The sequence below is a fragment of the Devosia ginsengisoli genome, assembly GCF_007859655.1.
GTDB classification, from domain to species: domain Bacteria; phylum Pseudomonadota; class Alphaproteobacteria; order Rhizobiales; family Devosiaceae; genus Devosia; species Devosia ginsengisoli.
In genome coordinates, this window is the sequence record NZ_CP042304.1 from 3,295,329 (window position 1) to 3,740,712 (window position 445,384).

The 445,384-nt window shown below is 64.0% G+C and carries 441 protein-coding genes, 4 tRNA genes and 14 pseudogenes (2 of these 459 only partly in view); 237 read left to right on the forward strand and 222 right to left on the reverse strand.

The features are described from left to right. Window positions 1-463 carry the 3' portion of a hypothetical protein gene (locus FPZ08_RS16090; protein WP_146290944.1) on the forward strand. It extends 398 nt beyond the left edge of the window, so only the last 463 of its 861 coding nucleotides appear in the window; its start codon lies off the left edge, out of view; its stop codon occupies window positions 461-463. Between the two features lie 6 nt (window positions 464-469). Here FPZ08_RS16090 and rlmN read toward each other — a convergent pair whose 3' ends face one another. The 4 genes from rlmN to thpR all read right to left on the reverse strand — a co-directional run bounded on the left by rlmN (window position 470) and on the right by thpR (window position 3,811). Then, window positions 470-1,678 (reverse strand): dual-specificity RNA methyltransferase RlmN, encoded by a 1,209-nt coding sequence (gene rlmN / locus FPZ08_RS16095; RefSeq protein WP_146290945.1) that lies wholly within the window; start codon window positions 1,676-1,678, stop codon window positions 470-472. A gap of 224 nt (window positions 1,679-1,902) precedes the next feature. Next, window positions 1,903-2,406, reverse strand: a complete 504-nt coding sequence (locus FPZ08_RS16100) for an invasion associated locus B family protein (RefSeq protein WP_146290946.1) — start codon at window positions 2,404-2,406, stop codon at window positions 1,903-1,905. An 86-nt stretch (window positions 2,407-2,492) separates the two neighbouring features. Then, window positions 2,493-3,014 carry an invasion associated locus B family protein gene (locus FPZ08_RS16105; RefSeq protein ID WP_146290947.1) on the reverse strand — a complete coding sequence of 174 codons (522 nt, stop codon included), beginning with the start codon at window positions 3,012-3,014 and terminating at the stop codon, window positions 2,493-2,495. 257 nt (window positions 3,015-3,271) lie between these two features. Further along, a complete protein-coding gene (gene thpR / locus FPZ08_RS16110) occupies window positions 3,272-3,811 on the reverse strand; it encodes an RNA 2',3'-cyclic phosphodiesterase (RefSeq protein ID WP_146290948.1) in 540 nt (179 codons plus the stop codon). A 204-nt stretch (window positions 3,812-4,015) separates the two neighbouring features. On the opposite strand from thpR, the gene FPZ08_RS16115 reads away from it, so the two are divergent. Together FPZ08_RS16115 and FPZ08_RS16120 are read left to right on the forward strand one after the other, a co-directional pair. Then, on the forward strand, window positions 4,016-4,786 hold the full coding sequence (locus FPZ08_RS16115; RefSeq protein ID WP_146290949.1) for a Bax inhibitor-1/YccA family protein: 771 nt from the start codon (window positions 4,016-4,018) through the stop codon (window positions 4,784-4,786). A gap of 100 nt (window positions 4,787-4,886) precedes the next feature. Beyond that, window positions 4,887-5,384: a GNAT family N-acetyltransferase gene (locus FPZ08_RS16120; RefSeq protein WP_146290950.1), complete on the forward strand. Its 498-nt coding sequence runs from the start codon at window positions 4,887-4,889 to the stop codon at window positions 5,382-5,384. A 131-nt stretch (window positions 5,385-5,515) separates the two neighbouring features. On the opposite strand, the gene FPZ08_RS16125 is transcribed toward FPZ08_RS16120, so the two are convergent. The 3 genes from FPZ08_RS16125 to FPZ08_RS16135 all read right to left on the reverse strand — a co-directional run bounded on the left by FPZ08_RS16125 (window position 5,516) and on the right by FPZ08_RS16135 (window position 7,396). After that, window positions 5,516-5,983: a hypothetical protein gene (locus tag FPZ08_RS16125; RefSeq protein ID WP_146290951.1), complete on the reverse strand. Its 468-nt coding sequence runs from the start codon at window positions 5,981-5,983 to the stop codon at window positions 5,516-5,518. Then, window positions 5,980-6,333 carry a DUF2794 domain-containing protein gene (locus FPZ08_RS16130; protein ID WP_146293239.1) on the reverse strand — a complete coding sequence of 118 codons (354 nt, stop codon included), beginning with the start codon at window positions 6,331-6,333 and terminating at the stop codon, window positions 5,980-5,982. The genes FPZ08_RS16125 and FPZ08_RS16130 overlap by 4 nt, the downstream gene beginning before the upstream one ends. 325 nt (window positions 6,334-6,658) lie before the next feature. Beyond that, window positions 6,659-7,396, reverse strand: coding sequence for a DUF1223 domain-containing protein (locus tag FPZ08_RS16135; RefSeq protein ID WP_146290952.1), 738 nt, complete (start codon window positions 7,394-7,396; stop codon window positions 6,659-6,661). A 196-nt stretch (window positions 7,397-7,592) separates the two neighbouring features. Between FPZ08_RS16135 and FPZ08_RS16140 the strand changes: the two are divergent. Then, a pseudogene (locus tag FPZ08_RS16140) lies at window positions 7,593-7,760 on the forward strand (helix-turn-helix domain-containing protein); the annotation flags it as partial. An 85-nt stretch (window positions 7,761-7,845) separates the two neighbouring features. On the opposite strand, the pseudogene acnA reads toward FPZ08_RS16140, so the two are convergent. Next, window positions 7,846-10,519: pseudogene (gene acnA, locus FPZ08_RS16145) on the reverse strand (aconitate hydratase AcnA). Between the two features lie 170 nt (window positions 10,520-10,689). Here acnA and ccmA point away from each other — a divergent pair. The 7 genes and pseudogenes from ccmA to FPZ08_RS16180 all read left to right on the forward strand — a co-directional run bounded on the left by ccmA (window position 10,690) and on the right by FPZ08_RS16180 (window position 14,217). Further along, window positions 10,690-11,325, forward strand: a complete 636-nt coding sequence (ccmA, locus tag FPZ08_RS16150) for a heme ABC exporter ATP-binding protein CcmA (protein ID WP_146290954.1) — start codon at window positions 10,690-10,692, stop codon at window positions 11,323-11,325. Further along, a complete protein-coding gene (gene ccmB, locus FPZ08_RS16155; RefSeq protein WP_146290955.1) occupies window positions 11,322-11,975 on the forward strand; it encodes a heme exporter protein CcmB in 654 nt (217 codons plus the stop codon). Before ccmA ends, ccmB begins: the two co-directional genes overlap by 4 nt. Window positions 11,976-12,091: 116 nt before the next feature. Next, window positions 12,092-12,853 (forward strand): heme ABC transporter permease, encoded by a 762-nt coding sequence (locus FPZ08_RS16160; protein WP_146290956.1) that lies wholly within the window; start codon window positions 12,092-12,094, stop codon window positions 12,851-12,853. Beyond that, window positions 12,850-12,921, forward strand: a pseudogene (locus FPZ08_RS16165) (hypothetical protein); the annotation flags it as partial. The gene FPZ08_RS16160 and the pseudogene FPZ08_RS16165, both read left to right, overlap by 4 nt. A 73-nt stretch (window positions 12,922-12,994) precedes the next feature. Next, window positions 12,995-13,528, forward strand: coding sequence for a DsbE family thiol:disulfide interchange protein (locus FPZ08_RS16170; protein WP_146290957.1), 534 nt, complete (start codon window positions 12,995-12,997; stop codon window positions 13,526-13,528). Between the two features lie 79 nt (window positions 13,529-13,607). Further along, the gene (locus FPZ08_RS16175; RefSeq protein ID WP_146290958.1) at window positions 13,608-13,751 is read left to right on the forward strand and encodes a Flp family type IVb pilin; all 144 of its coding nucleotides are present in this window, start codon (window positions 13,608-13,610) and stop codon (window positions 13,749-13,751) included. A gap of 4 nt (window positions 13,752-13,755) precedes the next feature. Next, the gene (locus FPZ08_RS16180) at window positions 13,756-14,217 is read left to right on the forward strand and encodes an SRPBCC family protein (RefSeq protein ID WP_146290959.1); all 462 of its coding nucleotides are present in this window, start codon (window positions 13,756-13,758) and stop codon (window positions 14,215-14,217) included. A 3-nt stretch (window positions 14,218-14,220) separates the two neighbouring features. Here the strand turns inward: FPZ08_RS16180 and FPZ08_RS16185 are convergent, their stop codons facing one another. Next, entirely contained in the window at window positions 14,221-14,424 is a 204-nt protein-coding gene (locus FPZ08_RS16185; protein WP_146290960.1) for a DUF1674 domain-containing protein, read from the reverse strand. 94 nt (window positions 14,425-14,518) lie between these two features. On the opposite strand from FPZ08_RS16185, the gene htpX reads away from it, so the two are divergent. The 8 genes from htpX (at window position 14,519) to FPZ08_RS16225 (ending at window position 24,305) form a co-directional block, all read left to right on the forward strand. Beyond that, entirely contained in the window at window positions 14,519-15,502 is a 984-nt protein-coding gene (htpX, locus tag FPZ08_RS16190; RefSeq protein WP_146290961.1) for a zinc metalloprotease HtpX, read from the forward strand. A 9-nt stretch (window positions 15,503-15,511) separates the two neighbouring features. Then, window positions 15,512-16,813 carry an RsmB/NOP family class I SAM-dependent RNA methyltransferase gene (locus tag FPZ08_RS16195; protein WP_146290962.1) on the forward strand — a complete coding sequence of 434 codons (1,302 nt, stop codon included), beginning with the start codon at window positions 15,512-15,514 and terminating at the stop codon, window positions 16,811-16,813. Window positions 16,814-16,978: 165 nt separating this feature from the next. Continuing rightward, window positions 16,979-18,574 carry a heparinase II/III family protein gene (locus FPZ08_RS16200; RefSeq protein WP_146290963.1) on the forward strand — a complete coding sequence of 532 codons (1,596 nt, stop codon included), beginning with the start codon at window positions 16,979-16,981 and terminating at the stop codon, window positions 18,572-18,574. Window positions 18,575-18,794: 220 nt separating this feature from the next. After that, a complete protein-coding gene (gene purH / locus FPZ08_RS16205; RefSeq protein ID WP_146290964.1) occupies window positions 18,795-20,381 on the forward strand; it encodes a bifunctional phosphoribosylaminoimidazolecarboxamide formyltransferase/IMP cyclohydrolase in 1,587 nt (528 codons plus the stop codon). A 203-nt stretch (window positions 20,382-20,584) separates the two neighbouring features. After that, on the forward strand, window positions 20,585-21,937 hold the full coding sequence (locus FPZ08_RS16210; RefSeq protein ID WP_146290965.1) for a lipopolysaccharide biosynthesis protein: 1,353 nt from the start codon (window positions 20,585-20,587) through the stop codon (window positions 21,935-21,937). Between the two features lie 92 nt (window positions 21,938-22,029). Further along, on the forward strand, window positions 22,030-23,436 hold the full coding sequence (gene leuC / locus FPZ08_RS16215; protein ID WP_146290966.1) for a 3-isopropylmalate dehydratase large subunit: 1,407 nt from the start codon (window positions 22,030-22,032) through the stop codon (window positions 23,434-23,436). Between the two features lie 10 nt (window positions 23,437-23,446). Further along, window positions 23,447-23,854: a metallopeptidase family protein gene (locus FPZ08_RS16220; RefSeq protein WP_146290967.1), complete on the forward strand. Its 408-nt coding sequence runs from the start codon at window positions 23,447-23,449 to the stop codon at window positions 23,852-23,854. Between the two features lie 145 nt (window positions 23,855-23,999). Beyond that, window positions 24,000-24,305, forward strand: a complete 306-nt coding sequence (locus FPZ08_RS16225; protein ID WP_146290968.1) for a hypothetical protein — start codon at window positions 24,000-24,002, stop codon at window positions 24,303-24,305. Window positions 24,306-24,356: 51 nt separating this feature from the next. Here FPZ08_RS16225 and FPZ08_RS16230 read toward each other — a convergent pair whose 3' ends face one another. Next, window positions 24,357-24,653, reverse strand: a complete 297-nt coding sequence (locus FPZ08_RS16230) for a hypothetical protein (protein ID WP_146290969.1) — start codon at window positions 24,651-24,653, stop codon at window positions 24,357-24,359. Window positions 24,654-24,871: 218 nt separating this feature from the next. Between FPZ08_RS16230 and rimM the strand changes: the two genes are divergently transcribed. The 5 genes from rimM (at window position 24,872) to FPZ08_RS16255 (ending at window position 28,566) form a co-directional block, all read left to right on the forward strand. Continuing rightward, window positions 24,872-25,408: a ribosome maturation factor RimM gene (rimM, locus tag FPZ08_RS16235; protein WP_146290970.1), complete on the forward strand. Its 537-nt coding sequence runs from the start codon at window positions 24,872-24,874 to the stop codon at window positions 25,406-25,408. Beyond that, entirely contained in the window at window positions 25,405-26,088 is a 684-nt protein-coding gene (gene trmD, locus FPZ08_RS16240; RefSeq protein ID WP_146290971.1) for a tRNA (guanosine(37)-N1)-methyltransferase TrmD, read from the forward strand. The genes rimM and trmD overlap by 4 nt, the downstream gene beginning before the upstream one ends. A 288-nt stretch (window positions 26,089-26,376) precedes the next feature. Continuing rightward, the gene (gene rplS / locus FPZ08_RS16245) at window positions 26,377-26,928 is read left to right on the forward strand and encodes a 50S ribosomal protein L19 (protein WP_186767047.1); all 552 of its coding nucleotides are present in this window, start codon (window positions 26,377-26,379) and stop codon (window positions 26,926-26,928) included. 91 nt (window positions 26,929-27,019) lie between these two features. Further along, the gene (locus FPZ08_RS16250; protein ID WP_146290972.1) at window positions 27,020-27,610 is read left to right on the forward strand and encodes a hypothetical protein; all 591 of its coding nucleotides are present in this window, start codon (window positions 27,020-27,022) and stop codon (window positions 27,608-27,610) included. Between the two features lie 143 nt (window positions 27,611-27,753). Next, window positions 27,754-28,566 (forward strand): exodeoxyribonuclease III, encoded by an 813-nt coding sequence (locus tag FPZ08_RS16255; protein ID WP_146290973.1) that lies wholly within the window; start codon window positions 27,754-27,756, stop codon window positions 28,564-28,566. A gap of 60 nt (window positions 28,567-28,626) precedes the next feature. Here FPZ08_RS16255 and FPZ08_RS22045 read toward each other — a convergent pair. The 4 genes and pseudogenes from FPZ08_RS22045 to FPZ08_RS16275 all read right to left on the reverse strand — a co-directional run bounded on the left by FPZ08_RS22045 (window position 28,627) and on the right by FPZ08_RS16275 (window position 31,503). After that, a pseudogene (locus tag FPZ08_RS22045) lies at window positions 28,627-29,270 on the reverse strand (DUF930 domain-containing protein). A 71-nt stretch (window positions 29,271-29,341) separates the two neighbouring features. Next, on the reverse strand, window positions 29,342-29,800 hold the full coding sequence (locus tag FPZ08_RS16265) for a cyclic nucleotide-binding domain-containing protein (protein WP_146290974.1): 459 nt from the start codon (window positions 29,798-29,800) through the stop codon (window positions 29,342-29,344). A gap of 104 nt (window positions 29,801-29,904) precedes the next feature. Beyond that, window positions 29,905-30,588: a response regulator transcription factor gene (locus tag FPZ08_RS16270; RefSeq protein ID WP_146290975.1), complete on the reverse strand. Its 684-nt coding sequence runs from the start codon at window positions 30,586-30,588 to the stop codon at window positions 29,905-29,907. A 207-nt stretch (window positions 30,589-30,795) separates the two neighbouring features. Continuing rightward, the gene (locus FPZ08_RS16275; RefSeq protein WP_146290976.1) at window positions 30,796-31,503 is read right to left on the reverse strand and encodes a YggS family pyridoxal phosphate-dependent enzyme; all 708 of its coding nucleotides are present in this window, start codon (window positions 31,501-31,503) and stop codon (window positions 30,796-30,798) included. Between the two features lie 154 nt (window positions 31,504-31,657). Here FPZ08_RS16275 and leuS point away from each other — a divergent pair, with 154 nt between their 5' ends. Genes leuS through holA form a run of 3 tightly spaced genes read left to right on the forward strand, consistent with a single transcriptional unit; the run spans window position 31,658 to window position 35,791 of the window. Continuing rightward, complete coding sequence (gene leuS, locus FPZ08_RS16280) at window positions 31,658-34,276, forward strand: leucine--tRNA ligase (protein WP_146290977.1); 2,619 nt, start codon at window positions 31,658-31,660, stop codon at window positions 34,274-34,276. After that, entirely contained in the window at window positions 34,263-34,769 is a 507-nt protein-coding gene (lptE, locus tag FPZ08_RS16285; RefSeq protein WP_146290978.1) for an LPS assembly lipoprotein LptE, read from the forward strand. The genes leuS and lptE overlap by 14 nt, the downstream gene beginning before the upstream one ends. Further along, window positions 34,769-35,791: a DNA polymerase III subunit delta gene (holA, locus tag FPZ08_RS16290; RefSeq protein WP_146290979.1), complete on the forward strand. Its 1,023-nt coding sequence runs from the start codon at window positions 34,769-34,771 to the stop codon at window positions 35,789-35,791. The genes lptE and holA overlap by 1 nt, the downstream gene beginning before the upstream one ends. Window positions 35,792-35,888: 97 nt before the next feature. Here holA and FPZ08_RS16295 read toward each other — a convergent pair. From FPZ08_RS16295 to hemE, 8 genes and pseudogenes are all read right to left on the reverse strand, one after another. Next, window positions 35,889-36,762 (reverse strand): annotated as a pseudogene (locus FPZ08_RS16295) (ParB/RepB/Spo0J family partition protein). 11 nt (window positions 36,763-36,773) lie between these two features. Continuing rightward, entirely contained in the window at window positions 36,774-37,574 is an 801-nt protein-coding gene (locus FPZ08_RS16300; RefSeq protein ID WP_146290980.1) for a ParA family protein, read from the reverse strand. A gap of 24 nt (window positions 37,575-37,598) precedes the next feature. Further along, window positions 37,599-38,246: a 16S rRNA (guanine(527)-N(7))-methyltransferase RsmG gene (rsmG, locus tag FPZ08_RS16305; protein ID WP_146290981.1), complete on the reverse strand. Its 648-nt coding sequence runs from the start codon at window positions 38,244-38,246 to the stop codon at window positions 37,599-37,601. Then, on the reverse strand, window positions 38,246-40,108 hold the full coding sequence (mnmG, locus tag FPZ08_RS16310; protein ID WP_146290982.1) for a tRNA uridine-5-carboxymethylaminomethyl(34) synthesis enzyme MnmG: 1,863 nt from the start codon (window positions 40,106-40,108) through the stop codon (window positions 38,246-38,248). The genes rsmG and mnmG overlap by 1 nt, the downstream gene beginning before the upstream one ends. Before the next feature lie 83 nt (window positions 40,109-40,191). Further along, window positions 40,192-41,475, reverse strand: coding sequence for a tRNA uridine-5-carboxymethylaminomethyl(34) synthesis GTPase MnmE (mnmE, locus tag FPZ08_RS16315; RefSeq protein WP_186767050.1), 1,284 nt, complete (start codon window positions 41,473-41,475; stop codon window positions 40,192-40,194). A gap of 71 nt (window positions 41,476-41,546) precedes the next feature. Continuing rightward, window positions 41,547-42,812, reverse strand: coding sequence for a transcription termination factor Rho (gene rho / locus FPZ08_RS16320; protein ID WP_146290983.1), 1,266 nt, complete (start codon window positions 42,810-42,812; stop codon window positions 41,547-41,549). 252 nt (window positions 42,813-43,064) lie between these two features. Continuing rightward, window positions 43,065-43,493 carry a protoporphyrinogen oxidase HemJ gene (hemJ, locus tag FPZ08_RS16325; protein WP_146290984.1) on the reverse strand — a complete coding sequence of 143 codons (429 nt, stop codon included), beginning with the start codon at window positions 43,491-43,493 and terminating at the stop codon, window positions 43,065-43,067. Between the two features lie 31 nt (window positions 43,494-43,524). Continuing rightward, window positions 43,525-44,487 carry a uroporphyrinogen decarboxylase gene (hemE, locus tag FPZ08_RS16330; protein WP_246132925.1) on the reverse strand — a complete coding sequence of 321 codons (963 nt, stop codon included), beginning with the start codon at window positions 44,485-44,487 and terminating at the stop codon, window positions 43,525-43,527. 498 nt (window positions 44,488-44,985) lie between these two features. Here hemE and FPZ08_RS16335 point away from each other — a divergent pair, with 498 nt between their 5' ends. From FPZ08_RS16335 to dnaQ, 4 genes are read left to right on the forward strand one after another with little or no spacing between them, the layout of a single operon-like run. After that, entirely contained in the window at window positions 44,986-45,588 is a 603-nt protein-coding gene (locus FPZ08_RS16335) for a Maf family protein (RefSeq protein ID WP_146293245.1), read from the forward strand. Then, the gene (locus FPZ08_RS16340; protein ID WP_146290986.1) at window positions 45,585-46,415 is read left to right on the forward strand and encodes a shikimate dehydrogenase; all 831 of its coding nucleotides are present in this window, start codon (window positions 45,585-45,587) and stop codon (window positions 46,413-46,415) included. Before FPZ08_RS16335 ends, FPZ08_RS16340 begins: the two co-directional genes overlap by 4 nt. Window positions 46,416-46,417: 2 nt before the next feature. Next, complete coding sequence (gene coaE, locus FPZ08_RS16345; RefSeq protein WP_146290987.1) at window positions 46,418-47,014, forward strand: dephospho-CoA kinase; 597 nt, start codon at window positions 46,418-46,420, stop codon at window positions 47,012-47,014. A 47-nt stretch (window positions 47,015-47,061) separates the two neighbouring features. Beyond that, on the forward strand, window positions 47,062-47,727 hold the full coding sequence (gene dnaQ / locus FPZ08_RS16350) for a DNA polymerase III subunit epsilon (protein WP_246132926.1): 666 nt from the start codon (window positions 47,062-47,064) through the stop codon (window positions 47,725-47,727). 135 nt (window positions 47,728-47,862) lie between these two features. On the opposite strand, the gene secB is transcribed toward dnaQ, so the two are convergent. Further along, entirely contained in the window at window positions 47,863-48,390 is a 528-nt protein-coding gene (gene secB / locus FPZ08_RS16355) for a protein-export chaperone SecB (protein WP_146290989.1), read from the reverse strand. Between the two features lie 89 nt (window positions 48,391-48,479). Then, on the reverse strand, window positions 48,480-48,929 hold the full coding sequence (locus FPZ08_RS16360; RefSeq protein ID WP_146290990.1) for an FxsA family protein: 450 nt from the start codon (window positions 48,927-48,929) through the stop codon (window positions 48,480-48,482). Between the two features lie 163 nt (window positions 48,930-49,092). On the opposite strand from FPZ08_RS16360, the gene FPZ08_RS16365 reads away from it, so the two are divergent. From FPZ08_RS16365 to FPZ08_RS16375, 3 genes are read left to right on the forward strand one after another with little or no spacing between them, the layout of a single operon-like run. Next, entirely contained in the window at window positions 49,093-49,806 is a 714-nt protein-coding gene (locus FPZ08_RS16365; RefSeq protein WP_146290991.1) for a Tim44/TimA family putative adaptor protein, read from the forward strand. A 35-nt stretch (window positions 49,807-49,841) separates the two neighbouring features. Next, window positions 49,842-50,429 (forward strand): Smr/MutS family protein, encoded by a 588-nt coding sequence (locus FPZ08_RS16370; RefSeq protein WP_186767051.1) that lies wholly within the window; start codon window positions 49,842-49,844, stop codon window positions 50,427-50,429. After that, a complete protein-coding gene (locus FPZ08_RS16375) occupies window positions 50,426-50,794 on the forward strand; it encodes a helix-turn-helix domain-containing protein (protein ID WP_146290993.1) in 369 nt (122 codons plus the stop codon). The genes FPZ08_RS16370 and FPZ08_RS16375 overlap by 4 nt, the downstream gene beginning before the upstream one ends. Before the next feature lie 167 nt (window positions 50,795-50,961). Here the strand turns inward: FPZ08_RS16375 and hslU are convergent, their stop codons facing one another. The 3 genes from hslU to hslV are packed head-to-tail and all read right to left on the reverse strand — an operon-like array spanning window position 50,962 to window position 53,347. Further along, window positions 50,962-52,272 carry an ATP-dependent protease ATPase subunit HslU gene (gene hslU, locus FPZ08_RS16380; RefSeq protein ID WP_146290994.1) on the reverse strand — a complete coding sequence of 437 codons (1,311 nt, stop codon included), beginning with the start codon at window positions 52,270-52,272 and terminating at the stop codon, window positions 50,962-50,964. Then, window positions 52,269-52,790 carry a GNAT family N-acetyltransferase gene (locus FPZ08_RS16385; protein ID WP_146290995.1) on the reverse strand — a complete coding sequence of 174 codons (522 nt, stop codon included), beginning with the start codon at window positions 52,788-52,790 and terminating at the stop codon, window positions 52,269-52,271. Before FPZ08_RS16385 ends, hslU begins: the two co-directional genes overlap by 4 nt. Beyond that, a complete protein-coding gene (hslV, locus tag FPZ08_RS16390; protein WP_146290996.1) occupies window positions 52,787-53,347 on the reverse strand; it encodes an ATP-dependent protease subunit HslV in 561 nt (186 codons plus the stop codon). Before hslV ends, FPZ08_RS16385 begins: the two co-directional genes overlap by 4 nt. A 141-nt stretch (window positions 53,348-53,488) precedes the next feature. Between hslV and hisB the strand changes: the two genes are divergently transcribed. The 7 genes from hisB (at window position 53,489) to coaA (ending at window position 58,198) form a co-directional block, all read left to right on the forward strand. Next, window positions 53,489-54,076, forward strand: a complete 588-nt coding sequence (gene hisB / locus FPZ08_RS16395; protein WP_146290997.1) for an imidazoleglycerol-phosphate dehydratase HisB — start codon at window positions 53,489-53,491, stop codon at window positions 54,074-54,076. A 182-nt stretch (window positions 54,077-54,258) separates the two neighbouring features. Next, a complete protein-coding gene (locus FPZ08_RS16400; RefSeq protein WP_186767052.1) occupies window positions 54,259-54,606 on the forward strand; it encodes a DUF2628 domain-containing protein in 348 nt (115 codons plus the stop codon). Next, window positions 54,603-55,253 (forward strand): imidazole glycerol phosphate synthase subunit HisH, encoded by a 651-nt coding sequence (gene hisH, locus FPZ08_RS16405; RefSeq protein WP_146290999.1) that lies wholly within the window; start codon window positions 54,603-54,605, stop codon window positions 55,251-55,253. Before FPZ08_RS16400 ends, hisH begins: the two co-directional genes overlap by 4 nt. Beyond that, window positions 55,250-55,981: a 1-(5-phosphoribosyl)-5-[(5-phosphoribosylamino)methylideneamino]imidazole-4-carboxamide isomerase gene (gene hisA / locus FPZ08_RS16410; RefSeq protein WP_146291000.1), complete on the forward strand. Its 732-nt coding sequence runs from the start codon at window positions 55,250-55,252 to the stop codon at window positions 55,979-55,981. Before hisH ends, hisA begins: the two co-directional genes overlap by 4 nt. Next, window positions 55,978-56,781, forward strand: coding sequence for an imidazole glycerol phosphate synthase subunit HisF (gene hisF, locus FPZ08_RS16415; protein ID WP_146291001.1), 804 nt, complete (start codon window positions 55,978-55,980; stop codon window positions 56,779-56,781). The genes hisA and hisF overlap by 4 nt, the downstream gene beginning before the upstream one ends. A gap of 149 nt (window positions 56,782-56,930) precedes the next feature. Then, a complete protein-coding gene (locus FPZ08_RS16420; protein WP_146291002.1) occupies window positions 56,931-57,248 on the forward strand; it encodes a phosphoribosyl-ATP diphosphatase in 318 nt (105 codons plus the stop codon). Beyond that, on the forward strand, window positions 57,248-58,198 hold the full coding sequence (coaA, locus tag FPZ08_RS16425; protein WP_146291003.1) for a type I pantothenate kinase: 951 nt from the start codon (window positions 57,248-57,250) through the stop codon (window positions 58,196-58,198). Before FPZ08_RS16420 ends, coaA begins: the two co-directional genes overlap by 1 nt. A 90-nt stretch (window positions 58,199-58,288) precedes the next feature. Here coaA and FPZ08_RS16430 read toward each other — a convergent pair whose 3' ends face one another. Next, window positions 58,289-58,639 carry a VOC family protein gene (locus FPZ08_RS16430; protein WP_146291004.1) on the reverse strand — a complete coding sequence of 117 codons (351 nt, stop codon included), beginning with the start codon at window positions 58,637-58,639 and terminating at the stop codon, window positions 58,289-58,291. A gap of 117 nt (window positions 58,640-58,756) precedes the next feature. Between FPZ08_RS16430 and dapB the strand changes: the two genes are divergently transcribed. The 3 genes from dapB to FPZ08_RS16445 are packed head-to-tail and all read left to right on the forward strand — an operon-like array spanning window position 58,757 to window position 60,654. Continuing rightward, the gene (gene dapB / locus FPZ08_RS16435; RefSeq protein ID WP_146291005.1) at window positions 58,757-59,584 is read left to right on the forward strand and encodes a 4-hydroxy-tetrahydrodipicolinate reductase; all 828 of its coding nucleotides are present in this window, start codon (window positions 58,757-58,759) and stop codon (window positions 59,582-59,584) included. A gap of 5 nt (window positions 59,585-59,589) precedes the next feature. Next, window positions 59,590-60,036, forward strand: coding sequence for an EVE domain-containing protein (locus FPZ08_RS16440; protein WP_146291006.1), 447 nt, complete (start codon window positions 59,590-59,592; stop codon window positions 60,034-60,036). A 3-nt stretch (window positions 60,037-60,039) separates the two neighbouring features. Further along, entirely contained in the window at window positions 60,040-60,654 is a 615-nt protein-coding gene (locus FPZ08_RS16445; protein WP_146291007.1) for a 2,3-bisphosphoglycerate-dependent phosphoglycerate mutase, read from the forward strand. 183 nt (window positions 60,655-60,837) lie between these two features. Here FPZ08_RS16445 and FPZ08_RS16450 read toward each other — a convergent pair whose 3' ends face one another. Then, complete coding sequence (locus tag FPZ08_RS16450; RefSeq protein ID WP_146291008.1) at window positions 60,838-61,707, reverse strand: bifunctional helix-turn-helix domain-containing protein/methylated-DNA--[protein]-cysteine S-methyltransferase; 870 nt, start codon at window positions 61,705-61,707, stop codon at window positions 60,838-60,840. A gap of 82 nt (window positions 61,708-61,789) precedes the next feature. Next, entirely contained in the window at window positions 61,790-62,275 is a 486-nt protein-coding gene (locus FPZ08_RS16455; protein WP_146291009.1) for a DUF2244 domain-containing protein, read from the reverse strand. A gap of 48 nt (window positions 62,276-62,323) precedes the next feature. Here FPZ08_RS16455 and nth point away from each other — a divergent pair, with 48 nt between their 5' ends. Further along, window positions 62,324-62,998 (forward strand): endonuclease III, encoded by a 675-nt coding sequence (gene nth / locus FPZ08_RS16460; RefSeq protein WP_146291010.1) that lies wholly within the window; start codon window positions 62,324-62,326, stop codon window positions 62,996-62,998. A 172-nt stretch (window positions 62,999-63,170) separates the two neighbouring features. Here nth and FPZ08_RS16465 read toward each other — a convergent pair whose 3' ends face one another. Next, window positions 63,171-63,617 carry a DUF2214 family protein gene (locus FPZ08_RS16465; protein ID WP_146291011.1) on the reverse strand — a complete coding sequence of 149 codons (447 nt, stop codon included), beginning with the start codon at window positions 63,615-63,617 and terminating at the stop codon, window positions 63,171-63,173. Between the two features lie 60 nt (window positions 63,618-63,677). Here FPZ08_RS16465 and FPZ08_RS16470 point away from each other — a divergent pair, with 60 nt between their 5' ends. Both FPZ08_RS16470 and FPZ08_RS16475 read left to right on the forward strand, forming a co-directional pair. Then, on the forward strand, window positions 63,678-64,244 hold the full coding sequence (locus FPZ08_RS16470) for a TetR/AcrR family transcriptional regulator (protein WP_146291012.1): 567 nt from the start codon (window positions 63,678-63,680) through the stop codon (window positions 64,242-64,244). A gap of 75 nt (window positions 64,245-64,319) precedes the next feature. Continuing rightward, window positions 64,320-65,324, forward strand: a complete 1,005-nt coding sequence (locus FPZ08_RS16475) for an adenosine kinase (protein WP_146291013.1) — start codon at window positions 64,320-64,322, stop codon at window positions 65,322-65,324. 175 nt (window positions 65,325-65,499) lie between these two features. On the opposite strand, the gene FPZ08_RS16480 is transcribed toward FPZ08_RS16475, so the two are convergent. The 4 genes from FPZ08_RS16480 to FPZ08_RS16495 all read right to left on the reverse strand — a co-directional run bounded on the left by FPZ08_RS16480 (window position 65,500) and on the right by FPZ08_RS16495 (window position 68,317). Then, window positions 65,500-66,273: a TIM barrel protein gene (locus FPZ08_RS16480; protein ID WP_146291014.1), complete on the reverse strand. Its 774-nt coding sequence runs from the start codon at window positions 66,271-66,273 to the stop codon at window positions 65,500-65,502. Then, window positions 66,270-66,968: an orotidine-5'-phosphate decarboxylase gene (gene pyrF / locus FPZ08_RS16485; RefSeq protein WP_146291015.1), complete on the reverse strand. Its 699-nt coding sequence runs from the start codon at window positions 66,966-66,968 to the stop codon at window positions 66,270-66,272. Before pyrF ends, FPZ08_RS16480 begins: the two co-directional genes overlap by 4 nt. A gap of 196 nt (window positions 66,969-67,164) precedes the next feature. Then, window positions 67,165-67,770: a histidine phosphatase family protein gene (locus FPZ08_RS16490; protein ID WP_146291016.1), complete on the reverse strand. Its 606-nt coding sequence runs from the start codon at window positions 67,768-67,770 to the stop codon at window positions 67,165-67,167. A 1-nt stretch (window position 67,771) separates the two neighbouring features. Continuing rightward, the gene (locus tag FPZ08_RS16495; RefSeq protein ID WP_146291017.1) at window positions 67,772-68,317 is read right to left on the reverse strand and encodes an NADPH-dependent FMN reductase; all 546 of its coding nucleotides are present in this window, start codon (window positions 68,315-68,317) and stop codon (window positions 67,772-67,774) included. Window positions 68,318-68,441: 124 nt separating this feature from the next. Here FPZ08_RS16495 and FPZ08_RS16500 point away from each other — a divergent pair, with 124 nt between their 5' ends. Beyond that, window positions 68,442-68,849 (forward strand): VOC family protein, encoded by a 408-nt coding sequence (locus tag FPZ08_RS16500; RefSeq protein ID WP_146291018.1) that lies wholly within the window; start codon window positions 68,442-68,444, stop codon window positions 68,847-68,849. Window positions 68,850-68,989: 140 nt separating this feature from the next. Here FPZ08_RS16500 and FPZ08_RS16505 read toward each other — a convergent pair whose 3' ends face one another. The 8 genes from FPZ08_RS16505 to FPZ08_RS22050 form a co-directional block, all read right to left on the reverse strand. Continuing rightward, complete coding sequence (locus FPZ08_RS16505; RefSeq protein ID WP_146291019.1) at window positions 68,990-69,853, reverse strand: glycosyltransferase family 8 protein; 864 nt, start codon at window positions 69,851-69,853, stop codon at window positions 68,990-68,992. Between the two features lies 1 nt (window position 69,854). After that, on the reverse strand, window positions 69,855-70,994 hold the full coding sequence (dnaJ, locus tag FPZ08_RS16510; protein ID WP_146291020.1) for a molecular chaperone DnaJ: 1,140 nt from the start codon (window positions 70,992-70,994) through the stop codon (window positions 69,855-69,857). 172 nt (window positions 70,995-71,166) lie between these two features. Then, complete coding sequence (locus FPZ08_RS16515; RefSeq protein WP_186767053.1) at window positions 71,167-72,231, reverse strand: alpha/beta hydrolase; 1,065 nt, start codon at window positions 72,229-72,231, stop codon at window positions 71,167-71,169. Between the two features lie 131 nt (window positions 72,232-72,362). Continuing rightward, window positions 72,363-72,959: a hypothetical protein gene (locus FPZ08_RS16520; protein WP_146291022.1), complete on the reverse strand. Its 597-nt coding sequence runs from the start codon at window positions 72,957-72,959 to the stop codon at window positions 72,363-72,365. 105 nt (window positions 72,960-73,064) lie between these two features. Further along, window positions 73,065-74,978 (reverse strand): molecular chaperone DnaK, encoded by a 1,914-nt coding sequence (dnaK, locus tag FPZ08_RS16525; RefSeq protein WP_146291023.1) that lies wholly within the window; start codon window positions 74,976-74,978, stop codon window positions 73,065-73,067. 214 nt (window positions 74,979-75,192) lie between these two features. Continuing rightward, window positions 75,193-75,525, reverse strand: coding sequence for a hypothetical protein (locus tag FPZ08_RS16530; RefSeq protein WP_146291024.1), 333 nt, complete (start codon window positions 75,523-75,525; stop codon window positions 75,193-75,195). 90 nt (window positions 75,526-75,615) lie between these two features. Beyond that, window positions 75,616-75,948, reverse strand: a complete 333-nt coding sequence (locus FPZ08_RS16535) for a hypothetical protein (RefSeq protein ID WP_146291025.1) — start codon at window positions 75,946-75,948, stop codon at window positions 75,616-75,618. A gap of 407 nt (window positions 75,949-76,355) precedes the next feature. Continuing rightward, complete coding sequence (locus tag FPZ08_RS22050) at window positions 76,356-76,511, reverse strand: hypothetical protein (protein WP_186767054.1); 156 nt, start codon at window positions 76,509-76,511, stop codon at window positions 76,356-76,358. On the opposite strand from FPZ08_RS22050, the gene pabB reads away from it, so the two are divergent. Continuing rightward, a complete protein-coding gene (gene pabB / locus FPZ08_RS16540; RefSeq protein WP_146291026.1) occupies window positions 76,512-78,077 on the forward strand; it encodes an aminodeoxychorismate synthase component I in 1,566 nt (521 codons plus the stop codon). Continuing rightward, window positions 78,074-78,706, forward strand: coding sequence for a nicotinamidase (locus FPZ08_RS16545; protein WP_146291027.1), 633 nt, complete (start codon window positions 78,074-78,076; stop codon window positions 78,704-78,706). Before pabB ends, FPZ08_RS16545 begins: the two co-directional genes overlap by 4 nt. 200 nt (window positions 78,707-78,906) lie before the next feature. On the opposite strand, the gene grpE is transcribed toward FPZ08_RS16545, so the two are convergent. Together grpE and hrcA are read right to left on the reverse strand one after the other, a co-directional pair. Further along, complete coding sequence (gene grpE, locus FPZ08_RS16550) at window positions 78,907-79,485, reverse strand: nucleotide exchange factor GrpE (protein ID WP_186767055.1); 579 nt, start codon at window positions 79,483-79,485, stop codon at window positions 78,907-78,909. A gap of 76 nt (window positions 79,486-79,561) precedes the next feature. Beyond that, a complete protein-coding gene (gene hrcA / locus FPZ08_RS16555) occupies window positions 79,562-80,638 on the reverse strand; it encodes a heat-inducible transcriptional repressor HrcA (RefSeq protein WP_146291029.1) in 1,077 nt (358 codons plus the stop codon). A gap of 140 nt (window positions 80,639-80,778) precedes the next feature. On the opposite strand from hrcA, the gene rph reads away from it, so the two are divergent. The 4 genes and pseudogenes from rph (at window position 80,779) to hemW (ending at window position 83,634) form a co-directional block, all read left to right on the forward strand. Further along, complete coding sequence (gene rph, locus FPZ08_RS16560) at window positions 80,779-81,495, forward strand: ribonuclease PH (protein ID WP_146291030.1); 717 nt, start codon at window positions 80,779-80,781, stop codon at window positions 81,493-81,495. Further along, window positions 81,492-81,671, forward strand: coding sequence for a hypothetical protein (locus tag FPZ08_RS16565; RefSeq protein WP_146291031.1), 180 nt, complete (start codon window positions 81,492-81,494; stop codon window positions 81,669-81,671). Before rph ends, FPZ08_RS16565 begins: the two co-directional genes overlap by 4 nt. Further along, window positions 81,668-82,312 carry a non-canonical purine NTP pyrophosphatase gene (locus FPZ08_RS16570; protein WP_146291032.1) on the forward strand — a complete coding sequence of 215 codons (645 nt, stop codon included), beginning with the start codon at window positions 81,668-81,670 and terminating at the stop codon, window positions 82,310-82,312. The genes FPZ08_RS16565 and FPZ08_RS16570 overlap by 4 nt, the downstream gene beginning before the upstream one ends. A gap of 168 nt (window positions 82,313-82,480) precedes the next feature. Further along, window positions 82,481-83,634, forward strand: a pseudogene (hemW, locus tag FPZ08_RS16575) (radical SAM family heme chaperone HemW). 285 nt (window positions 83,635-83,919) lie between these two features. On the opposite strand, the gene FPZ08_RS16580 reads toward hemW, so the two are convergent. Together FPZ08_RS16580 and FPZ08_RS16585 are read right to left on the reverse strand one after the other, a co-directional pair. Beyond that, a complete protein-coding gene (locus tag FPZ08_RS16580) occupies window positions 83,920-84,726 on the reverse strand; it encodes an MBL fold metallo-hydrolase (protein ID WP_146291033.1) in 807 nt (268 codons plus the stop codon). A 43-nt stretch (window positions 84,727-84,769) separates the two neighbouring features. After that, window positions 84,770-85,984, reverse strand: coding sequence for a penicillin-binding protein activator (locus tag FPZ08_RS16585; RefSeq protein WP_146291035.1), 1,215 nt, complete (start codon window positions 85,982-85,984; stop codon window positions 84,770-84,772). Between the two features lie 75 nt (window positions 85,985-86,059). Here FPZ08_RS16585 and rsmI point away from each other — a divergent pair, with 75 nt between their 5' ends. The 6 genes from rsmI to FPZ08_RS22660 all read left to right on the forward strand — a co-directional run bounded on the left by rsmI (window position 86,060) and on the right by FPZ08_RS22660 (window position 89,346). Then, window positions 86,060-86,947: a 16S rRNA (cytidine(1402)-2'-O)-methyltransferase gene (gene rsmI, locus FPZ08_RS16590; protein WP_146291037.1), complete on the forward strand. Its 888-nt coding sequence runs from the start codon at window positions 86,060-86,062 to the stop codon at window positions 86,945-86,947. Further along, the gene (locus tag FPZ08_RS16595; RefSeq protein WP_146291039.1) at window positions 86,916-87,305 is read left to right on the forward strand and encodes a YraN family protein; all 390 of its coding nucleotides are present in this window, start codon (window positions 86,916-86,918) and stop codon (window positions 87,303-87,305) included. The genes rsmI and FPZ08_RS16595 overlap by 32 nt, the downstream gene beginning before the upstream one ends. 7 nt (window positions 87,306-87,312) lie before the next feature. Continuing rightward, the gene (gene gshB / locus FPZ08_RS16600; protein ID WP_146291040.1) at window positions 87,313-88,263 is read left to right on the forward strand and encodes a glutathione synthase; all 951 of its coding nucleotides are present in this window, start codon (window positions 87,313-87,315) and stop codon (window positions 88,261-88,263) included. Continuing rightward, window positions 88,263-88,643 carry a hypothetical protein gene (locus FPZ08_RS16605; protein WP_146291042.1) on the forward strand — a complete coding sequence of 127 codons (381 nt, stop codon included), beginning with the start codon at window positions 88,263-88,265 and terminating at the stop codon, window positions 88,641-88,643. Before gshB ends, FPZ08_RS16605 begins: the two co-directional genes overlap by 1 nt. Window positions 88,644-88,708: 65 nt before the next feature. Then, window positions 88,709-89,116, forward strand: a complete 408-nt coding sequence (locus FPZ08_RS22655) for a MarC family protein (protein ID WP_210246822.1) — start codon at window positions 88,709-88,711, stop codon at window positions 89,114-89,116. After that, window positions 89,113-89,346: a MarC family protein gene (locus tag FPZ08_RS22660; RefSeq protein WP_210246823.1), complete on the forward strand. Its 234-nt coding sequence runs from the start codon at window positions 89,113-89,115 to the stop codon at window positions 89,344-89,346. The genes FPZ08_RS22655 and FPZ08_RS22660 overlap by 4 nt, the downstream gene beginning before the upstream one ends. Before the next feature lie 295 nt (window positions 89,347-89,641). Here FPZ08_RS22660 and FPZ08_RS22665 read toward each other — a convergent pair whose 3' ends face one another. After that, a complete protein-coding gene (locus tag FPZ08_RS22665; protein ID WP_267911659.1) occupies window positions 89,642-89,764 on the reverse strand; it encodes a hypothetical protein in 123 nt (40 codons plus the stop codon). Window positions 89,765-90,115: 351 nt separating this feature from the next. Between FPZ08_RS22665 and FPZ08_RS16615 the strand changes: the two genes are divergently transcribed. Continuing rightward, window positions 90,116-90,322 carry a hypothetical protein gene (locus tag FPZ08_RS16615; protein WP_146291044.1) on the forward strand — a complete coding sequence of 69 codons (207 nt, stop codon included), beginning with the start codon at window positions 90,116-90,118 and terminating at the stop codon, window positions 90,320-90,322. Between the two features lie 69 nt (window positions 90,323-90,391). Then, window positions 90,392-90,823, forward strand: a complete 432-nt coding sequence (locus FPZ08_RS16620; protein ID WP_146291046.1) for a GreA/GreB family elongation factor — start codon at window positions 90,392-90,394, stop codon at window positions 90,821-90,823. 15 nt (window positions 90,824-90,838) lie between these two features. Here FPZ08_RS16620 and FPZ08_RS16625 read toward each other — a convergent pair whose 3' ends face one another. After that, a complete protein-coding gene (locus FPZ08_RS16625; protein WP_146291048.1) occupies window positions 90,839-91,678 on the reverse strand; it encodes a glycoside hydrolase family 25 protein in 840 nt (279 codons plus the stop codon). A gap of 182 nt (window positions 91,679-91,860) precedes the next feature. On the opposite strand from FPZ08_RS16625, the gene FPZ08_RS16630 reads away from it, so the two are divergent. Next, window positions 91,861-93,384: a YifB family Mg chelatase-like AAA ATPase gene (locus tag FPZ08_RS16630; protein ID WP_146291050.1), complete on the forward strand. Its 1,524-nt coding sequence runs from the start codon at window positions 91,861-91,863 to the stop codon at window positions 93,382-93,384. Window positions 93,385-93,433: 49 nt separating this feature from the next. Here the strand turns inward: FPZ08_RS16630 and cfa are convergent, their stop codons facing one another. Further along, window positions 93,434-94,552 (reverse strand): cyclopropane fatty acyl phospholipid synthase, encoded by a 1,119-nt coding sequence (gene cfa, locus FPZ08_RS16635; protein ID WP_146291052.1) that lies wholly within the window; start codon window positions 94,550-94,552, stop codon window positions 93,434-93,436. A gap of 137 nt (window positions 94,553-94,689) precedes the next feature. On the opposite strand from cfa, the gene FPZ08_RS16640 reads away from it, so the two are divergent. Beyond that, entirely contained in the window at window positions 94,690-95,322 is a 633-nt protein-coding gene (locus FPZ08_RS16640) for a DUF1294 domain-containing protein (protein WP_146291054.1), read from the forward strand. 149 nt (window positions 95,323-95,471) lie between these two features. Here the strand turns inward: FPZ08_RS16640 and aceA are convergent, their stop codons facing one another. Next, window positions 95,472-96,755, reverse strand: coding sequence for an isocitrate lyase (aceA, locus tag FPZ08_RS16645; protein WP_146291056.1), 1,284 nt, complete (start codon window positions 96,753-96,755; stop codon window positions 95,472-95,474). Window positions 96,756-96,990: 235 nt separating this feature from the next. Further along, window positions 96,991-97,218 (reverse strand): hypothetical protein, encoded by a 228-nt coding sequence (locus tag FPZ08_RS16650; RefSeq protein WP_146291058.1) that lies wholly within the window; start codon window positions 97,216-97,218, stop codon window positions 96,991-96,993. A gap of 153 nt (window positions 97,219-97,371) precedes the next feature. On the opposite strand from FPZ08_RS16650, the gene FPZ08_RS16655 reads away from it, so the two are divergent. Then, window positions 97,372-98,781, forward strand: coding sequence for a helix-turn-helix domain-containing protein (locus FPZ08_RS16655; protein ID WP_146291060.1), 1,410 nt, complete (start codon window positions 97,372-97,374; stop codon window positions 98,779-98,781). A 113-nt stretch (window positions 98,782-98,894) separates the two neighbouring features. Here FPZ08_RS16655 and FPZ08_RS16660 read toward each other — a convergent pair whose 3' ends face one another. The 3 genes from FPZ08_RS16660 to FPZ08_RS16670 form a co-directional block, all read right to left on the reverse strand. Continuing rightward, the gene (locus FPZ08_RS16660) at window positions 98,895-99,605 is read right to left on the reverse strand and encodes a helix-turn-helix transcriptional regulator (RefSeq protein ID WP_146291062.1); all 711 of its coding nucleotides are present in this window, start codon (window positions 99,603-99,605) and stop codon (window positions 98,895-98,897) included. A gap of 63 nt (window positions 99,606-99,668) precedes the next feature. Beyond that, on the reverse strand, window positions 99,669-100,784 hold the full coding sequence (locus FPZ08_RS16665; protein ID WP_146291064.1) for an epoxide hydrolase family protein: 1,116 nt from the start codon (window positions 100,782-100,784) through the stop codon (window positions 99,669-99,671). Between the two features lie 66 nt (window positions 100,785-100,850). After that, window positions 100,851-101,861 (reverse strand): aldose epimerase family protein, encoded by a 1,011-nt coding sequence (locus tag FPZ08_RS16670; protein ID WP_146291066.1) that lies wholly within the window; start codon window positions 101,859-101,861, stop codon window positions 100,851-100,853. Window positions 101,862-101,980: 119 nt separating this feature from the next. On the opposite strand from FPZ08_RS16670, the gene FPZ08_RS16675 reads away from it, so the two are divergent. From FPZ08_RS16675 to FPZ08_RS16725, 11 genes and pseudogenes are all read left to right on the forward strand, one after another. Then, window positions 101,981-103,024 carry a LacI family DNA-binding transcriptional regulator gene (locus tag FPZ08_RS16675; protein WP_246132684.1) on the forward strand — a complete coding sequence of 348 codons (1,044 nt, stop codon included), beginning with the start codon at window positions 101,981-101,983 and terminating at the stop codon, window positions 103,022-103,024. A gap of 90 nt (window positions 103,025-103,114) precedes the next feature. Further along, complete coding sequence (gene xylB, locus FPZ08_RS16680; RefSeq protein WP_146291068.1) at window positions 103,115-104,578, forward strand: xylulokinase; 1,464 nt, start codon at window positions 103,115-103,117, stop codon at window positions 104,576-104,578. Then, window positions 104,575-105,882: a xylose isomerase gene (gene xylA, locus FPZ08_RS16685; RefSeq protein WP_146291070.1), complete on the forward strand. Its 1,308-nt coding sequence runs from the start codon at window positions 104,575-104,577 to the stop codon at window positions 105,880-105,882. The genes xylB and xylA overlap by 4 nt, the downstream gene beginning before the upstream one ends. Window positions 105,883-106,047: 165 nt before the next feature. Further along, window positions 106,048-107,669 (forward strand): annotated as a pseudogene (locus FPZ08_RS16690) (glycoside hydrolase family 43 protein). Between the two features lie 153 nt (window positions 107,670-107,822). Then, window positions 107,823-108,638 carry a DUF2189 domain-containing protein gene (locus FPZ08_RS16695; protein ID WP_146291072.1) on the forward strand — a complete coding sequence of 272 codons (816 nt, stop codon included), beginning with the start codon at window positions 107,823-107,825 and terminating at the stop codon, window positions 108,636-108,638. An 87-nt stretch (window positions 108,639-108,725) separates the two neighbouring features. After that, window positions 108,726-111,430: pseudogene (gene mutS, locus FPZ08_RS16700) on the forward strand (DNA mismatch repair protein MutS). Further along, window positions 111,411-114,203, forward strand: coding sequence for a [protein-PII] uridylyltransferase (locus FPZ08_RS16705; protein ID WP_146291074.1), 2,793 nt, complete (start codon window positions 111,411-111,413; stop codon window positions 114,201-114,203). Before mutS ends, FPZ08_RS16705 begins: the two are co-directional and overlap by 20 nt. Window positions 114,204-114,365: 162 nt before the next feature. Further along, entirely contained in the window at window positions 114,366-115,928 is a 1,563-nt protein-coding gene (gene murJ / locus FPZ08_RS16710) for a murein biosynthesis integral membrane protein MurJ (RefSeq protein WP_146291076.1), read from the forward strand. 162 nt (window positions 115,929-116,090) lie between these two features. After that, complete coding sequence (trpS, locus tag FPZ08_RS16715) at window positions 116,091-117,131, forward strand: tryptophan--tRNA ligase (protein WP_146291078.1); 1,041 nt, start codon at window positions 116,091-116,093, stop codon at window positions 117,129-117,131. 76 nt (window positions 117,132-117,207) lie between these two features. Further along, a complete protein-coding gene (locus FPZ08_RS16720; RefSeq protein WP_146291080.1) occupies window positions 117,208-117,681 on the forward strand; it encodes a universal stress protein in 474 nt (157 codons plus the stop codon). A gap of 257 nt (window positions 117,682-117,938) precedes the next feature. Further along, entirely contained in the window at window positions 117,939-118,505 is a 567-nt protein-coding gene (locus tag FPZ08_RS16725; protein WP_146291082.1) for a NifU family protein, read from the forward strand. Window positions 118,506-118,789: 284 nt separating this feature from the next. Here FPZ08_RS16725 and FPZ08_RS16730 read toward each other — a convergent pair whose 3' ends face one another. From FPZ08_RS16730 to FPZ08_RS16745, 4 genes are all read right to left on the reverse strand, one after another. After that, window positions 118,790-119,710, reverse strand: coding sequence for a hemolysin family protein (locus tag FPZ08_RS16730; RefSeq protein ID WP_146291084.1), 921 nt, complete (start codon window positions 119,708-119,710; stop codon window positions 118,790-118,792). 182 nt (window positions 119,711-119,892) lie between these two features. Further along, a complete protein-coding gene (ybeY, locus tag FPZ08_RS16735) occupies window positions 119,893-120,369 on the reverse strand; it encodes an rRNA maturation RNase YbeY (protein WP_146291086.1) in 477 nt (158 codons plus the stop codon). A 162-nt stretch (window positions 120,370-120,531) separates the two neighbouring features. Continuing rightward, the gene (locus tag FPZ08_RS16740) at window positions 120,532-121,593 is read right to left on the reverse strand and encodes a PhoH family protein (RefSeq protein ID WP_246132685.1); all 1,062 of its coding nucleotides are present in this window, start codon (window positions 121,591-121,593) and stop codon (window positions 120,532-120,534) included. Between the two features lie 69 nt (window positions 121,594-121,662). Further along, window positions 121,663-121,845 carry a hypothetical protein gene (locus tag FPZ08_RS16745; protein ID WP_146291090.1) on the reverse strand — a complete coding sequence of 61 codons (183 nt, stop codon included), beginning with the start codon at window positions 121,843-121,845 and terminating at the stop codon, window positions 121,663-121,665. Window positions 121,846-121,873: 28 nt separating this feature from the next. On the opposite strand from FPZ08_RS16745, the gene FPZ08_RS16750 reads away from it, so the two are divergent. Next, on the forward strand, window positions 121,874-122,107 hold the full coding sequence (locus FPZ08_RS16750; protein WP_146291091.1) for an AbrB/MazE/SpoVT family DNA-binding domain-containing protein: 234 nt from the start codon (window positions 121,874-121,876) through the stop codon (window positions 122,105-122,107). After that, complete coding sequence (locus tag FPZ08_RS16755; RefSeq protein WP_146291092.1) at window positions 122,104-122,502, forward strand: type II toxin-antitoxin system VapC family toxin; 399 nt, start codon at window positions 122,104-122,106, stop codon at window positions 122,500-122,502. Before FPZ08_RS16750 ends, FPZ08_RS16755 begins: the two co-directional genes overlap by 4 nt. Here FPZ08_RS16755 and miaB read toward each other — a convergent pair. Then, window positions 122,499-123,897, reverse strand: a pseudogene (miaB, locus tag FPZ08_RS16760) (tRNA (N6-isopentenyl adenosine(37)-C2)-methylthiotransferase MiaB). The gene FPZ08_RS16755 and the pseudogene miaB overlap by 4 nt on opposite strands. Window positions 123,898-123,997: 100 nt before the next feature. Here miaB and FPZ08_RS16765 point away from each other — a divergent pair. From FPZ08_RS16765 to FPZ08_RS16785, 5 genes are all read left to right on the forward strand, one after another. Then, on the forward strand, window positions 123,998-124,189 hold the full coding sequence (locus FPZ08_RS16765; RefSeq protein WP_146291093.1) for a hypothetical protein: 192 nt from the start codon (window positions 123,998-124,000) through the stop codon (window positions 124,187-124,189). 153 nt (window positions 124,190-124,342) lie between these two features. Then, window positions 124,343-126,055 (forward strand): sensor histidine kinase, encoded by a 1,713-nt coding sequence (locus FPZ08_RS16770; protein ID WP_146291095.1) that lies wholly within the window; start codon window positions 124,343-124,345, stop codon window positions 126,053-126,055. 131 nt (window positions 126,056-126,186) lie between these two features. Next, window positions 126,187-126,456: a 30S ribosomal protein S15 gene (gene rpsO, locus FPZ08_RS16775; RefSeq protein WP_146291097.1), complete on the forward strand. Its 270-nt coding sequence runs from the start codon at window positions 126,187-126,189 to the stop codon at window positions 126,454-126,456. Between the two features lie 356 nt (window positions 126,457-126,812). Beyond that, the gene (gene pnp, locus FPZ08_RS16780) at window positions 126,813-128,957 is read left to right on the forward strand and encodes a polyribonucleotide nucleotidyltransferase (RefSeq protein ID WP_146291099.1); all 2,145 of its coding nucleotides are present in this window, start codon (window positions 126,813-126,815) and stop codon (window positions 128,955-128,957) included. A 256-nt stretch (window positions 128,958-129,213) separates the two neighbouring features. After that, window positions 129,214-129,840, forward strand: coding sequence for a L,D-transpeptidase (locus tag FPZ08_RS16785; protein WP_146293249.1), 627 nt, complete (start codon window positions 129,214-129,216; stop codon window positions 129,838-129,840). Between the two features lie 341 nt (window positions 129,841-130,181). Here the strand turns inward: FPZ08_RS16785 and infB are convergent, their stop codons facing one another. The 5 genes from infB to FPZ08_RS16810 all read right to left on the reverse strand — a co-directional run bounded on the left by infB (window position 130,182) and on the right by FPZ08_RS16810 (window position 136,888). Then, complete coding sequence (infB, locus tag FPZ08_RS16790) at window positions 130,182-133,037, reverse strand: translation initiation factor IF-2 (protein WP_146291101.1); 2,856 nt, start codon at window positions 133,035-133,037, stop codon at window positions 130,182-130,184. Beyond that, window positions 133,030-133,674 carry an RNA-binding protein gene (locus FPZ08_RS16795; protein WP_246132686.1) on the reverse strand — a complete coding sequence of 215 codons (645 nt, stop codon included), beginning with the start codon at window positions 133,672-133,674 and terminating at the stop codon, window positions 133,030-133,032. Before FPZ08_RS16795 ends, infB begins: the two co-directional genes overlap by 8 nt. Before the next feature lie 85 nt (window positions 133,675-133,759). Next, on the reverse strand, window positions 133,760-135,358 hold the full coding sequence (nusA, locus tag FPZ08_RS16800; RefSeq protein ID WP_146291105.1) for a transcription termination factor NusA: 1,599 nt from the start codon (window positions 135,356-135,358) through the stop codon (window positions 133,760-133,762). Then, window positions 135,359-135,973 carry a ribosome maturation factor RimP gene (rimP, locus tag FPZ08_RS16805; protein ID WP_146291107.1) on the reverse strand — a complete coding sequence of 205 codons (615 nt, stop codon included), beginning with the start codon at window positions 135,971-135,973 and terminating at the stop codon, window positions 135,359-135,361. A gap of 249 nt (window positions 135,974-136,222) precedes the next feature. Further along, window positions 136,223-136,888 (reverse strand): FAD-binding oxidoreductase, encoded by a 666-nt coding sequence (locus FPZ08_RS16810; protein WP_146291109.1) that lies wholly within the window; start codon window positions 136,886-136,888, stop codon window positions 136,223-136,225. A gap of 258 nt (window positions 136,889-137,146) precedes the next feature. Here FPZ08_RS16810 and FPZ08_RS16815 point away from each other — a divergent pair, with 258 nt between their 5' ends. After that, a complete protein-coding gene (locus tag FPZ08_RS16815; protein WP_146291111.1) occupies window positions 137,147-137,455 on the forward strand; it encodes a hypothetical protein in 309 nt (102 codons plus the stop codon). Here FPZ08_RS16815 and FPZ08_RS16820 read toward each other — a convergent pair. The 5 genes from FPZ08_RS16820 to FPZ08_RS16840 form a co-directional block, all read right to left on the reverse strand. Further along, a complete protein-coding gene (locus tag FPZ08_RS16820; protein WP_146291112.1) occupies window positions 137,452-137,892 on the reverse strand; it encodes a winged helix-turn-helix transcriptional regulator in 441 nt (146 codons plus the stop codon). The two genes, FPZ08_RS16815 and FPZ08_RS16820, sit on opposite strands and share 4 nt — an antisense overlap. A 110-nt stretch (window positions 137,893-138,002) precedes the next feature. Beyond that, the gene (gene trmB / locus FPZ08_RS16825) at window positions 138,003-138,548 is read right to left on the reverse strand and encodes a tRNA (guanosine(46)-N7)-methyltransferase TrmB (protein ID WP_342780189.1); all 546 of its coding nucleotides are present in this window, start codon (window positions 138,546-138,548) and stop codon (window positions 138,003-138,005) included. 332 nt (window positions 138,549-138,880) lie between these two features. After that, a complete protein-coding gene (gene metK, locus FPZ08_RS16830; RefSeq protein WP_146291114.1) occupies window positions 138,881-140,137 on the reverse strand; it encodes a methionine adenosyltransferase in 1,257 nt (418 codons plus the stop codon). Window positions 140,138-140,565: 428 nt separating this feature from the next. Next, window positions 140,566-140,650, reverse strand: a tRNA-Leu gene (locus FPZ08_RS16835). A 57-nt stretch (window positions 140,651-140,707) separates the two neighbouring features. Beyond that, the gene (locus tag FPZ08_RS16840) at window positions 140,708-141,070 is read right to left on the reverse strand and encodes a GFA family protein (protein ID WP_146291116.1); all 363 of its coding nucleotides are present in this window, start codon (window positions 141,068-141,070) and stop codon (window positions 140,708-140,710) included. 146 nt (window positions 141,071-141,216) lie between these two features. On the opposite strand from FPZ08_RS16840, the gene FPZ08_RS16845 reads away from it, so the two are divergent. After that, on the forward strand, window positions 141,217-142,203 hold the full coding sequence (locus FPZ08_RS16845) for a complex I NDUFA9 subunit family protein (protein ID WP_186767056.1): 987 nt from the start codon (window positions 141,217-141,219) through the stop codon (window positions 142,201-142,203). Window positions 142,204-142,225: 22 nt separating this feature from the next. Here the strand turns inward: FPZ08_RS16845 and FPZ08_RS22670 are convergent, their stop codons facing one another. After that, window positions 142,226-142,360, reverse strand: coding sequence for a hypothetical protein (locus FPZ08_RS22670; protein ID WP_281285638.1), 135 nt, complete (start codon window positions 142,358-142,360; stop codon window positions 142,226-142,228). Between the two features lie 197 nt (window positions 142,361-142,557). Here FPZ08_RS22670 and FPZ08_RS16850 point away from each other — a divergent pair, with 197 nt between their 5' ends. Beyond that, window positions 142,558-143,292 (forward strand): PadR family transcriptional regulator, encoded by a 735-nt coding sequence (locus FPZ08_RS16850; RefSeq protein WP_146291120.1) that lies wholly within the window; start codon window positions 142,558-142,560, stop codon window positions 143,290-143,292. 141 nt (window positions 143,293-143,433) lie between these two features. On the opposite strand, the gene FPZ08_RS16855 is transcribed toward FPZ08_RS16850, so the two are convergent. Continuing rightward, a complete protein-coding gene (locus FPZ08_RS16855) occupies window positions 143,434-143,835 on the reverse strand; it encodes a DUF1761 domain-containing protein (RefSeq protein WP_146291123.1) in 402 nt (133 codons plus the stop codon). Window positions 143,836-143,969: 134 nt separating this feature from the next. On the opposite strand from FPZ08_RS16855, the gene FPZ08_RS16860 reads away from it, so the two are divergent. Further along, the gene (locus FPZ08_RS16860; RefSeq protein ID WP_146291125.1) at window positions 143,970-146,849 is read left to right on the forward strand and encodes an FAD-binding and (Fe-S)-binding domain-containing protein; all 2,880 of its coding nucleotides are present in this window, start codon (window positions 143,970-143,972) and stop codon (window positions 146,847-146,849) included. Here the strand turns inward: FPZ08_RS16860 and FPZ08_RS16865 are convergent. The 5 genes from FPZ08_RS16865 to FPZ08_RS16885 form a co-directional block, all read right to left on the reverse strand. Continuing rightward, window positions 146,846-148,099: an NAD(P)/FAD-dependent oxidoreductase gene (locus FPZ08_RS16865; protein WP_146291127.1), complete on the reverse strand. Its 1,254-nt coding sequence runs from the start codon at window positions 148,097-148,099 to the stop codon at window positions 146,846-146,848. The genes FPZ08_RS16860 and FPZ08_RS16865 overlap by 4 nt on opposite strands. A 138-nt stretch (window positions 148,100-148,237) precedes the next feature. Further along, the gene (arsC, locus tag FPZ08_RS16870; RefSeq protein WP_146291129.1) at window positions 148,238-148,651 is read right to left on the reverse strand and encodes an arsenate reductase (glutaredoxin); all 414 of its coding nucleotides are present in this window, start codon (window positions 148,649-148,651) and stop codon (window positions 148,238-148,240) included. Then, window positions 148,648-149,709: an ACR3 family arsenite efflux transporter gene (gene arsB / locus FPZ08_RS16875; RefSeq protein ID WP_146291131.1), complete on the reverse strand. Its 1,062-nt coding sequence runs from the start codon at window positions 149,707-149,709 to the stop codon at window positions 148,648-148,650. Before arsB ends, arsC begins: the two co-directional genes overlap by 4 nt. A 30-nt stretch (window positions 149,710-149,739) precedes the next feature. Next, entirely contained in the window at window positions 149,740-150,084 is a 345-nt protein-coding gene (locus FPZ08_RS16880) for an ArsR/SmtB family transcription factor (RefSeq protein WP_146291133.1), read from the reverse strand. Between the two features lie 357 nt (window positions 150,085-150,441). Further along, the gene (locus FPZ08_RS16885) at window positions 150,442-151,353 is read right to left on the reverse strand and encodes a LysR substrate-binding domain-containing protein (RefSeq protein ID WP_146291135.1); all 912 of its coding nucleotides are present in this window, start codon (window positions 151,351-151,353) and stop codon (window positions 150,442-150,444) included. Window positions 151,354-151,458: 105 nt separating this feature from the next. Between FPZ08_RS16885 and FPZ08_RS22055 the strand changes: the two genes are divergently transcribed. Both FPZ08_RS22055 and FPZ08_RS16890 read left to right on the forward strand, forming a co-directional pair. Beyond that, window positions 151,459-151,605 (forward strand): hypothetical protein, encoded by a 147-nt coding sequence (locus tag FPZ08_RS22055; RefSeq protein WP_186767057.1) that lies wholly within the window; start codon window positions 151,459-151,461, stop codon window positions 151,603-151,605. Between the two features lie 58 nt (window positions 151,606-151,663). Continuing rightward, entirely contained in the window at window positions 151,664-152,137 is a 474-nt protein-coding gene (locus FPZ08_RS16890; RefSeq protein WP_146291137.1) for a hypothetical protein, read from the forward strand. Window positions 152,138-152,304: 167 nt separating this feature from the next. Here FPZ08_RS16890 and FPZ08_RS16895 read toward each other — a convergent pair whose 3' ends face one another. Continuing rightward, complete coding sequence (locus FPZ08_RS16895; protein WP_146291139.1) at window positions 152,305-153,183, reverse strand: extensin-like domain-containing protein; 879 nt, start codon at window positions 153,181-153,183, stop codon at window positions 152,305-152,307. A gap of 102 nt (window positions 153,184-153,285) precedes the next feature. Between FPZ08_RS16895 and lepA the strand changes: the two genes are divergently transcribed. Then, window positions 153,286-155,091, forward strand: a complete 1,806-nt coding sequence (gene lepA, locus FPZ08_RS16900; protein ID WP_146291141.1) for a translation elongation factor 4 — start codon at window positions 153,286-153,288, stop codon at window positions 155,089-155,091. A 23-nt stretch (window positions 155,092-155,114) separates the two neighbouring features. Here the strand turns inward: lepA and FPZ08_RS16905 are convergent, their stop codons facing one another. Beyond that, entirely contained in the window at window positions 155,115-158,315 is a 3,201-nt protein-coding gene (locus FPZ08_RS16905; RefSeq protein WP_146291143.1) for a type ISP restriction/modification enzyme, read from the reverse strand. A 258-nt stretch (window positions 158,316-158,573) separates the two neighbouring features. Between FPZ08_RS16905 and FPZ08_RS16910 the strand changes: the two genes are divergently transcribed. The 11 genes and pseudogenes from FPZ08_RS16910 (at window position 158,574) to FPZ08_RS16960 (ending at window position 165,903) form a co-directional block, all read left to right on the forward strand. Further along, entirely contained in the window at window positions 158,574-159,152 is a 579-nt protein-coding gene (locus FPZ08_RS16910) for a hypothetical protein (RefSeq protein WP_146291145.1), read from the forward strand. A 406-nt stretch (window positions 159,153-159,558) separates the two neighbouring features. Further along, on the forward strand, window positions 159,559-159,753 hold the full coding sequence (locus FPZ08_RS16915) for a hypothetical protein (protein ID WP_146291147.1): 195 nt from the start codon (window positions 159,559-159,561) through the stop codon (window positions 159,751-159,753). Window positions 159,754-159,765: 12 nt separating this feature from the next. Continuing rightward, the gene (locus FPZ08_RS16920) at window positions 159,766-160,236 is read left to right on the forward strand and encodes a glutathione peroxidase (protein WP_146291149.1); all 471 of its coding nucleotides are present in this window, start codon (window positions 159,766-159,768) and stop codon (window positions 160,234-160,236) included. A gap of 139 nt (window positions 160,237-160,375) precedes the next feature. After that, window positions 160,376-161,014: a DUF1236 domain-containing protein gene (locus FPZ08_RS16925; protein WP_146291151.1), complete on the forward strand. Its 639-nt coding sequence runs from the start codon at window positions 160,376-160,378 to the stop codon at window positions 161,012-161,014. A 104-nt stretch (window positions 161,015-161,118) separates the two neighbouring features. Continuing rightward, on the forward strand, window positions 161,119-161,580 hold the full coding sequence (locus FPZ08_RS16930; RefSeq protein WP_146291153.1) for a Crp/Fnr family transcriptional regulator: 462 nt from the start codon (window positions 161,119-161,121) through the stop codon (window positions 161,578-161,580). Further along, the gene (locus FPZ08_RS16935; RefSeq protein WP_146291155.1) at window positions 161,581-161,883 is read left to right on the forward strand and encodes an Rdx family protein; all 303 of its coding nucleotides are present in this window, start codon (window positions 161,581-161,583) and stop codon (window positions 161,881-161,883) included. It abuts the gene before it with no gap. Between the two features lie 93 nt (window positions 161,884-161,976). Further along, window positions 161,977-162,345, forward strand: coding sequence for a YegP family protein (locus tag FPZ08_RS23060; protein ID WP_146291157.1), 369 nt, complete (start codon window positions 161,977-161,979; stop codon window positions 162,343-162,345). 237 nt (window positions 162,346-162,582) lie between these two features. Then, window positions 162,583-163,387, forward strand: a pseudogene (locus FPZ08_RS23100) (transporter substrate-binding domain-containing protein). A gap of 225 nt (window positions 163,388-163,612) precedes the next feature. After that, on the forward strand, window positions 163,613-164,404 hold the full coding sequence (locus tag FPZ08_RS16950) for an amino acid ABC transporter permease (RefSeq protein ID WP_425457606.1): 792 nt from the start codon (window positions 163,613-163,615) through the stop codon (window positions 164,402-164,404). Between the two features lie 199 nt (window positions 164,405-164,603). Continuing rightward, window positions 164,604-165,101, forward strand: a complete 498-nt coding sequence (locus FPZ08_RS16955; RefSeq protein ID WP_146291160.1) for a CreA family protein — start codon at window positions 164,604-164,606, stop codon at window positions 165,099-165,101. Between the two features lie 166 nt (window positions 165,102-165,267). Continuing rightward, a complete protein-coding gene (locus tag FPZ08_RS16960; protein ID WP_146291162.1) occupies window positions 165,268-165,903 on the forward strand; it encodes a peroxiredoxin in 636 nt (211 codons plus the stop codon). A gap of 343 nt (window positions 165,904-166,246) precedes the next feature. On the opposite strand, the gene FPZ08_RS16965 is transcribed toward FPZ08_RS16960, so the two are convergent. The 3 genes from FPZ08_RS16965 to FPZ08_RS16975 all read right to left on the reverse strand — a co-directional run bounded on the left by FPZ08_RS16965 (window position 166,247) and on the right by FPZ08_RS16975 (window position 170,322). Next, window positions 166,247-167,671 carry an MFS transporter gene (locus FPZ08_RS16965; protein WP_146291164.1) on the reverse strand — a complete coding sequence of 475 codons (1,425 nt, stop codon included), beginning with the start codon at window positions 167,669-167,671 and terminating at the stop codon, window positions 166,247-166,249. A 210-nt stretch (window positions 167,672-167,881) separates the two neighbouring features. Next, complete coding sequence (locus tag FPZ08_RS16970) at window positions 167,882-169,696, reverse strand: sensor histidine kinase (RefSeq protein ID WP_146291166.1); 1,815 nt, start codon at window positions 169,694-169,696, stop codon at window positions 167,882-167,884. Then, window positions 169,693-170,322, reverse strand: coding sequence for a response regulator (locus FPZ08_RS16975; RefSeq protein WP_246132687.1), 630 nt, complete (start codon window positions 170,320-170,322; stop codon window positions 169,693-169,695). The genes FPZ08_RS16970 and FPZ08_RS16975 overlap by 4 nt, the downstream gene beginning before the upstream one ends. Window positions 170,323-170,502: 180 nt before the next feature. On the opposite strand from FPZ08_RS16975, the gene FPZ08_RS16980 reads away from it, so the two are divergent. Beyond that, a complete protein-coding gene (locus tag FPZ08_RS16980) occupies window positions 170,503-170,964 on the forward strand; it encodes a hypothetical protein (protein WP_146291170.1) in 462 nt (153 codons plus the stop codon). Between the two features lie 199 nt (window positions 170,965-171,163). Here the strand turns inward: FPZ08_RS16980 and FPZ08_RS16985 are convergent, their stop codons facing one another. After that, window positions 171,164-172,819, reverse strand: a complete 1,656-nt coding sequence (locus tag FPZ08_RS16985; protein WP_146291172.1) for a TadG family pilus assembly protein — start codon at window positions 172,817-172,819, stop codon at window positions 171,164-171,166. Next, window positions 172,816-173,241 (reverse strand): TadE/TadG family type IV pilus assembly protein, encoded by a 426-nt coding sequence (locus tag FPZ08_RS16990; RefSeq protein WP_146291174.1) that lies wholly within the window; start codon window positions 173,239-173,241, stop codon window positions 172,816-172,818. Before FPZ08_RS16990 ends, FPZ08_RS16985 begins: the two co-directional genes overlap by 4 nt. Window positions 173,242-173,987: 746 nt before the next feature. Here FPZ08_RS16990 and FPZ08_RS16995 point away from each other — a divergent pair. The 3 genes from FPZ08_RS16995 (at window position 173,988) to FPZ08_RS17005 (ending at window position 176,369) form a co-directional block, all read left to right on the forward strand. Then, on the forward strand, window positions 173,988-174,746 hold the full coding sequence (locus tag FPZ08_RS16995; RefSeq protein ID WP_146291176.1) for a copper homeostasis protein CutC: 759 nt from the start codon (window positions 173,988-173,990) through the stop codon (window positions 174,744-174,746). A 119-nt stretch (window positions 174,747-174,865) separates the two neighbouring features. Beyond that, entirely contained in the window at window positions 174,866-175,522 is a 657-nt protein-coding gene (locus FPZ08_RS17000; protein ID WP_146291178.1) for an aquaporin, read from the forward strand. A gap of 67 nt (window positions 175,523-175,589) precedes the next feature. Then, window positions 175,590-176,369 carry a siderophore ferric iron reductase gene (locus FPZ08_RS17005; RefSeq protein WP_146291180.1) on the forward strand — a complete coding sequence of 260 codons (780 nt, stop codon included), beginning with the start codon at window positions 175,590-175,592 and terminating at the stop codon, window positions 176,367-176,369. A 70-nt stretch (window positions 176,370-176,439) separates the two neighbouring features. Here the strand turns inward: FPZ08_RS17005 and FPZ08_RS17010 are convergent, their stop codons facing one another. Next, window positions 176,440-177,003, reverse strand: a complete 564-nt coding sequence (locus FPZ08_RS17010; protein ID WP_186767058.1) for an SH3 domain-containing protein — start codon at window positions 177,001-177,003, stop codon at window positions 176,440-176,442. A gap of 92 nt (window positions 177,004-177,095) precedes the next feature. Between FPZ08_RS17010 and FPZ08_RS17015 the strand changes: the two genes are divergently transcribed. The 4 genes from FPZ08_RS17015 (at window position 177,096) to truB (ending at window position 180,306) form a co-directional block, all read left to right on the forward strand. Beyond that, window positions 177,096-178,148 (forward strand): 2-hydroxyacid dehydrogenase, encoded by a 1,053-nt coding sequence (locus FPZ08_RS17015; RefSeq protein ID WP_425457551.1) that lies wholly within the window; start codon window positions 177,096-177,098, stop codon window positions 178,146-178,148. Window positions 178,149-178,317: 169 nt separating this feature from the next. Continuing rightward, window positions 178,318-178,965, forward strand: coding sequence for a hypothetical protein (locus FPZ08_RS17020; RefSeq protein WP_146291184.1), 648 nt, complete (start codon window positions 178,318-178,320; stop codon window positions 178,963-178,965). 31 nt (window positions 178,966-178,996) lie between these two features. Continuing rightward, complete coding sequence (gene rbfA / locus FPZ08_RS17025) at window positions 178,997-179,407, forward strand: 30S ribosome-binding factor RbfA (protein WP_146291186.1); 411 nt, start codon at window positions 178,997-178,999, stop codon at window positions 179,405-179,407. Beyond that, the gene (gene truB, locus FPZ08_RS17030; RefSeq protein WP_146291188.1) at window positions 179,404-180,306 is read left to right on the forward strand and encodes a tRNA pseudouridine(55) synthase TruB; all 903 of its coding nucleotides are present in this window, start codon (window positions 179,404-179,406) and stop codon (window positions 180,304-180,306) included. The genes rbfA and truB overlap by 4 nt, the downstream gene beginning before the upstream one ends. A gap of 134 nt (window positions 180,307-180,440) precedes the next feature. Here truB and FPZ08_RS17035 read toward each other — a convergent pair whose 3' ends face one another. From FPZ08_RS17035 to aptA, 9 genes are all read right to left on the reverse strand, one after another. Then, a complete protein-coding gene (locus tag FPZ08_RS17035) occupies window positions 180,441-181,331 on the reverse strand; it encodes a 6TM ABC transporter family protein (RefSeq protein ID WP_146291190.1) in 891 nt (296 codons plus the stop codon). A gap of 313 nt (window positions 181,332-181,644) precedes the next feature. Beyond that, complete coding sequence (locus FPZ08_RS17040) at window positions 181,645-182,619, reverse strand: ABC transporter substrate-binding protein (RefSeq protein WP_146291192.1); 975 nt, start codon at window positions 182,617-182,619, stop codon at window positions 181,645-181,647. 19 nt (window positions 182,620-182,638) lie between these two features. Beyond that, window positions 182,639-183,739 (reverse strand): ABC transporter permease, encoded by a 1,101-nt coding sequence (locus FPZ08_RS17045; RefSeq protein ID WP_146291194.1) that lies wholly within the window; start codon window positions 183,737-183,739, stop codon window positions 182,639-182,641. Then, window positions 183,736-184,605, reverse strand: a complete 870-nt coding sequence (locus tag FPZ08_RS17050; RefSeq protein WP_146291196.1) for an ABC transporter permease — start codon at window positions 184,603-184,605, stop codon at window positions 183,736-183,738. Before FPZ08_RS17050 ends, FPZ08_RS17045 begins: the two co-directional genes overlap by 4 nt. Beyond that, on the reverse strand, window positions 184,605-185,423 hold the full coding sequence (locus tag FPZ08_RS17055) for an ABC transporter ATP-binding protein (RefSeq protein WP_246132688.1): 819 nt from the start codon (window positions 185,421-185,423) through the stop codon (window positions 184,605-184,607). The genes FPZ08_RS17050 and FPZ08_RS17055 overlap by 1 nt, the downstream gene beginning before the upstream one ends. Then, window positions 185,423-186,877, reverse strand: a complete 1,455-nt coding sequence (hydA, locus tag FPZ08_RS17060; RefSeq protein WP_146291198.1) for a dihydropyrimidinase — start codon at window positions 186,875-186,877, stop codon at window positions 185,423-185,425. The genes FPZ08_RS17055 and hydA overlap by 1 nt, the downstream gene beginning before the upstream one ends. 138 nt (window positions 186,878-187,015) lie before the next feature. Next, complete coding sequence (locus FPZ08_RS17065; RefSeq protein ID WP_146291200.1) at window positions 187,016-188,266, reverse strand: Zn-dependent hydrolase; 1,251 nt, start codon at window positions 188,264-188,266, stop codon at window positions 187,016-187,018. Window positions 188,267-188,579: 313 nt separating this feature from the next. Further along, the gene (locus tag FPZ08_RS17070; RefSeq protein ID WP_146291202.1) at window positions 188,580-190,076 is read right to left on the reverse strand and encodes a CoA-acylating methylmalonate-semialdehyde dehydrogenase; all 1,497 of its coding nucleotides are present in this window, start codon (window positions 190,074-190,076) and stop codon (window positions 188,580-188,582) included. Continuing rightward, complete coding sequence (aptA, locus tag FPZ08_RS17075) at window positions 190,076-191,356, reverse strand: omega-aminotransferase AptA (RefSeq protein ID WP_186767324.1); 1,281 nt, start codon at window positions 191,354-191,356, stop codon at window positions 190,076-190,078. Before aptA ends, FPZ08_RS17070 begins: the two co-directional genes overlap by 1 nt. A gap of 208 nt (window positions 191,357-191,564) precedes the next feature. Here aptA and FPZ08_RS17080 point away from each other — a divergent pair, with 208 nt between their 5' ends. Next, window positions 191,565-192,251: a TetR family transcriptional regulator C-terminal domain-containing protein gene (locus FPZ08_RS17080; RefSeq protein WP_146291206.1), complete on the forward strand. Its 687-nt coding sequence runs from the start codon at window positions 191,565-191,567 to the stop codon at window positions 192,249-192,251. 75 nt (window positions 192,252-192,326) lie between these two features. Beyond that, entirely contained in the window at window positions 192,327-192,932 is a 606-nt protein-coding gene (locus FPZ08_RS17085; RefSeq protein ID WP_210246824.1) for a dihydrofolate reductase family protein, read from the forward strand. A 12-nt stretch (window positions 192,933-192,944) separates the two neighbouring features. On the opposite strand, the gene FPZ08_RS17090 is transcribed toward FPZ08_RS17085, so the two are convergent. The 6 genes from FPZ08_RS17090 to FPZ08_RS17115 form a co-directional block, all read right to left on the reverse strand. Then, window positions 192,945-194,099 carry an MFS transporter gene (locus FPZ08_RS17090; protein WP_186767059.1) on the reverse strand — a complete coding sequence of 385 codons (1,155 nt, stop codon included), beginning with the start codon at window positions 194,097-194,099 and terminating at the stop codon, window positions 192,945-192,947. Further along, entirely contained in the window at window positions 194,096-194,557 is a 462-nt protein-coding gene (locus tag FPZ08_RS17095; RefSeq protein WP_146291212.1) for an MmcB family DNA repair protein, read from the reverse strand. The genes FPZ08_RS17090 and FPZ08_RS17095 overlap by 4 nt, the downstream gene beginning before the upstream one ends. Further along, window positions 194,550-195,740: an MFS transporter gene (locus FPZ08_RS17100; RefSeq protein ID WP_146291214.1), complete on the reverse strand. Its 1,191-nt coding sequence runs from the start codon at window positions 195,738-195,740 to the stop codon at window positions 194,550-194,552. The genes FPZ08_RS17095 and FPZ08_RS17100 overlap by 8 nt, the downstream gene beginning before the upstream one ends. Next, window positions 195,737-196,909, reverse strand: a complete 1,173-nt coding sequence (locus tag FPZ08_RS17105) for an MFS transporter (protein WP_146291216.1) — start codon at window positions 196,907-196,909, stop codon at window positions 195,737-195,739. Before FPZ08_RS17105 ends, FPZ08_RS17100 begins: the two co-directional genes overlap by 4 nt. 207 nt (window positions 196,910-197,116) lie before the next feature. Further along, window positions 197,117-197,674: a response regulator gene (locus FPZ08_RS17110; protein WP_146291219.1), complete on the reverse strand. Its 558-nt coding sequence runs from the start codon at window positions 197,672-197,674 to the stop codon at window positions 197,117-197,119. A gap of 244 nt (window positions 197,675-197,918) precedes the next feature. Next, entirely contained in the window at window positions 197,919-198,788 is an 870-nt protein-coding gene (locus tag FPZ08_RS17115; protein ID WP_146291221.1) for a LysR family transcriptional regulator, read from the reverse strand. A gap of 182 nt (window positions 198,789-198,970) precedes the next feature. Here FPZ08_RS17115 and FPZ08_RS17120 point away from each other — a divergent pair, with 182 nt between their 5' ends. Together FPZ08_RS17120 and FPZ08_RS17125 are read left to right on the forward strand one after the other, a co-directional pair. After that, on the forward strand, window positions 198,971-199,135 hold the full coding sequence (locus tag FPZ08_RS17120; protein ID WP_146291223.1) for a DUF1127 domain-containing protein: 165 nt from the start codon (window positions 198,971-198,973) through the stop codon (window positions 199,133-199,135). Further along, window positions 199,132-200,094, forward strand: coding sequence for an aldo/keto reductase (locus FPZ08_RS17125; RefSeq protein WP_146291225.1), 963 nt, complete (start codon window positions 199,132-199,134; stop codon window positions 200,092-200,094). Before FPZ08_RS17120 ends, FPZ08_RS17125 begins: the two co-directional genes overlap by 4 nt. 56 nt (window positions 200,095-200,150) lie before the next feature. Here FPZ08_RS17125 and FPZ08_RS17130 read toward each other — a convergent pair whose 3' ends face one another. After that, complete coding sequence (locus tag FPZ08_RS17130; protein WP_146291227.1) at window positions 200,151-200,501, reverse strand: septal ring lytic transglycosylase RlpA family protein; 351 nt, start codon at window positions 200,499-200,501, stop codon at window positions 200,151-200,153. Window positions 200,502-200,929: 428 nt separating this feature from the next. Here FPZ08_RS17130 and FPZ08_RS17135 point away from each other — a divergent pair, with 428 nt between their 5' ends. After that, window positions 200,930-201,301: a DoxX family protein gene (locus FPZ08_RS17135; RefSeq protein WP_146291229.1), complete on the forward strand. Its 372-nt coding sequence runs from the start codon at window positions 200,930-200,932 to the stop codon at window positions 201,299-201,301. Between the two features lie 95 nt (window positions 201,302-201,396). Next, window positions 201,397-201,795 carry a DUF4260 domain-containing protein gene (locus FPZ08_RS17140; RefSeq protein WP_146291231.1) on the forward strand — a complete coding sequence of 133 codons (399 nt, stop codon included), beginning with the start codon at window positions 201,397-201,399 and terminating at the stop codon, window positions 201,793-201,795. Window positions 201,796-201,805: 10 nt separating this feature from the next. On the opposite strand, the gene FPZ08_RS17145 is transcribed toward FPZ08_RS17140, so the two are convergent. Then, the gene (locus tag FPZ08_RS17145) at window positions 201,806-203,458 is read right to left on the reverse strand and encodes an MBL fold metallo-hydrolase RNA specificity domain-containing protein (RefSeq protein ID WP_146291233.1); all 1,653 of its coding nucleotides are present in this window, start codon (window positions 203,456-203,458) and stop codon (window positions 201,806-201,808) included. Window positions 203,459-203,585: 127 nt separating this feature from the next. On the opposite strand from FPZ08_RS17145, the gene FPZ08_RS17150 reads away from it, so the two are divergent. After that, a complete protein-coding gene (locus FPZ08_RS17150; RefSeq protein ID WP_146291235.1) occupies window positions 203,586-203,936 on the forward strand; it encodes a DUF1428 domain-containing protein in 351 nt (116 codons plus the stop codon). A 2-nt stretch (window positions 203,937-203,938) separates the two neighbouring features. Here the strand turns inward: FPZ08_RS17150 and FPZ08_RS17155 are convergent, their stop codons facing one another. After that, window positions 203,939-204,490 (reverse strand): ActR/PrrA/RegA family redox response regulator transcription factor, encoded by a 552-nt coding sequence (locus tag FPZ08_RS17155; RefSeq protein WP_146291237.1) that lies wholly within the window; start codon window positions 204,488-204,490, stop codon window positions 203,939-203,941. Window positions 204,491-204,539: 49 nt separating this feature from the next. Further along, the gene (locus FPZ08_RS17160; protein ID WP_146291239.1) at window positions 204,540-205,850 is read right to left on the reverse strand and encodes an ActS/PrrB/RegB family redox-sensitive histidine kinase; all 1,311 of its coding nucleotides are present in this window, start codon (window positions 205,848-205,850) and stop codon (window positions 204,540-204,542) included. Between the two features lie 151 nt (window positions 205,851-206,001). Here FPZ08_RS17160 and FPZ08_RS17165 point away from each other — a divergent pair, with 151 nt between their 5' ends. Beyond that, window positions 206,002-206,484, forward strand: a complete 483-nt coding sequence (locus FPZ08_RS17165; RefSeq protein WP_146291241.1) for a DUF2852 domain-containing protein — start codon at window positions 206,002-206,004, stop codon at window positions 206,482-206,484. A 330-nt stretch (window positions 206,485-206,814) separates the two neighbouring features. Then, complete coding sequence (locus FPZ08_RS17170; protein WP_146291243.1) at window positions 206,815-207,552, forward strand: M48 family metallopeptidase; 738 nt, start codon at window positions 206,815-206,817, stop codon at window positions 207,550-207,552. A gap of 40 nt (window positions 207,553-207,592) precedes the next feature. On the opposite strand, the gene FPZ08_RS17175 is transcribed toward FPZ08_RS17170, so the two are convergent. After that, window positions 207,593-209,998, reverse strand: coding sequence for a transglycosylase domain-containing protein (locus tag FPZ08_RS17175; RefSeq protein WP_146291245.1), 2,406 nt, complete (start codon window positions 209,996-209,998; stop codon window positions 207,593-207,595). A gap of 560 nt (window positions 209,999-210,558) precedes the next feature. Here FPZ08_RS17175 and FPZ08_RS17180 point away from each other — a divergent pair. Continuing rightward, window positions 210,559-211,092, forward strand: a complete 534-nt coding sequence (locus tag FPZ08_RS17180; protein ID WP_146291248.1) for a M35 family metalloendopeptidase — start codon at window positions 210,559-210,561, stop codon at window positions 211,090-211,092. A 3-nt stretch (window positions 211,093-211,095) separates the two neighbouring features. Here the strand turns inward: FPZ08_RS17180 and FPZ08_RS17185 are convergent, their stop codons facing one another. The 6 genes and pseudogenes from FPZ08_RS17185 to FPZ08_RS17205 all read right to left on the reverse strand — a co-directional run bounded on the left by FPZ08_RS17185 (window position 211,096) and on the right by FPZ08_RS17205 (window position 218,656). Further along, window positions 211,096-212,118: an LLM class flavin-dependent oxidoreductase gene (locus tag FPZ08_RS17185; RefSeq protein ID WP_146291250.1), complete on the reverse strand. Its 1,023-nt coding sequence runs from the start codon at window positions 212,116-212,118 to the stop codon at window positions 211,096-211,098. 173 nt (window positions 212,119-212,291) lie between these two features. Then, a pseudogene (gene gyrB, locus FPZ08_RS22685) lies at window positions 212,292-214,719 on the reverse strand (DNA topoisomerase (ATP-hydrolyzing) subunit B). A gap of 103 nt (window positions 214,720-214,822) precedes the next feature. Beyond that, a complete protein-coding gene (recF, locus tag FPZ08_RS17195) occupies window positions 214,823-215,935 on the reverse strand; it encodes a DNA replication/repair protein RecF (protein ID WP_146291252.1) in 1,113 nt (370 codons plus the stop codon). Window positions 215,936-215,940: 5 nt separating this feature from the next. After that, on the reverse strand, window positions 215,941-217,062 hold the full coding sequence (gene dnaN / locus FPZ08_RS17200; protein WP_146291254.1) for a DNA polymerase III subunit beta: 1,122 nt from the start codon (window positions 217,060-217,062) through the stop codon (window positions 215,941-215,943). 140 nt (window positions 217,063-217,202) lie between these two features. Then, window positions 217,203-217,487, reverse strand: a complete 285-nt coding sequence (locus FPZ08_RS22840; protein ID WP_342780140.1) for a helix-turn-helix domain-containing protein — start codon at window positions 217,485-217,487, stop codon at window positions 217,203-217,205. Between the two features lie 23 nt (window positions 217,488-217,510). Further along, window positions 217,511-218,656 (reverse strand): DnaA ATPase domain-containing protein, encoded by a 1,146-nt coding sequence (locus tag FPZ08_RS17205; protein ID WP_342780141.1) that lies wholly within the window; start codon window positions 218,654-218,656, stop codon window positions 217,511-217,513. Here FPZ08_RS17205 and FPZ08_RS17210 point away from each other — a divergent pair. After that, window positions 218,655-219,194 carry a hypothetical protein gene (locus tag FPZ08_RS17210; RefSeq protein WP_146291256.1) on the forward strand — a complete coding sequence of 180 codons (540 nt, stop codon included), beginning with the start codon at window positions 218,655-218,657 and terminating at the stop codon, window positions 219,192-219,194. The two genes, FPZ08_RS17205 and FPZ08_RS17210, sit on opposite strands and share 2 nt — an antisense overlap. 366 nt (window positions 219,195-219,560) lie before the next feature. On the opposite strand, the gene rpsT is transcribed toward FPZ08_RS17210, so the two are convergent. Both rpsT and FPZ08_RS17220 read right to left on the reverse strand, forming a co-directional pair. After that, window positions 219,561-219,827, reverse strand: coding sequence for a 30S ribosomal protein S20 (gene rpsT, locus FPZ08_RS17215; protein WP_056255689.1), 267 nt, complete (start codon window positions 219,825-219,827; stop codon window positions 219,561-219,563). A gap of 224 nt (window positions 219,828-220,051) precedes the next feature. After that, window positions 220,052-220,681, reverse strand: a complete 630-nt coding sequence (locus FPZ08_RS17220) for an NADPH-dependent F420 reductase (protein WP_146291258.1) — start codon at window positions 220,679-220,681, stop codon at window positions 220,052-220,054. Between the two features lie 105 nt (window positions 220,682-220,786). Here FPZ08_RS17220 and FPZ08_RS17225 point away from each other — a divergent pair, with 105 nt between their 5' ends. Continuing rightward, window positions 220,787-221,671, forward strand: coding sequence for a LysR family transcriptional regulator (locus tag FPZ08_RS17225; RefSeq protein WP_146291260.1), 885 nt, complete (start codon window positions 220,787-220,789; stop codon window positions 221,669-221,671). On the opposite strand, the gene FPZ08_RS17230 is transcribed toward FPZ08_RS17225, so the two are convergent. The 5 genes from FPZ08_RS17230 to FPZ08_RS17250 all read right to left on the reverse strand — a co-directional run bounded on the left by FPZ08_RS17230 (window position 221,668) and on the right by FPZ08_RS17250 (window position 225,339). Next, window positions 221,668-222,561, reverse strand: coding sequence for a ribokinase (locus FPZ08_RS17230; protein ID WP_146291262.1), 894 nt, complete (start codon window positions 222,559-222,561; stop codon window positions 221,668-221,670). The genes FPZ08_RS17225 and FPZ08_RS17230 overlap by 4 nt on opposite strands. Further along, entirely contained in the window at window positions 222,558-223,097 is a 540-nt protein-coding gene (locus tag FPZ08_RS17235) for a DUF1697 domain-containing protein (protein WP_146291264.1), read from the reverse strand. Before FPZ08_RS17235 ends, FPZ08_RS17230 begins: the two co-directional genes overlap by 4 nt. Further along, window positions 223,097-223,696 carry a YdeI/OmpD-associated family protein gene (locus tag FPZ08_RS17240; RefSeq protein WP_146291266.1) on the reverse strand — a complete coding sequence of 200 codons (600 nt, stop codon included), beginning with the start codon at window positions 223,694-223,696 and terminating at the stop codon, window positions 223,097-223,099. Before FPZ08_RS17240 ends, FPZ08_RS17235 begins: the two co-directional genes overlap by 1 nt. Window positions 223,697-223,698: 2 nt before the next feature. Next, on the reverse strand, window positions 223,699-224,526 hold the full coding sequence (locus FPZ08_RS17245) for an arylamine N-acetyltransferase family protein (RefSeq protein WP_146291268.1): 828 nt from the start codon (window positions 224,524-224,526) through the stop codon (window positions 223,699-223,701). A gap of 135 nt (window positions 224,527-224,661) precedes the next feature. Further along, window positions 224,662-225,339: a class I SAM-dependent methyltransferase gene (locus tag FPZ08_RS17250; protein ID WP_146291270.1), complete on the reverse strand. Its 678-nt coding sequence runs from the start codon at window positions 225,337-225,339 to the stop codon at window positions 224,662-224,664. Window positions 225,340-225,424: 85 nt separating this feature from the next. Here FPZ08_RS17250 and FPZ08_RS17255 point away from each other — a divergent pair, with 85 nt between their 5' ends. Continuing rightward, entirely contained in the window at window positions 225,425-226,633 is a 1,209-nt protein-coding gene (locus FPZ08_RS17255) for a helix-turn-helix domain-containing protein (RefSeq protein ID WP_146291272.1), read from the forward strand. A 2-nt stretch (window positions 226,634-226,635) separates the two neighbouring features. Here FPZ08_RS17255 and FPZ08_RS17260 read toward each other — a convergent pair whose 3' ends face one another. The 3 genes from FPZ08_RS17260 to irrA all read right to left on the reverse strand — a co-directional run bounded on the left by FPZ08_RS17260 (window position 226,636) and on the right by irrA (window position 228,017). Next, entirely contained in the window at window positions 226,636-227,256 is a 621-nt protein-coding gene (locus FPZ08_RS17260; RefSeq protein WP_146291274.1) for a Vgb family protein, read from the reverse strand. Further along, entirely contained in the window at window positions 227,253-227,429 is a 177-nt protein-coding gene (locus tag FPZ08_RS17265; RefSeq protein ID WP_186767060.1) for a YjiS-like domain-containing protein, read from the reverse strand. The genes FPZ08_RS17260 and FPZ08_RS17265 overlap by 4 nt, the downstream gene beginning before the upstream one ends. Before the next feature lie 141 nt (window positions 227,430-227,570). Then, window positions 227,571-228,017, reverse strand: coding sequence for an iron response transcriptional regulator IrrA (gene irrA, locus FPZ08_RS17270; protein ID WP_281285640.1), 447 nt, complete (start codon window positions 228,015-228,017; stop codon window positions 227,571-227,573). 185 nt (window positions 228,018-228,202) lie between these two features. Between irrA and fabA the strand changes: the two genes are divergently transcribed. The 3 genes from fabA (at window position 228,203) to FPZ08_RS17285 (ending at window position 230,412) form a co-directional block, all read left to right on the forward strand. Next, complete coding sequence (fabA, locus tag FPZ08_RS17275; protein WP_146291278.1) at window positions 228,203-228,709, forward strand: 3-hydroxyacyl-[acyl-carrier-protein] dehydratase FabA; 507 nt, start codon at window positions 228,203-228,205, stop codon at window positions 228,707-228,709. A gap of 102 nt (window positions 228,710-228,811) precedes the next feature. Next, a complete protein-coding gene (gene fabB, locus FPZ08_RS17280; protein WP_146291280.1) occupies window positions 228,812-230,038 on the forward strand; it encodes a beta-ketoacyl-ACP synthase I in 1,227 nt (408 codons plus the stop codon). A gap of 86 nt (window positions 230,039-230,124) precedes the next feature. Then, complete coding sequence (locus tag FPZ08_RS17285; RefSeq protein WP_146291282.1) at window positions 230,125-230,412, forward strand: GIY-YIG nuclease family protein; 288 nt, start codon at window positions 230,125-230,127, stop codon at window positions 230,410-230,412. Window positions 230,413-230,492: 80 nt separating this feature from the next. Here the strand turns inward: FPZ08_RS17285 and FPZ08_RS17290 are convergent, their stop codons facing one another. The 5 genes from FPZ08_RS17290 to ubiE form a co-directional block, all read right to left on the reverse strand. After that, on the reverse strand, window positions 230,493-231,209 hold the full coding sequence (locus FPZ08_RS17290) for a HesA/MoeB/ThiF family protein (protein ID WP_146291284.1): 717 nt from the start codon (window positions 231,207-231,209) through the stop codon (window positions 230,493-230,495). After that, entirely contained in the window at window positions 231,199-231,951 is a 753-nt protein-coding gene (locus tag FPZ08_RS17295) for a DUF2259 domain-containing protein (RefSeq protein ID WP_146291286.1), read from the reverse strand. The genes FPZ08_RS17290 and FPZ08_RS17295 overlap by 11 nt, the downstream gene beginning before the upstream one ends. After that, a complete protein-coding gene (gene dut / locus FPZ08_RS17300; RefSeq protein WP_146291287.1) occupies window positions 231,905-232,363 on the reverse strand; it encodes a dUTP diphosphatase in 459 nt (152 codons plus the stop codon). The genes FPZ08_RS17295 and dut overlap by 47 nt, the downstream gene beginning before the upstream one ends. Window positions 232,364-232,442: 79 nt before the next feature. Next, window positions 232,443-233,996: a 2-polyprenylphenol 6-hydroxylase gene (gene ubiB / locus FPZ08_RS17305; protein WP_425457607.1), complete on the reverse strand. Its 1,554-nt coding sequence runs from the start codon at window positions 233,994-233,996 to the stop codon at window positions 232,443-232,445. After that, window positions 233,996-234,760: a bifunctional demethylmenaquinone methyltransferase/2-methoxy-6-polyprenyl-1,4-benzoquinol methylase UbiE gene (gene ubiE, locus FPZ08_RS17310; protein WP_146291291.1), complete on the reverse strand. Its 765-nt coding sequence runs from the start codon at window positions 234,758-234,760 to the stop codon at window positions 233,996-233,998. The genes ubiB and ubiE overlap by 1 nt, the downstream gene beginning before the upstream one ends. A 118-nt stretch (window positions 234,761-234,878) precedes the next feature. Between ubiE and mutM the strand changes: the two genes are divergently transcribed. Next, complete coding sequence (gene mutM, locus FPZ08_RS17315; protein ID WP_146291293.1) at window positions 234,879-235,766, forward strand: bifunctional DNA-formamidopyrimidine glycosylase/DNA-(apurinic or apyrimidinic site) lyase; 888 nt, start codon at window positions 234,879-234,881, stop codon at window positions 235,764-235,766. A 61-nt stretch (window positions 235,767-235,827) separates the two neighbouring features. Further along, on the forward strand, window positions 235,828-237,510 hold the full coding sequence (locus FPZ08_RS17320) for a glycoside hydrolase family 3 protein (protein ID WP_146291295.1): 1,683 nt from the start codon (window positions 235,828-235,830) through the stop codon (window positions 237,508-237,510). A 144-nt stretch (window positions 237,511-237,654) separates the two neighbouring features. On the opposite strand, the gene FPZ08_RS17325 is transcribed toward FPZ08_RS17320, so the two are convergent. Together FPZ08_RS17325 and accD are read right to left on the reverse strand one after the other, a co-directional pair. Further along, complete coding sequence (locus FPZ08_RS17325) at window positions 237,655-238,950, reverse strand: bifunctional folylpolyglutamate synthase/dihydrofolate synthase (protein WP_146291297.1); 1,296 nt, start codon at window positions 238,948-238,950, stop codon at window positions 237,655-237,657. Window positions 238,951-239,021: 71 nt separating this feature from the next. Then, window positions 239,022-239,996, reverse strand: a complete 975-nt coding sequence (gene accD, locus FPZ08_RS17330; RefSeq protein ID WP_146291299.1) for an acetyl-CoA carboxylase, carboxyltransferase subunit beta — start codon at window positions 239,994-239,996, stop codon at window positions 239,022-239,024. A gap of 377 nt (window positions 239,997-240,373) precedes the next feature. On the opposite strand from accD, the gene FPZ08_RS17335 reads away from it, so the two are divergent. Then, window positions 240,374-240,826, forward strand: coding sequence for a hypothetical protein (locus FPZ08_RS17335; protein WP_186767061.1), 453 nt, complete (start codon window positions 240,374-240,376; stop codon window positions 240,824-240,826). A 59-nt stretch (window positions 240,827-240,885) separates the two neighbouring features. On the opposite strand, the gene trpA is transcribed toward FPZ08_RS17335, so the two are convergent. From trpA to aroA, 12 genes are all read right to left on the reverse strand, one after another. After that, the gene (trpA, locus tag FPZ08_RS17340; RefSeq protein ID WP_146291301.1) at window positions 240,886-241,707 is read right to left on the reverse strand and encodes a tryptophan synthase subunit alpha; all 822 of its coding nucleotides are present in this window, start codon (window positions 241,705-241,707) and stop codon (window positions 240,886-240,888) included. Between the two features lie 2 nt (window positions 241,708-241,709). Next, on the reverse strand, window positions 241,710-242,921 hold the full coding sequence (trpB, locus tag FPZ08_RS17345; RefSeq protein ID WP_146291303.1) for a tryptophan synthase subunit beta: 1,212 nt from the start codon (window positions 242,919-242,921) through the stop codon (window positions 241,710-241,712). Window positions 242,922-243,039: 118 nt separating this feature from the next. Then, window positions 243,040-243,687: a phosphoribosylanthranilate isomerase gene (locus FPZ08_RS17350; protein WP_146291305.1), complete on the reverse strand. Its 648-nt coding sequence runs from the start codon at window positions 243,685-243,687 to the stop codon at window positions 243,040-243,042. An 8-nt stretch (window positions 243,688-243,695) separates the two neighbouring features. Next, entirely contained in the window at window positions 243,696-244,058 is a 363-nt protein-coding gene (locus FPZ08_RS17355) for a lipopolysaccharide assembly protein LapA domain-containing protein (RefSeq protein ID WP_146291307.1), read from the reverse strand. Between the two features lie 91 nt (window positions 244,059-244,149). Then, window positions 244,150-244,431 (reverse strand): integration host factor subunit beta, encoded by a 282-nt coding sequence (locus FPZ08_RS17360; protein WP_146291309.1) that lies wholly within the window; start codon window positions 244,429-244,431, stop codon window positions 244,150-244,152. A gap of 38 nt (window positions 244,432-244,469) precedes the next feature. Further along, the gene (gene sppA, locus FPZ08_RS17365) at window positions 244,470-245,429 is read right to left on the reverse strand and encodes a signal peptide peptidase SppA (protein WP_186767062.1); all 960 of its coding nucleotides are present in this window, start codon (window positions 245,427-245,429) and stop codon (window positions 244,470-244,472) included. Window positions 245,430-245,489: 60 nt separating this feature from the next. Beyond that, a complete protein-coding gene (locus FPZ08_RS17370; protein WP_246132689.1) occupies window positions 245,490-245,822 on the reverse strand; it encodes a BrnA antitoxin family protein in 333 nt (110 codons plus the stop codon). After that, window positions 245,803-246,093: a BrnT family toxin gene (locus FPZ08_RS17375; protein ID WP_146291313.1), complete on the reverse strand. Its 291-nt coding sequence runs from the start codon at window positions 246,091-246,093 to the stop codon at window positions 245,803-245,805. Before FPZ08_RS17375 ends, FPZ08_RS17370 begins: the two co-directional genes overlap by 20 nt. A 46-nt stretch (window positions 246,094-246,139) precedes the next feature. Next, on the reverse strand, window positions 246,140-246,643 hold the full coding sequence (locus FPZ08_RS17380) for a GNAT family N-acetyltransferase (RefSeq protein ID WP_146291315.1): 504 nt from the start codon (window positions 246,641-246,643) through the stop codon (window positions 246,140-246,142). 96 nt (window positions 246,644-246,739) lie between these two features. After that, window positions 246,740-248,398 carry a 30S ribosomal protein S1 gene (gene rpsA / locus FPZ08_RS17385; RefSeq protein ID WP_246132690.1) on the reverse strand — a complete coding sequence of 553 codons (1,659 nt, stop codon included), beginning with the start codon at window positions 248,396-248,398 and terminating at the stop codon, window positions 246,740-246,742. 211 nt (window positions 248,399-248,609) lie between these two features. Beyond that, window positions 248,610-249,251 (reverse strand): (d)CMP kinase, encoded by a 642-nt coding sequence (locus tag FPZ08_RS17390; protein WP_146291319.1) that lies wholly within the window; start codon window positions 249,249-249,251, stop codon window positions 248,610-248,612. Window positions 249,252-249,253: 2 nt separating this feature from the next. After that, window positions 249,254-250,627, reverse strand: coding sequence for a 3-phosphoshikimate 1-carboxyvinyltransferase (gene aroA / locus FPZ08_RS17395; protein ID WP_146291321.1), 1,374 nt, complete (start codon window positions 250,625-250,627; stop codon window positions 249,254-249,256). A gap of 175 nt (window positions 250,628-250,802) precedes the next feature. Here aroA and FPZ08_RS17400 point away from each other — a divergent pair, with 175 nt between their 5' ends. The 6 genes from FPZ08_RS17400 to pncB all read left to right on the forward strand — a co-directional run bounded on the left by FPZ08_RS17400 (window position 250,803) and on the right by pncB (window position 256,416). Beyond that, on the forward strand, window positions 250,803-251,207 hold the full coding sequence (locus FPZ08_RS17400; RefSeq protein WP_146291323.1) for a TIGR02300 family protein: 405 nt from the start codon (window positions 250,803-250,805) through the stop codon (window positions 251,205-251,207). Between the two features lie 141 nt (window positions 251,208-251,348). Further along, window positions 251,349-251,424, forward strand: a tRNA-Ala gene (locus tag FPZ08_RS17405). A gap of 112 nt (window positions 251,425-251,536) precedes the next feature. Then, window positions 251,537-252,127, forward strand: coding sequence for an exopolysaccharide biosynthesis protein (locus tag FPZ08_RS17410; RefSeq protein ID WP_186767063.1), 591 nt, complete (start codon window positions 251,537-251,539; stop codon window positions 252,125-252,127). Then, the gene (locus FPZ08_RS17415) at window positions 252,127-253,836 is read left to right on the forward strand and encodes an alpha/beta hydrolase (protein WP_146291326.1); all 1,710 of its coding nucleotides are present in this window, start codon (window positions 252,127-252,129) and stop codon (window positions 253,834-253,836) included. The genes FPZ08_RS17410 and FPZ08_RS17415 overlap by 1 nt, the downstream gene beginning before the upstream one ends. 53 nt (window positions 253,837-253,889) lie before the next feature. After that, window positions 253,890-255,029: a winged helix-turn-helix domain-containing protein gene (locus tag FPZ08_RS17420; protein ID WP_146291328.1), complete on the forward strand. Its 1,140-nt coding sequence runs from the start codon at window positions 253,890-253,892 to the stop codon at window positions 255,027-255,029. A 76-nt stretch (window positions 255,030-255,105) separates the two neighbouring features. Then, on the forward strand, window positions 255,106-256,416 hold the full coding sequence (gene pncB, locus FPZ08_RS17425; protein WP_146291330.1) for a nicotinate phosphoribosyltransferase: 1,311 nt from the start codon (window positions 255,106-255,108) through the stop codon (window positions 256,414-256,416). Here pncB and FPZ08_RS17430 read toward each other — a convergent pair. Continuing rightward, window positions 256,413-257,102: a DUF4286 family protein gene (locus tag FPZ08_RS17430; protein WP_146291332.1), complete on the reverse strand. Its 690-nt coding sequence runs from the start codon at window positions 257,100-257,102 to the stop codon at window positions 256,413-256,415. The two genes, pncB and FPZ08_RS17430, sit on opposite strands and share 4 nt — an antisense overlap. 203 nt (window positions 257,103-257,305) lie before the next feature. Between FPZ08_RS17430 and FPZ08_RS17435 the strand changes: the two genes are divergently transcribed. After that, on the forward strand, window positions 257,306-257,566 hold the full coding sequence (locus FPZ08_RS17435; protein WP_146291334.1) for a hypothetical protein: 261 nt from the start codon (window positions 257,306-257,308) through the stop codon (window positions 257,564-257,566). Here FPZ08_RS17435 and FPZ08_RS17440 read toward each other — a convergent pair. The 5 genes from FPZ08_RS17440 to tsaB all read right to left on the reverse strand — a co-directional run bounded on the left by FPZ08_RS17440 (window position 257,563) and on the right by tsaB (window position 260,260). Next, on the reverse strand, window positions 257,563-257,805 hold the full coding sequence (locus FPZ08_RS17440) for a hypothetical protein (RefSeq protein WP_146291336.1): 243 nt from the start codon (window positions 257,803-257,805) through the stop codon (window positions 257,563-257,565). The genes FPZ08_RS17435 and FPZ08_RS17440 overlap by 4 nt on opposite strands. A 94-nt stretch (window positions 257,806-257,899) precedes the next feature. Then, a complete protein-coding gene (locus tag FPZ08_RS17445; protein WP_146291338.1) occupies window positions 257,900-258,697 on the reverse strand; it encodes a lysophospholipid acyltransferase family protein in 798 nt (265 codons plus the stop codon). Beyond that, complete coding sequence (locus tag FPZ08_RS17450; RefSeq protein ID WP_146293259.1) at window positions 258,694-259,083, reverse strand: Fur family transcriptional regulator; 390 nt, start codon at window positions 259,081-259,083, stop codon at window positions 258,694-258,696. Before FPZ08_RS17450 ends, FPZ08_RS17445 begins: the two co-directional genes overlap by 4 nt. A gap of 89 nt (window positions 259,084-259,172) precedes the next feature. Further along, the gene (gene rimI, locus FPZ08_RS17455) at window positions 259,173-259,652 is read right to left on the reverse strand and encodes a ribosomal protein S18-alanine N-acetyltransferase (protein ID WP_146291341.1); all 480 of its coding nucleotides are present in this window, start codon (window positions 259,650-259,652) and stop codon (window positions 259,173-259,175) included. Beyond that, entirely contained in the window at window positions 259,649-260,260 is a 612-nt protein-coding gene (gene tsaB / locus FPZ08_RS17460; protein ID WP_146291343.1) for a tRNA (adenosine(37)-N6)-threonylcarbamoyltransferase complex dimerization subunit type 1 TsaB, read from the reverse strand. The genes rimI and tsaB overlap by 4 nt, the downstream gene beginning before the upstream one ends. Before the next feature lie 245 nt (window positions 260,261-260,505). Between tsaB and lnt the strand changes: the two genes are divergently transcribed. The 9 genes and pseudogenes from lnt (at window position 260,506) to FPZ08_RS17500 (ending at window position 267,769) form a co-directional block, all read left to right on the forward strand. Continuing rightward, window positions 260,506-262,119, forward strand: coding sequence for an apolipoprotein N-acyltransferase (gene lnt, locus FPZ08_RS17465; RefSeq protein ID WP_146291346.1), 1,614 nt, complete (start codon window positions 260,506-260,508; stop codon window positions 262,117-262,119). A 163-nt stretch (window positions 262,120-262,282) separates the two neighbouring features. Next, entirely contained in the window at window positions 262,283-262,897 is a 615-nt protein-coding gene (locus FPZ08_RS17470) for a ribonuclease D (RefSeq protein WP_146291348.1), read from the forward strand. Between the two features lie 14 nt (window positions 262,898-262,911). Next, entirely contained in the window at window positions 262,912-263,565 is a 654-nt protein-coding gene (locus FPZ08_RS17475; RefSeq protein ID WP_146291350.1) for a hypothetical protein, read from the forward strand. Continuing rightward, window positions 263,562-264,017, forward strand: coding sequence for an LptA/OstA family protein (locus tag FPZ08_RS17480; protein ID WP_146291352.1), 456 nt, complete (start codon window positions 263,562-263,564; stop codon window positions 264,015-264,017). The genes FPZ08_RS17475 and FPZ08_RS17480 overlap by 4 nt, the downstream gene beginning before the upstream one ends. After that, window positions 264,011-264,772: pseudogene (gene lptB, locus FPZ08_RS17485) on the forward strand (LPS export ABC transporter ATP-binding protein); the annotation flags it as partial. The gene FPZ08_RS17480 and the pseudogene lptB, both read left to right, overlap by 7 nt. A 127-nt stretch (window positions 264,773-264,899) precedes the next feature. Further along, window positions 264,900-266,411: an RNA polymerase factor sigma-54 gene (rpoN, locus tag FPZ08_RS17490; RefSeq protein ID WP_146291356.1), complete on the forward strand. Its 1,512-nt coding sequence runs from the start codon at window positions 264,900-264,902 to the stop codon at window positions 266,409-266,411. A 269-nt stretch (window positions 266,412-266,680) separates the two neighbouring features. Further along, entirely contained in the window at window positions 266,681-267,004 is a 324-nt protein-coding gene (locus FPZ08_RS22845) for an HPF/RaiA family ribosome-associated protein (protein WP_342780142.1), read from the forward strand. After that, on the forward strand, window positions 266,914-267,255 hold the full coding sequence (locus FPZ08_RS22850; protein ID WP_342780143.1) for a sigma 54 modulation/S30EA ribosomal C-terminal domain-containing protein: 342 nt from the start codon (window positions 266,914-266,916) through the stop codon (window positions 267,253-267,255). The genes FPZ08_RS22845 and FPZ08_RS22850 overlap by 91 nt, the downstream gene beginning before the upstream one ends. A 46-nt stretch (window positions 267,256-267,301) precedes the next feature. Beyond that, window positions 267,302-267,769, forward strand: coding sequence for a PTS sugar transporter subunit IIA (locus FPZ08_RS17500; protein WP_146291358.1), 468 nt, complete (start codon window positions 267,302-267,304; stop codon window positions 267,767-267,769). A 69-nt stretch (window positions 267,770-267,838) separates the two neighbouring features. Here FPZ08_RS17500 and FPZ08_RS17505 read toward each other — a convergent pair whose 3' ends face one another. Next, window positions 267,839-268,126 (reverse strand): DUF1150 family protein, encoded by a 288-nt coding sequence (locus FPZ08_RS17505; protein ID WP_146291370.1) that lies wholly within the window; start codon window positions 268,124-268,126, stop codon window positions 267,839-267,841. Between the two features lie 15 nt (window positions 268,127-268,141). After that, complete coding sequence (locus tag FPZ08_RS17510) at window positions 268,142-268,561, reverse strand: Hsp20 family protein (protein WP_146291372.1); 420 nt, start codon at window positions 268,559-268,561, stop codon at window positions 268,142-268,144. A gap of 112 nt (window positions 268,562-268,673) precedes the next feature. Here FPZ08_RS17510 and FPZ08_RS17515 point away from each other — a divergent pair, with 112 nt between their 5' ends. Continuing rightward, window positions 268,674-269,519 carry a glycosyltransferase family 2 protein gene (locus FPZ08_RS17515; RefSeq protein ID WP_146291374.1) on the forward strand — a complete coding sequence of 282 codons (846 nt, stop codon included), beginning with the start codon at window positions 268,674-268,676 and terminating at the stop codon, window positions 269,517-269,519. 59 nt (window positions 269,520-269,578) lie between these two features. Next, window positions 269,579-270,136 carry a dihydrofolate reductase family protein gene (locus FPZ08_RS22060; protein WP_186767064.1) on the forward strand — a complete coding sequence of 186 codons (558 nt, stop codon included), beginning with the start codon at window positions 269,579-269,581 and terminating at the stop codon, window positions 270,134-270,136. Here FPZ08_RS22060 and FPZ08_RS17525 read toward each other — a convergent pair. Next, on the reverse strand, window positions 270,133-270,687 hold the full coding sequence (locus tag FPZ08_RS17525; RefSeq protein ID WP_146291378.1) for a TetR/AcrR family transcriptional regulator: 555 nt from the start codon (window positions 270,685-270,687) through the stop codon (window positions 270,133-270,135). The two genes, FPZ08_RS22060 and FPZ08_RS17525, sit on opposite strands and share 4 nt — an antisense overlap. Before the next feature lie 89 nt (window positions 270,688-270,776). Between FPZ08_RS17525 and FPZ08_RS17530 the strand changes: the two genes are divergently transcribed. The 7 genes from FPZ08_RS17530 to FPZ08_RS17560 all read left to right on the forward strand — a co-directional run bounded on the left by FPZ08_RS17530 (window position 270,777) and on the right by FPZ08_RS17560 (window position 278,304). Beyond that, window positions 270,777-272,294: an MFS transporter gene (locus tag FPZ08_RS17530; RefSeq protein WP_146291380.1), complete on the forward strand. Its 1,518-nt coding sequence runs from the start codon at window positions 270,777-270,779 to the stop codon at window positions 272,292-272,294. Between the two features lie 140 nt (window positions 272,295-272,434). Beyond that, complete coding sequence (rpmI, locus tag FPZ08_RS17535; RefSeq protein ID WP_056230654.1) at window positions 272,435-272,635, forward strand: 50S ribosomal protein L35; 201 nt, start codon at window positions 272,435-272,437, stop codon at window positions 272,633-272,635. Window positions 272,636-272,655: 20 nt separating this feature from the next. Further along, on the forward strand, window positions 272,656-273,057 hold the full coding sequence (rplT, locus tag FPZ08_RS17540; protein WP_146291382.1) for a 50S ribosomal protein L20: 402 nt from the start codon (window positions 272,656-272,658) through the stop codon (window positions 273,055-273,057). A gap of 247 nt (window positions 273,058-273,304) precedes the next feature. After that, entirely contained in the window at window positions 273,305-274,423 is a 1,119-nt protein-coding gene (gene pheS, locus FPZ08_RS17545; RefSeq protein WP_146291384.1) for a phenylalanine--tRNA ligase subunit alpha, read from the forward strand. Window positions 274,424-274,432: 9 nt separating this feature from the next. Further along, complete coding sequence (locus FPZ08_RS22855) at window positions 274,433-275,473, forward strand: ASCH domain-containing protein (RefSeq protein ID WP_146291386.1); 1,041 nt, start codon at window positions 274,433-274,435, stop codon at window positions 275,471-275,473. A gap of 12 nt (window positions 275,474-275,485) precedes the next feature. Beyond that, on the forward strand, window positions 275,486-277,906 hold the full coding sequence (pheT, locus tag FPZ08_RS17555) for a phenylalanine--tRNA ligase subunit beta (RefSeq protein WP_146291388.1): 2,421 nt from the start codon (window positions 275,486-275,488) through the stop codon (window positions 277,904-277,906). Between the two features lie 200 nt (window positions 277,907-278,106). Then, window positions 278,107-278,304, forward strand: a complete 198-nt coding sequence (locus tag FPZ08_RS17560; protein WP_146291390.1) for a hypothetical protein — start codon at window positions 278,107-278,109, stop codon at window positions 278,302-278,304. A 15-nt stretch (window positions 278,305-278,319) separates the two neighbouring features. On the opposite strand, the gene FPZ08_RS17565 is transcribed toward FPZ08_RS17560, so the two are convergent. After that, a complete protein-coding gene (locus FPZ08_RS17565) occupies window positions 278,320-280,155 on the reverse strand; it encodes a patatin-like phospholipase family protein (protein WP_186767065.1) in 1,836 nt (611 codons plus the stop codon). 300 nt (window positions 280,156-280,455) lie between these two features. On the opposite strand from FPZ08_RS17565, the gene FPZ08_RS17570 reads away from it, so the two are divergent. The 7 genes from FPZ08_RS17570 (at window position 280,456) to FPZ08_RS17600 (ending at window position 286,917) form a co-directional block, all read left to right on the forward strand. Next, the gene (locus FPZ08_RS17570; RefSeq protein WP_146291394.1) at window positions 280,456-281,346 is read left to right on the forward strand and encodes a metal ABC transporter substrate-binding protein; all 891 of its coding nucleotides are present in this window, start codon (window positions 280,456-280,458) and stop codon (window positions 281,344-281,346) included. Further along, on the forward strand, window positions 281,343-282,233 hold the full coding sequence (locus FPZ08_RS17575; RefSeq protein ID WP_425457552.1) for a manganese/iron ABC transporter ATP-binding protein: 891 nt from the start codon (window positions 281,343-281,345) through the stop codon (window positions 282,231-282,233). The genes FPZ08_RS17570 and FPZ08_RS17575 overlap by 4 nt, the downstream gene beginning before the upstream one ends. After that, a complete protein-coding gene (locus FPZ08_RS17580; protein WP_146291396.1) occupies window positions 282,230-283,084 on the forward strand; it encodes a metal ABC transporter permease in 855 nt (284 codons plus the stop codon). The genes FPZ08_RS17575 and FPZ08_RS17580 overlap by 4 nt, the downstream gene beginning before the upstream one ends. Beyond that, window positions 283,081-283,920, forward strand: a complete 840-nt coding sequence (locus FPZ08_RS17585) for a metal ABC transporter permease (protein WP_146291398.1) — start codon at window positions 283,081-283,083, stop codon at window positions 283,918-283,920. Before FPZ08_RS17580 ends, FPZ08_RS17585 begins: the two co-directional genes overlap by 4 nt. A gap of 187 nt (window positions 283,921-284,107) precedes the next feature. Next, a complete protein-coding gene (locus FPZ08_RS17590) occupies window positions 284,108-285,166 on the forward strand; it encodes a DUF2793 domain-containing protein (RefSeq protein WP_146291400.1) in 1,059 nt (352 codons plus the stop codon). Window positions 285,167-285,232: 66 nt separating this feature from the next. Further along, entirely contained in the window at window positions 285,233-286,423 is a 1,191-nt protein-coding gene (locus tag FPZ08_RS17595; protein ID WP_146291402.1) for a class I SAM-dependent RNA methyltransferase, read from the forward strand. Between the two features lie 110 nt (window positions 286,424-286,533). Beyond that, window positions 286,534-286,917: a DUF2147 domain-containing protein gene (locus FPZ08_RS17600; RefSeq protein WP_146291404.1), complete on the forward strand. Its 384-nt coding sequence runs from the start codon at window positions 286,534-286,536 to the stop codon at window positions 286,915-286,917. Here FPZ08_RS17600 and FPZ08_RS17605 read toward each other — a convergent pair. The 4 genes from FPZ08_RS17605 to FPZ08_RS17620 all read right to left on the reverse strand — a co-directional run bounded on the left by FPZ08_RS17605 (window position 286,914) and on the right by FPZ08_RS17620 (window position 291,159). Continuing rightward, complete coding sequence (locus FPZ08_RS17605) at window positions 286,914-287,738, reverse strand: sugar phosphate isomerase/epimerase family protein (RefSeq protein WP_146291406.1); 825 nt, start codon at window positions 287,736-287,738, stop codon at window positions 286,914-286,916. The genes FPZ08_RS17600 and FPZ08_RS17605 overlap by 4 nt on opposite strands. Further along, on the reverse strand, window positions 287,735-288,907 hold the full coding sequence (locus FPZ08_RS17610; RefSeq protein ID WP_146291407.1) for a dihydrodipicolinate synthase family protein: 1,173 nt from the start codon (window positions 288,905-288,907) through the stop codon (window positions 287,735-287,737). The genes FPZ08_RS17605 and FPZ08_RS17610 overlap by 4 nt, the downstream gene beginning before the upstream one ends. Window positions 288,908-289,006: 99 nt before the next feature. Further along, complete coding sequence (locus FPZ08_RS17615; RefSeq protein ID WP_146291409.1) at window positions 289,007-290,158, reverse strand: Gfo/Idh/MocA family protein; 1,152 nt, start codon at window positions 290,156-290,158, stop codon at window positions 289,007-289,009. A 260-nt stretch (window positions 290,159-290,418) separates the two neighbouring features. Next, a complete protein-coding gene (locus FPZ08_RS17620) occupies window positions 290,419-291,159 on the reverse strand; it encodes a sulfite exporter TauE/SafE family protein (protein WP_186767066.1) in 741 nt (246 codons plus the stop codon). Window positions 291,160-291,365: 206 nt separating this feature from the next. On the opposite strand from FPZ08_RS17620, the gene FPZ08_RS17625 reads away from it, so the two are divergent. The 4 genes from FPZ08_RS17625 (at window position 291,366) to FPZ08_RS17640 (ending at window position 295,303) form a co-directional block, all read left to right on the forward strand. Next, entirely contained in the window at window positions 291,366-292,403 is a 1,038-nt protein-coding gene (locus FPZ08_RS17625) for a Bug family tripartite tricarboxylate transporter substrate binding protein (protein ID WP_146291412.1), read from the forward strand. A 199-nt stretch (window positions 292,404-292,602) separates the two neighbouring features. After that, entirely contained in the window at window positions 292,603-293,130 is a 528-nt protein-coding gene (locus FPZ08_RS17630; RefSeq protein ID WP_146291414.1) for a tripartite tricarboxylate transporter TctB family protein, read from the forward strand. A gap of 9 nt (window positions 293,131-293,139) precedes the next feature. Continuing rightward, complete coding sequence (locus tag FPZ08_RS17635) at window positions 293,140-294,663, forward strand: tripartite tricarboxylate transporter permease (RefSeq protein ID WP_146291416.1); 1,524 nt, start codon at window positions 293,140-293,142, stop codon at window positions 294,661-294,663. Next, window positions 294,614-295,303: a TetR/AcrR family transcriptional regulator gene (locus FPZ08_RS17640; protein ID WP_146291418.1), complete on the forward strand. Its 690-nt coding sequence runs from the start codon at window positions 294,614-294,616 to the stop codon at window positions 295,301-295,303. The genes FPZ08_RS17635 and FPZ08_RS17640 overlap by 50 nt, the downstream gene beginning before the upstream one ends. 187 nt (window positions 295,304-295,490) lie before the next feature. Here FPZ08_RS17640 and FPZ08_RS17645 read toward each other — a convergent pair whose 3' ends face one another. Beyond that, window positions 295,491-296,414 carry a LysR family transcriptional regulator gene (locus tag FPZ08_RS17645; protein WP_186767067.1) on the reverse strand — a complete coding sequence of 308 codons (924 nt, stop codon included), beginning with the start codon at window positions 296,412-296,414 and terminating at the stop codon, window positions 295,491-295,493. 457 nt (window positions 296,415-296,871) lie between these two features. Here FPZ08_RS17645 and FPZ08_RS17650 point away from each other — a divergent pair, with 457 nt between their 5' ends. The 6 genes from FPZ08_RS17650 (at window position 296,872) to FPZ08_RS17675 (ending at window position 303,165) form a co-directional block, all read left to right on the forward strand. Then, on the forward strand, window positions 296,872-298,167 hold the full coding sequence (locus FPZ08_RS17650; protein WP_146291422.1) for an ABC transporter substrate-binding protein: 1,296 nt from the start codon (window positions 296,872-296,874) through the stop codon (window positions 298,165-298,167). 2 nt (window positions 298,168-298,169) lie between these two features. After that, the gene (locus tag FPZ08_RS17655) at window positions 298,170-299,111 is read left to right on the forward strand and encodes a carbohydrate ABC transporter permease (protein WP_146291424.1); all 942 of its coding nucleotides are present in this window, start codon (window positions 298,170-298,172) and stop codon (window positions 299,109-299,111) included. Between the two features lie 64 nt (window positions 299,112-299,175). After that, a complete protein-coding gene (locus FPZ08_RS17660) occupies window positions 299,176-299,994 on the forward strand; it encodes a carbohydrate ABC transporter permease (RefSeq protein WP_425457608.1) in 819 nt (272 codons plus the stop codon). Window positions 299,995-299,998: 4 nt separating this feature from the next. Beyond that, window positions 299,999-301,018 carry a Gfo/Idh/MocA family protein gene (locus tag FPZ08_RS17665; protein ID WP_146291426.1) on the forward strand — a complete coding sequence of 340 codons (1,020 nt, stop codon included), beginning with the start codon at window positions 299,999-300,001 and terminating at the stop codon, window positions 301,016-301,018. Further along, a complete protein-coding gene (locus tag FPZ08_RS17670; RefSeq protein ID WP_146291428.1) occupies window positions 301,015-302,100 on the forward strand; it encodes a Gfo/Idh/MocA family protein in 1,086 nt (361 codons plus the stop codon). The genes FPZ08_RS17665 and FPZ08_RS17670 overlap by 4 nt, the downstream gene beginning before the upstream one ends. 12 nt (window positions 302,101-302,112) lie before the next feature. Next, on the forward strand, window positions 302,113-303,165 hold the full coding sequence (locus FPZ08_RS17675; protein ID WP_146291430.1) for an ABC transporter ATP-binding protein: 1,053 nt from the start codon (window positions 302,113-302,115) through the stop codon (window positions 303,163-303,165). Window positions 303,166-303,298: 133 nt separating this feature from the next. Here the strand turns inward: FPZ08_RS17675 and FPZ08_RS17680 are convergent, their stop codons facing one another. Continuing rightward, entirely contained in the window at window positions 303,299-304,060 is a 762-nt protein-coding gene (locus tag FPZ08_RS17680) for a TetR/AcrR family transcriptional regulator (protein WP_146291432.1), read from the reverse strand. A 172-nt stretch (window positions 304,061-304,232) separates the two neighbouring features. On the opposite strand from FPZ08_RS17680, the gene FPZ08_RS17685 reads away from it, so the two are divergent. From FPZ08_RS17685 to FPZ08_RS17715, 7 genes are all read left to right on the forward strand, one after another. Then, window positions 304,233-305,189, forward strand: a complete 957-nt coding sequence (locus FPZ08_RS17685) for an ATP-binding cassette domain-containing protein (protein WP_146291434.1) — start codon at window positions 304,233-304,235, stop codon at window positions 305,187-305,189. Window positions 305,190-305,313: 124 nt separating this feature from the next. Beyond that, window positions 305,314-306,069 carry an ABC transporter permease gene (locus FPZ08_RS17690; RefSeq protein ID WP_146291436.1) on the forward strand — a complete coding sequence of 252 codons (756 nt, stop codon included), beginning with the start codon at window positions 305,314-305,316 and terminating at the stop codon, window positions 306,067-306,069. A gap of 304 nt (window positions 306,070-306,373) precedes the next feature. Next, complete coding sequence (locus tag FPZ08_RS17695) at window positions 306,374-306,697, forward strand: ArsR/SmtB family transcription factor (RefSeq protein WP_146291438.1); 324 nt, start codon at window positions 306,374-306,376, stop codon at window positions 306,695-306,697. After that, the gene (locus FPZ08_RS17700) at window positions 306,694-306,930 is read left to right on the forward strand and encodes a hypothetical protein (RefSeq protein ID WP_146291440.1); all 237 of its coding nucleotides are present in this window, start codon (window positions 306,694-306,696) and stop codon (window positions 306,928-306,930) included. Before FPZ08_RS17695 ends, FPZ08_RS17700 begins: the two co-directional genes overlap by 4 nt. A 1-nt stretch (window position 306,931) precedes the next feature. Beyond that, entirely contained in the window at window positions 306,932-307,351 is a 420-nt protein-coding gene (locus tag FPZ08_RS17705) for an SRPBCC family protein (protein ID WP_146291442.1), read from the forward strand. A gap of 24 nt (window positions 307,352-307,375) precedes the next feature. Further along, window positions 307,376-307,807: an iron chaperone gene (locus FPZ08_RS17710; RefSeq protein WP_146291444.1), complete on the forward strand. Its 432-nt coding sequence runs from the start codon at window positions 307,376-307,378 to the stop codon at window positions 307,805-307,807. A gap of 261 nt (window positions 307,808-308,068) precedes the next feature. Beyond that, window positions 308,069-310,318: an ATP-binding cassette domain-containing protein gene (locus FPZ08_RS17715; RefSeq protein ID WP_146291446.1), complete on the forward strand. Its 2,250-nt coding sequence runs from the start codon at window positions 308,069-308,071 to the stop codon at window positions 310,316-310,318. Window positions 310,319-310,324: 6 nt separating this feature from the next. Here the strand turns inward: FPZ08_RS17715 and FPZ08_RS17720 are convergent, their stop codons facing one another. Beyond that, complete coding sequence (locus tag FPZ08_RS17720; RefSeq protein WP_146291448.1) at window positions 310,325-310,576, reverse strand: DUF2188 domain-containing protein; 252 nt, start codon at window positions 310,574-310,576, stop codon at window positions 310,325-310,327. 104 nt (window positions 310,577-310,680) lie between these two features. On the opposite strand from FPZ08_RS17720, the gene FPZ08_RS17725 reads away from it, so the two are divergent. Both FPZ08_RS17725 and FPZ08_RS17730 read left to right on the forward strand, forming a co-directional pair. Next, on the forward strand, window positions 310,681-311,790 hold the full coding sequence (locus FPZ08_RS17725; RefSeq protein ID WP_246132691.1) for an NAD(P)-binding domain-containing protein: 1,110 nt from the start codon (window positions 310,681-310,683) through the stop codon (window positions 311,788-311,790). A gap of 194 nt (window positions 311,791-311,984) precedes the next feature. Further along, window positions 311,985-312,914: an aldo/keto reductase gene (locus tag FPZ08_RS17730; protein ID WP_146291450.1), complete on the forward strand. Its 930-nt coding sequence runs from the start codon at window positions 311,985-311,987 to the stop codon at window positions 312,912-312,914. Window positions 312,915-313,094: 180 nt separating this feature from the next. Here FPZ08_RS17730 and FPZ08_RS17735 read toward each other — a convergent pair whose 3' ends face one another. Next, window positions 313,095-313,991 (reverse strand): AraC family transcriptional regulator, encoded by an 897-nt coding sequence (locus FPZ08_RS17735; RefSeq protein ID WP_186767068.1) that lies wholly within the window; start codon window positions 313,989-313,991, stop codon window positions 313,095-313,097. 170 nt (window positions 313,992-314,161) lie between these two features. Here FPZ08_RS17735 and FPZ08_RS17740 point away from each other — a divergent pair, with 170 nt between their 5' ends. The 6 genes from FPZ08_RS17740 to FPZ08_RS17765 all read left to right on the forward strand — a co-directional run bounded on the left by FPZ08_RS17740 (window position 314,162) and on the right by FPZ08_RS17765 (window position 320,248). Beyond that, on the forward strand, window positions 314,162-315,397 hold the full coding sequence (locus tag FPZ08_RS17740) for an amino acid ABC transporter substrate-binding protein (protein ID WP_146291454.1): 1,236 nt from the start codon (window positions 314,162-314,164) through the stop codon (window positions 315,395-315,397). A 158-nt stretch (window positions 315,398-315,555) separates the two neighbouring features. Beyond that, entirely contained in the window at window positions 315,556-316,428 is an 873-nt protein-coding gene (locus FPZ08_RS17745) for a branched-chain amino acid ABC transporter permease (RefSeq protein ID WP_146291456.1), read from the forward strand. Continuing rightward, window positions 316,425-317,345, forward strand: coding sequence for a branched-chain amino acid ABC transporter permease (locus tag FPZ08_RS17750; RefSeq protein WP_146291459.1), 921 nt, complete (start codon window positions 316,425-316,427; stop codon window positions 317,343-317,345). The genes FPZ08_RS17745 and FPZ08_RS17750 overlap by 4 nt, the downstream gene beginning before the upstream one ends. Next, window positions 317,342-318,067, forward strand: coding sequence for an ABC transporter ATP-binding protein (locus FPZ08_RS17755; protein ID WP_146291461.1), 726 nt, complete (start codon window positions 317,342-317,344; stop codon window positions 318,065-318,067). Before FPZ08_RS17750 ends, FPZ08_RS17755 begins: the two co-directional genes overlap by 4 nt. Beyond that, a complete protein-coding gene (locus FPZ08_RS17760; RefSeq protein ID WP_146291462.1) occupies window positions 318,060-318,800 on the forward strand; it encodes an ABC transporter ATP-binding protein in 741 nt (246 codons plus the stop codon). The genes FPZ08_RS17755 and FPZ08_RS17760 overlap by 8 nt, the downstream gene beginning before the upstream one ends. Next, entirely contained in the window at window positions 318,797-320,248 is a 1,452-nt protein-coding gene (locus FPZ08_RS17765; protein WP_146291464.1) for an aldehyde dehydrogenase, read from the forward strand. Before FPZ08_RS17760 ends, FPZ08_RS17765 begins: the two co-directional genes overlap by 4 nt. Before the next feature lie 307 nt (window positions 320,249-320,555). Here the strand turns inward: FPZ08_RS17765 and FPZ08_RS17770 are convergent, their stop codons facing one another. From FPZ08_RS17770 to FPZ08_RS17830, 14 genes are all read right to left on the reverse strand, one after another. Continuing rightward, on the reverse strand, window positions 320,556-321,377 hold the full coding sequence (locus tag FPZ08_RS17770) for an HpcH/HpaI aldolase/citrate lyase family protein (RefSeq protein WP_146291465.1): 822 nt from the start codon (window positions 321,375-321,377) through the stop codon (window positions 320,556-320,558). After that, the gene (locus FPZ08_RS17775) at window positions 321,374-322,576 is read right to left on the reverse strand and encodes a CaiB/BaiF CoA transferase family protein (RefSeq protein WP_146291467.1); all 1,203 of its coding nucleotides are present in this window, start codon (window positions 322,574-322,576) and stop codon (window positions 321,374-321,376) included. Before FPZ08_RS17775 ends, FPZ08_RS17770 begins: the two co-directional genes overlap by 4 nt. A 194-nt stretch (window positions 322,577-322,770) precedes the next feature. Beyond that, on the reverse strand, window positions 322,771-323,829 hold the full coding sequence (locus FPZ08_RS17780; protein WP_146291469.1) for an ABC transporter ATP-binding protein: 1,059 nt from the start codon (window positions 323,827-323,829) through the stop codon (window positions 322,771-322,773). Between the two features lie 18 nt (window positions 323,830-323,847). Beyond that, complete coding sequence (locus FPZ08_RS22450) at window positions 323,848-324,618, reverse strand: hypothetical protein (RefSeq protein ID WP_246132692.1); 771 nt, start codon at window positions 324,616-324,618, stop codon at window positions 323,848-323,850. Further along, on the reverse strand, window positions 324,540-325,946 hold the full coding sequence (locus FPZ08_RS22455; protein ID WP_246132693.1) for an ADP-ribosylglycohydrolase family protein: 1,407 nt from the start codon (window positions 325,944-325,946) through the stop codon (window positions 324,540-324,542). The genes FPZ08_RS22450 and FPZ08_RS22455 overlap by 79 nt, the downstream gene beginning before the upstream one ends. Window positions 325,947-326,096: 150 nt before the next feature. Continuing rightward, window positions 326,097-327,269, reverse strand: coding sequence for an ADP-ribosylglycohydrolase family protein (locus FPZ08_RS17790; RefSeq protein ID WP_146291470.1), 1,173 nt, complete (start codon window positions 327,267-327,269; stop codon window positions 326,097-326,099). 173 nt (window positions 327,270-327,442) lie between these two features. Continuing rightward, complete coding sequence (locus tag FPZ08_RS17795) at window positions 327,443-328,867, reverse strand: extracellular solute-binding protein (RefSeq protein ID WP_246132694.1); 1,425 nt, start codon at window positions 328,865-328,867, stop codon at window positions 327,443-327,445. Between the two features lie 238 nt (window positions 328,868-329,105). Continuing rightward, the gene (locus FPZ08_RS17800; RefSeq protein ID WP_146291472.1) at window positions 329,106-330,005 is read right to left on the reverse strand and encodes a carbohydrate ABC transporter permease; all 900 of its coding nucleotides are present in this window, start codon (window positions 330,003-330,005) and stop codon (window positions 329,106-329,108) included. Continuing rightward, window positions 330,005-330,892 carry an ABC transporter permease gene (locus FPZ08_RS17805; RefSeq protein WP_246132695.1) on the reverse strand — a complete coding sequence of 296 codons (888 nt, stop codon included), beginning with the start codon at window positions 330,890-330,892 and terminating at the stop codon, window positions 330,005-330,007. Before FPZ08_RS17805 ends, FPZ08_RS17800 begins: the two co-directional genes overlap by 1 nt. Window positions 330,893-330,938: 46 nt before the next feature. Beyond that, on the reverse strand, window positions 330,939-332,093 hold the full coding sequence (locus tag FPZ08_RS17810) for a LacI family DNA-binding transcriptional regulator (protein WP_146291475.1): 1,155 nt from the start codon (window positions 332,091-332,093) through the stop codon (window positions 330,939-330,941). A gap of 105 nt (window positions 332,094-332,198) precedes the next feature. Continuing rightward, the gene (locus FPZ08_RS17815; RefSeq protein ID WP_146291477.1) at window positions 332,199-332,975 is read right to left on the reverse strand and encodes a FadR/GntR family transcriptional regulator; all 777 of its coding nucleotides are present in this window, start codon (window positions 332,973-332,975) and stop codon (window positions 332,199-332,201) included. 48 nt (window positions 332,976-333,023) lie between these two features. Further along, the gene (locus FPZ08_RS17820) at window positions 333,024-334,103 is read right to left on the reverse strand and encodes an ABC transporter ATP-binding protein (RefSeq protein ID WP_146291479.1); all 1,080 of its coding nucleotides are present in this window, start codon (window positions 334,101-334,103) and stop codon (window positions 333,024-333,026) included. A gap of 18 nt (window positions 334,104-334,121) precedes the next feature. Next, window positions 334,122-334,880 carry an HpcH/HpaI aldolase family protein gene (locus FPZ08_RS17825; protein ID WP_146291481.1) on the reverse strand — a complete coding sequence of 253 codons (759 nt, stop codon included), beginning with the start codon at window positions 334,878-334,880 and terminating at the stop codon, window positions 334,122-334,124. A gap of 51 nt (window positions 334,881-334,931) precedes the next feature. Continuing rightward, window positions 334,932-336,197, reverse strand: a complete 1,266-nt coding sequence (locus FPZ08_RS17830; RefSeq protein WP_186767069.1) for an ABC transporter substrate-binding protein — start codon at window positions 336,195-336,197, stop codon at window positions 334,932-334,934. Window positions 336,198-336,447: 250 nt separating this feature from the next. Here FPZ08_RS17830 and FPZ08_RS17835 point away from each other — a divergent pair, with 250 nt between their 5' ends. From FPZ08_RS17835 to FPZ08_RS17855, 5 genes are read left to right on the forward strand one after another with little or no spacing between them, the layout of a single operon-like run. Beyond that, the gene (locus FPZ08_RS17835) at window positions 336,448-337,287 is read left to right on the forward strand and encodes a carbohydrate ABC transporter permease (protein ID WP_246132696.1); all 840 of its coding nucleotides are present in this window, start codon (window positions 336,448-336,450) and stop codon (window positions 337,285-337,287) included. Further along, window positions 337,277-338,107, forward strand: coding sequence for a carbohydrate ABC transporter permease (locus tag FPZ08_RS17840; protein WP_146291485.1), 831 nt, complete (start codon window positions 337,277-337,279; stop codon window positions 338,105-338,107). Before FPZ08_RS17835 ends, FPZ08_RS17840 begins: the two co-directional genes overlap by 11 nt. Before the next feature lie 32 nt (window positions 338,108-338,139). Continuing rightward, a complete protein-coding gene (locus FPZ08_RS17845) occupies window positions 338,140-338,994 on the forward strand; it encodes a DUF6772 family protein (RefSeq protein WP_146291487.1) in 855 nt (284 codons plus the stop codon). Then, a complete protein-coding gene (locus FPZ08_RS17850; RefSeq protein WP_146291489.1) occupies window positions 338,994-339,320 on the forward strand; it encodes a hypothetical protein in 327 nt (108 codons plus the stop codon). Before FPZ08_RS17845 ends, FPZ08_RS17850 begins: the two co-directional genes overlap by 1 nt. Window positions 339,321-339,323: 3 nt before the next feature. Continuing rightward, the gene (locus FPZ08_RS17855; protein ID WP_146291491.1) at window positions 339,324-340,751 is read left to right on the forward strand and encodes an aldehyde dehydrogenase family protein; all 1,428 of its coding nucleotides are present in this window, start codon (window positions 339,324-339,326) and stop codon (window positions 340,749-340,751) included. A 263-nt stretch (window positions 340,752-341,014) separates the two neighbouring features. On the opposite strand, the gene FPZ08_RS17860 is transcribed toward FPZ08_RS17855, so the two are convergent. Then, window positions 341,015-341,089 (reverse strand) — tRNA-Gly (locus tag FPZ08_RS17860). A gap of 206 nt (window positions 341,090-341,295) precedes the next feature. On the opposite strand from FPZ08_RS17860, the gene FPZ08_RS17865 reads away from it, so the two are divergent. The 3 genes from FPZ08_RS17865 to FPZ08_RS17875 are packed head-to-tail and all read left to right on the forward strand — an operon-like array spanning window position 341,296 to window position 343,177. Continuing rightward, complete coding sequence (locus FPZ08_RS17865; protein WP_146291493.1) at window positions 341,296-342,246, forward strand: thioredoxin family protein; 951 nt, start codon at window positions 341,296-341,298, stop codon at window positions 342,244-342,246. A gap of 9 nt (window positions 342,247-342,255) precedes the next feature. Next, window positions 342,256-342,924 carry an LON peptidase substrate-binding domain-containing protein gene (locus tag FPZ08_RS17870; RefSeq protein WP_146291495.1) on the forward strand — a complete coding sequence of 223 codons (669 nt, stop codon included), beginning with the start codon at window positions 342,256-342,258 and terminating at the stop codon, window positions 342,922-342,924. A 10-nt stretch (window positions 342,925-342,934) separates the two neighbouring features. Next, window positions 342,935-343,177 (forward strand): Trm112 family protein, encoded by a 243-nt coding sequence (locus FPZ08_RS17875; RefSeq protein WP_146291497.1) that lies wholly within the window; start codon window positions 342,935-342,937, stop codon window positions 343,175-343,177. Here the strand turns inward: FPZ08_RS17875 and FPZ08_RS17880 are convergent. Both FPZ08_RS17880 and FPZ08_RS17885 read right to left on the reverse strand, forming a co-directional pair. Beyond that, window positions 343,174-343,383 carry a KTSC domain-containing protein gene (locus FPZ08_RS17880; protein WP_146291499.1) on the reverse strand — a complete coding sequence of 70 codons (210 nt, stop codon included), beginning with the start codon at window positions 343,381-343,383 and terminating at the stop codon, window positions 343,174-343,176. The genes FPZ08_RS17875 and FPZ08_RS17880 overlap by 4 nt on opposite strands. Before the next feature lies 1 nt (window position 343,384). Next, entirely contained in the window at window positions 343,385-344,602 is a 1,218-nt protein-coding gene (locus tag FPZ08_RS17885; protein ID WP_146291501.1) for an FAD-dependent monooxygenase, read from the reverse strand. Window positions 344,603-344,861: 259 nt separating this feature from the next. Here FPZ08_RS17885 and FPZ08_RS17890 point away from each other — a divergent pair, with 259 nt between their 5' ends. The 5 genes from FPZ08_RS17890 (at window position 344,862) to FPZ08_RS17910 (ending at window position 350,790) form a co-directional block, all read left to right on the forward strand. Then, window positions 344,862-345,200, forward strand: a complete 339-nt coding sequence (locus FPZ08_RS17890; protein WP_146291503.1) for a P-II family nitrogen regulator — start codon at window positions 344,862-344,864, stop codon at window positions 345,198-345,200. 21 nt (window positions 345,201-345,221) lie between these two features. Next, window positions 345,222-346,565, forward strand: coding sequence for an ammonium transporter (locus FPZ08_RS17895; protein WP_146291505.1), 1,344 nt, complete (start codon window positions 345,222-345,224; stop codon window positions 346,563-346,565). A 277-nt stretch (window positions 346,566-346,842) separates the two neighbouring features. Then, entirely contained in the window at window positions 346,843-349,581 is a 2,739-nt protein-coding gene (locus tag FPZ08_RS17900; RefSeq protein ID WP_146291507.1) for a DNA translocase FtsK, read from the forward strand. A gap of 232 nt (window positions 349,582-349,813) precedes the next feature. Then, window positions 349,814-350,458 carry an SRPBCC family protein gene (locus FPZ08_RS17905; protein WP_146291509.1) on the forward strand — a complete coding sequence of 215 codons (645 nt, stop codon included), beginning with the start codon at window positions 349,814-349,816 and terminating at the stop codon, window positions 350,456-350,458. Further along, a complete protein-coding gene (locus FPZ08_RS17910; RefSeq protein ID WP_146291511.1) occupies window positions 350,458-350,790 on the forward strand; it encodes an ArsR/SmtB family transcription factor in 333 nt (110 codons plus the stop codon). Before FPZ08_RS17905 ends, FPZ08_RS17910 begins: the two co-directional genes overlap by 1 nt. Window positions 350,791-350,797: 7 nt before the next feature. On the opposite strand, the gene FPZ08_RS17915 is transcribed toward FPZ08_RS17910, so the two are convergent. Beyond that, entirely contained in the window at window positions 350,798-351,103 is a 306-nt protein-coding gene (locus tag FPZ08_RS17915) for a hypothetical protein (protein WP_146291513.1), read from the reverse strand. A 110-nt stretch (window positions 351,104-351,213) separates the two neighbouring features. Between FPZ08_RS17915 and FPZ08_RS17920 the strand changes: the two genes are divergently transcribed. Further along, the gene (locus FPZ08_RS17920; protein ID WP_146291515.1) at window positions 351,214-351,837 is read left to right on the forward strand and encodes a LolA family protein; all 624 of its coding nucleotides are present in this window, start codon (window positions 351,214-351,216) and stop codon (window positions 351,835-351,837) included. Between the two features lie 153 nt (window positions 351,838-351,990). Here FPZ08_RS17920 and FPZ08_RS17925 read toward each other — a convergent pair whose 3' ends face one another. Beyond that, on the reverse strand, window positions 351,991-352,803 hold the full coding sequence (locus FPZ08_RS17925; RefSeq protein ID WP_146291517.1) for an undecaprenyl-diphosphate phosphatase: 813 nt from the start codon (window positions 352,801-352,803) through the stop codon (window positions 351,991-351,993). Between the two features lie 101 nt (window positions 352,804-352,904). On the opposite strand from FPZ08_RS17925, the gene FPZ08_RS17930 reads away from it, so the two are divergent. The 5 genes from FPZ08_RS17930 (at window position 352,905) to FPZ08_RS17950 (ending at window position 357,653) form a co-directional block, all read left to right on the forward strand. Beyond that, window positions 352,905-353,582: a glutathione S-transferase family protein gene (locus FPZ08_RS17930; protein ID WP_146291519.1), complete on the forward strand. Its 678-nt coding sequence runs from the start codon at window positions 352,905-352,907 to the stop codon at window positions 353,580-353,582. Between the two features lie 101 nt (window positions 353,583-353,683). Further along, on the forward strand, window positions 353,684-354,817 hold the full coding sequence (gene queG, locus FPZ08_RS17935; protein WP_146291521.1) for a tRNA epoxyqueuosine(34) reductase QueG: 1,134 nt from the start codon (window positions 353,684-353,686) through the stop codon (window positions 354,815-354,817). A 134-nt stretch (window positions 354,818-354,951) separates the two neighbouring features. Further along, window positions 354,952-355,689, forward strand: coding sequence for an NAD-dependent epimerase/dehydratase family protein (locus FPZ08_RS17940; RefSeq protein WP_246132697.1), 738 nt, complete (start codon window positions 354,952-354,954; stop codon window positions 355,687-355,689). Further along, window positions 355,686-356,342: a GNAT family N-acetyltransferase gene (locus tag FPZ08_RS17945; protein WP_146291525.1), complete on the forward strand. Its 657-nt coding sequence runs from the start codon at window positions 355,686-355,688 to the stop codon at window positions 356,340-356,342. The genes FPZ08_RS17940 and FPZ08_RS17945 overlap by 4 nt, the downstream gene beginning before the upstream one ends. A gap of 183 nt (window positions 356,343-356,525) precedes the next feature. Next, window positions 356,526-357,653: a Fic family protein gene (locus FPZ08_RS17950; protein ID WP_146291527.1), complete on the forward strand. Its 1,128-nt coding sequence runs from the start codon at window positions 356,526-356,528 to the stop codon at window positions 357,651-357,653. Window position 357,654: 1 nt separating this feature from the next. Here FPZ08_RS17950 and FPZ08_RS17955 read toward each other — a convergent pair whose 3' ends face one another. Next, window positions 357,655-358,431: an alpha/beta hydrolase gene (locus FPZ08_RS17955; RefSeq protein WP_146291529.1), complete on the reverse strand. Its 777-nt coding sequence runs from the start codon at window positions 358,429-358,431 to the stop codon at window positions 357,655-357,657. Window positions 358,432-358,611: 180 nt separating this feature from the next. On the opposite strand from FPZ08_RS17955, the gene infC reads away from it, so the two are divergent. Next, window positions 358,612-359,148 carry a translation initiation factor IF-3 gene (gene infC / locus FPZ08_RS17960; protein ID WP_186767325.1) on the forward strand — a complete coding sequence of 179 codons (537 nt, stop codon included), beginning with the start codon at window positions 358,612-358,614 and terminating at the stop codon, window positions 359,146-359,148. A gap of 70 nt (window positions 359,149-359,218) precedes the next feature. Here infC and trxA (FPZ08_RS17965) read toward each other — a convergent pair whose 3' ends face one another. The 8 genes from trxA (FPZ08_RS17965) to FPZ08_RS18000 all read right to left on the reverse strand — a co-directional run bounded on the left by trxA (FPZ08_RS17965) (window position 359,219) and on the right by FPZ08_RS18000 (window position 369,862). Then, window positions 359,219-359,542, reverse strand: a complete 324-nt coding sequence (trxA, locus tag FPZ08_RS17965) for a thioredoxin (protein WP_146291531.1) — start codon at window positions 359,540-359,542, stop codon at window positions 359,219-359,221. A gap of 323 nt (window positions 359,543-359,865) precedes the next feature. After that, window positions 359,866-360,189, reverse strand: a complete 324-nt coding sequence (trxA, locus tag FPZ08_RS17970; RefSeq protein WP_146291533.1) for a thioredoxin — start codon at window positions 360,187-360,189, stop codon at window positions 359,866-359,868. A 78-nt stretch (window positions 360,190-360,267) separates the two neighbouring features. Beyond that, complete coding sequence (gene addA, locus FPZ08_RS17975; RefSeq protein ID WP_146291535.1) at window positions 360,268-363,699, reverse strand: double-strand break repair helicase AddA; 3,432 nt, start codon at window positions 363,697-363,699, stop codon at window positions 360,268-360,270. Beyond that, window positions 363,696-366,650, reverse strand: a complete 2,955-nt coding sequence (gene addB, locus FPZ08_RS17980) for a double-strand break repair protein AddB (RefSeq protein ID WP_246132698.1) — start codon at window positions 366,648-366,650, stop codon at window positions 363,696-363,698. The genes addA and addB overlap by 4 nt, the downstream gene beginning before the upstream one ends. A 55-nt stretch (window positions 366,651-366,705) precedes the next feature. Continuing rightward, a complete protein-coding gene (locus FPZ08_RS17985; RefSeq protein WP_146291539.1) occupies window positions 366,706-367,398 on the reverse strand; it encodes a nucleotidyltransferase family protein in 693 nt (230 codons plus the stop codon). A gap of 295 nt (window positions 367,399-367,693) precedes the next feature. Then, the gene (locus tag FPZ08_RS17990) at window positions 367,694-368,587 is read right to left on the reverse strand and encodes a hypothetical protein (RefSeq protein WP_146291541.1); all 894 of its coding nucleotides are present in this window, start codon (window positions 368,585-368,587) and stop codon (window positions 367,694-367,696) included. Next, window positions 368,584-369,495, reverse strand: a complete 912-nt coding sequence (locus FPZ08_RS17995; RefSeq protein WP_146291543.1) for an ABC transporter ATP-binding protein — start codon at window positions 369,493-369,495, stop codon at window positions 368,584-368,586. The genes FPZ08_RS17990 and FPZ08_RS17995 overlap by 4 nt, the downstream gene beginning before the upstream one ends. Next, window positions 369,488-369,862, reverse strand: a complete 375-nt coding sequence (locus FPZ08_RS18000; protein ID WP_146291545.1) for a GntR family transcriptional regulator — start codon at window positions 369,860-369,862, stop codon at window positions 369,488-369,490. Before FPZ08_RS18000 ends, FPZ08_RS17995 begins: the two co-directional genes overlap by 8 nt. A 275-nt stretch (window positions 369,863-370,137) precedes the next feature. Between FPZ08_RS18000 and FPZ08_RS18005 the strand changes: the two genes are divergently transcribed. Next, on the forward strand, window positions 370,138-371,922 hold the full coding sequence (locus FPZ08_RS18005) for a hypothetical protein (protein WP_146291547.1): 1,785 nt from the start codon (window positions 370,138-370,140) through the stop codon (window positions 371,920-371,922). Between the two features lie 202 nt (window positions 371,923-372,124). Here the strand turns inward: FPZ08_RS18005 and FPZ08_RS18010 are convergent, their stop codons facing one another. Genes FPZ08_RS18010 through FPZ08_RS18020 form a run of 3 tightly spaced genes read right to left on the reverse strand, consistent with a single transcriptional unit; the run spans window position 372,125 to window position 373,590 of the window. Beyond that, window positions 372,125-372,544: an MmcQ/YjbR family DNA-binding protein gene (locus FPZ08_RS18010; RefSeq protein WP_246132699.1), complete on the reverse strand. Its 420-nt coding sequence runs from the start codon at window positions 372,542-372,544 to the stop codon at window positions 372,125-372,127. Window positions 372,545-372,549: 5 nt separating this feature from the next. After that, a complete protein-coding gene (gene msrA / locus FPZ08_RS18015; protein ID WP_146291549.1) occupies window positions 372,550-373,206 on the reverse strand; it encodes a peptide-methionine (S)-S-oxide reductase MsrA in 657 nt (218 codons plus the stop codon). 60 nt (window positions 373,207-373,266) lie between these two features. Further along, a complete protein-coding gene (locus tag FPZ08_RS18020; RefSeq protein WP_146291551.1) occupies window positions 373,267-373,590 on the reverse strand; it encodes a hypothetical protein in 324 nt (107 codons plus the stop codon). A gap of 245 nt (window positions 373,591-373,835) precedes the next feature. On the opposite strand from FPZ08_RS18020, the gene FPZ08_RS18025 reads away from it, so the two are divergent. Next, window positions 373,836-373,925 (forward strand) — tRNA-Ser (locus FPZ08_RS18025). Between the two features lie 129 nt (window positions 373,926-374,054). Here FPZ08_RS18025 and FPZ08_RS18030 read toward each other — a convergent pair. From FPZ08_RS18030 to FPZ08_RS18060, 7 genes are read right to left on the reverse strand one after another with little or no spacing between them, the layout of a single operon-like run. Continuing rightward, a complete protein-coding gene (locus FPZ08_RS18030; protein WP_146291552.1) occupies window positions 374,055-374,471 on the reverse strand; it encodes a GlcG/HbpS family heme-binding protein in 417 nt (138 codons plus the stop codon). An 11-nt stretch (window positions 374,472-374,482) separates the two neighbouring features. Beyond that, window positions 374,483-375,229: an SDR family NAD(P)-dependent oxidoreductase gene (locus FPZ08_RS18035; RefSeq protein WP_146291554.1), complete on the reverse strand. Its 747-nt coding sequence runs from the start codon at window positions 375,227-375,229 to the stop codon at window positions 374,483-374,485. Beyond that, on the reverse strand, window positions 375,226-376,335 hold the full coding sequence (locus FPZ08_RS18040) for an ABC transporter ATP-binding protein (protein WP_246132700.1): 1,110 nt from the start codon (window positions 376,333-376,335) through the stop codon (window positions 375,226-375,228). The genes FPZ08_RS18035 and FPZ08_RS18040 overlap by 4 nt, the downstream gene beginning before the upstream one ends. 4 nt (window positions 376,336-376,339) lie before the next feature. Further along, window positions 376,340-377,161, reverse strand: a complete 822-nt coding sequence (locus FPZ08_RS18045; RefSeq protein WP_146291556.1) for a carbohydrate ABC transporter permease — start codon at window positions 377,159-377,161, stop codon at window positions 376,340-376,342. Continuing rightward, window positions 377,158-378,060: a carbohydrate ABC transporter permease gene (locus tag FPZ08_RS18050; protein ID WP_186767070.1), complete on the reverse strand. Its 903-nt coding sequence runs from the start codon at window positions 378,058-378,060 to the stop codon at window positions 377,158-377,160. The genes FPZ08_RS18045 and FPZ08_RS18050 overlap by 4 nt, the downstream gene beginning before the upstream one ends. Window positions 378,061-378,091: 31 nt before the next feature. Next, entirely contained in the window at window positions 378,092-379,387 is a 1,296-nt protein-coding gene (locus FPZ08_RS18055; RefSeq protein WP_186767071.1) for an ABC transporter substrate-binding protein, read from the reverse strand. A gap of 45 nt (window positions 379,388-379,432) precedes the next feature. Then, the gene (locus FPZ08_RS18060) at window positions 379,433-380,113 is read right to left on the reverse strand and encodes a FadR/GntR family transcriptional regulator (RefSeq protein ID WP_146291560.1); all 681 of its coding nucleotides are present in this window, start codon (window positions 380,111-380,113) and stop codon (window positions 379,433-379,435) included. 104 nt (window positions 380,114-380,217) lie between these two features. On the opposite strand from FPZ08_RS18060, the gene FPZ08_RS18065 reads away from it, so the two are divergent. Both FPZ08_RS18065 and FPZ08_RS18070 read left to right on the forward strand, forming a co-directional pair. After that, window positions 380,218-381,429, forward strand: a complete 1,212-nt coding sequence (locus FPZ08_RS18065) for an enolase C-terminal domain-like protein (protein ID WP_146291562.1) — start codon at window positions 380,218-380,220, stop codon at window positions 381,427-381,429. After that, window positions 381,426-383,126 (forward strand): GMC family oxidoreductase, encoded by a 1,701-nt coding sequence (locus FPZ08_RS18070; protein WP_146291564.1) that lies wholly within the window; start codon window positions 381,426-381,428, stop codon window positions 383,124-383,126. The genes FPZ08_RS18065 and FPZ08_RS18070 overlap by 4 nt, the downstream gene beginning before the upstream one ends. Before the next feature lie 49 nt (window positions 383,127-383,175). Here FPZ08_RS18070 and FPZ08_RS18075 read toward each other — a convergent pair whose 3' ends face one another. From FPZ08_RS18075 to FPZ08_RS18085, 3 genes are all read right to left on the reverse strand, one after another. Then, window positions 383,176-384,372 carry an MFS transporter gene (locus FPZ08_RS18075; protein ID WP_146291566.1) on the reverse strand — a complete coding sequence of 399 codons (1,197 nt, stop codon included), beginning with the start codon at window positions 384,370-384,372 and terminating at the stop codon, window positions 383,176-383,178. A gap of 64 nt (window positions 384,373-384,436) precedes the next feature. Then, on the reverse strand, window positions 384,437-387,553 hold the full coding sequence (locus tag FPZ08_RS18080) for an efflux RND transporter permease subunit (RefSeq protein WP_146291568.1): 3,117 nt from the start codon (window positions 387,551-387,553) through the stop codon (window positions 384,437-384,439). 16 nt (window positions 387,554-387,569) lie between these two features. Beyond that, window positions 387,570-388,733, reverse strand: a complete 1,164-nt coding sequence (locus tag FPZ08_RS18085) for an efflux RND transporter periplasmic adaptor subunit (RefSeq protein ID WP_246132701.1) — start codon at window positions 388,731-388,733, stop codon at window positions 387,570-387,572. 220 nt (window positions 388,734-388,953) lie between these two features. On the opposite strand from FPZ08_RS18085, the gene FPZ08_RS18090 reads away from it, so the two are divergent. From FPZ08_RS18090 to FPZ08_RS18105, 4 genes are read left to right on the forward strand one after another with little or no spacing between them, the layout of a single operon-like run. After that, window positions 388,954-389,232, forward strand: coding sequence for a YtcA family lipoprotein (locus tag FPZ08_RS18090; protein ID WP_246132702.1), 279 nt, complete (start codon window positions 388,954-388,956; stop codon window positions 389,230-389,232). Then, window positions 389,232-390,275, forward strand: coding sequence for a multidrug transporter subunit MdtN (gene mdtN, locus FPZ08_RS18095; protein ID WP_146291570.1), 1,044 nt, complete (start codon window positions 389,232-389,234; stop codon window positions 390,273-390,275). The genes FPZ08_RS18090 and mdtN overlap by 1 nt, the downstream gene beginning before the upstream one ends. Continuing rightward, window positions 390,256-392,238: an FUSC family protein gene (locus FPZ08_RS18100; protein ID WP_146291572.1), complete on the forward strand. Its 1,983-nt coding sequence runs from the start codon at window positions 390,256-390,258 to the stop codon at window positions 392,236-392,238. Before mdtN ends, FPZ08_RS18100 begins: the two co-directional genes overlap by 20 nt. Continuing rightward, window positions 392,238-393,758 (forward strand): TolC family protein, encoded by a 1,521-nt coding sequence (locus tag FPZ08_RS18105; RefSeq protein ID WP_146291573.1) that lies wholly within the window; start codon window positions 392,238-392,240, stop codon window positions 393,756-393,758. Before FPZ08_RS18100 ends, FPZ08_RS18105 begins: the two co-directional genes overlap by 1 nt. Here the strand turns inward: FPZ08_RS18105 and argE are convergent. Genes argE through eutB form a run of 4 tightly spaced genes read right to left on the reverse strand, consistent with a single transcriptional unit; the run spans window position 393,755 to window position 398,134 of the window. Beyond that, window positions 393,755-394,930: an acetylornithine deacetylase gene (gene argE, locus FPZ08_RS18110; RefSeq protein ID WP_210246827.1), complete on the reverse strand. Its 1,176-nt coding sequence runs from the start codon at window positions 394,928-394,930 to the stop codon at window positions 393,755-393,757. The genes FPZ08_RS18105 and argE overlap by 4 nt on opposite strands. 13 nt (window positions 394,931-394,943) lie before the next feature. Next, entirely contained in the window at window positions 394,944-396,128 is a 1,185-nt protein-coding gene (gene doeA, locus FPZ08_RS18115; RefSeq protein WP_146291575.1) for an ectoine hydrolase DoeA, read from the reverse strand. 25 nt (window positions 396,129-396,153) lie between these two features. Beyond that, window positions 396,154-397,146: an ectoine utilization protein EutC gene (eutC, locus tag FPZ08_RS18120; RefSeq protein WP_146291577.1), complete on the reverse strand. Its 993-nt coding sequence runs from the start codon at window positions 397,144-397,146 to the stop codon at window positions 396,154-396,156. Continuing rightward, complete coding sequence (gene eutB / locus FPZ08_RS18125) at window positions 397,139-398,134, reverse strand: hydroxyectoine utilization dehydratase EutB (RefSeq protein WP_146291579.1); 996 nt, start codon at window positions 398,132-398,134, stop codon at window positions 397,139-397,141. The genes eutC and eutB overlap by 8 nt, the downstream gene beginning before the upstream one ends. 419 nt (window positions 398,135-398,553) lie before the next feature. Here eutB and ehuB point away from each other — a divergent pair, with 419 nt between their 5' ends. The 7 genes from ehuB (at window position 398,554) to FPZ08_RS18160 (ending at window position 405,320) form a co-directional block, all read left to right on the forward strand. Next, the gene (gene ehuB, locus FPZ08_RS18130; RefSeq protein WP_146291581.1) at window positions 398,554-399,420 is read left to right on the forward strand and encodes an ectoine/hydroxyectoine ABC transporter substrate-binding protein EhuB; all 867 of its coding nucleotides are present in this window, start codon (window positions 398,554-398,556) and stop codon (window positions 399,418-399,420) included. Between the two features lie 90 nt (window positions 399,421-399,510). Beyond that, a complete protein-coding gene (gene ehuC, locus FPZ08_RS18135) occupies window positions 399,511-400,182 on the forward strand; it encodes an ectoine/hydroxyectoine ABC transporter permease subunit EhuC (protein WP_146291583.1) in 672 nt (223 codons plus the stop codon). A gap of 2 nt (window positions 400,183-400,184) precedes the next feature. Then, the gene (gene ehuD, locus FPZ08_RS18140) at window positions 400,185-400,877 is read left to right on the forward strand and encodes an ectoine/hydroxyectoine ABC transporter permease subunit EhuD (RefSeq protein WP_146291584.1); all 693 of its coding nucleotides are present in this window, start codon (window positions 400,185-400,187) and stop codon (window positions 400,875-400,877) included. Next, complete coding sequence (ehuA, locus tag FPZ08_RS18145; protein WP_146291585.1) at window positions 400,874-401,647, forward strand: ectoine/hydroxyectoine ABC transporter ATP-binding protein EhuA; 774 nt, start codon at window positions 400,874-400,876, stop codon at window positions 401,645-401,647. The genes ehuD and ehuA overlap by 4 nt, the downstream gene beginning before the upstream one ends. A gap of 134 nt (window positions 401,648-401,781) precedes the next feature. Then, window positions 401,782-402,285: an Lrp/AsnC family transcriptional regulator gene (locus FPZ08_RS18150; protein WP_146291586.1), complete on the forward strand. Its 504-nt coding sequence runs from the start codon at window positions 401,782-401,784 to the stop codon at window positions 402,283-402,285. A gap of 134 nt (window positions 402,286-402,419) precedes the next feature. Then, a complete protein-coding gene (locus FPZ08_RS18155) occupies window positions 402,420-403,910 on the forward strand; it encodes an NAD-dependent succinate-semialdehyde dehydrogenase (RefSeq protein ID WP_146291588.1) in 1,491 nt (496 codons plus the stop codon). 33 nt (window positions 403,911-403,943) lie between these two features. Then, the gene (locus FPZ08_RS18160) at window positions 403,944-405,320 is read left to right on the forward strand and encodes an aspartate aminotransferase family protein (protein WP_146291590.1); all 1,377 of its coding nucleotides are present in this window, start codon (window positions 403,944-403,946) and stop codon (window positions 405,318-405,320) included. Between the two features lie 64 nt (window positions 405,321-405,384). Here the strand turns inward: FPZ08_RS18160 and FPZ08_RS18165 are convergent, their stop codons facing one another. Beyond that, window positions 405,385-406,422: a LacI family transcriptional regulator gene (locus FPZ08_RS18165; protein ID WP_146291592.1), complete on the reverse strand. Its 1,038-nt coding sequence runs from the start codon at window positions 406,420-406,422 to the stop codon at window positions 405,385-405,387. 284 nt (window positions 406,423-406,706) lie between these two features. Here FPZ08_RS18165 and FPZ08_RS18170 point away from each other — a divergent pair, with 284 nt between their 5' ends. The 6 genes from FPZ08_RS18170 (at window position 406,707) to FPZ08_RS18195 (ending at window position 415,600) form a co-directional block, all read left to right on the forward strand. Beyond that, a complete protein-coding gene (locus tag FPZ08_RS18170) occupies window positions 406,707-408,023 on the forward strand; it encodes an extracellular solute-binding protein (protein WP_146291594.1) in 1,317 nt (438 codons plus the stop codon). Window positions 408,024-408,119: 96 nt separating this feature from the next. Then, window positions 408,120-409,010 carry a carbohydrate ABC transporter permease gene (locus tag FPZ08_RS18175; protein ID WP_146291596.1) on the forward strand — a complete coding sequence of 297 codons (891 nt, stop codon included), beginning with the start codon at window positions 408,120-408,122 and terminating at the stop codon, window positions 409,008-409,010. Next, window positions 409,010-409,822, forward strand: coding sequence for a carbohydrate ABC transporter permease (locus FPZ08_RS18180; protein WP_146291598.1), 813 nt, complete (start codon window positions 409,010-409,012; stop codon window positions 409,820-409,822). Before FPZ08_RS18175 ends, FPZ08_RS18180 begins: the two co-directional genes overlap by 1 nt. Next, on the forward strand, window positions 409,819-413,019 hold the full coding sequence (locus tag FPZ08_RS18185; RefSeq protein ID WP_146291600.1) for an alpha-mannosidase: 3,201 nt from the start codon (window positions 409,819-409,821) through the stop codon (window positions 413,017-413,019). The genes FPZ08_RS18180 and FPZ08_RS18185 overlap by 4 nt, the downstream gene beginning before the upstream one ends. A 10-nt stretch (window positions 413,020-413,029) precedes the next feature. After that, entirely contained in the window at window positions 413,030-414,085 is a 1,056-nt protein-coding gene (locus FPZ08_RS18190; RefSeq protein WP_146291602.1) for an ABC transporter ATP-binding protein, read from the forward strand. Window positions 414,086-414,391: 306 nt separating this feature from the next. Then, complete coding sequence (locus FPZ08_RS18195) at window positions 414,392-415,600, forward strand: ROK family transcriptional regulator (RefSeq protein ID WP_146291604.1); 1,209 nt, start codon at window positions 414,392-414,394, stop codon at window positions 415,598-415,600. Here FPZ08_RS18195 and FPZ08_RS18200 read toward each other — a convergent pair. Further along, on the reverse strand, window positions 415,571-415,873 hold the full coding sequence (locus FPZ08_RS18200) for an HU family DNA-binding protein (protein WP_146293280.1): 303 nt from the start codon (window positions 415,871-415,873) through the stop codon (window positions 415,571-415,573). The two genes, FPZ08_RS18195 and FPZ08_RS18200, sit on opposite strands and share 30 nt — an antisense overlap. Before the next feature lie 238 nt (window positions 415,874-416,111). Between FPZ08_RS18200 and rirA the strand changes: the two genes are divergently transcribed. Next, complete coding sequence (gene rirA, locus FPZ08_RS18205; RefSeq protein WP_146291606.1) at window positions 416,112-416,573, forward strand: iron-responsive transcriptional regulator RirA; 462 nt, start codon at window positions 416,112-416,114, stop codon at window positions 416,571-416,573. A gap of 629 nt (window positions 416,574-417,202) precedes the next feature. Then, a complete protein-coding gene (locus FPZ08_RS18210; RefSeq protein ID WP_186767072.1) occupies window positions 417,203-419,023 on the forward strand; it encodes an ABC-F family ATP-binding cassette domain-containing protein in 1,821 nt (606 codons plus the stop codon). A 137-nt stretch (window positions 419,024-419,160) separates the two neighbouring features. Here FPZ08_RS18210 and FPZ08_RS18215 read toward each other — a convergent pair whose 3' ends face one another. Next, window positions 419,161-420,210 (reverse strand): LacI family transcriptional regulator, encoded by a 1,050-nt coding sequence (locus FPZ08_RS18215; RefSeq protein WP_146291608.1) that lies wholly within the window; start codon window positions 420,208-420,210, stop codon window positions 419,161-419,163. Window positions 420,211-420,745: 535 nt separating this feature from the next. Between FPZ08_RS18215 and FPZ08_RS18220 the strand changes: the two genes are divergently transcribed. Then, complete coding sequence (locus FPZ08_RS18220) at window positions 420,746-420,970, forward strand: hypothetical protein (RefSeq protein ID WP_146291610.1); 225 nt, start codon at window positions 420,746-420,748, stop codon at window positions 420,968-420,970. A 55-nt stretch (window positions 420,971-421,025) separates the two neighbouring features. Here FPZ08_RS18220 and FPZ08_RS18225 read toward each other — a convergent pair whose 3' ends face one another. Genes FPZ08_RS18225 through FPZ08_RS18240 form a run of 5 tightly spaced genes read right to left on the reverse strand, consistent with a single transcriptional unit; the run spans window position 421,026 to window position 423,815 of the window. Further along, on the reverse strand, window positions 421,026-421,226 hold the full coding sequence (locus FPZ08_RS18225) for a hypothetical protein (RefSeq protein WP_146291612.1): 201 nt from the start codon (window positions 421,224-421,226) through the stop codon (window positions 421,026-421,028). Continuing rightward, window positions 421,213-421,359 (reverse strand): hypothetical protein, encoded by a 147-nt coding sequence (locus FPZ08_RS22065; RefSeq protein ID WP_186767073.1) that lies wholly within the window; start codon window positions 421,357-421,359, stop codon window positions 421,213-421,215. The genes FPZ08_RS18225 and FPZ08_RS22065 overlap by 14 nt, the downstream gene beginning before the upstream one ends. 53 nt (window positions 421,360-421,412) lie before the next feature. Further along, window positions 421,413-421,979, reverse strand: coding sequence for a phosphonate metabolism protein/1,5-bisphosphokinase (PRPP-forming) PhnN (gene phnN / locus FPZ08_RS18230; RefSeq protein ID WP_146291614.1), 567 nt, complete (start codon window positions 421,977-421,979; stop codon window positions 421,413-421,415). Window positions 421,980-421,983: 4 nt separating this feature from the next. Further along, on the reverse strand, window positions 421,984-423,123 hold the full coding sequence (locus FPZ08_RS18235) for an alpha-D-ribose 1-methylphosphonate 5-triphosphate diphosphatase (protein WP_146291616.1): 1,140 nt from the start codon (window positions 423,121-423,123) through the stop codon (window positions 421,984-421,986). After that, window positions 423,120-423,815 (reverse strand): DUF1045 domain-containing protein, encoded by a 696-nt coding sequence (locus FPZ08_RS18240; RefSeq protein ID WP_146291618.1) that lies wholly within the window; start codon window positions 423,813-423,815, stop codon window positions 423,120-423,122. Before FPZ08_RS18240 ends, FPZ08_RS18235 begins: the two co-directional genes overlap by 4 nt. 114 nt (window positions 423,816-423,929) lie before the next feature. Here FPZ08_RS18240 and FPZ08_RS18245 point away from each other — a divergent pair, with 114 nt between their 5' ends. The 3 genes from FPZ08_RS18245 (at window position 423,930) to FPZ08_RS18255 (ending at window position 426,558) form a co-directional block, all read left to right on the forward strand. Continuing rightward, the gene (locus FPZ08_RS18245) at window positions 423,930-425,186 is read left to right on the forward strand and encodes a glycerate kinase type-2 family protein (protein WP_146291620.1); all 1,257 of its coding nucleotides are present in this window, start codon (window positions 423,930-423,932) and stop codon (window positions 425,184-425,186) included. Between the two features lie 12 nt (window positions 425,187-425,198). After that, window positions 425,199-425,546 (forward strand): VOC family protein, encoded by a 348-nt coding sequence (locus tag FPZ08_RS18250; RefSeq protein WP_146291622.1) that lies wholly within the window; start codon window positions 425,199-425,201, stop codon window positions 425,544-425,546. 73 nt (window positions 425,547-425,619) lie between these two features. Beyond that, window positions 425,620-426,558 (forward strand): Gfo/Idh/MocA family protein, encoded by a 939-nt coding sequence (locus tag FPZ08_RS18255; protein WP_146291624.1) that lies wholly within the window; start codon window positions 425,620-425,622, stop codon window positions 426,556-426,558. A 125-nt stretch (window positions 426,559-426,683) separates the two neighbouring features. On the opposite strand, the gene FPZ08_RS18260 is transcribed toward FPZ08_RS18255, so the two are convergent. The 3 genes from FPZ08_RS18260 to FPZ08_RS18270 are packed head-to-tail and all read right to left on the reverse strand — an operon-like array spanning window position 426,684 to window position 428,514. Further along, entirely contained in the window at window positions 426,684-427,622 is a 939-nt protein-coding gene (locus FPZ08_RS18260; RefSeq protein WP_146291626.1) for an aldo/keto reductase, read from the reverse strand. A gap of 26 nt (window positions 427,623-427,648) precedes the next feature. Continuing rightward, the gene (locus FPZ08_RS18265; protein WP_146291628.1) at window positions 427,649-428,149 is read right to left on the reverse strand and encodes a hypothetical protein; all 501 of its coding nucleotides are present in this window, start codon (window positions 428,147-428,149) and stop codon (window positions 427,649-427,651) included. Then, window positions 428,122-428,514, reverse strand: a complete 393-nt coding sequence (locus tag FPZ08_RS18270) for a VOC family protein (protein WP_146293282.1) — start codon at window positions 428,512-428,514, stop codon at window positions 428,122-428,124. The genes FPZ08_RS18265 and FPZ08_RS18270 overlap by 28 nt, the downstream gene beginning before the upstream one ends. A 223-nt stretch (window positions 428,515-428,737) precedes the next feature. Here FPZ08_RS18270 and FPZ08_RS18275 point away from each other — a divergent pair. From FPZ08_RS18275 to FPZ08_RS18295, 5 genes and pseudogenes are all read left to right on the forward strand, one after another. After that, window positions 428,738-430,334: pseudogene (locus tag FPZ08_RS18275) on the forward strand (ABC transporter substrate-binding protein). Between the two features lie 150 nt (window positions 430,335-430,484). Continuing rightward, window positions 430,485-431,492 carry an ABC transporter permease gene (locus FPZ08_RS18280; protein WP_146291629.1) on the forward strand — a complete coding sequence of 336 codons (1,008 nt, stop codon included), beginning with the start codon at window positions 430,485-430,487 and terminating at the stop codon, window positions 431,490-431,492. An 8-nt stretch (window positions 431,493-431,500) separates the two neighbouring features. Then, window positions 431,501-432,415, forward strand: a complete 915-nt coding sequence (locus tag FPZ08_RS18285) for an ABC transporter permease subunit (RefSeq protein ID WP_146291631.1) — start codon at window positions 431,501-431,503, stop codon at window positions 432,413-432,415. 3 nt (window positions 432,416-432,418) lie between these two features. Next, window positions 432,419-433,261 (forward strand): ABC transporter ATP-binding protein, encoded by an 843-nt coding sequence (locus FPZ08_RS18290; protein WP_146291632.1) that lies wholly within the window; start codon window positions 432,419-432,421, stop codon window positions 433,259-433,261. Beyond that, window positions 433,258-434,091, forward strand: coding sequence for an ABC transporter ATP-binding protein (locus FPZ08_RS18295; protein ID WP_146291634.1), 834 nt, complete (start codon window positions 433,258-433,260; stop codon window positions 434,089-434,091). Before FPZ08_RS18290 ends, FPZ08_RS18295 begins: the two co-directional genes overlap by 4 nt. Before the next feature lie 145 nt (window positions 434,092-434,236). Here FPZ08_RS18295 and FPZ08_RS18300 read toward each other — a convergent pair whose 3' ends face one another. The 8 genes and pseudogenes from FPZ08_RS18300 to FPZ08_RS18330 all read right to left on the reverse strand — a co-directional run. Further along, window positions 434,237-435,274, reverse strand: coding sequence for a Gfo/Idh/MocA family protein (locus FPZ08_RS18300; RefSeq protein ID WP_146291636.1), 1,038 nt, complete (start codon window positions 435,272-435,274; stop codon window positions 434,237-434,239). A 109-nt stretch (window positions 435,275-435,383) separates the two neighbouring features. Then, window positions 435,384-438,026, reverse strand: a complete 2,643-nt coding sequence (locus FPZ08_RS18305) for a bifunctional diguanylate cyclase/phosphodiesterase (RefSeq protein ID WP_146291638.1) — start codon at window positions 438,024-438,026, stop codon at window positions 435,384-435,386. A 131-nt stretch (window positions 438,027-438,157) separates the two neighbouring features. Then, a complete protein-coding gene (locus FPZ08_RS18310) occupies window positions 438,158-438,934 on the reverse strand; it encodes a DeoR/GlpR family DNA-binding transcription regulator (protein WP_146291639.1) in 777 nt (258 codons plus the stop codon). Window positions 438,935-439,117: 183 nt separating this feature from the next. After that, on the reverse strand, window positions 439,118-439,522 hold the full coding sequence (gene mce / locus FPZ08_RS18315) for a methylmalonyl-CoA epimerase (RefSeq protein WP_146291641.1): 405 nt from the start codon (window positions 439,520-439,522) through the stop codon (window positions 439,118-439,120). 250 nt (window positions 439,523-439,772) lie between these two features. Then, complete coding sequence (gene scpA / locus FPZ08_RS18320) at window positions 439,773-441,893, reverse strand: methylmalonyl-CoA mutase (RefSeq protein ID WP_146291643.1); 2,121 nt, start codon at window positions 441,891-441,893, stop codon at window positions 439,773-439,775. Beyond that, on the reverse strand, window positions 441,893-442,453 hold the full coding sequence (locus FPZ08_RS23065; RefSeq protein ID WP_425457609.1) for a biotin/lipoyl-containing protein: 561 nt from the start codon (window positions 442,451-442,453) through the stop codon (window positions 441,893-441,895). Before FPZ08_RS23065 ends, scpA begins: the two co-directional genes overlap by 1 nt. Window positions 442,454-442,503: 50 nt before the next feature. Continuing rightward, a pseudogene (locus FPZ08_RS18325) lies at window positions 442,504-443,860 on the reverse strand (acetyl-CoA carboxylase biotin carboxylase subunit); the annotation flags it as partial. Window positions 443,861-443,871: 11 nt separating this feature from the next. Next, window positions 443,872-445,384, reverse strand: the 3' portion of a protein-coding gene (locus FPZ08_RS18330) for an acyl-CoA carboxylase subunit beta (protein WP_146291647.1). 20 nt of this gene lie beyond the right edge of the window; 1,513 of the gene's 1,533 nt are visible here — the last part of the coding sequence; its start codon lies beyond the right edge, outside the window; it ends in the stop codon at window positions 443,872-443,874.

The window sequence follows — 445,384 nt, forward strand, 5'->3', positions numbered from 1 at the left end:
GACCCTGGACTATGTGAATTTCGACGATGGCAGGCCGGAAACCGGCATCCAGGACCAGAGAAACTGGCCCTATCCCTGGAACGACATCCGCCTGTTCGAACACTGGCTGGGCCTGGGCCACAATGTCGGCGTGCCCTGGCGGCAGGGCAATATCATCTCCGAACGCGCATACTGGATGCTGCAATGGCCCAGCGGGCCGGCGCGCAAATATATCCAGCGGGTCTATCGCTACGAGATCACCGAGCTGGGCATGGCCCATGATGTGGTGAGCAGCATCTTCCTGCCGCACAATACCACTGTCATCCTGCACGAGCATGGCCCGAACGACAGCCGTTTCGATCCGGCCAAGGGCCGGCGGCTGGCCAGCTTCGGCCTGCACAATCTCGGTGACATTGGCTGGAACGACAAGCTGTCGACCATCGATCTCATCACCACGACAGGCGAGTCGGCGCCGGTGAATTGACCGCGGCTACACGCCTGCCAGCGCGTCGCGATCCTTCTTGCTCAGCCGCTCGCTCTCGCTCTTGAGCTGACCGCAGGCGGCGAAGATATCGCGGCCGCGCGGCGTGCGGACCGGGCTGGCATAGCCGGCCTTGTTGACGATATCGGCGAAGCGCTCGATGCGGCTGGAGGGCGACGTCCCGTAATTGGCGCCGGGCCAGGGATTGAACGGAATGAGGTTGATCTTGGCCGGAATGCCGGCCAGCAGCCGCACCAGTTCGCGCGCCTCGGCATCGCTGTCATTGATACCATCAAGCATCACATATTCGAAGGTAATGCGGCGGGCATTGGAGAGGCCCGGATAGTTGCGGCAGGCTTCGAGCAGTTCCTCGAGCGGCCACTTCTTGTTGATCGGCACCAGCACGTCGCGCAGGTCATTATTGGTGGCATGCAGGGAAATGGCCAGCATGACGTCGATCTCGCGACCGGTGGGCTCGATATAGGGCACGACGCCCGAAGTCGACAGCGTGATGCGGCGCTTGGAGAGGCTCATGCCGTCGCCGGCCGAGGCGATCAGCAGCGCCTGCTTGACGTTGTCGTAATTGTAGAGCGGCTCGCCCATGCCCATCATCACGATATTGGTGATGGCGCGGGTCTCGCCCGAGGGCACCAGGCCCCCATCATCGGGGCGGACGCCGCCGGGGAAATCGCCCAGCCGCTCGCGCGCCATCAGGATCTGGCCGAGGATTTCGCCGGCCGTGAGATTGCGCACCAGTTTCTGGGTGCCGGTATGGCAGAACGAGCAGGTGAGGGTACAACCCACCTGCGACGAGACACAAAGCGTCCCGCGATCCTGCTCGGGGATATAGACGGTCTCCACCTCGACCGGCGGATAGTTCGGATTGGCCGGATCGCGGAAGCGGAACAGCCATTTGCGCGTGCCGTCGGTCGAAACCTGCTCGGTGACGATCTCGGGGCGGTCGAGGATGAAGGTATCGGCCAGCTTCTGCCGCACGGGCTTGGCCACATTGGTCATGCGGTCGAAATCGGTGGTGCCGTTGACATAGAGCCAGTTCCACAACTGGCTGGCCCGCATACGCGCTTCCTTGTCCGCCGCAATGCCTGATGTGGTCAGCGCCTCGGCAAGCTGCGGCTTGGAGAGACCGATCAGCGACGGGCGACTTGCGGTCACGGGGCGCAAGCTGGTCGAATGGTCAAGGTTCAGCGCGATGCTCATGGCGTGGCGAAAGGTCCGGAATATGCGGGATTGGCGCGGCCAATAGCATATGGGCACGGTTTGCGCAAAGTCACGCCATCGAGAAGGAGCCTTGCACGGAGTGCGCCCATAAACCGGATCGTCACCCTCGGGCTTGACCCGAGGGCTCTATACTTGCGGAACGTCAGGCAAGTGCAGTGTCCTCGGGTCAAGCCCGAGGATGACGCTTCGCGGTTGTGGCGAAATCAGCAGCCACTTCCGATCGATTGCTGCGCCGCAGTGGCGCCGGACAGCGAATAGGATTCCGTCACCTTGATGCCGGCAGCGGTCGTGCCCTCCACCACCATGCTCGAACCGGCGCGGATGGCGCTGGCCAGCGCCGAGGCCTGGCCGGCATCGTCGAGCCAGGCCGCATCGTTCTGGGTGAAGAGGTTGAAGGTCTGGCCGTCGACGGTCACCGTGGCCTTGCTGTCGGGTTGGAAGGCGAAGCCCGCCACCAGGTTGAACTCGGTGGTGACACTCTCGGCCGGGCGGTTGGTGATATAGATATAGCCTTGGCTATAGCCATCGGGGGTCGGCGTTACCGATTCCGGCTTGGTCATGGCAAAGCACACGGCGCCGGTCGCGTCATTGGCGGCATAGCTCGACCAGGCACGATGCTCACCCAGCATCCGCACCTGCTGGGCGCTGGCGGCGGTGGTCAGGATCAGGCTGGCGGCAAGGGCGAGCGCCACGGCAGACTTGGACATCGGGGCCTCGTGGAAGCGGAGAGGGCGACGGGCCGTTCGGCCCGGGGCCAGATAGGGCGGATTGCCCCGGCGGGGCAACTCAAAAATCAGCTACAGGCCGCGTCGATGGCGTTCATCGCGGCGGTAGCGCCCGACAGCGAATAGGTATCGACCGTATCGGTGCCGCGCTGGCTGGTGCCGCGCACCACCAGGCTGCTGCCGGCCTTGAAGGCCTGCACGAACCCGCTTTCGTCGCCGGTCGAAGCCAGCCAGGCGGCCGAACCTTCGGTCACCATGGGATAGGCCTTGCCATCGACGGTGGCACTGGCCTTGGCATCGCTGGTGTTGAACGGATAGCCGATAATGGTCTGCACCTCGTTCTTGGTGCCCATGCCCTTGCGGTGAATGATCATGAAATGGATGGGATCGCGATTGGCGCCGGCGGGCTCGGACTTCTGCGGGGTCGCCGACACATAGCAGATCGCGCCGGACGCATCCGTCGCCTGCCAGGCCGTCCAGGCATTGAAAGTGCCAAGCTCGGTCGCCTGCTGCGCCTGGACCGCAGGGGCCAGAGCCATGATCGCGCCGACCGCGAGCCCGAATGCGAGGCCACCGGTTTTCGTCGTCATCGCCAATTCATCCTTTGTTTCGAAGGTCCCATCCGGGAGGAGCTGCCCGCGAACTCTGCCCCGAACATGGTTACCAAGGTGTCAAACGCCGCCACGTTCGATCGAATTTGCTTCAACTGCGAGTCAATCGCGGCGGCATTTTGGCGGCGCCGCACGAGTTGCTTCCGGTTTGCGCCGCTTGGGTTAACAATGTGTTGATAGCGGCAGGACCGTGATCAGGCGGCTGGAAGCACGCCTAGGCGGCTCCGGAAGTCCGCTTACGCGGCCAAGGGATAGCTCTGTTCGACCACATAGGGTCCGCCGCCCACCGAATCCTTGCTGGAAAACAGCACGAACCGCCCCACCGGAAAGCTGAGCGGCTCGAAGCGGCCGGCCTCGGCCATGAAGCGGGCCACTTCTTCGGCGCTGGAGCCGCGCAGCCGGGCCAGCGACACATGCGGCACGAATTTGCGCCCCTCGGGCGGCAGGCCGGCACGCTGCAACACCCGTTCCTGCGCCGCCTGCAGCCGGTTCAACTGTTCGCTGGCTTCCACCCCCGCATAGAGCGCCCGCGGCTTGTCGCCGCCGAAACTGCCCAAATGGGTCAGCCGCACCGAAAAGCGCAGCGAATTGGACAGCCGGTCGAGGCTGTCGGCCACCTCATCGGCGGTCTGATGATCGACATCGCCGATGAATCTCAAGGTAATGTGATAGTTTTCCGCATCGATCCAGCGCGCGCCACTGAGCCCGCCGCGCTTCAGCGAAAGCGCAAATCCAACATCGGCCGGTATTTCAAGGCCGGTAAAGAGCCGGGGCATGGGGCCCTCCTCTTCATCAGGATTTCAAACACGCGATTCGCCCTCGACCGTAACACAGACCGACTCCGCAGCCAGCCCATTCGTCGCAGGGGTTGCAAGATCACTTGTAAACGCTTGGGGTCACATCCATATTGTCTCATCAAGTGGCAAACCAATGCCCACCGGCGGTGCAACAGACCGCATCACTTGGGAAAGGAATCGACTATGGCTGAATATGACCGTCAGACCCTCGGAGCTCGGGCCGACTCGGCCTTGGCCATCGACGAGGGCCTGCGCAGCTACATGCTGCGCGTCTACAATTACATGGGTATCGGCCTGGTGGTAACGGGCCTTGCGGCCTGGTTCGCCGCCACTGCCGCCATCACCACCGATCCGAATGCCGCCGTCGGCCAGCTCGCCAATGGCCAGCTGGTGACCCAGTGGGGCGCCCTGCTCTATGCAAGCCCGCTGCAGTGGGTCGTGATGCTCGCGCCGCTGGCCTTCGTGCTGGTGCTGAGCTTCGGCATCAACAAGCTCTCCGTGGGCGCGGCGCAGGCCACGTTCTGGGCTTTCGCCGCCATCATGGGCGTGTCGCTGAGCTCCATCTTCCTGGTCTATACCGACGCGTCGATCGCCAAGGTGTTCTTCATCACCGCCGCGACCTTCGGTGCCATGAGCCTTTACGGCTACACCACCAAGCGTGACCTGACCCAGATGGGCAGCTTCCTGATGATGGGCCTGATCGGCCTGATCATCGCCTCGGTGGTCAATATCTTCATGCAGTCCTCCATGCTCGAATTCGCCATCTCGGCGGTCGGCGTGCTGATCTTCGTGGGCCTCACCGCCTACGATACGCAGAAGATCAAGGAAGGCTATTCGGAGTCGCATGGCGCCGAAGTGCTGGCGAAGGGCGCCATCATGGGCGCGCTGAGCCTCTATCTCGACTTCATCAACCTGTTCCTGATGCTGCTCCGCCTGTTCGGCAACCGCGAGTAGCAACAGCCTGCTTGATCGCTGAATCAAGCAATTTGGTTGGACGATATCGGGGACCGCAGCCTAAAAGGGTTGCGGTCCCTTTGTTTTGCCGAGCCAACCCGTGTCAGACGCTATCCTGCGCCCCTTCGAATGGCGCGACACCCCCGCCCTCACCGCCATCTACAAGCATTACGTGGACGAAACGGCGATCACCTTCGACACCGAGGCGCCGGGCGAGCCGGCCATGGCCGAGAAATTCGGCCACCTGGTGGCGCTGGGCCACCCCCTGATCGTGGCCGAGGCCGATGGTGACGTGCTGGGCTATGCCTATGCCAGCTTCTACCGGCCGCGCGCCGCCTATCGCTTCACCTGCGAGGATTCGATCTACCTGCGCCCCGATGCCAAGGGCAAGGGCCTCGGCCGGCGCATGCTGACCGAGCTGATCGCACAATCGCGGGCCTTCGGCTTCAAGCAGATGATCGCCGTCATCACCGCGGACACCGCCAATTCCATCGCCATCCACGAGAAATTCGGCTTCCGCCACGTCGGTCGCTACGATTCCGTCGGCCTCAAATTCGACCGCTGGCACGACATCGTGCATCTGCAACTGGCGCTCTGAGACCCAAGAAAGACCTCATGGTGAGCTTGTCGAACCACGAGGTCGGGCGAGTGGAGGCTTGCGTGCCACGACCTCGTCCTTCGACAGGCTCAGGATGAGGTCTGTTGAAACCGCTTGTCGGATAACCGCACCTAGACCAGGCAGGCTTCGATGCCGTCCAGTGCGGCGCCTGCGCCGGCGAGGTCGATGGTGGCAATCGCGCTGCCGCCGGCAGTGACAGTGAGCCTGTCGCCGGCCTTGAGCAGGTCGATGAGCTGGCTTGCTCCGGCCAGCGTTTCGGGCGTCTTGTCGAAGACGAAGCCATCGCCCTTGTCGTCGCTCACCGGCAGCACGATGTCGGTGCCATCGACGTTGAAACTCAACTGACCCGGACTGGCCTGACCGATGGCGCTGTCGGCTGCCGGCTTGAGGAAAATGCTGAGCGCACCCTGCGGCACCACCGGATTGCCCGCTTCGGCGCAATTGATGATGATCATGCCACCGGCTTCATCGCCACCGCTGACCCCGATCGTGCCCATATTGTAGCCGCCGCCCCATTGCGCCGCGGCCGGCGCGATCGAGACCAAGCCCGCCGCAATGACCAATGCCAGATGTTTCATCCCACCACCGCCAGTTGAGGGTCGAGCACCCGCAGCACCTGGGCCAGGTCATGGCCGCGCTTGAGGATGCGCCCCTGCTGGTTGGTAACCGCATATTGCCCCTGCCGGTTGCGCAGGCGCGGCGTCTTTTCGATGATGAAGAGCGGGCGCTCGGAAACCCGCGCATAGATGGAGAACACCGCGCGCTCGCGCAAAAAGTCCATGGCATAGTCGCGCCAGTCGCCGGCGGCGACCTTGCGGCCATAGACATTGAGAATGAGCTGGAGTTCGCGTCGATCAAAGGTGACGATGGCGGGCAGCTTGCTGGATGCCGGGCTCGACAAAGCCTCGCTGGCATGAACCAGCGACAGGCTGACGGTTTTGTCACTCGGCGTGCGGCCCTGCACCGGTCGGCTCTGCTCCCACAGATTCCTGCGTCAACGCACTGTCATGATTGCGGTATTCGCCTGATGATGCAAGGGCGAGTTGGCGGGTGCAAAAACCCCAATTCGGTCACATTCTGTCCGTGAACGCGCCAGAATGGCCCGGCATTGTTCAGTCATTGCCTCCAGTGGCTGGCACCCGGGCCGACCGAGCCCCCAAACCCAGAAGCCTGGGTGTCAGCCGCCTTATTTGAGTTGACCAGTCAGACTTTCCCGTCCCTGCCCCCAGGGGCGGGATTTTTGTGACTCAAACTCAGCGTTCGTAAGTCGCCGCGCCCAGAATCGGGCCCGGCAGGCCATTGCGCTCCTGCTGCACGATCACGGCAATGCCGGTGCTGCCCTCGCTGAGCATTTCGGGCAGCGGCAGCTTGAGATCGGCGCCGCTATCGCTTTCCCACATGCCCAACGCCTGCCGCCCCGTCACCACCTGGGTATAGACCATGGCCTTGCCGGCATTCTCGCCCTTTTCGATCGTGACATCGGCCCGGTCGAGATATGTGACCATCCAGACCACCGCATCGTCCAGGCTCGTATCGGGCGGAATGGCCACTTTGAGCATGTCGCCATCGCGGGCAATCTGGACAGCCAGCGGCAGGCTGGCGCCATCGATCGCGCCATGCACTTCGTTGCGGCGCGAGCCGACCACGCCCTTGGCGCCATTGACCACCATTTGCGGCGTATAGATGCGCGACGATCCCCAGCTCTTGGCATAGGCCCGCTGGCGATCGGAGAAATCCTCGTTGCCGAACGTGTCTTCCCAGCCGACATAATCCCAGTAATCGACGTGATAGGCGAGCGCCACCACGTCGTCGGCTTCGGCGAGGCTGGTGAGCAGCGCATCGGCCGGCGGGCACTGGGCACAGCCCTGGCTGGTGAACAATTCCACCACCGCCTTGGGGCGCGCGCGCATGCTTTCGGCACTGGCCGGCTGGACCAGTGAGGCAAGCGTGACAAGGCCGAGAACGGCGCCAAAGAGAGGTTTGAGCGTCATGGGCAAGGTTGTAAGCCGGGCCGGCGGAAGCCCGCTAGTCAAAAGAGGGTGAGAGACGTCTTTTGCCGTCCGACTGCGCGATATTTATCTTTCGTTAACCATTAGGGGCAATGCTAAACCCGTTCTGAGCAGGACCTGGGGGCTCAGAAAGTGATAGGATATGCAGGACTTCAATCCCGATATCTCGGCCGCCGAGGCCTTGGTGGGATTACCCGTCGCCGACGTCGAACTGAGTCTGATTCTCGCGACCCTGCGGCAAACCAACGGCAACCGCACCCATGCCGCCGCGATACTGGGGATCTCGATCAGGACATTGCGCAACAAGCTCAAGGACTATTCCGAGCGCGGTTTCGACATTCCCTGACCGAAACGACAGCAAAGAAAAAGGCCCCGCATGCGGGGCCTTTTGCATTTTCGGATCGCCAGCAAAGTGGCAGCGGTCTGCGGTTTTACGCCGCCACCAGGCTCCGCAGCACATAGTGCAGGATGCCGCCATGCTTGTAATAGTCGAGCTCGTTGGCGGTATCGATGCGGCACAGCGTTTCGACATTGACCACCGAGCCATCGGCGCGGGTGATCCGCACATTGACCTTGGCGCGCGGCGCGATTTCGGTGACGCCGTCGATATCGACGGTCTCGGTGCCGTCGAGACCCAGCGTCTGCCAGCTCTCGCCATCCTTGAACTGCAGCGGGATGACGCCCATGCCGACCAGGTTGGAGCGATGGATACGCTCGAAGCTCTGGGCGATCACGGCGCGCACGCCGAGCAGGTTGGTGCCCTTGGCCGCCCAGTCACGCGACGAGCCGGTGCCATATTCCTTGCCGGCGAAGATCACCAGCGGCGTGCCGGCAGCCTGATAGGCCATGGCGGCGTCATAGATCGCCATCTGCGAGCCATCGGGGCCCTTGGTGTAGCCGCCTTCGACGCCATCAAGCATCTGGTTCTTGATCCGGATATTGGCGAAGGTGCCGCGCATCATCACTTCATGATTGCCGCGGCGGGCGCCGTAAGAGTTGAAGTCGCGCGGCGCGACCTGGCGCTCCTCGAGATACTTGCCCGCAGGCGTCGAGGCCTTGAACGAGCCGGCCGGGGAAATGTGGTCGGTGGTGATCGAGATCGAGGAACAGCGCCAGCACCTTGGCCTTTTCGACATTGGTGACCGGCTTGGGCTCCATGGTCAGGCCCTCGAAATAGGGCGGGTTCTGCACATAGGTCGAGGACGAATTCCAGCCATAGGTCTGGCCGCCTTCGATGACGATATTCTGCCAGTTGGTGTCGCCCTTGAAGACGTCCGAATAGCGGCCCTGGAACATTTCCTTGGTGACGTGCTTGCGCACGATCTCGGCGACCTCGTGGTTCGAGGGCCAGATATCCTTGAGGTAGACCGGCTTGCCGTCCTTGGAGGTGCCGAGCGGCTCCTTGGTGATGTCGATATTCATCGAGCCGGCCAGGGCATAGGCCACGACCAGCGGCGGCGAGGCGAGGAAGTTCGCCTTCACATCCGGGTTCACGCGGCCTTCGAAATTACGGTTGCCTGACAGCACCGAGGCGGCAACGAGGTCGCCCGACTGCACCGCCTTGGAAATCTCTGCCGGCAGTGGGCCGGAATTGCCGATGCAGGTGGTGCAGCCATAGCCGACCAGGTTGAAGCCGATGGCGTCGAGGTCGTCCTGCAATCCGGCCGAGGTCAGGTAGTCGGTGACCACCTGCGAACCGGGGGCCAGCGAGGTCTTGACCCAGGGCTTGGAATCCAGCCCCAGCGCCCGCGCCTTGCGGGCCACGAGGCCCGCCGCGACCAGCACGGATGGGTTCGACGTATTGGTGCAGGAGGTGATGGCGGCGATCACCACGTCGCCATGGCCGATCGTGTAGTCGGTACCTTCGACCTGCACCTTGGGCGTGTCGGTCTTGCCGAATTCCTTGGGCAGGGCGGCGGCAAAGGCCTGCTTGGCATTGTCGAGCGCGATACGATCCTGCGGGCGCTTCGGACCCGAGATCGAGGGCACGACGGTGGTGAGGTCGAGTTCGAGCGTCGAGGTGAAGACCGGGTCGGGCGAATTGGTCTCGCGGAACATGCCCTGGGCGCGGCTATAGGCTTCGACCAGTGCCACGCGCTGCGGGTCGCGGCCCGACGTGGTGAGATATTTGAGCGTGTCGCTGTCGACGGGGAAATAGCCGCAGGTCGCGCCATATTCGGGCGCCATATTGGCAATGGTCGCCTGGTCTTCGAGGCTGAGATAGTCGAGGCCCGGCCCGTAGAATTCCACAAACTTGCCGACCACGCCCTTCTTGCGCAGCATCTCGGTGACCGTCAGCACCAGGTCGGTGGCGGTGATGCCTTCATTGATCTTGCCGATCAGCTTGAAGCCCACGACTTCGGGGATGAGCATGGTGATCGGCTGGCCCAGCATGGCCGCCTCGGCCTCGATGCCGCCTACGCCCCAGCCCAGCACGGCCAGGCCGTTGACCATGGTCGTATGCGAGTCGGTGCCGACAAGCGTATCGGGATAGGCGACGGTTTCGCCATTCTCGTCCTTGGTCCACACGGTCTGGGCGAGATATTCCAGGTTCACCTGGTGGCAGATGCCGGTACCCGGGGGCACGACGCGGAAATTGTCGAAGGCCGACTGGCCCCAGCGCAGGAATTCATAGCGCTCCCCATTGCGCTCATATTCCAGTTCGACATTCTGCCCGAAGGACAAAGCCGTGCCGAAGCTGTCGACCATGACGGAGTGGTCGATGACCAGATCCACCGGCACCAGCGGGTTGATCTTCTGCGGATCGGCGCCGAGCTTGGCGGTGGCGTCGCGCATGGCGGCCAGGTCGACCACGGCGGGCACACCGGTAAAGTCCTGCATCAGCACGCGGGCCGGACGGTAGGAAATTTCATGTTCCGACGTACGGGTGGTGAGCCAGGTGGCCACCGCCTCGATATCGGCCTTGGTGACGGTGCGGTTGTCCTCGAAGCGCAGCAGGTTTTCCAGCACCACCTTCATCGAATGCGGCAGGGCCGAAACGCCCTTGAGCCCGTTCTGCTCGGCCTTTTCGATGGAATAATAGGTGTAGGTCTTACCGCCCACATCGAGGGTCGATTTCGACTTGAAGCTGTTTACCGAGGTCATGGTTTCCGCCCTAATCTTGTTCGGTTGCGGCGGCGCGCCGGCCCGGACGAGACGCCCGTAAACCGCTCAACAGCGCTGCCTTTCCTGGAATGAATCCAATCTATAAGGGCTTATAGAGAATTGCGATTGGGCTTGCCAGCCTGACCTTAGGTTCAATACGAGAAGGGGTCATGACGTCTAGGCAAGTCTTCCCTCCGCTGAGCCTCGTCGCTTCCGGCCTCGTTTGCGGGCGCGGCAGCATGGCCTTGACGCGTGAGCTGGATTTTTCCGTCACGGCCGGCCGCTGCCTCCTGCTGCGCGGCGCCAACGGATCGGGCAAGACTACCTTGCTGCTGACCCTGGCTGGTGTCGTCGCGCCGCTCGATGGTCTTTTCGCCCTTGAAGGGGCCAATGCGGAAGCCGGGCCGAGCCTGCATTATTGCGGCCACCGCAACGCCATCAAGCCCCGCCTGACCGTAGCCGAAAATCTCGGCTTCTGGGCTGCGGTCAATGGAGCGACCGGCATGCCGGTCGATGAGGCCCTCGAGCAGGTCGGGCTGGGTCAGCTGGGCGACCTCGATGCCGGCTATCTCTCGGCCGGCCAGTCGCGGCGGCTGGCTCTGGCCCGGCCGCTGGTGAGCCTGCGCCCGCTCTGGCTGCTGGACGAACCCACCGCGGCGCTCGATACCGAAGGCCATGACCTGGTGACGCGCCTGCTCGACCGGCATCTCGACATGGGGGGCCTGGCCATTGCGGCGACGCACGACCCCATCACCCTGCCCGATCCGGCGCGGATGGAAACAATGGTGCTGGGGGCGCGGCCATGACCGCTTTCCGCGCCATGCTGGCCCGCGAATTGCGCCTGGCCCTGCGCGGCGGCGGCGATGTGCTGACGCTGGTGCTGTTCTTCATCATAACAGGCGCCATCGTGCCCTTCGCCGTGGGGCCTGATCGGGAATTGCTCGCCCGCATCGCCCCCGGCATGGTGTGGATCGCCGCGTTCCTCGCCATGCTGCTGGGGCTCGACCGGCTGTTTCGCCCTGATCACGAAGATGGCTCGCTGATCCTGCTGCGGCAGGCCGAACTGCCGCTCAGCGCCGTGATTGCCGCAAAATTGATCACCCACTGGCTAGTGACCGCCCTGCCGCTGATCATCGCCTCGCCCTTCCTCGCCATGCTGCTGGCCATGGACGAAGCCACCTTCTGGCGCATGCTAGTTTCACTGGCTGTCGGCACCCCCGCCCTCGCCGCCTTCGGTGCCGTCGGCGCCGCGGTAACCGTATCGATCCGGCGCGGCGGGCTGATCGCCCCCATCCTCATCGCGCCGCTCTCCATCCCCGTGCTGATCTTCGGCACGGGCAGTATCAGCGCCAGTCAATCCTCTGCCGCGCTGCTGTTTCTTGCGGCATTGAGCCTCATGGCCACGGCTTTGGCTCCCTTCGTGGCCGCCCTTGCGATAAGCTCGGGTGAAGACTAGAGCATAACTGCCCCGAGACCTCATGGTGAGCTTGTCGAACCACGAGGTCGGGCGAGTGGAGGCCTTGTGCCACGACCTCGTCCTTCGACAGGCTCAGGATGAGGTCTACTGAGATCATGAGCATAGACACGACACCCAAGCCGAGCTGGTGGAACCGGATCGCCCATCCGGGGCAATTCGTCGCCTGGACCACGCCCCTGCTCTGGCCGCTGACCATTCTGACCGCCATTCTCTTCGTGGTCGGCCTGTGGTTCGCCTTCTTCAATTCGCCCGAGGACTACCAGATGGGCGATACCGTGCGCATCATGTATGTCCACGTGCCCAATGCCTGGCTCAGCCAGTTCGTCTATGGCGTGATGACGGTTTCCGCGCTCGGCACCCTGGTCTGGCGCCATCCCATGGCCGATGTATCGATGAAGGCGGCCGCCCCGCTGGGCGCGCTGTTCACCGCACTCGCCCTCTTCACCGGTGCCCTGTGGGGCCGGCCCACCTGGGGCACGTTCTGGGAATGGGACGGGCGCATGACCTCGACGCTGGTCCTGCTCTTCATCTATCTCGGCATCGTCGCGCTGTGGCGCGCCTTCGACGACCAGTTGCGCGCCGCCCGCGTCATTGCCGTCTTCACCCTGATCGGCGCGGTCAATATCCCGATCATCAAATTCTCGGTCGATTGGTGGAGCACCCTGCACCAGCCGGCATCAGTGTTCCGCGCTGATGGACCGACCATGCCCGGCTCGATCCTCACCCCGCTTTTCGTGATGTTCTTCGCGTTTACATTCCTGTTCATCACGCTGCAGCTCAAGGCCATGCATACCGAAGTCCGGCGCCGCCGTGTGATGACCCTGCAGCGCAAGGCAGCGCAGGGGAGCGCGGCATGATCGATCTCGGACCCCACGCCGTCTTCATCATCTGGGCCTATATCGGCGTCGCCATTGGCGTGGCCGGACTGATCTTCTGGACACTTTATGATGCCCGCGCCACCGCGAAAAACTCGCGGCGCTGGAAACCCGCCGCCGCTGATGCGCTTCGCCCTCTTTGCCCTGCCGCTGATCGCCCTGATCGCCCTGGTGGCGATCTTCGCCACGTCCATGGACCGCGATCCGGGCCTGGTGCGTTCGGTGCTGATCGACAAGCCCGCCCCCACCTTCGCGATGGACGAAGTGCCCGAACTGGGCGTGCCGGGCTTCGATACGGCCAGTCTCAAGGGCCAGGTCACCGTGGTCAATGTCTTTGCCTCCTGGTGCATTCCCTGCCGCGACGAGCATCCTCTTCTCGTCGCGCTCAAAGACCTGACCGGCGTGCGCCTTTTCGGCATCAATCAGAATGACGCCCCGGAAAATGCCCGCGCCTTCCTCGCCGAACTGGGCAATCCCTATGACGCCGTCGGTGCCGACCGCGACCGCCGCGTGTCCATCGACTGGGGTGTCTATGGCGTGCCGGAAACCTTCGTGGTCGATGCGCAGGGCATCATCACCTTCAAGCATGTCGGACCGCTGACCACGCAAACCATGCAGACCGAATTGCTGCCGGCCATCGAAAAGGCCCGCAACTAGTATCAATCGCGCGTCCGTTCAGATTATATTCAGCCAGACCGGGGCATGGTCCGCCTACGACCTATTGCGAAAGCGTCTCATGTTGTCTGTTGTTTTGCGTTTTATCCGCGATGAAGCCGGAATTACCCCGGTGGAATATGGCCTGATTGCCGCCATCCTGACCGTCGCCACCACTGTCGCCGTTTCCGCCGCCGGTTTCAGTCTCGCCGATATCGTCGGCTGACCGCATGGCCGGCCGCACCGATACCGCTTCCCGCCTCATCGCCGCGCCCGCCAGCCGCCTCTACCAGGCCATGGTCGATGCAGGACAATTGCTGCAATGGCTGCCACCCACCGGCATGACCGGCACCCTGGCCGAATTCGATCCCAGGCCCGGCGGGCAGTATCGCATGACCCTGCGCTATGACGATCCGGCCGTGGCCGGCAAGAGCGGCGCCAACGAGGACATCGTCGCCGCGCGCTTCCTCGACCTGGTGCCCGACCGGCGCGTCGTGCAGGAAATCGACTTCGTCTCCGACGATCCGCACTTTGCCGGCACCATGACAATGACCTGGGAACTGGTTCCTGCCGGTGACCGCACGGAAGTCCGCATTATTGCCGCCAACGTGCCCGAAGGCATCAACCCGGCCGATCACGCCGAAGGCATGGCCGCCTCGCTGGCCAATCTGGCGCGGTTCGTCGAGGGCTAGCCCTCAGAAGTCGCTGGTCAACCCCTTGATTTCCCAATCGCCGTAGCGCCCGGGCTCCAGTCCGCCACGGCCACCCTGTTCCTTGGGGGCAAAGGCGCCCTTGGCGTCGATCTCCGCGCGGCGCGCCTTGGCCTCGGCCAGGGCCCGCTTGGCCGCTTCGCTCAGGGGCGGACGCGGGGTCTCCTGGACTGTCTCTTCGTCGCTCATCGTCATATCCGGATTACGATTTGGTCATGCCGCTTGCATGGAACCCTTTCCCACACAACATAATTGCTCGAGAACTCGAACCCAAGGGCCCCTGATGTTCAATGCGTTTCGCACCACTGTCCTGCTGGCCGCACTGACGGCGCTGTTCATGGTCGTCGGCTATTTCATCGGCGGCACATCAGGCATGATGATCGCCTTCCTCTTCGCGCTGGTGACCAATCTCTTCAGCTACTGGAATTCCGACAAGCTGGTTTTGCGCATGCAGAATGCCGTGCCCGTGGAGCGGAGCCGCGTGCCCGAACTTTACGACATGGTCGATATTCTCTCGCGCAAGGCCGGCATCCCGACCCCGGCAGTCTATGTGATCAATACCGACCAGCCCAATGCCTTCGCCACCGGCCGCAGTCCGAACAATGCCGCCGTCGCCGTGTCCTCGGGCCTGCTCAAGCATCTCGAAACCCACGAAGTCGCGGCCGTCATAGCCCACGAACTGGCCCATATCCGCAGCCGCGACACGCTGACTATGACCATCACGGCCACCTTTGCCGGCGCCATTTCGGCTCTGGCGCAGTTCGGCCTGTTCTTTGGCGGCGGCAATAATCGCGACAATCCGCTGGGCGGCATCGGCGCATTGCTGATGGTGTTCCTCGCGCCCGTTGCCGCCATGCTGGTGCAGATGGCGGTGAGCCGTACGCGCGAATACGAGGCCGACAAGGACGGTGCCGAGATTTCCGGCGATCCGCTGGCCCTCGCCTCGGCCCTGCAGAAAATCGCCGGTGTCGCCGGGCGGCAGGTCAATATCGCGGCCGAGCGCAACCCGGCCATGGCCCATATGTATATCATCAACCCCCTCAGCGGGCAGCGCATGGACAACCTCTTTGCCACCCATCCCGATACCGGCAATCGCATCGAGGCCCTGCGCAAGCTTGCAGCGAGCATGCAGGTAGCCGATAAGGACCGCAGGCCTCAGCCCCGCCCTGCTCCGGTTTCGACCGGCCGCGACACTGGCGGCGGCTGGCGCGTGCCGACCGTCGGACGAACCGACGAGGACGGCGGACAACGCGGTCCCTGGGGATAAAGAACAAGCGTGGCGCAGAACAAACCTGATCCGGCGGGGCTCAAGCTCCGCCTCGTTGCCGCACAGCGACTGAAGAACGTGCTGGCCGGCGACAATTTTTCGCCGCTGACAACGGCCGAACTGGCGGATGGGCGCGACCGCGCCCTGGCCAACCGGCTGATCACCACCGCCCTGCGCCGGCAGGGCCAGCTCAATTTCATCATCCATACCCTGCTCGACAAGGGCATGCCGGGCAAATCCGGCACGTTCGAAGCCGTACTGCGCCTGTCGCTAGCGCAACTGGTCTTCCTGCCCGATCTGGGCGCCCATAGCGCGCTGTTCCTGGCCGTCGAAGCCACCAAGCGCGACCCCAAGGCGCGCCATCTGAGCGGGCTGATGAATGCCGTGTTGCGCAATGCCCAGGCCAATTCAGCCAAATTCGGCATGCTCAGCGATGACCTGCTGATACCAGATACATTCGGCGATACCTGGCTCGATGCCTATGGCGAAGAGGCGATATCGGCTTTCTCCACCGCGCTGCTGGCAGGCGCCCCGCTCGACCTCACCCTCAAGACATCAGATGCCGAACTGATCGACGCTTTGGGCGCCGAAAAGCTCATCGCCGATTCGGTGCGCATCGACCAACGCGACCGCCCGGTCGAAGCCCTGCCCGGCTTTGCCGAGGGCCAGTGGTGGGTGCAGGATGCCGCTTCCGCCATCCCGGCCCGCCTGCTCGGCGCCACCAAGGGCGGCCGCGTGCTCGATCTCTGCGCCGCGCCGGGCGGCAAGACGGCCCAGCTCATCAAGGCCGGCTACCAGGTGACGGCGCTCGACAGCGACGCGACCCGCATGGAGCGGCTCAAGCAGAATCTCGCCCGGCTCGACTATACGGCCGAAACCGTGGTGGCCGATGCCGGCAATTATGCCCCATCAGCGCCCTATGACGGCGTCCTGCTCGACGCCCCCTGCTCCGCCACCGGCACCTTCCGCCGCCACCCCGAAGTGATCTGGCACCGCTCGGTCGGCGATGTTGCCGGAAGGGTACGGTTGCAGCGCGCACTGCTCGCCAACGCCTTCCGCTGCCTTGATGCATCAGGTGTGCTCGTCTATTGCGTCTGCTCACTGGAGCCGGCTGAAGGCGAGAATCAGGTGGAATGGGCGCTCGACGCCCTGCCCGGCCTGGAGCTCTGGCCGGTGACGCCGGCCGAACTGCCGGGCCTCGAAACCGCCGTGACGGGACGTGGTCTGGTGCGGACCCATCCCGGCATGGCGCCGGGTGGACGCGATGGCGGCATGGACGGGTTCTTCGTGGCGCGCTTCCGCCGCCGCTGAGGGACTGTTTGAGAACGCGCTGCGGCGATTGGAGTTTTTCAAATGGTCTCTGAAAAAACAAACTGATGGTGCCGTTGGGGGAGGGCACCGAACAGGGAATGGGTCGTTGACGCGCAGAGACGAAGCAACGCTGGCGGATACCGCACGGCGGAAGCGGGTGCGCTGATGGCGCCACCGCTTCTCCATGCCCTGCGCCGCTTCGCCTTCGGCTTTGCCGATACGGTGGTGACGCTGCCCATCCTGCGCTGGACCTGGCGCGGGCTGGCCGATGATGCCTTTGCCGGCGAACTGCCCGAATTCCGCCCCGCCGACCGCGACGCCGTGCGCGACATGATGGCCGGCCGATACCTCTTGGCATCCAAGCTCGTCGAGACCGGCGGCGCCTCGCCCTTCAGCCTCGATGTCGAACACCTCGACTGGTGGCTCAACCTGCACGGCTTTTCCTGGCTGCGCCATTTCCGCGACGTGCGAGACCCCGGCGAAAAGCGCTTTGCCCGCATGCTGGTGCTCGACTGGATTGGCCGCGAAGGCCAGTTCCAGCACGATACCTGGGACCCGGCGCTGACCGCACAGCGCGTGCTCAACTGGCTGCGCCACCTGCCGCTGCTGCTCGATGGCGCCACGCAACCCGAGGCCCGCACGGTGCAGCGCGTATTGGGCGCGCAGATCCAGAGCCTCAAGGTGCGCGGGCCCCTGGCCGGCAATCCGGCCGATGCCCTGTTTGCCGCCATTGCCCTGCTGGGCGCCGAGCATTGCGAGCAGGACGACAAGACCGACGTGCCCCGCCGGGTGGAACTGCTCAATGCCTTGCTGGCCAACCAGCTCGACGCCGACGGTATGCACAAATCGCGCAATCCGCGCTTGCAGATGCAGCTGCTGGTCGACCTGGTCAGCATCCGCCGCATTGCTGCCGCCGTGAAATCGGAGGCCGGCAATGAGCTCGGCGCGCAGATCGACCGCATGCACGAAAGCCTCGACGCACTGACCCTGTCGAGCGGCGAGCCGGTCTATTTCAACGGCTGCGGCCACCTGCCCCATGACGTGCTGATCGCCATCCAGGCCAATGGCCCCAATCGGCGGCAGCGCTCCATGCTGTTGGGCGGCTATGGCATCCTGCGGGACGGCGAGGCGGTGGTCATCGCCGATTCCGGGCTGGTGCCCGAGCCGGGCCTGGCGGGCGATCTCCATGCCAGCGCCCTGGCCTTCGAATTCTCCCATGGCAGCGAGCTGATCCTGGGCTCCTGCGGCCCCGCGCCATCAGACCTGCCCGACAGCAAGGCGCTGTTCCGCCAGGGCGTGGCCCATTCCGGCCCCACCATCGATGCCGAGGATGCCACCGGCGGCACGCCGACCATCGCGCTGGATTCGGCCGACCATCTGCTGACGCTGAATACCGATGCCTATGCCAAGCCGTTCGGCGTCGCGCTCGAACGGCGGCTGACGCTGCTCTCGGGCGGTACGACCCTGGTCGGGCAGGATCGTATGATCGGCACAGGCATGCCTGCGGGTTTGCTTGCCCTTCGCTTCCATCTTGCGCCCGGCGTCATGGTGCGCCGCAATCGCGGCGAGGGCATTGTCCGGCTGGTGCTGCCCAATGGCGCGGTCTGGAGCTTCCTCTGGGAAGGCGCCCAGTTCCGCGAAGAGGAAAGCGTGCGCCAATCGGCCTATCTCGGCTTCCACAAGACGCGCCAGCTGGTGCTGGAAGCCGATGTCGCCGCCGATGCGGAAGTGGCATGGATTTTTACGCTCGAGCAGAGCTGACGGCTCCTGGTCCACCGCTGTCCCCACCCACAATCGCCGCCCGCGGACTTGATCCGCGGGTCACTCTCAACACGTCACAAGCGGCGAGAGACCCCCCGGATCAAGTCCGGGGGAGACGGCGGTGCGTGGGAGGCCCGATGCCCAGCAACATAATGCATTGGCCTTTCGCCACCTTCGTGCTAGCGAGCGCGCAACTCACAGCACAGGGCGAGACATCCTCATGAGCAAGACGGTCAAGGTCGGGCGGGCACTGCTTTCGGTATTCGACAAGTCAGGCATGGCCGACTTCGCCCGAGGTCTCAGCGCCGCCGGCGTGGAACTGGTCTCCACCGGCGGCACGCATAAGCTGATCAGCGATGCCGGCCTTGATGTCCGCGAGATCTCCGACCTCACCGGCTTCCCCGAAATGATGGATGGCCGCGTCAAGACGCTCCACCCCAAAGTGCATGGCGGCCTGCTGGCCGTCCGCGACAAACCCGACCATGCCGCCTCCATGCAAGAGCACGAAATCGGCGCCATCGACCTCGTTGCGGTCAATCTCTACCCCTTCGAAAAGACCGTCGCCTCGGGCGCGTCCTATGACGATATCATCGAGAATATCGACATTGGCGGCCCGGCCATGGTGCGCTCCGCCGCCAAGAACCACGCCTATGTAACCGTGGTCGTCGATCCTGCCGACTACCCCGAAATCCTCGCCGCCATCAGCGAAACCGGCGGCGTGCCCTACCCCCTGCGCCAGAAGCTGGCCGCCAAGGCCTATGCCCGCACCGCCGCCTATGACAGCGCCATTTCGACCTGGTTCGCCAGGGCGATCGACTATCCCGAAATCCCCTACCGCAGCTTTGCCGGTTCCCTGCGCGAAGTCATGCGTTATGGCGAGAACCCCCATCAATGGGCCGGTTTCTACGCCAATGGCGAAAGCCGCCCCGGCGTTGCCACCGCCACCCAGGTGCAGGGCAAGACCCTGAGCTACAACAATATCAACGACACCGACGCCGCCTTCGAGCTGGTCAGCGAATTCGACCCGGCGCAGGTCGCTGCCGTCGCCATCATCAAGCACGCCAATCCCTGCGGCGTGGCCGTGGCCAGCGACCTGCTGACCGCCTACCAGAATGCCCTGCGCACCGACCCGGTCTCGGCCTTTGGCGGCATTGTCGCCACCAACCGCGAGATCGACGCCGCCACCGCCACCGAGATCGTCAAGGTCTTCACCGAAGTGATCGTGGCCCCCTCGGCGACGCAGGAAGCCCAGGACATCATCGCCGCCAAGAAAAATCTCCGCCTGCTGCTGACCGGCGGCCTGGCCGATGCCAAGGCCGATGGCCTCGTGGTGAAGTCTGTGGCCGGCGGCCTGCTGGTGCAGAGCCGCGACAACCGCAATGTCGACGATTGCGACCTCAAGGTCGTCACAAAACGCCAGCCCACCGCGGCCGAAATGGCCGACCTGCGCCTTGCCGCCAAGGTGGCCAAGCACGTCAAGTCCAACGCCATTGTCTATGTGAAGCAAGGCGCCACGGCAGGCATCGGCGCCGGGCAGATGAGCAGAGTCGATTCCGCCCTCACCGCCCATCGCAAGTCGATCGACGCAGCCAAGGCCGCCGGCATCGAAGGCGCCCTGACCCTGGGCTCGGTCGCGGCTTCGGACGCCTTCTTCCCCTTCGCCGATGGTCTTGAAGCGCTGGTGGCGGCCGGCGCCACGGCGGTGATCCAGCCGGGCGGCTCCATGCGCGACGATGAAGTCATCGCGGCCGCCGATGCCGCCGGCATCGCCATGGTCATGACCGGCATGCGCCACTTCCGGCACTAGCCGCCGGCGCACCTTGCGCAAATTCGCTCCGGTGGAGCGAATTTAGGCAGCTAGGCCTGGAGAGCTACGCTCGCAGGGCCCAGGTCCTCCAGGAGCGCCGACCTTACCAATATGTAATCTGCTCTGCACCAGCCAGGTAAGAGCTTCCTAAGACTGGCATGGCAGATTGACGGGGTCGCGGCATCGCGATCCCGAGGCGTTCTATGCGGCTACCTATTCCCTCCGACCTGTCGGCTTTGCTGCATACCGGCCTGTGGCGCTCCTTCGGCTCGCTGGGCATCAAGGTCGCGACGGCGGGCCTGACCTATCTCACCTATGTTGCGCTCTCGCGCACCATGACGCCGGACGAATACGGCCATTTCGCCTTTGGCCTGGCCATTGCCACCGTGCTGGCCATCGCGGCCGGCGTGGGCCAGCCCATGGCCATCCTGCGCCTCTGGCCGCAGGAAAGCGTGGCTGGGCAGAAGCAGGCCGCCATAGCTGCCGTCCGCTCGGGCTCCACGCTCACCATCCTGGCCGGCATCATCGCCAGCCTCGGCCTCGCCACGGTGGTTTTCGTCACCCTGCAATTCGTCACGCTGGAGGATACGGCGAGCCACTTCTACGGCGCCGCCTTCCTCGTGCTGCCTATGGCTCTGGCCGAATACAATTCCTCGGCCCTGCGCGCCCAGGGCTCGCTATGGACCGCTTTGGTGCCGCGCGACATCTTCTGGCGCCTGGCCTTGCCCGCCGCCGTACTAGCCCTTTTTGCCCTGGGCATCGTGCTCAGCGGTCCCGATGCGCTGGTCCTGTCGGCGGCACTGCTATCGGGCATGCTGGCGTTGCAATTCTGGCAGGCGCGGCGCGCCGATTACGTGCTGGCCCCCGCCATGGGCGAGGTGCGGTCTTATTGGCAGCGCTGGGGCGGTATCAGCCGCTGGCTGATGCTGGGCGCCCTGATCGAAACCGCCGCGCTCAATGCCGACGTGATCCTGGTCGGACTGATGCTCGATCTCGAAAGCTCGGGCGTCTACTTCAACGCCTTCCGCACCGCCGGATTGATGACGCTCTTCACCTTCGCCATCGAACTGGTGATCGCCCCCATGGTGGCCGAGCATTATCACGCCGGCCAGATGCGCCAGGCCCAGGCCATCATTGCGCTCTGCACCTGGGCGGGCTTCCTGTTCTCGCTGGTGATCTTCGCCGGTTTCGCCTTCTGGGGCGAATGGGTGCTCAGCTTCTTCGGCCCCGCCTATGCCGAAGGCACGCTGGTGCTGGTGCTGCTGGCGCTGGGCCTGCTGTTCGACGCCGCCACCGGCCCCTCCAAGATCGTCATGATGATGACGGGCCATGAGCGCGCCTATGTCGGCATTTTCGGCATCATCATGGGGCTGGGCTTCCTGGTGCAGATCGCCGTCATCCCGATCTTCGGCATTGTCGGTGCTGCCGCCGCCAATATGGGCGCGCGCATCGTGGCCCAGCTTGCCATCGCCCTGTGGTGTCGGCAGCGCATCGGGCTCGATACCAGCCTGCTCGGCGCCTTTTCGGTGCGCCGCGCCGTGGATCGCCCGGCCTGACCGCGAGCCGTACCCATGAGTACGGTTATGCTTGACCATCAAGCCCTTCCCGGCTTAGAACCACTCCAAACTTTCCCTGCCGGAAGACCGCTATGACCAAGGCCCGCACGCTGTACGACAAGATCTGGGACGACCATCTGGTCCAGAACAACGAGGACGGCACCTCGCTGCTCTATATCGACCGCCATCTTGTGCATGAAGTGACGAGCCCGCAGGCCTTCGAGGGCCTGCGCATGAACAACCGCAAGGTGCGTCACCCCGAACGCACCCTGGCCGTGGTCGACCACAACGTGCCCACCACCGACCGTTCCCTGCCCAATCCCGACCCGGAAAGCGCCATCCAGATCGCCGCTCTCGCCGAGAATACCAAGGATTTCGGCATCGAATATTTCGACCCCTTCGACAAGCGCCAGGGCATCGTGCACATCGTCGGCCCCGAGCAGGGCTTCACCCTGCCCGGCATGACCATTGTCTGTGGCGACAGCCATACCTCGACCCATGGCGCCTTTGGCGCGCTGGCGCACGGCATCGGCACGTCCGAAGTGGAACACGTTCTGGCCACCCAGACGCTGATCCAGCAAAAGGCCAAGAACATGCTGGTGCGTGTCGATGGTCAGCTGCCGCCCCACGTCACCGCCAAGGACATCATCCTCGCCATCATCGGCGAGATCGGCACGGCCGGCGGCAATGGCCATGTCATCGAATTTGCCGGCGAGGCCATCCGTTCGCTGTCGATGGAAGGCCGCATGACGGTCTGCAACATGACCATCGAAGGCGGCGCCCGCGCCGGCCTCATCGCCCCCGACGAGACCACCTTCAACTATGTGAAGGGCCGCAATCGCGCGCCGACGGGCAAGGCCTGGGACATGGCGCTCGATTACTGGAAGACGCTCTATACCGACGAAGGCGCGGTCTATGACAAGGTGGTCGTGCTCGACGCCGCCAAGCTGCCGCCCATCGTCTCCTGGGGCTCCTCGCCCGAGGACGTCATCACGGTCACTGGCGCCGTGCCGAACCCCGATGATATCGAGGACGAAAACAAGCGCGCCTCCAAATGGCGGGCCCTCGACTATATGGGCCTCAAGCCCGGCACGCCGATCACCGAAATCGACGTTGACCGGGTCTTCATCGGCTCCTGCACCAACGGCCGTATCGAGGATCTGCGCGCCGCCGCCGCCGTGATCGGCGACCGCAAGGTCGCTTCGTCAGTCAGCGCCATGGTCGTGCCGGGCTCGGGCCTGGTCAAGGATCAGGCCGAGGCGGAGGGCCTGCACACGGTCTTCATCAATGCGGGCTTTGAATGGCGCGAGCCCGGCTGTTCCATGTGCCTGGCCATGAACCCGGACAAGCTCAAGCCGCAGGAACGCTGCGCTTCGACCTCCAACCGCAATTTCGAAGGCCGCCAGGGCTTCAAGGGCCGCACGCATCTCGTCTCGCCCGCCATGGCGGCGGCCGCGGCGATTGCCGGCCACTTCGTCGACATCCGCGAGTGGCAGTAAGTCAAAACGATTGGGGGCGCGCTTCGCGCCCACCCTCGATGACATCGAGGCGCTGGCCACGGCTGCGCTAAAAGAGCTGCCCGAGCCGTTCCGGTCGCTGGCAGCCGATGTCACCTGCTCGGTCGCCGAATTTGCCGAGGACGACATTCTCGACGGCTTCGGCATGGAAAGCCCGTTCGAGCTGATGGGCCTGTTTTCCGGTATCGGCATGACCGAGGACGGCGCCCTGCCGCAGACCGGCCAGTTACCCAACACCGTTTTTCTCTATCGCCGCGCCATTCTCGACTATTGGGCCGAGCATGATGACAATACGCTGGGCGAAATCGTCACCCATGTGCTTGTGCATGAACTGGGCCACCATTTCGGCTTTTCCGACGAAGACATGGAAGCGATTGAAGCCGCCGCCGATCACGACTAGGCGATGCTGCCCGCCGTTGTTAAGGTAAACCAACGGTAAATCTTGGGATTTCCGCGCCACACGCTATTAGTTGCAGCACTGCGCTCCCGCTGGCGACCAGCCTGCGATTCAGCGCAGGCGCAACCAAGATGTGGGAAACATTGAAATGACCGTGCGGTCCAAGACGACCCTCAAGATTGTACAGCCCGAAATCGAGCAGATCGAAACCGTCCTCCAGGACGCCGCCAAGCAGGCCGCCCCCATGGTGCAGCGCCTGGCATCGCATCGTGACCGGATCGACCTTGCCCTCAAGGAACTCGAAAGCGAACGCTTCGAGCTGATCTCGCGCCGCGACCTGCTGCGCCGTCAGGTGGAAGCTGTCGAGCAGGGCCTGGCCATGCATATCGAAGACATCGAAGCCACCATGCACCTCTACGAGGGCGGCCTCAACGCGCTGCCGGCCACCAACTGAGCCGGCTCTGCCCAGCGGACGGCATATGACGGAGCGTCCGGAGCAATCGCTCTAGCGTTCGACGAACTCGAACTCCGCCTCGTTGCCGCCCGCCGGGTCATCTGACACGCGCAGCGCCAGTCCACCCTCGTCCAGCGCAGCGAACCATTCTTCCCAGCTGACCAGATGAAACCCGCCAATGCGGTCGGGTCCCTCATTGCCGTCGGTATTGATGGCATGTTGGCCGAAAGTCAGTTGCAGCAATGTGCGCATGCCGGTGCCGTCAGGGGTATCCATCAGCATGGGATTGCCGCCCCGGGCCTCGGCCCATTGGCGGATATCGTCGCGATCGGTGAGAATTCTGGGCATGGCGGGCTCCTTGCTGGCTTTGCTTGCACAAGTGTCGCGCCGTCCGCTTGGTTCCGCAACAATTCCCAAGCCGACCAGCGCCTGCCAGAGCGTTTCCAGCAAAAGTGGAACCCGGTTTTGCGGTTCGGAAACGCGACAACAAAGATGTTTGAGCAATTCAACGTTTCAATGAAACGGTGAAATGCTCTAATACGCTCCACAAAGCTGGCGGAGCGAGCATGACGACGAAGACCAACCAAATCTTCCTGGGCCAGATCGGCGCTGCCCATGGCATCAAGGGCCAGGTGCGCATCGCCACCCATACCCAGGATCCCGAGGCCATCGGCAGTTACGGTCCGCTCGATACCGACCGCCCCGGCCTCACTGTCACCCTGACCAAGGTGCGCTTGCAGAAAAATGTGGTCATCGCTCACATCAAGGGCATTTCCGACCGCAATGCCGCCGAGGCGTTGAACGGGGTCAGCCTCTTCATCGACCGCGACCGCCTGCCTGATCCCGATGACGAGGACGATTTCTACCATGCCGACCTGATCGGGCTCGATGTGCGGCTCGACAATGGCGTCAGCATCGGCAAGGTCTCCGCTCTGCCTAATTTCGGCGCAGGCGACCTCATCGAAGTGCGCGATATCAAGAGCGGGGATACCTATCTCTATCCCTTCACCAAGGCCGTCGTGCCCCACGTCAACATTGCCGAGGGCTATCTCACGATCATCGTGCCGCTGGATGCGCCCGAGGGCGAGGAAGAGCCCGATTGAGCTTTTCGGCTTCCATTATCACGCTGTTTCCCGAGCTGTTTCCCGGCCCGCTCGGCGCTTCGGTGCTGGGGCGTGGGCTGGCTGACGGCTTGTGGTCGCTCGACGCGACCCAATTGCGCGATTTTGCGACGGACCGGCACCGCACTGTCGATGACACGCCATCGGGCGGCGGCGCCGGCATGGTGCTCAAACCTGATATCCTGGCCAAGGCCATCGACACGGTGGCGCCTGACGGCGATCCGCGCCCGCGCATCCTGATGTCGCCGCGCGGCACGCCGCTGACCCAGGCCCGCGCCCGCGAACTGGCGCTGGGGCCTGGCGCCGTCATCGTCTGCGGCCGCTTCGAGGGCGTGGACCAGCGCGTCATCGACGGCCGGGCGCTGGAAGAAATCTCCATTGGCGACTACGTGCTGGCCGGCGGGGAAGTGGCCGCCATGGTGCTGCTGGAGGCCGTGGTACGGCTCATTCCGGGCGTATTGGGCGGCGCCGACAGCCATGCCGACGAGAGTTTTGAAAACGGGCTGCTGGAATATCCGCAATACACAAGGCCGCAGAGTTTCGAGGGCACGGAAATCCCCGCCGTGCTGACCTCGGGCGACCACGGCAAGATCGCCAGATGGCGCGCCGAACAGAGCCAGGCACTCACCTCCACGCGCCGGCCGGACCTGCTGAAAAAGTAGCCCTCATGGTGAGCCTGTCGAACCACGAGGGCGTGGCGTTATGCCTCCACTCGCTCGACCTCGTCCTTCGACAAGCTCAGGATGAGGTCTTTGATGGTTTGATGGCACGCAAACCCTAGACTCTTCCGGCTTTTTCGCCTATAGCCGCGCCACGATTGCGATGTCGGGCTGATCGGACCCTGATCGCACCAATAAAAAGACGAAAAACCTCCGTTACCAACCAAGACCGGGCGACGAGCCGAAAGGCCCGATAAACGCTCCTTTGAAAAGATTCAGAACGGAATCGACATGACCAATATCATCGAACAGCTTGAGGCCGAGCAGGTTGCTGCTCTCGCCGCCAAGCGTGAACTGCCCGACTTCACCCATGGCGACACCATCAAGGTGTGGGTCAAGATCCGTGAAGGCGACAAGGAACGCCTGCAGGCCTATGAAGGCGTCGTGATCGCCCTCAATGGCGGCGGCATCACCGCCAGCTTCACCGTGCGCAAGATTTCGTATGGCGAAGGCGTCGAGCGCGTGTTCCCCTACTACTCGCCCAACGTGGCCAGCGTCGAAGTGCTCAAGCGCGGCAAGGTCCGTCGCGCCAAGCTCTATTACCTGCGCGACCGTCGCGGTAAATCGGCGCGTATTTTCGAATCGACCAATTCGCGCACCAAGAAGATCGAGGCCAGCGAACGCAGTGCAGCCGTGGCTGCGCGCGAGGCGCGTGAAGCCGAAAAGATCGCTGCTGCCGAGGCCTTTGCCGCCGAGCAGGCCGCCAAGGATGCGGAAGCCGCAGCCGCTGCAGCCGCCGCCGAACAGGCTGCTGCTGCCGAAGAGGCCCCCAAGGCAGAATAAGCGGGTTCTCATACCCGCCCTTGCCTGAAGCAATTCAGAGCCCGGCCCCGTAAGGAGCCGGGCTTTTTCGTTATCGGAAGGAGGAAGCAAGATGGATTTACGCGAAACATCCCGGCGCCTGCACCAGAAGGCCCAGCTCATTCTGGACAATACCGGTTGGCCGGATCTGTTCACCAGGCGCTTCGGCACCTGCGCGCTGACCGGCAGCGCCCGCTATGACCTGATGGTCTGGCCCGATATCGACATCCACATGCCGGTGCCGGCCAGCTATCGCATCGAATGGGCGGCCATGCTGGCCGAGATCAATGCCGGCCTCGAACGCGCCGGATTACGGCTGCACAAGGCCCAGATGTGGGATGACTATGTCGACCCCCACCCGCTCGGCGCCGGGCTCTATTGGGGCATACAGTTCGTCGAAGCTGATGGCACGGCCTGGAAATCGGACATCTGGGGCTGGGAGCCGCAGGACTACGCCAGGCGCCAGGCCAAGGACGCCGATCTGGTGGCACGTCTCGAAACGGCCAACCGCGATCTGATTCTGCGCCTCAAGTCCGAAGCCATGTCCCGGCCGGACTATTATGGGCCGATAGTGGGCAGCTGGCACATCTACCACGCCGTATTGGCGGGCGGCGCGAGCCTGGCCGATGTCGAGCGCTGGAAAGCCGAAAATCCGCAGTGGTAGAGGCTGTGCTCAGCGGCAATCGAAAAACTTATCCCCGCTGGGCGGCAATTTCGGCTGTCCGCACGCCCAGGCCATTTTCGGCTTGTGAGACTCCGCGCCCTTCGCGATAAGAGGTCGCGTTCACTCTCCGTTCGAGTCTCCCCATGCCCGTCTCCATCGTCACCTGGAACATCAATTCGATCCGGCTGCGCCTGCCCATGGTGCTGGATTTCATCGCCCAGCATGCGCCCGACGTCATCATGTTCCAGGAGATCAAATGCACGGATGACCAGTTTCCGCGCAATGCCTTCATCGAGGCAGGCTATCCGCATATGGCCGTGCATGGGCAGAAGGGCTATCACGGCGTCGCCATCGTCTCGAAGTTTCCGCTGACCGATGTGTCATCCAGGGTCTTCTGCGAAATCCCCGAATCGCGCCACGTCTCGGCGCTGACCGATTTCGGCCATGGCCCGGTGACCCTGCACGATTTCTACATTCCCGCCGGCGGCGACGAGCCCGACCCCGAAATCAACCCCAAGTTCAAGCACAAGCTGGGTTTCCTGAGCGAGCTGACCAGCTGGTTCACCGACCCCATCTTCCAGCGCGGGCACCTGATTGCCGGCGACTTCAACATCGCCCCGCATGAAAATGACGTGTGGAGCCACAAGCAGTTGCTCAAGATCGTCAGCCACACGCCGGTCGAGACCGAGGCGCTCAACGCCATTCTCAATGGCGGGCATGGCTGGACCGATCTGGTGCGCAAACACGTGCCCTATGACCAGAAGCTCTATTCCTGGTGGAGCTATCGCAGCGCCAATTGGGAACTGGCCAACAAGGGGCGCCGGCTGGACCACATCTGGTCGACCTCTGACGTGGCCGAGCATTGCATCGGCGCCGAAATCATCAAGCCCTTCCGCGGCTACATCAAGCAGCCGAGCGACCACGTGCCGGTCATTGCCCGCTTTGCCGGAGTCTAGAATCCCTGTTTTGTCGCGTTTCCGAACCGCAAAACCGTTGCCACTTTTGCTGGAAACGCTCTAGTTCAGCCAGTCATCGTCGGCATTGAGGAAATGCTCTTCCCACTGATCCCTTGGAATGGCGGGACCCATGGCATATTCGAACGCGCTGACACTGGCGATATCGGGCGTCACCGCGCAGCGATAGCGGAAGTGAAACCAGCTCCCCCACTGCGCACCGCGCCACCCTCGGCGTCGAGCGCATTGCCCTGGACAGCTATGCTGTCGAATGCATAGCCCACCAGCACATCGGCCATGATGGGCGGTTCGGCGCTGCGCAATTGCTCCAGCGCCTCCATATTGCAGAGTTGGGTGACCTGCTCGCTGGTCGCCAGCAGCGGAAAGTTCTTGCGTATTTCGGCATTGGCCGGATCGGACAGGATGCCGGCAGCATAGAAATCCGTTGCCGCCACCATGCCCTCATTGTCATCAGGAGCCACCGCAGGTCGCTCCGCCTCGCCCGGCGCTGACAGCACAGGCTCGGCGGCAGCGGGTGGCGACGGCTCTGCCGGCGGCGGCACCAGCTCCACGGCGATCGCCCGCGTCGGCGGCGGTTCCAATACGCGTGGCACGGTCAGCAGCAGCAGGCCGGCCAGCAGCGCTGCATGGACAAGCACCGACGCCGGCAGCGTCCATCGAACGAGAATGTCGGGCGTATGGGCCATGTCCGGTCGGAGCGTGCGGCTGATACCGCCCTCGGTGACAGGACTTTGCGGCACTTTGCGGGCCCCGGGCCCTATTCGGTCTTCATCTTGCGCCGCACCGGCTCCAGCGCGTCGAGATAATTGCCCAGGTCGCGCTCGACCCGAGCCACGGCGCGCTGCGCCAGGTCGGGCGATTGCTGCACCAGCTTGAGGAAGGCGGTGCGCGGCACGAATAAAGTCCTGACATCGGTGACGGCGGTAATGGTCACCGGGCGCGGCTTGGCCAGGATCAGCGCCATGGCCGAGACCACGCTGCCCGGCTCGGAAATGGCATAGGGCTTGCCCGCGCCCGGCCCTTCGGGCTTGGCCTTGAGCGTGCCCTCGATCAGCACGAAGGCGCCCTGCGGCATGTCGCCAGCCTTGTAGAGCACCGCATCGGGATCGAAATAGTGCATGTCGCCGGCAAAGGCCAGCATGCGCCGCTGCTCGTCGTCGCAGATATCGAAGAATTCGGCCTGGGCCAGCGCCTCGGCCGCATCGTCCCTGATCATAGGCCCAATCCGGATACACAAGCGGCCCCGCCGGAACGGAGCCGCTTCAACCTATAGGGCATTTTGCTTCGCTTTGTACCGGATTTTGCGGCGGTCCACCGGCTTTACGGCACCAGGCGGTAGCCGCCCTCTTCGGTCACCAGCAGACGCGCATTGGAGGGGTCGCGCTCGATCTTCTGGCGCAGACGGTAGATATGGGTTTCCAGCGTATGCGTGGTGACCCGGTTATTGTAGCCCCAGACTTCCTTGAGCAGCACATCGCGCGTGATGGTCTTGGGCCCCTGCCGGTAGAGATATTTGAGGATGGAGGTTTCCTTGTCGGTCAGCCGCACCTTGGCGCCGTCAGTAGCCTCGAGCAGCTTGGCCGAGGGCTGGAAGCTGTATTGCCCGATGGTGAAGACCACATCCTCGCTCTGGTCATGCTGGCGCAGCGCTGAATTGATGCGGGCGAGCAGCACCGGAAAGCGGAAGGGCTTGGTGAGATAGTCGTTGGCGCCAGAATCGAGCCCGCGAATCTGGTCGGCATCGCTGTCATGTCCGGTCAGCATCAGGATGGGGCTCTTATAGCCCTCGCTGCGCAGCACCTTGACCGCTTCGCGCCCATCCATATCGGGCAGGCCGACGTCGAGAATCATCAGATCTATATTGTTTTCGCGGGTCACCTTGAGAGCATCGTTGGCGGTTCCCGCCTGCATGATCTGGAATTCATGCTGCGTTTCCAATTGCTCGACCAGGGTCTGGCGAAGATCAGCGTCGTCGTCCACCAGCAGGATGCGTCGCTTGTTCATTGTTTTCTCCGGTCTTTTTGCATCGGCCCCCGCCATGGGTCACAATATTGCGACCGGTTTTTGGCCAGCCAATCACAACGGCGTTATTGCCCACAGCAACGAAGAAAAGCGGCGGAAGTTGCAGTGCCGGCGGAATAAGGGGGGTATTCGTCGGAGGTGGATTGTCGCACCGGTCTATTCGGCTCGGTCCACCCCACCAGCCGGCCATCAAGACGTCTCTTCCCTTCTCCCCTTGAGGGAGAGGGATAGCGGACGAGCACCGAACAGCGCGCTGCCCACCCGCACATGCGTCGCGCCCATGGCGATACCCACTTCGAAATCGCCGCTCATGCCCATGGAGAGGCCGGAAAGGCCAGCATCGCGGGCCAATATCGCCAACTGGGCGAAATAGGGGCCGGGCGGCACGCCATCGGGCGGGATGCACATGAGGCCGACAATATCGAGCCCATGGACCTCGCGGCAGCGCCGGACGAAAGCCACTGTTTCGGCCGGGGCAATGCCGGCCTTCTGTACTTCGAGGCCGATATTGACCTGGACGAAACAGGGCAGCTTGCGGCCGGCCCGCGCCATTTCGGCGGCCAGCACGCCGGCCAGCTTGTCGCGATCCACCGTTTCGATGACGTCGAACAGCGCCACCGCCTCGCGCGCCTTGTTGGTCTGCAGCGGCCCGATGAGATGCAGCGTGATATCGGGATAGCGCGCCCGCAGGCCGGGCCACTTGTCCTTGGCCTCCTGCACGCGGTTTTCGCCGAAAACGCGCTGTCCCGCGACGAGGAACGGCTCGATCGCCTCGGCAGGAAAGGTCTTGGAGACAGCGACCAGCTCCACCTGCTCGGGCGGTGCGCCGAAGCGGGCATGGGCGCGGGCGATGCGCTCTTTGATGGCAGCGAGGTTGCCGGCGGCGGCCAAGTCCATGCTTTCGCCCTGTTCCTGTTGACCTTGGTGGGGATTTCTGGTGATGGTCCGGTAGCCAAAATCCCCCCCTAAACGCAAGCCGTGCCGGACTTTACCCGGCGCTTGCGTCAATCATCCCCGAGCGCGACGCGCCAATCATTCAAGGACGAGTTCAGTGAGCGGCGAACGCTACAATCCGCGCGAAATGGAACCCAAGTGGCAGCAGGTATGGAACGACGCCAAAAGCTTCGTTTCGGCCAATGACGATCCGCGCGAGCCCTACTACGTCCTCGAGATGTTCCCCTATCCGTCGGGCCGCATCCATATGGGCCATGTACGCAACTATTCCATGGGCGACGTGGTGGCGCGCTATTACCGCGCCAAGGGCCGCAATGTGCTGCATCCCATGGGGTGGGACGCGTTCGGCCTGCCGGCGGAAAATGCCGCCATCGAGCGTGGCATGAATCCGGGCACCTGGACCCGCCAGAATATCGAGGCGATGAAGGCCCAGCTCAAGTCCATGGGCCTGTCCATCGACTGGACGCGCGAGATCGCCACCTGTGAGCCCGAATATTACAAGCACCAGCAATCCATGTTCATCGACATGATGCAGGCCGGCCTGGTGACGCGCAAGAAATCCAAGGTCAACTGGGACCCCGTCGATATGACCGTCTTGGCCAATGAGCAGGTCATCGACGGCAAGGGCTGGCGCTCGGGCGCCGTGGTGGAGCAGCGCGAGCTGACCCAGTGGTTCTTTAAGATTTCCGACTATGCCGAGGAACTGCTGGAGGCCCTCGACGGGCTGACCGAATGGCCCGAGAAAGTGCGCATCATGCAGCGCAACTGGATCGGCAAGTCCGAAGGCCTGCGCCTGCTGTTCGAATTGCTGCCGGATGACGCCACGGCTGCGACCAGCATCGAGGTTTTCACCACGCGGCCGGACACGATTTTCGGCGCTTCCTTCATCGCGCTGTCGCCTGACCATCCACTGACGACGGAACTGGCCGCAGGCAATCCGGCCCTAGCCGAATTCGTCGCCGAATGCCACCGCCATGGCACGGCCACCGAAACGCTGGAAAAGGCCGAGAAACTGGGGCTGTTCACCGGATTGCGCGTCAAGCATCCGGTCATCGAGGGTGCCACCCTACCCGTCTATGTCGCCAATTTCGTGCTGATGGACTATGGCACCGGCGCCATTTTCGGCTGCCCGGCGCATGACCAGCGCGACCTGGACTTTGCCCGCAAATATGACCTGCCGGTCGTGCCCGTCGTGCTGCCCGATGGCGCCGACGCCGCCAGCTTCGCCATTGCCGACGAGGCCGCGACCGATCCCGGCGTGATCTACAATTCCGGCTTCCTCGACGGGCTGACTGTGGACGCGGCCAAGAAGGCCATTGCCGAGCATTTCGCTGGCCGCAAAGTCGATGGCCAGCCCCAGGGCAAGGTGGAAGTGAACTACCGCCTGCGTGACTGGGGCCTGTCGCGCCAGCGCTATTGGGGCGCGCCCATCCCGATCATTCATTGCGAGACCTGCGGCACCATTCCCGTGCCCAAGAAGGACCTGCCGGTGGTGCTGCCCGCCGATGTCAGCTTCGACAAGCCGGGCAATGCGCTGGACCACCACCCGACCTGGAAGCATGTGAACTGCCCGCAATGCGGCGGCGCGGCACGGCGCGAAACCGACACCATGGACACGTTCGTCGATTCGTCCTGGTATTTCGCCCGCTTCACCGCCCCGCATGCCGAGACGCCGACCATTCCCGCCGTGGCCAATCGCTGGCTGCCTGTCGATCAGTATATCGGCGGCGTGGAACACGCGATCCTGCACCTGCTCTATTCGCGCTTCTTCACCCGCGCCATGAAGGCAACCGGCCATGTGGACCTGGACGAGCCTTTCAAGGGCCTGTTCACCCAGGGCATGGTGACCCACGAGACCTACAAGTCATCAGCGGGCGAATGGGTGCCGCCCACCGAGGTGGTGGTGGAAACCACCGGCGAGCAGCGCGCGGCTCGGCACATCACCTCCGGCGCGCCAATTGCCATCGGCTCGGTGGAGAAGATGAGCAAGTCCAAGAAGAATGTGGTCGATCCCGACGAGATCGTCGCCACCTATGGCGCCGATACCGCGCGCTGGTTCATGCTGTCGGATTCCCCGCCGGAACGCGACGTGCAATGGACCGAGGCCGGCGTCGAGGGCGCCAGCCGCTTCCAGCAGCGCGTCTGGCGGCTGGTCGGCGAAACCATCGCTCTTGTGGAACAGTCTTCCGATATTGTTCGTGGTTCTGACGACGATGAAGCCAAGACTCTGCGCAAGGCGGTGCATCGCGCCGTGCATACAGTCGGCGAGGATATCGAGGGCCTGCGCTTCAACCGCGCCGTGGCACAGATCTATGAGCTGACCAATGCGCTGGTGCGCGCGGCAGGCCTGGCTTCGGCCGCCCCAGCAGCACGGATCGGGGCGCTGCAGGAGGGTGTGGAGCGTCTGATCCAGCTCATCGCCCCGATGATGCCGCATCTGGCCGAAACCTGCTGGCAGGCGCTGGGCAAAACGGGCCTGGTAACCGATGCGCCCTGGCCCGAAGTCGACCCGGCTCTGCTGGTGGATGACACGGTGACGCTGCCCATCCAGGTCAATGGCAAGCGCCGCGGCGAAATCGCCGTGGCCAAGGGCACGCCATCAGCCGAGGTGGAAAAGCTGGTCTTGTCAATGGACGAGATTGTCCGCATTCTGGCCGGACAGGTGCCGAAAAAGATCGTCGTCGTGCCGGACAGGATCGTCAATGTCGTTGTCTAAGCCCCTGCATAGGATCGCAGCCGCAAGCCTTGTGCTGGGCCTGGCCACGGCTCTGGGCGCCTGCAGCTTTACCCCGGTCTATAGCGGCACCACGGCCGGCCAGCCCCTGCTGGAGCTGGCCTATGCCAAGCCGACGACCCGGCTGGAACAGATCGTCTATCAGGAACTGGCTCTGCGCTTCGGCCGTTCCGAGACTGAAACCGCGCCGCTGGCGCAGGTGCGGGTCTCGTCATCGGCGCCCGCCATCGGCTATTCCGTCACCGCCAATCCCAATAAGCCCTACCGCGCCACGGTGACGGCGACCCTGACCCTGACGCGCCGCGACGGCACAGAGGCCCAGCCGCTCATACTCACCCGGCAGGCCAGCGCTGAATATACCACCAGCGGCCAGGTGCTGGCCGATACGGCAGCCCGGACCGATGCCGACGAGCGCGCCGCCAAAGCCGCCGCCGAATCACTGCGCCTGGCCCTGCTGGCCGCGCTCAGCCGCTGATGACGGCACTCAAGGCGCATGAAGTCGCCCGTTTCCTGGCCCGGCCCGACCTGAGCGAGGGCATTTTTCTCGCTTATGGCCCCGATGCCGGGCTGGTGCGCGAAACAGCGCAGCGCCTGATCCGCCAATTGAGCGGCGACGACCCCGAATCGGCGAGTGTGGTGGTGCTCGATGGTGCCGAAGTGGATGCCGACCCCTCCATTCTCGCCGTCGAAGCCCGCACCATGTCGCTGTTCGGTGGCAAACGCATCATCCGCGTACGCGGCGCCGGCAAATCGCTGGTCATGACACTGACCGAGCTGCGCGACGATCCGGCCGGTGCCGCCATCGTGCTCGAAGCGGGCAACCTCACGCCCAAGGACGCGCTGCGCGCATTGGTGGAGGCGGCCAAGCTCGGCCGGGCCCTGCCCTGCTATCCCGATAGCGACGAAACCCTGCAGGCGCTGATCCGCGAGACCTTCAACCAGCACGGCATTCGCATCGACCAGGATGTGGTGAGCACATTGCGCGAAATTCTCGGCAATGACCGCGAAATCACAAGGCGCGAGCTGGAAAAGCTCACGCTTTATGCGGCATCGAGCAAGAGCCTGACCCGCGAGGATGTGCTGCGGCTTTGTGCCGACAATGGCATGCTGGTGATCGACGCCATTCTCGACGCCACCGGCGCCGGTCATGCCGAAAAGCTGGAACTGGCGCTGGATCGGGCTTTGTCCTCCGCGGTCGATCCACAGCGGCTGCTGGCCATGTCCACCATCCATTTCGCCAATCTGCGCCGCTGGCGCACCGAGGTCGATGCCGGCAAGATGCCGCGCGCCGTGCTCGAAGGACTACGTCCCAAGCCGCATTTTTCGCGGATTTCCAGCCTGGAGCAGCAATTGCGCCTATGGTCGGACAATGCGCTGGCCACGGCGTCGGAGCGTATCCTGCAGGCCACGTCAGACAGCCGCCGCCGCCCTGCCCTCGCCGAATCCAGCCTGCGCCGCGCCCTGCTGGCCATCTGCATGATGGCCGCGGCGCATTAGCGTTTCACGTGAAACTTCGAGCCGCGCCCAAAGGGAAAATCGCTCCGGTGGAGCGATTTTAGGCGAGAAGGCCATTAGGGCTATGCCCGAATGGCAATCAGTTGCTGCCCGTGAGCTTCACGCACAGCCCGTCGAGCTGCTCCAGCGTGCGATAGCGGATTTCGAGCTTGCCGCCGCGCTCGCTATGCGACAGCGACACCGACAGCCCCAAGGCATCCGACAGCCGCCGCTCCAGCGCCACCGTATCGGCATCGCGCTCGGCATGCGACTCGCCCGGTTTCTTCTTGCCGGCGACTTCGCGCTGCTGGCTCAAGGCTTCCGCTTCGCGCACCGACAGGCCACCGGCGACAATCTGGCGCGCCAGGGTCGCCGGATCCTCGGCGGTGATCAGCGTGCGGGCATGGCCCGCCGTCAGCGTGCCTGACGCCACCATGCCACGCACATCTTCCGGCAGGCGCAGCAGGCGCAAAGTATTGGCAACATGCGACCGGCTCTTGCCGATCACCTGGGCCAGGTCCTGCTGGGTATAGTCGAACTGTTCGATCAACTGGCCGTAACCCATTGCTTCTTCAAGCGGATTGAGATCGGCGCGCTGCACGTTCTCGATAATGGCGAGCTCGAGCGCTTCCTTGTCGCCCACCTCGCGCACAATGACCGGCACGTCATGCAGGCCCGCCTTCTGCGCCGCACGCCAGCGACGCTCACCGGCGATCAGCTCGAAAATATTGGGATCGTCGCTTGGCCGCACCAGCAAGGGCTGCATGACGCCCTTTTCCCGAGATCGAATTGGTCAGCTCCTCGAGCTGATCGGGGTCGAAGGTGCGGCGCGGATTGGCGCGATTGGCGATGATGAACTCGACCGGCAGCCGCTTGACCCCGCCCGATTCGGTGACGCGGGCGCCCTCGACGGTCGCCATGTCGCCAATCAGCGCCGCGAGCCCGCGACCGAGACGTGTGGGTTTGTCACTCATATATCCCGCTCCTATGCCGCGTTGAGCTGCCGCTCGCGGCGGATCACTTCGGTCGCCAGCCGCAGATAGGCCTGGCTGCCGGCGCATTTGAGGTCGTAGAGCAAAGCCGGCTTGCCATAGGACGGCGCCTCGCTCAGCCGCACATTGCGCGGAATGACCGTGTCATAAACCAGTGCGCCCATTTCCTGCCGCACATCCTGCAGCACCTGTTCAGAAAGGTTGTTGCGCTTGTCGAACATGGTCATGACCACGCCCTGGATAGCGAGGCGCGGATTGAGCGTCGAGCGGATTTGTTCAATGGTTTGAAGCAGTTGGCTAAGGCCTTCCAGGGCGAAAAATTCGCATTGCAAGGGCACCAGCACCGCATCGGCCGCAACCAGCGAGTTGACCGTCAGCAGGTTCAACGAGGGCGGGCAGTCGATGAGGATATAGCTTACCGGCCGCTCATTGATGGTGAGCTCGCCCAACTGCTTGAAGGCATTGCGCAGCTTGAAGGCACGATCGGCCTGGCCGGCAATGGTCAGCTCGACGCCCAGCAGATCCATGGTCGAGGGGACAATGGCCACATTGGGCACCGAGGTCATGATGGCAGCCTGCGCCACCGTGGCTTCACCCACCAGCAGGTCATAGGACGAGACGTCGCGGTCGGTGCGCGAAATGCCCAGGCCCGTCGAGGCATTGCCCTGCGGGTCGAGATCGACGATCAGCACGCGCTCGCCAATGGCGGCAAGCGCGGTCGCAAGATTGATGGCAGTCGTGGTTTTGCCCACGCCGCCTTTTTGGTTGGCCAGTGTCAGGATACGGGGCGCCACAACAGGCCTCCAGCTCGTTCGCCGCTAACTAACTGTTTTCGCACGCAAATCTGTAAGCGTGAGCAGGACACCTTCTGCATCGGTGTCACTCTTGGTTACTACCACGTTAAAGTCCCAATGCGGAACCGCTTCCGCCAGTTCTTCAACATGTTCCCTGCCCTTGTGCAGGATTGCCCGCGTTTCCGGGCCAAAGAAAGGCTGCATCCAGCCGCATAGCGTCGGCAAACCGGCCAGCGCACGCGAGGTGATCACATCAGGCACCGGTGTTTCACGTGAATCAACCTGGTCGCTCCGCAACCCTTCCACCGCGACAACAAGCCCCAACTCACGAGCTACTGTGCGGAGAAAGCTCACTTTTCGTCCATTCGGCTCGATAAGCGTGAAGTGGTGATTCGGGCTCTTGAGTGCAACGGCTAGTGGCAGTGCCGGCAGGCCGCCGCCGCTCCCGAGATCGAGAAACGCACGATCCCCGGCCTTCAGCAGTTTCAGGACCTGCAGGCTATCGGCAAAATGCCGCGACCAGACATCATTCAGTGTTTCACGTGAAACAAGATTCTGCACCGCCTGCCACCTCCGCAGCAGCTGAGCATAGGATTCCAGATCCTTGGCAACATCGGCGAGCGGTCGGGTGAAATGCGCCGCATAGGGCGCGATGGCGTCGCTATCCGCCATCAGCTGGCCTTGCGCAAATCGCCGCGCCGGATCACAGCCAGCAGCAGCGTGACAGCCGCCGGCGTCATACCATCCATGGCCTGGGCCTGGGCAATGGTCTGCGGTCGATATTGCTGCAGCTTCTGCCGCAGCTCCATCGACAGGCCGGGAATCGCCTCATAGTCGAGATGGTCAGGAATCGGCTTCTGTTCGTCGCGCCGCACCGCATCGATATCGTCGCGCTGTCGGTCGAGATAGACCGCATATTGCGCGTCGACGACCAACTGCTCGATGATTCCTTTTGGGATTTCAAGCACTTCCGGCCACAGCCGACCAGTGTCGACGGGCGTCACATCCGGATAGGACAGCAGGTCGAAGGCCGAGCGCAGCTTGCCATCTTCGTTGACTGCAATGCCCGCCTTGCGCGCCGCATTTGGCGAGGCTGTGAGGCTATTCAGCAGGGCACGACCCCTGGTCAGCGCGTCGGCCTTGGCAGCAAACAATTCGCGGCGCTCTTCGCCAATTAGTCCCTTCTCCACGCCCAGCGGGGTCAAGCGCTGATCGGCATTATCAGCGCGCAAATGCAGACGGAATTCGGCGCGGGAGGTGAACATGCGATAGGGCTCGGACACACCGCGTGTCACCAGGTCGTCCACCATGACGCCGAGATAGCTCTCGGTGCGCGACAGGATCATCGGATCACTGCCCATGGCGGCCAAAGCAGCATTGGCGCCGGCCAGCAGGCCCTGCGCACCGGCCTCTTCATAGCCGGTCGTGCCATTGATCTGCCCGGCCAGGTAAAGCCCTGGCTGGCGCTTCAGCTCAAGCGTGGGTCGCAGCTCGCGCGGATCGACATGGTCATATTCGATGGCATAGCCCGGCCGGATAATGCGAACATTTTCTAGCCCCGGCATGGTGCGCAAGAAGGTTTCCTGCACCTCTGCCGGCAGCGAGGTGGAAACGCCATTGGGATAGACCGTCTTGTCGTCAAGCCCTTCTGGCTCAAGGAAAATCTGGTGACTGTCGCGATCGGCGAAGCGCACCACCTTGTCCTCGATGGACGGACAATAGCGCGGCCCTCGGCTCTGGATCCGGCCACCATACATAGCGGATCGATGCAGGTTTTCCGTGATGATCCGATGCGTTTCTGACGTCGTGCGGGTGATGTGACAGGACACCTGCGGCGTGGTGATTTTCTTGGTCAGGGCAGAGAATGGTTCGGGTACATCGTCGCCCGGCTGCGCTTCCAGCATGGCATAGTCGATACTATTGCCATCGAGCCGTGCCGGCGTGCCGGTCTTCAGGCGGCCCAGCTGCAGACCAAGGGCTTCCAGCCGTGTCGAGAGCCCTAGCACCGGCTTTTCCCCGACACGGCCCGCCGGCGTGGTTTCCTCGCCGCGATGAATCAAGCCGCGCAGGAAAGTGCCGGTAGTGAGAACGACCGCCCTGGTGCCGATGCGCCGGCCATCAAGCAACACAACGCCGCTCACCGCGCCATTGGTGACCTCGATATCATCGACCTCACCCTCGATCACGTCGAGATTGGGCTGGGCAGTGATAGCGGCCTGCATGGCCTCTCGATAGAGTTTGCGATCAGCCTGAGCCCGTGGGCCGCGCACAGCAGGGCCCTTGCGGCGGTTAAGCACGCGGAACTGTATGCCGGCCGCATCGGCCACGCGCCCCATCAACCCGTCCAGCGCATCGATCTCGCGCACCAGATGGCCCTTGCCCAGCCCGCCAATGGCTGGATTGCAGCTCATCTCGCCGATGGTGGCAAACTTATGCGTTACCAGCGCCGTCGGAACGCCGAGGCGCGCTGAAGCCGCCGCGGCTTCACAGCCGGCGTGACCACCCCCAACGACGATGACGGCATAGTCGCTCATGCAATGTCTCCGAAGGCGGTCTCAATAGGCCAATGTTTCACGTGAATCAATTCCGGCGACATCACGGACGTGTTTCACGTGAATCATTTGCCGATGCAGAAGCTGGCAAACAGCCGGTCCAGCACGCGTTCGGCATCCAACCGCCCAACCAGACGCTCCAGGGCTTGCGAGGCAATACGGAGGCTTTCGGCGGCCAGTTCGGGCACGGCCAGTTGCCGTGCGGCCGCATCCAACGCCTCGGTAGCACTTTCCAGCGCCAGGCGATCCCGCTCGCGGCTGAGCAAGGCTGGTTCGCCACTGGCCAGCGTCTGGCCGATGGCCTCGATACGCTGCAAGAGTTCGCCAAGCCCGACGCCCGATCGAGCGGATACCGCGACATCCATGCCGGGCACGGTGCCGAGATCACGTTTGGTGCCGACCTTGATGATCCGGTCGCCCTGCGTATCACTGGCATCGACGATATCCGGTGCGTACAGCCACAGGACGATATCGGCCTGCTCGATGGCCTGGCGGGCGCGGCGGACGCCTTCGGCTTCGGCCTTGCTGTCGGTATCGCGCAAGCCGGCCAGATCCAGCAGGATGTAGAGCTGGCCGTTGATATCGAGCGGGACTTCGCGCACATCGCGCGTCGTGCCGGCTTCGTCGGTGACGATGGCAATGTCGGACCTCGCCAATGCATTGAGCAGGCTGGATTTTCCGGCATTGGGCGGGCCGGCCAGGGCGACGCGAATGCCTTCGCGGACAATGCGGCCATGTTCCAGCGAGGCCAGAGCTGTACCAATATCGGCACGCAGGGCGGCGATGCTGTCACCGAAGCTGGCGGGCAGGGCGTCGGCCACGTCGCCTTCATCGGAAAAATCGAGTCGGGCTTCGATTTCGGCGCGGAGGTCGAGCAATTGGTCGCGCCAGGTATCGACGCGTTGGGACAGGCCGCCTTCGAAACGGGCAAGGGCCTGGCGACGCTGGTTTTCGGTTTCGGCATCCAGCAGGTCGCCGAGACCCTCGATTTCGACCAGGTCGAGTTTGCCGTTCTCGAAGGCGCGGCGAGTGAATTCGCCGGCTTCAGCCAGCCGCGCACCTTTTGACGTGATGAGCTTGATGATAGCGCGAACGCCCGCCGGCGAGCCATGCACCTGCAATTCGGCGCAATCCTCGCCGGTAAAGCTGTGCGGCGCCGGAAACCAGGCGACGAGACCTCGATCGAGCAGCGAGTCGCGGCCGATGGGCCGCAAAATCAGCCGCCGCGGTTCTGGCAGGACACCGCTGACATCACGCAGCATCTCGGCCGTGCGTGGACCGGAGAGGCGAATGACCGCGACACCCGAAGGCGGCGCGCCAGAGGAGAGAGCAACGATCGTGTCGGTCATTCGCTAAATCCCAAGGCAAAGAGCGGCCCGCTGATGCCGGCCGCTCTTCAAATTCAAACACACAACGTGTGTCAGGTATTCATCGAGTCGAAGAAATCGGAATTTGTCTTGGTCTGGCGGACCTTGTCGACCAGGAATTCCATGGCGTCGATCGTTCCCATCGGGTTGAGGATACGGCGTAGCACATACATCTTCTTGAGAATGTCGGCTTCGACCAGCAGCTCTTCCTTGCGGGTGCCCGACTTGGTGATGTCGAGCGCCGGGAAGATGCGCTTGTCGGCGACCTTGCGGTCAAGGATGATTTCCGAGTTACCGGTACCCTTGAATTCCTCGAAGATCACTTCGTCCATGCGCGAGCCGGTATCGATCAGCGCGGTCGAAATGATGGTCAGCGAACCGCCATCCTCGATATTGCGGGCGGCGCCGAAGAAGCGTTTGGGGCGCTGCAGAGCATTGGCGTCCACGCCGCCCGTGAGAACCTTGCCGGAGCTCGGCACGACGGTGTTGTAGGCACGGCCGAGGCGGGTGATGGAATCGAGCAGGATGACCACGTCGCGCTTGTGTTCGACCAGGCGCTTGGCCTTTTCGATCACCATTTCGGCGACCTGGACGTGGCGCGATGCCGGCTCGTCGAAGGTCGAGGAGATGACTTCGCCACGCACCGAGCGCTGCATGTCGGTCACTTCTTCGGGGCGCTCGTCGATCAGCAGCACGATCAGATAGCATTCGGGATGATTGGTGGCGATCGACTGTGCAATATTCTGCAACAATACGGTTTTACCAGTACGCGGCGGCGCAACAATCAAGGCGCGCTGACCCTTGCCGAGCGGGGCAACGAGATCGAGCAGCCGGGCCGAGCGATCCTTGATGGTCGGATCGGGCAGCTCCATGCGGAGCCGTTCCTCGGGATAGAGCGGGGTGAGGTTGTCGAAGTTGACCTTGTGGCGGACCGCCTCGGGATCTTCGAAATTGATGGAATTGACCTTGAGCAACGCGAAATAGCGCTCGCCATCCTTGGGAGACCGGATCTGGCCTTCAACCGTGTCGCCGGTACGGAGACCAAAGCGGCGGATTTGCGAGGGGCTGACATAGATGTCGTCGGGGCCCGGGAGATAATTGGCGTCCGGGGACCGCAGGAAGCCGAAACCATCGGGCAGGACTTCGACGACACCTTCGCCGGTAATGTCCACTTCCTGGGCGGCCAGTTCCTTGAGGATGGCAAACATCAATTCCTGTTTGCGCATGGTCGAGGCATTCTCGACCTCGTGTTCTTCAGCGAACACCAGGAGTTCGGCCGGGGATTTGGCCTTGAGCTCGCTGAGCTTCATATTCTGCATGTAGCGGGAGACCCTATTGGGAAACGGTAATCGTCGAAGGCGATAAATCTGGGAGGGGTAGGCACCGCGCAGCGACCGGGGAGATCAGCTATGATTGGGATGCGTTGGCAAGGCATGTAGCGCGATCTTGCGGCAGTTTCAAGAACGAAACCGTCGCAGAAGACGGGTTGAGCGCAGATTCACGTGAAACTTTACGCCTCAAGTGCAGGCCCTCGGGTCAAGCCCTGACGTGACGCGCAGTGGTTGGGTGAATCAGAACGGCTTCACGATGACCGCGATGACGATGATGATGGCGATGACGAAGGGGATTTCGTTGATGGCGCGGTAGAAGGTGTGCGGCCTGGTATTCTGGTCGTTCTGGAACTTGCGCAGCAATCCGCCATACCAGCCATGCACGCCCGATAGCGCCAGCACCATCGCCGCCTTGAGCCACATCCAGCCCATGGAAAAATCGACAATGCCGAAGCCAAAGGCCAGCCACAGCCCGAAAATCCAGGTGGCGATCATCGCCGGGGTGATGATGCCGCGATAGAGCTTGCGCTCCATGACCTTGAAGGTCTCGGACTTCTCGGAGCCGACAGGCGATTCGGCGTGATAGACGAAGAGGCGCGGTAGATACATCATGCCGGCCATCCAGGCGATGACGGAAATGACGTGCAGCGCCTTGACCCATTCATACACTTTTCGAACTCCTCAACAGTTCGCGCAATGGCTAGCCGTTCTTCACCCGGTTCACCAGCCGCTCGACATGCTCGATCGGGGTTTCCGGCACGATGCCATGGCCCAGATTGAAAATATGCGGCCGATCGGCGAAGGCGGCAATGACCTGGTCAACCCGCGCATCGAGCTGCGCCCCGCCGGCCACCAGGCGCAAAGGATCCAAATTGCCCTGCACCGGCAGCGATGACGGCAGATGCTGCGCCGCAAAATCGAGCGGCGTGGCATAGTCGAGCCCCAGCGCATTAACGCCGGTCTGGTCAGCATAGCGGGCCAAGTTCCCCGCCGCACCGCGCGGAAAGCCGATGACAGGCGCATTGGGCACCCTGGCCCGCACGCCTTCCACGATCCGGCGATTGGGCTCAATCACCCTCTCGGCGAAAGCCACATCGTCGAGATTGAGCGCCCAGCTCTCGAATAGCTGCACCACATCGGCGCCTGCTTCGAACTGCGCCACCAGATAATCCACGCTGGTTTGCACCAGCAGGTCCATCAGCGCGGCAAAGGCCTCGGGATGGCGCAGGGCAAACAGCCGCGCTGCAGCCTGGTCGGGCGAGCCGCGACCACCGATCATATAGGTCGCTACCGTCCAGGGAGAGCCACAGAAGCCGATCAGGGTCTTTTCCGGTGCCAGACCCGCCCGCAACCGCCGCACGGTCTCGAGGACCGGCGCAAGATGGTCCAGCGCATCCCTCTCCTTCCCCAGCCCGGCAATGCTTTCCACACTCACCGGATCAAGGACGGGTCCCTCGCCCGCTTCGAAGCGCACGGACTGGCCCAGGGCATCGGGGATGACCAGAATATCCGAGAACAGGATGGCCGCATCGAGATCGAAACGCCGCAGCGGCTGCAGCGTGACCTCGGTGGCCAGATCGGGCGTATAGCAGAGCTCGAGGAAATTCTTCGCCTTGGTCCTGATCGCGCGATATTCGGGCAGATAGCGGCCTGCCTGACGCATGATCCAGATCGGTGGCCGTTCCTGGCGCTGGCCAAGCACGGTGGCGAGCAGGGGCTTGTGGGTCACGTCACCCTTCCCTTCAAAATCCCTAAAGAGTCTTTCTGACTTCGTATCAGTATTATCATGGCGGTGTTTTGGGCTAATTCAGCGCCATCCACAATCGCCCGCATGGCGGCACAAAGGCGCAGGCCTATGGTTAACTCGGTGTTAACATCGCCTGTGGACCATTCCGGCCGTGCCGGCGCCTTAATGGTTAATCAAGCCTTAACGCGGCGACTCCCGAGTCAATGATTCGCACCCTGCTGTGCAAAACCGGTTGGCGGCCCGGATTGTCCACCGACGGGTTATCCCCAGACCTATCCAGAGCCTGCCGCCGCGCGGGTGCGGAGTCCAAATGTTAATGTTTCGGTAACCAGGTCGAACAAATCGGAGGCGCGGCCAAAACCATGAGTCATAGTCACAGGTCGGGCTTGAGCTGGGGATGACAGTGTGGAAAACATCGTCCCCATGCTGATCCTTGCCAGCCAGAGCGCCACGCGCAAAGCCCTGCTGGAGCAGGCGGGCCTCGCCTTTTCCTGCCTGCCGGCCCATATCGACGAACGCCTGCTGGAAGAGGCGGCAATCGATGGCGGCGGCAATGGCAGGGACGTTGCCCTGCTGCTGGCCGAGAAGAAGGCCGCGGCCATTGCCGCGACCAATCCCGGTGCCATTGTTATCGGCGCCGACCAGACCTTGAGCCTGGGCCCCACGCTTTTGCACAAGCCGGCCAACCGCGCCGAAGCGGCAGCCCAGCTAGACTATCTGCGCGGCAAGACCCATCGCCTGCATGCCGCCGTGGCACTGGTGCGCGACGATGTGCTGCTGTGGTCCGGCGTCGAGACGGCCGAGCTGACCATGCGCGATTTCACGGCCCAGGAACGCGACGACGTGCTGGATCGCGAGGGCGATGCCGCCCTTACCTCGGTCGGCGGCTATCGCCTCGAAGGCCCGTCCATCCGCTTGTTCGAGACGGTTTCCGGCGACTATTTCACCATTCTGGGCCTGCCGCTGCTGCCTCTCCTGGCCGCCTTGCGCGCCTTTGCCCCCGAGACCCTCAAGTGACCACCAAAGCCTTCGTCATCGGCCATCCGATCAACCATTCCCGCTCCCCGCTGATCCACGGCACCTGGCTGGCCGAACACGGTATCGATGGCAGCTATGAGGCGATCGACGTGGCGCCGGACGGCCTGCCGGCGTTTTTCGAGCGGCTGCGCAAAGGTGAATTTGCCGGCGGCAATGTCACCATTCCGCACAAGGAAGCCGTCTTTGCCCTCTGCGATGAAGTCGATCCGCTGGCCCGGAAAATCGGCGCGGTGAATACGCTTGTCGTTCGATCAGGCAAGGTTTTCGGCAGCAATACCGACTATCTCGGCTTTCTCGGCAATCTCGACGCCGCGGCGCCCGGTTGGTCCGACGGGCCCGACGACGCCATGGTCATCGGCGCCGGCGGCGCGGCGCGGGCCGTGCTGGTAGCATTGCAGCGGCGCAATGGCGGCAAGGTGCATATCCTCAACCGGACCTTGGCCAATGCCCAGGCGCTGGTCGACGAGATCGAAGGGCCGTTCGAGGCGCATGGCTTCGAGGCTTTCGCCACCCTGGCGCCGCGCACGGGCATCCTCATCAACACCACCTCCATCGGCATGCATGGTAGCCGCTTCGACTGGCTCGATTTTTCCCTGCTGCCGAAACAGGCGCTGGTGACCGATATCGTCTATGTGCCGCTGGTCACCCCGCTGCTGGCCGAGGCGGCGGCGCATGGCTTCAGGACCGTCGATGGCCTGGGCATGCTGCTGCATCAGGCCGTGCCGGGTTTCGAGGCCTGGTTCGGCGTGCGGCCCGCGGTGACGCCGGAGCTGCGCGCCCGCATCGAAGCGACATTGGGGCATTGAGCATGTGGCGCATCGGCATGACCGGCTCGATCGCCTCAGGCAAATCCACCGTGCTGCAGGCCTTTGCCGATCTCAGCGTACCGGTCTTTTCCGCCGACGAGGCGGTGGCTGACCTTTACGAAAACGAGGCCGTGGCCCCCGTCGAAGCACTTTTCCCCGGAATTGCCACTGACGGCAGGATCGACAGAAACCTGCTGTCACAACGGCTTGCGGCCGATCCATCAGGGTTCAAGCGGCTCGAAGCGGTGGTACACCCCCTGGTGCGGGCCCGCATTGCCCGTTTCATGGACGAGGCCGAGGCGCAGGGCCATGCCCTGGCCGTGGTAGAAGTGCCGCTGCTGTTCGAAAGCGGCTACGATTACGGCTTCGATGCGGTTGGCGTCACCTGGGTCGACGAGGCCATTCAGCGGCAACGCGCGCTGGCACGGCCGGGAATGACTAGTGGAAAGCTCGAAACCATCCTTGCCCGGCAGATGCCCCAAGCCGACAAGAAGGCTCGCGCCGACTATCTGTTCGATACCGGAATGCCGCTCGAAGAGACGGTCGGCCAGGTCGCCGCACTGGTGGCAAAGCTCCGAGCCGAAGGGCCAAAAAATTGAATCGTGAGATTGTGCTCGATACCGAAACCACCGGCCTGTCGCCCGCCATGGGCGATCGGCTGGTCGAAATCGGCTGCGTCGAGCTGATTAACCACATTCCATCCGGCCGGCACTACCACGTCTATATCAACCCGCAGCGCGCCATGCCGGAAGAAGCCTTCCGCGTGCATGGGCTGAGCGACGAATTCCTGGCCGACAAGCCGCTCTTCGGGGCGGTGGCGCAGGAATTCCGCGATTTCCTCGGCGATGCGCGGCTGGTCATCCACAATGCGCCCTTCGATATGGGTTTTCTCAATGCCGAGCTGGAACGCGCCGGCCAGCGTCCACTGGGCAATGACGTGCTCGATACGGTTATGCTGGCGCGCGAAAAGCATCCGGGCGCCAGGGTGAGCCTTGATGCGCTGTGCAAGCATTATGGCATCGACAATTCCCGCCGCACCCTGCATGGCGCTTTGCTCGACAGCGAAATCCTGGCCGAAGTCTATCTCGAGCTGATCGGCGGCAAGCAGGTGAGCCTGGCTCTGGTCGCCGAAAGCCGTGTTTCAGGCGCCGACGCCATCGCCACCCGCGCCATTGCCCTGCCCCGGCCGGTGGCCCTGCCGCCGCGCATCACCGAAGGCGAAATCGTCGCCCATGACAAGCTGGTGGCCACATTGGGCGCCGAATCCATCTGGGCCCGCTACGCGCCGGAAAACGGCGTCGCCGCGGAATGAAAAGCCCCGCACTTGGCGGGGCTTCCTGAATTTGCAACAGACCTCATCCTGAGCCTGTCGAAGGACGAGGTCTTGACTGGATTGTGCCACGCCTCATGGTTCGACAAGCTCACCATGAGGCTATTGCAGGATTTTTCAGTTCGGCTTGTCGGTCTCGGCGGCGTTGGCCGTCAGCGGCGAGGTGACCTGCTGCTGGGCGGCGGCCAGCTTGGCCAGGTTCTGCCGGTAGATGGCGGAGAAATCGACCGGCTCCATCATCAGCGGCGGGAAACCGCCCTGCTGGGTGGTCGAGGCGAGGACCTGGCGTGCAAACGGGAAGATCAGCCGCGGGCATTCGATCATCAAAAGCTGGCTGAGCTGGTTTTCCGGCACATTCTTGAGGCGGAACACGCCGCCATAGACCAGTTCCACATTGAACAGCACGACATCTTCGCGGTTGGCCTTGGCATTGAGCGTCAGCTCGACCGCGTAGACGTCGTCGGCCTGCTTCTTGACGCCGACCGAAATGGAGACGTTGAACGCCGGGTTGCCGCCGCCAGCCATGATCGAGCCGGGCGCGCCCGGATTTTCGAAGCTGAGGTCGCGGATATACTGGCCCACCAGGTTCATCGAGGGCAGGTTTGCGGGATTGGGGGCCGCGCCGCCCTGGGTTTCGTCAGCCATGTGCTGGTGTCCTTCACGAGCAATATTGTTGCGGCGTGGCTACCACCTTTGTCGGGAAGCGACAAGGCTGGCACCCATGCAATAGCGCCTCAGCGCGGGCGGTAATCGTCTTCGTCGAGATCGATGGCGCCTTCGATGCGCCCGGAAGACGGATCGTGGCGGCGATAGGTCGTGGTCGTGTCCACCACCGTCACCCTTCTGGCCAGGGCCGCATAAATCCAGCTGCGCACCGGCGGCAGCAGCAGAGCCAGCGCCACCACATCGCTGAGAAAGCCCGGCAGCACCAGGAACAGGGAAGCCAGCCCGATCATCATCGCATCGGCAATGGTGCGGCCCGGCATGCGCCCGGTATTGACGTTGTCGCGCATCTGGGTGAGCACCGAAAGTCCCTGCTGGCGCAGCAGCAGACCGCCCAGTATGGCGGCGCCGATAATCAGCGCCAATGTCGGCAACAGACCGATGGTCTGGCCCACCTTGATGAGCACAGCGATCTCGATGATTGGCAGGGCAATGAGCCCGAGGACGAAAAATCGTGCCAAGGTCGGGGTTTCCTTCTGTGTGCCACTACGGCAAAACGCTGTCTCGCCCCATCGTGAACTGGTTTTGGGGTGAGGCTTTGCCTATATATAGGCGAAATGATGCGCTCAACGAGCGCTGTAGCGTCGATTTTCTCCGGCGCGCTCAGGTAAGGTACATTGCGCAATGGATGAATTCTTCGATCTGCCGACCCTCATCGTGATTGCCGTGGCAGTCTTCGTGCTGTTCCGCCTGCGCTCCGTATTGGGCACCAGGACCGGCAATGAGCGGCCGCCCGTGGAGCGCCGCAAGCCGGCCACGGCAGAGGCACAAGAGGAAACCGTGGTCCCCCTGCGCCCGCGCGGCACCGGCGCCCCCGAACTCGACGACGAACGCCGCGCCCGCAAGACCGAGGCCGAGATCGAGCAGTTCGCCCATGGCGACGAGCAACTGGCCGCCGGCTTCCGTTCCGTGGTCGCAGCCGATCCGAGCTTCACCCCGAAGAGCTTCCTCGATGGCGCCAAGCAGGCCTATGAAATGGTGGTCACCGCCTATGCCGCCGGCGACCGCGCCATGCTGAAGAACCTGCTGGAAAAGGACGTGTTCGACGGCTTCCAGCGCGCCATTGCCGAGCGCGAAGCCGCCGGTCAGAGCGTGGACTTCACCTTTGTCGGCCTGCCCAAGGTCGAGATTTCCGAAGCCGAATACGACAAGAAGAACGTGCTGATCACCGTGCGTTTCCATGCCGAAGTGGTTTCGGCCACCCGCGACAAGGACGGCAACCTGGTGGATGGCAATGCCGACCAGGTCGAGACCGTCGCCGATGAATGGACCTTTGCGCGCAATCCCAAGTCGCGCGACCCCAACTGGAAGGTCATCACCACCAGCCAGCTCGACTGAGTTTTTCGAGAGCGGCCGGGGCGGCAGTGCATTCCATGTCCAAGCGTGACAACAGGCGCCTGCCGCACGATTTCCATCTCTGGACGGCCGTAGCATCCACGGTCGATCCTTTGCGGCGCAAGGGCCTGCTGAAATTCGCATCCGCCCCGCTGCCCCTGCCCGCCGAAGACCCGCCGCTGGTTGCGGTGAGCAAGGCGCCGCCCAAGCGTCAGCCGGCGCGCAAAGCCTTCCTGCCGCCCTATCAGGCACCCCTTCCCGCCGCTGTCCTGCCCGACAAGGCGGTCGATCCGGCCATCCGCAGGAAGGTCGGCCGCGGCCGCATCGAGATCGACGGGCGCATTGACCTGCATGGCATGAGCCAGAATGAAGCGCGCTCGGCCCTGCACCATTTCATCCATGCCCGTTTCAGCCGCGGCGACCGCACCGTGCTGGTCATCACGGGCAAGGGCGTGCGGACCGACAATGACTATATCGCTGCCATGACAGAACGCGGGGTGTTGCGCACCATGCTGCCCATCTGGCTCAACGAGCCCAGCCTGTCGCCCATGGTCTCGGGCTGGAGCGTGGCGGCGCGCGGCCATGGCGGGGAGGGGGCGTGGTATGTGCGCCTGCGCCGCGCATGACGCCGTTAGGGGCAAAGATCAGGGAGCTACGCGAGGCACGCGGCATTTCACTCAAGGAAATGGCGGCAGCGCTGAACGTCTCCAGCGCCTATCTCTCGGCCCTCGAACACGGCAAACGCGGCCGCCCCACCGGCTTCCTGCTGCACCGCATGATCGCGTTTTTCAACGTGATCTGGGACGAGGCGGAGGAGTTGCAGCGCCTGGCCGAGATGAGCGACCCCAAGGTCACCATCGATACCGGCGGCCTGGCGCCGGAAGCCACGGAGCTGACCAACCGGCTGGCGGCGGACATAGCCAAACTCGATGCCGATGATTTGCGGTTTTTGCGGGATGAGCTGGTGCGCAGGTCAGGGAAGAAGCGCTGAAGCCCTGCCCTCTCCCCTTGAGGGAGAGGGTGGTTTCGTCCGCGTTCAGCGGACGGAACCGGGTGAGGGGTTCTGCGCTATCCCATGCTTCCGTGCGTGGGGAAAGCTCGACACCCCTCATCCGCCCTTCGGGCACCTTCTCCCTCAAGGGGAGAAGGGAAGAAGCCCTACAGCACGAACTTGCTCAAATCCGTATCGCCGGCCAGCACGCCCACCTTCTCGGCCACGAACGCCGAGTCGATGGAGATGGTCTGGCCCTGCTTGTCCGGGGCTTCGAAGCTGATGTCTTCCACCAGCCGCTCCATCACCGTCTGCAGGCGCCGCGCGCCGATATTCTCGACCGAATTGTTGACCTTGACCGCGGCATCGGCAATCGCCTCGATGGCGTCCTGGGTGAAATCCAGCGTCACGCCTTCGGTGCTCATCAGCGCCACATATTGCTTGATGAGGCTCGCATCGGTGTCGTTGAGGATGCGGATGAAATCCTCGCGGGTCAGCGCCTTCAGCTCGACGCGGATCGGCAGGCGACCCTGCAATTCGGGCAGCAGGTCGCTGGGCTTGCTCACATGGAAGGCGCCCGAGGCGATGAACAGGATATGGTCGGTCTTGACCGGGCCATACTTGGTCGAAACCGTCGTGCCTTCGATCAGCGGCAACAGGTCCCGCTGCACGCCTTCGCGCGACGGCCCGCCCTGCGCCCCGCCTTCGCGATGGGCCACCTTGTCGATCTCGTCGATGAAGACGATGCCGTGGTTTTCCACCAGCTCGATAGCCTCGGCCTTGAGCTGTTCCTGGTCGAGCAGCTTGTCGGCCTCTTCGGCAATCAGCGGCTCATAGGCATCCTTGACCTTGACCTTGCGCTTCACCCCGCGCCCGCCCATGGCCTGCTTGAACATGTCGGAAAGGTTGATCATGCCGATGCCGCCATTGGGCATGCCGGGGATTTCAAAGCCCCCTGTGCCGGTCGATGGCGTCATCTCGATTTCGATCTCGCTGTCATCAAGCTCGTTATTGCGCAGCTTCTTGCGGAAGGAATCGCGCGTCGAAGGTGCGGCCGAATTGCCCACCAGTGCGTCGAGCACGCGGTTTTCGGCATTGGCATGGGCCTGCGCCTGCACATCGGCGCGGCGCTTGTCGCGCAGCACGGCAATGCCGGCTTCCACCAGGTCGCGGATGATCTGTTCCACGTCGCGGCCGACATAGCCGACTTCGGTGAATTTGGTGGCTTCCACCTTGATGAACGGCGCCTGCGCCAGACGGGCCAGGCGGCGGCTGATCTCGGTCTTGCCGACACCGGTCGGCCCGATCATCAAAATATTCTTGGGCGTGATCTCGCGGCGCAGCTCGGGGCTGAGCTGTTGCCGGCGCCAGCGATTGCGCAGGGCCACGGCCACGGCGCGCTTGGCGTCATCCTGGCCGACAATATTGCGGTCGAGCTCGCTCACGATCTCGCGCGGGGAAAAATTGGTTTCACTCATTGGTCTGTCTTTCCTGGTGCCTCATCGAGAAAGCGCACCATCATGTGTTCGTCGATATAGCGACCGTTCACGTAAAGGCAGCGGGGGTCGGTGCCATAGGTGGTGAACCCCGCCTTTTCATAGAGCCGGATGGCCGGCGCATTGTGCGATCCCACCATCAGGTGGAGCTGGATCACTTCGCTGCGGGCATGGTCCACCGCTGCTTCCAGCAGCGCCAGCGAAGCACCCGTGCCGCGCATGGCCGGCTGCACATAGACCTGCAGCAGCCAGCCGCGATGGGTCTCGCGTTCGCCATCGTCACGGGCATAGGCCACGATCCCGGCCAGAGCACCATTGTCCGTCACCACCCCGAAAACCGCCATGCGGTCCAGCATGGTCTGCAGGGCCTCGATCGGGCGGGCGGCGAAACTGTCGGGCGCCGTGCCATAGGACTCGGGATGGTCAGTCAGCGCTTCGAGCCGAATGGCCCGGTACGCGTGGACGTCATCCCGTGTCAGCTGGCGGATCGAATAGCTCAACTGTCGAGCTCGATGGTTTCAACCGTCACATTGCCATTGGTATAGACGCAGATTTCCTCGGCGATCTTCATGGCACGGCGGGCAATATCCTCGGCATCGAGTTCGGTCGCCTGATGCAGGGCCAGAGCCGCCGAATGGGCATAATTGCCACCCGAGCCGATGGCGATGACGCCATGGTCCGGCGTCAGCACGTCGCCCGTGCCGGTCAGCACCAGCGTATCGGTCTTGTCGGCCACGATCATCATGGCTTCCAGCTTGCGCAGGTAGCGGTCGGTGCGCCAGTCCTTGGCCAGTTCCACCGCGGCCCGCATCAGCTGGTCAGGATATTGCTCGAGTTTTGTCTCCAGCCGCTCAAAGAGCGTGAAGGCATCGGCGGTGGAACCGGCAAAGCCGCCGATCACCTTGCCACCGGCCAGCCGCCGGACTTTCTTGGCGGTGTGCTTCATCACCGTCTGGCCCATGGAAACCTGGCCATCGCCAGCCACCACGACCTTGTTGCCCTTGCGCACGGAAACGATCGTCGTCCCGTGCCACCCGGGGAAATTGTTGTCACTCATTTGGGGAGGTACTCCAGAACTGTTGAGTGATATTTAGGCGGCGGCGGCGCGATTGCAATGCGGGATGGGCTGAACGGCCCTCAACCCAATCTTCACGCAACCGTGCCTATCTGCTACTGACGCCCGACCCCGGAGACCGCCATGCGTAAAGCCAGTATCGCCCGCAAGACCAACGAGACCGAGATTTCCGTCTCGGTGAATCTCGATGGCACTGGCGCGCACACTATGGCGACCGGCATCGGTTTTCTCGATCACATGCTCGACCAGCTCAGCCGCCACTCGCTCATCGACATGGATGTCTCCTGCAAGGGGGACCTCCACATCGACTTCCACCACACGGCGGAAGACGTCGGCATTGCCCTGGGCCAGGCCGTGCTCCAGGCGCTGGGCGACAAGAAAGGCATCCGTCGCTACGCTTCCTGCGACCTGCCCATGGACGGTACGCTGACCCGCGCCGCACTGGATGTCTCCGGCCGGCCGTTCCTGGTCTTCCGCGCCGAGTTCAGCCGCGACAAGGTCGGCGAGATGGACACCGAACTGTTCCGCGAATTCTTCCAGGCTTTCGCCATGAATGCCGGCATCACGCTGCATATCGAGAATTTCTACACCGACAACAACCACCATCTGGCCGAGTCGATGTTCAAGGCTGTGGCCCGTGCCTTGCGCGAGGCGGTGGAGATCGACCCCCGCGTGGGCGACCGGGTGCCGAGCACCAAGGGCACGCTCTGAGCTTGCAGCAGACCTCATGGTGAGCTTGTCGAACCATGAGGTCGTGTTCCGATCCTGCCACGACCTCGTCCTTCGACAGGCTCAGGATGAGGTCTGTTGATGGATCGAGGCGTGCCGCTACCCTTCCACACGGCTACATTTTGCACTAAGTCAGCCCCAACGTCCCGTTTTTGGAGCGTCCGGTGACCCTCTACGCCATTTTCGATCCCAAGCCCGGCAAGCCCGCTTTGCCCGCAGTCGTGCCCGAGACATTCTCGTGGCTTGCTGCCATCTTGCCGCCGGTTTTCCTGGTCGTGCATGGGCTCTGGCTCGAACTTGTCGCCTGGCTGCTCAAAGTCGCGGCTCTGGTCGTGCTGTCGCGCTTCATCGGCGATGGCGCCGCCTTCCTGCTCTATGTCGTCGCCGCCATCTGGCTCGGCTTCGCGGCCGCCGGTCTCCGTCGCCATGCCCTGCAATGGCGCGGCTGGACTTTTCGTGGCCCGCGCATCGCCCCCAGCGCCGATCTGGCGCAGCTGGAGGCTTTGCAATGAGCCTCGTCACCATCGTGGATTATGGCGCCGGCAATCTCCACTCCGCCGCCAAGGCCTTCGAGCGCATGGCCAACGGGCTGGGCGGCATCACCATTGAAGTGACTGCCGACCCCGACCGCGTCCGCGCGGCCGACCGCATCATGCTGCCCGGCGTCGGCGCCTTTGCCGATTGCAAGGCCGGGCTCGATGCCGTCTCGGGCATGGTCGAGGCGCTGGAAGAGCGGGTGATAGGGGGCGGCGTGCCCTTTCTCGGCGTCTGCGTCGGGATGCAGCTCATGGCCTCCGAGGGTCGCGAGAAGGTGGTCACGCCCGGTCTGGGCTGGATTCCCGGCGCCGTCGAAAAGATCGCCCCGTCTGATCCGGCGCTGAAGATTCCGCATATGGGGTGGAACACCATTTCTGTGACCCGCCCGCATCCGCTGCTATCGGGCATTCCCGATGGGCCGGATGGGCTGCATGCCTATTTTGTCCATTCCTATCACCTGGTGACCGAGAGCGCCGATACGCTGCTGGCCACCACCGATTATGGTGGGCAGGTCACCGCCTGTGTCGGCCGCGACAACATGTTCGGCACCCAGTTCCACCCGGAAAAAAGCCAGGCGCTGGGGCTGCAATTGATCGAGAATTTCCTGAGGTGGACGCCGTGATCCTCTTTCCCGCCATCGACCTCAAGGACGGCCAATGCGTGCGCCTCAAGCTGGGCGACATGGATCAGGCCACCGTGTTCAATGACGACCCGGCCGCGCAGGCGAAGAGCTTCGAAGACCAGGGTTTTGAATATCTCCACGTCGTCGATCTCAACGGCGCCTTTGCCGGCGAGAGCGTCAATGGTGCGGCGGTGGAAGCCATCCTCAAGGCGGTGAACTTCCCGGTCCAGCTCGGCGGTGGTATCCGCACTTTGGCTCATATCGAGTCCTGGCTGAGCAAGGGCCTGAGCCGCGTCATCCTCGGTACGGTGGCGGTGCGCGATCCGGCTCTGGTGAAGGAGGCCGCAAAGCAGTGGCCGGGCCAGGTCGCCGTCGGCATCGATGCGCGCAAGGGCATGGTGGCGGTGGAAGGCTGGGCCGAGACCTCGGAACTGTCAGTCATCGAGCTGGCCAAACGCTTCGAGGGCGCTGGCGTCGCGGCCATCATTTACACCGATATCGACCGCGATGGCGTACTGGCCGGCATCAACTGGGACTCGACGCTGGAACTGGCCCGCGCCACCTCCATTCCGGTCATCGCTTCGGGCGGCCTCGCCTCCATGGCCGATATCGAACGCCTCACCCGGCCCGATGCCGCCGTGCTCGAAGGCGCCATATCCGGGCGGGCGCTCTATGACGGGCGGATTGATTCACGTGAAGCACTCGCGCTTCTGAAAGCCGCAGCATGACCCTGAAAACCCGCCTCATCCCCTGCCTCGACGTCATGGGCGGCCGCGTCGTCAAGGGCGTGCAATTCGTCGATCTGCGCGATGCCGGCGATCCGGTGGAAGCCGCCATCGCCTATGATGCGGCAGGAGCGGACGAGCTGACCTTCCTCGACATCACTGCCAGCCATGAAGGCCGCGACACGATTTTCGACGTGGTGGCGCGCACCGCCGAACACTGCTTCATGCCGGTGACGGTTGGTGGCGGCGTGCGGACCATCGAGGATATCCGCAAGCTCCTGCTGGCCGGCGCCGACAAGGTGGCGATCAATTCGGCCGCGGTGAACGACCCCGATTTCATCTCCCGCGCTGCCGACAAGTTCGGCAATCAATGCATCGTCGTCTCGGTCGATGCCAAGCAGCGGCTGAGCCAGACTGTGGGCGGCGACAACCGCTCCGAATGGGAAATCTTCACCCATGGCGGCCGCAAGCCGTCCGGGCTCGATGCGGTGGAATTTGCTGTCAGAATGGTCGAGCGCGGCGCCGGCGAATTGCTGGTGACCTCGATGGATCGCGACGGCACCAAATCCGGCTTCGACCTGGCGCTGACCCGCGCCATATCAGATGCGGTGGAAGTCCCCGTCATCGCCTCGGGCGGCGTCGGCACCTTGCAGGATCTGGTCGATGGCGTGAAGGAAGGCCATGCCAGCGCCGTGCTGGCCGCCTCCATCTTCCATTTCGGCACCTTCACCATTCCCCAGGCCAAGGCCTATCTGCGCGACCACGGCGTGGCGGTGCGCATGGACGCGCCGGCAGCGGCTTAAGTCGAACGTGACGGCGCCGGTGCTTTTGCTTTAAAAGCTGCCCCAAATGCGATGTCACCCCGGGCTCGACCCGGGGCCCATCCTGAGATTTCAAGATGGATCCCGGCTCAAGGCCGGGATGACATCGTGCAGGAGGAGACTTCTCTGCCATGACCCTCGACGACCTCGAAGCCCGCATTGCGACCCGCGCTGCGGCCTCGCCCGATGAAAGCTACACGGCAAAGCTCATCGCCCGCGGCATGGAGAAATGCGCGCAGAAGCTGGGCGAGGAAGCCACCGAGGCGGTGATCTCGGCCGTGACAGGCAATCGCGCCGAACTGGTCAAGGAGAGCGCCGACCTGCTCTACCACCTGCTGGTCGTACTGCGCGCCGCCGAACTGCCGCTCTCGGAGGTCATGGCCGAACTCGATAGCCGCACCGCCCAGTCCGGGCTGGCCGAAAAGGCCGGCCGGAAGGATACGCTCTGATGGCAAGGCGTCCCCCGGTCCTCGCGCCCTATCACCACTTCACCAAGGCGCAGTGGAGCACATTGCGCGATGGCCAGCCGATGACGCTTGATGCCGCCGATATCGAGCGCCTGCGCACCCTGTCCGACCCGATCTCGCTCGAAGAGGCCGAAGAGGTCTATCTGCCACTGACCCGCCTGCTGTCCTATTATGTCGAAGCGGTGCAGGGCCTGCATAACGTCTCGACCCGCTTCCTCGATACGCCCGACCAGAAGGTGCCCTTCATCATCGGCGTGGCCGGCTCGGTCGCGGTGGGCAAATCCACCACCGCCCGTATCCTCCAGGCTCTGCTGCAGCGCTGGCCTTCGAGCCCCAAGGTCGATCTCGTCACCACCGACGGGTTCCTCCATTCCAATGCAGTGCTGGCCGAGCGCGGCATCATGGAGCGCAAGGGCTTCCCCGAAAGCTATGACCGCCCCCGCTTCGTGCAGTTCCTCAGCGATATCAAGTCCGGCAAGGCCAATGTGCAGGCGCCGGTCTATTCGCACCTGGTCTATGATGTGGTGCCCGGAAGCGAGGTGACCATCGACCGCCCGGATATCCTCATCGTCGAAGGGCTCAATATTCTCCAGCCCGGCGAACTGCCCAAGGATGGCGCGCCCATCCTGTTCGCTTCCGATTTCATGGATTTCTCGGTCTATATCGACGCCGACAATGACGACCTCGAAACCTGGTTCATGGAGCGCTTCTTCCGCCTGCGCGAAACCGCCTTCAAGGACCCGACCTCGTTCTTCCGCCGCTTCGCCGAGATGAGCCAGGAAGAAGCGGGCGAATTCGGCCGCACGGTCTGGCGGACGATCAACCTGCCCAACCTGGTGGAGAATGTGCTGCCGACGCGCGGCCGGGCCGACCTGATCCTCAAGAAGGGCAAGAGCCACCTGATCGAGACGGTGCAGTTGCGGCGGGTCTAACGGCCTATCTGTGGGCTCTAGCCGAATTCCCAGTCGACACCCTCCCCTCTGAGGGGAGGGTGGACGACTACAATGTCGGCGCAAAATTCCTCAATACGTCCCCGGCTGCGGTTGGCTGAAGATGATCTGGTTGCCATCCCCGTCGCGGAATTTCGCCGTCTTGAAGAAATCCCCGATCGCCTTGGAGACCGGCTTGAGCCCCTGCAACTCCAGCCGGCCCAGTTCTTCGCCGAGGTCATCGACGACAAGCGTGAGCGAGGAGGCGCCGGCGCGGTCGCCATCGGTGAAGACCTGCACCCAGCCGCCGCCGGCCAGCTTCCATTCGGCAACATCCTTCATCGGCCGTGCATCGGCTGTTCGGCCGAACAGCCGCTCATAGAAGTCGAGCGCGTCGGCAATATCGTCTACCGCGATGCCGGCCAGCGCATTGGTGATGGTCAAATCACTCCCCTTGGTTCTGCAGCAACCTCAACCTTACCATGTTGACGGCAATGGGGCAGCGCTGTTGGCGTTTGGCCAAGGCGCTGCTATAGGGCAAGCCGAATTCGGGAGAGCGCAATGGCGGAACTCAAGGTCGTGGTGGCGGGCGCCGGTGGGCGCATGGGCGCGGCCAATATCCGTGCCGTCGCGGCCCTCAACGGTCTGGCCCTGCACGGCGCCGTCGCCAAGCTCCATGCCGCCGTCGACCGGCCGGGCACCCCTGCCATCGGCCAGGATGCCGGCCTCTTCGCCGGCATCGGCCCGCTGGGCATCGCCATTACCGACGATATCGACGCCGCCCTTGCTGGCGCCGATGCCATTATCGACTTCACTGCCCCCCAGGCCAGCGTAGCCCTTGCCGCCAAGGCCGCCGAGCGTGGCCTCATCCACGTCATCGGCACGACAGGCTGTTCCGAGGCCGACGACGCCGCCATCGCCCAGGCGGCGCAGGCCGGCGCCCGGATCGTCAAGTCAGGCAATTTTTCCATGGGCGTCAACGTGCTGGCGAGCCTGGTGCGCAAGGCCGCCGCGACGCTGGCCGAATACGACATCGAGATTCTCGAAATGCATCATGGCCGCAAGGTCGATGCCCCCTCGGGCACGGCCCTGTTGCTGGGGGAAGCTGCCGCCGAAGGCCGCAATATCGCCCTGCGCGACCATTCCATCCGCGTCCGAGACGGCCATACCGGTCCGCGCGAGGCCGGCACGATCGGCTTTGCCACCCTGCGCGGCGGCACGGTGGTTGGCGATCACTCGGTGATCCTGGCCGGCCCCTCCGAGCGTATCGAGCTCAATCACCGCGCCGAGGATCGCGCCATTTTCGCCAATGGCGCCGCCCGTGCGGCGCTCTGGGCCGCGGGCAAGCCGGCCGGGCTTTATTCCATGACCGACGTGCTGGGGCTGTGACCGGCATGGCCACGCCGACCTGCTGGATCGGTGTGGCGGCGGCGGCGCATGTGCGCGTGGGTCGCCAGCAGGGCTTCGTCATGTTCGCCCATGGCAAGCACAGTGCGGTCAAACGGCTGCAGCCGGGCGATGCCTTCGCCTATTATTCGCCGACCGAAACTCTTGGCGGCAAGGATGCGGTGCGCCGCTTCACTGCCATCGGCACCATTGCCGAAGGGGCGCCTGAACCCAGCGCCATGATGGGCACCACCGAAGCCTGGATGCGCCGCGCGCATTATCTCGACGCCCAGGAAGCCGATATCTACCTGCTGCTGCCCCAGCTCGATTTCGTCAGCGATCCCGGCCATTGGGGCATGTATTTCCGCAAGTCGCTGTTTTCAGTCAGCGCCGCCGACTTTTCCCGCATTGCCGCCGCCATGGGCGTCGGCCAACACTTCAATTTCGGAGACTAGCCAATGACCGGTACCCTGATCCTCGTGCGCCACGGCCAGAGCGAGTGGAATCTCAAGAACCTCTTTACCGGCTGGCGCAATCCGGACCTGACGGAAAAGGGCATCGAGGAAGCGCGCGATACCGGCAAGGCGCTCAAGGCCAGGGGCATCGTGCCCGATTGCTATTACACCTCGGCCTTGCGCCGCGCCCAGCACACGCTCGACCTGATGCTGGAAGAGATGGCAATCGACAATGTCACCATCGTCAGGAACACCGCCCTCAACGAGCGCGACTATGGCGACCTCTCCGGTCTCAACAAGGACGATGCGCGCGAAAAGTGGGGCGAGGAACAGGTGCTGGTCTGGCGCCGCAGCTTCGACGTGCCCCCGCCGGGCGGCGAAAGCCTCAAGGATACCGCCGATCGCACCCTGCCCTATTACCAGGCCGAAATCGTGCCGCTGCTGCAAGAGGGCAAGACCGTGCTGGTGGCGGCGCATGGCAACTCCCTGCGCGCGCTGGTCATGGCCATCGAGGGCCTGACGCCGGAGGAGATTTTGAAGCGCGAAATCGCCACGGGCGAGCCGACGATCTACAGGATCGGGCCGGACGGCAAGCTGGTGGAGCGGGTGGAGCTGTAGGCTCCACTCTCGCCACCGGCGTTTCCCCAACCGCGATCGTCACCCTCGGGCTTGACCCGAGGGCTCTATACTTGCCGCAAGTCCATCAAGTGCAGTGTCCTCGGGTCAAGCCCGAGGATGACGGCTGGTGGGTGTGGCGCTGGCGGTAGCAAGATAAAACCGCCGGATTCACGTGAAACGCAGCTAATGCGCCGCCGAAACCACCCCGGCTTCCCACCCCAATATCGCCCGTTTGCGCGGCACGCCCCAGTGATAGCCGGTCAGCGCCCCTGACGTGCCCACCACGCGATGGCAGGGCACGACGAACGAAATCGGGTTCTTGCCCACCGCCGCACCCACCGCCCGCGCGGCCGTCGGCCGGCCGATCTGGTTGGCGACATTCTGGTAGGTCGTGGCCTGGCCGCAGGGGATCTTCAGCAAAGTCTCCCACACCTTGACCTCGAAATCGGTGCCGATCAGCACCACCCGCACCGGATGTTCCGGCGACCAGCGGGCCGGATCGAAGGCCTGCGCAATCATCGGCGCTACGCGGGCATCGTCCCTGACGAAGCGGGCATTGGGCCAGCGATTGGCCAGGTCTTCGAAGGCCTGCTCGATCGTCATGTCCGCATCGGCAAAGCCCAGGCCGGACATGCCGTAATCGGTGGCCGTCACCACCGCCATGCCGAAGGGCGATGGCGCGGCGCCCCAGACCATGTCGATGCCTTCGCCGCCAGCCCGGAAAATGCCCGGCGGCATGGCTTCATAGGTCACGAACAGGTCATGCAGCCGCGAGGTTGAGCTCAGGCCCACTTCATAAGTGGTGTCGAGCACGCTCTCCTTGGCCCGCAACAGGCTCTTGGCATGGTCCAAAGCCACGGCCTGGGCGAAGCTCTTGGGCGAAAGGCCGCACCAGCGGCGGAACAGCTCGGTCAACTGCCGCTCGGTCAGGCCCAGGCCCTGGGCAAAACGGCCGAGATCGGTGCCGTCAGGTCCGTTCTCGCTCAGATAGCGGATGGCGGCGCGGATGGTGTCATAGTCCGTCGCAGGGGTCATATGCGTGATCTGGTTCATCGGAACACCCGTCATTTGTCTGGGTGTCTATGTAGGCGGGACAGGCCGTGGATGCGACCCGGTTTTGACGGCTTCAGAGGTTTCAGGCGGCCTGCCGCGCCCGGCGCAAAGCCGTGCCAAAGGCCTTGGCGAAGCTCGAGCGGTCCTCGGGCTTGAGGAAGGCGCCCAGCTCCATATTGTCCGTGCCGGCGCGCAGCCGCATGGCGACGGTTTTCTCATTCTCGTCGCGCTCCAGCACCAGCCGGACACTGGCGGGGTCGAAGCGGCGCAAGGTGCGCACGCCATGGCGGTCCGTACTGGCGATTTCGAGCTGGTCGGGCCAGAGTGTGACCTGCTGCGTCAGCTTGCGTCGCCGCGATTGCCGCAGTGACAGCGCCACGAGGCCCGCTCCGCCGATAGCGAAGGCAATGGCAGTGGGCAGCAGGACGCCGGGCACCAGCACCGCCAGCGGCATGACAGCAATACCGGCCAGCACATAGGCCAGCCAGCCGCCGAACAGGCGCGGCGAATGGTCCGGCTTCAGCGCGGCGGCGAACAGGGGCGTAGTGGTTGTGGCTTGCATTGGCATGGCTGACTCTTCACCACTGACTATAGGCGCAGAATCAGAGGCGAGAGAATGGCGGCGGCGAAAAAAGTGAAGGCCCTTCCCAAGGCTGATGTCGAGGCGATCTTCGCCCGCTTCCACCAGATCGAGCCCGAGCCCAAGGGCGAGCTCGACTATCTCAATGCCTTTACCCTGCTGGTCGCGGTGGTGCTGTCGGCCCAGGCCACCGATGCGGGGGTCAACAAGGCCACCAAACGCCTGTTCGAACTGGCCCCCTCGCCATCAGCCATGGTGGCTTTGGGGGTCGAGCAGATTACCGAACTGGTCAAGACCATTGGCCTCTATCGCGGCAAGGCGAAAAACGTCTTCGCGCTGAGCCAGCTTCTCCTCGACAGGCATGGCGGCGAAGTGCCGGAAGATCGCGAAGCGCTGGAAGCCCTGCCCGGCGTCGGCCGCAAGACGGCCAATGTGGTACTCAACATCTGGTTCAAGCAGCCCACCATCGCGGTGGATACCCACCTGTTCCGCGTCGGCAACCGCACCGGCCTCGCCCCCGGCAAGACGCCGCTCGAAGTGGAACAGAAGCTGCTCAAGGTGGTGCCGCCGCACTATATGCTGCATGCCCATCACTGGCTGATCCTGCATGGCCGCTATGTCTGCAAGGCCCGCAAGCCCGAATGCTGGCGCTGCGCGATTCGCCAATGGTGCCAGTTTGAGCCCAAGACGCCGCTGCCGAAGGGGGCGTGAGGTTTCGGTGGAGCAGTGCCTGTGACACCCCCACCCTCATTCCCTCCCCACAAGGGGGAGGGAAGCCTGTCCGGTGGGTGAAAAAGCATTGGAACACTGACGTCGCCCATGCGCCTCCCTCCCCTTGATGGGGAGGGATTGAGGGTGGGGTGGGGCAACGCGCTCCGGCGCCTCAGCTCACCCCATACCCCCGCGCCATCGCCGCGGCAAAGATCGGAATCAGCAGCAGCACGCCCGCCTGCAGGTGGATGAAGCGCCGGCTCGCGGCAATCTCGTCCGCCGGCACGGCATGGTCCTGCCCTGCCTTGGCCCAGCGGCGGATGGCCAGTGTCGGCGGCACGGTCAGCAGGCCCATGATGAGGAAAGCCGCCATCTTGGCCCAGAAGGCGTAATTGCCCACATAATATTCCCAGCCCATGGCGCCGAAAATCACCCGCAGCACGCCGACCACGATGACCAGAGTCGCCACGCCGCCATAGGCCGCGTCGAGCTTGGCCAATTGCCCGATGCGCGCGCCGGACAGCCCCGGCCGCAGCATGGCGAATTCGGCGGCGAACAGCCCGACCAGAGCGAACACCACGAGGTGATGGGCGCTGGCGAGAATAAGGTCGATATCCATTTGCGAGCCCTCAATGGGTCATGTTATCACTGCTCACATATATCTACCCAGAAGTAAGCAATGTCAACATCCCTTCCGAACGCGCCCTATCACCATGGCGACCTGCGCAATGCCCTGCTCGAAGCTGCTTTGGTTATCCTCGAACGTGATGGCGAAGCCGGGCTCGGCCTGCGCGACCTGGCGCGGGCGGTGGGCGTGTCCCCGGCAGCGCCATACCGACATTTCGATAACAGAGCCGCTTTGCTCGAAGCGCTCGCCGTCACCGGCTACCAGCGCTTCACCCGCGCCATGGAAGATGTGGCCGAAGCCAATCCGCCCGACATGCTCTCGGTCATGGGCAAGACCTATGTGCTCTTCGCTTTGCGCAATGCCGCTCTGTTCCGGCTGATGTTTTCGCCCCAGCTCAAGCGCGACAATCGCCCCGGCCTGCGCATGGCCGCCGATGCGGCCTTCGCCACGCTCCGCCATGTCGGCGGCAGCGGCGATACGCGCGCCAGCCGCGTCACCGCCCTGGCCGCCTGGGCCCGCGTGCATGGCCTGGCCGTGCTGCTGCTCGACGGCCAGATTGCCCTGCAGGCCGGCGAGGATATCGAGGCGTTGATCAGCGATATCATCGAGCGCCACTAGACCGGTCTCGAAGGTTGCCGAGCTTTCCCTCTTGCTCTAAACCGGCTGACGGCTTTTCTCGCGCCGGAACCCCTGATGACCCAGACCCGCTTCGACGTCCTCACCATCGGCAATGCCATTGTCGATATCATCGCCCCGGTGGAAACGGGCTTCATCGAGCGGGAGGGCATGAAAGAGGGCATCATGCACCTGATCGATACCGATCGGGCCGAGGACCTCTATGGCAAGATGCCGCTGGGCCGGCAGCAAATCTCGGGCGGCAGCGCCGCCAATACCGCCGCGGGTGTCGCCTCCCTGGGCGGCCGCGCGGCCTTTGTCGGCAAGGTGGCCGATGATCCGCTGGGCGACGTGTTCGAAAGCGATCTCGACGCCATCGGCGTGCATTACGCCACCTCCCGCCTCAAGAACGGCGCCCTCACCGCCCGCTCGATGATCTTCCTCAGTGAAGATGGCGAGCGCACCATGAACACCTATCTCGGCGCCTGCCACCAGCTCACCGAGCAGGATATCAAGCCCGACGAGATCGGCGCCGCCGCCATCACCTATATGGAAGGTTTTTTGTGGGACCCGGTGGAGGCCAAGAAGGCCTTCGTGCTGGCCGCGCACTATGCCCACAAGAACGAGCGCGCCGCCGCCTTCACCCTCAGCGACCCCTTCTGCGTCGATCGCTACCGCGCCGAATTCCTCGACCTGATGCGCTCCAAGACCATCGATTACGTCTTCGCCAATGTGCACGAGCTGAAATCGCTCTACGAAACCGACGATCTGGGCGAAGCGGTGCGCCAGGTGGCCAAGGATACCGAACTGGCCGCCATCACCATGGGCGCCGATGGCGCCATGGCCATCTATAATGGCGAAGTGACCTCGGTCCCCGCCTTCCCCGTCGACAAGGTGGTCGACGCCACCGGCGCCGGCGACCTCTTCGCCTCGGGGTTTTTGCTCGGCATGGCGCGTGGCCAAACGCTCGAATCGGCGCTCAAGACCGGGTGCCTGGCGGCGAGCGAAGTCATTTCCCACATCGGCGCACGGCCGCAGTTGGATCTGCAGGATCTGACGGCCGAGCACGGGCTGGTGGGGTAATTCCAGCCGTTAGCGAGCGTGACTCACCCCCACCCTCACTCCCTCCCCACAAGGGGGAGGGAAGCCCGGCCGGTGATCGATAAATATCCGAGATGATCCCTTGAAGGTCGATCTAGCGCCTCCCTCCCCTTGATGGGGAGGGATAGAGGGTGGGGTGGGGTCAAGAACGCCGAGGCTAGTGGAGCCCCAGGCTCCCCCGCATCTGCCGCAGCGCATCCGCCGTCGTCCCCGTCGGCTTGAACTCCAGCCCCACGGCGCCGTCATAGCCCTGCCCCAGCAGCCAATCGAGCTTCTGCCTCAGCGGCAGCACCCCGCTGCCCGGCTGGTTGCGCCCCGGATGGTCGGCGACATGCACATGGACGATGCGGTTCAGATGTCCGGCGGCGACCACTTCGGGGTCTTCGCCCATCACCATGGAATGATAGAGATCATAGGTGATGCCGATTTCCGGCCGATCCACCTTGTCGACAATATCGAAGCCCTCGGCGCTGCTGGTGAGGTAATAGCCGGGATGATCGACCCGGTCATTGAGCGGCTCCAGCCCCAGCTTCACGCCCGACCCGGCCAGCACTTCCGCCGACCGCGCCATGGCACTCACCAGCGCGTCATGCTGGCGGGCGTGGTCCACGCCATCGAGCAGCGGCCCCGACTGGCAGATCAGCACCGGCGCACCCAAGCGCAAAGCCACGTCGCGGCTCTTTTCCAGTCCGGCCAGGAACCGGTCATGGTCGGTTTCGCGCGTCAGTTCGGCAAAGGGCTCGGCCACGATGCCGGCCAGCTTGACTCCGGTCTCGTTGAGCGCGCCTTCAATGGCGTCAAGATCCTTGTTGGACCAGAGCCAGAATTCGACCAGATCGAATCCCTCTTCCTTGGCGAGGCGGATACGCTGTGCGACATCCGCCGTCTCGGGAACGAACAGCATTTCGATACAGGCGGAAAGCCGCATCATGCCACGCGCAGGCCGGTATTCATCTCGGCCAGGATGGACCGTGCCGCCGCGGCGGGATCGGCAGCCGCGATGACAGGGCGGCCCACTACCAGATGCGTCGCGCCGGCTGCCAGCGCATCGCCGGGCGTCATGGCGCGCTTCTGGTCGCCCAAAGCCGAGCCGGCCGGGCGAATGCCGGGCGTGACGATGGCCATTTTCGGGCCCACGATGGTGCGCACCATTTCGGCTTCATGCGCCGAGGCCACCAGCCCGCCAATGCCCGCATCGCGCGCCTGCTGCGCCCGCAGCGCCACCAGCCCCGCCGTGTCGCGGGCAAAGCCGGCTTCCGCCACGTCGGCATCGTCCATCGAGGTCAGCACCGATACGCCCAGCACGCAGAGGTCCGAACCGGCTGCGCCGCGCATGGAAGCCCGCATGCATTGCGGATAGGCATGCACGGTCAGCATGGTGGCGCCGCTTTCGGCAATCGCCGCCACGCCCTGCTCGACCGTATTGTCGATATCGAGCAGCTTGAGATCGAAGAAGACCTTCTTGCCCGCCTTGAGCAGGTCCTTGCCCAGCGCGAAGCCGTCGGCGCCATAGAAGCACTGGTAGCCGATCTTGTAGAAATCCACGGCGTCACCAAGCAGCGACACGATTTCCTCGGCGCGCCCGCGTGACGAAACGTCGAGGGCCACGATCAATTGGCCTGCCATTGAGTCTTCCTCCGATGTCGCTATTGGACCTGCGTTAGAGCAAAAGCCGCCGCTTCGCAAGCTGCGGCAGAGCCACGGCTATCCAGCAGACCTCATCCTGAGCTTGTCGAAGGACGAGGTCGTGGCATGATTGAGACACGCCCTCGTGGTTCGACACCCTGAGCTTGTCGAAGGGGCACCATGAGGTCTTGAGGCACTAGTCGAACCAGCCCGGCGCCAGCGCCTCCATCGGCATCCAGTCGCTATGCAGGTGCATGGCCGCGAGGTCGAAGACAAAGGCATTGCCGCCGCCCGGATCGGCCATGCGGCGCTGGTCCTCGTCGCGGGCAATCACACGGCCGCCCACGAAGCATTTGAGCAAGGTCCCCACCGCCCCATGCCCGCAGAATACTGCCGGCGTTCCGGCCGGCACAGTCTCCAGCGCCCGGCGCACCGCCGCCACGATCCGCTCCTGCGCGTCGCGGGCGGTTTCCCAGCCATCGATATTGCTGTCCGGCTGGGCAAAGAAGCGGTCAGCCGTCGCCTCGAACTGTTCCGGGGCCAGGAAGCCGGTGCTGCTGCGATCATTCTCGCCCATGGCGGTATCGACGATCACTTCCGCGCCGATGGCCGCTGCTATGGCCCCGGCCAGATCCGTCGCCTTGGTCTCGTCGCTGGCAAAGATCATCGCGCCATCGGGCACCACGCCACGCGCGGCAAAGGCCCGCGCCCGCGCCAGGCCCTTTTCGTTGAGCCCCCAGCGCGGCGTCGGCACATTGGGGTCGATCACCACCTGCGGATGGGTCACGTAAAGCGCCTTCATGTCAGCCCCGCTTGATATGGATGAGATCGTGCACCAGCTGGTCCACCTTGCGGATAATGGCCGGCTCGACGAAATCGCCATTCTCGTCGAACACGTCCTCGTCCGGCCCGATGCCGAGCAGGCCCGGCGCCACCAACCCGCCCACCTTGGACAGGCTGTCGCGCAAATGGCTCAGCGCCCAGATCGTCCCGTATTTGCCCGAGCTCACCCCGCCAATGCCAATAACCGGGTGGCGGAACGGGCTGGGCCGCTGCCGGCTCAGCCAGGCCAGCGCATTGACCAGCAGGGGCGGCAAGCCGCCATTATATTCGGGCGTGGCGATGAAGACCGCATCATGGCTGCGCCACAGCTCGGCCAGCCGACCGGCTGCCTCGGGCACATGGTCGGGCTCCAGGTCCTCGTTGAAGATCGGCATGTCGAAATCGGCCAGGCTGATGGCATTGACCGTGACCCCTGCAGCGGTGAGCTTGCGCCCCATGTGATCCTGCAATATCCGGTTGCGCGAGCCTGTGCGGATGGAGCCGGAAAGCGTGAGGGCGGTGGTCATTCTATATCCTGTGCTGGTTGCCTGTCGAAATTGCCGTGGCCGGTTCGTCGTGGCAAGAGCATTGACGGACCCGCCGTCATGCCTTATTCACTTAAGACAAGACTTAAGTGTAGAGGAAAACCCCATGTCCACCATGATCTTCGTCAACCTTCCGGTCCGGGACCTGGCTGCCTCCATGGCCTATTACAAGGCGCTCGGCTTCGACCATAATCCGCAATTCACCGATGATACCGCTGCTTGTATCGTCATCAGCGACACCATTTTCGTGATGGCCCTGACCCACGACAAGTTCGCCGAATTTTCCAGCAAGCCCATTCCCGATCCGAAAACCACGACGGGTGCCCTCTACGCGCTGTCGTGTGACAGCCGCGAAGCCGTCGACGCCATTGCCGGGGCAGCCATCAAGGCGGGCGGCACGGAAACTCGGGACGCGCAGGACTATGGCTTCATGTATGGGCGCGCCGTCGCCGATCCGGATGGCCATGTCTGGGAATATACCTGGATGGATATGAGCCAGATGCCGAGCGAATAAGGCGGGGCAGGCGCAGCGCGCTTCACATACGCGATAGTCACCCTCGGGCTTGACCCGAGGGCTCTTCACTTGCGGAGCGTCTGGTAAGTACAGAGCCCTCGGGTCAAGCCCGAGGGTGGCGCGGTGGGTAGAGGCGCCGCTCACGCCAGCTTCAGCCAGCCCCGGACCAGCCGCACCATCCGCTCGCAGCGATAGCGGTAGTAATATTCATTGGTCATCAGGTGCCGATAGGTGCGCTTGAACGCCACCCGCGACCAGGCGAACCACGGCTTGGGATTGGCCGAGTAATGCACGATGGCCGGGTTGAACACTTCATGTGCCGGTTCGGCATTCTGCAGGTTCCAGCGCGGATCCACTTCCATGATGCGGCCCTGGAAGCAGAAATTGATCATGTCCTGGTCGTAGTAGAACAGCGCCAGTTCGGCCGGCGGCAGCTGCGCCAGCTCGGCGGCAAAGTCCATCTGGCGGTATTGCGCCATGTCGATCAGCATGACCCCGGCATTGAAATAGGGTTGCGCCATGGAAAAGGCGGTGCGGGCGCGCAGGTCCTTGCCGGCGATGACATGCATGCGGTCGGGCTGCAGCACGGCGGCAATGGCATGGCCAGCCATGTCCATGCCATAGAGCGGATCGAGCGCCGTGCGCACGAAGATATCGCTGTCGAGATAGAGCACCCGCGCAATGTCAGGGTCGAGCAGATCCCCCAGGAACAGCCGCGCATAGACGATGGGGTTAAGCCGCCGCAGCTTGATCTTGGGAAAGCCTGCAATCCGGTCGGTCAGGATACCGCGCGCATCGATATCGATGAAATCGAGTTGGGCGCCATAATCCCGCCCGATGCCGGCAATCGCCGCGTGATGCTCCGGCGTCAGCGTGCGGTGCAGCAGGTGGAAGCGTAGCCGCTCGGGATGGGGCGTCGTCAGGCAGATCGAGCGCATCGTGGCATAGGTCGGTGCCCAGAAGGCGTCGTCGAACGCCATGACGATCTCGATCTGCTGGGACACGTCAGGCCTCGAACATCTTCTTGAGTTTGGTGAAGAAGCCGCCCGAGGTCGGGCTGTTCTCCGCGGTCTCGAGCTTGGCGAATTCTTCCAGCAATTCGCGCTGCCGCCGGCTCAGCGCCTGCGGCGTTTCGATGTCGAGCTGCACATAGAGGTCGCCCACATCCTTGCTGCGCAGCACCGGCATGCCCTTGCCCTTGAGCCGCACGCGCTGCCCCGGCTGGGTGCCGGTCGCGACCTTCACCTTGGCCCGCGCGCCATCCAGCGTCGGCACTTCGAATTCTCCGCCCAAAGCCGCCGTGGTCATGGCGATGGGCACGCGCGCATAAAGGTCGGCGGCATCGCGCTGGAACAGGTCATGCGGGCGGATGGAGATGAAAATATAGAGATCGCCCGGCGGGCCGCCGCGCAACCCGGCTTCGCCCTCATTGGCGAGGCGGATGCGCGTGCCGTCCTCGATCCCCTTGGGGATATCGACGCTGAGCTTGCGGTTTTCCTGCCGGCGGCCCTGGCCGCCGCAATCGGTGCAGGGCTGGTCCATCATCTGCCCGCGGCCCTGGCAGACCGGGCAGGTGCGTTCGATGGTAAAGAACCCCTGCGCCGCGCGCACCTTGCCATGGCCGTTGCACTGGCGGCAGGTATGGGTACCGGTGCCCGGCTTTGCGCCCGAGCCGTCGCAGGTGGTACAGCCCACCAGGGTCGGCACGTCGATTTCGACGGTGCGGCCCTCAAAGCTCTCTTCGAGGCTGATTTCCAGATTATAGCGCAGGTCGCTACCGCGCAGCTTGGCCGCCCCGCCACCGCCGCCGCGGCGTTGCCCGCCGCCCATGAAGTCGCCGAAAATATCGTCGAAGATATCGGACATGGACGAGGTGAATTCCGGCCCGAACCCGCCAGGGCCGCCGCGTCCGCCGCCATTCTCGAAGGCAGCATGGCCGAACCGGTCATAGGCGGCCCGTTTCTGGCCGTCCTTGAGCGTGTCATAGGCCTCGTTGATTTCCTTGAACTTGGCTTCCGCCTCGGCATTGCCGGGGTTGCGGTCCGGATGGTGCTGCATGGCCAGCTTGCGATAGGCGCTCTTCAGCGCCGCGTCGTCGGCGCCCTTCTGCACGCCGAGCACCTCGTAGAAATCCCGTTTGGACAAAAAACCGTTCTCCGATGCAGCCGGTCGCGACAGGCGCGCCCCGCTCGAAATCTAGCCCCTAGATGGCAATCGACCCCACGCCCTGCAAGGGGTCTGGGGTCGGTAACTCATGGCCTCATATCAAGCACAGGCCCGGGGGGCAACAGAAGTGCTTGCCTGACGTGCCGTCGATTTAGCTGTGCCGGGCCGGTGCAAAGGCCTTGCCCAGCGCATCGGCCGTGTCCGATTGCGCGAACAGCGCCTTGGTGACGACCAGGCCCAACCCAAAAAAGCCCTGCGTCACGCCCTCATAGGTCCAGCAATTGACCGCGACACCGGCCTGTTCCAGCGCATCGGCCAAGGCTTCGCCTTCCGAGCGCAGCGGATCGATCCCGGCCAGCACGATCGTTGTCGGCGCTAATCCAGCCCAGTCCGTGCGCGCCACGAGATTGATGCGTTCGTCGCCCGATGCGGCTTCATCGGCAAACACCTGCCGGAAGCGCCAGCGCATCGCCGGCAGCCCGACCGGTCGCGCCCGCAGGGTCTCACCATAGGAGGCGGCGGTCATGTCATTGCCGGCAATGGGGTGGATCAGCACTTGGTGCACCGGCTGCGCGCCACGCCCATCTCGCGCCCGCAAGGCCACATGGGCGGCCAGGTTCGCCCCGGCATCCTCGCCGGCCAGCGCCAGCCGCTTCTTGTCGCCGGCCAGCGCCTTGACCTGCTGGTTCAGCCAGCGCCACGCTGCCCAGGCGTCATCATGCGCCGCCGGAAACGGATGCTCGGGCGCCAGCCGATAGGCCACCGACACCACGATGGCCCCGGTGCGCCGGGCAATGGCGCGCGCCGAAGCGTCATGGCTGTCGAGATCGCCGGTAACAAAGCCACCACCATGGAAATATAGCACCACCGGATTGAGCCGACTCAGCAGGCCCAGCGGCCGATAGACCCGCCCCGGCAGGTCGCCCTCGGCCCCGGTAATGGTGATATCCTCCGCCTCGACCCCATCCTCGGGCCGCTCGCGCCCCTGCCGGCCCAGAATGGCGCTGATCGCCTCGGCCGCCCGCGGCTGGCGTCGCGCCACTTCGGGCGACAGCAATTCCAGCGGTCGTGCGCCCATATCGGCCAGCCGGTCCAGCACATGCTTCATGTCGGCATCGAGCCGCTGCATCGGATCGCCGCCGATCAGCTCGGCAATGCGGCCGATGGAATCATCTTGCCGGTTGTTGGACGGCTCGTGGCTGTGGGGTTCGGACATGGCGAGGCCTCGCGCTTTCGTGACTGCTTCTTGGACAGCCAAAAGCGGGAGGGAGTTGGGCGCGATTGAGCCCATTTTGCGGCGAAGCCTGTTACCGAGAGTGCGTCGGCGGGCGCTGATTCACGTGAAACTCAACTGCCCGGTGTGAGCTCGGTATTCTTTTCGGTCGGGTTGAGCCGCCCCACTTCGCCGATGCGCACATAGAGTTCGAGCAGCGGCACCACCAGCGCATTGGTGGCCGCCATCACCTCGGCCTGGTAGGCGGCCAACTGCTCGTCGGTCTCGATGACCTTGCCGGCATTGGCAAAGATCACATTGATCATGCCATTCATCGCCGCATTGACCTCGGCCGTCGCCTTGGGCCCGGCTTCGGCGGTGAACATGGGTAGCAGCGCCAGGTTCTGCGCGCCGACCCGCGCCACCAGTTCCTGCAGGCGCAACACCTCGTCCTGCACCGGCTCCCCTGTCACCAGTTTCTGCACCACCACCGAATAGAGGCCTTGGAAATCCTCCATCTTGACGCGCAGGTCATTGTAGTTGCGCACCACGAAATCGGTGCGCAGCTTCTGTGCCTCGAACTGGGCATTGACCTGCGGGGCGAGGAAATAGGTGCCGGCCGCACCGGCCAGCAATACGATCAGCGTGAACCACATCGGCGTGCGATCGCCGCCCAGGAAGCTGGTGACGATGCGGCGCCTCGATGGGGGCGGCGTAGGCGTGTCGGTCAAGGCGGGGCCGTGGCGTTGGTGTCGCGCTGGCCGATCCTAGTCGATGCCCTGGACAACGAAAAGGGCCCGGCTCGCGCCGGACCCCTTGCATTCATGAGAAGGGCGTTAGGCCGACTTCTTGTCGTCGTCGTCCTTGACCTCTTCGAAGTCGGCATCGACCACGTCGTCGTCGCCATCTTCGTCCGTGCCATTGGCCTTGGCTTCGGCTTCCGCCTGGCTAGCCTTGTACATGGCCTCGCCCAGCTTCATCGAGGCCTGGGCCAGCGCGTCGGTCTTTTCCTTGATGGCATCGCCATCTTCGCTCTCGAGCACGCCCTTGAGATCGGCGATCGCGGTCTCGATGGCCGTCTTGTCCTCGGCCGTGACCTTGTCGCCATATTCGCCCAGCGACTTTTCGGTCGAGTGGATCAGGCTCTCGCCCTGGTTCCTGGCTTCAACGGCTTCGCGCTTCTTCTTGTCGGCCTCGGCATTCTGCTCGGCTTCCGCGACCATCTTCTCGATATCGGCATCGCTGAGGCCACCCGAGGCCTGGATGCGGATCTGCTGCTCCTTGCCGGTGCCCTTGTCCTTGGCCGAAACCTGCACGATGCCGTTGGCGTCGATGTCGAAGGTCACTTCAATCTGCGGCACGCCACGCGGTGCGGGCGGAATGCCGGTCAGGTCGAAATTGCCCAGCAGCTTGTTGTTGGCGGCCATTTCGCGTTCGCCCTGGAACACGCGAATAGTCACCGCGCTCTGGCTGTCCTCGGCGGTCGAGAAGGTCTGGCTCTTCTTGGTCGGGATCGTCGTGTTGCGGTCGATCAGCCGGGTGAACACGCCGCCCAGCGTTTCGATGCCCAGCGACAGCGGGGTCACGTCGAGCAGCAGCACGTCCTTGACGTCGCCCTGCAGCACGCCGGCCTGGATGGCCGCGCCCAACGCCACGACTTCGTCCGGGTTCACGCCCTTGTGCGGCTCCTTGCCGAACAACTGCTTCACTGCTTCCTGCACCTTGGGCATGCGGCTCATGCCACCCACCAGCACGACTTCGTCGATCTGGCTGGCCGACACGCCGGCATCCTTCATCGCCTGCTTGCAGGGCTCGATGGTGCGGTTGATCAGGTCATCGACCAGCGATTCCAGCTTGGAGCGGCTGAGCTTGAGCGTCAGGTGCTTGGGGCCCGAGGCGTCGGCGGTGATGAAGGGCAGGTTGATTTCGGTCTGCGTCGCGCTGGAGAGCTCGATCTTGGCCTTTTCCGCAGCTTCCTTGAGGCGCTGCAAAGCGAGCTTGTCGGAGCGCAGGTCGATGCCCTGCTCCTTCTTGAACTCGTCGGCCAGGTAGTCGACCAGGCGCATGTCGAAGTCTTCGCCACCGAGGAACGTGTCGCCATTGGTCGACTTCACCTCGAACACGCCATCGCCGATTTCGAGGATGGAGATATCGAACGTGCCGCCGCCCAGGTCATAGACCGCGATCGTGCCGGTATTCTTCTTGTCGAGGCCATAGGCCAGAGCGGCCGCAGTGGGCTCGTTGATGATGCGCAGCACCTCAAGGCCGGCAATCTTGCCCGCATCCTTGGTGGCCTGGCGCTGAGAATCGTTGAAATAGGCCGGAACCGTGATGACAGCCTGCGTGACGGTCTCGCCGAGGTAGGATTCGGCGGTTTCCTTCATCTTCTGCAGGATCATGGCCGAGACCTGGCTCGGCGAATACTTGTCGCCCGATGCCTCGACCCAGGCGTCGCCATTGTCGGCCTTGACGATCTTGAACGGCACCAGGTTCTTGTCCTTGGCCACGACCTGGTCGTCGAAACGACGGCCGATCAGGCGCTTGACGGCAAACAGGGTATTTTCGGGGTTGGTGACCGCCTGGCGCTTGGCCGGCTGGCCCACGAGACGTTCGCCATCCTTGGAAAAGGCGACCATCGAGGGGGTGGTGCGCGCCCCTTCCGCGTTTTCGATAACCTTGGGATTGGCGCCATCCATGACGGCGACGCAGCTATTGGTAGTACCCAGGTCGATACCGATGACTTTAGCCATTACTCTAGCCTCTCTTTCAGCAAACCCATGGTGGAACCCCTCTCGCGAGGCAGTCCCGCGGCCGCAAGGGCCGGGTTCCTTGCATTGGAATACGCCCGTATCTGGGCTTGCTGGCTATATAGGGGGGTGGCCCGGTTGCTTCAAGCGCTTCCCTGCCCCAAAAGCAGCGGCACCGCTCCTGACCCGGAACGGTGCCCCACGGACGAGCGCCGGCCTAGTCGTAGATCGTGTATTCGTTGAGCGAGCAGATATCGACGCCGCTGATCACCGTTTCGCTGGAATCGTCCATCACGAACTTGAAATCATATTCGCACTGGTCCGAACCGTCGCCGATCGTCACCGTGCCCTGATAGCCCGATTCCAGGATGCCATCGTCGCCGAGCAGGTCATAGCCCCAGTTGGTATCGGTGCTGGGCGAGGTGTAGAAATAATGCAGGGCGCGGGCGCTGTTATTGATCAGCGTGAATTCCACGGTCTGCGCGGCAGCCGGCATGGCGCCGGCCAGCAGCGCCAGGGCGGCAAGGCCGCCCCTGAGATTCGATGTCATGAAAAAGTCTCCCAAACCGGCGGCACATCGCCGCCAGCCGGACGGTTTCATACCATGCCGGATCGAATTGGCCAGAGGCTGTCGTCTGGATCAGTCGTAGATCGTATAGCTGCCCAGGTCGCAGATATTGATGTCGTTCACGACCGTCTCGCTGCGGTCGGCCATGATGAACTTGAAATCGTAATAGCACTCGGTCGAACCATCGGCGATGGTGACCGTGCCGTTGTAACCGGCCCGCAAGGTATGCCCGCCGCGCAGCAGGTCCGGCCCCCAGCGCGTCGAGGCCGACGGGCTGGCATAGAAATAGTGCAGCGAGCGGTTGCTCTCGTTGTAGAGCGTGAAATAGATGTCCTCGGCCGCCACAGGCAAGGCGCTGCCCAGCAGCACCAATGCGGCAACGCCACCCCCAATGATCGTCTTCATAAGCGCGTCCCCAGATGACCGGCCTCGCATCCTGCGGCCGACGGGGAAATCTGCCCCGGCCCCCCACCCCCTCCAACCCCTGTTCATGGGGGCGGGCGAGGCTGCGGGGGCCGGTGTTTACTTCGGCGGTTGGGCGTTTCTCCTTCTCCGCCGCCGCAGAGACCTCATGGTGAGCTTGTCGAACCACGAGGTTGCGCGAGTGAAGGCCGCCATGCCACGCCCTCGTGGTTCGACAAGCTCACCATGAGGGCTACTGGTGCGCCAGATGGGCCTTCAGTCACGCACCGGCTCCCGATCCCATCACTTCCCTGTTCCACCCCGCCCCCGAAATGCTCTAGAAGCGCTGGCATGTTCGCCCCCGGCTCAGTCCTGCTGCATGACACGCTCGCCCCCAGGGGGAGAACCTGTTATTCACCGCCCCGCGCGATAGTCTCGTCGCCCATGATGCGGTAGGGGTCCGCTCCGCCCTGCAGCAGCTCGAAGCCGCCAATAAAGCCGGCCTCCATGCCGCCGGCTTCCTCGCCTATGAACTGGGCTTCCTGTTCGAGGAGCGGCTGGCGCAATTGCTGCCACCGCCCGGCCCGACGCCCCTGCTCTGGCTCGGCCTCTACAATGCCCCCGAACGCCTGACCGCCGCCGAGGTGGAAACCCGCCTTGCCGGCACCAGCACCGGCGCAGCGCTCGATATCGTCCCGCGCATGGATGAGGCCGCCTATGGCCACGCCTTTGACACCGTCAAGGCGCTGATCTCAGCTGGTGACACCTATCAGGTCAACCTCACCTTCAAGGCCGGCTTCCGCCTCGAGGGCGATCCCGTGGCGCTTTATCGCGATCTGGTGCGCAAGCAGCCCGTCGCCTATGGCGCGCTGATCAATACCGGGGAGCAGTGGATTCTCTCCCGCTCGCCCGAACTGTTCGTCTCCAGCCGCGACGGCATGCTCGCCGCCCGCCCCATGAAGGGCACGCTGAAGCGCGGTCGCACCCTCGCCGAAGACCAGGCGGGCCGCGCCGCTTTGGCCGGCGACGAAAAGAACCGCGCCGAAAACCTGATGATCGTCGATCTGCTGCGCAACGATCTCGGCCGCATCGCCGAAATCGGCTCGGTCAAGGTCACGGATCTCTTCACCGTGGAAACCTATTCGACGCTCCACACCATGACCTCGGGCATAGTGGCCCGCCGCCGCCCCGGCGTCACCACGTCGGATCTTCTGGCCAACCTCTTCCCCTGCGGCTCCATCACCGGTGCGCCCAAGCTGCGCGCCATGGAAATCATCCATTCTGTCGAAGCCGGTCCGCGCGGCGTCTATACCGGCTCCATCGGCCATTTCGCCCCCAATGGCGACCTGACCCTCAATGTCGCCATCCGCACCGCTGTCATCGACAATGCCGGCAATGGCGAAATCGGCATTGGCGGCGGCATTGTCGCCGACAGCGTCGCCGCTGACGAATATCGCGAGGCCCTGCTCAAAATGGCATTCTTCACCGAACCGGCCCGCAAGGTCACCCTGATCGAAACCCTGCTCTGGGACCGCGCGGACGGCTATTACCTGCTCGACCGGCACCTCGATCGCCTGGCCGCCTCATCAGCCTGGTTCAGCCTGCCTTGCGACCGCGCGGCCATCCAGGCCTTGCTCGAAAGCCAGCCCTTCCCCGAGTCCCGCATGCGCGTTCGCCTGACGCTCGACGCTTCTGGCCCCGCGGTGACCGCAGTGCCCCTGCCGCCCAATCCGCCGGTTTTCCGCTTTGCCATCGCCCCGGAAAAACTCGATTCGCAAAGCCTCTGGCTCATGCACAAGACCACCACCAGGGCCTTCTACGATGAGCCGCGCCAGCGCGCCCATGCCAGCCACGGCGTGGATGAAGTCGTCTTCCTCAACGAGCGCGACGAACTCACCGAAGGCTCGATCACCAGTCTCTTCGTGGAGCGCGACGGCAAGCTGCTCACCCCGCCTTTATCCTCCGGCCTCCTCCCCGGCACGCTGCGCGCCGAACTTCTCGCCACGGGTAAGGCTGAAGAGCAGGTCCTGACCCTTGCCGATCTCGAAGCCGCTGAGGCAATCTGGCTCGGCAATTCCGTGCGGGGCCTCATCCGCGCCGAATGGGTGAAATTTGAAGGAGACGGCCGATGATCGAAATCACCCCCAAGGACGTCCTCGTCGTCGTCGACATGCAATATGATTTCCTGCCCGGCGGGAGCCTGGCCGTATCCGGCGGCGACGAGATCGTGCCGCTGATCAACACGCTGGCCAAACGCTTCACCAATGTCGTCTTCACCCAGGACTGGCACCCGGCAGACCACATCTCCTTCGCCAGCCAGCATCCCGGCAAGAACCCCTTCGAAACCGTGGACCTGCCCTATGGCACCCAGGTCCTCTGGCCCGACCATTGCATGTGGAATACGCGTGGCGCCGAACTCTCCGCCGATCTCGACATCCCCCACGGCCAGCTCATCATCCGCAAGGGCTATGTCAGGACAATCGATTCCTATTCCGGCTTCCAGGAAGCCGACCGCGAAACCCTCACCGGCCTCGCCGGTTATCTGAACGAACGCGATGTCGACCGGCTCTACGTGGTCGGCCTCGCCACCGACTTCTGCGTCGGCTGGACCGCCATAGACGGCGCCGCCGGTGGCTTCGACGTGACCGTCATCGAGGACGCGACGCGCGCCATCGACAATGCAGGCAGCCTCGCCAAGGCTTGGGCCGACATGGCGGAAGCGGGGGTGGAGCGGGTGATGAGCAAGGATATTCTGGGGTAGTTCAGTGCCACGCCTCGTGGTTCGAGGGTCGCTACGCTCCCGCCTCACCATGAGGCTGTTTTGAACGCGGTGTATCAACAGCCCTCATGGTGAGGTGCGAGTTCTTCACGAGCCTCGAACCACGAGGGCGTGGCACAGTACCCCAAAACGAAAAATCCCCGCTCGCGCGGGGATTCACGTGAAACGCTCGGGCGAAACCCCTAAGCGCTCTTGTCCACGGCTTCGTCCACCGGGGCATGGCTCGGGCCGCCCTTGGCGACGCCGACCATGGCCGGGCGCAAGACGCGGTCGCCGATGGCAAACCCGGCCTGCACCACCTGCACGACAGTGCCCTCGGGCTTGCTGGGATCGGGCACTTCGAACATGGCCTGGTGCTTGTGGGGATCGAATTTCTGCCCCTCGGCTTCGATCGGCGTCACGCCATGTTTGGCCAGCAGGCGCTGCATTTCGCGTTCGGCCAGCTCGATGCCCTCGATCAGGCTCTTGGTCGTGGCGTCGCCGTTTTCGCGCGCCTCCGCCGGCAGCATGACCAAGGCACGGCTCAGCGCATCGGTGGCGCTCAGCATGTCGCGGGCAAAGCCGGAAATGGCGTAGCTGCGCGTGTCGTTGACGTCGCGCTCGGTGCGCTTGCGCAGGTTTTCCATCTCGGCAATGGTCCGCAGCACCCGGTCCTTGAGTTCGGCATTCTCGGCTCGCAGCGCCTCGACGGGGTCGATCTCCGGCTCGGCCGGATTTTCGACTTCAGGGTTTTCGTCCGGGGCGGCGTTCTCGTCGCTCATCATTGTTCTGTTCCGCAAGTTTGAGATTTGTGCCGGATATCGGCCAAATGGCCGGTCTTTTCAAGCCTGACGCGACCTAGGGCCGCTTCCGCGCCATCATCGCGCTGATCACATTGGCGGTATAATCCACCACCGGCACGATGCGCGCATAGTTGAGCCGCGTCGGCCCGATCACCCCCAATACGCCCACCACCTTGTCATTGGCATCCTTGTATGGCGAAAGGATCACCGAAGATCCCGACAGCGAAAACAGCTTGTTCTCGCTGCCGATGAAGATGCGCACCCCCTCGGCCTTTTCCGCGTCGCCCAGCAGGTCCAGCAGCCCGTCCTTGCTTTCCAGCTCATCGAATAGCTGCCGCATGCGCAGCAGGTCGTCGCTCGCCATGGCGTCATTGATGAGGTTGGCCCTTCCGCGCACGATCACCGTCGGTTGGCTGGCCGGCGAGGCCTGCGCCAGCGTGGCAATGCCGGCATCCACCAGCTTCTGCGTCAATTCGTCCAGCTCGGCCCGCTGCTCGGCGCGCAATGCGGCCAGCGCCTTGCGCGCCTCGGCAATGGTGCGGCCCACCACATGGCGCGCCAGGTAATTGCCCGCCTGGGTCAGCGCCGAAGCGGTAAGCCCGGGCGGAATATCCATGATGCGGTTTTCCACCTGTCCGTCCTGCCCGACGAGAATGGCCATGGCCCGCGTCGCGTCGAGCCGCACGAATTCGATATGCCGCAAGATGATGTCGGCCTTGCTGGCAATGACCACGCCCGCGCCCTGGCTCAGCCCGCTCAGCAACTGGCTGGCCTCGGTGAGCACATCCTCCACCTGCCCGCGATGCTGCCCCTCGATGCTCTGGGCGATCTGGCTGCGCTCGCTTTCATTGACCGCGCCCACTTCGAGCATGGCATCGACGAAAAACCGCAAGCCTTCCTGCGTCGGCGCTCGTCCGGCCGAAGTATGCGGCGCCGCGATCAGCCCGAGATCCTCGAGATCGGCCATCACATTGCGCACCGAGGCCGGCGAGAGCCCCACCTGCAGCATGCGGGAAAGGTCGCGCGATCCCACCGGCGATCCGGTGTCCAGATACCGCTCGACGATCTTCTTGAAAATGTCCTGGCTGCGGGCATTGAGCACGCTCAGGAAGTCTTCCGGGGGCCTGACCATAGGGAGTTCGATAAAATCGTCCGCTTTAACCGTGCTCCCTCATTTAAGCGCATTGCAGCCATCAGCCAAGCCGCCGCCGCTTGTGAGGCGGGCCGCGTAGGGTTAAGAGGCGGTTAACTGCAATTTCTGACGGATACCCGATGCGCCCTTCCGGACGTGAGCCCAACCAGATGCGCCCCGTGACCATCGAGCGCAATGTCGCCCAGAAGGCGGAGGGCTCCTGCCTCGTCAGCTTCGGCAATACCAAGGTGCTCGTCACCGCCTCGGTCGAGACCAGCCTGCCCGGCTGGCTGCGCGGCAAGGGCCAGGGCTGGGTCACCGCCGAATATGGCATGCTGCCCCGCGCCACCGGCTCGCGCACCCGCCGCGAAGCCACGGCCGGCAAGCAAAGCGGCCGCACCCAGGAAATCCAGCGCCTCATCGGCCGCAGCCTGCGCGCCGTAGTCGATATGCAGCTTCTGGGCGAAAACCAGATCACCGTCGATTGCGACGTGCTCGAAGCCGATGGCGGCACCCGCACCGCCTCGATCACGGGCGCCTATGTCGCTTTGGCCGACGCCATCAAATGGATGGACGAGCGCAAGCTGACCAAGGGCGCGGCCTTGCGCGATTCGGTCGCCGCCGTCTCCTGCGGCATCTATCGCGGCGCCCCGGTGCTCGATCTCGACTATCTCGAAGATGTCGAAGCCCATACCGACGCCAATTTCGTCATGACCGGTTCCGGCAAATTCGTCGAAATCCAGGGCACGGCCGAGCAGGTGCCGTTTTCGCGTGACGAGCTGAATTCACTCATGGCCCTGGCCGAGTCCGGCATCGGCGAACTGACCCTGATGCAACAGGCGGCGCTGGAAGCATGAAGAAACGAGTAGACCTCATGGTGAGCCTGTCGAACCACGAGGTCGTGGCACCGCGGCAGGCCGACCTCGCCCTTCGACAGGCTCAGGGTGAGGTCTCCCGGACGCCCGCCCCCACCTGTGCCATCTGGAACGACATCACCCGCGCCCTCGATGCCAAGCCGCGAGGCGCCAAATGACCGCCATTCCAAAACTCCGCGAAGGCGACCGCCTCGTCCTGGCCACCCACAATGCCGGCAAGCTCAAGGAATTCCAGGAACTGTTCGAGCCCTTTGGCCTTGAACTGGTCTCGGCCGGCGAACTCGGCCTGCCCGAGCCCGAGGAAACCGGCACTACCTTTGCCGAAAACGCCCGCCTCAAGGCGCATGCCGCCGCCCAGGCCTCCGGCATGCTGGCGCTGAGTGACGATTCCGGCCTCTGCGTCGACGCGCTCAACGGCGATCCCGGCGTCTATACCGCCGACTGGGCCGGCGTGCCGCGCGATTTCAACCGCGCCATGAAGCGCGTCGAAGATGCCTTGCAGGCGGCCAATGCCACCGAGCCCTCGCGCCGCCGCGCTGCCTTCAACGCCACGCTCTGCCTCGCCCATCCCGATGGCCGCGACGTGATCTATCACGGCGTCTGCCCCGGCACCCTGGTCTGGCCGCCGCGCGGTGAGCGTGGTCATGGCTACGATCCCATGTTCATGCCCGATGGCTATGACATCACCTTCGGCCAGATGCCGCCGGAAATGAAGCATTCCTGGTCCCCCGGCCAGCAGGGCCTGAGCCATCGCGCTCGCTCCTTCGCCAAATTCGTGGAGGGTCAGATTGAGCGGTGAGCTGGGTGTCATTGGAGCGGCGGCTTTTGCGCCTCCCTCCCCCTTGAGGGGAGGGACCGAGGGTGGGGGTGTCGGAACCTCCACCGGCATGGCGCATGGGGCGGCCGCGACACCCCCACCCCTAACCCCTCCCCTCAAGGGGGAGGGGGATTCGTTCGGTGAAGGCCCATGACCAATCCCAACGACCTCTTTGGCGTCTACGTGCATTGGCCGTTCTGCGCATCCAAATGCCCCTATTGCGACTTCAATTCCCACGTCCATCGCGGCCCCTTCGACGAGATCGACTATGTCGCCGCCTATGAGCGTGAAATCGCCACGGCCGCCGAACTGGCGCCGGGCCGCGTCGTGCAGTCGGTCTTCTTTGGCGGCGGCACCCCGTCGCTGATGAACCCGCAATCCACCGGCCGGATTCTCGACGCCATCGCCAGGCACTGGACGATGGACCGCAATGCCGAAATCACGCTGGAGGCCAATCCGACCAGCGTCGAGGTCGATCGCTTCAAGGGCTATCGCGCTGCCGGCGTCAACCGCGTCTCGCTCGGCGTGCAGTCCCTGCGCGAAGGGCCGCTGGCCGAACTGGGTCGCCGCCACACGGTGGATGAAGCCATCGCGGCCGTGCGCATCGCCCAGTCGGTCTTCGAGCGCTCCAGCTTCGACCTGATCTATGCCCGTCCGAAACAGACGCTGGAAGATTGGGAAGACGAGCTCAAGGAAGGCCTCTGGCTGGCCCAGGGCCATATCAGCCTCTACCAGCTCACCATCGAGCAGGGCACGCGCTATTTCGACCTGCACCAGGCCGGCAAGCTCAAAATGCCCAACGAAGACCTGGCGGCCGATTTCTACGAAATGACGCAGGAGCTGACCTCAGCGGCCGGCCTGCCCGCATACGAGATTTCCAACCACGCCCGCCCCGGCCAGGAGTCGCGGCACAACATGCTCTATTGGCGCTATGGCGAATATGCCGGCATCGGCCCCGGCGCGCATGGCCGCCTCATGATCAACAACCAGCGCCACGCCACCGCCGCCGAAAAAATGCCCTTCGACTGGCAGAAAAGGGTCAAGGCTTCAGGTCATGGCATGGTGGTGGACGATGTCCTCACCTGGGAAGAGCAGGGCGACGAATTCCTCGTCATGGGCCTGCGCCTCAAAGAAGGCATCTCCCCGCCCGCTTCACCGCCATTTCCGGCCGCCAGATTTCCAAGACCCAGATCGAAGCCCTCAAAGGCTACGGCTTCGTCGAAAGCCTGCCCAACGGCAATCTCCGCGTCACCGACAAGGGCTTCCCGGTGCTCGATGCCGTGGTCGCGGATTTGGCGGCCTAACCTCAACCTGATGCCTCGGCTCCAGCCCACCCCTCCCCCTTGAGGGGAGGGTAGCGCCGCCTGGCCCGCAGGGCCTTGGCAAAGCTGGGGAGGGGGTGTCGGGGCTTCATCTGGCATCGAAGTCGTGGCGGGCCCGACACCCCCCACCCTTGATCCCTCCCCACAAGGGGGAGGGAGACGATGAACACCGGCCTCAGCGCTGGCGCCTCCCTCCCCTTGATGGGGAGGGATTGAGGGTGGGGTGACGGGAGCCACAGAAGCCTGAGAACACTCTGGAAAGAGCCCCTAATCCAGCGCCCTGACATACCGCGCTGCCGACCGCGCCACGACATCCTGGCCATTGGCCTGCACCACCCGGTCCCACCAGCCGCCATAGATGCGGTCGAAGCGCAAAGCCGCCGCCCGGTCGGCAATGCGCCGTACCTCGCGCGCCGGCAGCGGGATCATGTTGGGATAGGAGCGCATGAAGCTCACCCAGTTCGGGTCGGGCGCCACCTGGATCGTATCGCCGACCAGGATCGCCCCCTTGCCGCCGGCACCAGCGGCCCATTCCAGCACGCTGCTGCCGGTAAAATGCCCACCCAGCCGATGCACAGTCACGCCGGGCAGCACCTCCAGCACATCCCCGCTCCACGGCTCGATCAGCGAACTCGGCCGCATCACATTGTCCAGGTCCGCCTCGGGCAGCTTGATCGGCACGCCGCCCAGGGCTTCGCTCCACTCCACCATGCCGGTATAGAAATGCGGATGCGAGAATGTGATGGCCGAGAGCCCGCCCAGCGCCCTGATCTTGTCGACGGTCTTGCCATCGACCATCGGCACGCAGTCCCACAGCACATTGCCGTCAGGCGTCTGCACCAGCAAAGCGCGCTGGCCGATGCCGATCGTCGGTGTCAGGCCGATACCTGACAGCCCCGGCTCGATCTCGCGCCAGTCATTGGCGTGCGTGGCATTGATGGTATCGCGGTCGATCCATTCCTGCCCGGCGGCGCCGACATATTGCCGCTCATCCTCGCAGATGGCGCAATGGTCGGGCGAATTGGCGCTCGGCGCATGCTGCGCGCCGCAGGTCTTGCAGATCCAGATCGTCATGGCGGGCTCCTTTGGAGCCACCTTACGTCCGCGCTGCGATGACCTAAAGCCCCGCGCCCTCCACCATCTGCGCGCCGCCCGGTGCGATTTTCTTGATCGCCAGCGCATATTCGGCCCGCCCATTGCCGAGGAAACGGAACACCCCGTCGCGGCCGTTGAAGCCCTGCGCTGATGTCATCAGCACGGGATTATAGGGCGGTGTCGCCATGGACAGCGTGTTCACATTGGCGAGGATGACAGCCGTATAGGCGATAGTGGCGAGCGCATGCGGCTGGCCGCCGAACTGGCGCTGGTAGTCGCCTGATATCGCCATCATGCCGGCCGGATCGACCGCAGGATAGATGGCGCCGCTGAGCTGGGTCGCGCCGGCAATGGCCGGGTCGCCCTCCCAGTCCGCCGAGCCGACGATCTGCACCATCTCATTGGTGATGCCCGCCTGCGCCAGCAATGCGCCAAAGCTCGGCGCCGTCGCGCGGTCAGGCAGGTAGAGCGTATCGATCATGCCCTTCTGGATTTGCGGCAGCGCCTGGTCGATGATCTGCTTGGCTTCGCTGACATTGGAGAATGTATAGACCGCCGATGGTGCAAAGCCGGCGATCACGGCCTGCTGGCGGAACGCGGTCTGCTGCGCCTGCCCGAAATCGGTGGAAGGGAACACCCCGGCATTGCCGCGTCTGCCCTGTTGCTTGACCCAGTTCAGCGAGCGCTTCATCTCCATGTCGGGCAAAACGCTCAGCAGGTACACGCCCGGGCTCGCCGCGGTCGGATTGTTGGAAAAGCCGATGACCGGCACGCCGCTCGAGCGCGCCACCGCGCCCACCGCCGTCACCGCATCGGCCTTGAGCGGTCCCAGGATCAGCTTGGCTCCGCCGGCCAAAGCCGCATTGGCCGCCGCCGTCGCCCCGGCCACCGTGCTGCCTGTATCGCGCAGGCTGATGGTGATATTCTCGGCGATATTGGGATTGGCCTCGATAAAGCTCATGGCCAGCCGGCTGGCATTGGCCAATGACTGCCCCACCTGCGCCAATCCCGGATCGCCGGTCAGCGGCAGCAGCAGCGCCACCTGCACCGGCCCGCGGCCAATGCTCTGGGACGGGCCTGATGGCATCATGCCGGTCTGGCCGGGAATGGGTTGGGCGGGCGCATCCCCACCGAAGTCGAGCACGCGCGAGCCGATCTGAATGGGCGAACAGGCGGCAAGCGCAAAGACGCCCACCGCGCCCAACCCCCGTGCTATGACTTTCCCGAGCTTCCGCATGTCGGGCCTCTCAACGCTAGCAGTCTGTTAACAATTGGCAGCAAAGTGCTAACCAATTCTCAACCCCGTGAAAGCATGACCGACCCCACGCAAGGCTATTTCATCGCCGGCTCCGCCTTCACCGCGCCCCCGCTTTCGCCCGGCCTCTATGTCGTCGCCACCCCGATCGGCAACCTGCGCGACATCACCATCCGCGCCCTCGAAACCCTGGCCGCCGCCTCGGTAATTCTTTGTGAAGACACAAGAATGTCGGCCCGCCTGCTCGATCACTATGGCATCAAGGCCCGCCGCGTGGCCCTGCACGAACACAATGAACGCGCCAAGGCCGACGACATCGTCGCCCGCGTCGCGGCCGGCCAGGCCATAGCCCTCATCTCCGACGCCGGCACCCCCCTGCTGTCAGATCCCGGCTTCCCCCTGATTCGCGCCATGGCCGAAGCGAACCAGCCGGTCTTCCCCATTCCCGGCGCCTCGGCGCTTCTCTCGGCTTTGGTCGTCGCGGGCCTGCCCACCGACGCCTTTGCCTTTCACGGCTTCCTGCCGCCCAAGGCGGGCGCCCGCGCCAATGCCTTGAAGGCGCTGAGCGATTCACGTGAAACCATGGTCTTCTACGAAAGCCCCCGCCGTCTCGACGATACGCTGGCCGCCATGGCCGAACTCTGGGGCAACCGGCAGGCCGCCGTGGCTTTGGAGCTGACCAAGCGCTTCGAGCGCGTCCATCGCGGCACCTTGCCCGAACTCGCCGCCACCTTCGCCGGAGCCGAAACCAAGGGCGAAGCGGTCATCGTCGTGGCCGGCGCCGATGCCCCCGCCGCGCCCGACGCGGCCGACTGGCAGGCGGCGCTGACTGCGGCGATGGAGAACCAGCCTCTGCGCGCGGCAGTCGACGAAGTGACCAAAAATTTCGGACTCAAGCGCAAGGAGGTCTATGATGCCGCCCTCGCCCTCAAAGCCGAAAAGTAAAGCCCGTATCGAGGCTTATCTCGGCGGCCATCGCGGCGAGGCGCTGGCCGCCTGGTTCCTGCGCCTCAAGCTCTACCGCATCGTCCAGCGCCGCTGCAAAACCCCAGTCGGAGAGATCGATCTCATCGCAGAGCGCTTCGGCACCACCGTCTTCATCGAGGTCAAGGCGCGCAGCGTGGCCGCGCGGGAAATGGAGGCACTGGAGGCGGTCAACCGCTCCCGCATCACCCGCGCCGCGCAATATTGGCTGGCGCACCATCCTGCCAAGGCGGGCACGAACCTCCGTTTTGACGTAATTTTCCTTGCACCCGGCCGATGGCCGCGCCATGTCATCAACGCCTTCGACGCTTCCTCCTGAGACCTAAATGGCCAAAAAACTCAAAGTCGCGGTCCAGATGGACCATGTCGCCACGATCAACCCGCGCGGCGATTCCACCTTCGCCATGATGCTGGAAGCCCAGGCGCGCGGCCACCAATTGCTGCATTACACGCCCGATACGCTGGCTCTGCGCGGCAATGTCGTCTCGGCGCTGGCCGCGCCCATCGAGGTCTTCGACAAGCCCAAGGGCGAGCATTTCACGCTGGGCGAAGAAAGCCGGGTCGACCTGTCGACCCAGGACGTGATCCATATGCGCCAGGATCCGCCCTTCGACATGAACTATATCACGCTCACCCACCTGCTCGAGCGCCTGCATCCGAAAACCCTGGTGGTCAATCCGCCGGCCGCCGTGCGCAATGCGCCGGAAAAGATCCTCGTCACCGACTTCCCCGAGCTGATGCCACCGACCCTGGTGACGCGCGACCGGGCGATGATCCACGATTTCCGCAAGGAACACGGCAACATCATCGTCAAGCCGCTCTACGGCAATGGCGGGGCCGGCGTGTTCTTCATCCAGGAGGGCGACCACAACCTGGTGAGCCTGCTCGAACTGTTCGAGAACAATTACCGCGAACCCTTCATGATCCAGAAATACCTGCCGGATGTGCGGAAGGGCGACAAGCGCATCATCATTATCGATGGCGAGCCGGTGGCCGGCCTCAACCGCATCCCCGCCGAAGGCGAAGCGCGGAGCAACATGCATGTCGGCGGCCGCCCGGAACTGTCGCCGCTGACCGAGCGCGAGAAGGAAATCTGCGCCACTATCGCGCCCGCGCTGAAAGAGCGTGACATGATCTTCGTCGGCATCGACGTCATCGGCGACTATCTCACCGAAATCAATGTCACCTCCCCCACCGGCATCCGCGAAATCAAGCGCTTCGGCGGGCCTGACATTGCCGTGATGATCTGGGACGCCATCGAAAAGCGCCGCGCCTGATGTATCTGCTGGTCACGGCGATTCTCGGTGCGGTTGGCTGGTTCCTGTTCCGCCGCTGGCGCAGGAACCTGCCGGTCGATCCACGCCTGACGGCCGCCTATTGGCAGAAATCAGCCATTGTGCTGGCCGTCTACCTGCTCTCCATCCTCGCCGGCGCCGGGGTGACCCGCATCATGGTCGGCTTCAATCGCTCCGGCTGGGCCGACCTGCTCATGGTCGCCTTCTTCGCCGTCTGGGTGCTTTATGGCGCCGTCTGGCTATTGCGCTTCCTGCCCACGAGCAAGCCCCGCCCCGCCTGGCTCACCCGCTCCCGCGGCTGGATCGACGGCGCGGCGCTGGCGCTGCTGGCCGGCCTGGCGGCCGGCGCCCGCATGCTGTGATGCCGGGGGTGGGCAAAGCCCGGTGAAACCGCTAGGTCTATACCTGTCTTGAGGGGACCAGCATCATGCCCACCACCACCTTTCTCGTCGCTTTCGCGACCCTGTTCGCCACGGTGGGCGTGGCCGATATCGCCTTCATCTTCGCGGCGCTCACCAAGCACAATACGGCCAGGCAACGCTTTGTCTTCGCCACGCGCGGCGTCATCATTGCCGGGGTGATCCTGCTGCTGTTCGGGGTGCTGGGGAATCCCATCCTCGAAGTCTTCGGCATCACCATTCCGGCTTTGCGCACAGCCGGTGGCCTGCTGCTGTTCCTCATCGCCATCGACATGGTGTTCGCCCGCCATTCGGGCGGCACCGGCACGACCGACGAGGAAGAGGTCGAGGCCCGCCAGCGCGACGATATCGCCGTCTTCCCGCTGGCCATGCCGCTATTGGCCGGTCCCGGCGCTATCAGCGCCGTCATCCTTTGACCACGGGCACCAAGACCGACCTCGAATTCTGGGCCGTGCTGGTCGCTGTCGTGGTGATCCTGTTCCTGGCCTGGCTGACGCTGCTGGTCGCCATTCCCATCCAGCGGCTGCTCGGCGTCACCGGCCTTGCCGTGGTGTCGCGCATGGTCGGCATCCTGCTGGCGGCCCTGGCGGTGCAGTTCGTTTTCGACGGTGTCAGGACCAGTGGCTTGCTCGGTGGCGCCGCCTGAAATTCGCGTCGCAATTTCGTAAAATTGCCATGTTAATCAAGTCTTAACGCTGTCGTTGACCACGAGAGCTGGCGGGCGCATCTGAATGAATCAGAACCCTCCGTCCGAGGACCTGATTTCATGCGTGTCGCCACCGCAATCGCCCTGATGATCCTGGCCATGCTGGCCGCCAGCTCGGCCCAGACCACCGTCGCCCGCTCCGAATTGCTGCTGCCCATCGAGGCCACCGCGGTCTAGCGGAAAACAAAGGCGGCCCGCATCAGCCGGCCGCCCACTTCCAGATTCGTGACAGATCTTATTTCTTGGCGGTATTGCCTGCGCTGCCGGCGCCCAGGCCCGTCACCGGCTTGGCGGCGGCCAGCTTGTCCTTCTTGGGCTTCTTGGCTTCCTTGTTGCTCCGCATCTGACCTTTTGCCATTCCATCCTCCTGGGGGCATCCGCCCGGTTCGTAACGGGCAAAAGCTATTCCTGCCCTCTGAGACTGGCAAGCCGAACCGCGGCACCGCGCCCGATTTGACTTTCCGCCGGGTTCTGCTTTGATAGCAGGCATGTGCGCATCTTTTTCCGATCAACGCCCGCATCACCGGTTTCGCCTCCTTCGAGGCGTTTGACCTGGTTCGGCGACCTGCTTTTGCAGAGGCCGGGCCAGGCTAATCTCTCCATTCCCCGCTGATCCCTAAACCCGCGCAAGCGGGTGACCTGTCATCGCCTGCGGTTTGCTTCCCATCGAAGCCAGCCTGCGGCGATGCGCGTGCTCGGACAAATCACCATGACGTTCAAATATTCCCTCACCCTTCCCATCAGCGGCAGCCACAAGCTGAAGCGCTTCACCGATTGGGCCGATACGACCCTGCCGGGCCTTGAATATCGCCTGCCCCCGCAGACCCCAATCAAGACCGAAACCATGACCATCCGTCTGCGCGCGCTCGACGATCGCGCCCGCATCCTCACCGCTCTGGGCTCGTCCAAGCCCTGACCATCAGGCGCCGTGCCCCGGCCCGGCGCCCCTTCTTTCCCTCTCATTCTGACAAGGAGCTTCAACACAATGTCGGACTTGCCCCAGTTCGTCATGACCGATCGGGACTATGCCATTCTGCGCGGCATCGCCATGGCGCGGCCTTCCGGAGAGCGCGGCTATTTCGACCTGCTGCGGCACAAGCTGGTGCAGGCCGATATCGTCGAATCCGACCAGATCGACCCGGGCGTGGTCACCATGAACAGCCAGGTGCGCTATCGCGTCGGCGATGGCCGCTGGCTGGAGCACAAGCTGGTGCTCGGGGCGGCCCGTGAAATCATCGGGCAGACCGTCTCGCTGCGCTCGCTCTATGGCCTGGCCCTGCTGGGCATGCGCGACGAGCAGGAATTTACCTATGACGCGGAGCTGGGTCCCGTCACCGTCAGCTCGGTGCTCTACCAGCCGGAGGCCGATGCCGAAATCGTCGACTATGGCCGTGCCCGGATGTGGCGCGGGCAATAGAGCGTTTCCTTGCCGCTATTTGGCCGACTGGCAGCGTCCCGTCGGCCCCAGCGAGGCGATGGCGCGTGGATCGCACCCGGTCAGCAGGAAGGTGATCCAGTCATTCTGGTTGCCGTAGAAAGCGTTGCGATCCACCTCGCCGCGCACGCCACGCACCACGCCGGTCTGCGTCCACTGCCAGAAGGTCCAGACGCGATTGCCATAGCGCTCATGCGGCTCGGCAGCCGTGGAGCGCAGCCAGAAGGCATTGGGGAAGTACTCGCCCTGCAGGATGTCGCGGTGGAAGGTCATGTCGGTATAGATGATGGGGAGCTTGCCGGTATGGTGCTCCATCGCGTCGAGCATGTAGCGGATTTTTTCCAGCGCATCGGCGCGGCTGGGCTTGGTCTTGCAGCTCGAATGATTGTTCCATTCGAGGTCGAGCACCGGCGGCAGCGCATCGAAATCGTTCGGCACATTCTGCACGAACCAGGCTGCCTGTTCCGAGGCCAGCGAGCACCAGGTCATGAAGTGATAGGCGCCGCGCGGCATGCCGGCATCGCGCGCCCGCACCCAATTGGTACGGAAATTGGGGTCGAGATAGTCCTTGCCCTCGGTCGCCTTCATGAAGACGAAGTGGATGCCGGACTGGAAGGCCGTGCGGAAATCGACGTTTTCCTGGTAGCGCGCCACGTCGATCCCCTGGATCGGCATATTGCGCGCGCGGTCCACGCCCGAATGGGGTCGGTTGTCGCCCTGGATGGGGCCATAAAGCCCGCCGCCCGACGAACAGGCTACCAGCAGCGCCGCCAGCATGGCCGTAGCAGCGCCCTTTGCGATCGCGGAAAACGAGGGAAAAGGTCGGCTGAGAAGCATCGGGCCAGAACTCTACGCATGACGAAACTGAGCCTTTGATTCAACATGGCCCGGTTAACGCCGGATTAGGTTTACCAGTGTGGCAAGCGGCGTGGTTAACAGGCCATAATTCGTTCGCTTTACGTTCTTGTTCTCCGCCATTCGCTTTGCTAAGCTCGCCCGAGGGCTTGGGGCATTGGGCGATGGTCACCCGCGTAGCGACAGTGGCGTTTCAGGGCATCGAGGCGGTGCCGGTCGATGTGCAGGTGCAGATCACGCCCGGCTTCCCGAAATTCATCCTGGTCGGCCTGCCCGACAAGGCGGTCAATGAATCGGGCGAGCGCGTCCGTGCTGCTTTGGTCGCCTCGGGCCTCGGCCTGCCGCCCAAGCGCATCACCGTCAATCTGGCGCCGGCCGATCTCCCCAAGGAGGGCAGCCATTACGACCTGCCCATCGCGCTGGGCGTCATGGCCGCCATCGGCGCCATTCCGCAGGATGCGCTCGATGGCTATCTGGCACTGGGCGAACTGGGGCTCGACGGGCGCCTGGCCCATGTCGGCGGCATATTGCCGGCCGCCATCGCCGCACAGGCGCGCGACCTCGGCCTGATCTGCGCCGAACCCTCGGGCGCCGAAGCCGCCTGGGCCGGCGACGGGCTCGATATCGTCGCCGCCGAAAGCTTGCTGGCGATTGCCAATCACCTGACCGGCCACCAGCTCGCTGCCCGGCCCGTGCCCAGCAAATACCTGCCGCAGGGCGGCCTGCCTGATCTTGCAGACGTGCGCGGTCAGCAGGTGGCGCGCCGGGCGCTGGAAGTGGCGGCGGCCGGAGGCCACAATATGCTGATGGTCGGCCCACCCGGCGCGGGTAAATCCATGCTGGCGGCGCGCCTGCCCTCCATCCTGCCGCCGCTCGAACCGCGCGAGCTGCTCGATATTTCGATGATCCAGTCCATTGCCGGCGAATTGGCGGGCGGCGCCATTTCCGATCGCCGACCTTTTCGCGCGCCACACCATTCCGCCTCCATGGCGGCTTTGGTCGGCGGTGGCCTGCGGGTGCGGCCGGGCGAAGTCAGCCTGGCCCACAATGGCGTATTGTTCCTCGACGAACTGCCCGAATTCGCCCCCAGCGTGCTCGACAGCCTGCGGCAACCGCTGGAATCCGGCGAAACCGTCATCGCCCGCGCCAATGCGCGGGTCAGCTATCCCAGCCGCGTTCAGCTCATCGCCGCGATGAATCCTTGCAAATGCGGCATGGCTGGCACGCCCGGCCATACCTGCCGGCGCGGCAAGGCCTGTGCTGACGATTATCAGTCCCGCGTCTCCGGCCCCTTCCTCGACCGCATCGATATCCGCATCGACGTGCCGGCGGTTACCGCCGCCGACATGATCGCGCCATCGGCGGTGGCTGAAAGTTCGGCTGCGGTGGCCGAGCGGGTCGCCCGGGCCCGCGCATATCAGCGTCAGCGTTTTGCCGAACACGGCGCTCCTGACGTCTTCACCAATGCTGCGGCCAGCGCCACGCTGATCGAAAAAGTGGTCAATCCCGACAAGGAAAGCCAGGCTTTGCTGCTACAGGCCGCCGAGCGCTTTAACCTCTCGGCCCGCGCCTATCACCGCGTGCTCAAGGTCGCCCGCACCCTGGCCGACCTGGCCGGCGCGGAACGTGTAGCCCGTCCTCATATCGCCGAAGCCCTGAGCTATCGGCTCAATTTCGGCACGACCTAGCCCGGTGCCCTGTGCATAAGCCTGTGGATAAGTGTTTCACGTGAATCCGTCAGCGGATGCTCTGATAGCCGCCCGCTACGCCGCTGGGCGATAGCACCACCTGCCACAGGCTGATATGGCGGGCGCGGAACAGCGCGGCGAAGGTGCTGAGATAGTAGCGCCACATGCGCTGGAACCGCGCGTCGTATTTCTCGCCCTGCAGGCCGGGCCAGGCGGCGTCGAACCGGTCGCGCCACGCCATCAGCGTGCGGTCATAATCGGCGCCGAAATTGTGCCAGTCCTCCATCACGAACAAGCCCTCGATGGCTTTGCCGATCTGGGCGATGGAAGGCAGCATGCCATTGGGGAAAATATACTTTTCGCTCCACGGGTCGCCATGCGTGGTGGAAGTGTGCCCGCCAATGCTGTGCAGCAGGAAAAGTCCGTCCGGCTTGAGCAGGCTGGCGGCCTTCTCGAAATAGGCGCGGTAATTCTTGTAGCCGACATGCTCGAACATGCCGATCGAGATGATGCGGTCGAACTGTCCGTCCAGCGCCTGATAGTCGAGCAACCGCGTCTCGACCGGCAGGTCTTTGGTCCGCTCATTGGCCAGAGCCGCCTGCTCCTTGCTGACGGTGACGCCCAGTCCCGACACGCCATAGCGTTCGGCGGCGAATTGCAAAAAGCCGCCCCAGCCCGAGCCGATATCGAGAATGCGCATGCCGGGCGCCAGGCCGACCTTGCGGCAGATCAGGTCCAGCTTGGCCTCCTGCGCCGCGTCGAGATCCTTGGCATCCTTCCAATAGCCGCAGGAATAGATCATCCGCCGGTCGAGCATGGCGGCATAGAGATCGTTGCCGATATCGTAATGCTTCTCGCCCACCTCGGTTACATGCAGGCGCTGCAGGTTGAGCAGGCGCCCCTTGACCACGCTCCACATGACGGCGAGATCCTTGGGAAAAGCGTCCTGCACATTGGCGCTGATCAGGCGGAACAGGAACTGGTCGAGCGCCTCGGCGTCCCACCAGCCATCCATGTAGCTCTCGCCCAGCCCCAGCGTGCCATCGCGCAGCAGGCGCGCCCACAGGCGATCGTCATGGATCTGCGGGTCCCATGGATCGGTGCCGTTGAGGGTGACACCGATATTGTTCAACTGGCTGGTGACGAAACGCTTGGCGGATGCGGACATGGCGGCAGCATGATTTGATCGCAATACGAGACAGGTTACCTCCATCGTCGTTTGACGATCAACCACTTATTTCGCGCGATCAGGACCCGTTAACGAAGGCGGCATATTGGTCATGCTGACATGCCGGCAGGATAGTGATGCGCAGATCGGGCGAACTGGTTCAGTGGAATAACAAGGGCGGCTATGGCTTTGTGCGGGATGACGCCGGCCGGGACTATTACGTCCACATTTCCAAGGTCGCAGGCGGCAACCGGCCCCGCATCGGCGATCAACTGAGCTTCGAGATCGCCAGCGGCCGCAAGGGCCGTCCCTCTGCCATCGACGTCAGCATCACCGCGACCACATCCGCGCCCCAGGCCACCCTGCGCGACGTCAAGCAGGCGCCGGATAATGTCTCCCGCTTCAAGCTGGGCCTGCGCACCGCCGCGGCCACATTGATGACCCTGCTGATCCTCGGCGCCATCGGCAGCGAACGGGCGCCGCAATGGATCGGCCTGCTCTATGCCGCCATGGGCGCCGGCTCGGCCTTGCTCTATCGCTTCGACAAGCTCTATGCGCTGACCGGCAAGTACCGCGTCAGCGAGAATAACCTCCATGTGGTGGACATGGCCTTCGGCATTATCGGGGGCCTGGCCGCGCAGGAAGTCTATCGCCACAAGACGGTCAAGCCGCGCTTCGTCGCCACCACCTGGGCTATCGCATTGGTTCACACGCTGGCGCTGGCCGCCTTGACCTTCGGCTGGTTTGGCGTGCTGCTGCCTGCTGGCTAGATCCGTCCATTTTCACTGCAGTCGCCACACCCACGATGTCACCCCGGCCCTGAGCCGGGGTCCATCCTGAGATCGTGGTTGAGGCACGATCCTGGGATAGCCCCGCTTTCGCCGGGATGACATCGCGGGTGGGCGATTCCCATGGATAGTCAGTGGAACTGCGCCGTCTCCGTGCTCTCGCCCATGGCGGTCGTGGCGCTCTTGCCTTCGCTCACCGCCAGCGACACGGCGTCGAAATAGCTGGTGCCCACTTCGCGCTGGTGGCGCACCGCCGAAAAGCCATGCGTCTCGGCGGCGAATTCGGCCTGTTGCAGCCTGGAATAGCCGGCCATGCCGTCCGTCTTGTAGGCGCGGGCCAGTTCGAACGTGGTCAGGCTGAGATTGTGGAAGCCGGCCAGCGTGATGAACTGGTATTTGTAGCCCATGGCCGCGATTTCACGCTGGAAACTGGCCATGGCAGCCTCGTCCATATGCTTGGCCCAGTTGAAGCTGGGCGAGCAATTATAGGCCAGCATCTGCTCGGGATGGACCTTGCGCACCGCCTCGGCAAACTTCTTGGCTTCGGCCAGATCAGGCGTACTGGTTTCGCACCAGATCAGGTCGGCATAGGGTGCATAGGCGATGCCGCGGGCAATGGCCGCGTCGATCCCGCCCTTGAGCCGATAAAACCCCTCGGCCGTGCGCTCGCCAGTGACGAAAGGCGCATCATAATCGTCGATATCGGAGGTGATGAGCCGCGCCGCTTCGGCATCGGTACGCGCCATGATCAGCGTCGGCACGCCCATCACGTCGGCAGCCAACCGCGCCGCATTGAGCGTGCGGATGAACTGGCTGGTCGGCACCAGCACCTTGCCCCCCAGATGGCCGCATTTCTTCTCCGAGGCCAACTGGTCCTCGAAATGCACCGCGGCGGCACCCGCTTCGATCATGGCCTTCATCAGCTCGAAGACGTTGAGTGCCCCGCCAAAGCCGGCCTCGGCATCGGCGATAATGGGCACGAAGAAATCGAGATCAGTCGTAGCAATGCCGTCGGCCTGTTCCATGGTCTGGATCTGGTCGGCCCGCTGCAGGGCCTTGTTGATCCGCTTGACCACCGATGGCACGCTGTCGACCGGATAAAGGCTCTGGTCGGGATACATATTGCCCGACGAATTGGCATCGGCCGCCACCTGCCAGCCACTGAGATAGATGGCCTTGAGCCCGGCCTTGACCTGCTGCACCGCCTGGTTGCCGGTAAACGTGCCAAGCGTCGGCACGAAATCTTCGCTCTGCAGGAGCTCCCACAGCCGCTTGGCGCCGTTCTCGGCCAGCGTATGGCGAACAGGCAGCGAACCGGACAGCCGCGCCACATCGGCCTGGCTATAGGTGCGGGCAATATTGCGCCACCGGTCGGGCGCATAATCGGGCGTCGGGAAAATCGGCTTGTCGAGCATGGTGTCTCCTCCTTGGGACATGGCTTCGCCGGTCCGGTGGAGCGGCGGATTTCGATGATTCACGTGGAACAAGTTCTTTTCCCTTCTCCCCTTGAGGGAGAAGGTGGCCGAAGGCCGGATGAGGGGTTGCTTCCGCAACCATCAAGCATGGGCGAACGCAGCACCCCTCACCCTGACCTTCCGCTGAACGCGTCAGGTCGTCCCTCTCCCTCAAGGGGAGAGGGAGAAGGCCCAACTACCCCAGGACCTTCCGGCTGAAAGTGGCGGCGATCATGCCGCTGCCGGCGAACAGTTCCGTACTGCCCTCGCCGCCGACCAGCGAAAACTGGTGCCGGCCGATCTTTCCGGCAATGGCATAGCCCTGTTCGTCAAGGTGGCGTGCCTTGAACTGCGCCATGGCTTCGCCCGCCGTGGGGGCGATGATGGTCAGGTATTCCTCGCGTTCGCTGCTGGACGGGCTCATCCGAAAGTCTCCTCACTTGTCTGATGTAAAGATTTGACAAATGCCCGGAAGATGCAAGAAATAAGCGCATAGCGGCCAGTAAAGCTGTAAAGGTGTGGTCAAGTTTCCATGGCGGATTTGTAAAGTCTGTCAAGAAGTGCCGGAGGAGGACGCATGAACGATGTCAAGGACATGCAGATCGGCGGCCGCATCAAGCGGCTGCGGCGGCAGAAGAAGATCGCCCAGGCCGACCTGGCCCAGGCTTTGGGCATTTCCGCCAGCTATCTCAATCTCATCGAACATAACCGGCGCAAGGTCACCGTGCCCCTGCTGTTCTCCATCGCCGGTCATTTCGGCGTCGAGCCGGGTGAGCTGGTTGATGGCGACGAAGGAAGGCTGGTCGGCGACCTGATGGAAGCCTTCGGCGATGACCTGTTTGCCGATAGCGACGTGACCAATCTGGAAATCCGCGACCTGGCCCATGCCAATCCGGCCGCCGCCCGCGCTATTCTCAAGCTCTATGACCGCTATCGGCTGGTGGCTAAATCCGGTCCGGCGCCGGTTGCCGCTGATGAAGCCGAGCCCTTCCACCTCGCCACCGATGCGATTTCCGATTTCCTGCAGGAAAACGCCAACCACTTCCCTGATCTGGAAGCGGCGGCCGAGCGCGTCCGTGCCGATATCGACCATAGCGGCGACAATTTCGACTTCGGCCTGCGGACCTATCTGTTCAATGTCTTCGGCGTGGATGTGCGGCTGGCCTCCCTGCCCCATGGCATTGCCCGCCAGTTCGACCAGCGGCGCAGCCACCTGCTGGTGTCCGATATCCTGCCGGCTGAATCGGCCCTGTTCCTCATCGCCCACCAGCTCGGCCAATTGGCTGCCGGCAGCGAGATTGCCGCCATTATTGCGGATTCCACCCTGCCCGAAGGCGATGCACCGGCTTTGGCGCGCAATGTGCTCTCGGCCTATTTCGCCGCCGCGCTCATCATGCCCTATGAGCCCTTCCTGCGCGCCTGCCGCGATTATCGCTACGATATCGAGCGTATCGCGCGCCGCTTCGGCGCCAGTTTCGAGCAGGTCTGCCACCGCATGACCACCTTGCAGCGCAAGGGCGCCTCCGGCATTCCGCTGCATCTGGTGCGCACCGATATTGCCGGCAATATCAGTAAGCGCTTCTCGCTGTCCGGCATTCATATTCCGCGCCATTCCGGCGCCTGCCCGCGCTGGAATGTCTATTCGGCTTTCCTCAGCCCGGAGCGCATCAATATCCAGCTTTCCCAGATGCCCGATGGCCAGCGCTATTTCTGCATCGCCCGCACTATCGCCAAGGGCGATCATCGCTACAATGCGCCCCGCCGCTACATGTCCATCGGCCTGGGCTGCTCGATCCACCATGCGCGGGAAATGATCTATTCCGACGGCATGGACCTGACGGGCGACAGCCAGCTCGTGCCGGTCGGCGTCGGCTGCCGCATCTGTCCGCGGCTCGAATGCGGCCAGCGCGCCCATCCCCCGGCCGATCATCGTTTCCGGCTGGACGATGATGTCAGGCCGGAAAGCCTCTATGCGCGGATGGCTTAATCATTGAGACCTCATGGTGAGCCCGTCGAACCACGAGGTCGGACACACTGATCTTGCCACGACCTCGTCCTTCGACAGGCTCAGGATGAGGTCTACTGAAGGATCGCGACTTTCTAAGCGCCGCCCTGCCAGCGCGGATCGTGCTGCCAACTGTCGCGCCATTCCCGTTCCAGCACGGCGCGCCGCTTGCCATAGCGCGCGTCGGTTATCGTCAGTTCGACAATGCGATCGGTGCGGAAATTGCGGAAGGCGGTGCGCAGGCAGCACCAGGCGGCAATCACCTGCTTGCCCTCGTAATAGGCCAGTTGTACCGGCCAGATGGCGCGCTCGCTCGGATTGCCGTTCTCGTCCGCGTAAGAAATCTGCAGCGCCTTTTCCGTGCGCATGGCCTGCCGCACCTGGCCGAGAACAGGCATGGGCTGCCGCGAATTGGCGCTCCACACCGCGACGGGCCAGAGCCCGGTATCGTTGATGCGGTCGCGCAAATCCTCGGGCGAGGCCGTGGCGATCTTGGCAAGGGCATTCTGAGCGGCATGGCCCAGCCCGTCATCGGGCTGCGCGCCGACCCAGCGCGCGCCCAGCACCAGCGCTTCCAGCTCTTCGGGCGTGAACATCAGCGGCGGCAGGAAGAAGCCGGGTTTCAGCATATAGCCCACCCCCGCTTCGCCATCGATGGGTGCGCCCAGCCCGATAAGCGTCTGCACGTCGCGATAGAGCGTACGCACGGAAACGCCCTGTTCCTCGGCCAAAGCTGCTGCCGTAACGGGCCGTCTGTGCCGCCGCAAGGCATCCATGACGGCAAACAGGCGCTCGGTTTTGTCCATGTTTCGTTCTCCCCTGGCCGGTCTGGATGCCAGATTCCCGCCCCGGAGCCAAGCGCGCTGTCGCTACGCGATCTGGCCATGGAACGCACGGATGTCATGGGCCAGCGTCTCGGGGATTTCGAGCGCCGGAAAATGCCCGCCGCAGGGCAGTTCCGTCCAGCGCACGATGTTCCACAAATGCCGCTCACCCCAGGCCCGCGGCGCCGGATTGTCGGTCGGCGGCAGCAGCACGGCATGGGGAACGGCATGTTTCGGCGCCTTTTTGGGCAGTTCTGTGTCGGCAAAGGCCTCCTTGTAGAGCCGCACCGAGGAGCCGATGGTCTGGGTGAACCAATAGACCGACAGGATCGTGCAGAGATCGTCCAGCTCGAAGGCATTGAGCACGTCGCCGCCGGTATCGCCCCATTTCTGGTATTTTTCGAGCACCCAGCTGGCCAGCCCCGCCGGGGAATCGTTGAGCCCCACGGCTAAAGTGGCCGGCTTGGTGCCCTGGATCATGGCATAGGCGCCCTCGGCAAAGGCCCAATAGTCCGCCGTGCCGAAATAGGCCTGCTCCTCCGGCGTCGGCTGTTCGGGTCGCGGAAAGCCGGAATAGACATTGACGTAATGCGCCCCGATCAGCCGCTCGGGAAATTGCCGCACCAGCGCCATTTCGGCCCCCGCGCCCATATCCGAGCCCGAGATCAGGAATTTTGGATAGTTGAGCCGCGTCATCAACTCGGCCCAGAGCGGCGCGACCTGGCTCAGATTCATGCCCGGTTTCGTCGGCTGGCCGGAAAAGCCGTAGCCGGGCAGCGAGGGAATGACCACATCGAAGGCCACGCCATCGACCGGCTCGGTTAGCAGCGGCACCAGCGGCAGTAATTCGACGAAATTGCTCGGCCAGCCATTGGTCAGCAGCAGTGGCACGTTACTCTCGCCCCGGCCTCGCACATGCACGAAATGCACGCTCTCGCCGTCGATCTCCTCGATGAATTGCGGGAAAGCATTGAGCCGGGCTTCCGCGGCGCGCCAGTCATACTGCTCGCCCCAATAGGCGACGAAGCGGCGCAGGAAGCCATCCTCGGTGCCATAGTCCCAGCCGACGCCGTCCAGCGTGCGGGGAAAGCGGGTCGCGGCCAGCCGCGCCTTGAGGTCGGCCAGCTCGGCATCTGCTATCGCGATGGTGAAGGGAGTCATGCTGTCTCTCCAGGGTCATTGGAGAGACAATGCATTCAGGCCCTGACAGGTCGCGTCAGCAGCGAATCAGGCGATTTCGAACTCGCACCAGTGGCGATAGGGCCGTTCAGGCGAATGGATCACATTGGGGAAATGCGGATTATGCACCGCATCGGCAAAGGCCTGGTCCTCGAGGCAGAAGCCGGAATGCTTGCCATAGGTCCTGCCATTGAGGCCCGGCACCGGGATGTCGGTCCACACGCCATTATAGACCTGCACGCCCGGCCGATCGCTCCACAGCTTCAGCGTCAGATCCTTGTCTGGCGAGACCACTGTGGCGATCGGGTCAGCATTGCTGCGGCCGGTATCGAGCGCCATGCCGATATCGTAGTCGACCGGCTTGCCCGCCGCGTCGCGCATGCTGCGCGGCATGCGCAGGTCATAGGCCGTGCCCCGCGACGGCAGGATGGCCCCGGTCGGCGCCAGGTCCGCGCCCAGCTCGGTATAGGCCGAAGAATTGACCTGGATCGTGTGATCCAGCACATCGGCCCCTGTGCCCAGGTTGAAATACTGGTGCTGCACCAGGCTGATCGGCGTGGGCTGGTCGGTCGTGGCGCTCAGCTCCAGCCGCAGGCGGTTGCCCCGCAAGGTATAGGTCGCCGAGAAATTGACATTGCCGGGATAGCCCATGGCGCCATCGGGCGAAAAATGGGTGAAGCGCACGGCATTGTTGGCCTCGTCCACCTGCCCGTCCCACACCTGCCGGCCCAGGCCTTCCTCGCCGCCATGCAACTGCAAATCGCCGGCATTGGCCGCCAGCTTGTAGGTCTTGCCGTTGAGCTCGAACGAGGCGCCCTTGATGCGGTTGGCCACGCGCCCGGCCAGCGAGCCGAAATGCGGGCTATGCGCGACATAGGCATCGAAATTGTCGAACCCGAGCACCACCGAGCGCTCGCCGCCCGCCACCGGCACGCGCCAGTCGCGCACCACCACGCCATAGGAAATGAGGTCGACGGTAACGCCGGTATCGCTGACCAGGCGGAACTGATCCACCCTTTTGTCCCCAAACGCGCCGAACGCCGTTACCGCGATACCCATGAGCCGTCCCCTGAAATTGCGGGCCACGTTTAGCCTGCTTTCTCGCCCGCCTGCAACGATGCACTTGACGTTTTGCCACGGCCTGACGATCCTTCGCCCGAGCATAAGGGGACCCTCGGGTGAACGAGATCGGGTTGCGGCGCCGGGCAACGGTGCATGATGTGGCGCGGGCCGCCGGCGTTTCCCTCGCCACGGTCGATCGCGTGCTCAATGGCCGTCCGGGCGTCCGCGCCGCCACCGCCGAAAAGGTCGAGGCGGCTATTGCCGAGATCGGCTTCCAGCGCGATCTTGGCGCGTCGCTGCTGGCGCGCGCCCGCGACCTCAAGCTCACTTTCATCATTCCCGATGGCTCCAACGAATTCATGGCGAGCTTGGCCGAGGCGGTGGAGCGGCGGGCCGGTCCGGCCCTGACCGACCGCATGCATATCGAAACCCATCGCATCAAGGCGCTGGACGCCCATGCTTTGGCACGGAGCCTCGACGCCCTCGATATCAGGCATTGCGACTGCGCCGTCATCGTCGCCGGCGAAGAGCCTTCCGTGCAGGCGGCGGTCGATGGCGCCACGCGGCGCGGCATCGTGGTGATGACGCTGGTCTCCGACCTGCCCGGCACGCAGCGCCGACATTTCATCGGCATCGACAATGAAGCCGCCGGCCGCACTGCCGCATCGCTGATGGGCCGCTTCCTGCCTCAGGGCGGCAAGGTGGCCGTCATCGCCGGCTCGCTGCATCTGCGCGACCATGCCGACCGACTGGCCGGTTTCCGCGCCGGCTTGGCTGCCGAATTCCCCGCCATTGACCTTATCGGCCCCATCGAAGGCCATGACGAACGCAGCGAAACCCAGGCCATCGTTGCCGAGCTGCTGGAACGCCATGGCGATCTGGCCGGCCTCTACAATCTCGGCGCCGGCAATGCCGGTCTGGTTGCGGCGCTGGAGGCCTCGAGCCGATCAGGCACCATCCGCGTCATCGCCCACGAACTGACCGAGCCGACGCGGCGGGGCCTGCATTCGGGCGCCATCGATGTGGTGCTGGACCAGAACCCCGATGGCGAAATCCGCGAGGCCATTGCCGCGGCGCGCAGCCTGGCTTTGGGGGGCAATGGGCAGGCGCTGACCGACCCCATTGAAATCGGGATTTTCCTGCGCGACAATCTACGCTAAGAAGCGCCACTCATCACACAGGCGTGGCCCGAAAACGGGCCGGGAGGACGTTCCGATGATTTCTGCTCCCCGCAATGAGGTACGTGCCTCATGACCTATCTTGGCATCGATATCGGCACGTCGGGCGTCAAGGCGCTGCTCATCGACGAGCATGGCCGCGCTTTGGGTGAAGCCTCGGCCGCATCGGTCGAGCCGGTTCGCCCGCATCCCGGCTGGTCCGAGCAGAATCCGGCCGATTGGTGGACGGCAACGCTTGAGGCTGTGGACAAGCTCAAGGCATCTCATCCGTCTGAACTGGCCTCGGTGCGTGGCATTGGCCTGTCCGGTCACATGCATGGCGCGACCCTGCTCGGCAAGGACGATGAAGTGCTCCGCCCCTGCATTCTCTGGAATGACGGCCGCTCGGCCGCCGAGTGCCAGGTGATGGAAGCCGCTCTCCCCAGCCTGCGCCAGATATCGGGCAATATCGCCATGCCCGGCTTCACGGCGCCCAAGATCGCCTGGATCCGCAAGCACGAGCCACAGATTTACGAGAAAATCGCCAAGGTCCTGCTGCCCAAGGCCTATATACGCCTGCTGCTGACGGGCGAATATGTGGAAGACATGTCCGACGCGGCAGGCACCCTGTGGCTCGATGTCGGCAAGCGCGACTGGTCCGACGAACTGCTCGCCGTCACCGGCCTTACCCGCTCGCACATGCCGCGCCTGGTCGAGGGCTCGGCCGTATCGGGCAATCTCAAGCGCGAACTGGCCCAGCGCTGGGGCATGGATGGCCTGGTCGTCGTGGCCGGCGGCGCCGGCGACAATGCCGCCTCCGCCTGCGGCATCGGCGCCATCAGGCCGAGCGAGGGCTTCGTGTCGCTTGGCACGTCGGGTGTGCTCTTCGTCTCCAACGAGCGCTTCAGCCCCAATACCGAAGGGGCCGTCCACGCTTTCTGCCACGCCATCCCCGAGACCTGGCACCAGATGGGCGTCATCCTCTCGGCCACCGATAGTCTCAACTGGCTGAGCAGGATTACCGGCCAGAAACAGGCCGAACTGTCCGCTGCTGCCGAGGCGCAGTTCACCGGGCCGGGCGAGGAAATCTTCCTGCCCTATCTCTCGGGCGAACGCACGCCGCACAACAATGCCGGCGCCCGCGGCTCCTTCGTCGGCCTCTCCCATCTCTCCGATCCGGCACGACTGGCCCAGGCGGTCATGGAGGGCGTCACCTTCGCCTTCCGCGACAGCCAGCGCGTGCTGTCAGACGCCGGCACGAAGATCGACCGGCTGCTGGCCGTCGGCGGCGGCAGCAAGTCTGCGCTCTGGCTCAAGCTGATCGCCACCAATCTCGACATGGAAATCGCCCTCCCCGAGGACGGCGATTTCGGCGGCGCGCTCGGCGCTGCCCGGCTCGGCCTCTGCGCCGCCGAGGGCGCCAGCCCCGCAACGGTGATGACCATGCCGCCCATCAAGACAGTCATTGCGCCCGACAAAAACCTGTCGGCCGCCTATTCCGACCAATATGCGCGCTATCGCGCACTCTATCCTGCCATCGAGGAGGCACGTAAGTGACGGATTTTTTCAAGGGCATTTCGCCGGTGAAGTATGAGGGTGCGGACAGCACCAACCCGCTGGCCTACCGCCACTACAACAAGGACGAAATCGTCCTCGGCAAAAGGATGGAAGACCATATCCGCCCCGGCGTCGCCTATTGGCACACCTTTGCCTGGGAGGGCGGCGACCCGTTCGGCGGCCGCACCTTCGATCGTCCCTGGTATGACAAGGGCATGGAAGGCGCGCGCTTCAAGGCCGACGTGGCCTTCGAGCTGTTCGACCTGCTCGATATCCCCTTCTTCTGCTTCCACGACGCCGATATCGCCCCCGAAGGCGCCACGCTCGCCGAGAGCAATCGCAATGTGCGCGAAATCGGCGAAATCTTCGCCCGCAAGATGGAAAAGAGCCGGACCCGCCTGCTCTGGGGCACGGCCAATCTGTTCTCCAACCGCCGCTATATGTCCGGCGCCGCGACCAATCCGGACCCCGAAGTCTTCGCCTATGCCGCCGGCCAGGTGAAGAATGTGCTGGAGCTGACCCATGAACTGGGCGGCGCCAATTACGTGCTATGGGGCGGCCGCGAGGGCTACGAAACCCTGCTCAATACGAAAATCGGCCAGGAACAGGACCAGATGGGCCGCTTCCTGCATATAGTCATCGAGCATGCGGAAAAGATCGGCTTCAAGGGCCAGATCCTGATCGAGCCCAAGCCGCAGGAACCGAGCAAGCACCAGTATGATTTCGACGTGGCGACGGTCTACGGCTTCCTGAGGAAGTACGGCCTTGAGACCAAGGTGAAGTGCAATATCGAGGTCGGCCACGCCTTCCTCGCCAATCACTCCTTCGAGCACGAACTGGCTCTGGCCGCCTCGTTGGGCATTCTCGGCTCGGTCGATGCCAACAGAAACGACCTGCAGTCCGGCTGGGATACCGATCAATTCCCCAATTCGGTGCCGGAAACCACCTTGGCCTTCTACCAGATCCTCAAGGCGGGCGGCCTCAACTCCGGCGGCTGGAATTTCGACGCCAAGGTGCGCCGCCAGTCCATCGATCCGGCCGACCTGCTGCATGGCCATATCGGCGGCCTCGACGTGCTCGCCCGTTCGCTCAAGGCGGCCGCGGCTCTCATCGAGGACGGCACCTATGACAGGACCGTCGATGCCCGCTATGCCGGCTGGAACGGCGCCATGGGCAAGGACATCCTCGCCGGCAAGCTGTCGCTCGCCGATCTGGCTGCCAAGGTCGACGCCGAAAACATCAACCCGCAGCCCAAATCCGGCCAGCAGGAATATCTCGAAAACCTGATCAACCGCTTCGTTTGATTTTGGGGGGTGGGCGCCGAAACCCACCCACCCACCGCCGTCACCCTCGGGCTTGACCCGAGGGCCCTTCACTTGCCGAGCGCACCTCAAGTACAGAGCCCTCGGGTCAAGCCCGAGGGTGACGCGCGGTGATAGTGGTCGCATTCGTGCTGTCGAGAACCCATCATGCCCCAGCTAACCAACCCCATCCTGCCCGGCTTCAATCCGGACCCGTCGATCCTCCGCGTCGGCGACGACTATTACATCGCCACCTCGACCTTCGAGTGGTTCCCCGGCGTGCAGATCCATCACAGCAAGGACCTGGCCAATTGGGAGCTGGTCACGCGCCCGCTGACCCGCAAGGCACAGCTCGATATGCGTGGCGATCCCGATAGCTGCGGCGTCTGGGCCCCCTGCCTCACCCATGACGGCGAAAAATTCTGGCTGGTCTATACCGACGTCAAGCGCAAGGACGGCTCGTTCAAGGACGCGCATAACTACATCATCACCGCCGACAGTCCGATCCGGTCTACACCAATAGCTCGGGGTTTGACCCGTCGCTGTTCCACGATAATGACGGCCGCAAGTGGTTCGTCAACATGATCTGGGACCACCGCACCCGCCCGCTCAAATTCGCCGGCATTGCCCTGCAGGAATTCGATCCCAAGGCCGGCAAGCTGGTCGGCCCGATCAAGAACATCTATCAGGGCACCGACCTCAAGCTGGTCGAGGGCCCGCATCTCTACAAGCGCCAGGGAAAGGATGGAAAGCCCTGGTACTATCTGCTCACCGCCGAGGGTGGCACGGCCTATGACCATGCCTGCACCTTCGCCCGTTCGCGCAATCTCGACGGGCCCTACGAAACCCATCCCGACAAGCACATCCTGACCAGCAAGGATGCGCCCCTCGCCGCCCTGCAACGCGCCGGCCATGGCGACATCGTCGAGACGCCCGAAGGCAAGACCTATCTCGTTCACCTCACCGGCCGCCCCACTACCCAGGAGCGCCGCTGCGTGCTGGGCCGCGAAACCGCGATCCAGGAGGCTTACTGGGGCGACGACGACTGGCTCTATGTGAAGAACGGCCCCGTCCCCTCGCTGCATGTCGAGGTACCCGGCACGCGCGACGAGGGCAAATACTGGGCTGAGCGGCGCTACACGTTCGAAAACGGCCTGCCCATCGACTTCCAGTGGCTGCGGACGCCCGAAACCGAGCGCATTTTCAAGACCGAGGGCGGCAAGCTGACCCTGTTCGGCCGCGAGTCGATCGGCTCCTGGTTCGAGCAGGCCTTGGTGGCCCGCCGCCAGACCCATTTCTCCTATGATGCCGAGACCATGGTCGATTTCGCGCCCACCGACGAACGCACCATGGCAGGCCTCACGGCCTATTACAGCCGCTACAACTTCTTCTACCTGGCGGTAACAGCGCATTCCGACGGGCAGCGCGAACTGCTCATCATGAATTCGGAAATCTCCTGGCCCGATGGCAACCTGACCTTCCCGACCGAGCCGGTGCAGATTCCCAATAAGGGCAAGGTGAAGCTGGCGCTGACCATTCGCGGGCGGAAGCTGCAATTCTTCTACGCGCTGGAAGGCCAGGACTTGCAACCCATCGGCCCGGTCTTCGATGCCTCGATCCTGTCCGACGAATGCGGCGGCCACCAGGCCCATGGCAGCTTCACCGGCGCCTTTGTCGGCATGGCGGCGCATGATCTCAACGGCACCGCCAGCCCGGCCAGCTTCGACTATTTCACCTATCGCCCGCAGCACGATCCGTCCGACCGCTACGAGATCGATTCCCTGCAATAGTCATCGCGTTCGGCGCTCCATCAGGGGCGCCGATCACGTTTGCCCGATAAAGGGCGACAATCGGTCGCACCTGAACTAGACTGGTCCTGTTGCCGGTCGCGAGTTCGCGGTTTGTCAGCGAGCCCGTGGCCTCCGTTATGGAGGAGCAAGGCCATGTCCACTTTCCACGTCATTTCCGGCGCGGGCGACAAGCTCGATATGCCGGTCATCCGCACGATCACTCTGGGCGACCTGGGCGATGCCCTGCGCCGGGGCATTGCCGATTTCTGGGAAAAGCCCAGCCACTATGTGCTGCTGGTTCTGATCTACCCCATTGTCGGCATCGTGCTGACCGTGTGGATGAATGGCTATTACACCTGGCCTTTGCTCTATCCCCTGGTGGGCGGCTTCGCGCTGCTCGGCCCCTTTGCCGCCATCGGGCTCTACGAGATTTCCCGGCGTCGCGAACAGGGCCTTGATACCTCCTGGTATCATGCTTTCGAAGTGCTGAAATCCCCCGCCATCGGCTCGATCGCCGCTTTGGCGGTCATGCTGCTGGCCGTCTTCACCCTGTGGCTGACGGCGGCGCAGACGCTGTATGAAAGCCTGTTCGGCGCCTCGACGCCGCAGACGCTGGGCGCGTTGCTGAACCAGATTCTCACCGAGCCCGGCGGCATGACGCTGATCATATCAGGCACCATGCTGGGGTCGCTCTTCGCCATCTTCACCCTCTGCACCACGGTCATCGCCTTCCCGCTGCTGCTCGATCGCGACGTGGGAGCGTTTGTCGCTGTCGAAACCTCGTTCCGCGCCGTCATGCACAATCCGGTGCCCATGCTGGCATGGGGCATTATCGTGGGCGTGGGCCTGTTCCTCGGCTCGCTGCCGCTCTTTGTCGGGCTGGCCGTGGTCATCCCCATTTTCGGCCATGCGACATGGCACCTCTACCGCAAGGTGGTGGAGCCGGCCTCCGTCATCAGGGGGTCCTAAACACCGGGACAAACTCGCCTCCGGCGGTTGGATTTCCGCCCCGAACGCCATAAGGTCTCGGCTTCCTTGCCGAGACCCTTTGCCCTTATGGATCAGTCGCCCATCGAACCCGCGCAGACCCCGGCCCTGACGCCGATGATGGCGCAGTATTTCGAGATCAAGGCGGTCAATCCCGGCTATCTGCTGTTCTATCGCATGGGCGATTTCTACGAGCTGTTCTTCGAGGATGCCGAGATCGCCAGCGCCGCTCTGGGCATCGTGCTCACCAAGCGCGGCAAGCATCTGGGCGAGGATATCCAGATGTGTGGCGTGCCCATCCACGCCGCCAACGACTATCTCAACAAGCTGATCAAGCTCGGCCACCGCGTCGCCATCTGCGAGCAGGTGGAGGACCCCAAGGAAGCCAGAAGCGCGGCGCCAAATCGGTGGTGAAGCGCGACGTGGTTCGTCTCATCACCGCGGGCACGCTGACCGAGGATGATCACCTCGATGCCCGCGCCTCCAACTTCCTCGCCGCCCTGGCCATGGTGCGCCATGGCGAAACCGATTTCGCTTTGGCCTGGGCCGATGTCTCGACCGGCGAGACCTTTACCGCCGACCTCTCGGCCGAACAGCTCCAGGACGAACTGGCCCGCATCGATCCGGCCGAATTGCTGCTGACCGAGGCGACGCGCGCGGCCCTGGTCGAGCGGCATCTTTTCGCCCCGGCCTGGGCCGCCATCACCCATACGGCGCCATCGGAGAGCTTCGACAGCGAAACGGCGACAGCGGGCCTGCGCGCCGCCTTTCCCGATAGCGCCTTCGACCCCACATCGCTGTCCCGCGCCGCGCGGGCAGCTCTGGGCGCGGTAGTGGCCTATGTCAGCGAAAGCCAGAAGGGCGTCGGCGTGGCCCTGCGCGCGCCTTTGGCCGATACCGCGACCCGCCGCATGGCCATCGACCAGGCGACCCGCGCCAGCCTCGAACTGCACCAGACCCAGCGTGGCCAGGTCAGGGGTTCGCTGCGCCAGGTGATCGACCTGACAGTCACCGCCCCCGGCTCCCGTCTGCTCTCGGCAAGGCTGGCAGCCCCGCTTGCCGACGCCACCGGTATCAATGAGCGTCTCGACGCGGTGGGCCTCCTCGCCAATGACACCTTGCTGACCGGCCGCCTGCGCGCCGATCTCAAGGCGGTGCCCGACCTGGCCCGCGCTTTGACCCGGTTGGCGCTCGACCGCGGCGGCCCGCGCGACCTCGCCGCCATCGGCAAGGCCGTTTCCGCCGCCTCGGCGCTATCAGGCCACTTTGCCCGCCTCGATGATGTCCCCGCAGTGCTAGCCCGCCTCGCGACAACGCTGGCCGCTGCCCCGATGCCGCTGGCGTCCGAACTGGCGCTGGCGCTGGATGACGAATTGCCGCTTATGAGCCGCGACGGCGGCTTCGTGCGCAAGGGCTACGACCAGGCGCTGGACGACGAGCGGGCACTGGCCAGCGAGACCCGCGCCGTCGTCGCCGCCCTGCAGGCCCGCCTCATTGAGGAAACCGACGTTCGTTCCCTCAAAATCCGGCACAATGGCGTGCTCGGCTATTTCGTCGAAGTGCCGGCCGCGCATGGCACCCGCCTGCTCGAAGAGCCGCATCGCCAAAACTTCATCCATCGCCAGACGCTGGCCAATGCCATGCGCTTCACCACGACCGAACTGGCCGATCTCGAAGGCCGCATTGCCCGCGCGCATGAGGCGGCGCTGGAAATCGAGCTCAAGGTCTTTGCCAGCCTGCGCTATGACGTGTTGAGCCGCACCGCCGACCTGCGCATCCTGGCCGATGCCCTGGCCGAACTCGATGTGACCACGGCCCTCGCCCATCTCGCCGCCACCCGCGCCTACACCCGCCCAGAAATCGACGACTCCCTGGCTTTTGCCATCGAGGGCGGCCGCCATCCCGTCGTGGAAGACATGGTCTCCGCCGAGGGCCAGAGCTTCGTCGCCAACGACGCCGACCTCTCGGGCGACGACGCCATTGGCGGCGGGCGGCTCTGGCTGGTCACCGGCCCCAATATGGGCGGTAAATCCACCTTCCTGCGGCAGAATGCCTTGATCGCGATCATGGCGCAGATGGGCTCTTTCGTGCCGGCAAACTCGGCCCATATCGGCGTCGTCGACCGCGTCTTCTCCCGCGTCGGCGCCAGCGACGACATCGCCCATGGCCGCTCGACCTTCATGGTCGAAATGGTCGAAACATCGGCCATCCTCAATCGCGCCACGCGGCGGAGCCTTGTCGTGCTCGACGAAATCGGCCGCGGCACCGCCACCTTCGATGGCCTGTCCATCGCCTGGGCGGCCGTCGAAGCCCTGCACGAAACCACCGGCTGCCGGGCCCTTTTCGCCACCCATTTCCACGAACTGACCAGCCTCGCCAAGACGCTCAGCCGCGTTTCCAACGTCACCATGAAGGTGCGCGAATGGGAGGGCGAGGTGGTCTTCCTGCACGAAGTGGGTTCGGGCGCCGCCGACCGCTCCTATGGCATCCAGGTGGCGCGGCTGGCCGGCCTGCCCGAGCCGGTGCTGGCGCGGGCGCGGCAGGTGCTTGACGTGCTCGAGCAGCGCTCGGCGGGCACGGCCTCTTCCAGCCAGAAGGCCAGCGTGCTAGACGATCTGCCACTTTTCGCCCATCAGCCGCCCTCCCGGCCGGTGGGGCCGGACCCCGTACATCTGGCGCTCGACGCCGTTCGACCCGACGAGATGACCCCCAAACAAGCGATCGAAGCGCTCTACGAGTTGAAGAAAATCCGCGATGACGCTCGCCGAAGCTGAGGCAAAGCCGCGCAAACCGCTCTTCTCGCTCAAGCCAGCCGAGGTCATTCTCGGCGAGCTCGATGCCGCGATCGGTGAAGCAGCGCCCAAATCCGCCGCCGCGCGCGCTGCCGTATTGGCCCATATCCGCCAGACCCTGGCCGAGGCGCGCCGCGGGGCCGAGGCCGAACTGCTGGCCTCGGGCAAGGGCACGCGCTGCGCGCAGAACCTGTCCAATGCGCAGGACGAGATCATCGCCGCCGTGCATCTCTTCGCGACGCGCCGGGTCTATCCGGTCGACAACCCCTCCGGCGCCGAGGCTATCGCGCTCTCCGCCGTCGGCGGCTATGGCCGCGGCACGCTGGCGCCGGGCTCGGACATCGACCTGCTGTTCATCCTACCCTACAAGCAGACGCCCTGGGGCGAGCAGGTCACCGAATATATCCTCTATATGCTGTGGGACCTCGGCCAGAAGGTTGGCCATGCCGTGCGCTCGGTGGATGAATGTATCCGCATGGCCCGCGCCGACATGACGGTGCGCACCGCCACGCTCGAAGCGCGTTTCCTCACCGGCGACCGTACGCTGTTCGACCAGATGGTGCAGCGTTTCGAAGCCGAGATCATGCCCAAAACCGGCCCCGAATTCATCGCCGCCAAGATGGCCGAGCGCGACGAGCGCCACAAATTGATGGGCAATACCCGCTATGTGGTCGAGCCCAATATCAAGGACGGCAAAGGTGGCTTGCGCGACCTCAATACGCTGTTCTGGATCGGCAAATATTTCTACCAGGTCAAGACATCACACGAACTGGTCGGCAAGGGCGTGCTGTCAGCCGCCGAATATCGCCTCTTCTCCCGCGCCGAGGATTTTTTGTGGGCGGTGCGCTGTCACCTGCATTTCGTCACCGGTCGTGCCGAGGAAAAGCTGACTTTCGACATGCAGCCCGAGCTGGCCCAGCGCATGGGCTATGCCCAGCGCGTCGGCATGCTGGGCGTCGAACGCTTCATGAAGCGCTATTTCCTCGTCGCCAAGGATGTGGGCGATTTGACCCGCATCATCTGCGCCAGCCTCGAATTCAACCACGCCAAGGATATGGACCTGGTCGGCCGCGTGCTGGCCCCGTTCCGCTCGGGGCGCAGCCGCATTAAGGGCGAAACGGATTTCGTGCTCGATACCGGGCGGCTCAATCTGGCCAGCCCCGACGTATTCGAAAAGGACCCGGTCAATCTCATCCGCATGTTCCTGGTGGCCGGGCGCGAGGAACTGCTGTTCCACCCCGACGCCATCAAGGTCATCACCCGCTCGCTGCGGCTGATCGACAACAGGCTGCGCAGCGACCCCAAGGCCAACGAGCATTTCCTCACCATTCTGACCGCGCCGCAATCGGTCGAGCGCATCCTGCGGCAGATGAACGAGAGCGGCGTATTGGGCAAGTTCGTGCCCGATTTCGGCAAGATCGTCGCGCTGATGCAGTTCAACATGTACCACCACTATACGGTGGACGAGCACCTGATCCGCTCGGTCGGCGTCATGGCCGATATTGCCAATGGCGGCCTGCGCAACGACCTGCCGCTGACCCATGAATTGCTGCCCCAGCTCAATGACACGCGCCTCATCTATGTCGCGCTGTTCCTGCACGACATCGCCAAGGGCCGCCCGGAAGATCATTCCATTGCCGGCGCCCGCATCGCCCGAAAACTCTGTCCCCGCTTCGGTCTCTCCCCCGCCGAAACCGACACCGTCTCCTGGCTCATCGAATATCACCTGCTGATGAGCGAGATCGCCCAGGCCCGCGATATCCAGGACCCCGAAACCGCCAAGGCCTTTGCCGATGTGGTGCAATCGCCCCAGCGCCTGGCCTTGCTGATGATCCTCACCGCCTGCGATATTCGCGCGGTCGGTCCGGGCGTCTGGACCGGCTGGAAGGGCAGCCTGCTGCGCGCGCTCTACTACGCCACCGAGCCCCTGCTCTCAGGCGGCCACAGCCAGGTCACCCAGTCCGACCGCATCCACGAAGCCCGTCGCGCGCTGGCCCAGGCGCTTGCGGCCTGGCCCCCGGCCGAGGTCGACGCCTATATCAACAGGCACTACGATCATTACTGGCTGCGTGCCGAGCCCGAATTGCAGGTCGAGCACGCCCGCATGATCCGCCAGGCCGACCAGACCGGCGAGAACTTTGCCGGCTCCATCAGGGTCAAGGCCTTTGAGGGCATTACCGAAGTCAGCTTCTATACGCCCGACCACCCGCGCCTGCTCTCGCTGATCGCCGGCGCCTGCACCATGCAGGATACGTCCATCATCGGGGCGCAGATCTTTTCCACCCGCGATGGCCATGCCCTCGATACCTTCCGCCTGCGCCGCTCCTTCACCTCGGACGAGGACGAAAAGGTCCGCGCCACCCGCATCATCGATACGGTCAAACAATTGCTGCAGGGCAAGCGGCAGATCCTCATCGATCTGGGCAAGGAAAGCCGCCACAACAAGCGCCTGCGCCCCTTTGCCGTGCCCTCGCAGGTCACCGTGTCCAATGCGCTATCGGAAAAATTCACCGTCATCGAGGTCAGCGGGCTCGACCGCATGGGGCTGCTTCACGCGCTCACCCGCCAGATTTCCGACCTCAACCTCACCATCGGTTCGGCCCATATCGGCACCTATGGCGAAAAGGCGGTGGACGTCTTCTACATCACCGATCTCACCGGCCAGAAGATCACCTCCAAGCCCCGCCAGCGGAAAATCCACGACGCGCTGATGGGCGTGTTCCACCCGCAGGGCGAGAAGGTGGCCAATGGGTAGGCTGTTTGGCCCCCCTGAACGTGCGGTTCCATCGCCTCCCTCCCCCTTGAGGGGAGGGATCGAGGGTGGGGGTGTCGGACTATCGGCATACCCCGAATACCGCGTGTGCAGCGCTCTCGACACCCCCACCCCTAACCCCTCCCCTCAAGGGGGAGGGGAATCATGAGCCTCTACCGCAATTTCCTCTCCGTTGGAGGCCTCACCCTCATCTCCCGCGTCGCCGGCTTCGTCCGCGATGCGCTGATGGCGGCCGTGCTCGGCACCGGTCCGGCGGCCGATGCTTTCTTCGCGGCATTCCGTTTTCCCAACCTGTTCCGGCGCCTCTTTGCCGAAGGCGCCTTCAACACCGCCTTCGTGCCGCTTTTCTCGGGCGCGCTGGAGCAGCAGGGCCGCGACGGCGCGCTCGACCTGGCCTCGCGCATCATGGCCTGGCTGGTCGCCATGCTGGTCGGCGTGACGATCCTTGCGGAAATCTTCATGCCGCAGATCATGATCGCCTTCGTCCCCGGCTTCATCGACGACAAGGAAAAATTCGATCTCACCGTGCTGCTGACGCGGATCATGTTCCCTTACCTGGCCTGTATGTCGCTGATGGCCGCCTATGGCGCTATCCTCAATTCGCTTGGCCGCTTCTTTGCCGCCGCCTTCGCCCCGGTCATTCTCAACCTGGTCAATATCGCCGCCATGATCCCGCTGGTGACCTTCTGGGTCATGGATCCGGCGGGCTCGGCCATGTGGGTGTCCGTCGCCACCATGGCGGGCGGTCTGGCGCAACTGGCTTTGGTCTATGGCGCCATCCGCCGGGCGAATTTCGTGCCGGCTCTGCGCCTGCCCCGTCTCGATCCGGAAGTGCGCCGCTTCTGGGTGCTGGCCGTACCGGCCATCCTCACCGGCGGCATTACCCAGATCAATATCTTCGTCGGCACCATCATCGCCTCGGGCGCCGACAATGCCATTTCCATCCTCAATTATGCTGATCGGCTCTACCAGCTGCCGCTCGGCATTATCGGCATTGCCATCGGCACGGTGCTGCTGCCCGAGCTTTCCCGCCATCTCAAGGGCAACCGTGAGGCCGAAGCCCGCGCTACGCAGGACCAGTCATTGCTGGCCGCCATGCTGCTTTCCATGCCAGCCGCCACCGCACTCATTGCCATGGCCGAGCCCATCGTGCGCGTGCTGTTCGAGCGCGGCGCCTTCGACGCGCTGGCCACTACCCAGACCGCGCAGGCGCTGATCGCCTTTGCCACCGGCCTGCCCGCCTATGTGCTGATCCGCGTGCTGCAGCCGGGCTATTTCGCCCGCGAGGATACGGTGACGCCCACCGTCTTTGCCGGCATTTCGGTGGTGGCCAATATCGCCCTGTCGCTGCTGCTGTTCCCCAGCCTCGTCCATGTCGGCATTGCCATCGCCACCTCGGTTTCGGCCTGGCTCAATGCCGTGCTGCTGGCCCTGTTCCTGGCGCGGCGCGGCCATTTTGCCCTGACCGGTGCCGAATGGCGCAAGCACGGCCTCATCATCGCCATCAGCGCCATCATGGGGGGAGCGCTCTATCTTCTGGTCGAGCGCGGCGCCAGCCACTTCGCCAGCGGCGCACCCCTTTGGCTTCAAGCCGGCCTCTTGGCCGTACTCGTCGTCTTCGGCATGGCCACCTATTTCACCTTGGTCCACGTCACCGGCGCCCAGAAGCTGGACCTGCTGCTCAGGCGGCTGCGGCGCTCCAAGTAGACCTCATCCTGAGCCTGTCGAAGGACGAGGTCGTGGCACCCAAGCCTCCACTCACTCGACCCCGTGGTTCGACAAGCTCACCATGAGGTCTTTGAGAAGACGGTTTCAAACCGGGTCTTTCAGCGATAGAAGTTCGCGACTATCGCGAATATCGGGCATCCTATGACCTTCACCAATCGTGTGTTTTCCGGCATCCAGCCTTCGGGCGACCTGCATCTGGGCAATTATCTCGGCGCTATCAGGCGCTTCGTGCCGCTGCAGGATACGCATGACTGCATCTATTGCGTCGTCGACATGCATGCCATCACGGTCTGGCAGGACCCGGATGACCTGCGCCGCGCCACCCGCGAAGTGGCCGCCGCCTATGTCGCTGCCGGCATCGACCCCAAGCGGGCGATCATCTTCAACCAGTCCCAGGTCATGCAGCATGCCGAACTGGCCTGGATATTCAACTGCGTCGCCCGCATCGGCTGGATGAACCGGATGACCCAGTTCAAGGACAAGGCCGGCAAGAATTCGGAAAATGTCTCGCTGGGCCTCTTGGCCTATCCGAGCCTGATGGCGGCCGACATCCTGCTCTACAAGGCCACCCATGTGCCTGTCGGCGACGACCAGAAGCAGCATCTGGAACTGACGCGCGACATCGCCGCCAAGTTCAACAATGACTATGCCGCTTCCATCGCAGCGCAAAATGTCGGGCAGGATGACGGGAGCTTCTTCCCCATCACAGAGCCGCTGATTGCCGGCCCCGCCACCCGCATCATGAGCCTGCGCGACGGCACCAAGAAGATGAGCAAGTCGGACCCGTCCGACCAGTCGCGCATCTCCCTGCTCGACAATGCCGATGGCATTGCCAAGAAGATCAAGAAGGCCACTACCGATCCCGAGCCCCTGCCCGAGACCGTGGAGGGCCTGGCCGGGCGGCCCGAAGCCGACAATCTTGTCGGCATCTATGCCGCACTGTCGGACCAGAGCAAAACCCAGGTCATCGCCGAATTCGGCGGCAAGGGTTGGGGCACGTTCAAGCCGGCTTTGGCCGACCTGGCCGTCTCGGTGCTTGGCCCCATGGGCGAGGAAATGCGCCGGCTGGTCGAGGACACGACGACGATCGACGCCATCCTGCGCGACGGCGCCGAGCGCGCGCGTGCGCTGGCAGAGGCGACAATGGTCGATGTCCGCTCTATTGTCGGCTTCATCCGCTAAAAAGCGTTTCAGGAAAAGTGCAGCGCGGGTTTTCCGCCCGGAAACGCGACAAAGAGACAAAACCAAGGGGGCGCGCATGGTTTCCCAGACCGAATACAAGCGCAAATTCCTCGTCGTCATCGACGAGACGCCCGAATGCGAACGGGCGCTGACCTTCGCGGCTTACCGTGTGAAGCGCACGGGCGGCACCGTGGTGCTGATGAGCGTCATCCAGAAGCCCGAATTCATCGGCCTGGGGGTCGAGGATGTGCTGCGCGCCGAAGCCGTCGAGGAAGCCGAGCGCAATCTCGACGCCCGCCTCGTCCGCATCCGCGACATCGGCGAAGTCCGCAGCGAATCGGTGATCCGCGAGGGCAGTGCCGCCGAGGAAATCGAGCGTGTCATCGACCAGGACCGCGACATCGCCATCCTGGTGCTGGCCGCCTCCACTTCCGGCGAAGGCCCCGGCCCGCTGGTCATGCATTTCGCCAGCCGCGCCAACGCCCTGCCCATCCCGCTGACCATCGTGCCCGGCCGCATGAGCGACGAGGAGATCATCGCCATCTGCTGAGCGTGCGGTGGGTCGCACGAAGGCATTATTCCAACTGCGCGTCATCCTCGGGCTTGACCCGAGGACACTTCACTTACCCCGCGGCCCGCAAGTGTAGAGCCCTCGGGTCAAGCCCGAGGGTGACGGCCGGTGAGTGACGGCTTGGGATGAGGAAGCATCGGCCTGACGCATACCCCTCCTCCGCTCATCCCCCCTTGCATCCTGAGCGCAAAAGTCTATTTTAGAAGCGTTCTAATCGTAAAATCGCAGGCGCCCCGATGTTCATCCAGACCGAAGCCACGCCCAACCCAGCGACCCTCAAATTCCTGCCGGGGCGCGATGTGCTGGTCGGCGAACCGCGCGATTTCCGTAGCGTCGAAGCATCGGGCAGTTCCCCGCTGGCCCAAGGCCTGTTCGGTATTTCCGGCGTCACCGGCGTCTTCCTCGGTTCCGACTTCATCTCGGTGACCAAGGACGATACCAACTGGGCCCATATCAAGCCGGCCATTCTCGGCGTCATCATGGACCATTTCCTGTCCGGCAAGCCTGTCATAGTCGAGGGTGGCGTGGATGTCGCCAATTTCGACGAGGTTGATGAATTCTTCGAGGAAGAAGACAGCGAGACCGTCGAAGTCATCAAGGAATTACTGGCTACCCGCGTCCGTCCGGCCGTGGCCATGGATGGCGGCGACATCACCTTCAAGGGTTTTAAGGAAGGCACGGTCTTCCTGCACATGCAGGGCGCCTGCTCCGGCTGCCCCTCCTCGACCGCCACGCTCAAGAGCGGCATCGAAAACCTGCTCCGCCACTTCGTGCCGGGCGTCGAGGCCGTTCAGCAGGTTTAGGAACGGCCGCAGGCAAAATCGCTCCGGTGGAGCGATTTTAGTGACTAAAGCCATGAGGGCTATGCCCCGAATGGCCCCTGAGCGACATCAGTTAAGCAGCAAGCCAAGGGTCTGGAGAGCAATCTCCGGACCCTTAGTTTTTGGGATACCCCCTCCTAACCTTCCCCTGATAGGGGGAGGAACAGATCGAGAGTTTGGCAGCTTCTTGCCCCATTCACTGCGCGGCTCCTCCCCCTTTTCAGGGGGAGGTTGGGAGGGGTACTCTTGCGGAAGGACCAAAGTCCCTACTCCGCCGCCGCCTTCTCCGCCGGTGTCCGCTGATCGGTAATCGCCAGCGGCTCGGCACTATCGCCTTCCCGCTTGCGCCTTATGCGCAGCCGCTTGATGCGGCGGCTGTCGGCGGCCAGAATTTCGAATTCGAAGCCGTCGAGCCGCGTCACCCGCTCGCCCCTTTTGGGCACATGGCCGGCCAGGTCGAACACCAGCCCGCCGATCGTGTCCACATCCTCGGCATAGTCGCCGGGGTCGAAATCCGGACCGATCATGCTCTGCACATCGCTCAGTTCCGCGCGGGCATCGGCGATATAGGTATCGGCGCCCACCTTGCGGATCAGCGACGCCGCCAGTTCGTCATGCTCGTCCTCGATCTCGCCGACCACGGCCTCGAGCAGGTCCTCGATGGTCACGAGCCCGTCGGTGCCGCCATATTCGTCGACCACGATGGCCATATGCACGCGCGAAGCGCGCATCGATTGCAGCAGGTCGCCAACAGGCATGAACGTGGGCACGAACATGGCGTCGCGCGTGATGTCGAGCTTGATGATCTTCTGCTTGAGCACGCTCGAAACCAGCTTCACCGGCACGTCCTTGGCCGGGTCGGTCACCGGCTCGGTGATCCTGCCCAGCGCGTCCTTGACGTGGATGAAGCCCAGAATGTTGTCGAGATTGTCGTCATAGACCGGCAGGCGCGAATGATGCACCTGGCGGAACCGGGCGATCAGCGTGCCCAGATTGACATCGGCCTCTATGGCCTGGATGTCGGATCGCTCCACCATCACGTCGCCAACCGACACATTGGAGAGCTTGAGCACGTTCTGCAGGATCGTGCGTTCGCTTTCGGAGAAATCGGCGGCTTCCGAGCTCCCCTGTTCGTCGAGCGCCACCTGCAGGTCGTCGCGCAGCGATACCGTGCCGCGGGCCAGCATGGCCTTGATGCGGTTCCATATCGTTGGCCCCCGTGCGGACACGGAGGCGGTGCTAGAAGGAGGCTCGGGATTGGTGGGCGCCTGGGGGCCCGGACTGTCACTGTCGTTCATGATCTCTCGCCGCAACAAGCGGCTTATCTGTCCTCGAAACGGAATACGCCCGGTCCATTATGGCGCCGGCCCTAGTCGGCATAGGGGTCCTCGACCCCGAGCGCTGCCAATATCTGGGTTTCGAGGCCCTCCATTTGAAGAGCCTCCGCGTCCGTTAGGTGATCATACCCTAAAATATGCAGAAAGCCATGCACCACGAGATGGGTGAAATGCGCCTCGAATGTGACGCCCTGCTCCTCCGCCTCGCGGATCAGCGTTTCACGCGCCAGCGTGATGTCGCCCAATAAGCCCACAACCGGCCCGAAAGGCTCGATCTGCGGGAAGCTCAGCACATTGGTGGAGCTGTCCTTGCCCCGCCATGCCTTGTTGAGTTCGTGCTGTTCTTCGTCATTGGTGAGCAGGATCGACAGCTCCGCCATGCCCTTGACCTTGGGTTTGGCAAGGCTGAGTGCTGCCAGCACCGCCTCTTCGGCGCGCACATCGAGGTCTTCGGGCCAGGCGTCATCATTGCGGATGACGGCAATGTCCAGTGGTGGTCTAGGCGGCATTCAAACCATTCATTGCTTCGTGCCACGCCCTCGTGGTTCGAGGCTCGTGAAGAACTCGCACCTCACCATGAGGGCTACTGGAACTCAGCACTCTCCCAGTAGCCCTTATGGTGAGGCGGGAGCGTAGCGACCCTCGAACCACGAGGGCGTGCCACGGGCCGGTTATGCCCGCGGCAAGGTGCCCAATGTCCGCGCCGGCCCTTCGGTATCCCGGTCCTTCTGCGCCAGCCGCTTGGCCGTATCGGCCTCATAGGCCCGCACGATCCGGCCGACCAGCGCATGGCGCACCACGTCCTTGTCGCCGAAGCGGCTGACATGCACGCCCTCGACGCCGTCGAGCAGTTGCACCGCCTCGATCAGCCCCGATTTCTCGCCGCGCGGCAGGTCGACCTGGGTCGGATCGCCGGTGACGATCATCTTGGAATTCTCGCCCAGGCGGGTCAGGAACATCTTCATCTGCATGGATGTCGTGTTCTGCGCCTCGTCGAGAATGACCACGGCATTGGCCAGTGTCCGCCCGCGCATGAAGGCCAGCGGCGCCACTTCGATAATGCCCGAGGTCAGGCAGCGCTCGACATTTTCCGGCTTCATCATGTCGTAAAGCGCGTCGTAGAGCGGGCGCAGATAGGGGTCGACCTTCTCCTTCATGTCGCCGGGCAGGAAGCCCAGCCGCTCGCCGGCCTCGACGGCCGGACGGCTGAGGATGATGCGGTTGATGTCGCCGCGTTCGAGCAGGCTCGCGGCATGCGCCACGGCCAGATAGGTCTTGCCGGTACCGGCCGGACCGACGCCGAACACCAGCTCGCTCCGCTCCATGGCGCGCATATAGGCGTCCTGCGCCGGGGTGCGGGCGACAATGGTGGATTTGCGCGTGGCGATCTGGGCCATGCGCACCTTGCCCTTGCGCTCCAGCGTCGGCAGGGTGAGCTGGCTGTCCTCGGTCTCGATCATGCGGATGACACCATCGACATCGGAAATGTCGATCGCCCTTCCCTCTTCGAGCCCGGCATAAAGCGATTCGAGCACGCGGCGGGCCTGGTCGACCGATGAAGCGGCGCCCTTGAGCAGCACATGATTGCCGCGCGGCGTGGCCGACACTTTGAGCCGTTGCTCGATCAGGGCGAGGTTCTGGTCGAAATCGCCATACAGCTGGGCAGCGAGGCGATTGTCTTCAAAAGCGAGTTCGAGTTGCGATGCGAGTGCGTTGTCTGCGGTCGGTGACAAATGCCTGCTCAAACTGGTGTGGCTCCCGAAACGGGGCGGCGCGGGCGCGCCGCGATGATGACAACGAGGCTAGGATGATTTGGGTGCAATGTCTGTAGCAATATTGTGACGCTTCTCGCCGGCCGCAAGGCGGCAAAAACGCTCCAGTGGAGCGTTTTTAGGCGAGAAGGCCATGAGGGCTACGCCCGAATGGCGGCCGGCGCCAAGGGTGCCGGCTATCTTGAATAGGTTGCCCAAAAGTAATACCTTCATGATAGCATTCCTTACCTAGGAGAATGTCATGAGTGCAGCAGTCACCAGTAAAGGTCAGGTCACGATCCCCAAGCCCGTACGCGACCTTCTTGGCATCGAGGCCGGGACACGGGTGGTATTCCGTCGCAATGACAAGGGCGAGATCGTTCTGAGCCGGGCCGACAAGGACGCCCCGCCGAGCCGATTCGCCAAGCTAAGAGGCCATGCCGGACCCGGCCTCAGCACCGACGAGATTATGGCTATGACGCGCGGTGAAGATTGATACTGGTCGATTCCAACGTGCTGATCGATGTGATGACCGACGACCCCGTTTGGGGCGACTGGTCTGAGGCCAGCCTGGAAGCGGCCTCACTGGTTGGGTCGCTGCTGACGAGCGACGTCGTCTACGCCGAGCTTGCTGTCCGGTACGAGCAGATAGAGGCTCTGGACGCTTTTCTGGCCGAGGCCCAAATCGAAGTAGTCCCCCTGCCGAAGGCGGCTCTGTTTCTTGCTGGCAAGGTCTTTGGGCGGTATCGCAGAGCCGGCGGGACGAAGTCCGGCGTGCTGCCCGACTTCTTCATCGGAGCCCATGCATCTGTGGCAGGCTGGCCATTGCTGACGAGGGACGTACGGCGCTACCGCACCTACTTCCCCGCGCTTGACCTGATCACACCCTAAGCCGCCGCCTTGACCTTCAACCGTCCCACCAGCGAGTTGACGCTGGTGCCGATGATCTCGACCTGGTGGATCGCCCCGATCAGCTCGGTGCTGCCTTCCAGATGTACGGCCTGAAGATAAGGGGGAGCGCCCGCCCACCTGCCCGGCCTGGCGGCCCGGCCGTTCGATCAGCACCGGCAGCGTCTTGCCCACACAGCTCTGGTGGAAGGCTGATGTCTGGGCGTTGACCAGCTCCTGCAGCCGGTAGAGCCGCTCGGTCTTGACCTCTTCGGCGATCTGCCCGTCCAGATTGGCGCCCGGCGTGCCCGGCCGTGTCGAATATTTGAACGAATAGGCCGAGGCATAGCCGACCTCGCGGATGATGCGCAGCGTATCCTCGAAATCCTGGTCGGTTTCGCCCGGGAAGCCGACGATGAAATCGCCCGACAGCGCCATATCCGGCCGCGCCGTCTTGATACGCTCGATCACAGCAAGATACTCGGCCGCCGTATGGCGCCGGTTCATCGCCTTGAGGATCGTGTCCGAGCCCGATTGCACCGGCAGATGCAGATAGGGCATCAGGATATCGAGGTCGCGATGCGCCGCCATCAGCGCATCGTCCATGTCGCGGGGGTGGCTGGTTGTATAGCGCAGCCGCTCCAGCCCCGGAATGTCCACCAGCAGATACGCCAGTTCGCCCAGCCCCACGGCGCGGCCGGCCGCGTCCAGCCCATGATAGGCATTGACGTTCTGGCCCAGCAGGGTGATTTCCTTCACCCCGGCTTCCACCAGCCCGCGCGCCTCCGCGATCACCTGCGCCACCGGCCGCGACACCTCGGCGCCCCGCGTATAGGGCACCACGCAGAAGCTGCAGAACTTGTCGCAGCCTTCCTGCACCGTCAGGAACGCCGTCAGCCCCCGCTTGATGGTGACTTCCTTCCTTGCCGCCGGCAGGTGCTCGAACTTGTCTTCCTCAGGAAAGTCGGTATCGATGACCGCCCGCTTGAGGCCCGGATGCAGGTGCCTTTGCGCTTCGGCTCTGGCCAGCATGTCGGGCAGCCTGTGATAGGCCTGCGGCCCGAACACCATGTCGACCACAGGCGCGCGACGGGCGATTTCCTCGCCCTCGGCCTGCGCCACGCAGCCGGCCACCCCGATCATCATGTCGCCGCCCAGCGCCCGGCGCTCGCTCTGCAATTCCTTGAGCCGGCCCAGTTCGGAAAACACCTTTTCCGAGGCCTTTTCGCGGATATGGCAGGTATTGAGCAGCACGAGATCGGCCTGCGCCATGTCCAGCGTCGTCTCATAGCCGTGCGGCGCCAGCGCATCCATCATGCGGTCGCTGTCATAGACGTTCATCTGGCACCCATAGGTCTTGATGAACAGCTTCTTGGAATTAGCGCGCGTCTCGGTCATGCCGGCTCTTTATCAGTGGCTGCGGAAGACTCCAAGCCGTCTCCGGCGCCTGCAACCTTGCCCCATCCTGCGGGTTTCTTTCCCAACAAGGGAGTTTGCCATGACCCAGAACCACAAGTCCGACAAGGCCGCCGCCATGAAGGGCGGCAAGAAGCCCGGCCCCAAAGATGCGCCGGTGCAGGTGCGCAATGCCGGCAAGGAAGCGCAGAAAGACAAGCCGACCAATTGGGACAAGCAGGATGAGGCCGTTGACGAGAGCTTCCCGGCCAGCGATTCCAGCGCCAAATACTGAGGCGCATTGCCCGGATAACGTGGCATTTCTGCCAGTTCCGTCAAACATTTGCACAAAGATTGCTGCTGCCCGCTATCGGGCGGCGTCCGTCTGACGCTATGGTTGGGCAGCGGCTGAAGGGTATGGTGTGATAGCAGCCGCGGAAAGCGCGGTATGGCGGGGGCGACGCAGCACAGGGTGGACCGGACTGCACCGGCTTTGGGCAGGCGGCCTTGGCCGGTCGTGCTCTATCTTGTCGCCTTGATGCTGGTCATCCTGATCCCGGCGCTGGTCGTGTCGCTGGTCCTGCTCAACCGCAATAACGACGCCCAGGAACAGACCATCCGCGCCCTCACCACCGCCACGGTCGAGGCCATGGCCCAGGCCGTGGATAATGAAGTGGGCGGCATGCTCACCACTTTGCGCGTGCTCTCCACCTCCGAATTGCTGCGCAATGGACGGCTGGCCGATTTCCGTGACGGCGCCGTCGTGTCGCTCGAGCAGATGGGCGCCAATCTGATCGCGCTCGATGCCGATCTCGATGTGGTCCTGAATACCGACGAGCCCTTTGGCTCCTCGACCGGCAAGACCTCCGATCCGGCCTCGGCCGAGCGGGCGCTCGCTGCCGGTGTCGCGGTGTCAAACCTCTTTACCGGCAAGGTGACCGGCCGCGCCCTGTTCAATGTCCTGGTGGCGCTGCCCGACAATCCGTCCGGCGTGGCCCTGCTCGCTTTGACACAGGAAGCCAACCGGCTGACCTCGGCCTTGCAGGCGCGTCAATTGCCGTCCGGCTGGCACGCCGCGCTGGTGGATACCCGCAATGTGGTGATTGCCGCTACGCCCGAGGCCGGGCTCGAGACCGGTACCACCCTGCCCGTGCGCCAGCCGGTGCCCGACGCCGCGCCCGACCAGTGGCGGCGCGAACTGTTCGACGGCAAGACCGTGGTGACCGCCGAGCGCAGGGCGCCGATTTCCGGCTGGCGCGTGGTGGCCTGGGCCTCGACCGATATCGTCGGCCGGCCGATCGATGACAGCCGGTTCTGGCTGGCGGCCTGGGGTATTCTCATTGCCCTCTTCGCCACCGGCGCGGCTTTGCTGATTTCCCAGCGCGTCGCGCATTCCGTGCGCGGCCTGCGCCGTGAGGCCCAGAAGCTCGGCCGCGGCGAGGTGGCAGTGCCCAGGGCCTATCCGGTCGCCGAGATCGCCGAAGTGTCCCAGGCCCTGGCCGAGGCCTCCGCCCAACGCCAGACCGCCGAAAACGAAGTGCGCTTCCTGATGCGCGAACTGGCGCACCGCTCCAAGAACCAGATGACCGTTATTGCCGCCATGGCCAAGCAGACCGCCCGCGGCGCCGATAATGTCGAAGATTACGTGCAGGGCTTCGAGCGTCGTATCCACGGCCTGGCCCGCTCCACCGACCTGCTGCTGGCCCATGGCCTGGCCGGCGTGCTGCTCGGCGAATTGGTGGAAAGCCAGATCGCCCCGTTCAGCCCGCCTGACGCGTCCAGGGTCGATGTGGCTGGGCCTACGGTGCGGCTCAATGTCCAGGCCGCCCAGATCATGGGCATGGCGGCCCATGAACTATCCACCAATGCGGTCAAATACGGGGCCTTTGCCGGCGATGGTGGCACGCTCAAGGTGCGCTGGCGCATTGTCGATCAGCGGCTGGACTTCAACTGGCGCGAAACCGTGCCGCATACGGTTGCCACCAGTGACCGGGTCGGCTTCGGCACCACGGTCCTGCAATCCATGGTCGGCCGCTCACTGGGCGCCGAGGTCGAACGGCATTGCCACGATGACGGCATGGAGTGGCGCTTCCTCATTCCGCTCAGCGCCATCGACCCATCAGTGGCGCCGGCTACCGCCGAAGATGAGCCATCCGAATAAATTCTGGCGTTATTCCGCGCTTTGCACTATAGGGACGCCAGCCTCGGGCCTTCGGGTCCGGGCCTTCACGGCCCCGCCTGGACGACATCCCGGCCGGGGCGACCCGATCCTCCTTTGAAAGGATATGCCCGATGTCGATTACTGCTGAGCGCAAGACCGCTCTGATCCAGGAATATGCCACCAAGGCCAACGATACCGGCTCGCCGGAAGTCCAGGTTGCCATCCTGTCGGAACGCATTGCCAACCTCACCGAACACTTCAAGGGCCATGGCAAGGATAACCATTCCCGCCGCGGTCTGCTGAAGCTTGTCTCGACCCGCCGCCGCCTGCTTGACTATGTCAAGAAGGTCGACGAGAGCCGCTACAAGACCCTGATCGAAAAACTCGGCCTGCGCCGCTAACAAGCGCGCAACCGAATTGCGGATGCGGGGGCCAGCCTCCGCCTCCGCTTTCGCTCCTTTATCGGGGTGAAAAGCGTAGACCGGCGATTGCCGGAGCATGGCAGGATTATTGGCCGCTCCCCGCCTCACGCTCGCAAAATCAATCCCTTGGTTTTGATCCCGTGAGGCGCCTGACAAGTTTCAGGAGCTGCTTGTTGTCTTGCCCATGTTTCGTCACCGCCAAGGACGTAAACCGCGCCTGATTTTGAGCCCGCGTCACACATGGGGTGTGCCGGCGGGTGCGGGCGCACCGGCTGAGTTCGCGGGATTGCTACGCCCCCGCGTTACCGCTCCCCGGCAGAATGGAAAGACGATACATGTCCACGATCAATTTCGATTACCACAAGGTCGAGCTCAACTGGGGCGGCCAGCCCCTGACGCTCGAGACCGGCAAGATGGCCCGCCAGGCCGATGGCGCCGTGCTCGCCACCCTGGGCGAGACCGTGCTGCTCGCCACCGTTGTGTCAGCCAAGTCGGCCAAGCCCGGCCAGGACTTCTTCCCGCTGACCGTCAACTACCAGGAAAAATACTTCGCCGCCGGCAAGATCCCGGGCGGCTATTTCAAGCGTGAAGGCCGCCCGACCGAGAACGAGACCCTGGTGTCGCGCCTCATCGACCGCCCGATCCGCCCGCTCTTCCCCGAAGGCTACAAGAACGAGACCCAGGTGGTCATCACCGTTCTGCAGCACGATATGGAAAACAATCCTGACGTGCTGGCCATGGTCGCCGCCTCGGCGGCCCTGACCATTTCGGGCGTACCCTTCATGGGCCCGATCGGCGCGGCCCGCGTCGGTTACGTTGATGGCGAATATGTCCTCAACCTCGCCGTTGACCGTCGCTCCGAATCCAAGCTCGATCTCGTCATGGCCGGCACCGAAGACGCCGTGCTGATGGTCGAGTCTGAAGCCAAGGAACTGAGCGAAGAAGTCATGCTCGGCGCCGTGATGTTCGGCCATGCCGAGAGCCGCAAGGTTATCCAGGCCATCATCAAGCTGGCCGAACTGGCTGCCAAGGAACCCCGCGATTTCGCCGCTCCGGACTATTCGGCTCTCGAAGCCGATGTGCTCAAGGTTGCCGAAAAGGACCTGCGCGCTGCCTATAAGATCACCGACAAGGCCCAGCGCTATGCTGCCGTCGACGCCGCCAAGAAGGCCGTCAAGGAAGCCTTTGCCGCCAAGGTCGAAGCCGGTGACGTCTCCGCTGAAGACCTCGGCGAAGTGATCCACAACCTGCAGGCCAAGATCGTGCGCTGGAACGTGCTCGATACCGGCCTGCGTATCGACGGCCGCGATCTCAAGACCGTGCGTCCGATCGTTTCCGAAGTTGGCGTTCTGCCCCGCACCCATGGTTCGGCTTTGTTCACCCGCGGCGAAACTCAGGCTCTGGTCGTTGCCACGCTGGGCACCGGCGAAGACGAGCAGTATATCGACTCGCTCGAAGGCACCCACAAGCAGAACTTCCTGCTGCATTACAACTTCCCTCCCTACTCGGTGGGTGAAGCTGGCCGCATGGGGTCCCCGGGCCGTCGCGAAATCGGCCATGGCAAGCTCGCCTGGCGCGCCATCAACCCGATCCGTCCCTCGGTCGAGGAATTCCCCTACACGATCCGTATCGTGTCCGAGATCACCGAATCCAACGGCTCCTCCTCGATGGCCACCGTCTGCGGCACCTCGCTGGCGCTGATGGATGCCGGCGTGCCGCTGGCGCGTCCGGTTGCCGGTATCGCCATGGGCCTGATCCTCGAAGGCGAGAAGTTTGCTGTTCTGTCAGACATTCTCGGCGACGAAGATCACCTCGGCGACATGGACTTCAAGGTGGCTGGTACCGATCAGGGCGTGACCTCGCTCCAGATGGATATCAAGATCGCCGGCATCACCGAGGAGATCATGAAGATCGCCCTCGAGCAGGCCAAGGGCGGCCGCATCCACATCCTGGGCGAAATGGCCAAGGCCATCACCGCGTCCCGTTCGGAAGTGGGTGAATTCGCGCCGCGCATCGAGACCATGAAGATCCCGACCGACAAGATCCGTGAAGTGATCGGCACCGGCGGCAAGGTGATCCGCGAGATCGTCGAAAAGACCGGCGCCAAGATCAACATCGAGGATGATGGCACCATCAAGATCGCCTCCTCGGACGGTTCGCAGATCGAAGCGGCCATCAAGTGGATCAAGTCGATCACCGACGAAGCCGAAGTGGGCGCCATCTATCAGGGCACCGTCGTCAAGACCGCCGATTTCGGCGCCTTCGTGAACTTCTTCGGCGCCAAGGACGGCCTGGTGCATATCAGCCAGCTGGCCGAGGCCCGCGTTGCCAAGACCACCGACGTGGTCAAGGAAGGCGACAAGGTCTGGGTCAAGCTGCTGGGCTTCGATGAGCGCGGCAAGGTCCGCCTCTCCATGAAGGTTGTCGATCAGGCAACCGGCAAGGAAATCGCCAAGGGCGAGGAAGCCGCCGCCGAATAGCGAGCAAATCGCAGGAAATCTGCAAGAAGTCTGTGAGAAGGCCCGGAGCAATCCGGGCCTTTTGCGTGCGTTGCAGCTTTGCAACAGCTTTCGGCCATCACATTACGGAGAGGAACCCTCTCCATCAAAGCTCGTTGGGCGAGTGAGGCTTTCCTGCACTAGCGAACCTCCTGGCGGCAGCTTAACCACTGACCGGCCAGTACAATTGCGTCCAAGCTTACCCAGGGAATTGCCCTTGCTCTCTCGCCGCTTGTTCATGATCGGCCTCCCCGCCGTCGCCCTCGCCGCCTGTTCCTCCACCCGCACCCCCGTGGTGCAGGAGCCGCAGGTCGATCCCTATTACCTGCGCATGTATGGCGCCATCCTGGGCGAGAAATTCCCCATTGCCGCCATGGACCTGCGCCGCGTCGATCCGCGCTGGTGGCGCCAGGAAGTGCCCTATATGACCACGGAGCGGCCGGGCACCCTCGTCATCGATACCCCGCAGCACTTCCTCTACCTGGTGCTCGAAGGCGGCCGCGCTCTGCGTTACGGCATCGGCGTCGGCAAGGACGAATCGCTGGTTTTCCGGGGCACCGCCACCATCGGTCGCAAGGCTGAATGGCCGCGCTGGACGCCCACGAGCAGCATGGTCAAGCGTGAACCCGAGCGTTACGGCCCCTATGCCGGCGGCATGGAAGGCGGCCCCACCAATCCGCTGGGCCCGCGCGCGCTCTATCTCTACAAGAATGGCCGCGACACGCTGTTCCGCCTGCATGGCACCACCGAGCCCTATACGATCGGCACCAACGTCTCCTCGGGCTGCATCCGCCTGATGAACCAGGACATTATCGATCTCTACGCCCGCGTGCCCACCGGCTCCCGCGTGGTGGTGATCAACTAACCCGCTCCCGGGTCGCTGCCGCGGCAGCGGGGCGCCTTGTTTCGGAATCCGTAGTCACCGAAGCAAAGTTTCCTGCTGCCGCGACAAAGGCCCGGGGATGAAATTGAAACGCCCGCTCCCAAACAGGGGGCGGGCTTTTTGTTGGATACTGGCGCCTTCCCCCGACCACTGGCGCTTCCCGCGGACTTGATCCGCGGGTCTTTCGTCCCTTGCGCCGTGTTGGGAGTGACCCGCGGATCAAGTCCGCGGGAAGCGACCGTGGGTGGGATGGCTATGTGATCTGCCCAACAAAAAAGGGCGCGGTCTGCACCGCGCCCTTTGCAATTTCAATGATCCAGCCTCTACAGCGTGCGCTGCACGGTCTCGACGCGGAAGCATTCGATGACGTCGCCCTGGCGCATGTCTTCGTAATTCTCGAAGGCCATGCCGCATTCCTGGCCGGTCTGGACTTCCTTGACCTCGTCCTTGAAGCGCTTGAGCGTCTTGAGCTTGCCTTCGTGGATGACGACGTTGTCGCGGATGAGGCGCACGCCGGCACCGCGTTCCACGATGCCATCGGTAACCCGGCAGCCGGCGACCTTGCCGACCTTGGTGATCGAGAACACTTCGAGGATTTCCGCATTGCCGATGAAGGTTTCGCGGCGCTCGGGCTTGAGAAGGCCGCTCATCGCATTCTTCACGTCCTCGATGAGGTCGTAGATGATGTTGTAGTAGCGGATTTCGATGCCGTCGCGTGCGGCCAGTTCGCTGGCCTGCTTGTTGGCGCGGACGTTGAAGCCGATGACGATGGCATTCGATGCCGAGGCCAGCGTCACGTCGGATTCGGTAATGCCGCCCACCGCATTCATCAGGATCTGCGCCGACACTTCGTCGGTGGAGAGCTTGTTGAGCGAGGCCACGATGGCTTCCACCGACCCCTGCACGTCGCCCTTGATGATCAGCGGGAACTTGGCGATGCCGGCCACCTTGAGCTGATTCATCATCTGCTCGAGGCTGGTGGCGCCGCCGCCTGCCGTCTTTTCACGGATGGCGCGCTGGCGATATTCGGTGACTTCGCGGGCGCGTGCCTCTGTTTCCACGACGGAGAACCGGTCGCCCGCTGATGGCACGCCGGTAAAGCCCAGCACTTCCACCGGAATGGAGGGGCCGGCTTCCTTGACCTGCTCGCCCTTGTCGTTGATCAGCGCACGGACGCGGGCAAATTCGGTGCCGGCGACCAGGATGTCGCCGATAGCGAGCGTGCCGCGCTGCACCAGCACCGTCGCCACCGCACCGCGGCCGCGATCGAGCTTGGCTTCGATGACCAGGCCCTCGGCGCGCCCGTCGCGGGCCACCTTGAGCTCCAGCACTTCGGCCTGCAGCAGGATGGTCTCGAGCAGCTTGTCGAGGCCGGCCATGGTCTTGGCCGACACTTCCACGTCGAGCACGTCGCCGCCCATCGATTCCACGAACACTTCGTGCTGCAGCAGCTCGGTGCGCACGCGGGTCGGATTGGCTTCCGGCTTGTCCATCTTGTTGATGGCCACGATGATCGGAACCCCGGCCGCCTTGGCATGCTTGATGGATTCGATCGTCTGCGGCATCACGCCGTCATCCGCCGCCACGACCAGCACGGCAATGTCCGTTGCCTGGGCGCCGCGGGCACGCATGGCGGTGAACGCCTCGTGGCCCGGCGTGTCGAGGAAGGTGATCTTGCTGCCGTTCTTTTCGACCTGATAGGCGCCGATATGCTGGGTGATGCCGCCAGCTTCGCCGGAAACGACATTGGCCTCGCGGATGGCGTCGAGCAGGCTGGTCTTGCCGTGGTCGACGTGACCCATAATGGTCACCACAGGCGCACGATCGGTCAGGTCCTCGGCCTTGTCGTCCGAGGCGATATCGAACAGCCCCTCTTCGACGTCGGCTTCCGACACGCGCTTGACGGTATGGCCCAGTTCGGTCGCGATCAGCTCGGCCGTATCGGCATCGAGCACGTCGTTGATCGTGGCCATCTGGCCCTGCTGCATCAGCATCTTGATGACGGTGACGGAGCGTTCGGCCATGCGGTTGGCCAGTTCCTGCACCGTGATGGCTTCGGGAATGGTCACTTCACGGCTGAGCTTGGGCGCATCCTGCTGGTTGCGGCCCATCTTCTTGTCGCGGCGGCGGCGCATGGCGGCCAGCGAAGGACCGCGATCGCGATCGCTCTCGGCGCCGGCATTGGTCACCGTCAGGCGGCCACGGGCATTGGCGTCCTCGCCGGCACGGCGCGTCGGCCGCTCCGGCGTCGCACGCGAGGCGCGGCGGGCGTTTTCGAGTTCGGCTTCGGTCGTCGGACGGACCTGCGGCGCGCCGGTGCGGACCTTGCGGCCATCGGCTTCGCTGGGCGGCGCCGGCGGCACATTGCCGATCGGGGCCATGCCCGAGCCGGCAGGACGACGCTCACCGGCCGGACGGCCGGCCGTGCCGGATGGGCGGGCACCCGGAGCGCCCGGACGGGCGCCGGCCGTGCCGGGGCGAATCAGCGCATTGGCGCCGCGTTCGCTTTCGGGGCGGGTATTGCTCGGCCGCTCGACACGCGGCGGACGCGGCGGCTGGCCGGGACGGCCGGCCACCATGCGCACGCTGGACGGGCCAGGATTGCGCTGCGAAGCCGGCGTATAATCCGCCTGTGCTTCCGGCTGAGCTTCGGGCGCGGCCTCGGCCTGCGTTTCAGCTGCGGCCTGCGGCGCGGCAGCGTCCGGCGCCGCGCTGGCGGCGGGCTCTTCCGTGCTGCCTTCGGCCTGGCGGCGTTCCTCTTCGGCGCGCTCGGCCTCTTCGCGAATCTGGCGGCGGCGCGCATCGTCTTCCATGCGGCGCGCTTCTTCGGCGGCAAAGCGTTCCTTGTCCTCGGCCTGGCGAGCCCCGGCCAATGCCAGCGCCTGGCGGCGGGCCTCGGCCTCGGCAGCGCTCAGCCCCAGCGGCGCGCGCGGTGCTGCGGCCGGACGGCCGGCAGCAGGCCGCTGACCCTGCGGAGCACCCGAACCGGGTTGCGGGCGATGCGGTGCGCTTGGCACATTCGGCTTGGGAACCAGGCGCGTGCGCTTTTCGACGACAACCGTCGAGCGCGATGAGCCGCGCGACATGCCCGGACGGTTGCCCAGGCCTGGGCCGCCCTTCAATGTCAGCGTCTTCTTCGCGCCAGTGTCGTCGGTGCGCTTGTCGTCGTTATCAGCCATGTATCTCGCGTCTTTCGTCGGTGGCCTCGGGCAAAAGGTCACCGTCAACCGCAAGGCGGTCGGTGTCCTTTTCCGTCGGTTTGGCAGTGTAAAGGGCCAGTCTACGGGCCTTTTCCACTGCCGCTTGGGCTGCCGCCCCTCTCGTGAGGGCAGCATGTATCACATTTTCAAGGCCAAGTGCCAAACCCATTTGCTCTGAGGAGAGCAATTCGAAATGGGGCACTTCGAAGCCGTTAATTTCTTCCTCGGCAGCCGCGTAATGCAGCGCCTTGAGTGGTCCGACCATCTTGCTGCGGCCATCTGCGGCCGCATCGGTGGCGGTGATCAGGGCAATCAGGTTCCCCGTATCGATCAGGCTGCGCACCTTGGTGGCGCCAAAGGTCAGTTGCCCGGCCTTGCGGGCCATGCCCAGCGCATTGAGATAGCGCTGTTCGAGCCGCAACTGCGTCAGCCCGGGCAGGTCGTCCGGCAGGCGAACCTCGCTCTTGAGGCTGCGCGCGAACACCTTCTTCTTCACCGCCTCGGCCACGGCATCGCGGCTGAGGCTGATCCACACGCCGCGGCCCTCGGCCTTGGCTTCCGTATCGGGCACCAAAACGCCGTCGGGGCCAAGTACGAAACGGATCAGCGCCGCCACGGGCTTTTCAGCCCGTGTCAGAGCGCATATCCGCGTCGTTTCTTCGCGCCGGGCCATTTCTGGTGCCCTCGCCGGGATTCGGCCCTTAGGCCGAAGCCTCTTCGGTATACTCGTCGCCTTCGACCGGCGGCAGGTCTTCTTCGTTGATCCAGCCGGCCTTGATGCGGGCCTGCAGGATCATGTCTTCAGCTTCCTCGCGGCTCACAGGGAAATCCTTGAACGTGCCCTCGAAACGCTTGGTTTCGCCATCCTTGCGCTCGCTCCAGCCGATCAGGTCGTCCGCGGCGCAGCCAGCAAAGTCTTCCACCGTCTTGATGTCTTCCTTGCCCAGGGCCACCAGCATCGCCGCCGTCAGGCCGGCAATCTCGTAAAGCTCGTCCTCGACGCCGAGCGCCTTGCGCTCCTCGTCATGGGCCTTGTCGATGGCCGCCAGGTATTCGGCAGCGCGGTTCTGGATTTCGCCGGCGGTTTCTTCATCGAACCCGTCGATCGACGCGATTTCATTGGCGTCGATATAGGCCAGTTCCTCGACCGAGGAGAAGCCTTCCGAAGCCAGTAGTTGGGCAACCATCTCGTCAACGTCAAGGGCAGCCATGAACAGGCTCGACCGCTCGGTGAATTCCTTCTGCCGGCGTTCGCTCTCTTCCTGCTCCGTCAGGATGTCGATATCCCAACCGATCAGCTGCGAAGCAAGCCGCACATTCTGGCCGCGACGGCCGATGGCGAGCGACAGCTGCTCATCGGGCACCACGACCTCGATGCGCTCGGCCTGCTCGTCCAGCACCACCTTGGCTACATCGGCCGGCTGCAGCGCTGAAACCACGAGGTCCGCGATCGAATCGGTCCACGGAATGATGTCGATCTTTTCGCCCTGCAGCTCGCCAACCACGGCCTGCACGCGCGAACCGCGCATACCGACGCAGGCGCCGACCGGATCGATGGACGAATCCGACGACGTCACGGCGATCTTGGCGCGCGAGCCCGGATCGCGGGCGATCGAGCGGATGGTGATCACGCCGTCATAAATCTCGGGCACTTCCTGCATGAACAGCTTGGCCATGAACTGCGGATGGGTGCGGCTGAGGAAGATCTGCGGTCCGCGCTGTTCGCGGCGCACGTCATAGACATAGGCGCGCACGCGGTCGCCATAGCGGAACATTTCGCGCGGGATCAGCTCGTCGCGGCGGATAATGGCTTCGCCACGACCCAGGTCGACAATGACATTGCCATATTCGACGCGCTTGACCGTGCCGTTGACGATCTCGCCGATGCGATTGAAATATTCGTCATACATGCGCTCGCGCTCGGCATCGCGCACCTTCTGCACGATGACCTGCTTGGCCGACTGCGCGGCAATGCGGCCGAATTCCATCGGCGGCAACGGCTCGGTCAGGAAGTCGCCGACCTTGGCTTCGGCCGACTTGGCCTGGGCGTGCTTGAGGTCGATCTGGCGGCTGGGCTCTTCCACATCCTCGACGATTTCGAGCAGGCGCCACATGCGCGTTTCGCCCGAGCGCGGGTTGATCTCGACCTTGATCTCGGTCTCGGCGCCGTAGCGGCCCTTGGCGGCCTTTTCCATGGCGTCCTGCATCGCCTCGATCACGACCATGCGGTCGATCGACTTTTCGCGGGCAACGGCATCTGCGATCTGCAACAGCTCAAGGCGGTTCGCGCTAACGGCCATTTAGTGGATCTCCTGGGAGTCTTCAGAATCTTGGTATTCGACGGTTTCGGTATCTTCGTCGTCGATGGGATGGGCTTCCTGGTCCAGCCGGGCCTTTTCCATCAGCGCATCGGTCATCACCAGCTTGGCCTCGGCCAGGGTGGAGAGGAGCAGGCGATGGTCGGGATCGGTGCCGCCGGGCGCGTCGGGCAGGGTGATGGTCACCGCCTCGTCGTCCACGCTCTTGATGAAGCCGCGGAAGCGTTTGCGGCCATTGATCATGTCGGCCAGCTCGATCTTGGCCTCATGGCCGATATAGCTCTCGAAATCGCGCTTGCGCACCAGCGGCCGGTCGATGCCGGGCGAGGAGACTTCAAGGTGATATTCGCGGTCGATCGGGTCTTCCACGTCAAGCACCGGCGAGAGGTCCTTCGACAGCGTCTCGCAATTGACGATGGTGAAGCGCCCGTTCTCGTCCTCGGCCATGATCTGCAGCGTCATGCCGTTTTCCTGGGTGATCTTCACCCGCACCAGGGAAAAGCCCAGGCCATTGGCCACCGGCTCGACGATACGGGAAATCCGGGCTTCCAGGCCCGTTTCCTTGATGTAGCGTTTTTCGGTGAGATCGAAGCTCATTGGCCCCTTCAGGTAATAAAAAGAGCGGGGCCGGGCGGCTCCCACTCTGCAAAACTTGCTGAGATGTTGGCGCCTATATAGCGCCGTTGGCCCGAAGTGGCAAGGGTCGCCGCCGCAGTGCCACGTCCTCGTGGTTCGAGGGTCGCTGCGCTCCCGCCTCACCATGAGGACTACTTCTAGCTAAGATGTATCAGTAGCCCTCATGGTGAGGTGCGCTTCTTCAGCGCCTCGAACCACGAGGGCGTGTCCCTATTTCTCCCAGGTCACGCTGGCCACGTCGGCGCCCAGCTCTTCCAGCGCTGCCCGCAGGTCCGCCACCATGGCGTCCGGCCCGCAGAGATAGAAGTGCTGGTTGAAGTCGGCGATATGCTTCTTGAGGAATGCCGTATCGATCCGCTCCTGCAGCAGCGAGGACTTGGGATCATTGGTGACGGTCCACAGCGTCTCGAGCCCGTCCATCGCCTCGAATTCGTCGCGCAGGATGATGTCTTTTTCTTCTCTGTTGGAAACGATCAGCCGATTGCCCTGCAATCCGCCCTTGGCATTGAGGCTGCGCAGAATAGCGATGAAGGGCGTAACGCCCGCACCCCCGGCAATGAACGTGCCCGGCCCCTTGTACTGGATCGTGCCCCACACATCGCGCAGCAGCAGGTGGTCGCCCGCTTCGCAGCCCCAGAGCGCATTGGTTACGCCCGCATGGTCGCGATAGCTCTTGATGGTGAATTCCAGCGTCGGCTCGTCATTGAGCGAGGTGAAGGTGAAAGGCCGCTTCTTGTCCGCCCAGTCCGGCTTGTCGATGCTGACTTCGGTGGCCTGTCCGGGGCCGAAATGAAAATTCTTCGGCTTTTCGACGCGATAATGGCGGACATTATGGGTGACCATTTCGGTCTTCAGAATCTGGACGCGCGTGGGCATGGTGCTCTCCTTGTGCCTGTTAGACGCCTGCCTCGCCCAATGGTTCCCCATGCCGCAAACGCCCGCGACAGCTTGGGTCGCCCGAGGGAAACGCGGTATCGCCTGGGAAACCGAGGCGCCCCGAAACGCCTTGATTTCCCTCACAAAACCTTCGCCACGATTGGCCGGACTTCAAGAGCAAAATTCTACAAAATCGTCTCTTGAGAGCGAACCCAAGCACGATCATTTCCGTTGGGTCAAACAAAAGGAGACCCTCAAATGGTCAAGAACACGATTGTTGCTTTGGTTGCCGCTGCCTCGCTGGCCGGCATTGCTGTCCCCACCTTCGCCGCTGCGGCGCCGGTGGTTGAATCCGAAAGCGGTGTCGATACCGTCTTCGGTGGCGGTACGCCCGAAATGCGCGCCTTCATGGCCGATTCTATCCTCGCCCAGCTCCAGCAGCAGGGCGTCAATGCCACGGCCGTCGAAGACTGGAGCGGCCTGATCCGTGCCTATGTCACGCTCGATGACGGCACCCAGACCATGCAGTTCTACAAGCCGGGTTCGCTGGAGCAGGTTCTGCTCTAATCGCCGCCCACGGCGCCGCCGGCTCGCCGGCGGTGCCCGTAATCCGAACTGCTATTCGCCGTGGATGAGGCGGATGGCCGGTTCGCCCCCGTGGCGTCGAAGCGCTCCCGTGCCGCCTCCACCTGCGCCCGGTTGCGGCCGGCGAACACCCGCCAGCTATCGGCCAGTTCCAGCAATTCGCGCCCGAGATCGGTCAATTCGTAATCGACGCGCGGCGGAATGGTCGCGAACATGGTGCGGGTCACGAAACCGTCCCGCTCGAGCTCCCGCAAGGTGATGGTCAGCGTCTTCTGCGAAATGCCGCCGGCATGGCGCTTGAGCTCGTTGAAGCGCAAGGTCTGCTCGCGCAGCAGCGTCACAATGGTCAGCGTCCATTTGCCCGGCCGCACCACCAGCATCTCGTCATCATGCTGGAAACTTGCGGAAAGGGCGGACATGGCGAGCCTCGAAAATTTCAGGAATCGAGTTTCGCATATGGGGCGTGATTGCGGCGCTTCCAGTGCGCAGCGCCATTAAACTTTGACATGACTGCGATCAATCGCAGTGACTAAACCCGCGTGAAGCTGAAATAAAAGCTGATCAGCCGCCCCTCGCGGCGCGCCTTCTGCTCATAGCGCGTCGCCTCCCAGCCGGGATAGGGCTCGTGCCAGCCACCGGGCTTTTCCGGGGCAAAGCGGAATTCCGGTGCCCGCACCACATGGGCCAATGTCCAGTTGGCATAATCCTCGATATCGCTGGCAAAGTGGAACACCCCGCCCGGCCTTATCACCCGCGCCAGCTCGCCCAGCGTCGTGGGCGAAACGAAGCGCCTTTTGTGGTGCCGCGTCTTGGGCCATGGATCGGGATAGAGCAGGTAGACCTCGTCCACCGAGGCGTCGGGCAGTTCCATCAGGAGCTTCAGCGCATCGTCGGTAAACAGCCTGATATTGCTGAGGCCTTCCGCAGCAATGGTCTGCACCATCTTGCCGATGCCGCCGGTAAACACCTCGCAGCCGATATAGCCCGTCTCAGGGTGCCGCCCGGCTTCCAGCGCTAGGTGCTCGCCCCCGCCATAGCCGATCTCGATGATGATCTGCTCCGCATCGGGAAACAGCGCCTGCGGCTCGAGGCCTGCCGCTCAGCTTGATCTCCAGTTCCGGCAGGGTGGCGTCGAACACCGCCTGCTGCCCGCCATGCAGTTTCTTGCCCGACCGCCGCCCGAAAAAGGCACGCGGCTCTCCGGAGCGGGTCTTGGGCAATTGATGGTCTGGCTTGGTCATGGCTACAGCGCTCGATAAACGCGTCGGATACTGGGGCACGATAGCCATTCCCCACCGGCGCTTCCCGCGGACTTGATCCGCGGGTCACTATCAGCCCGACACACGCGACGAAAGACCCCCGGGAGCAAGTCCGGGGGAGGCGTTGTGGGTGGGAACAGGCTTGCGCCTACTTCACCGCGGCCTTGAGCGCCCCGACCAGGTCAGTCTTTTCCCACGAGAAGCTGCCGTCGCGGCCGGCCTTGCGGCCGAAATGGCCATAGGCGCTGGTCTTGGCATAGATGGGCTTGTTGAGGTCGAGATGGGTGCGGATGCCGCGCGGGGTCAGGTCCATCACCTTGCCGAGCGCCGTTTCCACCACCGCTTCCTCGACCTTGCCGGTGCCGTGCAGGTCGACATAGATCGACAGCGGCTGCGCCACCCCGATCGCATAGCTGAGCTGGATCGTGGCGCGATCGGCCAGGCCAGCCGCCACCACATTCTTGGCCAAGTAGCGCGCCGCATAGGCCGCCGAGCGGTCGACCTTGGTCGGGTCCTTGCCCGAAAAGGCGCCGCCGCCATGCGGGGCCGCGCCGCCATAGGTATCCACGATGATCTTGCGGCCGGTCAGGCCCGCATCGCCATCGGGGCCGCCGACCACGAATTTGCCGGTCGGGTTGATGTGCCACACCGTGCTCGCGTCGATCCAACCTTCCGGCAGCGCTTCGCGAATATAGGGCTCGACGATTTTGCGCACATCGGCCGAGGTCAGCGTTTCGTCCAGGTGCTGGGTCGACAGCACGATCTGGGTCACGCCCACCGGCTTGCCATCCTCGTAGCGCACCGTCACCTGGCTCTTGGCATCGGGGCCGAGCTTGCCGGCCGGGCTGCTATTGGCCTTGCGGGCAATGGTCAGCGTTTCGAGGATCTTGTGCGCATAATAGATCGGCGCCGGCAGCAATTCGGGCGTTTCGCGGCTGGCATAGCCGAACATGATGCCCTGGTCGCCCGCGCCCACATCCTTGTTGCCCGCTTCGTCCACGCCCTGCGCGATATCGGCCGACTGGCCATGCAGCAACACATCGATCCGGCAGGTCTTCCAGTGGAAGCCGGCCTGCTCATAGCCGATGGAGCGGATCGCCTTGCGCGCCGCCGACTTGAATTTGGAAGGGTTCACCACCGGATGGCCGGCCGCATCGCGCAGCACTTCGCCATCCTTGCCCTTCTTGAGCAGGGAATCGGGCACGCGGACCTCGCCGGCGATGATCACGCGGTTGGTCGTGGCCAGGGTCTCGCAGGCAATGCGCACCTGGCTGGGATCCATGCCGGTCTTCTTGGCCTCACGGAACACCAGGTCGACAATTTCGTCGGAAATCCGGTCGCACACCTTGTCCGGGTGCCCCTCGGAAACCGATTCGGAAGTGAAGAGATAAGAAGACCGCGCCAACCGAAAATCCCCTGAATCTGTCAAAAAGCGCTCAAAATGAGCCATTCCGGGGGTGTTTGTGACACCCTGAGCCGTCGCGGTCAAGCGGGATATAAAGAAAGCTTTATGCCTCCACGCGGCTTTTTGGAGCATGGTTTGGTGCGGGCGGGATCGTCGCCCGGCAAGCGGTTGGGGGCCACGCGCTTCCCCCAACCACGGTGTCATCCCCGCGAAAGCGGGGACCCATCCTGAGATGGCTGGGCTTGCTCGATGGAAACGTGATCCACCTTGCGGTTGTGGTGCGATCTCAGGATGGATCCCGGCTCAAGGCCGGGATGACATCGTGGTTGGGCGTCGCCAGTGCAGAGCCCTCTCGCGCGCCCACAAGTAAGGCCAAAAAACCAAAAGACCCCGGCCACGACGTCAGTCGTGACCGGGGTCTCAAAACTTGGTGCCCAGAAGAAGACTCGAACTTCCACACCTTGCGGTACACGGACCTGAACCGTGCGCGTCTACCAATTCCGCCATCTGGGCAAGCGCGGTGTAACTAGGGGCAGCGCCGGGCGATGTCAACCGGGATTGTTGCCGGGCTCACCAGTTTGCCCCATCCCAGTGCTTGATGGTGCTGCGGTCCACCGCCACGGGCGGCTCGAGGCAGTTCACATTGACCATCACCGTCTCGGTGCCCTTTCCGTCGCGGCCGCGCGCAAAGCTCTCGACGCCGCAGGTCTTGCAGAACTGATGCTCGATATTTTCGGTATTGAACCGATAGGTGGTGAGGTTATCTGCCCCGCTGGTCAGGGTGAACTGGCTGGCCGGGGCCGATTGCAGCACCCAGCCCAGCCGGCGGCAGCGCGAACAGTTGCAGTCGCCCATCGAACCGAGATCGGTGACGACGTCATATTGCACGGCGCCGCAATGGCATTGGCCGTGATAGGTCTTGCTTTCGGGCATTGTTCGCCTCTCCTCTGTCGTTTGGAACGAACCAAGAACAATTGCGCGCCTGAGTCAAGTCGTTTCCCGCCCCGGCCCTCGACAGCGGCGGCGGCCATGGGCTAGAAGCGGCAAAGCAGTGAATGCCGTGTTGCCGGAGCCTCCAGATGGACAGAATTGAACCCAGACTCGTCACCATTTTTGGCGGTTCGGGCTTTGTCGGTACCCAGATCGTGCAATTGCTGGCCAAAAACGGCCATCGCATTCGCGTCGCCGTGCGCCGGCCCGATCTGGCCGGTCCCGTCAAGATGTTCGGCAGCGTCGGGCAGGTCCAGCCCATCCAGGCCAATATCCGCAATGCGGCCTCCGTGCAGCGCGCAGTGGCCAATGCCGATATCGTCATCAACCTGGTGGGCGTCGGTTTTTCGCGCGGCGCGCAGACATTCGATGCGGTGCATGTTGCCGGCGCCGGCCATGTGGCCGAGGCCGCCAGGGCTGCCGGCGTTTCCACCCTCGTGCATATGTCGGCCCTGGGCGTCGACCGTGCAGCCGAGGTCAGCGCCTATGCCGCCAGCAAGCTGGCCGGCGAAGCCGCCGTGCTCAAGGCCTTCCCCAATGCCATCATCATGCGGCCCTCGATCCTGTTCGGGCAGGGCGATGGCTTCTTCAATCTCATGGGGGCGCTGTCGCGCCTCTTCCCGGTGCTGCCGCTAATCTCCGGCGACACCAGCTTCCAGCCCGCCTATGTCGGCGATGTCGCCGAAGCCTTCGCCCATGCCGCCGAAGGGGGCGTCAAAACCGGCCGCATCTATGAACTGGGCGGGCCGCAGGTCGAGACGCATCGCGAATTGCTGGCCCGCATCCAGCGCGAGGCCGGTCGCAACCGCCCCGTGCTGCCGCTGCCATCGGGGCTCGCCAAGCTCATGGCGCTGCCCTTTGCCATCCTGCCCTTCCCGCCGCTGCTGACATCGGATCAGGTGGACCTGCTCGGCGTCGACAATGTCGTTTCCGACGCGGCCAGCAAGGACAAGCGGACCTTTGCCGCTTTCGGCATCAAGCCGACCGCGATGGATACCATCCTGCCGACCTATATGTATCGCTACCGCAGGCACGGCCAGTTCGACCGCGACAACGCGCCGGCGCCGATTCTCTGACGTCTCGGGGCCTCCGGCCCCGCTATTCGGCCACGACCACCAGGGCAAGACCGCCCAATATCGTCAGCGCACCATAGATCAACAGCCCGGGCAGGCCTTTCGGCTTTCCGGGCTTTTTCGTGTCGCGCGGGTCGGGTTTTGGCTTGGAATTGAGCATCGTCTCCTCCTCCGGACGAAATCCGCCAGAAGGGAAACGCCGGGCAGGGGATTTTGTTGCCTCACCCCATTGCGGATCGCCGCCCGGGCGCGCCGGTTTGGCGCCTCAAAAAACTATCGTAAGATATATCTTGAAACAGCCACAAACCGCGCCGATATTCAGCGTCAATGGAACACAAGATATATCGGAGACCCATCATGAATGGATATTGGAGAAACGGCGAACCCAATTGGCGCCGCATGGAAGCCATGGCCCGCCGCGGCTGGGGCCGTTTTGCCTCAGGCATGGAAGGCGAAGGCTGGGGCAATATGGCCGGCAATCTGCGCGTCGGGCGCATGCTCGCTTCGGGCGATTTGCGGCTCGTGGCGCTCTTCCTGATCGAGCAGCAGCCGCGCCACGGCTATGACCTGATCAAGGCCGTCGAGGAAAAATCGGCCGGCTTCTACACGCCGAGCCCCGGCATCGTCTATCCGGCGCTGACCTTCCTCGAAGAGGCCGGCTACGTCACTTCGGAAGCCGATGGCAACAAGAAGCTCTATACCATCACCGACGAGGGCCGGACCCATCTGGCCGATAACCGGGAAGCCATCGAATCGACTTTGGCTTTCCTCGCCAAGGCCGGTGAACAGATGAACCGCTTCCGCGAATTCGCCCGCGCCGACTGGCCCTTCAACCGCGAGGACGGCCCCGATTTCGGCAACCGTCCGCCCCATCGCGGCCACGGCCCCGGCTGGGGTCCGCGTGACGAGCCCCGCGCCGACCGCGATCTCAAGGGCGTCGTGCCCGAACTCAACGAAGCCCGCCGCGACCTCAAGGCCGCGATCAAGAAGACCCGCAGGGGCTCCGAGGATCAGCAGCGTGCCGCTGCCGACATCCTCAAGCGCGCCGCCGCCGAGATCGACGCCCTGGGCGATGACGACGTCGATATCTGACGGGAAAATAATCCCGCCTTATGGCTCTCTCCCCTGGTCGGGAGGGAGCCGCTGAACACCGGCTTTCGGGCTGGCGCCTTCCCCTTCTCCCCTCGTGGGAGAAGGTGCCCGAAGGGCGGATGAGGGGGCTCCGAGCCCTTCCTAGCGCCAGAGCCCCAGGATCAGTCCCATCACGGCAAAGCCGATGGTGAGATAACCGCCATTGATCAGGAAATAACTCAGCGGCCGCCGCTCGAACAGCGTCAGCACGCCCACACTCAGCGCCGCCCATCCCAGCCCCGCCGCCACGGCCGCCCCAACGGCAAAGCCCAAAGTGACCTCCGGCCCGGCGACGAAAAACGCCAAGTTGGCCGCCATGATCAGGCAGAGTACGAAAGCCAGGCCGAAAATGACCGGCGGATTGCCCCGCGCCACATCTTCATCGCTGAGATTGGCGGCCCGCCGCCAGGCCTTGTCGAACAGCAGCGGCGAATACCACACCCCGCCGATCACGAACATCGAAAGCGCCGCGGCAATCACCGCCAGCCAGTTGACCTCGGGCATTGTCCTGTCCTCCCCTTGCCCGGCGCCGCCGTCGGGTCAGTCCGGCAGTCCGGCGCCACCCGGCCAGCAAATCCCTGCCCGCTGTCACTGACAAGGCCCTTCGCAGCCTCAAACTAACATGTTAGTGCTGGGCCATGCAGCAAGCCGTCATCGCCCCGAATCCCGTCCAACCCTCTCCATCCGACCGCCAGGCCGCCGGTGAGCGCGTCGCCGCCCGACTCAAGGGGCAGGTGCGCGGACGCATCCATACCGATCCGCTGATGACCTATGCCTGGAGCGGGGATGCCAGCTCCTACCGGCTGATTCCATCGGTGGTCGTCTTCATCAACACCGAGGACGAAGTCCGCGCCGTCATGGCGGCGGCCCGCGCCGAAGGCCTGCCCATCACGTTCAGGGCGGCGGGAACGTCCCTGTCAGGCCAGGCCGTCACCGATGGTGTCCTGGCTGTCTTGGGCGATGGCTGGCGCAAGCTCGACATCCATCCCGGCGCCGAACAGATCACGCTGGGCCCCGCCATCATCGTCGCCAATGCCAACCGCGCCTTGAAGCCCTTCGATCGCAAGATCGGCCCCGATCCGGCCAGCCAGGCCACCTGCAAGATCGGCGGCGTGGTCAACAACAATTCCTCCGGCATGTGCTGCGGCGTGACGCAGAACACCTATCACACCATGGCCCGCCTGCGCATCGTGCTGACCGACGGCACCATGCTCGATTCAGGCGATGCCGCCAGCCGCGACACCTTCCGCAAGAGCCATGCCGCCATGCTGGACGGGCTGCACCAGCTGCATCATGAAGTGATGGCCGATCCCGAGCTGGTCGCCCTGATCCGCCACAAATACCGCATCAAGAACACGGTCGGCTATTCGCTCAATGCGCTGGTCGATTATCACGACCCGCTCGATATCCTCATCCACCTCATGGTGGGCTCCGAAGGCACGCTCGGCTTCGTCTCCGAAGTCACCTACAACACCGTGCCCGAGCATCCGTTCAAGTCCACGGCCCTGGTGCCTTTCCCCGATCCGCAATCGGCTGGCCGCGCCATTATCGAAATGGCCAATGGTGGCCTGCAGGTGACGACGGGCGTCACCGCCGCCGAATATATCGAGCGCCGCGCTCTGGCTACGGTCGAACACCTGCCGCCCATGGCGCCGCTCCTGCCCTGGCTCAGCGAAAATTCCCCCGCCGTGCTGATCGACGTCACCGCCCCCGATGCGACCACGCTCGAGGCCGAAGTCGCCAAGGCGGTGGACTTGCTGACCCGCCACGGCGCCACCCAGGTCGATTTCTCCACCGACGAAGTCCGCAGCCACGCCCTGTGGGATATCCGCAAGGGCTTCTTCGCCTCGGCCGGCGCCGCCCGCCCCAAGGGCAGCATCATGCTGACCGAAGACGTCGCCGCCCCCATCGAGCGCCTGGCCGATTTCGTCGTCGACCTGCGCGCCATGCTCGACGCACACGGCTATGAGGATGCGGTGATCTTCGGCCATGCTTTGGCGGGCAATCTCCACTTCCAGATGGGCGACGATTTCTCCAAGCCCGGCTCGGCCGAAAAGTTCGACGCCTTCTCCAAGGCCCTGAGCGATCTCGTCTCGGTGCAATATGGCGGCTCGCTCAAGGCCGAACACGGCACCGGCCGCGCCATCGCCCCCTTTGTCGAGGCCGAATGGGGCGCCAAGGCCTATGCCCTGATGCACACCATCAAGCATCTCTTCGATCCCGAATTCCTGCTCAATCCCGGCGTGCTGCTCAATCCGGACGACAAGATCCACGTCAAGCATCTCAAGCTCATGCCGCTGGCCGACGAGCTGGTCGATCTCTGCATCGAATGCGGCTTCTGCGAGCCGGCCTGCCCCAGCCACCAGATGACCCTGTCGCCGCGCCAGCGCATCGCCGTCACCCGCGAGCGCGAACGCCTGCGCGCCAGCGGCGAAGACCCCGCCCGGCTCAAGCGGCTCGATGACGATTTCCAATATGCCGGCCTCGACACCTGCGCCGCCTGCAATCTCTGCTCTTTGCGCTGCCCGGTCGGCATCGAAACCGGCACAATGATCATCGGCCAGCGCAGCCAAAGGCGCGGCGCCACCGCCCGCTCCGTCGCCGGCTTCGCCGCCGATCACCGCGGTGCCGTGGAATCCATGATGCGCGGCGGCGTCGCCCTGGCCGATGCGGCCCGAACAGTCATCCCAGCTCCCGCCGTCGAAGCCATCACCGACACCGCCCGCCGCCTCACCGGCGACCGCATACCCCGCGTGTCGCGGAGCCTGCATCACGGCCCCGGCGCCCCCCGCGCCAAAACCAGCCACCAGACCGGCCAGCAGTCCATCGTCTATTTCCCCAGCTGCGCCACCCGCATGTTCGGCGCCCCGAAAAGCCAGCACGACTTGCTATCCGTGCCCGATGCCATGCTGGCTCTGCTCGAGCGCGCCGGCTTCGATGTGATTATGCCCGACCATCTCAATGGCCAATGCTGCGGCCAGCCCTTCCAGTCCAAGGGCTTTCCCGAACAGGCCGCTTCAGTCGGCGGTGAATTGAAGCGCAACCTATCGGCTTTGTCCGATGCCGGCCGCCTCTCCGTCGTCACCGATGCCTCGACCTGCGCCAAGCACTTACGCGAATTCCCCGGCGATGCCCCGGTGCTCGATTCCGCGCAATTCCTGCTCAGCCAGGTGCTGCCGCGCCTCACCATCACGCAAAAACTGCCCGTGGTCGCCGTGCATCACAATTGCTCGGCCCAGCGCCTCGCCGAACAGCCGATGACCGAGGCCCTCGCCCGCGCCTGCGCCGACGAGATCGCGGTGCTCTCCTCGGTCACCTGCTGCGGCTATGCCGGCGACAAGGGCCTGTTCTTCCCCGAACTCAACGCCCACGCCACCCGCTTCGCCAAGCAGGACATCCCGGAAGGCTGCACCCTGGGCGTTTCGACGGTCTCCACCTGCGCCTCGGGCCTCAGCGAACATGCCGGCCTGCCCTTCGTCGGGCTGGCCAGCCTGCTCGAATGGGCCAGCCGGCCCTAACCGCCGAGAAACCGCTCCATCCGGAACGGCTTGATATCGATGACCGGGGCCTCCCCGGTCATGGTCTGCGCCAGCAATTCGCCGGTCGCCGGTCCGAGCGTGAAGCCATGATGGGCGTGGCCGATGCCCACGAACAGTCCCTCATGCCGCGGCGCCTTGCCGATTATGGGCATCATGTCCGGCGTACACGGCCGCGCGCCTTTCCACGGCTGGGGGTCGAGCCTTGCCCCCAGATCGAGCAATTCATGCGCCGCCTTTTCGGCCCGCCCGAGCTGGACGGGCGTGGGCGGCGCATCGCGCATGGCAAATTCCGCCCCGGTGGTGAGGCGGATGCCGCGCGCCATCGGCGCCAGCGCATAACCCACTTCGGGATCGAGCAGCACGTGATTGAGCTTGGCGCCGTGTTCGGCGTCGTAATGCATGTGATAGCCGCGCTTGACGAACAGCGGCAGCCGATAGCCCAGCTTGTCGAGCACATCGGGCGCCCACGGCCCCAGCGCGATCACCGCTTGCTTGCCGCTATGGCGCGCCCCGCCCACCTCGGCCGTCCAGCCATCCCCATCCTGCACCAGGCTACCAGCCGCGCCGGACACGAATGTCCCGCCCAACCGCTGGAACAGCTTGAAATATTCACTCACCAGCGCCCCGGGGTCGCTCACCGTCCACGGATCGGTCCAGTGAATGGCCCCCGCCAGCCCGCCCTTGAGCGATGGCTCCATCGCCTTGAGCTCGGGCCATTCCACCACCTTGTGCGAAATGCCGAACTGGTCATGGTCCTGCTGCGCCTTTGCCGCTTCCCGGCGCAGCCCCGCATCGCTGCGAAACGCCAGCAGCCAGCCGCTTTTCTGCACCAGCGCCTCGGCCTCGGGCCCCGCCTGCGCCATCAGGTCGGCATGGGTCATGATCGAGCGGCCGATCAGCGGCGCATAGCTCTGCACCACTTTGCGATAATGCTCGGGCGAGGATTCCCACCAATAGCGCAGCAGAGCCGGGGCCAGCCGTGGCAGCGCCAGCGGCTCATAGCGCGCCGCGGTGCTCAGATGCAGCCCCACCTGCATCAGCATGGCGAGATCGCGCGGAAAGGCATGCGGCCGCACGCCCTCGCGCTGGATAATACCGGCATTGCCGAAACTGGTCTCGCGTCCCGGCTCGTTCTTGTCGATCAGCGTGACGCTCCGCCCGCGCCGCAACAGGTATATCCCCGTCGCCACCCCGACAATTCCCGCCCCCAGAATGATGACGTCGTCCATTTCGGCCCCTCAAAACCGTACCCAGTCAGCGTGATGCTACCACGCCCCCGCCGCCAGTTTCCTGCAATCGTGGCAAGGCGGCCTGCCATCCATGCAACAACATTCAGAGAAATAGCGCTTCTGCGCAATAAAATCCGGCTAGAAGGCCTGCCGGCCATCAAGCACTTCGCCATCTTCCTTGACGAACCGCCCGATATCCGGATTCTCCAGGACCTCCAGCACCACTTCGCTCGGCCGGCACAGCCGCACGCCCTTCGGCGTCACCACAAAGGGCCTTTGCAGCAATATCGGGTGGGCTGCGATAGCATCGAGCAAAGCCGCGTCATCCAGGGCCGGGTCGTCCAGCCCCAAAGCCGCATAGGGCGTATCCTTCTGCCGCAGCGCCTGCCGCAAAGTCAGCCCGGCCGCCGCCACCAGTTCCAATATCCGCTCCCGCCCCGGCGGTGTCTTGAGATATTCGATCACCTGGGGTTCCACCCCCGATTGCCGGATCATGGCCAGCGTATTCCGCGACGTGCCGCAATCGGGATTGTGATAGATGGTGACACTCATTCCGCTGCCCTTGATTTCGTGTTGCGACGCACGGCGGCGCCATTGTCGTACCATTCCTTGCTTCGGTTCACGATCCAGACCACCGACAACATCACTGGTACCTCGACCAGCACGCCCACGACCGTTGCAAGCGCTGCGCCCGAGTTGAAACCGAACAGGGCGATGGCTGCAGCCACTGCCAGCTCAAAAAAGTTCGAGGCGCCGATCAGTGCCGAAGGGCCAGCGACGCAGTGTTGCTCGCCTGAGGCCCGATTAAGCAGGTATGCCATGCCGGCGTTGAAATAGACCTGGATCAGGATCGGCACCGCCAGCAACAGGATGATCGTCGGCTGTGCGATAATCTGCTCGCCCTGGAAGCCGAACAGCATCACCAGGGTCAGCAGGAGGGCTGCGATCGAGATCGGCTGCAGGACGGCAAGCACACGGTTCATTGCGTCTATGCCACCAGTGGCGAGTAGCCAACGCCGGCAGACTTGGGCCGCAACCACTGGAACCACGATGTAGAGGCCGACCGACAGCAGCAGCGTATCCCACGGCACTACAATGGCGGACAGGCCCAACAGCAGGCCGACGATTGGCGCGAAGGCGATGACCATGATGGCGTCATTCAGCGCCACCTGCGACAGCGTAAAGTGCGGCTCGCCCTTGACCAGGTTCGACCAGACAAACACCATCGCGGTGCAGGGCGCCGCCGCCAGGATGATCAGGCCGGCAATGTAGCTGTCGATCTGCATCTCGGGCAGCAGCGGTCGAAACAGCCAGCCCACGAAAAGCCAGCCCAGCAGAGCCATGGAAAATGGTTTGATGGCCCAGTTGATGAAGACGGTAACGCCGATGCCGCGCCAATAGGCGCCAACCTGGCGCAGGCTCATGAAGTCGATGCGGACCAACATGGGAATGATCATCAGCCAGATGAGCATCGCCATGGGCATGTTGACCTTGGCATATTCGAGCGCGCCCAGCCCCTGGAAGAAGCCGGGGACAAAATGGCCAGCGGCGATGCCGAGCACGATGCAGATCGCAACCCAAAGGGTCAGGTAGCGTTCGAAGATGGACATGGGCTAGAAAATTCCGGAGAGAACAGGGGCTTAGTCGGTCGGGCGGCAGCACGGCGTCAGCTCGGCAACCAGCGGCTCGCAGAGCGCGGGCTTTCCCCCGCAGCAATCCTGCACCAGGAAGCTGGCAATCTCGCGCACCCGGTCCAGCTCGGCCCGGTAGAGAATGCTGCGTCCGTTCCGTTCTGCCGCGATCAGCCCGGCCCGGCTCAGAATGGCCAGATGGCTCGACATCGTATTCTGCGGCACAGCCATCGCCCCGGCGATATCGCCCGCCGGCAATCCCGCCGGCTCATGCTCCATCAGCAGCCGAAACACCGCCAGCCGCGTCGGCTGCGACAGGGCGGAAAACACGGCAATGGCGTCATTTGATTCCATATATCGAGATATATCGAATTATAGAAAGACGTCAACGACCGCCGACAGTTTATTTGTCTTCTAATGGTTTGGCCGGATCGTGCCCACGAGTGGAGCCACCCTCGCCCCTCGTGGGAGAGGGTGGAAATCCGCGTTCAGCGGGTTTCCGGGTGAGGGGGCTGCGTCATCCCATGCGTCAGTGCCATTGGATGACTCGGCGCCCCCCTCATCCGCCCTCTTCCCCGAGGGGAGAAGGGGGAGGCAACATCTCGCCCATCCACCGGACAGGCTTCCCTCCCCCTTGTGGGGAGGGAGTGAGGGTGGGGGTGTCGGGATTTCAGCAAATTCGCTGCCCGCCAAAGCCCCGATGCCTCTCCCTCACCCCCGGCTCTGATACACATAGCCGCGCACGCTGGCCGGCACTTCCTGTTTCAGCCATTCGCGAAATGCCCGCAATTTCCGGCTTTCCCGCCGCCCTTTGGCCGTAACCAGCCAATAACCCTGCGGCCCTTCCACGGCATGGTCAAACGGCCGTACCAGCCGTCCGTCGCTGACCGCGTCGACGCTCATCATGTCGGCCGCCATCAGTACGCCCTGTTCGGAAATCGCCGCATCGAACGCCAGCGACGCATCCGAATAGACCGGCCCGCTCAACTGGATCGCAGGGTCGAGTCCCACTTCGGCCCGCCACGCATCCCAGCTCAGCATGGTGGTTTCATCCTGGATCACAGGCACCTGCGCCAGGTCCGCAGGCTGTTTCAGCCGCCTGGCCACCGGCGGCGCACAGACCGGCTGATACGCCGTCCCGCCGATCAGTTCGGCATTCACCCCCGGCCAATGCCCATGCCCATAGCGGATGCCGCAATCCACATCGGGCCGGCTCAGATCCAGCATGGCCGCGGTCACATTGAGCCGCATTTCGATATCGGGGTTTTCAGCGGTGAATTTGTGGATGCGCCAGATCAGCCAGCGCGAGGCGAAAACGCTGCCCACCGTCAGGTTCAGCACGCCCTCGTCGCTGCCCCGCAACCCCGCCAGCCCGTCCTGCAAAGCCGCAAAACCTGAGGTCAGCTGCGGCAATGCCGCCTTCAGCGCCGGCAGCGGCCGCAAGCCGGCCGGCGTGCGCTCGAACAGCGCCATGCCCAGCCGCTCCTCGGCCCGCCGCAAATGCTGGCTCACCGCGCCGATGGTCACGCCCAGTTCCTCGGCGGCCGGTGCCAGCGCGCCCCGCCGCGCCACGATTTCGATGGCGCGCAGCGCATTGAGCGGAATGGGGAAGGGGTTTGCCATATAGTTTTTCTATACTCGGCCGGCGACCTTGTCCATTGCGATCGCCGCCCGCAAGGCGCAAATATCAGCCATCGTAACTATCGCGACCTGAAAGGAGGTCACAAAATGTCCAGTCTTCTCACCCAAATCCACCGCCTCTTTGCCGGCCTGTTCGCGACATCGAGCACACCGGTCGACCCTGAAAGCATGAGCCTGCATGATTGGGCCGATCTGCCGTCTCATCACCCGGTCTGCGATCGCGCGCCGTGCTGAAGCCATAATCGGGCCTTTGAAGGAGGGTAACCAAGACCCGCCCTTCAAGGAGCCCCCGATGATCCGTCCGCTCGCCGTGTTTGCCGCCCTCGCCCTTACGCTCGGCACCTCAGCCGCGCAGGAAATCGCGCCCCCCGCGACATCAGACATCGTCATCGATCCCGCCGCCACGCTCAACACCACGCCCAAGCAGGCCAATATGCTGACCGGCTTCTATGCCACGCTGGCGGTCATCGATATCTGCGCCATCGCCATCGAGCCCGACGTCACCGCCGGCATGGATGCTGACCGCAAGCGCCTCGAAACCTCTCTGGGCATGGACCCGGCCACCGCCGAAACCGCCTATGCCCAGGTCAAGGCCGATGTCGAAAAGACCACGCCCGACTGTGCCGAAGGCAGCGAAGACCGCCGCGGCGTCGACGCCGTAACCGCCATCTACACCGACGCCGGCACCGCCACCCCAGCCCCCACCCCCACCGCCCCACCAGCCGGCACCGTCACCACCGACACCCCGGCAGCGCCGGCTCAGTAAGCCAAGAGTGGAGTGCCCCTCTCCCCTTGCGGGAGAGGGTGGTTTTCCGCGTCCAGCGGAAAACCGGGTGAGGGGTCCTGCGCCCGCCCATGCTTCAATGCCAGCGGATAGCGCTACCCCCTCATCCGCCCCTTCGGGCACCTTCTCCCGCAAGGGGAGAAGGGAGCTCACTCGCAAATCCGCGCCGTACAACTGGCCCCATGGCACCCCAGGTCCAGATGCAGATGATCTTTGTGGTCCGCATTCGCCTCCGGCCCCAGCACGGTGCTGAATCCCGCACACGCCGCGTCATGTGCCAGCCGCAGCAGCCGTCCCTCCGGCTCTGCCGCCGGCAGCCAGTCAGCCTCCACCGCAATGCTCCGCCCGTCTTCCAGCGTAAACCCGGTCACATCAACCGCATTGGCAAAGCCATGCTCGGAGGTAAACCCGGCCTCGGCATTGTTCCGGTTGCGGCACATATAGCCGGTGCCCGCCCCGATCTCGGCCACCGCGCTGCCCAGCACGGCCTCGGCATAGCCGTCCACCGTCTCGACCCAGCGGGGCAGGGCGCTCGCCATCTGGCAATTGGTGGTGATGGGGCTGGATAATGGCACCATCCGCCCCCGGCTCATCACCCCGGTCACGACAAGCGGCGATTGCTCCCCGCATATCCCCTCGCGCAGCGGCGGCGCCATCTCGGCCTCCACCAGCCCCATGATCACAGCCGGACACGCCACCTGATAGACCCGGTCGGGCACGGGCTCAGGCTCCGGCTCAGCAACCGGCTCGGGGGCAGGGGCCTCCTCCTCTGGCTCCGCCGCCACCTCCGGCGCACTAATCGGCGGCCGCGGTGTCTCCACCACAGGCTCATCGGGCAGGCTGGGCGGCCTTGGCCGTGGCACCGGCGGGGGCGTTGCCGGCTCCGCTTCCGGTGCCGGGCGAGGCGTCGCCGGCCGCTCGGTCAGCGTGTCCACGAAATTCTGCAGGGGTCCCAGCAGGTCCTGCCCCGCAGCGGGGGCGACCATCAGCAGGGGCAGGGCGATCAGCAGTCGAAATTGGGTGCGCATGCCCTCCTAACGCGCGAGCCATGCAAAAGGCACCGCTCAACCGCTGTTAACCTGCGCTAAACCATCTTTCTCGCCCCCCGCGCTTCTGCTATCAGCGCGCTTATGACAACGCCGCTTTCCCGCATCCGCAATTTCTCCATCGTCGCCCATATCGACCATGGCAAATCCACCCTGGCCGACCGCCTCATCCAGATGACCGGCGGGCTGGAGCTCCGTGAGATGAAGGAGCAGGTGCTCGATTCCATGGATATCGAGCGCGAGCGCGGCATCACCATCAAGGCCCAGACCGTCCGGCTGACCTACAAGGCCCAGGATGGCGAGACCTATATCCTCAACCTCATCGACACGCCCGGCCACGTCGACTTCGCCTACGAAGTCTCCCGCTCCATGGCCGCCGTCGAAGGCTCATTGCTGGTGGTCGACGCCTCCCAGGGCGTCGAGGCGCAGACGCTGGCCAATGTCTACCACGCGCTCGATGCCAATCACGAAATCGTCCCCGTCCTCAACAAGGTCGATCTGCCCGCCGCCGATATTCCCCGCGTCAAGCAGCAGATCGAGGACGTCATCGGCCTCGATGCCTCCGATGCGCTGGAGATTTCCGCCAAATCGGGCCTGGGCATCGATACCGTGCTCGAAGCCATCGTCCACCGCCTGCCCGCCCCCAAGGGCGATATTGATGCGCCGCTGAAAGCCCTGCTGGTCGATTCCTGGTACGATACCTATCTCGGCGTCGTCGTGCTGGTGCGCATCATCGATGGCACCATGAAGAAGAACCAGCGCATCCGCATGATGGCCTCGGGCGCCACCTATGAGCTCGATCGCGTCGCCGTCAACACGCCCAAGCTGGTCGAGGTCAAGGAGCTGACGCCGGGCGAGCTGGGCGTCTTCACTGCCTCGATCAAGGAAGTGGCCGATACCAATGTCGGCGATACCATCACCGATGATCGCCGCCCCACCACCAATCCATTGCCCGATTTCCGCCCGGCCCAACCCGTCGTGTTCTGCGGCCTCTTCCCCGTCGATGCCAGTGATTTCGACGAGCTGCGCGCCGCCATGGGCAAGCTGCGGCTGAACGATGCCAGCTTCTCCTTCGAGATGGAGACGTCGGCTGCCCTGGGTTTCGGCTTCCGCTGCGGTTTCCTCGGCCTGCTGCATCTCGAAATCATCCAGGAGCGCCTGAGCCGCGAGTTCAATCTCGATCTCATCGCCACCGCCCCTTCGGTGGTCTACGAGGTCGCGATGACATCGGGCGAAACCATCCTGCTGCACAATCCGGCCGATCTGCCCGATGTGATGAAGATCGATGAAATCCGCGAGCCCTGGATCAAGGCGACCATTCTCACCCCCGACGAATATCTCGGCTCGATCCTGAAACTCTGCCAGGATCGCCGCGGCATCCAGCGCAACCTGAGCTATGTCGGCTCCCGCGCCATGGTGGAATACGATCTGCCGCTCAACGAAGTCGTGTTCGATTTCTACGATCGCCTGAAGTCCATCTCCAAGGGCTATGCCAGCTTCGACTATACGCTGGACACCCACCGCCCCGGCGACCTGGTCAAGCTCTCCATCCTGGTCAATGCCGAACCCGTCGACGCCCTCTCCATGCTGGTCCACCGCACTGTCGCTGAATCCCGCGGCCGCCTCATGTGCGAAAAGCTCAAGGAACTGATCCCGCCCCACCTCTTCGTCATCCCCATCCAGGCCGCCATCGGCGGCAAGATCATCGCCCGAGAGACCGTGCGGGCGATGCGCAAGGACGTGACGGCAAAATGCTACGGCGGCGACGCGACCCGCAAACGCAAGCTGCTGGAAAAGCAGAAGGCGGGCAAGAAGCGCATGCGTCAGTTCGGGTCAGTGGAAATACCGCAAGAGGCGTTCATCAAGGCGCTGAAGATGGGGGACGACTGAGCGCCTGTGGCATCGCAACGCTGCTAGCCCAGCGGCAGGTTAATCTCCCCCATGATTCGGGCCGTTTCGGTCAGTATCTTGACGATTTTCTGGTAGTGGCCGATGTCGTCCCAAGACAGTGGGTGCCCGCGCCGGTCCTTTAGCCACTTCTGGGCCGGCTGATAGCCACCGACAAAGCAGTTCCACGTTACCTCCGGCACTCCGTCGAAGCCTTGGTTCGGATTGATGTGAACGCGCCCGTCCACAAACTTCGGGTAGCCGGCCGCAACCACGTCGTCGCCCTCGCCGGCGAAGACGTAAGGCGTATCCCCCACGACATTTGCTTCCATCAAATGCAGCCGTCGGAGGGCCTCGCCTTTCTTGCTCACATCCCGAAACACCTCGGGTGAGGCGGGGTACGGAATGCGCGGGAAGTCGATCCTTAAAAACTCAGCATAGGTCGCCCGATAGTCCGGAGAATGCAGAACGCCATAGACGTAATCGAACACCTTGACTTCACTAGGTCGGGCATCGCCGGTCGCTGACCGAAAATCGTCTTCTGGTCCCGCCTGATCGGCCGAATCGATCCCGCCGGCTTTGCAGATAGCGGCAAAGAGCTTGGGGTCGAGATTGAGCGCTCGGTGCCCAGTGGCGAAGGCGTCAGACTGAGCGGATGCGTCGGGATAGAAGTAGAGGGGCAAGTTCATGGCATTTGAGCCAGTTGTGCCCGAAAGAAAGATAGCTTCGGACGGACGTTCCGTAACGAACGCATGCGCGAACGCCGCATCCCTGTTGGCTTTCGGGGCAAGCAACCCGAGGTTTGGGCCAGCTAAGTAACTAGACATTATCTGACGTACAGGCCAGCCCACAAACCCGCGTGCATTGCCTGTGTAGAGCAAGAACCTCTGATCGAACGGCCGATAATTTATACTCTGAATGTAAGCGGGGTCGAAATGGGCGAGCACATCAGCCTTAGCCCAGTCGTATCTCCAGTCCCGAACGTCAGCGGGAATGCCGTAGGCGCGGCGGACCTCAGCCTCCGGCTGATCGCGGAACGCCAACATGGTCTCCCACACGGCGACACGCGAGCGTTGAACGCAAAGCTGGTCACGTTTAGTCACGATCCCATTGCCCGACTTCAGGAACAACAGGTTTATGGCAACGCCCATTTCGTATTGAGTAAGTTTGTCTTGATCGCGCGGGACAAATACGTAGTTGGGTGAGCGAATATCCACCGGCACCCAGTCGTTGGAGTGGATCGACGTTTCCCAGAGCGCAGCATTCTTTCCTGCTCGAGTGCCCCACAAGTCCTTCTGCAATACATCCGCTAACTCGCTGGTGGAGTGATACTTTTTACGCACTGCGACGATGATAGCGACGCCCTGCATGATGTCGAACACGTTCTTGTCCGTGGAGCCGTCGGGTGCCCTCTCTTTCCTATTCGAATTGCCATGAAGGTCCAAGACATAGATTTTATCGAATACGCGAAGTAATTCCCATCTCATGCCCCGGAGCGTTGGATCTGATAAATATCCGTGACTTGTGATGAATGCGAGCACGCCATTGTCGTTCTTCTCGACATAATGAGATGCCAGACGCAAGAATTTGTGCTCGTCTTTGTTGATCCATTTCGAGTTTTTCTCTTTTAGTCGCTTCTTTCCGCCGGGCTCGCGTTTGTAAGCCTCCATTAGGCCCTTGATCCATTCGCCTTTGTTCGCGCTTTCGCCTGAATACGGCGGGTTACCGATCACGCACATGATCGGCGTCTGGCGCTTTACCTCACCCGACCCCCGTGCTTCCTCGGCCAAGGGTTGGAAAAACAGGTCACGGACGTCGCGCTCGGCGGGTTCTAGGGCATTGGTCAGCCAGACGGACAGGCGCGGCGGTCGGGCGCTGGGCTTGTAACCCGTCTCGGTCAGCTGCATGTCCAGCTTCATGTGACACATGGCGTAGCTAGCCATTAGCAGCTCGAAGCCGTGCAGGCGTGGCAGAAGGTCTTGCTCCACATAGCCAGACCATTTTCCCGGCGCGCGCGCCTTGACACGATCAGCGATCAATTGGACGGCCTTCGCTAGGAAGGTTCCGGTCCCGGTCGCTGGATCTAACACCTGGACTCGGTGCGCCTGGCGCTTTTGGGTGATCGGTTTGCCCGTCTTGGGGTGGTTGGTCCCGGTGTCCCAATCGACTGTAACCTTGGATGTGTCAGCCAGACCGTCAGCCAGGCCAAACTCCGTTTTCAGCACTTCGTCCACCGCCCGCACGATGAAATCGACCACCGGCTCAGGTGTGTACCAAACGCCGCGGCTCTTGCGCTTCTTCGGATTATAGGCGGCGAGAAAGTCTTCGTAGAAGTGGATGAAGGGGTCGTTGCGCGCCGTGAACCTGCCGAAGTCCTCAAACAATGAGTGAGGATCGCTGGCGCGCATCAGTTGGACTAAGTCATCGACGATGTAGGCTAGGCGCTTAGGCAGGGCTGGTCCGGCGACGTATTCGAACAGCCCTTTCAGAAAAGGGTTCGATGCCGGCAGCTTTTCCATCGCCTCCTGCCGGCTGAATGTCGCCAGATGGTCGTCATGAAAGCGCGCTGCGAACATGCCGTAAGTAATTGTCTCCGCGTAGAGGTCGGCGAACTCGTCGGGCTCCAGCGCCGGCAGCAGGTTGGCTTTGAAGCTCTTGAACTGGCCGCCGAGCCCAGAACGAAATTCGGGATCGCCCCTCAGTGCCAGGGCTATCTCGTCCTTGATAACGGCCGCTTTGGCCGCCATCATCTCAGCCAGCTTGGCAGCCGAACGGACGGTGATTGGCTTCTGCTCCGCAAACAGGCGCAGCTGGCGTTCGAGCTCCCCAAAGTTTTCTGGCCGGGGCTGAAGTCCCATGACAAAGTCTGCTATCGAGACGAAGTGGACCTGCTGACCCTCACGAATGAATTCGAAGTCTACGCCGTTAGTGTAGATCAGGTTGGCGTAAGCTGCCTCATACCGTCTACGCTGCTCAATTGAGTAGCCCTTGAGCTTGATAACGTCCTTGTCGATATCCTTCGCCTCTGCCCAACCCACTGGGATATCGCCCCGCTGGAACAGAAAGTCCGGCATACCGGCTTCCGACTTCTTTGGCTCGTTAATTACCGCCAGTGCTGGGTCGATCGACTTGAAAAGAGCGTACAGTGCCGGACGATAGCTGTGCTCGGTAGCGTGCCCGCTAGAGTAAGCGCTGCGCACCTGATCGAGATAATCTGAAATTTGCATGTCGCCCCCTAACTGCGGGGAACGATAGCGGCCCAAGCCTATGGTCGCAAAGGAAAATCCCTGAACAATCCCACCATCGACTCCGACGAGCTAAGCTCGTGCCGCGGTGAGTTTGACGGTCGCCCACCTGTAGCCAAGTGCAAGACCATAGAAAAATTCCTGCGACAAGCAAGTTGTCGGAGTTAGAAAACTAATCCCCACCGCTCCATCCCGCCTTATCCTCTCCTGTCCGGCATCCCGCCCCAACAGGAGAACCCCATGCCCCCACACACCACCCAGCCGCCTTTCGGGGAAACCCCTCAAGGCCAGCCTGCGCCGCAGGCTGCGCCTGTCTCCGCCCATCCCGCCAGGCCGCGCAAAAAATCCCTGCCGCGCGTCACCCACGCCCTCGCGGCCCGCCACGAAGCGCTCTGGCTCCGGCTCAGCGCGCTGCAGGCGCAGGTCACCGCCGTGGCCACGCGCCGCCCGGAGGCGCCGGTTTCCCGCCACACCATCGGCGTGGCCGAGGCGCTGTTGCGGGACGCCAGGCCCTTCCTTGCCCATGATGATCCCCTGCCGATGGCGGCGCCCGACCATGGCGGGCTCGCCACCCAGCTTGGTCAGGCCCTGGCGGAGCTCGATGGCTGGGAGGCGGCCAACAGCGTCTGGCGCAGCGATCTCAAGGCCTATGTCTGGCTGGTGAAGGACAAGGTGCCCCTGCCGGTGCGGCGGCTGCGGCCACGGCTGGAGACGCCGCAGGCGCCGCATGCCGATCCGCAATATGCCGCCTACCAGGCGAAGATGCTCGAGCTGCGCCAGAAGCTGGCCAAGCGCATCGAGCAATATCGCAATCGCTAAAGTCCCAAGCAAAGTTATCCATCTTATCCCCGCGGGCATCACCGCGCGTATGATACCCCCAGCTTCCGGGATACGGGCGGCGCTGCAGCGACGAGCGTCCGGAAGCCAGCCGGGGAAGGCGGGGTCGCGCCTGCTTTCGGGTCGAGCGGACGAAACATTCGGGCGGGGCGCTACGGCAATCCGCTGGGGTTTGCGATCGCGCCGTCCGAGCAAGTCCCGGCACCCCGAGGCGGTTTTCGTCTCACTAAAAAATACCATCGAGGCGAAAGCCGTCTCGGGGCCCGCCCGTTCTGTTCATCCCCGGAGGCGCCTGCGCCGTCCGGCACTGCCGCGTGCCTGCGCGAATCGTTTGCTTTGTGTCGGCGCCCTTAAGCTGATAAAGTCGGTTTTTGCCGGAGTTCCCCACATGCACAAATACAAGGTCGGCCAGGTGCTCGACCTGCTGCCCAATCGCGCCAGCAGCAGCCGCAAGGCCGGCGAATGCCAGATCGTCGCCCTGCTGCCCTATGAGGGCCATGCCGTGCAATACAAGGTCCAGGGCAAGGCCGAGACCCATCAGCGCATCGTCTCGGAAAACGATCTGCAGCTCATCCGCCACTGAGCCCTCGCCGCCATGACCAGCCTCAGCGCCTTCACCCTGCCTCTGCTATCCGGCACGCCCCAGCCCCTCGCCGCCTATGCCGGCAGTGTCGTGCTGGTGGTCAACACCGCCAGCCAATGCGGCCACACCCCGCAATATGGCGGGCTCGAGGCGCTGTGGCGCCAGTATCGCGACCAGGGCCTCGTCGTGCTGGGTTTTCCCTGCAATCAGTTCGGCTTGCAGGAGCCGGGCAGTGCCGCCGAAATCGCTGAATTCTGCGAAGTCAATTTCGGCGTCAGCTTCCCGCTGTTCGCCCGGCTCGATGTCAATGGCCCCGATGAAAGCCTGCTCTATACCTGGCTGAAGGCCAGCCATCCCGGCGATATCGAATGGAATTTCGCCAAATTCCTCATTGGCAGGGACGGCCAGGTCGCCGCCCGCTTCGCCCCCGATACGCAGCCCGCCGACCTCACCGGTGCCATTCTGCAACAGCTCGCCGTCTGATCCTCACATCTGCGGAACGAACCGCCCCGGGCCCCCGTTGGAAAAACCACGGGGCGGTTAACCGCGCGCCGCCAGCATTGGCCCCGCGCTTCCGCAATGAGCAGGCTTCGGCCCGCTCCGCTACGTTAGGATCAAGACAATGAAAAAGCTTCTTCTGGCCTCCATGGCCGCACTTTCGCTCGCCGCTGCCCTCCCTGCTGTCGCCCAGGACAAGGTCGTCGGCGTCCAGTCCGATGCTGAAGCCGGCGCTGTCATTGGCGCCACCGGCGGCGGCACCACGGGCGCCGTGATCGGCGGCCTGCTCGGCGGCCCCATCGGCGCCGTCATCGGCGGCTTTGCCGGCGCCACCATCGGCGCCGAAGCGGGCATTGCCACTTCCTCCATCGACTATGTCGCGGCCCATCCGGTCGAGCCGATCTATTTCGACGGCACCGCCGATATCGGCTTCGTCGTGCCGGCCGATGTCACCGTCTATCCCATCGAGGGCGACCCGGCCTATGGCTATGTCTACGCCAATGACCGCGTCTGGATCGTCGACCTGCAGTCGCGTGCGCTGGTGCAGTCGCCGGGCTATCTCGTGCCGCAGACCGCCGCTGATTTTGCCGTGGCCAATCCGGTGACCTCGGTCACGGTCGAGGGCGATGCGGTGGTCGGCTATGTGCTGCCCGACGGCACCGAAATCTCGACCATCCCCGATTCGCGCTATGGCTATGTCTATCTCGGCGATCGCCCGGCTCTGGTCGATTCGTCCACCAACACGGTGATCTGGATCAACTGATCCTGCCGCCTGTCCTCTCCAGCCGCCCGGTTCGCGCCGGGCGGCTTTGCTTTGACCGGCCGGGACTTTGCGCGATATAGAAGGCCGGCAGGCGGAGGGAGCAGATGGCCGACATTCTCGAATATTGCCAGGGTCTCAAGCAGGTCACGTTCAAGCCGGGCGCCGTCATGCTGCCCGAAGGCGAGCGCTTCGGCCGGCTCTATGTGCTGGTCGAGGGCCAGGTGGAAGTCATCCGCGAGCGCACCCAGGTCACCCATGTTGACGAGCCTGGGTCCATATTCGGTGAAATGGCCGTGCTGCTCGACATGCCCCATTCGGCCACGGTCAAGGCGCTGTCGGCGGTCACGGCCTATGAAATCCCCGATGCGCTGACCTTCCTCGATTCCCGCCCCGAATTCTCGCTGCATATCGCCACCATGCTGGCGCGGCGGCTCTATTACACCACCTCCTATCTGGTCGACCTGCAGCAGCAGGCCGCCGGCAAACGGCAGGATCTCGACCTGGTCGACCAGATCCTGGCGAGCCTCGTCGATCCGGCCGACGTCAAGAAGCGCAAGAAGGCCTGAATGGCGGACAAGCCTGACCTGACGATCACCTATTGCACCCAGTGCAACTGGCTGCTGCGTGCGGCCTGGATGGCGTCCGAAGTCCTCTCCACCTTCAGCCTCGAAATGGGTGCCGTGACGCTCGTGCCCGGCACCGGCGGTATTTTCGAGATCCATCTCGACGGCGAGCTGATCTGGGAGCGCAAGCGCGACGGCGGCTTCCCCGATGTGAAACAGCTCAAGCAACTGGTCCGCGACCGCATCGATCCGGACCGCGACCTGGGCCATATCGATCGCGCCTCCGGGGGCCCGGAAATATCCTGACGCGTCAGAGGGCTTCCCTTCTGCTCTCAGGCCGTTAATCTACTCCGCGTGATTGCGGCCGGGTCGCGGCCGCCGAAGAGGAGTCCCAGCGTCATGGCGCATAAATTCAACGTCACCCCGGCAGCCAACGATCAGTTCAAGTTCGATTTCTCCTACAATTCCGAGAAGATCTTCTGGTCGGAGAATTACAAGCAGAAGGCCAGCGCCAAGTCGGCCATCGAGTCGCTGAAGAAGAATGCGCCCGGCGCCGCCACGGTCGATCTCTCCAAGGACGAGACCGGCTCCGGCTACCGCTTCGAGATCGTTGCCTCCAAGGATGGCCAGCATTTCGTGCGCTTCGTCGCCGGCAATGGCGAGACCATGGTCCGCACCGAAACCTATACATCCAAGGCCTCGGCCAAGAACGCCATCGAGTCGCTGCAGAAGAACGGCCCGGGCGCCGACGTGGCAGACGGGGCATAAACTTCGCTCCGGCAAACAGGCCGCCACACCCGCCGCGCGTCACCCTCGGGCTTGACCCGAGGGCGTTGCACTTGCGATGCGCCGGTTAAGCGAAGGGCCCTCGGGTCCAAGCCCTGACGTGACGATCTGTGTTGCGCGGCACCGCCTGCGACAAGTCTGCCGCAATCTCCCCATTTCCAGGCTCTGACGAAATGCTCTAGTCTCCCGGCAAAACATCGACCGGGAGACTGCTGCCTCATGCCTTCGCTCACTAAACTCATCGCCGCCGCCGCGGCCGTTGCTGCCCTCGGCCTGCCCATCGCCCAGGCGCAGGACGCACTGCCCGATCTGGGCGGCCGCACCATCGTCGCCGTCACCGAAAACGCCTATGTGCCGCTCAATTTCGCCGATCCGGCGACTGGCGAGGGCATCGGCTTCGAATATGATCTCTTCAACGAGATCGCCACCCGCCTCAATGCCAAGGTCGATTGGCAGCTTTCCAGCTGGGACGTGATGATCCAGGCGGTGCGCGACGGCCAGTTCGAAGTCGGCATGGATGGCATCACCATCAATGACGAGCGCAAGAGCCAGATCGATTTTTCCGATAGCTACCTCACCAGCCAGCGAGCTGATGCTGGTCCGCGCCGACGAGACCCGCTTCACCGATGCCGCCAGTTTCGCCGCCGACGCGGCCAATCTGGTCGGCGCCCAGGCCGGCACCACCAATTTCTACGTCGCCGTCTACAACGTGCTCGATGGCGACGAGGCCAATCCGCGCATCAAGCTGTTCGACACCTTCGGCACATCGGTGGCGGCCCTCCAGGCCGGCGATGTCGATACCGTGCTGATGGATCAGACCTCGGCCAATGGCTATATCGGCGCCAATCCGGGTGCCTTCAAAGTCATCGGCGAGCCCCTCGGCACCGAGGATTTCGGCTTCATCCTCACCCCCGGCTCCGACCTCGTCGCCCCCATCAACGCCGCCCTGGCCCAGATCAAGGCCGACGGCACCATGGATGCGCTGCAGCAGAAGTGGTTCTACGAATACAATTCGGCGCAGTAGAATTGGCGCTGAGCTTTCAGTCTGCTTCCCTCCCCCTTGTGGGGGAGGGAGAGCAGATAGGACTTAGCGTTTGCTAAGTCCGTTGAATCGAGCAGGGTGGGGGTGTCGAGGGCTCCGCAAACTCGGCGCCTATGGCACCCTCGACCCCCACCCTCGATCCCTCCCCACAAGGGGGAGGGAAGACCGACTGAGAGCCTGCGGGGCAAATAAGAAACCATGACCTACATCCCCCGCCGCCCCTCCGTCCTCGCTCGCCTGCCCTGGTGGCTGCTCGCCATCGGGCTGCTCTTTGTCACCGGCCTCTGGGCCATCACCAATGATGCCGGCTATAGCCAGATTTTCCGCGCCCTGTCAGGCGGCGTCCTCACCACCATCTGGGTCACGCTGGTCGCCTTCACCGTGGCGACGCTGATCGGCCTGCTCGTCGCCCTGGCCCGCACCTCGAACAATCGCGTCCTGCGCGAAATCGCCACCTTCTATGTCGAAATCATCCGCGGCATTCCGGTGCTGGTGTTTCTCTTCTACGTCGCCTTTGTCGGCGCCCCGGGCATGGTGGCCGGCCTCAACTGGCTGCTGCAGCCCTTCGACACCGTGGTGACGATCCGCCAGTTCGATTTCGTCTGGCGCGCCATCGTGGCGCTCACCATCTGCTATTCTGCCTTTATCGCCGAGATTTTCCGCGCGGGGATAGAATCTGTCGATCGCGGCCAGCTCGAAGCCGCGCGTTCGCTCGGCCTCAGCCGCTGGAAATGCTTCCGGCTGGTCACCTTCCCCCAGGCCCTGCGCACCATTCTGCCGCCGCTGGCCAATGATTTCGTCTCGATGATCAAGGATTCGGCGCTCGTCTCGGCGCTGGGCGTGCAGGACATCACCCAGCTCGGCAAGGTCTATTCCTCCGGCACGTTCCTCTTCTTCGAAACCTACAATGTGGTGGCCTTCCTCTATCTCACCATGACCATTTCGCTGTCCCTGCTGGTGCGGCTGCTGGAGCGGTATCTGAAGGAGCGCAGCTACTGACGGCGCGGCGCGAAACAACCACCAGCCGTCACCCTCGGGCTTGACCCGAGGGCTCTTCACTTGCTGAACGTTCGGGTAAGTACAGTGCCCTCGGGTCAAGCCCGAGGGTGACGATCGAGAGTGCGGCTCATTTCATGCCCCGCCCATTGCACTCACCCCCAAACATCCCATCTAATTCCCGCAACCAGGGAGCCCGCCCATGAACCGCCTCGCCGCCATCGTCATGACTGCCGCCGTCGCCGTCACCCTTGCCGCCTGTGGCGACAGCCGCGAAGTGGGTTCCGTCGGCGTCGACTGGACCGGCAATGACATTGCCATCGATGCGGTGGCCGATTCCGAGGTCGATGGCGTCGTCTGCCACCTGGCCTATTTCAACCGCTCCTTCATTGATCGCATCAGCCAGGGCAACTGGTTCGAGGACCCCTCCTATTCGGCGCTCGATTGCTCGGTCACCGGCCCCATCACCATCGGCGATATCAATACCCGCGCCGGCGGCGAGGAAATCTTCAAGGAAGGCCGCTCGCTGATCTGGAAGTCGCTGCGCGTCACCCGCGTCTATGACCAGGCCAATAATGCACTGATCTATCTGGCCCATGCCCGAGAGATCCAGCAGGGCTCGGGCAAGATGAGCCTGTCGGTCATTCCCCTCAATACCGAGCAGGTCACCTGGAGCAATGGCGCGCCATCAGCGCCCTGAGCGCCGGCTTTGCTGCCTGCGGCCATCCCGTTGGAACGCCATGGCGTTCCTGCCGCCCAAAACATAAAAGGATTTCACTTCCGGCCGCTGCAATCGGCGGCTGGGAGTACGATATTCCTTGTTAAAGCGAGTAGGGGCCTTCAACCGGCCCGGTAAGGATCAAGACATGGCAATTCTGATTGGCGATACCGCCCCCGATTTCACTGCCGACAGCACCGAAGGCCCCATTCATTTCTATGACTATATCGATGGTCATTGGGCCGTGCTGTTCAGCCACCCCAAGAATTTCACCCCCGTCTGCACCACCGAACTGGGCTACACCGCCAAGCTGAAGCCCGAATTCGACAAGCGCGGCGTCAAGGTGCTGGGCCTATCGGTCGACAAGCTCGAGGACCACGGCGGCTGGGCCAAGGATATCGAGGAAACCCAGGGTACCGCGCTGAATTTCCCGCTGCTGGCCGACACCAAGGGCGAGGTCGCTCGCCTCTATGACATGATCCATCCCAATGCCGACAACACGCTGACCGTGCGTTCGGTCTTCGTTATCGGCCCGGACAAGAAGGTGAAGCTCAAGATCGAATACCCGGCCTCCACCGGCCGCAATTTCGATGAAGTGCTGCGCGTCATCGACAGCCTCCAGCTCACCGCCAACCATTCGGTGGCCACTCCGGTCAACTGGAAGAATGGCGAGGATGTCATCATCGCCAGCTCCCTGTCGAATGATGCCGCCAAGGAAAAGTTCCCCAATGGCTGGAAGGAACCCAAGCCCTATCTGCGCATTGTTCCCCAGCCCCGCGCGTAGGAACGCGCACACGTTTTCTCCCTGACAAAACTGGGCGGTGGTTCATCCACCGCCCTTTTTCTTTTCAGCTCAAGGCGTTGATTGTGATTTTGAGCGCATGAGGCCGGCCAACCCTCTCCCCTCGTGGGAGAGGGTGTTTTTCCGCGTTCAGCGGAAAACCGGGTGAGGGGGCTGCGCCATCCCATGCTTCAACGCTGATGGATGGCGCGTAGGCCCCCTCATCCGCCCTTCGGGCACCTTCTCCCACGAGGGGAGAAGGGGAAGCCCGGATATGGCGCCAGTAACGCGATCTGTTCCTCCCCCTATCAGGGGGAGGCTGGGAGGGGGTATCCCACCAAAAACCCTACCCAGCCGCAAAGCTCGAATTCACATCCTGCGGCCGGATCATCCCCACCATGCGCCAGGCCGCGGCAAAGGCCAGAGCCGCCATCGCCGCCCCCAGCACATAGATCGGCATCACCGCCAGCTTGACCTCCAGCGCCGAGACGGCGGCGGCCATGCCCGCCGAATTGGCGGCCACGCCGGCCAGCGCCGCGCCGATCGCATTGCCCGCCGATTGCGTCGTCGGCATCAGCGCCGAAGTGCGGTCGCGTTCGGCGTCGCTGGCGGCCTCCATCATGGTCAGGTTCAGATAGCCATTGCAGGTGCCGAAGCCCGAGCCGATGATCAATTGCCCGGCCACCACGATGGCCACCTGATCCAGTTCCAGCCCGGCCAGCACCAGCAGCAGCCCAGCGCCGATCATGGCCGGCCCCAGCCGGATCAGTGTCTTGCGCGTCTCCTTGCTGCGCACATTGGCCACCAGGATCGCCGATGCGCTCCACGCCACCGCCAGCGTGGCCGCCAGGGCACCCGCCGCGGTGGGGCCATAGCCCCACATTTCCTGCACCACCAGCACCAGATAAACCGCCGAGCCGGCGCCCGCGATATTGATCAGCAGCACCATCCACAGCCCGGTGCCCACCACCGATACCAGCCGGAACGCATCGGGCGGCATCAGCCGGTCCGTGGCGCGGGCATCGAGCCACACCACCAGCACTAGCAGCGCCGCGGCCGCGATCAGCAGGCCCGTCGCCGCCAGCGGCTGCGCCAGCCCGGCCAAAGCCACCAGCATGATGGCGGCGCCGATGGTCAGCAGGCGAATACCCGGAAAGGTCACCACCTTGCGGTCCTCGGGCGAATGAGCCGGCACTTTCACCGACACCATGGCGGCAAACAGCAGCACCAGCGGCACATTGACCAGGAACGCCGCGCGCCAGGACACCAGCTCGGTCAAAAGCCCCGCCACCGCCGGCCCGCCAAACGCCGCAACGGCCCAGATCATTGCCTGCAGCCCGAACACTTTGGGCACCAGCCGCGACGGAAACAGCTCCGGGATCAGCGCGAAACAGATCGCCGAGACCACGCCTTCGCCCAGCCCCTGCAGAGCCCGTCCCACCAGCACCTGCTCCATGGAACCGGCCGTGCCAGCCACCACCGTGCCCAGCAGGAAAATGCTGGCCGATGCCAGCAAAGCGGTGCGCGCACCCAGCCTTTGCTTGAGCAAAGCCGCGCCGGAGCCGCCGACAATGGCAAAGACCAGGAACAGCGTCAGCGCCCACGAGATCAGCGCCACCCCGCCCATTTCCTGCACGGCAGTCGGCAGCGAGATCGAGGCGAGGAAGGCATTGAACGCCAGCAGCGCCACGCCCAGGCACAGAATCAGCGTCACCGTCGCGAAACGGGGCGTGAAAATTTCGGCCCAACTGCTTTGGGTGGAATCGGTCATGACAGCGACTCGAATAAAAAAAGGAATTGCTTGATATATTATGCAGGCAGCAAGCGCAATTGCATAGTCCTCCACCCCGCTCGAAGCGAGGAGAATCCGCGAGGGCCCGCTGCGCAGGGCTGAAATGTGAGCGGCCGCAGGACTTAAAGCCAGCTCTCGAAGGCCTCATGGTGAGCCCGTCGAACCACGCGGCCGGGCGCGTGGAGCCCCCTAAGCGTCCAGCAGCCGCGGCGGCAGGGTCAGCCGCATGATCGCCTCGCCCTCCAGCCGTTCGAACACGGCATCGCCGCCGATCGAGCGGGCCCGGCGGCTCATATTGCTCAGCCCATGTCCGGCCCGCGCCGCTTCGCTGCCGCCGCCATCATTGGCCACCGCGATCACGGCCGCGCCGCCATAGCCGCGTCGCCCCTCGATGCGGATATGCCGCGCTGGGCCGTGCTTGAGCGCATTGGTCACTGCCTCCTGCATGATGCGCAGCACCGACAGCGCATTGCCCGGCGTCACCCCGCCGATCTCGGGCAGCTTCTCCATCGACCAGTCCAGCCCCACGCCCAGCCGGCGCAATTGCGGCTCCAGCCGCTCGCGGAACCCGGCCAGAGCCAGCGGCAGGTCCTCGTCACCCACATCGAGCGAGTTGATCACCAGCCGCAGGTCATCGAGCGCCGCGCGGGCCGAGCGCTCGATCGTGGCCGGGTCGGCGCCGCGCTCGCTGAGCGCGATGATCGATACAAGATGTCCGCTGAGCCCGTCATGCAGGTCGCGTGTCAGCCGTCCGCGCTCGTCCTCCAGCACCGCCTCGGCGGCGCGCTGGCGCTCGCGCGCATGCAGCGACGACAATTGCCGCTCCTGTTCCGCCAGCTTGTTACGCAGCAGGTCATTGGCCTCGTCGAGGCTGTTGAGGCTGTTGGCCAGCCGCCGCATCAGCACCACGACAATGGTCAGCATGGTCAGCGGCCGCACATAATTGGTCAGCAGGAACGGCGCCTCGCGCAGCCCGGTCACGACCATCATGTCGCCCAGCCCGATCCAGGCGACGAGGAAGAAGGGCACGGCCAGCAGGCCTTGGTCCCACCGCCCGGTGCGCAGGAAATTGGCCGCCAGCAGCACGGTGGCCACGATATGGCCGCCAATGGCGATACTGGCGCTGATGCCGGTGACCAGCAATGGCCGTTCCCCCACCAGCAGCCCCAGCCCGAGCAGCAGCACCGGCAGCACGCACATTGTGGGCACCAGCCAGCGCGGCGTTGGCCGTTCCGCTGCCGACAGCGCCACGCCCAGCGCCATCAGGCCAAAGGCGCACATCAGCACATGCTGGGCCGGCGCCCACGAGGCCAGCCCCTCCAGCACCTGGGCGATATCGAGCACTGTTGCCAAGAGCGTCGTGCTGCCGATCAGCGCCAGCCAGCGGAACAGCGGGTCGTGCCGCCGCGCCGTCCACAGCGTCAGCAGGCCCAGCAGCACCACCAGATGCAGCACGAAGGCGGCGATGCGCCCCTGTCCGGCCATGGCCAGCGCCAGCCAAGGCGAACGGTCCAGCCCCGCCCCCCGCTCGATATAGACCGGGCTCAGATAGAAGGGGATGGCGGCGTCGCTCCGCCGCAGCGTCACCACGATATGGTTTTCGCCCTGCAGCAAATAGTCCGCCGGCACGCGCAGCAGGCTCGTATAGCCCTGCGCCTGCTGCAGCCAGGGAGAATCCGCCGGCAACTGCACCACAAGGCCATTCACCGCAACGCTCAACTGGTGCCGCGCCGCCGGAATATAGACGGTCTGCGCCTGTTCCGGCTGCGCCGGCAGTTCGAACGTCATCGCATAGCGGACCACCGAGCGCCCCGGCTCCGGCGTCCGCACCGTATCGGGCAGCGTCACCGCCTGCACCGGTCCGTCATCCACCACCAGCGCCGCCTGCGTCAGCACCAGCCCATTATCAGGCAGCGGCAGATGCAGCCAGGCCGGCATGCTGGCCAGCACAAGGGTCAGCGCCACCAGCAGCAAAGCCGGTCCTGCCACCCCGACTGGCCTCATAGCCGGATCAGCCCCAGCCGCGTCGCCTCGAACACCGCCTCGCTGCGATTGGACGCCTGCAGCTTGCGGTAGATATTGCGGATATGCACCGGCACGGTCTGCCGCGACATGCCCAGCCGCTCGGCCAGCTCGCCATAGGTAAAGCCCTTGGCAATGCCCCACAGGATATCCATTTCGCGCGGCGTCAGGCTCGGCCTGTCCTCCGCCGCCCCGCTCGCCTCCCCGCGCTCGGCGAGCCGGCGCACCAGCACGCGGGCAATGCGCGAGGAAATCGGCGAGCGGCCCGCCATCAGGTCGGTGATGGCCTCGACCAGGTCGAGCGCCTCGGCATCCTTGAGCAGGTAGCCCGCCGCCCCCGCCTCGATGGCGTCGAGCACCGAGCGCTCGTCGGTCAGTACCGAAATCACCATGGCCTCGGCCTGAGGCTGCAGCTTGCCGACCAGCCGGATCGCCTCGATGCCATTGCCGTCGGGCAGCTTGAGATCGGTGACCAGCAGGTCGAAGCTCTGCGCCTCGATCGCCGCCATGGCTTCGGCCAGCGTGGCACAGGTGGCGACCAGTGTGGCGCCGGACCAGTCGGTAATGAGTTCGGCCAGCCGCCGGCGGATCGGTTCGTCGTCCTCCACCAGAACGATCCGCAGCGGCGCCCTCCGGCCCGTTCGTCATACCCCGCTCCTGCCAGCCTGCCCCGAGCCGAACTATAGTCGGGATGTCCCGCGACCCGATACCCCTTTCATGGTATCCCGCCGGTCTCCCCGCGCTCCTATGGTCCGCCCCAACGACTGGTCAACCGGGGGGATGGAACCATGATCGGACAGATGCGGCATTGGCGGCAAAGGCTGTGGGGCGCCTTCAATGCCTGGCTGCCTGCCAGGGACACCACCGTCATCAGCCTGCGCCCGCTGCCGGGCGAACTGCATCGCGACGGCCAGCCCACCGAGGCCTTCTGGCAGCACCTGGTCGAACTCTGCGCCCAGGGTTGGCTGGCCGGCGCCGGCCATCTCTCCACCTTGCCCGCGCCGCCCACCACCACGCTCGTTTCCGCTGCCGGGCGCACGCGGCTCAAGCCCTTCGGCAAGCTGGTGGTGGTGACCGAACTGGCCCGCCACACCGCCGATGGCCCCAGCCTCATGCATCTGGTCTGCACCAGAAACGGCACGGCCGTGGCCAGCGCCACCAGCCAGCTGACCCTCGCCCCGGCCCCGCTGGTCACCCGCACCCTGATCCGCGCCAGCGCCCTCGGCTCCGCATCCCTGCCAACGCGCTGAGCGGTCCGGCACAAAGCCTGCCCACCCTCCCCCTTGAGGGGAGGGTAGCGAAGCTAGGCCGCCAGGCCATAGCGTAGCTAGGGAGGGGGTCATCGAGCCGCAAACTACCCCCTCCCAGCTTTGCCAAGGCCCTGCGGGCCAGGCGCCGCTGCCCTCCCCTCAAAGGGGAGGGTGGGCATCCGACGCGTCACCATATTCCCTAGCCCACCAGCACCGGATGGCTGCACCGCACGCCATAAACCCGCACATCGGCCTCGCCCAGCGCCAGCCCCAGCGGTTCGAGCAGCCGCGCCAGCGTCAGGTCGAGCACCGGCGTCAGCGGCGTCAGGATGGTGTTGAGCAGCCCGGTCAGGCCGCTGAGATTCAGCCCCAGGCCGAGCACCGGCACATCGAGCACCATATTGCCCAGCAGCGATCCGGTGAGCGAACTCACCATGGTGGTCGTCCGCGCGGTCCTGATCACCCCGCGGGCAATATCGCTGCTCGAAAAGCCAAGCGCCACCGGCGTGGTCTGGGCGATTTCCACCAGCGACGAGGCCAGCACTTTCAGCACGGTAAGGCCCAATAGCTTGACCTCGGCCAGCTTTGCCGGCGCCACCACCGGCGTCGTGTTGAAATCGCCGAACCTGACATCATCGACCTCCCCGATCATCAGGCGCAACACGCCCGGTCTGGTGAGAATGGTGGCGCTGCCTTTGCCCCCCGCACCCGATGGGCAGCTGGCCGCTCCCACCACGGCTTCGGGCTGCGCCATTTCGAGATAGAGCGGCAGCCGGATCGGCGCCCCGACCAGCACCCCACTGCCCAGGATTTCGGCGACCACGCGCAGCCGCAATTGGGCGGTCCGCACCACACTGCCCACGCCGCCAATGGCAAACCATGCGCCACCCTGTACCGGCTCGCCAATGGCCAGTTGCGCATCGAGGCTCACAAGCCCCGGAATGCCGGCGGTCAGCGCCAGCGACACCTGCCGGTCGCCATTGCCCAGGCCAGCGCTGGCGGTCAGCAGGTCCAGTGCCGAAATGGCGGTGAAGAGGCCCTCGCCATTGCCCGAGCCGATGGCCAGCCCGCCCAGCGCGCCGAGATCGAACAGCTTTGCCAGCTTCACGCTGCCATTATGCCCGGCCGCTCCGGCCAGTTTCAGCATGGCCGTGCGCTCCACCCCGGTCAGCAGGCTGGCCAGCGCCCCGGCCAGCTTGCCATGGTCGGCCTCGAGTGCCAGCAGGTCGTCATAGGTGCCGACTGTGACGCCCAGTTGTCCGGCCAGCGCATCGAGAAAGGCGAAGGTATCGACCTTGGCGGCGAGCAGATTCTGATAGTCCATCACATCGAGCGCGACATTGGTGCCGAGCAGCGCGTTGAGCACGCCATTGGCGATGCCGCCCTTGAGGCTGGCCAGGCGCGAGTCCAGCGAGAACGACACCTGCGGGGTCACGCTGGCAATGGCCATGGCGCCCAGTTCGGGCGGCTCGGCCCAGCCCCGCGCGAAATACAGTGCGCCCCGCCGCTGGAAATGCACCGCCACGGCATTGAGCGGCGCCCGGCCCGGCGTGAACCGGTCGGCGGCGGCAATGGCCGGGTCGGGGTCGTAATGGCCGGTCACCACGGTCAGCCCGGCGCTGGGGCCCACGGGCAGCAATCCCGCCTCGACCAGCGCGGCCTGTGCCAGCGCCGTGGCGTCGCCGGGGTTGCCGGCCGCCGACAGGGCCGCCAGGTCCACCCCGTTCTGGATCATGCGGCGCTCGTGATAGAGCGCCGCGCCATCCACTGCCACGGCCGAGACCAGCGCGGAAATGGCAAAGCCCATGGCGAACAGCACCGCCATATTGGCGCGTGTATCCCGCCACAGGCTCATATCCTGCCCCGCCTGATGGTCGAGCTATAGATGATCTGCTGGCTGGGCAGCGGCAAAGGCGGGTAGAGGTCCCAGATCGGCAGGTCGCCGGCATCATATTCCAGCACCACGCGGTAATGGTCCGGGTCGCCGGGCTTGTCGCCAATGGTCACGCTGAGCCTGTCGGCATCGATCAGGGCATAGCTGTCGGCATTGGCCGCCAGAAAGTCCCCCACCAGCGCATTGCGCTCGCTCTCGTCCAGCCCGGCAATGGCGGTGCGCGCCGCGTCGGCCGCCAGTTGCTGCAGCGAATGGGCGGCCCCGAAATAGACCCCATAGGCCAGCATCCCGGTCAGCAGCAGCAGGAAGACCGGCGTCAATATGGCGAATTCAACGGCCGACGTACCGCTATCATCGCGGACCCAGCCAGCAAGGCGACGCATGGCAAATCCTCCGAGCCACCATCATGCGCCGCACTGGCTCACACGGCGTCACTCGGCCCATGCGGATTAGTGCGGAGGGCTGATGGGATAGTGACGAAGGAGCGGCCCTCTGGAGAGGCTGCGGCTCCTGCCCACCCTCCCCCTTGAGGGGCTTCGATCCGGCCGAAGGCAAGTTTGCTCCAGTGGAGCAAACTTAGGTGAGAAGGCCATGAGAGCTATGCTCGAATGGCTGGCAAGCAGAGCTTGGCGCGCAGCGCCTAGCGGCGCTCGGGAGGGGGTGGTCCATCCGCCATCGCGTATGTGGAAGCATACCCCCACCCTGCTCGATCAAGGACTTAGCTGACGCTAAGTCCTATCTCGCTTCCCTCCCCACAAGGGGGAGGGTGGGCGCCAGCACCGATATCGGTGTTCATCGTCTCCCTCCCCCTTGTGGGGAGGGTAGCGCCGCTCGGCCCGTAGGGCCGTAGCAAAGCTGGGTGGGGGGTAATCTCGTGCCGCACCACCCCTTCCCTTCTCCCCTCGTGGGAGAAGGTGCCCGAAGGGCGGATGAGGGGGCTACGGAACTACCCCTGCCATCGCAGCATGGGCGAGCGCAGACCCCCTCACCCGGAAATCCGCTGGACGCGGATTTCCACCCTCTCCCACAAGGGGAGAGGGTTCGCCTGGTCCACAGTCAAACAATGACGTACCCCCTTGCCCCCACTCCCCCGCCACACTACCAATGCCGTACCAATTGGAGACCACTCATGAGCAAGCACCCGTTCCGAATCGAAATCTGTGTCGAAGGCATTGATGGCCTGGTGGCGGCGCAGACGGCGGGGGCCGATCGGGTGGAACTTTGTGCGAGCCTGCTCGAAGGCGGGCTCACACCCAGCCTGGGCGTGGTGCGCGAGGCCCTGCGCGTCGCCACCATTCCCTTCCACGTCATCATCCGCCCGCGCGGCGGCGACTTCCTCTATTCCGAGCTCGAATTCGCCACCATGGTGGATGACATCAAGGCACTGAAGGATCTCGGCGTGGCCGGCGTGGTCATCGGCTGCCTCACGCCCGATGGCAAGATCGATGAAGCGCGCACCAAAGCGCTCGTCGAGGCCGCGCGGCCCATGAAGGTTACCTGCCACCGCGCCTTCGACATGACCGCCGACTATCGCGAGGCCATCGAGGCCCTGATCCGTTGCGGCGTCGACCGGGTGCTGACCAGCGGCCAGCGCGACACGGCGCTGGAAGGCATCGACATTCTCAAGGACACCGCGGCCATCGCCGCTGGCCGCATCGTCATCATGGCCTGCGGCGCGCTCGATGCCGATACGATCGGCCAGGTGCGGCAGGCCACCGGGGTGGACGAGATGCATTTTGCCGCCCTCCACACCATCAAGAGCGGCATGGTGTTCCGCAATCCGCATGTCGGCATGGGCGGCACCGCCATCGAGCGCGAATACGAAATTACCCTGACCGATGTCGATGCGGTGCGCCGCACCATCGCCGCGGCCCGCGCCGCCGCCTGAAAAATCCTGTGCTGACAGGACTCTCGCCGCTTGCCTGCGGCGGGGTGTCGCAGGAAGGCTTGCATGTCGGCCGGTGATTCGGCCCGGCATGGGAAGTCTTTCTGGAGATACCAAGCGTCATGAATAAACTGATTGCGGAATTCATCGGCACGGCAGTGCTGGTGCTCATTGGCTGCGGGGCGGCCGTATTGGGCGGCGACGCCATCGGGCAGGTCGGCATCGCCTTTGCCTTCGGCCTCGCCATCGTCGCCATGGCCTATGCCATCGGCCCGATTTCGGGCTGTCACATCAACCCGGCGGTGAGCCTGGCGCTCTATATCGACGGGCGCATGGACCTCGTGAGCATGATCCAGCACTGGGTCGCCCAGTTTGCCGGCGCGCTGGTCGGTGCCCTGATCCTCTGGGCTATTGTCGGCAGCAATGCCAGCCTGGGGCAGAATGGCTGGGGTCCGGGCTATCTCGGCGAATATTCCATGCTGGCCGCCCTGATCTTCGAAGTCGTGTTCACCGCCATCTTCGTCGTGGTCATCCTCGGCTCGACCGGCGAGCGCGCCGCGCCGCATTTCGCCGGCCTCGCCATCGGCCTGACCTTGGTGGCCATCCACCTGGTCGGCATCCAGGTCACCGGCGTGTCGGTCAATCCGGCCCGCAGCTTCGGCCCCGCCATCCTGGTCGGCGGCGATGCTTTGGCCCAGCTCTGGCTGTTCATCGTCGCGCCGCTTGTCGGCGGGGCACTGGGCGGGCTGCTCTACCGCTTCAAGATCCTCAAGGCCTGATGCAAACCGGCCGCCGGAGCCATCCGGCGGCCTTTCCTCGCGGGCAGCGCAGAGATAGAACCTCGCCATGGCCCGCTCCTTCCTCTTCGCGCGAGATTCCGGCGATGCCGCCACCACGCGGCTGATCGCGACGGCCGCGCAACTGACCGGCTTCATGAAGGGCGAACCCGGTATCGCCCGCCCCGGCTGGTACAAGCCGGGCGGTGACAATCAGGCCATGCTGGCCGAGCTTCACGCCGCGCTGGCCACCACCTATCCCAAGGCCGGTCCGGCCTTCTATGCCGTGCGGCTCTGGACCAACCTGCTCTGGCAGCCCGCCTATCTCGCGGTCATATCAGCCCATATTCACGGCGCCATGCCTGACCTCAATGGCCTCAGCCAGCAGCGGCGCGGCATCTATGTCGATGGCTACCGGCTGCTGCCCGGCGCACAGCAGGCCGGCCCGGTCGAGATGCTGATCGAAACAGCCGCCGCCCAGCTCAAGCCCATGGCCGCGACCATGCTCGACGAGGTCAATCTGCTGGTCCGGCTCAAGCCGCTGCCGGCGCGGCGCCTCTTCGCCGACCGCATGCTGAGCCTGATGGTCTGGCTGGGCCAGCGCCGCCGCGACCTGCCGCCGGAAGCGATCGCGTCCTATGCGGCCCAATGGCTCGAAGCGCTGGGGCTGACCGGGCAGGGCAATCTGGAGCCGGTCGAGGCCGGTGGCCAGCGCCTGCTCATCGTCAAACGTAAGGGCTGCTGCCTCGACTACCTGATCGATCCCGACCGCTACTGCGCCACCTGCCCCAAGCAGGACAATGCGGTTCGCCTCGCGCGCCAGACCGCCAATGCGCTGGCCGAGCTTTAACCGCCGCGCGAGTCACGCGTTCAGCGCGTCAATGCTAACAGTCCGTTAACGTATTCGGGGTGGATGCGAACTAGTCGAAGACCTCGTCGGGATAGACGCCCCAGAGCTCTTCCTGGTGCAGATAACCCGAATAAATCGTGCTGCGCTGGTTCGCATCATGCCCGGTAGCGCTGACCTGGCACCAGGTCCCGTCGCATTCTGAAATCGTCACCTTGAGTCCCGCCCCGAGTCGGGCGCGCACCCCCGAATCGTCAGATTGCCCCGAGCGCAAAGCGATTTCGCCATTGGCCACCAGCGGCGTCACATAGCCCGCCCGCGTGCCGGTCAGCAGGTTCTGGTGGATCCAGCCCTCGGCGCCGTCGACATCGCGAATCTTGCGCCAGGTATCGAATTCCTGGATGATTTCCACCGGAATGCCTGACTTGAGGTAAGTCCATGAAATATCGTATTTTTGTCCCGGCCCAACCCGCACATTGATCGGGTCGGAGCGGGTCGCGGCAAAGCGCGGCAGCGGCAGGCCGCTGGGGTTGCCGGCCTGCGCCAATGCCGGCGGGGCAAGCAGCACAAGCAACAGCATCGCCCCGGGCAGGCGGCGGCAAAGGGCCTTGAGGATACGGCGAAAGCGGCCGTGCATGGTCTCGTCAAACATGACTTTGCAGAACAAATGGAATTGCCCTATCACTAGCCAATGATCCTTAATGGGCGCTGAATTGTGGGGCTTTCCACATGCCGCCCGCCCCGATCCTGGAACATATGGTCAGCCACAAACCGCACATTCTCGTGACCAGGCGCCTGCCCGAAACCATCGAGGCGCGCATGGCAACGCTGTTCGAGACCCATGTCAACGAAGACGACGTGAACCTCACCGGCGATGACATTATCGGCGGGCTCGAGGGCAAGGATGTCCTGGTGTCCTCGATCACCGACCGCATCGATGCCCGCCTCATCGCCCGGCTGCCCCGCAGCGTGCGGCTCATCGCCCAGTTCGGCAATGGCGTGGACAATATCGATATCGAGGCGGCCTGGGCGGCGGGCGTCACCGTGACCAATACGCCCTCGGTGCTCACCGAAGACACGGCCGACATGGCCATGGTGCTGATGCTGGCTTTGCCGCGGCGGCTGGTGGAAGGCACGCAGATGCTGGTGCGCGACGGGGTCTGGGCCGGCTGGTCGCCCACCTCCATGCTGGGCCACCGGCTGCGCGGCAAAGCCCTTGGCATTGTCGGCATGGGCCGCATCGGCACCGCCGTGGCGCAGCGGGCCAAGGCCTTCGGCCTCAACATCCATTATTTCTCGCGCAACCGCCGCCCCCCCGGCGTCGAAACCCCGCTCGAAGCCACCTATTGGCACGATCTCGACGCCATGGTCGAGGCAGTCGACATTGTCTCGCTGCACACCCCGCATACGCGGGAAACCTTCCACATTCTCTCGGCCGACCGGCTCAGGCGCATGAAGAAGGGCAGCTTCGTGGTCAATGTCAGCAGGCCCGAACTGCTGGACGAGGCGGCGCTGGTCGATGCCATCGAAAGCGGCCACCTGGCGGGCGCCGCGCTCGACGTCTTCGAAAACCGGCACGGCATCAACCCGCGCCTGCTGGCCCTGGCCGAAGCCAACAAGGTGGTGCTGACCGCCCATATGGCCTCGGCGACGCTGGAAGCCCGCATCGAGATGGGCGAGACGGTCATCGTCAATATCCGCGCCTTCATGGACGGGCACCAGCCGCCCCATCGCGTCCTGCCCGATGGGGCACACGGTGCCGCGCGCAACCTGCGCAGCTGACGGTTGGCGCAGCCCGCCAGTGTTGCAGCAAATACCCATATCCGACCCGTTGTCGGCCCGGTGCGGGGCAGGGTCTTGCCTCCGCCGGCCCCACCGCCTAGTTGTCGCGAAAGTCAGGGCCTGTTGGGGGACGGCGCTGCCCAAGACCGATTCCGGGTGGAGCCCCGCAATGGCATTGCTGCGCACAATTGTCTGTCTCATCAGCCTGCTGGTCGCCTTGCCGGCCATGGCGCAAATCCGTGGTGAGCCACCGCTGACCGTGGCGGATCGCGCGTTGGAACTGACCACGCTCGGCCAGCGCCTGACGCTGCCCGCGCCGGACTGGGTGGCTGATGACCTGGTGGGCGATGCGGTGCTCGGTAGCTTCGAGGCCGTGTTCCGCTCTGGCGACGACGAAGCCGAACTCCAACTCTATCACAATGGCGCCGTCTATGCCCTGGCCCAGACGCTTTACGGCGCCCACGTGGTCAGCAATCCCGATGCCGTGCCGGCCAATTACCGCGATGCGGTGGTTGAGGGCTTCGGCCGCGCCTGCATGCCCGGGCTGAGCGCCTTTGTGCAACTGGGCGACGATCCCGACGATATCCAGGCGCCCCTGCTGCTGATCTGTGGCGCCCAGCGCGCCAATACGCGCAAGGGCGAGGTCATGGCCATCAGCCTGCGCACCTCAGAGGCGGGCCTTGCCGTGGTCTACCAGCAATGGCGCGGCGCGGCCTTCGATCCCTCCAGCGCCGCGAACTGGCCGGCACCGTCTGCAGTGATCGAGGCGCAGGCCCGCCGGCTGCAGGCCGAAACCATGCTTACCCTGGCCGATTGACGGCGGCGCGGCGAGGGCATATCTCCCCGCAATGAGCAAAGACAACAAACCGACCGGTCCCAGCCAGCGCATGCTGCGCGTCGGCGAACTGGTGCGCCACGCGCTGGCCGCCATGTTTGCCCGGGGCGAAATCGAGGATGACGCCCTGCGTGGCGCGGTCATTACCGTGCCCGAAGTGCGCATGACGCCCGATCTCAAGATCGCCAATGCCTATATCATGCCGCTGGGCGGGCTGCATGCCGAGGAAATCGTGGCGGCCCTCAACCGGCACCGCAAATTCGTGCGCGGCCGCGTGGCGCCGCAGATCAACATGAAATACGCACCCGAAATCCGCTTCTATGTCGACGACACGTTCGAAGAAGCCGGCCGCATCGATTCCATCCTGCGCTCGGACAAGGTGCAGCGCGATCTCGATCACGACGACGACGGCGAGACCGAGTGAACCAGCCCAAGCGGATCAAGCGCGCCATTTCCGGCTGGGTGGTGCTCGACAAGCCCTATGACATGACCTCGACCCAGGCGGTGGGCAAGGTGCGCTGGCTGTTCGGCGCGGCCAAGGCCGGCCATGCCGGCACGCTCGACCCGCTGGCGACAGGCATATTGCCGATCGCGCTGGGCGAGGCCACCAAGGCCGTGCCGCAGGTGCAGGACGGCACCAAGATCTATCGCTTCGCCATAAAATGGGGCAGCGCCACCACCACCGATGATGCCGAAGGCGAAGTGGTTGCCACCTCGGATATACGGCCGGAACGGGCAGCGCTCGAGGCCGTATTGCCGCAATTCATCGGCACGATCCTGCAGCGTCCGCCGATCTATTCGGCGCTCAAGATCGACGGCGAGCGCGCCTATGACCTGGCGCGGGCCGGCGAAGCGGTGGACCTGCCGCCGCGCGAGATCGACGTGGACGGGATCGAGCTGATCGAACACGGCAGCGAACAATCCGTGCTCGAAGTCACCTGCGGCAAGGGCACCTATGTGCGTTCGTTGGCGCGCGACATTGCCGAGGCCCTGGGCACGCGCGGCCATGTCAGCATGCTGCATCGCGCCGCCGTCGGGCCCTTCCACGACCAGGACGCCGTGACCATCGACCAGTTGGAGGCTTTGGCGCTGGACGAGCGCGACGCCCTGCTGAAGCCGGTTTCGGCCGGCTTTGCCGAACTGCCGGAAATCCGGCTCGATGCGCAGCAGGCGACGGCTGTACGCCACGGCAACCCAGTGCTGCTGACCGGGGCGGGTGCGCCGATATCGCTGGACGAATGCTGGGTGAGCTTCAAGGGCGAGGTGCTGGCCACCGGCTGGGTCGAATTCGGCCAGTTCAAGTGCCGCCGGGTGTTCAACTAAAAGGCGGAGCTTTCGCCCCGCCTTCGTTCTTCCTATCGCAGGAAGAAGATGATGATGATGATCAGCCAGATCGGCACGCCGAGCAGCCAGAGACCGAGAGCACGAAACATGGTGTTTTCCTTTCCTGTCCTGGCCTAGAAGCGACGGAATACGTCGGCAAAGACGGTATTGTTGTCGCGATGGTTGCCGCCTTTCTGCGCGGCCCAGAAAGCGCCGATGGCCGAGATCAGCAGCGAGGCCGCCAGCAGGAATGCACCGATAATGCCGACATTGCGGGCGATACGCGCCGCTTCGATGGCGTCCTGGCGGGCCGTCTCGACATTGGCAATGACCTGGTCGACCCGTGCCTGGGCCTCTTCCGGCGCCAGGCCGGTATTGGCGGCCACGACATTGGCGAGGTAGGTGCGGTCCTCATCGGCCACCGTGCCGTCGCCCAGCGCCGCCTGGGCGAAGATGCGGCCGGCTTCGTCACGCGCTACGGTAGCATCCACCGGCTGCGCGCTGCGGAACAGCGTATCGACGAAATAGGCATTGGGGTCCACGGCGTCTTCGGCGACGTTGGAGGCTGCCGTGGTCACGGTTGCAGCGGCTGAACCCACGGCATTGGCCGCAGCGCCGATACCGCCCACGGCGATCACCGCACCGAGGATGGCCGCGCCGGCCCAGACCAGCAGGCCATGGGCGCCGTCGCGCAGGTCGCTTTCATCCTCGCTGGCATCGAAATAGCGACGACGCAGCCGGCCGGTGAGATAGCCGCCGGCCATGAAGCTCGAAATCTGCACCCAGAGGAACCAGGTCGCGGCGGCAATGCCGACAAAGATCGGCGAAGCGGTGGCCGACTGGTTATAGCCGAAATCGAGGAAGTTGAGGCCGACAGCCGAGCCAAAGCTGATCAGCACCAGGCTGATCGCCGAGGCCAGCACGATGCCGGCGATGATGGCGGGCCAATCGACATAGGAGGATTGGTCGCGATTGGTAGCTGATGTTTCGACGACGGCGACGCCCGCAGGCGCATCGATGGTCATGGCAGCTTCTCCTGTCTTGCGGGTTGCTCTGGCCATGATCAGGCGAGACCGATGAAGGACAGGATGGCCATGACGATAACGACGAGGCCGACGAGATAAATGATGGAGTTCATGGGAGTTGCCTTCTTGTTGACCGGGTGTGGCATCAACCGAAGGCAGGCTGAATCGTTCCCGCAGGCTGCACAGATTTTGGGCAGAAGGCAGTCACCCGGACGGGTCAGGCTGGCGGAGCCGGTAGGTCCATATCGCCATGACGCCAAGCAAAAAGGCGGGGATTGCTCCCCGCCTTCATGCCTTGGCAGTGCTGCGTAGCCTAGAGCCCGTCGGTGACCACGGTCGTATAGGCGCCTTCCGGCTCGGCCTTGATGATCGACTGGTCGAGCAGGGCCTTCACCGTCCGCTCATAGGTGGCCATGTCGAGCTTGGGGTCGGTGGGATCGACCAGCTTGGCGACCTCGCCGGTCATGTAGAGCTGGTGGTCGAGGGTCGCGGCACCGGTATCGTCCATGTCGACGACGATCTGGGCGGCTTCTTCCGGGTTCTCGGCGGCATAGGCCCAGCCCTTCATCGAGGCGCGGACGAAGCGGGTATAGGCATCGACCTTGGCCGGATCGGAGAGGCTTTCCTCCATGACATAGAGACCGTCTTCGAGCAGGTCATTGCCCATCTCGGTATAGTTGAAGATGGTCAGGTTGTCCGGCCCGTAACCGGCATCGAGCGCCTGGCCATATTCGTTATAGGTCATGACCGAGATGCAGTCGGCCTGGCCCTGGATCATCGGCTGGATATCGAAGCTCTGCTGCAGCACGGTGACGCCGCCCTCCGAGCCGTCGGTGGCAATGCCTTCCTTGTTCATCCAGGCAAAGAACGGATATTCATTCCCGAAGAACCAGACCCCCAGTGTGTGGCCCGGGAAGTCGGCGACTTCGGTGATTTCGGTTTCGGTCGGACAGATCATCATCAGGCCGCTTCGCTTGAACGGTTGGGCGATATTGACCAGCGGCACGCCGCTTTCGCGGGCGGCCATGCCTGCCGCCATCCAGGTGACGATGATGTCGGCGCCACCGCCGGCAATCACCTGTTCGGGGGCAATGTTGGGCCCGCCCGCCAGGATGGTGACGTCGAGGTTTTCCTCGTCATAGAAGCCCTTGGATTCGGCAACGAGATAGCCGGCAAACTGCGCCTGGGTCACCCATTTGAGCTGCAGCGTCAGCGCGTCCTGTGCAAAGGCGGGTGCGGTCGAAAGCGCCAGGGCGCCGACGAGCAGACCTGCGATAGTATTCTTCATTTTCGTTCCCTTTTCCCTGTTACGCCCGTCCACCACGGACAGACGGATGCCAGAAGGTGACGCCCCTTTCTATGAGGGCGATCACCCCGTAGAAGGCGGACCCCGCGATCGCTGCAACGGCGATCTCCGCCCAGACCAGATCGATGGCCAGCCGGCCAACGCCTGTCGATATTCGGAAGCCCATTCCCACGACGGGCGTCCCGAAGAATTCCGCTACGATTGCGCCGATCAAGGCCAGAGTCGAGTTGATCTTGAGGGCGTTGAAGATGAAGGGCCCGGCGGCGGGAAGTCGTAGCTTCAGAAGCGTTTGCCAGTAATCGGCAGCATAGGTTCGCATCAGGTCGCGCTCGATGCTGGAACTGGCATTGAGGCCGGCCACGGTGTTGACCAGCATGGGAAAGAACGTCATCGCCACGACGACGGCGGCCTTTGACTGCCAGTCAAAGCCGAACCACATCACCATGATTGGCGCGATGCCGATAATGGGCAGCGCCGACATGAAATTGCCGATCGGCAACAGCCCGGCCTTGAGGAAGGGCGACCGATCAACCAGGATTGCCACGACGAGGCCCGACAGGCACCCAATGGCAAAGCCCGGCAGCACCGACTTGATGAAGGTCTGCACGAAATCGGCCCACAGGATCGGGGCTGAATTGGCCAGTTGCGCGCCGATCGCCGAAGGCGCGGGCAACAACACCGGTGGTACATTGGCGCCGCGCGTCACCACTTCCCAGATCACCAATAGCGCCGCCCCGAAGACCACGGGGATCAGCAGACCCAGCCCGGCATTGTCGCCGAGGCGGGGCGCCAGGCTCTTGCTGAGACGCTCCACGAACAGCCAGGCAAAAAGCCAGGCCACTACCACTGCCATCCAGAAAAATGGCAGTGGCGGCGCAAATGCTCCGATGCTGGTGAGCACGGCGACGCCCCCCAACAGCGCAAAGGCGCCATCGGCCCACAGGCCCAGCGGCACGAAGAAGCGGATCAGCGACAGACAGCCCAGAGCCAGGAAGGCCTTGAGCAGCAGTGCTTGCTCGAAGGGCGTGACGAAACTGTAGGCAAGGGCTGCGGCGGAGAGGCCTCCCGCGACAAGAGCCAGGAAATATTGCAACTGGCTCATGCGGGACGCACCCCCATGCGGGCATTGACCATGCGTTCGGCCACGCCGACGATCATCACCAATATGGCGGCCAGCGCCGCGGCGATGAACAAGGCGGCCCAGATCTGGATGGTCTGGCCATTATACGAGCCGGTCAGCAGCCGGACGCCCAGCCCGCCGCCGGCGGCATTGGAAAGCTCGCTGACCACCGCGCCAACCAGCGAAATAGCGATGCCCACCTTCATCGAGGCGAACAGGATAGGCATGGCGGCGGGCCAGCGCAGCTTCCAGAACGTCTGCCACGGCGAGGCGTCATAGGTATGCAACAGGTCGAGCTGGATGCTCTCGGGCGAGCGCAGACCCTTGACCATGCCGACCACGACCGGGAAGAAGCTGAGATACATCGAGATCAGGGCGCGCGGCACCGTGCCGGTAATGCCGACCGAACCCAGACCCACCACCACCATGGGCGCGATGGCCAAGATGGGAATGGTCTGGCTGGCGATGATCCAGGGCATCAGGGAGCGATTGGCCGCCTCATTGTGCACGATGAACACGGCCAGCACCACGCCCAGCGCGGTGCCCAGCACGAAGCCCAGCAGCGTCGAGGATAGGGTGATCCAGCCGTGATAGGCCAGCGAGCGCTTCGAGGTCAGCTCCAGCGCCACGGTGGCATTCCAGATTTCGCCCACCACCTGATGCGGCGCCGGCAGCACCGGCCGGTCCTGCGCCCAGGTCTGCAGGGCAAAGTCGGTGAAGGGCACATCGGTAAGATTGGCCCGCGTATTGAGCGTATTCTGCCAGGGCGCGTTCATGGCAATGGCGCCAGCATACCAGATGACGACTATGGCGAGCAGGACGGTGATGATGGGCCCTGCGCGACGCATCACACCACCTCCTCGTAGCTGTGCCCGGCGCGCAGCCCGTCGCGTACCCGCGCGGCAATGGCCAGGAATTCCGGCGTCTCGCGAATGTCGAGCGGGCGCTCCTTGGGCAGGTCGCTCTCGATCACGTCGGTGACGCGGCCGGGGCGGGGGGACATGACCACGATCTTGGTCGACAGATACACCGCCTCGGGAATGGAGTGGGTGACGAAGCAGATAGTCTTGCCCGTGCGGTCCCACAGCTTGAGCAGTTCGGAATTGAGGTGGTCGCGCACGATCTCGTCCAGCGCACCGAAGGGTTCGTCCATCAGCAGCAGGTCGGCATCGAAGGAGAGCGCCCTGGCGATGGAGGCGCGTTGCTGCATGCCGCCCGAGAGTTGCCAGGGATACTTCTTCTCGAAGCCGGACAGGTTCACCAGGTCCATGGTGCGCTTGACTCGCTCGGCCTGCTGCCCGGCGCCATAGCCCATGATTTCGAGCGGCAGGGCCACGTTCTTTTCGACCGTGCGCCAGGGATAGAGCGCGGGCGCCTGGAACACATAGCCATAGGCGCGGGCCTTGCGCGCCACTTCCGGCGTCTGGCCATTGATGGTCAACTTGCCCGAAGTGGGCCGCTCCAGGTCGGCAATGGTGCGCAGGAACGTGGTCTTGCCGCAGCCCGAGGGACCGATGAAGGAGACGAACTCGCCCTTGTTGATGGTGAGGTTGACATCGCTGAGCGCAACGACGTCGCCGTCATTGGTCTTGAAGGTCAGGCCAAGATTTTGGGCGGAGACGACCGGGGTCATGAAGCGGCCCTGCTCAAATGCGTCAAAAACCATCAAACCCCCGTCGCCGGAATGCCCGAGCGCTCCACCTTGCGGGGCGCCACGATTTCTTTCCACTGGCTGAGGGCACGATTGACAGGGTTTTTCGCTTCGCGGGCAACGAACCTGCCATGCCCCGGCTCGGCCTTGACCTCGCTTTCCACGATGGAAACCTTGCCGCGGGAGAGCACATAGCGCGGCAGGCCGGTGACCTCGAAGCCTTCGAACACATTGTAGTCGATGACCGACTGCTGGCTGGCAGCCGAAATGGTCTTCTTGCGCTTGGGATCCCAGACCACGAGGTCCGCATCGGCCCCGACCAGAACAGCGCCCTTTTTTGGGTAGAGGTTCAATATCTTGGCGATATTGGTCGAGGTCACGGCCACGAATTCGTTCATGGTCAAGCGCCCGGTATTGACGCCCGCCGTCCACAGCACCGGCAGGCGGTCTTCGAGCCCGCCCGTGCCATTGGGGATCTTGGCGAAATTGCCCACGCCAGTGCGCTTCTGGTCGGTGGTGAAGGCGCAATGATCGGTGGCGACGCAGGATAGTGAGCCCGATTGCAGCCCGGCCCACAGCGAATCCTGATGGCTCTTGTTACGGAAGGGCGGCGACATCACCCGGCGCGCGGCATGGTCCCAGTCGGCGTTGAAATATTCGCTTTCATCCAGCGTCAGATGCTGGATCAGCGGCTCGCCATAGACGCGCATACCCTTCTGGCGGGCGCGGCGGATGGCCTCGTGGCTCTGCTCGGCCGAGACATGCACCACATAGAGCGGCACGCCGGCCATGTCGGCGATCATGATGGCGCGATTGGTGGCCTCACCCTCCACTTCCGGCGGGCGGGAATAGGCATGGGCTTCCGGGCCGTTATTGCCTTCGGCCAGCAGCTTGGCCGTCATCGCCGCAACCACGTCGCCGTTTTCGGCATGCACCAGGGGGAGGGCCCCCAGATCGGCGCAGCGCTGGAACGACGAGAACATCTCGTCGTCATTGACCATGAGCGAGCCCTTATAGGCCATGAAATGCTTGAAGCTGGTAATACCGCGATCGACCACTTCGGCCATTTCCCGCCACACCTGCTCGCTCCACCAGGTGATGGCCATGTGGAAGCTGTAGTCCGCCGAAGCCTTGCCGGTCTTGTTGTCCCACATCTGCAGGGCTTCGAGCAGGCTCTGGTTGGGGTTGGGCAGGCAGAAATCCACCACCATGGTCGTGCCGCCTGCAAGGCCAGCGCGCGTGCCGCTCTCGAAATCATCGGCCGAATAGGTGCCCATGAACGGCATTTCGAGATGGGTGTGCGGGTCGATGCCTCCCGGCATGATGTAGCAGCCGGTGGCGTCCAGCACGGTGTCGCCCGACAGGTTCTGGCCGATCTCGACGATGGTCTCGCCTTCGATCTTGACGTCGGCCTTGTAGGTCAGGTCCGCGGTGACGACGGTGCCGTTTTTTACGACAGTGCTGCCCATTTCTTGCTCACTCCCTTAGTCAAATTCACTGTTTCGTCCGCCCTGTCCGGCCCGTCTTGGCTATTGCTGCAAGTTCGGTGCCATGTGCCGGATGATCCTCCTCGATCATCGGCGGGCGGTTGGTTTATTCCTGTGACATCACTCCACGATCTCCGCCGTTTCCACTACGGCGTGGAACAGCACATCGGCGCCGGCCGTGGCCCATTCCCTGGAAATGTCCTCGGCTTCGTTATGACTTAGCCCGTCGACGCAGGGGCACATGACCATGGTTGATGGCGCGACCTTGTTGGTCCAACAGGCGTCGTGGCCGGCGCCCGAAATGATGTTCATGTGGCTGTAGCCGAGTTTTTCGGCCGCAGCGCGGACGCGGCCCACCAGTGTCGGATCGAAGGTCACCGGGTCGAAATGGCCGACCGCCTCCATGGCATAACCGACGCCGGCTTGCCTGCAGATTTCCTGTGCTTTGCTTTCGATCTGCTCGCGCATGGAGTTGAGCTTGCCCAGTTCCGGCGAGCGAATGTCCACGGTGAAGACCACATTGCCCGGCAAGACGTTGCGCGAATTGGGCGCGAACTTCATCTGCCCCACGCCACCGACGGCGCCGGGCTGGTGATCCATGGCGACGGCCTGCACCATTTCGAGGATGCGCGCCATGGCGAGGCCGGCATTTACTCGCATGTTCATCGGGGTGGAGCCGGTATGGGCTTCCTTGCCGGTCAGGGTGAATTCGAGCCACCACAGGCCCTGGCCGTGCGTGACGACGCCGATCTGCTTGTTCTCGGCTTCGAGGATCGGGCCCTGCTCGATGTGATATTCGAAATAGGCGTGCATCTTGCGGGCGCCGACCGGCTCCTCGCCGACCCAGCCGATGCGCTGCAACTCGTCACCGAAGCTCTTGCCCTCCTGAGCCTTGCGGTCATAGGCGTATTCGAGCGTATGGATGCCGGCGAAGACACCCGAGGCCAGCATGGCCGGGGCGAAACGGGCGCCTTCTTCATTGGTCCAGTTGGTCACGACGATGGGGTGCTTCGTCTTGATGCCGAGGTCGTTCATGGTGCGGACGAGTTCGAGCCCCGCCAGCACGCCCAGCACGCCATCATATTTGCCGCCGGTGGGCTGGGTATCGAGATGGGAGCCGACATAGACCGGCAGCGCGTCCGGATCGGTGCCCGGGCGGGTCATGAACATGGTGCCCATCTTATCGACGCCCATGGTGAGACCGGCATCCTCGCACCAGCGCTGGAAGAGCGCGCGCCCCTCCTTGTCACTGTCGGTCAGCGTCTGGCGATTATTGCCCCCCGCAATACCGGGGCCGATCCGGGCCATGTCCATGAGGCTGTCCCAGAGCCGATCACCATTGATGCGAAGGTTTTCTCCTGGGGCAGACATGGTGAGCCTCTTATGATTCTGCGGCGGTCCAGAGGGTTTCCCCCTCTGGGCGCAAATAAACTTTCAACCCGCGGCCAATGTAGCTCTCGGGCTTGCGACGTTCCTCCGTCAGGCCAACTCCTCCCCACTTTTCAGAGTAGAGGTGGAAGTGCTCATTACTTTGGCTACCGTCGTTCCAATTCATGGCCAATAATTCTCGCACGAGCTCATCGCGCCCTTCAGAATCCAGGTAAATCTCAACGAATACGCCGTCCGTCAGGCCATTCGTATCTGGCCTGTCCCCGGGCGGACTAACTTCGAGTGAGATTCTCATCTATTTCGCGCTCGGGAAGCTGAATTCGGCGCCGCCCTTGATGCCTGCGGGCCAGCGGGTGGTGACGGTCTTGAGGCGGGTGTAGAAGTGGACGCCTTCGGGGCCGTAGATGGAGTGGTCGCCGAACAGGCTCCTCTTCCAGCCGCCAAAGCTGTGATAGGCTACCGGCACCGGAATCGGCACGTTGATGCCGACCATGCCGACCTCGATCTTGTCGGCGAATTCGCGGGCGGCGTCGCCGTCGCGGGTGAAGATGGCGGTGCCATTGCCATATTCGTGCTCGTTGATGAGCTTGACCGCCTCGTCATAATGATTGGTGCGCACCACTGAGAGGACGGGGCCGAAAATCTCTTCCTTGTAGATGGTCATGTCAGGCGTGACGTTGTCGAACAGCGTGCCGCCGACATAGTAGCCGCCTTCATAGCCCTGCAGCTTGAAGCCGCGGCCATCGACCACCAGTTCGGCGCCCTGCTCCACGCCAGAGTCGATGTAACCGATGATCTTGTCGCGGTGCATCTTGGTGACGACCGGACCCATTTCGGCGTCCTTGTCGGTGGCGGGACCGATCTTGAGGCTTTCGACACGCGGCTTGAGTTTTGCCACCAATGCATCGGCGGTTTCCTTGCCCACCGGCACGGCGACGGAAATGGCCATGCAGCGCTCACCGGCCGAGCCATAGCCGGCGCCCATCAGCGCATCGGCGGCCTGGTCGAGATCGGCATCGGGCAGGATGACCATGTGGTTCTTGGCGCCGCCCAGGGCCTGCACGCGCTTACCGGCCTTGGTGCCACGCTGATAGACGTACTCGGCGATCGGGGTGGAGCCGACAAAGCTCACCGCCTTGATATCAGGATGGTCGAGAATGCCGTCGACCATTTCCTTGTCGCCATGGACAATGTTGAGAATGCCTTCGGGCAGGCCGGCTTCCATGAAGAGGTTCCAAGCCAGCATGGAGGCGGACGGGTCGCGCTCGGAGGGCTTGAGGATGAAGCTGTTGCCGCAAGCTATGGCCGCCGGATACATCCACATCGGCACCATGGCCGGGAAGTTGAACGGGGTGATGCCGGCGACGACGCCGAGCGGCTGGCGATCGGAATAGGTGTCGATCGAAGGGCCGACATTGCGGGAAAATTCGCCCTTGAGCAGCTGGGGAATGCCGCAGGCATAATCGACGCAGTCAATGCCGCGGGCGACTTCGCCCAGGGCATCGTCATGCACCTTGCCATGTTCGCGCGAAATCTCGCGGGCCAGATCGTCGGCATATTGGTCGAGCAGGGCCTTGAACTTGAACATGACGCGGGCGCGCTTCATGGGGGTCGTATTGCCCCAGGCAACCTGCGCCTGCTTGGCGGAAGCAACGGCCTCGTTCAGCTCAGCCATGGTCGAGAGCGGCAGTTCGGCCGATTGCTCGCCGGTGGCTGGATTGAACACCGGCACGCGGCGGGTCGAGGCCGAGACATAGCGTTTGCCGGCAACGGCATTCTCGATAATTGTCATCAGTCGATGCTCCTCAACACTTTGCGCAAGGCGTCGATCAGTTCGGCGATCTGGTCCTTGCTGACGATCAGTGGCGGGCTGAGCGCGATGATGTCGCCGGTGGTGCGGATCAGGTAGCCGTCCTCGAAGGCCTTCACGAAGGCCGAGAAAGCGCGCTTGGTGGGCGAGCCGGCAATGGGCTCGAGCTCGATGGCGCCGACCAGGCCGATATTCCTGATATCGATGACATGCGGCTCGCCCTTGAGCGAATGGAGCGCATCCTGCCAGACGGGGGCCAGTTCGGCGCCGCGGGTCAGCAGATCCTCGTCCTTGTAGGTTTCGAGCGTGGCAAGGCCTGCTGCCGACGCGATGGGGTTACCCGAATAGGTATAGCCGTGGAAGAACTCGATGACGTGTTCCGGCCCCTGCATGAAGGCGTCGTGGATTTCCGACGACACCAGCACGGCGCCCATGGGAATGACGCCGTTGGTCAGGCCCTTGGCGGTGACCATGATATCGGGCGTGACGCCGAAATAGTCGGCGCCGAAGGGCGTGCCGAGACGACCGAAGCCGGTAATGACCTCGTCGAAGATCAGCAGGATGCCGTGCTTTTTCGTGATGTCGCGCAGGCGCTGGAGATAACCTGATGGAGGGATCAGCACGCCCGTCGAGCCGGCGACCGGCTCGACGATGACCGCGGCGATGGTCGAGGCATCGTGCAGGGTGACGATGCGTTCCAGCTCGTCGGCCAGCTCCACGCCATGCTCGGGCAGGCCCTTGGAGAAGGCGTTCTTCGCCAGGTTATGGGTGTGCGGCATATGATCGACGCCGGTAAGAAGCGTGCCGAACATCTTGCGGTTGGTGACGATGCCGCCCACCGAAATGCCGCCGAAATTGACGCCGTGATAGGCGCGCTCGCGGCCGATCAGGCGGGAGCGGGCGCCGTCACCCTTCACGCGATGATAGGCGAGCGCCACCTTGAGCGCGGTCTCGACCGATTCAGAACCGGAATTGGTGAAGAGCACATGGTCGAGCCCTTTGGGGGCGATGTCGACAATGCGGTTGGCCAGCTCGAACGCCTTGGGATGGCCCATCTGGAAGGCGGGGGCATAATCCAGCTCGGCGGCCTGCCTGGCGATCGCCTCGACGATCTTGGGGCGGGCATGGCCGGCATTGACGCACCACAGGCCCGCCGTGCCGTCGAGCACCTGGCGACCGTCGGAAGTCGTATAGTGCATGTCCTTGGCGGCGACGAACATGCGCGGGGATTTCTTGAACTGGCGATTTGCCGTAAAGGGCATCCAGAACGCATTCAGGTCGTTCGGCACCACCGCATTTGAATTGGACACGAAGTCGCGCTCCCCTCTGATTCTGCACTGGTCCGTCTTTTGTCTCTTGACGCGGGGGCGTTAAGGTCCCCAAATTTTGACCAGTTGGAAAAATGTTAGCACTCCAAAACTTTCTAGCAAGGCGAAAATGCCGCCGAACAAAGTGAAAAGTGCCGAGCCTATGCTTAGCCCGAAACGCCAGCACAAGGCTGACGCCAAGGCCGCAGCGCATCCGCATGCCAAGCCTCGCCCGCTGACGCGCATCCAGCGTGAGAAGCAGGACCTCATTCTCGAAGCGGCGCTCGACGTCTTTTCGATGCATGGTTTCCGCGGTTCCACCATCGACCAGATCGCCGAAGTGGCGGGGATGAGCAAACCCAACCTGCTCTATTATTTCCCCCGCAAGGAGGAGATCCATCGCCGGCTGATGTCGGCTTTGCTCGACACCTGGCTGGCGCCGCTCAAGGAAATGGATGCGACAGGCGATCCCTTCCCCGAAATCCGCTCTTACATCCGCCGCAAGCTGGAAATGGCGCGCGACTATCCGCGCGAAAGCCGGCTCTTTGCCAATGAAATGCTGCAGGGCGCGCCGCGCATCATCGAGATGCTGGAACTCGACCTCAAGAACCTGGTCGACGAAAAGGCCAAGATCCTGCTCGGCTGGATGGAGCAGGGCAAGCTCGCCCATACCGATCCCTATCACCTGATCTTCTCGATCTGGGCCACGACCCAGCACTATGCCGATTTCGACGTGCAGGTGCGGGCCGTGCTGGGCAAGGACCGGGGCGGCGAAGGGCGCTTTGAGGATGCCGCCCGCTATCTCGAGCAATTGTTCCTGTTCGGCCTGACGCCGCGATCCAAGACCTGATTGTTAAGCAGGTGCTTGAAAATCGTTTTGGGTCGGCTTAACACTTAAGCCAACAATTAAGTGATGGAGGGAGAAATGACCCAGCAAGTACACGCCCATATGAGCTTGTCGCTCGACGGTTATGGCACGGGCCTCAACCAGACCCGGGAAAAGCCGTTCGGCGACATTCCCGACGGGGAGCCGATGCATCGCTGGATGATCGAGGATGCCGAGAACAACAAGGCCGAGATTGATGCCATCTGCGACTATGGCGCCTTCATCATGGGGCGGAACATGTTCGCCGCGCCGGGACCGGATGTCTGGGAGGAGGAATGGAAGGGCTGGTGGGGGCCAAACCCGCCCTATCATGCGCCGGTCTTCGTGCTGACCCATCACGCGCATGCCCCGATCGAAATGGAGGGCGGCACGGTGTTTCACTTCGTGACCGAAGGGCCGGATGTGGCGATGGCCCGGGCCAGGCAGGCGGCAGGCGCGCGCAATGTGGTGATTGCTGGCGGGGTCAGCACTTTGCGGAATTATCTCAATGCCGGCGCCGTCGACATGCTGCACCTGCAGATCGCGCCAGTGGTGATCGGCGCGGGCGAGTGCCTGTGGCACGGCCTGACCGCAACGCTGGAACCCAGCGGTGCCCGCCAGACACGGTTTACCACCCATATGGATTATCGCGTGGTGAAGGCCTGAACCGGCCGATAGTCAGGCCGGGACGACATCGCCTTTCGGCGCGAGTTTCCCGGCCATCAGGCAGGTCAGCACCAGCAGTGGCAACAGCATGGCAAAGGCCATGCGGATGCCCAGGCCCTGCGCCACGGCGCCGATCAGTGCCGGTGCCCCGAGATTGACCAGCTGGAAGATCAGCGTCGTTGCCGCCACATTCTGGCTGGCCGGCCGGTCGCCCAATCGCGCGGCGGCCGACAGGGTCAGCGGGTAGAGTACGCAGATGCCCAGGCCGACCAGGCCGAATCCGGTCAGTGCCAGCAGGGCCGTGGGCGAGATGACGAGCAGTACCATGCCGGCAATGGCGATGCCGGCCAGCACGCGGGCCACCAGCACCGGTCCGAAGCGATCGATCCAGCGATCGGCCACGAGCCGCCCACCGGCCATGGTGACCAGCAAGGCGGGCAGGGCCATGGATTCCACCCAGGCAGCTACCTCGAAATTGTCGCGCAGATAGATGATCGACCAGGCGCGGGCGGCGCCTTCGGTGAGGGCCGCACCGAGCCCGAATGCCACGAGCCCCAGCGTTGCCAGTGTCGGCCAGGCCAGCTTGCGCCTGTTATTGCCGGCATGCGGCCGCGGCGGGATGAGCGGCATCGGCACCACGATAAGCAGCATGAGCCCGATCGCCAGTGGAACCAGCAGCCACAGATGCTGGGCCGGGGAGATATCGAGCCCCCGCATGGCCGCGCCCAGCAGCGAGGTGAGCAGGAAGCCGATGCTCCACACGCCGTGGCAGGTATTCATCACGCGTGTCCCGGTGGCCGCTTCCACCCGGTCGGCCTCGACATTGATGGCGATATTGGTGAGCGAGAAGCCCATGCCGTTGAGCGCCAGCAGCAGGAACATCGCCACCGGATTGAGCAGCACCGTGACCAGTGCCGCCCCGACTGTCGCTACCGGCAATAACCAGAGAATGACGGCGCGCGGCCCGAAACGCTCGATGATCTGGCTGGAAAACAGGAACATGGTGAGCGCGCCCAGCGGCTGGCCCATCAGCACCAGCCCGAGCTGGCCTTCGCTGAGCCCGATCAGCAATTGCACATCGGGAATGCGCGTATGCAGCGCGCCGATGGCCAGGGCATGAACGAAGAACAGCGCAATGATGCGCCAGCGCAGGATAGTGGGAGTCACTTGGGGCCGGGATCCATCAATACATGGATGCGGTCGGCGCCGAGCCGGGCCAGCTTGAGCATCAGCGTCTTGCGGCGGGCAGGCGCCAGGGGTGTGTCGGGACTGTCGCGCAGGATGGCGCCGTCATGCCCGTCGGCCACGATGAGGCCCTCGCTTTCGGGAAAGATTTCGGCGTCCAGCTCGGGTGGCTTGGCGAAGAAGAACCTGTCGGAGAATTCCCGGTATTCCGGCCATTTGCGGTCGACCTGGAAATCGATCAGGCTCGATTTGATCTCGATGATCCAGATCTCGCCCTTCGGCCCTACCGCAAGCACGTCGGCGCGCCGTCCATTGGCCAGCGGCACCTCGGCATAGCAGGCCATGTCGTGCCGCTCGCGCAGCATGCGCATGACCCCGCGCTGCACGCGCAGGGCCGTTGCCGATTGGCGCAGGTCGACGATGGGCGGCAGCTCAGCCATGGGGTGGAACCGGCTCGGGCGGCAATCCGTGCGGCGCATCGACCTTGCGCTTGCCCAGCGCAAAGCTCGAGGCCCAGAGCCCGGCCAGCAGCAATGGCAGGCAGATGAGGTAGGAATTGCGGATGCCCAGATATTCGGCGACGAAGCCGAGCAAAGGCGGCGCGAGGAAGAACACCACGAAGCTCACCTGTCCGAGCGCCGCGACATTGACTGCGGCCGGCCGGTCGGTGCGTTGCGCTGCGGCCGAAACGGCCAGCGGATAGACCGCCGAACAGCCGATGCCCATCAGCGCAAAGCCGGCCAGGGCCACGCTGGTTCCGGGCGCATAGCCCACCATGAGTACGCCGATACTGGCGAGACTCAGCAGCACCATGGCCACATTGCGCGGCCCGAACCGCTCCACTACCGGATCGGCGAAGAGGCGCATCACCGCCATGCAGAAGGCGAAGAGCGTCAGCCCCATGCCGCCCACGAAGGGCTCGGCGGCAAACACGTCGCGCATATAGATGGCCGACCAGTCGATGCCGGCGCCTTCCACCAGAAAGGCGGCAAAGCCGATAAGGCAGAGCGGCAGCAGGCCCCAATGCGGAAAGGCGATGCGGTTGGTATTTTCCGACTGGGTGCGTTGCGGCGCGGGGGCCGGCACAATGCCCGAAATCATGAAGCCGCCGACCACGACGACGACAACAGCCATCAGCCCCAGATGCGCCTCGACCGAAAGGCCCGACTGGCGGATCGCCGCGCCGGCCAAAGCCGTCACGAAAAAGCCGACGCTCCAGAAGCCGTGCGCCCGGTTCATGAAGCGCTGGCCGGTATGCATTTCCAGCCGGTCGATCTCGACATTGAGGTTGATTTCGAGCGCCCCGGACAGGAGTCCGGTGAGGAACAGCACGCCGAACACGGCTGGCGCCATGCCCAACCATGGGATCAGCGCGAAGAGCAGCGAAGGGCCCAGCACCGTGACGAAGGCGGTGGTGCGTACGCCCAGCTTTTCGATCACGGCAGCCCCGAAGGTCAGCGAGATCAGCGAGCCGATCGACATGCCGATCATGGTGAGGCCGAGCTGGCTTTCGGTGACGCCGAGATGGGTCTGGATATCGGGCAGGCGCGCCATCAGCGCACCCGTGGTCAGGGCGAACAGAAAGAAGCAGGCATAAAGCCGGTGCTGCGGCGCAATTGTCATGGCGTCACGACTTTGCGGGCAGCGCGTGGCGCCAGCGCCTGGGCGGTGAAGAGGCCCAGCAGCACCAGCGGAAAGCCGACGCCGAAGGTCCACTGGATGCCGAAATGTTCGGCGACATAGCCCAGCAGCGGCGGCCCGAGCAGGAAGGCGGTGAAGGAGAATTGCGCCAGCGCCGCCACATTGATGGCAGCCGGGCGGTCGGTCTGCTGTGCGGCGGCCGACATGGCCAGCGGGAACAGCGCGCTGGAGCCGACACCGATCATGGCAAAGCCCAGATAGGCCGACCAGGCGACCGGCGCGAAGAAAACCAGCAGCACGCCGGCCCCCAGGATGACGAGCAGCGCGCGCGCCACCACGACCGGATTGTAGCGGTCGACAAAGCCATCGGCGAAGAAGCGGGCAAAGGCCTGCGAGCCGGCGACAGTGGCCACGGCAATACCGGCCCAGAACGGCTCGGCGGCGAACATGTTGCGCATATAGATGGCCGACCAGTCGATGCCGGCGCCCTCCATCAGCATGGCCGAAAGGCAGACGGCCACCAGCATCATGATGGGCAGTGTCGGTCGCGCGAAATGCGGTGTTTCATCGGTGCTGGAGCCGGCCCGATGCGGTGCGGGCTCGAAGCGGCCGAGCACGACGAGCGTGGCGACTGTTATGATCGGGATCATCAGCAGCAGGTGGATCTGCACGGATAGTCCGGTCTGGGCGATGAAGGAGCCGACCATGCCGGCGGTGAAGAAGCCGAGGCTCCAGAAAGCATGGGCGCGGCTCATGATGCGGCGGCCGATGACATGCTCGACGCGATCGGCCTCGATATTGATGATGACCTCGATGGCGCCGATGGTGAGGCCCACCGGCAGCAGCAGCAGGAAAAACATCAGCGGGCCCTGCGCCCACATGGCCAGTGCATAGAATACCGAAAGCAGGGGAATGGCGGTCAGCAGCACGCGGCGATAGCCGACCTTTTCGACGAGGCGACCGGCAAAGGTGAGCGAGATCAGCGTGCCGACGGCCGAGCCGATCAGCGCCAGCCCGAGCTGGCCTTCGCCGACGCCCATGGCCTGCTGGATATCGGGCAGGCGCGGAAACATGCTGCCCATGCAGAACGAATAAACGAAAAACGCCCCGAACACCTTGATCTGGGGCGGCAGGTCAATGCCGAATCTCATGCTGAAATACTCGCGAAGTCAGTGGCCTGAAGCTAAGCGAAAACAGAGGCGCGGGAAATAGCGACCGAAAACGTTTTACGAAGGTTTTTGCAACGTTGCAAAAGTGCCGCAGGGGGAGCGTTGGGGCCTTCAGCGCGCTTGGCCCCCCCGCCCTCAATCCCTCCCCATCGAGGGGAGGGAGGCGCCAGAGGAGCGGCTGCCCCAAACTTATCCGGTCGGCGCCATGTGAAGGTCGTCGCGCAGCACGTTCACGCCCGTCATGAGGTTGCGAACGATTTCCAGCCGCCGGAACTGCCCGCCGAGGCGGGTTTCGGCGGCGCGCCTAGGGGCAGTGACGCGGTCGCGGCGGTCGGGGCCGAAATAGCCCGGCGTTTCGTAATAGATGTGGCTCTGCCCCACCTGCCGCTCGATCCGCTCAGCCACCCGGGCACGCGTGAAGGGCATGGTGATGACGTCGTCGAACCCCATATTAATGCAGCGTGTAATCGCCTCGACCGAGGGACTCTCGGAGAAATAGATCAGCGGCGAGAACCGTACGCGCCGGCTGGGACAGAAGCGAATGGCATCGGCAACATTGCGCAGCGTGCCGACATCGGGCACGGCCGCGAAGAGGAAGAAGCAGACGGGCGTGCGATTGACCTGCTGCTCCGCCTGCGCCACCCCGGCATAGGGCAGCACGGCCGAAAAGCGCAGCCGACGCGCCAGATCCATCAATGCTGCGCCCGGCCCATCCAGGGGCCCGACGATATAGGCGGCGGCCTTCATGCCCCTGCCACTCCACTCTTTCCCGGCGCGCATGGTAGGGTCCGAGTGCTAAGGGAGGGCTAACGGGCGTTCCGTCTGCGAATCCGGTGTTTGCGACTCACCCCCACCCTTGATCCCTCCCCACAAGGGGGAGGGAGACGATGAACACTAGCCTCTCAGCTTTGCGCCTCCCTCCCCTCGATGGGGAGGGATTGAGGGTGGGGTGGGGCCACGCACGCCGACCCCGCCGGAAGCTTGCGAACACTTACACCCGGGGCGTTTCGCCCCTGAACAGAGGTCCATGCCGCTTCATCAGCGCGGCGATGCGATCCGCCACCGCATGCACGGCCGGCTCGTGTCGTTCCTCGTGGTGGCTTATCAGCCATTGGTCGGTTTCGAGTTCGGCAATGGGCTGGGCGACGCGCACGAGGCGCTGGTCGCTGTCGCCGACGAAACAGGGAAAGACCGACAGGCCTGCGCCAGCCGCCACGAGTTCCCGCACGCCCATCGAGTCATTGCCGCGCACCGCGATGCGGTCGCCATGGCGTGCCTGCATCCAGCGGGCCGAATGGGTCTGCCCGCCCTCGCCGGCCAGGCCGACGAAATAGCCGGCCTTGATGCCGTTGATCAGGTTGAGCCCCGAATAGATGGCATAGGCCACGGTGCCGATCAGCCGCCCGGCCAGCCATTGCTCGGTCGGCCGCTGGTTGCGGATGCCCAGGTCAGCATTGCGCCGGCCGATATCGACCTTCTGCATGGCGGTGACGAATTCGAGCCCGAAGCGGTCTTCGACGGTCCAGATTTCCCCGATATGGCTGGCGACGAAAGCGCCAGTCCATGACCCGGCCGAAAGCCGCACCACACGCTCGCCCACCGCGCCCTCCTTCCAGCGCTTGAGCGACAGCATGGCCGCCTCCACATCCTCGGCGCGAGCCAGCAGGTCCTCGCCTGCCTGGGTCAGGCGATAGCCGCTCTGGCTGCGGTGGAAGAGCGGTTCCCCCACCTGCCTCTCCAGCGCCGCGACGCGCCGCCCCAAAGTGGCCGCGCTCAGCCGCGTCGTCTCGGTGGCGGCGCTGAGCCCGCCCAGCCGCGCCACGTCGAGAAACAGCCGCAGATCATCCCAACTGAAGTCCATTTTTCATTTCTGCAAAGTGCCTTGCAATCTCGACTATAGCGAAAACCCAGCAAAATGAGCAAGGTATGTCCAGACGACGCCACTGATGCGCCGTCGCGCAAAGTCAGTACCGCCAGACCTGAAAATCCGAAACCCATGGTTTCGGCGCTGGCCGCGCTTTGCCGTTACGAAGGAGACGAGACATGTTTGAACCCCTGACCAGGAAATTCACCGACTGGCGCCTGCGCCGGATTGCTGTCCGCAAGCTGCATACTCTCGATGACCGCCTGCTGGCCGATATCGGCACGCGGCGCGAGGATATCGCCTGCTTCGTCGCCAGCGTAGACTGCCGGGGGAGCCTCTCATGAAACTCAATACGCTTGGCACATTCGGTTCTGTCAGCCGCCTCACCCTGGGCGGCGGTGGCATCGGCCAGGTCTGGGGCCCCACCTCCGAGGACGATGCGGTGGCGACCCTTCGCCATGCCGTCGATAGCGGCATCGATCTGATCGATGCGGCGCCCGGCTACAAGATCTGCGAGGCCATGATCGGTCGCGCCTTCGAGGGCAAGCTGCCGCGTGGTGTGCGCGTCACCACCAAGCACGGGCTTGGCACCGTGCCGGCCGACGAGGTCTATCCGCGCTTGCGGGCCTCGCTGGAGCAGAGCCTCAAGGCCATGCGGCTCGAACGGGTCGACATGCTGCTGCTGCATAGCGAAATCCGGCCCGATGACTTCGAATACCCGCCGGGCCAGCCGCCCAGGGACGAGCGCTCAACCAGCCTGTCGCTCTATCGCGAGGCCGTGCGACCGGCCTTTGCCCGTCTGGTGAGCGAAGGCCTGATCGGCCATTGGGGCATAACCGGCATCAACCATGCTGCCGCCACCATCGATGCGCTGTCTGCCGGGCCGCTTCCAGCCGCAGTGCAGGCCATTGCCAACCTGCTCGACAGCCCCGGTGAAATGAACGGTACCGGCCTCGCGCCGCGCCCGCGCACCGTCATCGCCGCGGCCACGGCCAGTGGCGTCGGCGTCATGGGCGTGCGGGCGGTGCAGGCCGGTGCGTTGACTGCAGGACTGGACCGGGCGGAGGACTCGCCCACGTCAGAGGATTTCCGCCGCGCCGAGCCCTATCGGGCGCTCTGCGCGCAATGGGGGGAGGACCCGGCCATTGTCGCCCATCGCTATGCCATGGGCATCGAGGGTGTCGATACGCTGGTGCTGGGCGTCAAGAATGTCGCCGAGCTCAATCAGGCTTTGGTGGCCGAGCGGCGCGGGCCGCTCGATGCCGAACAGGTGGCAGCGATCGACGCACTGGGTTTGCGCTGAAAACGAAAGGGCCGCCCCCCATCGGGAGCGGCCCTGTTCAGTTCACTGCCGGCAAATCAGAGCTGGCTGAGGCAGACCGAGGTCGTGCCGCGATTGCGGAAGCCCAGCTTGGTGGCTGCGGCTTTGCTGAGATCGATGATACGCCCGCCATGGAAGGGGCCGCGGTCATTGATGGTGACTTCGATTTTGGCGCCGGTGCGCTGGTCGGTGACCATGACCTTAGTGCCGAAGGGGAGGGAACGATGCGCCGCCGTCATGGCGTTCTCGTTGAAGATTTCTCCGGAGGCGGCCCGCTTCCCGTTGAAGCCGGGACCGTACCAGGAGGCGCCGCCGCATTGGGCATAGGCTGCAGTGGAGGAGAGGAAGGCTGCAGCAATTGCGGCGACGAAAACGGCTTTTCTAGTCAAACTTCAGAACTCACGTCAGTTAGAGGTGAATGTCGAGTAATCTGCTTGCCGGGCCACAATGAGCCCATATTGGCCGAGACTGGCTCGGTCGGCTCGTGTGTTGCCCATTTGCCGCAGCAACTTCGGCCTTATTGCAACCTTGTTGTTGAATGAATCGCTGGCACTGGAGGAAATGAATCCATCATCTCCCCGTTTCGGCGGCTTCTCACCCGGCAAAAGGCGTCCATCTGGATTCAGCTTGCGCGCTGTGGCCATGATGCCACGGTTCCGCGTCAACTGTGCCAAAATGGATCAGCACAGTTGGTTCCACGTGCAATCGGGATGCTTTGGAGGCGAACCTCGTCCAATTGTGGCGCGATTATGGCCGGCGTTTCCGGCTTCATTCGTCGCCGGCAATCCGCTAGTCAGGAGGGTGAGGGGAGAGAGTCATGACCACAGCCAGCCTTCTGATGCTGACGGGCCGCATCGTCTTCGGCCTCTTTTTCCTCATTGCCGCCTTGCGCAACACCATTCATTTCCGCGAACGCATTCCCTCCGCCACCAATTATGGCTGGGCTATGCCGCCGGTCCTGGTAGCTGGCGGCCTTGCCATGCAGTGGATCGGCGGTCTGTCGCTGGTGCTGAGTTTCTATCCGGTGCTCGGCGCGCTGGTGCTGATCGCCTTCCTCGTGCTGGCCACCGCCTGCTACCACAACCCGCTCGCGTTCGAGGGCAAGGCGCGGGACCCGCATCTCTATCTGGTTCTGGTCAATATCACCCTGGCCGCCGGCCTGTTGCTGGTGATCGCAGACAGCCTCTAGCTATTCAATATTGAATGATAAACGCCTGATTTTGGCGAATTCACCTCGTTCTTGAATGGCTCTAGGGTTGGCTCAGTTCAAGAAAGGTTTTTGCCATGAGCACCGTGACTGCTTCCAATCCGATCGCCGGCACTATCCTGCTGCAGCGCCTTGAAGGTCTTGCCGCCCTGGGTCTGGGCGTGGCTGCCTATATCTGGCTCGGCCAGTCCTGGTGGGTCTTCGCCCTGCTGTTCCTGGTGCCTGACATCGCCATGCTGGGCTATCTGCGTTCGCCTCGTTTTGGCGCTCTGACCTATAACCTGGTCCACACCTATGCGGCGCCAGCCCTGCTGGCCCTGTCCGGATTGGCAGTCGGGCCGCTGGCCTATGGACTGGCCGCCATCTGGACCGCCCATATCGGCTTCGACCGGCTCCTGGGTTATGGCCTCAAGCTCGAGACGGGCTTCGAACACACCCATCTCGGCCTGATCGGCAAGGCACGCCGCAAGCGCTAGTCACCACCGCCTATTCATCGAAGCTCTGGCTTTCCACCGGCGTGATCGGGGTTGCCACCGGGGGCGGCGTCGGAGCGGCGCCGAGCGCGTCGAGTTCCTTCTGCAAGGCCCGCATGACCGCCAGCTTTTCCGCGTCCGATCCGGCCTGCAGGCGCTGGCTCAGGCGGATGGAAAAATCGGAAAAGGCATTATGCCAGTCCGAGTGGACCTGCAGCGGGTCGATGCGTGGCGTTGCGGGGCGGGCCTTGCCAGTGACGCCGGCGGCGCTCAGTTCGAAATAATCGTCAAGCTGGGGCAGCACGACCTGGTCGCCGGAAACCCCCGTCGCCATCAATGCGGCGCGCAGGGCAGCCCGTTCCTCATCCTCGCCATGGGTCAGGAAGATTGCGCCATGCGCCGGCAGGCGCTCGCGAATCCAGTCCATCAATTCGGAATGGTCGGCATGGGCCGAGTAATTGCCCATGGAGCGGATGGTGGCGCGGATGGGCACCAGCGTCGAATGAATGCGCGCTTCCCTGGCGCCGGAGAGGATCACATGGCCCAGCGTGCCCGGTGCCTGGTAGCCGACGAAGAGCACGGTGGCATTGGCGCGGATCAGGTTGTTGCGCAGGTGATGCTTGATGCGCCCGGCATCGGCCATGCCAGAGGCTGACATGATGATGGCGCCGCCGCGGATCGAGTTGATCGCCTTGGATTCATCGACGGATTCGATGATGCGGAAGCGTGGATCGTTGAACAGCTCGTCGGCGCCCAGTTCGACATCGTCGAACATTTTCGCATATTTCCGGTAGACGCCGGTGACCTTGCTGGCCAGCGGGCTGTCGAGAAACACCAGCCGCGGATCGATCTCACCGCTCTTGATCAGCACGCCGATATCATGCAGCAGCTCCTGGCTGCGCTCGACGGCAAAGGCCGGGATCACCAGGTTGCCGCCGCGCGCCATGGCGGCATTGATCTCTTCCTTGAGCGCTTCGCGGCGCTGCACCAGCGTATAGTCCTCGCGCTCGCGCCCGCCATAGGTCGATTCGGAGAGGATATAGTCGAAGCCCGAGGGGCCTTCGGGCTCGTTGTAGAACACCTTCTCATCCGGCCCGATATCGCCCGAGAACATCAGGCGGATGGTCTTGCCGCCATCCTTGACCTCCACTTCGATGGAGGCCGAGCCGATAATGTGGCCGGCATTCCAGTAACGCGCCCGCACCCCCGGCCCCGGCTCGATCCATTCGCCATATTTGCAGGTCTGGCGGTGCTGCAATGCCTCTTCGGCATTCTCCATCGTGTAGAGGGGCTTGGCCGGTTCATCGCCGCGCCGGCCGCGCTTCTTGGTCTCGCGTTCGGCTTCGCTTTCCTGGATGCCGGCGCTGTCGGGCAGCAGGTATTCGAGCAGGCCTGCGGTCGGCTCGGTCATCCACATCGGCCCGCGCCAGCCTTCGCGGTAGAGTTTGGGCAGCAGCCCGGCATGATCGATATGGGCGTGGGTCAGTAGCAGGAAATCGATAGTTTTGGGATCGAAGGGCGTTGGCTTGAGATTGAGGTCGCGAACCGACTTGTTGCCCTGAAACAGCCCGCAATCGACAAGGAACTGACCCTGGCCGTGCATCACCCGGTAGCACGAGCCGGTCACCGTGCCCGCCGCGCCATGGAAGTGAAGGGTGACGGTCATGGGCTCGCTCCTTGGTTTTGAATGCTTTGTCGGAGTTAGCCCCAGCAAAACGTCCTTGTCGAGAAGCTGCCGCAACTATGCGGTCAGCGTGGCGTTAGCCCGCATACCCCCAAAGAGGAGAAACCCCATGTCCTATGTCGATGGATTTGTCGCCGCCGTGCCCAAGGCGAACAAGGAACTCTACATCGCCCATTCACGGGCAGCGGCCGAAAAATTCAAGGCTTGGGGCGCGACGCGGGTCGTGGAAAATTGGGGTGATGACGTCCCCGCGGGCGAAAACACCGATTTCCAGCGTGCCGTTGCCGCCAAGCCGGATGAGGTGATCGTGTTCTCCTGGATCGAATATCCGGACAAGGCCACGCGCGACCGCGTCATGGAAAAGATGATGTCACCCGAAGAAATGGCCGGTGTGCCCGACATGCCGTTCGATGGCGCAAGGATGATCTTCGGGGGCTTCCAGAACCTGTTCGCGCTCTGAGGTCAGCGCGGCGCGCGCTTGGCCAGGATCCGCTGCAGCGTCCGCCGGTGCATGTTGAGCCGGCGAGCGGTTTCGGACACGTTGCGGTCGCACAGCTCATAGACGCGCTGGATATGTTCCCAGCGCACGCGGTCGGCCGACATCGGATTTTCCGGCGGCTCGGGCTTGTCCTCGCCGGTGGCGAGCAGGGCGTTGATGACATCGTCGGCATCGGCCGGCTTGGAGAGATAGTCGACCGCGCCCAGCTTCACCGCGGTTACGGCCGTGGCGATATTGCCATAGCCGGTCAGCACCACGGCGCGTGCATCGGGGCGCCGCGTATGCAGCGCCGAGACCACGTCGAGCCCGTTGCCGTCCTCGAGCCGCAGGTCGACCACGGCATAGGCGGGTGGCTTCTCCGCTACGGCGGCTAGGCCATCGGCGACCGAACCGGCGATGCGGACATCGAAGCCCCGCCGCACCATGGCGCGTTCGAGGCGCTGGAGAAAGGCCGTGTCGTCATCGACAAGCAGCAGGCTGGGGTCGGTGGCCAGAAGATCTTCGATCGTGCTCATGAATGTCATTTAGGGGTTTGGCGCGAAAAGGTCAAAATATGGCTGAGGGTTATCCTTCCGCTTCCACCGCACTGCGTGGCCAGACGATCCGCACCCGGGCATGGCCTTCGGCAGCGATATTCTCGAAAGCCAGCCGCCCTCCGGTCCGCTCCAGCAGCGTTTTGGCGATGAATACGCCGAGCCCCAGCCCGCCGGGCTTGTTGGCGTCCGGCCCTTGGGGATCGCGCGGGCGGCTGGTGAGATAGGGTTCGCCCAGCCGGGCGATCAGCTCGGGGGCGAAGCCCGGCCCGTCATCGGTAATGGAAACCGAGACCGCATCATGATCCCAGGCCGCCTCGACCCGCACGGTGCTGCGGGCAAAATCCGTCGCATTCTCGATGAGGTTGCCCAGCCCATAAAGCAGGCCGACGCTGCGCTGGAACACCGGCGCCGGGCCGGCCGCATGTTCGGAATAGAACAGGATCGCCTTGCCGCGCCCTTCATGCGGCCGCGCAACTTCCGCCAGCAGGTCGGTCAGCGGCACGGCCGCGAAGGGATCGCCGCCATCGCTGCCCAGATTGCGCAACTTGGCCAGGATCGCCCGGCAGCGTGCTGCCTGCGCGATGATCAGTTCCACGTCATCGGCCAGATCGCTGCCCGGCTCGGCCTCGGCCCGCATTTCCTTGGCGGCGAGGGCAATGGTGGAAAGCGGCGTGCCCAATTCATGCGCGGCGGCGGCAGCCATGCCGTCCAGGGCCGACAATTGCTCCTTGCGCGAGAGGGCCAGCTCGGTCGCCGCCAGGGCGTCGGCGATCTGGCGCGCATCATGCGCCACCCGGTTGGTATAGGCCGAGATGAAGACCACGCCGCAGACGATGGAGACCCAGATGCCGATCACATAGATGCGGTTGAACACGATCCGCTCGCCCGGCGCCCAGGGCAGCGGCAGGTGCCAGACCGACAGGATCGATGCGATGACAGCCGCGAGCAGCGCGATGAGGAAGGTCGCCCGCTGCGGCAGCGTCGTCGCCGATACCGAAACTGGCGCCAGCAGCAGCAGCGAGAACGGATTGTGCAGCCCGCCGGTCAGCGCCAGCAGGCCCCCGAGCTGCAACAGGTCGAACGCCACCTGGCTGGCCGCCTGCAGCGAGGTCGGCCGGTGTGACACGCCCAGCTTCAACACCAGCCAGAGATTAAGCGCCGCCGAGAGCCCGATCAGCACGAAACATTCCAGCAGCGGCAGCGGGAAGCCGAGCCCGAAGGCCACGAAGAGCACGCCAATGGTCTGTCCACCCACAGCCAGCCAGCGCAGCAGCATCAGGGTTTGCAGCCGCAAGGGCCGCCAGGTGGAGGGCAAAGGCAGGCCGTCAGCCTGGGTCATGGACATCTTCCGGCCCCTCCAGGGCAAAAATCCACCGCCCCATAGGGAGGCAAAAACTTCATTTCAAGACCAAAAAACGCATGGGCACAGCATTGATCCTACCCCGGCATGGGCCACGTAAGGTGCATCGTGACTGGGAGAAACAACCGAAATGACCACAGCAATCATCAAACCTCAATGGTCCCCGCTGACCATCGCCCTCATGGTTATGGGCTTCATCATCTTCTGGCCCCTCGGCCTGGCCGTACTGGGCTACATCCTCTGGGGTGAAAAGTTCGGCGGCTCGCCCGAAAAGGCTCAAGCCTACTGGAACAAGGGCAAGGCCTGGTGCAGCTCCAACGCACCGCGCCACCATCGCAACCACTGGAACCGGAGTAGCGGCATGAGCTCGAGCGGCAATGCAGCCTTTGACGACTATCGCGCCGAACAGCTCAAGCGCCTCGATGAAGAGCGCGCCCGCCTCGACGCCGAGATCGATGCCTTCCACGAATATATGGCCAACCTCAACAAGGCCAAGGATCGCGAAGAATTCGATCGTTTCATGAATGAACGCCGCGGTTCGCGCCAGGGCTACGACCAGAACAAGCCCGACAATGGCGACAACAACAACGGCTGGGGCAGCAACAACGCCTAACCCCGGCCTGAGACCTCCCTCCTGAAGCCGGTCGTTTCCCGACGACTGAACTGGCGCCCTCGCAAGGGGCGCCATTTTTGTTTTGAGGACGGGGTACCACCCACGGTCACCCTTCTCCCCTTGTGGGAGAAGGTGCCCGAAGGGCGGATGAGGGGGCGCTGCGTTCTCCTTCAGCATTGAAGCATGGGATGACGCAGCCCCCTCACCCGGTTTTCCGCTGAGCGTGGAAAACGACCCTCTCCCACAAGGGGCGAGGGGTGGCCACGGTGGTTGGGGGAGTCACCGACGCAAATTCCCGCTATTATTCTCCCCGCGATTCCCCGAGCTCCCATGAACCTCTTCTTCCGCGCCAAGCCGAAAATCCCTGCCAGCACCACTATCGACATCGATGGTGCGCCGGTGACGGTTACCGTGCGCGTCAATGCGCGGGCACGCAGCTATCGGCTGTCCATTCCCCATAGCGGTGGCCCGCTGCTCACCCTGCCCCCGCATGGCAAATGGGCTGAGGCGGAGGCCTTCCTGTTGCGCCACCACAACTGGCTGGCCGCCCGCATCCGGCGCGCGCCCCAGGCCACCAGCTTCGGCGATGGCGGTATCGTGCCGCTGCGTGGCATCGATCATCGCATCATCGGTACGGGCAAGCTGCGCGGGCGCGTGGAAGTGGCCGAGGACGATGGCGCGCCGGTGCTGCTGGTGCCGGGCGAAGCGGCGCATCAGGCGCGGCGGCTCACCGACTGGCTCAAGGATGAGGCGCAGGCCGATCTTTCCGAGCGCACTGCCATTCATGCCGCGCGGCTGGGCGTGACGGTCAAGAGCGTCAGGATGCGCAGCCAGTCGAGCCGCTGGGGCTCGTGTTCGTCATCGGGCAATATCAATTACAACTGGCGGCTGGTACTGGCCCCGCCCTTCGTGCTCGACTATGTCGCCGCCCACGAAGTCGCCCATCTGGTCGAAATGAACCATTCCGCCGCCTTCTGGGCCACGGTCAAGCGGACCCTGCCCGACATGGAGAAGGGCCGCGCCTGGCTCAAGGCGCATGGGCGGCAATTGATGGCGCATGGGGGATAGGCACTCCGCCCGGGGTTAGGCCCCCGGGCGCGAAGCCATTCTAGTTCTCGCCGCTGCCGAAGATCAGGTCCATCAGCGTGCGCTGGCGCTGCGGCTCCTGATAGACGGGCTGCTGGCCAATACCGGCCGGCGGTTGCATCTGAGCCGGGGCACTGGGCACCCAGACCTGCTGGCCGGTGGCCGGATCGACCACAAGCACCATGGGCAGGCCGGTATTGGGATCGATTGGCGCCTGGCCGACGCCGGTGCTCTGCTGCTGCAGCGGATAACCGGTCACTGGATCGATGGCCTGGCCGACCACCTGCCCCACCGGCATGCCGGTCGTCGGGTCGATCTGGGTGCCGTTGGCATCCACCAGCATGCCGCCATTGCCGCCGACGGGTATGCCCGTGGCAGGATCGACCTGGGTACCGACAGGCATGCCGGTGGTCGGATCGACCATCTGGCCGGTCTGGATCGGCTGGTTGGCAGCCTGCGCGGCACTTGCCGGTACATATTGTCCCGTCGCCGGATCGAGCCGCATGAGCTGGCCCGTGGCCGGATCGGTGGCGGTCTGCACCGGCTGGCCGGTGCTCGCATCAACATATTGCGTCATGGCCTGGCCCGTTGCCGGGTCGATCGCCACCTGCCCGGTGGCCGGGTCGATCACCTGCTGGGCCACCAATTGGCCCTCATAGCTGCCGCCCGGAATCGGGGCGATGGTCTTGCCGGCATGGGCCTTGGTCATGAATTGCGACCAGATCGCTGCCGGCACATTGCCGCCCGACAAGGTGGTCTTGGTGTCATTGTCATTGCCCAGCCACACCCCGGTCACCATGGCCGAGGTATAGCCGACAAACAGCGCGTCGCGGGCATTCTGGCTGGTGCCGGTCTTGCCGGCAAATTCCCAGCCGCCCACATTGGCGCTCCGGCCGGTCCCAACCTCGACGGCGGTTTCCAGCATGTCGTTCATCTCGGCCAGGATATTGGGGGCGACGACCCGGCCGGGGCCGGCATCGGAGGCCTGATAGAGCACTTCGCCATCCTTGGACTCGATCGAGGTGATGACATTGGGGATCACCCCGATGCCGCCATTGGCGAAGGGCGCATAGGCGCTGGTCAGTTCGAGCAGATTCACTTCCTGCGTGCCGAGCGCGATCGAGGGCACGGCGGTCAGCGGCGAGGAAATGCCCATGCGGGTGGCGACATCGACCACCGCCTGCGGCGTGACATTGATGGCCAGGCGCGCCGCAACCGTGTTGAGCGAATAGGCCAGGCCCTGCCGCAGCGTCACCGTGCCGGCATATTTGCCCGACGCATTGCGCGGGCTCCAGCCGTTATAGTCGAACTGGGCATCCTCGGCCAAAGTGTCGGGCGTATAGCCTTTTTCCATGGCCGCCAGATAGACGAAGGGCTTGAAGGTCGAGCCGGGCTGCCGCTTGGCGGTGACCGCGCGGTTATACTGGCTGGCCTGGTAATCGACGCCGCCCACCATGGCGCGCACGGTGCCATCGACATCCATGGCCACCAATGCGCCCTGGCTGAAGCCGCGCTTGGGACCTTCGGAAGCCACCAGTTCCTTGACGATGAACTCGGCGTCCTTCTGCATCTTCCAGTCGATCGTGGTCTGCACCACCACGTCGCTTTCGATCTCGCCGATATAGGCGGTCATGAGGCTTTCGACCCAGTCGGCCACATAGGATTCCGAGCCGGCAATGCGCGTGCGCACGGTCTGGTCGGGGTCGATCTGGGCGGCCTGGGCCTCTTCCTGGGTGATGTAGCCGTCGCGCGCCATGGCGGCGAGCGACAGGCGCTGGCGCTCGATGGCCCGTTCGGGGCTCGACTTGGGATTGTAGGCCGATGGCGCCGGCAGGATGCCGGCCAGCATGGCGGCCTGGCCCAGCGACAGGTTACGCGCCGAAACGCCGAAATAGGTCTGCGCCGCTGCCTCGATACCTGTCGCCCCGGCGCCGAAATAGACGCGGTTCATGTAGAGTTCGAGAATTTCTTCCTTGGTGAAATTCTGCTCCAGCCACACGGCCAGAATGGCTTCCTGCACCTTGCGGCCCAGGGTCTGGTCGGGGGTGAGGAACAGGTTCTTGGCCACCTGCTGGGTAATGGTCGAGGCGCCACGGGTCACGCCGCGCGCCTGCACCATCTCGATCGCCACCGAGATGAGGCCGAGCGGATCGACACCGAAATGGCTCATAAAGCGACGGTCTTCGCTGGCGATGATGGCCGCCGGCACATAATAGGGCAATTCGCGGTAGGTCACCGCTTCGCCGCCGGTCTGGCCGCGATTGGAGATCAGGCTGCCATCGGCGGCCAGAATGCGGATATTGGGCGGGCGCTCGGGGATGGCCCAGGTATTGGACGAGGGCAACTGGGCGCCGTAATAGACGATGACGCCGATAACGGCGATGCCGCCCCAGAGGCAGGCAACGAACCCCCACCAGAGCAGGCCCATGAGAAAGCCGCCGCTGCGCGAGCGCTTCTTTTCGCCGCCGGCTGGGCCTTGCCGCGCTTCTGCCTGGGTGGTTTGGGCGGCTTGCCGCCGCCGGAGCCGCCGGCATTGCCAGGGCGTTCATCGGCTACGGAAAAGGGCATGGACTGGCCCAGGGTGGGCTCCACCCGGCCGTCGCTTCCCTTGCTGCCGCGCGCCTTGGCCTGGGGCTTGGCGCTCCGGGCCGGCTGGTTGCCAACGCGGTCATCGGCGGAAATGCGAAAATCCATCAAGCGGACCCTGAAACTGGTGCCTTTGGCCTGCTTCTACCCCTGTTCGCGCCGGATGGGAAACACGAGGTTGGCAGGCGGTAAAAGGCGGATCTGACCGGCTCATGGGTTATATTCGGGCGCGGCATCCCTGCCGAGGCGCTTCCCACGCGATCACGCAATTCTTCTCCGGGGAAATTGTGGCCGGTTTATGTGGGGTTTTGCGAGTTTGCTGGCGCTGTTGCGACAGCGTCACAGCATTGCCGGGTCGCGGCGAACCGGCTATGTGCGCCATCGTCCAGACGAAAGCCCGCAATGCTGTCTCGCCTCGCCTCGCTCCTTCTCGCCCTTCTTGCCAGCCCGGCCTTGGGCCAGGAACAGGCAATGCTCGACCGGGCATTCGACAATGCCGTTGCCACTTTCGAGACGGCGTTGCCCCGCCTTGGCGTGGACGAAGCCGGTGTCGACATCGCGGCCTATCGCGACGCGCTGACGCTGCGGCGCTTTGCCTCCAGGCATTGGGGCGGCCCCGTCACCGTCGATCTGGCTATACGCGAGACGCGCACCGGCTCCTGCACGCGCTTTGCCGCCTTTGTCCGCATCCCGCCGGAAAACGGCGTGGTGCGGCTCGTGCTCTGCCCTCAGTTCTTTTCTGATGGCGCCGATGCTTTGCGAGAGCTGACCATACTGCACGAAATGGTGCATGTCGTCGCCGGGCCAGACGAGTGTCAGGCCATGGCCTTCGCGGCCCGTATCGAACAGACCGCGAAGGGGCGGTTTACGCCGGTCGATGCCTATTGGCAGGCGAGTGGCTGTGCCGGATCGGGGTTCAGCCTGCCGTCGCGGTAGCTCTCAACGCCAGCCCAGTTCAGGCGCCACCAGCTTGACGATGCTCTCGATCACATGGGCGTTATAGTCCACGCCCAACTGGTTCGGCACGGTCAGCAGCAGCGTATCGGCCTCGGCAATGGCTTCGTCCGCCGCCAGTTCCTTGATCAGCTGTTCCGGTTCGGCAGCATAGCCGCGGCCGAAGACGGCCCGCTTTTCCGGCTCGATATAACCAAAACTGTCCTCCTCGCGCCCGCCGCCACCGAAATAGGCACGATCCATGTCATTGACCAGGGCGAAGATCGAGCGGCTGACCGAGACGCGAGATTCGTGGCTGTGGCCGGCCTCCTTCCAGGCCGCCCTATAGGCGCGGATCTGTTCGGCCTGCTGGATGTGGAAGGGCTTGCCGCTCTCGTCGAATTTCAGCGTCGAGCTCTGCAGGTGCATGCCCAGCTTGGCCGCCCAGATCGCCGTGGCGTCGGTCGCGGCGCCCCACCAGATGCGCTCGCGCAGGCCTTCGGAATGCGGTTCGAGCCGCAGCATGCCGGGCGGGTTGGGGAACATCGGCCGCGGATTGGGCTGGGCGAAGCCGTGGCCCTTGAGCACTTCGAGCAGCACTTCGGTCTGGCTGCGGGCCATATCGGCATCGGTCTGGCCTTCAGCCGGGGCATAGCCGAAATAGCGCCAGCCATCGATCACCTGCTCGGGCGAGCCACGGCTGATGCCCAATTGCAGCCTTCCGCCGGCGATGAGGTCGGCCGCGCCGGCATCCTCCGCCATATAGAGCGGGTTTTCGTAGCGCATGTCGATGACGGCGGTGCCGATCTCGATCTTGCTGGTTTTTGCCCCGATAGCCGCCAGGAGGGGAAAGGGCGAGGCCAGTTGCCGGGCAAAATGGTGCACCCGGAAATAGGCGCCATCAGCCCCCAATTCCTCGGCCGCCACGGCCAGCTCGATGGATTGCAGCAGCGCATCGCTGCCCGACCGCGTCTGTGATTGCGGCGAAGGCGACCAATGCCCGAAGGAAAGAAAGCCGATCTTTTTCATAGCAGGCCTCACGGGGTGACAGCGTCGCCACGATAGCGACCGGCCTTAGCTATGTCGCCCCCGCCGCATAACCAAGCTGGTTCTGCAGAACGCATTGTTCAGGAGCATGAACGCTGCCCGGAGTCCTCATGGTTCGCAAAGCTCACCATGAGAGTAGCCGTTGGGCGATGAGCCTAAACATCCAGATTGCTCACGCTCAGTGCATTGTCCTGGATGAAATCGCGGCGCGGTTCGACCAGGTCGCCCATCAGCGCGGTGAAGATGGAGTCGGCTTCGCCGGTCTGGTCGATCTCGACCTTGAGCAGGGTACGCGCATTGGGGTCGAGTGTGGTTTCCCAGAGCTGGGAGGCATTCATTTCGCCCAGGCCCTTGTAGCGCTGCAGCGACACGCCCTTGCGGCCGGCATCGGTCACCGCCTTGAACAGCGAGGATGGCCCGAAAATATTGATCGTCTCGCCCTTGCGGGTGAGCGTGGGCACGCCGCCATAGATTTCGTCGAGCCGCTCGGCCAATGTCCGGAGTTTGCGGGCATCGGCGCTGATCAGGAGCGCCTTGTCGAGCAGGTGACGCTCGGCCACGCCACGCACGGTACGCGAGAAGGCGAGTTCATCGGCATCGGTGACTTCGCCCGTCCAACCCTGCTCCCATTCGTCTGAAATGCGGTCGAGGCGATTGCCTACGCGCTTGAGCACCTCCGCCATCTTGTCGGCATTGGCGAGGCCATCTGGATCGAGACCGCCGACAATGGCGGCCTGTTCGACCAGGTTCCTGTTGTAGCGCGTATTGAGATTGTCGATGGCACCGACAATCCCGCGCGCCTGCTGCACGATGGCGAGCAAGTCGCTGCCGCCATGCTGGCGGCCATCGCGCGTAGTGAAGACCGCATCATCGAGCCCGGCTTCGATCAGATAATCGACCAGGGCATCTTCGTCCTTGAGATACTGTTCCGAGCGGCCGCGCATGGCTTTGTAGAGCGGCGGCTGGGCGATGTAGATATGGCCGCGCTCGATCAGTTCCGGCGTCTGCCGGTAAAAGAAGGTCAGCAGCAGTGTACGGATATGGGCGCCGTCCACGTCGGCGTCGGTCATGATGATGATCTTGTGGTAGCGCAGCTTGTCGGCATTGAATTCCTCGCGGCCGATGCCCGTGCCGAGCGCGGTGATCAGTGTGCCGACCTGGTCGGACGAGATCATGCGGTCGAAGCGTGCACGCTCGACGTTGAGGATTTTGCCGCGCAGCGGTAGCACCGCCTGGTTGGAGCGGTCACGCCCCTGCTTGGCCGAACCACCGGCCGAGTCACCCTCGACGATGAAGATTTCCGACTTGGCCGGATCGCGCTCCTGGCAATCGGCGAGCTTGCCGGGCAGGGAGGAGATTTCGAGCGCCCCCCTTGCGGCGGGTCAGTTCGCGCGCCTTGCGGGCGGCTTCGCGGGCGGCAGCCGCTTCGGCCACCTTGCCGACGATAACCCTAGCTTCGTTGGGATGCTCCTCGAACCACTGGCCCAGCTTGTCGTTGACCACATTCTCGACCACGGGCCGCACTTCGGACGAGACCAGCTTGTCCTTGGTCTGGCTGGAGAATTTCGGATCCGGCACCTTGACCGAGAGCACGCAGGTCAGGCCTTCGCGCGTGTCGTCGCCCGACAGCGTCACCTTTTCCTTTTTGGCAATACCCGAGGTTTCGGCATAGCCGGTCACCTGGCGCGTCAGTGCACCACGCAGGCCGGCCAGATGCGTGCCGCCATCGCGCTGCGGGATGTTGTTGGTAAAGCACAGCACGTTTTCGTGGTAGCTGTCGTTCCATTGCAGCGCCACCTCGACGGTGATGCCGTCCTTCTCGGCCCGCATATAGATCGGGTTCTCGAGCACCGACTGCTTGGACTTGTCGAGATAGTGCACGAAGGCTTCGAGCCCGCCCTCGTAGAACAGATCGATCTCGACCGGTTCGGGATGGCGGCGGTCGGCCAGCAGGATGTGCACGCCCGAATTGAGGAAGGCCAGCTCGCGCAGGCGATGCTCGAGCGTCTTGAAATCGAACTCGACCATGGTGAAGGTTTCGGACGACGGCATGAAGCTGACTTCGGTGCCGTTGCGGCCTTCATGGGTGCCGGTGACCTTGAGCGGGGCATCGGCCTCGCCATGGGTAAAGCTCATCTCATGGATTTCGCCGCCACTGCGGATCTTGAGCTTGAGCCAGACCGAGAGCGCGTTGACGACGGAAACGCCCACGCCATGCAGGCCGCCCGAAACCTTGTAGGAATTCTGGTCGAACTTCCCGCCGGCATGGAGCTGGGTCATGATGACCTCGGCAGCGGAAACGCCTTCTTCCTTGTGGATGCCGGTGGGAATGCCGCGGCCGTTATCGGTGACCGTGACCGAGCCATCGGCATTGAGCGTTACCGTCACCAGGTCCGCATGACCGGCCAGGGCCTCGTCGATGGCGTTGTCCACCACCTCATAGACCATGTGATGCAGGCCCGATCCGTCATCGGTATCGCCGATATACATGCCGGGGCGCTTGCGCACCGCATCGAGCCCTTTGAGCACCTTGATGCTGTCGGCACTGTAATCGTTGGGAACGGGATTTTCGCTATCGGTCATGGGGTCCGAATCAGTCGTTTTCTTGTTCGTTTCGTTCTAGCGGAGTGGGGGTATATCCCCAAGTAAAATGGGCTTTTGAGGGCGGTTTGCGGGGGATTGCAGCCTACCCCTTCGAGACCCGCCCATCGCGCACCGTCACCATCTGCGCGCGGTTTCCCAGAGCCTCGAAGAGCAGCCGGTCCGTGCCGGTCAAAAAGCACTGCGTCCCCAGCCCGTCCAGCGCCGAAAACAGCGCCCTGCGACGGTCGGGATCGAGATGGGCGGCGATTTCGTCGAGCAGAAGGAAGGGCGTGATTGACGTCCTGAGCTTCACCAGGCGCGCATGCGCCAGGATCAGACCGATAAGCAGGGCCTTCTGTTCGCCTGTCGAGCCCAAAGCGGCCGGCATGGCCTTTTGGGCATAGGTCACTTCGAGGTCCACTCTATGTGGTCCTGATATGGTGCGTCCGGCGGCCCGATCAAGCCCGCGCGCGGCCCGCCAGCGGGCGGTCAGCGCGGTTTCGAGGCCCGCCGAAGAGGCAGGCTCCGCCCCATCCTCGAACAGCGGCGTCAGCGCCAGATGGGCGGCGGGAAAACTCTCGTCATCGAGGCTCTGTTCGATCAGCGCCTGGAGATGGGTGAGGCTATCCATGCGCGCCAGGTGGATCGACGCGCCCAGTTCGGCCATCTGCGCCTCAATCGCGTCGAGCCAGGCCGCATCGCCATTGTCTTCGAGCAGGCGATTGCGCTGCCGCATGGCCTTTTCATAGTCGCCTACCGAGGCCGAGTGGCTGGGGATCAGCGTCGTCACCAGCCGGTCGAGAAAGCGCCGCCGGTCGCCGGCAGGCCCCGAAAACAGCCCGTCCATGGCCGGGGTCAGCCACAGCACGCGCAGATAGTCGCTCATCGCCTCGATGGAGCGGGCATTGGCGCCATTGATGCGCACCCGCCGCCCGCCATCGGGTGAAGCGCCGGTGCCGATATCGGCCGGCCCGTTATCAGTTTCGACCGTCGCAGCCACCGCCCAGCCAATGTCGGAGCCGTGCGCCTGCAATGTCTCGAAACTGGCCCCGCGCAATCCGCGGCCGGGCGAGAGCACCGAAATGGCTTCGAGCAGATTGGTCTTGCCGGCGCCATTGGGGCCGGTCAGCACGACATGGCGGGCATCGAGGTCGAGCGCCGCGGCTGTGTAATTGCGGAAGGCAGTGAGGCGCAGGCGGGAGAGATAGCGGGTCAAGGGCCTCAGACGCGCATCGGCATCAGCACATAAAGCGCGCGCGTCTCGCCTTCGTCCTTGACCAGCGTGGGCGAGCCCGCATCGTTGAACATGAAGACCGCGTTGTCGCTGCGGATCTGGCTGATAATGTCGAGTAGGTAGCGGGCGTTGAAGCCGATCTCGAAGCCGTCGGTGTCGAATTCCACCGCCAGTTCCTCGCTGGCCGTGCCGTGGTCCGGATTGGTCACCGACAGTTCCAGCAGGCCTTCGCGCGCCTGCAGCTTGACGGCCTTGCCGCCGCGATCCGAAGCAATGGTCGAAACGCGGTCGACGGCGGTGGCGAAGCTCGCCCGGTCGACATTCATCTGCTTGTCGTTGTTCTTGGGCGTTACCCGGTCATAGTCGGGGAAAGTGCCCTCGATCAGCTTGGAGAGCAGCACGACCGAACCCAGCGTGAAGCGGATTTTGGTGTCGCTGACTTCCACCGTCACGTCGCCCTCGGCGCCGTCGAGCAGCTTCTGCACTTCGCCCACGGTTTTCTTGGGCACGATGATACCAGGCATGCCCTGGGCGCCTGAGGGCGCCTCGATTTCGGCGCGGGCCATGCGGTGGCCGTCGGTGGCCACGGCGCGCAAAACCACGCCGACATTGCTCACATCGACGGTGTGGAAGTAGATGCCGTTGAGATAGTAGCGCGTCTCTTCATTGGAGATGGCGAATTGCGTGCGCTCGATCAGCTCGCGCAGGGCCGAGGCCGGCATGGAAAATTCGTGGCCAAAGCTGCCCGATTTGAGATCGGGGAAGCTGTCGGGCGAAAGGCAGGCGAGGTTGAAGCGCGAACGGCCGGAGGTGAGAACCATGTTCTCGCCGCCATCGGTCTCGAGCCGCACTTCGGCGCCGTCAGCCAGTTTGCGCACGATTTCGTAGAGCGTGTGCGCCGGAACGGTTGTGGTACCCGCCGTGGACACCATGGCCGGCACGCTTTCGGTTACCTCGATATCGAGGTCGGTCGCCCGCAGCTCGACCTTGTCGTCGCCGGCCTTGAACAGCACGTTGGCCAGGATGGGGTAGGTATTACGCCGCTCCACCACCCGATGCACATGGCCCAGCGACTTGAGCAGATGATTGCGTTCGAGCGTGACTTTCATGCGGGCACTTCCTGGCGGTACGCAGACGGCAAAAGCCCCGGCGAACCGGGGCTTGGACATTTACAATTCGGTGACCAAAAGGCAAGGGCAAGCGGCAGTTTTGCCAAGGGTTTTGGCTGGCTCCAGCGCAACCCTGTGCCTCACTCCTCGAGCATGCGCTTCAGCAGTTCGATTTCCTGCGCCAGTTCCACGTCGTCCTTGATCATCTGTTCGACCTTGCGAACCGAATGGAGCACCGTGGTGTGGTCGCGGCCACCGAAGCGCCGGCCAATTTCCGGCAGCGACCGCGAGGTCAGCGCCTTGGCGAGAAACATGGCGATCTGGCGCGGGCGCACCACGTCGCGCGAACGGCGCGCCGACAGCAGCTCGTTGCGCGGCACCTTGTAGTGGCGGCTGACGATCTTGAGGATGTCTTCGATGCGCACGCGGCGGGCTTCGCGTGACCGGATCAGGTCGCCCAGCGTTTTTCCGCCAGCGGCACGGTGATCAATTCGCCGGTGAGCTGGTTGGCTGCCACCAGCCGGTTGACGGCGCCATCGAGGTCGCGGCCATGGCTCACCACGGCGCGCGCGATATAGTCGATGACAGGGGCCGGGAAATGCATGCCATAGCGGGTCGCCGACTGTTCGGCGCGGCGCTGCACGATGGCCTTGCGCAGGTCGAGATCGAAGCCGGAAATCGGCACGACCAGGCCGCCGCTGAGACGCGAGCGGATGCGCTCATCGAGCATTTCGAGATCGCGCGGCGGCGCATCGCCGGCCACCACCACCTGCTTGGCCCCGGTCAGCAGCGTGCCCAGCGTATGGCCGAATTCGGTGGCCGACTTGCCCTGCAGGAACTGCATGTCGTCGATCAGCAGCAGGTCGACCCGGCGCAGCCAGTCCTTGAAGCCGAGCGCCGACTGGCGCTGCACGGCGGCAATGAAATGGTACATGAAGTGGTCGGCGGTGAGATAGACGATGTTCTTGGTCGGATCGGCCTGCTGCACCTGATGGGCAATGGCGTTGAGCAGGTGCGACTTGCCGAGCCCGACGGTGGAATGGATATAGACCGGGTTGAAGCTCACCGTATTGTTGGTGACGGCCTGGGCGATCTGGCGGGCTACGCCGAGAGCCATTTCATTGGCCGAGCCGCCCACGAAACTGTCGAATGTCATGCGCGGATCGATCGCGCTGCCGGCCAGGGCATCACCCTTGGCGGCGGAATTGTCGCGCACCAGCCGCGGCTGGCTCACCGGCGTCGGCGTGGCGGCCACGGCGGGCGCCGCAGTCTGGCTGGGTGAGGCGGGTTCTGCGGCGGGCTGCGCCAGGCGGGGGCGGGCCTGGCCGTTGACGCGCAGCGTTATCTGGATGCGGGCGACCTCTTCGGTGTCCAGCCGGAAGGCTTCGAGAATGCGGTCGGCATAGTTGGATTGTACCCAGGAGCAGAGGAAGCGCGTCGGTGCCGACAGATGCACCACATCCTCAAGCATTTCCTCGAGCTCGAGCCGGGCGAACCACGAGGTAAAGACATCTTCGCCCACACCGGCCTTGAGGCGGGCGCGCACCCGGTTCCAGAGTTCGCGCTGACCTTCGGAGCTATCGGAAGTGGCCATGACAGGTTTTTCGCCTTTCGTGTTCGGGAGGGAGGAAGAAGGATTGGCGCCGGTCCAATCGTCCCTTCCGGCGGTTACCTGTCGCATCATCGTGAAGTGCCCCATTTTCTGTTCGATCCACCCGGCCCGCAAAGCTCGGATGGCAGTCTGCCCTGTTAGTGCCGCGTATGGACTTTCTGTCCTTTGGCCACGGCTTCGCCATCACGCCCGATTCAAGCGGGCGCATTTTTTCTGCCCGGTGGACGAAACCACCGGCTTCAAACTCAACCTTGTCATGAACCCGGCCATATGGCCGAAGGCTTTACTGAAACCCTCCGGTCTAGATCAAACCGACAGCCAGCTTGCTGCCGATACAACCCCCACCGGTATGAAACAACGATGGCATCACTGCCGAGAAATTGAAAACCAACGCCCCAAAAATGACCCTGTCATCCCCGCTCGACACTCATTCGTGGTGTCCTTTTCCGGAGCTGACGAGATTACTTTAGAGGGACGATTTTGGGGCTGCAACCGTGGAATCTGCAAAATGGGGGCTTGACTCTGAGGATGTCATTTTTGCCGTCGCGGCCCTGGCAAAGTCCCCCAAACCAAGGGTCTGTGACTCAACGCAGATTCCAAACCTTAGCCCCGTTCGGCTGACAAAAAATTTATTTCCGTCTCGCCCGGATTTTGCCGCTCTGCCCCTTTCCGCAGAAGGGGGTGTTCAAAGCCAAGGTCCTGAAAACGCTTGTGAAACACGCGATGAGCGTATCCTGGCCATCCAGTCATCCAGCTGTCACACCGGCGACACAAAACCGTCAATTCGGAAAAACCTTGCGCGCTACCATACAAAGAAAAAGGGCTCCCTGGGGAGCCCGATTTCACTTGCCGTGGCTGCGCTGGAAAGGCGCCGCGGCGGAACGAATTAGACGCTGAGCGCCTTGACCCGGTTATTGAGGCGGCTGACCTTGCGGGCGGCCAGGTTGGCATGGACGATGCCCTTGGTCGCAGCACGGTTGATTTCTGGCTCGGCAGCCTTGAGGGCTTCCATGGCAACCTTGTGATCGCCGGCCACGATGGCTTCCTCGACCTTGCGGATGAAGGTGCGCACGCGCGAACGACGCGACTTGTTGACCGCGGTGCGGGCTTCGATCTTGCGGGTAGCCTTCTTGGCTGACGGCGTATTGGCCATAACGGTCCTCTTGGCGTCCAACCGGACGTTTGCACGCATTTTCGCGCTGCAGTCGTTCGGGATGAAATGAAATCGGCGGCTTTCGACTGCCGCCAAGTTGCGCGGTCTATAGGGGAAAGGCAGGGGAGCGTCAACTGGATTCAGGGGGATGGAAGAGGCTCACTAGCCCATCACCCACCATCCCCAGTTGGGGAAGGTGGGTGGGACGATATCGAGCTTGGGCCTCAGGCTGCCAGCTTGGTCCAGCGCGGAGCAATGGCCGTACCGTGGCCAAGGCCGTAGCCGAAGCGGATATTGAGCATGCCCAGCGGTTCGAGCAGGCGGGCAGCGTCCACGCCGCCGGTCTTTTCGACGGCGAAGCCGGCCTGGCTGGCGAGATCGGAGACTGCGGCAACGGCGGCCTCGTCATTGCCGGCGACGAAGACCGGCACAGAAGCCGTCTCGGCGGCGGGCAGGTCGAACAGGCCGGCAAAGATGGTGTTGAACGCCTTGACGACCTTGGCAGCGGGGGCAGCGGCCTGCACCTGCTCGGCGGCCGACGTGGTGTGGCCGATGGCGAGGCCCGAGAAATCAGCCTTTACCGGATTGGAAATGTCGATCACAACCTTGCCCGCCAGAGCCGGATTGGCGGCGGTTTCGAGTGCGGCGTCGAAGGGCAGAGCCAATACGACAATGTCGGCCTTGGCGATGGCGCCGGCCTGGTCGAGCACGGTAACACCGGCCGGCAGGGTTGAGGCGAAGGCAGTGGCGGCAGCGCTGTCGCGCGAGGCGAGCACGAGGTCAGCCTTGCCGGCGAGACGCTTGGCGAGGCCCTTGCCCATATTGCCGAGGCCCAGGATTGCGATTGTGGTCATTGGAAGTCTCCCGTGATGTGCGGTTGCGATGACCCCTAGATGCGCCCTGCCGATTGCAAAGAGAATTGCTTGTCTGATGCAAACATAATTGCATAAAAGTATCGAATGGCCGAACTCGACGAATTGCGCACCTTCATCGCCGCTGCCCGCATTGGCAGCTTTGCCCGCGCGGCGCGGCAGCTCAACCTGTCGCCCGCCATGGTGGGCCGGCGCATCCAGGGGCTGGAGCAGCGCTATGGCGCCACCCTGATCGAGCGCACCACACGCAGCCAACGGCTGACCGATGCGGGCCAGGCTTTCCTGCGGCGTGCCGAAGCGGTCATCGAGGCCACCGAGGCTTTGGGCGACTGGGGCGAGGGCGGCGCGCTGACCGGGCGGCTGCGGCTGAGCGCGCCCACGACGCTGGGCATCAGGCGGCTGCCGCCCATCATCGCGCGCTTCACCGCCACCCATCCCGGCGTGATCTTCGAAATGAGCCTCGCCAACCGGCGGGTGGACCTGGTGGCCGAGGGCTTTGACATGGCGGTGCGCATCGGCGACCTGCCCTCTTCGAGCCTGGTGGCACGGCGCATCGGTACCTACCGCTTCGTCTGCTGCGCGGCGCCGGAATTCCTGGCGCGGCATGGCGCGGTGCAGCACCCCACCGACCTGGCGCGCTGCCGCTGCGTGCTCAATCTCAATATCGTGCCCCGCAACCGCTGGAGCTTCATTGACGCGGCGGGCGAGACGCTGACCGTAGAAGTGGCGGGCGGATTCGAGATCGACAATGACGAGGCCCAGCGCATGCTGGCCATCGACGGGGCGGGCGTGGTCTATCTGCCGCGCGATCTCGTGGAGGACGATATTGCCGAAGGCCGGCTGGTGCCGTTGCTCGCCGATTGGCAATTGCCGACCATGCCCATCCACACGTTGCACCCGTCCCGGCATTTCGTGCCGCGGCGGGTCAGCACCTTCATTGCCGCGTTGGCGGAGAGCTTTCGGGGCGACTAACCCAGGTGTGCTGCCACTTCGTCCTTGGTTGGGATGGCCGGCTGGGCGCCGGGCTTCAAGCAGGCGAGGCTGGCCGCGACGGCGGCACGGCGCATGGCGGCTTCGAGATCCAGCCCGGCATCGAGCCCGGCGGCGAGATAGCCGCAGAAGGTGTCGCCGGCGCCAACCGTATCGACCGGTTTGACCGGCAGGGCGGGAACATGGACCAGCTTGCTATCGAATGCCGCCTTAGCGCCATCGCCACCCAGCGTAACGATCACCGCCTGATCGTGCGCGGCAGCCCATTCGGCCATGGCCGCGTCGAGCTCGGCCACGCCGCGGCCCGAGAGCAGTTCGAACTCTGTTTCGTTGGCGATCACGATGGACGCCTTGGGCGCGAGGGCGGCCGTGGTGTCGAGGAACGGCGCGATATTGAGGATGGTGCCGAGGCCGTTGGCTATGGCGATATCAAGCGCGCGCTCGGTGGCAGCCTGGGGGATTTCCTGCTGCAGCATCACGATGCTGCCCGTCGGCAGGTCGCCGAGTGCGGCATCGGCATCCTCGGCGGTCATGGCGCCATTGGCACCGGGCAGGATGGCGATGACGTTCTCGCCGTGGGAATCGACGAAGATCATGGCGATTCCGGTGGCCCCATCCACCACTTTCATGGCGGAAAGGTCCACACCGTCGGCTTTGAGCAGGTCCAGAGCGAGATCGGCGAAGGTGTCATTGCCGACGCCCGAGATATGGCGCACCTGCGCCCCAGCGCGGCGCGCGGCCAGAGCCTGATTGGCCCCCTTGCCGCCGGCCGCCATGGAGAAGGTGCCGCCGGCCACGGTTTCGCCCGGCTGGGGTAGGCGGCTGACAGTGCCGATCTGGTCGAGATTGGTCGAGCCGAAGACAGTGATCATGCGAGCATCTTTTCGATAGTGTTCCAGTTGCGCATCGTGTCGAGCGCGCCCTTGCCGAGTTGGGCATAGAGGGGCTTCAGCACCTCCTCGACGCCCTCCGTATAGCGCCCATTGGGCTGGCGGTAACCGGCAATGTAGATGTCGCGCGGGTCTATGCGCAGGATTTCGGTATGGCCGGGTCTGTCCTCGATCCTGAGGCCGGCCGGCAGCGGCTGATCGAACATCAGCACATGGCGCGTGACATCGGCCTTGGGGTCGAGCGTGTCGAAGGGATGCTTGTCCAGCATGGCCTTGAGTTCGGCTTGGGAGCGCAGCACCACGCCGACCTTGAAGCCGAATTGCGCTTCGATGGCCGTTTCCAGCTTTCCCTTGATGGCGTCGGCACCGCCCTCGGCTTCAAGGCGCACATTGCCGCTGGCCACCACTGTCTTGACCGCGACAAAGCCTGCTGCTTCGAGACAGGTGCGCAGCTCGGCCATCTTGACCTGGCGCTTGCCCAGATTGATGCCGCGCAGGAAGGCAAGCCAGATCGCCATCAGGCCTTCCCCTTGCCCTGCGGATAGATGGTTTCGCCGCGTGCCAGCATGTCCACGAAACCGGCAATCTTCTTCGCCCGGCTGGCCGGCGTCTTGAGGCTGATGGTGCGGAAAGTCAGCGCGAAGCGGTTTTGCGCGCTGAGCGTGGCATAGGTGGCCTGCGCCGCCGGATTGGCCTTGATGGCGGCCAGCAGATCCTCGGGCGCTTCCATCGTGGTGCGATAGGCGGCATCCCAGCGGCCATCGGCCTTGGCGAGCTCGACATGCCTCAGGCCATGCTGGGTCATGCGGCCCTCCTCGACGAGGCGGGCGACATTGTCCTTGTTGATCTGGCTCCACAGGCTTTTCGGCTTGCGGTGGGTATAGCGCTGCACGAAGGACACGTCGTCCCAGCTCTTCTTGATGGCGTCGATCCAGCCCCAGCACAGCACGACATCGATCGCCTCTACCGGTGTGATGGTCGGCTTGCCGCTGGCCTTCTTGAAGATGCGGATCCACACCTCGTCCGCGCTGTCGTGGTGCTGGGCGAGCCAGTCGTAGAAGGCCTGTTTGTCAGCGAATTCCCGGATTTTTGCCGGATCGACGATGACAGGCGCCATGGTCAGGCCTCGGTCCCGGCCGCAGCGAGAATTTCTTCAAGCTTGGGATCGAGAAGTTCGGCAGAAGGCAGTTGGATGCCGAATGGGCCGCTGAGCACTTCGCGCATCTCGGCCAGGCTGGTCAGCAACCGGCTCTCGGAGGGCTCGCCGACCGTGTGGGTGGTGAAGCGATTGTTGCGCAAGGCCAGCCGCTGTCCGCTGGGCGACAGCGCCACGCGCAATTCGCGGGTGAAGGGCGAGTCGGTCGAGAGGATGAGATTGGACGCGGCATAGTCTTCCAGGGTCCTTTCGACCGTGTCGAAGATATAGAGCGCCTTCCACGCCTCCCCGATCTTTGCTTCCAGTGTCCAGTCCGGCGCGCCGCCGGTGAGGCGGAAGGTTTCGTGCGGGGTGGCCTGTTCGGTTTCGGATTTGAGCTTGAGTGGGGCGGTCAGCGTCAGCCCGCCAAAGCCGACATCGGCAATATAGGTGGCCCCGCCAATCTCGACGGCCAGCAGCATATGCGTCGGCGGTCGGTCCACGGCGCTGGGGTCGCTCCACAGCACGCGCGCGGCGAGGCCCCGCACGGAAAAATCGAGCTCGCGCAGAACGGCCATCAGCAGCAGGTTATGCTCGTAGCAATAGCCGCCGCGCTTTTCAGTCAGTAGTTTCTTTTCGATGCTGGCCAGGTCGAGATTGACCGGCAGGCCGAGCAGCGGATTGAGATTTTCGAAGGGAATGGCTGCCGGATGCAGCGCATGGATCAGTTCGAGAGTCGCCAAGGTCGGGGCGATCGATCCGGCAAAGCCGATTCGCTCGAAATAGGCGTTCAGATTGACCTTTTGGCTCATTGGCCACCCTTGCCGCTGGTTGCGCACGGCGCGCAATATGGGCGATGCGGCCGCCGCTGTCACCGGCCGGTTTGGCGATTTAGCCGTGCTAGGGGGCTGGACAAGCCTGCGCGCGGCGCCGGAACCGACCGCAAATCAGGCGGCGTAGGCGACCCAGCCGCGGAAGCTGAGCGCGGCATAAAACAGGCTCACACCGACAAAGCCCGCCTCCCGCAACATCGCTTCTTCCTCCTCGGGCGCGATGATCGAGAGGCGTGTGCCGATGGCCTGCCGCGCCGCTTCGAGCTGGGCCAGATCGGCATCGGGGGCGGTCGGCCAGGCGACATGGCGCGCAATCCAGGCCGAACGCTCGGGCTCGCTCTGGGAGAAGCTGATATGGGCGAGCAGCAGCGGCGCGCCGGGCTTGAGGCGGCGGCGCAACTGGCGCAGCGTCCCGAGCCGCTCCTCACGCGGAATGAAGTGGAAGGTGAGGAGGCTCACCGCGCCGTCGAACGGCCCATCGGGTGCGACATCGACATAGCCTTCATGCAGTTGAATGCGGTCGCTGTGCGGAGCAACGGCCTGTTGGGCCAGGCCCAGCATGGCGGCGGATGGGTCGACACCATGAAACGACCAGCCGGCATGCGCATCGGCCAGCGCCTTGAGCTCCAGCCCGCCACCGGCGCCCAGCACCAGCACGCTGCCATTGGCCGGCACGCGCTCGGCCAGCAGCATTGAGACCATGCGATGGAGGCTGGCAAAGCCCGGTACCTGCCGCGGCGGACCTTCGGCATAGGAGGGGGAGGCGTAACTGCCAAAGGCGTTGGGTTTCATGTTCGGACCATGCGTGATTAAATGTAACTATTATTGTTACATGAAAATCCGAGCGAGGCGAGGCCTTTCATTGTAGGGTTGCCCCATGGATTCCATACTCAACGCAGCAGCTTTGGCGCTGGCCACCGGCGATGTGCTGGGCGCCCTCAATCGGGTCGCCTTGCGAGACGACCCGGCGGCACTGGCGCTGCGCGGCATCGCCATGGCGCAACTGGGCGACCTGGCGCGGGCCCGGGAGCTGCTGAAACAGGCGGCCCGCGGCTTCGGCCGGCAAGAATCGGTGGCGCGTGCCCGCTGCATTCTCGCCGAGGCCGAGATCGCACTGGTGTCGCGCGACCTGGCTTGGCCGGAGCGCTGGCTGGAAGGCGCCAGGGAGGTGCTGGCGAGCCGGGGCGACCGCGCCAATGCGGCCCATGCCGGCATTATCGAGGCGCGCCGCCACCTGCTGCTGGGCCATCTCGACCGCGCGGACGAACGATTGGCGACATTCGCGCCCGAGACGCTGCCGCCGGCCCTGCTGGCCGCCTATTGGCTGGTCCATGCCGGCACGAATATCAGGCGCCTGCAGATCGCATCGGCGCGGCAGGCCCTGCAGCAAGCCGGAGCCGCGGCGCGCCGGTCTGGGATAGCGGGGCTGATGGCAGAGGTGGAGGCGGCAAGCCTGCCGCTGGACAGCCCAGCCGCCCTGTTGCGCCGCCATGGCGTCGAGACCGCAGTTTCGCTGGACGAGGTGGAGGCGCTGCTGGCATCCGACACCCTGGTCGCCGACGCCACCCGCAATGCCCTGCGCCAGGGTGGCGAGACGATTTCGCTGGCGACGCGGCCGGTGCTGTTCGCCCTGTTGCGCACGCTGGCCGAAGCCTGGCCCGGCGATGCATCACGCGAGACGCTGCTTAAGCGTGCCTTCCATGCCCGCCATGCCGATGAATCGCATCGCGCCCGGCTGCGCGTGGAGATGACCCGGCTGCGCCAGCTCATCGCGCCGCTGGCCGATATATCAGCGACGCCGGCCGGATTTCGCCTGGTGCCGAAACGGGGCGAGGCAGCGGTGCTGGTCTTTCCACTGGAAGACCAGAGCGCTGCCGTCATGGCGCTGCTGGCCGATGGCGAATTGTGGTCGAGCTCGGCGCTGGCACTGGTGCTCGATACCAGCGCTCGTACCGTCCAGCGGGCGCTGCAGGCTTTGCAGCAGGCCGGGAAAGTCGATTCTATCGGGCGTGGCCGCGCCCAACGCTGGACCATGCTGACCCTGCCCGGCTTTCCCACAACCCTGCTGCTGCCGGGCGCCGGGTAGTATCAGGTGCGGCGGACGATATGGACCTTGCCGCTCTCGCCGCCACCGCAGAAGAAGCGATCGGCACCATCGGATTCGACGCCCGAAACGCTGATGCCCGGCATGTCGAGGCTGACAAGCACATTGCCATTGGCCGGGTCGATGCGGGCGATGCCGCCATCGCCATCGTCCGAATAGCCATGCCACAATTCGCCATCGACCCAGGTCACGCCCGTGACGAAGCGATTGGTCTGGATGGTGCGTTGCACGGCGCCCGTATCGGGATTGATCTGTATGATCTGGCGTTCGCGATACTGGCCGACCCAGAGCGAGCCGTCGGCCCAGGCCAGACCCGAATCCTTGCCGGCGCCCGGCGCCGGTATGGTGCCGACGACTTTGCCGGTCTGCGGGTCGACCTTGTGGATGACGGCATCGGATACCTGGTAGAGGTGCCGCCCGTCATAGGCGGTGCCCGCATGGGCGGGCACGTCGAAGGCGGCGATTTCGGCTCCGGTGGCCGGATCGAACGAGCGCATCCGGTCACCCGTGGCGGCCCAGACATGGCGGCCATCATAGCTGACCCCATTCACGGCCCCGCCGGCATTGCCGACGAACTCGCCCACGATTTCTGCTCGCTTGTTCATGCCGACTGTCCTTTCGAGGTGTCCGGACGAAGCCGCTCTGCCACGAATAGCTCGATACTATCGCGGAATGTGCCGACATCGGCCAGCCGGTGATCGTCGAGTGAACGCAGCGTATTGATAGTGTGACGCTCGAAGCGCCATTGGCGATAGCGATTGATCCAAGATCGAAACATGATCATCTCCTCTGCAAGTGGCCAAAATCGGCCAGTGGCAAAGGTCTAGCAGCGCCATTCCCTCTAGTGAGAGTTACAGATGTGACGGCATTTCACCGGCGCGGGAAACGCGGGTGTTCGAGCGGCATGGATATCGGAGGGCTACGCCTGCGCCTTGCGTACGCGGATCACGACATCCACGTGGCTGACCTTCATCCCCTTGGGCGCGTCCGGCAGGCTGGCGAACTCGACCGAGGAAGCGGGAATGTCGATCATCCGCTGCTCGTCTTCCACGTAAAAGTGATGATGGTCCGACGTGTCGGTGTCGAAATAGGAGCGCGAGGCATCGACGGCCACTTCGCGCAGCAGGCCGGCTTCATGGAACTGGTGCAGCGTATTGTAGATCGTGGCCAGCGAAACGTTGACCCGGGCCTCGGACGCTTCGCCATGCAACTGCTCGGCGCTGACATGGCGATGCGGCCCGCCGAACAGCAGCTCGGCCAGCGCCACGCGCTGGCGGGTGGGGCGAAGACCGGCCATGCGCAGCACCGCGGTGAGGCAGGGCTTGCGCGACGGCATGGAACGGACGGTCTGAATACGATCGGTCATTGGGTCCTTGAAGGTCGGAACGGCCGGAAATGCTGGTTTCCTTATAACTATGGCAGAAAGTTCATACAAGCGGCAGGGGCGCCGCAGGTCCGGCATTTGCCCACAATGGCTAAGACCCGCTGACTTGACCCTCTCCCCGCGCCTCTATACGAGACAAAACACAAGGTTCTCAGGGGTATCAAGGCATGGCCGAGCGGCAAAATGCATTTGGGTATGAGGAGCTGCTGGCCCATGGCCGCGGCGAACTGCCCGGTCAGATGGATGCCCGCCTGCCGGCACCGCCCATGCTGATGTTCGACCGCATCACCCATATCGGCGATACGGACGGCGAATTCGGCAAGGGCTATGTAACCGCCGAGCTCGATCTTCGGCCCGATCTCTGGTTCTTCCAGTGCCATTTCATCGGCGACCCAGTCATGCCCGGTTGCCTGGGGCTGGACGCACTCTGGCAGATGACCGGCTTTTTCCTGGGCTGGTCGGGCTCGCCTGGCCGTGGCCGGGCACTGGGTGGAGAAATCAAGTTCACCGGCCAGGCGACGAACGACAAGAAGCTCCTGGAATACCGCATCGACATCAAGCGGCACATGCGCTCGCCCTTGCCCTTCGGCATTGCCACCGGCAGCGTCAAGGCGGATGGCGAGGTCATCTATGTTGCGGAAAACCTCAGGGTGGGCCTCATTCCCGTCGCATGAATGCTGAAAGCATCTCATAGGGGTGCAATCGGCCCAATTCGCACAAGATAACAAGAGACGCCTTCGTAAGGCGCCCGAGCAGGACTATAGAACGAGGACACGATGAGACGAGTTGTCGTAACCGGCATGGGTATCATTTCCTCGATCGGCAATTCGCTGGACGAGGTGACCGCGAGCCTGCGCGCCGCAAGGCCTGGCATTGTCGCGGCGCCGGACTATGCCGAACTGGGTTTCCGCAGCCAGGTCAAGGGCGATCCCGGCCTCGATCCGTTTGAAATCCTCGACCGCCGCACGACCCGTTTCATGGGCAAGGGCGCCGCCTGGAACTACCTCGCCATGCAGCAGGCTATCGAGGATGCCGGGCTGGAGGAGAGCGACATTTCCAACCCCATGACGGGCATTGTCATGGGTTCGGGAGGCGCCTCGACCCGCACCATCGTCGAAGCTGCCGACATCACCCGCAAGAATATGAGCCCCAAGCGCATCGGGCCGCTGGCCGTGCCCAAGGCCATGGGCTCCACCGCCTCGGCGACGCTTGCCACGCCCTTCGGCATCAAGGGCATCAACTATACGATCACCGCCGCCTGCGCGACGTCCAAGCATTGCATCGGCAATGCCATGGAACAGATCATGCTGGGCAAGCAGGATATCGTCTTTGCCGGCGGCCACGAGGATCTGGACTGGACGCTGTCGGACCTGTTCGACGCCATGGGCGCCATGAGCTCGGATTTTAACGATACCCCGGAAAAGGCCTCCCGCGCCTATGACGCGGCGCGCGACGGCTTCGTGATATCAGGCGGCGCCGGCGTGCTGGTGCTCGAGGAATACGAGCATGCCAAGGCGCGCGGCGCAAAGATCTGGGCCGAACTGGTGGGCTATGGCGCCACCTCTGATGGCCTCGACATGGTCGCCCCGTCGGGCGAAGGCGCCGAGCGCTGCATGCGCATGGCGCTGAAAAACGTCCGGCAGAAGGTCGACTACATCAACCCGCATGCCACCTCGACCCCGGTGGGCGACCTGCGTGAGATCGAGGCCATCCGCGAACTGTTCGGCAACGAAGACAAATGCCCGCCCATCTCGGCCACCAAGTCGCTGACCGGCCATAGCCAGGGCGCGACGGGCGTGCATGAATCGATCTATTCCATCCTGATGATGAAGCACCGCTTCATTGCCGAAAGCGCCAATATCGAGGTGCTCGACCCCGCCTTCGAGGACATGCCCATCCTGCGGCAGCGCCGCGATGATGTGGATCTCGGCGTGGTGCTCTCCAATTCATTCGGCTTTGGCGGGACCAATGCAGCGCTGGTCTTCAAGCATCCGGATGCTTGATTAGCCGGCTCAAGCGACAGACCTTCCCACCCACAGACGCTTCCCGCGGACTTGATCCGCGGGTCTCTTGTCACGCATGTTGAGGCATGGCTTGGGTTTATATCCTCACGAACCGAAAGTTCGGGACGCTCTATATTGGCGCCACGACCGACCTAGTGCAGCGCGTCTGGCAGCACAAGGGTGAGTTCATCCCGGCCTTCACCAAACGCTACCACCTCAATCGGCTCGTCTATTTCGAAGAGCATCAGACCATCTATGGCGCCATGCAGCGCGAGCGGACGATGAAGCACTGGAAAGCAGAGTGGAAGGTGGCGTTGATCGAGAAGGACAATCCCGAATGGGACGACCTTTATTGGGTGATCGCACCAGGATAGTGCCCGGGGAGAGAGACCCGCGGATCAAGTCCGCGGGAGGCAATTGTGGGAGAGGTGTGGGTGGCTCCCTGGACCAATCCTCAATACGAAAATTCGCTGAACCGCCCGCCCTTGCCGTCATAGGTCAGCACCCGGCCGATCAATGGCTCGCCAATCCCCGTGATGAGCTTGACGGCTTCCATGGCCATCAGCGTGCCGATGACTCCCGTCAATGGCCCCAATATGCCTGACGCCTCGCAACTGGGCAGGTCCGTGTCGTCGGCCTCTTCGGGGTAAAGATCGGCAAAGCGCGGGCCGCCAGGGACGAAGACGGTGACCTGCCCGTCGAACATGGAGACCGCACCCGAAACCAGTGGGACGCCGAGCGCTTCGCAGGTGGCGGCGACCAGGCGGCGGGTGCCCAGATTGTCGGTGCCATCGAGCACGAGGTCGTAGCCGTCGAGGATGGCGGGCGTATTGGCGCTGGTGAGTTCTTCGGAATGAACCACCACGCTCACATGCGGATTGAGCGCATGGACAAAGCGCCCGGCGCTTTCGGCCTTGCCGATACCGGTCTCGCTATGGATCACCTGGCGGTGCAGGTTGCTGAGCGAAACCGTGTCGTGATCGACAATGCCCAAAGTGCCCACGCCCGCGCCGGCGAGATAGGCGATGACCGGGCTACCCAGCCCGCCCGCGCCGACCACCAGCACTTTCGCCCGCTTCAGCGCCTGCTGCCCAGCCCCACCCATGCCCTTGAGCACCAGATGGCGCGCATAGCGGTTTGTTTCGTCGGGCGAGAGCAGGTCAGAGGCCAAGCGGCACCGCGAGGAACCGCCGGTCGGGGCCTTCAAAGCCTCCCGGATAGACCGAGATCAGCGCCACCGCCCCTTCGACCGAACCGGCATTGAAGGGCAGGGTGACGCCATAGAGCCGATAGGTGACCGGGCAGCCGCGCGAGCGGGGCAGGCTTTCGTCGCGATGCACCACCCGCTCAGTACCATCAGCGCTGACCGTCAGCTGATAGCCCATGGGATCGACCGAGAACCAGTCGGCGCAGGGCGCCGCGGCCGTGGTGGCAAAGCTGGACAGGCGCAATTCATAGTCGCCCATCACGGCGCCGGGTTCATAGCCCGGTGCACCAAAGCGCAATGCCTGGGCCTCAACGCCCGGCGCACCATCGCCCACCAAAGCCGCCATTTCGGCCGGCACGTCGATCTCGAGCGATGCTATGGTCTCGGCGGCCTTGGCCTGAGCCTCGGCGCGGATCTGGCTCAACGTGGCCGTCTCGTCATCGGCCCGTACGCGGACCGGGGTGCCCAAGGCCCAGGAATCGGTTTCGAGATTGACGACATAGATGTTGGAATAGGCAAAGCCCGAACCGTCCTGGATGCCGAATTCCTCGAAGGCGAAATAATCGGCATCCTGCGAATAGCCGATGACGTCGATCAGCGCCCGGTCGCCCGCCAATGCGGGAGTGACCAGGAGCATGAGGCCGCACAGGCCGGCGAAGCTAGCGCCCGGTCGAGCCATGACCGCCCGTGCCGCGTTCGGTTGCATCCAGCGTCTCCCGTTCCCTGAATATGACCCGGCTGACCGGCGCCACCACCATCTGTGCAATGCGCTCGCCCCTGCGCACCACAAAGGGGGCAGGCCCGTGATTGATCAGCAGCACCTTGACCTCACCACGATAGTCCGCATCCACCGTACCGGGCGAATTGAGCACGGTAACGCCGTGCTTGGCGGCAAGGCCCGAGCGCGGCCTGATTTGTGCCTCATAGCCCTCGGGCAGGGCGATTGTGAGGCCGGTGGGGATCATGGCCACGGCGCCGGGCGCGATCTCGACCACTTCATCGGGTCCAAGCGCCGCCGCCAGGTCGAGCCCCGCGGCGCCCGGGGTCTGCTGGCGCGGCAAAGGCAGGCCCTCGCCATGGGCGAGCCAGACCAGACCGATCGAAACAGGGTCGCTCATTAAAGGGGATGCTCCGCCGCTGCGCCGGCATGATTGCTATCGGGCAATCTAGGGCTAAGTCCTTGAACCGGCAAGAGACCTACCACGAAGCCATGGTCAGCAAACGATAGAGCAGGACCAGCATGGTAAGGCTGGTAACCCCGATCAGGCCCAGCAGCGCCCAACGCATCAGGCGATCTCGGCGGGGCGCCATCTTGCCGGCATGGTAATCGGCCAAAGCCAATTCGGCCTGGGCGGCGATGACCGGCAGGCGCCCTGCCGCTTCGGCAATGGTGTCGAAATGATCCTTGAGGTCCTGCAGCCGCCCCAGGGGTCCGGCTTCCTTGCGCAGCCAGTCGCCGACCACCGGCTCGGCCACGGTCCAGATATCGAGGTCGGGATCGAGCGCACGGGCGACGCCTTCCACCAGCACCATGCTCTTCTGCAGCAGCACTAGTTCGGGGCGGGTCTGCATGGAGAACAGGTCGGTAATGGCAAACAGCTGGCCCAGCACTTTGGCCATGGAAATGTCCGCCGCCGTGCGGCCATGCAGCGGCTCGCCGATGGAGCGGATAGCTAGCGCAAAGTCGTCGACCGACTGATCCCCAGGAACATAGCCGATATCGAAATGCCGCTCGGCCACCAGGCGATAATTGCGGGTGATGAAGCCATAGAGGATATCGGCGAGGAAGCGCCGTTCCTTGCGATTGATACGGCCCATAATGCCGAAATCGACGGCGATGACGTCGCCGGTCCTGGGATCGGCGAACAGATTGCCCGGATGCATGTCGGCATGGAAGAAGCCGTCGCGGATGGCGTGCTTGAGAAAGCTCTGCAGCAGCTTGGCCGCCAGCGCCTTGCGGTCGACGCCGGCGGCATCGAGTGCGTCATGCTCGCGGATCGGGATGCCCTCGACCCAGCTTGTGGTCAGCACATTCTGCGCCACATGGTCCCATGATACGGTGGGAATGACAAAGCCGGTATCGTCCTTGATATTCTCGGCCATTTCCGAAATGGCAGCGGCTTCCAGCCGCAGGTCGAGTTCGAGCCGGGCCGAGCGGTCGAGGGTTTCGACCACCTCGGTGGGGCGCAGGCGGCGCGTCGAACGCACCAGCCCCTCGGCCAGGCGCGCGGCGGCATAGAAGCTCTCGATGTCGGACATGAAGCGGGCTTCGACGCCGGGGCGGAGAACCTTGACGGCCACGGTTTTCGGCAGCCCCTTGGCCGGCTTGAGCCGCGCCTTGTGCACCTGGGCGATGGACGCGGCGGCGACGGGGGGCGACAGTTCGGTCAGCTCGGCCGCCTTGTCCCCGAGCGCCGTGGCGAGAATGCCGGGCACCAGAGCCGGGTCGAACGGCTCCATCTTGTCCTGCAGGCCCGAAAGGTCATTGGCGATCTGCGCGCCGACCACATCGGGGCGGGTCGCCAGCGTCTGGCCGAATTTCACATAGGTGGGGCCAAGCCGGTTCAGCGCCTTGTTGAGGCGTTCGACATGGCCGGTCTTGCGCACGCTCGGCCGTTCCACCAGCCGCCCCAGCCAGATGCCGAACCGCAAAGGCGCCAGCGCCGGCGGCAGCTCGCCGGGAATGGAGAGGGCCCCTTCGCGCGCAAGCACATAGCCGGCCCGAAAAAGGCGGAGATAGGCGGAAAGGATCAAATCTTCCACCCCGAGAACAGCGTGGCGATGTTGCCGGTGAGGGAAGTGTGCTTCACCCGCTTGAAGCCGGCGCTGGTCAGCATCCCGGAAAAGGCCTGCGGATTGGGGAATTTGCGGATGGATTCCACGAAATACTGGTAGGGCTGGGCATCCCCGGTCACCACCTTGCCCATGGGCGGGATGACACGGTCCGAATAGAGCCGGTAGATGGCGTCGAAGCCCGGCACGTCGACCTGGGAGAATTCGAGCACCAGGATGCGCCCGCCCCGCTTGAGCACGCGATGCGCCTCGTTCAGCGCCTTCTGCACGCGCGGCACATTGCGGATGCCGAAGGCGATCGTATAGGCGTCGAAGCTGTTGTCGTCGAAAGGCAGTTCCTCGGCATTGGCCTCGACGAAACTGGCCTGCGCAGGATAGCGCCAGCTCTTCGCCCGCTCGGCGCCCACCCGCAGCATATCGGCATTGATGTCGGAGACGACGACTTCGGCATAGCCCACCGAGGCATTGACGATGCGCTCGGCAATGTCGCCGGTGCCGCCTGCCATGTCGAGCACCCTATAGGGGCGCGACCCGGTCTTGGGCGGGGCCAGCTCGTTGACCATGGCGCCCTTCCATAACCGGTGCACGCCCCCGCTCATCAGGTCGTTCATCAGGTCATAGCGGTCGGCGACGTCGTGGAAGACCTTGTCGACCAGGCCCTGCTTGTCGGCCATGGCCACGGTCTGCTCGCCGAAATGGGTGGTCTCCTGCGCGTCGGTCATGGCCTTCGCCTCGTGCTTTGCGTATTGGTCGATACGCTCTGTATTGACAGAACGATACATATTCAAAGCAAACCGGCTTTGCCATGGCACAAAGCCGCACAGGTAAATGAGGCAAAAAATGCCCGAACTGCCCGAGGTCGAAACCGTTCGACGTGGCCTGGAGCCCTGGCTGGTAGGTGCGACCATCGACAAGGTCACCCTCAACCGCAAGGACCTGCGCTTTCCTTTCCCCGAAGGGTTGGCGGCGGCACTGGAGGGCCAGAGCATCGTCTCGGTAGGGCGGCGGGCCAAATACCTTCTCATGACGCTGGGCAATGGCCGGACCGTGCTGAGCCATCTGGGCATGACCGGCTCGTGGCGTTTCGCCGAACATGGCATCGACAAGCCGCCGCGTTATTACGAGCCGGGTACCGAGCCCAAGCACGACCATATGGTGTGGGACATCACCCACCCTGTTCATGGCAAGAGCCATTTGATCTATGCCGATCCACGTCGCTTCGGCTTCATCGATCTCTATGATGATGTGGCGGACAGCCCCTATCTCAAGGAGCTTGGCCCCGAGCCGCTGGGCAATGACTTCAATGCCGCGGAAATGGCGGATAAGTTCAAGGGCAAGAAAACCCCGATCAAGGCGGCTTTGCTCGATCAGCGCGTGGTGGCAGGGCTGGGCAATATCTACGTGGCCGAGGCTTTGCATCGCAGCCACATCCTGCCCACCGTGCTGGCGGGAACGCTGGTAACCGCCAAGGGCGCCCCCAAGCCGGCGCTGGACGATCTGGCCCATGCGGTGCGGCAGGTTCTGGTCGAAGCCATTGAAGTCGGCGGCTCGACTTTGCGCGATTTTCGCAATGCCGAGGGCGGCTCGGGCTATTTCCAGCACCACTTTGCCGTCTACGACCGCGAAGGCGAGCCCTGCCCGACGCCGCTTTGCACGGGCACGATACAGCGCATTGTGCAGTCCGGGCGCTCGACGTTCTTTTGCCCGGTTTGCCAGAAAGCGCCTTGAGCTCGGGCTGCTTTTGCCGCAGTCGCCTGCTAAAGATGGCGCATAAGAAGACTGCCGGAGGATGCGCCAATTGGCCCCGATCGACCTTTCCGCCGCCCCCTTCAACCTCGATGACGAGGCCATTGCCTGGGTCGCGTCTACGCGCGATGGGCTGACGCCGCGCGACAAGCTGGCCCAGCTTTTCGTGCTTCTGGCGCGCGGCACGTCGGAAGAGGTCGCAGCCGAAGTGCGCAGCTTCAAGCCGGGCGGCATTACCCGCATCTATTCCGACGATATCGTCGCCGAGATCAACCTGGCGCGCGAACTGGGCGCCCTGAGCTCTATTCCGCTGCTGGTCAGCGCTGATCTCGAAGGCAGCCGGATGAGCCTGCCCTTCGGCACCTCAGTACCCAATCCGCTCGGCCTCGCCGCTGTTGACGATGTGGAGGCGACGACGGCCATCTCCACCATCATGGCGAAAGAGGCGGCGGCCGTCGGGCTCAACTGGAGCTTCACCCCGGTCATCGACATCAACCAGGCCTGGCGCAGCGCCATTGTCGGCACCCGCTCCTATGGCAGCGACATGGGCAAGGTCGAGCGCCACGCTTTGGCGCAGATCGCGGCCTTCCAGGCCAATGGTGTCGCTGCCACCGTCAAGCACTGGCCGGGCGAGGGCTATGACGACCGCGACCAGCATCTGGTGACCACCGTCAATCCGCTCTCAATGCCCGAATGGGAAAAGACCTTCGGCCAGCTCTACCGCAAGGCCATCGCCGCGGGCGTGATGAGCGTCATGTCGGCCCATATCGCTCTGCCCGCCTTCGTGCGGGCACTCGACCCCGATGCGGGCGCCGAGGCCTTCCGCCCCGCCTCGCTGAGCAAGGTGCTGAACGAAGACCTGCTGCGGCGCGAACTGGGCTTCAATGGCCTCATCGTCTCCGACGCGACACCCATGGCCGGCATGGGCGATTGGGGGCCGCGCGACGACGTGCTGCCCGAAGTCATCATATCGGGCTGCGACGTCATCCTCTTCACCGACGACCCCAATGGCGACCTGATGCGGCTGGTCAAGGCCGTCGCCGACGGTCGCCTGAGCCAGGAGCGGGTGGACGAGGCGGTGACGCGCGTCCTGGCGCTCAAGGCCGCCTTGGGCCTGCACAAGGCAGACCGCCCCGAACCCAATCTCGACACGGCGCGCACTGTGGTGGCCTTGCCGGAAAACCTGGCCTTGGCGCAGACCGTGACGGCGCGCGTGCCGACCCTGGTCAAGGATGTCAAAAACCTGCTGCCGCTCTCGCCTGCACGACACAAGCGCGTGCTGGTCTATTCGGGCGGCGTCATTCTGCCCTTCGTGCCCCATCCACTGCCGCTCAGCCTACCTGAACGGCTGGAAAAGGAGGGTTTCGAGGTCGTGGTCTATGCGCCCGGCATGGAGGTGAGCCCGAAGAATTTCGATCTCGTGCTCTACCTCTTCGCCGAGGAAACCGTACTGACCCGCAGCCGCATCTTCCTCGACTGGATGAAACTCACCGGCTCGGTCTTCGGCGCCATGAGCCGTCTCTGGCACGACGTGCCCACGCTGATGATTTCCTTTGGCTATCCCTACTATCTCTACGACGCCCCGCGCGTGCCGGCCTATGTCAACGCCTATGGCTCGAGCGAGGACATGCAGGCGGCGGTGCTGGAAGCCATCATGGGCCGCGCACCTTTTGCCGGAACGAGCCCGGTCGATCCCTTCGTGGGCAGCGAGCAGGGGAAGTATTGAGGGTCGGGGATTGCCCCATCTCTCCCACCCACAATCGCCTCCCCCGGACTTGATCCGGGGGGCTCTCACTACTTGTGCCGGATTGAGATTGACCCGCGGATCAAGTCCGCGGGAGGCGTCGGTGGTTGGGGGAATTCCAGCCCCTCAATCCGGCGGCGTCTTGTTCTGCGCCAGCACGGCGCCCGCGAGATAAAGCGAGCCGCAGATCAGCACCCTGGCATTGGGCACATCAGCGGCGGCCTTGAGCGCCGCGGTCACCGACCGCATCGGCCGCGCATCGAAGCCCGCCTTCCTCGCTTCATCAGCAATGTAAGCAGCCTTGTGGGCATTGGGTTCGCCGGGGATAGTCAAGGTGAACACCTGCTGCGCCATGCCGGCAAAGGGCGCCAGAACCGCTGCCGGCGCGCGGGTATTCATCAACCCCATGATCAGCACCAGTGGCGCCGGGCGGACACGGTCGAGATCGCGCAGCGTGGTCGCCACCGCCGCCGCGCCATGGGCATTGTGGATGCCGTCGAGCCACAGCTCGGCGCCGGGACCAAGCAGGTCGCGCAGCGGCCCGGTCTGCAGCGGCGTCATCCGCGCCGGCCAGCGCACCGCCCGCAAGCCGCGGGCAAAGGCGTCCGCATCGACAGGGAGTTCGAAATGCCGTGCCGCCGCGATGGCGAGGGCGGCATTGTCGAACTGATGCGCCCCCAGCAGGCCCGGTGGCGGCAGGTCGAGCAATCCGGCCTCGTCCTGGTAGACCAGCCGCCCATCCTGCTCCATCCCGTGGAAATCCTCGCCCTGCCAGATCGGGCCGATGCCCAGCTTCCGTGCGGCACGATCCAGCACGGCGCGGCCCTCGTCCTTCTGGAGCCCGATCACCGCCTTGCTGCCGCGCTTGAAAATGCCGGCCTTGTTGACGGCGATTTCCCCAATCGTATTGCCAAGAAACCCCTGATGATCGAGGTCGATGGGCGTAATGATCACCCCCAGCGGCTGGGCCACGACATTGGTCGTGTCATAGGTGCCGCCCATGCCGGTTTCGAGCAGCAGGTAATCGGCCTTGGTCTCGGCGAAGAGCAGGAAGGCGGTAGCCGTGGTGATCTCGAAAAAGGTCATCGGCCTTTGCGCATTGACCCGCTCGACCTGTTCCAGCGCCGCATTGAGCCGCCGCGTCCCCACCAGCCTACCGGCCAGCCGGATGCGTTCGTTGAAATGCACCAGATGCGGGGAATTATAGGCATGCACCTTCTTGCCTGCCGCTTCGAGAAAAGCGCGCAGATAGGCGATGGTGGAGCCCTTGGCATTGGTGCCGGCGACATGGATCACCGGTGGCAGATGTTCATGCGGGCTGCCCAGATCGGCCAGCAGCGGCAGGATGCGGTCGAGGCTGAGATCGATCAGCTTGGGGTGCAGCGCCGAAAGGCGCTTGAGAATGGCATCGGTACGGGACATGGACTCACCAGCGGCAGGCCCTGATCAGGTACCCCTGATTGGTCCGCCGCTCAATGGTTGTCCGGTCTATGCTACTCCGCGTGCGCGGCCGCCACCGGGGGCAGGTCGCCATCGTCGCCTTCGGCAGCAACGGCGGCATCACGCAGGCTGGTCCGCACCACAGCCGGAGCCGTGTCGGTCAGCGCGCCCGAGGCTTCCGCCTTGGTCAGGATGGCCGCGAGCGAGCCGATGGTCGAGCGCAGGTTGTGGCGATGCACCACCATGTCCACCATACCGTGCTCATAGAGATATTCCGAGCGCTGGAAGCCCTTGGGCAGCTTTTCGCGGATGGTTTGCTCGATGACGCGCGCGCCAGCGAAGCCGATCATCGCGCCCGGCTCGGCGATATGCACATCGCCCAGCATGGCGTAGGAGGCAGTCACCCCGCCGGTGGTGGGATTGGTCAGCACCACGAAGAAGGGCAGGCCCGCTTCGCGCAGCCGCAGCACGGCAACGGTGGTGCGCGGCATCTGCATCAGGCCCAAAACGCCTTCCTGCATGCGCGCGCCGCCCGAAGCCACGAACAGGATGAAGGGCGTCTTGCGCTCGACGGCGGTTTCGAGGCCGGTAATGATGCCCTGCCCCGCCGCCATGCCGAGTGAGCCGGCCAGGAAATCGAAATCCTGCACCGCCACCGTCACGGCGCGCTCGTAGAGCTTGCCGGTGGCGACGATGACGCTGTCGTCATAGCCGGTCTTGGCGCGGTTTTCCTTGAGCTGGTCGACATAGCGCTTCTGGGCGCGGAATTTCAGCGGATCGGCGGCCACCGATGGCACCGGCACCAGCGTATAGTCGCCATTGTCGAGGAAGGTCTTGAGCCGGTCCACCGGCTTGATCTTCATGTGATAGCCCGAATTGGGCACCACCCACTGGTTCGCCTCGAGATCGCGATAGAACACCATCTCGCCGGATTCCGGGTCCTTGACCCAGAGATTTTCGGCAATCTCGGACCGCTGTCCAAGCATGGAGCGGATTTTGGGGCGGACGAAATTATCGATCCAGTTCATCGGGGTGCCTCGCTGGGACTGTAGCGTCACCTAAGGGTCAATTGTGGCGAATGTTATCAGGGGGATAGCCTCGGGGCAAAGGCATCCGGCGTCGCAGGCGGGCTGTGTACAACTTTTCCAACCGCCCGTCGTGTAATCCCTCACAAAATCGTGTCTACAAGAAAAGATACTGGCGGAATTCTTCCCGCTACTTGATTCTTTCTTTGTAGGGATTTCGCAGAATCCAGAATGTTAAATAGATACAACAAGCAGGAGCGTCGCCATCTATACTTCAAGTTAACTGCCACTGTCGCATTTAAGCACCGAATATGCCACCATTCCACCATAGTCGGGGCATGACCGCCGACATGTGACAAGAAACGACTGGAGGGGCAACTATGTCATCGATCTCAGAGAAATTTCGCGACTTCAAGGCCGGCAAGGCAGCTTTGTTCTGGTCCTGTGCGGGCTGCATCGTGGCGACCATGGTCGTGGGCTTCACCTGGGGCGGCTGGGTAACGGGGGGCTCGGCCCAGGAACGGGCAGACAAGGCCGCAGAACAGGCCGTTGCCCAATTGGCTGCCGATATCTGCTTCAAGCGTTACCTGGCTTCGCCCGACGCGCGCGTCAATCTGACCGCGCTCACCGAGGAAAGCAGTTATCGCCGTGGCGGGATGATCGAGGATGGCGGCTGGGTAACCCTGGCTGACCGTGAAGACCCGATCGACGGCGCTGCCGGGCTTTGCGCCGCACGGCTGGCGGAGGTCGATCTGTCCACATTGCCCACCATGCCGGTGGCCGATGCGGGCGCGGTAGCGGCAACGGTGCCGGCTGCAACTACAGTACAGTAACGCCGTTTCTGTCAGGGAACTCCGGCCCCTGCCCCTCCAAGGGCGGGGCCGGTAATTCGTCAGGCCCTGGCCCGCTTCACGCCACCGGCCAGGTCCGCCACCAGGTCCCGTACGGCCGCCACGGTCTTGTCCGTGGCCTTGCCATCGACCAGCGACTTGCCCACCGCATCGACCAGCACAGTGCCTACCACGATGCCATCGGCATGCTTGCCGATCTCTTCGGCGTCTTCGGCCGTCTTGATGCCGAAGCCAACCGCCACCGGCAGGTCGGTATGGCCCTTGATGCGCGCCACGGCCTCGCCCACCGCCGCGCGCGACTTGATCGCAGCGCCGGTAATGCCGGTCATCGACACATAGTAGACAAAGCCCGACGTGTTCTTGAGCACGGCCGGCAGGCGCTTGTCGTCGGTGGTCGGCGTGGTGAGGCGGATGAAGTTGAGCCCGGCTTTCAGTGCCGGAATGCAGAGCTCCTCGTCTTCCTCGGGCGGCAGGTCAACGATGATGAGCCCATCCACCCCGGCATCCTTTGCTGCGACCAGGAACCTGTCGACGCCGAAGCTGTAGATCGGGTTGTAATAGCCCATCAGTACGATGGGCGTGGTCTCGTCCTTGCGACGGAAATCCTCGACCATGCCGAGCACGCCGCGCAGGGTCATGCCGCCGGCCAGGGATCGCTGTCCCGCCAGCTGAATGGCCACGCCATCGGCCATCGGGTCGGAAAACGGCATGCCGAATTCGATGATATCGGCGCCGGCCTGCGGCAGCGCCGCCATGATGGCCTGGCTGGTGGCCAGGTCAGGATCGCCCGCCATGACATAGGTGACGAGCGCCGGGCGACCGGCGGCCTTGGCTTCGGCGAAACGCTTTTCGATACGCGACATGACTACAGCAGCCCCAGATAATTGCCGACGCTTTCGACGTCCTTGTCGCCGCGCCCGGAAAGGCACAGCACGATCGAGGTGTCCTTGCCCATAGTGGGCGCAACCTTCATCACCTGCGCCAGCCCATGCGCCGATTCCAGCGCCGGAATGATGCCCTCCATCTTTGTGCAGAGCTGGAAGGCCTCGAGCGCCTCCTTGTCGGTGATGGGCGCATAGGTGACGCGCTTGCTGTCATGCAGGAATGCGTGTTCCGGCCCGACGCCGGGATAGTCGAGCCCAGCCGAAATGGAATGGCCTTCGAGGATTTGCCCGTCGCTGTCCTGCAGCAGATAGGTGCGGTTGCCATGCAGCACGCCCGGCCGACCGCCGGTCATGCTCGCGGCATGGCCGTTTTCGGTGTCGATGCCATGCCCGCCCGCCTCGGCGCCGTAAAGCTTGACCGAGGGGTCGTCGAGGAAGGCATGGAAGGTGCCGATGGCATTGCTGCCACCACCAACGCAGGCCACTACGGCCTCCGGCAGCTTGCCCTCACTCTCCTGGAATTGCTGCTTGAGCTCGGTGCCGATCACGCTCTGGAAATCGCGCACCATTTCCGGATAGGGATGCGGGCCTGCCGCCGTGCCGATCAGGTAATAGGTGCTGTCCACATTGGTCACCCAGTCGCGCAGGGCCTCGTTCATGGCGTCCTTGAGCGTGCCGGCGCCGGCCGTGACCGGCCGGACCTCGGCGCCCAGCATTTTCATGCGCAGCACGTTGGGTTTCTGCCGTTCCACATCGGTGGCGCCCATGAAGATGGTGCAGGGCAGGTCGAACTTTGCGCAGACCGTGGCCGTGGCCACGCCATGCTGGCCGGCGCCGGTCTCGGCGATGATGCGCGTCTTGCCCATGCGCTTGGCGAGCAGGATCTGCCCCAGGCAATTGTTGATCTTGTGGCTGCCGGTATGGTTCAGCTCTTCGCGCTTGAGCCACACCTTGGCGCCACCCAGATGACTGGTCAGCCGCTCGGCAAAATAGAGCGGGCTGGGGCGGCCGGTATAGTGGGTTGCCAGCGACATGAGCTCGCCCAGATAGTCCGGATCGACCTTGGCTTCGCGGTAATGGCTTTCGAGGTCGAGGATCAGCGGCATCAGCGTTTCGGCCACGAACCGCCCGCCATAGAGCCCGAAGCGGCCATCCTCGTCGGGGCCGTTGCGCAGGGAATTGATGCCGTCCATCGTGGTCCTCTCGATGCCCCGAGAGAACCTCATCCTGAGCTTGTCGAAAACGAGGTTCGGTGCGCACGACCTCGTGGTTCGACAGGCTCACCATGAGGGTCTGTCAGCGCTTTGCTTTTTAGCCGGCCGCGCGGGCATTCCGGATGAACGCCTCGATCAGCCTCTTGTCCTTGACACCAGGCGCGCTTTCGACGCCGGAGGACACATCGACCCCAAAGGGGCGCACGGTCTTGATGGCGTCGGCCACGGTCTGCGGCGTCAGCCCCCCGGAAAGCATGAAGGGGATGGATGGGTCAAGCGCCTTGAGCAGGCTCCAGTCGAACGTGTCGCCCAGCCCGCCCGGCCGGTCGGCCCCTTTGGGCGGCTTGGCATCGACCAGGATGCGGTCCGCGATATCGACAAAGGCGGGCACTTGCGCCACGTCCTCGGCCGAGCCGATGGGCAGCGCCTTCATGATCTCGACGCCGGCTTCTGCCCGGATGGCTTCGACGCGATGCGGGGTTTCCGGCCCGTGCAGTTGGATCCAGTCCGGCCCCAAGGCGGCGATCTCGGCCACGCAGCTATTGTCGGGATTGACCAGCACCACGCAGGTTTCGATGCGCCCGCGCGCCTGCGAGATCAGGTCGGCGATCTCCTCGACGGAGGCATGGCGCGGCGAGCGTTGGAAATGCATGAAGCCAACCATGTCGGCACCGCCAGCGATGGCGGTCTCGAGCATGTCTGACGTCTTGATGCCGCAAATCTTGATGACGAGGGGTTCGGCCATCGTGTCGCTCAACGAAGCTCCAATAGATCATCGACTTCGGCCATGGGGCCGGAAGCGGCTTGGCCAGTGTTACGGCGCAGCTTTTCCAGCTCGCCATTGAGCATATGCGCCTCGCGACGCCAATGTTTTTCGCGGCGCCGGTGGCGCGCCTGGGCAAACCAGGTTGCCGTGCCGCCCAGCAGCACGCCCATCAGCAGCACGACATAGAGCACCACGAACAGCGGCACGCCATAGCCCGGCGCCACGCTGGTCTCGACCTGTGCGAAGGGATTGAAATTGACCACGACGAAATGCCGGTTGGCCAGGGCGAAGACGATCAGCCCCAGGCATAGCGGGACAAGGACCACCCAACCGACGATTCTGCTGACCATTAGTCGTTTTGCCCGTGGAGCCTGGCCCCGTTGAAAGAAGCGTCATGCGCGCTTCCGAACCGGAAAAGTGGGGTCTCTTTTCCCGGAAACGCTAACTACGGTTGAGCCGTTCTCGGATTTCCTTGCCGGCCTTGAATTGCGGCACATATTTCTCGCCGACATCGACCTGCTCGCCGGTCCGCGGGTTGCGGCCGATGCGCGCCGGGCGGTTCTTGACCGAAAAGGCGCCAAAGCCGCGCAGCTCGACCCGGTCACCCCGGGCCATGGCGTCCCCGATCTCGTCGAGGATGGCATTGACGATATTTTCGATATCACGCTGGAACAAATGCGGATTTTCCGCCGCGAGTTTCTCGACGAGTTCCGACTTGATCATCCCGGGCTCCAGTTGGCAGGCCGCCGCCTCCCTCTAGTTCAGGAAGCGGTGCCAACCTGCCAAAGCGAGACCAGCCCGTCAAGCGTGATGGGGCCATCGGGCAGGCCGAGCGCGGCGCGCGCCTGTCCGTTGAGGAAGGTTCCGATGAGATCGAACCCCTGCTGTGGCTCCGGCCAGACGGTGCGGATGTCGAGATCGGCACCTACATCGCGCTCGGTTTCGAGCCACTCCACGGCTTCCTTTTCCCCGCCGATCGCGTCGATCAGTCCGCTTTCGACGCCCACCCGGCCTGTGACGATCCGCCCATCGGCCAGGTCAAGCGTGGCGGGGCGCGTCAGCCCGCGCCGCTCGGCCACCACATCGACGAACCACTGGAAACTGTCATCGACCAGCGCAGCGATGGAGGCGCGCGGCGCCCCTTCCATTGGCTCGTCGAAATCGGGCTCGGCCTTGAGTGGGCCGGAGGCCACCTTGTCGAGATCGACGCCAATCGTCTCCATCAACTTGCCGGCATTGACATGCTGGTACAGCACGCCGATCGAGCCGACGATGGAGAGCCTCCGCGCAAAGATGCGGTCGGTGGCAATGGCAGTCATATAGGCGGCCGAAGCGCCCAGCTCGCCGATGACGGCCACGGTGGGCTTGGCTGCGCGCAACTGTCCCAGCGCCTCATAAAGCTCCTCGCCGCCAGCCGTGGTGCCGCCGGGCGAATTGATGGCCACGATGACAGCCTTGACGGCATCGTCCCCGGCCAGGTCGTTGATGGCCTTGAGCCGCGCCCGGTCCGTGGTAATCGTGCCGTCGATTACCAGCCGTGCCACATAATCACCCACCTGGGCCTGCGGCAGCGCAAAGCGCCCCAGGCCCACGATGACGGCAACGGCCACCGCGATGAAGGCCAGCACCCGCCACAGCCCGCGCGAGCGGCGATAGGTTTCAGCGGCCACTGCGGAATGAGCATCCGGGCGGGACGGTTCGGAAATCGGCTGGTCGGTCATCTGGGCCTCATGCTTGGCGCTGCAGTCGGGTAGGCCTGCCATAGCATTTTGGCAAGCGGCTTACCCGGCCTTGCGGGCCGCCTTCTTGTCCTGCGCCACGACATAAGCACGCAGCGCCTTGTTGATGTCGGTCTGGTAGCCCTTGCCATTCTTGGCATGGCGCTTGAACCAGTCGAGAATGTCGGCATCGAGGCGCAAAGTCGTCTGCTGCTTCACCAGCCGATACATCATGCCCTGCTTGGCGTTTTTGAAGAACTCATCGGTCAGCGGCGGTATGTCGGAATAGTCGATTTCGCTGTCCGGCCTTTCCGACAGGGCCTTCAGGCGATCGATCTGCTCCTGCGTCAGTGGCTTGCGCGTATAGCGCACCATTTTAGCGTTCTCGTTGCTCATAGCGTTGTCTTTCCTTCCGAGATGCGGGCCTGGCGGATATGATCCGCGTCACCACTTCGCCTTGGATTGTTTCTCGCAGCGTATGAACGACCAGCAGGGTGGCCAGAAAGGGCACCGCGCCAATAGTCTGGAGCCGTTCTTCCCCACTGACCGTGCGAGCCGGCTCGGTCAGTTCATTGGGGTCGTCGAAAACCTCGATCGCGTCCTCGAAATACACCTTGTGCTTGGCGATATTGGCTTGGTGCTTCTCTTCGTTCCATTCGTACTCCACGCATCGCCCCCTCTGCGCTCACCGGAATGTAACTACAAAATTGTAACTACACAAGTCGCCTGGCCATCAGCCGCGCTGCTTGCTCGTAGCTGCCGAGTTTGTCGGCCAGTTCCGGTGCTGCCACTTCGCGGAAGCCATGTTTGTACCAGAAAGGCACCGAACCGTTGACGGCGACGAGGCTGGCGCTGGGAAATCCACTGGCCCGGGCATGGCGCAGGATATCGCCGACGATCATGGCGGCGGCTCCGGTGCCCCGCGCCGTCGGCAGCAGTGCCAGGTCGTGCAGATAGTAGGTATCGGCGTCAGGAGGGATGGCGCCGAGCAGGGAATTGAGCGCGGGCAGCGCCTTGAAGCGCCATGGGTGGGACAGGATGTAGCCGGAAGGCACGCCGCCCAGTTCGAGCAGCCGCGTTCCCTCCGGGTAAAGTGACTGCCGTTCGGCGAAGACAGCCATGGCCTCGGGAAAGGCCGGATGCACCCGCGCGGCGATGGCCTCGACAGCCGGCAGATCGAATGTGGTCATGGCCCGCCAGTGCATTGCATTGCTCATGGTCACTTCTTTCGGCCTCCCCCGGCGCGCCCCAGCTTAAAAAGCAAAAGGCCCGCGCTGTGAAGCGCGGGCCAGATGGTTTTGAACCACGGAGAATTACTTCTCGTCGCGGCCCTTGAGCGCGGCGCCCAGGATGTCGCCGAGCGAAGCGCCCGAATCCGACGAACCGTAATTGGCGACGGCTTCCTTTTCCTCGGCGATCTCAAGTGCCTTGATCGACAGCTGGATGCGCTGGGTCTTGCGGTCGTACTGGGTGACGCGCGCATCGACCTTCTCGCCCTTGGAGAAACGCTCCGGACGCTGGTCATTGCGGTCACGGCTGAGGTCAGCACGGCGGATGAAGGCCGTCATTTCGCTGTCGGCGATGCGGACTTCAATGCCCCCATCGTTGACTTCGATAACGGTGCCGGTCACGACCGAACCCTTCTTGATGCCGCCTTCGGAACCGGCCGTATCGGCAACTTCGCCGGTGGCGAGCTGCTTGATACCCAGCGAAATGCGTTCCTTTTCGACGTCAACATCGAGGACCTTGGCCGAAACCATGTCACCGCGGTTGTAGTCTTCCAGGGCGATTTCGCCCGACTTCTGCCAGTCGAGGTCGCTGAGGTGAACCATACCGTCCACATCGCCGTCGAGGCCGATGAACAGGCCGAATTCGGTCTTGTTCTTGACTTCGCCTTCGATAACCGAACCGACCGGGAACTTCTCGGCAAAGCTTTCCCACGGATTGGCCAGGGTCTGCTTGAGGCCGAGCGAGATGCGGCGCTTGTCGGGGTCGACTTCCAGCACGACGACTTCGACTTCCTGGGAGGTCGAGACGATCTTGCCGGGGTGGACGTTCTTCTTGGTCCAGCTCATTTCCGAGACGTGGATCAGGCCTTCGATGCCCGGCTCCAGTTCCACGAACGCACCATAGTCGGTGATGTTGGTGACGCGGCCGGTGAACTTGGCCTCGATCGGATACTTGGCTTCGATGCCTTCCCACGGATCGGCCTGAAGCTGCTTCATGCCGAGCGAGATGCGGTGCGACTCGTGGTTGATGCGAACGATCTGGACCTTGATGGTCTCGCCGATCGTCAGCACTTCGGACGGGTGGTTCACACGACGCCATGCAATGTCGGTGACATGCAGCAGGCCGTCGATGCCGCCGAGATCAACGAACGCACCATAATCGGTAATGTTCTTGACCACGCCGTCGACAACCTGGCCCTCTTCGAGCTGCTGGACGATTTCCGAACGCTGTTCGGCACGCGACTCTTCGAGGATGGCACGACGCGACACGACGATATTGCCACGACGCTTGTCCATCTTCAGGATCTGGAAGGGCTGCGGCACGTTCATGAGCGGGGCGATATCGCGGATCGGACGGATGTCCACCTGCGAGCGCGGCAGGAAGGCGATGGCGCCTTCGAGGTCGACGGTGAAACCGCCCTTGACCTGGTTGAAGATGGTGCCTTCAACGCGCTCATTGGCGTTGTACATCTCTTCGAGCTTGACCCAGCTCTCCTCGCGGCGAGCCTTCTCGCGCGACAGAACGGCTTCGCCAGCGGCATTCTCGACGCGGTCGACATAGACCTCGACGATCGAGCCGACGGTGATGGTGCCGTCACGGCCGGCCTGGCCGAATTCCTTGAGCGCGATACGGCCTTCGGTCTTCAGACCGACGTCGATGATCGCCAGATCCTTCTCGATGGCGACGACCGTACCCTTGACGACGGCGCCCTCTAGGGGCTCGTTGTCGACGAAGCTGTCCATAAGGAGGGCTTCAAAATCTTCTTTCGTCACAGTTTGCTGTGCCAAATATCTTCTCCAATGCGCCGGTTGTTTGCGTTGAAGACCGAAAGCCCGCCATTTCCCAACGGAAATGCCGGCGCGCGAGCGCCCGATCGAACGTTGATTTGGGTATTTTCCCGCTGGCCTCGCTCGGTGAAAGCCGGGGCCGGACAATCAAGGTTGGATTAAGGTCTCAAGACCCTGCCTTGCCTGCCATGGTCCCATCGACAATCGCGATGGCTGCGCGGAGTGCGGCCTCTATATCGAGAAGCGTCGTATCGAGCAAGTGCGCGTCGTCAGCTTTGTAGAACCCGCCGTAGGGATTTTGCATGTCACGCGCATCCCGCTCTTCTATCTGGTGATAGAGAGCGTAGCGGTCAACCTCCTGGCCGCGCGCTTCGAGCTGGCGGGCGCGACGCTCCATGCGCGCCTTGCTGTCGGCCTGGATGAAAAGTTTTACATCGGCATCCGGGGCGATCGTGGTGCCGATATCGCGGCCATCAAGCACGGCGCCATCAGGCTGGAGCGCGAAGCTGCGCTGGAAATCGAACAGCGCTTTGCGGACCTCGGCGATCACCGCGACCTTACTGGCCAGCACGCCGGTGTCGGCGGCCGTCAGGGCCTCGATGTCAGTGAGATGGGCCGCATCGAGCGCCTTGGCCGCCGCGATAGCCGCCGCCTCGAAGCCTGGGCCTTCCGTTTGCCCGGCAACAGCCAGCCCGACGGCGCGGTAGAGCAGGCCGGTATCGAGATAGGGCAGGCGGTAGTGGCGGGCTAGGCCCGAGGCCAGCGTGCCCTTGCCCGAAGCGGCGGGTCCATCCACGGCGATGATCATGTCTAGTGCCCCTTCACCGGCTCGAAGCGGGCGCCTGCCGCGGTCATGGCCTCGACAAATCCCGGAAAGCTGGCCGCAATGGCACTGGTATCGTCCAGCGTCACGCGTTTCTGGCTGTTGAGGCCCAGCACCAGGAAACTCATGGCAATGCGGTGATCGCCCTGGCTCAAGACCGTGCCACCACCCTCCACTTTGCCGATGCCGCCGATAGTGAGGTCGGTATCGCCTTCGGCCACCGTCACCTTGCTGGCGGCCAGACCGGCGGCGATGGCCGCAAGCCGGTCGCATTCTTGCTCCCGCAATTCGCCCAAGCCTTCGATCACGGTTTCGCCCTGCGCATAGGCCGCGGCGATCGCCAGCGCCGGAATGTCGTCCAGCATGGTTGCCGCATGCGCGGCCCCGATGCGCATGCCCTTGAGGCGCGAGGACCGAACCCGCAGGTCGGCGACATGCTCGCCCCCCGCTTCATGCTGGTTGATGAACTGGATATCCCCGCCCATTTCGAGCAGCGTGTCGATAAGGCCGGTACGAACAGGGTTGATCAGCACATTCTCGATCAACAGCTCCGAGCCCGGCACGATCAGCGCCGCGACAACGGGATAGGCGGCGGAAGACGGATCGCCCGGCACCACGAGACGGCGCGGCCGCAATTCGGTGAGCCCGTTGATGGTGATCGTCGCGCCGCCGGCCTCGTCATGGGCCACCTCTATCGCGGCGCCGAAATCGGCCAGCAGCTTTTCGGTATGGTCGCCCGTCGCCACCGGCTCGACAATGGTCGACATACCGGCAACCTGTGCCGCGGCCAACAGTAAAGCCGATTTGATCTGCTCGGACGGCGCTTCCATGACATGCCGCAGGGGCAGCGCCATTTTCGGCCCCTTGAGCGCCAGCGGCAGGCGGCCATCAGCGGTCTCGCTCGCCACGGTACCTATCGGTGCCAGTGCATCGAGCAAGGGCTGCATCGGCCGGCGCAGCAATGTCGGCCCGCCGGTAAAGCGCGCGGTAAAATTATAGGGGGCGAGCAACCCCATCAAAAGCCGCGTCCCCGTGCCCGAATTGCCCATATCGAGCACCTTGCCCGGCGCCAGCAGTCCACCGACACCCAGCCCATGCACATGCCAGGCCGCGTCCCGCTGTTCGATATGTATGCCGAGCTGCCGCAGGGCGGCGACGGTCGCCAGCACATCCTGGGCCTCCAGCAGCCCTTCGATACTGGTGCGGCCCACCGCCAGCGCGCCCAGGATCAGCGCGCGATGCGATATCGCCTTGTCGCCGGGCGTGGCAAAGCGGCCCGTCAGCGGGGTCGCGCCGTGACTGGCCCGCGGGATGCGCTCGGGACGATTCTCTGCGGTCTTTTTGGCGGTCTTTTGGGTCATGTAAGGAGCCGGCTTTAGCACGGCCCGGCGCGGCAAGGCCACTACCGCTTGGCCGTGGGAACCAGCTCTCCACATTTTCGGTTTGACAGGGGCGGGGTTTGCCCATAACCGGACTGACCGAACGGGGGCCCGGAGCCCCGCAAAACCTTACGACCGAGAAACAGCAGGAACATCGATGGCCAGTTCCGAACGCGGCACCAAACGCACCGATCCCGAAACGGGCAAGAAGTTCTACGACCTCAACCTGGATCCGATTGTCTCGCCCTATACCGGCAAGAGCTATCCGCGCTCCTATTTCGAGCAGATTCTGACCGGCAAGCCTTCTCCCGCCACCGCCCGCAAGGTGGATGCCGAGGAAGAAGAGGAAATCGAAGAAGAGGTCGAGGACACGTCAGCGCCCGAGATCGTCTCCCTCGAGGATGCCGATGCCGAGGAATCGGGCGAAGAGGAAATCCCCGAGACCGATGACGTCGAAGTCGACGAGGAACTTGGCGACGACGACGCCGATGTCTTCCTCGAAGAGGATGAAGACGAAGACGACGAACTCGGCTTCGATGTCGGCGGCGACGAAGACCGTTGATTTGAAAAGAGATTTTGGCCGGCTGACCCCGTCAGCCGGCTGAACGAAAAAGTGTCATTTAGGCACTTGCAAGGGGACGGATCATCCAATAGGTTCCGCCTCGCTTCGGACGGGTTCAGCCTTCCTTAGACCCAATGGAATGGGGCCATAGCTCAGCTGGGAGAGCGCTTGCATGGCATGCAAGAGGTCAGCGGTTCGATCCCGCTTGGCTCCACCAATTCCTCCAAGATTTGTAATCGGTTCGTCAGGTGCCCCTAACGCTTAGGCGTTGCCCTCCGGCCATTCCCGCGGCTAGGGTTCGGCTTCCTACCGCCCACGCAGCAGGTCCTGTGTCTCCCGTTGAAACCAGCATTGCGGCAATTGCCGACAAAATTCGCCGCAGTGACGGGCTGACGGCAGCCGGGCTGGTGGATCTGCTGGGCAGCACCTCTTATCCCCTGATCATCCTGGTGCTGAGCGTGCTCAATATGCTGCCCGGTCCGCCCGGCTATGGCGGCACGCTGGCCATCACCATCATCAGCGTCACCGCTACCACCTTGCTGGGGCGCCCGCTGGGCCTGGGCGGCTGGATCGGAGAACGCGTCTTGCCACCCAGGCTGCTCGATCGCATGATGGCGCAGATGCAGTGGTTTGCCAGGCTCGTGGCCAAGGTATCACGACCCCGGCTCGCCATGTTGACCGGCGCGCGGACCGAGCTGCCGACGGCGATTTTCATTCTGCTGGTGAGTGTGCCCATGGTGCTGCCCATTCCCTTTATCAATGCCGTGCCCAATACCGGCATTGCGGTGATCTGCGTGTCGCGCATCAATCGCGACGGCCTGGGCGTACTGCTGGGCGGTTTCATCGCCCTGCTGGGCCTGGCGATAGCGGTGGCCGTGGCTTGGGGCGCTGCCATGCTCGCCACCTCGATGATCGGCTGATGCAGGCCCCCCGGCTCAAGGCATTGCTCTGGCGGCAGGTCGACCGCCTGTCGACCGGCGGCTGGCTGTTGGGCCTGTTCTTCTTCGCCCTGGCGCTGACGCCCTCGCTGATTCCGCGGCATTTCACCACCCAGGGCATTCTGTGCGGCTTCGCCTTTGCCGCCGGTTACGGCATTGGCGTGTTCCTCGAATGGCTGTGGGATTATCTCGAACTCAAATGGTCCAGCCCGAAGCTGGCCACCTGGATCGGGCGGGTTTTGGCGCTGGCCTGCCTCGTGCTCGCCATCGTCTTCCTGTGGCTGTCCACCGGCTGGCAGAATTCGATCCGGGCCGAGATGGGCGTAGCCCCGGTCGAGGCGCGCCAGCCCTGGTTCGTTGCTGCCATCGCGGTCTTGCCGGGCGCTTTGCTGATCGGCCTGGGCACGCTCATCGTGCATGGCGTGCAACTGGTGTCGTCCTGGCTGCGGCGCATCATCCCCCGCCGGGTCGCTCTGGCCGGTGCCATGATTGCCGTTGGCGTCCTGACCTGGGCCGTGGCCCAGGGCGTGGTGGCACGGGGCCTGCTCTACGCCGCCGATCGCTTTTACGGCAACCTCGATACGCTGGCCGGCCGCTATGCCGAAGCGCCGACCGATCCCTTGCGCTCGGGCAGCGCCGCCTCGCTGATCGGCTGGGACACGATCGGGCTTGATGCCCGCATCTACGTGCAGTCCGGCCCCACCATGGACGAGATCGCCGCCATGACCGGGCGGCCGGCCGTGGAACCGCTGCGCGTTTATGTCGGGCTGCGCTCGGCCGAAAGCGCCGAACAGCGTGCCGCCCTGGCCCTGGCCGAGATGGATCGCGTCGGCGCCTTTGATCGCTCGGTGCTGGTGCTGGTCATGCCGGTGGGAACCGGCTGGGTGGAGCCGGCGGCCATCGACACGCTGGAATTCCTGCATGGCGGCGACGTCGCCAGCGTCGCGGTGCAATATTCCTATCTCACGAGCTGGCTGTCGCTGGTCTCCGAGCCCGATGTGGGTGTGGAGACCGCCCGGGCCCTGTTCAGCGCGGTCTACAAGCGCTGGTCGGCAATGGACGAGGCAACCCGGCCGCGCCTCTATCTGCATGGCCTGAGCTTGGGCGCCTATAGTTCGGCGGCCTCGAGTTCGATTTACGATATCCTCGGCGATCCCTTCGACGGCGCCTTCTTCGTCGGCACGCCTTTCGCCTCCGCCTCCTGGCGCAGCGCCACGGCCAATCGCGATTCCGGTTCGCCCTGGTGGCGGCCGGAAGTGGGCGATGGATCGGCCGTGCGTTTTTCCAATGGGGACGGCGATCTTGCGACCGACACACGCCCCTGGGGCCCGCTGCGCACCGAATTCCTGCAATATCCCAGCGATCCCATCGTGTTCTTCGAGCCCAGCATGCTGTGGCGAGCACCGGTCTGGTTCAGCGGCCCGCGCGGCAAGGGCGTCTCTCCCTTGCTCGACTGGTATCCGGTGGTCACTTTCCTGCAACTGGCGCTCGACATGGCGCTGGCCCAGACCGCTCCCATCGGCTTCGGCCATGTCTATGCGCCGCAGGATTATTTCGATGGCTGGGTTCAGGTCACCGGCAGTGACGGCCTGAGCCAGGCCGACCTTACTGCATTGCGTGAGCGGCTGGTCCGGCATGGCGAACGGCAACTGATCGAGGGTGGCTGGTTCCGCAACGCGCCGGTCGATTGACGGCCTTGCCCTGCTGCGGCCATGCTCGCGGCCCGTCAGATTCGGACAAGACCTTGCCCAAAAAGCTCCTCGTCATCGACCAGACCCGTGCCCGCCACCTGTGGATTGCTGCGCAGAAGCTCGATAGCGCGGCCCCTTTCGGCCATGGTCCCGCCGCCACATCAGCGGCTATCGCCCATCTTGGCTACGTGCAGATCGACACCATCAATGTCATCGAGCGCTGCCACCACCACATCCTCTTCTCGCGCATTCCCGCCTATCGCCGCAGCGATCTCACCCAGGTCCAGTCATCCGACAAATCGGTGTTCGAATACTGGACCCATGCGCTAAGCTATGTGCCGACATCAGACCTGCCCTTTTTCGTTCCGGCCATGAAGCAATATCGCGAGACGCCCAGCCGCTGGTTCGGCTCGGTGACGCCGGACGAAGTCAAAAAGATGCTGAAGCGTCTGCGGAAAGAGGGGCCACTCTCCATCCGCGACATCGGCGACGATGAACTGGTGGACAAGGATCACCCCTGGGCCAGCCGCAAGCCAAGCAAGCGCGTGCTCGAAATGATGTTCTTCCAGGGCCTGGTGACCGTGGGCGCACGACAGGGCATGGTCAAGACCTACGACCTGCTGGCGCGCCACTTCGGCGCGGTGCCCAAGGCCGCTACACCCCGCCAGATCACCGCCTATCAGCTCGATCGTGCCTTGCGCAGCCAAGGCGTGGTGAGTCTTGATTCCATCTGCCACCTCGACGCGCCGAGCAAGAAGGCGGTCAAGGAACTCATCGATAGGCGCGTCCGGCGCAAATTACTGGTTCCAGTGACCATAGAGGGCGCCGAGAAGGTCCAGCATTGGGCTGCCCCCGAAACGCTCGATGCCCCGGCCACTGAGCCACCCACCCTGGTCCACATCCTCTCGCCCTTCGACCCGCTGATCATTCAGCGCAAGCGGCTCAAGCTGTTTTTCGACTACGACCACCTGTTCGAAGCCTATCTGCCGGCGGCCAAACGCAAGCTGGGCTATTTCGCTTTGCCCATCCTCATGGGCGACCGTATCGTCGCCGCCTTCGATCTCAAGACCGACCGCACCGGCAAGAAACTGCTGATCCAGCAGGCGACCTGGCTGGAGGATGCAGGGGCCGAAGGCCGGGCGGCTGTCGATGCAGCACTGGGGCGTTTCGAGGCGTTTCAGCTGGGAGACTGAACCAGTTCGGCCTTCGCCGCCTTTCCAAACCATTGCCACGCGCGCTAAAAGCCATGCCGCGAAGCGGGGACCACCTATGGCGACTTACACCGATATTGCCCGGCGGGTGTATAACCACACCTGGAAGCTCGATCCGATCGTGCGGAGCCTGCTCGATACCGATTTCTACAAGCTGCTGATGCTGCAGATGATCTGGGGCCTCTACCCCAAGGTCAATGCCACCTTCTCGCTGATCAACCGGACGAAGTCGGTTCGTCTGGCCGACGAGATCGACATCGAGGAATTGCGTGCCCAGCTCGACCATGCCCGCACGCTCCGCTTCACCAAGAAGGAGATGATCTGGCTGGCCGGTAACAGCTTCTACGGCAGCAAGCAGATTTTCGAGCCCGATTTCCTCAAATGGCTGGAGGATTTCCGCCTGCCCGAATACCGGCTGGAAAAGCAGGATGGCCAGTTCGTGCTCGAATTCCCCGGCCTGTGGCTCGAAACCACCATGTGGGAAATCCCGGCCCTCGCCATTATCAACGAGCTGCGCTCCCGCGCTGCCATGAAGCATTACGGGCCATTCGCGCTCGACGTACTCTATGCCCGCGCCAAGGCGCGGATGTGGGAAAAGGTCGAGCGCCTGCAAAAGCTCCCCGATCTCCGGATTTCCGATTTCGGCACCAGACGCCGCCATTCGTTCCTGTGGCAGCGCTGGTGCGTCGAGGCGCTCAAAGAAGGCATTGGCGAGGCCTTTACCGGTACCTCCAATGTCAAGCTGGCCATGGACAACGACCTCGAGGCCTTGGGCACCAATGCCCATGAACTGCCCATGGTGCTGGCCGCCCTGGCCAAGACCGATGAGGCGCTGTTGGCCGCGCCCTATCAGGTGCTCACCGATTGGGAGAGCTATTATGGCGGCAATCTCAAGATCGTGCTGCCCGATGCCTTCGGCACTGACAGCTTCCTGCGCAACGCCCCCGACTGGGTGGCCGACTGGACCGGCTTCCGCCCCGATTCGGCTCCGGCCATCGAGGGCGGCGAGCGCATCATCGCCTGGTGGAAGGAGCGCGGCCGCGACCCGCGTGAAAAACTCCTGATCTTCTCCGACGGGCTCGATGTCGACATGATCGAGGAAGCGTACCTCCATTTCGACGGCAAGGTGCGCATGGCCTTCGGCTGGGGCACCAATCTCACCAACGATTTCGAGGGCTGCGCGCCCGACGGGCCCAATCCCCGGCTCGACCCCATCTCCATCGTCGCCAAGGTCAGCGAGGCCGACGGGCATCCGGCGGTCAAGCTCAGCGACAATCCGGCCAAGGCCACCGGCACGAAGGAAGAAATCGCCCGCTATATCCGCATCTTCGGCGATGCCGGAAGGGTGGAGCATCCGGTAAAGGTCTAGACGCGGCCCGGCAGTTCGGAACGGGACAGGGCAAACTGCAGGGCATAGGCGCCGCGGCGGATCGTCGTGCCGGCACCGCAGGCGATGATGGCATCGTCGCCGATGAGGCTGCGGCGCAGGTCGGTGATCGCGTCCATGCGCGCCGCCTCGACCAGCAGGATCCATTCGGCGCTCTCGCTTGCCCCGCGCAGCCTGGTTTCGGCCGTCTCGGCATGCGAAGCCGATTGCCCCTCCAGCAGGTGCACCCCGACAATGCTCGGCCGGGCGGCAGTCGGCGCGATGACATCGCGGGTCATGGCGGCGACGAAACCATCGCGTTCGACCCGGCTGGAGAGGCGCATGGTCTCGATGACAACGCCGGTACCGCATCCGGCCGATGCCGCCACGCCGCAGACCGTGCGTGACATCTGGGTGAAATGCCGCATGACCTGCTCGGTCCAGGGCGTCGGCTGGTTGAGCGCCGCCATATAGGCATCGGACGTTACGTCGCCCAAGGTCTCGGCCTCGTAGAAATTGAAGAAGCGCGGGCTGCCATCGATCGACATATAGCGCCGGCCCCGCTGGAAGCCGGGCAGGGCGACGCGATCGGGGATATGCTCATGCACATGCCAGTTGAGGAACTCGTCCTCCAGTTCCGGCTTTATGCCGTTCCATATGGCCACAACGGCCTGTCCCAACAAAGTCATGATACCTCACCCGGCAGGCCTGGCTATTGGCCACTGCGCCGGAATTGTGTAACCACTCAACCGGTTATGGCAATCCGGCCCTGGAACCCGCGGGGTTCCTCGGGCATTACCGGCTGTGGAGAACCTTTGGCCTTAGGCGGGTATTAACGTCTTGGGAACCATGCCGGACTAGCGTTCCACAGGGGGCTCCGACAGGGGCCGGTATGACTTTGCAGCTCATCGATATCACCGTCCGCGACAAGCAGGCGCATCCACGCCTTGCTGGCCGCATCACCGGGCACGTCCGGGCGGTGCTGATAGACCAGATGGGCGCCAGCGAGCAGACGCACGAGCTGATCATCCCGGTCTGGGCCGACGTGCAGGATGGCACCAGCGACGCCGATATCGACATGGCGCTCATGGTCAAGGCGGCCGATATCGTCTCCCGCCTCAAGGCGAACCTGAACCCGGCCACCCCGCTCTAGCGGTTGGAAAATTCCTTGATGAAGGTCCGCTGCTCGCTGGAAAGGCCGCCGGTGCGGCGCGGCGGCGGGGCCGCCTCTGCCGCCCGCTCGACCGTGACATGGCGATATTTGGGGGCATGGGCATAGTAGTACGCGGCGCGCTGCAATTCGGCCTCGGCGCGCAGGCGCTTTTCGTCGCGAATGAACCAGATGATCGTCGCGACGACGATTCCCCACATTGCCAGCAATTCCCAAGCCATGGCCGCCTCCGGTTTACCGGATCGGTGATAGCTAATGAAATCTTAACCGCCAAACACAAGTCGGCGTTAGGATTACCGGCTAAAGTTTTATCGATCAGGCCACCGGCAGCTTCTGGCCGCGATTGAGCGCCACCAGCATGGCGCGCACATCGTTTTCGGCGGCCTTGGTCACCAGCTTTCGGTTGTCGGTGTCACGCAGCGGGCGCGGCGTGCCGAAGGCGACGGTCACCTCCTTGACTGGGCCGGCCAGGATTTCCTTGATATTCTGCTTGACCGACTTGGACTTGATCCAGGCGATCAGCGATCGCTCCGTCCGTCCCACCGGCAGGCCCTGTAGCCTGGTATAAGCAATGGTCAGCGGCTGGATCATCACATCGTCCGCCCCGGCCTCGATCATGGCATGCTGCGCCGCGCCCACCAAAGCAGAGCGGAACGGCAGGACATGCGTGCCGATATCGGACTGTCCCTCGGCAAACAGCAATACTGCATTGCCCCCCGCCATATGCGCACCCATTTCCTGCGCGGTGCGCCCGGCGTCGGACCGGCGTGTGCGATCGACGAAAATCGTCTTTTGCAGCCGCGCCATCATGCCGACGAAGAACCATTCGCCCACTTCACGCTTGGCGACGAAGGTCACCTCGGCCACCGAGCCCACGGCGATGATGTCGGTCCACGAAATATGGTTGGAGACCAGCAATGTCGGCCGCCCGGTCGCCGGCTGGCCGATGACCGTGACCCGCATGCCCAGGAAAATGCAGCCGATGCGGTGGAACAGGCGCGGCAACACCCCCCAGAAGGGGAGCTTGAGCGCATTGATCAACGCCTGTGCTGGGATGATGACGATCATCGCCGGCACCAGCACGACGATGAAGAAGACGACGCGGAAGATCATTTTTTGTGTCTGTCGGAGCCGTCAATGGGCACGGCATAGAGTTCGAGCCGGTGGTCGACCAGCCGATAGCCTAGCCGCTTGGCGATGACCTCCTGGATGGCCTCGATTTCCTCGTTGCGGAATTCGATGACGGTGCCACTTCTGATATCGATGAGGTGGTCGTGGTGCTCGTCCGGAATCAGCTCGAACCGCGCGCGTCCATCCTTGAAATCATGCTTGGTCACCAGCCCCGCTTCCTCGAAGAGGTTGACGGTGCGGTAGACGGTCGAGAGCGAGATGCGCTCGTCCACGGCCGAGGCGCGCCGATAGAGTTCCTCGACATCGGGATGGTCGGAGGCGGCCTCGATAACCCGCGCGATGACACGGCGCTGGTCGGTCATCCGCATGCCCTTGGAGACGCAGGCTTCTTCCAGCGTCGGATCAGTCTGGCTTTTGCTCACGCGCGGCTCCTAAACCTCCATCCTGGCCGACCGGGTTACCCAAGATCGCGCGCCATGACAAGCGCGGTCGCCTGCGACCCGTCGGGCTTGGGATAATAGCCCTTGCGGCTGGAAATGACAGCAAAGTCCTGGCGCTGGTAAAGCTTGATGGCCGCCGCATTTTCCTCGCTGACTTCGAGGAACATGCGTTTCGCCGGCGTCAGCAGCAGGTCGTCGAACACCGCCTTCAGCAGCGCCTGCCCGATGCGCTTGCCGCGCCATTTCGGGTCGACCGCGATGGTCAGCAGTTCCGCCTCGTCCGCCACCACCCGGATCAGTGCGAAGCCGGCAATGCGCCGTCTTGCATCGCAGGCGACATAGACCGGCGTATTGGCATCATCAAGGAAGCTCTCGAATTCGCCCACCGGCCAGCCGCGATAAAAGCCTGTCGCATGGATGCGCGCCAGTTCGCGTGCATCACCCATCTTGCCCGGCTCGATATGGAGCCCCGCCGGGGCCATCCACAGCTTGATCATGAATTCTGCCTCTCGATCCGCGCCGCGGTCTGCGGCTTGGCATCGGCATCCCGGATATAGTTCGGCTCGGGCGGATTGCCAGCCGGGTCGAGCGCCGCGCCGAGCCGGGCCAGGGCCGCGATATCGACGAAGGGCGACTCGATCAGCGTCGTCCCGGGCACGATTGCCGCCTGCGCGATGGCCATCGGCAGCAGATCGCCCTGCGTCACCGGCTGCGCCGGCCCGGCAAAGCTCTGGAAATAGGCCTCGCCCCGCCGCGCATCGAGCAGCACCGTCGAAGGCCCCTCGGCACCCAGCGACAGCGCCACAAGGCTCGAAACCCCCACCACCGGAATGCCCCGCGCCAGCCCGATTCCCCGCGCCGCACTGAGCCCGATCCTGAGCCCGGTAAACGAGCCCGGCCCGGTCGTCGTCACCACGCGTCCGAGTTCGGCATAATCCACGCCATTGCGCGCCAGCAGGTCAGCGATCCGCGCAAAGATCAGCTCGGCATGGCCGGTCGCGATCTCGTCCACCGACGTATCGGCGCGCCCGTCACCCAGCAGCAATCCCAACTGCAGGCGCGGCGCGGCGGTATCGATGGCGAGGGTTATGGGAACGTTGTTCATTGCGCCTATATGGTTCAGTAGACCTCATGGTGAGCTTGTCGAACCACGAGGTCATGGCACCATCTAGGGCACGACCTCGTGGTTCGACAAGCTCACCATGAGGTCTGATGGGAGTGCTGAGTTCAAAGTAGCCCTCATGGTGAGCCTGTCGAACCACGAGGGCGTGGCACGATCCCTGCCTTGACGCCTCCCGCCGTCACAGCGACCTTGCCGGCCATGCAATCTGATTCGCCGAAAGCCCCACGATGACCTGGCTGGCTGAAACCGCCATGCTGAGCCATGGCTGGCGCCGTTTCGGGCTGTTGGTGCTGGCCGGCGCCCTTGCCGGCCTCTCCATCCCGCCGCTTTTTATTGTGCCGGCTCTGTTCGTCGCCTTTCCTGTTTGGGTCTGGTGTCTCGATGGCGCCGAAAGGCAGCGCGGCTGGCGCCGCATCCTGGGTTCGGCCTTCACCATCGGCTTCGCCTTCGGCTGGGGCTATTTCACCGTCGCCTTCCACTGGCTGGGGGCTGCCTTCTTTGTCGATGGCGGCATCATGCTGGTGCTCATGCCCTTTGCCATCCTGGCCCTGGCGGCGCTCATCGCCTTTTTCTGGGGTATTGCCTCCGCACTGGCCCATCTGTTCTGGAGCCATGGGCCCTGGCGCATCGTCACGCTCGCCACCTTCCTCACCATGGCCGAATGGGCGCGCGGCCATGTGCTGACCGGCTTCCCCTTCGATCTGCTTGGCTATGCGCTGACCCCGACCGACGAGATGATGCAGATCACCTCGGTCATCGGCATCTATGGCCTGACACTGGTAGCAGCCCTGATTGCTATGACCCCGGCCTTGATCTGGCCCGCCGATGGCCGCAGCCTCAGCCGACGGCTCCTGCCCTTTTTCATCGCCATCGGTGTCATTGCCGCGCAGCTCGGCTATGGCCACAATCGTCTGACCGGCACCGTCGCCACCGAACGATCAGATATCGCCCTGCGCCTCGTGCAGCCCCTGGTCTATGAGCATTCCGATTTCGGCAATGTCGATCCGGTCGCCCTGATCGACCGCCTGCTGATGCTGTCAGACATGCGCATGGACCCCACCGATCAGGGCCTGGCCGATATCTCCCACCTGGTCTGGCCCGAATCCTCGCTGCCCTTTTTCCTCGCTACCTATCCCGAAGCCCTGGCCCGCATCGCCCGGCTCCTGCCCGATGGCGCCACCCTGCTGACCGGCGCGCCGCGCCAGCAATATGAGCCTGGCGCGACCGAGCCCTCCGGCCCGCCCTATAATTCGGTGCTGGCCATCGACACCAATGGCGAGGTCATCGCCTCCTACGACAAGTCCCACCTCGTGCCCTTCGGCGAATTCCTGCCTTTCGGCGCCTTCTTCGCGCAGTTTGGCATCAAGCAGTTCGTGCCCGGCGCCGAAGGCTGGGCCCATGGTGATAGCAGGCGCCGACTGATGAGCCTGCCCGCAACCCCGCCTTTCCTGACGCTGATCTGCTACGAAATTCTGTTCTCCGGCGATCTGGGCGACACCGCTGGTGCGCAATTCCTCTTCAACATCACCAACGACGCCTGGTTCGATGGCTCCATCGGCCCGGCCCAGCATGCCCACCATGCGCGTGTGCGGGCCGTCGAAGAGGGCATGAGCCTCATTCGATCAGCCAATTCGGGCCTTACCTTCGCCACCGATCCGCTCGGCCGCATCACCGCCGAACTCGCCCCCCAGCAGATGGCAGCGCTCGATGTGCGCCCGCATGAGCGGCTGGCCGCAACGGTCTTTTCGCAACTGCGCTACTGGCCGCTGCTCATCGCCCTGGTCGCCGGCCTGCTCATCTCGCTCGTGGCGGCGCGCAGCGGTCGGCGCAGGCGGATTTAGAGCATCGTGCGGAAAAGTGGGTACCGGTTTTCCGCAATAACGATGCGACCACAAGAAAAGAGAGCCGGCGATCTGATTCTTCAGATCGCCGGCTCGGCCATCGCCTTCCCAACGCCCTCTTGCTGTGCCAAGAGGGATGGGATCCAAACGCATGAGCCCAGCCATGACCACAAGACTGCACCGCGGCGACCTGCCGGACCTTTCCCGCTATGGCCGCGAAGTGGCAATCGATACCGAGACCATGGGGCTCAATCCGCATCGCGACCGGCTCTGCGTCGTCCAGCTCTCGCCCGGCGATGGCAGTGCCGATGTCGTGCAGATCCCCCAGGATGCCAGCGAGGCGCCCAACCTGGTCAAGCTCCTGGGCGACCCTGGTGTCACCAAGATTTTCCACTATGCCCGCTTCGATGTCGCCGTGCTCCGCAACCGCTTCGGCGTGGTCACCGGCCCGATCTACTGCACCAAGATCGCCTCCAAGCTGGTCCGCACCTATACCGACCGCCACGGCCTCAAGGACCTGGTGCGCGAGCTGCTCAACGTCGATCTCTCCAAGCAGCAGCAGAGCTCGGATTGGGGCGGCGACAAGCTCACCGATGCCCAGCTCGATTATGCCGCGTCCGACGTGCTCTACCTGCACGATCTCAAGCGCCATCTCGATCGCATGCTGAAGCGCGAAGGCCGCATGGAGCTGGCCCAGTCCTGCTTCGATTTCCTCAAGACGCGCTGCGAGCTGGACCTGCTGGGCTGGGGCGAAACCGATATCTTCGCCCATAGCTAAAGCTCGGGGAAAATATGAACCTGCACGCAGATGCGACGGAGCGGCTGGCAATCTACCGGGGCCTCCAGGCCCGCAACCGCATCGTCGCCATTCTGCGCGTCGGCGTCCCGGCCCTCGGTGTGGTCGCCTTTGCCGCGCTGATGCTGCAGATTTACATATCGAGCCGCATCAGCCGCTTCGGCGTCGGCCAGATCGTGATGTCTTCCGACAGCGTGACCGTCGAAACGCCCGAATATTCCGGCCTGCTCGACGACGGCACAGCCTATCGCGTTTCGGCCATAGCGGCCCAGGCCGCCGTTGACGCCACCGATCGCATTGCGCTCAGCGAGGCCGCGCTGACCATGCTCAAGCCCGATGGCGTGACCATAGAGGTCAACGCCCGCTCCGCCCTCCTCGACACCACCAATCAGGTGGTCGAGATCGCCGGCGTGGCCGAAGTCAGCAATTCGCTCGGCACCACCGGCCTGCTGCGCAATTCCGTGTTCGACTATGAGCGGCAATATCTCACCGGCAATGGCCCCGTCAGCATCGACTACGAAGACGGCACCGAACTGGAGGCCGAAGGCCTGACCTATGATGCCACCGCCATGATCTGGACATTCACCCGCGCCACCGTCACCCTGCCCGATACGCCCCGAGCCAGCGAACCAGCAATGGAAAGCCCATGATCAAGCGCCTCTTTCTGGCCGTTGCACTGGCCATCCTCGCGCATCCGGCCCTGGCCCAGCAGGAGGTCCAGATCACGGCCGATCTTTTCACGGTCGATGAAAACACCCGGGAATCCGTGTTCACCGGCAATGTGGTCGTGATCCATCCCAATGTGAAAGTCTGGGCCGAAAAGGTCGTCGCCGTCTATGGCGAGGACGGCCCCAGTGATGTTGAAAGCTTTGTCGCCTCGGGCTCGGTGCGCCTGGAAACCGACGAGCAGAATGCCACCGGCGACCAGGCGGTGTTCACCCCCGGCGACCAATTGCTGCGCCTCACCGGCAATGTGCAGGTGATCAATGCCAGCGGCACCATCGACGCGGGCGAACTGGTGGTGAACCTGGCCACCAATGTCTCGACCTTTACCAGCAGCGGCAGTGGCGGGCGCGTCACCGGGGTCTTTACCTCGCAATGAGTGACGCTTCGGGCAAACCGCGCATCGACCAGACCGGCTGGCTTGTCGCCCATGGCCTGGCCAAGAGTTTTGGCAAGCGCGTCGTGGTGCGCGATGTTTCCATCGCCGTGCGCCGCGGCGAAGCCGTGGGTCTGCTCGGCCCCAATGGCGCCGGCAAGACCACGGTCTTCACCATGATCATGGGGCTGGTAAAGCCTGATGCCGGCTCGATCAGCCTCGATGGCCACGTCATTACCCGTCTGCCGCTGTTCCAGCGCGGTCAATTGGGCATCGGCTATCTGCCGCAGGAACCCTCGATTTTCCGTGGTCTCACGGTGCGCGGCAATATCCTGGCCGTGCTGGAAAATCACGTGAAGGGCAAGGCCGAGCGCCAGGCACGGCTCGCTGCCCTGCTCGAGGAATTCTCGATTCAGCACCTCGCCAATTCCAATGCGCTGGCTCTGTCCGGCGGTGAACGGCGCCGCGTCGAGATCGCCCGGGCCTTGGCTGCCGATCCGGCCTTCATGCTGCTGGACGAACCCTTTGCCGGTGTCGATCCCATCGCTGTCAACGAGGTCAAGGGCCTTGTCCGCCAGCTCACCCGCCGCGGCATTGGCGTGCTGATCACCGACCACGCCGTGCGCGAAACCCTCGGCCTGGTCGACCGCGCCTATGTCATCCATGGCGGCAAGGTGATGATCCAGGGCCGCCCCGAAACCATCAGCGCCGACCCCGATGCGCGCCGCGTCTATCTCGGCGAGGGCTTCGAACTCTAGGTCACGAAACCGTGTCCAAACTTGGCACGGAACTTGCCCTTCGGCTTGCCCGCTGCCCATAAATCAGTCATGGTCCCGCGCAAAGCCGCCGGAAACGGTACGACTATCCGCCGAGGGTCTTGATTGAATGGCACTTTCGCCGCGTCTTGAATTCCGCCAGGCCCAAAGCCTGACGCTGACGCCGCAACTGATGCAGTCGATCCGGCTGCTGCAGCTCAGCCATCTTGAACTCAATGACTTCGTCGATGCCGAATTGCTGCGCAATCCCCTGCTGGAGCGCGAGGACGGCAGCGAGCCCGGCGATGCCGACGCGGTCGAAATCCCCGAACGCTCCACCGAAATCAGCGCCTATGAGGACACGGTAGATCGCGGCGAACGCATTCAGGACGCCACCTCCATTGCCGATGGCTACGATACGGCCGTGGAAAACGTCTTCCCTGACCAGGGCGCGCAGGACCAGCTCAATCCGCAGAGCCGGCTCGACCGCAATGGCGCCAGCGAGGTCGGCGAAGCCCCCGATATCGACCAGTTCGTCGCCGCTCGCCCCCTGCTGTCGGAGCATCTGGAGGCGCAGGCCAATATGCTGCTGCGCACCGCCGCCGACCGGCTGATCGCCCGCCACCTCATCGATGGTCTCAACGAGGCCGGCTATCTCATCACCGATCTCGATGCCCTGGCGGAGCAACTCGGCGCCGAGCGTGCCGAGATAGAAGCCGTGCTCGAAGCCCTCCAGGGCTCCGATCCCATCGGGGTCTTTGCCCGTTCCGTGCCCGAATGCCTCGCCATCCAGCTCCGGGACAAGGACCGTCTCGACCCGATGATGCAGGCCCTGCTCGACAATATCGGCATGCTGGCCGAGCACGATATGGCCGGGCTGATGCGTGCTGTCGGCTGCGATCGCGAAGACTTGATGGACATGCTGGCCGAAATCCGCCAGCTCGATCCCAAGCCGGGCCTCGCCTTCGATAGCGGCCCCGTCGAATCGGTCGTGCCCGATGTTTTCGTGCGCCGCGGTCCTGATGGCGCCTGGCAGATCGAGCTCAACAGCGAAGTGCTGCCCCGGGTGCTGGTCAACCGCGTCTACTACGCCACTGTGACCGGCAAGACCCGCGATGCGGCCGAAAAGTCGTTCCTGTCCGATTGCCTCGCCACCGCCAACTGGCTCACCAAGAGCCTCGATCAGCGGGCCCAGACCATTCTCAAGGTCGCCGCCGAAATCGTGCGCCAGCAGGATGGCTTTCTCACCCACGGCATCGCCCATCTCAAGCCCATGACGCTCAAGATGGTCGCCGAGACTATCGACATGCATGAATCGACGGTGAGCCGCGTCACCTCGAACAAATATATGGCCACGCCGCGCGGCCTCTACGAGATGAAATACTTCTTCACCACCGCCATCGCCTCCAGCGACGGCGGTGGCGATCATTCGGCGGAAGCCGTGCGCCACCGCATCCGCCAGCTCATCGATGCCGAGGTTTTGAGCAATATCCTCTCCGACGACACTATCGCCGAAATGCTCAAGCAGGAGCAGGGCATCGACGTCGCCCGGCGCACCGTCGCCAAATACCGCGAGGGCATGAACATCCCCTCCTCGGTCATGCGCCGGCGGCAGAAGAAAAATCTGGAACAGGTGGGTTGATCGGGGCGTGGCATGATCGTGGGTGCCCGACACCCCGCAAATCACGTCCCCGGCAAATCGCTCGCGAAGGCTAAGGCCATTGTATGGCGATGTCCAAAGGATAAACGACCCGTCAGGGAGTCTTGCGCATTGCCTCACCGGCTCGGGCGGGGCTAGCATCATGGTTGCTGCCTACCCACATCCATTGGACAGGCAGCAGACGTGATCCCGAAATCCGGGAACCGGCTTTCGAGATCCTCGCGTCCTAACGACAGAAGGAAGAGCAAGCCATGACTTTACGCGTTTCGGGAAAGAACATGGATGTTGGCGATGCCCTGCGCGGCAAGGCGCAGGACCATTTCGCGGCCGTGGTCGGGAAATATTTCGACGGCGGTTATGACGGCCATCTCACCCTCACCCCCGATGGCATCGGCTTCCGCGCCGACTGCGTCGTCCACCTCGATACCGGCGCGACTTTGCAGGCCAGCGCCAAGGGGGCGACGCTACCAGCGCTTATGAAATCATGGCGGTCAACATCGAGAAACGCCTGCGCCGCTACAACCGCAAGCTTCGGCAGCGCCCGCGCGGCGCCGATGGCGAGGCCGATGGCCTGACCGCTCAATATACCGTGTTCGGCATGGCCGATGACCTCGATGAGCTCGACGAGGACTATGCGCCGCCGGTCATTGCCGAAACCACGAAAAACCTGCGCCAGCTCAGTGTTGAGGAGGCCGTTATGGAGCTGGATTTGACCGGTGGACAGGTGGTGATGTTCCGTCACGCTGGACATGGCGGGCTGAATGTGGTCTATCGCCGCTCCGACGGCAATATAGGCTGGATTGATCCGGCCCTCGGGGCGAATTGAGCGCCACCGACGCCAAGTTCACCGTGGTTTATTCTAGGGCAGAGTAATGGAATTGGCCGATATCCTGGCTGACCGCGCCGTGCTTTGTTGCACGGGCGTAACAACAAAACGCCAGTTGTTTGAAGACCTTGCCGAACGGGCAGCGGAAATCACCGGGCACGATGCCGCCGAAATTCTCGAGGCGATCGTCAGCCGGGAAGAGTTGGGTTCGACTGGCCTGGGCAATGGTATTGCTATTCCCCATGGCAAGGTTGCCGGACTCAAGGGCGTCACCGCCCTGGTCGCCCGGCTGGACCAGCCGATCGATTTCGATTCGGTCGATGACCAGCCGGTCGATATCGTGGTGATGCTGCTGGCGCCGACAGGTGCCGGTGCCGATCATTTGAAGGCCCTGTCGCGCGTGGCGCGGCTGCTGCGCACCGAATCGGTGATCGAGGACCTGCGGCGTGCCGAAGGCCCGGAACAGCTCCGCGCCATCTTCACCGCACCCCTGGCGACCCACTACGCCGCCTGATCGGGCGGCCTGAAACACAAAGACCCTCGGACCATCTGGCCCGAGGGTCTTTTGTTGAGTCAGCGAGCGCTAATGCAGCGTCGCCAGCCCCAGATTCTTGTCGCCGAGCCAGTCGGTCACGGCTTCTTCGGTGTCGGTCACCAGCAGCGGCGTGCCATCGGCCGACATCAGCAGCTGATATTCCGCTGCCGCGTCGAATTCGGCATCGTGGATCATCGTTGACAGGATCGCCCCGCTCACCGGTCGCATATAGGCGACGGCGTCACCACCCAAAGCGGCGAACTGTGCGCGCGTCAGGGACTTGAGGGGATGGATCAGCGCTTCGGCTGCGGCCTCGTCATTGCGTTTTTCATACATCTGTCGGCCCTTTCCTCATATTGAGCGAATGTCGATACGTCGGGCGATCTTGGGCGTCCGGGGACGCTCTACTGCAACAACGAGCATACCATGCCCCAAAGTTGCATCCTTCACGATCATGCCATCAGCCAGTATGAACGAACGCTGAAACTGCCGTGCGGCGATACCGCGATGCAGAAATTCCCGGCCCGGTTCATCCTTCTGCCTGCCGCGGACCACGATCTGGTTGTCCTCGGCCAGCACTTCGAGCTCGCTGGCGCCAAAGCCGGCTACGGCAATGGAGATCAGGAACCTTTCGGTGCCTTCGGCATCTATCGTGCGCTCGATATTGTAGGGCGGGTATCCGTCGGCGGACTTGGCCAGCCGGTCTATCCTCTCCTCGAAGCTGTCGAAGCCGAGGAGAAAGGGAGCGGAAAACACTGAAATACGCGACATCCACGCCGTCCTTGATTATCAAGCAACGTATCGGTGCGGACCCGCTGAATTCCGGCATCGCACACCTGACCAGAGATATGGGACAAGCCGGGGTCCCGTTCAAGAGTGCACCATGGATCAGACCGTCGCCATCATCACCCCCGCCTGGAAGGCCCAGGCGACGATTCTCACCACGGTGCAAAGCGCCCTGGCGCAGACCCATGCGGCCTGGGAACTCTGGCTCATCGCCGATGACGGCTTCGATTACGAAGCCTTCCTCGTCGAGGCCGGGATTCGCGATAGCCGCATCCGCTTCCTCTCCAGCGGCGGCACCGGCCGCGGCGCCTCCAATACCCGCAATGTGGCCCTGGAGCAGATCACTGCCCCCTATGCCGCCATTCTCGATGCCGATGACCGGCTGAAGCCGCAAAAGCTCGAACAGGCCGTCGCGGCCCTTGCCGAGCATGGCATCGTCTCGACCGCGCTCGACGTGATGACCGAGGATTTCAGCCATCTGCGTAACGTTGGCGATGGTCCCGACCGCGTGCTGTCTGCCGGCACCCATAAATGGGTCAGCCTTTCCATGGATTCGATGATCGTGTGGGACCGTCGCCGTGCCGACGGCCGCTACGATCCCACCATGAGCAACATGACCGACCTCGAATTCCTGCTCCAGCTCTACCGCACCGCACCGACATCCCTGCATCTGGGCACGCCGCTACACGACTACATCAAGCGCTCCACTTCGATGAGCAATGGCAAGAACGTCGCCGCGGGCATGATCGCCAGCAAGACCGAAATCCTGCGCCGGCTCGAAACCGGCCATTACGGCCTGCCCGCCAGCGAGGTCGATGGCGTCGCCGCCTTCCTGCGCATCTCGCTCGAAGCCGAAGCCCGCTACGAAGCCGCGCTGGCCGCCACGCCCGGCCTGCTCTTCGAAGATCACATCGAGCCCATGCTGGCAGCCGCCCGCGCCTGACCGCTCGCCATCTGCCGGAGGTTCTGCCAGACTGCCGGCATATCCGGAGGAGGGGAGCCATGCTCAAGCACGATGGCGTCATCTGGCATACCGCGATCAGCCTCGACGGCTTTGCCGCCGACGCGAATGACAGCCTCTCCTTCATGATGGGCGATGATTCCAGTCCGCCGCCGGACAACCCGCTTGTCGATGAGGTCATGGCCAATATCGGCTGCACTTTGGGCGGGCGCCGCGGCTACGACATCTCCCTCTCCTGGGACGAGGTGCCCAAGGCCTATGGCCTCGACGACATCCCCGAATATGTCGTGACCCGCCGGCCCTTCCCGGATGATGACAGATACCTGTTCGCCGATGGCAATGACCTGCCCGGTGCCGTGGCCAAGGCCAGGGCGAAAGCCGATGGCAAAATGGTCGTCATTCTCGGGCCGACACTGGGCTCGGCCCTGCTCCGCGCCGGCCTGGTCGACCAGATCTTCCTGCAGGTGGCGCCCGTCATGATCGGCGCCGGCGTCAAGATTTTCGCCGATACCGGCCAGCCGCCGGTCCAGTTGGAACTGATCCATGCCAGCCAGTGCGGGCAGGGCACCAACATGCTCCTGCGCCCCTTGCCCGGTTAGGGTCTGGCGCCATCCAGCAGCAATTCGATGATGTCGGCATGGATCGACTGCCATTCCTCGGCTGTCATGCGATGGAACTCGAATCCCCGCAACAGCAGCGCCCCCTCGCAGGCCAATAGCGCCAGCCGCGCCTTCTTGCCCTGCGGCACCGTGGTGTCCAGCCGTTCCAATATGCCGCGATAATAGGCCGAGGCTTCCGCCCGATATTCCGGCGAGCGACTGAAATTGACGATCAGTGCGATGGTCCGTTCCGTCATCAGGGTGTCGGCGTCACGGCTGGCCAGTACATGGCCGCGTATGCGGGCCTCCGCCGTATCACCCTGCTTGGCGACGACCGCATCGGCAATCGCGTCGAAGGCGGCGAAAACGCGGGTGAACATGGCGTCGATCAGCGCGTCCTTGCTGGGAAAGGCGTAGAGCACGCCGCCCTTGCTCACCCCGGCCTCGGCCGCCACCGCATCCATCGTCAACTGCCCGGCCCCCTCGCGCAAGGCCACGCGTTCCGCCGCGTCGAGCAGCGCCCCGCGATCAATTGTCTGCCGCCGGCCCATAGTCACCTCTTTTCAATCCGTCTGGACGGATATATATGCCAACTTCGTTTATCTCAATGGATTTCGCGCCCGTCGCAAAGAGGTTTGTCATGTCGTCCCCCCGCAATCGCTGGCTTGTCCTGCTCGCTGTCATGCTGGCTTTCATGCCCATCGTGATCGATATGACGATCCTGCACATCGCCGTGCCGTCCCTGACGCTGGCGCTGGGCGCGACAGGGACCGAGATCCTGTGGATCATCGATATCTATCCCCTGATGATGGCCGGCCTTCTCGTCCCCATGGGCACGCTGGCCGACAAGGTCGGGCATCGCCGCATGCTGCTGATCGGCCTCGTCATCTTCCTGCTGGCCTCCATCGCCGCCGCTTTCGCCGTCAGCGCCGCCATGCTGATCGCGGCCCGTGTCGCGCTGGCTCTGGGCGCCTCCATGGTCATGCCGTCCATTCTCGCCACCATTCGCCAGACCTTCGATGATCCGAAAGAACGTGGCATTGCCCTGGGCCTGTGGGGCACGATGGGCTCGGCCGGCGCCGCCCTCGGCCCGCTGGCCGGCGGCTTCCTGCTCGAGCATTTCTGGTGGGGCTCGGTCTTTCTCATCAATGTGCCGGTCATGTTGGTTGTCTGGCCGCTGGCCTTTTTCACCATACCCAAGCGCCAGCCCGATGGCGGCGGCAACTGGACCATTGGTCAGGCCCTGATCCTCATCGCCGGGCTGATCGCCACCGTTTATGCCATCAAGTCCGGCTTCAAATCGGGAACGTCCCCGCTCGTCACCGGCGTGACCCTGGTCGCCGGGCTTGGCCTGCTCGCGCTGTTCGCCCGCCAGCAATTGCGGTCCGCCAGCCCCATGCTTGACCTTTCGCTCTTCGCCCGGCCGGCCATCAGCATGGGCATGGTCATCGCCCTGGTCGTGTCCGGCGCGCTGGCCGGCGTCGAACTCACCATCGCCCAGGAGCTGCAATTCGTCGTCGGCCGCTCGCCGCTGGAAGCCGGCCTCTTCATGATGCCGCTGGTCATTGCCTCGGCCGTGGGCGGACCATTGGCCGGCTATCTCACCGGTGTGGTCGGGCTGCGCGCCGTCGCCGTCCTGTCGCTGGCCATCGCTGCGGCCAGCCTTGCCGGGCTGGGCTTGAGCGATTTCCACGATCCGGGCCTCGTCGTCATTGCGCTCATGGTGGCGCTCGGCCTCTCGCTCAGCATCGGCCTCACCGCCTCCTCCATCGCCATCATGGGCAGCGCCCCGGTGGAAAAGGCCGGTGCCGCCGGCTCGCTCGAAGCCACCGGCTACGAGCTTGGCGCGGGGCTGGGCATTACCTTTTTCGGGGTCATGCTCTCGGCCAGCTATGCCGGCGCCATCAGCCTGCCTGTCGGCCTGGCCCTTGCTTTGCCGCCTGAAGCCAGCCATTCCATCGGCGAAACCATGGTGGCCGCGGATCGTATCGGGGGCGAAATCGACGATACGCTGATAGCCGCCGGCCGCACCGCCTTTACCGATGCCCATGGCATGGTTCTGCTGACCGCGGCTGCCCTGATCGGCCTGCTGGCTGTGGCCGTGCTCGTGGCTTTGCGCCATTATGCCGAGCCCACGGGCGAAATCTCCGCACATTGAGCCGGGGCGGGACTTGCCACCACCCCGGATTCCCCCTATAGAGCCGACTTCTCCGGACCGCCCGGCCAAAAGGCATGCCGTGGCGGTTCTTGAATGCGATGGGCCCAAATCCATCCGAACTACTCTAAAGGACCCGCAAAATGCCCAAGATGAAGACGAAGTCTGGCGCCAAAAAGCGCTTCAGCTTCACAGCGACCGGTCGTGTAAAGGCAGGCGTCGCCGGCAAGCGTCACCGCCTGATCAACCACAACGCCAAGTACATCCGCACCAACCGCGGCACCAAGATCCTCGCCAAGGGCGATGAAGGTCTGGTGAAGTGGTACATGCCGTACAACCGCTAACGCTGAAGGGAAGCTGACACATGTCACGCGTTAAAAGAGGCGTTACCAACCACGCCCGTCACAAGAAGGTCTTGAAGGCTGCGGAGGGCTATTACGGCCGCCGCAAGTCGACGATCCGTATCGCCAAGCAGGCCGTCGAAAAGGCCGGCCAGTACGCTTACCGCGATCGTCGCGTCAAGAAGCGCAATTTCCGCGCCCTCTGGATCCAGCGTATCAACGCCGCCGTGCGCGATTACGGACTGACCTATGGCCGATTTATCGACGGCCTCAGCAAGGCTGAGGTTGCCGTTGACCGCAAGGTGCTGAGCGATCTCGCGATCACCCAGCCCGAAGCGTTCGGCGTGCTGGTCGCAAAGGCCAAGGCTGCTCTGGCGTATCTCGAAGGCGTCGAAAAGACGACCCACGAGCGCGTCTCCGCCTAACACTCCCCAGCTCAGCTGAGGTCAAAATAGCGCCTTGCGCCGCCTGTGAAGGCTGGCGCGAGGCGTTTTGTTTTGGTCTATAGCGACCTGAACACCGACGGACCCATGAGAACCAAATGAGACCTCATGGTGAGCCTGTCGAACCACGAGGTCGGGCTCCCGATCTCGCCACGACCTCGTCCTTCGACAGGCTCAGGATGAGGTCTACTGCAACATCGGCGCTATCGCCGCGCAATGGATACTTGTGATGTCGCTTGATCAGATCGAAGCCCTGGGCGCCGGCCTTTCTGCCCGGATCGCAACCGCCGGCTCCCTCGAAGAACTGGAAATCGTGCGGATTGAGGCACTGGGCAAGAAAGGCTCCGTCTCGGCCATGCTGGCAACCCTGGGTTCAATGAGCCCGGAGGATCGCAAAGAAGCAGGGCCCAAGATAAACGGCCTCAAGAACGCCATTCAGTCGCTCATTGACGGGCGAGCTGCTGAACTCAAAGCTGCGGCGCTCGACGCCCGTCTCAAGGCCGAAACCGTCGATATCACCCTGCCCTTGCAGCCCGCCCCCACGGCGCGCGGCCGCATCCATCCGATTTCGCAGACCATCGACGAAATCACCGCCATCTTCTCCGACATGGGCTTCTCCATCGCCGAAGGCCCCGATATCGAGACCGACTATTTCAACTTCACCGCGCTCAATTTCCCCGAAGGCCACCCGGCCCGCGAAATGCACGACACCTTCTTCATGAAAATGGGTGCCGATGGCGTGAAGAAAGTGCTGCGCACCCACACCTCGCCGGTGCAGATGCGCGTCATGCAGAAAACCAATGAAAAGCCGGCCGCCAGCTACATCACCCCGCCGATGGACCCGCCCATCCGCGTGGTCATGCCCGGCCGCACCTATCGCAATGACAGTGACCAGACCCATACCCCGATGTTCCATCAGGTCGAGGGGCTGGTCATCGACAAGTCCAGCCATATCGGCCAGTTGCGCTGGGTGCTCGAGGAATTCCTCAAGGCCTATTTCGAGGTGCCCAACGTAACCCTGCGCTTCCGCCCCAGCTTCTTCCCCTTCACCGAACCGTCGATGGAAGTCGACGTGCAATGCGACCGCTCGGGCTCGGAAGTGAAGATCGGCGAGGGCAATGACTGGCTCGAAATCCTCGGCTGCGGCATGGTCCATCCCAATGTGATCCGCAATGCCGGGCTCGATCCCGATGTCTACCAGGGCTTCGCCTGGGGCATGGGCATCGACCGCATCGCCATGCTGAAATACGGCATGCCGGATTTGCGGGCGTTCTTCGATGGCGACCAGCGCTGGCTCGACCACTACGGCTTCCGCCCCCTCGACCTGCCGACCCTGTTCGGGGGCTGAGCAGCTAAAGTGACCGATCGCGGCACCAGACCAGAGCCGATCAGGTTCAGTTTCGGCGACTCGCCGGAGCTGGCCGATAGCCTGCTCGCGCTGGTGCTGGCCGGCAGGAAGACTGCAACCTGCGGCGCGCTACGCGACTATGGTGCGGCTGGCGAGCCCATGCCCGTAGTCGGGCGGCGCGATATCGTCCTCAACGGCGCGGGCGAAGAGGCGGCAGTGATCGAGACGCTGTCAGTCGAAACAAGGCAGTTCGATGCCATCAGCCCCGATTTCACCGACCGTGAAGGCGAGGGCGACTACGCCGCCTGGCGGGCGGGCCACGAGGCCTATTTCGCCCGCAATGGCGGCTTTTCGCCCGACATGGACATCGTCTGCGAGACTTTCCGGCTGGTGACCGTGCTGCCCGCCGGGCGTCCGGTCTACAATCAGGTCGCCACGCCCATCTTCATCGTCACCGACATCGAATCCGACGGCCCGACGCCGCTGCACAATTCCATGCTGAGCTTCGCCTCTGTCGCCATCGAGGCCGATGGCACGCGCCATGGCAGTTTCGAAGCGCAACTGCTGCAGCGCTCCGATCGCATCACCAATGAGCAGACCATGGAATGGTGGCAGACCCAGCCCGAAGCCTGGGCGGCGACCACTGCCAATGCGGAAGACCCCGCCACGGTCATGCCGCTTTATGCCGACTGGGTCGAAAATCTGCCCGGCCCGAAAGTCTTCGTCGCCGCGCCGATGATCTTCGACGGCCTCTGGATGGATCATTATCTCGATGAATATGCCGGCACGCGCGTGCTGTCCGGCCCGTTCAAGCAACGCCAGATTTTCCGCGGCGGCGGCATCTGCCTCTACACCATGGCGGGCACATTGCGCGGCGCGCCCTATCTCGATTGGGGCATGAGCAAGCTGCCCGCCGAATTCTACGGCCACATCGCCCACACCCACAAAGCCATCGACGATGCCGAGGGCTTCGCCAACGTGCTCGTCGAACTGTTCAAGATTTCCCGTGCCTTGCCGCCCATTTCAGGCAGCAAGTCCGATTTCCGCTAAGGTGCCACAGATATGAAATTCACCCTCGATTGGCTCAAGGAGCATCTCGACACCGATGCGTCATCAGACGAAATCGGCAAGACGCTGACCATGATCGGGCTCGAACTCGAAGGCATGGAAGACCAGGGCAAGGCGCTGTCGGCCTTCGTCACGGCCCATATCGTCTCGGCCGAGCAACACCCCAATGCCGACAAGCTGCGCGTCTGCAAGGTCGATGCCGGCACCGGCGAATTGATCGACGTGGTCTGCGGCGCCCCCAATGCCCGCACTGGTCTCAAATCCGTCTTCGCCTTTCCCGGCACCTATATTCCGGGCAAGGACATGACCATCGGCAAGGGCAATATTCGTGGGCAAGTGTCCAACGGCATGCTCTGCTCCAATGCCGAGCTGGAACTCAGCAACGATCACGATGGCATCATCGAACTGCCCGAAGACGCCCCGATCGGCATGAAATATACCGACTATGCCGGCATCAACGGCGTGGTCTTCGATATCTCCATCACCCCCAACAGGGGCGACGCCACCGGCGTCTACGGCATCGCCCGCGACCTGGCCGCCTTCGGCCTCGGCACGCTCAAGCAGACCGATATGTCGCCCGTGCCCTCCATTGGCAAAAGCCCCATCGCCCCGCTGCCCCAGCAATTCGGCGCGGATGAGCCCAAGACCATCCGCAAATTCGGCGGTCGCTACATCAAGGGCGTAAAAAACGGCCCATCCCCGGCCTGGCTGCAGCAGCGCCTGCGCGCCGTCGGCCTGCGCCCCATCAATGCCATTGTCGACATCACCAATTGGGTGTCGCTCGGCTGGGGCCGTCCGCTGCACGCCTATGACGCCGACAGGATCCAGGGTCAGCCGGTGCTGCGCAATGCCCGCCCCGGCGAGACGCTCGACGCGCTCGACAACAAGATCTATCCCCTCGACGAAACCATGACCGTCATTGCCGACGATCTGGGTCCGCTCTGCCTCGGCGGCATTATGGGCGGCATCCGCTCCGGCTCGACCGATGAAACCGTCAATGTTTTCATGGAATGCGCCAGTTGGGACCCCGAACTGGTCGCCCGCACCGGCCGCAAGACGGGCATCGTATCGGACGCCCGCTATCGCCTCGAACGCAATGTCGATCCGGCTTTGACCGAGCCTGGCCTCGAGCTCGCCACCCGCCTCGTCATGGAATTGTGCGGCGGCGAGCCGATGGAGCCGGCGATATCGGGCGAAGATGTCTTCCCCGATACCACGGTCGAATTCCCGCTTGCCGAAGTGCGCCGCCTCACGGGCTTGTCGGTCGAGCCGATGATCATCAACGCCATCCTGACCCGTCTCGGTTTCGAGATTTCGGGCAAGGGCGACGTGCTATCAGTCAAGGTCCCGTCCTGGCGCCCCGACGTAACGCAGAAGGCTGACCTGGTCGAAGAAGTCATGCGCATGGTCGGTGTCGATAACGTGCCGGTCGAACCGTTGCCGCGCCTCAACCATGTCGCCCCACGCATGCTGACCTCCATCCAGAACCGCCGCCGCATCGCCCGCCGGGCGCTTGCTGCACGCGGCCTCGACGAAGCGGTCACCTGGAGCTTCATCAGCCACGACGAAGCCGCCCGCTTCGGCGGCGGCAGCGAGGGCCTGCAACTGGCCAATGCCATCGCCTCCGACATGACCGACATGCGCCCCTCGCTGCTGCCGGGCCTCTTGGCCGCCGCGCGCCGCAACGCCAATCGCGGCCTTGCCGACCTCGCCATTTTCGAAGTCGGCCAGGTCTTCCTCAGCGACGCCCCCGAAGGCCAGCACACCTACGCGTCAGGCATCCGCACCGGTACCGCCCGGCTCGAAGGGTCCGGTCGCCACTGGTCCGGCAAGCCCGAACCCGTCGGCGTCTTCGATGCCAAGGCCGATCTCGGCGCCGTGCTCGATGCACTGGGCTATGACATCGACAAGGTCCAGCTCTTTGCCGAGCCCGCCCCCTGGAGCCATCCCGGCCGTGGCGGCCGTGTCGCCCAGGGCCCCAAGACCCTTGGCTGGTTCGGCGAGCTTCACCCCGCCTGGGCCGCCGAACTCGACATCGACGGCCCCGTCGCCGCCTTCGAGCTCGATCTCGATGCCCTGCCCGAACCGCGCAAGAAGGCCACCCGCACCAAGCCCGCGCTCGACCTCTCCGCGCTTATGCCGCTCACCCGCGACTTCGCTTTCGTGGTCGACAAGGCCGTCACCGCAGCGGCCATCCTCAAGGCCGCCCGCGGCGCCGACAAGGCGCTGATCAAGGATGTAACGGTGTTCGACGTGTTCGAAGGCAGCCATGTCGGCGAGGGCAAGAAGTCGGTCGCCATCGAGGTGACCATCCAGCCCAGTGACAAGACGCTCACCGAGGAAGAAATCGACAGGATTTCCGCAGGCATTATCGCGGCAGTCACCAAGACTTCCGGCGGCGTGCTGCGGGCGTAGTTCACAGGTGCACGAACCTGCCCACCCTCCCCCTTGAGGGGAGGGTAGCGGCGCTCGACCCAAAGGGCCGTAGCAGAGCTAGGGAGGGGGTGGTCCTTCCGGGGCGACCCTACGAACCGTCTCAAATTATGCTGCCGCCGTTAAGGCGCCATCCACCTATCGCTCCCATCCTCGCCTGTGGGGCCTCGGTGGAGCACCGCATGACCTCCCTGCCTGATCTTCGATACGAAACCGCCCGCGATCACCTGTTGCAAGCGCTCGCCATCCTGCCGCAGGAGGGGAGCGAAGTCATACGTCTGCTGGTGGAAGAGGCGGCCCGCCGCTGCGAGGCCAGGGCCTATCACAACGTCCCCGATCTGCACCCCCTGCCACCCGATCCGCAGACCCGTCCGGGCTGAGTTTCCGCGGTGGCGCTAGGCCACCGCCTGCATCTTCGGCATGTCCTCCAGCGCTTCCTTGGGCGCCGAACGCTGGAAGATGGCTTCCATGGCCGTGTCGTGGTTGCCCAGCCGCGTCTCGATTTCCCGATTGGCCCAGGCATGGGCCGCCTGGAACACATCCATATGCCGGTCAAAGCTCATCAGGCTTGCACCCGGAAAGGTTGGCGGCGTCAGCACCAGATCCTGTGGCGTCACGGGCAGTTCATAGCGCTGATGCGCCAGCATGGTGCGGAACAAGATGCTCAGCATGCGCGGTGCCCGTGGCAGCCGGCCGCGCGGATTGAGCAAAGTCGCCAGCAGCTTGCCGCGTCCAGGCAGGCTGGCATAGGACACGTTGAAGCGCTGTCCCCCGGTGCGCCCGAAATGCACGACGAGATTGGGACCAGCCTTGATCTGCTGCATCGGGCCGAGCGGCGCATCGTCCATCACGCCGCCATCGACCAGCATTTTCCCGTCCGCCGTATAGAAGGGCGGCAGCACGCAGGGAATGGCGCTCGAGGCGCGCACCGCCTGCCACAACAGGCCGGACCGGATCACCTCCATGCGATTATCCGACAGGTTGGTGGCAATGGCGAAGAACGGCTTCCAGCAATCCTCCACCCGCGTATCGGCCCCATAGGCCCGCGCCAGCGCGTCGTCGAACGCCGTGTGGTCCAGCAGCGAATAGCGCGGCCAGGTCACCTTCTTGAAGCTGCGGCTCTTGACGAAAATGTCGTGCGTGCCTGACGTCAGCGTGTCGTGCTCGCCGAGAAAGGCGAAGCCGGCCAGCATGGCCGCGCCCACGCTCGTGCCCATGAAGGCGTCGAAATTGCCGCCCTGCTCGCGAAAGGCGCGATAGATGCCGACATGCGCCGGCCCGAACCCGCCGCCGCCGCCCGCGACAAATCCCACGGCCCGCCCGGTCAGAAAGCGGATCAGCGCATCTACATCGGCATTGTCCTCTAGCGACACATGGTGATGCAGGAAAACCGGTGTCCGCGCGAGCCAGGAGGCCGTGCCCTCGACAATGCCCGTCCGCCGCCCATGCAACCGAACCAGCCGGCAGGCCGATTGCGGATGCAGCTTTTCCACCAGCCGTTCGACCGCGGACAATTCCGCCTTGGGCGCATCCCCGCTGGTCACCAGCACCACTTCATCGGCCTGGCTGATGCAGAGCTCCGTCCAGTCGGTCAGCTCATCATCGCCGAAATAGAAGACCGGCGCGGTGTCATCCTCGATCCGGTCCAGCCATTCCGCCACTGCCGGATCGTTCAGGCTCCGCCCGCCGAACCGGTCCGCGACCACGCCGTGGTCGAGCGTGACATGGCCCTCGCGCTGCAACCGGCTGCGCAGCCGCTCGAAGAATGCCGGCGGCACCGGCTCGTGTCCGCCCCGCACAAAGGCAATGGCGCGGCGTGGGCCACCTGGCCGCCGCTCGCGCCGCGCATCCTTCAGATGCAGCCGCGCGGCCAGCATGCCGAGAAAGGCCACGGCAATGCCCGGATCAGCCTCCAGCGCACGTGCATAGGCCATGCGGGAAATCTCCAGCACGTCGCAATCGCGCACCGCCGTGACCGTCTCGCTATAGTCGCCGCCGCAGAAAAAGGCGGGATCGCCCACGGCCTGTCCGGCCCTGACCTCCCGGTAAACCGTCAGGTCGCCACTGGCTGAACAGGCCAATACCCCGCGCACGACGATGAACAGGGCTGCGCTCGGCTCTCCCGCCCGGACCAGCACATCGCCGCGCCGGATCGAACGTTTCTGCGCCTGCGCAACGAGCAATTCCCTCTGCGCCGCAGTCAGTTTCTGCAGCGTGCCCATGCCGTCCATATTCCGTCCCCCCTGCATTCGTGCCAGCCGACATTGCCGGCCCGTGGCGGGCGGACCCTATTCGCGCAGGGCGCGTCGGATGAATACTATGAACATGGTATGGCTGGCGAAACGGTCACGCGATGCCCGCTTCGGGCAGTACGCATGCGCCAATCGGCCCGACGATGCGACCGACCTGGCGCCATGGCGCGCAAAATTTTCTGACCGCCGCCCGCCACATCATCCGCCCAAATCTCTGTTTTGCTATTGCGAATGATTTGCAATTGCATTATCTGATGATCATTCGCTTTGGAGTGTTCGATGCGTCGTCGCGTGTTTTCCGTTCTTGCCTTTTCCGCCACGTTGGCCGTGTCCCTCCCGGCCATGAGCCAGGAGCGCCTCAAGGCGGTGACCACTTTCACCATCATTGCCGACATGGCCCGCAACGTGGCTGGTGACGCCGCCGACGTCGTGTCGATCACCAAGCCCGGCGCCGAGATCCACAATTACCAGCCCACCCCCGGTGACCTCATCGCCGCGCAGGATGCCGACCTCATCCTGTGGAACGGGCTCAATCTCGAACAATGGTTCGAGCAATTCCTCAGCAATCTGGGCGACGTGCCCTCAGTCATCGTCACCGAGGGCATCGAGCCCATGGGCATTGGCGAGGGGCCCTATCAGGGCAAGCCCAATCCCCATGCCTGGATGTCGCCCTCGGACGCGCTGATCTATGTCGACAATATCCGCGCCGCCTTCGCCGCCGCCGATCCGGCCAATGCAGCGGTCTACAACGCCAATGCCGCCGCCTATGCGGCCGAGATCACCGCCACGGTCGACCCCATCCGCGCGGCCATCGCTGCCATCCCCGAGGATCGCCGCTGGCTCGCCACCTCCGAGGGCGCCTTCAGCTATCTGGCCCGCGATTTCGGCCTCCGCGAACTTTACCTCTGGCCGATCAATGCCGATCAGCAGGGTACCCCGCAGCAGGTGCGCCTGGTGATCGATGCTGTGCGCGAACATGCCGTGCCGGCCATCTTCTCGGAGAGCACCATTTCCTCCAAGCCGGCCGAACAGGTCGCCCGCGAGACCGGCATCAAATATGGCGGCGTGCTCTATGTGGATTCCCTGTCGGACCCCGACGGTCCGGTGCCCACTTACCTTGATCTGCTCTCGGTCACTTCAACGACGATAGTGCAAGGCCTCACCCCATGAACGACATGAGCCGCGACGCCGCCATACCGGGCCTTGATGTCGACGACATCACCGTCGCCTATCGCAACGGCACCACCGCCATCAAGCATGCCAGCTTCACCATTCCGCGCGGCTCCATCACCGCTTTGGTGGGCGTCAACGGCTCGGGCAAGTCCACCCTGTTCAAGGCCATTATGGGCTTTGTGCCCTTGGCATCGGGCTCGGTCGACATCCTGGGTTTCCCCGGCAAACAGGCACTCAAGCGCAATCTCGTCGCCTATGTGCCCCAGTCCGAAGATGTCGACTGGAACTTCCCCGTCCTGGTCGAGGACGTGGTGATGATGGGCCGCTACGGCCACATGAACATGCTGCGCCGCCCGCGAAAAATCGACCACGATATGGTCACGTCCGCCCTCGAACGGGTCAACATGCTCGAATTCCGCCACCGCCAAATCGGCGAGCTCTCCGGCGGCCAGAAAAAGCGCGTCTTCCTCGCCCGTGCTTTGGCGCAGGAAGGGCAGGTCATCCTGCTCGACGAGCCCTTTACCGGCGTCGACGTCAAGACCGAGGACGCCATCGTCGCCCTGCTCCGCTCGCTGCGCGACGAGGGCAAGGTCATGCTGGTCTCGACCCACAATCTGGGTTCGGTCCCCGAATTCTGCGACCGTACCGTGCTGGTCAAGGGCACCGTGCTCGCCTCCGGGCCGACCTCGGAAATTTTCACCCGCGAATGGCTCGAGGAAACCTTCGGCGGCGCCCTGCGCCATTTCGTTTTGGCCGGCGCCGGCCTGCATGACGACGACGACCCGCGCCATATCTCGGTTCTCACCGACGATGAGCGCCCGCTGGTCATGTATGGCGAAAAGGGCAACATGACCACCAAGCAGTCGGACCCGGTCGAGAAATGATCGAAACCCTGCTCCTGCCGTTCAACTACCACTACATGATCAACGCCATCTGGGTCTCCGCCCTGGTCGGCGGCGTCTGCGCCTTCCTCTCGGCCTATCTCATGCTCAAGGGCTGGTCGCTGATCGGCGATGCCCTCAGCCACTCCATCGTCCCCGGGGTGGCCGGCGCCTATATGCTCGGCCTGCCCTTTTCCATCGGCGCCTTCTTCTCGGGCGGTCTCGCCGCCGGGGCCATGCTCTTCCTCACCCAGCGCACCAAGCTCAAGGAAGATGCGGTCATCGGGCTGATCTTCACCGCCTTTTTCGGCCTTGGCCTGTTCATGATTTCGCTGTCGCCCACTTCGGTCAACATCCAGACCATCGTCATGGGCAATATCCTGGCCGTCACGCCCGAGGATACGCTGCAACTGGCCATCATCGCCATCGTGACGCTGGTGGTGATGTTCTTCATCTGGAAGGACCTCATGGTCACCTTCTTCGATGAAAGCCATGCCCGCTCCATCGGCCTCAACCCGCCTTTGCTGCGGGTGATCTTCTTCACCCTCCTCGCCGCCTGCACCGTCGCCGCCATGCAGACCGTCGGCGCCTTCCTCGTCATCGCCATGGTGGTCACCCCCGGCGCCACCGCCTACCTGCTGACCGACCGCTTCCCCCGGCTGATCCTGATCGCCATTGCCGTAGGCACCCTGTCCTCGCTGTTCGGCGCCTATATTTCCTTCTTTCTCGATGGCGCCACTGGCGGCGTTATCGTCTGCCTGCAGGTCGTGGTGTTCCTATCGGCCTTCGTCTTCGCCCCCAAGCATGGCCTGCTGGCCGCCCGCCGCAAGGCTGCCGCGGAGATCGCGTCATGAGCGAATTCCTCACCTACGCGCTCTGGCCGTTCCAGTTCCCCTTCATGACATCGGCCATGATCATCGCTGTCATGGTCGCCGTGCCCACGGCTCTGCTCTCCTGCTTCCTCGTGCTCAAGGGCTGGTCGCTGATGGGCGACGCCATTTCCCATGCCGTGCTGCCCGGCGTGGTGCTGGCCTATATTGTCGGCCTGCCACTGGGCGTCGGCGCCTTCGCCGCCGGCATGGGCTGCGCCCTTTCGGTCGGCTATCTCAAGGAAAATTCCCGCATCAAGGAAGATACGGTCATGGGCCTGGTGTTTTCCGGCCTCTTCGGCCTGGGCATCGTGCTCTACACCTCGATCCAAACCGATGTGCATCTCGACCATATCCTGTTCGGCGACATTCTCGGCATCAGCGCCGCCGACCTGATCCAGACCGGCATCATCGCGCTGGTGGTGACGCTGATCGTATCAGCCAAATGGCGCGATCTGCTGCTCTTCACCTTCGATCCGCAGCAGGCCGGCGCCATCGGCCTGCCCGTCCGCGTGCTGCATTATGGCCTGCTGGCTCTGCTCTCTCTGACCATTGTCGCGGCGCTCACCGCCGTCGGCATCGTGCTGGTCATCGCCCTGCTGGTCGCCCCCGGCGCCATCGCCTATCTCATCTCCAAGCGCTTCGCCCCGATGATGCTGATCGCCGTGACCGTCTCGGTGCTGAGTTCGCTGATCGGCATCTATGCCAGCTTCTTCATCGACTCCGCCCCCGCCCCCACCATCGTCCTGCTGATGAGCGCGACCTTCGTGGTGACCTTCCTGGTGACCACGGCGAGAAGGCCTGCGGTGGTCACTGCATAGTCCTCAAACTCGATCGTCACCCTCGGGCTTGACCCGAGGGCGCTTCACTTGCCGAGCGCCGGGTAAATGCAGGCCCCTCGGGTCAAGCCCGAGGGTGACGCTCGGTGGGGGCTGGAATGGCGGCAAGAAATCCCGCTTATCCCCACCCCTCCATCCGGCCGGATACTCCTTGCCAAAGGAGAACCCCATGGATCACACAGCCCGCCTCACCCTGCCCTTCATCATGCCGAGCCAGGCGCAGAAGCACATCACCCATAACGAGGCCATCCAGGCCCTCGATGCCCTCGTCCAGCCCGTGGTCGAAAGCCGCATGCTGACAACGCCACCCGCCACCCCATTGGAAGGCGAAGCCTGGCTCGTGCCGTCGGGCGCAACAGGTGCCTGGTCCGGGCATGGCGACGAAATCGCCGCCTTCCAGTCCGGCGCCTGGACCTTCCTCGACCCGGCCGCCGGCTGGCAGGTCTACGATCGTTCCGACAGGACCCAACTCGTCTTCGATGCCGGGACATGGACCCCGCTGGCCTCGCTGGGCGCCGCCCTGCCGCGCCTAGGCGTCAATACCAGTGCCGACACCACCAACCGCCTCGCCGTAGCCTCTGCCGCCACCCTGCTGACCCACGACGGCAACGGCCATCAGGTCAAGATCAACAAGGCAGCCCCATCGGATACCGCCAGCCTGCTCTACCAGACCAACTGGTCCGGCCGTGCCGAAATGGGCCTGGCCGGCGACGATCACTGGCGCCTCAAGGTCAGCCCCGATGGCGCCACCTGGATCAATGCCCTCACGGTCAACGCCACGACAGGCGCCGCTACGGTCGCTGCCACCTTCCGCCCGGCTACCGACAACGCCATGACCCTGGGTGGCTCGGGCGCCCGCTGGTCCGCCGTCTGGTCCGCCACCGGCACCATCCAGACCTCCGATGCCAGGCAGAAAACCGACATCGCCCCGTCAGATCTCGGCCTCGATTTCATTCTGGCCCTAGAGCCGGTCAGATATCGCTGGATCGTGGGCGGCAATGAAGATGGCGAGGCCCGCCGCGGTCGCCGCACCCATTACGGCCTTCTCGCCCAGCAGGTGCAGGCCGCCCTGGCCGGTGCCGATTTTGCTGGCCACATCCTTGCCGATCCCACCGATCCCGATAGCGAACAGGGCTTGCGCTACACTGCCTTCATCGCCCCATTGATCGCGGCCGTGCAGGAACTGGCCAGCCGCGTCACCCAACTCGAACGCGACCGCGCCGGCTGAGCCGCCAAGGCGTGACCTTTGGCCGGAAACGCGCTAGTGCTCGCCCTCAGCAAGCCCCGGATATCCATGACAACCACCACCACCATTACCAGCCTCGGCCACAAGGGCGAGGGTGTCGCCGAGATCGACGGGCGCAAACTCTTCGTGCCCTTGGCGCTGCCCGGCGAGGTGGTGGAAATCCTCGCCGAGGGCGATCGCGGCACTTTGCTGGCTGTGGTCACCCCGGCGCCCAATCGCATCGCGCCTTTCTGCCCGCATTTCGGCGCCTGCGGCTGCCAGCTCCAGCATATGGATCGCCCGAGCTACGAGGCCTTCAAGACCGCTCTGGTGGAGACGCCGCTGCAATTTGCCGGCATCGACCAGAAAGTGTCCCGCTTCATCGACGCTTCAGGCGACGGGCGCCGCCGGGCGACCCTACATGCCCGGCGCGAAGGCGCCGGGTATATGCGCCTGCGCAGCCACCAGGTGCATGACCTCGATGTCTGCCCCATTCTGGTGCCGGCTCTCGCCAAAGCGCCGGACATTGCCCGCGCGGTAATGCAGGTCGTGGGCGAGGCCGATGTGAGTTTCACCGCCACGTTGAGCGGGCTCGATGTCGCCATCCGCACCGAAAAGAAGCAGGCTCGCGCCGATCGCGTGGCGCCGCTGGCCGGGCGCTTCAGGCTGGCGCGGCTGGCTCTCAATGGTGAAATGGTGCTGCAGGCCCAACCGCCGCTGATCGGCATGGGCCGGGCGCAGGTGGAATTGCCGATCGGCAGCTTCCTGCAGGCCACCGAGGCCGCGGAAAATATCCTGGCCGATTACGTGCTTGATGCCGTGGGCAAGGCGAAAACCGTGGCCGACCTGTTCTGCGGCATCGGGCCTTTCGCCCTGCGGCTGGCCGAGCAGCGGCCGGTAGCCGCTTTCGACAGCGACAAAGCCGGCATTGCCGCGCTAGACAAGGCGCGCCGCTTCGCCAAGGGCCTGCGCGAGGTGACGGCCAAACCACGCGACCTGTTCCGGGATCCGCTGACCCGGTTCGAACTGCCCTACGAGGCCGTGGTGCTCGATCCGCCCCGGGCCGGGGCCGAGGCGCAGGTCCGGGAACTGGCCGCATCCAAGGTAAAGACCGTGGTCATGGTCGCCTGTGACAGCAGGACTTTCGCCCGCGACGCAGCACTCCTCATCGCTGGGGGCTATGCCATGAGCGACCTCGTGGCCGTGGATCAGTTCACCCAATCCACCCATGTCGAAATTGCTGCCACATTTCGTCGCTAATCACGAATGACGTCGCCAACGCAACCGTCTCGGGCGTGTTGACGTTGGCTACTCATCAATCATGAACTGAGCGACGGCCTGGGGCGGGTGTAGTCGCGTGGAGAGATACCATGCGTATTCAGAAAATTCTTGCCATTGGCGCCCTATGCGCTGCCACCATCATCCCCGCCTTTGCCGCTACGGCTACACCTTCCGGCACCTTTGTCGATTCCTGGGGCACGTCCTTCAAGTTCTCGCTCTGCGGCGATGGCACGGACCTGTGCGGCGTGCTGACCAACCTTGAAGGCAAGTCGGCCACCGAGGAAAACCTGGCCTTTGTCGGCAAGCAGGTCATGCAGGCCGAGCAGGTTGCGCCCAACCAGTGGAAGGGTGAACTGTCCGCCGGCGGCATCAGCGCCCAGGCCACGGTCACCATGACCAGCCCCGACACCATCGATATCCAGGGCTGCCGTGGCGGTATTTTCTGCCAGACGCTGACCTATACCCGCGCCTAACAGACGCTGGCGACGCGCTCCTTGATGACTGATAGAACCTCGTCGCCATCGCGCTTCCACCAATTGTCCTGGCTGAAAATCTCGACTTCCTGCGGCCCGTAAAAGCCGGCATTCTCGATCATTTTGCGGATCGCGGGCAGGTCGATGACGCCGTCGCCCATCATGCCGCGGTCGAGCAGCATGTCTTTGGTCGGCACCAGCCAGTCGCAGATGTGATGGGCAAAAATTCGCTTCATGCGGCCGGCGCGGGCAATGGCTTGCGCCAGCCGCGGGTCCCACCAGACATGGTAGACGTCCACGGCGACACCGACGGTTTCGCCCAGCGTCTCGCAGATGTCGAGTGCCTGGTCGATCGTGTTCACGCAGGCCCGGTCGGCGGCGTACATTGGGTGCAGCGGCTCAATGGCGATCTTTATCCCCGAGGCGCGGGCGTGGGGCAGCATGGCGGCGATGCCATCGGTCACCATCTGCCGTGCCCCCGGCAAGTCCTTGGAACTGCCGGGTAATCCGCCAACCACCAGCACGAGGCAATCGGCATTGAGCGCCGCCGCTTCGTCGATGGCGCGCAGGTTATCATCGATATTGGCCTGTCGCCCGGCGGCGGTTTCAGCGGGGAACATGCCGCCGCGGCAGACGCCAGTGACCTGCAAGTCATTGGCCTTGACGATGCGTGCCGCCTCGTCGAGTCCGATGGCCGCGATCTGGTCGCGCCAGGGCGAAATGGCCGTGATTCCGGCCCTCAGGCACCCGTCCACGGCTTCGGCAAAGCCCCAGACCTGACGGGTGGTGGCGAGGTTCAGCGAGATAGCGCGTTGGGTCATTTGGTTAGCACACTGTTAACGTTGAGCACCGCATTCATGCGCGAAACGGCCAAATCGGGGTCACTTAAGACACGTGCTTTATCCGCAAGGCGGAACAGCTCGCTCAGATGCTGGATCGAGCGGGTCGATTGCTGCCCGCCGACCATCTGGAAGTGATCCTGCAGTCCGTTGAGATAGGCGAGGAACACGACGCCGGTCTTGTAGAACCGGGTCGGCGCCGCGAAGATGTGGCGGCTGAGCGGCACGGTGGGTTCGAGCAGGTCGAAGAATTCGTTATTATTGCCCTTGCCGAGCGCGGCGAGCCCCGCCGAGGCGGCCGGGGCGATGGCGTCGAAAATGCCGAGCAAAGCGTGGCTATAGCCCTGGTCGTCGCCTGATATCAGTTCGGCATAGTTGAAGTCGTCGCCCGTATACATCTTGACGCTGGCTGGAAGCCGCCGGCGCATGGCGATTTCCTTTTCCGCCGAGAGCAGGGAAATCTTGATGCCGTCGACCTTGTCGGCATTGGCGGCGATGACGTCGAGGCAAACATCCATGGCCTTGTCGTGGTCGCCATGGCCCCAATAGCCCTGTAGGGCCGGGTCGAACATCTCGCCCAGCCAGTGCATGATGACCGGCTGCTTCACCTGGCTCAGGATGCGGCCATAGACCTTGGCGTAATCATCCGGCGACCTGGCCGCGGCGGCCAGCGCCCGCGAGGCCATCAGAATGACGCGGCCGCCCTGACCTTCCACGAACCCGACCTGCTCCTCATAGGCCTTGATGATGTCGTCGATGCCGACATCGGGGCCGGGGGCCAGGTGGTCCGTGCCGGCGCCATAGGCGATGAGGCTGTCGTCGCGCGTGCGGGCTTCGGCCTGCGCCCGGCGGATCAGTTCCTGCGCCTCGGCCCAGCCCAGCCCCATGCCGCGCTGGGCGGTATCCATGGCTTCGGCGACGCCGAGCCCGAGATCCCACAGGCGATGGCGGAATTTGAGCGTCGTGTCCCAGTCGATGGCGGGAGTCAGCCAGGGGTCGTTATTGGCCAGCGGATCGGCCACGACATGGGCGGCGGCATAGGCGATGCGGTTGAAGTCGGATGCCTTGTGCCGGACGAAAGGGATCGGCGTGCCGGTCAGCCTGTAAGGCGCGATGCTCCGGTCGGGATTGGGCAGGTTGATGGTTGTCATGTTCGACTTCCTCAAAAGTCTCAACGAATTCGGTGTCACCCCGGCCTTGGGCCCCGGCTCGAGGCCGGGGTGACACTGTGCGTGGGGGTAGTGCAGCGACTAGAATTCCAGCTTCGGCACGTCGAGCCAGCGGCGTTCGGCCCAGCTCTTGAGGCCGAGTTCGGCGAGCTGGACGCCCTTGGCACCGGCTTCGAGGCCGTATTCCCACGGCGCGTCTTCGGCGACATGGCGGAGGAACATTTCCCACTGCGCCTTGAAGCCGTTCTGCGCCGGCCAGTTGTCGGGCACTTCTTCCCAGTCGTTGAAGAAGTTCATGGTCTGCGGCTGGTCGGGGTTCCACACCGGCTTGGGCGTGTTGATGCGATGCTGGCTCCAGCATTTGTGGAGGCCCGCCACGGCCGAACCATGCGTACCATCGACATGGAAGGTGACGAGGTCATCCCGGCGCACGCGGGTGGTCCAGCTTGAATTGATCTGGGCGACGACACCGCCTTCGAGCTGGAACGTGGCATAGGCCGCATCATCCGTATCGGCGGTGAAGCGATTGCCCTTCTCGTCGACGCGCTCGGGGATATGCGTGGCGCCGAGGCACGACACGGCCTGGACTTCCCCGAACAGGTTGTCGAGCACGTAGCGCCAGTGGCAGAGCATGTCGAGGATGATGCCGCCGCCGTCGGCCTTGCGATAGTTCCAGCTCGGGCGCTGCGCCGGCTGCCAGTCGCCCTCGAACACCCAATAGCCGAACTCGCCGCGCACCGAGAGTATCTTGCCGAAGAAGCCGCTGTCGCGCAGCATTTTCAGCTTCAGCAGGCCGGGCAGGAACAGCTTGTCCTGCACCACGCCATGCTTGAGCCCCGAGGCGCGGGCGGTCTTGGCCAGGTTAAGCGCGACATCGAGGGAATCCGAAGTCGGCTTTTCGCAATAGACATGCTTGCCGGCGGCCAGAGCCCGCTCCAGCAGGCTCGCGCGCATCAGCGTCGTGCCGGCATCGAAGAAGACGGTGTCGTCAGGATTGGCGAGGGCGGCATCAAGATCGCTGCCCCAGCGCTTGATGTCGTGCTTCTTGGCGAGCCGCTCGATCTTGTCGGCGTCGCGGCCAACGATGATCGGATCGACCACGAGGCGATCGCCATTGGACAGCACCACGCCGCCCTGGTCGCGGATGGCCAGGATCGAGCGCACCAGATGCTGGTTATACCCCATGCGCCCGGTGACCCCGTGCATGATGAGTCCAAGCCGCCTGTCTGCCATTCGTTCCTCCCTGCCGCATCCGGCGTGTAACTGATTAGTTACTTAGCTACACGCGACAGGGTGGTGGCGTCAAGCGGGATGTATGGAAGACTTTGGGATGAGGACTCTTCCCTTCTCCCCTTGAGGGAGAAGGTGCCCGAAGGGCGGATGAGGGGTTGGTTCCACAACCATCGAAGCATGGGATGGCGCAGAACCCCTCACCCGGTTTTCCGCTGAACGCGGAAAACCACCCTCTCCCTCAAGGGGAGAGGGGCAGTGTCCTACAGCCCCAGCACCATGGTCAGGCCGATTACCGCCAGGAAAATCAGGATCATGCGGTCGAAGGCCTTGCGGCTAAGCTTGCCGCTGATCCATTGGCCGACAGGCATGAAGACGACGATGGGGATGAGCGCCAGCAGGCCCTGCAATATCCATTCCGGCCGCATGACGCCGGCGGCCCACAGCGCCGGCACCTGTACTAGCGAGAACAGCAGGAACATGGCCGAAACGGCGAAGACATGGGCGTCGCGCGCGAGATTCATGGCATGGATGAAGGTCACCCCGATGGGTGAGGAAATGCCGGTCGCGCCTTGCAATATGCCCGCGCCCACGCCGGTCAGCGGCGCCAGCCGCCCCGCCAGCACGGCGCCGAGCGACCAATGCGGCGTCACCAGCCGCAGCCCGATATAGGCCAGCAGCAACAGGCCAAGAACCAGCACCAGCACGCGCTCGGGCAGGGTGGTCAGCGCCCAGGTGCCGATGCCGATGCCGACTGCGCCGGCAATGAGGAAGACCGGCATGAAGGCCAGCCGGTCCGAGCGGGACTGGCCCCGGAAGCGCCAGACCTGCCAGACATTGGTGACGATGAGCGGAATGGTCATCAGGCCCACGGCATGCTGCAGGCCGAAGGCCGATGTCAGCACCGGCAGGGCGATCAGCGGCAGGCCCATGCCGGTGGCGCCCTTGACCACGGCGCCCGCTGCCAGCGCCGCCGTCATGATGAGAGCCGCCGTCACGTCCATTTGTGTTCCCTGCCCGGTACAGGTGATGGCCGGGCCGGAACGGCCAGGGCAATCATCCATATGATGGAAAAGGAAAATCCTGTTTCCCCGTTCCACTGTCAATAGTCACCGGGTAGTTACTTGGTTGACAGTGCCGGAGCGCTGCTGCAGTCTGCATGATGGGCCGAGGACAAAAGTCCGGCCTTCGACATCAAGGGAGGATGCAGATGAATCGTGACTTACGGTTTGTGCTGGCCGGCAGCGTTGCAACGTTGCTGCTGAGCTCGTCGCTGGTCGCCGCGCAGGAATGGAAGCCCGACCGCCCGATCAACCTGATCGTGCCCTGGGGCGCCGGCGGCTCGACCGACCAGGTGACCCGCGTCACCGCGCCGATCCTGGGCGAAGCCCTGGGCGTGGATGTGGTTGTGGTCAACCAGCCGGGCGCCTCGGGCGCCATCGGCACCCAGGAAGTGCTGAATGCCCCGCATGACGGCTATACCTGGACGGCCAATGCCATCGCCAATAACGCCACCTATTCGGTGTCGGGCCTGCTCGAAGGCACCGATATCGATGACTGGCACATCTATCTCTCCGTTGCCAACGTGCCCGTCGTCAGCGTGCCGGCCGGCAGCGAATTCACCGATTTCGGCCAGTTGCTGGAAGCGCTCAAGACACGCGGCGGCGAGATAACCGTTGCCACGGCCGGCATCACCTCCTCGGGCGGCACGGCCATTGCGGCCCTGTCCGACGCGGCCGACGGCTTTGACTACAACATGATCACCTATGATGGTGGTGGCCCGGCCGCCATTGCCACCGCGGCGGGCGAAGCCATGGTCACCACCCAGCTTGCGGTGGAACAGACCGAGCTGATCCGTGGCGGGCGCCTGACGGCCCTGGCCGTGCTGTCCGACCAGCCGCTGCTGCTGGATGGGGTCGATCCCATTCCGCCGATCACCGACTGGATTCCGGATATGGAACTGGCTCCCGACTATTTCGGCATCTTCATTCCGGCCGATGCGCCGCCCGAAGTGCTGGCCACGGTCGATGCCATCTGGGCCGACAAGGTGATGAACTCGCCCGAACTCAAGACCTATGCCGAAACCTTCGGCGCGGTCTTCGCCCCCTCCTATGGGGCCGAGGCGCGTGCCATGGCCATGCCGGTCGCGATCCTGGAAGCCTGCTCGTCGGTGGCGCGCGGCGAGGCGGTCAACGACCCCTCCACCATCGGCATCGACTGCGAGACCCGCACCGAAGTCGGGAAGTAAGCTAAGCTCCGCCGAGGCAGTGCTCCTTTGCGCTGCCTCGGCGCGTGACTCCACCCCACCCTCAATCCCTCCCCATCGAGGGGAGGGAGGCGCCAGCTCCAATGCCGGTGTTCATCGTCTCCCTCCCCCTGTGGGGAGGGATCAAGGGTGGGGGTGGGCCGCGCGCACAGGGCAAGAATAGTATCTAGGGAGGCGGGCATTGGACACACCGGCTGAAGCAGGCGAACGCGCTATCAGGGCGCGGGCCGATCTGCTGACATCATTCGTGCTGGTGGGGCTGGGCCTCACCATTTTCTACCTGTCCTGGACCATGCCGCGCCTCGAGGCGCGGCACATTCATCCGGCCACCATTCCGGGCCTGGTGCCGCTGATCCTGTCGGTGGGGCTGACGCTGTGCGGCCTGCTGCTGGGGCTGCGTTCCTGGCGCATCGAGGCCGAAGGCGGCTGGCGCGGCCTGGCCGGTGTCTTCACCACCAAACAAGCGCTCCGCGTAATGGTCATCCTGGGCCTGGCGCTGGTGCATACGCTGATCCTGGTCGGCTGGCTGCCCTTCTGGGCCGCGGCCATGCTGTTCATCTTCGCCTTCATCATGATCTTCGAGACCTGGCTGGCCGATGGGCCGGTCACGCCGCTGTCGAGCCTGGCCTGGGCCATCGCTATTGCCGTGCTGGGAGGCGGGGGCATCTACCTCGTCTTCGAACGTATCTTCCTCGTGCGCCTGCCGTAAGGATTCCAGATGTTTGACGGACTGCTCCTTCTCGGTCAGGGCATTGGCCATTTCCTCACCCCCGCCTCGCTGTTCAATGTCGCCTGGGCGACCCTGCTCGGCGTGGTCATCGGCATCCTGCCGGGCTTGACCGCCACCATGGGCGTGGCGCTGCTGGTCACGCTCACCTACAAGATGGCGCCCGACCAGGCGATCCTGACGCTGATGTGCGTCTATCTCGGCGCCATCTATGGCGGCAGCCGCACCGCCATCCTGCTCAATATTCCCGGCACGCCCGCCAATGCGGCGGCGACGCTCGACGGCCATCCTCTGGCCCAGCAGGGCAGAGCGGGCCTCGCCATGGGGCTGGCCACCACCTCGTCCACCCTGGGCACGCTGGTCGGCATTTTCTTTCTCGCCATCATCGCGCCCTTCCTGGCCGAAGCGGCACTGAAATTCGGCTCCTACGAATTCTTCTGGCTGGCTTTGTTCGGCGTGGTGATTTCGGGCCAGATGACCGGCAGCGACACCCCGCTCAAGGGCTATATAGCCGGCATTCTCGGCCTGCTCGTCGCCATGGTGGGCATGGAGACTTTGCATGCGCACCAGCGCTTCACCTTCGGCATTCCCGCCCTGGGCGGCGGCATCGACCTGATCCCGGCCATGGTGGGCGCCTTTGGCCTCGCCGAAATCCTCTCCGCCATGAAGCGCAATGCGGTGGCCCATGTCGCCTCGGTCAATGACCGCGTGGTGCCGACCTTCCGTGAGATTTTCCAGTATTGGAAAACCATCATCCGCTCCGGCATTATCGGCACCTTTATCGGCATTATTCCCGGCGTTGGCGAGGATGTCGGCTCCTGGACCTCCTATGCCGCGGCCAAGAAGGCGAGCAAGCATCCCGAGGAATTCGGCAAGGGCAGCCAGGAAGGGCTGATCGCGGCGGAAACCGGCGACAATGCCGTGGTGTCGGCGGCGATGATCCCCACGCTTACGCTGGCGCTGCCCGGCTCGGCCGCCGCGGCCGTGCTGATCGCGGCCATGTATATCCATGGCATCAGGCCCGGCCCGATGATCATGGTAGAAAATCCGGTCTTCCTCTACCAGGTCGTGGCCATGCTGCTGCTGGCGACTTTGGCCAACCTGGTCTTCGGCCTGTCGCTGACCAAGGTCTTCATCCAGGTGCTGCGCGTGCCGCGTCAGCGGCTGATGGCGGTGATCTATATTCTGTGCGTGGTCGGTTCCTTCGCCATCACCCAGCGCATGTTCGATGTCTATGTCATGCTCGGCTTCGGCGTCTTTGGCTTCATCCTGCGCGAGATGAAATATCCCATGGCGCCCATGGTGCTGGGGATCGTCTTGGGTGACCTGCTCGACCTCAACCTGCGGCGCGGATTGCTGCTGACCAATGGCGATCCGACCCCGTTCTTTACCCGTCCGATCAGTGCTGTTATCTGCCTCATCATCGTCTTCACCATCCTGATGTCCATCCCGGCGGTATCCAAGCGTGTCAGAGCCCTCTTCACCCGCGGTCGCGCCGCCCCAGCCCAAAGCTGAGGCGGCCCCGGCCAAGCGGGCGCGCAATTCGATCAAGACCAAGGCGGCGATCCTCGTCGCCGGCCGGGCCGAATTCGCCGAGCGCGGTTTCGAGGGCGCGCGGGTGGATGCCATTGCCGCGCTGGCCGGCGCCAATAAACGGCTGCTCTACCACTATTTCGGCAACAAGGAGGACCTCTACCGGGCGGTCCTGCTCGATGCCTATCAGGAGATCCGCCGCGGCGAGCGGGCGCTGAGCCTCGACCAATACGGTCCCGTCGATGCCATGGACCGGCTGGTGCGCTTCACCTTCCGCCACTTCCTCGCCAATCCGTGGTTTCCGCGCCTGCTCGGCACCGAAAACATCGAGAATGCGCGGTTCCTGAAGACCCTGCCCGATATCCAGGGGCTGCATTCCCCTCTGGTCGGGCAGATCAGGACCATTGTCGAACGCGGCGCCGAAATCGGCATTTTCCGCCGCGATGTCGATCCGGTGCAGCTCTATATCTCCATCGCCGCTTTGGGCTTCTTCTATGTGTCCAACATGGCGACGCTTTCGGTGATCTTCGCGCGGGACCTCGCCGGCATCGACATGGTGCAGGAGCGCGAAGCGCAGGCGGTGCAGATGGTGCTGGACTACCTGCGCACCAAGCCGGCTTGAGTCACCACATTCGTTGAAACTTCGACACCCCCACCCTCACTCCCTCCCCACAAGGGGGAGGGAAGCCTGTTCCGTGGCTATGTCGATATTCGAGATGACCCTTGAGGGTCGCTCTGGCGCCTCCCTCCCCCTTGTGGGGAGGGAATGAGGGTGGGGGTATGAGAGCCCCGATGTTGCCTTGCGCTTCCTATTCCAGCGGTGGCAGCACGGTAGCGGCTTTCTCCCGCAATCGCTCGATCAGCTCCGCCACGCGGGGCTCTTCCGCGCGCTCCAGCAGCACATAGATGCCGATCAGGCTTTGCCGTGTCGGCTCGGTCACGCTGACCTGGCGCAGGCCGCGGCTGATGAATTCCTCGGCCATCACCTCTGTATGGCTGAGCACGGCGTCGCTGCGCTCGACATAGTCGAGGCAGGCCGCCAGCGAATTGGAGGCGAACACATATTTGCCCTGGTCGAACGGGGCACTGGCCGTGGTGGTGCGGCTCCAGGCCTCGAAGAAGCGCTGGTGGCGAACTTCCGGCAGGGAACTCGTTACTGCCGGATAGGCTTCCACCTCGGCGATGGTACGCGGGCGGCCGAGCAGGGCGTGGCCTTCGCGCACGAAATAACCCTGGCCGACCCGCGTCAGCGGAATGAGCCTTGCCCCGGTGCTGCGGCTCAGCCCCTCGATTTCATGCGCCACGAACAGCGAGATATCGCCACTCAGCAACTGGTCCATGCAGCGCAACTGGTTGCCCAGGCTCACATGGATGCGCGCATTGGGATAGCTGTTGGAATAGTCGAGCACCATGTCGCGGATGAACAGGGTCCACCACGAATAGCCCGAGCCGATGCGCAAGCCCTGCTCGGTGCGGCCCTGCTGGTGGGCGATGGCATTGAGCGTATTGTCATAGAGCCGGCGCATCAGCCGCCCGTTCTGGTACAGCGTCTCGCCATATTCGGTCAGCTCCACTCCGCGCGGCGTGCGGATCAGCAGCTTCACGCCGAGATTTTCCTCCAGCTTGCGCATGTTGAAGGTCAGCGTCGGCTGGGTGACGAACAGGGCCGTCGCCGCCGCGCTGATCGTGCCGGCCTCCGCTACCGCGAGGAACTGGTTGAGCAGCTTATCCATCCTCTGCCTCCTGCCATAGAAACAATCTATACCGGACAGGATATTTCGTATTTTTCTTTTGGTCGAGACTGCGCCAAGGTATGCCCAGCAAGACAAGAACCGGCCGCGAAATGGCCATGGGAGACAGGCGTGCCCCGTTCGCGGCGGGCGCCCGAAACAGCGGGAAACCGGGGCGATTTGGCTCAGGCAGGACACTGCCGGAACCGGGATTTCACCAGCTTTCCCCATCTTCCATACAAGTGATTGCCTTGCCGCAAACGTGTGTGCTATGCCGTAACCAGTCGGTTATTTGTGCAAATTGCGTAAGGAGACTTTGGCAGAAAGCACGACTTCGCAGCGACGGTAACGATATCGGTCCTGCGTCGTGATGTAACCGATTGGTGATTTAGCAGCGGGGAGGCTGCGGATCGCGTCTGTTCCGGTAGCGGAACGATCACTGTTCATGGGAGGAAACCACATGACTTTTCGTATGCCACGCCGTCAGTTCCTGATGGGTACCTCGGCGCTTGCCGCCGCCGGCGCTTTCGGGCTTCGCCCCGCTTTCGCACAGGATGAGGCCCTGCGCCTGATCTGGTGGGGCGGCCAGGCCCGCGCCGACCGGACCCTCGCCGTTGCCGACGCCTATGCGGCGTCCACCGGCACGACCCCGCCCGAAGGCGAGTTCCTGTCCTGGAACGATTACTGGCCCAAGCTGGCCACCCAGGTCGCCGGTGGCACCGCCCCCGACGTCCTGCAGATGGACTACCGCTTCATCGTGGAATACGCCACGCGCAACGCCATTGCCCCGATGGATGATTACCTCGGCGGCGTGCTCAACCTCGACGATTTTGACGAGGATCAGCTCGAAGGCGGCAAGGTCGATGGCAAACTCTACGGCCTCAGCCTGGGCGCCAATTCGGTGGCCATGCTGGTCAATACCACGGCCTTCGAGGAAGCCGGCGTCGCCGTGCCGGATCGCGACTGGACCTATGATACGATGCGCGAGATCGGCGAAGCCTTCAAGGCTGCCAATATCCGTGGCGGCATGACGGGCATGTCCGACGGCTCGGGCTCCGAACCCATGCTGGACAACTGGATTCGCCAGCGCGGCAAGCCGCTCTATACGGCTGAAGGCAAGCTGGGCCCCAATGTCGACGACATGGTGGAATGGTTCACCATGTGGAACGAGTTCCGCGACGCGGGCTATATCAACTCCGCCGAAGACCAGGCCCTCGATACCGGCGCAGCCGAAGTCTCCATGGTCGCCCTCAACAAGGCCGCCATGATCCCGTCCAACTCCAACCAGTTGGTCATCCACCAGTCGATCAACCCCGATACGCTGACCATTACCAGCTATCCGCGCATCGCCGCCGGCGTTGGCGGCGGGCACTATCGCAAGCCGAGCCAGTTCTGGTCGATCTCGGGTGCGTCGCAGAACAAGGAAGCGGCCGCCGCTTTCCTCAGCTACTTCGTCAACGATGTCGAAGCCGGCAAGGTTCTAGGTGTCGAGCGCGGCATTCCCTGCTCGGCTGCGGTGCGCGACGCTGTCGCCCCGACGCTCAGCGAGCAGGATCAGATCGCGCTCAACTTCGTGGCCAATCTCGGCGACCTGCTTGGGCCGCTGCCTGCCTCCCCGCCGAATGCCGCGGGCGAAATCGACACCTCCCTGCTGCGCGTGCTCAGCCAGGAAGTGGGCTTTGGCGGCCGTTCGGCCGAAGATGCCGGCAAGTTCTTCGTCGATGAAGCGACGGCTATCCTGAACCGGGCTAGCTAACAATGGCCGTGAATGCGGCAGAAGCGGCTGTGCCTGATGCCGCATCCGGCAATTCGATCTGGTCGAGGGCGTGGCAAAACCACGCCCCCGGCTACCTCTTCCTCTTGCCATGGTTCATCGGCTTTTTCGGCCTGACGGTCGGGCCGATCATCACCTCCTTCTATCTCAGCTTCACCGATTTCGACCTGCTGACCCCCGCCGAATGGGTGGGCGTGGACAATTACGTGCGCATGTTCACCAATGACCGCAGCTTTGCGGCCTCGATGCGCGTGACCTTTTTCTTCGTGATCTTCTCGGTGCCGCTGAAGCTGGCTTTCGCCCTGGGCGTGGCCGTGCTGCTGAACCGGGGCATGAAAGGGCTGCCGCTCTATCGCGCGCTGTTCTACCTGCCGAGCCTGCTCGGCGCTTCGGTCGCCATCGCCATCCTGTGGCGCCAGATTTTCGCCCGTGACGGGCTGGTCAATGATGTCCTGTCCATTTTCGGCATTGTCGGCCCGAGCTGGATTTCCAATCCGAACTATTCGCTGTGGACGCTGATCATCCTGTCTATCTGGCAGTTCGGCTCGCCCATGATCATTTTCCTCGCCGGGCTGCGGCAGATTCCGCAGGACATGTATGAAGCGGCCAGCCTCGACGGCGCCGGCAAGTGGCGGCAATTCGTCAAGATCACGCTGCCGCTGCTGACCCCGGTCGTGTTCTTCAACGCCATCATCCAGACCATCGAGGCCTTCAAGAGCTTCACGCCGGCCTTCATCATTTCGGGCGGCACCGGCGCGCCGATCAATTCGACGCTGTTCTACACGCTCTACCTCTACAACGAGGCCTTCAGCTTCTTCCGCATGGGCTATGCCTCGGCTCTGGCCTGGTTCCTGCTGCTGCTGATCGCCTGCTTCACCGCCTTCTCGTTCCTCACCAGCAAGTATTGGGTGCATTATGACGATTGATGCCCAACGCCTGACCGTCGTGACCGGGCGGGATTCCGACGCGCAGCGCCTGCGCAAGCGCCTCATGAGCATCGGCGCCCATGTGCTGTTGATCGGCGCCTCCATCATCATGCTCTATCCGCTGCTCTGGCTGCTCTCGGCCTCGCTCAAGCCGCAGGAGCAGATCTTCACCTCGGGCATCTGGCCCACGATCGACTGGAGCATCGATTCCTACTTCCGCGGCTGGAACGGGCTGCGCACCAGCTTCTCCGTGTTCTTCATGAATTCCTTCGTGATCGCGGTGCTCAGCGTGGTGGGCAATCTGATTGCCTGCTCCATGGCCGCCTATGCCTTTGCCCGGCTGCGCTTCAAGGGCCGCAATTTCTGGTTCGCCATGATGCTGGGCACGCTGATGTTACCCAGCCAGGTGACGCTCATTCCCCAATATGTGCTGTTCCGCGACCTGGGCTGGATCAACACCATCCTGCCGCTGGTCGTGCCGAAATTCCTCGCCGTCGATGCCTTCTTCATCTTCCTGATGGTGCAGTTCTTCCGCGGCATTCCGCGCGAACTGGACGAGGCGGCAATGATGGACGGCTGCTCGCCCTGGCGTATTTTCTACAAGATCATGCTGCCGCTTTCGATGCCGGTGCTGGTGACGGTGTCCATCTTCACCTTCATCTGGACCTGGGACGATTTCTTCGCGCCGCTGATCTACCTCAACCGCATGCAGGACTATACCGTCATGCTCGGCCTGCGCACCTTCGTGGATTCCACCGGCGAGAGCGACTATGGCGGCCTGTTCGCCATGAGCGTGCTCTCGATCGTGCCGATTTTCCTGTTCTTCCTGTTCTTCCAGCGCCTGCTCATCGAGGGCATCGCCACTACCGGTATGAAACGCTAGACCTATGACATCAATCAAGTTTGCCGCCATCGGCATCAACCACAGCCATATCTACGGCCAGGTCGATTGCCTGAAGGATGCCGGCGCACAACTCACGGCCTTCCACGCCGTGGAAGACGATCTCGCCGCGGCTTTCGGGGCGAAATATCCCGAGGCCAAGCGCGTCGGCGATCCCCGGGCGATCCTCGAAGACCCCGATATTGCCGTGGTGCTGACCTCGGCCATTCCAGCCGACCGCGCGGCAATCTCGCTGGCCGCCATGCGGCACGGCAAGGATGTGCTGACCGACAAGCCGGGCATGACCACCTTTGCCCAGCTCGACGAGATCAGAAAAGTGCAGGCGGAGACCGGCCGCATCTATTCGGTGCTCTATTCCGAGCATTTCGAAGTGCGTGCCACGGTGGAAGCCGGCAATCTCATCGCCCAGGGCGCCATCGGCAAGGTCATCAACACGGTGGGCCTCGGTCCGCATGCGCTCAAGAACAATCCGCGCCCCGACTGGTTCTTCACCCGCTCGCGCTATGGCGGCATTCTCTGCGACATTGCCAGCCACCAATTCGAGCAGTTCCTGTTCTTCTCGGACGCCAATGATGCCGAAGTGATTTCGGCCAGCGTCGCCAATCGCGCCAATCCGGATCGGCCGGGCCTGCAGGATGTGGGCGATGTTCATCTCAGGACGGCAAATACCTCGGGCTATATCCGCGTCGACTGGTTCACCCCCAAGGGCCTGCCCACCTGGGGCGACGGGCGCCTGACCATCCTGGGCACCGAGGGCTATATCGAACTGCGCAAATATATCGATATTGCCGGCCGGCCGGGGCAGGACCACCTGTTCCTGGTCAACCACGAAGGCCCGCGCCATGTCGATTGCTCCCAGGTCGAGCGGCCCTTCGGCCGGCTGTTCCTCGACGACGTGCGCAACCGCACCGAGACCGCCATGCCGCAGGAGCGGTGTTTCAATGCCATGAAGCTGGCGCTGACCGCCCAGCAACTGGCCGAGCGCGGCACGGAGTGGGCGCAATGAGCAAGATCTTCAACGTCGCCGTGGTCGGTTGCGGCATCGGGCGCAGCCACATCGTCGAGGGCTACCTGCCCAATGCCGACAAGTTCAAGGTCAAGCTGCTCTGCGACCTCAATGCCGAGCGCATGGGCGCGGTGGCCGACGAATTCGCCATCACCAGGCGCATTGCCAGCTTCGATGAAGCGCTCGCCATGGACGATATCGACATCATCGATATCTGCACCCCGCCGGGCCTGCATTTCCCCATGGTCATGGCCGCGCTCAAGGCCGGCAAGCATGTCATCTGCGAAAAGCCGCTGGTGGGTTCGCTGGCCCAGGTCGATGCGGTCATGGAGCAGGAAAAGGCCAGCAAGGGCATGCTGATGCCGGTGTTCCAGTACCGCTTCGGCAATGGCATCGAGCAGGCCAAGGCCATTATCGATGCCGGCATTGCCGGCAAGCCCTTCATGGGTACGGTGGAAACGCTGTGGCGGCGCGACGCGCCCTATTATGCCGTGCCCTGGCGCGGCAAATGGGCCACCGAACTGGGCGGCGTGCTGATGGGCCATGCCATTCACCCGCATGACCTGTTCACCTATCTCATGGGCGATATCGAGCGTGTGTTTGGCCGCGTCGCCACCCGCGTCAATCCGATCGAGGTGGAAGACACCATTTCGGCCTCGCTGCAGATGAAGAATGGCGCCCTCGCCAGCCTCACCGCCACCCTCGGTTCGGCCGACGACACGACCCGCATCCGCCTCGCCTTCGAGAATGTCACCTTCGAAAGCGACCACGCCGCCTATAATCCGGGCGAAAAGCTCTGGAAGATCCAGCCGCGCAATCCCGAAACGGCAGCCAAGATCGATGCCCTGCTGAAGGATTGGCAGCATGTGCCATCGCGGTTCCAGACCCAGATGGCCCGCTTCCACGATGCCCTCACAGGCACCGGCCCGCTGCCGGTCACATCAGCGGATTCGCGCCGTTCGCTCGAACTGGTCACCGCCTTCTATCATTCGTCGGCAACCAACGAGGATGTCGTCCTGCCCATCGGCCCCGGCCATCCGCTTTACGAAAGCTGGGTTCCGGCCCAGTTCCGGGCGGCTTAGGAGTAAGAGCTCATGTCGACCCCCATCCAGCTCCGCCAGATCGTCAAGGCCTATGGCGACGTGGAAGTGATCCACGGCGTCGATCTCGACATCGATCCGGGTGAATTCACCGTCTTCGTCGGCCCCTCGGGCTGTGGCAAATCCACCCTGCTGCGCATGATTGCCGGGCTCGAGCCGATCACCGGGGGAGACCTGTTGATCGACGGCGAGCGCATGAACGATGTGCCGGCGGCCAAGCGCGGCATCGCCATGGTGTTCCAGTCCTATGCGCTCTATCCGCATATGAGCGTCTACCAGAACCTGGCCTTCGGGCTCGAAACTGCCCGCGCCCCCAAGGCCGAGATCAAGGAACGCGTGCAGCGCGCCGCCGAAATCCTGCAGATCGTGCCGCTGTTGCAGCGCAAGCCCAAGCAATTGTCGGGCGGCCAGCGCCAGCGCGTCGCCATCGGCCGCGCCATCGTGCGCGAGCCGCGCATTTTCCTCTTCGACGAGCCGCTCTCCAACCTCGATGCCGAACTGCGCGTGCAGATGCGCGTCGAGATCGCCAAGCTGCATAATGACCTCGGCAATACCATGATCTATGTGACCCACGATCAGGTCGAAGCCATGACCATGGCCGACAAGATCGTGGTTCTGCGCCAGGGCGTCATCGAACAGGCCGGCGCCCCACTCGAACTCTACAACACGCCGCGCAACCTGTTCGTCGCCGGCTTCATCGGCTCGCCCAAGATGAACTTCCTCGCCGCCAGCGCCGATGGTTCGGGCCTGAAAGTGGCCGGCAACACGCTCGACCTGCAGCGCCCGGTCGCCGGCGCGACCACATTGGGCATCCGCCCCGAACACATCACCATTGCCGAAGGCAGCGGCGTCAAGCTGGCCGAAGTGCGCGTCGACCTGGTGGAAAATCTCGGCGGCCAGACCGTGGTCTATGCCACGACAGGTGACGGCCAGCCCATCACCATCGTGCTGGAAGGCCAGAACCCGGTGGACCTCGGCTCCACCGTCGGCGTCCACATCGACCCCGCCCGCCTGCACCTGTTCAACGCCGAAGGCAACGTGGTCTAAAAGCCTGGCCGCGCTGCTTCCCACCCACAATCGCCTCCCGCGGACTTGATCCGCGGGTCTCGCGTCGTGCATGCCGAGTGGAGAGTGACCCCCGGATCAAGTCCGGGGGAAGCGCCGGCGGGTGGGATGGCCGTCAGCCGCCCTTCCCCTCGATCATCACGGCCAACCCGTCCAGGATGCGTTCCAGGCCGAAATCGAAGGCGCGGTCGGGGTCGCCCAGGCCGTAGAGTTCGCCGACGACGGGACCGATGCGGCTGGCGACGGGGTAGGGGGCATAGTCGAGCGTTTCGAGGAAGGGCGCGATGGCATACCACCATTCGTCGTCGCTCATGCCGGTCTGTTCCTTGACCATGCGCGAGCGGGCCACGTCGCGGGCGGCGCCGAACACGTAATTGGCGATCATGGTGACGCTCATATCCATCTCGATCTCATCGAGTCCCAGCCCGTCCAGCGCGCTGAGGAAGACCTCGTAGGACTTCATCGTATTGGGGCCGAGCACCGGGCGGTGGGTGGACACCTGCAGAACCCAGGGATGGGCGATGTAATATTTGCGGAATTCGGAGGCGACCATGGTCACATTGGCGCGCCACTGCGCCGGATCGAAGACCGGCATGGGATAGTCCCCGCCCGACACCGCATCCAGCATCAGGTCGAGCAATACCGACTTGTCGGGAATGTGGGTGTAAAAGCTCATCGGTGAAATGCCGACCGCTTCGGCCACCCTGCGTGTCGAGACCGCATCGATCCCTTCGGCATCGGCAATGCGCACCGCCGCCTGCACCAGGTCACCCACGGAGCCCCGCGCTTTCGGGCCGCGCTTGGGCGCCTCCACCCGCCCCCACATCAGTTGCAGGGTTTTGATCGGGTCGCCGCGTCCGGCAATATCCTCGGCCATTTGGCCTCCAAAATAACTCTTTACACCGTACGATATTATGCTAAACCTTGTGCGGCGTACGGAGTTATACGGTTCCAGGGCGCAAAAGTCGAGCCCGCTGTCGAAAACCCGCCTGCTGCCGCGTCATGTCAGCAGGGCCGGATCAGTGTGCCCGTAGCAAAGGGGAATGCCGATGATCCATGCCAGAGACCTGACCCGTACCTTCAAGACCAAGACCGGCCCGGTAGAGGCCGTGCGCGGCCTCAGCCTCGATGTGGCCGAGGGCGAGCTGGTGGCCTTTCTCGGCCCCAATGGCGCCGGCAAATCCACTTCGGTGCGCATGCTGACCACGCTCCTGCCGCTGACTTCGGGCAGCGCCAGCGTCGGCGGGCATGACGTCGTGGCCGACCCGGCCAGCGTACGCCGCAAGATCGGCTATGTCGGGCAGGGCACCGGCTCAGGCCCGTATCACCGCGTCCGCGACGAATTGGTGACTCAGGGCAAGGCCCAGCGCATGAGCACCTCGGCCGCCCGCAAGCGCGCCGACGACCTGCTCGGCATGCTCGAACTCGATGGCCTGGCCGACCGGAGCTGCGCCTCGCTGTCGGGCGGACAGAAGCGGCGGCTCGATGTGGCGCTTGGCCTAATGCATACCCCGCCCATCCTGTTCCTCGACGAGCCCTCCACCGGGCTCGACCCGCATAGCCGCGCCAATCTGTGGGATCACATCACCAGCCTCAGACAGGCCAGCGGCATGACCATTTTCCTCACCACCCACTATCTCGACGAGGCCGACACCATGGCCGAGCGCGTCATGGTGATGGATAATGGCATCATGATTGCCGACGACACGCCGGCCCGGCTCAAGGCCGATCTGGCCGGCGACACCATCCATGTCAGCGTGCTCTGCGAGGATCAGTTGGGCAGCGCCGCCGAAATCGCGCAGAACCTGCCCGATGCCCGCGAAACCAAAGTCGATGGCCGCGACGTGGCCGTGACCCTGCGCGATGGCGAAGCCGTCCTGCCCGAATTCATCCGCCGCCTGCATCAATCCGGCATCGAAGCCATCAGCGCGAGAGTGGTGCGGCCGACGCTGGACGATGTGTTCCTGGGCCTGACCGGGCGCTCGCTCCGGGAGGCGGCGGCTTAGCCCGGCACAATCTCGCAGACCTCATGGTGAGCTTGTCGAACCACGAGGTCGGGTACGCCAATCCAGTCACGACCTCGTCCTTCGACAGGCTCAGGATGAGGTCTACTGAACCTTCGGATCAAAGATGTCCTTCATATCAGACACCGCCATTTCCTTCCGCCGCGAGATCGGCCCCACGCTCCGCTCCTGGTATTACATCATCTTCGGCCTGGTGCAGCCGCTGCTCTATCTCGCGCTCTTCGTGCCTTTGCTCGGCGCTGTTCCGGGGCCCGATGGCGCTTCCCCGCTGCAATGGTTCGTGCCCGGCATGGTGGTCATGCTGGTGCTGTTCACCACCGTCTCCTGCGGTTGGGCGCTGACCGAGGAATTGATGAGCGGCAGCTTCGAGCGCTTCCTCGCCACCCCGATGAGCCGCCCGGCCATCATGGTGGGTCGCGCCCTCAAGGAACTGGCCCCGCTGCTGGTGCAGGCGCTGATCCTCATCGTCGTCGCCACCCCGTTCGGGCTGGTGCTGCATCCGGCCCATATGCTGCTGGGCCTCCTCATGTTGATGGTTTTCGGCGTTGGCGTCGCCTCGCTCTCCTACGCCCTGGCCATCGCCAGCAAGCATGACGGGAGCCTGTTCTACCTCGTCAGCCATTCGGTCGCCCTGCCGATGATGCTGCTGGGCGGCGTGCTGCTGCCCATGACCAATGCGCCGGCCTGGCTCTATATCGCCAGCCGCTTCAATCCGCTGACCTATCTGGTCGAAGCCGAACGGGCCTTGTTCATGGGCGAGATTTTCGTCATGCCGGTGCTGTATGGCGCGCTGGTGGCTGCTGTGGTGGCCGTGGCGGGCCTCGCCGTAGGCGTCAGCCAGGTGCGCAAGGCCTCGCTTTAGGAGTATCGGCCCCTGCTCACCCTCCCCCTTGAGGGAGAGGGTTTACCTCTGTCGCTTGGACGTTTGCCTTCTCCCCTCGTGGGAGAAGGTGCCTGAAGGGCGGATGAGGGGGCTACGAACCATCCACCGACATTGAAGCATGGGATGGCGCAACCCCCTCACCCGGAAATCCGCTGAACGCGGATTTCCCCCTCTCCCACGAGGGGAGAGGGGTAACCGGCCCTATGCGTCTAAACCCCCTTGACTCATTCATACCTCTTCAGCTATACGTTAACCCATAGCCAGAAAGGTATGGGTTCTCCCAATGTCGACCGCCCCTGATGTCATCTTCCGGACGCTTGCCGACCCGACGCGCCGCGCCATTTTCGAGCGGCTGTGCCGGGAAGGCGAGGTCACGGTGGGGGCGCTCACGGCCGGGGCGGGCGTGTCCCAGCCGGTAGTGTCGCGCCATCTCGGCGTGCTGAAACAGGCCGGCCTGGTGCGCGATCGCCATGCAGGGCGCCAGACCCATTACAGCGCCCTGCCGGGCGCCCTGGCGCCGCTGGTCGATTGGACCACTGAGATGGCCGGCTTCTGGGAAAGCCGCTTCGATGACCTGGAAAACCTGCTCGGGAGAATGGATCAATGACCGACTTTGCAACCCCCCGCCCCCGCAATGCGAGCGCCTGGATCCGCCAGATCCATCGCTGGCTCTCCATGCTTTTCACCCTGAGCGTCATCGCCACCTTCATCGCGCTGGCTGTGCCCGAGCCTGTGGTCTGGGTGTCCTATATTCCGCTGGCCCCGCTCTTCCTGCTGATGGGCACCGGCCTCTACATGTTCGCTCTGCCCTATATCGCCAAGTGGCGCGGGACGCGCTGACATGGCCGCGCCGGATATCCGCACCGCCGTGGTCGAACGGGAAATCGCCCATCCGCCCGAAAAGATCTGGCGGGCGCTGACCCAACCGCACCTGATCGAGGAGTGGCTGATGCAATCCGATTTCAAGCCTGAGAAGGGCCACAAATTCACCTTCCGCAACACGCCCAGGCCCGATGTCAATGTCGTGGTCGATTGCGAAGTGCTTGAGGTCGAGCCGCATCGGACCCTCACTTATAGCTGGTCCGCCTATGGCCTCGACACCACGGTGACCTTCACCCTGGAACCCACCCCCACGGGCACGATTGTTCGTATGGAACAGACCGGTTTCGGGCCCGAACACAACCTCGCCTACAAGGGCGCCATGGCGTCGTGGAAACAGTTCATGGCGCGGCTCGACCAGCTCGTCGCTACAATCGATTGAAACCGATATTCAAGGAGATTTCCCATGGCCACCAAGAAAGCCGCCACCAAGACGGTGTTTTCCGATGCCGAACTCGAGGCGATGCAGGACGCTAAGGTCGAGCGCCGCAAGGGCAAGAAGGCCGACGGCCTGTCCGACCTGCTTGCCAAGATCGCCGAGCTTGACGACAGCGACCGTGCCATCGCCGAAACTATCCATGCGCTGGTCACCGAGAACGCCCCCGATCTCGCGCCCAAGACCTGGTATGGCATGCCGGCCTGGGCCAACAAGGATGGCAAGGTGGTCTGTTTCCTGACCCCGGCCGGCAAGTTCGACTCGCGCTATGCCAGCTTCGGCTTCAACGACGTTGCCAGGCTCGACGACGGCACGGTTTGGCCCACCTCGTTCGCGGTGAGCAAGCTGACCAAGGCCGACGAAGAAAACTTCGCCAAGCTGATCCGCAAGGCGGTAAGCTGAGATCTCCGATCACCTGTCGAAATCGGGCTTGCTGACACGTCATGTCAGCAAGCGTGGTATTTGTGGCCCCATCTCGCCGCTAGCACCTCAGTGGCTTCCATCACCCCACCCTCAATCCCTCCCCATCAAGGGGAGGGAGGCGCAGGTTGCGATGCTGGTGTTCATCGTCTCCCTCCCCCTTGTGGGGAGGGATCAAGGGTGGGGGGTGGGCCACACGCGCTGGACCTAACCGAAGCTGCGAAACAACAGGAACACGAATACATGCCCGATTACGGCTCGATCATCATTCGCGGCGCCCGCGAGAACAATCTCAAGAATGTCTCGCTCGATATTCCCAAGCGGCAGATCACGGTCTTTACCGGGGTGTCGGGCTCGGGCAAGTCGTCGCTGGTCTTCGGCACGATCGCGGCGGAAAGCCAGCGGCTGATCAACGAGACCTATCCCAGCTTCGTGCAGCAATTCATGCCGCGCTATGGCCAGCCCGATGCCGACCAGCTCGAAAACATCTCGGCCGCCATCATTGTCGACCAGCAGCGGCTGGGCGGCAATTCGCGCTCGACGGTTGCCACGGTGACCGACGCGGCGCAGATGCTGCGTGTGCTGTTCTCGCGCCTCGGCGAGCCGAAGCTGGGCCCGCCCAGCCTTTATTCCTACAACGATCCGCGCGGCATGTGCCCGGACTGTGAGGGGATCGGGCAGGTCGCGGCCATGGACATGGCGGCGGTGCTCGATGAGAGCAAGTCGCTCAATGGCGGTGCCCTGCTGCCCAAGGATTTTGCGGTCGATACCTGGTATTGGGAAATCTACAAGAATTCCGGCCTGTTCGACATGGACAAGCCGATCAGCAAATTCACCGCCGAGGAGCGGGAAAACCTGCTCAACCTCGATGATGGCCGAAAGATCAAGGTCGGCAAGATCGGCCTGACCTATGAGGGCGTGGTCGCCAAGCTCAAGAAGGGGCTGGGCTCCAAGGACCCCGAAAGCCTGCAGCCGCATGTCTTGCGCGAATACGAAAAGATTTTCACCCGCGCCACCTGCCCGGCCTGCCACGGTACCCGCCTCAACCAGCAGGCGCTGAACAGCAGGGTCAACGGCCGCAATATCGCCGAGCTTTCGGCCATGCAGGTCAGCGAACTGACGGTCTTCGTGCGTGGCATCGAAGCGCCGCAGGTCGGTCCCATGCTCGAGGCTCTGGCCTTGCGGCTGGAAAACCTCGTGACCATCGGGCTGGGTTATCTCAGCCTCGACCGCGAAAGCTCGACCCTGTCAGGCGGCGAAAGCCAGCGCGTCAAGATGGTGCGCCATCTCGGTTCTTCGCTGACCGACATCACCTATGTGTTCGACGAGCCGTCGGTGGGCCTCCACCCGCATGATGTGGGTCGCCTCGCCGGGCTGATGCAGCAGTTGCGCGACAAGGGCAACACCGTGCTCATCGTCGAGCACAAGCCCGACATGATCGCCATTGCCGACCATGTGGTCGATATGGGGCCCTTCGCCGGCTCCAAGGGGGGCGAGCTGGTCTATCAGGGCGATTATGCCGGGCTGCTCACCAGCGGCACGCTCACCGGCAACCACATCAAGAAACACCAGTCCATCAAGGAGAAGGGGCGCAAGCCCTCCGGCGAGCTGAAGATCGCCCATGCAAAGCTCAACAATCTCAGGGATGTCTCGGTCTCCATCCCCATGGGCGTGCTGACGGCGGTGTCCGGCGTCGCCGGCTCGGGCAAGTCTTCGCTGATCCAGGGGTGCCTGCCCCAGGCCTATCCGGACACCATCATCATCGACCAGAACCTGGCCCGCGGTTCGCGCCGCTCCAATACCGCCACCTATACCGGCATTCTCGACGCGGTACGAAAAGCCTTCGCCAAGGCCAATGACGTGGACGCCTCGCTGTTCTCGGCCAATTCCAAGGGCGCCTGCCCGGACTGTAACGGGCTGGGCGTCATCTATACCGACCTCGCGCACCTTGATCCCATGATCACGACTTGCGAGACCTGCGAAGGCAAGCGCTTCCTGCCCGAAGTGCTGGAGCATCACCTGCGCGGCAAGTCGATCGCCGATGTTTACGAGATGAGCATTTCCGACGCGGTCGGCTTCTTCACCGAACCCGCCATCGCCCGGATATTGAAGGGCCTCGACGATGTCGGTCTGGGCTATCTCACCCTCGGCCAGCCGCTCTCGACGCTGTCAGGCGGCGAGCGCCAGCGCCTGAAACTGGCGGCCGAGCTGGGCAAGAAGGGCAATATCTACGTTCTGGACGAGCCCACCACCGGCCTGCACATGAACGATGTCGACACCCTGATCGGCCTGTTCGACCGGCTGGTCGATGCCGGCTCCTCGGTCATCGTCATCGAGCATAATCTCGATGTGATCTCCCGCGCCGACTGGGTCATCGATCTCGGTCCAGGCGCCGGGCAGGATGGCGGCACCATTCAGTTCGAAGGCGTGCCCGCCGATCTGGCCAAGGCGAAAAACTCGCTGACCGGACAGCATCTGGCGGCGCGGGATTAGGCAGGCCTAGTCCCGCAGGTCGTCCTCGACATCGGTTTCGGGCCGGTCGCCACCATCGGCCTGCTCCTCATGCCAGCGTCCCTTGCTGTCCTGATACTGGATCGCTTCATCCCGGCCGCCAACCTGCTGGCGCCGTGCCGCGGCTTCGGCTGCTTCATGGGCTGCCTGATGGGTGGGAAATGTCTCGGAGAACACGTCTCCAACCTTGTAGGCATAGCCACCGTCATGCTCGACGATGTCGTAGGTCACGTGGCCCATGATAGTCTCCTTTGCAATGCATAACCGGCAGGCGCGCCGGAGGTTGCGCTTGCTTTCCGTCACGCCGACTCTACATGCTTAGCATGTCTGTGGAGCCCCTGTGCGTGACCGACCCATCCCCCATCACCCGCACCGCGCTCAAGCTCGATATCGTCGTCATCGGCGCCGGGCAGGCGGGCCTGTCCTCGGCCTATCACCTGAAACAGCTCGGCCTTGTGCCCGGCCGCGATTTCCTCGTGCTCGACCGGGCGCCGCAGCCCGGTGGCGCCTGGCAATATCGCTGGCCTTCGCTGACGCTCTCCACCGTCAATCGCGTGCATGACCTGCCGGGCATGAGTTTTGCCGATAGCGCCGGCGGCGATGACAGCGTCATGGCCTCGGTCGCGGTGCCGCATTATTTCGCCGCCTATGAGGAACGCTTCGGCCTCGACGTGCTGCGCCCCGCCACGGTGAGCGTCGTCTGCGACCGCGGCGAGCGATTGCGCGTCGAAAGCGACCGGGGCCTGTTCTCCGCCCGTGGGTTGATCAATGCCACCGGCACCTGGGAAAAGCCCTATATCCCCGATTATCCCGGCCGCGACAGTTTTCGGGGCCGCCAGCTCCACACGCAGCAATTCCGCGCCGCCGAGGATTTCGCCGGCCAGCATGTGCTGGTGGTCGGCGGCGGCATTTCCGCCATCCAGCTCCTCGACCAGATTTCTGAGGTGACATCAACCACCTGGGTCACCCGCACGCCGCCCCGCTTCCGCACCGGCCCGTTCGACCAGGAAGCCGGCCGCGCTGCGGTGAAACTGGTGGAAGACCGCGTCCGTGCCGGCCTGCCGCCCAACTCGGTGGTCTCGGTCACCGGCCTGCCGCTGACGCCGGCCATCGAGGCCATGCGCGCCCGCGGCGTGCTGGAGCGGCAGGAGATGTTCAGCGAGATTACGCCATCGGGCGTGCGCTGGGCCGATGGAAGGACGCTCGATGTCGATGTGATCCTGTGGTGCACCGGTTTCCGCTCGGCGCTCGATCATCTTGCCCCGCTGCAATTGCGCGAGGAATCGGGCGGCATCACCATGACCGGGCGGCTGGCGACACAGGTCGCGCGCGATCCGCGCGTGCATCTGGTGGGCTATGGCCCCTCGGCCTCGACCATCGGGGCCAACCGGGCAGGGGCCGTTGCGGCACGGGAATTGATTGGGTTTCTGGGGATGACCCCAAAGCTGCGTTAGTGGAAGCATACCCCCACCCTCACTCCCTCCCCACAAGGGGGAGGGAAGCCCGCCCTGCTCTCGCGGATCGATTGGAACACGAACCGAAGTCCCATCGTCCCCCTCCCCCTTGTGGGGAGGGATCAAGGGTGGGGGTGGGTTGGCCCCGATAGTGGGCGTATCCTCCCGCCAGGAATCGCAGAAAGGCCAAATCCATGAAAACCTACACCATCCCCCACACCGAACGCGTGGTCTCCAGCGTCGTCCTCGGCCTCATGCGCATCGCCAAGATGAGCGACGCCGAAATCGCCACCCTGTTCGGCACGGCCCGCGATGCCGGCATCAATGTCTTCGACCACGCCGATATCTATGGCGGCGAGCGCCATCGCTGCGAGCAGCGCTTCGGCGAGGCGGTGCGTCTCACCCCGGCCGAGCGCGACGCCATCGTCATCCAGTCCAAGGTCGGCATTCGCAAGGGCTGGTTCGATTTCTCCAAAGAGCACATCCTGACGACGGTCGATGAATCCCTTGCCGCCCTGCGCACCGATTATCTCGACCTGCTGCTGCTGCATCGCCCCGACACTTTGGTCGAGCCCGAAGAGGTGGCGGAAGCCTTCGAGCAATTGGTCGCCGCAGGCAAGGTGCGTCATTTCGGCGTTTCCAATCACACGCCGGGCCAGATCGAATTGCTCAAGAGCGCGGTAAAACAGCCGCTGGTCGCCAATCAGGTGCAGCTCTCGATCACCCATGCGCCGCTTTTCGCGCAAGGCGTGGCCGCCAACATGGCCGGGCTCGAACAGTCGGTGTCGCGCGATATCGGCCTGCTCGATTATTCGCGGCTTAACAACATGATGCTGCAGGCCTGGTCGCCCTTCCAGCACGGCTTCTTCAAGGGCGTCTTCCTCGGCGACCGCGAGAATTTCGCCGAACTGAACGATGCCCTCGACGCGTTGGCCGCGCAATATGGCGTCACGCCGACAGGCATCGCCGTGGCCTGGATCACCAGGCATCCGGCCCATATCCAGGTCGTGCTCGGCACCACCAATCCGGGGCGGGTCAAGGATTCCGCCGCCGGCTCCGACGTGACCCTGACCCGCGAGGAATGGTACCGCCTGTTCCGCGCAGCGGGGCATACTTTGCCTTGAGCGGACGCCGCACCATCGGCTCTTCCCTTCTCCCCTCGTGGGAGAAGGTGCCCGAAGGGCGGATGAGGGGGCGCTGCGCTACCCGTCATCATTGAAGCATGGGATGACGCAGACCCCCTCACCCGCAATTTCCTCTGAACGAGGAAATTGCACCCTCTCCCACAAGGGGAGCTCGACGCCTCATGGCCAAGCCGCATAGGACCCATCCGGGCTCGCCCGCAGCCGCTGCGCCCGCTGCCGATAGCGCCCCGGCGAAATCCCCTTGAGCCGGGTGAAGAACCGGTTGAAATAGCCGGCGTCACGGAAGCCCAGTGCGTCGGCAATCTCCCGCACCTGCAAAGCCGAGCGTTCCAGCAGGCTCTCGGCATCCTCAAGCAGCCGCCCATGCACCAGCTCCAGCGGCGATTGGCCGGTGGCGCGGCGGATGGCCGAGGTCAGCCGGTCGGTGGAAATCCCCATGGTCCGCGCATAGTCGGCCACGCGCCATTGCGCGCGGGCATTGAGCTCCACCAATTGCAAGAAATTCTGCACCAGCACGCGCGGCGCCGCCTGGGGCTGGGCCGCCACCTCGCCCAGCCGCCAGAAGGCGATGAGCACCAGGCACAGCCGGCTCATGATCGCCTCGCGCATGCCCGGCAGGTCCTCCAGCGTCTCGCGCCTGATCTCCTCGAGGTCGCGGATGGTTGCGCGGGCGGCGGCGGCTTCGAGGCGCATGCCGACCAGTGGGCGGTCGATGGCCTGGCGCAAAGGTCCGGCAATGGAACTGGCCGGCACCACCCGGCCCAGAGCCGCATCCGACACGGTCATGGCCACGCCGCGCGCGCCGGCTTCCAGCCGCACGCTGGCGCTCATGCCACTGGGCAGCCAGATGACGCAGGGCGCTTCGATGCCGGTCGCGCCGCTCTCCAGCCGCACCACCCCGCTGCCCGAAGCCAGCACGAAACCATGCGCGCCCAACCGCGCCCGCGGCGCCGAAAAATCCCATTCGCTGGCCGACAGCGCGCCGCCAATGTCGTCCACTTCCACATCCTGCACCAGGCCGGGGCCGGGCAGGGGGCGCAGGTTCTGTTCGGTCATGGCGGTCCTGCCAGGGGTGAAATCGCCGCAAAAATACATTTATCTTTCCGTAATGTCCATTTTATCCGCTCGGGCCCCGCCCTACCATGCTCGGCAAGGACGGGACCGGCAGCAAAAGCCGGACCGCATCTGGGAGCGCCCGCAGCGACGGGCATGGAGGAGAGCAAGCTATGACCACTTTTCGCCGCAGAACCGTCTTGCAGGGCATGGGCGTCAGCGCCCTGGCCACCGCCCTTTCTGGCCTGCCGGTCCTCGCACAGGACCGCACAGCCATCCGCATCGGCTATGCCGTGCCCAAGACCGGCGCCAATGCCGCCGGCGCCGGCATTTCGACCATCCCGAACTACCTGCTCTGGGTGGATGACGTGAACAAGGCTGGCGGCCTCGCGCTCAGCAAGCTCGGCGTCACCCTGCCGCTCGAAGTGGTCGAATATGACGACCGCTCCAGCTCCGAGGAACTGGTGCGCGCCGTCGAGCGCCTCGCCACCCAGGACAATGCCGATTTCATCCTGCCCAGCTGGGGCACCGGCCCTAACCTGGCCTCCGGCCCCACTTTCGATCGCTTCGGCTATCCCCAGCTCGGCGCCACTGCCGTCACCGACATGGCGCCCGATCTGGTCAAGCGCTGGAAGCACAGCTTCTGGCTGCTGGGCGGCGGGCACGACTATGCCAATGCGCTGGTGCAATTGCTGGTCAAGCAGCGCGAGGCCGGCACCATCAACAACAAGGTAGCCATCGCCTCGGTGGCCGACGGTTTCGGCATCGACCTGTCCAAGGCGGCCACGCCCGCCTTCACCGAAGCCGGCTTCGAGCTGGTCTATGACAAGACCTATCCGCTCGGCACGTCGGACTTCGCGCCCATCATCAACGAAGTCTCGAGCCTCGGCGTCGATACTTTCGTCGCCTTCTCCTATCCGCCTGATACCTTCGCCCTGACCCAGCAGTCGGTGGTGGCCAATTTCAGCCCAAAGGTGTTCTATCTCGGCGTCGGCACCGCCTTCCCGATCTATCCGGGCATTGCCGGCCCCAACCATGACGGCGTCATGGGCGTGGGCGGCATCGACCCCGACAGCGAGGCGCTCGCCGCCTATTTCGAGCGCCACACCGCGCTCAACGGCCAGGCACCCGATAGCTGGGCCAGCGCCATCACCTATGCGAGCCTGGAAATGCTGCAGCAGGCCATCGAGCGGGTCGGCGATATCGACCGCGAGGCCATCACCGCCGAATTGTCGACCGGCGAATTCGATACGGTTATCGGCAAGGTGAAGCTGGTCGACAACCAGTTGCGGAGCCTGTGGACCGTCGGCCAGTGGCAGGGCGGCAAATTCGTCGGCCTGGCGCATACCGAGCGCGACGGCAGCCGCGACCCCGTCGTGCCCAAGCCGGCCTGGGTTCCTGCGAGCTGAAGGGGATACCCCCTCCTAGCCTCCCCCTGATAGGGGGAGGAACAGATCGAGTTTGAGGCACGGCATCGCCTCACCCACTATGCGGCTCCTCCCCCTATCAGGGGGAGGTTGGGAGGGGGTATCCCTCCAAGATAAACCCAACCCACCGGAGCGCCCATATGCTCTTCAGCGCCATACTCACCGGCCTCGTCCTCGGGGGCACCTATGCCCTCGTGGCCATGGGGCTGACGCTGCAATATGGCGTGGCGCGCATCATGAACCTGGCCTATGGCGATATCATCATCGCGGCCAGCTTCGGCGCCTTCGTGCTGTTCACCGCTTTCGGCGTCAATCCGCTGCTCGGCATGCTGCTCGTCATTCCCGCCGGTTTCGCGCTGAGCTGGCTCATCTATGCCGTCATGCTGCAGCCTTTGGCCCGCCGCTCGCGCGATCGCGGCCGGCTGGAGGGCGATTCCATCCTCGCCACCTTCGGCCTGCTCTTCGTCATCCAGGGCGTGGCCCTGGTCATCTTCGGCGCCGGCTTCCAGAGCTACAGCTTCCTCGCCGTGCCGGTCGATATTTTGGGCACCACCATCGCCGCCAACCGCCTGCTCGCCTTCGTGCTGGCCGTGGTCTTCGGGCTGGGCCTCTGGCTCATGCTGACCCGCACCCGCTTCGGCACCGTCATCCGCGCCGTCGCCGCCAATCCGGCCTCGGCGCCGCTGGTCGGCATCAATGTCGACTCTGTCGCCCGTTTCGCCTTCGCCCTGGGCGGCGCGCTGGCCGCGGCCGGCGGTGTCGTGGTGTCGATGTATCTAACCTTCTCGGCCACGATGGGCGTCATCTTCACCATGAAGGCGCTGATCGTCGTCATCATGGGCGGCGTCGGCAATCTCATGGGCGCCCTGGCCGCCGGGCTCATCCTGGGCCTGGTCGAAACGCTGGTCGCCAGCTTCATCGATCCGGGCCTGACGCTGGCCGCCACCTATCTCATCTTCCTCGCCGTGCTCGTTGTGCGGCCGCAGGGTCTGTTCGGAAAGACGGCGCGATGATGAAACTGGTTCTCGCCCTCATCGTCCTCGTCGCGCTGGCTTTCGTGCCCGCCTTTGCCGGCCCCTATCCGCTCGGCCTGGGCATCGGCATTCTCGGCTATGGTGTGCTGGCCACGGCCTGGGCTATGTTCTCCGGCCCCACCCGCTACATCTCGCTGGCCACCGTCGCCTTTTTCGGCCTCGGCGCCTATACGGTTGCCGTGCTGGCCGATGTCCTGCCCTATCCGCTGGTGCTGCTCGTCGCGGCCGTTGTCGGCCTCGTCGTGGCCCTCATCGTCGGCCTCGCCACTTTGCGTCTTGCCGGCATCTATTTCGTCATCTTCACCTTCGGGCTGACCGAACTGGTGCGGCAGCTGGTGACCTATTACGAGGTCAACGTCACCCGCACCCTCGGCCGCTATGTCTTCCTGCCGATCGGCCCTGAACACATCTATTGGCAATTGCTGGCGCTTCTCGCCGCCACCCTCGCCGTCGCCTACTGGGTCAGCCGCTCGCGCATCGGCCTGGCCCTGCGCGTCATCGGTGACGATCCTGATGTGGCCAGCCATCTGGGCATCCGCATCACGCGCACCAAGCTGACGCTGTTCTCCATCTCCTGCGTCATCATGACCTTGGCCGGCGCCATCCAGGCGCCACGCTGGACCTATATCGAGCCGTCCATCGTGTTCAATCCGACCACCAGCTTCCTCGTCGTCATCATGGCCCTGCTCGGCGGCCCAAATCGCCTGTTCGGCCCGCTGCTCGGCGCCATCCCGCTCTTCCTGCTGTTCGAATGGCTCTCGGCCAATTTCCCCAATCATTATTCGATCATCCTGGGCCTGCTCTTCATCGCCATAGTCTTCGTGCTGCCCAATGGCGTGCTGGCGGCCGGCGATAGTCTCTGGTCCCGCCTCACCCGCCGCGAGGCACGGCCATGACCCTGCTGTCGCTGCACAATGTCACCAAGACCTTCGGCGGCCTCACCGCCGTCAACGGCCTCACCTTCGATCTCGCCATGGGCGAAACCGTCGGCCTGCTCGGCCCCAATGGCTCGGGCAAGACCACCGCCCTCAACATGATCTCGGGCTACCTGCCCCTCTCCGACGGCAGCATCACCCTTGCCGGTCACGCCATCGGAGAACTCGGCTCCGAGCGCATCGCTCATCGCGGCGTCGCCCGCACCTTCCAGCTCGTGCGCGCTCTGCCCTCGCTGTCAGTCGGCGAAAACGTCCTCGCCGCCCTGGCCTTCCGCAAGGCCCCGCTCTGGGGGAGGGAAGCCGAAACCCGCATCGAGACCCTACTATCCGATGTCGGCCTCGCCGGCCGCGCATCCCAGCCCGCCGACAGCCTCACCTATATCGACCTCAAGCGCATGGAACTGGCCCGCGCCCTCGCCTCCGACCCGCAGCTTCTCCTGCTCGACGAATGGCTGGCTGGCCTCAACCCCACCGAATTGCGCGCCGGAATAGACCTCATCACCAGCCTGCGCCAGCGCGGCATCACCATCCTGCTCGTGGAACACGTCATGGACGCCGTCCGCGCCCTGTGCAGCCGCTGCGTGGTGATGAATGCCGGCACGAAAATCGCCGATGGTCCCACATCCGAAGTCCTGGCCGATGCCGAAGTCATCCGCGCCTATCTGGGGGAAGACCATGCTTAGCGCCGGCCCCATCTCGCTGCATTACGGCAAGCATCTGGCGCTGGATGGCGTCTCCGTCACCGTGGCCGAAGGCGAAACCGTGGTCGTGCTCGGCGCCAATGGCGCCGGCAAATCAAGCCTGCTCAAAGCCATGGCCGGCCTCGTTCGCCCCGCCCCCGGCGCGACCATCGCGCTCGACGGCATCAACCTGCTCGGCCGCCCAGCCCACAAATACCTCGCATCAGGCATCGCGCTCGTCCTCGAAGGCCGCGGCATTTTCGGCGATCTCACCGTAGCGGAAAATCTCGAACTCGGCGCCTATACCAGCCATGCCCGCCCGCACGAAGCCCGCCAGCGCGCCCTCGTGCTCGATCTCTTCCCGCGCCTGGGCGAACGGCAAAGCCAGGTCGCCCGCACCATGTCGGGCGGCGAGCAGCAGATGCTGGCCATCGGCCGCGCGCTGATGAGCTGCCCCCGCCTGCTCATGCTCGACGAACCCAGTCTTGGTCTGGCGCCCATCGTCACCTCGGAGCTTTTCGCCGCCCTCGGCCGCATCGGCCAGACCGGCATTGCGCTGCTGGTGGTGGAACAGAACGTCAAGGCCAGCCTTGCCATCGCCCATCGCGGTTACCTCATGGAGGCCGGCCGCATCACCGGATCAGGCACAGCAGATGCCCTGCGCGGCGACGCCGCCGTGCAGCAAGCCTTCCTCGGCGCCGCAGCGCCAAAAGTAGAAAACGGAGTGTCCCCATGACCGATCTCGGCCTGCTCATCAATAACGAGGAATCCCAAGCCACCGGCGGTGGCACGTTCGAGCGCAACAATCCAATTACCGGGCAACTCGCTACGCGCGCCGCCGCGGCCACGATCGACGACGCCATGCGCGCCGCCGATGCCGCCGCCGCCGCCTTCCCCGGCTGGAGCAAGACCGCCCCGGCCGCCCGCCGCAAGATCCTGCTCGCGGCGGCCGACCGGCTCGATGCCCGTACCCCCGATTTCATCGCCGCCATGGGCGCCGAAACCGGCGCCACCGCTGGCTGGGCCGGCTTCAATGTCATGCTCGCCGCCGAAATGCTGCGCGAAGCGGCCTCGCTGACCACGCAAATCACCGGGGAGATCATCCCCTCCAACCGCCCCGGCTCCACCGCCTATGGCGTGCGCCAGGCGGCCGGCGTCGTGCTCTCCATCGCGCCGTGGAATGCCCCGGTCATTCTCGGCGTGCGCTCGCTCGCCACGCCGCTCGCCTGCGGCAATACCGTGGTGTTCAAGTCCAGCGAAATCTGCCCGCGCACCCATCGCCTCATCGCCGATGCGCTGTTCGAGGCCGGCCTGCCGCCCGGCGTGCTCAATGTCGTCTCCAACGCCCCCGAGGATGCGCCCGAACTGGTCGAGGCACTGATCGGCCACAAGGCCATCCGTCGCGTCAATTTCACCGGCTCGACCCGCGTCGGTCGCCACATTGCCGAAGTCGCCGCCCGCAATCTCAAGCCCGCTCTCCTCGAACTGGGCGGCAAGGCGCCCTTCGTCGTGCTGGACGATGCCGATCTCGACCAGGCCGTCGCCGCGGCTGCCTTCGGCGCCTATATGAACCAGGGGCAGATCTGCATGTCGACCGAGCGCATCGTCGTCGATGAGAAGATCGCCGATGAGTTCGTCGCCGCGCTCAATGCCAAGGCCGCCTCACTCAAAGCCGGCGACCCGCGCGAGGGCAATACGCCGCTGGGCTGCCTGGTCGATCTCTCTGCCGCCCAGCGCATCGATGCGCTGATCAAGGATGCCGTGGCCAAGGGCGCCCGCGTCACCGCCGGCGGCGGCATCGACGGCACCATCATGCAGGCCACCGTGGTCGATGGCGTCACGCCGGGCATGAAGCTCTATCGCGACGAATCCTTTGGTCCGGTCGTGGCGGTGATCCGCGTCGGCAGCCTGGATGAAGCCGTGCGCGTCGCCAATGATACCGAATACGGCCTCTCCGCCGCCGTCTTCGGCCGCGACGTCACCCGCGCCATGGGCGTTGCCGCCCGCATCGAATCCGGCATCTGCCACGTCAACGGCCCCACCGTGCATGACGAAGCCCAGATGCCCTTCGGCGGCGTCAAGGCCTCCGGCTACGGCCGCTTCGGCGGCAAAGCCGGCATCGCCGAATTCACCGAACTGCGCTGGATCACCGTCCAGGACGGCCCGATCCATTATCCGATTTGAGTTCAGTGCCAACGGTCAGACAGCTAGCAGAGTCATCGGTTCCTGCCCACCCTCCCCCTTGAGGGGAGGGTAGCGAAGCTGGGCCGCCAGGCCCTAGCGGAGCTGGGGAGGGGGTGTCGGCGGCTCAACGCCCATCGAATTAGCGGAAGCCTCGACACCCCCACCCTCACTCCCTCCCCACAAGGGGGAGGGAAGCCTGGTCGGCGCTTGCGAAAGCATCAAGTGAAACCCGGACTGCAGTCATGCGCCTCCCTCCCCCTTGTGGGGAGGGAATGAGGGTGGGGGTAAGCCACACGCTCCCAAGCAGCTAACCCAGCCCCAAAACCCTTCGCGCCCGCGCAATCACCGGCGCATCCACCATGCGTCCATCCACGACGAACGCCCCATCCCCACTCTCCGCCGCCGCCACCACGCGCCGCGCCCAATCAAGCTCCGCCGCATCCGGCGCAAATCCCGCATTGAGCAGCGGCACCACGGCCGGATGCACGCAGGCCGCGCCATCAAAGCCATGCGCCCGCGCTTCCTTCGCCGCCGCCACGATCCCGTCGCTGTCGGCATAGTCAGCCGTCGAGCGCAGCAGCCCGAAGGACAGCACGCCCTCGGCCTTGGCGGCATAATGCACCAGCAGCTTGGGCAGCCGCAGCACATCTGGCGTCGGCATGCCGCCCATGGCCAGCGCCAGGTCCTCGCCGCCGGTCGCCAGCGCCAGCACGCGCGGCGCCCGGGCGATCAGCCGCGCATCGAGGATCGCGCCGGGGTCTTCCAGCACCGGCACGAAGCTCATGGGCTCGCGCCGCAACGGTACTTCGAGATCGTGCAGAAACGCCGCCAGCTCGCCCAACACATGCGCATCGCGTACCTTGGGCACGTACAGCCCCTCGGCTCCCGCAAGGCAGGCCGCCGCCGCGTCCTCGCGCGCCAGCTCGCCACTATTGATCCGCACGAAGACCCGCGCGCCACTGCGGCCCACCGCCTGCACGCTCTCGGCCAGCCCCTCGCGCGCCGCCAGCTTGTGTTCCTGCGGCACCGCATCTTCGAGGTCGAGAATGATGGCGTCGGCGCCGCGCTCATGCGCCTTGGCGATGAACCGCTCCGAATGCGCCGGCACATAGAGCAGCGAGCGGATCATGGCGCGGCCTCGGCAATCTCCGCCGCGCTAAGCCCGGCTTCACCGAGCACATCGGCATTGTGCTGGCCCAGTTCCGGCGCCGGCAGCCGCCATACGCCCGGCGTGCCCGACATTTTCGGCACGATATCGTGCATGGGCAGGGTGCCGAAAGTCTCGTCCTCGGCCGCGACGATGATCTCGCGCTCGGCAAAATGCGGATCACCCATGGCGTCGGCAATATTGTAGATTGGCCCCACGGTCGCCCCCGCCTGCCGCATCGTCTCCAGCGCCTCATGGCTGTCGCGCGTGGCGAACCACGCCCCGATCGCCTCGTCCACCAGTGGCCGGTGCTTCACCCGGTCGGAATTGCTGGCAAAGCGCGGATCGTCATTCATGTCCGCCCGTCCGATAATCTCGAAAATCCGCCGTGCCACTGCCGGCGTCGAGCCCGACAGCGCCAGATATTTGCCGTCCCGGCACTGATAGACATTGCGCGGCGAGGCGGTGTTGGACGCGCTGCCCGCCCGCTGCTTGATCTTGCCGGTCACCGCATGGATGGCCGCTTCCGGCCCCAGCACCGAAAACATCGGCTCGAGCAGGCTCAGGTCGATCACCTGCCCGCGCGCCGTCCCCGCCTGCCGCGCATAAAGCGCCATCATGGTGGACGAGGCGCCATAGATGCCGGCCACCATGTCGGCCAAAGCCAGCGGCGGCAGCACCGGTTCGCGATCGGGAAAGCCGGTGCGGTCGGCAAAGCCGCTCATCGCCTCGATCAGCGTGCCGAAGCCGGGATATTGCGCATAGGGCCCGGTCTGCCCGAAGCCGGAAATGCGCACCACGATCAGGTCGGGATTGCGCTCCAGCAGCTTTTCGGGCGCCAGCCCCATCTTTTCCAGCGTCCCCGGGCGATAATTCTCGATGAAGACATCGGCGGTCTCGACCAGTTTCCACAAAGCCGCCATGGCCGGCGCCTGCCGCAGGTTCAGCATCACCGAGCGCTTGTTGCGCCCATAGGTTTTCCAGAACAGGGAATGCCCGTCATCCTTCCACGCCCGCAGCGGATCGCCCTCGGGCGGCTCCACCTTGACCACATCGGCCCCGAAATCGGCCAGTTGCAGGCTGAGCATATTCCCGGCCATGAGGCGGGAAAGATCGAGGACGCGGATGCCCTTGAGCGGGCCGGTGGCGGTGGGATCGAAATGCTTGCTGGTGAAGGTCATGGCTTAACTCCATGTATCGGCTCCTGCCCACCCTCCCCCTTGAGGGGAGGGTAGCGAAGCTGGGCCAGTAGGCCCTAGCGTAGCTGGGAGGGGGTGTCGGAGGTTCCGCATACATCGTATCTGTGGAGGGCTCGACACCCCCCACCCTTGATCCCTCCCCTCAAGGGGGAGGGAGCCGACTGCAACATCGCAGCTCACCGCAGCCTCAACCCCGTCGCCTTGTCGAAAACAAACACTTTCGCCGGATCGATCACCAGCTTCACCGCCTCATCCGGCTCCAGCAGCGCGTGATCCCGCACCACGACCGAAATATCCTCGTCGCCCACCCGCGCCAGCACTTCCTGCGCGTCGCCGGTCGGCTCCACCACCAGCACCTTGGCCGGTACGCCTGTTTCACCCAGCGTGATATGCTGCGGCCGCACGCCATAGACGATGTCGGTACCCGCTTTCACATCCAGCGCGGTGCCCAGCGGCAGGGTCGGTCCACCCTTGATGGTGATGGAATCCCCGCCCTCATAGCGGGCTTCGAACAGGTTGATCTCGGGCGAGCCGATAAAGCCGGCGACGAAGAGGTTGGCCGGATTGTTATAGAGTTCCAGCGGCGCGCCGGCCTGCTCGATATGGCCGCCATTCAGCACCACGATCTTGTCGGCCATGGTCATGGCCTCGGTCTGGTCGTGGGTCACGTAGACCATGGTCTTGCCCAGCCGCTGATGCAGCCTTTTGATCTCGCCGCGCATCTTGACGCGCAGCTTGGCATCAAGGTTCGACAGCGGTTCATCGAACAGGAAGGCCCGCGGATTGCGCACGATGGCGCGGCCCATGGCCACGCGCTGCCGCTGCCCGCCTGACAGTTCGCGCGGCAACCGGTCGAGCAGGTTTTCGAGGCCGAGGATTTCCGCTGCTTCGGCCACCCGCTGGCGGATTTCGGCCTTGGCGGCCCCGGCCAGCCGCAGCGAAAAGCTCATATTGTCGGCGACCTTCATATGCGGATAGAGCGCGTAGCTCTGGAACACCATCGCGATGTCCCGCTCCTTGGCCGGCATGTTGTTCACCACCTTGCCGCCAATGGTGATCTGGCCGGAAGTGATGTCCTCCAGTCCGGCGATCATCCGCAGCAATGTGGACTTGCCGCAGCCCGAAGGCCCGACCAGCACGACGAATTCGCCATCCGCCATTTCCAGCGAAATGTCGCTGAGCACGGTGACGTCGCCATAGCGCTTGCCGACCTGCTTGAGTTCGATTTCCGACATGCTGGTCCTCCTTGCGGCTTATGCCGTCTCGACGATCTCGATGCGTCCAACGCTCATCCGCCCGGCCGAAGCCAGCCGAATGCCCGCCATGCCATAGTCATAAGTGCCGTCCGTGGCGGTGATGAGTTCCTTGCCATCCACGGCAAAGCTCAGCCTGTCGCCCTCAACGCTAAAGGCGAACTGGTAACTCTTGCCGGTCTCCGGCTTGAACGGCGCGCGGGCCAGTACGGTGGTGCCGAAATCCTCCTTGAGGATGATCACTTCATCGCCCTCGAAGCCGGCCGCATAGAAGCGCCCGGTGCCCTGTACGCGTGCCGTCACCAGTTGCGAGACACCCGACAGGCGCTGGATATCGGCCTTCACCGTCACGTTGCGCGCATAATAATGCCCGGTCCACATATCGGCGTCGCTGGCCGTATGGCCCTGGATGCGGCCAAAGCTCTTGGTCCAGTGCCCGCGATTATAGGTGAAGCGCGTGATGGCGCCCCATTCCTGCGTCTCGGTCTCTGGCTCGATCGTGGTATGCCCGGCGCCCTCGACCTTGAAATCGGCCAGGAACAGCCGTCCGAGGAATTTCAGCCGCCCGAAATATTCGATGGAAATGCCGATCTCGTCCACGGCTTCCACCCCCTCGGGCACGACGAAACTATAGTCCTGCCAGCCCGCGGCCGACGGCACGTCCCAGGCCCCGGTTTCCTCGATAGCCCCGCTCATCGTCCGCCGCACATAGGGCGCCACGCGCAGATTGCCGTCGCCATTCCACGGATCGAGCCACAGCTTGAACGACACGGTCTGTCCCGCATCCACCACCGGCGTGAACATCGGCCGATAGCGCTCGTCGTCAAAGTCCGTCCGCCGATAGAACGGCTTCCAGAACACCCGCCCGCCCTGGCCGCGCTCCAGCCGGTCGAGCTGGATTTCCAGCGACCCGCGCGAGCCGTCCACATGCCGCTCGCCCGAATGGCGCAGCGAAATCTGGTTGAACCCCTCGGTGCGGAAACCATGCGTCGAGCCCGGCAGATCGAAGTCGAACCGCAGCCCGCGCCGCGTGAAATCCTCCAGCCACAAGGCGGGCACCTCGCCCCCGCCAGTTGCAGCGCCAGCACCGTCAATTCCCGCGCAAAGCTGGGGATATCGACAATATTGATCGACCCCACAATGCCCGAGGCCACGAGGAAATCGTTGATCGGCTTGCGATACTTGTCCCAGCCCTCCTGCAGCCCCTGGAAAGTGGCGACGATGGCCGCCGCATTGCCGGCATTGCAGTCGGTGTCCCAGCCCGCCATGGTGGCGATCTCGGCCGTGCGCGGCAGGTCGCCCTTGCCATAGAGAATGGCCATGACGGTCACCCCGGCATTCGGGATGATGTGGCACACGCCCGGGTAGCGGTCATAGCCCCAGTCGGCGGTGAGCATGTCGCGGCAGGCCCGCCAGTCATCGGGATTGGCCTTGAAGAAATCGATCACCGCGCGGCACACCCGCGCATAGGTCGATCCGGCATCCACCGTGGCCAAAGCCGTCTCGACAATCTCGTCGATGCTTTTCGCCTCGAATGCCGCCGCAATCGCCGCCGCACAGAAGCGCGCGCCATTGAGCCCGTCACCATCATGCGCCACCGATGCCGCCATGGCCGACATTTCGGCCGCGCGCTGCGGATTGCCCGGATTCACCCAGCCCCAGCTATCGATAAAAATCTGCCCGCCGATCTGCTCGGCCACCGTCGTCCCATTCTGCGCGATCGAGCCCGATTGCGGCGCCGGAATCCCGGCCCGCAGGTTGCGATAGGCCGTGTGCTCGGTCGAAACGCCGAACCCGCCCCACCAATACATGCCATGCTCTTCGGCGGCATAATTGAGCCAGGTCTTGCCCACGTCGGCGGCCGTGGCTTTCAGCCCGTAATCGCGCAAGGCCCGGATGAAATAGACCGGCCCATTGGTATCGTCATCGGCGGCGAAATTCTTGAAATCGCGCAGATATTGCGTCACCTCGCCATAGGTCTTCTGGATGCGCTCATAGCTCCAGATGGTCGGCTCCACCGGGGCGCCCAGGCGCACGCCAATGGCCTTGCCGATAAAGCCGGCATAGATCTTTTCGAGGATTTGCATTTCGGTGAGCATGGCTATTCTTTCAATTCCGATGTGCGGGCGTACCGCGATAGTCCAGAAACCTCATGGTGAGCTTGTCGAACCACGAGGTTGAGTGAGTGGAGGATTGGGGCGCCACGCCCTCGTGGTTCGACAGGCTCACCATGAGGGCTACTGATTCAGTCATGGCCCGACACCGAGCGCGCCGAGCGCATCCCGGCGAGCATCGGCAGCCGCGCGGTCGGCGGCAAGAATGGCGGTGGCCGTGGTGGCAAACACATCTGCTGAAGCCATCAGGTCCAGCCGGTTGGCGCTGTCGAGCAAGGCGCGGTCATCGTCCCCGATCACCACGTCGCCATGCAGCGCCCCCAGGATCGCCCCGGCCATGACGCCGATGGAATCGGTGTCGCGCCCCGAATTGATCCCGTCCTCGATGGAGGCTCGGAAATCGCCCCCATTGAACAGGCAGAAGCCCAGTGCCAGCGGCAGTTCCTCGATGGCCATCAGCCGGCTCGGCCGATAGGCATCGGTCAGCCGCCCGACCTTTTCGGGCATGTGATTGACGTCGTCACCCATCACGGAATAGCGGGCAATGGCCTTGTGGAACGCCGCGCAAACTGCTTCATGATCGGCCCCGCTGCCGCGCAATTCGCGCGCAATCCCGGCAATATCGGCAATGGCCGCCCGCGTACCATCCTTGGCCAGGCCAAGCACCGTATCGACCACGCTCTCGATATCAGCCCCCGGCACAAAAGCCGCGGCCACCGCGGCCGCCATCACGCCGGCCGCTTCCAGCCCGTAGCTTTCCTGATGTCCCGAAGCGAAGGCGATGGCCTCGTCATAGGCCGCCTTCGGATTGGCGGCATTCACCACGCCGATGGGCGCGATATACATGGCCGCGCCGCAGTTCACCATATTGCCTATGCCGCCCTGGCGCGGATCGCAATTGGCCAGTTGGTGCCGTTGGAAAATCCACTTTTCCGGATAGAACAGCCGGTCGATCAGCATCGCCTCGCGCTGCAATTCGGGCACCCAGCGCGGCTTCCAGGCGATTTCGCGCACCATGCCGTCGGCCATGTCCCAGGCGTCCAGATGCCGTTTCGTGTCGCCATAAATATCCATCAGCGCCAGCGTCATCAGCGTATCGTCGGTCACGATGCCATTGCCGCGCACCCGCCCGTTCCGCGCCGCCGCGTCGAGGCTCATCTTGTGCCATTCCGTATCGAGCGAGCGCACCCGCCCATAGCGGGCGCGAATGTCGGCCGCCGACAGCTTCTCCACCGGCGCACCCAGCGCATCGCCCAGGGCAATGCCATGCAACATGGCGCGAGTACGGGATCGGAGGGATTGGGTCATTTTGTTCTCGTTACCAATTCAGAATGTTGGGCAGGGCCTCTCCCACCCACAATCGCTTCCCCCGGACTTGATCCGGGGGTCGCTCGTCATGTGCACCGTGTGGACGTGACCCGCGGGTCAAGCCCGCGGGAGGCGCTGGTGTGAGGGGGAGTAAATGCCCCCTCACATCGTCCTTACTGCAGCACCGTCGCCGCATATTCGGCCATGCGCGTCCCGCCGGCAGCGTTATATTCGCTGACGAAAGCGTCCCACTGGTCGATGGAGACTTCACCGGTCACGAAGCGGGCCACCCACGAGCGATAGACCTGCTCGGTGGCGTCCACATCCGCGGCATAGTCGGCCGGCCAGACAAAGGCATTGTCCGGCGTGAAGTCGCTCTTGAGGTTGTCGAGCGCCTGCTGGGCGGTCGGGCTCAGCATCGGCGTCGGCGAGGTCCAGTTGGCGGCGTTGAAGAAACGGGCATACCAGGTCGAAATCTGGTCGGTATAGGTCACCGCCCCGCTGGCATCGGTATTGTGATGCACGCCTTCAAAGCCCATGCGGTCGATATCCTGGCCTTCCTTGGAGGCCATGAAATCGAGCACGGCAAAGGCCGCTTCCTTGTTTTCCGACAGCGAGGAAATGGCCCAGCCGCGCGATTCCTTGGAGACGTCCACCGCGGCCAGCCCCTGTCCGCCCGGGCCCGAGGGCACCGGCAGCAGGGCCAGGTCGATCTCTTCGCCCGGATGGGCCTGGCGCATCTTGCCGGTATAGATGTCGATGACTTCCGGCGACGAGCCGAAGATCACGCCAGCCTTGCCGGTATAGAACTTGTCTTCCTTGACGTCCCAGGTGTTGGTCACGAATTCCTTGTCGAACAGGTCCTTGCTGGCCAGTCGCGCATAGAATTCGATTTTGGCCTTTTCCGCGTCGGTAACGCGCGAGCTGACCCAGGCGCCATCGGCATCCTTCATCCAGGTGCCGGTCACGCCGAATGCCTGGTTGAACACCGAATCCAGTTCCGACGTATTGCCATAGCCGGTCAGGCCCAGCGTATTGCCGGTCGTGCCGTCGCCATCCAGATCGGCGTCGTGAATGGCCTGGAACAGGGCTTCATAGTCGTCCACCGTCTGGGGCGGCTCGAGGCCGAGCTGGTCCAGCCAGTCCTGCCGCATCACCGGCTGCGGCGCGCGCGGCGGGTAGACGTAGAGCAGGTAGGGATAGTTGGCCAGGCGATCCACATTGTGCGGCCACAGCGCATCCTTGATATGGGCCGATTTCTCGATCCATGGATTGAGGTCTTCCAGAATGCCCTGTTCGGCCATCTTCTGGTCGCCGCCCTGGAAATACATGATGTCGGGGATATCGCCCGACAGCAGCATCACGCCCAGCGCATCGGCATAGCCCGAACCGGGCAGATCGACGATCTGGATATCGACATCGGTGCCCTGGGCTTTCAGCGCGGCCTCGATTTCTTCCATCTCCTTGACGTCGTCAGGATTGGTGGTCAGCAGGTCCTTGCTCACCAGCCGCAGCGTGGTCTGGGCCATGGCCGGCATGGCCATCGCACCCAAAGCCACCATGGCCGTCGTCGCCAGCAGCAGTTTCTTAAAAGTCATGGGTCGTTCCTCCTTGGTTTTTTGGTTTTCACACCGCTCGCGCGGAATTGGTTGAATCTGGTGGCGTCCTGAAGACCCCCACCCTCACTCCCCTCCCCACAAGGGGGAGGGAAGCCTGTGCGGTGATCGGGGAAATGCCTGTGCTTGAACTCAAGCCCCGCCCTTGCGCCTCCCTCCCCTCGATGGGGAGGGATTGAGGGTGGGGTGGGGCCACGCGCACCGGATTGGATCAGCATCCTCATCCCTTCAGCGCTCCCGACATCGTGCCCTTGGTGAAGAACTTCAGGATCAGCGGATAGATCGCCAGGATCGGCAGGATGGTGATGAGGATCATCCCGGCCTTGAGCGCGCGGATATTGATCTGCGCCAGGCCCAGATTGTTGTTGACGTTATTGGCCCCCACGATGGCGACCTTGTCGCCCTCGATGACGAATTGCCGGAGCACCACCTGCAAAGGCCACTTGCTCTGGTCGTTGAGGTAGATCATTGCCCGGAAGAACTCGTTCCAGTGCAGCACCAGGTAGAACAGGGCAATGGTGGCCAAAGCCGGCTTGGCCAGCGGCAGCACCACCATGAAGAAGGTCTGGAACGGATTGGCCCCGTCGAGCTCGGCTGCCTCCAGCAATTCCTTGGGAATTTCCTCGAAGAAGCGGATCAGGATGATCAGGTACCAGGCGCTGACCGCCTTATACATGATGACCGACCAGGGCGTGTTGAGCAGGCCCATGCGCTTCATCAGGAAATAGTCGGGAATGATGCCGGGCTCGAACACGATGGTGACGAGCACGAGGATGAAGATCAGCCGCCGGCCCGGCAGGCCCGGCCGCGACATGCCCCAGGCCATCAGCGCCGTCCCGAACACCCCGATGCACACGCTGGTCGCCGTCATCCACACCGAATTGAAAATGCCGCGCTGCACATTGGGATGCTGCAACAGCAACATCCACACATCGGGCGAAAACCCGTCCGGAAAGATCGACAGGCCCGAAAAGCCGGCCACCTTGCTCGGGTCCGACAGCGACAGAGCCAGCAGGTTCAGCAGCGGCTGCAGCGTGAACACCACCAGCAGCAGGAGCGTTGAGACGATCAGCACATATTCGACCCGCTCGAGCGGGGTGCGGCGCGATTGGCTGGCCATCACCACACCCCCTTGCCGGTCAGCCGTTTGCTGACGAAATGGGAAACCAGCACCAGCGTCATGCCGATGACCGCCTTGAACAGGCCCGCGGCGGTGGCCAGCGCATATTCGCCGGTCGAAAGCCCCATGCGGTAGACATAGGTGTCGATGATATCGATGGTCGAGGCGTTGACCGCGTTCTGCATGTTGATGACCTGGTTGAGGTCGGCGCTGAGGAACATCCCCATATTGAGGATGAACAGCGTGGCAATGGTCGGCACGATGCCGGGAATGGTGACGTGCCAGATTTTCTGCCAGCGATTGGCGCCGTCCATTTCGGCGGCTTCATAAAGCTGCGGGTCGATGGCGAAGATGGCGGCGAGATAGAGCAGGCTGTCCCAGCCGGCCGAGCGCCAGATTTCCGACACCACCAGCACCCAGCGGATGGTGCCGGTATTGGTCATGTAGTTGACCGGCTCGAACCCCATCGCCGTCTGGATCTGGTTGACCGCGCCATCGGTGGGCGAGAGCAGGGCGATGAACACGCCGGCAATCACCACCCAGCTCAGGAAATGCGGCAGGTAGATTGCCGATTGCACCGCCCCGCGCAGCTTGCCGCTGCGCACTTCGTTGAGCAGCAGGGCCACCATGATCGGCACCGGGAACACGAAGAGGATCTTCATGCCCGAAATGATCAGCGTATTGGCCAGCACCTGGTAGAAAATGGGCGAGGCGAACAGCACCTCGAAATTCTTCCACCCCACCCAGATATTGGGCGGAATGATGCGCACATTCTCGAAGGCCATCTTGGCCTCCCAGATCGGCACGTAATGCCAGATGAAGAAGAACAGCAGGCCCGGCGCCATCATCGCGTAATAGGGCCACCACTGCCGTACCTTTTCACGCATGCCCGTTCTCGATGCTAACAGTGTGTTAGCCAATTCGCCCTCTGTGCTAATCGTTTCCGCGCCCGCAACGGATTCCGATCCACGCGCGGGAACGTTCCCATTCGCAAAGGCAGTAGCGATCCGTTGCTTGTCCTTGGCAACCATGGTCAGACCCTCCCTGCCCCCGACATGCGTTGGGGTTTTGTGCCGACAGATCGGCGAGTGAGCCTCGCTCTATCAGGCGGCACGGCATGAAGATGCGCCGGTGTTCCGGCTTGTGTTCGATTTCGTCGAAAAGCCCTTCCACGGCCCGCTCGCCGATATCGCGGCCGGGCTTGGCCACCGTGGTCAGCCCCGGCCAGGCGAATTCGCCCGAAGGAATGCCGTCAAAGCCCAGGATGGACACGTCGCGCGGGCAATCCAGCCCCGCCTCGCGCACCGCCATCATGGCGCCCAGCGCCATCATGTCATTGGCGGCAAACACCGAGACATGGCCCACATGCGGCCGCTCCAGCAGTCGGCGCATCGCCACGCGACCGCCTTCCACCGTATATTCTCCGTCTTCCACGGCCAGGATGGCCGGATCGATATCGCGTTCCACGCAATGCTCATGCACCGCGCGCAGGAAGCGCGCCCGCGCCAGGCGCGATTTCGGCCCCAGGATCAGGCTGGGCGCCGGATGGCCCTTGCTGACCAGGTGGTCCAGCCCCAGCCGCACCGCCTGGGCAATGTCCGAACCGACGCTCGACACATCGGCAAAGCGCTCGGCGCTCGAGCCGATGAACACGAAGGGCAGGCCGAACCGGTCGAGATCGTCGAAATTATCGGCCACCGGATTGATGATCGCCCCATCCACCCGCGCCTGCCGCAGCGCCCGCAAATGCTGGGTTTCCGCTTCCGGGTCCCAGTCCGACGAAAACACCAGCAGCGATACGCCGCTCTTGGCCGCGCGATCCTGCGCGCCGCGCGCCACATCGGCCCAGAACGGGTTGGTAATATCGGGGATGACCAGTCCCAGCATGCCCGAGCGCCCCGAGCGCATGCCCACCGCCAGGTGGTTGCGCTCATAGCCCACGGCAGCGGCGGCCTTCACCACCTTCTCGCGCGTCTCTTCGGTAATATTGGACGAGCCCGTCAGCGCCCGCGCCGCAGTGCTCTTGGACACCCCGGCGCGCTCAGCGACATCGATAATCGTCGGCCGACGATTGCGGCTCTTGCTCATGACTCATCCCTCGACGAGCCTTCTTGCCGGACCCATCGTCATGGGAACGTTACCGCGACCGGTGTCAAAGTCAACCACCAATCGCTCAAAGCGCTGACAAGTGAGCTAGCTGCTCTCGCGCTCCAGGAAATCGATAATTTGCTCCGGCTCCAGCATGATGGGGCCTTTGAGGCTCGAGCCCATGGTCCGTTCTTCGCTGGCGTCGAAATGGGCCGACATGGCAAGCCGGGCGGCTTCCGGATCGCTGGCGGCGATGGCATCGACGATGGCGACGTGGCGGGCAATGGTGGCGGACCGGTCGGGCAGCATGCCGCGCACATGCAGCATGCGGACGGTCTCGTGGATCGTGCCGCGCAGGGCCTGCACCAGGAACATAAGCAGGCGGTTGTCGCTCGCCTCGGCCAGGGTCATGTGAAAGGCCAGGTCGGCCTCTATGAACGCTTCGGAATCGTTGCGCGCCGCTTCCATCGTCTTGATGGTTTCCCGCAGCTTCTTGAGGTCCGACACCTTGATATGCTCGGCAGCGCGCTGAGCGATATAGGTCTCAAGCCCACGGCGCAGCACCGCCTCCATCAGGCCGTTCTCGGTTTCCATCATGGCGAAAGAGAAGAAATATTCGAGCGGCCGCGGCGAAACCCGCCGCACGATGCTCGGTTTGCCCTGACGGATCTCGATGACCCCGAGCGCCGACAATTGCTGCAGCACGGCGCGGATCACCGGCTTGCTGACCTCGAAACGCGCGGCCAGCTCCCCTTCCGAGGGCAGGGACTGCCCGATGGGGTAATCGCCGCGCAGGATCGCGCGGCACAGCGCATTATAGACCTGCGCGGTCAGGTTCGAGGGGCGCTTGTCCTCGTCATCTCTGGTTACTGCATCAGACATGCCGGGCCTTCTCACATGCTATGGGTATGTTGATGGTGCCTGTTCTTGTCAATCGCCGGCCTGGAGACGGCGTGCGGTTTGCTGGTCGAAGATATGGATGCGGTCCATCTGCGGCGCGAGGCGCAGTGTCTGGCCGGGCGCGATGTCGAGATGGCCGCGAATATTGACGATCAACTCATCCGCGCCCGCGCGGCCATGGATCAGTGTTTCCGCCCCGGTCGGCTCCACCACGGTGACATTGAGGGCAATATCGCCATCTTCGGCAATATCGAGATGCTCGGGCCGGATGCCATAGACAATGGATTGGCCATCCTGGGCCAGGCTATCGACGGGCAGGGGCCAGGTGGCGCCGTTTGCGGCCATGAAGCGCGGTGATCCGCCGGCGTGCCGGCATTGCCCCGAGATCAGGTTCATGGCGGGCGAGCCGATAAACCCGGCAATGAACAGGCTCTGCGGGGCATTGTAGAGGTCGAGCGGCTTGCCCGCCTGCTCGATCCGGCCATCGCGCATGACCACGATTGTGTCGGCCATGGTCATGGCCTCCATCTGGTCATGGGTCACATAGACCGTTGTCGTGCCCAGGCGCTGGTGCAGCGCCTTCACCTCGGCGCGCATGGTTACGCGCAGCTTCGCGTCGAGATTGGACAGCGGCTCGTCGAAGAGGAAAATATCGGGATTGCGCACGATGGCACGGCCCATGGCGACGCGCTGGCGCTGGCCGCCCGAAAGCTGGCGCGGATAGCGATCGAGCAATGCTTCCAGCTGCAGCACCTGTGCGGCGCGCTGCACCTCCTGCTTGATCCTGTCCGTCGACGCCTTTTCGAGCTTCAGCGAAAAGCCCATATTCTGGGCCACCGTCATATGTGGGTAGAGTGCGTAGGACTGGAACACCATGGCGATCTTGCGTTCCTTGGGCTCCAGCTCGTTGACGACCCGGCCCGCAATGGAGATTTCGCCGCCCGAAATATCCTCCAACCCGGCGATCATGCGGAGCAGGGTCGACTTGCCGCAGCCCGACGGGCCGACCAGCACCACGAATTCCCCATCGGCGACATCGAGGGAAATGCCGTGCAGAACCTCCTGCGTGCCGTAGGTCTTGACGGCCTTATCGATCTGGAGCGTTGCCATTGGGTATTTCCTTTGTGACTACGAGGCCCGGAAGCTGGCGACGGCTTGGCGCGCCGCATTGAGCAGCAAGCCGCTATCGGCGGTGACGGTCACCATGCGGAACCCCATCTCCACGGCGCGGCGGGCAAATTCGGGCGTGCCGCAATGCAGCGCCGCGATGATGCCGTTGCGATTGGCAGCGGCGATGACATCGCCATAGGCCTGCATGAGCTGGGGCGTGGTATTGTCGCCCTTGGGCTCGAGGCCCAGTGTGAAGGCCAGGTCGGTAGGGCCAAGATAGAGTCCGGCAATGCCGGGTACGGCTGCGATTTCCTCGACATTACGCAGGGCGGCAGCCGTTTCGATCATCGGCAGCAGGATCACCTGGTCATTGGCGACCTTCTGATACATGCCGGGCTGATGGCGCAAAACCGCACGCGTGGCGCCATTGCTGCGATGACCGTCCGGCGGATAGAGGCTATCCGCCACGAAGCGGCGTACATCGGCAGCGGTTTCGATCATCGGGCAGATCAGGCCCGCAGCGCCCGCGTCGAGCAATTTCCCGGTGAGGGGCGAACCGATGGCGGGAATTCGCGCCAGGGGCGTCACATCCCAGCCATTCATGGCCTGGAAAGCCGGAATGGCGTCGGCGAACTCCACCATGCCATGCTGCAGGTCAAGCGTCAGGCTATCGAAGCCCGCGCTGGCCATGACCTCGGTCGCAAAACTGCCGGGCAGGTTGATGAAGGAGTTGAGAACGGTTCCCCCGTTCGCCCAGATAGTGCGCAGGTCTGGCATGGAAATTCCTGTTGTTGATGGGAGCGGGCCCGTTTCCGGGCCCGCCTTTGTTTAGTTGCCGGCGGCTTCGGCAATGGCAGCCAGCGTATCGGCTGCCGCCTGTTCCGGCGTCTTGAGGCCAATCGCGGCCGCCTGCATGTTTTCCAGATACATGTCCTGGGCGCGACCGATCTGATCGAAGGGGGCGATGACGAACTTGGCGCCCAACACAGCCTGCTGTTCGGCCTGCGCATAGGGTATGGCGTCGATGACCCGCTGGTCGAGATAGGCATCGGTCCGCACTGGCCCGTTGCCGTTGAGCGTCATCAGCACGACATTTTCCGGATCGGCCAGCTGGCGCACGAAATCGCAGGCCAGCTCCTTGTTCTGGCTGTTCGCCGGGATCACTGCCGACCATACCGTGGTGCGGGCGACATAGGGAGAGGGTTGTCCCTCGGCGGCGGGGAAGGCGGCGACATCGACCTGGCCCGCATAGTCGGACTTCGAGGCATCGTTATAGGTGAGGTAGCGGTTGAAGGGCTGCACAGCCATGGCGATGCGGCCCTGCCAGACGCCCTGGGTGATCTGGTCGATGCCCATGGCCGTGAAGTTGGAGGGCAGGGCGCCCGCTGCATAGAGATCCGCCAGCGCTGCATAGGCATTGGTCAGTGCCTCGACATCGGTGGAGGGCTTTCCCTGGGCGTCGGTCAGCGTCGCGCCATAGGCCATCAGCAGGTTATAGGTGCCGCCCGCATTGGTGCCATCGATCGAAAGCCCATAGACCGGCGTGCCATCGTCCGATTTGCCGCTGAGCGTCTTGGCGACCTCGATCAGGCCTTCGAACGTGTCGGGCAGCGCATCGATGCCATGCTCGGCCAGCAACGCCTTGTTGTAGTGCAGCGCCGTGGTTGCGTGGCGGATGGGCAGGGCCTTCAACTGGCCGTCCTGGCTCACCTGGTCGAGGAAGGTCTGCGGAATATCGCTGATATCGAGACCGGTAAGGCAGTCATCGAGCGGCTCGAAGCCGGACAGGGCCGCCTGGGTCGCATAGGAGTCGAGGATAAACCCGACATCGATGCTGGTGGATGAGAGGCTGGTTTCCCGCATCAGGCGATCGTGCAGCGGCGCGATATCGGCGGTGATCCAGTTGAGATTGACGTCATTTTCCTGCTGCCAACCGGCCAGGACATCGCCGCCGGTGCCGCTGGCGCCGGTGATCGATCCCTGAATGGCGGCGTGGGTCAGCAGCGTCAGGTCCTTGGCCTGGAGCGCTGCCGTGCTGGCGAGTGCGGCGCCCGCCGCGAGTAGTGTGATGGCGTAGGCCTTGCGTCTTGTCATTGCCGATATCCTCCCTTGCGGCTGGACCGCGTTGGTCATGCGGGCGGCAGAGAATGCCAACTTATATCATAAGTCAAGTGTTGACTCTGCAAATTTCCTTGCTAGTTTCGGCGCGATTTCACCGGAATGGCCTGCTTTACGCTGCCATAGCGTGTTATCCAGAAGTCTAACCTATATTATATGTTGGTGGGAAATGGCGGGTAAAGCGATGGGAATGGCCGCGCAACGCAGGCGCTTCGGGGGCTTGCTGATGCTGTTGCCGATGCAGCTCCAGCTCATCCTGGTCCTGGCATTGCCGTCTCTCTATGTGCTGTGGCTGAGCTTCACGGAATCGAGCTATGGCGCGACTCCCGAATTCGTCGGCTGGGCCAACTACGCGGCCATCCTGTCGGATCCCAGCTTCTGGCGCTCGCTGGTCAACACGCTGATCGTGGTCAACATCGTCGTCTATGTCGAGATCATCCTCAGCATCGGCGTGGCCCTGCTGTTCCAGAGCGTCAAGCGCGGCCGGGCCCTGCTCATGGCGATGATCCTGGCGCCCTACGCGGTCAGTGAAGTGGTGGCGGTGCTCGCCTGGCGCTTCATGCTTGAGCCCGACATCGGCATCCTGACCGGCCTGTTTTCGGCCCTTGGCTATGTGCCCAACTGGGCGACCAATCCCATTGAGGCCCTGGTATTGGTGTCGATGATCGGCGTCTGGCTGCACCTGCCGTTCAGCTTCCTGCTCATCTATGCCGCCCTGATCGCCATTCCCGCCGACCTCGGCGAGGCCGCCCGTGTCGATGGTGCACGGCCCTGGCAGCGCTTCCGGCTCGTCACCTTGCCCTTGCTGATGCCGGCAATCCTGATCGCCATCATCTTCCGCTACATTTTCGGCTTCCGCATTTTCAGCGAAGTCTGGCTGCTGACCCAGGGCGGCCCAGCCCGCACCACCGAGGTCATGGCGGTCTATCTCTACAAAAATGCCTTCCGCTACAACGAATTCGGCATGGCTGCCGCCACGGGTTGGCTCATGGTTCTTGGCGCCCTGCTGCTCGCCTCCTTCTACGTCTATCACGTCTATCGCTCGGGGTTCCGCAATGAAGTCTGACCTGCGCGCCACGCTGCTGCGGGGCCTTGCCATCGGCATGCTGGGCATCTGGTCCCTGGGGCCGATCCTGCTGATCGTTCTCAGCTCGTTCCGGCCGGAGCGCGACATTTTCTCGCCGGCGCGACGCTTCAACCTGGATGTCACCTTCGACAACTACACCCAGCTCTTTGCCGCCTTTCCGCAATTCCTGCCCAATATGGGCAACAGCCTGATCGTGGCTCTGGGCGCGACGGCCCTTGCGGTCACCACCAGCACGCTGGCAGGTTATGTCTATTCCCGGCAGCGGGGCCGGCTGCTTGCCGCCAGCGCCTTCTTTGCGATCCTGGTGCGCTTGGTGCCGCCCATCGTGGTGTCGCTGCCGCTCTTTCCCATCGCCGATGCCCTCAAGCTCAGCGACACCCATATCCTGCTGATCGTCCTCTATTCGGCCTTCTGGGTCTCCATGCTTTCGGTGATGATGAAGGTCTTTATCGACCAGATTCCGCCCACGCTGGACGAGGCCGCGCGGGTTGATGGCGCCTCCACCACCCAGACCTTCCTGCGCATCGTGCTGCCGTTGGCGACGGCCGGCATGATTGCCGGTGGCATTTTCGTCTTCGTCTATGCCTGGAACGAATATCTCTTCGCCTTCATCTTTTCGAGCACGCGCGCCGTCACCGCGCCGCTGATCGTGTCCAACATCATGGACTCGGTCGCCGGCACGCAATGGGGCGTCCTTTTCGCGGCGGCAACGCTGCAGCTCGCCCCCGTCCTCGCTTTGGTCATCTTCTTCCAGAAGTTCCTCGTCGCCGGCCTCATGGCCGGGTCTGTCAAGGGCTGACCGCAATGCATCCGGCCAATCAGGAGTTTTCGATGCAGCCTTATCCCCACCGTTTCGCCGATCCCCAACTGGACAAGTTCGATCCCCTGGGCCGCATCCTGGTCCATGACACGTTCAGCGCCGGGCTCAATGGCTGGATCGGCCTGATCGGCAATTACGAGGATTCCCTCACCAAGATGCTGCCGGTGTTCCGGCCGATGAACCAGCCCATGCTGTCCACCGCCGTGGGCTGGGACAGCGGCTCGCATGGCGCGATGAGCGGCCCCTATGCCATGAAGATCGCCACACGGCCGATCAAGGGCGCCATGAACCTGGCGCTCAAGCGGATGACCTTCCGCAAGCTCGGCCGTATCCAGCTCGAAGCCTATATCGCGGCAAAGCCGGAGCCTTCCGAAGCAACGCTCTCCATCGAGGATCTGCGGTCCTTCGGCATGTTCATGGATCTGCAGTCGCGGCAGTATCGTGGCCTGCCCCATCTGCGCTTCCTTAACTGCCTCGATGGCGAGCTCAAGCATACCTGGCAGTTCAAGCAGCAGACGGCCGACGACAATGTCGTCTCTTCCTCCGCCCGCACGCGCTCGCTGCAGCATCTCTACCCCCATGGCTGGGAGGATGTGCCCGATGGCCGGCAGGACACCTGCTACAACGAATTGCCGACCAAGATGAACTGGCAATATCTCAAGGTCGGCGTCGACCTGCGCGACATGAGCTTCACCAGCTTCCAGTTCAACGACCGCGAATTCGACGTATCGGGCATGGGCGTGATGCGCATGGAGCCGTGGGCCAATCTCGATTGCATGCTCAATATCGGCTTCTTCGTCGAAACCGACAGCGACAAGCGCTCTTTCCTGTTCGTCGATTCCGTCCTGCTTTCCGGAGACTTCTGATGCTGACTTCAACCGTCGCAACCCTGACACGCGGAGAGGCCTGGCGGCTGGATGACGTCAGCGAACCCTATGAAGCCGGCTGGGCCCTGGAGGCGCAGCTCTTTGCGCGCGGCCTTGATGATGGAGACCAGCAGGGCAAGGCCCATGTGCAGGTTTCCCCCGATGGCATCCGCTGGTGCGACGAGGGCAGCACGCTCGACCTGCTGCCCGGCGACGCCTTGTCCTTCCTTCGCCTGCGCGAATTCGGCCATTTCATCCGCCTGCGGGTGGATATGCCCGAGGGCGTCGAGCGGGCCTTTCTCGTCACCATAGCGCTGAAGGGATAGATCATGAGACCCGAGCGGGAGCACCAGCATTACATTGCCGGCCAATGGCAGATGTCGGCGGGCAAGGGCCATATCGACATCGTCGACCCATCCAGCGGCGAAGCCTTCGCGCGCGTTCCCGCCGGCAATTCGGAGGATGTGGACAAGGCGGTCGCAGCCGCCCGCGCCGCCTTCCCCGCCTATGCCGCGACCAGCGTGCCCGAGCGGCTGGCCCTGCTGGAGCGGATCGTCGAGGTTTATCGCACCAGGCAGGACGAAATCGCCGAAGTCCTGTCCCGCGAAATGGGCACGCCGATCGCCCTGTCGCGTGCACTCCAGGCGCCGCGCGGTGGCGATCATTTCCTCGCCGCGATCGAGGCCCTCAAGAGCTATGCCTTCGAAGAGCGCGTCGGCAATGGCCTGGTGCTGTATGAACCCATTGGCATCGCTGGATTGATCACGCCCTGGAACTGGCCGCTGAACCAGATCGCCGTGAAGGTGGCGCCCGCCCTGGCTACGGGCTGCACCATCGTCTTCAAGCCCAGCGAAGTAGCGCCGCTGAACGCCATTATCCTGGCCGAAATCCTTGATGAGGCCGGCGTACCATCCGGTGTCTTCAACCTGGTGCATGGCGATGGCCCCGGCGTCGGCAGCGTCATGTCCCGCCATGCCGGTATAGACATGATGTCGTTTACCGGCTCGACCCGGGCCGGCATTGCCGTCAGCATGGATGCGGCGCCCACCGTCAAGCGCGTCGCGCTGGAGCTGGGCGGCAAATCGGCCAATATCCTGCTGCCCGATGCCGATTTCGCCACCGTAGTGAAGCGCGGCTTCCTGACCATGTGCACCAATGCCGGCCAGTCCTGCAATGCGCCATCGCGCATGCTGGTCCCCGAGGAGCGCTATGACGAGGTCGCGGCGATCATTCGCGACAGCGCCGCCAAGGTGCCGATCGGCCTGCCCTCCGACCCCGAGACCGTGCTGGGACCGGTGGCAAACGCGGCCCAGTACCAGCGTATCCAGACCTTCATCGCCACTGCGATCCGAGAAGGCGCCGAGCTCATCTGTGGCGGCGCGGGGCAGCCCGAAGGGTTCAACCGCGGCTATTTCGTCCGCCCCACGGCATTCGGCCGCGTCACCAATGACATGACCATCGGGCATGAAGAAGTGTTCGGCCCGATCCTGGCCGTTCAGACCTATCGCGATGTGGATGAGGCCATCGAGATCGCCAATGATTCCGAATTCGGCCTGGCTGGCTATGTGCAAGGCCGCGATCGCGACGCCGCCATGGCGGTGGCAAGGCGGCTGCGCACGGGCATGGTCTCGGTCAACTATCCCGGGCAGAACCTGCAGGCGCCGTTCGGCGGCTACAAGAAATCCGGCAATGGCCGCGAATATGGCCGTTTCGGCATGGCCGAATTCCTGGAAACCAAGGTCGTCCTGATGGATTGAAAGTGCGGGGGCGGTGCAGCACCGGCCCAAGGCTGGCATGCGTCGTTCCCGCAACTACGGTCGGTAGCGCCATGCGGTTTATTGCTGCTGCACGGCGGCCGACTCCGTGCGAGCACAATCACGCCGAATGATGATCGCTGCGATCATCCTGCCGCGACCCGCAGACAATGACGGGTCCGGGCACGCCATCGCATCAATATCCGAAAAACAAAAAGGGCCCCGAAGGACCCTTTGTTTCCCAAGGTTTGCCGACCTTGGGAATTTGGAGCGGGCGATGGGATTCGAACCCACGACCCTAACCTTGGCAAGGTTATGCTCTACCCCTGAGCTACACCCGCGCTCCGTTTGTTGTCGTCCTGCCTTGGCAGTCCGGCGACGCGGGCCTATATGCCCAATCGAAACGCCTATTGCAACCCACATTTTGGTGGCATCGTCATCTTGTCGTCGCCTTGTGGATTGAGGGGGTTGTCACATCACCGTTCGCGGGCGCAAGAAGAGCCGCGAATATCCCAGTTTGCTTGTGTCCAAGGGCCTTGTTTCCGCCATGTCCGCTCCGTTCAACGGCCTCGCCGATGCCCCCCAGTCCACGCCGCCTGCCGGCGCCCTGATCCGCGAATCGTCCGATGCCGCCTTCAAGGCCGACGTGATCGATGCCTCGCTCGACCAGCCGGTGCTGGTCGATTTCTGGGCGCCCTGGTGCGGCCCCTGCCGGCAGCTCACCCCGACGCTGGAAAAGGTGATCAATGAAAAGGCCGGCGCCATCAAGCTGGTCAAGATCAATATCGACGAGCATCCGCAGATCGCCGGCCAGCTCGGCGTGCAATCCATTCCGGCGGTCTTCGCCTTTGCCGGCGGTCGCCCTGTCGATGGCTTCATGGGCGCCATGCCCGAGGGCGAAGTGCGCCGCTTTGCCGAAAAGGTGATCGCCGGCGCGCCGGCACCCCAGCCCGCCGAAGGCTCGATGGAAGCCCAGATCACCGAAGCGGTCGCTGCCGCCGAGGAGGCTTTCACGGCCGGCGATCTCGGCCGCGCCGCGCAGATCTTCGGCATGGTGCTGCAGCATCAGCCCGATCATGCCGCTTCGCTGATCGGGCTCACCAAGGTGTATCTGGCCGCGGGCGAGACCGAACAGGCCAAGGCTACGCTCGACATGGTGCCCGAGGCCGAGCGCAAGGGCGATGCCTATACGAGCCTCGCCAATTCCATCCGCCTACTCGGCGAAGCCGCCAATCTGAGCGAAACCGCTGCGCTCGAAGCCGCCGTCGCCACCAATCCCGACGATCACCAGGCCCGCTACGATCTGGCTCTGGCCCTCAATGCCGAAGGCAAGCGCCTCGAGGCGGCCGAGGCGCTGGTCGCCATCTTCAAGCGCGACCGCACCTGGAATGAGGACGGCGCCCGCAAGAAGCTGCTGGAATTCTTCGAGGCCTGGGGGCCGAAGGATGCCGCGACCACCAAAGGCCGCCGTCTGCTGTCGGCGGCACTGTTCTCGTAAGAGGCCGATATGCCCAAGCGCCCCGCCTCGCCGGCCGACCTGCCCAAATCCGTCCCGCTCTTTCCGTTGAGCGGGGCGCTGCTCCTGCCCTTCTCGCATCGCCCGCTCAATATCTTCGAGCCGCGCTATATCGAAATGGTGGATGCGGCCTTGCGCGGCGACCGGCTGGTCGGGCTGATCCAGCCCGAGGATACCAGCGAGGAAAGCCCCAAGGGCAGGAGTCCCCTGCAAGCCATCGGCTGCCTGGGCCGACTGACCCATTTCGAGGAAAGCGGCGAGGGCCGCTATTTCATCATCCTCGAAGGCGTCACGCGCTTCCGCCTCGCCCATGAACTGACGGTCATGACGCCCTATCGCCAGGGCGTCATCGCGGCCGAGGATTTTTCGACCGATTTCACCCGTGATTTCGGCGAGGACGCGGTGGACCGCGAACGGTTCGTGCGGATGATGCGCGACTATGCCGAATTCGCCAGCATCGAGCTCAACTGGGACGAGATCGAGCGTACCGGCACGGCGGACCTGGTCAATTTCTGCTGCATGGTCGGCCCCTACGGCCCGGCAGAAAAGCAGGTGCTGCTCGAAGCGGGCACGCTGGAACAGCGCGCCGAAACGCTGATCGCCATGACCGAATACGAAATCGCCCGCGGCGGCAGCGGCGGCGCCGCGCCGCTGAACTGAGCGTTTCGGCATGGTTCAGGCCCCGGCCATCAATCCGCGCCATGTCTTCGATGTGAAGACGCTCGAAATGCTGGTCTGCCCGCTGACCAAGACGCGCCTGACCCTCTCGGCCGACAAAACCGAGCTTATCTCCATCGCCGCACGGCTGGCCTTCCCCATCGTCAACGGCGTGCCTCTGCTGAGCCTCGACGAAGCCCGCAGCGTCGAGCCGGAGGCTCTGCGGGAGCTGCCTGAACTGAAGGGCGATGGCTAGGGCGGCGGCACCACCTCGTAGCGGTCGCGGATATGGGCTGCGAAATAGCGTCCCTGCGATTCCGCGGCGCAGAGTGCGTCGAACACGTCCTCGGGCACGTCGCGATAGCCGTAGGGCTTGTCGTCGCCGCTGAACCACAGATGCAGCAGGCGCTCGTCCGCGTCATACTCCGCCCGCCAGATCGCGCTGGAGTCGAAGCGGACCATTTCAGATCGGCAATCCGCTGAGCAGGCGTGGACCGCTGGGCGCGACGCCCGAGGCGGTGCGGATCAGCGCCGATTTGATCGGGCCGGCGCGGTCCACTAGGCCGAGGCCGAAATCGCGCAAGGCCCGCACCGGGGCGACATCGTTGGAGAATAGGCGATTGAGCCCGTCGGTCATGGCCGCCATGCTTGCCGTGTCGAGCCGGCGCCAGCTCTGGTAGCGGCCCAGCACGTCGTCGCTGCCATGGTCGAGCCCGAGGCGGATCGCCTCGATGACCACTTCGGCCAGCGCCGCGACGTCCTTGAGGCCCAGATTGAGGCCCTGGCCGGCAATGGGGTGGACCACATGGGCAGCGTCGCCCACCAGCGCCAGCCGCGGCGCCACGAAGTCGCGGGCGATCTGCAGGCGCAGCGGAAAGCCCATCAGCTTTTCCTCGACCGTGACGGCACCCAGCGTGGAGCCCATCACCGCTTCGATCTCGCTTGCCAGCGCCGCTTGCTCCATGGCCAGGAACCTTGGCGCCGTCTCGCTGCTTTCGGTCCAGACCAGTGACGAACGATTGCCGGGCAAGGGCAGGCTGGCAAAGGGGCCGGTGGGGCGGAAATGCTCGTAGGCCACCCCGTCATGCGGCAATTCATGGCCGATCGTGGTGACCAGCCCGGTCTGCCGATAATCATGCGCGATGATGTCGATGCCGGCCATGCCGCGCAAAGCCGACTGCCCGCCATCGGCCGCCACCAGCAGCGGCGCGGTGAGTGTGCGTCCATCCTCCAGCACCAGCCGGGCCGCGTCGCCTTCGGCGCTGTAGCCGGTGACAACGGCGGGGGCGATGACCGAAATCCTGTCATTGACGGCATCGAGCAGCACCTGCCCGCTGACGCTGTTGGGCACCATATGGGCAAAAGCCTCGCCGGGAGCGATATCGCCATCGAAGGTGAGGAAGAGCGGCCGGGAAATGTCGCCCTGGCCGGAATCGGTGATGCGCATGGCAGTGATCGTCTGGGATGCTTCCGCCATGACAGGCCACACGCCCAGGGCCTCGAACACCCGGCGCACGCCGGCAGCGATGGCCGAGGCGCGGGCGTCGCGCGGCACCGAAAGCGGCCGCCGATCCACCAGCCCGACGCGAATGCCGCTGGCCGATTGCACCAGCGCCAAAGCCAGCGTCAGGCCCACCGGCCCGCCGCCCACGATCAGCACGTCAAAGCTCTGTTCGCTCATCCCGGTCTCCTTGGCCCCATTGTGGCCCTGCCGTCCTTTCGCGCAAGCGCGCCGATCGCCGCGGGCGCTGCCTAAATTTCGGACAACGCCATTTCAACCTGCACAAATAGTGTGCGTTTTTGTGGCGCTACGTAGAGCCTCCGGCGGGCCGAATCGTTAGGCCGTTGAATCTGCGAGCACTTTTCCCCGACTGGCAAGTTGGCACGGCTCTTGAGTCTAGTTTGGCATTCCAGACAGCGCCAAGCGCAAAGGGGCTCACATGAAACTGGTGATCGCAATTATCAAGCCATCACGCCTCGAAGAGGTTCGCCAGGCTCTCAACTCGCTCGATGTTCACGGCATGACCGTGACCGAGGTGAAGGGTTATGGCCGCCAGAAGGGGCATTCCGAGATTTATCGCGGCACGGAATACGCCGTCCACTTCCTGCCCAAGCTCAAGGTCGAGATCGCCGTCGACGACGACCTCGCCGATCCCGTCAGTTCGGCCATCCGCGACAGTGCCCAGACCGGCCGCATCGGCGACGGCAAGATTTTCGTGCTCGATCTGCTCGCCGTCACCCGGATTCGCACCGGTGAGACCGGCGCGGCTGCCCTCTAAGCGTCATCGGGAGAAAAACAGATGAAGACGTCAAAGATTTTGGGGAGCGCCGCATTCGCCTCCCTGCTGCTGGCCCTGCCGGCATTTGCCCAGGACGCTGCCGCGCCTGCCGCCGAAGTAGTCGAGGAAGTTGTCGCCACCATCGATACCGGCGACACCGCCTGGATGTTCGTATCCACCATCATCGTCATCCTGATGACGATTCCCGGCCTGGCCCTGTTCTATGGCGGCCTGGTCCGCGCCAAGAATATCCTCTCGGTTCTCACCCAGGTATTCGGTGGCTTCGCGCTGATCGCCCTGCTCTGGGTGGCCTATGGCTATTCGCTGGCCTTTGCCGGCCCGACCGAAGGAGGGTTGTCCGCCTTTATCGGCGACTTCTCCAACTTCTTCCTCACCGCCACGACACCTGATTCGGTTTCCGGCACTTTGCCCGAACTGGTGTTCATCTGCTTCCAGCTGACCTTTGCCTGCATCACCTCGACCCTCATCATCGGCGGCATTGCCGAGCGCATGAAGTTCGGCGCGGTCATGGCGTTCCTGGCCATCTGGTTCACCTTCTCCTATCTGCCGATCGCCCACATGGTGTGGTCGGGGGCTGGCCTCTTCTTCAACATGGGCGCACTCGACTTTGCCGGCGGCACCGTGGTGCACATCAATTCGGGCGTCGCCGCCCTGGTTGCCGCCATCGTGCTGGGCCCGCGCCTGGGTTACATGAGGGAGCCGATCGCGCCGCATAACCTGGTCTTCGTGTTCATCGGCGCGAGCCTCCTCTGGGTCGGCTGGTTCGGCTTCAATGCCGGCTCGGCCCTGGCCGCCAACGGCACCGCCGCCCAGGCCTTCCTCAACACCATCACGGCGCCGGCCGCCGGCGCCATTGCCTGGGCCCTGGGCGAAAAGATTACCCGCGGCCATGCCTCGGCGCTGGGCTTCTTCTCCGGCGCCGTTGCGGGCCTCGTCGCGATCACCCCGGCTGCCGGTTTCTCCGGCACGTTCGGCGCCATCGTGCTCGGCGCCGTGGCTGGTTTCGTCTGCCTGTGGGCCGTGGTCACGCTCAAGCCCATGCTGAAATACGACGATAGCCTCGACGTGTTCGGCATTCACGGCATTGGCGGCATTGTCGGCGCCATCGGCACCGGCATCGTCGCCGATCCGAGCCTGGGCGGCTTTGGCGCTGAGGGCTATTCCATGGGTGGCCAACTGGTCATCCAGGTGCTTGCCGTCGGTGTGGCCATCATCTGGTCGGCCGTGGTCGCCTTCATCGCCATGCTCATCGTCAAGGCCATCTTCGGCGGCGCCCGCGTCTCCGAATCGGCCGAAACCGACGGCCTCGATCTCTCGAGCCACGGCGAACGCGCCTACAACTAGACCGAATTCTCCGGTGGCGGTTCGCCGCCACCGGAACAGTTGATCGTAGCGTGCGGCTCGTGCCCTCTTGGCCCGCCCGGAGGCTTCCCACTCGCAAAACTGCACGGGCCGCACCCCACGATCAATTCGAGATGAATGCAGGCCCGCCTTTCCGAGGCGGGCCTTTTTCTTTGCCGTGGCGGTGCCGAATTCCCATGGTTAGCCTTGGGTTAACCCGATCTGGCTAATCTGGCGGCATAGTGGGCCCGGTCAGTTCCGGGCAGTATTGAGTTCGCCCATGCCCAGTTCTCCCTCGCCCGTGCTCGACGAAATCCGCTCCCTGCCGCAACGTTCGCGTGGCGGCAGCACGAAGCGCGCCCCGGTGCCGCCTCCGGCGCTGGCGATTCGCATTCCGGTGCGGCTGGTTGGCCTGGTGCTGCTGGGGCTGGTGGCCATCTGCCTCGTGGCAATGGCCTCCTGGTCGGTGGACGATCCGAGCTTCTCCTATGCCACGGCAAAAACGCCGGCCAACTGGCTGGGCTTTCCCGGCGCTGCCATAGCCGATGGCCTGTTCCAGGTCTTCGGGCTGGCTGCACTGGCGCTGCTGGTGCCGCCGGCGCTCTGGGGCTGGGCCTTTGTCCGCCGCCACATGCCGACCCATATGGGCCTGCGCAGTCTGGCCTGGATCGGCGCCACCGTGCTGATCGCCGGTGTCCTGTCCTTCATCGCCATGCCCGCCACCTGGCCTTTGCCAACAGGACTGGGCGGGCTGGTCGGCAATGGCTTCACCTTGCTGGCCGCTCTGGTCACCGGCGAAGCCCCGCAGGCCGTGACCGCGACGCTCTTTGCCATCATCATCGCTATTCCGGCTCTGGCCGCCTTCTGGATCGCCATGGGCCTGGGCACTGCCCGCCCCACCGGCCCGCGCAAGGTCGCGCCGGTCGCTGGCCGCAAGGGCGCCGCTCCGGCCGATGAGGACGAACCCGAAACCAATCCCGTCGTCGATATCGTGCTCGGCGCGCTGGTCCATACCGGCTATTCCTTGCGCACCGCCTTCCGCCGTGCCCGCGCCAGCCATGCCGAGCGTCGCGCCGCCGAAGCTGCGTCCTGGCGTGATGACGAGGTCGAGCCGAGCCTGGATGGCCACGCGCCATCAGGCGAACGCCGCGAGCCCTCCATCGCGCCGCGCCGCATCCATGCGCCCGCCGAGCGCAGCTTCGGCACAGAGCGGAGCTTTGACTCCGAGCCGGCTTTCGAGCCCGAAATCTCGCCGCGCATCAATGCGCGTCCCAGCTATGACGATACCGAGCTCGACTACCCCGACGAGGCCGAGGACGACATGCCCTTCGTGCCCGACCTGCCGTCGGCGCCCGTTGCTGGCCACCAGCAGCGCGGCGATTCGCGCTTCCACCCGGTCGATCCGGCCAAGCCGCGCGTCACCGCGCCGGCCCCGCGTCCGGTCCCCGGCCAGCGCATGATGCGCGAGGCCCAGGCCAGCTTCCTCGACGAGCCCGGCGGGTTCGAACTGCCGCCGCTGAGCCTGTTGGCCGAGCCCAAGCACAAGGGCCAGTCGCCCGAACACGCGCCCGAGCGGCTGGAAGAAATGGCCCGCCAGCTCGAAGGCGTGCTGGAAGATTTCGGCGTCAAGGGCGACATCATCAATGTCCGCCCCGGTCCGGTCGTGACCCTGTTCGAACTCGAGCCGGCCCCCGGCATCAAGTCCTCTCGCGTCATCTCGCTGGCCGACGACATCGCCCGCTCGATGAGTGCCATCTCCGCCCGCGTCGCTGTCGTGCCCGGCCGCAATGCCATCGGCATCGAACTGCCGAACCAGAACCGCGAGACCGTCTATTTCCGCGAAATGCTGGCCTCTTCCGACTTCGAGAAGATGAAGGGCAAGCTGCCCATCTGCCTGGGCAAGACCATTGGCGGCGAACCTGTCATCGCCGACCTGGCGCGCATGCCCCACCTGCTCATCGCCGGCACCACCGGCTCGGGCAAGTCGGTGGGCATCAACACCTTCATCCTCAGCCTGCTCTACCAGATGACGCCAGAGCAGTGCCGCATGATCATGATCGACCCCAAGATGCTCGAACTGAGCATCTATGACGGCATCCCCCACTTGCTGACGCCCGTCGTTACCGACCCCAACAAGGCGGTGGTGGCACTCAAATGGGCCGTGCGCGAGATGGAAGATCGCTATCGCAAGATGAGCAAGATCGGCGTCCGCAATATCGACGGCTTCAACCAGCGCGTCTCCGAATCCAAGGCCAAGGGCGAGGTCATCACCCGCACGGTGCAGACCGGCTTCGACCGCGAAACCGGCGAGGCCATCTTCGAGAGCGAGGAATTCGATCTCGAGCCGCTGCCCTATATCGTCGTCATCGTCGACGAAATGGCCGACCTGATGATGGTGGCCGGCAAGGATATCGAAGGCGCCATCCAGCGCCTGGCCCAGATGGCCCGCGCCGCCGGCATCCATATCATCACCGCCACCCAGCGCCCCTCGGTCGACGTTATCACCGGCACGATCAAGGCCAACTTCCCGACCCGTATTTCCTTTATGGTGACGTCCAAGATCGACTCGCGCACCATTCTGGGCGAGCAGGGCGCCGAGCAATTGCTGGGCAATGGCGACATGCTCTATATGGCCTCGGGCGGTCGCACCAAGCGCCTGCACGGCCCCTTCGTGGCCGACAGCGAAGTCGAGGCCGTGGTCAACCACCTCAAGAGCCAGGGCGCGCCGGACTATCTCGATTCCATCACCGAGGAAGACGAGGAAGGCGGCAGCTTCGGCGAGGAAGCGTTCGGGGAAACCTCCAATGGCGGCTCGGGCGACGAACTCTACGACAAGGCCGTCCATATCGTGCTGTCCGATAAGAAGGCTTCCACGTCCTATGTGCAGCGGCGCCTGGGCGTCGGCTACAACAAGGCCGCGACCCTGATCGAGCGCATGGAGCGCGAAGGCGTGATTTCGCAGGCCAACCATGCCGGCAAGCGCGAGATCCTGGTGGGCAATAACGCCGACGGGTATTGAGGCTTTCTGCAGATCCAACACACGCGATGTCATCCCGGCCTCGAGCCGGGATCCATCCTGAGGTGTTGCCGCTTCTCCTATGGTCGGATGATCCACCTTGCGGCGGTGGCTTGATCTCGAGATGGGTCCCGGCTCAAGGCCGGGATGACATCGGGGTTGCGGAGAGCAACAAAGACTCGACTCTATTTCAGTTCGCGCTTATATAAGTGCAAACTGAAATAAGGAGCTCCCCATGGCCTTTGACCTCGTTGCCCATCTGGGCGCTATGACCCGCGAAGTGCATAACCTGGAAAAAGACGGCCAGCCCGCCAAGGCCGTTTTCGCTTCCCGCGTCTATGATACCACGCCCGCCGACCTGTGGGATGCTTTGACCCAGCCCGAGCGCGTCAAGCGTTGGTTCGCTCCGGTTAGTGGCGATCTGAAACTTGGCGGCCGCTATCACATCGAGGGCAATGCCAGCGGCACCGTGCTCGAATGCGAGCCGCAGAAGAAGGTCGCCCTGACCTGGGAATTTGCCGGGGCCACCTCCTGGGTCAATCTCAAGCTCACCCGCGAGGCGGATGGCACGCGGCTCGAACTCGAACACATCGCCCATATCAGCCCGCATTGGGACCAGTTTGGCCCCGGCGCCGTTGGCATTGGCTGGGATCTGAGCTTCATGGGCCTGGCGCGCTATCTGGCCGATCCGAGCTTCGAAATGCCCCCCGAAGCGGCTGCCGAATGGTATGGCACCGAGGAATACAAGACTCTCGTGCGTACCACCGGCGACGGCTGGGGTAAGGCCGATATCGCTGCCGGCGCGGACCGCGCGCATGCACTGGAAGCGGCCGAAACCACGATAAAATTCTATACAGGCGAGGCCGCCCCGGAAAACTGATGCACGCCTTTGACGTCCTGGGCGATCCCGTCCGCCGCCGCATTCTCGAACTCCTCGCCGAGCGTGAACACAGCTCCGGCGAGGTGGTGGAAGTCATATCGGCTGAATTCGGCATTTCCCAAGCCGGCGTCAGCCAGCATCTGAAGGTCTTGCGCGACGCCGGCTTTGCCCAGGTGCGGCCCGAAGGCACGCGCCGGCTCTATGCGCTCGACGCCACGCCTTTGCGCGATATCGACGACTGGCTGGAGCGTTTCCGGGTGTTCTGGCCGGTCCGCCTCGACGCGCTGGCCACCGAAATCGCCCGCGGCAAGAAGGCGCGCGGCGAAGGCTGAGTCGGGTCTAGTTGCAGCTCAGCGGGCCGGGTTTGACCGTGAATTGGCGCGGCCCCACCATGGGCTCCGCGGCCTTGTCCTGCGGCGCATCTTCGATGGTCAATGTCATGCGACAGCCATCGCCGGTGACCTCATAGCTATCGGCACCCGTCATGACGATGGATTCGATCAGATGGCCGATACCGAATTGCTCGGTGGCCTCCACGATCACCGCCTGCAACTCGGCCTGTCGCTGATATTGTGGCGGCAGCGCCGCCACTGCCGCGACAGTGCCCAGCATCAGCAGCATGCCTGCCAGCGTCATGCGTTTCATTTTCTTCTCCTCGTGCAGGCCGGAATTGGTGATGGCTGACGGAACCACCTGTTGCCGTAATTGCTTTCTAGGCTAGCCTAGAGACACAACAGTCAGCCAGGGACTTTTCCATGATTCGCCGCGATGCCTTGCTGCTCGGCCTTTCCGCCGCCTTTGCCTTGAGCGTTCCCGCTCTCGCGCTCGACCGGGCCCTCACCCCCGAGGAACAGCAGCTCATCGCCGATATCGGCACGCATAATTCGGCCATTCGCTCCATGGTCGGCCGGTTCCTGCAGATCGACACCAATGGCGGCCGCACCGAGGGCACCTTCTTCCTCGAGCGCCCCGACAAGATCGCCTTCCGCTATGCTCCGCCCAGCCGCGAGGAAATCGTCTCCATCGGCCGTGGCTTCTATGTGCTGAACCGGCGCGACGAGACCTATTACGCCTATCCGCAGGACTCGATCCCGCTGCGGCAGTTCCTCGGCGACCAGATCAACCTGCTCAATGCCAATGTGGTCGATGTGACCTCTTCGGACGGCTATATGTCCATCACCGTGATCGACGAGACAGTGGCCGGCACCGTGCAGGTGTCGCTGATCTTCGATACCGATACACTGGAACTGGCGCAGTGGAGCCTGGTCGAGCCCAGCGGGGCCGAGCTGACCTTCTCGCTCTATGATGTGGAAAAGAACGTGGACATTCCCCGCGCCTTCTTCTCCATCCCGGCTACCTACAAGCCGCTGGAACAGTAGCGAAGGCTCGGATCGTTCCTCCGATTTCCCCATCCACCGGCGCTTCCCGCGGACTTGGTCCGCGGGTCTCTCGCCGCTTGTGCCGTGTTGAGAGTGACCCGCGGATCAAGTCCGCGGGAACGATCGTGGGTGGGAGAGTCACGTAGCCCGCTACTACCGGCCGAAAGCGTAGATCGCGACCAGTCCCGCGGCACCCACGGCAATTCGCCACCAGGCGAAGGGCGCAAAGCCGTATTTGCTGACGAAGCCGAGCAGATACCTTACCACCAGCGCGCCGACGATGAAGGCGGCGGCAAAGCCGATGCCGACATTGAGGGCGAGGCTGGTGTCGATCAGCTCGCGGCTCTTGTAGAGGTCGTAGCCGAAGGCGCCGATCATGATCGGCAGGGCGATGAAGAAGGTGAATTCCGCCGCCGCCCGCTTGGACGCGCCGAACAGCATGCCACCCACCACGGTCGAGCCCGAACGCGACACGCCGGGCACCAAGCTCAGCATCTGGAACAGGCCGATAACAAGCGCCAGATGCCAGGGAAAGTGGTAGATATCGTCATATTTCGGCGTCAGCTTCAGCCGGTCGACGATGAGCAGGATCACCCCGCCGATCAGCAGCGTCCAGCAGATCAGCGCCGCCGATTCCCACAGGTCGCCCTGGATATATTCGCGCAGCAGCACCCCGGCCACCACCGCCGGTAGGCAGGCCAGCACGACGGCCAGCGCAAACTGCCAGGCATAGGCCTTGCCGGTCAGCGCATCGCGGATCAGCATGCCGAGCTTGGCGAAATAGACCGTGATGACGGCCAGGATCGCCCCGAGCTGGATGAGCACGATGAAGGTCGCCGGCTGGGTCAGCCCGAAGAAATGGCCGGCCAGCAGCAGGTGGCCGGTGGAGCTGACGGGCAGGAATTCGGTAAGGCCTTCGAGAATTCCAAGGATCAGCGGCACAAAAAGACCTTGATCGGCGTTCATTTGATCCCCTAATTCAGTCATCGGGCCTGTAATGCTGGCAAGCTCTAGCGCTGTTCGCCAAACCAGCCAAGCAGCGGCCTCAAAAAGAGACGAGCGTCCAGATGCCGAGCCTCATCCATCATCCCCTCGATCCGTCCTCGCGGCTTATCCGCCTGATGTGCGCCGAATATGGCGTGCCGCTGGACATGGAGGAGATCAAGCCCTGGCTGCGCGAGCCGGAGCTGCTGGAGATCAACCCGGCTGCCACCCTGCCCATCCTGATCGGCGATGGCGACCAGCCCATTGTTGGTGTGCTGGCGACCATCCACACGGTGGAAGACCTCTATACCCCGACCTCGGTCGAGGGCCTGATCCCGGCCGAACCGGGGCAGCGCGCCGAAATGTGGCGGCTGCTCGAATGGGTCATTTCCAAGCTCAGTGACGAAGTCACCCGCTATGTGCTCGAAGAAAAGATCGTCAAGCGCGACCAGCGCGGCGCCACGCCCGACCCGGCCGTGTTGCGCGTGGCCAAGGCCAATCTCAACGAGCATATGCTCTATTTCAACTGGCTCTTCGCCAACCGCTCCTGGCTGGCCGGCGACACGCTGACCCTGGCCGATTTCGCCCTGGCGGCGCATCTGTCCACCCTCGATTATCTGGGCGATATCGACTGGGGCAAGGCCGGCGAAACCCGCGACTGGTATTCCCGCATCAAATCCCGCCCCGCCTTCCGCACGCTGCTCAACGACCGCGTCGTCGCCATGCCACCGCAAAAGGGCTATGCGGACCTTGATTTCTAGGGCTGTACAGTAGACCTCATGGTGAGCCTGTCGAACCACGAGGTCGTGGCGAGATCGGCGGACCCGACCTCGTGGTTCGACAGGCTCACCATGAGGTCTCATTGAGCAGCGCCCAACCCAGTCCTGAAAAGCTCGTCGCCGAACTGCGCGACCGTGCCCATGCGCTTGGCTTTGACAGCTTTGGCATTGCGCCGGCCGATGCGCGGCCGGACCTGCCGGAAAAGCTCAATGCCGCGCTGGCGGCGGGCTGGCATGGCGATATGGACTGGATGGAAGAAACCGCGGCGCGCCGGGGGAGTCCCACGGGCATGTGGCCCGAGGCCAGGTCGGTCATTGTGCTCGGCATTAATTATGGGCCGGAGAGCGATCCGCTGGCCATTCTGGGCGAAAAGTCGCTCGGCACCATCTCGGTCTATGCCCGCAATCGCGACTATCACGAGATCATCAAGGGCAAGCTCAAGGATATGGCGGGGCTGCTCGCGCGCCGCTCCGGGGCCGAGGTGAAAGTCTTCGTCGATACCGCGCCGCTGATGGAAAAACCGCTGGCCGAGGCGGCAGGGCTCGGCTGGCAGGGCAAGCACACCGTATTAGTGAGCCGCGAATTCGGCTCCTGGCTGTTTCTGGGCGCTATTCTAACCTCGGCCGACCTGCCCGGGGATATCAAGCATGAGGAAAGCTGCGGCTCCTGCACGCGGTGCCTCGATATCTGCCCCACCAATGCCTTTCCGGCGCCCTTCCAGCTCGATGCGCGCAAATGCCTCGCCTACCTGACGGTGGAGCATAAGGACCAGATTCCATTGGTCTTTCGGGCGCCGATGGGCAACCGCATCTATGGCTGCGATGATTGCCTGGCGGTCTGTCCCTGGAACAAATTCGCCTCTGTCAGTCGCGAGGCCAAGTTGCGGGCGCGAGAGGAGCTGGAACGGCCGGCTCTGGCCGATCTGGTGCAGCTTGATGATGCCGGGTTCCGGGCCTTGTTTTCTGGCTCGCCCATCAAGCGGATCGGGCTGGCGCGGTTCCTGCGTAACGTGTTGATCGCCATCGGCAATTCGGCGGATGAAAGCCTGATCCCCCTGGTCGAGGCGCGGCTGGATGCCGAGGAATCCATCGTGCGTGGCGCGGCGATCTGGGCGCTGCGGCGGCTGGCGCCTGATCGGGCCGACGATCTTCGGCTTGCCTATCTGGCGCGGGAAAGCGATAGCTCGGTGGCGGCTGAATGGACCGGGGATATCTGATGAACGCCTTCTTTTTTGGCCTGGGTTTTTCCTCCCGGGCCGCGTTAACGCAGCTGCGAATTGGTTCACGTACTGTTAACGTTTCGGGTAGCGTCAGGACAAAAGACAAGGCCGATCTGCTCACCGGACAGGGGGTGGATGCGCATGTTTTCGATGGGTCCGCGCCGGGCGCCACTTTGGGCCCCAGCCTGCGCCGGGCCAGCCATGTCGTCTTCTCCATCGCCCCCGGCGCCGATGGCGATCCGGCGCTGGTGCACCACCGCGCCGATCTCGATGCGGCGGAAAGCCTCGAATGGCTCTGCTATTATTCCACGGTTGGTGTCTATGGGGATTTCGGTGGCAACTGGATCGATGAATCGGCGCCCCTGGTGCCGCGCAATGAGCGCAGCGACCGCCGCGTGCAGGCCGAACAGGTCTGGCGCGACTATGCGCAGGCGCGCGGCGTACCGCTGGCCATCCTGCGGTTGGCCGGCATCTATGGGCCGGGTCGTTCTACCTTCGACAAACTCCGTGACGGCACGGCGCGGCGGGTGATCAAGCCGGGCCAGGTGTTCAACCGCATCCATGTCGCCGATATCGGAAGGGTGACGGCTTTGGCGGCGCAGGCGCGGCTCGACGGCACGTTCAACCTGGCCGATGACGAACCGGCGCCGCCACAGGATCTGGTGGCCCATGCCGCCGCCATGGCGAGCGTGGAACCGCCGCCGGAAATCCTGTTCGCAACGGCCGACATGACGCCAATGCAGCGCAGTTTCTATGCCGACAACAAGCGCGTCTCCAACGCCGCCATCAAGCAGGCGCTGGATATCGAACTGCTCTATCCCACCTATCGGGAAGGACTTGCCGCCATCTACGAGAGCGAAAAGCCATGACTGCGCCCCAGCCCGCCAAATCCGCGCCTGAGCGCATCGTGCTCGAAGGCCGCTATGCGCGGCTCGAACCGATCGGGCTGCAGCATGCCGCCGATATCTATGCCGCCTCGATCGGCGAGGGCGTGCCCGAACGCTATCGCTGGCTGTTCAGCCATGCCCCGCAAAGCGTGGGCGACACCGAAGCCTGGATCGCCGCTGCCAATGCCGGGCCGGACCGCTATGTGGCTGTTATCGACAAAGCGACGGGCAAGGCACATGGCCATCAGGGCTGGATGCGCATTTTTCCCGACCACGCCTCGATCGAGATCGGCGGCGTCTATTGGGGGCCGGCCATCGCCCGCACGCGCATCGCCACCGAAGCGCTCTATCTCTTCGCGCGGCACGCCTTCGATGACCTCGGCTATCGGCGTTTCGAATGGAAGTGCAACAACCGCAATGAGGGCTCCAAGGCCGCCGCCCGGCGCTTCGGCTTTCAATATGAGGGCCTGTTCCGGCAGGACCGCATCGTCAAGGGCGAAAACCGCGACACGGCGTGGTTCTCCATCATCGACGGGGAATGGCCGGCTTTGCGGGCGGAATATGAGCGGTGGCTGGCACCGGAGAATTTCGACGCGGACGGGATGCAACGGACGAAGCTGGGAACGCGGGGGTAACGCTTGAGTCTCGGAAACGGGTGATTTTGCAAGCCAACGCAATTTGGGTTTTATCTGGAGACCTCAAACCCATTTGTCTATCTAAAGTTGCAAAATTAGATAGACAAAACCCGTTGTGTATCGCAAACTGCAACCAATCGCATTTGAATCTTAAAAAACCTCAATTCCGATAGGCAAACGGCGATGGCGGACTTCGATCTGACTGACGCGGTGCAATATCACTATGATCAGTTTCCGCCCGCGGACATCGATACGATGCGGCTGATCAAGCCATTGGCGTCTGCCGCAGCAGCCCTGGCGCGCTACGACCAAATGCTCAAAGGCATGCATAACAGCGAAATTCTGCTGGCACCGCTACGCAACCAGGAAGCCGTGGTGTCTTCGCGTATGGAAGGCACCATCAGCACACTGGACGAAGTGTTGCGCTATGAAGCCGACCACGAGGAAGACGAGGCCACCGACCCCAATCGCTATCGCACCGAGGCGGTGGAGGTTTTTCTTTATAGCCGCGCACTCACGCAGGCGCAGCATGCGATCGAACAAGGTACGTCAATTTCGCCGTGGCTGATCCGATCGGCTCATCGGGTTCTGCTCGGCTTCGGACGCGGGGCAAGCCTTAATCCGGGTGAATTCAAGACCGAACAGAACTACCTCGCCGACCGTTCTCGCAGAAAAATCCAATTCATCCCCATCAGCCCTCAGGCGTTGCCGCTGGGCATGGAGAAGCTCACGGACTTCATCGGCAACGATGACTGGGAATTATTGCTTCGAACCGCTGTGGCGCATCTGGAATTTGAAGCGCTGCATCCCTTCAAGGACGGCAATGGCCGGATCGGACGGATGCTCATTACGTTGATGCTCTGGCATTATGGGGCAATAAGCGCTCCCCACTTCTATATCAGCGGTTATTTCGAAGAGCGGCGCGACGAATATATCGAGCGCATGCGCGCTGTATCCCAGACCGGTGCGTGGACAGATTGGATCGCATTCTTCCTGGCGGCCATCGAAGATCAGGCAAAACAAAATCTCGCCCAAGCCGAGGAAATCGGGGCGCTCTACGAAGCGATGAAGGACGAGTTCCGACGGCTCCTGCGCAATCAGTGGAGCACAACTGCGCTGGATTTTGTGTTCGCCCGCCCGGTTTTCAGAAACAACATGTTTACCGGCAGGTCCGGCATACCAGCGCCGACCGCACACAAGTTCACGCGAATACTGTTGGATAACGGCCTTCTGGAAACGCTGGAAGCGGCATCCGGGCGCCGTCCGGCACTCTACCGGTTCGAGCCGCTCCTGCGCATCGTGCGCGACTGACTTAATGCTCCACCAGCCGCATCACGGCGTCCTTCAACCTTGCCAGGTCCTCATCCCGGCTCAGCCGGTGGTCGCCATCCGGGATCAGGGTCAGGGTTACCGGGTCGTGCAGGATGTGGGTGACCAGCTTGATGGCGTGGGCCTGCGGGACGTCGGGGTCGGCGCCGCCTTGCAGGATGGTGACGGGGCAGCCGGTTTCGATGACGCCGCCGAACAGCAGGTGAGCCTTGCCGTCTTCGATCAGGGCGCGGGTGATGCGGTAGGGCGTGTCGGAATACTGGCTGGGCTGGTCGACATAACCATTGTTCTGCAGCGATTCGTGCTCTTCCGGCGTGAAGTCGGGCAGCATGAGTTCGTGGGTCATGTCGGGGGCGGGGGCGATGAGCACGAGGCCATGGGCGGGCGTGCCGCGCGCCAGCAGGGAGCGGGCCAACAGCAAGGCGATCCAGCCGCCCATGGATGAGCCGACGATGATCTGCGGGCCGACAGTGGTGGCCAGTACCGCCTCGGCCTCTTCCAGCCAGCGGCTGATCGTGCCGTCATTGAAGTCGCCACCCGAAATGCCATGGCCCGAATAATCGAAGCGGGTGACCGCCAGGCCCTGTTCGGCCCCCAGCGCATCGAGCGCCATGGCCTTGCCGCCCATCATGTCGGAGCGGAAGCCGCCGAGCCAGAAAATGCCCGGTCCTTTGCCCGCGCGCTGCTCGACGGCGATATCGCGCGAAGCCGGGCCGCTGCCGATGGGGATGCGGAAGCTGGTGGGATGTGATATGGTCATGGAACGTTCCCTGTCGGGTGGATACAAGCGTCGGCCACGCGGCAGGGCACGGCAATCGCGGCGTTTCAATGGTGCAACAGGCCAGAATTTCTGGCGGTTTGCCAGTTGACTTATGGTCCGCGTAACACGATTTTATGCGCGATTTCACCACTAGGCTTAACAACGCAAGGATCCTTTGCCATTCGTCGTCCCATGAGACCCGTCGCGCCCCAGAAAGATGGGCCGCTCTCTAATGAAGATATCACCAGCGCCGATGTGCAACTCATCGATGCTGAAGGCGAGAACCGCGGTGTGGTCAACACCCGCGCGGCGCTTGCAGAAGCACAGGAACAGGGGCTCGACCTTGTCCTGATCTCCCCCAATGCCGTCCCGCCGGTCGCCAAGATGCTGGATCTCGGACGCTTCAAATACGCCGCGCAGAAAAAAGCTGCCGAGGCGCGCAAGAAGCAGAAGGTGATCGAGGTCAAGGAAGTCCAGATGCGTCCGAATATCGACACGCATGACTACGAGACCAAGATGAAGGCCATGCAACGGTTCCTGGACGAGGGTGACCGCGTCAAGGTGACCATGCGCTTCCGCGGCCGCGAAATGGCGCACCAGGAACTGGGCATGCAGCTGCTGCTCAAGGTCCGCGAGCAGACCGAGGCGATCGCCAAGGTGGAAAGCCAGCCGCGCTCCGAAGGCCGGCAGATGGTCATGGTGCTGGCGCCCAAGTGAGGCGACGGCGAGACAAATGAAAAAGGGCAGGTCCGCGGACCTGCCCTTTTGTTTTGGAGGGACCGGCCGCTCAGGCGGCGTGGGCCTCCAGCCATTTGATGAGCTGCACCCGCGACTGGCCGGCGCCGACCTTGAGATCGACCGGCTCGCCGTTCTTGAACACGATCAGCGTGGGCATGGCGCGCACATTATATTGCGCGGTAATGCCCGGATTGGCGTCGACGTCCAGCTTGACGATCTTGACGCTGTCGGCCAGCGTTTCGGCCAGCTCGTCAATGGCGGGCGCCATGGCCTTGCAGGGCGGGCACCACTCGGCCCAGAAATCCACCAGCACCGGGCGGTCCGCCGCCAGCACTTCAGCGGCGAAATTGGCGTCATTCACATGCAAGGCCATCGATCTCATCTCCATCGGTATCGGGCGATGGATGCTAGAAGGAGTCGGTGGGCTTGGGAAGGCATACAAGATGTGGTGGTTTGGGGAGATGGAGTTTGTTTTTCTAGCACTGCGCCGCTCCCACAAACTCGATCGTCACCCTCGGGCCTGACCCGAGGGCGTTGCACTTGCTGAGCTGTCGGTAAGTATAGAGCCCTCGGGTCAAGCCCGAGGGTGACGTGCGGTGGCCGGGGCTGCCGCGTTGGATGAGAAGCGACATCCCCCCAAACAAAAACACCGCCGGGTCGCCCCAGCGGTGTTCGTTATTCATATAAGCCTGATGATCAGGCGGCGTGGCCTTCGAGCCATTTGGCCAGGCCTGCCTTGGGGGTGCCGGCGCCGATCTTCATGTCGGCGGCTTCCCCGCCCTTGAACAGGATCATGGTCGGGATGGAGCGGACGCCATACTGGCTGGCAATGCCCGGATTGTCATCGACATTGAGCTTGACGATCTTGACCTTGCCGGCCAGCTCGGTCGAGAGCTCATCGAGCACGGGGGCGATCGCCCGGCAGGGCCCGCACCACTCGGCCCAGAAATCCACGAGGACGGGCTCTTTGGAATTAAGGACTTCCTCGCCGAAAGTGGCGTCGGAAACGTGAGTAGTCATGGGTTATTTGCCTTCTGTTAAAGCGGCGGTCTCTGTGCGCCTAAAGCTGGGTAGAGTCCAGCCTCGGGGCAAGAGCTGTCACCGCAAGGTGAAGCCCTGAGCGCCTGCCGCCAGCCTGTCCGGCGGCAGAAACATCAATGATTCCAGTCGTGTCCATAGTATTGCCGCCCGCACGTCTCGTCCGGGGAAAAGCTGACCTGCAACCAACGCATATAATCCGAGCTGGGTTAGATAGTTCCCCGGCACATCGCCCGGCCCCGCGGGCACCGATGCGTCGGACTTGTAGTCCACCACCGTTACCCCCGAGTCGTCAACCACGAGCCGGTCGATGCGGCCGGCCAGGCGGATATCGGCGCCATCGCGCCTGGCGTCGATGAGGAAGGGCACTTCGGCGCGGCTGGCCGGCCCGAACACAGCGGCGAGGTCGGGCCGGGAGAGAATGGATACCGCCTTGGCGCCGAGCCCTGCATGGCTTTCCGGCGCATCGGGCAGCAAAGCCAGCAGTGCCTTGGGCACCACATCGGCCCATACAGCCGGATCGACCCGGCCCAGATGCTGCAGCAGGGCATGGAGCGCGATGCCTTCCCTGCGCGCCGCATCGGCATCGCGCACCTGTTCGACCAGGCTATCGAGCGCCAGGACCGGGGCGACATGGCTGCGCGCCGAGGAGGGCGAGACGATGGGCGCTACCGATGGGGCAGGGACGGGGGCGAAGGCCCGGGGCTGCCCAGCCAGCGGCACTATGTCGGCGAGGCGCTTGACCGGCTGCGGGGTGAGCCGCTCGCGCGGATAGATCAGCGCGGTCTCCTCGCCCTGCTCGTCCAGCACGATTTCGGCCTCGTCGCGCAAAGCGCGGTCCACCGCCTGATACCAGGTGCCTTCGAGCTGACCTTCCGGCTTGCGGCCCGGCGTCAGCGCGCCGGTGACATAGAGTTCGTCCTCGGCGCGGGTCATGGCCACATAGAGCTTGCGCCAATATTCCTTGGCCAGATTGGCTTCCACCTGCGTCTTGACCGCCTGGCTGGCTTCGACATGGGCGCCGCGGCCCGAGGCATGGACCAGCAGCGGGCCGGGCGCGTCGGTCAGCAGATAGACCGGCCGATTGACCTGGTTGCCCTGCGGCTTGCTGGCGGCGTCGGCGAGGATGACGATGGGCGCTTCGAGCCCCTTGGCGCCATGCACGGTCATGACGCGAATGCCGGTGCCGGCCTCGGCCAGTTCGCGCTTGATCGACACCGCGCTTTGCCGCATGGCGGCAACGAAACCCTGCAGCGATGGTTGGCTGCCCTGTTCATGGGACAGCGCCAGTTCGAGCAGTTCGGCGAACACCTCGTCCACTTCCTCGCCCAGCCGGGCATGGAAGCGGCGCAATCCGCCTTCGGCATAAAGCACCTGGGTGAGGAATTCGAAGGGGCGCTCGAAATCGAGCTCACCGCGCCAGCGCGACAGCATGCGCCAGGCTTCGGCGCAGCTTGGCGTGGTGCAGGTCTCGAGCGCCTGCCACAGGGTCTGCTTGTCGCGGGGCTGGGCGAGGGCGAAGAGGTCGTCTTCGCTGATATCGAAGAGCGGCGAGCGCAACAGCGCGGCCAGTTGCAGATTGTCGGCCGGGTTGAGCAGAACGTCGCAGAGGGCCAACAGGTCGAGCACGGCGATATGTTCGGATACGGCCAGCCGGTCGGCGCCGGGCGTGGGCAGGCCTTCCTTGCGCAAAGCGCGGATGACTTCCTGGAACACGGCGCCGCGCGACTGCACCAGGATCAGCACGTCATTGGGGCGGATGGGTCGGCCGCGATTGGCCAGCGGGCGCTTGGTGTCGATCCAGGACTTGATCTCGCGCGCGATACGCTCGGCCACCTGGCGGGGCGCGGTGCGCTCGCCGCCGCTGGGCGGCTCGGTGGGCCATGCACTGGCGCCGCTTTCGGCAAGCGCCTGCTGCAAGGGCGGCCACAGGGTCACGCTGCCACCTGTCGTGGGGCGTGTCGTATCGTGATGCACCTTGCCGGTTTCGAGAAGGGCGTCCTGCATGCCCTCGAGGTCGGTGACCTTGTCGACGGCATTGAGAATTTCGATCAGCGTGCGGAAGCTGGTATGCAGCGGCACGCGGCGGAACTGCATGTCGACAGTGGCGGCGCGGCGCTCGAACAATTCGCCCGTAGCCCCGAACAGGGTCGGTTCGGCCCCCTGGAAGGAATAGATCGACTGCTTTTGGTCGCCCACCGCGAACAGCGAGCGCAGGCGGGTCAGATCGCCCGCGCCGTTGAAGAATTCGTCGGCAATGGCCCGCACCACGCGCCATTGCTCGGGATTGGTATCCTGGCTTTCATCGACCAGGATATGGTCGATGCCGGTATCGAGCTTGTATTGCACCCAGGGCCCGGCATCGGGGTTTTCCAGCAGATCGCCGAGCTTTTCGACCAGGTCGTCGAAATCGAGCAGCGAGCGAGCGCGCTTATGTTCATTGTACCGGCCGGCAATCAGCGCCACCACATCGAGCAGGGCTTCGCTGCGCTCGATGATGAGCGATGTGCGGCGCTCGATCATCAGACCGGCGAGGCGTTCGGCTTCGGCCAGCATGCGCTGGGCGAGCACCGGGTCGGCCTTTTCCACCGCCTTGCCGGGGAAGTTGGCGGGCGGCAGGTCCTTGTCGGTCAGGAAGGCGCCGATCCAGTCGAGCGGGCGAGGCGCATTGGCGTCGATGCTGCCGAAGCGATTGGCCAGGGCCTTGCCGCCCAGGGCCAGCAGGCGGGCAATGTCGCCGCCATCGACCAGCCGTTCACTCACGGCGGCATCCAGAATCGCCTGGCTGCTGCGCGGCGTCATGGTGCCGAGCAGGCGGCGCAGATTGGCCTTGGCGGCGGGAATGTCCGCCAGCACCGCCTTGAGCTTGCGGCCGTCATTCATCGCCAGCTCGATGGCGTCGCTGAGGGCGAAGTCGCTGAGCAGGCCGAACAGGGTTTCCACCGCCACCGTGGCGCCCTCGCCGCGCAGGCCCTGCGCCAGCACGGCTTCTCGGGTCTGGGTCAGCAGCGCAATGCGCTCGTCATCCTCGATGACCTTGAAGTCGAAGGGCACGCCGGCTTCGAGGGGGAAGCGGTGCAGCACGCTCTCGCAGAAGGCGTGGATGGTGACGATCTTGAGGCCGCCGGGCGTTTCCAGCGCTTGCGCGAACAGCGTGCGCGCCCGCTCGATCTGGCTGGGGCGATAGGCGCTGCCCTCGACCTCTTTCAGCTCCTTGATCAGGTCCGGCTCCGGCAGAGTGGCCCATTTGGCCAGCTTCTCGGCGACGCGGCCGCGCATTTCGGCGGCGGCGGCCTTGGTATAGGTGAGGCAGAGGATGGATTGCGGCCGCGCCCCAGCTAGCAGCAGGCGCAGCACGCGCTGAGTGAGAACATAGGTCTTGCCCGAGCCGGCATTGGCCGACACCCAGATCGACAGAGCCGGATCGGTGGCCCGCGCCTGGTTGTTGCGGGTTTCGGCGGAGATGACGGGCTTGCCGCGTTCCTGGCTCAAAACACGTCCTCATCATCTTCGTCCACGGCGGTCCACTCGTCCATGCGGGCGAGATGGTCATAGGCGCCGGGGAAGCGCTGCGTCTTGAGCGGCAGGATGCGCGCGGGCATGGGATTGTCGTTGAACAGGAAGAAATCGACATGGGACTGCATGCGGCGGGCGATCTCGTCGGCCGCGCTCATGATGGTGTGGCCATTGTCCAGCGAGAAGGCAATCGGCCGGAAGGCCTCGGGGCCGAGCCCGATCTTGATATAGGTCAGGGCCGAGGAATCCGCTCCCGGCACACCCATGGCATTGGCCTTGGCCATCTGCGCTTCGAGCAGCATTTGCGGCGCTTCGAACGCCTTCATGGCGCCCGGCGCCGGCACCGAACCGGTCTTGAAATCGAGAATCTGCAGGCGGCCATCCATCATTTCATCGACCCGGTCGGCGCGACCCTTGAGGGTGAAGCCCGAGGGCAGGGCCCACAGCCCGTCGATTTCGGCATGGCGCTGGCGCACCTCGGCATTGCGTTCGCGCTCGAAGTCGAGGAATTGCCGTGCTGCCGTTTCGAAGCGCCGAATCCAGATGTCGCGGCGCTCGGCAATGCCGTCGAGCCCGGAAAAGGCATCCACGGCGAACTGGCGCAGCAGGTCGGGCGCGTTGGGCGCCATCACATCATGCCGCTCCTCGACGAAGCGGGCCAGAATATCGTGGATGATGGTGCCGCGCTCGCGCGCCTCGGGCGTTTCGCCCAGGGCATCGAGCGGGCGTAGGCGCAGGACATGTTTGGCATAGATGTCATAGGGCGAGCGCATCAGCGTTTCGATCTCGGTGACCGATAGCTGGCGCGGCCTTGTATCGGCCGGCGGATTGGGCGCGGGGCGCTGCGCCGAGCGCGTCTCGATGACGGCATCGACCCGGCGTGCCTGATCGAGCCATTGCGCGCCGCGTTCCTCCCAGGAGCGGGCATTGTCCGCCCCGGCAAAGGCTTCGAGCCGCTGCACGAAGCGCGAGGGCAAAGCCGGGCTGGTGCCGATGCGGTCGGAAAAGGCGATGATGACCTGTTCATTGCCCAGCCCCTGGGCGAAATCATGCGCGGCCAGGCCCTGCCGCCGCTCGGGCGGTTCCAGCCCGGCGGCCAGCCGCATGCCGCGGCTGAGCCAGGGGCCGGGATCGGCCGCCTCGGGCCATTTGTCCTCGTTGAGAGCACAGAGCACCAGCAGGTCGGGATTTTGCAGCCGCGCTTCGAGCTGGCCCCAGATGGCGATATCGCTGCGCCGTTCTTCGCGGGTGCGGACCTGAAAGCCCACCATCAGCGCGGCCAGCACCTGTTCCAATCCCGATGGCGCAAAGCTGTGGCCCTCGCCCTGCTGCGCCGCCATCTGGCCGGCCCAGTCGCTCAACTCGGTCCGGCCGGGAATATCGGCGCCATCGGCCACGCTGTCGAAAGCCCGAGAGATCGCGGCCGCCAGCGCGCCGGCATTGATGCGGCTTTCACCCAGCAGGGTCCGCAACGGCGACAGGGCCACCTCGATGCGGGCGAACAGGGCTTCGATGGCTTCGGCCTGGTTGGCGTAGAGTCGCTTGCCGACATATTTCGTGGTTTCGCCGACATTGGCCTTGAGCAGGTCGCGCAGGCCGGCCAGCCCCGGATTGGGGCGTTGGCCGCGCAGCAGGCCCAGCTCGATATCGTCGGCCAATCGGCCGATTTCGCTGCGCTTCAGCCCGAACAAGGCCGCCCGGTTGCGCAGCAGGGCCATGAGGTCAACCGGCGCGCAATTGCCTGAGGCGACCACCAGGATTTGCCGCAGCAACCGCCCGGCGGCCGACTGGAACAAAGGCGTGCCGGCGGCGTCATCGACGACGACCTCGAAGCGCCGCAATTCGGCGGCGATGCGGCGGGCCAGGTTCCGGTCGGGCGTCACCACGCCCACCGTCTTGCCCCGCGCCAGCGTATCGCGGGCGGCCAAAGCCACGGCGCGCGCTTCCTCGTCTTCGTTGCGGCCGCGGATGATGGAGAGGCCATCGCAGGCCATGCCGATTTCGAGCTGGGTCAGGCGTTGCTCCGGCCAGCGCGCCGTGTCCTTGGTCAGCGCCAGGGCGCGATTGACCAGCGTGGTACGCAGATTGTCGTCCGGCGCCAGTTCGGTGACATCGCTCACCGCCGCGCCCAGAAGGCGCAGCAGCCGGGCCAGACCATATTGCGGATGGCCATGCGGATTGTTGTCGGCTGCGAGCAGAGCGGTGTGATCGGCTTCGCTCATGGCGCAATCGAGTCCCGGCAACACCACGGCGCCGCGCGGCAGCTCGCTGATCGCCTTGAGCAGCCGCGCCGTGGCGGGGATCGAGCCGGTGGAGCCGGCGGCGATGACGGGCTTTTCGCCCCATAATAGGGGCGCCGCCCGCGCCTGCCGGTCGAGCCGCTGCCCGCGCAGGGCCATGCTGTCGGCGCGGCCTTTGGCCTCCAGATGCTGCGGCCAATAGTCGAGGGCAATGCCGAGAAAGGTCAGCGTCTGCTGCCAATAGGCGCCGAGTTCGCCCGATATATCGGGCACGATGGCGCGGATATCGGCGGCGGTCCGCTCCTCGGTCAGCAGGTCGTCGATCAGCGCGCCCAGCGATTCCGACATGGAGAGGATTTCCGCCGCGGTCGGCGGGGTCGAAAAGGCCTGCCTTCCATCCGGCGTATCGGCCCAGGCCGCCACCAGGCGCGACAGCACCAGCCGCCGCTCCAGCGGGCCGGCGGCAGGTAAAGGCGGGGTGACGTCGAAGGGCGGCAGGAAGGGTTCCTCGTCCTCCACCTCGCCGCCAAAGGTGCGGATATCGGGGAGCAGGCCGCGATTTTCATTGTGGCGGGCAAAGGCATCAGCCAGAGCCATCTTTGCGCGCCGGGTCGGCACGATGATGGTGACGTCGCTGAGCCAGAGCGGCTGCGTCCGGTCCCAGCCATCAAGCAGCGTGCCGTCCATGACGCGATCGGCCAGGGTGGCCAGGAATTTCGCATGCGGAGCGATGGAAAAAGGCTCATGGCGTCAGCCGCCGCTCGGCCTCGGCCAGCGCCTCGACATCGCCGACATGGAACCATGGCGCATCGAGCACGACCCCATGCAGCGTTTCGCGCTCCAAAGCCGCCTCGAACAGGGCGTTGATCGAGAAGGCGCCATCGGGCGTGCCTTCGAACAGGGATTTGCCGAGCAGGGCCACGCCGGCATAGATCACCGGGGCGCCATAGTCGCGGGTGATCGCGCCATCCGGGGCGAGGCAGAAATCGTGGCTGCGGGCAAAGCCGGTGGCGTTGCGCGGATGCACGCAGAGCAGCACGATGTCGTCGCCCCCGGCATAGGTGGCGATCATCCGGGTGATGGGCGTGTCGCTTCCTGATGGCCAGAAGGCGTCGGTATTCATCACCAGGATGGGGTCGGAAGCCAGCACGGGCAGAGCCCGCTTCACCCCGCCGCCGGTGCCCAGCAAGTCATCCTCGCGGCTGACTTTCAGCAGCCCGCCGAAATGGGCGAGGACCTGGTCGGCGCGATAATGCGCATTGGCCACGAAGCGTTTGGCGCCCTCGGCGCGGGCATTGCCCATGATGCGCTCAATGAGCGGCACGCCCGCCACCGGCACCAGTGGCTTGGGCAGGGTCTCGGTGACCGGCCGCAATCGCGTGCCCAAGCCCGCGGCCAGCAGCATCACGTCGGGGAATCGGGTGGCTTCGGTCATGGTCGGATATGACCGGGGGATGGCTGGGATGTCCAGTGTGGGGGAGCGGAGTGGGCTCGATGCAGCCACACCCACAGGGTTCACCCTCCCCCTGTGGGGAGAGCTACCTCGAACGGCTGGGGCTTTCCCTTCTCCCCTCGTGGGAGAAGGTGCCCGAAGGGCGGATGAGGGGGCACCGCGCTATCCGCCGGCGTTGAAGCATGGGAGCGCGCAGCCCCTCACCCGGAAATCCGCTGGACGCGGATTTCCACCCTCTCCCACAAGGGGAGAGGGGTGGTTCAGTGGCTGTCAAACCTCAATTATCGTTGCTGCGCCGCCGATATTCGCTGCCCAGATAGATCATCGCCAGCGAGAACACCACGCCGATGCCGACCTGGCTCCAGTCGACCCGGTTCAGCAGGTCGGTGGCATAGAGCAGGGCGTTGAACGGTTCGGTGCCGACGAACCAGGCATCGACATAGCCGTCCTCGATCAGCGGGAAGGTGGAACGGTAGCTGAGATAATCCCAGGTGCGGGTGGTGAAGGGATGCAGGCCCCCCAAAGTCACCCATTCCAGCGTGGCGACGATGGCCGGCAGTACCAGCGACACCGGAATGGCCCAGCGCCCGATGGCGGTGGCAAGGCCCCCGACCAGCGCGATGAAGGGCAGGTACCAGATAAGCCCGACCGCGAAGCTGACCAGGATGGCCAGCGCCACCTGCAGGTAGACCATGGCAATCCCGCCAAGGGCAGCGACCGTGCCGGTGCCATTGATCAGCATGGTGACATAGGCCACCCCATAGAGCAGCAATCCGCTGAGCAAAGCCACGGCATAGACCGTGCCGGGCAGCAGGGTGATGGCGGCGGTGAGCTTGCTCAGCAGCATCTTGAAGTCGCCGACCGGCATGGATTTCCAGAACAGCATGGCATTGTTGCGCTTGTCGGCGGCAAAGCCGTCGGCCGCATAGAAGAAGAGCGTGGCCATCAGGTAGAACGACCAGCCGACGCCGAAGCCGAGAAAGCCCATTTCATAGATGCGCAGGGGTGCCACGGTCAGCATGGCGCCCGAGAAGCGCGCATCGACCCGCCCGACCGTGAAGGCCAGGATAGTGGCGCCGAACAGCACCGCCACCAGCAGCAGCGGCCCGAGCAGGAAGGCCCCGCGATGCTCGATCAGCTCGCGATGGACGAGAGCGGTGAAAGCCTTCATTGGGCCGTCTCCGGATTGGCCGTCGGCCGCTGCATCAGCGCGACGAAGAGGTCGGAAAGCGTCGGGGTCGAGAGCTTGCCATAGGGCGCGAGCAGCTCGCGGTCGACACCGTCGAAGATCATTACGGTCTGCCCGAAGCGGGTTTCTTCATAGACCGGGTTATGGGCCCTTGCGGCCGCATGCTGTTCGGGATCGTTGACCACGAGCTGGGTGAACTTGTCGTTCACCGTCTCCATCTGCATGTGGAGGATCAATTCGCCATCGCGGATGAACATGATGTCGCTCAGCATGAACTCGATCTCGTCCACCTGGTGGGTGGTGATGAGCAAGGTGCGCTCCTCGGTCATGTAGTCTTCCAGCAGGCGCCGGTAGAAGCGCTTGCGATAGGTGATGTCGAGACCCAGCGTCGGCTCGTCCAGCACCAGCAGCTTGGCGTCGATGGCCATGACCACGGCCAGGTGCAACTGGGCGACCATGCCCTTGGAGAGGTGCTTGATCTTCATCTCGGGGCGGATATCGGTGCCTTCGAGGAAGCTGCGCGCCTTGTCCTGCGAAAAATTGGGGTGGATGTTGGTGAGCAAAGCGAACAGCTCGCGCACCCGCAGGAAGCGCGGCAGGCTGGCCACGTCGGAGATGAAGGCGACATTCTCCATCAGCTTGGCGCGGCGGGCAAAGGGGTCCTCGCCCAGCACGCGGATAGTGCCTTCGCAATTGGTCAGGCCCAGCATGGCGTTGAGCGTCGTGGTCTTGCCGGCGCCATTGTGGCCGATCAGCCCATAGATGCGGCCGGGGGGAATATCGAAATCGAGCCCATGCAGGATTTCCTTGCGGCCGAAGCTCTTGCGCAGGCCGCGGGCGGAGACGATGGGGTCGATAGTCTCGAGGGATGCGGTGGAAAGCTCAGTCATTTTTCTGCACCTTGGTGGCAGTGGAACTGGAAAGCAGGGTCGAAAGGTCAAGGTCGAGCGCCTTGATCTGGGCCGCGATGCGCGGCCAATCCTCCTTGAGAAACTTGTCGCGTTCATGTGCGAGCAGCTCGGCCCGCGCTCCGGTCTTGACGAACATGCCCAATCCCCTGCGTTTTTCGACCACGCCGATATCGACCAGGGCTTCGAAGGCCTTGGTGACCGTCAGCGGATTGACCGACAGATCGGCGGCGATCTGGCGGACCGAGGGTAAAGCCTCGCCCTCCCCGACCGAGCCGCGCAGGATCATCTCGGTAAGCCGCTGCCGGATCTGTACGAAGATCGGCTGGCTGGTGTGAAAATCATCCATGTGTGATGCCTGTGTAGTGTGATAGTCTTGTAGCACACTAAAACAACGAGTCAAGCGGGAAGCGAACGGGTGCGGTGCGTGTGGCTCACCCCCACCCTTGATCCCTCCCCACAAGGGGGAGGGAGACGATGAACACTGGCCTCTGAGCTGGCGCCTCCCTCCCCTTGATGGGGAGGGGATAGAGGGTGGGGTGGAGCCGCGCATGCGAAACCAACCTCCACCCCATCTTAACCGCGCCGGTCCATCCTGCCGCTCTTCCAGTGCAGGAATGTATGTTGACCGCCACTCCCGCCCATCGCGGCCCCGATCTTCGTCTCGTTGCCCTGGTCTTTGCCGCGGCGGCTGCCACCCTGATCCTGCGCACTTTGTATACCCGCGCCGGCCTGCCCTTTTTCGCCGATACCGATGACGCCATGCGCATGGTCATGGTGCGCGATTTCCTGGCCGGCCAGCCTTGGTATGACCTGACGGCCCATCGGCTCAACACGCCGTTCGGCGCCGAACTGCACTGGTCGCGGCTGGTCGATCTGCCGCTGGCGCTGCTGGTGCTGGTCTTCACCCCGCTGCTGGGCGTCGATATGGCGCTGGTCGCCGCCGGCTATATCTGGCCCATGCTGCTCTTTGCGCTGCTGCTCTGGTTCAGCGCCCTGCTGGCGCAGCGCCTTGTCGGCCCCGAAGGCGTGCTGCCGGCTCTGGTCCTGCCGGTGCTGAGCCCTGCCATCACGGCCGAATTCACCCCCGGTCGCGTCGACCACCACAATGTCGTCATCCTGCTGACGCTGGCCATGATCTGGGCCGGCATCGAGGCCATCAGGCGGCCACGCTTCGCCATGGCCTGCGGTGCGCTGGCCGCCACGGCCCTGGCCATCGCCACCGAATCCCTGCCCACCATTGCCGCCGCCATCCTGGTCATGGGCCTGGCCTTCGTGGTCGATCCGGCGCGGGGTCGCACCATGCGCCTGTTCGGCCTGAGCTTCGCGCTGGGCGCCATGGTCCACCTCGCCATTTTCCGGCCGCCCGCGCGCTGGTTCGAAGCGGCCTGCGATGTGCTGTCGCCGGTCTATGTCGCCATGGCCGTCGTGGTTGCGGTGGTCTTCACCCTGGCCAGCCTCATGCCGCCCCGCGCCGCCTGGCAGCGCTTCGCCCTGCTCGGCGTGCTCGCTCTGACAGGCATGGGCGCGGTGGCCCTGCTCTATCCGCAATGCCTCAAGGGGCCTTATGGCGAGATCGATCCCTGGCTGCAGGCCAACTGGATCGCGGCCATCGTCGAAGCCCGTCCCTGGTTCGCCACCATTACCGAACTGCCCGCCTATGCCGTGGCCGTCGGCCTGCCGGCTCTGCTCGCCACCGGCGTCATCGCCTGGCGGCTCTGGGATGTGAAGGAAGGGCGCGCCGAATGGGCGGCTTTGCTGGTCTTTACGCTCTGCACCGCCGTGGTCATGCTGGCCCAGGTGCGCGGCGGGCGCCTTGCCATCATGCCGGCCATTCCCGCCGCCGCCTGGCTCATCGTCATGATGCGCCATCGCTATCTGGCCGCGCCGCGTCTGCGCACGCTGGCCGGCCTGTTGCTGAGCTGGCTGGCCTTTTCCGGCGTGGCTTTGCTGCTGCTGGTCACCGCGGTGACCAACCTCACCTCCACCCTTCCCGAGCAGATCGCCGAAGCCCGCGCCAGCAAGGAGCCCTGCCTCGTGCCGGCGGCCTTTGCCGATCTCGCTGCCATCCCGCCCGAGCGGATCATGGCGCCGATCGATCTGGGCGCCCATCTCCTGCTCTATACGCCGCACGAAGTGGTCGCCGCGCCCTATCACCGCAATCAGCAGGGCGTGCGCGACACGTTCCGCTTCTTCAACGATCCCATTGCCGATGCCCGCGCCATTCTCGATGCCAGGGGTATCGGTCTCGTCGTGCTCTGCCCGGCCATGGCCGAATTGCGCGGCCTGCCCGACCGCGCGGAAGACAGCTTCGTCAATCTCTATGCCAGGGGCGAGCTACCCGCCTGGCTGCACGATGTGAGCCTACCCGGCGCGGCTTTGCAGGTTTTCGGGGTTTTGCCGGAGTAGTCGGCCGCCCGAAACCCCGCAGTCGTCATCCCTCTCCCCTTGAGGGAGAGGGTGGTTTTCCGCGTTCAGCGGAAAACCGGGTGAGGGGTCCTGCGCCCTCCCATGCTTCAATGCTTGTGGGACCAACCCCTCATCCGCCCCTGCGGGGCACCTTCTCCCTCAAGGGGAGAAGGGAAGAGCGGCGAGGTTGGGCGTTTGTGGCCTACAACCCCAATTCCGCCCGCAGCTTCCGTGTCAGCTTCCCCGCCACGATCCGATGCGCTTCCCGCACATAGGCCTCGACCTCTTCCCCCGTTAGCGGACTGGCAACGGAGATCGCCACCCAGCCCGCCCGCGCGAAATAGGGGGCCGGCCGCACGCCATCGAGTTCGGTCAGCAACTCATAGGCCATCTCGGAAACCTTGAGCCACACCTCGCCCGGATCGCGGTCGAGCAGCGCAAACACCTTGCCGCCGATCTTGGCGACCGAATCGTCGCGCCACTGACGCACCAATGTCGCCTTCGGCAGCGTCAGGATGAACGCTTCGAAGCCGGTCCGTGTCATGATGGGAGGATAGAGCGTTTCCGGCAAAGTGGCCCCGGTTTGCGCGAAGGCCGACCCGGTGAACCGGATCGGCCTCATTTTTTCTATTCCGCGGCGACGCCCAGCCCGATCGGGCAGCTCACGCCGGTGCCCTGCAAGCCGCAATAGCCGTTCGGATTCTTGGCCAGGTATTGCTGGTGATAGGTCTCGGCATAGTAGAAGTCTTTGGCCGGCGCTATCTCCGTGGTGATCTTTCCCAGGCCCTGGCTGTCCAGAGCCTGCTGATAGGCCGCCCGGCTCTTGTCCACCGCCACCGCCTGGTCCGGCGTCGTGGTGTAGATGGCCGAGCGATACTGCGTGCCCACGTCATTGCCCTGCCGCATGCCCTGGGTCGGGTCATGCTCTTCCCAGAAGGCCTTGAGCAGCGTGTCGAGACTAATCTTGCCGGGGTCATAGACCACCTTCACCGCCTCGGTATGGCCGGTGCGGCCCGAGCAGACTTCCTCATAGCTGGGATTGGGCGTTGCGCCGCCCTGATAGCCGACCGCGGTGACGATCACGCCCGGCAATTGCCAGAACAGCCGCTCGGCGCCCCAGAAGCAGCCCAGGCCGAAATAGATGGTTTCGGCGCCATCGGGATAGGGGCCCTTCAGCGCCGCGCCATTGACGAAATGGTCAGTAGCCACGGCCATTTCCGCTGCGCGGCCCGGCAGGGCCTCGGCGGCAGTGGGGATGGTGGTGGGCTTGGATGTGAAGAACATGGTGTATCTTCCTTTCACCGCTCTATTCGCAAAGCGGCCTTTCGCGGTTACAGCCGCGCCTCAGATCTGGTCGGCCCGCAGGTAGCGCTCGCGGCGCGGCTTGCGCCCGGCCAGAGCCAGCAGGATTCCCGGCACACCGAACACGGCAAAGGCCGGATAGTCCAGCACGGCCTTGAGCGCCGCATCGAGCAGATCGGCAAAGAACCGGCTCTCAAAAAATTCGCCGACACCGGCAAGACTGGGCGGATGCACCTGCATCCACAGATCGGCAAGGCTGGTATAGACGAGCGCATTGGCGCCCAGCGATTTGGTGCCATCGACAACAAGCAAAACCACCGCCAGGCCGATCAGCCAGGTGCCCGCAATTCTGAGAATAAGCCGCATCCACATTCCCTGTGCTTACCGGGGATAAGTTGAGGCTGGCCTACCCGTTCCGCCCCGCGCACGTTTTTCTTTGTGCCATGCCGGGCCGCCAACTCACAAGATGGCAAGACCCTCATGCAAAAACAATCGTCATCCCGGTGTCGTGATCCCTTGCGCCCGAAGCGCTGATAAGTATATTGCGCCTCGCTCGCGCCGGGTTCACCTCCGGCCCCTCCGGCGTTTTCCAGCCGGGGATAAGGCGATGCGGAGAGGTGGCCGAGTGGTCGAAGGCGCACGCCTGGAAAGTGTGTAGGCGGGGAACCGTCTCAAGGGTTCGAATCCCTTTCTCTCCGCCATTCCTAACTCGTTGGAATTGCAGGCTGGAATCCGAATCAAATGCGGGTTCTGCTGCGCCCCATCACAGATGATGGGGTGCTTGTTCCTTGCGTATTCTGGTTCGCAAAGCGGTGCCGGCTGACCTGGTTCTAGCGTTCATGCTCAAGGCCGAGACGGCCCGCTGCGAAGAGGGCGCAGGCTTCGTCCGTGTCGCCTGTATCGCCCGAGACGCCGAGGGCGCCGATCAGCGTGCCATCGCGCAGCAGGAGCACGCCACCGGGTGCCGGCAGCAGGCGGCCATCCAGCAGGCTGGCGGCTGCGGCGAAGAATTCAGGGGCTTTCGTGACCCGCTCGGACAGGGTGCGCGAGCCGAAGCCGATGCCCAGGGAGCCCCAGGCCTTTCCCTGTGCCAGGGCAAGGCGGGCAAAGCCGGCGCCATCCTCGCGCGCGCTGGCAATCTGGTGTCCACCCGGATCGAGCACCACGACCGAAAGGGGACGCGCCTTGCGGCGGCGTCCCTCTTCCAGCGTTGCCTCGATCAGGGCGAAAGCGGTGCGCAGTTCCATGATCCGACCTTTCAATAGGTGCAGCGGCCGCCCGATAGATCGAACACCGATGCCGTGGTGAAGCTGTTGTCGCGCGAGACCAGCCAGGCAACCATGGCCGCGGCTTCATCCACTTCGAGAAAGCGCCCGCGCGGAATGCGCGTCAGCATATATTGGATGAATTCCTCGGTGAGGGTTTCGAGGATCCGGGTCTTGGCGGTTGCCGGGGTGATGGCGTTGACGGCGATGTCGAAGCCGGCCAGTTCCTTGCCCAGCGACTTGGTGAGGCCGATCACCCCCGCCTTGGCGGCGGAATAGGCGGACAGGTTGGGATTACCCTCCTTGCCGGCCACCGAGGCGATATTGACAATGCGGCCATAATTGCGCGCCTTCATCGAAGGGACGACGGCCTTGTTGACGTAGAACGTGCCGTTGAGATTGATCTCGACCACGCGCCGCCATTCGTCCGGATCATATTGATCAAGGCTGGCATTGCTGCCGGCAATGCCGGCGGAGTTCACCAGGATCGAGACCGGACCGATATCGGCCTCCACCCGTGCATGGGCCGCGACGAGTCCATCGAGATCGGTGATGTCCACCGTCTGGCTTGAAGCGCCGGCGCCGAGCGCGGCGACGGCCCGGGCCAGGGTGTCGCCATCGCGGTCCCACAGGCTTACCCTGGCGCCCGATTGGAGAATGCGCTGGGCCATGGCAAAGCCCAGCCCCTGCGCGCCGCCGGTGATGACGGCCACTTCGCCGTTGAGATCGATCTGGTTCATTGCACTGTCTCCTCAACCGCCAGGCCCGACTGCGTGTCGAAGAAGCGGGTCTTGTTCGTGTCGGCCGGACGCAGCCCGACGGCCTGGCCGGCGACCAGTTCCACCGTTGCGGGGAGGAAGGCCGAAACCAGTGCATCGCCCACGTCGATGCGGACCAGGCTGCGCGAGCCGAGAAATTCAACGGTTCGGACCGTTCCCTTGATCGGCGCGTCGTTGGACGGGTCATATTCGATGTCTTCGGGTCGCAGCCCCACCGAGAGCCGTTTCTCGGAGGCGGCGACGGCGGTGGGAAACGGCAGGGAAAAACCGGCGCCGACGAGCCGATCGGCGGCGCGCTCGCCATCGAGAATGTTCATGCCCGGCTCGCCCAGGAACCGCGCCACGAACAGATTGGCAGGACGATCATAGAGCTCGCGCGGGGTGCCGACCTGTTCGATGCGGCCCGCCGACATGACGACGATCAGGTCGGACAGGGTCATGGCCTCGCTCTGGTCGTGGGTGACATAGAGCATGGTCGCGCCGAGCCGCTGGTGCAGGTCCTTGAGTTCCGAGCGCATCTGCACGCGCAATTGCTGATCGAGATTGGAGAGCGGCTCATCGAGCAGATAAACGGTCGGCGTGCGCACCATGGCGCGGCCGAGGGCCACGCGCTGGCGTTGGCCGCCGGAAATTTCGCGCGGGAAGCGGCCGAGCATGGCTTCGAGGCCGAGCATGCGCGCGGCATTGCGAACCTTGCTGTCCACCTCGGGCTCGGGCGTGCGGCGGCGGCGCGCCCGCATTGGAAATGCGATGTTTTCATAGAGCGTCAGGTGCGGATAGAGCGCGTAGGACTGGAACACCATGGCGATATCGCGGTCGGCCGGCCTGACGGTGGTCACGTCACGATCCCCGATCAGGATCTGGCCCTCGGTGGGCATTTCCAGACCGGCGATCATGTTGAGTGTCGTGCTCTTGCCGCAGCCCGAAGGCCCCAGCAGGGTGACGAACTGGCCGGGCTCGATGGCAATATTGACGTCCGAAACGGCCCGGACATTGCCGTAGCTCTTGCCGACATTGATGAAGCGGACCGATTGGGCCGTCGATGCTTTGCGGGACTCTGCGTTCACCGAATTAGCCTTTCACAGAACCATCAGCGAAGCCGCCGATGAGATATTTGCGGAACAGGAGGAACATGACGACGGGCGGTATCGTGGCGATGATGACGCCAGCCATCAGCGCGCCCCAGTCCCGGCCATGGAAACCCTGGAAGAAGATCAGTGCCACCGGCAGGGTGCGCAGGCCCGGCGTGTCGACCATGGTGGTCGCGGTGACATAGTCGTTCCAGGAGTGCAGGAAGCCGAAGGTCGCGGCGGCCAGCAACGCCGGCTTGGCGCCGGGCAACACGACCTTCCACACCGCCTCGAAACGCGAATAGCCGTCGATCTGCGCCGCCTGTTCGAGCTCGCGCGGGATGGTGTTGAAATGCGAGCGTGTCACCCACACCGCGAAAGGCAGGATATGGCCGGCATAGAGCAGGGGCAGCGCGATATAGGTGTTGTAAAGACCCATATTGACGAAGAGCAGCTGGGTGGGCAGCAGCACGGCGAAGCCGGGTACCGCCATGGCCCCGACGAAGAGCACTAGAACCAGTTGCTTGCCCGGGATCGGGTAGCGCGCCAGCGAATAGCCGGCCACGGTGCCCAGGGTCAGCGCCACCAGCACCGCCATGACGGCATAGAGACCGCTATTGAGGAAGGCCCAGTGCACACCTTCGGAAATGAGACGGGCATAATGGTCCAGCGTCGACACCGAGGGGATAAGCTCGGGCGGCACCTGGAAGATGCGGTTGGTCGGCTTGAGCGAGGTCGAAAACGCCCAGACGATGGGGCCGAGAGCGACCAGAGCGGCGAGCAGACATCCCAGCACCAGCCAGATTCGGGTTCCGGTTTTCATGCGGCAGCTCCCGGCTGCTTGCCCAGGATTTTGATGTAGAGGGCGATGAGCAGCATGTTGATCATGAACATGACGATGGCGATGGCGTTGCCGCGCCCCTGATCGAGCTCCACGAAACCGGTGTGGTAGAGGAGATAGCCAAGGGTCGTGGTCTGCCGGATCGGGCCACCGCCGGTCAGTCCGATAATGGTCTGGACCTCGTTGAAATAGCTGATGGTCAGCATGGAGATAACGATCAGCAGTGATGGCGCCAGCAGCGGCAGGGTGATCTTGCGGAAGGCTTCCCAGGCGCCCAGGCCGTCCACGGCCGCGGCCTTGTAGAGATCGCGCGGAATCTGTCCGAGGCCGCCGGTGAGGATGATCGCGGCGAAGGCGAAATTACGCCACACCCCGATCAGGATCAGCGTCGGCATGGCCAGGAGCGGATCGGTCAGCAGGTCCTGCGGTGGCACGCCGAAGGCGGCGAAGATGGCGCCGACAAGCCCGCCGGGCGAGGGCACCAGGATCCATTTCCACAGCAGGGCAACGACGATCGGGCTCATCGCCCAGGGCACGAGCAGCACGGTGAGCAGGATGCTGCCCCAGTTGCCGAGGCGGCGGATGCCCATGGCCGAAACCAGCGCCAGGGGGACGGCGATGGCCAGAGACCCGAAGGTGAAAACCAGCGAGCGGCCGATGGCCTGCCAGGCAAAGGGATCGCGGAACAGTTCGACATAGTTCTGCAGCCCGACATAGCCTTCATCGGCGAAGAAGAAGACCTGTCGGAGGCTGAGATAGAAGCCATAAAAGGCCGGCAGCACATTGATCGCTACCACGAGGATGAGTGCGGGGCCGACAAGTGCCGACCCCACGATTTTGGTCTTGCGGGCCACTGAGTGCAGGGCGCGGGAAGAATCCACCGAAGTCTCAATGGCCGTCGTCGTCATCGTATTACCAACCCAGCGTTGCCTTGGCGCGTTCGAGAATGGCGCCCACATCCTCGTCGGTGCCGATCAACTCCTGAAGCGCGGTGTTCATGATCGGGAAGACCTTGGTGATGTCGGGCAGCTTGGGCGGGAAGGTCAGGGCCCCCGGTGCGTCGAGCAGCGCATTGAACACGGCGATGGACTCGGCTTCAGGCGTGCTGAAGAAGGGGTCGGATTGCACCGAGCGGCGATCGGGCACGAGCCCGGCAACCTCGGCCCATTGCATCGAGGCTTCCGGCGTATAGAGCGCTTCCACAAAGGCGGTGGCGGCGGCCTTGTTCTCGGACTTTGCCGAAACACCCACTGTCCAATAGGGCCCGAGCAGCACTGCCGGGGGGCGATCCCCAAAGGCCGGCCAGGCCGAAACGGCCAGGTCATTGGGGTCATAGGCTGCCGCAATCGACTTGTACTGGGCGAAACGCGGCGCGAAAGCCTGGACGATGGCGAAGCGGCCAGCGGCAAACTGATCCTGGATATCGTCGCCCATGGCGTTGAGCAGGGTGGAGGACAGGGCGCCGGCAGCAACAAGCTGTCGGACAACATTGGCAGTTTCGACAGCTTCCGGGCCGGTCACATCGAACTGGCCGGTCGCCGCGTCAAAAATGCCCGGACCGAAGCCGGTCATCATGTTGATGAAGGCCGAGACGCTGTTGTCATTGGTCGGCAGGCCGAAACCGAGACGGTCGCCACTGGTCAGCTTGCCGGCGACGGGAATGAACTCGTCCCAGGTCAGGGGCGGTGCATCGAGCCCGATCTCGGCGAGAGCGTCCTTGCGATAGAACAGGATTTGCGCCGGCGAGGGCCAGAGGGGCAGCGAGGTGCGAACGCCATCCATGACCGATTTTTCGGCAAAGACCGGATAGAGATCGGGAATGACATTGCTCTGGAAATCGGCGGACAGTTCGTCATCGAGGTTGGCAAGCGCGCCGCGCTGATTGACCAGATCGAGGAAGGTGTCGCGCATCCAGATAATGTCGGGTGCCCGGTTCTGGGCCGAGGCCGCGACGAACTTGGTTTCGAGTTCCTGGAAGGGTTGGGCCTCGACGACCACCGATACATCCGGATTGGCGGCGGTGAATTTCTCAATCAGTTCGCGCAGCACGACTTCGCGCGGCGACTGGCCTTCGGCACTGAGAAAAGTCCAGATGCGGATGGTGCCGCTTTGGCCCTGGGCCAGGGCGATGCCGCTCAGGGCGGGCAGCAGCGCGGATGCCGCTCCCAGTTTCAGGACCATGCGCCGGTCCAGGTTGCCGATACTCATTCCAAGTTCCTCCATTGCTTGAATTTTCCCGGTTTCTCCGGGGGTCTAACGCTCGAGCGTGCTCAGGACTCGTGAGCGTCCGTTGAGCAGGTGCCGCCGGATTTCGGCCCGGGCGCGGTCTGCGTCGCGGGCCGCCACGGCATCGACGATGCCGCCATGCTCGAGTGAAATCAGTTCCCGGCGCTCGGCCAGGGTGAGAAAGCCGCGCTCTGCCGACAGGCTGCTCCACTTGAAGATGTGCGAGGTAAGCCGCCCCAGCGCGTCGCTGAGCTTTGGGCTATGCGCGCAGGCCGCCAGGGCTGAATGGAAGGCGACGTCTTCCTTGTCGGCGTGGTTGCTGGCGAGCTGGACGATCAGGTCGGCCTGGGCCTTCTGCAGGTTGGCCAGATCCGCGTCGGTGCGCCGGTCGGCCGCGAGGGCCGCCACCTCGCTTTCGAGCGCCAGGCGGACCTCGTGCCATTCGGCCAGGTCGCGCATGGTTTCGATGGCCGAAAGGCGCATCATTTCCGGCGAGCCATTGTGCACGGCATAGCTGCCGGACCCTTTGCGGGAACGCACCTGACCTTCGGCGCGCAGGCGCGCCAACGCTTCCCTTATGCTGGCGCGCGACAGACCGAACATATCGACAAAGTCGGATTCGGCGGGCAGGCGCTGTCCATCATCCAGTTGCCCCATGAAGGCGACCAGTTGGCGATAGGCACTTTCACTGCGACTTTCGGCTTCCATGTTTCCTCGACACCAATATCCGTTGACGGGCAGATTGTTGTCTGACTAGAATTGTTCTGTCAGACAGCTTAGCTCTTTGCAAGCGAGAAATTCTAAGGGATGAAATGAAAAGAATCATTGGGGCACGGCCCGGCTCGCGCATCGCCAAGGTGGAAATCCACGAATTCGGCTACACCGTGGACGGATTGGGCATGGATGAGAGCGGCAATCGCTGCGTGATGAAGGGCGAGCAAAGCCGCCTCTCCGCCTTTGCCGTGGTGATCGAGACTCAGGACGGCGCGCGCGGCGAATATTGCAGCGTCCACAGCGGCAAGAACGGCGCCATGGTGGGCCAGGTCAAGGCGCTGGCCAGCCAGATACTGGGCGAAGACGCCGAAGAGCGCGAAGCCATCTACAACAAGCTCAAGCGCTTTCACCGTCACTACATGGCCATCGGCCATTCAGCGCTGGATATCGCGCTGTGGGACCTGGCCGGCAAGGCTGTCGGACGGCCGGTATGGCGGCTGCTGGGTGGCTATCGCCAGCGCCTGCCGACCTATGCCAGCACGCTCAATGGCGGCCGGCACGGCATTCTCGATTCCATCGAGGCCTATGCGGACTTTGCCGAAGAGTGCCTCGCGCTCGGCTACAAGGGATACAAGATCCACGGTTGGGGGGAAGGCGACCCCAAGGAAGAGGCTGCCAATCTCCTGCTCTGTGCCAGGCGCGTCGGCGACCGCATGGCGCTGATGTATGACGCGGCCAGCGAATTGCAGACCTTCGCCGACGCCATCTATGTCGGCCGGGCCTGCGACGAGGGCGGCTATCTCTGGTTCGAAGATCCGTTCATGGACGCCGGCTGGTCGCCCCATGCCGCCCGCCAGCTCAAGGAGAACATCCGCACGCCGCTCATGCTGACCGAGCATGTGCGCGGGCTGGAGGGCAAGGCGGCCTGGATAGGCGAACGCGCCACCGATTATATCCGCGTCGATCCCGACTACGACATGGGCATTACCGGCACGATGAAGACTGCGCATCTGGCCGAGGCCTTCGGGCTCGATTGCGAAATTCACGCTGCCGGACCGGCGCAGCGCCATTGCATGGCCTCGATGCGCAATTCGAACTGGTATGAGCTCTCCCTCGTCGCGCCCGGCGTGGCCAATCCCGTGCCGCCAGTCTTCGGCTCGGGCTATAGCGATGCGCTCGAGGATATCGGCGCCGATGGCTGCATGCCGGTGCCTGATGGTCCGGGGCTCGGCGTCGACTATGACTGGGACTATATCCTGGCCAATCGCACGGCTTTCCAGGAGTTCACGCTCAGGGGTGACCGGCCGTGACGTCAGGCTATGATTTCGTCATCGTGGGCGGCGGCTCCGCCGGCTGCGTGCTGGCCAATCGCCTCTCGGCCGCCAGCGCCAATCGCGTGCTGCTGATCGAGGCAGGCGTCGACCATAAGCCGGGGCAGGAGCCCGATGAAATCCGCGACGTCTATCCCTATCGGGCGGCGTTCAACCCGTCCTATCAGTGGCAGGACCTCAAGGCGCATCTGCTGCCCGTGCCGCATAATAACCCGGACCGGCCGCCCCTGAAGGCCTATGGCCAGCCGCGGCTGATCGGTGGCGGTTCGAGCATCAATGGCGAGATCGGCAATCGCGGCCTGCCGGTGGACTATGACGAATGGGCGGAACTGGGCGCCGAGGGGTGGGACTGGCAAAGCGTGCTGCCCTATTTCCGCAAGCTCGAAACCGACATGGATTATGACGGTCCCCTGCATGGGGGCGATGGCCCCATCGCCATCAGCCGGGTGCCCGAGAGCCAGTGGCCCGGCTTTACCCGGGCAGCGGCGGCGGCCTTTTCGGCGGGTGGCTACCGAAATATCGGCGACCAGAACGGCGTGTTCGAAGATGGCTGGTTCCCGCTTTCGCTGACCACAAATCGCCAGCAGCGGATTTCCGCAGCCATGGGCTATCTCGACGCGGCAACGCGCGCGCGGCCCAATCTCACCATCAGGACCGACAGCGTGGTGGATGAATTGCTGATGGATGGCCGCCGGGTCATCGGGGTCAGGGTGGGGACGGAGCATATCCTGGCGCGCCGGGTAATCCTGTCGGCCGGAGCGACGCGCTCGCCGGTATTTCTGCTGCGCGCCGGCATCGGTCCGGCCGATGAGCTCCAGGCGGCCGGGGTTCAAGTTCTCCATGACCTGCAGGGTGTTGGCAGGAACCTGCAGGAACATCCCTCCATCGCCATGTCGTCCTGGATTCGTCGGGGATCGCGCATGGGGGCGGTTCCCCGCCGCCATGTCCAGTCGGGCCTGCGCTTCTCGTCCGACCTGGCCGATTGCGGGCCAAGCGACATGTTCATGGTCGTCGTCGCCAAATCGGCCTGGCATCCGGTGGGCCTGCGCATCGGCTCGCTGTTCAGCTGGATCAACAAGCCCTATTCGCAGGGCTTCATCCGGCTCGATCCGGCCAATCCGAACGGCCAGCCGGACATGCGGCTCGAAATGCTGTCCGACGCGCGCGATCTCGCGCGGATGAAAGTCGCGGTGCGCAAGATGGCGGCGTTTTATGCCACAGAGGCGCTGGAGGCGGCGGCAGCGCATCCCTTCGCCGCCACGCATGGCGCCATGGCCAAGCTGGTGGGAGACGTCAATCTGCGCAACTGGGCCGCCACCATGGTGCCGGCTTTGCTCACCGATGGACCATCCAAGTTGCGGGACACGGTGATCGACCGCCTGTTTGCCGCCGGTGACGATCTGGGCCTGGCCCTGCGCGACGATGACGCCATGACCGCGCTGGTGCATAAGCACACGGTTGTGGGCTGGCACCCCTCCTGCACCTGCCGCATGGGCCGGGCCGACGACCCCGCCGCCGTTACGGATGGGCGAACGGGACTGGTGCATGGCATGGAGAACCTCCATGTCATCGACGCCTCGTCCATGGTGCGGGTGCCGCGCGCCAACACCAACCTCCCCACCATCATGCTGGCGGAGAAGCTGGCCGATGGTCTTCTGGCCATGGGCAGGAACTGAGCGAGCCGCCGATGCGCATTGCCAGCCGTCGCAAAGATCGCCCTGCCTTTTACGCCGCCGTGGCGGCCGGCGCCTGGCGGATGCGCCAGATCAGCGGGACCAGGATCAGGGCGACGGCGGGCAGGACCAGCCAGTTCAGCATGGTCCAGCCCGAACTGTTGAGCAGCGCCCCTGAGGTGAATGAGGCAATGGCCACGATGCCGAAGACGATGAAGTCATTGGTGCCCTGGACCTTGCTGCGCTCTTCGGGCGTGTGGCAGTCGGTGACCATGGCGGTGGCGCCGAGGAAGCCGAAATTCCAGCCGATGCCCAGCAGGGTCAGTGAAACCCAGAAATGGCCGATATCGAGGCCCGACAGCGCGACCATGGCCGAAACGCCGATGATCGCCAGCCCGATCGCGGTGATCTTTTCCTTGCCGTATCGGGCCATCAGCCGCCCGGTGACGAAGCTGGGGGCGAACATGGCCAGCACATGCCACTGGATGCCCAGGGCCGCGTGATCGACGGAATGGCCCGTATGCACCATGGCGATCGGCGCCGCGGTCATGACGAAGGTCATCAGGCCGTAGGAGACGACGCCGGCCGCAACGGCCAGCATATAGCGGGGCGTCCGCAGGATTTCGCCCATCGGCCGCCCACCGGACAGCTGTCCCTGCCGGGCTTCGGCACGATCGGGCGCGCGCAAGAGCAGCAGGACGGGAATGGCCATGAGGGCCAAGGCAGCCTGGCCGATAAAGGCGCCGGCAAAGGGCAGCATGGGGATGCTTTCGCGCGTCCAGATCACCAGCTGCGGCCCCAGGATGGCCGCGGCGAGGCCGCCGATCATCACCGAGGAAATGGCGATGCCTTTCAGCGGGCCGGTAACGCCGTCAGCGGCGGCAAAGCGATAGCTCTGCACATAGGACGCGTAGAAGCCGGCGACGAAGGTGCCGAGGCTGAAAATCCAGAACGAGGCCCAGTAGATGCCGAGAAAGGCGATGAGGCCCGCCGCTGTGCCGCAACATGCGCCTAGCAGATAGCCGCTGCGCCGCCCGAACCGCCGCATGATGAAGGCAGCCGGCAGCGTGCCCAGCGCCAGGCCCAGATTGTAGAGGCTCACCGGCAGGGTGACGAGCGCGGCATCGGTGGTGAGTTCCTGCCCCACCAGGCCCCCGAGCGAGATGACGATCGGGCCGTTCGATCCGCCCAGTGTCTGGGCAAGGGCGAGAACGAAGATATTCCGTCTCACGGTGGCGTCGCTGCTCATGTCGGGTCTCGAAGAAAAGGCGTGGCGACTGGCTGCCAGTCGCGCCGCTCAGCAGAAGGGTTGTTTATTCCGCCGGCGACCGGCCGCCAAGGGCGTCGTCCAGTTCGCGCTCCAGGCGGACCTCTTCCTCGGCCTTGGGCTTGGAGAAGCGGGCGAGTAGGAGATAGGCGACGGGCGTGAGGTAGAGCGTGGAAATGGCGGCAAAGGACAGCCCCCCGACCATGACCCAGCCCAAAGCCGAGCGGGCTTCGGCCCCGGCGCCAGAGGCCAGCACCAGCGGCACGCCGCCGACAATAGTGGCGATCATGGTCATCATGACAGGCCGCAGGCGGATATTGGAGGCTTCCTCGATGGCTTCGCGCACCGAGCGGCCGCGATCGCGCAACTGGTTGGCGAATTCGACGATGAGAATGCCGTTCTTGGCCATGATGCCGACGACGAGAACCAGCCCGATCTGGCTGAAGATGTTGAGGCTGCCGCCGGTGACCAGGATGGCGTAGAGCCCCGCGGCGATGCCGAAGGGCACCGTGGTCATGACGATGATGGCGCTCCAGAAGCTTTCGAATTGCGCGGCCAGCACCAGGAGGATGATGACGAGGGCAAAGCCGAAGGTCATCAGCAGGGCATTATTGGCATCGCCCAGCGTCTTGGCTTCCGCCAGGGGCAGGATGGAGGTGCCTTCGGGCAGTAGCGGCGTGGCGATATCGAGCAGTTCGACATAGGCGTCGCCCAGCGCCAGGCCGTTTTCGAGGCTGGCCGAGACGCTGACCGAGCGGCGCTGCGCTTCACGCCGCAGCGATGGCGGCACGGCCGATTCCTGGATCGTGGCAATGGTGGACATGGGCACATAGCGCCCGTCGCCGGTGCGCACGAACAGGGTTTCGAGATCGCGCGGATCGTTCACCGGATGGGCGGTCGACACCATGCGCACCGAATAGGACGTGTCGTTGATGAAGATATTGCCGACTTCGGCGCCGTCGATCATCGCCTGCATCGTGGTCGCCAGGCCATTGATGTCGATGCCCAGGGCATCGGCGCGGGCGCGGTCGACCGTGAGGGTCAGCTGCGGCTGGGTCGTGTCGAAATTGACGCTGACGCGGCCGAAACGGCCGTCCGCTTCCAGCGCATCGCCGATGGTTTCGGCGGTTTCGGCCAGCACGGCATAGTCCGAGCCGGCCACGGCGAATTGCAGGCCCGAGCCGCCGCCGCGAATGCCCAGGCTGTTGCCCTGGCGCACAAAGGCGCGCACGCCCGGCACCTGGGCCATGAGATTGGTGACTTCGGTGGCAATGTCCTGCTGGCTGCGGGTCCGCTCGTCCCAGGGGGCCAGCGTCAGGGTCATGAAGCCGCCATTGCCCCAGCCGGACAGCACGAAGAGCGAGGTCGCCTCGCCACTATCCAGATAGGGCTGCAGCATGGCTTCGACCTGGCCGAGCCTTGTGCGCACGAAATCGAGGCTGACCGTATTGGGCGCCGAGACGCTGATGCTGACCGTCGAACGGTCTTCGGGCGGCGTGATTTCCTGGCGGATATTGTCGAAGACGAAAAAGGCCGAGCCGGCAAAGAGCGCTGCGATCAGCAGCACGACGACGGGGTTGTGCAAAGCCACGCGCAGGGTGACGCGATAGAGGCTGCCGAAGGCGCGGCCGACGGCGCCGATCGGGCCGCCATGGCCGCCCTTGCTGCCATCATCCCGCAGGAAGCGCGAGGCGACCATCGGCCCCAGCGACAGGGCGACGATGGAGGACAGCAGCACCGCGATGGCCAGGGTAAAGCCGAATTCGCGGAACAGCTGGCCGGTCTGCCCTTCGAGGAAGGACAGCGGCACGAAGACCGCGACCAGGGTCAGCGTGGTGGCGACGACGGCGAAGAACACTTCCTGCGTGCCGAGCACGGCGGCGGCGCGAGGTCCGGCGCCCAGATGCTTGCGTCGCACGATGTTTTCGAGAACCACGATGGCGTCGTCGACCACCAGTCCCGTGGCGAGCACCAGCGCCAGCAGCGTGATGATATTGAGCGAAAAGCCGAAGGCATACATGCCTGCAACGGCCCCGAGCAGGGCGATGGGCATGGACACGGCCGGCACGATGACGGCGCGCCAATCGAGCAGGAACAGGTAGATGATGACGATGACCGCCACCAGGGCGACGATCAGCGCGATTTCCACTTCATGCAGCGCGCCCTGGATGAAGATGGCGTCATCGCTGGAAATCTTGAGGTTCACCCCCGCCGGCAGCGTCTGGTTGAGCGTGTCGACGGCATCGTGAACGGCCTCGGAAATGGCGATCGTATTGGATTGCGCCTGGCGAACAATGCCGAGCCCGATACCCGGTCTGCCATCGGCACGGATGGACGAGGTGCTGGCGGCCGCGTCGAACACCACGGTGGCGACATCGCCCAGCAGGGTCCGCTCGCCCACCGGCAGGCGCTCGAAATCGGCGGGGCTGGTCACCTCGGAAATGGCGCGGACGGAGATATTCTGGTTGGGGCCGTTGATCGAGCCGGCCGGGGCATCGAAGGCGATGGTGGCAACGGCGTTGCGCACATCGGCAACCGTAAGGCCACGGCTGGCCAGCTTGACCGGATCGACATCGATCTCGAAGCTCGACTGCCGTGTGCCATAGACCTGGACTTCCGCGACCCCGTCGATGGCGCCGAGCCGTTCGGCAATGATGTTTTCCACCACTTCGCTGAGCTCGGCCACGCTGAGCGCATCGGAAGTGACGGCCAGTTGCATCACCGCCTGCGCGTCGCTGTCGGACTTGAAGATCACCGGGTCCTCGGCTCCATCGGGCAGGCCGCGGGTGACCCGGCTCAGGGCGTCGCGCACGTCGGACGTGGCGATATCGAGATTGGTGCTTTCGGTGAATTCCAGCGTGACGCGGCTGCTGCCGACCGAGGAACTCGATGAAATGGCCGCCACGCCCTGCATGCGGGCGACGGCGCCTTCCACGGTGGCGGTGATTTCGCGATCCACGGTTTCGGCCGCGGCGCCGGGGAAGCTGGTGGAGATCGACAGGACCGGTCGCTCGACGCTCGGCAATTCGCGGACCTCGATGGCGAGCAAAGCCGCCAGCCCGGCCACCATGATCAGCGCATTGATGACCACGGCCATGACCGGTCGCCGCACGAAGAGGCTGGCCAGTGCGCCACCCCGTTCATTCTTGTCGGCAATGGACATGGCGCGGCCTCCCCCGTCAGCTTCCGGTTGCGGTCTGGCTGGTTTCGGCGCCCGGGCCTTCGAGCACGGTGACCGGCGTGCCCTCGCTCAGCTGCAATATGCCCTCGGTGATGACGGCATCGCCCGGTGCCAGATCGGCGCGGACCAGCACGCCATCGCTGTTGCGCTGGATGATTTCGGCCATGACGCGGGTGGCGGCGCCGTCCTGGTATTTCCAGACATAGGAGCCTTCCGCCGACCACAGGATGGCCAGCGGATTGACCGCCGGATAGTTCTCGCCCGGAAAGGCCAGCGCCACCGAAAAGCTCATGCCGGCCCGCAGCGCATGGTCCTCATTGGGGATTTCGGCCTGCACCTGCAGGGTGCGGCTGGCCGGATCGATACGATTGTCGATGACCGAGATATCGCCGGTAAAGCTGCGGCCGGGCAGGGCCACGGCACTGACCGTCACCGCCATGCCGGGCCGGATCTGGGCCGCATAGCGCTCGGGCACCCAGAAATCGATCAGGATGGCGGATGTGTCGTCCACCGTGGTGATGGCGGTCTGGGCGCCGACATAATTGCCCGGCGTGACCTGGATCAGCCCGACCGAGCCGGCAATGGGGCTGGCAATGGTGCGGCGCTCCAGCGCCAGTTCGGCATTGCGCAAGGCGAGTTGGGCATTGGCATTGGCCAGTTCGGCCGCGGCCAGGGCCGTGCCTGCGACGACATTGGAATTGGCGAGGCCGGTGGTGCGCTGCAGGGTGGCCGCGACATCGTCGACGGCCAGCATGGCCCGGTCATATTCGATCTGCTCGGCCGCCGCGTCGAAGCGGGCAATGACGTCGCCTTCCTGTACGATCTGCCCGGGGCGCACCAGCACATCGGCCAGGGTGCCGGCACTGGCCGCCGTAACGGTGACTGATCGAACCGGGGTGCCTTCGCCGATGGCGTTGAGCGTATCGTTGATCGTGGCTTCCACCACGGCCGAGGTCACCACATTGGTGGCGCGGTCCGAACCGCCAAAGCGCGGGCCGCCGGGGCCGCCCGGCCCACGCGCCGCTTCGGCCTGCGCAGGCGGGCCGAAAGGCAGCGCTATCCCCACTTTCGCGAGGGTTTCGGCGGCGCCGGGAACGAGAAAAAGCCAAGCCATGCCAGCGAGGGCAAGGATGGCGAGCGAGGCCAGGATTTGCCGGATCAAGCCAAACCTCTGAAGCAGTTCAAGGAAGCGGACGACGAATTCGCGCAGAACCTAGCAGCGGCGAGTCCAGAACGATATTACAAAACGGTAATGTCGCGAAGCGTTGTTCCTGGACGCCTTTCCCCGGAAGGAGCGGCGCCTCGGTTGCCATACCAGCACCCGCTGGTTACCTTGGCTGCCTTGCCCGGTTTGCATGGGCATGGCTCTTGTTGGCTGGCCCATGACGTCACGTATTTCCCTGCCAGCAATGGCGCTGTTTTCCCTGGTCCTGGCGGGTTGCTCCGCCACCGGCGGGACACCGGCTGTTCCCATATTCGGATCGTTCTTTCCCGCCTGGATCATCTGCGCCGTGGGCGGGATCATCCTCGCCGTCATCCTGCGCGCAGTCTTGATCGCGCTGCGCATCGACGAGCATCTGCCGGCCCCGCCGCTGGTCTATCTCTGCCTGGCGGTCAGCGGGGGGATCGGGCTGTGGATGATCTGGTCGGGAGTGGCGTGATGCGGGCGGTCCTGGGCAAAATCATCGGCTATGGCGTCTTTGCCGTGACGGCCGTGCTGATCTATCTGGCCTGGAGTTCGGGCGCCGCCAATCCGCGCTCCGATGTCGCCGAGATCGAGGCGCCGGTGGTGCAGATTTCGCCGACCGTGCCGGGCCGGGTGATCTCCATTGCGGTCACGAATAACCAGGCCGTCAAGCAGGGCGACGTGCTGTTCCAGATCGACCCGGAACCCTACCAGTTGCGGCTCGAACAGGCGCAGGCCGAACAACGCGCCGCCGAATCCGAACTGGCGCAGGGCAGCCGCAACATCGCCACGGCCCAGTCCAATGCCGATGTCGCCCAGAAGCAGATCGAACGGGCTCAGTTCAACGCCGATCTGGCGCGGCAGACCCTGGAACGGCTGGAGCCGCTGCTGGACCGGGGGTTCGTCACGGCACAGCAGGTCGACCAGGCGCGCACGGCCTATAATGACGCGCTGGTCAGCCTCGACCAGGCCCTGCAGCAATCCGAAGGCGCCACGCAGGTGATCGGTACGCTCGACACGCGCCAGGCGCAGGTGGATACGGCCACCGCCACGGTGGCGCTGATGCAGCGCGACCTCGACAATACCACGGTGCGGGCGCCCTTTGATGGCCTCGTCACCGGGCTCACCATGCCGCCGGGCGAATATGTCGTTACCGGGCAGACTGTGTTCTCGATGATCGACACATCCGGCTGGGAAGTGGTGGCCTTCTTCCGCGAAACCGAACTGCCCGATATCGCCATTGGCGACGCGGCGGAGGTGTTCGTCATGGCCGATACGCGCCAGCCCGTGCAGGGCACGGTCTCGGCCATTGGCTGGGGCGTGCGATCGGCGGATTCGGCCACCATTCTCGGCCTGCCCATCGTCTCCAATTCGCTCAACTGGGTGAAAGTGGCCAAGCGCTTCCCGGTCTATGTGCATCTGCATGAGTCGCCCTCCGGTCTCATGCGCGTCGGCGCCTCGGCCGTGGTGGTGCTGAAGGGCGCGGCGGAAGCGGACGATGGCAGCGACGCGCAATAAATCGGGCCTATACGGCATTCTCGCCGACGAGTTGCGCCCCTATGAGGGTCGGCTCGGCGCCTCGCTGCGCATGGCTTTGTGCTGCGTTCTGGTGGTGGCGCTGGCGATGAGCCAGCACGTGCCCGAAGCGGCTGTCTCCTGCTACCTCATCTTCTTTGCCAGCCGCGATAATGCCGCCAGCGGCATCGCCATCGCGCTGGCGCTGATCGTGGGGGTGTCGGTCGGCATCCTGCTCGGGCTGCTCTTCCTGCAACTGGCCTCCGACGAACCCATGCTGCGCCTGGGCTTCATGGCCGCCTTCACCTTTGGCGGCATGTATTTCTCGGTGGCGACCAAAGCAGGCCCGATTGCCGCGACCATCGGCTTCGTCTTCGCCTTCGTGATGACGCTCAACGATTTCGTGCCGGTGCCCGAATTGCTGTCGCGCGGGCTGAGCTGGATGTGGGTCGTGGTGTTCTTTCCCATGGTCGTGCTCATTCTGGTCAATGCGCTGATCGGACCCAATCCGGCCCGGCTGGTGCGCCATCGGCTGGCGCAGCGATTGCGCGCCGCGGCGGCCATCCTGCGCGGCGAGGGTGATGGGCAGGCCCGCGCTTTGCTCAGCGAGGCGGCGGACGAACTGGCCGCGCCAGCGCGGCTGGGTGCGCTGTTCGGCTATCACTCCAAGGATGAAGCCCGCCGCGTTACTGCGCTGATGCCCATGGTCCAGGACCTATTGGCGGAAACCGGCGGCACGCCGGCCGATGGCCTGCTGGCCAGGCGGCTGGATCAACTGGCCGAGGCCATCGAATTCCGCAAGGCGCTGGATGCGGGCTGGCGCCCCGTGGGTCTGCTGCCGCAATCGGCGCCGCTGGCCGAGCGGGCCGGGCGCATCGCCGCGCTATGGAGCGGACGCCTGGCCGTGCCGGAGCCTGTTGTGGTCGAGCCGAGGTCGGCCGACACTTTCTCAAACCCCGCCTATATGCAGTTCGCGCTCAAGACCATGCTGGCGGTGTTCATCACCTATACGATCTACACCGCGTTTGGCTGGTTCGAGATCCATACCGCCATGATCACCTGCTTTTACGTGGCGCTCGGCACCACGGGAGAAACCCTGCACAAGGCCGCCCTGCGCATTGTGGGTTGCCTTGTCGGCGCGGCGATGGGGGTGGGCAGCATCGTCTTCCTCATGCCCCACATGACCGATATCGGCCAATTGCTGCTGCTCGTTGCAGCCGGCAGCTTTATCGCCGCCTGGGTCGCCAATGGTTCGAACCTTGTTCAATATGCGGGCTGGCAGATGGCACTGGCCTTTTTCCTCTGCGTGCTGCAGGGCTATGGCCCTGCCTTCGATATCAGCGTGGCGACCAACCGCATTCTCGGCATCCTGATCGGCAATGTGGTGGTGACCATTGTCTTCCTCTGGCTGTGGCCGGCCAGCGTCGGTGCCTTGACCGCGCAGCATCTCGCCAGCGCCGTGCGGGGGCTGGGCGGGGCCTTGCGGCAGGCGGGCAAAAGCCTGGCTGCCATCGCGCCGGACCTGCAGGCGGCGCGCCGCCTGTCGCGGCTTTCGGCCTTCGAAGTCGCGCGGCTGCGCGCCAGCGCGCCTCTGCTGCCCTATGCGGCGGCGATCATGACGGCGATGGAAGAGGCGACGGGCAAAGCCGGGCGTTTGCGGCGGCTGCGGGCGCAGCCGCGCTATATGTTCGGGGCGCCGCGGTGTGTGAAAGCGGCAACGCTTGCCCATGAAGCGTCGGCATCACGGTTTCTGGACGTCGCGGCCTCGTCTATCCTGCAGCCGGACCCCGAGGCCAGGACCATGCTTCAGCACGCGCTATCCCAATCCACCAGCACGCTCGCGCGGCTCGAGCACCAGCTCGCCCGGACCTCGGCGCGGGCAGCGTGGCGGCGCGATTTCGAACAGACGGTCGCGGCGCATCGCGATCTGACGCAGGGCTTTGCCCGCGCGCTGGCGGCGCTGTGATGACCGGCGGGGCGATCCTGCGGGTGGTGGGCGGTGTCCTGCTGGTGCTGGCGCTGGCCGGATGCACTGGCTCGTCGCTCAAGCTGGCCTCGGCCAGTGCCACCACGCCCTATCGCGGTACGGCCGGGGAGGCCGCCACCGATCCCGGCAATGCCGATTATGGCGTGACGCCCGATCCGAGCATGCCGATCACCATCGCCACGCCGCGGCTCGACCCCAATCACACCTATAGCCTGCCCGAGCTGATCAATATCGCCCAGCTCTCCAATCCGGCGACGCAGGCGGCCTGGCAGCGCGCCCGCGAGGCGGCGGCGGCAACCGGCATTGCCGAGGGTGCCTATCTGCCCATCATCAGTGCCGATGTGCTGGCCGGCTATGCCGTGACCTCGAATACCGCGCCCGGCATCAATACCGCGCTGGTCAGCGTACCCGATGGCACGATCACTACTTCGGGCATGCAGGCCGTGCCCTCGCTGGCGGTCAAGTGGCTGTTGTTCGATTTCGGCGCGCGGGACGCGGCTTTGGCCACGGCGCAGCAGGTGTCCTTTGCCGCCAATGTCGGCTTCAACGGCACGCATCAGAAGCTGATCTACGATGTCAGCAACGCCTATTTCCAATATAGCGCCGCCCGGGCGCAGTCGCGGATCGACCGGGCCGCGCTCGACAATGCGCGCGTGGTGCTGGAAGCGGCGCAGGCCCGGCTCGACCAGGGCGTCGCCACGACGATGGAAGTGGCGCAGGCCAAGCAGCAGGTGGCGCAGGCCGAATTCGACCTGACCGGGGCGACCGGGCGCGAGCGCAGCACCTATGCCATGCTGCTCGGCGCCATGGGCGTTTCGCCCACCATCACCATCAAGGTGCAGGATATTTCCGGCAAACCCCTGCCGCGGCAGGTGCCTGATAATCTCGACCAGATGATCGTTGCCTCGTTGCAGCGGCGCCCCGATGTGCAGGCAGCTTTCGCCCAGATGAAGGCGAGCGAGCAGGGCATTGCGGCGGCACGCGCCGAATTCCTGCCCAGGATTGCGCTGACCGGCACGATCAACCGCACCATCGGCAGCTATTCGATCCACGATACGCGTTTCGATTCCACCGCCTCGCTCGATGTGAACCAGCCCAATGCGGCCGTGCTGCTGGGCGTGACCGTGCCGATCTTCGATGGCGGTATGCGCGATGCCCGCATGGAGGCGGCCGTTGCCGCCGCTTCTGCCTCCCAGCAGGATTTTGCCCGGCTGCAAAGCACGGCGGCGCAGGAAATCGTCGTGGCCTATGACGTGCTGCGCACCAGCCTGTCGGCCAATGCTGCGGCCACCGAATTGGTCAATGCCGCCCGCACCAATTACGAGGCGGCGCTCGATTATTACAAGAACGGCCTGGGCACGCTGGCCGATATCAGCGTCACCCAGACCGGCCTGCTGAAAGCCCAATATGCCCAGGCGCAGGCCCGCAGCGATGCCTTCGTGGCGGCGGCCACCCTGGCCTTCGCCACCGGCACGCTGACGTCAGCCAACAGCTTCTAGCCGCGGGCGAGCTGGGGCAGCAGGTTGCCGATCATCTCGAGACAGGCATCGAGCTGGTCGAGGGTGACATATTCATCGGCCTTGTGCGCCTGGGCGATGGAGCCGGGGCCGCAGATGACGGTGGAAATGCCCAATTGCTGGAACAGGCCCGCCTCGGTGCCGAAGGAGACGCAGGTGGCCGGATCGCGATTGCCGGTCAGTGTGCGGACCAGGGCTTCGGCCTCCGACGCGCTCATCGGCTCGAGCCCCACCACTTCGCCGATGACCGAGGTCGCGATATCGGCATCCGCATAGACGGCCCGCATGCGCGGCAGCAGGTGGGTTTCGACATAGTCCTCGATCTGGGACTTGGCGAAGGCGAAGTCGGCGCTGTTGATCGGGCGCAACTCCCATTCGACCGCGCAGCTTTCGGCAATGATGTTGCGCGCCGCGCCCCCGGCAATGCGGCCGACCTGGATGGTGGACCAGGGTGGATCGAACCGCGACTGGGCCGGCGCACGGGCCCGCAGCGCCCCGCCAATTTCGAGCAGGCGCGAAATATAGCGCGAGGCATATTCGATGGCGTTGACGCCGAGATCGGGCTGGGAGGCATGGCCCGCCGTGCCGGAAAAGGTGGTCGTATATTCGCAGCACCCTTTATGGCCCTCGATAATGGCCATGCCGGTGGGTTCGCCCACGATGCAGACGGCCGGTCGCGGGCCGGTCTGCGCCAGGCGGTCGAGCATCACCTGGGCGCCGAGGCACCCCACTTCCTCGTCATAGGTGAAGGCCAGGTGCAGCGGACGCTTGAGGTCGGCCTCGGCAAAGAGCGGCGCATAGGCCATGGCGCAGGCGATGAAGCCCTTCATGTCGCAGGCGCCACGGCCATAGACGCGGCCGTCGCGGAGCGAGGCGGCGAACGGATCGCTGCTCCAGTCCTGATCCGCGACCGGCACGACATCGCTATGGCCCGATAGCACCACGCCGCCATCCCTGTCGGGTGGACCGATGGTGGCAAAGATATTGGCCTTGCCACCATCGGCGTCATGCGTCACCTCGACATGCGCACCCACCAGCTCGAGCCGGCGTTTCAGATAGTCGATCAGCGCGGCGTTGGAATCCTGCGACACGCTGGGAAAGGCGATGAGATCGCCCAGGATGGCGGTCGTCTCGGTGAGCAATGCATGGGCCAATTGATGCCGCCGTTCAGGGTTTGACGACCAGTTCGCGCGATACGTCGGCCAGGCATTCGGCCGGCGCGCCGGCGCGGATGCGGATGGTCTCGGATGTCTCGAAGCCCCAGTCGTCGGTCCAGATGGCCGGCATGAAATGAAACGTCATGTTTTCGGCCAGGATCGATTTATCGCCCGGCCGCAGGCTCATGGTGCGCTCGCCCCAATCGGGCGGATAGGAAATACCCACCGGATAGCCGGTGCGCGAATCCTTCTCGATGCCGTATTTGCGCAGAACGCCGAAGAAGGCGTCGGCCACCTGGCCACAGGTATTGCCGGGACGCGCAGCGTCGAGCCCGGCATCGAGCCCTTCGAGCACCGCCTGCTGTGCCTTCAACATGCCGGCCGGCGGTTCGCCCAGATAGAGCGTGCGCGACAGCGGCGCGTGATAGCGCCGATAGCAGCCGGCAATCTCGAAGAAGGTGCCTTCGCCGCGCCGCATAGGGCGGTCGTCCCATGTGAGGTGCGCCGCCGAGGCATCCTTGCCCGACGGAGTGAGCGGAACGATCGCGGCATAGTCGCCGCCAAAGCCATCGGTGCCGCGCAGGCCGGCATCGTAGATTTCGGCCACCAGGTCGCATTTGCGCAACCCGTGTTCGGACACGTCGCGGATGCGCTGATGCATGACCTCGACCAGCCGCGCCGCCCGCCGCATATAGACCAGTTCCTGCTCGGACTTGACCGCACGCTGCCAGTTCACCAAAGCCGTCGCGTCGGCAATGATGGCATTGGGCAGTTCGGCGCGCAGCGTTTCGAGGCACTTGGCCGAGAAATAGTAGTTATCCATCTCGACGCCCAGGCGCTTGCCGGCGAGGCCCTTGTCAACAAGCACTTTGGCCAGCACCTGATAGGGGTGGACGTCCGGATTCTGCACATAATTGTCGGGGTAGGAGAACATCGACGCCGGATCGAGATAGCTGGTCAGCCGCGCGCCGTTGACGTCCTGCGGGCGTCCGAACCACAGCGGCTCGCCCTCGGGCGGCACGATCACCGCCTGATGCACATAGAAGGACCAGCCGTCATAGCCGGTGAGCCAGCCCATATTGGATGGGTCGGTGACCACGAGCACCTCGATGCCGGCCCGCTCCATGGCGGATCGGACCTTGGCCAGGCGCGCGGCATATTCCTCGATCGAAAAGGCTAGGGTGATGTCAGACACGATGCGTCCCCTCCCGGGAAACCGTTCAACTGGAAAAAATCTGGCCGCCACCGGCCGCCTGGGCGCGCCGACGGGCCAATGTGGCAATGGCAGTGTCCTGCACACCGGTGCCGGTCAGGTCGGCAAAGGTGATCTGGTTGGGTGACGTGCGGCCGCTGGCCTGGCCGGCAATGATGGCGCCCAGCGCGGCAAAATCCTGGTCGGCTGCGACGAGGCCGGCGGCAATGGCATGGTGCAATTCGCCCAGCAGGCGGGTCTGGGCCAGGCTGTCGGGCACATAGAGATCGGCGCGCGCAAGGGCGGCCGGATCAATCTCGTTCTTGTGCTCGGCATCCGAGCCCATGGCGGTCAGGTGCTGGCCGGGACGCAGCCATTCGGCGCGGATGAGCGGAGTGGATGACGGTGTCGTGGTGACGATGATATCGGCTTCGGCGACCGCGGCTTCGGCCGTGGCGGCAACCGAGACGGCGATGCCGTGTTCGGCCACGATCTCGGCCGCCAGCGTTTCGGCCTTGGCGCGGTCGCGCGACCACAAAACCGCCCGGCGGATCGGCCGGACCAGACAGAGCGCCGCCAGTTGCAGCCGGGCCTGCGCCCCGCCGCCGATGATCGCGGCACTCGAGGCATCGGAGCGGGACAGGTGGCGGGCGGCCACCGCGCCGGCCGCGGCGGTGCGGATATCGGTGAGATACCCATTGTCGAGCAGCAGCGCCTCGACCAGCCCGGTGCGGGCGCTGAGCAGCACCATCAATCCATTGACCGAGGGCAGGCCCAGCTTGGGATTGTCGAAGAAGCCGGGGCTGATCTTGATGGCGAAACTGTCAATGCCCGGCACATAGGCGGTCTTGACGTCCACCTCGCCACGCGCCTCGGCAATGTCGAGCCGCATGATTGGCGGCATGACGACCGGCTTCGTCGCCAAAGCACGGAAAGCGTCCTCGACGCAGGCGATAGCATCGAGATCGAGCGGCACCAGATGCCGGAGGGCGGCTTCGGTCAAGATGGTGATGTCAGTCATGGCGCGCCTCCGCCGCGAGATCAGGATTCTCGCCAGCCATGATGCGCCGATGCAGCTTCATGTCGATATTCTTGCCGCTGAGCAGGACCACGGCCGGGCCGGCAAGCGTCACCTTGCCAGCATCGAGCGCGGCAATACCCACGGCAGCGGCGCCTTCGAGCACTTCGCCTTCCTCGAAATAGGCAGCGCGCATGGCCTGGGCGATCTCGACCTCGCTGACCAGCACCACCTCGTCGACCAGGTCGCGAACCATGCTGAATGTATACTGGTTGGCGAGCCCGATGCCGCCGCCCAGGGAATCGGCCAGGGTCGGCACTTCCTCGACCATGACGGGCGCGCCGGCTGCAAGGCTGGCCTGCATGGCGGCGCCGTTTTCCATAGTGACGCCGATGATGCGGATTGCCGGCTTGAGTGTCCGCAGCGCCAGCGCCACCCCGGCCAGCAGGCCGCCGCCCGATAGGGGTACGAGAACCGTGGTCGTGTGCGGTGCGTCTTCCAGCATTTCCAGCCCGAGCGTGCCCTGACCGGCGATGACGGCGGCGTGGTCGAAGGGCGGCACCGGCGTCATGCCAGCTTCCGATGCCAGCCGGTCGACCTCGACCTGGGCATCGTCCTGGCTGTTGCCGACAATGCGGATTTCCGCGCCGAGCGCCTCGATGGCCTGCACCTTGTTGTCAGGCACCAGCCGCGACATGCAGATGACGGCCTTGGTGCCGGCGGCAGCGGCGGCATGGGCGAGGGCTCGTCCGTGATTGCCGGTGGAGGCGGCGACGACGCCGGCATCGCGCTGCGCCCGGGTGAGCGACAGCACGGCATTGGTGGCCCCGCGCAGCTTGAAACTGCCGGTGGTCTGGTGGTGCTCGCATTTGAGCTGCACCGGAACGCCCAGCCGCGCGCTCAGCGCTCTGGCCTCGCGCTGCGGCGTGCGCAATACGCTTGCTGATATCCGCTGGCGCGCCAGCAGGATCTCGGCGAAGTCGATGGTCATGCCGGGCTCCTCCCGATGCCGTCGCAGACGCAAGTCATAGGCCCGTGTGTGCCTGTGGCAAGACCACGCCGGCAAGGCCCATGTTTCGCCGCGCACTATGCCCGCGCCCCGGATAGTCGATCCTTCCAATCTGCCAGCGCCCGGTAGCCGATCCTGCTGCCGGCCGGGCGGCAAAATAGACGTATCGTCCCTCGACTCAAACGCGCCGCTCCGCAACGCTGGAGCCGGCTCAGTTCATCGTGACGGCAGACTAAAAAACACAGGCGATTCAGCCCACTGGCCGGCAAGGCCACCGACTTCCCGACCGGATACCGGTCGGACCGACGCTATCCGGTCGCATCGGCAAGGCGACCGGCGAAAACAGAACATGGCGCTGCACGCGAACCGCCAATAGCAGGAAACCGGGAGACAAACATATCATGACCACCCTTACCAAACGTGCCTCGATCGCCCTCGCTGCCTTGACCGCTGCGGCGATGGCGACGACTGCGGTCAGTGCTGCGACCCTTGACGAGATCAAGGCATCCGGCACGATCCGCATCGCGGTCGCCAACGAAATTCCCTATGGCTATGTCGACCCCAACGGGGAAGCCCTGGGCGCCGGGCCCGACGTGGCCAAGCATATCGTCGAACAGCTCGGCATCGAGAATATCGAGTGGGTGACCACCAATTTCTCCTCGCTCATCCCTGGCCTGCAGGCCGACCGCTTCGACATGGTGGCCGCCGAAATGGCCATCCTGCCCGAGCGCTGCGCCCAGGTGATCTATTCGGAACCCAACAGTTCCTATGGCGAAGGCCTGCTGGTGCCCGCCGGCAACCCCAAGAACATCCACGCCTATGCCGACTTTGCCGAAAATCCCGATCTCAAGGTGGCCATCATGGCCGGTGCCGACCAGCTTGAGATGATGCAGGCGCTGGGCGTGCCTGAAGCCAACCTGGTGACCATCGCTTCCAATGCCGATGCCATCTCGACCGTGTCCACCGGCCGGGCCGACGCCTACGCTGCCACCAGCCTGACCGCTACAGGCCTGGCCTCGCAGGGTAGCGGCGTCGAAGTGGCCGGCGAATTCGTCGATCCAGTGATCGATGGCAATGAAGTGCGCAGCTGGGGCGGTTTCGTCTTTGCCGAGGGCAGCACTGACTTGCGCGACGCCGTGAACGAAGTGCTGGCCGAGTTCAAGCAAACCGAGGACTGGGCTGCGATCCTCACCGGATACGGTTTCAGCCAGGCCGATGTCGACGGTTCGTCCCATCGAACCACCGCGGAACTCTGCGCCGCCGAATAAGCGAGGGGCAGGGGAGATCGGCGTCGATGACGTCGCCGGTCTTTCCCTGTACCGGCCTTTTCGGCATCATGGCCAAGCGGGGGATACCGGATGGCTTGGACTGAGTACCTGACGCCATTGCTGCAGGGAGCCTGGGTAACGGTCCAGCTGACCGTCTACTCGACCATTCTCGGCGCGATCCTGGCCTTTGCCTTCGGCATCGGCAAACTGTCGCCCAACTGGCTGATCAAGGCCATTTCGGTCGGCTATATCGAAATCTTCCGCGGCACCTCGCTGCTGGTGCAGCTGTTCTGGCTCTATTTCGCCCTGCCCGTTGCCGGGCAGGCGGTGGGGCTCGACCTGCGCCTGCCGCCGGTGGTGGCAGGCGTGCTGGCGCTGAGCCTCAATATCGGGGCCTATGGCGCCGAAGTGGTTCGCGGCGCCATCCAGGCCGTGCAGAAAAACCAGTACGAGGCGGCGCGGGCGCTCAATTTCACCCCCCGCCAGGCCCTGTTCGGCGTCGCGCTGCCGCAGGCCATCCCTGAAATGATGCCGCCCTTCGGCAACCTGGCGGTGCAGAACCTCAAGGATACCGCGCTGGTCTCGCTGATCAGCCTGGGCGACCTGGCCTTCCGCGCCGAGCAATTGCGCAATTTCACCCAGGACAGCACCACCATCTTCACCCTGGTCCTGTTCATGTATTTCGGCATGGCGCTGGTGCTCACCGCCATCATGAAGCTGCTCGAGCGGTTTGTCGGCCGCTGGCGCCACGCGAGTAACTAGCCATGCTGTTCGGTATTGAATGGGATACATCGAGCGAACTGGCCTTTGCCTGGTCCATCCTGCCGATCCTGCTGATCGGTTTGTGGGTGACCATCCAGGCGACGGTGCTCGGCTTCGTCGTCGCGCTGGTGCTGGGGCTGGTCCTGGCGGTGCTCAAGGGCGCGCCCTCGCGCTTCGTCTCCTGGCCGGCCAATGTGCTCTGCGAATTCATCCGCGACACGCCGCTGCTGATCCAACTGTTCTTCCTCTACTACGTGCTGCCCGAATATGGCCTGGTGCTGCCCGCCTTCATGACCGGCGCGCTGGCGCTGGGCCTGCAATACAGCGCCTATACGTCCGAGGTTTACCGGGCCGGACTGCAGGCCATCGGCCGCGATCAGCGCGAGGCGGCACGGGCGCTCAATTTCCCGTCGGCCCATACCTTCACCCATGTGCTGCTGCCCCAGGCCATTCCGCGCATCATCCCGGCCATGGGCAATTACCTGGTCTCGATCATGAAGGACGTGCCGGTGCTGTCAGTGGTGACGGTGCTCGAAATGCTCAACGTCGCCAAGATCATCGGCGATCGCACCTTCGATTATATGGTGCCGCTCTCCATGGTCGGCGGGCTCTACCTCATCATGACCCTGGTCGCCTCGGCCGGCGTGCGCCTGCTCGACACGCGCCTTCCCAAGCAAGGATTGCCCCTCAAATGACCGATCCCATCATCAAATTCGACAAGGTCGGCAAGAGCTACGGGTCGCTCAAAGTGCTCGATGGCCTCGATTTCGAGGTCAAGCGCGGCGAGAAGGTCACCATTATCGGCCCCTCCGGCTCGGGCAAATCCACCGTGCTGCGCGTGCTGATGACGCTCGAAACCATCAATGATGGCGTGGTCTATGTCGGCAATGAACCGCTCTGGCACGAGCAGCGCAGCGGCGCGCTGGTGCCAGCCGGCGAGGAGCATCTGCGCAAGATGCGCCGGCAGTTGGGCATGGTGTTCCAGCAGTTCAACCTGTTCCCGCATATGACGGTGCGCCGCAATATCGCCGAGGCCCCGGTCAAGGTGCTCGGCCTCAGCCGGCAGGATGCCAACCAGCGCGCCGAGGAATTGCTGGAAATGGTCGGCCTGGCCGATCAGGCGCACAAATATCCACACCAATTGTCGGGTGGTCAGCAACAGCGCGTCGGTATCGCCCGCGCGCTCGCCATGCGGCCCAAGGTGATGCTGTTCGACGAGCCGACATCGGCACTCGATCCCGAACTGGTTGGGGAAGTGCTCAATGTCATCGCCCGGCTCGCCTCCGAACATGATCTCACCATGCTGCTGGTGACCCACGAAATGCGCTTTGCCCGCGAGGTTTCCGACCGGGTCTGCTTCTTCGACAAGGGGCAGATGAAGGAACAGGGCACGCCCGACGAACTCTTCACCGCCCCCAGGGAGCAACGCACGCGCGACTTTCTCAAGGCCGTGCTCAACGGCTGAACCAGGATGCAAGCACCGGGCAGCCTGCAGGCATTTCGCATGCAAGCAGCGGGCATGCTCGCGCATACGCGCTGGACGCGTATGCCGTAACGCCTTTATTATGCTTCCAGATTCACCGGGAGCATCGATCTGGCGTGACCGCATCACACCCCGAACGGCTAAGGCTCGATGACCGGGACATCAAGATCCTGAGCATCCTGCAACGCGAAGGCCGCATTCCAAAAGCGGCCTTGGCCGAGCGCGTCAATCTCTCGGCCACGCCCTGCTGGGAGCGGCTGCGGCGCCTCGAGGATGCCGGAATTATCGAGAGCTACCAGGCGCAGATTTCGCTCAAGGCCTTCGGTCCGGTGACCATGGTCTTCGTGCAGATCGAAATCGAGAACCATCGCAGCGACGATTTCGCCCGCTTCGAAAAGGCCATCGCAGCCGTGCCCGAAGTCGTCGAATGCTGGGCGGTGGGCGGCGGCATGGACTATATCTGCAAGCTCGTCGTCCGGCATCTGGATGACTATCAGAAGCTGATCAACAACCTGCTGGCCCAGGAAATCGGCATCAAGCGCTACTATTCCTACGTCGTCACCCTGCCGGTGAAGGACGAGCCATTGCCCGTTGGCCTGCTCGCCGCCAGCCAGGATTAGGTGTCTCTAACCGGCGCCAGATGATTTGCCCGCCGGCCTGCATGCAAACAGGGCATCCCTCCGAATTTGCGACCGAGTTTGGCGAACGCCTCTCCCGCTAGCCCGATATTGTCGCTGCCAATGTGGAGGCGACAATGCCAGCGTCAGCATCGAGAACCGACCATCGCGCCGACCCGATTGCGGGTCTTGATGACCAAGACCTGTTCTGCGCCGCCGCCTTTATCGACGGCCGGCGCATTGGCGCGGATACCGATGTCATCGAGGTAACCGACCCAGCGACCGGCCAGCTCATCGGCACGGTTCCCGCGCTCGATGGGGCGGCATCCACCTCTGCGGTCGATGCGGCGGCAAAGGCCTTTCCCGCCTGGTCGGGGCTGTTGCCACAGGAACGCTCCGCCATCCTGCGCCGCTGGTTTGAGGCCATCCGCGCGGCGCGCGAGGACCTGGCGCTGATCATGACGCGCGAACAGGGCAAGCCGCTCTCCGAAGCGCGCGGCGAAATCGACTATGCCGCCTCCTTCGTCGAATTCTACGCCGAGGAGGCCAAGCGCCCCAATATCGAAAGCGTCACCTCCCATCTCGCCGATGCCGAAGTGGAGGTCTGGCGCGAGCCATCCGGCGTGGCGGCGCTCATCACACCGTGGAATTTCCCCTCCGCCATGCTGACCCGCAAGGCTGCTGCCGCCCTTGCGGCCGGCTGCACCTGCGTGGCGCACCCGTCGGGCGAAACGCCGTTTTCCGCCACGGCCCTGGCCGTGCTGGCCGACCGGGCCGGCATGCCGCCGGGCGTTTTCAACGTGGTCACCGGGCGTGCCGCCGAAGTGGTCGAGCCCTGGACCGAAGACCCGCGCGTGCGCGTGCTTTCCTTTACCGGCTCGACCGAAATCGGGCGCCTGCTCTATCGCCAGTCGGCCGGAACAATGAAACGGCTGGTGATGGAACTGGGGGGTCTGGCGCCCTTCATCGTCTTTGCCGATGCCGATCTCGACCAGGCGGTCGAGGAAGCCATCAAGGCCAAATTCGCCACATCGGGGCAGGACTGTCTGGGTGCCAACCGTTTCTTTGTCGAGCGGCCGCTTTACGACGAATTCTGCCGCCGCTTTGCCGCCGCCACCTCAGCCCTGCGTGTGGGGCCGGGCATCCAGGATCTCGATATCGGGCCGCTGATGAACCAGCGTGCCGTCGCCAAGCAGCATCAGCATGTCGAGGATGCGCTGGCCAGGGGCGCAAAGTGCCTGGTGGGTGGGAAGGTCCATGCGGCCGGCCCGCTCTTCTTCGCGCCGACGGTCCTTGCCGATGTGTCGGATGATTCCCTCATCATGCATGAGGAGACCTTCGGCCCGGTCGCGGCCATCGCGCCCTTCGACGACGAAGCCGCGGTCATCGCCCGGGCCAATGATACCGAATACGGCCTCATCGCCTATCTCCACACCAACGATCCGCGCCGCATCTATCGCGCCAGTCGGGCGCTGCAATTCGGCATGGTGGCGGTCAACCGCACCAAGGTCACCGGCCCGCCCATTCCCTTTGGCGGTATGAAGCAATCCGGCCTTGGCCGCGAAGGCGCACGGCTCGGCATGGAGGCCTTCACCGAGGTCAAATATGTCTGCCGCGATTGGCACTGAACACACCCTATCCCACGGAAGGACCACACAAAAATGCTGACCAACGACCAACTCGACCGCTGGGACCGCGACAACTTCTTTCACCCCTCGACCCATCTGGGCCAGCATGCGCGCGGCGAAAGCCCCAGCCGCATCATTACCGGTGGTTCGGGCGTCTATATCGAGGATCGTGACGGCAACCGGCTGCTCGACGCCTTTGCCGGCCTCTACTGCGTCAATGTCGGCTATGGCCGCACCGAAATCGCCGATGCCATTGCCGAACAGGCCAAGCAGCTGGCCTATTACCACGCCTATGTCGGGCACGGCACCGAGGCCTCGATCACCCTGGCCAAGATGATCCTGGAGCGGGCGCCCAAGAACATGTCCAAGGTCTATTTCGGCCTGGGCGGCTCGGACGCCAACGAAACCAACATCAAGATGGTCTGGTATTACAACAACATCCTGGGCCGGCCGGAAAAGAAGAAGATCATTTCGCGCTGGCGCGGCTATCACGGCTCGGGCCTGATGACCGGTTCGCTGACCGGGCTCGCATCGTTCCACAACAAATTCGACCTGCCGCTCAGCCCGATCCTTCACACCGAGGCGCCCTATTATTACCGCCGGCCCCGGCTGGATATGAGCGAGGCCGATTTCGTTTCCCATTGCGTGGCCGAGCTCGAAGCGCTGATCGACCGCGAAGGCGCCGACACCATTGCCGCCTTCATCGGCGAGCCGGTGCTGGGCACCGGTGGCCTCGTACCGCCGCCACAGGGTTATTGGCCGGCGATCCAGAAGGTGCTGAAGAAGCACGATATCCTCCTCATCGTCGATGAAGTCGTGACGGCATTCGGGCGCCTGGGCGCCATGTTCGGTTCGGACAAATACGGGCTTGAAGCCGATATCATCACCATCGCCAAGGGCCTGACCTCGGCCTATGCTCCGCTTTCGGGCTCGATTTTCTCGCAGCGCATGTGGGACGTGCTGGTGCGCGGCACCGACGAGAATGGCGCCATCGGGCATGGCTGGACCTATTCGTCACACCCGATCAGCGCTGCCGCCGGCGTCGCCAACCTGCTGCTGGTGGATTCCCTTGGCCTGGTCGGCAATGCCGGCACGGTCGGCGCCTATCTCAACGCCGCGATGCGCGATGCCCTTGCGGCCCACCCCCATGTCGGTGACGTGCGCGGCGAAGGCCTGCTGTGTGCCGTCGAATTCGTCAAAGACAAGGACAGCCGCACCTTCTTCGACGCGAGCGAAAAACTCGGCCCACGCCTGGCTGCGGCGCTGCTCGGCCGCGGCGTCATCGCCCGGGCCATGCCTCAGGGCGACATTATCGGCTTCGCGCCGCCGCTCTGCCTCAGCCGGCAGGAAGCCGATATCATTGTTGCCGCCTTCACCGAGGCGGTGAACGAGGTGCTGGGCCGGCCGTAACGACTGAAGCGTTTCCAGCAAAAGTGGCAACGGTTTTGCGGTTCGGAAACGCGACAAAAATTCTCTAGCTGCGCCAATGCGGCTGCGGCTCGGCCATGGTCTGCAGGCTTTCCGCGTCATCGCCCTCGATGCGCCGCAGCAGCAGGCGGGTGAGCTCCCCGCCGGCGGCGAAGACATCTTCGCGAATGCTGTCCAGGTCGGGGAATAAAGTGGGCAATATGCCCGAGGTCTGCTTGTAGATCAGGTGCAGGTCGCGACCGAGTACGCGTCCGCCTTCCTCCAGCCCGCCGACTAGCGCAATGGTGCGCATCTCGCTGTCGCAGATAATGCCGTCGGGCCGATTGGCTTCGGCCGCCAGATCGAGCCCGATCTTACGCATTTCGGCCGGCGAGGCGCCCTGCGTGCCTTCGAGTATCCGCGCCTCGATCCCGGCCCGCGCCGTGGCCTTGTGAAAGGCGGTGACGATGTTCTGGTAATTGGTGGTGCTGTCATCGCCAATGACCAGCATCACCCGCTTGCAGCCCTTGCTGGCCAGCCGCTCCACCGCCATGGCGGCGAACACTTCAGAATGGAAGTCGTGATAGGGGTGGGGCGTATAGAATTCGGTGCGCCCGTGGCTGACAAAGGGGAAGTCCGCATCGATCATCATCTGCACGCGTTTGTCACGCGGCCCGGTATGGGTGATGACGACGCCGTCGGCCGTGCGGTTGTCGAGAATGTAGCGGATTGTTTCGGCCGAGTTGTGTCGCTCGAATTCGGGAATGACCGTCAGGTGATAGCGCGTGCCCTTGATGGCATTGCCGATGCCCTGGATCATCTGGCGCGCGAAATCGATCGAGTCCTCGGCGCCATCGAGCACCAGCGCGATCACATTGGTCTTGCCGGTGCGCAGGCGCACGCCGGCCCGGTCGGGGATATAGCCGAGCTTCTTGGCGGCCTCGGCCACCTTGTCGCGCGTTTCCTGCTTCAGCGTGGTGCCGCCGCGCAGCGACAGTGACACGGTGGAGAGGCTCAGCCCCGTCACCTCGGCAATGGTGCGCAGGGTGACGCGCGGGTTTGCGCTGCCGCGCCCATTGCCGCTCGATGTGGTCTTGCTGCTCATCGTTTTCGCTTTCCCCCACCCGTTTCTACACCGCTGGGCACAGAAACCAAACAGGCCAAATTTTGCAACGATATACAAGACGCATTAACCGATTTGAAACGATTTCGAAAATTCAACACACTGATAATAAACACGAAAACGAAGGAAATGTCAGAGAAGCTGTCGCAATCCGATTCACAATTGCAACGTTGCATAACATGTGGTTACCTCATGCCGCGTCAGGATGAGGGTTCCGGCGCGAGGCTGCCCGACCAGAGGCAGCGCGAGCAGCAGAGGAGGAGTTGATGCTCAGACGAGGATTTCTGACCACGGTGGCCGCAGTGTCGCTGGTGGCCGCCGCCGCGATCCCCGCGAAGGCCGAAGTGTCGATCATGTATATCGAAGCCTTTGGTGCCCTGATCGAGTCGGGCATCGCGGACTTCGAGGCCGAAACCGGAGAAACGGTCAACGCCATCAAGCTGCCCGGCCAGGGTTATGACCAGCGCATCGCGCTCGATCTGGCCGCCGGCACCGCTGCCGATGTCAACCTGATCGACAGTTTCATGGTCAGCGAACTGGCCGCTGCAGGATATCTCGAACCGCTCGGCACCATGGCCGCGGCCTGGGACCAGTATCAGTATTACCTGCCCGGCCTGATGGAAGTGGCCTCCTACCAGGGCGAGGTCTATGCCCTGCCCACCGACACCGATGTGCGCATGCTGTGGTATGATCTGTCCAATTTCGAGAAGGCCGGCATTGCCACGCCGTGGCAGCCCAAGAACTGGGCCGACATTCTCGACGCCGCCACCAAGCTCAAAGAAGCGGGTGTGCAGTATCCTTTCCAGCTGCCCGCCGGCATCAAGCAGGGCGAAGCCACCACCATGCAGGGCTTCTATATGGCCCTGCTCGGCGCCGACGTGCCCGAGGGCGACCGCAACCGTCTGCTCAAGCGCGATACCAATCAGTGGATCGGCGACAGCCCGGCGCTCCGTCGCGTCTTCGACCTCTATCACCAGGTCTATGTGGAGCAGGAACTGAACCCGGCCGACCTCAACTACGCCACCGATATCGGCGCCGCCGTGCGTCAGGCCCTCGCCGATGACAAGCTGGGCATCCTGGCTTCGGGCTCGTGGGAAGATGCGTGCCTGTGGGACTGCAACAACCCGCCCAGCCGTGAAGACCGCGATGCACAGGTCGCCTGGACGCCCTTCCCGGGCTCCGGCGAGCCGGGCACCATGGCTGCCACCAACATTTCCGGCGGCTGGACCCTGGGCATCAATGCCAATGCCGCCGACAAGGACATGGCCTTCAAGCTGATCACCACCATCTTCGATGAAGATAACTTCAAGGAATGGACGCTGGCCAACCATCGCATGGCCGTGCGGACCGATATTTCCGAAAGCACCGAATATACCGCCGATCCATTCCTGGCCGAAGCAACCAAGCTCGCGGCCACGACGACGGGCCGCGACACCATTCCCGGCTACCAGACGGTTTCGGCCCTCGTCCAGCAGGCCACGTCCGACCTGCTTGATGGCGCCAGCGTCGATGAAGTCGCCCAGAGCTACCATGACGCCCTAGTCGATGAATTCGGCGAAGAGAACGTCATCACCTACGAATAAACCTACCTCCCGACGCGGCGGTGCCCAAATGTCCTCCGGGTGCCGCCGTGACGGGATGTTTCGTGTTTGAATGGCCCGCGTGAGCGAGAGCAGCCCATGAAAAATCAGGCCAATCCCTGGCTCACCAGCAATCTGTTCGTCCTTGGCCTGGGCCTGTTGCCCGCCGCCATATTGATCGGTGCGCTGCTTTATTTCACTGCCTGGGCCTTCGCCTTCAGCTTTACCGATCTGGCTTTGGTTGGGCGCAAGTCGGTGGAATGGAGCTGGGTCGGGCTGCAGAATTTCGAGCGACTGTTCACCCGCCGAGGGTTCCTCGAATCCCTCTGGACCACCGTCATCTTCGTTTTTTTCTCGGCCATTGTCGGTCAGTCGGTGCTGGGTTTCCTGCTGGCGGCCTTGCTGCGCGGGACGCAATCGACCATTCGCAGCGTGGTCGAGGTCTGCATCATGCTGGGCTGGCTGCTGCCCGATATCGTGGCGGCCTTCCTGTGGTCGGCCACGACCAGCCAGACGGGCCTGATCAACCAGCTCATCATCGTGCCGCTGGGCTTTCCGCCGATCAATTTCATCAACGAATATGCCCTGCCCATCGTCACCATCGCCAATATCTGGAAGGGCACGGCCTGGTCCTACCTGCTGTTCTCGGCAGCTTTGGATTCGGTGTCGCGCGAAGTGGTCGAAGCCGCCAAGGTCGATGGCGCCACGCCCTTCCAGCGCATCTGGCTGGTGCAGCTGCCGATCATCCGGCCGCATATCGCCACCAATATGCTGTTCATCACCATCTGGACCTTCACCTATTTCCCGCTGATCTTCGCGATGACCGGCGGCGGACCTGGCGGGCAGACGCAGGTGCTGGCGGTGTTCCTCTACAATCAGAGTTTCTCGCGCGGCAATCTCGGCTTCGGTAGTGCGATCTCCGTCGCCATGCTGATCATTGTCGGCCTGTTGTCGCTGGTCTATCTGCGCATGCTGCGGGAGCCGAAATAATGGATTCGACCGGCCCGTCGCGCACCACCTCGATTGCCCTGGCCTTTATGGCCGTCATCTGGATCAGCCCGTTTTCCTGGCTCATCCTCAATGCCTTCAACCCGCTCTCCACCGGACAACTGGAAATTCCACGCGCCGTGGGGCTCGATAATTTCGCGCTGGCGGTGAGTGGCAATGCCGGGCGGCAATTCATCAATTCCATGCTGATCGCCGCCGGCACGGCGACGCTCAGTGTTATCGTCGGCATTTCGGCGGCCTATCCGCTGTCGCGGTTGCGCATTCCCGGCCGCAATGCCTTCCTCTGGACGCTGGTGCTGCTGCGCATGCTGCCTTCGGCGGGCGTGCTGGTGCCGCTCTATTTCGCGGCGCAGCGGAGCGGCCTGCTCAATCAGCTCGGCGTCATCATCGCGCTGACCGTGCTCAACCTGCCTTTCACGCTGCTGCTGCTGAAGAATTTCTTCGACACGGTGCCGATCGAGCTCGAGGAAGCGGCCTATGTCGAGGGTGCGAGCCTGTTCCAGATCGTCACGAAAATCGTGCTGCCCATGTCGCGGGCCGGCATTGCCGTGGTCTGGTTCTACAGCTTCACCGGCGCCTGGAACGAATTCCTGCTGCCGCTGATCTTTGCCCGCGTGCAGGATGCCTTCCCCATGTCGGTGGGGCTTTACGCGGCTTTCGGCCAGCAGGGGGCCATCAATTACGGGTTCCTGACGGCCTTTTCCATCATCTACGCTGCGCCGGCGGTCGGCGTGTATTTCTTGTTACGGCGCAACATGAACACAGGTTTCGCCGGTGTCGGAGTCAAAGGATGACCTATTCCAACCCCCTCTCGTCCAAGCTGGGCCTGCTGGACGATGACCTCAAGATGGAGGGCAAGCTCATCCGGCTCTGCAAGGATCTGGAAAACAAGATCCTGACTCCAGCAGGTGACGTCGCCTGGCAGTGGCATGTGCAGCGCGCCGACGTGACGACGGAGGAAGCCCTCAAGTCCGACTGGCGCAAGTGGGAGCAGTTCGGCCCCCATTCCGTCTGGGCCAAGAAGCAGGACCATACCTGGTTCGCCGCCGAAGTCGTGGTGCCCGAAGCCGCCCGGGGCAGGACCTTCGTGCTCAAATTTACCAGCCAGTGGCAGGACCGGCCGGGTTCGACCGATCCGCAATGCCTGGCCTATCTCGATGGCAAGATCGCCCAGGCGCTCGACGGCAACCACACCGAGCTGGTCATCGAGCGCAATGCCAAGCCGGGCAGCAAGCATATCCTGCTGGTCAATGCCTTCACCTTCTTCGACCGGCCGCTGGTCGGCTTCACGGTGGATTTCTATACGCGCAGCGAGCGGGCGGAAAAGCTCTATTGGGACCTGCAGACGCCGCTGGATGTCGCGATCCGGCTCTACCAGAACGATCCGCGCCGCCAGGCCATTCTCAACATCATCGATCGCGCCTTGCGGGCGCTCGATCGCCGCGCCGGCTATACGGCAGAATTCGAGGCCTCGCTCGGCGCCGCCGAAAAGATCGCCGCTGAAATCTACAAGCTGGTCGATACCGAGAACCAGCCGCAGATCACCGCCGTCGGCTCGACCCATCTCGATGTGGGCTGGCTGTGGCGCGTCATGCATACCCGCGACAAGACGGGACGCAGCTTTGCCACGGTGCTCAACCTCATGGAGGAGTACCCTGAATTCATCTTCATGTATAACCAGTCGGTGCTCTTCGATTTCCTGAAAAAGGACTATCCCGAGCTCTGGGCGCGGCTCGTCGAGCGGGTCAAATCCGGCCAGTTCGAGATTGAAGGCGCCATGTGGGTGGAACCCGACGTCAACATCGTCTCGGGGGAAAGCCTCGTCCGCCAGATCATGCGCGGCCGGCGCTTCCATCTCGAGCATTTCGGCGTCGATCCCAAGACGGTCTGGCTGCCCGACACCTTCGGCTATTCGGCCAACCTGCCGCAGGTGATGGACAAATCCGGCCTCAAATATTTCGTCACGTCCAAGCTGAGCTGGAACGATACCGACCGTTTCCCCTATGACAGCTTCCACTGGCGCGGCATCGACGGCACGGTGACCAAGGCCCAGCTCATTACCGCCCAACGCTATGAAAGCGAAGAGATTTTCACCACCTATAATGGCGACCTGTCGGTCAGCGAGACCATGGGCGCCTGGAAGCGCTATGAGCCCAAGGCGGTGCACAACGAAGTCGTCATGTCCTATGGCTATGGCGATGGCGGCGGTGGGCCGACCCGCGGCATGATCGAGCGCGGCATCCGCCTCGAACGCGGTATTCCCGGTGCCCCGCGCGTGAAGCTGGAAGGCATCGTTCCCTTCCTCGATCGTCTCGGCAAGGCCATGGATGCGCCGGGCAACAGGTTCCCCACCTGGAATGGCGAACTTTACCTGCAATATCATCGCGGGACGCTGACCTCGGTGGCCAAGAACAAGGCCAATAACCGGCGGTCCGAGCGCCTGCTGCGCGAGCTGGAATTCCTTGGCGCCATGGCCCTGGTCGAGGCCGGTGCGCCCTATCCGAGCGAGACGCTGGCCGAATTCTGGGAACTGGTGCTGATCAACCAGTTCCACGACATCCTGCCTGGCACCTCGATCCCCGAAGTCTATGTCGACAGCGACAGCGAATACGGCCAGATTTTCTCGACACTGGGGTCGCAGAACGGGCCCTGGCATGCTGCGGCGCAGGCTTTCGCCAAGCCGGGCGCGGACCAGTTGCGTCTGTTCAACTTCACCGGCCAGACCCGTTCCGGCCTGGTCACTATCGGCACCGAAGCCGAACTCGACGGCGCGTCACTCGCGGTTCCAGATGGGACGTATCCCCTGCAGAAGATTTTCGCGGCCGATGGCTCTGCCTCCTTCGCCGCGCCTGTGTCCGATATTAACCCGCTCGGCTGGACAGGGGGACAAGTTATTTCCGGCGGGGCCAGCAACAGCTCGTCCAGCCTGTCGGTCTCGGCGACGCATCTCGAAAACGAACTGCTCAAGGTCAGCTTCGACAAGGCAGGCGAGATCACCTCGGTCTTCGACAAGACGCGCAACCGCGAAACGCTCGAGCCGGGCAAGACGGCCAACCGCCTCATCGCTTATGAAGACAAGCCGATGGAATGGGACGCCTGGGATATCGACCGCTATTTCGAGGAACAGTTCTGGCCGCTGGCTGACGGCAAGGCCTTGATTTCAGTGGTGGAAACTGGCCCGCATCGTGCCGCCATCCGCGTGGAACGCAGCTACCAGGCTTCGAAAGTCGTGCAGGTGATTTCGCTGGCATCGGGCGCGCGGCAGGTGGAATTCGATACCTTTATCGACTGGCAGGAGCGCCAGACGGTGCTGAAGGCTCAGTTCCCCTTCGACCTCAACACCTCGGAAATCCGCTCGGAAATCCAGTTCGGCCATGTCCGGCGCCCGACCCATCGCAATACCAGTTGGGACAAGGCGCGCTTCGAGGCCTCGATGCATCGCTGGGTCGATCTCAGCGAATCCGATTTCGGCGTCGCCCTGCTCAATGACTGCAAATATGCCTATGACTGCCTTGAGCAATCGGTACGGCTGACGCTGGTGCGCGGCTCGACCTTCCCCAGCCCCGATGCCGATCTGGGCGAACATCGGCTGCGCTATGCGCTCTTCGTGCATGATGGCGTGGCTGATCTGGCCGACGTGCATCGCGCCGCCGAGCGCTTCAACAATCCTGTCGCGGTGATCGGCTCGCGCAAGCATGCCAGCGCCCCGGCGACCGAATTGCCCCGCTTCAGCTTTGCCAGTGTCGACCAGTCCAACGTGACGCTGGAAACGGTCAAGAAGGCCGAAAAGTCCGATGCGGTGGTGCTGCGCATCTTTGAGCACGCCAATATCCGTGCCGAGGCAACCATCACCTTCGGCATTCCGGTCAAGGCGGTGCGAACAGTCAACCTGATGGAGGAGGGCGACAGCAAGCCATTGGACATCAAGGATAATGGCGTGACCCTGTCGCTGCGGCCCTTCGAAATCGCCACGCTGCTGATCGAAACCTGAGGAGGCTTCCATGTCCGATGTGTCGCTGCGCGGGGTCCGCAAGTCCTATGGTTCGATCGAGGTCGTGCATGGGGTGGACCTCGATATCAAGTCGGGGGAATTCGTGGTGTTTGTGGGCCCTTCGGGCTGCGGCAAATCCACCTTGCTGCGCATGATTGCCGGGCTGGAACCCATTAGCGGCGGCGATATTTCCATCGGCGGCAGGATCGTCAATGACATTCCCTCGCCGCAGCGGGGCATCGCCATGGTGTTCCAGAGCTACGCGCTCTATCCGCATATGAGCGTCTACGAGAATATGGCCTTCGGGCTGAAACTCGCCAAGACGCCGAAAGCCGAGGTGGATCAGCGGGTTAGGGAGGCGGCGCGGATATTGCAGATCGAGGATTATCTCGAACGCATGCCCAAGGCGCTCAGTGGCGGGCAGCGCCAGCGCGTCGCCATCGGCCGGGCCATCGTGCGCAATCCCAAGGTTTTCCTGTTTGACGAGCCGCTCAGCAACCTCGATGCCTCACTGCGGGCGCAGACGCGGATCGAGATCGCCAAGCTGCACGATACGCTAGACGCCACAATGATTTACGTGACCCATGACCAAGTCGAGGCCATGACCCTGGCCGACCGGATCGTGGTGCTCAATGCCGGCGTGATCGAGCAGGTGGGCAGCCCGCTGGAACTCTACCGAAACCCCGTCAACACCTTCGTTGCCGGCTTCATCGCCAGCCAGCGCATGAACTTCCTGCCGGTGTCCCCGAGCGGTGACGGATTGCTGCTTCCGGGTAACAGACTGTTAGCGTTGAGCCACACGCAACGTGAAAATGCGCGCACGCTGGGGATACGTCCCGAGCATCTGGAGCTGGCCAGCCCCGAGGCGGCCCATTTCAGCGGAACGCTGTCGGTCATCGAGCAGTTCGGCGAATATGCCCTGGCCTATGTCGAGCTGCCGAGCGGCGAGCTTGTCACCATCAAGCTGGACGGTGCGCCCGACCTGCAACTGCACCAGACCATCCATATCGGCCTGCCGGCGGAGGGCGTGCATCTGTTCGACGAAGCTGGCCGCGCCTTACGCTGATGGGCCGCGAACATGCCGCGCCGACATAGACGTTAGTATGAGCGCCCATGGGGCGTTCGCCCCGGATAGGCGGCCTTCCCGGTAGATTTCCCAATAGACAGGGCCTGGCCCTTCGGGCCAATTCAGGTTTGCGGGACTTGGCGCGGCGGACCCGGTTTGGCATGATCGCCGGACTTACTTTTCGAATCACGGCTTGCGGGCGTTTGCGGCGCCCGCACCACCTTCATTTTTATTATATGCCACCGGCTGATCCGCGCTGCTTGCACGGGCGGCCGACGATGGCCGGTGTTTTAGGAATGTGCCGACATGACTTCCGAGCCGGTACGTGACGCCTTCGATGCGGGCGGACGGGGATTGCAGCATCACGGGCTGCGTCGGGCCAATGAGCGCGCCGTATTGACGGTGATCGGCTTCAATCCCGGCGTGTCCAATGCCGATATCGCGCGCCTGTCGGGCCTGGCGCCGCAGACCGTTTCGGCCATCCTGACCGATCTCGACGGGCTGGGGCTGATCGCCCGCGGCGAAGTGCTGCGCGGGCGGCGCGGCCAGCCGGCCACCCCGATTTCGCTGCATCCCGAAGGCGCCTTTTCCATCGGCGTCGAAATCGGCTGGCGCCATGTCGATGTGCTGCTGCTCAACCTGCAGGGGCAGGTGCTGGCCCATCGCCATCGCGACCATGTCTTCCCCGATGCCGCCGGCATTATCGATACGATCGTGGCGATGATGGACGAGGTGCTGCTCAGCCTGCCTGACGGGCTGCGGGAGCGGCTGACTGATATCGGGGTGGCCCTGCCCACCAATATTGCCGGCAATCTGGCATTGGTCGACGCCCCCGACAGCCAGCGGCCCTTATGGGAGCAGCTCGATATCGCCGCGGAACTGGGCGGGCGCACCGGGATCACGGTGAGCCTGTTCAACGACGGCAATGCCGCCTGCTGGGGCGAGCTGATCGCCTTCCCCAGGCCGCGGCCGGCCGATTTCATCTATTTCCTGATCGGGCGCTATATCGCCGCCGGCATTGTCGGCGACGGCACGCTCTGGGAGGGCCCGAGCGACAATTCGGCCAATCTCGGCTCCATGCTGGTGACCGGCCCCGATGGCCGCCCGCAGGTGGCCCATTTCATTGCTTCGGTGACGGCGCTGGAAGGCCGGCTCGCCGCAGCCGGCTTCACCATCGACAGAAGCGATCCGGCCAACTGGTCCTGGCAGGATTTCGGCCCGGTGCTGGAGCAATGGCTGGCCGACAGCGCAAGGGCGCTGGCCCGGGTCGTGTTCAACACGACCACGGTTATCGAAACCGGGCTGGTCATACTCGATTCCATCCTGCCGCCGGCCATTGTAAGCGAGCTGGTGCAGCGGCTGGAGGCCGAATTGCGGCTGCTGCCGATCACGTCCTATACGCCGCCACAGGTGTTGCCGGGACATCTGGGCGCGCTGGCGCCTGCTATCGGCGCGGCCGAGCTGACACTCTATCGCCGCTATTTCTCACGCACGCTTGCGGACCTTGCCGGCTGACACCGGCGCCACCGGGGTCATCGCCTCGCGCAATTGCGCGCTGGGCGTGAACACCACGGTCTGCCGCGGCGAAATGCGATGCTCGGTGCCGGTGCGTGGATTGCGGCCCAGCCGCTCGGCGCGCGAACGCACCTGGAGCGAGCCGAACCCGGTCAGCTTGACATTCTCCCCTTCCATCAGCGCCTGCCCCACCAGCGCAAACATGGCCTCTCCCACAGCCGCCGTATCGGCCTTGCTGAGACCGGTCAGTCGTGCCGCTGCTTCGCTGAGCATGGCTCGCGTAATTGTTTTGTTCAATGTGAAGTCCCCCTGCTTAAGTTCATAGGAGGAAGTTAACCTCCTGTCCAGAGGCGGACGGTCCTGCGACAAACATGAACATAGTGATCAAGTTAAGTTGACATATTTTAGAATGGTTATAAGCTACGAGCCATTCTATGAAGGCAATCATAGTCGAATCATGGCTGGCCGGCCTGCCCCCGCGGCGCCCGATCAGCCCCCAGAGAGGTCCGAAGTGAGACTGACGCGTCAATCCAACTATGCGATCCGCACCCTGGTCTATTGCGCCGTCAACGAGCCGGGGCTGAGCCGCGTGGCCGACATTGCCAAGGCCTATAATATTTCCGAGCTCTTCCTGTTCAAGCTGATCAAGCCGCTGGTGGAAAATGGCCTGCTGGCCACGGTGCGCGGCCGCCATGGCGGCATCAAGCTGGGCAAGAAGGCCGAGGACATTACCCTGCTCGACACCATCCGCCTGACCGAAGAGAATTTCGCCCTGGCAGAATGCTTCGAGGATGGCGCCGATTGCCCGTTGATCGGCGAATGCGACCTCAACGGCGCTTTGCGCGAGGCGCTGGGCGCCTTCTTCGAGGTGCTGGCCAGCTATACGATTGCCGACCTCGCCAGCAAGAAGCGCTCCATCCGCGACCGCCTGGGGCTGAGCGCGATGGAAGCGGTGATGGAGCCGGCGCACTAAGGTATGCCGATATTTGCGCGATGGCGGCCTGCAAATGGCGGTCATCTGCGCTTCCGGTGCTCACGTACTGATGTACGCTCCGCTCCGGTTCTCGATGCCCACCATTTTCGACTCGCCCTCGCCCAAATCTCGGCACACCTTCCAGCGTCCCTTTAATGGGTGGGGGCTATATCGTGCCAGCCGCTGAGTGCCCTTCTCCCCTTGCGGGAGAAGGTGCCCCTCCGGGTCGCTTCGCGCCCGAAGGCAGGCTCCGGGCGGATGAGGGGGCGCTGAGTTACCCGCTGGCATTGAAGCATGGGATAGCGCAGCCCCCTCACCCGGAAATCCGCTGAACGCGGATTTCCCCCTCTCCCACGAGGGGCGAGGGGGGCTCCACTCCAGGGCTGACCATCGAACTGCTTTCTCGCGCACCGCAAATTCTCGCCGGCTCATTATTATGAGTTTGACACTCATAATAACATATGCTTTTCTCCCGTTATCGCGCGGCGGTGGTTGGTCCGAGGGGACTACGCCAACCGTGACGCTGCCGAGACGACGGGGCTTGCTGCTACCGTCTCCCCGGGCCGATCAGGATCCTCAACGTCCTGATCGGCCTTTCCTTTGTGCGGGCCTTATGCTCTATCCGCGCCATGGCCGCTGCACCCCTTCTTTCGCTCCAGAATATCCATTTGACCTTCGGGGGCACGACGCTGCTTGAAAGCGCCGAACTCATCGTGTCGCCGGGCCAGCGCATCGCGCTGGTGGGGCGCAATGGCTCGGGCAAGTCGACCCTGCTCAAGATCGCCTCGGGCGATGTGACCCATGATGGCGGCGTGCGCTTCGTCGAGCCGAGCGCCACCCTGCGCTACCTGCCGCAGGAGCCGGACCTGAGCGCCTATGCGACGACGCTTGACTATGTCGAGGCAGGGCTGGGGCCGGGCGATGACGACTATCGCGCGCAATATCTGCTGACCTCGCTGGGGCTGACCGGGGCGGAAGACCCGAAAAACCTGTCGGGTGGCGAAGGCCGCCGCGCCGCTCTGGCGCGGGTGCTGGCGCCCAAGCCCGATATCCTGCTGCTGGACGAGCCGACCAACCATCTCGACCTGCCGGCCATCGAATGGCTGCAGGCCGAACTCGATAGTTTGCGCTCGGCCATGGTGCTGATCAGCCACGACCGGCGCTTCCTCTCCGACCTCACCAAGGCCACGGTGTGGCTCGACCGCGGCGTGACGCGGCGGCTCGACAAGGGCTTTTCGGCCTTCGAGGCCTGGCGCGACCAGGTGCTGGAGGAAGAGGAGCGCGACCGCCACAAGCTCGATCGGCAGATCGTGCGCGAGGAACACTGGCTGCGCTATGGCGTGACGGCGCGGCGCAAGCGCAATGTCGGCCGGCTGGAGCGCCTGGCCGGGTTGCGGCAGGATCGGCGCGAGCAGCGTCGCGTGACCGGCTCGGTCAATATGCAGGTGTCGGAGGGTCGTACCTCGGGCGCGCTGGTGGTGGAAGCCGAAGGCATTTCCAAGCGCTATGGCGACCGGGTCATCGTCGAGGATTTCTCGACCCGCGTGCTGCGCGGCGACCGGATCGGCATTGTTGGCCCCAATGGCGCCGGCAAGACGACGCTGATCAAGATGCTGACCGGATTGCTGGAGCCCGATAGCGGGAGCATCCGGCTCGGCTCGGCGCTGGAACTGGCCATGCTCGACCAGGGCCGCGCCAAGCTGCATCCCGATACGCGGCTCAAGGAAGCACTGACCGGGGGCGGCTCGGATACGCTGCAGATCAACGGCCAGCCCAAGCATGTCGTGGGCTATATGAAGGACTTCCTGTTCGGCCCCGAACAGGCTAATACGCCTATCGGCAAGCTCAGTGGCGGCGAGCGGGCGCGCGTGGCTCTGGCCCGGGCTTTGTCGCTGCCCAGCAACTTCCTGGTGCTGGACGAGCCGACCAACGACCTCGATCTCGAGACGCTCGACCTCTTGGAAGAGATGGTGTCGGACTATGCCGGTACGGTCATCGTGGTCAGCCACGATCGCGATTTCCTCGACCGGGTGGCGACTTCAGTGATCATTGCCGAGGGCGATGGTATCTGGACCGAATATGCCGGCGGCTATTCCGACATGGTGATCCAGCGCGGCGAGGGCGTCACCGCCCGCGAGCCGGTGGTGAAGGCGCACAAGCCGGGCAAGACGGCACTGGTGCAAACCACGGCGGCGGTTTCGGCAGCGCCCAAGCGCAAGATGAGCTTCAAGGAAAAGCACGCGCTGGAAACCCTGCCCAAGACGATCAATGCGCTCGAAGACGAGATCAAGGCGATCAATGCGGCGCTGACCGATGCGGATTTTTACACGCGTGACCCGGCGGGGTTTGCGGCGAAATCCAAGGCGCTGATGGAGGCCGAGGCCAAGCGGGCAGCGGCTGAAGAGCAGTGGCTGGAGCTGGAATTGCTAAGGGAGGAATTAGAGGGGTAGGGGCAGGTAGCGTCTTCCAGAGACCTCATGGTGAGCTTGTCGAACCACGAGGTCGAGCGAGTGGAGCTATCGTGCCACGCTCTCGTGGTTCGACAGGCTCACCATGAGGGCTACTGAGGCAATGACCTCATGCCCCCTCAATCCTTCCAGTCGAATTTCGGTTCGGTCAGCTGCTGCAAGCCTTCGGGGCCTTCGCCGGCGATGCGGCGGAGCAGGACGGAGCCGAGGCGGCGGCCGGCATCGACGAAATCCTCGAATACCGTTTCGGCGCCCGGCTGGAACTGGGCGAACATCTGTGAGGATTGCTTGGCCACCACATGGGCGGTCTGGCCGACCACGCGACCGGCCTCGTTGAGGCCGCCGATGACGGCCAAAGCCGAGACCTCGGAGGCGCAGACCCAGCCGTCCGGACCATCGGGGCGCTTGGTGCGTTTCATCACGTAATTGCGGATGGCGTCGGTCGGGCTGCCCAGGTTCACGTCGGCGGCAAATTCGTGCTCGATGCCGGCCTCGGCGGCAGCGCGGGCCATGCCGGTCTTGAGGTGATCGGTATAGGTGAGCGCGCTGTCGGGCAGCACGATCGAGACCTTCCGGCAGCCCTTTTGTACCAAGCGCTTCACCGCGCCATAGGCATAGGACTCGTTGTTGAAATCGACAGAAGGGTGCTGCTCGGGCCAGTTGGTGCGGCCGTGACTGACAAAGGGAAATTCGCTGTCGATGAGAAAGCGGATGCGCTCGTCGAAACTCTCGGCCTTGGAGAAGATGACGCCATCGGCCATGCGGTTGCGCACGATGTGGCGGATCGGCTCGATCGGCTGCACATTGCGGAACAGGGGTGTGATGACGACGTGATAGGCCGTGTCGCGCACCGCCTCGGTGAGGCCGGTGACGATGGAAGAGCCGAAGCCGTAGATCTGTTCATCCGGCTCGAGCACCAAAGCGATGACATTGGTGCGGCCGGTCTTGAGGCGGAGGGCCGCCCGGTCGGGCAGGTAGCCGATCTCGGCGGCGATCTTCTGCACCCGGTCGCGCGTTTCCTGTGCGAGTTCCGGCGCATTGTTGAGGGCGCGGGAAATCGTGGTGACGGCAAAGCCCGTCATCTGCGCAATGGTCTTGAGCGTCGGCTTGCCGGATGGCTTGACGCCGCGCTTGCCCTTGGCCGCAGTTGGCAGGTCGTCATCGGACACGTCGTATACCCCCTGGCACCGCGATTTTCTGCGGCGGCGCCTTTGTTAAGCGGCGACAACAACAGATTGTTTCGCCCAGTTCAAGCGCGCCAAGGGGCGCAAGGCATTGATGGACGTACGTCAAAATATGAATCCCCCGCCGATTTCTGGCATAGGTCCAAAGTCGAGTAGTCTTTTTCCAAAAAACTGCATTGTCTGGTCGCTGCGCGTCTAGCAATCGCGACCAAACGCTCCTATCTTGCCGTCACGCATCGGCACTTGCCGATGCTTCGCGTGTCGTTCAACCCCGCAGGAAAGGAATGAAGATGTCTCCATTTATTACCTTCACTATCCATGCCGGTTGTCCGCTCGTACGCACCAACCTGCATGCCGCCAAACGGTGGCAAGGGACCTGTCGCTGCAAACGAATGTGACCTGCTGTCACGCCTTCGTCTCAGTTTTCCGATAGACCCCCAGCGTTGCCGGCCAGCGAGTGCGATTCGTTTTCGCGCTGTGATTTCTGGCCCCGCGCAATGTGCAAGTGGAGCATCCACAAATGCAGGAACGCAGTCTCGACCGGGCTCAGGCCCATAAGCCAATTGTCATAGAAGTCGCCGGCGAACCGCTCGGCGTCGTGGTGCTGCATGCCGAAGGCGGCTACCGTTTCCTCGCGGTCAAGCTGCCGGCTTTCGCCATTGACGGCCAGCAGTTCGAAACCGTCGAAAAGGCGCATTTCGCCGTATCGCAGGCCGTCCGCAAGGGCGGCGCCGACGCAGCCTGACTTCGGATACCCCCTCCCAACCTCCCCTGATAGGGGAGGGGCCTAAAGGGGACTCTCAATCATCATTGGTGGCGTTGAGTTCGTCCGGGTGCCGGCCTTCGCCGGCCGGTGCCGGCGGATCGAGCGCGATGTCGATTGCCTCGGCCAGGGCCTCGACATCGATGCGCACCGCGCCGTTTTGCGCCTGGCGTTCCAGCTCGGCTTTTATCGCCGTGGCGATGGCCTGACGGCGGTCGTTTTCATCATCCATTGCCATCGATGGAAATCCCCTGCTCGTCCACGCGCACTTCAATGCCGGGGCGGGTCTGCTGCTGGTAGGTATAGATGGCAAAGCCGACAACCGCGACCAGCAGGATGGCGATCACGGCATAAAGACCATTGCGATTCATGGAGAACTCCTGACGCTTGACGTGCCGGAGCAACGCGCCAGAAGCGCAAGGGTTCATTCCTGTGCGGCGATGGTGCGCAAGGCCATGACGAAGGCGGTGACGCCGATGGCGAGCAGGCCCGAATTGTCGATGATGATGGGGGTGATGCCCGATGGCACGGGGGCGCTTTCGCGGGCCAGCCGCGCGGTAATCTGGTCGCCGCTTTCGCGCCCGCGCTTGATGAGCCGCTCGGCGCGGCAGGAAATCTCGGCCGTGATGAGGACCACGGCGCAGCTCGGATACCGGTCCAGCGCCTCGGCCACGACATGGCGGGAGACATTGGCGACCACGGTCTTGCCCAGAGCCAGGTCGGTATCGAGGCTGAGCGGCAGGGCATAGCGCAGATTATGCGCATCCCAGGACAGGGCGAAGCGGCCCGCCGCGTCCAGCTCCCGGAAGGTCTCGGGATCCATGCTGTCATGGTCCTCGACTTCGGCGTCGGTCGGGCGGGTGACGATGCGGCGCACGAAGACGAAGCGCTTGTCATTGCCCAGGGCATGGCGGGCGCCTGCTATCAGCGTGTCCTTGCCCACCCCCGAGGGGCCGACGACCAGGACAAGTGAGCCGAGCGGTCGCGCCATCGTATCAGTTGACCCTTTCGCCCTGCCGCCAGACGCTGCGGATGACCGGCAACCCGTCCACTACCCGCACGCGCACCAGGTCGGCCCGCTTGCCCACGGCGATCTCGCCGCGATCCTCGAGCCCGGCAGCGCGGGCCGGATTGCGCGTGACCGTGGCTAGCGCCTCGGGCAGCGCGAGTCCATCGACGCGCTGCGGCAGCACGAAGGCGGCCTGCAGCAGGGCGAAGGGCACGTAGTCGGAGGAGAGGATATCGAGCAGTCCGGCCCGCACCAGGTCGGTGGCCGAGATATTGCCGGAATGGGATTTGCCGCGCACCACATTGGGCGCACCCATCAATATGGCGAGCCCCGCATCATGGGCGGCGGAGGCCGCTTCCAGCGTGGTGGGGAATTCCGAAATCGCCACGCCATCGGCCACACCCTCTTCGACATGCAGCAGGGTCGTGTCGTCATGGCTGGCCAGCGGCAGGCCCAGCTCTTTGGCGCGCGCGACGATATGGGCGCGATTGGGTGCCGAGTGGCGGTCATGCTCGGCCTGCCTGGCGGCGAGATAGGCGTCGAGCTCGACCTGGCTGCGGCCGATCTTGTCCTTGTAGAAGCGCTTGTAGTCGTCGAGCGAGCGGAACTGGCGCTGGCCCGGCGTGTGATCCATCACCGAGGCGAGGCGGGTATGCTCGTGGCCGGCATGGGCCTCGAACTGGGCGATGACGTCATGCGCGGGCAGTTCGCAGCGCAGATGCACGAAATGCTCTGATCGCAGCCAGCCATCACGACGGCCGGTCTCGATGGCGCCGGTGAGCTTTTCGACATGCTGGCCCATATCGGGCAGGTCGGGGTCCGAGCCGATGCGCACGGCGTCGAATACCGTGGTGATGCCCGAGCCGATGATCTGCACGTCATGGGCATGGAGCGAGGCCATGGCATCCCAGAACACGCCGGGGCGGGGCCGGTAATGGCTTTCGAGATGGTCGGTATGCAGTTCCACGAGGCCGGGGATCAGGTAATCGCCGTCGAAATCCTCGCCCGATTGCGCCGGGCCTTCATCCACTGCGGCGATGACGCCGTTATCGAGGGTGATGCTGCCCTCGACAATGCTGTCGGCCAGCACGATACGGGCATTACGGAAGCGGGTCTCAGCCGTCACGAGGCATCCCCGAGCTTGAAATCGCCGACCCGGCGGAATGGCTTGCCGGCCTCCTGCTCGTGGAACAGCGATAGCCGGTCGAGCAGGATGGGTTCGTCGAGGATCGGGCCGAACCAGGTATTGGCCGCCGTCGCGATGTCGTGTGCATCGCTTTCGGCCAGCCGGTCGGTCAGCGTCATGTGGAAGCGGTATTCTTCGAACACATAGGGATAGCCATAGGCGTCGAGCAGTTCGATCTGCCGCTCGCTGAGCCCCTTGCCAGCGCGGGCGGCGCGATCCTTGACGCTCATCGGGGCGCGGAAGGGGTCAAAATCCTCGACCACATGAGCGGCAAAATCCTGCAAGGCCTCGTTCTCGCCATCCAACATCAGCGCGAGGAACCCTTGCAGGGAAGCAAGCTGGAGCCGGCCGAGATCGATGGGCTGGTGTTTCGGAGCGAATTCGGCAAGCGCGGCGCGCAGCTCGGCTTCGCTGGCGCCATCGACCAGCGCCATCGGCGCCTTGATCGTGGCGTGAAAGCCGTAGCGATTTGCCGATTGGGTGAGATTGAGCAGCCGGTCGCGGTCTATGCCGGCCACCGGGCCGCTGAACAGATCGCCATCGGCGGCATCGCGGCCCAGCCAGGTGGCGGCCCGCTCCCACAGATTGCTGGTGGCGGCGGGGGCAAAATAGATCGCGAATCGTTCTGTCATCGGAACTCCTTACCCCGCCGGCTAGTCGGACTCTGTGTCGGTCGTTTGACAATTGTCCACGCTACCCATTGCTGGCTACCCTTGCCCGCACCGAATCGCAAGCCGAGAGAGACGATGGACCGCGCCCTGCTCGAACAGATGTTCCGCCAAGCCGTGGCCCAGGCGCAACCGGCTTTGGCCGTGAGCCGGCACCTGCCGGAAAAGCCCAAAGGACGCACCATTGTCATCGGCGCCGGCAAGGCTTCGGCCCAGATGGCGCGGGCGTTCGAGCAGGCCTGGGACGGGAAGCTGACCGGGCTGGTGGTGACGCGCTATGGCTATGCCGAAGCCTGCGAGCGGATCGAAATCGTCGAGGCGGCGCATCCGGTGCCTGATGAAGCGGGGTTTCTCGCGGCGCGGCGGATGCTTGAAACGGTTTCGGGTCTCGGTCCCGACGATCTGGTCGTGGCGCTGATTTCGGGCGGCGGCTCGGCTTTGCTGCCGGCCCCGGCGCCGGGGCTGACGCTGGATGACGAACAGGCCATCAACCGGGCGCTGCTGGCCTCGGGCGCACCCATCGGGGTGATGAACCTGATCCGCAACCAGTTTTCCACGATCAAGGGCGGGCGGCTGGCCGCTCATTGCGCGCCGGCGCGCGTGGCGACCCTTGTCGTCTCCGACGTGCCGGGGGACGATCCGGCTTTGGTGGCTTCGGGCCCGACCATTCCACTGGCCGGCTCGCGTGAACTGGCGCGCCAATATGCCGAACTCTATCGGCTGGACCTGCCGGAACCGGCCCGGGCACTGCTGGCGGGCGACGGCAATCCGGCGCCGAAGCCGGATGATGCCGTCTTTGCCCGCAACAGCGTCAGCACCATCGCCTCGGCTGCCTTGTCGCTGGACGCGGCGGCGGAACTGGCGCGGGAGCAGGGGATCGAGGCGGCCATTCTGTCCGATTCCATCGAGGGGGAATCGCGCGACGTGGCGCAGGTGCATGCGGCCATGGCGCGTGAAATCGCCCAGCGCAACCGGCCGTTCAACAAGCCCGTCGTGCTGCTGTCGGGCGGCGAAACTACCGTGACCCTGCGCGGCAAGGGCGGGCGGGGTGGGCGCAATGCCGAATTCCTGCTGGCTCTGGCCATTGCCATTGACGGGGTGGACGGCATTTCGGCTTTGGCGGCCGATACCGATGGCATCGATGGCTCAGAGGACAATGCCGGGGCCTTTGTCGATGACACCACGGCGACACGCCTGCGCCAGGCGGGCGTTGACCCGCTGGCGGCGCTGGCGGAAAATGACGCCTGGGGCGCCTTCAACGCCGTGGGTGACCTGCTGGTGACCGGGCCGACTGGCACCAATGTCAATGACTTCAGGGCGATACTCATCCGGTGAGGAGAGCGGAGAATGGCGAAAGTACTGGGCATTGGCGGCATGTTTTTCCGCTCGCGCGATACCAAGGCGCTGGCCGCCTGGTATGAGCAGCATCTGGGCATTACCGAACTGTGGCAGCAGGAACAGGGAATGACGGTTTTCGCGCCCTTCAAGCAGACGAGTGACTATTTTCCGGCCGACAAGCAGTGGATGATCAATTTCCGTGTCGATGATCTCGACGGGATGATGAGCCAGCTCAATGCGGCTGACATTGCCACCGAAACCCGGCCGGATGAGTGGGACACGGCGGAGACCGGCCGCTTCTGTCGCCTGCACGATCCGGAGGGCAACCAGATCGAACTGTGGCAGCCGCCAAAATAATCATACAATTGCCCCTTGGCAGAGTGGGGGTGGCTCTGTTCTATACGCCGACTTTTCGGGAAGGAGCCGGCCTATGGCCAGACGCAGGATCGCCGTTATCGGCGTGGGCAAGATCGCGCAGGACCAGCACCTGCCGGTCATCGACGCATCGGACGATTTCGAACTGGCCGCAACCGTCTCGACGCGTGGGCTGAGCCACAATGGCCTGCCGGTGTTCAGGACGCCGGCCGAACTTTACGCCGCCATGCCGGAACTGGCGCTGGTGTCGATCTGCACGCCGCCCGGCATTCGCCATCAATATGTCCGCGAGGCGCTCGACGCCGGCAAGGACGTGATGATGGAAAAGCCGCCCACCACGACGATTTCAGAGCTGGACGACCTGATCGCCCATGCGCGGCGGCTCGACCGGGTGCTGTACCAGACCTGGCACAGCCAGTGGAATCCGGCTGTGGACCGCACCAAGGCCATCCTGGCCCAGGATGGGGTACGCTCGGTGCGCATCGACTGGCGCGAAAGCGTGCGCAAGTGGCATCCGGGGCAGGACTGGGTGTGGGAGCCCGGCGGCTTCGGCGTCTGCGATCCGGGCATCAATGCGCTCTCCATCTTCACCAAGATCATGCCCTTCCCGGTTTTCGTGGAAAGCGCCAGGCTGACCTTCCCGGCCAACCGGCAGACGCCCATCGATGTCGAGATCGCCTTCAAGTCGGGGCAGATGCACCAGCCCAAACTCTCGGCCGGCTTCAACTGGCTGGAGGAGAGCGGGGAAATCTGGACCATAGGTGTCGAGACGGGGGCGGGTGATGTCATCAAGCTCGAGGGTGGCGGGCGTTCGCTTACTATCAATGACGAACTGGTGCTGCAGCATGGCGACGGGGAATATGCCGCCATGTATGACCATTTCGCCGGGCTCCTGGAGCGGCACGAAAGCGATGTCGATGCGGCCCCGCTACGGCTGATGAGCGATGTATTTTTGATGGGCGCGCGGGTGAATGGGCCGGAGTTTGAGTGGTAGGTATCGCGCCACGCCCTCGTGGTTCGAGGCGCTGAAGAAGCGCACCTCACCATGAGGGCTACTTTTGGCTCGGTGTTCCAGTAGCCCTCATGGTGAGGCGCGAGCTCTTCGCGAGCGTGGCATCCCTACTGCCCCGCTGCCGTCAGCGTTTTGAGATCATCCTCGCTCAGCTTGAGCCGCGCCCCCTTGGCGAGGCTCTTCATCTGTTCCACCGATGTGGCCGAGGCGATCGGTGCGGTCACGCCGGGCTGGGCGACGAGCCAGGCGAGCGACACTTCGGCCGGGGTCGCGTCATTGGCCTTGGCGACCTTGTCCAGGGCGGCGAGGATTGTCTCGCCCTTCTTGTCCATATAGCGCTCGACCCCGCCGCCGCGCGGCGACTTGGCGAAATCGGCCTTGGAGCGGTACTTGCCGGTCAGGAATCCCGAGGCAAGGCTGTAATAGACCACGGCGCCCATGTCCTGCTCGATCAGGGTATCGCGCAGGGCGTTGAATTCGGCGCGGTCATAGAGATTGAAGCGGGGCTGCAGCACTTCGTAGCGCGGCAGCGACTTGATGACCGAGACCTCGTGGGCGGCCTTGACCATCTCGGCCGTATAATTGGAGGCGCCCACGGCCCGCACCTTGCCCGCGCGGACCATCGGGTCATAGGCGCCCAGCGTTTCCTCGTGGCTGGCTTCGGCATCGGGCCAGTGGCTGAAATAGACATCGACATAGTCGGTCTGCAGGCGCTCCAGCGAAGCATTGAAGCCGGCGGCGATGGCGTCGGGCTTGAGCCCGCCCGGCTTCTTGCCGGAATTGACCTTGGTGAAGATATGGACGGCGTCGCGATTGCCGCGGGCCTTGAGCCACTTGCCGATAATAGTCTCGCTCATGCCGGGCGGATTGCCGGGGACCCAGTTGGGATAGCCCTCGGCTGTGTCGATGGCCGAAAAGCCCTCATCGACGAAGGCGTCGAGAATGGCGAAGCCGGTCTTTTCGTCGACCGTCCAGCCGAACACATTGCCTCCCAGCACGAGCGGTTCGATGACGATTTCACTGCGTCCCAGCGGGCGACGGTCCATGAGGCTTCTCCATAGTGATGAATGACTTAAACGCCCTCGTCCGGGATCGGTTCGACCGAAACGCGCGGCGCGCAAAAGGCGAGGGCGGCGTTGATGGCATAAAGCGAGCCATCGAGCGGGATGTGATTGGCCGGCATGGCCGAGCCGTCTTCGGGCGCCAGATAGGCCACCGCGCCATGGCTCAGATTATGCAGCACCCAGGAAAAATCGCCGACCAGCCGCGCCCCATAGGGCTCTGCACTTTCGGCGGTGAAGGAGCGGGTTTCCTTGTCCACCGTGATGGCCCAGTCGCCGGCATCGCTCTGCTGCCGGCTGGTATGGATATGGACGCCGGTGGTGAAATCATCCTCGCAGCGCACGGCGATACAGGCATAGGCCTGCGGCGTGGAATTGAGCGCGCAGCCCAAAGCCGCCCGGTCGCCTTCGCCGGGCAGGGGCGAATAATGCCAGCCGGTTTCCTGTGCCGTGGCGGGCAGGACCAGCAGGAGCAGCGCCGGGATCAGGATTTGGGCTGGATGAGATCCCATTTGTTTCCATAAAGATCGGTGAAGACGGCGACCGAGCCATAGGCCTCGTGGCGCGGCTCTTCGAGAAAGGTCACGCCGCGCTCGAGCATGGCGGCATGCTCCTTGAGGAAATTGTTGGTCTCGAGAAAGAACATCACCCGGCCGCCGCCCTGGTTGCCGATGGCGGCGCGCTGGGCCTCGCCATCGGCTTTGGCCAGCAGCAGTTGCGCCCCGGCACGGCCGGGCGGGGCAACGACGACCCAGCGCTTGCCGTCGCCCAGGTCGCTATCCTCGACCAGGCCGAAACCCAGAATGTCGCAATAGAATGTGATGGCATCGTCATAATCGGCGACGAGCAGCGAGACGGTGGCGATGGATTGGCTCATGGGAGCATGGATCACCACTGCCACGGCCGGGTCAAGCCACCGCAAGGCCGCCGAACGGATCATTCCAAAACCGTCCAATCCTGTGGAAGGATGTTTCCTCCGCCATCAGATTGACCAAATGGTCAAACTGCCTGCTTGCGCTCCCATGGATTCTAGGCTTTGTTGGCGCCCAAGCCCCGGTGGTAAAGCCGGGTGCGCATAATAGTTTCGGGAGACAACAATCATGAAATTGATGAAAACGCTGCTGGCGGCATCCGCGGTTCTCGCGCTGACCGTCGGCGCGGCCCAGGCCAAGACGCTGGTTTACTGCTCGGAAGGCTCGCCTGAAGGCTTCGATCCGGCACCCTACACTGCCGGCACCACCTTCGACGCCTCCTCGCGTCCGATCTACAACCGCCTGGTGCAGTTCACCAAGGGCGCTTCGACCACCGAGCCCGGCCTGGCCGAGAGCTATGACGTGTCCGAAGACGGTCTGGAATATACTTTCCACCTGCGCCAGGGCGTGAAGTTCCACACCACCGACTATTTCACCCCCGACCCGCGATTTCAACGCTGACGACGTGCTGTTCAGCTTCGAGCGCCAGTGGAAGACCGATCACCCGTGGCATGCCTATTCGACCGGCATCACCTGGGAATATTTCAACTCCATGTCGATGGGCGACCTGATCTCGGCCATCGAGAAGGTTGACGACTACACCGTCAAGTTCGTGCTGACCCGTCCCGAAGCCCCGTTCATCGCCAACATGGCCATGGACTTCGCCTCGATCATGTCGGCTGAATATGCCGACCAGCTCGCCGCTGCCGGCACTATGGACATGCTGAACCAGCAGCCGATCGGCACCGGTCCGTTCCAGTTCGTCAACTACCAGCAGGACGCGGCCATCCGCTATGCCAGCTTCGACGACTACTGGGGCGGCGTGCAGCCGATCGACGACCTGGTCTTCGCCATCACCACCGATCCGGCGGTTCGTCTGCAGAAGCTGCAGGCCAATGAATGCCAGATCATGCCCTACCCGAACCCGGCCGACCTGCAGATCATCCAGAATGATGCAAACCTGCAGATGCTGGTGCAGGAAGGCCTCAATATCGGCTTCCTGGCCTACAACACCCAGCAGCCGCCGTTCGACAACGCTGCCGTCCGCAAGGCCCTCAACATGGCGATCGACAAGAACGCCATCATCGAGGCCGTGTTCGCCGGCCAGGCCAGCGTCGCCAAGAACCCGATCCCGCCGACCATGTGGTCGTATGACGAAGCCACTATCGACGACCCCTACGATCCCGAAGCCTCCAAGGCCGCTCTGGCTGCCGCTGGCGTCGAGAACCTCTCGATGAAGGTCTGGGCAATGCCGGTGTCGCGTCCGTATAACCCGGATGCCCGCCGCATGGCCGAACTGATCCAGGCCGACTTCGCCGAAGTGGGCGTCAGCGTCGAGATCGTCTCGATGGAATGGGCCGAATATCTCGAGCAGTCGTCCAATGTCGATCGTGACGGCGCCGTGCTGCTTGGCTGGACCGGTGACAATGGCGATCCGGACAACTTCCTGGCCGTGCTGCTCGGCTGTGACGCCGTTGGCGGCGCCAACCGCGCCCAGTGGTGCAACGAGGAATTCGACGCCCTCATCCAGGAAGCCAAGACCATTTCCGACCAGGCCGAGCGCACCGCGCTCTACATCAAGGCCCAGGAAGTGTTCAAGCGCGAAGCCCCGTGGGCGACCATTGCCCACTCGCTGGTCTTCATGCCGATGAGCACCAAGGTCACCGGCTATGTCATGGACCCCAAGGGCACCCACGCCTTTGACGGCGTCGACATCACCGAGTAATCGGGACCTGAGCGGCCCTGCGATTTCGATCGCAGGGCCGCTCGGCATTTCTATGGCCGCGTTTCCGAAGCGCAGAAGTGGTATCCGCTTTTGCTGGAAACGCTCTAGGCCCGGGGGCGGTTCTGCCGCCCCCGGCCTCCCGGAAAGCACATGATCCGTTTCATTCTCCATCGCCTGCTGCTGATCATACCGACCTTTATCGGTATCACGATCGTGGCTTTCGCTTTCGTCCGCGTCCTGCCGGGCGACCCCATTCTCCTCATCGCCGGCGAGCGCAGCGTTTCGCCCGAGCGCTATCAGGCGCTCCTCACCCAGTTCGGCTACGACCGCCCGATCTGGGTGCAGTATTGGGACTATCTGGCTGGCATCTTCCGCGGTGATTTCGGCACATCCATTTCCACCAAGCGGCCGGTGGTGCGCGATTTCCTGACGCTGTTCCCGGCCACGGTGGAACTGTCCTTCTGCGCCACGCTCTTCGCCGTCATCCTGGGCATTCCGGCCGGCGTCATCGCCGCGGTCAAGCGCGGCTCCTGGTATGACCAGACGCTGATGGGCACCGCTTTGGTCGGCTATTCCATGCCGATCTTCTGGCTGGGCCTGCTGCTGATCATCTTCTTTTCCGGCTATCTCGGCTGGACCCCGGTCTCGGGCCGCATCGACCTGCTGTATTTCTTCCCCACGGTGACCGGCTTCATGACCATCGACTCCCTGCTGTCAGCGCAGGATGGCGCCTTCATCTCGGCATTGCGGCACTTGATTCTGCCGACCATCACGCTGGGTACGATCCCGCTGGCGGTGATTGCGCGCCAGACCCGCTCGGCCATGCTCGAAGTGCTGGGGGACGACTATGTGCGCACCGCCCGCGCCAAGGGTCTGGCGCCGCGCCAGGTGGTGGGCCAGCACGCTTTGCGCAATGCGCTGATCCCCGTCGTGACCACGATCGGCCTGCAGGTCGGCGTGATGATGGCGGGTGCCATCCTCACCGAGACGATCTTCTCCTGGCCGGGTATCGGCAAGTGGATGGTCGACGCCATTTCCCGCCGTGACTATCCGGTGGTGCAGGCGGGCCTGTTGCTGATCGCGCTGATCGTCATGGCGGTCAATCTCATCGTCGATGTGCTCTACGGGCTCATCAACCCCCGCATCCGGCACCATTAGGAGGCGACATGTCCACTCCCGTTACCGTCGCCGACCCGAATGCCGCGCCCAAGATCAGCCCGCTGATCCAGCTGCGTGAATTCTGGTATTATTTCTCCGTCAATCGCGGTGCCGTCATCGGCCTCGTCGTCTTCATCCTGCTGGTGCTGACGGCGCTCTTCGCCAACTGGATCGCGCCGCATTCTCCCATCCAGCAATATCGCGATGCACTGCTGGTGCCGCCGGCCTGGGTCGAGGGCGGTCGCATGGACTTCCTGCTCGGCACCGATGCGGTGGGCCGCGATATCCTGTCCCGCCTGATCCACGGTGCGCGCTATTCGCTGCTGATCGGCGCCGTCGTGGTGGTGGTTGCCCTGTCCGTCGGCATCGTCTTCGGCCTCATTGCCGGCTATGCCGGTGGCTGGGTCGATACCGTGCTGATGCGCATCATGGACCTGGTCCTGGCTTTCCCCTCGCTGCTGCTGGCTTTGGTCATGGTGGCCATTCTGGGGCCCGGCCTGATCAATATGATGATCGCCATCGCCCTGGTGTTTCAGCCCCATTTCGTACGCCTGACCCGTTCGGCCGTGCTGGGGGAGCTGGGCAAGGATTACGTGACGTCGGCCCGCGTGGCCGGCGCCGGCCATATGCGGCTGATGTTCAAGACCATCCTGCCCAATTGCTTGGCCCCGCTGATCGTGCAGGCCACGCTGAGCTTTTCGAGCGCTATTCTCGACGCTGCGGCGCTTGGCTTCCTCGGCCTCGGCGCCCAGCCGCCGACTCCCGAATGGGGCACAATGCTGGCCGAGGCGCGCCAGTTCATCCTGCGCGCCTGGTGGGTGGTGACCTTCCCCGGCCTGGCCATTCTCATCACGGTGCTGGCGATCAACCTCGTCGGCGACGGGTTGCGCGACGCGCTCGACCCCAAGCTCAAGAGGAGCTGATCCATGGCTCTGCTTGATATCAAGAACCTCACCGTGGCCTTCGATACGTCGGTGGGCCTGTTCAAGGCGGTGGACGGCATCGACGTTTCGGTCGATGCCCGCGAAGTGCTGGCCATTGTCGGGGAATCGGGCTCCGGCAAGTCGGTGGCCATGCTGGCGGTGATGGGGCTATTGCCCGGCACCGCCACGGTCACTGCCGACAGGATGGAATTCGAAGGCCGGGACCTGCTGACCATGAGCGCGCGCGACAAGCGGCGCATCATCGGCAAGGACATTGCCATGATCTTCCAGGAGCCGGTGGCGAGCCTCAATCCGTGCTTCACCGTCGGTTTCCAGATCGAGGAAGTGCTTAGCCGCCATATGGATCTCAAGGGCAAGGCGGCGCGCAATCGCGCCATCGAGCTGCTGCAACTGGTGGGTATCAAGGACGCGGCCGACCGGCTCGGCGCCTTCCCGCACCAGATGAGCGGCGGCCAGTGCCAGCGCGTGATGATCGCCATGGCCATTGCCTGCAATCCCAAGCTGCTGATCGCGGACGAGCCGACCACGGCGCTCGACGTGACCATCCAGAAGCAGATCCTCGACCTGCTGGTGCAGTTGCAGGCCGATACCGGCATGGGGCTGATCATGATCACCCATGACATGGGCGTGGTGGCCGAGACGGCCGACCGGGTGATCGTGCAATATAAGGGGCACAAGATGGAGGAGGCCGATGTGCTGACCCTCTTCGAGAACCCCGCCTCGAAATATACCCGCGCGCTGCTCTCGGCCCTGCCGGAAAATGCGGTGGGCGATCGCCTGCCGACCGTGGCCGACTACAATTTTGCGCAGGAGGTCGGCCAATGACCACGCCCGTCCTCGAAGTGCGCGACCTCAAGCGCGATTATGTGACCTCGGGCGGCCTGTTCCGCCCGGCCAGGGTGGTGCATGCCGTCAAGGGCGTGAACTTCAAGCTCGAAAAGGGCAAGACGCTGGCCGTGGTCGGCGAAAGCGGCTGCGGCAAGTCCACCCTGGCGCGCATGATCACACTGATCGACCAGCAGACCTCGGGCGATATCCTGATCGACGGCGAGACCGTGGACAAGAGCCACGGCGTGACTCGCGCCATGCGCCAGAAGGTGCAGATCGTCTTCCAGAACCCCTATGGCTCGCTCAATCCGCGCCAGAAGATCGGCGAAGTGCTGGCCGAGCCGCTGCTGCTCAATACCGACATGCCCAACGACGAGCGGCGGCAGAAAGCCATGCAGATGCTGCTCAAGGTCGGCCTCGGCCCCGAGCATTTCAACCGCTATCCACACATGTTCTCGGGCGGTCAGCGCCAGCGCATCGCCATTGCGCGGGCACTGATGCTCAATCCGAGCTTCCTCGTGCTGGACGAGCCGGTCTCGGCGCTGGACCTTTCCGTGCAGGCGCAGATCCTCAACCTGCTCAAGGACCTGCAGGACGAGTTCGGGCTGACCTATGTGTTCATCAGCCATGACCTTTCCGTGGTGCGCTACATCGCCGACGAGGTGATGGTGATGTATTTCGGCGACGTGGTGGAACACGGCACGCGCGACGAAGTGTTCAGCAATCCGCAGCACGAGTATACGCGGACGCTGTTTGCCGCGACGCCGAAGTCCTCCGTAGAGAGCATCAAGGAGCGGCTGGCGAAGAAGGCGGCGCTGGCGGGGTAAGGCGGGCGCTAAAAACTCGATCGTCACCCTCGGGCTTGACCCGAGGGCCCTATACTTGCTGAACCCTCGTTAAGTGCAGAGCCCTCGGGTCAGGCCCGAGGGTGACGGTCTGTGGTGTGGGTAGCATTCAGCACATGCTGGATCGTCAGGAAGAAACCACCACCCGTTTCCCCTCCCGCGACGACGCCATCACCGCCTCGATCAACCGATGCACATGCAAAGCCGTATGCCCGTTGCTGAGCGGCTGGCGGTCGTGGCGCACGGCGTCGGCGAAGTCGGCGATCTGGGCGGCGTGCCAGTCGAAGGGGAAGGCCATGGGATCGGCACCGCCGCCACCCTGGCTGGTTTCGCCCTCGGTGATGGTCTCGCCCGCCATGGTGCGGATGGTGAGATTGCCTGCTGTGAGCGTGGCGGTGGCATGGGCGAAATTGAGCGTCAGGCTTTCCGGCCCGCCGGGGAAGCTGGCCGTGGTAGCCATGACGGCACCGACCGCGCCATTGGAAAATTCGAGTCCGGCCGAAACGAAATCCTCGGTCTCCATCTTGTGCAGGCGCGTGGTCCTGGCCATGGCGGTGACGGCATCGACCGGGCCGCACAGGCTGAGCATCAGGTCGAGCGAATGGATGGCCTGGGTGATGAGCACGCCGCCACCATCCTGCGCCACCGTGCCCCTGCCGGGCTGGTCGTAATAGCCGGCCTGCGGGCGCCACCATGGCACCACCAGATGGGCCGCTTCGAGCCGGCCATAGCGCTCCTCAGCGACGATCTCGGCCAAGAGGCGCGAGGCGTGGCGGAAGCGGAACTGGAAGATGATGCCGAGTTTGACGCCGGCCGCGTCGCAGGTGGCGACGATGCGCTCGGCGGCCGCCAGCGTGCGCTCCACCGGCTTTTCCATAAGCACATGCTTGCCGGCGCGGGCGGCCGCGGCAACGAGGTCCTCGCGGGCATTGGGGGTGGTGAGGATAAGGATGGCGTCGACCTTGTCATCGGCCAGCAGCGCCTCGTAGCTGTCGGCGGGCGGGAAGCCATAGGTCTGGCAGAAGGTTTCGAGCTCGGCGCGATTGCGGCGATAGACCCCGCGCACATCGATGCTGCCGGCCAGCGACTGCAGCGCCAAGGCATGCGGCTTGGCCCCCATGCCGGCGCCAACCACGCCAATGCCAAAACGCTTCTGCTCGTTCATGCCAGTCTCCAGTTCCATACAAGATGGTCTTGTAGCCCAGCATCGCGTTCGCGCGAAGGCGGGAATCCATCTTTCGCGCGGGAGAGTCCCGCATCACGGGAATGGCCGGCTACGACGCCTTGCGCCAGGCGCCGGCACGCAGGAAGGCTTCGAGATCGGCGGCGCTGAGCGGGCGGGAAAACGCGTAGCCCTGCAGGATATCGCAACCGAGGTCGCGCAGGATGGCGGCATGTTCCATGGTCTCGACGCCCTCGGCGACGACCTCGATGCCCATCGACTTGCCGATATCGACGATGGAGGCGAGCAATTGCCGCTGGCCGGGATCGACCAGGATCGGATTGACCAATTGCCGGTCGATCTTGAGGCGGGTGGGGCGCAGTTTCTGCAGCGACACGATGGAGGCATAGCCGGTGCCGAAATCGTCGATTTCGACATCGATGCCCAATTCCTTGATGCGGTCGATATTCCAGCCGACCACGGCATCGCCCTCGTCGAGATAGATCGATTCCACCAGCTCGAACGACAGCCTTCCCGGCTCGATATGGAGCTGGCGCAGCCCGTTGATGAGGTCTTCGTCATTGAGCCGGCGCAGCGAGACGTTGACCGAGACGCGCGGCACGTCGAGGCCCATTTTGTCCCAGCCATCAAGGGCGGCGAGCGATTGTTCGAGGATCAGCCGGTCGATGGTGGCGACCACGTTGAGCTCTTCGGCGGTGGGCATGAAGGCGTCGGGCGCCTTGATGCCCTCGACCGGATGCTGCCAGCGCGCCAGCGCCTCGACCCCCACCACGTCGAGCGTATGGGCATCGAACTGCGGCTGGAACCAGGCGACGAATTCATTGCGCTCCAGCCCGTTGAGGATTTCGTCGGCCACCCGCTTGGTCTTGACCACTTCGGCCTGCAAGGCCTCAGAGAAGAATTCGAAGCGATTGCGGCCGCGCGCCTTGGCCCGGTAAAGCGCGATATCGGCATTGATCAGCAGGCGCTTAACGTCGATGGGCGTGCCGCGATCGGCGGCAATGCCGATGCTGACGCCGAAGCGGCATTCATGCCCTTCATAGGTCACCGGCTGGCGCATCTGCCGGACGATGCGCTCGGCCAGCGTGGCGAGATGGATATCGCCCTGGCTGGCCGATGTGAGCACCACGAATTCGTCGCCACCGATGCGGGCGACGAAATCGGCAGTGCTGCAATTGTCGCGCAGCACGGCGCTGGCATGGATCAGCATGGCATCGCCCGCCGCGTGGCCCAGCGTGTCGTTGATCTGCTTGAAGCGGTCGAGGTCGATATGCAGCAGCGCCATGCTGGCGCTGTCCTGATAGCCGGTGGCGGCGTGGCGCTTGAGCATGTCGTCGAGATAGCGCCGGTTGGGCAATCCGGTCAGGCTGTCATGCAGGGCATTGTGCTCGATGCGCACGCGGGCCAGTTCGAGCTCGTGATTGCGCGCCTCGGTCAATTGCGTGGCGCGGCGCAACTCCTCGTTGAGCGTCACGTCATCGGTCACGTCCCAATTGACCCCGATCACCCGCTCGGGCGTACCCGGCTCGCGATAAAGCGCGCCGATGGAGCGCACGTGGCGCAGCGTGCCATCGGTCAGCAGCACGCGATAATTGGACTCATTGCGCCCATCGGTGATGATGCGGCGGAAATCGGATTCGGCGCGGGCGCGGTCATCGGGATGGACGGCGGCCATCCAGTCCTTGTGGCTGCGCGGCACGTCATCGGTCGGCAGGCCATGCAACTGGCTGGTCTTGGCGTCCCAGGTTTCCCGGCCGCTGGCCACGTCCATTTCCCACACGCCGACCTTGGACACGTCAAGCGCCAGCCCTAGCCGGCGCGACAGGCGGACCAGTTCGGCCTCGCGCGCCTTGACCTCGCGGAAATGCTCCTGCCGCTCGCCCATCAGGCGCCCGGTGATGACGATGGGCAGCAGGATCAGCGTGCCGGCAATGACCATCAGCGCGCGCATCCAGCCATTGTCCTGCGCCGCCGCCCAGCCCCCCTTGGGCACGGCGGCGATTTCCCACGAACCGGTCGGCAGGGTAACTTCCACCAGCACCGGGTTCTGTTCAACCAGATCGGGGCCGAAGAAGCGCGTGCCCTGGCTGCCGGTCGCATCCTTGCCGGTGATCGAGATATCGACCGAGCGTTCCGGATCGAACAACCCGCTATCGGCATAGAGCCGGTCGACATCGACCACGGCCGAGACCAGGCCCCAGAAGGCGCGGCCGGTCGGGCCATCCACATAAACCGGGAAGCGGCCGATGAAGCCACGGCCGCCCTGCACCAGGTTGACCGGCCCGGCCAGCACCAGCCTGCCGGCATCGCGGGCGCGCAGGGCTGCTTCGCCCTGCAAGGCATTGGTGCGGTAATCGAGCCCGATAGCCGCTTCATTGCCCTTGAGCGGGTAGGTCATGGAAATGACGAAGCCCGGCGCGGCGGCGATGGAGCGCAACTGGCTCTGTTCCTCGAACAGGTTCGACACCAGTGCCGAATAGCGTGCCTGGTTCATATCCGGCTCGGTGGAAATGACCGAGACCAGCCCGCGCACGAGCTGGATATTGCCGTTGATATTGCCCTCGAGCTTGGCCCGGATCAGCGAAACCTCGGCCAGTACGGCCGCGCGCATGCGCTCTTCGTTGAGCACATTGCTCTGCCGGTCGAGAAAGACACCGCCGGCCACCAGGACGATGACCGCCACCAGCGCCGGCAGCAGGATCGGCCGCAACCAGCTCAGGCGGTGTTCGGGCATATGTGACGCGTTCGAATTCAAGATTTGCCATCCGCTGCCGGCCTTCTGGCCAGCCTAGAACGCAGCTTGGACCAAGGGCGTTTATGTTTGGCTTATCAGGGACATGAACTGATCGCGTGGTTAGCGTTGGGCTAACGGTTTTGCGGCAACGCCTCGACAAGATCGACCCCGGCCGCAGCGCATTGCGCACGGAAACGCTCGGAGGGGCAGCGGTCGGTGACGAAAGTGGCGATCTGGTCGATGCGGGCGATGCGCACCGGGGCCGAGCGGGCAAATTTGCCCCGGTCGGCCACCAGGATCACATGGCGCGCATTGGCGATGATGGCCTGCGCCACCTTGACCTCGCGATAGTCGTAGTCGAGCAGCGCGCCATCCTCGTCCAGCGCCGAAGCGCCGATAATGGCGTAATCCACCTTGAACTGGGAAAAGAACCCGGCCGCTGCCTCGCCGACAATGCCGCCATCGGAAGGGCGCACAACGCCGCCGGCGATCACCACCTCGAAGCGCGGATAGACCCGCATGCGATTGGCGACATTGATATTGTTGGTGATGACCAGAAGGCCCGAATGATCGAGCAAGGCCTGGCTCACCGCCTCGGTGGTGGTGCCGATATTGATGAAGACCGAAGCATCATTGGGAATGAGGGCGGCGGCGGCCCGGCCAATGGCGTCCTTGGCCTCGGCGGCGATGCGGCGGCGGGCCTCATATTCGAGATTTTCGACGCCGGAGGGCAAAGTGGCCCCGCCATGCACGCGCGTCAAAAGGCGCTGGTCGCAGAGCGTGTTGAGATCCTTGCGGATGGTCTGCACCGAAACGGCGAATTCGGCGGCGAGCTGGTCCACCGTGACGCGATTGTGCTGGCGGGCAAGGTCGAGAATGGCCTGATGGCGGGCGGTGGTATCGAGCATGGTGCTTTCGTTTTAGGTCGAAACGAAAGGCGGGGAAAGGTGGCAGGTGAACTGCCGAGCCCCCGGCAGACCTCATGGTGAGCTTGTCGAACCACGAGGTCGGGGCACGATAGCTCCACTCGCTCGACCACATGGTTCGACAAGCTCACCATGAGGTCTGCGAGGATGTAGTGCGGATGCCTGCTACACTTCCTCCAGCTCAATCAGTGTGCCGTCGAAATCCTTCGGATGCAGGAACAGCACCGGCTTGCCATGGGCGCCGGTTCTGGGACTGCCGTCGCCCAACACGCGGGCGCCGCCGGATTTGAGCACCTCCGCGGCGGCGCGGATGTCGGGTACTTCGAAGCAGATATGGTGCATGCCCCCGGAAGGGTTCCTTTCGAGGAAGGCGGCAATGGGGGAGGTGTCGCCCAGGGGTTCGAGCAGTTCCACCTTGGTATTGCCGGTGTCGATGAAGACGACGGTGACGCCATGCTCGGGCAGGGGCTGGGGCTGGCCGACATGGGCGCCCAGCAGGTTGCGGTATTTCGCCGACGCCGCGGCGAGATCGGGCACGGCGATGGCGATGTGGTTGAGGCGGCCAATCATGACGACAGGCAAACCTTACAGAGATCGGTGTCCTTACACTTTGCGTGACCCATGATTGCTTGAGCAGCACTCAACGTTGGTGCGCCGGTCCACGAAACGCCCGTTTGTTTTCCCGGCTTGCGATCTTGGTTTTCCATTCCGTGTCCGTCGCGACAGTATTTACAGCCGGTCCGATGGACGCGTGCCCGACTGGGCGCAGTGGCAATGAAAACCCAGAAGTCGTTGCCTACGGCAGATGGTTTACGCGTACTCATCGATTGCTCAACCTTCCCTCGATCTGGCTCAGCACGGAAAAAGCGGCACTGAGCACATTGGTGCCGGGCCCGAAAATGCCGGCCACGCCGGCTGCATAGAGGAAGTCGTAGTCCTGCTCGGGAATGACGCCGCCGACGATGACGGTGACCTCACCCAGGTCGCGATCCCTGAGCGCGCCGATCAGTTCGGGCACCAGCGTCTTGTGGCCGGCGGCCAGCGAGGAGACGCCCACGGCATCGACCTTGAGGGCATCGACATGGGCGGCGACTTCAGGCGCGGTCTCGAACAGGTCGCCCATATGCACGGCGAAGCCGAGATCGGCAAAGGCCGAGGCGATGACCTTGGCGCCGCGATCATGCCCGTCCTGTCCCATCTTGGCGATGAAGATGGAAGGCGCGCGGCCACGGGCGGCCTTGAAGCTCTCGATGCGGGTGCTGATGGCGGCAAATTCGGGGTCGTCGCCATAGCCGCCGGCATAGACGCCTGAAATGACGCGGGTAATGGCCGAGTGGCGGCCAAAGACGTCTTCCATGGCGGCGGAGATTTCACCCAGAGTGGCGCGGGCGCGGGCCGCTTCGATGGCGGCTTCGAGCAGGTTGCCCTCGTCCTTGGCCGCATATTCGCGCAGGGCCGACAGCATGGACTGGCATTTGGCCTCGTCGCGGCTGGCCCGGACGCGCTGGAGCAGGGCGACCTGCTCGGCGCGCACCTTGGCATTGTCGATCTCGCGCACGTCGATGGCGTCTTCCACGTCGAGCCGGTAGCGGTTGACGCCGACAATGACGTCCTCGCCGCGATCGACGCGGGCCTGGCGCTGGGCGGCTGCCTTTTCGATTTCGAGCTTGGGGCCGCCGGATTGTACGGCACGGGTCATGCCGCCCTGCATTTCGGCTTCGCCGATGAGCCTTTTCGCCTCTGCGACCAACTGGCTGGTCAGCGCCTCGACATAGTAGGAGCCGCCCAGCGGATCGACCACGTCGGTGATGCGCGATTCATGCTGCAGGATGAGCTGGGTATTGCGGGCAATGCGGCTGGAGAACTCGGTGGGCAGCGCGATGGCTTCGTCAAAACTGTTGGTGTGGAGGCTCTGCGTGCCGCCCAAAGTGGCGGCCAGCGCCTCGATCGTGGTGCGCACGATATTGTTGTGCGGATCCTGCTCGGTCAGCGAGACGCCCGAAGTCTGGCAATGGGTGCGCAGCATTTTCGAGCGCGCATCCTTTGCGCCCAGCCCGGTCATGATCTCGCTCCAGAGCTGGCGGGCAGCGCGGAGCTTGGCGACTTCGAGGAAGAAGTTCATGCCGATGCCGAAAAAGAAGCTCAGCCGCCCGGCAAAGGCGTCGATATCGAGGCCGCGCTTCTGGGCGGCGCGGACATATTCCATGCCATCAGCCAAAGTATAGGCCAGCTCCTGCACCGCCGTCGCCCCCGCCTCGTGCATGTGGTAGCCCGAGATCGAGATGGAGTTGAATTTCGGCATGTGCCGCGCGGTGTGGCTGATGATATCGCCGACGATCCGCATCGAGGGCTCGGGCGGATAGATATAGGTGTTGCGGACCATGAACTCCTTGAGAATGTCGTTCTGGATGGTGCCCTCGAGCTGGGCCTGCTTCACGCCCTGCTCTTCGGCCGCGACGATGAACATGGCCAGCACGGGGATTACCGCGCCATTCATGGTCATGGAGACGCTCATCTGATCGAGCGGAATGCCGTCGAACAGGATTTTCATGTCCTCGACAGAATCGATGGCGACGCCCGCCTTGCCCACATCGCCCACGACGCGCGGGTGGTCGCTGTCATAGCCGCGATGGGTGGCGAGATCGAAGGCAACCGAAAGCCCCTTCTGCCCCTTTTCCAGCGCCTGCCGATAGAAGGCGTTACTCTCCCGTGCCATGGAGAAGCCGGCATATTGGCGGATGGTCCAAGGGCGGTTGGCATACATGGTGGCGCGCACGCCGCGGGTGAATGGCTCGACGCCGGGGACCTGCCCATCGGGGCCGAGATAGACCGGCTTGACGGGAATGCCGCCATAGTCGCGGTCGAGCGAGGAGAGCGGGGTATCGCGCAGTTCCTTTTGCGCGAGGGCGGCCCAGTGGGCGAAAGTGGGCGTCTGGCTCATCACACCGCCTCGAATTCGATCATGACCTGATCCACGGCCAGCACGGCGCCGGGCACGACATGGACCTTGCCGACCCGGGCGCGCTTCTCGGCCTTGAGCACATTTTCCATCTTCATCGCCTCGACAATGGCCAGTGTCTGGCCGTCCTCGACAATATCGCCCTCGCTGACATCGACGCGCACCACCTGGCCGGGCATGGGGCAGAGCAGGAACCGGCTCATGTCGGGCGGGACTTTCACCGGCATATGCCGCAGCAGCGCCGCGATATGCGGGCGGAGCACGAGCACTTTGAGATCGGCGCCGCGATAGCGGATGCGGAAACCCGATGTGGTCGGGTTGACCTTGAGCACGCTCTTGCGCCCGTCGGACCAGTCGAGCCGGGCGGTCTTGTCGCCCGGCTGCCAATGGAGATGGGCGGCTTCGCTGCGCCAGCCGACATCGACCACGGTTTCGAGGCCATGCTGGTGCAGGGTGACCGTGTTCGCGGTCTCGCCGGCCTGCACATGCCACTGGCTTTCCGTCGCGGCACCGCTGCGGCGCTGCTCGCGGCGGGCCATCATGATGGCGGCGGCGGCCGTCACGTCGAACAGGTGCTGTTCGCCGAGTTCGGCGCCGTGGAAGCCGTCGGGGAATTCCTCGGCAATATAGCCAGTGGTCAGCCGGCCTTCGCGGAAGCGATCCTGTTCCATGACGGCGGAGAGGAAGGGCAGGTTATTGCCGACGCCCTCGACTTCGAAACTGTCGAGCGCCACCGCCATGGCGTCCACGGCTTCGATGCGGGTGGGCGCCCAGGTGCAGAGCTTGGCGATCATGGGGTCGTAGAAGGTGGAGATTTCCCCGCCCTCGAACACGCCTGTATCGTTGCGCACAGTGCCGGTTTCCGCCGGTGGCCTGTAACGGGTGAGTCGACCCGTGGACGGCAGGAAATTGCGATAGGGGTCCTCGGCATAGAGCCGGCTTTCGATGGCCCAGCCATTGCGCTGCACCTGGTCCTGCGTCAATGGCAGCTTTTCGCCATTGGCGACGCGCAGCATGAGTTCCACCAGGTCGAGGCCGGTGATGAGTTCAGTCACCGGATGCTCGACCTGGAGGCGGGTATTCATTTCGAGGAAGTAGAAATTGCGGTCCTTGTCGACGATGAATTCCACCGTGCCGGCGCTTTGGTAGCCGACGGCCTTGGCGAGGGCCACCGACTGTTCGCCCATGGCCTTGCGGGTGGCCTCGTCGAGGAAGGGCGAGGGCGCTTCCTCGATGACCTTCTGGTTGCGGCGCTGGATCGAGCACTCGCGCTCGTTGAGATAGATGGCGTTGCCATGCGCGTCGGCGATGAGCTGGATTTCGATATGGCGTGGCTCGGTGACGAATTTCTCGATGAAGATGCGATCGTCGCCGAAGGATGAGGCGGCTTCGGACTTGGAACGCTCGAAACCCTCGCGCGCTTCGGCATCATTGTGGGCAATGCGCATACCCTTGCCGCCGCCGCCGGCCGAAGCCTTGATCATGACCGGATAGCCGATGGACCGGGCGATGGTGACGGCGTGCTCGGCGTCATCGATCAGCCCCATATGGCCGGGCACGGTGGAGACGCCGGCTTCCGCCGCGATCTTCTTGGATGTGATCTTGTCGCCCATGGCCTCGATGGCCTTGACCGGCGGGCCGACAAAGATGATCCCGGCAGCCTCCAGCGCCTCGGCGAATTTCGGATTTTCCGAGAGGAAGCCATAGCCGGGATGCACAGCCTGCGCGCCGGTCTGCTTGCAGGCGGCAATGATCCTGTCGATCTGGAGATAGGAGTCCTTGGCTGGCGACGGGCCGATATGCACGGCCTCGTCCGCCATGCGGACATGCAGGGCCTCCCGGTCGGCATCGGAATAGACGGCCACTGTGGCAATGCCCATCTTCTGCGCGGTCTTGATGACCCGGCAGGCGATCTCGCCGCGGTTGGCGATGAGGAGTTTGGTGATCATGTCGGCGCTCCTCACAGCGGGATGTTGTCGTGCTTCTTCTTCGGCATGCTCGACGCCTTGTGGCGGAGCGTCGAGAAGGCGCGAATGACACGGCGTCTGGTGCCATGCGGCATGATGACGTCGTCGATGAAGCCGCGTTCGGCAGCGACGAAGGGGTTGGCGAAACGGGCTTCGTAGTCGGCGGTGCGCTGGGCAATTCTGTCCTTGTCGCCCAGTTCCGAGCGATAGAGGATTTCGGTCGCGCCCTTGGCGCCCATGACAGCGATTTCGGCCGACGGCCAGGCATAGTTCACGTCAGCCTTGATATGCTTACTCGCCATTACGTCATAGGCGCCGCCATAGGCCTTGCGGGTGATGACTGTCACCAGCGGCACGGTGGCTTCGGCATAGGCGAAGAGCAGCTTGGCGCCGTGCTTGATGATGCCGCCATATTCCTGCGCCACGCCGGGCAGGAAGCCCGGCACGTCGACAAAGGTCAGGATAGGGATTTCGAAAGAGTCGCAGAAGCGGATGAAGCGGGCGGCTTTCTTGGAGGCGTTGATGTCGAGGCACCCGGCCAGCACCAAAGGCTGGTTGGCGACGACGCCCACCGTGTGGCCGTCCAGGCGGATGAAGCCGCAGAGGATATTGCTGGCATGGTCCTGCTGGATTTGCTGGAATTCGCCCTCGTCGGCGACCTTTTCGATCACCTCGCGCATGTCATAGGGTTTGTTGGCGCTGTCGGGGATGATGGTGTCGAGGCTGTCATCGCGCCGGTCTACCGGGTCATGCGTGGTGAGGCGCGGCGGCTTCTGGCCGGCGGCGAGGGGGAGATAGGCGAACAGGCGGCGGACTTCGAGCAGGGTTTCGATATCATTGTCGAAGGCGGCGTCGGCAACCGAGGAAATTTTCGTATGGGTCGAGGCGCCGCCGAGTTCTTCTTGCGTAACACTTTCATTTGTAACGGTTTTTACGACATCCGGGCCGGTGACGAACATGTAGCTGGTGTCCTTCACCATGTAGATGAAGTCGGTCATGGCGGGGGAATAGACCGCGCCGCCGGCGCAAGGGCCCATGATGACCGAGATTTGCGGCACGGCGCCACTGGCCTGCACATTGCGCCAGAACACGTCGGCATAGCCGCCCAATGAGGCTACGCCCTCCTGGATGCGGGCGCCGCCGCTGTCGTTGAGGCCGATGACCGGGGCGCCATTCTGCATGGCCAGGTCCATGATCTTGCAGATCTTTTTGGCATGGGTTTCGGACAGCGAGCCGCCGAAGACGGTGAAATCCTGGCTGAACACATAGACCAGTCTTCCCTCGATCGTGCCCCAACCGGTGACCACGCCATCGCCGGGAATGATGGTATCGGCCATGTTGAAGTCGGTCGCCCGGTGGGTGACGAACATGTCGTATTCTTCGAACGAACCGGGATCGAGCAGGACATCGAGCCGTTCGCGGGCGGTGAGCTTGCCCTTGCCGTGCTGGGTATCGATGCGTCTTTGCCCGCCACCGAGGCGAGCTTGCATGCGCTTTTCTTCCAGT

What these genes read in the sequence shown, in the direction of transcription:
- FPZ08_RS16490 (WP_146291016.1), bottom strand. Translation starts at nt 67,770, where the DNA reads ATGAAGGCGCTTTACGTGACCCATCCGCAGGTGGTGATCGACCCCAAT.
- FPZ08_RS16480 (WP_146291014.1), bottom strand. Translation starts at nt 66,273, where the DNA reads ATGATGCGGCTTTCCGCCTGTATCGAAATGCTGTTCGTTCCCGAGACG.
- FPZ08_RS16985 (WP_146291172.1), bottom strand. Translation starts at nt 172,819, where the DNA reads ATGAGCCTGTGGCGGGATACACGCGCCAATATGGCGGTGCTGTTCGCC.
- rbfA (WP_146291186.1), top strand. Translation starts at nt 178,997, where the DNA reads ATGAGCAAAGACAACAAACCGACCGGTCCCAGCCAGCGCATGCTGCGC.
- FPZ08_RS17875 (WP_146291497.1), top strand. Translation starts at nt 342,935, where the DNA reads ATGGTTCAGGCCCCGGCCATCAATCCGCGCCATGTCTTCGATGTGAAG.
- murJ (WP_146291076.1), top strand. Translation starts at nt 114,366, where the DNA reads ATGAGCCTCTACCGCAATTTCCTCTCCGTTGGAGGCCTCACCCTCATC.
- FPZ08_RS17890 (WP_146291503.1), top strand. Translation starts at nt 344,862, where the DNA reads ATGAAACTGGTGATCGCAATTATCAAGCCATCACGCCTCGAAGAGGTT.
- FPZ08_RS17175 (WP_146291245.1), bottom strand. Translation starts at nt 209,998, where the DNA reads ATGGGCCTGCTCTGGTGGGGGTTCGTTGCCTGCCTCTGGGGCGGCATC.
- FPZ08_RS17855 (WP_146291491.1), top strand. Translation starts at nt 339,324, where the DNA reads ATGAGACCCGAGCGGGAGCACCAGCATTACATTGCCGGCCAATGGCAG.
- ybeY (WP_146291086.1), bottom strand. Translation starts at nt 120,369, where the DNA reads ATGCCGCCTAGACCACCACTGGACATTGCCGTCATCCGCAATGATGAC.
- FPZ08_RS16650 (WP_146291058.1), bottom strand. Translation starts at nt 97,218, where the DNA reads ATGAGCCCGTCCAGCAGCGAACGCGAGGAATACCTGACCATCATCGCC.
- FPZ08_RS18060 (WP_146291560.1), bottom strand. Translation starts at nt 380,113, where the DNA reads ATGGAAGCCGAAAGTCGCAGTGAAAGTGCCTATCGCCAACTGGTCGCC.
- FPZ08_RS17790 (WP_146291470.1), bottom strand. Translation starts at nt 327,269, where the DNA reads ATGACCCAATCCCTCCGATCCCGTACTCGCGCCATGTTGCATGGCATT.
- FPZ08_RS16905 (WP_146291143.1), bottom strand. Translation starts at nt 158,315, where the DNA reads ATGCAAATTTCAGATTATCTCGATCAGGTGCGCAGCGCTTACTCTAGC.
- FPZ08_RS16965 (WP_146291164.1), bottom strand. Translation starts at nt 167,671, where the DNA reads ATGACCGATTCCACCCAAAGCAGTTGGGCCGAAATTTTCACGCCCCGT.
- FPZ08_RS18175 (WP_146291596.1), top strand. Translation starts at nt 408,120, where the DNA reads ATGAAAAATCAGGCCAATCCCTGGCTCACCAGCAATCTGTTCGTCCTT.
- FPZ08_RS18280 (WP_146291629.1), top strand. Translation starts at nt 430,485, where the DNA reads ATGATCCGTTTCATTCTCCATCGCCTGCTGCTGATCATACCGACCTTT.
- FPZ08_RS18265 (WP_146291628.1), bottom strand. Translation starts at nt 428,149, where the DNA reads ATGGGATCTCATCCAGCCCAAATCCTGATCCCGGCGCTGCTCCTGCTG.
- FPZ08_RS16475 (WP_146291013.1), top strand. Translation starts at nt 64,320, where the DNA reads ATGACCCAGACCCGCTTCGACGTCCTCACCATCGGCAATGCCATTGTC.
- FPZ08_RS17745 (WP_146291456.1), top strand. Translation starts at nt 315,556, where the DNA reads ATGCTCTTCAGCGCCATACTCACCGGCCTCGTCCTCGGGGGCACCTAT.
- trpS (WP_146291078.1), top strand. Translation starts at nt 116,091, where the DNA reads ATGACCTTCACCAATCGTGTGTTTTCCGGCATCCAGCCTTCGGGCGAC.
- FPZ08_RS16625 (WP_146291048.1), bottom strand. Translation starts at nt 91,678, where the DNA reads ATGCTTCTCAGCCGACCTTTTCCCTCGTTTTCCGCGATCGCAAAGGGC.
- FPZ08_RS17325 (WP_146291297.1), bottom strand. Translation starts at nt 238,950, where the DNA reads ATGTCCCGTACCGATGCCATTCTCAAGCGCCTTTCGGCGCTGCACCCC.
- FPZ08_RS18035 (WP_146291554.1), bottom strand. Translation starts at nt 375,229, where the DNA reads ATGAACCAGATCGATCTCAACGGCGAAGTGGCCGTCATCACCGGCGGC.
- rpsA (WP_246132690.1), bottom strand. Translation starts at nt 248,398, where the DNA reads ATGGACAGCTTCGTCGACAACGAGCCCCTAGAGGGCGCCGTCGTCAAG.
- FPZ08_RS22670 (WP_281285638.1), bottom strand. Translation starts at nt 142,360, where the DNA reads ATGCTCAATTCCAAGCCAAAACCCGACCCGCGCGACACGAAAAAGCCC.
- pncB (WP_146291330.1), top strand. Translation starts at nt 255,106, where the DNA reads ATGGCGACTTACACCGATATTGCCCGGCGGGTGTATAACCACACCTGG.
- ccmB (WP_146290955.1), top strand. Translation starts at nt 11,322, where the DNA reads ATGACCGCTTTCCGCGCCATGCTGGCCCGCGAATTGCGCCTGGCCCTG.
- FPZ08_RS17120 (WP_146291223.1), top strand. Translation starts at nt 198,971, where the DNA reads ATGTTTGAACCCCTGACCAGGAAATTCACCGACTGGCGCCTGCGCCGG.
- FPZ08_RS16210 (WP_146290965.1), top strand. Translation starts at nt 20,585, where the DNA reads ATGCGGCTACCTATTCCCTCCGACCTGTCGGCTTTGCTGCATACCGGC.
- lptE (WP_146290978.1), top strand. Translation starts at nt 34,263, where the DNA reads ATGTCGTTGTCTAAGCCCCTGCATAGGATCGCAGCCGCAAGCCTTGTG.
- FPZ08_RS16440 (WP_146291006.1), top strand. Translation starts at nt 59,590, where the DNA reads ATGGCCACGCCGACCTGCTGGATCGGTGTGGCGGCGGCGGCGCATGTG.
- ehuC (WP_146291583.1), top strand. Translation starts at nt 399,511, where the DNA reads ATGGCTTGGACTGAGTACCTGACGCCATTGCTGCAGGGAGCCTGGGTA.
- FPZ08_RS18255 (WP_146291624.1), top strand. Translation starts at nt 425,620, where the DNA reads ATGGCCAGACGCAGGATCGCCGTTATCGGCGTGGGCAAGATCGCGCAG.
- FPZ08_RS18030 (WP_146291552.1), bottom strand. Translation starts at nt 374,471, where the DNA reads ATGGAACTGCGCACCGCTTTCGCCCTGATCGAGGCAACGCTGGAAGAG.
- FPZ08_RS16275 (WP_146290976.1), bottom strand. Translation starts at nt 31,503, where the DNA reads ATGGACTTGGCCGCCGCCGGCAACCTCGCTGCCATCAAAGAGCGCATC.
- FPZ08_RS17885 (WP_146291501.1), bottom strand. Translation starts at nt 344,602, where the DNA reads ATGAGCGAACAGAGCTTTGACGTGCTGATCGTGGGCGGCGGGCCGGTG.
- FPZ08_RS18155 (WP_146291588.1), top strand. Translation starts at nt 402,420, where the DNA reads ATGCCAGCGTCAGCATCGAGAACCGACCATCGCGCCGACCCGATTGCG.
- FPZ08_RS17360 (WP_146291309.1), bottom strand. Translation starts at nt 244,431, where the DNA reads ATGATCAAGTCGGAACTCGTCGAGAAACTCGCGGCGGAAAATCCGCAT.
- pyrF (WP_146291015.1), bottom strand. Translation starts at nt 66,968, where the DNA reads ATGGCAGGCCAATTGATCGTGGCCCTCGACGTTTCGTCACGCGGGCGC.
- coaE (WP_146290987.1), top strand. Translation starts at nt 46,418, where the DNA reads ATGTGGCGCATCGGCATGACCGGCTCGATCGCCTCAGGCAAATCCACC.
- FPZ08_RS16955 (WP_146291160.1), top strand. Translation starts at nt 164,604, where the DNA reads ATGAACCGCCTCGCCGCCATCGTCATGACTGCCGCCGTCGCCGTCACC.
- FPZ08_RS17635 (WP_146291416.1), top strand. Translation starts at nt 293,140, where the DNA reads ATGTTTGACGGACTGCTCCTTCTCGGTCAGGGCATTGGCCATTTCCTC.
- FPZ08_RS16720 (WP_146291080.1), top strand. Translation starts at nt 117,208, where the DNA reads ATGGTTTCCCAGACCGAATACAAGCGCAAATTCCTCGTCGTCATCGAC.
- FPZ08_RS17070 (WP_146291202.1), bottom strand. Translation starts at nt 190,076, where the DNA reads ATGACAATTATCGAGAATGCCGTTGCCGGCAAACGCTATGTCTCGGCC.
- FPZ08_RS17245 (WP_146291268.1), bottom strand. Translation starts at nt 224,526, where the DNA reads ATGAGCCAAAAGGTCAATCTGAACGCCTATTTCGAGCGAATCGGCTTT.
- FPZ08_RS16115 (WP_146290949.1), top strand. Translation starts at nt 4,016, where the DNA reads ATGGCTGAATATGACCGTCAGACCCTCGGAGCTCGGGCCGACTCGGCC.
- FPZ08_RS17580 (WP_146291396.1), top strand. Translation starts at nt 282,230, where the DNA reads ATGATCGAAACCCTGCTCCTGCCGTTCAACTACCACTACATGATCAAC.
- dnaK (WP_146291023.1), bottom strand. Translation starts at nt 74,978, where the DNA reads ATGGCTAAAGTCATCGGTATCGACCTGGGTACTACCAATAGCTGCGTC.
- ubiE (WP_146291291.1), bottom strand. Translation starts at nt 234,760, where the DNA reads ATGACCGACGCGCAGGAGACCACCCATTTCGGCGAGCAGACCGTGGCC.
- FPZ08_RS18180 (WP_146291598.1), top strand. Translation starts at nt 409,010, where the DNA reads ATGGATTCGACCGGCCCGTCGCGCACCACCTCGATTGCCCTGGCCTTT.
- FPZ08_RS17105 (WP_146291216.1), bottom strand. Translation starts at nt 196,909, where the DNA reads ATGAGATTCGGCATTGACCTGCCGCCCCAGATCAAGGTGTTCGGGGCG.
- nusA (WP_146291105.1), bottom strand. Translation starts at nt 135,358, where the DNA reads ATGGCCGTTAGCGCGAACCGCCTTGAGCTGTTGCAGATCGCAGATGCC.
- FPZ08_RS16865 (WP_146291127.1), bottom strand. Translation starts at nt 148,099, where the DNA reads ATGGACGACGTCATCATTCTGGGGGCGGGAATTGTCGGGGTGGCGACG.
- FPZ08_RS18190 (WP_146291602.1), top strand. Translation starts at nt 413,030, where the DNA reads ATGTCCGATGTGTCGCTGCGCGGGGTCCGCAAGTCCTATGGTTCGATC.
- FPZ08_RS17710 (WP_146291444.1), top strand. Translation starts at nt 307,376, where the DNA reads ATGGCCACCAAGAAAGCCGCCACCAAGACGGTGTTTTCCGATGCCGAA.
- FPZ08_RS16160 (WP_146290956.1), top strand. Translation starts at nt 12,092, where the DNA reads ATGAGCATAGACACGACACCCAAGCCGAGCTGGTGGAACCGGATCGCC.
- arsB (WP_146291131.1), bottom strand. Translation starts at nt 149,709, where the DNA reads ATGTCCATCTTCGAACGCTACCTGACCCTTTGGGTTGCGATCTGCATC.
- FPZ08_RS16370 (WP_186767051.1), top strand. Translation starts at nt 49,842, where the DNA reads ATGTCCAAGCGTGACAACAGGCGCCTGCCGCACGATTTCCATCTCTGG.
- FPZ08_RS17670 (WP_146291428.1), top strand. Translation starts at nt 301,015, where the DNA reads ATGAGCAAGATCTTCAACGTCGCCGTGGTCGGTTGCGGCATCGGGCGC.
- FPZ08_RS17680 (WP_146291432.1), bottom strand. Translation starts at nt 304,060, where the DNA reads ATGGCCGAGGATATTGCCGGACGCGGCGACCCGATCAAAACCCTGCAA.
- ehuD (WP_146291584.1), top strand. Translation starts at nt 400,185, where the DNA reads ATGCTGTTCGGTATTGAATGGGATACATCGAGCGAACTGGCCTTTGCC.
- pheT (WP_146291388.1), top strand. Translation starts at nt 275,486, where the DNA reads ATGAAATTCACCCTCGATTGGCTCAAGGAGCATCTCGACACCGATGCG.
- FPZ08_RS18080 (WP_146291568.1), bottom strand. Translation starts at nt 387,553, where the DNA reads ATGTCCATTGCCGACAAGAATGAACGGGGTGGCGCACTGGCCAGCCTC.
- FPZ08_RS17570 (WP_146291394.1), top strand. Translation starts at nt 280,456, where the DNA reads ATGCGTCGTCGCGTGTTTTCCGTTCTTGCCTTTTCCGCCACGTTGGCC.
- FPZ08_RS17185 (WP_146291250.1), bottom strand. Translation starts at nt 212,118, where the DNA reads ATGAAAAAGATCGGCTTTCTTTCCTTCGGGCATTGGTCGCCTTCGCCG.
- FPZ08_RS17255 (WP_146291272.1), top strand. Translation starts at nt 225,425, where the DNA reads ATGGATTCCATACTCAACGCAGCAGCTTTGGCGCTGGCCACCGGCGAT.
- FPZ08_RS17080 (WP_146291206.1), top strand. Translation starts at nt 191,565, where the DNA reads ATGCTTAGCCCGAAACGCCAGCACAAGGCTGACGCCAAGGCCGCAGCG.
- FPZ08_RS17770 (WP_146291465.1), bottom strand. Translation starts at nt 321,377, where the DNA reads ATGATCCGCTCGCTGCTCTATGTGCCGGCGCATTCGGAGCGGTTCATC.
- thpR (WP_146290948.1), bottom strand. Translation starts at nt 3,811, where the DNA reads ATGCCCCGGCTCTTTACCGGCCTTGAAATACCGGCCGATGTTGGATTT.
- FPZ08_RS17780 (WP_146291469.1), bottom strand. Translation starts at nt 323,829, where the DNA reads ATGTCGGAAATCGAACTCAAGCAGGTCGGCAAGCGCTATGGCGACGTC.
- FPZ08_RS17295 (WP_146291286.1), bottom strand. Translation starts at nt 231,951, where the DNA reads ATGCAACCGAACGCGGCACGGGCGGTCATGGCTCGACCGGGCGCTAGC.
- FPZ08_RS16465 (WP_146291011.1), bottom strand. Translation starts at nt 63,617, where the DNA reads ATGGATATCGACCTTATTCTCGCCAGCGCCCATCACCTCGTGGTGTTC.
- FPZ08_RS17050 (WP_146291196.1), bottom strand. Translation starts at nt 184,605, where the DNA reads ATGCGTCGCGCAGGGCCCATCATCACCGTCCTGCTCGCCATAGTCGTC.
- FPZ08_RS16990 (WP_146291174.1), bottom strand. Translation starts at nt 173,241, where the DNA reads ATGCGTCGCCTTGCTGGCTGGGTCCGCGATGATAGCGGTACGTCGGCC.
- FPZ08_RS17920 (WP_146291515.1), top strand. Translation starts at nt 351,214, where the DNA reads ATGATTCGCCGCGATGCCTTGCTGCTCGGCCTTTCCGCCGCCTTTGCC.
- FPZ08_RS17150 (WP_146291235.1), top strand. Translation starts at nt 203,586, where the DNA reads ATGTCCTATGTCGATGGATTTGTCGCCGCCGTGCCCAAGGCGAACAAG.
- FPZ08_RS17355 (WP_146291307.1), bottom strand. Translation starts at nt 244,058, where the DNA reads ATGGTCAGCAGAATCGTCGGTTGGGTGGTCCTTGTCCCGCTATGCCTG.
- FPZ08_RS16850 (WP_146291120.1), top strand. Translation starts at nt 142,558, where the DNA reads ATGAATGGATATTGGAGAAACGGCGAACCCAATTGGCGCCGCATGGAA.
- FPZ08_RS16815 (WP_146291111.1), top strand. Translation starts at nt 137,147, where the DNA reads ATGGTCAAGAACACGATTGTTGCTTTGGTTGCCGCTGCCTCGCTGGCC.
- rimP (WP_146291107.1), bottom strand. Translation starts at nt 135,973, where the DNA reads ATGAGCTTCGATCTCACCGAAAAACGCTACATCAAGGAAACGGGCCTG.
- FPZ08_RS18055 (WP_186767071.1), bottom strand. Translation starts at nt 379,387, where the DNA reads ATGAGTATCGGCAACCTGGACCGGCGCATGGTCCTGAAACTGGGAGCG.
- FPZ08_RS18090 (WP_246132702.1), top strand. Translation starts at nt 388,954, where the DNA reads ATGACGTCACGTATTTCCCTGCCAGCAATGGCGCTGTTTTCCCTGGTC.
- FPZ08_RS17925 (WP_146291517.1), bottom strand. Translation starts at nt 352,803, where the DNA reads ATGAACGCCGATCAAGGTCTTTTTGTGCCGCTGATCCTTGGAATTCTC.
- FPZ08_RS16605 (WP_146291042.1), top strand. Translation starts at nt 88,263, where the DNA reads ATGTATCTGCTGGTCACGGCGATTCTCGGTGCGGTTGGCTGGTTCCTG.
- FPZ08_RS16230 (WP_146290969.1), bottom strand. Translation starts at nt 24,653, where the DNA reads ATGCCCAGAATTCTCACCGATCGCGACGATATCCGCCAATGGGCCGAG.
- FPZ08_RS17125 (WP_146291225.1), top strand. Translation starts at nt 199,132, where the DNA reads ATGAAACTCAATACGCTTGGCACATTCGGTTCTGTCAGCCGCCTCACC.
- FPZ08_RS22455 (WP_246132693.1), bottom strand. Translation starts at nt 325,946, where the DNA reads ATGCTCACCGAAATGCAAATCCTCGAAAAGATCTATGCCGGCTTTATC.
- FPZ08_RS17260 (WP_146291274.1), bottom strand. Translation starts at nt 227,256, where the DNA reads ATGAACAAGCGAGCAGAAATCGTGGGCGAGTTCGTCGGCAATGCCGGC.
- FPZ08_RS17840 (WP_146291485.1), top strand. Translation starts at nt 337,277, where the DNA reads ATGAAGTCTGACCTGCGCGCCACGCTGCTGCGGGGCCTTGCCATCGGC.
- FPZ08_RS17675 (WP_146291430.1), top strand. Translation starts at nt 302,113, where the DNA reads ATGTCGACCCCCATCCAGCTCCGCCAGATCGTCAAGGCCTATGGCGAC.
- FPZ08_RS17160 (WP_146291239.1), bottom strand. Translation starts at nt 205,850, where the DNA reads ATGACCCAGGCTGACGGCCTGCCTTTGCCCTCCACCTGGCGGCCCTTG.
- FPZ08_RS16265 (WP_146290974.1), bottom strand. Translation starts at nt 29,800, where the DNA reads ATGATCAGGGACGATGCGGCCGAGGCGCTGGCCCAGGCCGAATTCTTC.
- FPZ08_RS17320 (WP_146291295.1), top strand. Translation starts at nt 235,828, where the DNA reads ATGCGCCAATTGGCCCCGATCGACCTTTCCGCCGCCCCCTTCAACCTC.
- FPZ08_RS18225 (WP_146291612.1), bottom strand. Translation starts at nt 421,226, where the DNA reads ATGGCAATGGATGATGAAAACGACCGCCGTCAGGCCATCGCCACGGCG.
- FPZ08_RS16810 (WP_146291109.1), bottom strand. Translation starts at nt 136,888, where the DNA reads ATGCCCACGCGCGTCCAGATTCTGAAGACCGAAATGGTCACCCATAAT.
- FPZ08_RS16250 (WP_146290972.1), top strand. Translation starts at nt 27,020, where the DNA reads ATGGATTTACGCGAAACATCCCGGCGCCTGCACCAGAAGGCCCAGCTC.
- purH (WP_146290964.1), top strand. Translation starts at nt 18,795, where the DNA reads ATGAGCAAGACGGTCAAGGTCGGGCGGGCACTGCTTTCGGTATTCGAC.
- FPZ08_RS16980 (WP_146291170.1), top strand. Translation starts at nt 170,503, where the DNA reads ATGATCGGACAGATGCGGCATTGGCGGCAAAGGCTGTGGGGCGCCTTC.
- FPZ08_RS17430 (WP_146291332.1), bottom strand. Translation starts at nt 257,102, where the DNA reads ATGACTTTGTTGGGACAGGCCGTTGTGGCCATATGGAACGGCATAAAG.
- FPZ08_RS16960 (WP_146291162.1), top strand. Translation starts at nt 165,268, where the DNA reads ATGGCAATTCTGATTGGCGATACCGCCCCCGATTTCACTGCCGACAGC.
- trxA (WP_146291531.1), bottom strand. Translation starts at nt 359,542, where the DNA reads ATGGCCTTGCATGTGAATGACGCCAATTTCGCCGCTGAAGTGCTGGCG.
- FPZ08_RS17880 (WP_146291499.1), bottom strand. Translation starts at nt 343,383, where the DNA reads ATGGTCCGCTTCGACTCCAGCGCGATCTGGCGGGCGGAGTATGACGCG.
- FPZ08_RS16495 (WP_146291017.1), bottom strand. Translation starts at nt 68,317, where the DNA reads ATGACCACCGCCCTCACGCTTTCCGGCTCCATCCGCACAGGCTCGCGC.
- hslU (WP_146290994.1), bottom strand. Translation starts at nt 52,272, where the DNA reads ATGAGTGAAACCAATTTTTCCCCGCGCGAGATCGTGAGCGAGCTCGAC.
- FPZ08_RS17950 (WP_146291527.1), top strand. Translation starts at nt 356,526, where the DNA reads ATGGCGGACTTCGATCTGACTGACGCGGTGCAATATCACTATGATCAG.
- FPZ08_RS17915 (WP_146291513.1), bottom strand. Translation starts at nt 351,103, where the DNA reads ATGAAACGCATGACGCTGGCAGGCATGCTGCTGATGCTGGGCACTGTC.
- FPZ08_RS17715 (WP_146291446.1), top strand. Translation starts at nt 308,069, where the DNA reads ATGCCCGATTACGGCTCGATCATCATTCGCGGCGCCCGCGAGAACAAT.
- FPZ08_RS16180 (WP_146290959.1), top strand. Translation starts at nt 13,756, where the DNA reads ATGGCCGGCCGCACCGATACCGCTTCCCGCCTCATCGCCGCGCCCGCC.
- FPZ08_RS16570 (WP_146291032.1), top strand. Translation starts at nt 81,668, where the DNA reads ATGACCGCCATTCCAAAACTCCGCGAAGGCGACCGCCTCGTCCTGGCC.
- FPZ08_RS17805 (WP_246132695.1), bottom strand. Translation starts at nt 330,892, where the DNA reads ATGCGTGAAAAGGTACGGCAGTGGTGGCCCTATTACGCGATGATGGCG.
- rimI (WP_146291341.1), bottom strand. Translation starts at nt 259,652, where the DNA reads ATGATCAAGCTGTGGATGGCCCCGGCGGGGCTCCATATCGAGCCGGGC.
- FPZ08_RS18195 (WP_146291604.1), top strand. Translation starts at nt 414,392, where the DNA reads ATGACTTCCGAGCCGGTACGTGACGCCTTCGATGCGGGCGGACGGGGA.
- FPZ08_RS17795 (WP_246132694.1), bottom strand. Translation starts at nt 328,867, where the DNA reads ATGACTTTTAAGAAACTGCTGCTGGCGACGACGGCCATGGTGGCTTTG.
- phnN (WP_146291614.1), bottom strand. Translation starts at nt 421,979, where the DNA reads ATGGCGCGACCGCTCGGCTCACTTGTCCTGGTCGTCGGCCCCTCGGGG.
- FPZ08_RS16845 (WP_186767056.1), top strand. Translation starts at nt 141,217, where the DNA reads ATGGACAGAATTGAACCCAGACTCGTCACCATTTTTGGCGGTTCGGGC.
- FPZ08_RS17600 (WP_146291404.1), top strand. Translation starts at nt 286,534, where the DNA reads ATGCGTATTCAGAAAATTCTTGCCATTGGCGCCCTATGCGCTGCCACC.
- FPZ08_RS17830 (WP_186767069.1), bottom strand. Translation starts at nt 336,197, where the DNA reads ATGACAAGACGCAAGGCCTACGCCATCACACTACTCGCGGCGGGCGCC.
- htpX (WP_146290961.1), top strand. Translation starts at nt 14,519, where the DNA reads ATGTTCAATGCGTTTCGCACCACTGTCCTGCTGGCCGCACTGACGGCG.
- xylB (WP_146291068.1), top strand. Translation starts at nt 103,115, where the DNA reads ATGACCTATCTTGGCATCGATATCGGCACGTCGGGCGTCAAGGCGCTG.
- FPZ08_RS16100 (WP_146290946.1), bottom strand. Translation starts at nt 2,406, where the DNA reads ATGTCCAAGTCTGCCGTGGCGCTCGCCCTTGCCGCCAGCCTGATCCTG.
- FPZ08_RS16930 (WP_146291153.1), top strand. Translation starts at nt 161,119, where the DNA reads ATGGCCGACATTCTCGAATATTGCCAGGGTCTCAAGCAGGTCACGTTC.
- FPZ08_RS16470 (WP_146291012.1), top strand. Translation starts at nt 63,678, where the DNA reads ATGTCAACATCCCTTCCGAACGCGCCCTATCACCATGGCGACCTGCGC.
- cfa (WP_146291052.1), bottom strand. Translation starts at nt 94,552, where the DNA reads ATGTCCGCATCCGCCAAGCGTTTCGTCACCAGCCAGTTGAACAATATC.
- aroA (WP_146291321.1), bottom strand. Translation starts at nt 250,627, where the DNA reads ATGACCCAAAAGACCGCCAAAAAGACCGCAGAGAATCGTCCCGAGCGC.
- dut (WP_146291287.1), bottom strand. Translation starts at nt 232,363, where the DNA reads ATGAGCGACCCTGTTTCGATCGGTCTGGTCTGGCTCGCCCATGGCGAG.
- FPZ08_RS16105 (WP_146290947.1), bottom strand. Translation starts at nt 3,014, where the DNA reads ATGACGACGAAAACCGGTGGCCTCGCATTCGGGCTCGCGGTCGGCGCG.
- ehuB (WP_146291581.1), top strand. Translation starts at nt 398,554, where the DNA reads ATGACCACCCTTACCAAACGTGCCTCGATCGCCCTCGCTGCCTTGACC.
- hisH (WP_146290999.1), top strand. Translation starts at nt 54,603, where the DNA reads ATGAGCCTCGTCACCATCGTGGATTATGGCGCCGGCAATCTCCACTCC.
- FPZ08_RS18305 (WP_146291638.1), bottom strand. Translation starts at nt 438,026, where the DNA reads ATGCCCGAACACCGCCTGAGCTGGTTGCGGCCGATCCTGCTGCCGGCG.
- irrA (WP_281285640.1), bottom strand. Translation starts at nt 228,017, where the DNA reads ATGACCGATCGTATTCAGACCGTCCGTTCCATGCCGTCGCGCAAGCCC.
- secB (WP_146290989.1), bottom strand. Translation starts at nt 48,390, where the DNA reads ATGGCTGACGAAACCCAGGGCGGCGCGGCCCCCAATCCCGCAAACCTG.
- FPZ08_RS17945 (WP_146291525.1), top strand. Translation starts at nt 355,686, where the DNA reads ATGACTGCGCCCCAGCCCGCCAAATCCGCGCCTGAGCGCATCGTGCTC.
- FPZ08_RS17740 (WP_146291454.1), top strand. Translation starts at nt 314,162, where the DNA reads ATGACCACTTTTCGCCGCAGAACCGTCTTGCAGGGCATGGGCGTCAGC.
- mnmG (WP_146290982.1), bottom strand. Translation starts at nt 40,108, where the DNA reads ATGAGCGACTATGCCGTCATCGTCGTTGGGGGTGGTCACGCCGGCTGT.
- FPZ08_RS17045 (WP_146291194.1), bottom strand. Translation starts at nt 183,739, where the DNA reads ATGAGCCAGTTGCAATATTTCCTGGCTCTTGTCGCGGGAGGCCTCTCC.
- pnp (WP_146291099.1), top strand. Translation starts at nt 126,813, where the DNA reads ATGTCCACGATCAATTTCGATTACCACAAGGTCGAGCTCAACTGGGGC.
- trxA (WP_146291533.1), bottom strand. Translation starts at nt 360,189, where the DNA reads ATGACTACTCACGTTTCCGACGCCACTTTCGGCGAGGAAGTCCTTAAT.
- FPZ08_RS16670 (WP_146291066.1), bottom strand. Translation starts at nt 101,861, where the DNA reads ATGGGTATCGCGGTAACGGCGTTCGGCGCGTTTGGGGACAAAAGGGTG.
- FPZ08_RS17515 (WP_146291374.1), top strand. Translation starts at nt 268,674, where the DNA reads ATGGATCAGACCGTCGCCATCATCACCCCCGCCTGGAAGGCCCAGGCG.
- FPZ08_RS17445 (WP_146291338.1), bottom strand. Translation starts at nt 258,697, where the DNA reads ATGATCTTCCGCGTCGTCTTCTTCATCGTCGTGCTGGTGCCGGCGATG.
- FPZ08_RS17585 (WP_146291398.1), top strand. Translation starts at nt 283,081, where the DNA reads ATGAGCGAATTCCTCACCTACGCGCTCTGGCCGTTCCAGTTCCCCTTC.
- FPZ08_RS17000 (WP_146291178.1), top strand. Translation starts at nt 174,866, where the DNA reads ATGAATAAACTGATTGCGGAATTCATCGGCACGGCAGTGCTGGTGCTC.
- FPZ08_RS17400 (WP_146291323.1), top strand. Translation starts at nt 250,803, where the DNA reads ATGGCCAGTTCCGAACGCGGCACCAAACGCACCGATCCCGAAACGGGC.
- FPZ08_RS17765 (WP_146291464.1), top strand. Translation starts at nt 318,797, where the DNA reads ATGACCGATCTCGGCCTGCTCATCAATAACGAGGAATCCCAAGCCACC.
- ccmA (WP_146290954.1), top strand. Translation starts at nt 10,690, where the DNA reads ATGACGTCTAGGCAAGTCTTCCCTCCGCTGAGCCTCGTCGCTTCCGGC.
- FPZ08_RS17205 (WP_342780141.1), bottom strand. Translation starts at nt 218,656, where the DNA reads ATGGCCACTTCCGATAGCTCCGAAGGTCAGCGCGAACTCTGGAACCGG.
- FPZ08_RS17695 (WP_146291438.1), top strand. Translation starts at nt 306,374, where the DNA reads ATGTCGACCGCCCCTGATGTCATCTTCCGGACGCTTGCCGACCCGACG.
- rlmN (WP_146290945.1), bottom strand. Translation starts at nt 1,678, where the DNA reads ATGAGCATCGCGCTGAACCTTGACCATTCGACCAGCTTGCGCCCCGTG.
- rplS (WP_186767047.1), top strand. Translation starts at nt 26,377, where the DNA reads ATGACCAATATCATCGAACAGCTTGAGGCCGAGCAGGTTGCTGCTCTC.
- FPZ08_RS16820 (WP_146291112.1), bottom strand. Translation starts at nt 137,892, where the DNA reads ATGTCCGCCCTTTCCGCAAGTTTCCAGCATGATGACGAGATGCTGGTG.
- FPZ08_RS17865 (WP_146291493.1), top strand. Translation starts at nt 341,296, where the DNA reads ATGTCCGCTCCGTTCAACGGCCTCGCCGATGCCCCCCAGTCCACGCCG.
- FPZ08_RS17510 (WP_146291372.1), bottom strand. Translation starts at nt 268,561, where the DNA reads ATGTCGCGTATTTCAGTGTTTTCCGCTCCCTTTCTCCTCGGCTTCGAC.
- addB (WP_246132698.1), bottom strand. Translation starts at nt 366,650, where the DNA reads ATGGACGGCACGCTGCTTGATGGCTGGGACCGGACGCAGCCGCTCTGG.
- FPZ08_RS17335 (WP_186767061.1), top strand. Translation starts at nt 240,374, where the DNA reads ATGTCATCGATCTCAGAGAAATTTCGCGACTTCAAGGCCGGCAAGGCA.
- FPZ08_RS17415 (WP_146291326.1), top strand. Translation starts at nt 252,127, where the DNA reads ATGCAGGCCCCCCGGCTCAAGGCATTGCTCTGGCGGCAGGTCGACCGC.
- FPZ08_RS16255 (WP_146290973.1), top strand. Translation starts at nt 27,754, where the DNA reads ATGCCCGTCTCCATCGTCACCTGGAACATCAATTCGATCCGGCTGCGC.
- scpA (WP_146291643.1), bottom strand. Translation starts at nt 441,893, where the DNA reads ATGAGCCAGACGCCCACTTTCGCCCACTGGGCCGCCCTCGCGCAAAAG.
- FPZ08_RS17685 (WP_146291434.1), top strand. Translation starts at nt 304,233, where the DNA reads ATGATCCATGCCAGAGACCTGACCCGTACCTTCAAGACCAAGACCGGC.
- FPZ08_RS17720 (WP_146291448.1), bottom strand. Translation starts at nt 310,576, where the DNA reads ATGGGCCACGTGACCTACGACATCGTCGAGCATGACGGTGGCTATGCC.
- FPZ08_RS17110 (WP_146291219.1), bottom strand. Translation starts at nt 197,674, where the DNA reads ATGAAGGCCGCCGCCTATATCGTCGGGCCCCTGGATGGGCCGGGCGCA.
- FPZ08_RS17750 (WP_146291459.1), top strand. Translation starts at nt 316,425, where the DNA reads ATGATGAAACTGGTTCTCGCCCTCATCGTCCTCGTCGCGCTGGCTTTC.
- FPZ08_RS16915 (WP_146291147.1), top strand. Translation starts at nt 159,559, where the DNA reads ATGCACAAATACAAGGTCGGCCAGGTGCTCGACCTGCTGCCCAATCGC.
- FPZ08_RS17470 (WP_146291348.1), top strand. Translation starts at nt 262,283, where the DNA reads ATGACCACAAGACTGCACCGCGGCGACCTGCCGGACCTTTCCCGCTAT.
- hydA (WP_146291198.1), bottom strand. Translation starts at nt 186,877, where the DNA reads ATGGGCAGCACTGTCGTAAAAAACGGCACCGTCGTCACCGCGGACCTG.
- FPZ08_RS17910 (WP_146291511.1), top strand. Translation starts at nt 350,458, where the DNA reads ATGCACGCCTTTGACGTCCTGGGCGATCCCGTCCGCCGCCGCATTCTC.
- eutB (WP_146291579.1), bottom strand. Translation starts at nt 398,134, where the DNA reads ATGACCATCGACTTCGCCGAGATCCTGCTGGCGCGCCAGCGGATATCA.
- FPZ08_RS16545 (WP_146291027.1), top strand. Translation starts at nt 78,074, where the DNA reads ATGATCGAAATCACCCCCAAGGACGTCCTCGTCGTCGTCGACATGCAA.
- FPZ08_RS17265 (WP_186767060.1), bottom strand. Translation starts at nt 227,429, where the DNA reads ATGTTTCGATCTTGGATCAATCGCTATCGCCAATGGCGCTTCGAGCGT.
- FPZ08_RS16175 (WP_146290958.1), top strand. Translation starts at nt 13,608, where the DNA reads ATGTTGTCTGTTGTTTTGCGTTTTATCCGCGATGAAGCCGGAATTACC.
- FPZ08_RS18220 (WP_146291610.1), top strand. Translation starts at nt 420,746, where the DNA reads ATGCAGGAACGCAGTCTCGACCGGGCTCAGGCCCATAAGCCAATTGTC.
- FPZ08_RS17210 (WP_146291256.1), top strand. Translation starts at nt 218,655, where the DNA reads ATGACAGGTTTTTCGCCTTTCGTGTTCGGGAGGGAGGAAGAAGGATTG.
- FPZ08_RS17035 (WP_146291190.1), bottom strand. Translation starts at nt 181,331, where the DNA reads ATGACCATCGATGCGCCTGCGGGCGTCGCCGTCGTCGAAACATCAGCT.
- rpmI (WP_056230654.1), top strand. Translation starts at nt 272,435, where the DNA reads ATGCCCAAGATGAAGACGAAGTCTGGCGCCAAAAAGCGCTTCAGCTTC.
- trpA (WP_146291301.1), bottom strand. Translation starts at nt 241,707, where the DNA reads ATGTCGCGTATCGAAAAGCGTTTCGCCGAAGCCAAGGCCGCCGGTCGC.
- FPZ08_RS18020 (WP_146291551.1), bottom strand. Translation starts at nt 373,590, where the DNA reads ATGCGGCTTATTCTCAGAATTGCGGGCACCTGGCTGATCGGCCTGGCG.
- FPZ08_RS17820 (WP_146291479.1), bottom strand. Translation starts at nt 334,103, where the DNA reads ATGGCAACGCTCCAGATCGATAAGGCCGTCAAGACCTACGGCACGCAG.
- FPZ08_RS17165 (WP_146291241.1), top strand. Translation starts at nt 206,002, where the DNA reads ATGACCACAGCAATCATCAAACCTCAATGGTCCCCGCTGACCATCGCC.
- FPZ08_RS16750 (WP_146291091.1), top strand. Translation starts at nt 121,874, where the DNA reads ATGAGTGCAGCAGTCACCAGTAAAGGTCAGGTCACGATCCCCAAGCCC.
- FPZ08_RS18165 (WP_146291592.1), bottom strand. Translation starts at nt 406,422, where the DNA reads ATGAGCAGCAAGACCACATCGAGCGGCAATGGGCGCGGCAGCGCAAAC.
- FPZ08_RS17810 (WP_146291475.1), bottom strand. Translation starts at nt 332,093, where the DNA reads ATGAGCAAGAGCCGCAATCGTCGGCCGACGATTATCGATGTCGCTGAG.
- FPZ08_RS16745 (WP_146291090.1), bottom strand. Translation starts at nt 121,845, where the DNA reads ATGAAGGTATTACTTTTGGGCAACCTATTCAAGATAGCCGGCACCCTT.
- FPZ08_RS16125 (WP_146290951.1), bottom strand. Translation starts at nt 5,983, where the DNA reads ATGAAACATCTGGCATTGGTCATTGCGGCGGGCTTGGTCTCGATCGCG.
- msrA (WP_146291549.1), bottom strand. Translation starts at nt 373,206, where the DNA reads ATGTTCTTCACATCCAAGCCCACCACCATCCCCACTGCCGCCGAGGCC.
- FPZ08_RS18100 (WP_146291572.1), top strand. Translation starts at nt 390,256, where the DNA reads ATGGCAGCGACGCGCAATAAATCGGGCCTATACGGCATTCTCGCCGAC.
- FPZ08_RS16455 (WP_146291009.1), bottom strand. Translation starts at nt 62,275, where the DNA reads ATGCCAATGCAAGCCACAACCACTACGCCCCTGTTCGCCGCCGCGCTG.
- FPZ08_RS17575 (WP_425457552.1), top strand. Translation starts at nt 281,343, where the DNA reads ATGAACGACATGAGCCGCGACGCCGCCATACCGGGCCTTGATGTCGAC.
- FPZ08_RS18240 (WP_146291618.1), bottom strand. Translation starts at nt 423,815, where the DNA reads ATGACAGAACGATTCGCGATCTATTTTGCCCCCGCCGCCACCAGCAAT.
- FPZ08_RS17690 (WP_146291436.1), top strand. Translation starts at nt 305,314, where the DNA reads ATGTCCTTCATATCAGACACCGCCATTTCCTTCCGCCGCGAGATCGGC.
- FPZ08_RS16935 (WP_146291155.1), top strand. Translation starts at nt 161,581, where the DNA reads ATGGCGGACAAGCCTGACCTGACGATCACCTATTGCACCCAGTGCAAC.
- FPZ08_RS17285 (WP_146291282.1), top strand. Translation starts at nt 230,125, where the DNA reads ATGGCTTGGGTTTATATCCTCACGAACCGAAAGTTCGGGACGCTCTAT.
- rsmG (WP_146290981.1), bottom strand. Translation starts at nt 38,246, where the DNA reads ATGGCGGATAGCGACGCCATCGCGCCCTATGCGGCGCATTTCACCCGA.
- FPZ08_RS17905 (WP_146291509.1), top strand. Translation starts at nt 349,814, where the DNA reads ATGGCCTTTGACCTCGTTGCCCATCTGGGCGCTATGACCCGCGAAGTG.
- FPZ08_RS17475 (WP_146291350.1), top strand. Translation starts at nt 262,912, where the DNA reads ATGAACCTGCACGCAGATGCGACGGAGCGGCTGGCAATCTACCGGGGC.
- FPZ08_RS17135 (WP_146291229.1), top strand. Translation starts at nt 200,930, where the DNA reads ATGACCACAGCCAGCCTTCTGATGCTGACGGGCCGCATCGTCTTCGGC.
- FPZ08_RS16925 (WP_146291151.1), top strand. Translation starts at nt 160,376, where the DNA reads ATGAAAAAGCTTCTTCTGGCCTCCATGGCCGCACTTTCGCTCGCCGCT.
- FPZ08_RS17095 (WP_146291212.1), bottom strand. Translation starts at nt 194,557, where the DNA reads ATGGCTGAGCTGCCGCCCATCGTCGACCTGCGCCAATCGGCAACGGCC.
- FPZ08_RS17900 (WP_146291507.1), top strand. Translation starts at nt 346,843, where the DNA reads ATGCCCAGTTCTCCCTCGCCCGTGCTCGACGAAATCCGCTCCCTGCCG.
- FPZ08_RS17620 (WP_186767066.1), bottom strand. Translation starts at nt 291,159, where the DNA reads ATGGACGTGACGGCGGCTCTCATCATGACGGCGGCGCTGGCAGCGGGC.
- FPZ08_RS18000 (WP_146291545.1), bottom strand. Translation starts at nt 369,862, where the DNA reads ATGGATGATTTTCACACCAGCCAGCCGATCTTCGTACAGATCCGGCAG.
- FPZ08_RS16725 (WP_146291082.1), top strand. Translation starts at nt 117,939, where the DNA reads ATGTTCATCCAGACCGAAGCCACGCCCAACCCAGCGACCCTCAAATTC.
- FPZ08_RS18075 (WP_146291566.1), bottom strand. Translation starts at nt 384,372, where the DNA reads ATGAGCAGCGACGCCACCGTGAGACGGAATATCTTCGTTCTCGCCCTT.
- FPZ08_RS16445 (WP_146291007.1), top strand. Translation starts at nt 60,040, where the DNA reads ATGACCGGTACCCTGATCCTCGTGCGCCACGGCCAGAGCGAGTGGAAT.
- FPZ08_RS17985 (WP_146291539.1), bottom strand. Translation starts at nt 367,398, where the DNA reads ATGACCGAAGCCACCCGATTCCCCGACGTGATGCTGCTGGCCGCGGGC.
- FPZ08_RS17895 (WP_146291505.1), top strand. Translation starts at nt 345,222, where the DNA reads ATGAAGACGTCAAAGATTTTGGGGAGCGCCGCATTCGCCTCCCTGCTG.
- FPZ08_RS16770 (WP_146291095.1), top strand. Translation starts at nt 124,343, where the DNA reads ATGGCGGGGGCGACGCAGCACAGGGTGGACCGGACTGCACCGGCTTTG.
- FPZ08_RS16500 (WP_146291018.1), top strand. Translation starts at nt 68,442, where the DNA reads ATGTCCACCATGATCTTCGTCAACCTTCCGGTCCGGGACCTGGCTGCC.
- dnaQ (WP_246132926.1), top strand. Translation starts at nt 47,062, where the DNA reads ATGGGCGATCGGCTGGTCGAAATCGGCTGCGTCGAGCTGATTAACCAC.
- FPZ08_RS17565 (WP_186767065.1), bottom strand. Translation starts at nt 280,155, where the DNA reads ATGGACGGCATGGGCACGCTGCAGAAACTGACTGCGGCGCAGAGGGAA.
- FPZ08_RS17180 (WP_146291248.1), top strand. Translation starts at nt 210,559, where the DNA reads ATGCTGTCTCGCCTCGCCTCGCTCCTTCTCGCCCTTCTTGCCAGCCCG.
- pheS (WP_146291384.1), top strand. Translation starts at nt 273,305, where the DNA reads ATGTCGCTTGATCAGATCGAAGCCCTGGGCGCCGGCCTTTCTGCCCGG.
- FPZ08_RS17835 (WP_246132696.1), top strand. Translation starts at nt 336,448, where the DNA reads ATGCTGTTGCCGATGCAGCTCCAGCTCATCCTGGTCCTGGCATTGCCG.
- leuC (WP_146290966.1), top strand. Translation starts at nt 22,030, where the DNA reads ATGACCAAGGCCCGCACGCTGTACGACAAGATCTGGGACGACCATCTG.
- FPZ08_RS17100 (WP_146291214.1), bottom strand. Translation starts at nt 195,740, where the DNA reads ATGACAATTGCGCCGCAGCACCGGCTTTATGCCTGCTTCTTTCTGTTC.
- FPZ08_RS16185 (WP_146290960.1), bottom strand. Translation starts at nt 14,424, where the DNA reads ATGAGCGACGAAGAGACAGTCCAGGAGACCCCGCGTCCGCCCCTGAGC.
- FPZ08_RS17240 (WP_146291266.1), bottom strand. Translation starts at nt 223,696, where the DNA reads ATGGCGCCTGTCATCGTCGATCCGGCAAAAATCCGGGAATTCGCTGAC.
- FPZ08_RS17370 (WP_246132689.1), bottom strand. Translation starts at nt 245,822, where the DNA reads ATGAGCAACGAGAACGCTAAAATGGTGCGCTATACGCGCAAGCCACTG.
- FPZ08_RS17235 (WP_146291264.1), bottom strand. Translation starts at nt 223,097, where the DNA reads ATGGCGATCTGGCTTGCCTTCCTGCGCGGCATCAATCTGGGCAAGCGC.
- FPZ08_RS17390 (WP_146291319.1), bottom strand. Translation starts at nt 249,251, where the DNA reads ATGATCATCGCCGTGGATGGACCCGCCGCTTCGGGCAAGGGCACGCTG.
- FPZ08_RS18065 (WP_146291562.1), top strand. Translation starts at nt 380,218, where the DNA reads ATGAAAAGAATCATTGGGGCACGGCCCGGCTCGCGCATCGCCAAGGTG.
- FPZ08_RS16705 (WP_146291074.1), top strand. Translation starts at nt 111,411, where the DNA reads ATGACGCTCGCCGAAGCTGAGGCAAAGCCGCGCAAACCGCTCTTCTCG.
- FPZ08_RS18200 (WP_146293280.1), bottom strand. Translation starts at nt 415,873, where the DNA reads ATGCTCAGCGAAGCAGCGGCACGACTGACCGGTCTCAGCAAGGCCGAT.
- FPZ08_RS17645 (WP_186767067.1), bottom strand. Translation starts at nt 296,414, where the DNA reads ATGGATAAGCTGCTCAACCAGTTCCTCGCGGTAGCGGAGGCCGGCACG.
- FPZ08_RS16375 (WP_146290993.1), top strand. Translation starts at nt 50,426, where the DNA reads ATGACGCCGTTAGGGGCAAAGATCAGGGAGCTACGCGAGGCACGCGGC.
- FPZ08_RS17800 (WP_146291472.1), bottom strand. Translation starts at nt 330,005, where the DNA reads ATGGCCAGCCAATCGCGCCGCACCCCGCTCGAGCGGGTCGAATATGTG.
- FPZ08_RS18310 (WP_146291639.1), bottom strand. Translation starts at nt 438,934, where the DNA reads ATGCTCGATACCACCGCCCGCCATCAGGCCATTCTCGACCTTGCCCGC.
- FPZ08_RS17955 (WP_146291529.1), bottom strand. Translation starts at nt 358,431, where the DNA reads ATGACCATATCACATCCCACCAGCTTCCGCATCCCCATCGGCAGCGGC.
- FPZ08_RS18045 (WP_146291556.1), bottom strand. Translation starts at nt 377,161, where the DNA reads ATGAAAACCGGAACCCGAATCTGGCTGGTGCTGGGATGTCTGCTCGCC.
- lepA (WP_146291141.1), top strand. Translation starts at nt 153,286, where the DNA reads ATGACAACGCCGCTTTCCCGCATCCGCAATTTCTCCATCGTCGCCCAT.
- fabB (WP_146291280.1), top strand. Translation starts at nt 228,812, where the DNA reads ATGAGACGAGTTGTCGTAACCGGCATGGGTATCATTTCCTCGATCGGC.
- FPZ08_RS17350 (WP_146291305.1), bottom strand. Translation starts at nt 243,687, where the DNA reads ATGGCCGAACCCCTCGTCATCAAGATTTGCGGCATCAAGACGTCAGAC.
- ehuA (WP_146291585.1), top strand. Translation starts at nt 400,874, where the DNA reads ATGACCGATCCCATCATCAAATTCGACAAGGTCGGCAAGAGCTACGGG.
- rho (WP_146290983.1), bottom strand. Translation starts at nt 42,812, where the DNA reads ATGCAGAATATGAAGCTCAGCGAGCTCAAGGCCAAATCCCCGGCCGAA.
- gshB (WP_146291040.1), top strand. Translation starts at nt 87,313, where the DNA reads ATGGCCAAAAAACTCAAAGTCGCGGTCCAGATGGACCATGTCGCCACG.
- hrcA (WP_146291029.1), bottom strand. Translation starts at nt 80,638, where the DNA reads ATGGTCAGGCCCCCGGAAGACTTCCTGAGCGTGCTCAATGCCCGCAGC.
- FPZ08_RS17850 (WP_146291489.1), top strand. Translation starts at nt 338,994, where the DNA reads ATGCTGACTTCAACCGTCGCAACCCTGACACGCGGAGAGGCCTGGCGG.
- FPZ08_RS17610 (WP_146291407.1), bottom strand. Translation starts at nt 288,907, where the DNA reads ATGACAACCATCAACCTGCCCAATCCCGACCGGAGCATCGCGCCTTAC.
- FPZ08_RS22850 (WP_342780143.1), top strand. Translation starts at nt 266,914, where the DNA reads ATGGCGGTCAACATCGAGAAACGCCTGCGCCGCTACAACCGCAAGCTT.
- FPZ08_RS17845 (WP_146291487.1), top strand. Translation starts at nt 338,140, where the DNA reads ATGCAGCCTTATCCCCACCGTTTCGCCGATCCCCAACTGGACAAGTTC.
- FPZ08_RS18105 (WP_146291573.1), top strand. Translation starts at nt 392,238, where the DNA reads ATGACCGGCGGGGCGATCCTGCGGGTGGTGGGCGGTGTCCTGCTGGTG.
- hisF (WP_146291001.1), top strand. Translation starts at nt 55,978, where the DNA reads ATGACCCTGAAAACCCGCCTCATCCCCTGCCTCGACGTCATGGGCGGC.
- FPZ08_RS18285 (WP_146291631.1), top strand. Translation starts at nt 431,501, where the DNA reads ATGTCCACTCCCGTTACCGTCGCCGACCCGAATGCCGCGCCCAAGATC.
- FPZ08_RS18160 (WP_146291590.1), top strand. Translation starts at nt 403,944, where the DNA reads ATGCTGACCAACGACCAACTCGACCGCTGGGACCGCGACAACTTCTTT.
- FPZ08_RS16785 (WP_146293249.1), top strand. Translation starts at nt 129,214, where the DNA reads ATGATCGGCCTCCCCGCCGTCGCCCTCGCCGCCTGTTCCTCCACCCGC.
- FPZ08_RS16970 (WP_146291166.1), bottom strand. Translation starts at nt 169,696, where the DNA reads ATGAGGCCAGTCGGGGTGGCAGGACCGGCTTTGCTGCTGGTGGCGCTG.
- FPZ08_RS16420 (WP_146291002.1), top strand. Translation starts at nt 56,931, where the DNA reads ATGACCCTCGACGACCTCGAAGCCCGCATTGCGACCCGCGCTGCGGCC.
- rplT (WP_146291382.1), top strand. Translation starts at nt 272,656, where the DNA reads ATGTCACGCGTTAAAAGAGGCGTTACCAACCACGCCCGTCACAAGAAG.
- FPZ08_RS17380 (WP_146291315.1), bottom strand. Translation starts at nt 246,643, where the DNA reads ATGAGCAATGCAATGCACTGGCGGGCCATGACCACATTCGATCTGCCG.
- FPZ08_RS17170 (WP_146291243.1), top strand. Translation starts at nt 206,815, where the DNA reads ATGAACCTCTTCTTCCGCGCCAAGCCGAAAATCCCTGCCAGCACCACT.
- FPZ08_RS16450 (WP_146291008.1), bottom strand. Translation starts at nt 61,707, where the DNA reads ATGAACCAGATCACGCATATGACCCCTGCGACGGACTATGACACCATC.
- FPZ08_RS16695 (WP_146291072.1), top strand. Translation starts at nt 107,823, where the DNA reads ATGTCCACTTTCCACGTCATTTCCGGCGCGGGCGACAAGCTCGATATG.
- FPZ08_RS17605 (WP_146291406.1), bottom strand. Translation starts at nt 287,738, where the DNA reads ATGACCCAACGCGCTATCTCGCTGAACCTCGCCACCACCCGTCAGGTC.
- eutC (WP_146291577.1), bottom strand. Translation starts at nt 397,146, where the DNA reads ATGACTGACATCACCATCTTGACCGAAGCCGCCCTCCGGCATCTGGTG.
- FPZ08_RS16270 (WP_146290975.1), bottom strand. Translation starts at nt 30,588, where the DNA reads ATGAACAAGCGACGCATCCTGCTGGTGGACGACGACGCTGATCTTCGC.
- FPZ08_RS17735 (WP_186767068.1), bottom strand. Translation starts at nt 313,991, where the DNA reads ATGACCGAACAGAACCTGCGCCCCCTGCCCGGCCCCGGCCTGGTGCAG.
- mutM (WP_146291293.1), top strand. Translation starts at nt 234,879, where the DNA reads ATGCCCGAACTGCCCGAGGTCGAAACCGTTCGACGTGGCCTGGAGCCC.
- FPZ08_RS16630 (WP_146291050.1), top strand. Translation starts at nt 91,861, where the DNA reads ATGGTCACCCGCGTAGCGACAGTGGCGTTTCAGGGCATCGAGGCGGTG.
- FPZ08_RS16620 (WP_146291046.1), top strand. Translation starts at nt 90,392, where the DNA reads ATGTCGGACTTGCCCCAGTTCGTCATGACCGATCGGGACTATGCCATT.
- FPZ08_RS16640 (WP_146291054.1), top strand. Translation starts at nt 94,690, where the DNA reads ATGCGCAGATCGGGCGAACTGGTTCAGTGGAATAACAAGGGCGGCTAT.
- FPZ08_RS17705 (WP_146291442.1), top strand. Translation starts at nt 306,932, where the DNA reads ATGGCCGCGCCGGATATCCGCACCGCCGTGGTCGAACGGGAAATCGCC.
- FPZ08_RS17655 (WP_146291424.1), top strand. Translation starts at nt 298,170, where the DNA reads ATGGCCGTGAATGCGGCAGAAGCGGCTGTGCCTGATGCCGCATCCGGC.
- rimM (WP_146290970.1), top strand. Translation starts at nt 24,872, where the DNA reads ATGACGACGAAGACCAACCAAATCTTCCTGGGCCAGATCGGCGCTGCC.
- FPZ08_RS17590 (WP_146291400.1), top strand. Translation starts at nt 284,108, where the DNA reads ATGGATCACACAGCCCGCCTCACCCTGCCCTTCATCATGCCGAGCCAG.
- hisB (WP_146290997.1), top strand. Translation starts at nt 53,489, where the DNA reads ATGCGTAAAGCCAGTATCGCCCGCAAGACCAACGAGACCGAGATTTCC.
- FPZ08_RS17155 (WP_146291237.1), bottom strand. Translation starts at nt 204,490, where the DNA reads ATGAGCACGATCGAAGATCTTCTGGCCACCGACCCCAGCCTGCTGCTT.
- FPZ08_RS17005 (WP_146291180.1), top strand. Translation starts at nt 175,590, where the DNA reads ATGGCCCGCTCCTTCCTCTTCGCGCGAGATTCCGGCGATGCCGCCACC.
- FPZ08_RS22845 (WP_342780142.1), top strand. Translation starts at nt 266,681, where the DNA reads ATGACTTTACGCGTTTCGGGAAAGAACATGGATGTTGGCGATGCCCTG.
- FPZ08_RS17440 (WP_146291336.1), bottom strand. Translation starts at nt 257,805, where the DNA reads ATGGCTTGGGAATTGCTGGCAATGTGGGGAATCGTCGTCGCGACGATC.
- FPZ08_RS17930 (WP_146291519.1), top strand. Translation starts at nt 352,905, where the DNA reads ATGCCGAGCCTCATCCATCATCCCCTCGATCCGTCCTCGCGGCTTATC.
- FPZ08_RS16840 (WP_146291116.1), bottom strand. Translation starts at nt 141,070, where the DNA reads ATGCCCGAAAGCAAGACCTATCACGGCCAATGCCATTGCGGCGCCGTG.
- FPZ08_RS17500 (WP_146291358.1), top strand. Translation starts at nt 267,302, where the DNA reads ATGGAATTGGCCGATATCCTGGCTGACCGCGCCGTGCTTTGTTGCACG.
- FPZ08_RS18260 (WP_146291626.1), bottom strand. Translation starts at nt 427,622, where the DNA reads ATGGACCGTCGCCCGCTGGGACGCAGTGAAATCGTCATCGAACCGCTC.
- mnmE (WP_186767050.1), bottom strand. Translation starts at nt 41,475, where the DNA reads ATGACCGACACGATCGTTGCTCTCTCCTCTGGCGCGCCGCCTTCGGGT.
- FPZ08_RS17115 (WP_146291221.1), bottom strand. Translation starts at nt 198,788, where the DNA reads ATGGACTTCAGTTGGGATGATCTGCGGCTGTTTCTCGACGTGGCGCGG.
- FPZ08_RS17995 (WP_146291543.1), bottom strand. Translation starts at nt 369,495, where the DNA reads ATGACTGAGCTTTCCACCGCATCCCTCGAGACTATCGACCCCATCGTC.
- FPZ08_RS22060 (WP_186767064.1), top strand. Translation starts at nt 269,579, where the DNA reads ATGCTCAAGCACGATGGCGTCATCTGGCATACCGCGATCAGCCTCGAC.
- FPZ08_RS16365 (WP_146290991.1), top strand. Translation starts at nt 49,093, where the DNA reads ATGGATGAATTCTTCGATCTGCCGACCCTCATCGTGATTGCCGTGGCA.
- hslV (WP_146290996.1), bottom strand. Translation starts at nt 53,347, where the DNA reads ATGAGTGACAACAATTTCCCCGGGTGGCACGGGACGACGATCGTTTCC.
- FPZ08_RS17825 (WP_146291481.1), bottom strand. Translation starts at nt 334,880, where the DNA reads ATGCCAGACCTGCGCACTATCTGGGCGAACGGGGGAACCGTTCTCAAC.
- FPZ08_RS18290 (WP_146291632.1), top strand. Translation starts at nt 432,419, where the DNA reads ATGGCTCTGCTTGATATCAAGAACCTCACCGTGGCCTTCGATACGTCG.
- rsmI (WP_146291037.1), top strand. Translation starts at nt 86,060, where the DNA reads ATGACCGACCCCACGCAAGGCTATTTCATCGCCGGCTCCGCCTTCACC.
- FPZ08_RS18270 (WP_146293282.1), bottom strand. Translation starts at nt 428,514, where the DNA reads ATGAGCCAATCCATCGCCACCGTCTCGCTGCTCGTCGCCGATTATGAC.
- aceA (WP_146291056.1), bottom strand. Translation starts at nt 96,755, where the DNA reads ATGCTCGACAAGCCGATTTTCCCGACGCCCGATTATGCGCCCGACCGG.
- FPZ08_RS17660 (WP_425457608.1), top strand. Translation starts at nt 299,176, where the DNA reads ATGAGCATCGGCGCCCATGTGCTGTTGATCGGCGCCTCCATCATCATG.
- FPZ08_RS17435 (WP_146291334.1), top strand. Translation starts at nt 257,306, where the DNA reads ATGACTTTGCAGCTCATCGATATCACCGTCCGCGACAAGCAGGCGCAT.
- FPZ08_RS17225 (WP_146291260.1), top strand. Translation starts at nt 220,787, where the DNA reads ATGGCCGAACTCGACGAATTGCGCACCTTCATCGCCGCTGCCCGCATT.
- FPZ08_RS17065 (WP_146291200.1), bottom strand. Translation starts at nt 188,266, where the DNA reads ATGTCTGCCCCAGGAGAAAACCTTCGCATCAATGGTGATCGGCTCTGG.
- FPZ08_RS16170 (WP_146290957.1), top strand. Translation starts at nt 12,995, where the DNA reads ATGCGCTTCGCCCTCTTTGCCCTGCCGCTGATCGCCCTGATCGCCCTG.
- FPZ08_RS17595 (WP_146291402.1), top strand. Translation starts at nt 285,233, where the DNA reads ATGACAACCACCACCACCATTACCAGCCTCGGCCACAAGGGCGAGGGT.
- rpsO (WP_146291097.1), top strand. Translation starts at nt 126,187, where the DNA reads ATGTCGATTACTGCTGAGCGCAAGACCGCTCTGATCCAGGAATATGCC.
- mdtN (WP_146291570.1), top strand. Translation starts at nt 389,232, where the DNA reads ATGCGGGCGGTCCTGGGCAAAATCATCGGCTATGGCGTCTTTGCCGTG.
- FPZ08_RS17755 (WP_146291461.1), top strand. Translation starts at nt 317,342, where the DNA reads ATGACCCTGCTGTCGCTGCACAATGTCACCAAGACCTTCGGCGGCCTC.
- FPZ08_RS17815 (WP_146291477.1), bottom strand. Translation starts at nt 332,975, where the DNA reads ATGTCTGATGCAGTAACCAGAGATGACGAGGACAAGCGCCCCTCGAAC.
- trpB (WP_146291303.1), bottom strand. Translation starts at nt 242,921, where the DNA reads ATGGACGGCATCAATTCCCTGCGCAACGGCCCCGACGAGGATGGCCGC.
- FPZ08_RS17665 (WP_146291426.1), top strand. Translation starts at nt 299,999, where the DNA reads ATGACATCAATCAAGTTTGCCGCCATCGGCATCAACCACAGCCATATC.
- FPZ08_RS17505 (WP_146291370.1), bottom strand. Translation starts at nt 268,126, where the DNA reads ATGTATGAAAAACGCAATGACGAGGCCGCAGCCGAAGCGCTGATCCAT.
- FPZ08_RS17450 (WP_146293259.1), bottom strand. Translation starts at nt 259,083, where the DNA reads ATGCGGATGACCGACCAGCGCCGTGTCATCGCGCGGGTTATCGAGGCC.
- FPZ08_RS17230 (WP_146291262.1), bottom strand. Translation starts at nt 222,561, where the DNA reads ATGATCACTGTCTTCGGCTCGACCAATCTCGACCAGATCGGCACTGTC.
- FPZ08_RS16660 (WP_146291062.1), bottom strand. Translation starts at nt 99,605, where the DNA reads ATGGACAAAACCGAGCGCCTGTTTGCCGTCATGGATGCCTTGCGGCGG.
- FPZ08_RS16225 (WP_146290968.1), top strand. Translation starts at nt 24,000, where the DNA reads ATGACCGTGCGGTCCAAGACGACCCTCAAGATTGTACAGCCCGAAATC.
- FPZ08_RS17055 (WP_246132688.1), bottom strand. Translation starts at nt 185,423, where the DNA reads ATGGTTTTTGACGCATTTGAGCAGGGCCGCTTCATGACCCCGGTCGTC.
- FPZ08_RS16200 (WP_146290963.1), top strand. Translation starts at nt 16,979, where the DNA reads ATGGCGCCACCGCTTCTCCATGCCCTGCGCCGCTTCGCCTTCGGCTTT.
- FPZ08_RS16580 (WP_146291033.1), bottom strand. Translation starts at nt 84,726, where the DNA reads ATGACGATCTGGATCTGCAAGACCTGCGGCGCGCAGCATGCGCCGAGC.
- FPZ08_RS17990 (WP_146291541.1), bottom strand. Translation starts at nt 368,587, where the DNA reads ATGAAGGCTTTCACCGCTCTCGTCCATCGCGAGCTGATCGAGCATCGC.
- FPZ08_RS17530 (WP_146291380.1), top strand. Translation starts at nt 270,777, where the DNA reads ATGTCGTCCCCCCGCAATCGCTGGCTTGTCCTGCTCGCTGTCATGCTG.
- FPZ08_RS22655 (WP_210246822.1), top strand. Translation starts at nt 88,709, where the DNA reads ATGCCCACCACCACCTTTCTCGTCGCTTTCGCGACCCTGTTCGCCACG.
- arsC (WP_146291129.1), bottom strand. Translation starts at nt 148,651, where the DNA reads ATGAGTGTCACCATCTATCACAATCCCGATTGCGGCACGTCGCGGAAT.
- FPZ08_RS17625 (WP_146291412.1), top strand. Translation starts at nt 291,366, where the DNA reads ATGAATCGTGACTTACGGTTTGTGCTGGCCGGCAGCGTTGCAACGTTG.
- FPZ08_RS16885 (WP_146291135.1), bottom strand. Translation starts at nt 151,353, where the DNA reads ATGGCAAACCCCTTCCCCATTCCGCTCAATGCGCTGCGCGCCATCGAA.
- hemE (WP_246132925.1), bottom strand. Translation starts at nt 44,487, where the DNA reads ATGCGTCAGGCAGGCCGCTATCTGCCCGAATATCGCGCGATCAGGACC.
- FPZ08_RS16730 (WP_146291084.1), bottom strand. Translation starts at nt 119,710, where the DNA reads ATGCTGGCCCGCGGCACGGTATCGCTGCGCGACGACCTGCAGGTGGCG.
- tsaB (WP_146291343.1), bottom strand. Translation starts at nt 260,260, where the DNA reads ATGAACAACGTTCCCATAACCCTCGCCATCGATACCGCCGCGCCGCGC.
- fabA (WP_146291278.1), top strand. Translation starts at nt 228,203, where the DNA reads ATGGCCGAGCGGCAAAATGCATTTGGGTATGAGGAGCTGCTGGCCCAT.
- FPZ08_RS17525 (WP_146291378.1), bottom strand. Translation starts at nt 270,687, where the DNA reads ATGGGCCGGCGGCAGACAATTGATCGCGGGGCGCTGCTCGACGCGGCG.
- FPZ08_RS17085 (WP_210246824.1), top strand. Translation starts at nt 192,327, where the DNA reads ATGACCCAGCAAGTACACGCCCATATGAGCTTGTCGCTCGACGGTTAT.
- FPZ08_RS17775 (WP_146291467.1), bottom strand. Translation starts at nt 322,576, where the DNA reads ATGACCTTCACCAGCAAGCATTTCGATCCCACCGCCACCGGCCCGCTC.
- FPZ08_RS16665 (WP_146291064.1), bottom strand. Translation starts at nt 100,784, where the DNA reads ATGACTCCCTTCACCATCGCGATAGCAGATGCCGAGCTGGCCGACCTC.
- FPZ08_RS18170 (WP_146291594.1), top strand. Translation starts at nt 406,707, where the DNA reads ATGCTCAGACGAGGATTTCTGACCACGGTGGCCGCAGTGTCGCTGGTG.
- FPZ08_RS17870 (WP_146291495.1), top strand. Translation starts at nt 342,256, where the DNA reads ATGCCCAAGCGCCCCGCCTCGCCGGCCGACCTGCCCAAATCCGTCCCG.
- FPZ08_RS17615 (WP_146291409.1), bottom strand. Translation starts at nt 290,158, where the DNA reads ATGGCAGACAGGCGGCTTGGACTCATCATGCACGGGGTCACCGGGCGC.
- FPZ08_RS17220 (WP_146291258.1), bottom strand. Translation starts at nt 220,681, where the DNA reads ATGACCACAATCGCAATCCTGGGCCTCGGCAATATGGGCAAGGGCCTC.
- dnaN (WP_146291254.1), bottom strand. Translation starts at nt 217,062, where the DNA reads ATGAAAGTCACGCTCGAACGCAATCATCTGCTCAAGTCGCTGGGCCAT.
- FPZ08_RS17700 (WP_146291440.1), top strand. Translation starts at nt 306,694, where the DNA reads ATGACCGACTTTGCAACCCCCCGCCCCCGCAATGCGAGCGCCTGGATC.
- FPZ08_RS22065 (WP_186767073.1), bottom strand. Translation starts at nt 421,359, where the DNA reads ATGAATCGCAATGGTCTTTATGCCGTGATCGCCATCCTGCTGGTCGCG.
- FPZ08_RS16880 (WP_146291133.1), bottom strand. Translation starts at nt 150,084, where the DNA reads ATGGAATCAAATGACGCCATTGCCGTGTTTTCCGCCCTGTCGCAGCCG.
- FPZ08_RS16585 (WP_146291035.1), bottom strand. Translation starts at nt 85,984, where the DNA reads ATGCGGAAGCTCGGGAAAGTCATAGCACGGGGGTTGGGCGCGGTGGGC.
- FPZ08_RS17760 (WP_146291462.1), top strand. Translation starts at nt 318,060, where the DNA reads ATGCTTAGCGCCGGCCCCATCTCGCTGCATTACGGCAAGCATCTGGCG.
- FPZ08_RS22665 (WP_267911659.1), bottom strand. Translation starts at nt 89,764, where the DNA reads ATGGCAAAAGGTCAGATGCGGAGCAACAAGGAAGCCAAGAAGCCCAAG.
- FPZ08_RS23065 (WP_425457609.1), bottom strand. Translation starts at nt 442,453, where the DNA reads ATGATGGCCCGCCGCGAGCAGCGCCGCAGCGGTGCCGCGACGGAAAGC.
- FPZ08_RS16765 (WP_146291093.1), top strand. Translation starts at nt 123,998, where the DNA reads ATGACCCAGAACCACAAGTCCGACAAGGCCGCCGCCATGAAGGGCGGC.
- FPZ08_RS18300 (WP_146291636.1), bottom strand. Translation starts at nt 435,274, where the DNA reads ATGAACGAGCAGAAGCGTTTTGGCATTGGCGTGGTTGGCGCCGGCATG.
- FPZ08_RS17010 (WP_186767058.1), bottom strand. Translation starts at nt 177,003, where the DNA reads ATGCACGGCCGCTTTCGCCGTATCCTCAAGGCCCTTTGCCGCCGCCTG.
- FPZ08_RS17020 (WP_146291184.1), top strand. Translation starts at nt 178,318, where the DNA reads ATGGCATTGCTGCGCACAATTGTCTGTCTCATCAGCCTGCTGGTCGCC.
- infB (WP_146291101.1), bottom strand. Translation starts at nt 133,037, where the DNA reads ATGGCTGATAACGACGACAAGCGCACCGACGACACTGGCGCGAAGAAG.
- FPZ08_RS17650 (WP_146291422.1), top strand. Translation starts at nt 296,872, where the DNA reads ATGACTTTTCGTATGCCACGCCGTCAGTTCCTGATGGGTACCTCGGCG.
- FPZ08_RS18245 (WP_146291620.1), top strand. Translation starts at nt 423,930, where the DNA reads ATGGACCGCGCCCTGCTCGAACAGATGTTCCGCCAAGCCGTGGCCCAG.
- lnt (WP_146291346.1), top strand. Translation starts at nt 260,506, where the DNA reads ATGACCTGGCTGGCTGAAACCGCCATGCTGAGCCATGGCTGGCGCCGT.
- FPZ08_RS17145 (WP_146291233.1), bottom strand. Translation starts at nt 203,458, where the DNA reads ATGACCGTCACCCTTCACTTCCATGGCGCGGCGGGCACGGTGACCGGC.
- FPZ08_RS18295 (WP_146291634.1), top strand. Translation starts at nt 433,258, where the DNA reads ATGACCACGCCCGTCCTCGAAGTGCGCGACCTCAAGCGCGATTATGTG.
- FPZ08_RS16535 (WP_146291025.1), bottom strand. Translation starts at nt 75,948, where the DNA reads ATGAAGACGATCATTGGGGGTGGCGTTGCCGCATTGGTGCTGCTGGGC.
- FPZ08_RS22055 (WP_186767057.1), top strand. Translation starts at nt 151,459, where the DNA reads ATGTCCAGTCTTCTCACCCAAATCCACCGCCTCTTTGCCGGCCTGTTC.
- FPZ08_RS16565 (WP_146291031.1), top strand. Translation starts at nt 81,492, where the DNA reads ATGAAGAAACGAGTAGACCTCATGGTGAGCCTGTCGAACCACGAGGTC.
- nth (WP_146291010.1), top strand. Translation starts at nt 62,324, where the DNA reads ATGGCGGCGGCGAAAAAAGTGAAGGCCCTTCCCAAGGCTGATGTCGAG.
- FPZ08_RS18210 (WP_186767072.1), top strand. Translation starts at nt 417,203, where the DNA reads ATGGCCGCTGCACCCCTTCTTTCGCTCCAGAATATCCATTTGACCTTC.
- FPZ08_RS17480 (WP_146291352.1), top strand. Translation starts at nt 263,562, where the DNA reads ATGATCAAGCGCCTCTTTCTGGCCGTTGCACTGGCCATCCTCGCGCAT.
- FPZ08_RS16855 (WP_146291123.1), bottom strand. Translation starts at nt 143,835, where the DNA reads ATGCCCGAGGTCAACTGGCTGGCGGTGATTGCCGCGGCGCTTTCGATG.
- FPZ08_RS16995 (WP_146291176.1), top strand. Translation starts at nt 173,988, where the DNA reads ATGAGCAAGCACCCGTTCCGAATCGAAATCTGTGTCGAAGGCATTGAT.
- FPZ08_RS16890 (WP_146291137.1), top strand. Translation starts at nt 151,664, where the DNA reads ATGATCCGTCCGCTCGCCGTGTTTGCCGCCCTCGCCCTTACGCTCGGC.
- accD (WP_146291299.1), bottom strand. Translation starts at nt 239,996, where the DNA reads ATGAACTGGATCGATAATTTCGTCCGCCCCAAAATCCGCTCCATGCTT.
- FPZ08_RS17015 (WP_425457551.1), top strand. Translation starts at nt 177,096, where the DNA reads ATGCCGCCCGCCCCGATCCTGGAACATATGGTCAGCCACAAACCGCAC.
- dapB (WP_146291005.1), top strand. Translation starts at nt 58,757, where the DNA reads ATGGCGGAACTCAAGGTCGTGGTGGCGGGCGCCGGTGGGCGCATGGGC.
- FPZ08_RS16530 (WP_146291024.1), bottom strand. Translation starts at nt 75,525, where the DNA reads ATGACATCGAATCTCAGGGGCGGCCTTGCCGCCCTGGCGCTGCTGGCC.
- mce (WP_146291641.1), bottom strand. Translation starts at nt 439,522, where the DNA reads ATGATTGGCCGCCTCAACCACATCGCCATCGCCGTGCCCGATCTCGCC.
- rph (WP_146291030.1), top strand. Translation starts at nt 80,779, where the DNA reads ATGCGCCCTTCCGGACGTGAGCCCAACCAGATGCGCCCCGTGACCATC.
- sppA (WP_186767062.1), bottom strand. Translation starts at nt 245,429, where the DNA reads ATGACCGACCAGCCGATTTCCGAACCGTCCCGCCCGGATGCTCATTCC.
- FPZ08_RS17250 (WP_146291270.1), bottom strand. Translation starts at nt 225,339, where the DNA reads ATGAAACCCAACGCCTTTGGCAGTTACGCCTCCCCCTCCTATGCCGAA.
- FPZ08_RS16860 (WP_146291125.1), top strand. Translation starts at nt 143,970, where the DNA reads ATGCAGCAAGCCGTCATCGCCCCGAATCCCGTCCAACCCTCTCCATCC.
- holA (WP_146290979.1), top strand. Translation starts at nt 34,769, where the DNA reads ATGACGGCACTCAAGGCGCATGAAGTCGCCCGTTTCCTGGCCCGGCCC.
- FPZ08_RS16595 (WP_146291039.1), top strand. Translation starts at nt 86,916, where the DNA reads ATGCCGCCCTCGCCCTCAAAGCCGAAAAGTAAAGCCCGTATCGAGGCT.
- FPZ08_RS17040 (WP_146291192.1), bottom strand. Translation starts at nt 182,619, where the DNA reads ATGAAGAATACTATCGCAGGTCTGCTCGTCGGCGCCCTGGCGCTTTCG.
- FPZ08_RS16515 (WP_186767053.1), bottom strand. Translation starts at nt 72,231, where the DNA reads ATGTCCGAACCCCACAGCCACGAGCCGTCCAACAACCGGCAAGATGAT.
- FPZ08_RS18010 (WP_246132699.1), bottom strand. Translation starts at nt 372,544, where the DNA reads ATGAGGCCGATCCGGTTCACCGGGTCGGCCTTCGCGCAAACCGGGGCC.
- FPZ08_RS16920 (WP_146291149.1), top strand. Translation starts at nt 159,766, where the DNA reads ATGACCAGCCTCAGCGCCTTCACCCTGCCTCTGCTATCCGGCACGCCC.
- FPZ08_RS23060 (WP_146291157.1), top strand. Translation starts at nt 161,977, where the DNA reads ATGGCGCATAAATTCAACGTCACCCCGGCAGCCAACGATCAGTTCAAG.
- rpoN (WP_146291356.1), top strand. Translation starts at nt 264,900, where the DNA reads ATGGCACTTTCGCCGCGTCTTGAATTCCGCCAGGCCCAAAGCCTGACG.
- coaA (WP_146291003.1), top strand. Translation starts at nt 57,248, where the DNA reads ATGGCAAGGCGTCCCCCGGTCCTCGCGCCCTATCACCACTTCACCAAG.
- FPZ08_RS16910 (WP_146291145.1), top strand. Translation starts at nt 158,574, where the DNA reads ATGCCCCCACACACCACCCAGCCGCCTTTCGGGGAAACCCCTCAAGGC.
- FPZ08_RS17140 (WP_146291231.1), top strand. Translation starts at nt 201,397, where the DNA reads ATGAGCACCGTGACTGCTTCCAATCCGATCGCCGGCACTATCCTGCTG.
- FPZ08_RS16615 (WP_146291044.1), top strand. Translation starts at nt 90,116, where the DNA reads ATGACGTTCAAATATTCCCTCACCCTTCCCATCAGCGGCAGCCACAAG.
- FPZ08_RS16895 (WP_146291139.1), bottom strand. Translation starts at nt 153,183, where the DNA reads ATGCGCACCCAATTTCGACTGCTGATCGCCCTGCCCCTGCTGATGGTC.
- FPZ08_RS16655 (WP_146291060.1), top strand. Translation starts at nt 97,372, where the DNA reads ATGAACGATGTCAAGGACATGCAGATCGGCGGCCGCATCAAGCGGCTG.
- aptA (WP_186767324.1), bottom strand. Translation starts at nt 191,356, where the DNA reads ATGCCCTTTACGGCAAATCGCCAGTTCAAGAAATCCCCGCGCATGTTC.
- FPZ08_RS18250 (WP_146291622.1), top strand. Translation starts at nt 425,199, where the DNA reads ATGGCGAAAGTACTGGGCATTGGCGGCATGTTTTTCCGCTCGCGCGAT.
- rpsT (WP_056255689.1), bottom strand. Translation starts at nt 219,827, where the DNA reads ATGGCCAATACGCCGTCAGCCAAGAAGGCTACCCGCAAGATCGAAGCC.
- FPZ08_RS17730 (WP_146291450.1), top strand. Translation starts at nt 311,985, where the DNA reads ATGAAAACCTACACCATCCCCCACACCGAACGCGTGGTCTCCAGCGTC.
- FPZ08_RS17560 (WP_146291390.1), top strand. Translation starts at nt 278,107, where the DNA reads ATGACCTCCCTGCCTGATCTTCGATACGAAACCGCCCGCGATCACCTG.
- FPZ08_RS16135 (WP_146290952.1), bottom strand. Translation starts at nt 7,396, where the DNA reads ATGACGCTCAAACCTCTCTTTGGCGCCGTTCTCGGCCTTGTCACGCTT.
- FPZ08_RS18185 (WP_146291600.1), top strand. Translation starts at nt 409,819, where the DNA reads ATGACCTATTCCAACCCCCTCTCGTCCAAGCTGGGCCTGCTGGACGAT.
- grpE (WP_186767055.1), bottom strand. Translation starts at nt 79,485, where the DNA reads ATGAGCGACGAGAACGCCGCCCCGGACGAAAACCCTGAAGTCGAAAAT.